Genomic DNA, 451,044 nt, shown 5'->3' with positions numbered 1-451,044 from the left:
AATTCCATTCCGGCCGAGGTGCGGCCGAGCAAGGACCAGCCGTTCTACCACCTGCTCGCCGAAAATGACGAAAGCGAATATGTCGCTTATGTCTCCGAGCAGAACCTGGTGAATGACGAAAGCGGCACGCCGCTTCGCAACCCTCAGATCTATCAGATTTTCGATCAGGCCCCGTCGGGGCAGTTCAAACCCAAGATGAGCTTCGCCCACTAGGAGCGGATGACCGACGACATCAACAAGGCCTCGCATCTCCCGGCGAGGCCTTTCTTTTGGCCTATGGTGGGGGATGCCCCTTATCCGCCTGCAGACACCGATCTGGGTCGAGCCACTCGTCTCGACCCGTCCAGCGGACCCCCGCTCGCGGTGAGGAGGGAATATGCCGCACCTCGCCCCCCTCGCAAACTCTCGCATGGCACGTTCCCTCTCCCCGTCTTGCGGGAGAGGGTTAGGGTGAGGCTTTCCGCGTAGAGCGCAGAGATTACCAACAAAAAAACCCGGCACGAAGCCGGGTTTTTGTTCAAGCCTGTCGGCTAGATTACTGAGCCTTGGCAGCCTTCTGGGCGTCTTCCAGCTTTTTGCGGGCTTCTTCAGCCTTCTTCTGCATGCCTTCCTGCAGGCTGCGCTGGCTTTCGGCGAGCTTCGATTCGGAAACCGGTTCGCCGTCATAAGCGCCGGTGAAGCCTTCCAGCGAAATCTTGATCGGGTTCGGCGCGCGGCGGAAGTTGATCGAGGTGAAGATCACATCGCTGCCCTTCTTGAGGCTGGCGATCATCGCGTCGGTCAGCGGAATTTCGGCAGTGCACTTGTCCGGCAGGCAGACGGCGTAGTCGAGCTTCTGGCCCTTGCCGCCATCGATTTGCATGCTGATGCCCGGAGGAATGAGGCGTGCCGTGGGAACCGAGACCTGCAGGAGCTTGCGGTTGATCTTGCCAGTGACCGAAATCAGGCCGACAGCCGTGACGAGCTGGCCGCCATTGGCGAGGATCAGGTTCTGGACAACACAGATGTCGTTGTCTTCCTGCTTGCTGCAGGTCTTGTACCAGCCAAGCTTCGGTGCGCCAGCGGCCTGTGCCGGAGCATCGGCCGGAGCCTGTGCCGCCGCATCCTGTGCGAAGGAGGAGACCGGAGCCGAAGCGGCGCCGAACATCACTGCCAGAACGGACAGTGCTGCCCGCATTTTCTTTTCAGACTTGAACATCATAACGAATTCCGTCTCCTGATATCCGTTCAGAGCAGCGACGTGCCGCCCCAACCATCGGGTCGTTCGGCACTCCACCTCATGGAAAAATAAGGCAAATGCATGACCCCAAAACTTCGGGTTCACCTGTTACATCGCAGCGTTCAAGATATCCAGCATTTCTTTGGCGATTTGCGACGCAATTTCATATGCCGCGGAAAGAAATGGCCCCTGCGTGTTGGAATTGGTCGACCCCATGCTAATCTCCGACATGAATCATGCCCGTTTTTCGCGGAATTCAAGGATCGCCGAATGCTCCGGATCGCCATCCCTCTCGTCCTCTCGTTGCTGTGCGGCACCGTCGCCGCTGAGCCGCTGCACGGCATAGCAATGCATGGCGGGCCGGCCTTGCCGGCTGACTATAAGCACTTTCCCTACGTCAATCCCGACGTGAAAAAAGGCGGCAAGATCACCTATGGCGTCGTCGGCACTTTCGACAACCTCAACCCGTTCATCCTGAAGAGCATGCGCACGACAGCGCGCGGGATGTGGGATCCGGAATATGGAAACCTCGTCTACGAATCGCTGATGCAGCGCTCCCGGGATGAACCATTCACGCTTTACGGCCTGCTTGCCGAAACGGTCGAATGGGACGACGACAGAAGCTTCATCCAGTTCAACCTCAATCCGAAGGCGAAATGGTCCGATGGTCAGCCGGTGACGCCGGAGGACGTCATGTTCTCCTTAGAGCTGATGCGTGACAAGGGACGCGTGCCCTATTCAGAACGCTTAAAAGTCGTCGCCAAGATGGAGAAGGTTGGCGAACACAGCGTGCGCTTCACTTTCAATGAGAAAGCTGACCGCGAGACGCCGCTGATTTTCGGCCTTTTCCCGGTATTGCCGAAACATGCGATCGATCCGGAAAGCTTCGACCGTACGTCGCTGACGCCGCCGGTCGGTTCCGGTCCATATAAGGTGAAGACGGTGAAACCCGGCGAGAGCATCACCTATGAGCGCGATCCCAACTACTGGGGCAAAGATATTCCGGCCAAGGTCGGCACTGACAATTACGATCAGATCACCGTTCAGTATTTCCTGCAGGACACGACGCTGTTCGAAGCCTTTAAGAAGGGGGACGTCGACCTCTATCCCGACGGCAATCCCGGCCATTGGGCTAATGCTTACAATTTCCCGGCGGCCATCTCTGGGGCCGTCATCAAGGACGTGTTCACGCCGAAACTGCCAAGCGGCATGCTCGGTTTCGTGTTCAACACGCGCCGGCCGATCTTTGCCGATCCAAAGGTGCGCGAAGGCCTGTCGCTGGTGTTCGATTTCGAATGGGCGAACAAGAACCTCTATTCCGGCGCCTACAAGCGCACCCAGAGTTTCTGGCAGAATTCCGAGCTTTCGAGCTTCGGCGTTCCCGCCAATTCAGCTGAGCTGGCTCTGCTGGGACCGATCAAGGACAAGATCGCGCCGGAGATTCTGAACGGGACCTATAAACTGCCGGTTACCGACGGCTCCGGCCGTGACCGCAACGTGCTGAAGCAGGCGGTCGGATTGTTGAAACAGGGCGGCTATACGATCCAGGGCGGCAAGATGGTCGACACCTCCGGCCACCAACTCGCGTTCGAGATCATGACGCAGAATGCCGACCAGGAGAAGCTTGCCGTCGCCTATCAGCGTTCGCTGCAGACGATCGGCATTGCGGCTTCGATTCGCACAGTCGATGATTCGCAGTATCAGAGCCGGACGAACAGCTTCGATTACGACATGATCATCAAGTCCTATACTTCGTCGCTGTCGCCTGGAACCGAGCAACTCGGCCGCTGGTCTTCGGCAGCGCGCACTCAAGAGGGCAAGGATAGCTTTGCCGGCGCCAATGATCCCGATCTCGACACGCTGATCGATCACGTATTGCGAGCACGCTCGAACGAGGATTTCACTGCCGCCGTGCGCTCTTACGACCGGCTGCTGCTATCCAGCCACTACGTGCTGCCGCTGTACCATATGGACCAGCAGTGGGTTGCCCGCAGCAAGCGCATCGGCCATCCCGACGCGGTACCGCTTTACGGCTATCAGCTGCCGGTCTGGTGGGATACAAGCGCCCAATAGAAGCGGCCGAAACACTTCGGCCCAATGTCTCTTCCGGAGACACACAGAAGGAACATCATCATGGAGCGCATCACCATCGACGTCGTCTCGGATGTCGTCTGCCCCTGGTGCTATCTCGGCAAGGCACGGCTGGAACTCGCCATCGCCGAAGTGCAGGACGAGATCGGCGTCGACATCAACTGGCGGCCATATCGGCTCAATCCGGACTACCCGAAGGAAGGCGTCGACCAGAAGAAGGCGCTGGCTGAGAAGCTCGGGGGCGAGGAGCGCGTGGCGCAGGCGCACAAGATGCTGACCGACTACGGTCGCGAAGTCGGCATCGCCTTCGATTTCGCGGCGATCAAGATCGGCCCGAACACGCTCGACGCCCACCGGCTGATCCACTGGGCGATGATCGAAGGCCGCGAGAAGCAGGACAAGGTCGTCACCGCCCTGTTCAAGGCGAATTTCGAGGAAGGCCGCAATGTCGGCGACCATGCGGTGCTGCTCGACATCGCCGAGAAGGCCGGCCTGGACCGGTCGGTCATCGCCTCGCTGCTTGCGTCCAATGCCGATGGCGATCTGATCGTCGCCGAAATCAAGGCGGCACAGGAGATGGGCGTCAACGGCGTGCCCTTCTTCATCTTCGACCAGCAGTATGCCGTGAGCGGCGCGCAGACGCCTGACGTGCTGGCGAACGCGTTGCGCGACATCGCAAAGGCAAAGGCCGAGGCGCGATCGGGGCTGAACTGAGCCCATCGATGCGAATAGAGATCGAACAGCCGCGGCAGAGCTGGGTCGAGGATTTTGCGATCCTCAAATCCGCCATCATGGGAGCAGCGCCCGCCGGGGCATACCTGCATCACATCGGCTCGACCGCAGTTCCCGGGCTTCCCGCCAAAAATATCGTCGATATTCAGCTGACGGTGAACGATCTCGCTGACGTCGACGCCGACGCATTTGAAGAGGCGGGCTTCGAGCGCAGGCCGATCGTCATCGATCACTACCCTCCGGAACTTGATCTGGCCGAAGACGACCTGCGCAAAGCCTTCTATCGCAGCAAGGGGCGTCCGGCGAATCTGCACATCCGCGAGAAGGGCCGTTTCAATCAGCGATATTCTCTTCTTTGCCGCGACTTCCTGCGCGCCCATCCGATAGCGGCAAGCGCCTACGCCCTGATCAAGCAGCGGCTTGCCCAAAGGTTCCCAGACGACGTCGATTCTACTACGACATCAAGGATCCGGTGTTCGACATCATCATGGACGGCGCCAATGAGTGGGCAAAGCTGATCGGCTGGTCAGAACCGCCAGGCGATTGAAGGCCCCAGGCCTGGTATCGCGTAATTTTTGCGACAGCTCAGCCCAAGACCGGAACGCAGCGCACCTCGGTTTTCACCGAATTGGCGATGAAACATTCGTGGTGGGCGCGATGATGCAGGGCGTCGAGCTCGCCGAGCGAAGGCTGCTTTTCGCCGCTGAAGACGACATGCGGCCTTAGCGTCACCACGGTCATGGCAAGACGGCCTTCGCTGTTCTTCTCCATGACGCCCTCGGCGGCATCGGTATAGCTGTCGACGCAAAAGCCTTGCTTGGCGGCAATCGACAGGAACCAGAGCATGTGGCAGCTGGAGAGCGAGGCGACGAAAGCCTCCTCCGGATCGACCGCATCCTCGGCGGAATAGGGCAACGGAACTACATGCGAGGATGAGGACGCCCTCACCTCGATGCCGCCGTCGAAGGTCCAGCGATGGACGCGGCTGTAGCGGTTGTCGGTGAAGATCTCGCCGTTGCGCTGCCAGGCAATCCTCGCGGCATGTGTCGCCATAGCCGTCTCCCTCTATTGCTTGGCCATCTCGGCCAGTTGCGTCATGATGACTGCCGCGCCCTGCAAGCGCTTCTCAGGCGTCGGCAGGTCGCGGGTCAGAAACAGGCTGTGATCGGGGCGAATCTTCGCCATCGTACCCTGCTTGCCGATATAGGCGACGAGATTTGCCGGGTTCGGAAATTCCTTGTTGCGGAACTGCACGACCACACCCTTCGGGCCGGCGTCGAGTTTTTCGACATTTGCGGTGCGGCAGAGCGACTTGATGTAGACGATCTTCAGGAGATGCTGGACTTCGATCGGCATCGGCCCGAAGCGGTCGATCATCTCGGCGCCGAATCCATCGATTTCCTTGAGTTCGGCAATCTCGCCCAATCGGCGGTAGAGCGCCATACGCAGATGCAGGTCCGGCACGTAACTCTCGGGGATCATCACGGTGGTGCCGACCGAAATTTGCGGCGACCAGCCGGTATCGTGGATTTCGTCGACACCCTTGACCTCGGCGACAGCCTCTTCCAGCATCTGCTGATAAAGTTCGAAACCGACCTCCTTGATGTGGCCTGACTGCTCCTCGCCGAGCAGGTTGCCTGCGCCGCGGATATCGAGGTCGTGGCTTGCGAGCTGAAAGCCGGCGCCGAGCGTATCCAGTGACTGCAGCACCTTCAGCCGGCGCTCGGCCGTCGCCGTCAGCACCTTGTTGACCGGCAGGGTAAAGAGCGCGAAAGCGCGCACCTTGGAGCGGCCGACGCGACCGCGCAGCTGATAGAGCTGGGCAAGGCCGAACATATCGGCGCGATGGACGATCAGCGTATTGGCTGTCGGCACGTCGAGGCCGGATTCGACGATGGTTGTGGACAGCAGCACGTCGTAACGGCCTTCATAGAAGGCGTTCATGATGTCTTCCAGTTCGCCGGCCGGCATCTGGCCATGGGCGACGGCGACCTTCAGCTCCGGCACGTCGGACTGCAGGAAGGCGTGCACATCCGCCAGATCGGCAAGCCTCGGGCAGACATAGAAGCTCTGGCCGCCGCGATAGTGCTCGCGCATCAGCGTCTCGCGAATAACTAGGCTGTCGAAGGGCGAGATGAAGGTGCGCACCGCCATGCGATCGACCGGTGGCGTGGTGATCAGCGACAGTTCGCGCACGCCAGTCATGGCGAGCTGCAGCGTGCGCGGGATCGGCGTCGCCGACAGCGTCAGGACATGCACGTCGCTCTTCAGCTCCTTCAGCCGCTCCTTGTGCTTGACTCCGAAATGCTGTTCCTCGTCGATGATCAGCAGGCCGAGATTGGCGAATTTGATGCCGGCGCCGAGCAGCGCATGCGTGCCGACGACGATGTCAGTCTTGCCGTCCGCCACTTCCTTCTTGGTCAGCGCCAGCTCCTTCGATCCGACAAGGCGAGAGGCCTGCTGGACGCGAACCGGCAGGCCGCGGAAACGCTCGGAGAAGGTCTTGAAATGCTGGCGGGCGAGCAAGGTCGTCGGCACGACGACCGCGACCTGGACGCCGTTCATCGCCGCAACGAAAGCGGCGCGCAAGGCCACTTCGGTCTTGCCGAAACCGACATCGCCGCAGACGAGCCGGTCCATCGGCCGGCCGGCGCCGAGGTCGGAACGCACCGCGTCGATGGCGTTGTCCTGGTCCTCGGTCTCGTCATAGGGGAAGCGGGCGGCGAATTCGTCGTAAAGGCCATCCGGCGCCGTCAGCATCGGCGCTTGACGCGTCAGGCGCTCGGCGGCGATGCGGATCAGCGCATCGGCCATGTCGAGCAGGCGCCGCTTGAGCTTGGCCTTGCGCATCTGCCAGGCGCCGCCGCCGAGTTTGTCGAGCTGGGCGTCGGTGCCCTCGCCGCCGTAGCGTGAGAGAAGATCGATGTTTTCTACCGGCAGGAAGAGCTTGGCCTCGTCGGCATATTGCAGTTCGAGGCAGGCATGCGGGGCGCCCGCCGCCTCGATGGTCTTCAGCCCGATGAAACGGCCGATGCCATGTTCGGCATGAACGACGATCGAGCCCTCGTCGAGGCCGGCGACCTCCGAAATGAAATCGGCGGCGCGCTTGCGGCGCTTGGAGCGGCGGACCATACGGTCGCCGAGAATATCCTGCTCGCCGATGACGACGAGCTCGCCCGCCTCGAAGCCGGATTCGAGATTGAGCACCGCGGCAGCGGCCTCGCCTTTCGCCAGCGAGCCGAGATCCTTCAGCGCCTCGACGGGCTTGATCTTTTCCAAGCCGTGTTCGTTCAGCACCTGCAGCAGGCGCTCCAGCGAACCTTCTGTCCAGGCGGTGATGAGCACCTTCGCGCCGGCGGCGCGGCGGTCGGCGACATGCTTGACGACGACGTCGAAGATGTTGATGCGTTCGGCATCCCCCCCGCCTTCGGCATTCGAGCGAGCCCAGCGCTGGCCCTGGCGGGCGTCGACATTGACGACCCGCCTTGCCTCACCCTCGACCTCGTTGAACGGGCTGATGCGGATCGCGCCGAGTGCGTCGAGGGTTTTGGAGAAGAGTTTGCTGTCGAGATAGAGCTGGCCTGGCGTCACCGGCTTGTAGGGTGTGCCCTGCGCCATCTGGCCCTTGGCCGGCTGACCGGAATTGAGGCGGGCGTCGTAATAGTCGAGGACAAGCTTGGAGCGTTCCTCGGCTGCTTCCCGCACCGTGTGGTCAGTGACGATGCGGAAGCCGCTGAGATAATCGAAGACGGTATCGAGCTTCTCGTAGAAGAGCGGCAGCCAGTGCTCCATGCCCGGGTAGCGTCGGCCTTCGGAAACGGCGAGATAAAGCGCATCGTCACGCGTTGTCGCGCCGAAAGCCGAGAGGTAGTTCTTGCGGAAGCGGCCGATCGTATCCGGGGTTAGCGTCACTTCGCTCATCGGGTTGAGATCGAGGGAACGCACCTGCCCCGTCGTGCGCTGGTTCGCCGGATCGAAGCTGCGGATACTCTCCAGCGTATCGCCGAAGAAATCGAGGCGGACCGGCTCATCCGAACCGGGCACGAAGACATCGAGAATGCCGCCGCGCACGGCATATTCGCCAACTTCGCGAACGGTCGCGACACGGTCGAAGCCGTTGCGCTCCAGGCGCCCGGCGAGATCATCCATGCGCAGCTGGTTGCCCGGGCGGGCCGAAAAACTCAGGCTTTCGATGACATCATGCGGCGCCACCTTCTGCAGCATGGCGTTGGCGGTGACGAGCACGATCGCGGAATGCGGCTTCTTGCGATGGGCGATGAGGCCGCCGAGTGCGGCAAGCCGGCGCGCCGAGGTATCGGCGCTCGGCGAGACGCGGTCATAGGGCAGACAGTCCCAGGCCGGCAGGGTGAGAACCGGAATGTCGGGGGCGACGAAGCCGAGCATCTGTTCCAGATCGGCCATACGATGGCCGTCCGACATGACATAGGCCACCGGTTCTCCCGCTCGGGCAAGCTCGGCGAGCAGCAGCGGTTCGAGGCCGGCCGGCACATTACCGATCGTCAGCGGCTCGGCAATGGCCGCAAGCTTCTTCGCATCAAAACCAGGGATCATTCCGGCGTCCTGAGGGGCTTGTCGAAATCGGGCTTGTAGGCGGCAAGCCTGGCAAACATCGGAGTCCGGAAACGCTCAGGCACTGGCCAGGTTCCCATAATCCAGCGGACCAGATCATTGTCCTCTTCGGCCATAATCGTTTCGAACTCGTCGAGCTCGGCTTCCGACAGCGTCGCGAGCTCGGCTTCGGCGAACTGGCCGAAAACCAGATCCATCTCGCGGATGCCGCGGTGCCAGCAGCGGAAAAGGATCCGGCGGCGGCGCGGGTCGAGGCCGGCACTCGTGAGCGTGACACCTGTCATGGCATTACCTTCCTGTTGATGCGCCTCTATAGACCCTCGAAAGCGGGTTGTCAGCCTTGCCAAGGCGGCATTGTTCATCGCATTTTGGCCGCATGCGCCCCGCCATTCTCGATCCCCTGTTTTCTCCCGTTTCGGGCCTTCCGGGCGTCGGCCCGAAAATCGCCGAACTGCTGGTCAAGCTGCTCGGACGCGAGACGCCGGAGGATTGCCGGGTCATCGACCTTTTGTTTCACGCACCCTTCTCGCTGATCGACCGGCGCAATCAGCCGGGGATCGCCCGGGCGCCGCAGGGCGCGATCGTCACCATCACCGCACGTGTCGATCGGCATCAGGTGCCGCCGCGCGGCAAAACCAATGTCCCCTATCGGGTCTTCCTGCACGACGAGACCGGCGAGCTGACGCTGGTCTTCTTCCGCGGCCAGGCGGCATGGCTGGAAAAGCAGCTGCCCATCGATGCGGAGGTGACGGTCAGCGGCAAGATCGACTGGTTCAACGGCCGCGCCTCGATGGTGCATCCCGACTATATCGTCAAAGCGGAGGAGGCCGAAAGCCTGCCGCTCGTCGAGCCGATCTATCCGCTGACGGCCGGGCTTTCGCCGAAAACGCTGCGCAAGATTATCGAGGCCGCCCTGCCGCGCTTTCCGGAGATGCCGGAATGGATCGACCTGACGCTGACGCAGAAGCAGGGTCTGCCGTCGATCCGGGACAGCTTTCATGTGCTGCACGAGCCGCGCGATCCCGCAGATGTCGATCCACAGGCCCCTGCCCGAAGGCGGCTTGCCTATGACGAATTTCTGGCCGGCCAACTGTCGCTCAGCTTGGTGCGCCAGAGGCTGCGCAAAGTGGCGGGCCAGCCGGTGCATGCCACCGGTGCGGTCGGCAGCAAGATCGTGAAGGCGCTGCCCTTCTCGCTCACGTCAAGCCAGAACGATGCGATCGCCGAGATCCTGAAGGACATGGCCGGTCAGGAGCGGATGCTGCGGCTGCTGCAGGGCGATGTCGGCTCCGGCAAGACGCTGGTGGCGCTTATGGCAATGGCGGCGGTGATCGAGGCCGGCGGCCAGGCCGTGCTGATGGCGCCGACCGAAATCCTGGCGCGGCAGCACCACGCGACCATCTCGAAATTCGCCGCCTCCGCCGGCCTCGGCATCGAAGTGCTGACCGGGCGCACCAAAGGGCGCGAACGCGAAGACATCCTGGAACGCATCGGCTCCGGCGCAGCGCAGATCATCATCGGCACGCATGCGCTATTTCAGGAGAGCGTCAGTTACGCAAACCTGATGCTCGCGGTCGTCGACGAGCAGCACCGTTTCGGCGTTCACCAGCGCCTGCGGCTGACGGCGAAGGGCATCTCGCCGCATATGCTTGTCATGACCGCGACGCCCATCCCTCGCACGCTCGTGCTGGCTGCCTTCGGCGACATGGACGTTTCCAAACTCACCGAGAAGCCGGCCGGCCGCAAGCCAATCCAGACAATCACCGTGCCGATGGAACGAACAGGCGAAATCGTCGGGCGGCTGCGGGGGGCGATCGCTGAAGGCAAGAAGGCCTACTGGATCTGCCCGCTGGTCGAGGAGTCCGAAGAACTAGACCTGATGTCGGCGGAGGAGCGGCATGCGACGCTCGTCTCCGCGCTCGGTCCCAATATCGGCCTCATCCACGGTCGTATGAGCGGCGCGGAGAAGGATGCGGCGATGATGGCCTTCAAGAACGGCGAGACCCGCCTTCTCGTCGCCACAACAGTCGTCGAGGTCGGCGTCGACGTGCCGGATGCGACGATCATGGTGATCGAACATGCCGAACGCTTCGGCCTGGCGCAACTGCATCAGCTGCGCGGCCGCGTCGGGCGCGGCGATGAGGCTTCGACCTGCATCCTGCTCTATAAGGGGCCGCTCGGCGAAACCGGCCATTCCCGGCTCTCGATCATGCGGGAGACTGAGGACGGTTTTCGCATCGCCGAAGAGGATCTGAAGCTGCGCGGCGAAGGCGAATTGCTCGGCACAAGGCAATCCGGCACGCCGGGTTTTCGCATTGCCAGCCTCGAGGCGCATGCCGATCTGCTTGAGATTGCTCGTAAGGATGCGGCCTACCTCATTGAGCGCGATCCGGAACTGACCAGCGAAAGAGGACAGTCGATCCGCACCCTGCTCTATCTCTTCCGCCGAGATGAGGCGATCCGGTTTCTGAGAGCAGGATGAAGCGCGCCACTACGAGCCATGCATGGCGTTATCGCAAAACCGCTAAACACTTTTGGGCGACATGCATCAATCAGCCTTGGAAACCGCCACCGGCTTCGGCCGCGGCAAATGCTTCGGCTTCGGCTCGGACTGAGGGATTTCAGGAGCCACGAGCCCGCCTGAGATCAGGAATTTAGCCGCGTCTTCCGGCGACATGTCGAGCAACACGATCTTCTCGCGCGGCACGAAGACGAGGAAACCGGCGGTCGGCACCGGAGTCGGCGGCAGGAAGACCGCGACCATATCCTGGCCCATGGCGTTGAACTTCGAAGCGATCTCGCCCTTGGCATCGGTGGCCACGAAAACCAGCGCCCAGAGGCCGGGACTGGGATATTCGATGAGGCCGACTTTCTTGAAGGAGTTAGACTGCTCCTTCAGCACCGTTTCGAAAATCTGCTTCACGCTTCTATAGATCGTGCGCACCAGCGGCATGCGCTGGACGACCGATTCGCCGAAACCGACGATGCTCTGGCCGATCAGGTTCTTGCCGAGAAAACCGACAACGGTGATCAGCACGACGGCCGTCAGCAGGCCGAAACCGGGAATGGCGAAATTGAGATAGCTTTCCGGATTCCAGCGCGCCGGAATATAGGGCCTGACCCAGCTGTCCGACCAGTGGATGAAGGTCCAGGTCAGCCAGATGGTAATCGCGATCGGCGCGCAGATGATCAGGCCTGCGAGAAAATTATTCCTCAGCCGGGTCGCGACCGGCATTCTGGGGGTGTTGTCGGTCATCTCTCCTGATGAGCTCCATCTCAGTCGTGGACAGGCCGGAACGCCGGCCTTCCCCCTTGTCCGCACACCAAAATTGCCAGAATTCGAGGGTGCGCACAATATGTTTCGCAGCGAAGACAGCGGCCTTGCAGGCTTATTCCACTGTTACTGATTTCGCCAGGTTGCGCGGCTGATCGACGTCGGTGCCCATGAAAACGGCAGTGTGATAGGCGAGCAGCTGGATCGGCAGCGAAAAGATCATAGGCGCGATGATTTCGTCGACGACAGGCAGGGTAATCGTTGCCATGGTCGGCAGTTTCGAGGCGGCCGCACCCGCGTCGTCGGTGATGAAAATGATGCGGCCGCCGCGGGCTGCGACCTCCTGCATGTTCGAAACGGTCTTTTCGAAGAAGCGGTCGTAAGGGGCAATGACGATGACCGGCATGTTCTCGTCGATCAGCGCTATCGGCCCGTGCTTCAACTCACCGGCGGCATAGCCTTCGGCGTGGATATAGGAAATTTCCTTGAGCTTCAGCGCGCCTTCCATGGCGAGCGGGAAGCTGGTGCCGCGGCCGAGATAGAGCACGTCCCTGCATTTCGACAGTTCGCGCGACAGGCTTTCCATCTGCGGCTGGATCAGGTTCAGCACCCGGCTCATGATCCGCGGCATCTCGGCGAGATGGCGCACCAGCGCCCTCTCCTCCTCAGCACTCACCGTGCCGCGCGCCTTGCCGGCGCCGATCGCCAGCGACGCCAGCACAGCGAGCTGGCAGGTGAAGGCCTTGGTCGAGGCGACGCCGATTTCGGGACCGGCCATGATCGGGAAGACGGCGTCGGATTCGCGGGCGATCGTCGATTCGCGCACATTGACGACAGCGCCGATCTTCAAGCCGTTGTCGCGGCAATAACGCAGCGATGCCAGCGTATCGGCGGTCTCGCCCGACTGGGAGATGAAGAGTGCGGCCTGCGATGGTGAGAGCGGCATTTCGCGGTAGCGGAATTCGGAGGCGACGTCGATCTCAACAGGCAGACGGGCATAACGCTCGAACCAGTATTTGCCGACAAGGCCTGCGAGATAGGCGGTGCCGCAGGCCGAAATCGCAAGGCTGCTTGCCGCCTTGAAATCGATAGCGGCGGCATTGGCGCCGATCGTGTTCTCGGCGAAATCCACATAGTGGCTGAGCGCGTGGGAGATCACCTCCGGCTGCTCGTAGATTTCCTTTTCCATGAAATGGCGGTGATTGCCCTTGTCGACGACATAGGCGGTCGCCTGCGAGATCTGGCGGGCTCGTTTGACCGGCTTTCCGGCAAAATCGAGCACGGCGACGCCGTCGCGCGTGATGAGGGCGCAATCGCCGTCGGCCAGATAGGTGATCTCGTTGGTGAAGGGCGAAAGCGCAATCGCATCCGACCCCAGGAACATCTCGCCACGGCCGTAGCCGACGGCAAGCGGCGGGCCTGAGCGGGCGGCCATGATCGTGCCGGGATCGGCCTTGAGCATGACGGCCAGCGCATAGGCGCCGGTCACCCGGTTCAGCATCTTCAACATGGCGGCGCGCGGCTCGAGCCCCTCGCGCAGATATTTCGCCATCAGTTGGGCAACGACTTCGGTATCGGTCTGAGTGTCGAAGACCGCGCCCGCTTCGGTCAGTTCATCGCGAAGATCGGAGAAATTTTCGATGATGCCGTTATGAACGACGGCCACGCCTTCAACGAAATGCGGATGGGCATTGGTCTCGTTGGGCACGCCGTGGGTTGCCCAGCGCGTATGGGCAATACCGACCGCACCTGGCAACGGTTCGGCGTCGAGGCGCTTTTCCAGATTGAAGAGCTTGCCCTCGGCGCGGCGGCGATCCATCACGCCCTCGTGGATCGTGGCGACACCGGCAGAATCATAACCGCGATATTCCAGGCGCTTCAGCGCATCGACCAGGCGCCCGGCGACAGGCTGAGTTCCGACGATCCCCACAATTCCGCACATGCAATATCCCCATAAGGCTTCAATATTGAGGCCAGTCCTAAAGATTTCCGCTTATTTCTCAATCGGCTCCGCGGTCACTTTGAATTTCCGCCGGTTACGCAAAGCGGGGTTAAACCTTGGCCTTCTTCACCGCCTTTATGGCGAGCGCACGCTCGCGCAACAGCGTCGCGCGGCCGGGCTTGATCTCCTGGCGGGCGCGTCCGAGCGCCAGCGCATCGGCCGGCACGTTGGCGGTGATGACGCTGCCGGAGGCGATATAGGCGCCGTCACCGATCGTCACCGGCGCGACCAGCGAGGAATTGGATCCGATGAAGGCGTTTTGCCCGATCACCGTTTCGCTCTTGTTGACCCCGTCATAATTGCAGGTGATCGTGCCCGCACCGATGTTGCTGCCGGCACCGACCACGGCATCGCCGATATAAGTCAGATGGTTGACCTTGGCGCCCTCGCCGATCCGGCCGTTCTTGACCTCGCAGAAATTGCCGACCTTCGAACCGTTGGCGAGATCGGCACCCGGCCGCAGCCGCGCAAAGGGGCCGACGGTCGCGCCTTCGCTGACATGGGCGCCCTCGATATGCGAGAAGGAGTGGATGATGGCGCCGCTGTCGATCACGGCACCGGGTCCGAAGACCACGTTCGGCTCAATCAGCGCGTCTTGGGCGATGACGGTGTCGTAGGAGAGGAACACCGTTTCCGGCGCGATCATCGTAACGCCTGCGAGCATCATCTCGCGGCGGCGACGCTCCTGCCAAAAGCGTTCGATGACGGCGAGTTCGGCGCGGTTGTTGCAGCCGGTCATCTCGATTTCGGGGGCGTCGACCGCGGTGACGCGGCCACCGAGCGAACGGGCGATCTCGACGAGATCGGTCAGATAGAATTCGCCCTTGGCATTGGCATTACCGATGCGCGAGAGAAGATCGAGCGCCTTGCGGCCGTTGATCGCCATCAATCCGCTGTTGCACCAGGTCACAGCCCGCTCGGCGTCGGTCGCGTCCTTCTCCTCGCGGATGGCGATGAGTTCGCCGTCCTTGACGAGCAGGCGGCCATAGCCGGTCGGCCGGTCGGTATGAAAACCGATGACGACGATGTCGCTGCCGTCGGCGAGTCCCTGGCGGGCGGCCTTGAGCGGCCCGTCGGTCTGGAGCGGCACGTCGCCATAGGTAACGAGGATGTCGTCATAGCCTCTGGCGATGGCCTCGCGCGCCGCCAGCACCGCATGGCCAGTGCCGAGGCGCTCCTTCTGCAGACAGGCTTCGATGCCGACACCGTCTATGCTTGCGGCCTTTGCCACCTCCTCGGCATTGCGGCCGACGACGAGGGCGACGGAGGAAATGCCGGCGGAGGCGACCGCCTCGACCACATGGGCGATCATCGGACGGCCGGCGACCGGATGCAGCACTTTCGATTTCGAAGATTTCATCCGCGTGCTGTCACCGGCGGCAAGGATGACGGCAAGACAAGTACGTTCCATGATCTGCTCCGCGAATCCGCGTGATGAGGCGGCTTTTCTGCCTCATACTGCATAATTCCTGAAATCGGAAATCCATTTCAGGGTTAGATTGCGGGTGAAATCGGCCCCAGGACAACAGGAGAGCCGTGGGCCGCGAAGGCCTCGTGCACGTGATCGCGGCCATCCACGATCACGACCTCCATCGCACGCCGAGCCGCGGCACTGTCGCCCGAAACGATGGCATCGACGATGCGCATGTGGGTATCGGCGATATTGGCGAACCCGTTTTCGGAGGGCGGCGTGCTGATGCGGAACATGCCGACCAGGGCCGCTTCGATGAGGCTGCCGAGGGTGCGCATGAAAGGATTGTGCGAGGCTTCGGCTATCGCCAGGTGAAAGCGCAGGTCGGCGAGCGCCAAGCTGTCGGCCGTATGCCCGCTGGCCGCCATTTCCTGCGCCAGTTCGCGAAGCGTCTCGATTTCCTCGGTGCTGGCGCGATCGGCGACGAGACCTGCGGCGAAGGGTTCGACGGCAAGACGGATATCGTAAAGATGCAGCAGGAATTCTTCCGTCACGCCATTATCGAAGTGCCAGGCGATGATTTCGCTGTCGAACATGTTCCAGAGGGTTTTCTCGGTCACGCGCGTGCCAACCCGCGCCTTGGCGACAACCATGCCCTTGGCTGCGAGCGTCTTCATCGTTTCACGCAAGACGGTGCGCGACACCTTAAAGCGTTGAGCCAGTTCGGTATCGCCGGGCAGGATCGAGCCGACCGGATAGGTGCCGGCGACGATTGCCTTACCGAGCTCGTCGACCACCTGTGCATGGCTCGTCCGGGTTCGGCGCCCTGTCTTGCGTGCCTCGATGAATTTGTTGCGCAAAGGACCCGCCCCCCTCAGGCATACCTCTTGTTCAGGCTGGAAAGGAACAGGATCGCCTTCTGCATCAGAATAAATGCAAATAGCAGCAGGCCAATCAGAATCTTCGTCCACCAGCTCGACAGCGTGCCGTCGAAGGTGATGTAGGTCTGAATGAGTCCCTGGATCAGAATCCCGATCAAGGTTCCCGCCACGAAGCCCGCTCCTCCGGTCAGCAGCGTCCCCCCAATGACCACCGCAGCGATGGCGTCAAGTTCGACGCCGACTGCCGCAAGAGAATATCCTGCAGAGGTGTACAGCGAAAAAACGATTCCGGATAGACCAGCGAGAAAACCCGACAGTGCGTAGATCTGGATCGTCGTGCGGCCGACCGGCACGCCCATCAACCGCGCCGTCTGCGGCCCGCCGCCGAGTGCATAGACGTTGGTACCGAAGCGGGTGCGGTGGGCGATGAAGATGCCGGCGGCAAAGACCAGAAGCATGACAGCGCCGATCAGCGTCAGCCGTCCACCGCCGGGCAGCCGCCAATAGAGGCTCGTCAGCGTGGAATAATAGTCGTGGTTGATCGGAATACTGTCGATCGAGAGCACGAAGGCGATACCGCGCGCCAGGAACATGCCGGCAAGCGTGACGATGAAGGCCGGCATTTCGAGATAGTGGATGATGGCGCCCATGATGGCGCCGAAGGCGGTGGTAATGACGAGGACCAGCGCAAAGGCAAGCAGCGGATGGATCGAGGTGTTCTGCAGGATCACCGCAAGGAACACGCCGGTGAAGGCGATGACCGAACCGATCGACAGATCGATGCCGCCGGAGATGATGACGAAGGTCATGCCGACGGCGGCAATGCCGAGGAAGGCATTGTCGGTCAGAAGATTGCCGATGACCCGCGTCGACAGCATGTTCGGGTATTGCAGCGTGCAGCCGGCATAAGCGAGCACGAAGATGACGATGGTCGCAAGCAGCGGCAGATATTTGGAGTTCATTTCGGCTACTCCCTTCCGCCCTGCCGGCGGCTGGCGAAGATGGCCAGCGATTGCACCGCCGGAGACTGAATGACGAGGATCACAATGATAATGACCGCCTTGATGATCAGGTTGAACTCCGGCGGAAATCCGGAGGACAGGATGCCGGTGTTGACCGCCTGGATGATCATTGCGCCGATCAGCGAGCCGACAATGCTGAATCTTCCGCCGAGCAGCGAGTTGCCGCCGACGACGACAGCAAGGATGGCATCAAGCTCCAGCCAGAGACCTGCATTGTTGGCGTCGGCGCCCTTGATGTCGGCCGCGACGATGATACCCGCGATCGAGGCGCAAAGCCCGCTCAGCATATAGACCGCCATCAGCAACACCGGTGTTTGAATGCCGGAAAGCGTGCTGGCGCGGCGGTTGATGCCGACGGCCTCGAGCAGCATGCCGAGCGCCGTGCGGCGAACGAGCAGGATGACGAGAAGACCGACGAGCAGCCAGATGACAACTGGCATCGGCAGAAGCGCCATGGAGCCGCTGCCGAAGAAGATCAGGCCATCATCGTTGAACGTCAGGATCGCGCCCTCGGTGATGAGCTGGGCAATGCCGCGGCCGGCAACCATCAGCACCAGCGTGGCAATGATCGGCTGGATGTTGAGGATCGCCACCAGAAAACCGTTCCAGACGCCGCAGGCAAGCCCGATCGCCAATGTCAGCAAAATCGTGTAGGTCACTGAATTTCCGGACACAATCGACGAAGCTGCAACGGCGCCGCAAATGGCGATGACCGCGCCGACCGACAGGTCGATGCCCTTGGTAGCAATCACCAGCGTCATGCCGATCGCCAACAAGGCCACCGGCGCGCCGCGATTGAGCACGTCGATCAGGCTGCCATAGAGGCGTCCATTTTGAACAACGACATTAAAAAACTGCGGCGACGTTATGAAATTCAACAGAAGAATGACTACGAGTGCGATCAGTTGTGGCGCCAGGCGATAGGCCAGCCCATTGCGAGAGGATTTCATGCATCCTCCTTCTTGTGCTCGGCGGCGGCGATGGCATCGACGATACCGGCTGCGGTGATGCGCTCGCCCGTCAATTCAGCGATATGCTGCCTGTCGCGAAGTACGATGACACGTGAACTATAGGCGACAAGCTCTTCGAGTTCCGAGGAAATTACGATCAATGACATGCCTTCAGCGCAAAGCTGTTCGATGAGCCGGATGATCTCCGCATGGGCGCCGACATCGATGCCGCGGGTTGGCTCGTCGAGGATGAGAAACTTGGGATTGGTTGCCAGCCAGCGGGCGAGGATCGCCTTCTGCTGATTGCCGCCGGAGAGCAGCCGGATCGGCTTTTCACGGTCGGTGGTGCGGATATCGAGCGCTTTGATATAGCGGTCGGCGAGCGCGTTCTGCTCGGCGCGCGACAGCGGCCGGGTCCAGCCGCGGCGAGCCTGCAGCGCCAGTGCGATATTTTCCCTGATCGAAAGGTCGCCGACGATGCCATCGGTCTTGCGGTCCTCCGGGCAGAAGCCGAAACCTTTTTCGATTGCGGCGCGCGGGCTGGAAAGGGTGACGGGCTGGCCGTCGATCGTCGCACTGCCGCTATCGGCATGTTCGACGCCGAAGAGCAGCTCGGCGGTTTCGGTGCGCCCGGAACCAAGCAGCCCTGCCACGCCGACCACCTCGCCGGCGCGCACATCGAGATCGAAGGGCTTGACCTTGCCGCGTTTGCCGTAGCCGGAAAAGCGGTACCGGACCTCGCCCGCCGCGATGCTGCGTTCCCCGACCGCCTCTTCGGCCTGGGCAAGCTCGCGGCCGAGCATCATGGCGATCAGACCCTGGCGCGGCAACTCGGCGGCGTCACGGGTGCCGACGAGCTTGCCGTTGCGCAGCACGGTGATGCGATCGCTGATCGCATAGACCTGCTCGAGGAAATGGGTGATGAAGACAATGCCGAGGCCACGCTTCTTCAGGTCCTCAATGATGCGAAAGAGCAGCGCCACTTCCTGGTTGTCGAGGCTTGCCGTCGGCTCATCCAATATCAGCACCTTGCCGGAAAGATCGACGGCACGGGCGATGGCGACGACCTGCTGGACGGCGACGGAGAAACGGGCGAGTTCGGCGGTGACGTCAATATCGATGCCGTAACCGGCGAGCAGTTCGCGCGCCTTGCGGTTCATCGCACGCACGTCGGTCATGCCGAAACGCCTCGGCTGGCGTCCGAGAAAGAGGTTTTCAGCGACGCTTAGATTGGCGAGGAGGTTGACCTCCTGATAAACGGTCCCGATACCGAGTTTCTGGGCAGCGAGCGTATTGGCCGGATTGATTTCCTGGCCGTCGAGCATCAGGCTGCCGCCGTCGCGATGATAGGCGCCGGTGATGCACTTGATCAGCGTCGATTTTCCGGCGCCGTTCTCGCCGAGAAGCGCATGAACCTCCCCGCGGCGCAGCGTGAAATCAACCTTATCAAGGGCGACGGCGCCGGGAAAAAACTTGGATATAGCCGAGGCTGCGAGAATATTCTCGTTATTGTGAACCATGAGGGCTGCTGTGTCCTGATATTGCGCCGTGCGCCCGCGCCAAGACCGGGCTGCCGCCCGATCCGGCACCGGCAGTTCCGCACCGGCCCATTGTGGGCCAGTGCGGTTGCAGGTTCAAATCAGTAGCCCTGACCCTTCTTCTCTTCGTAGACCTTCATCGGATTGTCGGCCGGCGTGTAGAGCTTGGACTCGGTCTGGATCCACTTCGGCGGAGCCTTCTTGTCCTTCAGATAGGCTTCGAGCGCGTCGAAGGCAGGACCAGCCATGTTCGGCGTCAGCTCGACGGTGGCGTTGGACTCGCCTTCCGACATCGCCTTGAAAATATCCGGCACGGCGTCGATAGAGACGACAAGGATATCCTTGCCGGGCTTCAGGCCGGCTTCCTTGATCGCCTGGATGGCGCCGACGGCCATGTCGTCGTTGTGGGCATAGAGCGCGCAGATGTCCTTGCCGCCATTTTCGGCCTTCAGGAAGCTTTCCATGACTTCCTTGCCCTTGGTGCGGGTGAAGTCACCGGTCTGGCTGCGAACGATCTTGAGGTTGTCGTGGCCGGCAAGAGCTTCTTCGAAGCCCTTCTTGCGGGCGATCGCCGGCGAGGAACCGGTGGTGCCCTGCAGTTCGACGACATTGCACTTCTTGTCGCCGACGGTCTTCACCAGGAAGTCGCCTGCGACCTTGCCTTCATGAACGAGGTCCGAGGTCACGGCCGTCAGGTACAGATCGTCCGGAGCCTTGATGGTGCGGTCGAGAAGGATGACCGGGATCTTGGCTTCCTTGGCTTCCTTCAGAACGTCGTCCCAGCCGGTTTCGACAACCGGGGCGATCAGAATGGCATCAACGCCCTGAGCAATGAAGGAGCGCAATGCCTTGATCTGATTTTCCTGCTTCTGCTGCGCGTCGGCAAACTTCAGATCGATGCCGCGCTTCTTGGCCTGTTCTTTGGTAACAGTGGTTTCAGCCGCACGCCAGCCCGATTCCGAGCCGATCTGCGAGAAGCCGACCGTCAAGCCGCCGGCCGAAGCCGAACCGAACATGCAAGCAGCCAGAACCGTGGCACTCAAAAGTGCAGTCTTCAATTTCATGATATCCTCCCAATGCCGCTCCTTCGCGGCGCAGGGTCAAAAAATCATATAGTATTACTTTTGGCAATCACTTTTTTTAGCGTTACAGCAGAAAAAAGGGCGCCCGCCAGGACGCCCTTGGAAGTTGCAGAAAGCCGGGGAAATTATTGCGCCGGCAGCTTGTCGTCGACACCTTCGACATAGAAGTTCATGCCGAGCAGGGTGGCGTCATCTGCCTTCTCGCCCGCCTTCAGCCACGGCGTGCCGTCCTGCTTGTTGATCGGGCCGGTGAAGGGATGCAACTCGCCCGATTTGATCTTGGCTTCGGTTTCCTCGGCCATCCTCTTCACATCGTCAGGCATGTTGGTGTAGGGCGCCATCTTCAAAATGCCGTCCTTCAGGCCGTCCCAGCTCTGTTCCGACTTCCAGGTGCCGTCGAGGAGCGCGTGAACGCGTTTGGAGTAGTAAGCGCCCCAGGTGTCGACGATCGCCGTCAGTTGCGCCTTCGGGCCGGCTGCGATCATGTCGGACGCCTGACCGAAGGCGTGGATGCCGCGTTCTTCGGCAACCTGCATCGGCGCTGTCGTATCGGTGTGCTGCGTCAAGACGTCGACTCCCTGGTCGACCATCGCCTTGGCCGCATCGGCTTCCTTGCCGGGGTCGAACCAGGTGTTGACCCAGATGACCTTCAGCTTGAAGCTCGGATCAATCGACCTAGCGCCCTGCTCGAAGGAGTTGATGCCCATCACCACTTCGGGAATCGGGAACGAAGCGATGTAGGCGGCGCCGTGATTCTTCGAAGTCTTGGCGGCGATCTGGCCGAGGATGTAGCGGCCTTCATAGAATCGCGAGTTGTAGGTCGCGAGATTCGGGCCAGTCTTGTAGCCGGTGCCATGCTCGAACTTGACCTTCGGGAATTTGGCGGCGACCTTAACCGTCGCATCCATGAAGCCGAAGGACGTGGTGAAGATCAGCTTGCAGCCGGAACGGGCCAGACGTTCGATGGCGCGCTCGGCGTCCGGACCTTCCGGCACGTTTTCGAGATAAGGCGTTTCGATCTTGTCGCCGAATTCGGCCTGGACCTGCTGGCGGCCGAGATCGTGGGCCTGCGAATAGCCGCCATCGGTGTGCGAACCGACATAGACGAAGCAGACCTTCGTCTTCTCCGCGGCCTGAGCGGCGGAGGAAATGCCGATCAGGGCGGCGGCCGAGGCGGCGAGTGCAAATGTGAACTTCTTCATGGTTACCCCTGTTGGTTTGAAGTTATTGCGGAAACCCGTCCTCTATCGCTCCGGCACGAAGGCCTTCCCAAGCGATGCGGGTGTGTTGATCAACGTCGTGCGCCGATTATGGGAAATGATGATGAGAACCACAATAGTCGCGGCATAGGGCAGCATCGAAAGGAACTGCGCGGGAATTCCGAGACCGAAGGCCTGCGCGTGCAACTGCAGGATGGTGACCGCGCCGAAGAGATATCCCCCGGCAAAAACCCGCCATGGGCGCCAGGAGGCGAAAACGACAAGCGCCAGGGTGATCCAGCCGCGGCCGGCCGACATGTTCTCCGCCCATTGCGGCGTGTAGACGAGCGAGAGCTGCGCGCCGGCAAGACCGGCGCAGGCGCCGCCGAACATCACCGCCAGGTAACGCGTGCGGATGACACCGATGCCCAGGGTATGGGCCGACGTATGACTGTCGCCGATCGCCCTCAGTTTCAGCCCGGCCCGGCTGCGGAACAGGAACCAGCTGACGCCGATCACAAGTGCAATCGACAGGTAGAAGATCAAATCCTGCCTGAACAGAACATGGCCGATGACGGGAATATCCGACAGGACGGGAATGACGATCTCTTCGAGGCGAATGCCGGGAACGCTGACATAGGGCTCGCCGAGCATGCCCGATGCGCCGAGGCCGAGAAGCGTAAGCGCCAGTCCCGTCGCCACCTGATTGGCCACCAGCGTCAGCGTCAGGAAGGCGAACAGCAGCGAGAACAGCGCCGCCGCCGCTATGCCGCAGATAATCCCGACATACGGCGAGCCCGACGTCTGCGCGCCGGCAAAAGCGGCGACTGCGCCCATAATCATCATGCCTTCGACGCCGAGGTTCAGAACGCCGGAGCGCTCCGTCACCAGTTCGCCGAGCGCGGCGATCACGAGCGGCGTCGAGGCAGTGATAACGGTCAGCAGAATGGCTTCGAAGATGCTCATGCTCCCACGCCCCTGACCCGCGACCAGACGATGCGGATTTTGTAGTAGATCAGCGTATCGCAGGAGAGCACGAAGAAGAGCAGCAGGCCCTGGAAGACGCGGGTGACCTTGTCGGAGACGCCAAGCGACAGCTGCGCCGCTTCGCCGCCGAGATAGGTCAGCGCCAGCACCAGGCCAGACGCGATGATGCCGAGCGGATTGAGCCGGCCCAGGAAGGCGACGATGATAGCGGTGAAGCCGTAGCCCGGCGAGATGGCGGGCTGCAGGTGGCCGATCGAACCGGAGACCTCAGAGATTCCGGCAAGGCCGGCAAGCGCGCCCGAGAAGAGGAAACTAAACCAGATCATCTTCTTCGACGAGAAGCCGGCAAAGCGCCCTGCCCGCTCCGATTGGCCGAGGACGACGACCTCGAAACCTTTCAACGTAAAGCGCAGCATGAACCAGACGCCGATCGCCGCGATGATGGCGAAGATGAAGGCCCAATGAGCGCGGCCCGATTCTTCCCAGATCGCCGGCAGCACCGCCTCCGGCGCGAAATCGCGCGAAACAGGAAAGTTGAATCCCTTCGGATCGCGCCAGGCGCCCCGGACCAGCCAGTCGAGGAAAAGCTGGGCGACATAGACCAGCATCAGCGACGTCAGGATCTCATTCGTGTTGAAATGCGCCTTCAACAGCGCCGGAATGGCGGCAAAAAGCGCGCCGCCGAGCGCGCCGAGCAGCAGCATCAACGGCAGGACGAGAGGCGAATGCCAGTCGTAGAAGACGATCGGCAGATAGGAGCCGGTGATGGCGCCGATGGTGAACTGCCCCTCGGCGCCGATGTTCCAATTGTTCGAGCGGTAACTGACGGCAAGGCCGACGGCGATTAGGATCAGCGGTGCTGCCTTGATCGCCAGCTCGTGCAGCGACCAGACCTCGAGCAGCGGCTCGACAAAGAATGCATCGAGCGCCTCGACCGGATCCTTGCCGAGTATGGCGAACATCATGGCGCCGAAGGCGAGCGTCAGGGCAAGGGCCAGGAGCGGCGAGACGAAAGCGAAGAGCTTCGAGACGTCGGGACGTTTTTCCAGTTCAATGCGCATGGGCAGTCTCCGCGGCCGAACTGCCTTCATGCAGGCCGCCCATCAGCAGGCCGATCTTTTCGCGGGTCAGTTCGCCGGCCGGATAGGGCCGGGAAAGGCGCCCTTCGGAGATGACGGCGATATCGGTTGCCACTTCGAAGATTTCGTCGAGGTCCTGGCTGATGACGACAACGGCGGAGCCGGCTTTTGCAAGATCGACGAGCGCCTGGCGGATGCGGCTTGCCGCCCCCGCATCGACGCCCCAGGTCGGCTGGTTGACGACGAGGACGGCCGGCTGGCGGTCGAGCTCGCGGCCGACGATGAATTTCTGCAGATTGCCGCCGGAGAGCGAGCCGGCGGCGGGATCGTCACCGCTCTTGCGGACGTCCATCGCTTCGGAAATGCGCCGCGCCGCAGACCTGACCGCGCCCTGCCGGATGATGCCAAGCGCGCCCAGAAAGGCTTTGCGATCCGACTGGCTGCGGGCCAGCACCAGATTGTCGGACAGCTTCATCGCGGAAACGGCAGCGTGCCCGTGCCGCTCCTCCGGCACGAAACCGGCGCCAAGCAGGCGACGCGCGGTAATGCCCTGAGTGCCCACCGGCTTCTTGCGGATGATGATCGCTTCGGCTGAGGCAACCGGATACTCGCCCGACAGCGCGTCGAACAACTCGCTCTGGCCGTTGCCAGCGACCCCGGCAATTGCGAGGATTTCGCCCGCACGCACCGTCATGGAGACGTCGCGCAGCGGCATGGCAAAGGGCGTGCGCGGGGAAACCGACAGGTTCGAAACGGCAAGCTGCACCTCGCCCCTGTCGCTGCGCTCGGGATGGGTGACCGTCGCCACTTCGCTGCCGACCATCATGCGGGCGAGCGAGGCCGGCGTTTCCTGCCTGGGATCGCAGGCGCCGGTCACCCGGCCATGGCGCAGCACGGTGGCGCGATCGCAGATGCGCTGCACCTCCTCCAGACGGTGGCTGATATAGAGAACCGAGCGCCCCTCGGCGCGCAACTTGAACAGCGTCTCGAACAGCCTGTCGGCCTCCTGCGGCGTCAGCACCGAGGTCGGCTCGTCGAGAATGATCAGCTTCGGGTTCTGCAGCAGCGCCCGGACGATCTCGATGCGCTGGCGCTCTCCGACCGAGAGATCGGCGACATGGGCATGCGGATCGAGCGGCAGGCCGTAGGTGACCGACAGCGCCCTCGCCTCCTCGGCGATACGGTCGATCGGGATGGCGTCATCGAGCGATAGCGCGATGTTTTCGGCCACCGTGAGGGCCTCGAACAGTGAGAAATGCTGGAAGACCATGCCGATGCCGTGCTTGCGGGCTTCTCCCGGCGAGGCGATGACGACGGGACTGCCTTCCCAAAGGATCTGCCCGTGCGTCGGCTCGAGAACACCGAACAGCATCTTGACCAAGGTGGACTTGCCTGCGCCATTTTCGCCGAGAAGCGCATGAATCTCGCCCGGCGCTATGTCGAGATCGATGTCATTGCAGGCGGCAAAGCCACCGAAGAACTTCGTCAGCTTCTGGACGGATAACAACGCACCGGGATCCGGCACATTCAATGCAGACACGTTCCCCTCATTTCTTCTGCCAACCGGTCCGTTCGGATCTCATGGAATCAGCAGCGTCGTTCCTGTCGTTTTTCTTGCTTCCAGATCCGCGTGAGCCTGCCCAACCTCACGCAGCGGATAGGTTTGGTTGACATTGATACGCACTTTGTTGCTTTGCACAACATCAAATAGCGCCTTTGCACTATCGTCCAATTCCTGACGCGTGGCGATATAGGTGAAGAGCGTCGGGCGCGTCGCAAAGAGCGACCCTTTCTGAGCCAGCATGGCGAGGGTGAAATTCTCGATCGGCCCGGAAGATTGGCCGAAGGAGGCAAAAAGGCCGCGCGTCTTCAGGCAATCGAGCGACTGTGGAAAAGTATCGCGACCGATCGAATCATAGACGACATCGACACCCTTGCCGCCCGTTATCTCGCGGACGCGGCCGACGAAGTCTTCGCTCTTGTAGTTGATCACATGGTCGTAGCCGTGGGCGAGTGCCAGCTCGACCTTCTCCTTGGATCCAGCCGTGCCGATGACCGTAGCGCCGAGCGCCTTCGCCCACTGGCCCGCGATCAGACCGACTCCGCCGGCTGCGGCATGGAACAGAAGGACGGTCTGAGGGCCGACCTTGAAGGTGCGGTTCAGGAGATATTCGGCGGTCATGCCTTTCAGCATCATCGCTGCCGCCGTTTCGAGCTCGATGCCGTCAGGCACATGCACCAGATGGCGTGCCTCAATATTGCGCTCGGCGCTATAGGCGCCGTCGGCGCTGGCATAGGCGACCCGGTCGCCCGGTCTGAAATCGGTAACATCGTGGCCCACTGCCGTGACGGTGCCGGCGCCCTCCTTGCCGGTGACAAAGGGAAGGTGCGGTACCTTGTAGGAGCCGTTGCGGAAGTAGACATCGATGAAGTTCAGGCCGATCGCCGCCTGCCGGATCTGCACCTCGCCTGCCGCCGGCTGGGGAAGATCGATCTCGACATAGTTGAAAACCTCAGGTCCGCCCGTTTGCGAAAATGAAACCGCCTGCGTTTTCGTCATATTGTGTGTCCTTTAAGCTTCGCGTCCAAGGGCGGGGAAGAATTGCAGCACCGCGCCGATGACGTAAAGATAGAGCCCGGTCACAATGAAGAGAACGAGCGCCCATTGCGGCGTTTCGAAATGCATCAGCAGCGAATAGACGCCGAGCGCCGACCATAGCAGGAAGACGCCGAGATTGAGCGGGCGCAGTCTTTTCACTCTGACCGGATGGAGGAAATTGATCGGCAGGAAGGTCAGCACCACCGAAATCGTGACGACGGCGAGCGCGGTCGTGGCGCTGGCATCGATGACGAACAGGGTGAAGACGATCATGTTCCAGACGACGGGAAAGCCGGAGAAGAAATACTCATCGGTCTTCATGCCCATGTCTGCGTAATAGATGGCGCTGGAGACGACGATCATGCCTGCGGCGGCGAAGGACCAGGGCTCGCCGATCATGCCGCTCTGGTAGAGCGCGAAGGCCGGCAGGAGCACATAGGTAACGTAATCGATAATATTGTCGAGCGTATCGCCCGACCAGTTCGGCAGCACCTCCTTGACACGCACCTTGCGGGCAATCGGACCATCGATGCCATCGACCAGTAGAGCCAGACCCAGCCACCAGAACATGTCGATGAAGCGGTGCTCGGCGGCGGCGACCACGCCGAGGAAGGCGAGGAAGGAGCCGGAAGCCGTCAGGATATGAACGGAAAAGGCGCGCATTTCCGCGTAAGGAACACGCTTGTAATTGAAAATCTTCATAACCCCCCGACCGCCTGTCGCGCTCGCCCAGGCAAGCGTGTTTTATCGCCATCATCACCTGACCCTGTTCCTGAATCGGGCTCGACGGCGTAGGTCTTTGTTGTCGCACCGCTTTTGCCGAAATCAGCATACAATTGCGGCGCGCCGCTCTAATATGCATCCTTTGGCGGGCTTCGCCAGCGGGAAATATGACATTCCCCGCCAACCATTGAATCCTGACACGGACACGCATATTTCCTTTCATGAGCGCTGCGTGGAATGGAATGCCTTTAATTCCGGCCGGATATGTAATATCTGCCTCGCATCCGATAAGTTCATCCGACGAAACGGGATCCTCTACCGCAATGAACGCGCCTGCAAAGACCGAAGACTTCGCATCGTCCATCCCCGCCGGCGTCTATGCCGAGACGGTGCTCAGCGTGACGCATTACACCGACCGGCTCTTCCGCTTCACGATGACTCGGCCGCAGGGCTTCCGTTTCCGTTCCGGCGAATTCGCGATGATCGGCCTGATGGTCGAGGGCAAGCCGGTCTTCCGCGCCTATTCGATCGCCAGCCCCGCCTGGGCCGAAGAACTTGAATTCTTCTCCATCAAGGTGCCGGACGGTCCGCTCACCTCGCATCTGCAGGCGATCAAACCCGGCGACCAGGTGCTGATGCGCAAGAAGCCGACGGGCACGCTGGTGCTCGATGCGCTGACGCCTGGCCGCCGCCTCTACATGTTTTCGACGGGAACCGGCGTTGCGCCTTTCGCCAGCCTGATCCGCGATCCCGAGACCTATGAAAAGTTCGAGGAAGTCATCCTCACCCATACGACGCGCGATGTCGCCGAGCTGAAATACGGTTTCGACCTCGTGCATGAGATCCAGAATGACGAACTGCTGAAAGAAGTCGTCGGCGACAAGCTCCGTCATTATGCGACTGTTACACGCGAGGATTTCGAATATCGCGGCCGCATCACCGACCTGATCTCTTCAGGCAAGCTGTTTACCGATCTCGGCGTGCCGCCGCTCGATCCGGCAATCGACCGCGGCATGATCTGCGGCTCCTCGGCCATGCTGAAGGATACCAAGGAACTGCTGGAGAAGGCCGGCCTCAATGAAGGCGCCAACAGCAAGCCCGCCGAATTCGTCATCGAACGGGCCTTCGTCGGCTGACCTTTTTGCGACAAGCAGATTTGAAGCGGCTCCGGAAACGGGGCCGTTTTTATTTGCGGGCGAGATAGTCGATCAATGCCGCCATAGCCGCATGCGCCTCATCCGGTCTGCCCCGCTGAATGGCCCGAATAACGCCGACATGCAGCGCGATGGCGCGGTCCATTCGCCCAGGGCTTGCGGTGGAATACCAGAGGCGACGCGAATGGGTCTGCACTGGGCCGAGCGCGGCCGTTATGAAGCCATTCGGACAGGCATCCTCGAGGATCTCGTCGAAAGCCTTGTCGGCGGCGAAGAAGCCGGCGAGATCACCCGTGGCGGCGCATTCCTCCATGGCGCGAGCGCAGTCGCCGAGGCGATCGCGCTGTTCGCCGCCCGCATGTTCGGCGACCAATGCCGCAGCAATCGGCTCCAGCTCGCGGCGCACTTGCATGACATTGCCATGATCCTCCGGCGCGATCTCGGCAACTTGCAATCCGACACGCGGCTTCACCAGGATCAGCCCCTGCCAGGCGAGTTTCTGAATCGCCTCGCGCACCGGCGTGCGTCCGTGGCCCGCCATATCGATCAGCTGCTTTTCGGTGACGAGCGCACCGGGTTTCAGCACCAGCGTGACGATCAGATGCTCGAGCGCGAGATAGGCAAGGTGGCTTTGTGACGTCAGCATGCCGATAATTCCGTAGCCCACCTGATATATCACATCCTGGCACGGTGAAGATTCGAAGACAAGGGGATGCCAGACAAGAAGTAAAAACCCAATTCGCAGGTCCGTATGACCGAACCGCGACCCTTCACTCGTGCCGCAGCGCCTCAATGGGATTGAGCTGCGCTGCCCGTCTCGCCGGAAAATAACCGAAGATCATGCCGATTGCGGCGGAGAAGAGGAAGGCGACGGCGACCATCATCGGGCTGAAGACGAAGGGGACTTTCAGGAGGGTGACCGCCACCAGACCGAGGCTCAGGCCGAGCACGATGCCGGTGATGCCGCCGAAGAGCGAGAGCGCCACCGCCTCGACCAGGAACTGAGTGAGCACCTGGTTTTCGAGGGCGCCGATCGCCAGGCGAATGCCGATTTCCCGAGTTCGTTCGGTGACGGAGACCAGCATGATGTTCATGATGCCGATGCCGCCGACGAGCAGGCTGATGGCGGCGACGGCGCCGAGCAGGCCGGTCAAGAGCGTCGTCGTGCCGGTCATCGCCTCGGCGATCTGTGTCATGTCGTTGACATTGAAATCGTCCTGGCGGCCGGGAATGATCTTGCGGCGCTCACGCAGCAGATTTTCGACATCGGCCTGCACCTTGGCCGTGGACACACCGTCGCGCGCCGAAATGATGATCTGCGGCACGTTGCTGTTGCCGCTGATGCGCCGCTGGAACACCTTGACCGGCATGATGACGACATCATCCTGGTCGGTGCCCATGCCGGACTGGCCGCGCCTGGCGAGCACGCCGATGACCGGGCAGGAAACCTTGCCGACACGGATCTGCTGGCCGAACGGATCGCCGGCGCCGAAGAGCTGCGAGCGGACCGTCTCGCCGATGATGCAACGGGACTGGCCGCGCTCCTCGGCGGGGGTGAAATTGCGGCCGAGCGCCAGGTTCCAGTCCTGCGCGACGAAATAATCGTTGGTGGTGCCGTAGACACTGGTCGAATGGTTCTGGCCGCCAAAAATCACCGTTGCCGTCGATTGGTTGAGCGGCGCCACCGCCCTCAAGCCGCCGATCTGGTTACGGATGGCGGCGACATCCTTGACGCTGAAGCGTTTGGCCTCGGAGCTCGCCCGCCCTGGGCCGAACTGGCCGGGACGGACGAACAGCATGTTGGTGCCGAGCCGCGACAATTCGGTCGAAACCTGGGCGGTCGTGCCGTTGCCGATCGTCACCAGTGCGATGACGGCGGCAACGCCGATGACGACGCCGAGCACGGTGAGGAACGAACGCAGCATGTTGCGGCTGATGGCGCGCAGCGCGAGCTTCAGCGTCTCAAAGAACATGATCCGCCCTCTTCCGATGCTCGGCCTCCGTCTCCAGCTTGCCGTCGACGAAACGCAGCAGCCGCTCGGCATAGGCGGCGATATCGGGCTCGTGCGTGACCATGACGATGGTGATGCCCTGCTCGCGGTTCAGCCGCGTCATCAGATCCATGATCTCGACGCTGGTCTTGGTGTCGAGATTGCCCGTCGGCTCGTCGGCGAGCAGCAGCGCCGGTTCGGTGACGATGGCGCGGGCGATGGCGACGCGCTGTTGCTGGCCTCCTGAGAGCTCCTGCGTCTTGTGATGCTCGCGGCCGGAGAGGCCGACCAGCGCAAGTGCCTCGTGCGCTCGTTCGCGCCGTTCACGCACCGGCATGCCGCGATAGATCAGCGGCAGTTCGACATTCTCGACCGCCGAGGTACGCGACAGAAGGTTGAAGCCCTGGAAGACGAAGCCCAGCATGTGGCGGCGCAACAGCGTCAGCTGGCTGCGGTCGAAGCCGCTGGTCGGGATGCCCTGGAAGATGTAATCGCCTGATGTCGGCACGTCGAGACAGCCGAGAATGTTCATCGCCGTCGACTTTCCGGAGCCTGACGGCCCCATGATCGCGACGAATTCATGGGCATCGATCGCAAGATCTACATGGTCGAGCGCGCGGATCGCCGCCTCACCCTCGCCGTAGATTTTCGAGACCTTCCTGAACTCGATGAGCGGCGGCATTGTCATCGTCTCTCCGCCTAGTTCGTCCGCACCGTGGCGTCGGTCACCAGGGCGTCATCTTCCTTGAGTTCGCCCGATACCACCTGGGTAAACTGGCCATCGGACGAGCCGGCCTGGATGACGACGGGCGCGGCGCGGCCATTGCGCAGCACCCAGACGCGGCGCTGCGCCCCCGTCAGCGCCTGGCCGGAATCGCCGCCGCGCCGGCGTGGTGGCCCGAAAATTGCGAGAATACCGCGCCCGCGCCGTTCCGCTTGCGACGGGGCATAACGCAGCGCCGCATTCGGCACCATCAGCGTGTCCTTGACGGCCTCGACGGTGATATCGGCGGTCGCCGTCATCCCGGGGCGGAGCAGCAGATCGGCATTATCGACCGAGAGGACCGCCTTATAGGTCACCACATTGTTGACCACTTCGGAGGCGAAGCGGATCTGCTCGATCTCGGCAGGGAACGACCGGTCGGGATAGGCATCAACGGTAAACTTCGCCTTCTGGCCGACGGCGATCTTGCCGACGTCGGCCTCGTCGACATCGACCTGCAGCTCCATCTTCTTCAGATCGCCGGCGATGGTGAAGAGAACGGGCGCCGAAAGCGAGGCGGCGACGGTGGCGCCCGGATTGACGGAACGGGTGAGGATCACGCCGTCGATCGGCGAGACGATTTTTGCCTTGGCGAGATTGACCTCGGCAAGCTGCAGATCGGCCTCCGCGGCCAGCACCTCGGCTTCGTTGATCTGTTTGGCAGCGACGGCGGAATCATATTTGTAGGTGGCGTCGTCGAGGCTCTGCTGTGTGGACACATTGCTCCTGACCAGGCTCTTCAGCCGCTCGAGCGAGGTGCTCGCCGATTCGAGATCGGCATTGGCCTTGGCGACATTCGCCTTGGCCGAATTGACTTTGGCGCGCGAGCTCTTCACATCCGCCTCGAGCTTGTTGGTGTCGAGCAGCGCCAGCACGTCGCCCGCCTTGATCGTGCTGTTATAGTCGACGTTGACGTCACGGACGGTGCCGGAAAGTTCGCTCGAGATGTCAACTTGCTCGGTCGGCTGCACCGAACCGGTGGCGGTGACAAGCACCGTCAGGTCGCCGCGTTTTGCCGGCTGCGTGGTGTAGCTCACCTCGCTTTGCCCCCGGCCGACATAGAAATAGGCGGCAGCTGCGGTGGCAACGAGGATGATCAGCAGAACCAGCAAACGCCCGCGCCAGCGGCCCCGCTTGTTCTGCCTTGCCGACGCGGCAAGTACCGCAGCGAGGTCGGGCGTTCCGCCGGCCTTTGCTCCGGTTTCTTCGCCGCTTACGATTTTGTTCATGTCATCCTCGATCAGTCAGTGGCCGCATCGGCCTGCAATGAAATAATCACACCGCAGATGAACCGGGAATTAGCGTTGCCGCCGAACTGGCACGGAATTGCGGACGGGTGAAATGAAATATTGGTAAGAAAACTCAAGTTTCAGTACCGCGGAGCCTATAGCGCCAAAATCCCCAGCGTTTCGCGCTCCTGACAGGCAGAAATTGCCCACCGTCAATCGGGATCCTCGGTAAATTGCCCGGCACCCGGCAGCGGATGCAGCCAGGCTTCGCGCCGCTTGATCCACACTTCATGGTTCGGCTCAAGATCCGTCGGCGGACCGTCGAGAGAGCCGAGGCGGATTTCCACCGTCGCCTCCTGAAGGCAGAAGAGCCTGCTGCCGCAGGCGGGGCAAAAGCTGCGGCCGGCGAATGTGGCAATCTCGCCGCTATGGGAAAATGCTGGTCGGGGCCAAAGCGCAAAGAACACGAAGGCGGAACCACTCGATTTGCGGCAATCAGCGCAGTGGCAGAGGCCTACGCGAAGCGGCTCGCCTTCCACTCGATAGGCGACCGCTCCGCAAAGGCAGCTTCCCGTTCTGATCCTCATTGACGGCCGTCAGGAGTCGAGCTTGGTGGGGAGGCCCGGCGGACGGCGCTTTGCCGCCATCAGCAGATCGAGCTCGGTGGCGGAGGGGCCAAACTTGTCATAGAGGCGCTTGGCCTCCTTGTCGTCCAACCGGTATTTTCTGGCAAATTCGCTCATGCTGTAGGGGCGGCCACGCAACACTCTTCGCGCCGGGGTCGCCGTTTTCGGTGCGTCGGTCATGGTTTTCTCCTTTCATCAGCTTCCCTGTAAGTTAGAGCGGCCCATCTATTTGAAAAGACTCGAGCGGCCTCGGCAGGGCCATCAACCGAAGCGGATGCGGCTGATTTTCCTGAAACCTTTTTGCCGAGAGACGGTTTTCGAAGCGAGGCTGCAGGCCGCTGGAGAACATCAGGATTTTTCCGCTCTCTCCCGATGGCCGATGAACTGGCAGGCGAGCTCCCTACCCGCCCGGTCCGCTACCTCATCCTCATTCCGGGCGAGATCACGAAATGTTAAAATGCGGAACGCATGCACCGGGGCGAGGTTGTCCAGACGAGGTCGACGTGGCCTCAGTTCAAAACCAAGGAGAAACCAAATGGCAAACCAAGGTGGAACCCATGAACAGCACGTCAAGGCTGGGCAGCAGAGTCACAAGAATGACTCCAACACCCGCAGCGCCTCTTCAGGCGGCCGCGACGCGCAGTCCAGCGGAACCCGCGGCGGCAGCCATGAGCAGCATGTAAAGGCTGGTCAACAAAGCCACAAGAACAGCCACTAAAGCTGTCATGACATGAAACTCGGCCCGCGCCCTCCATTCCGGCGCGGGCTTTTTGTTTCAGGTCAAACGCCGGCCGTCCTCGCCGAAAAGGTGCAGAACCTCGGGATCGAGATGGAGCGGCAGGCTGTCGCCGGATTGCATCTTCTGCTGGCCCGCAAAGACGGCGATCAGCTTCTTGCCGGCGGCTTCGGTGTGAACGACGGTTTCAGATCCCAGTTCCTCGACAAGGGTGATCCGCGTGTCCAGCCTGCCTGCGGCGGCTGCATCGGCGAGACTGATGTGTTGTGGCCGTATGCCGATGCTGACCCTTTCGCCTGCCGGACGCACCTCCCTGGCAATGACGGAAAGACGGTGGCCGCCGACGGTTTCGACTTGCACGAAACCACCCTCGTGACCGACGATCGAGGCTTCCAGGAAATTCATGTGCGGCGCGCCGATGAAGCCGGCGACGAAGCGGTTGGCGGGTTTGTTGTAGAGTTCCAGGGGGGTTCCCACCTGCTCGATCCTGCCGCCTCTCAGCACGACGATGCGGTTTGCGAGCGTCATCGCCTCGACCTGATCATGGGTGACGTAGATCATCGTCGCCTTCAGGCGAGCGTGGAGCGCGGCGAGTTCGGCGCGCATGCTCACCCGGAGCTCGGCGTCAAGATTGGAGAGTGGCTCATCGAGCAGGAAGGCATCCGGCCGGCGCACGATGGCGCGGCCGATCGCGACGCGCTGGCGCTGGCCGCCGGAGAGCTGGCCCGGACGCCGCTGCAGAAACGGCTCGATCTCCAGCATGCGGGCGGCATCAGCGATGCGGGCTTCGATCTCGGCCTTGGCCACCTTGGTGTTCTCCAAGCCGAAGGCAAGGTTTTCGCGCACGCTCATATGCGGATAAAGAGCATAGGACTGGAAGACCATGGCAAGGCCGCGGTCGGCCGCACCGATCGCGGTGACGTCCTTGCCGTCGATGGCGATACTGCCGCCTGTGGGCTTGTCGAGTCCGGCGATCAGGCGCAGCAACGTCGATTTTCCACACCCGGACGGACCGACGAAAGCGACGAACTCGCCGTCATTGACCTCAAGCGAGACATCGCGGATGACCTCGACGGCGCCGAAATTCTTGACGATGTTCCTGAGCTCGAGTCCGCTCATGCACTCTCCTGTTTCATATTATTTCAGCCCCGAGCCGGCGATACCAGTCGTGATGAAGCGCTGCAGGAAGACGAAGATCAGCACAACCGGGATCATCGAGACGACGGTCATGGCGAGGATATAGTGCCATTGCACATTGAGCTCGCCGGCATAGACGTTGAGGCCGACCTGCAGCGTGTAGAGTTCCTTGCGCGACAGCACGATCAGCGGCCAGAGGAAGTCGTTCCAGCGCCAGACCACCGAGAAGATCGCCAGCACCGCCAGCGCCGGGGCCGACAGCGGCAGGATGATGCGCCAGTAGATCTGCCATTCGCTGGCCTTGTCCATGCGCGCGGCGTCGATCAGTTCATCGGGGATCGTCAGCATGTATTGGCGCAGCAGAAAAACGCCCGTCGGGGTGGCGACGGTCGGCAGGATGACGCCCCAGAGGCTGTCGAAGAGGTTCAAGCTGCCGATGACCGAATAGAGCGGTACGACGATGACCGAGAGCGGCACCATCAGCGTCGCCAGGATCATCAGCATGACGGCAGTGCGGCCGGGGAACTGGTATTTCGACAGCGCGAAAGCGGCCATCGAATTGACCAGCAGCGTAATGGCCGTCGCCACCCCCGTCACGAAGACCGAGTTGCGCAGGAACAGGAAGAAGTCGAAGCGCTGGAAAGGCTCGGTGTAGTTGTTGGTCGCGAATTCGACCTCACGCACCGGCGTGCGGTCCTTGATATTGACCTTGACGATTTCGCCCGGTTGTTTCGGATCGACCATCTGGCCCATGATGCCGATGCGGCGGACTTCGGCGAGCACACGGGTGCTGCCATCCGGCATCGTCACATTATAGAGCGGCAAAGGCTTGTCGTAGCCCGGCACCACGGCCTGCTCGGTGACATAGGGCAGGACGGACGGCGGGAACTCGGCAAGGGCAGCCGGCGTCTTGAACGAGGAGAAGACCAGCCAGATGGCCGGGCCGAACATCAGGATGACGCCTGAGATCAGCCAGATCCAGGTGACGACGTCGGTCCAGTGCCAGCCGCGGCCGCGGCGGCGAAGCAGGAACGCGGTGACGGCGCTCATAGACGTTTCCCCTTCTTCTCGTTGCGGCTGCTCGCGGCAAGCTGGACCAGCGTCAGGATGACGAGCACGATGCCCATCAGGATCGAGGCGGCCGATGCGAGCCCCGGATTGCGCAGCGAACTGGCAAAGCCGGTCTCGTAAATGAACTGGGTGATGTACATGGTGCTGGTGCCGGGCCCGCCGCCGGTGAGCACGAAAACCTCGTCGAAGATCTGCACGGCGCGGATCAGCGCCAGAACCAGGACGACAATGAGGTTCGGCATCAAGAGCGGCAGGGTAATCCGCCGGAAGATGCGGGTGGGGTTTGCCCTGTCCATTGCCGCCGCCTCATAGAGATCCCTTGGGATCGCCTGCAGGCCGGCGAGCAGGATCAGCGCATAAAAGCCCATATGCGCCCAGACCGAAACAAAGACGGCGAAGAAGAAGGCCCAGAAACGATCGCTGAGCCAGGAGAAGGGTTCGAAGCCGAAAGGACTCAGCGCATAGTTCAACAGGCCCTCGCGCTGAAGGATCCACTTCCAGATCAGGCCGACGACCACGGGCGACAGCAGCACCGGAAAGAAGAAGACAGCGCGCCAGAAGCCGCGATTGGAAAGTTCACGGTTGAGGATCAACGCCGTTGCGAGTGCCGCGACCAGCATTGCCGAGACCTGGAAGACGACGAAGACGGCGGTGTTGCGCACGGCGGCCCAGAAGGTGTCGGCAGCACAAGTCGAGGGGTCGAGATAGGAGCGGCAATCGAAGAGGATGCGGTACTGCTCAGCGCCGACATAAGTCCTGTTCGGCAGGAAGATGGCGCCGCCGCTCGTCGTGGAATAGATGAAGTTGATGACCAGCGGCAGGAGCACGAAGACGGAAAAGATCAGCATGTTAGGCGCCAGGAAGACGCCCGCCATGCCGTTCAGCCCCGTCAGCTTCTGCCAGGCTCGCATAGGGATATCGATCATCCCCATGGTGAGCCTGACAGGCGCAAGGAGCGCCTGCCGCAGACCGGCTTTCGCCGGTGGTTCGGAAGAAACCGTCTTCTCCGCCATCCGCTCTTCCGTCAGTTGCCGCCGACCTTGGCCTTGATGTCCTCGTCGATGCGGGCATAGGCATCGTCGAGCTTCATTTCGCCGGCGATCACCTGGCTGATGCGGGCAACGATGGCGCTGTAATAGGCGTCCGACCACTTCCAGCCCGGCAGCTTCAGCGCAGCCGGGGCCGTCTGGCTGGCCGATTCAACGAAGGCCTTCAGCGCCGCCTTCACATGCGGATTGTCGGTCTTGAAGTCCACCTGGCCGGCGGCTACGCCCTTATGCGCCGGGATGAACAGGCTGCGCTCGGCGAATTCCTTCTGCACGTCGGCGCTTGCCAGATAGTCCATCACCTTGGCGACGTCCTTCGGGTTCTTGGTGTATTTGACGGCGACCAGACCGGCGCCGCCCTGCATGCCGCTGCAGGCCACCGTGCCGCACGGGCTTCCGGCCATGACCCAATCGAAACTGTCGCCGATCTTCTGCGCGAAGCCCGAAACCTGCCAGCTGCCGGAATAATAATAGGCGAGACCGCCATTGATGAAGTCGTCGGCGGCAGCGCGATAGGTGCTGCCGGCAGCACTGACCCAGACGTCCTTGTTGACGGTGCCGTCCTCGTTCCACTTGACGAAGCGGCTGAGGAATTCCTTGGCGCCCTGGTCGATGGGCGCCGGCTTGCCGTCGGCGGCGATATAGTTGGCGCCGTAGGAGATGTTCGGGCCGGTGACGCGGTGGCCGGAGCGGTCGATCGCCATGGCGAAGACCTTCTGACTATCAGCGACCTTTTTGGCCGCTGCAGCCCAGTCGTCCCAGGTTGCCTTCGGGCCGGGAATTTCGACGCCGGCCTGCTCGAACAGCGTCTTGTTGACAAAGCCGCCGGTGAGCGTCAGCTGGGTCATGAAGCCAGTGATGGCGTTCGAGCCGTCGGGACGCATCCAGTCAGCCTGGGCGCCGAAATTCTCGTCCCAATATTTCGCATCGGTGAGGAGCGGGCGGAGATCGAGCCAGTGCTGCGACTGCGCCTTCAGATTGGTGACGCGGGCGATATCAGGCCCCTTCCCGGCTTCCAGCTGTACCGGCAGCTGTTCCTTGACGACGTCATAGGAGACTTCGTCGAGGATGACGTTGACATCGGGATTGGCCTTGGAGAAGCGCGCCAGCAGATCCTTGATCACCTCGCCTTCGCCGCCGTCGGAATACCACATGATGCGCACATCGCCGGCATGGGCGGCAACGGAACTCAAGAGAACCGCAGCAAAGGCCGCGCCGATCGATCTCATTCTGGTCATAGTCTCCTCCTCTTGACCGATGAACTTCTGCATCCGGCCAGGTCCTCCACCTGTCCGGACATGTCATTTAAGAGGCAGCGCGCCGCTGCTGCCTGCCCGCTATCTCAAGATGTACCGCGTCTCCTCGCACTGACCAGTCTGACGGCTTGAGAATACGGCCTTCGGCGCGCACGGTACCGTCCTCTTCGAAGACAACCTGACCATAATCCGGGTCGTCGATGATCAGCGCACCCTCTTTGCCGCGGCGAGCAGCAAGCGGGGCGAAACGCGCCCGCATGCCTTCGAGGCCGTCTTCGCGCCCGAGATCGGAGAGGCGGACGATCCAGCGACCGTTGCGGCCGGCCAGGCGCAGCTCGACGTCCGTCGTCGGGCCGTGTTTCCCCGGTTCGAGCACGCCGTTGCCGATCAGCATCGCCAGACCGTTGCCGGAACGGGCAAGCGCCAGCCTGCCGCTGACCGCCGTCTCGTCGAAGGCTTCGAGCGGGAACCAGGCATGGGTGTAATCCGGCTGGCCGTCGTGGATGTCGAAATCGAGAATGGCGAGGTCACGATATTGATGGACGCGCGGCAGCGTTCCGCAGCCGCCCCAGAAACTGGGCCGGCCGTAGCCGAACTGGATGGTTTCGCCGGGATGGTTGATCCAGATCTGCGCTTCCGGCCGCTCGCCCAAACGCAAATGCAACACGGTCTCCTGATAGCCCCAGGCGCCGGGGCGATAATGGGCGATGGTGCCGAGTGCGGTGTCGCGCGTCTTGTAATGATAGAGGGCGGCGAAACGGTTCTCGCCCTGGGAAAAGGTCCATTCCTGCGCGTCGTCGGACTGGTGCGCCGCGATCGCCGCGAGCTCTTCGGGAAAACGCAGGCCGTGATCGCGGATGCAGACGGCCAGCTGCGGCAGCGCGTGGACGCGACGGCCGTACCAGCCGCGGCCCCAGAGCAGCCGAGCAATGGCCGACAGCTCGACCGAGCGGCCGGGGCGCAGCGTATGTTCATAGGAGCGGCCCTGGCTGCCGGTCAGCATGCCGTGATGGGCCGAGCGAGCCACGATTTCCATCAGGCGGACGATGCTGGCATTGGCTCGATTGCGAATCGTCTCGTCCGGGGCGCAGGCGGCAAGCGCCGTCAGCCCTTTGAGGTCGATCGGGAAATAGGGAACGGAATTCCACTCGGCCATTTCCCAGCGCTCGAAATGATCGAGCCAGGCGCGGACGCGCTCTTCGCCGACCCTCATCTGCTCGGCGCCGGTGCGGCCGGAACGGACGAAGACGGCATCGGGAAACAGCCTGCCGCCGAGATAGGCGGCGGTGTGGAAGAGAAGCGCGTGGTTCTCCGAAAAATACCATTGCACGTCGTTGCCGGGCTCGTCCATCCAGTAGCGGTAATTGAGAACGGCACGCTCAATCCTCTGCCGCAGATCCTGCGACAGTAGATCGCTCCAGCGCGTACAGGCAAAGAGCAGCGGCACCAGAACGAAATCGGCGCAGTCATGACAATCCTCGATAACAGGCAGCATCGCCGAGATCATCGCCTCGGTCTCCTCGCCGCCCTGCCCCAAAGCAAGGCGCGCGAAGGCGCAGACCGTATCCGGCTCGGAATGGGCGGCGACCTCGGCAAGCGCCTCGGCGACGCGATCCTCGAGCGCGGCGGGCGCCAGCCCCTGGCGCTGGGGATGGCAGATCTCGACGCCGAGCGTGCGGCCGAGCGAAAGTTTGCCTGTTTTGAACGTGATGCGGAAATGGCGGAAATCGGCGGGCATATCGGCCGAGGGGCCGAGTTCCAGCTTCATCGCCCCCGCTTTCAGCGCGAAATCATAATCGAAGTGCTCGACCGACATGAAGTCGCCTTCGATCTCGACATGACAGCTCAGCGCCACCGGCAGCGGCGCGGGAAACAGGATCGCCACGTCCTCGCCGAGATAGGCGGTGCGGTCGAAGCGCATGCCTTCGAGGATTGCCTCCAACCCATCCGCGTCACCGGCGGCGATCGGAACAGGCACTGATGTTTCGACCTCCGGCCCATCGAGACAATCCAGCTGGAAATAGAAGCGGGTGTCGCGTTCGGCGAGATCGTCGAAATAGATGCGGATCTCGTTGAGTCCCTTGGAAAGCTCGACCTCGAAAATCTGCTGAGTTTCCAGATTGCGCTGGTAAGGCGCCACGAAGCCCTGCTCGGCCCCATTGACGAAGAGAACGGCGCCGCCGCAGGTCGACAGGCGCAACGTGGCTGGTCCCGCCAACAGCGCGTCGAGGAAGGTGCGCGCCCAGCAGCAGATGCGCGTCGGACGAAACCAGAAGCCGGAGAGATCGACGCGCGGCGATGAAAAGGGAAGCCACCAGCGGACGGCCTCGAATTCGGCAGCCGGCTGCGGCCGCCGCCCGGCGAAACATGCCTTGAATTCGGTGCGGCAGGGATATTCATGTGGAATGAAATTCTTCGTCTTGGTGACGAAGAAAAACGGATCCATGTCGCCTTTCATCGGCTGGTCGGCAATATCGTAGCGCTCCTGCGAGAGCGAGCCGAGCTGCCAGTAGACGATCGGGCTTTGTTTCGCGGTCTTGCGGCGGAGATAGGATTCTTCGGCGGCCATGCTTCAGCCCGCTTGAACCTTGACGCACCGGGCAAAACGCCGACGCATGGACTTGCCGTCAAACCGCATCTTCAAAGCCTCCCTGCTCTGCCGCCTGTCGCTGACACGTTAATTGTGCATAGCCATTCCGTTTGCGCAATCTGAAAGATTTTTGCATACTTCAGGAGAGAGCGAGGAGATGTGATGGCCGCGGAGCAGAAAAAAGGCAGGCGCACACGCCTCGACGATATCGCCGCCCGCTGCGGCGTCTCGATCAGCACGGTGTCGCGCGCGCTCGCCGGAGAAAAGGGCGTCAGGCCCGAGATCCGCAAGCTGGTGCTGGAAACGGCGAGCGCTGTCAGCTACGCGCTGCCGGCGAGTGTCGCCGGCAAGAAGGTCATGCTCGTCGCCTCCGGCGCGGCGATGATCGACTATGTCCGCAACCAGTTCACGCTCCACGTGCTGGAGGGGTTGAACGCGCGCGCGTCCGCCCTCGGGATCGAAATGGCGATGCGTCCGGTCGCCGACAAGGCCGATGAAACCCGCGTCATCGCCGAGATGCGCAATGATGCAAGTTTCGGCGGCATGCTGATTCTGACGGTCGACGAGGAGGACATGCTGGCGGCCGCCGCCGATCTCGGGAAGCCCGTCGTACTCGTCAACAGCGACGATCCCTATATGCGGCTTTCGAGCGTGACGCCCTGCAACCGCTCGGCCGCCTTCATTGCCGCCGAGCGGTTGATCGGGGCCGGGCATCAACGCATCCTGTTCATGCTGCGGCCGGGACGGCGGACGATCGAGCGGCGCCTGGAGGGATGGCGCGACGCGCTGCAGCATCATGGACTGACGGCCGATTCCGACCTGGTGCTCGAGGTTGACGACTGGTTGCCGGAACTCGGCGCCGAGGCGATCACCCGTCTCGTCGGCGACAAGGGCCTTTGCTTCACCGCCGTTCTGACGGCGGGCGACAGTCTCGCCAACGGCGCCGTGCGCGGACTGCAGGCGATGGGTTATGCCGTGCCGCAGGATGTCTCTGTCATGGGCATAGACGACCTGCCGCAATCGGCTTTTCTCAATCCGCCACTGTCGACGGTGCACATCCCGATGCGCGAACTCGGCGCCACCGCGTTGGACCTCTTGCGCGACATGATGCTCGGCCTTGCCCTGCCGCGCCGCCGTGTCGAGCTTGCCTGCCATGTCGTCGAAAGGGGGAGCGTCGCAGCCGTCCGCCATCCGGTTGCCGCGGATCACATCAAACCAATTGCGTGAGGTATTCCGGTCATGAAATTCCTGGCGATATCCGGTAGCGCCCGCAGAGCCTCGACCAATACGGCCATGCTATATGCTCTCCGGTCGGCTGCCGGGCCGGCGCATACGCTCTCGGTCTATGATCGTGTTGGCGAGCTCCCGGTCTTCTCGCCCGATCGCGAACTTCCCGAGCCTCCTTCCGAAGTGGCGGCTCTTGCAAATGCCATCGCGGATGCGGATGGACTGATCCTGGCGAGCCCCGAATATATCAGGTCAATCCCCGGCGGACTGAAGAACGCCATCGACTGGCTCGTCTCCCGCAACGAAGTGATCGGCAAACCGATCGTGCTTGCGCACGCGTCGCATCGCGGCGATGAGATGCTGCAGCAGCTTCGCACCGTTCTCGCTACGCTGAGCGAGCGCTTCAGCGAGCAGCTCTTCCTTCGCTTCCATCTGATGAAGCTTTCCCCGCAAGAAATTGCCGAGCATCTTTCCGCGCCCCGGCATCAGGAGGAGATGTGCCGTTTCCTCGAGGCCTTCGCACGCTATTGCGGCCCAGCCTGAGGCTCGGCTGCGCAACGACCCCATCAAGTCTCCATGAAGCTCGCCTCGAAAAGCTCCTGCGCATAGGCATCATGCGTCGTGCCGGCCTGCAGATCCGCCTTTGTGATTTCGTCGACGAAGCCGCCGTTCTTCATGATCAGCACCCGGTCGCACATATGGGCGATCACTGCTAGGTCGTGACTGACGAGCAGATAGGTCAATCCCTTCTCCTCGCGCTGGTCGGCAAGCAGGTTGAGGATTTCGGCCTGGACGGAGACGTCGAGCGCCGATGTCGGCTCGTCGAGGAGCAGGATAGGCGGCGACAGGATCAGCGCCCGGGCGATCGCCACGCGCTGCCGCTGGCCGCCGGAAAGTTCGTGCGGGAAACGGTTGGCGAAGCTTGCCGGCAGGCCTACCTGGATCAACGCCCTCTCAACCTTCGTCCAGATGTCGGCATGGCGCATAGCGCGCAGCGGTTCGGCGAGCGCGGTGCCGATGCGGTGACGCGGATGCAGGGATCCGTAAGGATCCTGAAACACCATCTGGGCTGAGGTCAGTTCCTCGCGGGAGCGCTTCTTGCCGATCGGCTTGCCGCGCAGCTCGATCTGACCGGTCCAACCGGGCTCCATGCCGGCGAGGCAGCGCAGCACCGTCGATTTGCCGCAGCCGGATTCGCCGACAATGCCGAGCGTCTCGCCCTTGCCCACCTGAAAACTAATGCCCTTGACGACATGGTTGCTTGATTTGCCCGAGGTGAAGACAACATCGAGGTCGCGGACATTTATCATTGCGCCGTCTCCAGATCGAGTTTTGCCCTATCGAGAACCGCAAGCCGACGAACCGGATTTTTCGGATCAGGCAACGCCGCGATCAGCCCGCGCGTATAGGTATGGCGGGCCTCTTCAAGGCTGGTCAGCGTTTCGACGATCCTTCCGGCATACATGACGATGATGCGCTCGCAGAAGGCTGCGACCATGCGGATGTCATGGCTGATCAGGAGCAGGCCCGAATTGTTTTCGCGCACCAGCTCATCGAGCAGGAGCAGCACATCCTTTCGCACGCTGACATCGAGAGCCGAGGTCGGTTCGTCGGCGATCACGAGCTTCGGCCGCGCCAGCAGCATCATGGCGATCATCACGCGCTGGCCCATGCCGCCCGAGATCTGGTGAGGATAAAGCGCCATCACCCGTTCGGGATCGGTGATGCGCACCCGCTCGAGCATGGCGCGGGCGGCATCCTGCGCGGTGTTGCCGCTGAGGCCGAGGTGAAGGCGCGCGGCCTCGGCGACCTGCTTGCCGATCGACAGCACCGGATTCAAGGAATAGCGCGGATCCTGCATGATCAGCGCGATATCCTTGCCGCGCAGCGCGCCCATCTGGCGCTCGCTTTTTGCCAACAGCGGACTGCCGGCGAGATCCATTCGCTCGGCAGAAACGATCGCGGCCGGCGGCAAAAGACGCATGATTGCCCGCCCTGTCGTCGATTTGCCAGAACCGGATTCTCCGACGATCCCGACCCGTTCGCGGCCGACATCGAAACTGACATTGGAGACAGCCGGCACGGCACCTCGACCGAACCGGACATTCAGCGACTTGACGGAAAGAACCGGCTGGAGGTCACGATCTTGCATGGCGGGGATCCAGAATGTCGCGCAGAGCATCTCCGGCGATGTTGAAGGCAAGGCTCGTCAGCAGGATGGCGATGCCGGGCATGACGGCGACCCACCAATAATCGAGCATGAACTTGCGGCCGTTGGAAATCATCGCGCCCCATTCCGGCGCCGGCGGCTGGGCGCCAAGCCCGAGAAATCCGAGCGACGCCGCCGTCAGAATGATGCCCGCCATGTTGAGGGTCAGGCGAACGATCACCGATGGAATGCACATGGGCGCGATATAGAGAAGCAGGATGCGCATCGGCGAAGCGCCGTAAAGGCGGGCGGCCACCACGTAATCGGCATTTCTGACGACAAGCGCCTCGGCGCGAGCAAGCCTTGCGATCGGCGGCCAGGCGGTGAGCGAGATGGCGATGATTGCCGTCCCCAGGCCAGCGCCCAGCGCGGCGGCAAAGGCGAGCGCCAGAATCAGCGAGGGGAAGGACAGCACGATATCGGTGGCGCGCATCAGGAACGCATCGGTATTGCCGCCGAAGAATCCGGCGACAACGCCGATCAGCAGTCCGATCGGCCCAACGATCAGGGATACCGACAACACCGTCTGGATGGTGATGCGCGTGCCGAAGATCAGGCGGCTCAGAATGTCGCGACCGAACTCGTCCGTGCCGGCCGGATGCGCCAGGCTCGGCGGCTGCAGGGCGTCACCGAGCGATTGGATGACCGGGTCGTAAGGCGCCAATAGCGGCGCGAAGATCGCTATCAGGCAAAGCAGGCCGAGGATGACGAAACCGGCAAGGCCAAGCGGCTCGGCAGCCAGTTTGCGGCCGGCCCGCGCAAACGACGCCGCCATGCGGCTCGGAACGCTTGGAGGACGAATCCGGATCTCGCTGCCGATAACATTGCTCATCGGGCTGGGGCTCATCGCGCCGCCTCCCGCATGCGCGGATCAAATATGGCGTATGCGACGTCGGCGAGGAAGTTCAACAGCATGAAAATGAATCCCACGATGATGGTGCCGGCCACGATGGCGTTCATGTCGCCGATCATCAGCGCATTCGTCATGTATTGGCCGATGCCCGGCCAGGAAAAGACGATCTCCGTCACGACGGCGCCCTCGAGCAATCCGCCGTAGGAAATGGCCAGGATGGTGATCAGCTGCACGGCGATGTTCGGCAGGACATGGCGCCAGATCGTGCCGAGGGGGCTCACACCCTTGGCGCGGGCCGCAATGACGTAATCCTGGCTCAACTGCTCGAGCGTGAAGCTGCGGGTCATGCGCGTGATGTAGGCCATCGCGGCATAGGCGAGAATGATGGCCGGAAGGATGATATGGCCGAGGGCATTCCAGAAGATTTCCGTCTCGCCCTGCAGGAGGCTGTCGACCAACAGCAGCCCGGTCTGCGGCGTGACGAGACCTTCGTAAAACACATCGATCCTGCCTGGCCCGCCGACCCAGTTCAGGCCGGCATAGAAGATGATGAGGCCGACGATGCCGAACCAGAAGACCGGGATCGAATGACCGACGAGGGCGACCACGCGCGCTACCTTGTCGATCACACTGTCGCGAAACAGCGCCGCGACCAGGCCGAGCGGGACACCGACGAAGGTCGAGATGATCACGGCAAGTGTGGCCAGTTCGAATGTCGCCGGAAAGGCCTGGGCGAGGTCCGAAGAGACGGGATTGCCGGTCAGCACGGCCGTGCCGAAATTACCATGGGCGAGCCCGTTCAGATAGAGGAAGAACTGCTGATAGATCGGCAGATCGAGCCCCAGCCGCGTCCGCATCGCCGCATAGGCGGCGGGATCAGCGAGTTCGCCGACGATCGCGCCGACGGGATCCGCAGGCAGGACGCGGCCGATCACGAAGGTCACACAGAGGAGGATGAACAGGCTGACGAGCAAATGCGCCAGGCGTCGGCCAAATTCGGCTACAGAAAGTTCCTTCATGATCGGCTGCCTCAGGAGGATTACTGGGCTTCAGACTTCGTGACGTTCTCGAGACGCGTCAGCTGGGTCGGATGCCCCACATATCCTTGCACCTTGCTCGACAGGACAATCGGCTCGAAGCGTTCGAACATCGGCAGCACCGCCGGCTTTTGTTCGACGAACATCTTCTGCATCTCGACATAGAGCTCGCCGCGCTTCTTGGCGTCCGGCTCCATCGATGCCTTCGCCGTCAGAGCCGTGAGTTCGGGAATGTCCCAGGCCGAGCGCCAGACGAAGTTGCCGGCATTGTTGGCTTCCTTCGAGTTGTCGGGATTGGAGGAGAACTGCTCCATCGAGCCGAGCACGTTCGGCATATAGGCGCTGGTCTGCGGGATCAGCAGATCGAAATCCCTGGCGCGATGGGCGGCGATGATTTCCGAGCCGTTGCCCTGCTGGATGTCGATCTTGATGCCGACCTGGGCAAGCGACGCCTGGATGGCGGTGGCAAGGTCGATGCGCGGCGTCTGCGCGATCGTCTTCAGCGTTAGCGAGAAGCCGTCCTTGAACCCTGCTTCGGCCAACAGCTGCTTGGACTTTTCGACATCGAGATGCCAATCGGGGTTCGGGATCGCAGATTCGAAATTCTCCGGAACCGGAACGTTTCTCGCCCGCCCGTAGGGACCCATGATCGTCTTCTCGATGCCCTTATAGTCGATGCCATAAGCAATCGCCTCGCGCACCTTCGGATTGGACAGGTACTGATTGCCGGCATTCATCGACAGCACGTAGAAGCCGCCTGTCGGAATGCGCTGGATGGTAAAGCCCTGCTTGTCCTTGAAGGTCGCGAGGTCGGCGGCGGTCATGGCGCTGGCGATATCGATATCGCCGCGCTCGAGCATCAGCCGCTCGACCTGGCTTTCCGGGACATGGCGGACGATGACGCGCTTCATCTTCGGAGCGCCGGTGACATAATCCTTGTTGGCGTCGAGGATCACGAGTTCGTTCGGAGACCAGCGGTTCAGGGTGAATGGGCCGGAACCAGCCGAATGCGTGCGCATCCAGGCATTGCCATAATCATTGTCGGCGACGTGCTTCTCGACTTCGACGCTGTCGACGACGCTGGTGGTCGACGTCGTCAGCCGGTAGAGCAGCATTTCGGCGGTCACCTGGCCGGAAAAATCGATGCGCACCGTCTTGTCGTCGACTGCCGTGACGAGCTTGTCGACATTGGTCTTGTCGTAGCCGACGCGTTTGAGGTTGGCGGCGGCGGCCTGGTCGAGTTTCAGGAGCCGGCCCAGCGAATAGACGACGTCCTTCGCCGTCACCGGATTGCCGGACGCGAAATTGGCTTGACGCAGCGTGAAGGTGATGCTCCTGTCGTCGACCTTCCAGCTTTCGGCCAGCTGCGGCACGATCTTGCCATCCGGTGTGCTGTTGACCAGACGGTCGTAGAGGTTCGACATGATCTCGACCGCCTTGCCTTCGGTCGCCTGATGCGGATCGAGGGACAGGACCTGCGCCAGTGATGTCCCGATCACCAGCTGATCCCTAGGCGTGGCGGCGTGCGAGAGCGGCGCAGCGATCGTCAAGGCGCCGATGACGGCGCCGACGAACGGGCCTTTCGAAAAATGCTTCATTGTAACTCCTCCCTAGATTACTATAAGGGACATATTATGTCGTCCGTCTGTCGTATTATGATTTATCGAAGTCCAATTTGATTTGCAAGACCCGTGCGGAAGACGTGAGGCAAGGGAAATGGGGAAACGAGAATGACGACACTTGGCCGTGGTCGGCAAAGACTGGCGCAGCAGGTCATCGATCAGCTGCGAACGCAAATCGAGACAGGGAAATTGCGCGTCGGCGACCAGCTGCCGACCGAGCCGCAGCTCGAATCGACCTTCGGCGTCAGCCGCACCGTCGTGCGCGAGGCTATCGCGGATTTGAGGGCTGCGGGTTTCGTCCGGCCGATCCAGGGCAAGGGCGTGTTCGTCGCCGATCCGAAAGTTCATTCGGTCATGTCGCTGACGCCGGTGGAAATCAAAAGCATTCCGGAAACCCTGGAATTGCTGGAGTTCCGCATGGCTACCGAGGGTGAAGCGGCCGCGATTGCCGCCTATCGCCGCACCGCCGAGCAGGAAGCGGCGATCCGCGAAGCCAACCGCCGGATGGCGCAAATGATCGAAAGCGGACAGCAGACGGTCGAGGCCGATTATGCCTTTCACATGGCGATCGCGGCCGCCACCAACAATCGATTCTATGTCGACGTGTTGCGTCATTTCGGCCCGCGCGCCATCCCCCGCGGGCAGTTTCCGACGCTGCCGGAAGCCAATGACCGCGAGTATCTGCAGAAGGTCCATGCCGAACATGTGGAAATCCTGTCGGCCATCGCCGATCAGGATCCCGACCGCGCGCGCCAGACGATGCGCGCGCATTTAATGGCGAGCCAACGGCGTTATCGGATGCTCGCCGAACAGCAATAGGGCTCGACACTCTCCGAGATTCATATTATGTCATATGACATTGTTGGTTTTGGAGAGGTCTCTGATGTATCTTGGAACACAGGTGGCGGCGCGCGACGATGACGATTATCGGATCTTCGCGCAATTGGGGGTGAAGCATATCAGCGCCGATCCGCCGGGACAGCCGAGCAGCTGGACGCTTGCCGATATTGAACGCCATCGCGACAAGGTCGAGAGCTTCGGTCTGATCCTCGACATGATCCAGCTGCCCCTGCCCTCGCAGCCGATCGAGAAGGCTTCCTATCCCGACATCCTGCTTGCCGGGCCTGAGCGCGACCGGCAGATCGATGCGGTCTGCCAGATGATCGAGGATGTCGCGGCGGCCGGCATTCCGGCGGTCAAATACAATCTCAACCTGATCGGCATTCCGCGCACGCCGGATGAACCGGGACGCGGCGGGTCGATGAATGCGAGCTTTCGCTGGGAGAAGACCGACCAGCAGGCTGCGCCCGGCCTTGCCGGCGTACTCTCCGAAGACGAAAACTGGGAACGGATCGATTATTTCCTCGAACGCGTCGTGCCGGTCGCCGAGAGCAATCGCGTCCGGCTCGCCTGCCATCCGCACGATCCCTATACACCGCCCGGCTATCGCGGCGTCACACGCGTGCTCGGCACGGTGGAAGGGCTGAAGAAATTTGTGCAGATGCGCGAAAACCCCTATCACGGCCTCAATTTCTGCCAGGGCTCGGTTGGCGAGATGCTCGAAAATCCGCGCGAAGAGATCGACGACATCATTCGCTGGTTCGGAGAGCGCAACAAGATTTTCAACGTCCATTTCCGCAATATTCGCGGCGGCAAGCTGTCGTTCATGGAGACCTTCCCCGACGAGGGCGACATGGACATGGTCCGCTCGGCCAGGATCTACAAGGAAGTCGGCTACAAATACATGCTGATGCCAGACCACGTGCCGACCGTTAGCGGCAAGGACCCGTCCGCCACTGCATTTGCCTTTTGTTACGGCTACATCGCGGCACTTCTTCAAGTGCTCGAGAGCGCCTGACACCATCGATTTTCAACACCCAAGGAATAGGACGTCATGATGAACCCGATCGAATTGAAGAAGGCTGTCGGCAGCGGCCTGCTGTCGTTTCCGGTGACGCATTTCAACGATGAACTCAAATTCGACGAAGCAAAATACCGCCGTCATGTCGAATGGCTTGCCGGCTACGACGCCGCCGCCCTCTTTGCCGCCGGCGGCACGGGCGAATTCTTCTCCCTCAATCCGAGCGAGATTCCGCAGGTCGTCAAAGCCGCAAAGGCCTCGGCCGGCAAGACGCCGATCATCTCGGGGACCGGCTACGGCACGTCGCTCGCGATCGAGATCGCACAGGCGGCCGAGAAATCCGGCGCGGACGGATTGCTGCTTCTGCCGCCCTATCTGATGTTTGCCGAGCAGGCGGGTCTCATCGCCCACGTCAAGGCGGTCTGCCAATCGGTCGGCATCGGCGTCATCGTCTACAACCGCGACAACGCCATCCTGACTGCCGACAGCATTGCGCGGCTTGCCGAGGAATGCCCAACCCTGATTGGTTTCAAGGACGGTGTCGGCGATGTCGACAAGGTCATCGAGATCACCACGCGGCTCGGCGACCGACTCGTCTATGTCGGCGGCATGCCGACCCACGAGGTCTATGCCCAGGCCTATTTCGCCGCCGGCGTGACCACCTATTCCTCGGCAGTCTTCAATTTCGTCCCGGCGCTCGCCCAGCGCTTCTATGGCGCGTTGCGCAGCGGCGACCAGCCGACCGTCAACGAGATCCTGAAGAGCTTCTTCTTCCCCTTCGTCGCATTGCGCAATCGCAAGAAGGGCTATGCCGTCTCGATCATCAAGGCCGGGCTCCGCGTTCTCGGCCAAAACCCCGGCCCGGTTCGCCCGCCGCTGACGGATCTCACCCCGGAAGAACTAGCGATGCTGGCGAAGATCGTCGAGGCGAACGGCGTCGAACGGATCGCGGCGGAATAATAGGTTGGTGCTTGAGGGCGTATTCTGGACCCGAGGCTTGGGAAAGGGTATGCCGCAGCCTCTCGATTCCCTCTTCTCCCCGCTGGGGAGAAGAGATTGTGCCGCGCCCTCTCCGTTCATCGTCACGTTTGCGCACGTCCCCTCGCCCCGTTTACTGCAGAAAGCTAGGATAAGGGGCTGATCTCGGCAAATCTCCTGGGCTGAAAATATTGCCGCCCTAACCGCCCTCGCCTACAGCGCCACACCAGTGCCGCGGTCGAAAATATGCACCTGGTCGCTGGCGATGCTCGCCTCGAATACGGCGCCGTAGCGGGCGGGGTATTCGCCGTCGACGATCGCCGTCACCTGTTGTCCGGCAAGATCGAAGACTACATGGGTCTGGGCGCCTGTGGGTTCCACCAGCATCGTGCGGCCGGCGAGCGGTGTGCCGGCCGACAGGCCGGGAACGAGATGCTCGGGGCGCAGGCCGATAGTGACGGCCTGGCCGCGCCTGACCTTTCGGTCGGGCGCGATGCGGATCGCAGTGCCGTCGTCGAGACGAGCAGCCGGTTCACCGTTTTCGCCATCCACCGTGCCGTCGAGCATATTCATCGCTGGCGAACCGATGAAGGCGGCGACGAAAAGGTTGGCCGGCTTCTTGTAAAGTTCGAGCGGTGTTCCCTGCTGCTCCACCTTGCCCTGGTTGAGCACGACGATGCGGTCGGCCAGCGTCATTGCCTCGATCTGGTCGTGGGTGACATAGATCGAGGTCGTCCGGACCTTCTGGTGCAGCGTCTTGATCTCCGAGCGCATCTGCACGCGCAGTTTCGCATCGAGGTTGGACAAGGGCTCGTCGAACAGGAAGACGGCCGGATCGCGCACGATGGCACGGCCCATAGCGACGCGCTGGCGCTGGCCGCCGGAAAGCTGCGCCGGCTTGCGGTCGAGCAGTTTGGCGAGGTCGAGCATGCGGGCCGCTTCAGCGACGCGGGCCTCGATCTCCGGCTTGGCAACGCCGGCGAGCCTCAGATTGAAGCCCATGTTTTCGGCGACCGTCATGTGCGGATAAAGCGCATAGGACTGGAAGACCATGGCGATGTTGCGCTCGCGCGGCGTCATGGCGTTGACGACATTGCCGCCGATGGCAATCTCGCCGTCGGTGATTTCCTCGAGACCGGCGATCATTCGCAGCAGCGTCGACTTCCCACAGCCGGACGGGCCGACGAGCGCGACGAATTCGCCATCCTCGATATGAAGCGAAATGCCGTGGATGACGTCGACGGCGCCGTAGGCCTTGTTTACATCTTTCAGTTCAACGGATGCCATTGATGCAACTCCAACGGTTCGGCTCAGGACTTCACGGCGCCGGCAGTCAATCCGGCGATGATATGTCTCTGGGCGACAAAGAAAACGATGATCGTGGGAAGGATCGTGAGGGTGATGAAGGCCAGCACCAGCTGCCACTCCGTGCCGAATTCACCGCGATAGACCATGATGCCGAGCGGCCAGGGATATTTGGATTCCGAGTTCAGCATGATCAGCGGCAGGATGTAGCTGTTCCAGCTGCCGACGAAGGAGATAATGCTGACGGTGGCGACGATCGGACGGGAGAGCGGCAGCGAGATATGCCAGAAGAACCTCATATAACCGCAGCCGTCGACAAAGGCCGCCTGGAACAACTCCTCCGGAAGGTTGCGGAAATAGTTCCTGAACAGAAGGATGCTCATGCCGAGGCCGAAGGCGACCTGCGGCAGAACCACGCCCCAGTAGGTGTTCAGCAGGCCGAGGTCGCGGATGCGGATGAACAGCGGCAGGATCGCGGTCGCGGCCGGAAACATCAGCCCGAGCAGGAAATAGTTGAGCAGGAAGGACGATCCGAAGAAGCGCACATGGGCAAAGGCGAAGGCCGCCATCGAGGAGACGATCAGCGTCAAGAGCACGGTCAGTGCTGCGATGACAAGCGAATTGCCGATCTGCAGCCAGTAGCGCTCACCCAAGAGAATGTCAGTGTAATTCGCCCATTGCCATTCCGTCGGCAGGCCGAAGGGATTGGTGCGCAGGTCGCCCAGGGTCTTGAAGCCGCCGAGCGCCGTCGTCAGCAGCGGCACCAGCACGATCGCCGCGATCAGACTCAGCGACACGTAGAGATAGATGCGGGTGGATGTCCTCATGCGGATGGAAGAGCTCATATCAGTCATGGCGCATGAAGATCCTTTTGTAACCGAAGGCGAGTGTCACGCAGATGATGAAGAGCACCACGCCGACGGCGCTGCCCAGACCCACCTGCATGCGCATGACACCGTAGGTATAGAGGAAGGTGACCATCGTCTGCGTCGAGTTCGACGGCCCGCCGCCGGTCAGCGGCATGATCATGTCGAAGAGCTGCAGGGAGCCGACGACGGCGAAGAAGATCGACAGGCGCAGGGTGGAGCCGAGGAGCGGCAGCGTGACGTAGCGGAATTTCTGCCAGCCGGTAGCGCCGTCGATCTCGGCCGCCTCCAGCACGCTCTTGTCGACCGATTGCAGGCCGGCGATGAACAGCATCATGTGGAAGCCGAAATATTTCCAGACGATGACCCCGAGGATGGCATAGATCGCCACATCCTTGTCGGCGAGCACATAAGGATTGGCGAAACCGAAGAAGTTGGAAATGGCGGCAAACAGGCCGTAGTCGCCATCATAGACAAAGCGCCAGATAAGGCCTGCGGCAACGTCGGCCAGCACATAGGGCAGGAAGAAGATCAGGCGGTAAGCGACGACACCGGGAATGCGGTGGGCCAGCATGGTGGCCAGCCAGATGGCGAGCGGCACCTGGATGCAGATCGAGATGACGATGATCAGGCCGTTATTGACAAGCGCCTGGGTAAACGCCGCGTTGCGGAACAGTACCTGGAAATTGCGGAGGGCGATGAACTCTGTCGGCGTGCCGTAACCGTTCCACTTATAGAGGCTGTACCAGGCCGCCTCGCCCATCGGCATGATGACGAAGAGCGTGAAGAGCAGCAGCGCCGGTGGCAGAAACAGCAACAGCACGGTCAGGCGGTCGTGGGCGACCAAGCTCTTCCGGTTTGCGACTCGTCTTGCCGGCCTTGCGGCGCTCGGTGTCGATAGGACTGAGATATTGGCCATGGTTCCTGCTTTCGCATCTCGTCGGCAGCGGTACCGGCGCTCCCGATTGGCAGGAGCGCCGGAAGGTTCTGCGGGCGCTGGTTATTGTTCCAGTTCGAAAGCGTCCTGGATCATCTGGGCGCCGTCCTTGGAGTTCATCTGTCCGGAGACGATTTCCACCGAGACGTCGTTGACGACACGGCCGACGGCCGCACCGAGATCCTGGTCGAAGAAGTTCTGATGCCAGGTCGAACCCGCAAGCTGTTTGGCCGATTCGGCGAGCAGCGGGTTGACGACGCCGTCATCAGCGCCGACGGCAACAGGCAGGAGCATCCCGGCCTTGGCCATTGCCCGCTCGTTGTCCGCATTCGTCAGGAAAGCGAGGAAATCGATCGCTTCCTTGGAGGCCTTCTTGGTGAGCGCCCAGCCGTTCAGGCCACCAAGTGTATCAGTGGGCTTTCCGGCGCCGCCTTCAACCGTCGGGAAGACGAAACGGCCGATATTGTCGGGCGAAAGCCCCTTGCCGTCGCCGGCATTCTTGCGCTGGTTGGCCTCGGTCGCCTCGAAGCCGAGGATCATCGCCGCCTTGCCGTCGCCGAAAACGCCGAGCGTCTGCGGCCAGGTTGCGCCGAGATAGCCGGGCTGGAAAGGTTCGAGCTTGCCGAGCTCGGCGAGATCTTCGCCGGCCTTGATGATGGCCGGATCGAGGAAGCCTTCGCCCTCGCCCTTCTTGGCCGCGTCAAAGACCTTCTGGCCGCCTTCGCGCATGACGAGATAGCTCCAGTAGAAGTGGATCGGCCATTTCTCGCCGCCGCCGCCGGCGATCGGCACGATACCGGCCGCCTTGATCTTCTTCACCGCCTCAAGAAAATCCGTCCAGGTCTTGATGTCCTCGGCCTTGACGCCTGCCTTGGCAAACAGCGCCTTGTTATAGAAGAAGCTCACCAGGCCGACCTTGTAGGGGATCGCCCAGGTCTTGCCGTCGAAGGTCAGGCCGTCGACCGAGGCGGGCGTGTAGGCCTTGCGCAGCTTGCCGCCATCGGCATCGAGTGCTGCCGTCACATCCTGCAGCGCGCCGGTCTCGGACTGCTGCTTCAGGACGCCGCCGCCCCAGCTGAAAAAGAAATCCGGCACGTCGTCAGACTGCAGCAGCGTGGGAAGCTTGGCCTTGAAGGCCTCGTTTTCGAGAAACTGCATCTGGATGTCGACGTCGGGATGCCGGTCTTCGTATTTCTTGACGATGTCTTCCCAGGCGGCGACGTTCTTCGGATCGGTTTCGAGATGCAGCCACTTGACCACCGTCGTCGCCGAGGCAGCTCCTGCTCCGACCAGCAACATGCCGGCTGCCGCGGCCATGGATGCGATGCGCCTGCCGCCGAAAGCGGCGTTCTTCAGCATAAAATTCATGATTTTCCTCCCAGCGGACCTATCCTCACAATTTTTCCCCAATGCGGATTAATTCAGCGGACCTTGTGCCGGATGTCAACCCAATGCATTAATTTTTGCCAAATTCGCTTGACAGCTCCGTGGAATTGCCCGCTATTTAATTCGTAGCCCGTTATAAATATTGGCTTCAGCCAACCAAACGACTGCCGGCACATTTTCATGAAGACTGCAGATCCAGAATTGATGCGCGCGATCAACCGCTTGAACGTGCTCGATACCATCAGGCGCCATGGCCCGATCTCGCGCATCGAGATCAGCGAGCGGACGGAACTTTCCACCACCACCGTGTCCGCCATCACCGCCTCGCTGCTCGACGACGGGCTGATCCTGCCGCGCCACGAAGGCGATATCCGCAATGAGGCGGTGCGTGGACGGCCGCGCGTGGCGCTGGAACTCAATCCGGATGCCGCCCGCGTGGTCGGCGGCAAGATCGCCGCCAACCGGATGGTCTTCGTCGTCACCAATTTCCGCGGCGACGTGCTGTCGAAGCTCGCCCTGCCGATCCGCATCGACCGGCAGCCGATCGGGGTGATCGCCGATCTGGTCGAGGACGGCGTGAGGCGTTGCGTCGTCGATGCCGGGCTTTCGCTGGAGGATGTCGACAGCATCTGCCTCGGCTTTCCCGGCGTCATCGAACACCGCACCGGCTATGTCAGAAGCAGCCCGATCTTTCGCGACATCAATGTCGATTTCGCCGCGGAGATGTCGGCGCGGCTTGCAACGCCGACCATCGTCGAAAGCGACGCCCATGCCATTACGCTCGGTCATCACTGGTTCGGAAAGGCCCGCGACCTCGAGGATATGGTACTGATTTCGCTGGAACAAACGCTGGGGCTCGGCGTCCTGCACGGCAACCGCCTCTTCCGCGGCGCCGGCGGCCTCAGCCACAATCTCGGCGACCTCGTGCTCGGCATGGGACCGCAGGGCGTGGTGCGGCTCTTCAGCCAGGCAGGCGAAAGCGCCATCCTCGGCGAACAGCAGGCCGATGGGCGTTTTGCCGAAGCGATCCGTCTCGGGCGCGGCATGACGCATGCACAGGCGCTTATCAAGGCCGACGACGACCGGCTGATCGGCGCCGCCATCCGCGCCGGCGAGGCGGTGGGATTGACCATCGCCAATATCGTCACGCTGTTTGCGCCGCCCCGCGTCATCCTGGTCGGCTCCAGCCTGGCGCTCGGCGAACCCTTCTTGAACAGCCTGCGCGACGCCTATGCGCTTGCCATTCCGCCTTCGCTGCGCGGGGTGAGCGAACTCGTCTTCGACGATTCGAGCGATGATTTCTGGGCACAGGGCGCGGCAGCGGTGGCGCTCTACGAGCTCTACGAATCGCCCTGGAGCACCACCGGGCCGGCGCTCTGACGGGCGACACAATCAAGATAGATATGGAGGAATTCATGGAAAAGGTCGGTATCGGCATCATCGGATGCGGCAATATTTCGGGCGCCTATCTCACGGCGATGGCATCCTTTCCCATTCTCGACATCCGCGGCGTCGCCGATCTGAACCCGGATCTTGCCGAGGCCAAGGCGCGTGAGTTCAACGTTCCTGCCAAGACAGTCGAGGAGCTTTTCGCCGACGCGAAGGTCGAGATCATCGTCAATCTGACGATCCCGAAGGCCCATGTCGCCGTCGCCTTGCAGGCGCTCGAGGCCGGCAAGCATACCTATTCGGAAAAGCCGCTCGGGATTAATTTCGCGGAAGGGAATAAATTGGCGGAGGTCGCGCGCGCCCGCAATCTGCGGATCGGCGCCGCCCCCGACACCTTCCTCGGCGGCGGCCACCAGACGGCGCGCGCCCTGATCGACCAGGGTGTCATCGGCCAGCTGGTCGGCGGCTCGGCCACCTTCATGTGCCCGGGCCACGAGCGCTGGCATCCGAACCCGGCCTTCTATTACGAGGTGGGCGGCGGGCCGATGCTCGATATGGGGCCTTACTACATCACCGATCTGGTCAACCTTCTCGGCCCGGTTTCACAGGTCGCCGGTTTTGCGACGACGCCACAAACCGAGCGGCTTGTTACCAGCGAGCCGCGCAACGGCGAGCGTATTCCCGTGCACGTGCCGACCCATGTCGCCGGCATGATGGCTTTTGCCAACGGCGCGGTCGTACAGGTCGTCATGAGCTTCGATGTCGCCGGCCACAAGCATGTGCCGCTCGAAGTCTACGGAACCGAGGGCACGCTTATCGTCCCGGATCCCAACAAATTCGGCGGTCCTGTCGAATATCTGAAGAAGGGCGGCGCCTTCGAGGACCAGCCGGTCACCGCGCCCTATGCCGAAGGCAACTTCCGCTCGCTCGGCGTCGCCGATATGGCGCATGCGATCCGCTCGAACCGGCCGCACCGCGCCAATGGCGACCTGGCGCTGCACGTGCTCGAAGTCATGGAAGCCTTCCATACAGCGTCCGAGACTGGCCGGACGGTGACGATCACCACCGCAGTGGAGCGCCCTGCCCCCTTGTCGGAATCCATCGTCGACGGACGGCTGACGAAATAATTCAGGAGGAATGAGAATGCGTGAAGCACTGATCGTCTGGGGTGGCTGGAGCGGACACGAGCCGCAGGAATGCGCCGAAATCATCAAGACGATGCTGGAGGAAGACGGTTTCAAGGTCTACCTCGAACATGGAACCGAGGCGCTTGCCGACCCTTCGGTCCATGATCTCAGCCTCGTCGTGCCGATCATGACGATGTCGAAGATCGAGAAGGAGGAAGTCAAGAACCTCGCCGCCGCAATCGAAAGCGGTGTCGGCATCGCCGGCTATCACGGCGGCGCGGGCGATGCCTTCCGCGATTCCGTCGACTATCAGTTCATCATCGGCGGCCAGTGGGTGGCCCATCCCGGCAACATCATCGACTATACCGTCAACATCACCCGGCCGGACGATCCGCTGATGGAGGGGATTACCGATTTCCCTTACACCTCGGAACAATATTACATGCATGTCGACCCCTCGAACGAGGTTTTGGCCACGACCAGGTTTACGGGCGAACACGCCTACTGGATCGACGGCGTCGTCATGCCCGTCGTCTGGAAACGCAAATACGGCAAGGGCCGTGTGTTCTATTCCTCGCTCGGCCATCAGGCCAAAGAGTTCGACGTGCCGGAGATGAAGACGATCTTCCGGCGGGGTGCGAATTGGGCGGCGCGGTGAGATAGGGCTGTTCGGTTCGTGGGTTTGCCCTGCCCCTTGCATGTTCAATTCGCGCTGATTGATGATCGGTGCGCACTCCGGCGGATGGCCATCCGCCGGAGTGCGGACGGCCGGGACCGCAGGCCCCTTGGCTTGAACCGGGGATGAGATTGGTCCGGCCGTCCTCGCGTTTGTCCTGAACAGATGATGGGGAGCAAGTCCCGCATGCAAGGCAAGGTTTCGTTCCAAGAAGACGCGATGCCGGTAGTTTATGCCGGTGTGGACGTGAGTAAAGAGTGGCTTGATGTTCATCTGCATCCGCTGGGCGAAAGCCGGCGGTTTAGCAATGACAAGACCGGCATCGACCAGCTGAAACGGCTGCTGGCCAGGCATCGGCCCAAAAGCATCGTGATGGAGGCAACCGGTAAGTTCCATCGCCCCGCCCATCACTCGCTTTGGCTCGATGGCTTTGCCGTCGCCGTGGTCGATCCGTTGCGCGCGCGCATGTTTGCCCGCGCCTGCGGCTATCTCGCCAAGACCGATCGGCTAGATGCCCGTTTCCTGGCGCTCTTGGCCGAGAGCCTGCGCCCGCCGGCCGACACGCCGCCAAGTCCTCACATCGAGGCCTTGCAGGAGCTGGTCAATGCACGATCGGCAGCCAAATGCGACATCACCGCCCTGCAGAATCGCAGCAAGGCTGCCACCACTGCCTTTCTGCGCGGCGAACTCAACCGCCTTGTGCGACGGCTGGAACAGCATGTCGAACGTCTCGACAAAGAGATCGAACGATGTGTCGGCGAGGATCCGCAGCTCTGCCGCAAGGGCGAGATCCTCACCTCCATTCCCGGCATCGGCCGCGTCACGGCCCTGGCCTTGATGGCCGGCATGGACGAGTTGGGGACATGTTCGGGCAAACAGGCCGCCATGCTGGCAGGGCTTGCCCCAATCGCGAACGACAGCGGTGCACGAACCGGACGTCGTTCCATCCGCGCCGGCAGGCCCGCACCCCGGCGCGCGCTCTACATGGCCGCCTTGTCGGCATGTCGCTACAATCCCGCGCTTGCTCGTTTCGCAGACACGCTCAAAGCCACAGGAAAACCAGCCAAGGTCATCCTTGTCGCCATCATGCGAAAGCTGCTCGTGCTGGCAAACTGCCTTCTATCTCAGAACCGTCTCTGGACACCAAATCCGCCTTGACAGCCAACACAGATCCTCATCCGGCTGCCGCCACCTTCTTGGATGAAAAAAATGTAGGATATTGATGCTTGCCGGGCGGGTGGCCGCCCGCCCGGCAGCTGGTTGTCGGATCGTCACCTTCTTAGCCGTTTTGGGCTGTGGGGAGCAGGATCGCAACCGGCTCTTCATCTGGCCCGTGTGGTTGCAGGAACCTTGGGGTTCGTATCCAAGACAGGGACGACGAAGATGACCGATAATAGCATGATTTGTGCCGGAATCGATGTCGGCAAAAGCCATCTCGACATTGCCTCCATCCCGGTAAGGCAAGGCTGAGGGTCACGTACGACACCGCTGGCCTGAAGGCGCTTGACGCCTTTCTTCGAGAGCATGACGTCAGCCGCATCGGCTTCGAAGCCTCCGGCGGCTGTGAATGGCGGCTGCTGGCGCATCTGCGGGCCGGCAAGCGGCCGGCGGCGCGTCTGCAGCCGGCGCAGTTGCGCTTCTTTGCCAAGAGCCGGCTCAAGCGGGCCAAGAACGATCGGCTCGATGCCGTGCTGATTGCGTTGTTCACGGCAAGTCTCGAGCAGTTGCCGGCGCTGCCGGACGCACGCTTCGACAAGTTGGCCGCCGAACTGACCTATCTGGAACAGATCGAGCAGCAGATCGCGCTGGTCAAGACCTTTGCCGAGACCGCCTTGTCGGAGGCGATCAAACGCCGCCACCTGCGCGAGGTCGCCCGCCTCGAAACCTGCCGCAAGGCCCATCTGCTGCGGCTCGAAAAGACGGTTCGCGACGATTGCGACCTGGCGCAACGGCTCGATCTGCTGATCTCCATCAAGGGGATCGGGCTGCGCAGCGCCCTGTGCCTGATCATTCGGCTGCCCGAACTCGGCCATGCCAGCCGCGCCGAGATCGCCGCCCTTGCCGGCGTCGCACCCTATGACGACGATAGCGGAAAATATCACGGCAGACGCCGCATCCAGGGTGGTCGCGAACGCCTGCGAAAGAGCCTGTTCATGTGCGCATTCACGGCAACCCGGCACAATCCGGATCTCGCCGCTTTCTACACGCGCTTGCGTCAGAGCGGAAAGGAGCACCTGTGCGCCGTTATAGCCGTCGCCCGAAAACTCATCGTTCTCGCCAACACAATCCTCTTTCGCAAGACCGAATGGACGCCACAACACCGCAAGAATTAAACATGGTTGCTCCCCGCTTGCGGGGCGAAGGGACCATGCCGCAACCTCTCCGACCTCTCGCGAGGCAGGTCCCCTCGCCCCGTTTACGGGGAGAGGGCTAGGGTGAGGGGCAAGCGGCGATCTCAGCGCAAAATCAACGCCGTACCATAAAGTCCTAATGCAAAAACCGTATGCGCCAGCAGATTGAAACACCGCACCTTCATCGGCTTTGGATGTTTCGAAGCAGCCCAGCCTAGGCCGAGGCCCGGCTGCAGCAGGAACCACCCTGCCCCGACGGTGACGATGCCGAAGATCCAGGCGGGAAGAAATGTCGGTGCGGCGAACCATCCCTCACCGATGATGAGCGCAAAGATCACCCCATAGAGGATGCCGACGACGTAATGGCTGATCCAGCCGAGAGCGAGTTCATTCGCGTAAGGCGCAGCATCGGCAATGCTGTCATGAAAGACCTTGCCGCGGCCGAGATGCCAGAACCAGCGGCCGACCGGCGCCCAATTGGCGGGCGGCTGACCGAAGAACTTGGCAAGCACAATTGCCCAGAGGTCCATGAGGATGGTTGCGCCGGCGCCGATCGCCAGACCGCGCCATAAAATATCGAACATCGGGAATCACCGGAGAGCGTTTTGATAGAGGCGCCAGAGAACCATTGCAGAGGCGCTTGCGCAATGGTTTCGGCATGACATTCGCCGAGACATTGCGGCCAAGAGGCGCCGTCGATGGGGCAGCTGCTCCATCATCCGCAAAAAGGCATCGGTGCGGCCGCAAATTGATGCTTTTCGCAGGTAGCGTTATTCCCTACTCACTGTCTCGAGCGCTAATGAGAGGCGAACGGCAATGACAGTGCCATTTTACTGGAACGAACTGGTCAGCGACGACTTCGCGGGATTGTCTGCGGACACCACGATCGCCATCCTGCCGATCGCCTCGACCGAGCAGCACGGGCCGCATCTACCTGTTGCTACCGACGTCGCGATCGCAACCGGCATGCTTGCCGAGTTGCGGAAGCAGAAGCCCGCCGATCTCGATTGCCTGGTGCTGCCGACGCAGGAAATCGGCAAGGCCAATGAACATATTTACGGGCCGGGAACCTTGTCGCTTGGCGCCGAACTGCTCATTCCGGTCTGGACCGCGATCGGCGCAAAGGTTGCCGAAGCAGGCATCCGCAAAATGGTGATCGTCAATTCGCATGGCGGCAATGTCGATATCATGAGCATCGTGGCGCGCGAGCTGCGCGTGCGCTACGCCATGGCCGTCGTCTCCACGCAATGGGGCCGCTTCGGCCATCCGGACGGCATGATCGGCGAGCATGAGCTGAAATACGGCATCCATGGCGGCGAGGTGGAAACTTCGCTGATGCTGCATTTCCGGCCTGATCTGGTGCGGATGGAGAAGGCGCAGAATTTCAGCTCCAAGGCGGAATGGATGCGCGGGCAATCGAAATACCTTCAGCCGCTGCCGCCGCATTCGCTCGCCTGGATCGCGCACGATCTCAATCCCAACGGCGTCGTCGGCGACGCCTCGCTCGGGACGTCAGAAAAGGGCGAAGCCATCTGCCGCCATCAGGTCAGCGGCTTCATAGAGCTCCTCTATGACCTGAAGCGTTACCAGCTTTCCAATCTCTACTCGAAGTAAGGCGGTGGCTCACATCGCCGCGGAAGCATAGGCCGCGATGTGACCCTTGGCCTGCAGCTCCTGCACCAGGCCGGCCAGTTCGGCCAAGAGGTACTCAACAAACAGGCTGGTGGCGGAATCGAGCGGCGCGCGGGCGCGGGCAAAAAGCTTCATCGGCTGATGGCGCGCATGCGGCTCAGCGATCGGCCGGAAGACCAGTTCGCCCTGCCGGCATTCGGTGATGACGTCGAGCGGGTTCAGGATCGTCAGCCCCGCCCCCGATTTGACCAGTTTCTTCAGCATCTCCGAGGCATTGGTTTCGAGCACCGGTTCGACATGCACGTCGAGGCGCGCCAGGGCCAGATTGATCACGTCGCGCAGGCTGGTCCCCTGCTGCGCCAGCACCAGGCGCTCCTGGACGATATCGGCAAGGTTGATCGGACCGGGGCCGATCAGATGATGGCCGGGCGGCAGGACCACGCCGATCGGTATGTCGAAATTGCCGAGAGTGCGGATGCCGGGCGTTGCCGGGATATTGAAGCCGAGACCGATATCGACCTCGCCTGAAAGCACCGGGTTGACCGTCATCGTGCCGGCGTCGTTGCGCAATTGCATGAAGACGCGCGGATGTTCCGACTGGAACCGCGCGATGATCTCAGGCAGCGGCCCGGCCGCAAGGCCGACCGTCGTCACCAGCCGCACCTTGCCCGCCTGCTGCATCTTCAGGCTGCGAATGCGCCCCTCCAGCCGCTCGTAATTCTTCAGCACCTCGCGGATATGTTCGATGCAGAGCTCGCCGGCGGCGGTCAGGCGCAGCCCGCGCGGCAGGCGCTCGAACAGCGGCGCGCCCATTTCCTCCTCAAGTGCGAGAATTTGCCGGTTGATCGCCGAAGACGCCACATTCAGCCGTGCCGCTGCCTTGCGGATCGAGCCCGATCGCGCGATCTCGTTGATATAGAGAAGCTTTCTGGAGTGCAGCATCAGGACCTCGTTGCACAAAAATTAAGCACGCAGCGCAAAATAGGCACAGGCTTTGGGTGAGATGCCGAAAAGGCATCGTTGCGCACGAAATTTGATGCTTTTCAAAGAGCAAAGCAACCGCTCCTATGAAGAAAATCCGACGTCATCGCAGACGCCGAGAACTCCGAAGGGGAACGCTGATCATGCCCAATGTACTGAAGAATACGGTTTCCGCACTCATCGGCCTTGGCGGCATGTTCGCCGCCGCCGTCTCGGCCCATGGCGCCGACAAGGTAAGCTACGGCACCAACTGGCTGGCGCAGGCCGAGCATGGCGGCTTCTACCAGGCCGTGGCCGATGGCACCTATGCCAAATACGGCCTCGACGTCACCATCGTGCAGGGCGGTCCGAACGCCGCCAACAGCGCGCTTCTGATCTCCGGCAAGATCGATTTCTACATGGGTGGGCCGCAGGGCGAGATCTCGGCCGTCGAGCAGGGTATTCCGCTCGTCGATGTCGCGGCAATCTTCCAGAAGGATCCGCAGGTGCTGATTGCACATCCCGATGCCGGCATCGAGAAGTTTGAAGATCTCGCGAAGCTCAAGACTCTGTTCCTCGGCAAGGACGGCTATCTCACCTATTTCGAGTGGATGAAGGCGAACTTCAAAGGCTTCAGGGACGAGCAGTACAAGCCCTACAATTTCAGCCCGGCGCCCTTCCTTGCCGACAAGGATTCGGCGCAGCAGGGCTACCTTACCTCGGAACCCTACGAGATCCAGAAGCAGGCCGGATTCGAACCGAAAGTCTTCCTGCTCGCAGACAACGGCTACTCTCCCTATTCGACGATGATCACCACCACGCAAGCGATGATCGACAGTAAGCCGGATCTCGTCCAGCGCTTCGTCGATGCCTCGATCGAAGGCTGGTACCACTATCTCTATGGCGACAATGCAAAGGCCAATGAGCTGATCAAGAAGGACAATCCCGAAATGACGGATGGTCAGATCGCCTACTCCATCGCCAAGATGAAGGAATACGGCATCATTGAATCCGGCGACAGCCTCGACAAGGGCATCGGCTGCCTGACCGAGGCGCATTACAAGGCCTTCTTCGACGAAATGGTAGCGATCAAGGTGTTCAAGCCGGAGACGGATTACACCAAGGCCTTCACGACGAAATTCGTCTGCAAAGGCACGGGAATGGCGATGAAGAAGTAAGCCGCAGACGCCGCTTGCGATCCGCCGCCGACACGGCGGATCATTCCCCTGCATGAACGAGACAGGCAATGCCCCCAGCAGAAGCTCAGGCCCTATCACCGAAAGAGATGCGCAAGCGGCCGCTGGTCGTCATGCAATCGGTTTCGAAAGTCTTCTCCAGCGGAACCGTAGCCCTTTCGAACATGTCGCTGACCGTGGAAAGCGGTGAGTTCATCAGTCTGCTCGGTCCGTCCGGCTGCGGCAAATCCACCGCGCTGCGCATCATTGCCGGCCTCGGCAATGTGACCTCGGGCGCGATCGACTGGCCGAGTTCGCGCATCAACTCCAAGGGTCTCCCTGAGGGCGATATCAGCTTCGTCTTTCAGGAGCCGACGCTGATGCCCTGGAAGACCGTCTTCGATAACGTCCATCTGCCGCTGAAGCTGAAACATGTTTCGAAGGCTGCGGCGCACGATCGGATCCTGGAGACGTTGAGCACCGTCGGGCTTCAGGATTTCGCCAGCGCCTATCCGCGCGAACTCTCCGGCGGCATGAAGATGCGTGTGTCGATCGCTCGGGCGCTCGTGACCAGGCCGAAGCTCCTGTTGATGGATGAGCCCTTCGCAGCACTTGATGAGATCACCCGCCAGAGGCTGAACGACGACGTGCTGCGCCTCTGGAAGGTGACCGGCATCACCGTCATCTTCGTCACCCATTCGGTCTTCGAATCCGCCTATCTCTCGAACCGCATCGTCGTGATGAAGGCAAGGCCCGGGCGCGTTCATGCCGACCTGCCGCTGACGACGAGCCTGGAACGCGATGCCCATTACCGCACTTCGGAAGAATACCGCAGAGCTTGCGAGACGGTCTCGCATTCGCTGATCGGGGCGATCAACGCGGTGGAGGACCATCGATGAGTGACGAACCGGCCGCAGCGCCGCTGCTTGTCAAAACCACTGCAAACGCCCGGAGCCGCGATCTGGCGTTGCGCATCTTGATCCCCCTGCTGGTGATCGCGGCGCTGATCCTGATCTGGTCTGCCTATGTCAGACTGTCCGGCGTGCCGCCCTATATCCTGCCGGGCCCGGCCGCGGTCGCAAATGCCTTCGTGACCGATTGGGGCACGCTTGCCCCTGCCCTCTGGGTCACCACCAAGATCACGCTGGTATCGCTGATGCTGGCGCTCGTCGGCGGCGTCGGCTTTGCGATCTTCCTCGTGCAATCGCGCTGGATAGAACTCGCCTTCTATCCGCTCGCGGTCATTCTTCAAGTCACCCCGATCGTGGCGATCTCGCCGCTGATCCTGATCTATGCGCCGTCGACGCAGGTGGCGCTTCTCATCTGCGCCTTTCTCGTTGCCTTTTTCCCGATCCTTTCGAATATGGTGCAGGGGCTGAAAAGCGTCGACCATAATCTCATCAACCTGTTCGAGCTCTACGGCGCCTCACGCTGGCAGACGCTGCTCTTTCTCAAGCTGCCGGCCGCCCAACCCTATTTCATGACCGGTCTCAGGATCGGCGGCGGCCTGGCGTTGATTGCAGCCGTCGTCGCCGAGTTTGCCGCGGGCTCGGCGGGCGCCGGCTCTGGCCTCGCCTTCCGGCTCCTCGAAGCGCAATACCGGCTCAATATTCCGCGCCTCTTTGCGGCGCTGCTGATGCTCTCGCTGCTCGGCGTGGCGATCTTCGCCGTCACCTCCTTCATTTCGTGGCTTGCCCTGCACCGCTGGCACGAGAGCAGCCTGAAACGGGAAAACTGATGACCTATTCCTTCATCTCACCGCCCAATGCCGGCCGCTTCGTGCTGAGCAATGCGACTCTGCCTGCAGCTGCCGTCACCGGTTATGACGCACCTGCCGTCGAGGGGCTCGTGCGGGCCGATATCGTCATCGCCGACGGTGTGATTTCCGCCCTGTTGCCGCCCGGCGGAGCGCCCGCCGAAATTGCGAAATCCGACCTCAAGGAAGGCATGGTCTGGCCCTGCTTCGCCGACATGCATACGCATCTCGACAAGGGCCACATCTGGCCGCGCAACGCCAATCCGGACGGCACGTTCCCGGGGGCATTGGAGGCCGTGCGCGCAGACCGCGAGGCAAACTGGTCGGCCGCCGACGTCAAGAAGCGCATGGAGTTCTCGCTGCGCTGCGCCTACGCACACGGCACCAGCCTCATTCGAACCCATCTCGATTCGCTTGCGCCGCAGCACCGCATTTCATTCGAGGTCTTTGCCGAAATGCGCGATGTCTGGAAGGACAGGATCGCCTTACAGGCGGTGGCGCTGTTTCCGATGGAAAACATGGCGGACGCCGCCTATTTCGCCGATCTCGTCACTGTGGTCCGCGAAAAGGGCGGGCTGATCGGCGGCGTCACCCGGATGAGCGGCGATCTCGACAGCCAGCTCGACATGTTGTTCAGGGTTGCGGCTGATAATGGCCTCGATGTCGACCTTCATGTCGACGAGACCGACGATCCGGCTGCGGAAACCCTGAAGGCGATCGCGCAAGCCGTGCTGCGCAACCGCTTCGGCGGCAAGGTGACGGCCGGCCATTGCTGCTCGCTCGCCCGCCAGGACGAGGAGACGGCAAAACGCACGGTCGATCTCGTCGCAGAGGCCCGTCTCGCCATCGTCTCGCTGCCGATGTGCAACACGTATCTGCAGGACCGCTATTCCGGCCGCACTCCGCGCTGGCGCGGCGTCACACTTTTCCACGAACTGGCGGCAGCCGGCGTCGCAACGGCGGTCGCCTCCGACAATACCCGCGACCCGTTTTATGCCTATGGCGATCTCGACCCGGTGGAAGTGTTCCGCGAGGCGGTCCGCATCCTGCATCTCGACCATCCGCTGGATAAGGCCGCACGGGTTGTCACCACCTCGCCCGCCGATATTCTCGGCCGACCGGATATGGGGCGCATCGCCGTCGGCACTGCAGCTGATCTCGTGCTCTTCAGCGCCAGGCGCTGGAGCGAATTTCTTTCCCGTCCGCAGTCCGACCGCGTCGTCCTTCGACGCGGCAAGGTGATCGACCGCAGCCTGCCGGACTATCGTGAACTCGACAGCGTCGTTGGAGCCTGACATGCCGGATTATCAGACGATCAAAAAGGAACTCGAAGGCATCGCCATAGAAGACAATCCGGCGCTGGTGCGCCAGAAGAGCCGTGACTTCTACTGGTATTCGCCGATCCTGAAGGCGCAGCTTGACAATGTGACGGCCGATCTCGTCGTCACGCCGAAAAACGAAGAAGAGGTCATCCGGACGCTGAAGGTCGCCTTCGCGCATGGCGTGCCGGTCACGCCGCGCGGCGGCGGCACCGGCAATTACGGCCAGGCGATGCCGCTTTCCGGCGGGATCGTGCTGAACCTTGCCGCCATGGACAAGATCAAGGAAATTCATCCCGGCCGGGTGATCTGCGAGCCGGGCATCATCATCGCCCAGCTCGACAAGCAGACCAAAGCTCATTCCGGCCAGGAACTGCGGTTCCATCCCTCGACGGCGCAGATGGCGACGGTCGGCGGCTTCATCGCCGGCGGCTCCGGCGGCGTCGGCTCGATCACCTGGGGCGGCTTGCGCGATCTCGGCAATATTCTGCGCCTGCGCGTCGTCACCATGGAGGCCGAGCCGCGCGTGCTCGATCTCACCGGCTGGGACCTGCAGAAGGTCAGTCACGCTTATGGCACCAACGGCGTCATCACCGAGATCGAAATGCCGCTGGCGCCTGCCTATGATTGGGTGGACGTTCTCGTCGGCTATGACGACTTCATGGCTGCCGTGCGCTTCTCCGATGCGCTTGCCAAATGCAACGGCATCCTCGTCAAGGAGATCGCCCCGATCGCCGCGCCGATCCCGTACGACTATTTCACCCGCCACAAGCCCTATATCCGCAAGGGGCAGTCGGTGGTGGTGCTGATGATCGCGCCGCATGCGATGGACGCCTTCCTGGCCTTCACCTCGGCCCATAAGGGCGAAGTGATCTTCCGCTCCGACAAGGTCGAGAGCATGAAGGGCATCCCGCATGCCTATGAACTTGCCTGGAACCACACGACGCTGCGGGCGCTGAAGGTCGATCCTGGGTTCACCTATCTGCAGGTTCAGTACCCCGGGCCGGATCACGTGGCCAAGGTTGCCAAGATGGTGGAGATCTTCGGCGACGAGGTTCCCGGCCATCTCGAATTCATCAAATTCGACGGGCAGATCCAGTGCTCCGGCCTTCCGCTGGTGCGCTATACCACGGAAGAGCGCCTTGAAGAAATCATCCGGATCCACCAGGATCACGGCTGCCCGATCTTCAACCCGCACCGCTACACGCTCGAGGAAGGCGGCATGAAGCGCACCGACAAGGTACAGCTTGCCTTCAAGCACGAAACCGATCCGAAAGGGCTTCTGAATCCCGGCAAGATGATCGCCTGGGAGAACCCGGACTTCGATTTCAATGCCGGCAAGAACTATCTCTTCCCCGGCCTTGCGGGCCTTATGGAGGCCTCATGAGGGTGCTCGTGCTGCATTCGCATCCGGTGGAGGAAAGCTACGGCAAAGCGCTCTATAAGCAGACGCTGGAAAGCCTGCGCAAAGCCGGCCATGACGTGGACGGATGCGATCTCTACGCCGAGAATTTCGATCCCGTTCTCTCCCGGCATGACCGGCTCGCCTATCACGACTACCCCGACAATATCGCGCTGGTGAAATCCTATGTTGAGCGGCTGAAGCGGGCCGAAGGGCTGGTGCTGGTCACGCCGATCTGGAATTTTGGCTTCCCGGCAATATTGAAGGGCTATTTTGATCGCGTCTGGCTTCCCGGCGTCTCGTTCGAACTGGTCGACGGCAAGGTGGAATCGCGGCTGCGCCATATCAGGAAGCTTGCCGCCGTTCTGACTTATGGCGCAACGCCGTTCCGTGCCTTCGTGGCCGGCAACCCGCCGAAGAAGATCGTCAAGCGTGTGCTGCGAGCCCAGATCAACCCGCTACGGCCGGTCTCCTTTCTTGCCCACTACGACATGAACAACTGCACTGAGGAAACCCGGACGCGGTTTCTGGAGAAGGTGAAAAACGCCATGGAGCGCTACTGAACCTCCGGCCGCGACAATGACATCCTCGTCCAAGTAGGGAATGCCGATGAAGAAGGTTTTCAATCCCTCATCCGTCCGCCGGCCGTTCGGACACTACAATCACGGCCTATTGGTGCCACCGGGCGCCTCGCTGCTCGTCACCTCGGGTCAGCTCGGCATCGGCCCCGACGAGATCGTGCCGGAGGATATCGGTGCGCAGGCGGAACTCTGCTTCGAGGCAATCAAGGCAATTCTCGCCGAGGCCGAGATGAGCTTTGCCGACGTCATCCGCATTTCCGCCTTTGTGACGAAACGCGACGATTTCCCGGCCTATATGGCGGTGCGGGATCGCTATACCTTGGATCCGAAGCCGGCCTCAACGCTGATCATCGTCAGCGGCTTCACCCGGCCTGACTTTCTAGTGGAAGTCGAAGTGACGGCCGCCAAAGTATTCTGATGAAGCAGGCCCTGTGGGAGCGCCCGCGTCAGCCGCCCTCTCCACGAGGCTCCTCAGCGCTATCGCCGATATCGCTGGCAAATTTTCGCATAAGCCGCACCAGCTCATTGAAATCGTGCTCGTCCCAGCTTGCGAAGATCGCGCGGCCCATCCGCTCGCGCGCGGCGTCGATGCGGTCCGTCATCGCTTTGCCTTTCGGACTGATGACAGCCTCGCGCACGCGACGGTCGGCGGCACTTTCCCGACGCTCGACCAGCTCCAGGCTCTCCAGCTTGGCGACCTGTCTACTGACAGTGGTGTAGTCGCGCCCGGCGCGGTCGGCGAGTTCGACAACGCCGATCGGGCCGAGGCGTTCCACCGTCACCAGCAGCGGAAACAGGGCGCGATCGAGCGAAATACCTGCTTCGCGCACCATCTGCTCGTCTCGCTGGGGCCGGTTCATCACGCTGACGATTTCGATCAAAGCCCCATGCAGTTCGCGCAGCTTTTCCGATATATGTGTATTTTGCACATTTATTGTTGACGGCATTTCGAGTTCTCCTATTATGTGCATAATACACATATGGAGAAGACAATGACACAGAATTCGACAATCGACGTGCTGATATCAGGGGCCGGCGCAGCCGGGCTGACGCTGGCGATCGAGCTGGCGCGCCGTGGTATATCTTTTCGCCTGATCGAAAAGCTAAACGACCCTTTCCGCGGCTCGCGCGGCAAGGGCATTCAGCCGCGAACGCAGGAGGTCTTCGAGGATATGGGTATCCTCGACCGGATCGTCGCGCTCGGCGGCGCCTATCCCAAGCAGCGGGAATATCGCAACGACGGAAGCTTTATCGACTCCGACGCCATGGTGCGCGAGGAGGCGACGCCTGCCGAGCCCTATCATCTTCCGCTGATGGTGCCGCAGTTTCTGACCGAGAGGGTGATGCGCGAGCGCCTCATCGAGCTGGGACACCGGCCGGAATTCGGCTGCGAGCTTATCGGTTTCGAACAGGACGAGGCGGGCGTGACGGCGCAACTCAATAGCCAATCCGGTGACGAGACCATTCGCGTCCGATGGCTGGTTGGCGCCGATGGCGGCCGCAGCGTTGTACGCCACGCGCTGGATATCGGCTTTCCCGGCAAGACGCTCGGCGTGCGCGCCATCGTCGCCGATGTCGCGCTGACGGGGCTAGATCGCGACGCCTGGCATCGCTTTGGCGAAGGCGACATGCAGCGGCAGCTGGCCCTTTGCCCGCTGGCGGGAACCGATCTGTTCCAGATCCAGGGACCGATCCCTCTCGAAGGCGAGATCGACCTATCCGCAGCGGGTCTGACCGCCTTGGTGAGGGAACGCACCGGCCGCGAGAATGTTGACGTCCAGTCGGTCTCCTGGGCCTCGGCCTACACCATGAACGCCCGGCTTTCCGACCGCTACCGGCTCGGCCGCATCTTTCTCGTCGGCGATGCCGCGCATACGCATCCGCCGACCGGCGGCCAGGGCCTCAATACCAGCGTCCAGGATGCCTATAATCTCGGATGGAAACTGGCTGCGGTCGTCGCCGGAGCCCCCGATCAGTTGCTCGACAGCTACGAGGAAGAGCGCCGCCCGATTGCCGCGGCGATGCTTGGCCTTGCGACCAAACTTCTCGATGCGCTGAAGCGCGGTGACGTCAGACGTGGCCGCGAGGTTCATCAGCTCGATATCGGCTATCCCGAATCCTCCGTCGCGCTGGAAAAGCCGGAACGCCGCTGCGGTCTGCTTGCCGGCGATCGCGCGCCGGATGCCGCGCTCGCCGGTGCGGCCGGTCAGCCAAGGCGGCTGTTCGACATGTTCAGGGGCGCCCATTGGACTCTACTCTGCTACGAGGTCGACCAGACAGTCGTGCCGCCGCGCAAGGGTTTGCACATCCACAGGGTCGGCCGGAGCGGCGACCTCCTGGATGAAAGCGGGCATTTCCGCAGCGTCTATGCCCTGACGCCGGGCGACCATGTGCTCGTGCGTCCGGATGGCTATATAGGTGCCATAGTCGCATCCGGCGCCGCTTCAGCGCTGGAAGCCTATTTCGCCAAGGTCGGCCTCGCGGCATGACTGCGGAACGTCACGATGCTGAAACCTGCTGAGCGAGCCGCAGGGGGGCCATCCGAGCGGTCGGACCGGCGGCTAACGCTTCCGGTTTTCACCTCGTCAGCCTCGGTGCCGCCAGTTCACGGCCAGAGCCTATACGGGTCCGGCCAAAGCCGCCGCGCGGCAGAGGGCGGCTGAAGACTTCATCAGAGCGCGTCGCGCTCGTAACGCGGCGTCCAGCCGCGCGCCATGCCGCGGCTCATCACTCGTTCGGCCAGCGCCAGTTGCCGGCGCAGATGCTTGCAGTCGTCGAGCAGCGAACGGATCGCCGCCTTGGCATCATCGTCATGCCAGGCGAGCACGGCTTCCACTTCCCAAGCATCATCGGGTTCCAACTGATCAGGCTTGGCCTGACGGGATTTCAAAACCGGCCGCATCAGTTCAGCGCCAGCGGCAATTGGACCGGGCGCGGCAGAGGCGGCAGCGGACGGCTGAGTTCCACCTTTTTCTGCCAGGCGGCGCGGCGCTGCTGATCCCGCTCGCGGGCGGCGCGAGAGGCTTCGACGAGGGCAAGGGCGTTGGCGATCACCTGTTCCGTATGTGTCATGACCATCTCCAATGTTCCTGTTTTGTTCTAATTTAGACTTTTAGCTGAAAAAGTCAAGCGCGACCACGAGTGTGTCTTTGAAACAGGAACTAGGATGCGCCGCTGGTCAGAATGCGGCCGCTGGTCAGTCGGCGGCTTCTATGACGGCGATGCCCGCCTCCTGCGCGGCCCTGATGAAGACGGCGCGCACATGATCCGGCGAGAGATCGCCGGTAATCGCATCCAGGCAGGCCTTGACCGCTTCGAAATATTCTTCGCCGTCATCCACCGGCCAGTCACGGAGCAGCGTTCGCGCGGCATCCCACACTGAGTTGATAACGGCATAATGGCCGAGCCCCATGGAGGCCAGGCCTACCGGTCGAAAATTTGCCGTCTGTCTCACTTTGCTACAGCTTTTCCTCATTTCGGCGAGCTAACCGATACTTTGCAATTAGCATGCCGTTGGCAGCGGCCTTCGATCCTTGGCACCATGACCGTGAAAGACACGTCTCTCCCGGCGGGATCCGGCAGGCGACGCTTGAAACGGGAAACGTCTGAAGCTTCTCGAGGGGTTCCGGAACTCTCGCTATCAGCATTAAACGACCGATTATGGTAAATATCAGACTGAACTCATTACACCCACTCATTAAAATCACCAATATCCATGCATATTCTATCGGGCGTGCAGCAACGCGTTGCCTTCTCGGAAGCAACGCCTGGCAACGATCAGGCATTGATTGTCCCGAAGGTGGACGGGAATGAATCCAGATCGTACAATGCCATCTCTCGCACGCGGCGGATCTGGGAGGACGCGCGATGCCTATCTTCATGGACCGGCACTACCTCGAAGGAACGTCAGCCGCCGAGGTTGCCCAGGCGCATCGCATGGATATCGACATTCAGGATCGATACGGCGTCAAGTTTCTGACTTATTGGTTCGACGAGCGGCGCGGTACGGCCTTCTGTCTGGTGGATGCGCCCGATGTCGAAACCGTCCACTGCGTACATCGCGAAGCGCACGGTTTCGTCGCCAATGAGGTCGTCGAGGTGGCTCTGTCGGCTGTCGAGGCCTTTCTCGGTCGCATCAATGACCCCGATCCGGCGCCGGGCCAATCCGCGCCGCGGATGGATCCTGGCCACCGGGCGATCCTGTTTACCGATATTGTCGGCTCGACCGAGATGACGGCGCGCCTCGGCGACCGCATGGGGACGGAGCTGGTCAGGGCGCATGACGCGATCGTGCGCCGGTGCCTCGGCAAAAATTCCGGCCGCGAAGTGAAGCACACCGGCGACGGCATCATGGCCGCCTTCGCGGAGACGACCGCAGCCGTCGAATGCGCCATGGCGATCCAGCAGGAATTCCAGCATTACAACGGCAGCAAGGCCGAGCCGATCCATGTTCGCATCGGGCTCGATTGCGGCGAGCCGGTCGAGGACAGCAACGACCTCTTCGGCTCCACCGTGCAGCTCGCAGCCCGCCTCTGCGCGGCCGCAGCCAGTGACCAGATCCTCGTGTCGGAGAATATATTCCGGGAATTTGGCGCCGGCGACCTCTTTGCCCACGCGACGCGCCGGCGCATCAAGGGATTTTCGAAGCCCGTGCTGGTCTTCCGCTGCGATTGGGCGGGTGCCAGCCTTGGCTAAAGCGCGTCGCGACGGGGGCGACGCGCATAGAGCCGGTGAAATCCGCTGAGACTGTTGCGGCATTCCGCGGCGCCGCGGTCGGTTATGACCGGAGATTCGGGACGCGCCGCTTATGACGTGGCAGCACGCCAGCTCAGATCGTCGCGAACAGACGTGGCTCTTCAAGCATTGCCGACGTTTCGATCGCCCATCCCCTCGAATTTGGGGCCGCTGTCGAGCATGCCCGACATCTTCAGAAAACGGCGGAAATTCTCGCGCGCGGCGCTGAGAGGAAATGCCCCCTTGGCGGTATCCCTGCACGCCTTCAGCAGAGTGTCATATGCCAGACCTCGCTTGTCCTGCGGCCACTCATCCAGAAAATCGAAGATTTCGTCAAGACTTTTGATCTCGGCGACGAAATGCTGACGATGAAGAAAAACCGGCTCGAACCGAGCTTCCGACATAGTAACCTCCCATTTATATTACTTTTTTATGGAACAATATTACTGAAAATCACCGATTTGTTCAAGGCGAAATCGCGATTAGTTCGCTAGAGAACACTATGAACTTCCTTCCATAATCGCAGAATAGCTCGAGCAGATTATCGGGATTGCAGGATCACGAGGGACGATCGCTCGATGATCGAAGCCATTTCCTATCAGATCAGCGTGATCACTCTCGCCGGTCCTCGCATCTGGTTGTATCGGCATGATAGATTGCCGAGACAAACCTCAGGAGAAGCTTAGATGACCCGATTCCTCACAATGGTCGCAACCGGCGCGATGATCGGTTTGTCCACGCTCATGTCTTCCTGTAACACCTCGCCATCGAGGCAGGACCGGGAGGATTTTCAGTATCAGCGGGATACTTCGAGGAACCCGGCCTGCGCGGGCGGCTTCAGGCCCAGCAATGCTCGCTCGTGCAGCTATTGAAAGACCGGTTCGCCGTTCAGGGGTTTGGCGCATCAGGAGGGCGACATCTTGACGATCGGGCGTTGCGCCTCGACGTGATCCGGCTCGCGACCCTCAGCGCGCACGAATTTTCCCAGTCTTCGAATTGTGTCGTTTTCGCATCACTTTCCGTAGGGTTGTAAATTCCCTCTTGGCAAGGGCGAATTGCTTCGCTACAAAACGCTACCGCTTCAGATCGAACATAAGGGAGGCGTTGAATGACATCAGCAATCATCGAAGCCTTCCCGTGCGGTATGTCCCGACGCTAGGTCATATCCATTCGCGGCTCGCCCCTAGCGCGCGCGATAAGCGGTTTTTTCTCCCTTCACAGCCCGATTGATCTGACGGGATCACTTCGTCTTCCGCGTGGCTGCCTTTTAACTCTCGATTTTGAGGACCGGTTTCCGATACCGGCCGGGCTGGTTAAAATGACTCGCAAGAAGCTCGATTTCCGCGCCGACGCCTATCGTCACGTGCTCGGCTTTGTTTTTCATCATTGGCGCCACCGTGCTGTTCTGGTGGGCGTTATCATTGTGTTGGTTGCGGCCAGCACGCTTGCCGAGGTCATGGTGCCGGTGTTTTCGGGCCAGATCGTCGATACCATTGCCGGCGGTCACGCCGCCGACGGTGCGCTCAGCGCCTTCGTCGTCGTGGTGCTCGGCCTCACCAGTGTCGTGCTGCGCTGGTTCATTTTCAACGGCATCATCCGGCTGACGCTGCGCATCATGGCCGATGTGGCCAATGACGGTTTCCACAAGGTGCAGCGTTTCTCGACCGACTGGCACGCCAACAGCTTTGCGGGTTCGACGGTGCGTAAGATCACTCGCGGGATGTGGGCGCTCGACTTGCTCAACGACGTGCTGCTGGTCGCGCTGCTGCCGTCTATCGTAATGCTGGTCGGCGCCAGTATGGTGCTCGGCAGCTACTGGCCGGTCATGGGCCTGATCGTGGCTGCAGGGTCGCTTGTCTATATCGGCGTGACTGTAGCGCTTTCCATGGGCTTCGTGTCGCCGGCGGCGAGGCTTGCCAATGCCTGGGACACCAAGCTCGGCGGCGCGCTTGCGGATGCCATCAGCTGCAATTCGGTGGTCAAGGCCTTCGGGGCTGAAAACCGCGAAGAAGCCCGCTTGCGCCACGTGCTGGGCAAATGGGACAGCCGCACGCGACGGACATGGAAGCGCGGCACCTTGAGCGGCACGATCCAGGGCATCATGATGGTATCCATGCAGGCCGGCATTCTGGGGACGGGCCTGATCATGTGGCGGCAGGGGCTGGCGAGCGCCGGCGACATCACCTTCGTGCTGGCGATGTTCTTCGTCCTACAAGGTTATCTGCGCAATGTCGGCCAGGACATCCGCAACCTGCAGCGTGCCGTCAACGACATGGAGGAGCTGGTGCTGCTCGACAGGATGCCGCTCGGCATCGAGGACAGGCCGAACGCCAACTCGATTGCGATCGGCGCGGGCGAGATCGTCTTCGATCGGGTCACTTTCCAGTATGGGGCGCACCCCGACCCGCTTTACCGCGATTTTTCGGTCACCATCAAATCTGGTGAGCGCGTCGGCCTGGTCGGGCATTCGGGCTCGGGCAAGACGACTTTCGTCAAGCTCATCCAGCGCCTCTATGACGTGAACTCGGGCGCCATTCGCATCGACGGGCAGGATATCGCCGCGGTCACACAATCGAGCCTGCGCGGCCAGATCGCCATCGTGCAGCAGGAGCCGATCCTGTTCCACCGCACGCTGGCGGAGAATATCGCCTATTCCAGGCCGAACGCCTCGCGGCGCGAGATCGAGCAGGCGGCGAAACAGGCCAATGCCCACGGCTTCATCATGGACCTGCCCAAGGGCTATGAGACGATGGTCGGCGAACGCGGCGTCAAGCTGTCGGGCGGCGAACGGCAGCGTGTCGCCATCGCCCGCGCCTTCCTGGCCGATGCCCCGATCCTGATCCTCGACGAGGCGACGTCGAGCCTCGACAGCGAAAGCGAAGTGCAGATCCAGCAAGCCATGGAACGCCTGATGGACGGCCGCACGACGCTTGTCATCGCCCATCGGCTGTCCACCGTGCGGGCGCTGGACCGGCTGCTGGTGTTCGACAAGGGCAAGATCGTCGAAGAGGGCGACCACCAGGCGCTGATCCGGCTCAATGGCGGCATCTATCGCCGGCTATTCGAACGCCAGGCGCTGGAACTGACCAAGGGGCTGGTGGCTTGAATCGAAACGCCGGGGCGGCGGCTCTGGCGTTTCTTCTCCTGCATAGGCATCAGGATTGGCGGATCGCTTCTGCGATCACCTCGAATGTGGGCGAGTTCTACCGTCTGCTGGGTAGCAGAGATAATAGGCGGGATCAGCGGATGCGGCTCACGACAGGGCGAAGATCCTGACCTCCCTGCCGATGCCCTGAAGCTCGGCCATTCGTGAGGCCGATGTGACGCCGCTGTCGCGCAGGATCTCCGACACAGTGGCATCTTCGACGATCGCCTCGGTCGTCATGATCACGTTCGGGTCGGCAAGGCCCTGGACGCGGGAGGCGATATTGACCGTCTGGCCGAAGTAGTCCTGCCTGTCGTTCAGGTTGACGGCGAGGCATGGTCCCTCGTGGATGCCGATCTTCAGCAGCAGGTCTTCGCTGCCGTGTTCGGTATTCAGCCGGCGCATCGCCTCGCGCATCCTCAGCGCCGCCGCAACCGCCCGGTCCGGGCTCGGAAAGGTCGCCATCACGGCATCGCCGATCGTCTTGACGACCGCTCCGGCCTCGGTGGCGACGATCTCGTGAAGGACGCGAAAATGCGCCCGCACCAGATCGAAAGCGGCCAGATCGCCGACACGTTCGTAAAGCGCGGTCGAGCCCCTGAGATCGGTGAAGAGGAAGGTCAGGCTGGTAATCTTCAGGCGCTGGTCGACGTCGAGCGTATCGGTCCGGTAGATGTCGCGAAAGCTCTGGTTCGTCAGCAGCCGCTTGGCCGTCAGGAACGCCCGCCTGCGGCCGAGGAGTTCGTGCAGCTCATCGCCGGCAATACAGACATTCGGCACCACCCGGCGATCGGTGTGGTTCTCGAGGGTGAGCCGCAGCAAGCCGGGGCGCAGCGTCACCGTTTCATTCAGCGCATGCCCGCGGCTGATGACCATGGAAAGATTCTGGCGCTCGTCGGTCGGCTCGCCCTGCACATCGATGAACTGCGCCGAATGGGTCACCGCATCGAAGATGATGACAAATTGCGCCGGCAGCTGCAGCGAAACGAAGGCTTTCTCGCCCGGCGCCAGCTCGATCATCTCCAGCAGAATGCGGTCGAACTTCGCTTCCAGATCCTCCGGCAGGTCGACGCCGGAGCTGAAGAAAATCTGCCGGTAATATTCGAGCGGCGGCAGCCGGTCGGGCTCGTGGGCGGCAATCCTGCGCACGCGCGGGCTGACCGTGAAGGTGACCTCGACCATTTCGTCGAGGGTCGGTTCGTATCCGGCGGCGCAGAGTGCACAATGATAGGTTTCCTGGTTGACCCCCTTGAGGGTTGCGCCGCTGTCCAGCACGCCGCCGCATCCCGGGCAAAGCACGTTCCAGGTCATCTCGAATGCGCCGATCCGGGCTGCATGCAGAAAGGCGGCGATGGTTTTTTCTGCATCGAGATGATGCTTATCGGCAAAGGCGAGCGCATTGATGCGATTGAGATCGCGATCGGCGCCGTGCTTGACGACATTTTCGATGCACTCGACCGTCTCAGGGTCAGCCGCCTGTCGCAGGCTGGCAAAAAGCACGTCCATTTCGCTCATCGAACAAGTCTCTGTGCTGACAATACGGCTGATGACGTCAGTCCAGGGATGATAACACGGGCCATTCTCAATAGAAATCGACCGGCCGGATGAGCTCGTCCCCCATCGCCCGGATCCGGCGCCGCCGCCCGAAAACCGGACGGGATCGTCCGTTTTGCAGTTGCGCCACCACCCGCGAAAATCGGTGGATCTCGCGCACAAAAAGCGAGCTTCACCGCCCCCGCTTCCGCTACAGTCACTCGTTTCGGCCTCTCGGGCCTGGTCGCAAAGGAGAAACGATGGATCGTCTCATCGGCGCGGATGAAGGGGCTCGATCGGCAGGTCGGGTCGACGAGGCCGGTCTTGCGGAGGGTCTTACGCGGGATATAACCGCGATCACGATCGGCGACTGTCTATTGGGCTACAAGGCCGTGCAGCGGCGCATGCGAGGCGGCCGCTGGAACCATTTCCGTGGGCGGACGCGCGAGATCGAAAAATTGATCAGGCATCGACATGGCGAGATTGTGCCGGAGGCGGATGACGCCTTGATCTATGCCGAGGTAATCGCCGGCCTCGCCTTTGTCGAATTCAAGGAAGGGTTTGTCGAGGTGGTTCTCGGCTGGGCGGCGCGATGGCTGCCCTGGGCCGGGAAAGCCGCAATCGAGGAAATCATCTACGAGCGGACGAGAGTGCGCTTTGCTGCCCTGACCGCCGATGCGCTCGGTCACGCCTTGCATCTCAGCTACGCCGAACGCAGCGCGCTCGACATTCGCACCATCGGCGCCTTCGACGTGCCGAAGGCGAAAAGAGCAAAACTGCAGAAGGAAAAGCGGCGCCAACGCGAACGAAGCCGAAAGGAAGAGCAGCGGCGGGCCGCCGGCGCCGTTTCCAGGGCCGAATATCTCGGCAATTCCCTCAGTGCAGCCCGCCCTTGGGAGGCCTTCGGCATCAGCCGCCGCACCTGGGAGCGCCGCGGCAAACCGATGCCGGAGCCAATGCCAGACGGCGCGCCGATTTCGCTGGCCGCTTAGCGCTGCGGCTGTTCCCCTATTAGCGAGGCGGCCCGAACCAGGTGCTCATCGCTGCGTCGAGGCCATTCCCGGATCCCTCGCCTACCCATGCGACGTATCCGTCAGGCCGGATCAGCACCGCAGTCGGCGCCGCAACCGCCCCCAGCGCCGGCAGCTCCCACAGCCCATCATAGCTGGCCTCGACCAGAGGCACGCGGCCTGACCATGGCCCGGTGTCGAGGCTGCCGCGCGAGGCGAGGTTCAACAGCACCGGCCTCGCCTCTCTCAACAGGGTGAAGAGACGAAAGGGGCCGTCCGGCGTGACCAGATCGAGATCAGGCATTCGGCGGCCGAGCAGCGGATGCCCCTCGCCGAAGTCGTATCGGATGCCAAGTCCGGACATTTCGGCAGCGATCTTCTTGCGCGCCTCCTCCAGCCCAAGCAGTTCCAGCACGACCTCTCTGAGAGCCTCGGTGCGATCATCGGTCCGTTGCAGCGCGACCTGGGCCATCGTCGTGCGCAGCACGCGGGCGGCGACCGGATGGCGCTCCGCGTGATAGGTGTCGAGCAGGGCTTCGGGCGATATGCCCTTCACCACCTGGGCAAGCTTCCAGCCGAGATTGACGGCATCCTGCACACCGGTATTGAGGCCCTGCCCGCCGACCGGCGAATGCACATGCGCGGCGTCACCCGCCAGCAGCGCCCTGCCCTTGCGGTAGACCTCCGCCTGGCGCGACATATCGGTGAACCTTGATATCCACTTCAGGCCGTGGATCCCATAATCGGTTCCGCAGGCGGCGATCAGCGCTTGCTTGAGATCGTCAAGCGTCGGCTCGCCTGTGCCCCCGGCAGTCTTTTCCGTAACCATGACATTGATCGGACCTTCGCTGGCGAAGACCACCTTGCCGTCGCGGATTTCATATTCCTCGCGGCCGAAGGCATGCATGCCGAGCGCCGTGCGATGGACGCCGAGCGGCGGCTCCTCCTCCATCTCGGCCTCGGCGAGAATATTGCTGGTCGTCGCGTCCCATCCCGGAAAGGCAATGCCCGCCAGCTTGCGAACCAGGCTGCGGCCGCCATCGCAGCCGACGAGATAGCCCGCCCGCAGTGACGTACCATCGGAGAGTTCGAGGGTGACGCCGGTGTCGTCCTGCTCGAAATCAGTCAGTTCGCGGCCGCGATAGATCGTCACCGGCAACTCGCCGACCCAGCCGGCGAGGATGCGCTCGATATGCTTCTGCCGCAGCGCCAGCCCATAATTGTGCCGCGTCGGGAAATCGCTGATATCGAGCCGCGTGACCGCAAAGCCAGTGACCTGGGCGATCTGGCCTTCCGCCAGGAACCGATCGATGATGCCGCGCTGGTCGAGAACCTCGAGCGTGCGCGAACTCAGACCGCCGGCACGCGAACCGACGATCTCCTGGTTCTCGCGCCGCTCGACGACGGCGACATCGACACCCGCCAGGGCCAGTTCACCCGCCAGCATCAGCCCCGTCGGCCCTCCTCCCGATATCACGACCGCATGTTCTTTCATCCGTGAACTCCTCTGTTCACACTTCCGAGCGCAAAATCCGCCATAGCGGGCCGACCCGGCGCGTTGACCTTCCCCGATTTCGTGATCCCGGATCGGGTGCCGATTTCCCCTGTCGCAGGTTGTTCCCCCTATAAATATAAGCTCTCTAATGGTGGGAAGGACTTGCGACAGAATTTCTGCCTTGCTTCCAAAGCCCTGTTGGTTGCCGCTTGCGCGCTGTTTCGCGGTGGAGCGCGGGCGTTGAAACACGACCGGACCGGGTAGGCGCCGGATCCGACAGAGCGCCCTTCTTTCACCATTCGTTCCGGAGGACGACCGATCAAAAAGATGTCGTGACGCCTCTCACTGCGGAGCTGTCGCCTTTTGCGGAATGGTCTCGGTCGCCGGTCGCTCGGACGGATCGGCGGGATGGCCATAGAGCGTGTAAACGGCGCCCGCCAGGATGCCGAGGACGAGAAGAGCGAGCACATACGACATCATTCCGCGGATGGCCGTTTTCGGTGTTCTGTCCATCAGGGGGACCTCCAAGATAGATCAGGGTCAAAGTCGATGCGGGTGCTTTTGGTTCCGAGAATGAAAGTCTGGGGCGGCCCGTCTGCATTTGCACGGAAGGCGATGCAGATCACCAATCTCGATTTTGATTTGCAGCGCTTGGAAATCCTTCCGATCCGAGGGAAGATCATCCCGCGCTAACCTTGGGGGTTCTCATGGAAAATCACGAGCCGTTTCTGCGAGAAGCGATTGCGCTCTCGAAATCCGCGATGGCAAACGGCGATGAACCGTTTGGCTCCGTCCTTGTAAAGGACGGCGAAGTCATCCTGCGCACCGAAAACAGTGTCTTCACCGGCCACGATATGACAAACCACGCCGAGATGAATCTGGTTAAACTGGCGGCGCGGCACCACGACCCTGCTTTTCTCGCCGACTGCACGCTCTATACAAGCACTGAGCCCTGTGCGATGTGCTCCGGGGCGATCTACTGGTCGGGCATCGGCCGCATGGTGTTTGCGTGCTCGGAAACGCGGCTCGGCGAGATTGCCGGGATCGGGTTGAATGTACCCAGCCGGGCGGTGTTGCAGACCGGAGCGCGTTCCGTCACGGTGGTTGGCCCGACTAACCTCGAAGACGAAGCCGCTGAAGTCCACCAGGAATTCTGGCCGAAACATCTGGGCAAGGTTTAGGCCCAGGGCTCATTGATTTGCGCCGGAAGATGACGGCGGCTGCGATTCATTTGGCCGAAAAGAAGATGTGGGCGCATCTGTTCTGGCGGGTGGCAAGCCGACGCCCGTCCTTGACCGTTGCAAAGGCTCGCTCAGCAAAAACACATCACCGATCGCAGCCTCCTTTGGGAGGGAGCGTCGGGGTTCGTGGGCTCGATGAGCGAAGTCAGGAGAACGGGAGCGGCGAAAGATCACCGCCAAACGGAGATCCACCCCGCCACAGTGCCGCCATAGAATTCGGCCCAATCATCATTGTATAACAGGCGGATGCGAAGAATGAGATTGATGCTTCTCCTTGCTGCGGCGCTGTTCCTGACAGTGGTGCATGCCCAAGCCCAAGTTTACGCGCCGTATGACGGATACGATGAATACGACGGCTATGGCCTGGATGATCCTTACAGCCCCTATCCTCCTCCTCCCGAGTACGAGCCAGAACCTGGCTATCGGGAACCCTTTCAAGAACGTCGGGAGCCATCGACGCGCGTTGGAAGAGGAACCATCGTCATCGCCACGCGTGAGCACACCCTAATCTACACGACGTCAGCGGGTGAGCAGTTTGCCTACCCCATCGCCGTCGGCCGCGAAGGCAAACAATGGTATGGGACAACGCGGGTGGTGTCGAAACGACTGCATCCCGAATGGCGGCCAACCGCCAGCATGCGCCAGAAGAATCCAAGGCTGCCGGCAGTAGTGAAGCCCGGGCCCGCAAACCCGCTTGGAACGCGGGCGATCTACCTTGCCGACGGACTGCTGCGCATCCATGGCACCAACGATCCGTCCTCCATCGGCACCAACGCATCAAGCGGATGCTTTCGGATGTACCGCGAGGATGTGGAGGAGCTTTACGACATGATCCAGCCGGGGACCCGAGTGATCGTTCAGCGGTGATCGAATGCCCTTTATCCAACACCGTACTGGAACCTAGGCGATGCACTCAAGTTCATGCTCTCAAGCGATGCGCAGAAGCGTTTCGCCATCCGCCTCGATCTCCTCGGATAAACGGATCGCCTCTTCACCGCCGGCGGCACCACACCCTCACCCTAACGGCTTTGCGATCGGCTCCGCATCAACGCATTAAACCCGGCTTTGTTGGAGGAAGCGGCGGCTGGAATCGACCCATTTCTGTCAATCGGAGTTAGTTCGTGGATTCCAGAAAGCTGCCGCTTATCACAACAGAGCGATGCCAGCTTCGCTACCGGCGCTGTTCCGAGCCCGACAGCCCCTGCGGCGAGGCAGGTTTTCCGCTTATGGGGCTCATGCCGCACCTGGCCTTGGCAGCTTGCCACACGCGTTGGAAGAAACGGATTTCTGTGGCGATGGTTTCGCGGAACGGATCGGTTTGGTTGAAGTAGTCGCGGTCCAGACCGAGCTTTGCACCGTCTGCATCGCCCTTGTAATAGGTGCCGAACAAATGATCCCAGATCGGGAAATAATTGGCGAAATTCTTGTCGTGATGTTCCCGCACTCGGGAGTGATGGACGAAGTGGTCGCGTGGTGACTGGATCACGTATTTGCCAAACCAGCCATGCCAGGGAATGGCACTGTGCTTGACCAGACCAATGGCGTTAAAGGTGATGGTCACGACGGCGAACTCGGCCGTTGGCAGGCCAATAAGCAGCGCCGGAACGACCATAATGGCCATGTTTATGGCCTTCTCCAGCGGATGCTCCCGCGACGAAGTCAGCCCGTTGAACTCTTCCGCTGCGTGGTGAAATTCGTGCAGCCGCCATAGCACGGGCAGCCGGTGCATCAACCTATGCTGCCAATAGCTCAAGAAGTCTGTCAGCACTAGGAACAAGAGGACATGTGCCCAGCCTGGCAACCTCCGGCCAAGGTCCAGGTGGGGGGCATCCTGAGCCGCGCGGGTGATGGCATAGGACAGACCAAAAGATGCGAGCGCTGCGAATAGTGTAATCATTCCCGTCGCCTGAAGGACGAAATAGACGATGTCGGTGATTGTGGATTTGCTGCGTTCGAAGAAAACCCGACGGAACCCGGAATTGCCGAACCCCACATAGGTGAGTTCCACCGCGAAAACCGTCAGAACCAGGCCAATGGAAATGGCGAAGCTGAGCGCCATTGCCTTACCATTCAGATAATAAGTATTGTAAAAAAAGCTTCCAAGCTTGTGCAGGCAGTATTCGACCAGCACCATGGCACTGCTCCAAACACGAACCCGTACAGCTTAGTCCTGACGATGCGCTTTTGGCAGATTGCTCAAAGGACGATCGGGGCGTCCTTTTTATGTATTACCAGTGGTGGAGGTGCAGTCCCGGAGGCATGCAAGAGGGTAGAGGAGCACTGCGAAAAATTTCAACTGGCCGAAAGGCTCATAATAAAGAACTATCAAGACGGGAACAAAAGGCTATGTACGGTTCGATGCGCGTTAGCATAGGGATGTAGGGTAAGTTGATGTTGTGTCGGGTCACGCTGGATCCTCGCTGAACTCAGCGCCTGCGCCACGCTGACGGCCATCGACGGCGACACGCCAAGCGCGATGGGCAAAACATGCGATTGCTGGGGGAAGGCGTTCCATTCGTCAGCGGCATCGACACGCCGGAAATCGGGAGCCACGCAAAGTGTCTCAAGGAACGGAAGCTGGCGTTGATTGCCAAGGGAAGGCTGAAAGAACTTTTGGCTAAAAGGGATTGCGCGTCGTCTTCAGCGGCGCGGTGGACCGGACGCCATCGCACCGACCGCTCGTCAACATCTATCGACTGAGTGGGGAAGAGATCGGAGCCAAGATGCTCCGGAAGGGATTCGCTCGGACATGGAGCCCGCTCAACGAAACGATTGGTGTGATTAATCCACGAAATACTTCGTGTTTGCGATCCTGCTTGATCAGGCGCGATTCAGCCCTACCCTTCGCTTGCCAGGCAAATGAGGCTGTCATGATCCCATCGCCAATAGCACAGGCGCAGAACGTGCTGAATCACGCCGAAGTGGCCCGTTGCCAGCGGGTCTTCGATCACGTCGTATCGGTGAAGCAGATCACCTCGGATCCGCAGCGCCAGGACCTCGCCTGTCGGATTATCCAGTCGTATCAACATGGCGTGAAGGATGAGGACAGTTTGTTGAGCCTGCTTATCGATGTTCGATCGTAGATCCGGACCACGTACTCCACGCCCCCTTTAATCTTGCCGGCCTTGCATCGTCTGGCGATGGAAATCCGAGAAGCCGTTCATACTCGGCTTCCGGAGCGCCGTAACAACCATCTGCAACATCGAGCAGAATCTGGCGGTCCAAAATCTTGACGTTCCCTCGCGTCGACTTGATGGCGCGCATGCCCTCGAGGATATGCAGATGGTCGGTTACACCAGACCGCCTGACGCCAAGCATCAACGCCAAAAACTCGTGAGTAACAGGCATATCGTCCACGAGAAGACGGTCATGGCACATAAGCAGCCATCTCGCGAGACGCTGGTGCATGTTGTATCGGCCCGCCGCCAAAGCCGAGTAAGCCAGTTGCAGCTCCCGCGTGTGGACATAGCGGAGAAACATTAGACGAGTTGGTTCGTCGCGCAAGAGGGGCAGGAAGCGGCTGGTGGGCAGTTCCAGCCCTACCCCTGAAATCTGCATGAAAGCGCGGTTTGGCATCCGATCGACGCCGAGCACCACCGGATATCCGCTCATCCCCTCGTATCCAATCTGACCTACCTCGATGCCTATTCCGTTCGAAGCCGCGGCTACCATTGAAGCCAGGCCGCTCTCGATAAAACAAACTTGCTCAATTGGTCGATTGGGTTCAACAAGCGTGCGACGGACTGGAAGATCAACACGCTTCAGGTCTGATGCGATAAGATCAAAGGCCTCCTCTGGAAGCCTTCGCAGCAACTTGTTCCTGGTATCTTTTTGCGCAATTTTTGTCACAGCGTCGCCTCCGTGTGACTGCGTTGGCATACGTCCTTTGCCGATTCAGGCCATTCGCCCTCCTAAACGCACGAGCGAGGAAATCGATACGGTTGTAATTCAAATTGCTAATATGCTCCACCCAGCGGAACTTGCATGTGAAAACTTGGTTTGGCGACAACTGCAGGGGATGCCACCTGTGTAGCCAGGCCTGGAAAATGCCTCGTTCTCAGTCGCCAATTTGCAGGTGATTGCCAGACGCGGGAGCGGCTGGAGATGGGGAGTGCAGGCCGTTGCCGACCTACTATTTTTATATCCAACACGCTGATCACGTCGTGACTGATCCAGACGGTGAGACATTCCTGGACTTGGAAGCAGCAAGAGAAGAGGCCGGTGAAGCTCTCAGAGAGCTCGTTGGCAGGGCCATCCTATCCAATCAGAAAGAACTCCCGCAGGCGATCGAGATTCGGGACGCCCATGGTCAACTGGCTGCCGAAGTTCATATCGATGCGGCGATACCCCAGATCGCGCATCGAAACAGAGATCGATAGCGCCGCTATCCCAATTATCAGTTGATCTTCAAGGGAATACCGATTGCGTCTGGAACGGTTTTGCGCCGTCCGTCCGTTGCTATCTCGCCCGCTCCTGGGCCGCGTCAGTTTCATCCGCGAGGCGGCGCTTGGCGGCGGCCTCGATCTAAGTCGATCGGCGGCCGAGGGGCTCCCGTTTCATATTTGAGCGGCTGGTCAGGGCCAATAGGCAACGTCCTGATCGGCGCATTCCTCCGGGCTCAATTCATTCCCCAACTCGCGCCAGTAGATTGGAGCGATCTTGTCGCAGTAGGTCTTGGGATCCAGCCCGAACGGCCTGCGGCCCGAACGGCAGTGGAACCTTATGCGTTGAAAGAACCGTTCGCAGAATTCCTCTTTGGTCATGCAAATAAACTTCGCGGGGCCGAAGATCGTTTCAACTGAAGGTGCAGCAGCGCGGAACCTACCGGGCGACCCCACACGCGCGAAGTTCGGCACGGAGCATATTCCCGGCCTTGCCGATGAACGCGCTGACGGCCCCGTGGGCGGCAAGCCGGAGTATGCGGGCGTCATTGAAACCGATGTCGGCGGCGGTCGCAGCGTTCCAATTTGTAACGGTGCCTTCGACCTTTGGACCGACAGTTTTTCCGGCCGCCGTAGCCGCTTATTTTTCTTGGAGTTTTTTGGTGAGAGCGTCGGGGTTCGAACCCGAGACCTACTGATTAAAAGTCAGTTGCTCTACCGGCTGAGCTACGCTCTCCCTCTCCGCGGGTGAGGCACCCCGGCGGGAAGTGGGCGGAACATAGGCAGGTGACCCATTGCGGTCAACCGAAAAATTCGGCTTTTTGCAAAGGTAGGGCACATTTCTCTGGCGCGCAAAGGCAGATTTCTCGCCCACGCAAAAAGGTGATTGGCAATCCCGCGCCTGCGACGCTAGGAACGGGACGCGTATTGCAGCCGGAGAGAATGCGTGTCGATTGCCGATATTTCCCTGTGGAGCGCGTTGTTGGCAGGGGCGCTTTCCTTTCTTTCGCCCTGCGTGCTTCCCCTCGTCCCTCCCTATCTCTGTTACATGGCCGGCATATCGGTCGAACAGTTCCGCGGCGGCGGCGCGGTGGCAGTCTCGCCTGATATCAGGCGCGGCGTGCTGTTTTCGGCGCTGCTCTTCACGCTCGGCTTTGCCACCGTCTTCGTGGCGCTCGGCGCCGGTGCGTCGAGCATCGGCATGGCGCTTCGCCAGCATCTCGACCTGCTCTCCAAGGTCGGCGGGCTTGTTATCATCGTCATGGGGCTGAATTTCCTCGGTCTCTTCCGAATCGGCCTGCTTGCCCGGGAGGCGCGCTTCCAGGGCGGCGGCAAGCCGGCGACGCTGACGGGCGCCTATGTCATGGGCCTCGCCTTCGCCTTCGGCTGGACGCCCTGCATCGGTCCGGTGCTCGGCGCCATCCTCGGCGTCGCCGCCTCGCGCGAGACGGTCGTCTCCGGCGCCGGGCTGCTTGCCATCTATTCGCTGGGTCTTGCTATCCCCTTCTGGATCGCCGCCGGCTTTTCCGGCGCCTTCATGCGCTTCCTGTCACGCTTCCGCCGCCATCTCAGCACGGTGGAAAAGGTGATGGGCGGCTTCCTCATCCTCACCGGCCTCGCCTTCCTGTTCGGCTGGGTCAGCGATGTGGCGATCTGGTTCCAGCAGACCTTTCCGATCCTGATGCAAATCGGCTAGAAGAGATTCTTCCCCGCCAACCATCCCGCGCAACCGGACTTTTCCTTGGCCGACATCATCAGCCTGCTGCTGCCGTTCTTCGGCCTGATCCTGATCGGTTATGCCGCCGCCAAGGCGACGAAGCAGCCGGCCGAGGCGCTCGGCTGGCTGAACACCTTCATCATTTATGCCGCCCTGCCCGCTTTGTTCTTCAAGCTCGTCTCGCGCACGCCGATCGAAGAACTGACGCGGATCGATTTCATCGTCACCGATATCGCCGCGACCTATGCGGTCTTCATCCTGCTCTTTGTTATCGGCCGTTTCGTGCGTGGCAATCCGCTTGATGAATGCACCATCCAGTCCTTTGCCGGCGCCTATGGCAATATCGGTTATATGGGGCCGGGGCTGGCGCTGCTGGCGCTCGGCGAAGGCGCTGCAGTGCCGGTGGCGCTGATCATCTGCTTCGAGAACGCGCTGCATTTCATCGTGGCGCCGGCACTGATGGCAGCCGCAGGCGACGACAAGCGTTCGGCTGGCCGGCTTGCCGCCGACATTGCCCGCAAGGTGGCGCTGCATCCCTTCATCCTGTCGACGGCGGCAGGCTTTGCGGTCGCCGCCTTCCACATCGATCAACCGCTGGCGTTCCAGCGGCTTGTCGACTATCTCGCCCAGGCTGCCGCACCCTGCGCCCTCTTCGCCATGGGCGTGACGCTGGCTCTGAGGCCGCTGAAGCGGATTCCGGCAGAAATCTCCTATATCGTACCGGCGAAGCTGATCCTGCACCCGATCGCGGTTTTCCTGGCGCTGACTATTATCGGCGGTTTCGAGCCGGTCTGGATCCAAGCGGCCGTGCTGCTCGCCTGCCTGCCGACGGCGACCAATGTCTTCGTCATCGGCCAGCAATATGGCGTCTGGCAGGAACGCGCCTCGGCGACGATCCTGATCACGACAGTGCTTTCGGTGGCCAGCGTTTCGCTCTGGCTGATCGCGATCCGCTCAGGCCTTCTTCCGCTTCAGCTTTTCCTTTAAGCTATCGGGAATATCGCGGAAGCCCCGGCCGGGCTCGATGCCCTCGCGCATCAGGAGGTTGCGCAGCGGCGGAATGGCCGAGAGGATATGCAGGCCGGCAGCGCGCAGCATCTGAACGGGGAGGAAATCCGAGAGCAGCGAGCGGTTGAGCAGATCGACGCTCGCCGTGCGCGTCATGATGTCGGCGCGGCGACGGCGGTCGAAGCTTTCGCCGGCATCGGCCGGCAGCGGCAATTCCGCCCGGTCGCAGAGGATATCGGTGAGAGCCATGATATCGCGCAGGCTGAGGTTCAGCCCCTGCGCCCCGATCGGCGGGAAAACATGGGCGGCCTCGCCGATCAGCGCGATGCGCCCTTTGCCGAAACGATGAGCCATCATGCCAGAGAGCGGCCAGACCTGCACACCTTCCTCAACGCTCACCTTGCCCAGCATGGACTGCATCTGGGTCTCGACGAGAGAGCCCAGTTCGGCCAGCGGCAACTCCATGCGGGCGGCCGCATCGGCGGGATCCTGCACCCAGACAAGGCTGGAGCGGCTACCGGGCAGCGGCACCTGGGTGAAAGGGCCGTGTTTGGTGTGGAATTCACTGGAGATATTTTGGTGCGGCAGCGAATGGGCGAAGTTCAGCACCATCGCCGATTGCGGGTAGGACCAGTTGCGCACGCCGATACCTGCCGCCTCGCGCAGCTTCGAGCCCCGGCCGTCGGCGCCAACGGCAAAATCGGCCGTCAGCACCTCGCCGCCGGCAAGCGTGAGCGACACTCGCTCGGCGGAGATGTCGATCGACTCGGCCATATCGGTGAAGCGGGTGATATTGCCCTCGCCGGCCGTGGCCGCTTCGAGGATATCGGTCAGCACCTTGTTGGGGAAATTATAGCCGAAGGCATCAAGACCGACCTCGGCGGCGCGGAAGGTGGTCGTTGGCGCGCGCAGCAGCCGGTCGGTGCCGTCGATGATTCGCATGCTGGTCAGCGGGGCTGCCGCCGACCTCAGTTTTTCCCAGAGCGTCAGGCGATCGAGGAAGCGGATCGACTGATCCATCAACGCCGTGGTGCGCTGGTCCTCCTTTGCCGCAACAGGAGCCACCAGAGCCACGCTGCGGCCGCCGCGGCCAAGCGCAATGGCGGCGATCATGCCGGCGAGCCCGCCACCGATCACCGCGATTTCGAATGTCTTCATGCTATATTCCGCCATCGTAAAACGGCGGACCCGTCGCTTATGCGGCCGGCTTCGCCTGACGGCGCCAACTATAGCCCTTGCCGGCTTCGGCGTCACGCACCGCCGGCTGATAATGATGGGGAATGGCGGGCAGACGATTTTCGGCGAGCCGCTTCAGCGCCGTGGCGTTGGTGACGGCAAAGCTGTCGATGCCAACACGCAGCATCAGCGGCACCTGATCGATCAGCACGTCGCCGACGGCGCGCAGCTCGTTGCCGTAACCCAGACGCTGGCGCAGCAGCGAGGCATGGCTGAAGGCGCGGCCGTCGTTGAAGGCGGGAAAGGCGACCGCCACGATTGCAAGGCGGTCGAGGTAGGGCTCGAGCCGGCGCACGTCGTCTGCCGGCTTGATCAGCACGCCGAGGCCGACATCGTTGCTCTCGTCGGCCCTGGCGATAAGCTCGTCGAGGCCGAGCAGCGGCTTCTGCTCGCCTGTTGCCTTCACCTCATCGGTTTCGATCACCCAAGGATCGTTGTCGACAAAACCGGTTTCTCTCCAGATCTTCGTCATCATCCCCTCCTTATGCCGCTTCGGCGGCCGAGCCGTAGAGCGCATCCTTGAAAGGCTGCGGCCCGACGCGGCGATAGGCGGCGAGGAAGGTTTCGGACGGATCAAGCCGCAGGCCGAGATAGGTGTCGACGATCGTCTCGATCGCATCCGTCACCCGGTCCGGCTCGAAGCCGCGGCCGATGATTTCGCCGATCGAGGTATGTTCGTCGCCCGAACCGCCAAGCGTGATCTGGTAGAGTTCTGCGCCCTTCTTCTCGACACCGAGCAGGCCGATATGGCCGACATGGTGATGGCCGCAGGCATTGATGCAGCCGGAGATCTTGATTTTCAGCTCGCCGATCTCTGCCTGGCGCTCGGGACTGCCGAAACGGCGGGAGATTTCCTGCGCCACCGGAATGGAGCGCGCATTGGCGAGCGCGCAGTAATCCAGCCCCGGACAGGCAATGATATCAGTGATCAGGCCGGCATTGGCTTCGGCCAGTTTGATGGCGACGAGGCCGCGATAGACGGCTTCGAGATCGGCCAGCGCCACATGCGGCAGGATCAGGTTCTGCTCATGGCTGACGCGGATTTCGTCGAAGGCATATTCCTCGGCAAGATCGGCGACCGCATCCATCTGCGCGTCGGTGGCATCGCCCGGGATGCCGCCGATCGGCTTCAGCGAGATCGTCACCATGCCGTAATCGGGGTTCTTGTGCGGCTGCACATTCTGCTGCACCCAGCGGGCGAAAGCCGGATCGGCCTTCTTCCAGCGGGCGAGGTTTTCCCAGCCTTCGGCGCGCTCGGGCAGATCAGGCAGCGCGAAATAGGCGGCGATTGCCTCGACATCCTTTTCCGGCAGCTTGAGCTCCGTATCCTTCAGCGAGGCGAATTCGGCTTCAATCTGGCGCGTCAGCTCCTCGGTTCCGGTCTCATGCACGAGGATCTTGATGCGAGCCTTGTACTTGTTGTCGCGCCTTCCGTGCAGATTGTAAACGCGTACGATCGCCGTGGTGTAGGAGAGCAGGTCTTCCTCGGGCAGGAAGTCGCGGATCAGCTTGGCGATCATCGGCGTGCGGCCCTGGCCACCGCCAACATAGACGGCAAAGCCGATCTCGCCCTTGTCGTTCTTCTTCAGGTGCAGGCCGATATCATGGACCTGAATGGCGGCGCGGTCGCGCTCGGCGCCGGTCACGGCGATCTTGAACTTGCGCGGCAGGAAGGAGAATTCCGGATGAACGGACGACCACTGGCGCAGGATTTCCGCATAGGGCCTGGGATCTGCGATCTCGTCGGCGGCAGCCCCGGCGAAGTGGTCGGCGGTAACGTTTCTGATGCAGTTGCCCGAGGTCTGCAGAGCATGCATCTCGACGCTTGCCAGATCGGCCAGCGCATCGGGAATGTCCGACAGCTTCGGCCAGTTGAACTGCAGGTTCTGGCGCGTGGTGAAGTGGCCATAGCCACGGTCATAGGTGCGGGCGATATGGGCGAGCATGCGCAGCTGGCGCGCGCTCAGCGTGCCGTAGGGAATGGCGATGCGCAGCATATAGGCATGAAGCTGCAGATAGACGCCGTTCATCAGGCGCAGCGGCTTGAACGCATCCTCGGCCAGCTCGCCGGAAAGGCGGCGCTGAACCTGGTCGCGGAACTGCTCGACGCGCTCGCTGACAAAGGCATGATCAAATTCGTCGTAACGGTACATCGTCTTCCTCAGACTGCAATGAATTCGGGATCGGCAGGAGCGTAGCCCGGTGCGTATTCCATGGTCGGCCCTTGCGCGCGGATGCGCTCGCGAAGGCGAAGCGGCCACAGAATGCCATTGGTTTCCTGAACGTCGACGACGGCCACGTCAACGACCTCATTATCGGCATAGGACTTTTTGCCAATCGCTTCCAATGCTTCGACGGCTTCGTTGTGACGGGCGACAAGCGCCTCCTGCAGCGAGGTCGACCATTTGCCGTTGGCATCCAGCCAGACGGCAATGCCGTCCGTCAGCCGGTTGGCGGTCAGGACCTTGTCACCCATATTCAGCTCCTCGCAAGTTCCTCAAGCCGGGCGTTCTCGCGCATCAGCGGCTCGGACAGTTCGAAATTGGCGCCGGCGACCGCATCGCCGATAATGACCATCACAGGGCCAGTCAGCTCGTCGCGGTGCTGCAGATCGGGCAGATCGGCAAGGGTGCCGTGCAGCAGCCGGCGCTCGGTGCGGCTGGCATTCTCGATGACGGCAACCGTGGTCTCCGCGGGAATGCCGGCCTGCATCAGCCGCTCGGCGACCGAGGCGGCAACCGTGCGGCCCATGTAAACGGCGATCGTCGCGCCCGAGACGGCAAGGCTTGCCCAATCGGGCAGCACGTCGCCGGTGAGATCATGGCCTGTCGTGAAGACGAGCGAGGAGGCGACGCCGCGGAGCGTCAGCGGCAGCTCGAAATCGGCAGCGGCAGCGAAGGCCGAGGTGATGCCGGGCACGACCTCATAGGTGACGCCGGCGGCGCGCAACGCCGCCATTTCTTCCCCTGCCCGGCCATAGACCAGCGGATCGCCCGATTTCAAGCGGACGACGCGCTTGCCCTGACGGCCTAGTTCGACGAGAAGCTCGTTGATCTCTTCCTGGGACTTCGAATGGCAGCCCTTGCGTTTCCCGACGGAAAGCCGCTCGGCATCGCGGCGGCCCATATCGACGATTGTCTGCGGCACGAGCGCATCGTAGACGATGACATCGGCTTCCATCATCACGCGTTGGGCGCGCAGCGTCAGCAGATCTTCAGCCCCCGGACCGGCGCCGACAAGCCATACATGGCCGGCGACCTTGTCCACTGAACCCAGCAGCCGGTCGGCAGCGTGGCGGGCCTGCGGCAGGTTGCCGTTGGTGACTGCGTCGGCAACAGGGCCGGAGAAGAACCGGCGCCAGAACACCCGGCGGGAGACGCCACGCGGAACGATCTGTTCGACCGATTTGCGATAGCTCGTCGCCAGCGCGGCCAGGCGCCCGAGCGAAGGAGAGAGAAGCTGGTCGATCTGGGCGCGGATCATCTGCGCCAGCACCGGCCCTGCCCCTTCAGTTCCGATCGCAACGGCGACCGGAGCGCGATTGACGAGCGCCGGCGTGAAGAAATCGCAGTAATCGGGCTGATCGACGGCATTGGCCGGGATCTTCGCGGCACGCGCGGCGTCGACGATGCGGCGATCTTGGGCCTCATCGCCGGTGGCGGCAAAGACCAGGGCCGCACCCTCGACCTGGCCGGCGGAAAAGCCGGCGCGCACCGTCTCGATGCGATTGGCGATCAGGAAAGCATGATAATCGGCTTGCGGCCGGTCGGTATAGGCGACGATCCTTGCCCTCGTGTTCAAGAGCAGCCGCACCTTGGCGAAAGCCTCGTCGCCATTGCCGAAGACAGCCGTCTTCTGGCCTTCCACGCGAAAGAAGGCTGGAAATACCGAAAGCTGCTCAGTCTTGGGAGACATTACCAATCCACTTCGAAGTTGCCAGAATATGCCCGTGATCGACAAGCGATTGAAGGAACAGAAATCCGAAAGCCCCGGCAAGCGCGTATTCTTTTGCTCGCCTCATCGGGGATTTGAGAAAAGTCAACCGTGCTGACGACAACCACCTGTTCCCACTCTCTTTGTTGCATTGCAGTGTAAAGCCTGTGACAAACGACGTCCAGCGGCGTTTGCCGCATTTCGCTCGTGCCGCCAAGACGATAGACTGAAAGAAAAACCGGAGACACCAATGGCTGACAAGACCATCGCCGCCCGCCTGCTTTCGGTCATCGAGGAGGATATCCTGCCGCTGACCGAGCGCGGCGTCTCCTTGGGCAACAAGGTGTTCGGCGCGGCAATCCTGCGCAAATCCGATCTATCGCTCGTCGTCGCCGAGACCAACAACGAGCTCGACAATCCGCTCTGGCATGGTGAGGTGCATACGCTGAAGCGCTTCTACGAGCTTGGCGACAAGCCGGCGACCAAGGAGCTGATCTTCCTGTCGACGCACGAACCCTGCACCATGTGCATGTCGGCGATCACCTGGGCGGGGTTCGACAATTTCTACTATTTCTTCAGCCACGAGGACTCGCGCGACGCCTTCGCCATTCCGCATGATCTCAAGATCCTGAAGGAAGTCTTCGGGCTTGAACCCGGCGGCTATCGCAGGCAGAACGCCTTCTGGAACAGTTTTGCAATCGCCGATCTGGTCGAGACCGAGGAGGTTTCTCGGAAAACGGCGCTGAAGGCGCAGACCGCCCGCATCAAGGCGCGCTACGACACGCTGTCTTCCACCTATCAATCGTCGAAGAGCGACAACGACATTCCCCTGAACTGAGGCCGCCAACCGAGGCAACATGGAACCTTCGAAAGATATTTCGCGACTGATCGATATCATGGCGGCGCTGCGCCATCCCGAGACCGGTTGCCCCTGGGACATCGAGCAGACCTTCGAAACGATCAAGCCCTATACGATCGAGGAAGCCTATGAGGTCTCCGACGCGATCGAGCGCGGCGATATGGACGATCTTTGCGATGAACTCGGCGACCTGTTGCTGCAGGTGGTCTTCCACGCCCGCATGGCCGAGGAAGCCGGCGAATTTTCCTTCGGCGACGTGGTCAACGCCATCACCACCAAAATGATCCGCCGCCACCCGCACGTCTTTGCCCGCTCGGCCGCCGATACACCTGATGCAGTGAAGATCCAATGGGACGAAATCAAACAGGCCGAAAAACGCGAGCGCGCCGAGCGCCGGGCCAGGCGCGGCATCACCGAGGATTTCAAGGGTGGCTTCCTTGGCTCGGTGCAGCGCAGTTTTCCGGCTCTGACCGAGGCGCTGAAGCTGCAGGAACGCGCCGCCAAAGTCGGCTTCGACTGGTCGGCCCCCGAGCCGATCCTCGACAAGATCGAGGAAGAGATCGGAGAATTAAGGGCGGCACTTCGCGACGGCGACCGCGCCAAGGTTAGCGACGAACTCGGCGACCTTATCTTCGCGGTCGTCAATATCGGCCGGCATGTCAAGACTGACCCGGAACAGGCGTTGCGCGGTACGAACACCAAATTCCGTCGTCGCTTCAATCATATAGAACAGGTTCTTGAAGCGGAAGGCGAAACGCTTGAGGATGCGACGCTTGAGCGGATGGAGGAAATCTGGCAGGCGGCCAAGGCGATCGAGCGGGCTGTGACGGCTGGGGGTGGGTGAGGCATTGCCACGAGTCCCTTCTCCACAGCGCTGAGAAGATGCCGACAGGCAGATGAGGGCGAGCGACGATAGGAGCGAGGCACTGAGCGCAAGCGAAGGGCAACAATGGATGCTCTGCTGTGCGGCCCCCTCATCCGACCCTTCGGGCCACCGCCTGGGGTCGAGCCGCGGGTCTCGACCCGTCCTTCGGACCCCCGCTGGGGAAAAGGGAAAAAGCCCGCCTTACCGCTCCCAATCCTCTTTAGCAGGCTTCGGGCCGTTGCCGATGCGTCGCTCGAGCTCCGCGGCCTCGGTTTCGGACAGGCGCAGATCGAGCGTGATCGAGCCGTCCTCATTGTCCTCGCGGCCGTCGACGATCGCGTGGTCGTAGAGCCAGGGCAGCAGCGCCAGCTTGTCGACGGGAAGGCGGATCGTGGTTTCGGTCATCACGCCGGAGAGCCTACGGCTGATCTCTTCCATCAGCGTGTCGACGCCCTCGCCGCTGACGGCCGAAGCGGCGATGACGTTACTGGCGCCGGCCGCCCTCTGCACCATGGCGTCGTGAACCTCAGGCTCCAGCCGGTCGATCTTGTTCCACACCTCGATCAGCCGCTTCTCCGCTTCGGCCTCGTCAATGCCGAGGTCGCCGAGAATGCGCATCACATCGGAGCTCTGCGCCTGGTTGTCGGGATCGGACATGTCGCGGACGTGCAGGATGAGGTCGGCTTCCAGCACCTCTTCCAGGGTGGCACGGAAGGCGGCGACGAGATGGGTCGGCAGGTCCGAGATGAAACCGACTGTGTCGGACAGAATGACGGTGCGGCCATGCGGCAGCTTCATGCGGCGCAGCGTCGGGTCGAGCGTGGCAAAGAGCATGTCTTCGGCCAGCACGCCCGCGCCGGTAATGCGGTTGAAGAGAGTCGATTTGCCGGCATTGGTGTAACCGACGAGCGCCACGATCGGATGCGGCACCTTGCGTCGCTTCGCCCTGTGCAGCTGGCGGGTGCGCACGACCTGCTCCAGCTCGCGTTCGAGCTTGATGATGCGGTCCTGCAGCAGCCGCCGGTCGGCTTCGATCTGGGTTTCGCCGGGGCCACCCATGAAACCGCCACCGCCGCGCTGGCGTTCGAGGTGGGTCCAGCTGCGGACCAGCCGGCCCTTCTGGTAATTCAGATGGGCCAGATCGACCTGCAGCGTGCCTTCCTTGGTGGAGGCGCGGCGCCCGAAGATTTCGAGGATCAGGCCCGTGCGGTCGATAACCTTGGCGTTCCATTCCTTTTCAAGATTGCGCTGCTGTACCGGCGTCAGCGGATGATCGACGATGACGAGACCGGAATCGCGCTCATCCAGCAGCGCCTTGATCTCCTCGATCTTGCCGGTGCCGAGCAGCGTCGCCGGTCTCGGATCGTTGACCGGAACGATAGATCCGTTGACGACGTCGAGGTCGATCGCTTGGGCAAGGCCCGTCGCCTCTTCCAGCCGGCTTTCCGGGGTGCGGGTCGAGGCCGATTCGGTCTGGCCGCCGCGGTTGCGCGATTTCAGAACCGGCACGACGACGGTCGCGCGCATATCGTCCCTGTGCTTGGCGGCCTCAGGGATGATCGAATCGTTCTTGGTATCGCGTGTCGAAATGACGGCTGATCCTGTTAGGACGCGGCTTCTTCACTCTCGAACATCTGCATCGGCTGACCGGGCATGATCGTCGAGATCGCATGTTTATACACGAGCTGCGAGTGGCCGTCACGGCGAAGCAGAACACAGAAATTATCGAAGGAAGTAACAACGCCGGTGAGTTTCACGCCGTTGATCAGAAAGATTGTCAGGGAAATCTTTTGCTTGCGAACAGTATTGAGAAATAAGTCCTGCAGATTCTGAGAACGTTCCGCCATCGCGCCGCTTCTTTCTTTATTGCCGACCCGAGTTGGCCGGTAGAATATCAATCAACCTCTCCATGCAAGACCGGCAGCACCCTCGTTCCGCCAGTCCAGCAAATCTTGGTATCAAATCGCAATCTTTTCCGCAACGTCGAAAAAGGCTTCGCGGATTTTCTGCGAGACACTGCCCGGATGGCCGTTGGCAATAGGCAGGCCATCGACGGAAACGACCGGAAAACAGATGCTTGTGGCTGCAGTGAGGAAGACCTCGCGGGCCGCGAGCATTTCGGAAACAGAGAAATTCCGCTCTGCGATCGGCAATCCGAGCTTGGCCGCGACATCGATCAAAGTGGTGCGGGTGATGCCCCGCAGGATGCCGTGTTCGGCCGGCCGAGTTATCAGCGTTCCATCCGAATCGACCATCCAGACATTGGTCGCCGCCCCTTCTTTTACCATGCCGTCGCCGTCGACATAGATCGCCTCCTGAGCGCCGGCTTCCTTGGCCTGCTGGCGGGCCATGGCATTCGGCAGCAGGCCGACGGATTTGATGTCAACGCGGTCCCAGCGGTTGTCGGTGACAGTGATCGCCTTGATGCCGTTGGCATTCTTGGCGGCGATGATCTTCGGATCGGTGCTCTTTGCGGTGATGACGAGCGAGGGCGGCGTGCCCTCGGCCGGGAAGACATGGTCGCGGCGGGCGACACCGCGCGTCACCTGCAGGTAGAAGAGCCCGTTGCGGACATGGTTGCGGCGCAGCGTCTCGCGAATAACCTGCGTCAGCGCCGCCCGGCTCATCGGCCAGGCGATGCTGAGTTCCCCGAGCGAACGGTCGAGACGGTTCAGATGGCGGGTAAGGTCGACGATATAGCCGTGGCGGATCTCGCAGACCTCATAGACGCCGTCGGCGAATTGATAGCCGCGGTCCTCGATATGCACGCTCGCATCGGAATGCTTGACGTAACGGCCATTCACATAAGCGATTCTCGGCATGGGAAACTGATCTTCTGGGAAGCGATAGAGGGATACGGCGCGGCCTCTGCCGCGCCTGCTAGATCAAATAGTCGAGCATGATGTTACCCGAAAACCGCTGACACTTTTCGGCATCGTGCTCTAGACACCAAGCGATTTCAGCTTGCGGTGCAGCGCGGAGCGCTCCATGCCGACGAACTCGGCGGTGCGCGAGATATTGCCGCCGAAGCGGTTGATCTGGGCGATCAGATAATCCTTCTCGAACATCTCGCGGGCTTCGCGCAGCGGCAGCGTCATGATGTGATAATCGTTCTTGGCCGAAACCTTGGGCAGCATGTCGCCGAGGTCGGTCGGCAGCATGTCGGCGGTGATCGGCGTATCGGGGCCGTCGGTGCGGGCAAGGATCATCAGCCGCTCGATATTGTTGCGCAACTGGCGGATGTTGCCCGGCCAGTCATGCGCCTGCAGCACCGCCATGGCATCGTCGCCGATGCGGCGCGGACGAATGCCGGCCTGCTCGGAAATCTGGCGCATCAGCTGATCGACGAGGAAGGGAATGTCCTCGCGCCGCTCGGCAAGCTGCGGTACGCGCACCGGCACGACGGCCAGGCGATGATAGAGATCCTCGCGGAACCAGCCTTCAGCAATGCGGCTTTCGAGATTATAGGCGGTCGAGGAAATGATGCGGACGTCGACCTTGACGCGCTTGGATCCGCCGACCCGCTCGAACTGCTGATCGACAAGCACACGCAGGATCTTGTTCTGGGTCTCGCGCGGCATCTCGCCGACCTCGTCGAGATAGAGGATGCCGCGATGGGCTTCCTCGAGTGCGCCGATCTTGCGCGCCTGGCCGGGCGTGCCCTCGGTGCCGAAGAGCGCCACTTCCATGCGATCGGGCGTGATGTTGGCGGCGTTGAGCGCGACAAACGGGCCGTTGGCGCGGGCCGACTTTTTGTGGATCATTCGCGCTACCAGCTCCTTGCCGGAACCGGACGCGCCGAGGATCATGATGCGGCTGTTGGTCGGCGACACTTTCTCGATCGTCTGGCGCAGCTGCGAGACGGCGACCGAGGTGCCGATCAGCTCCAGGGCGTCGCCGGTGCGCCGCTTCAGCTCGGAAACCTCGCGCTTGAGCTTCGAATTTTCCAGAGCGCGTTCGGCGATCAGGATCAGCCGGTCGGCCTTGAAGGGCTTTTCGATGAAATCGAAAGCACCGCGCTTGATTGCCGAGACCGCGGTTTCGATGTTGCCGTGGCCTGAGATCATCACGACGGGGAGATCGGGATGACGGGTCTTTATCTCGTCGAGCAGCGATAGGCCGTCCAGCTTGCTGCCCTGCATCCAGATATCGAGGAAGATCAGCCGCGGCACGCGATCTGATATCGCCGCCAGTGCGCTGTCGCTGTCATGGGCCGTGCGTGTCTCATGGCCCTCGTCGGAGAGAATGCCGGAAACGATCTCGCGAATATCGTGCTCGTCATCGACGACGAGAATATCAGAGGCCATAAGCGCTTTCCTTGTCATTGGCTGCGGGAGCGGCGGGCGCTGGCTCCAGGCGTGGCAGATGCACGCGGATCATGGCCCCTCTTCCCCGGTCAAAATCGGCGGGCGCATCGTGCAGCTCGAGCTGCCCGCCATGTTCCTCGATGATCTTCTTGACGATGGCGAGGCCGAGCCCGGTGCCCTTCTCGCGCATCGTCATATAGGGTTCCAGGATGCTGTGACGGTTTTCCACCGGCAGGCCGCGGCCATTGTCGATGACGTCGACGGTGAAACGGTCGCGGGCCGCATCGAGCGCGGCGCGCACGAGGACCTTGCGCTCGTCGCGCTCCTCGCTCGGAACGGCTTCCAGCGATTCCACGGCATTCTTGATGAGGTTTCCGAAAGCCTGGCCGAGCATGCGACTGTCGAACAGGCCCTCCAGCGGCTTATCGCCGAACTCCGACAGGAAGGTGACGTGATGATTGCCCATCTCGCGCAGGAAGATCGCGTCGCGCAGGATTTCGCGCAGGTCGCTCGGCTCCTTGGTCGGCTTCGGCATGCGGGCGAAAGCGGAGAATTCGTCGACCATACGGCCGATATCGCCGACCTGGCGGATGATCGTATCGGTGCACTGATCGAAGACGGTGCGGTCGTCCTGGTTGATCTGCTTGCCGTAGCGGCGCTGGATGCGCTCGGCGGACAGCTGGATAGGCGTCAGCGGATTCTTGATCTCGTGGGCGATGCGCCTCGCCACGTCGCCCCAGGCCGTCGAGCGCTGGGCGATGACGAGATCGGTGATATCGTCGAGCGTGATCACGTAGGATTCGCTCATATCGCGCACTTCCTCGCGGGTGACCTGCACGCTCAGCGTTCTAACCGTGCCGCCGCGCACCAGGGCGATCTGCTTGCGGAAATCGCCGCGATGGCGCACCGCCGCCTCGGTCAGCACCTGATCGACCTCGGGCGCGATGTCCGCCAGCTGCTTGCCGAGCATCTCTTCGGCCGACAGCGCCATCAGCGTTTCGGCCGAGCTGTTGACGATGGCGATGCGGCGATCCTGTTCGACGCCGATGACGGCGGCGGTAACGCCGGACAAAACCGCTTCGATGAAGCGCCGGCGGTCGTCGACCTCGTCCTTGGCCTCGAGGATCTCGTCGCGCTGGGTACGGATTTCCGAGATCATCTTGTTGAAGGTGCGCGACAGATTGGCGACGTCGCCATCGACGGCATGCACCGGCACGACGATATCCATATTGCCCGATGCAACGCTGTCGGCCGCGGTGATCAGCAGGCGGATCGGCCGGACGATGCGGTCGGCGACGGCAATTGCCGTCCAGATCGCCGCAAGCAGCACGATCAGCGCGAAGCCGATATAGAGCACGGCGAAGGCGATCTGCAGCGAGAAGCGGTTGGCCTCCATCGAGCGATATTCGGTGGCATTTTCCTCCATCATGCGCATGGCGCCCATGACCTTGGGATCGACCGCGCGCACCGTATAGAGAAACGTGCCCTGGATGGCATCGAGCTTGATGATGGCGCCGACGAGGTTGGTGACGCCGGGCGGAATCAGCGTCGGCTGCCCGGCCGCCGCCTTTTGCAACGCGTCCTGCGGAATGGCTGGCAAAGGCTTTTCCGTGGCGATATCAGCCTGGACGACCACCGAACCGTCGCTTTCGACGAGGAAGGCGCCGAGCAGGCCGCGGCCCCTTGCCTGGCGCGTCATCAGTTCGGCGAATCCCGTCCTGTCGAGACTGTAGAGAGCGCGGTTGCGCTCCAGGTCGTTGGCCATGGAGACCGTCTGCCCCTGCAGGTAGCTGGCGTTCTCCATCATATAGGCCTGGCCGATATTGCGCGACGAGCTGACGATCGACTGGGTGCGCAGCGCAAACCAGCGATCGAGGCCGGCATTGAGCGTGATGCTGGCGAAGATGGCGACGAGAATCGCGGGCGTGATCGCGACGATCGAGAAGAGCACGACGATGCGGATGTGCAGGCGCGCGGCCGCCCGGCCCCGTGTGCGCGCCTTGAGCAGCCTTGCCACCTCGCGGGCGATCAGCGCCAGCAGCGTCAGGACGAAGAAGGAATTGACGATCACCGAAGTGACCACGACATGAGAGGTCGGCGCGATCGGCGTCAGGCCGAGCAGTATGAAGAGTGTGATCGTGGCGCAGAGCAGCGCGCCGCCGGCGAGCACGAGGCCAGGCACGGCGAAAAGGGCGCGGCGATCGGTCACCGTCGTCACCGTCTCGCCCGCCGCCGCCGGCGCTACCCCATCCTGCGTCATTCGGCCTCTCTTCAGACGGCACCCCGCCGTCCCGCTACCCGATCGAAACCAAAGAACGCCGGCTCGGCAGAGCCAGCGTCGGAAAGACTTGATCGGGAGCGAAATGTCCAAAACCCTTGCGTGACCTTTAAGCAACGCATTGTGGCGAAAATGCAACGCGGCTTGTCACGTTGTCAAGGCAAGGCACCCGCAGCGTCACAGTTTTGGCGACTCACCTAGAAGCGACGCGGCCCCTCGGGTTTGTTTCCGGCAATCGCATCGATGCGCTCCAACACATCGGCCGTGAGCTTGTGCCTGTGCGAAAGCGCCGCGAGATTGTCCTGCAGCTGGCTGGCCCGCGAGGCCCCGAGAATAACGGTCGAAACGTGGGGATTGGCGAGGCACCACAAAAGCGCGAGATGGGTGATCGACAAGCCGATTTCGTCGGCGAGTTTTGCGAGTTCGCCGACCTGTCGGAGCTGAGCGCGGCCGGCATCGCTCGACCATTTCTCCTTCAGCCATTCATAGCCGGGCAGATTCATGCGGCTGTCGGCCGGCACGCCGTTATTGTATTTGCCGGTGAGGACGCCGGAGGCGAGCGGCGACCAGATGGTGGTGCCGAGGCCGATCAGGTCGTAGAGCGGGAGATAATCGGCCTCGACCTTCTGGCGTTCGAAGATGTTGTATTGCGGCTGCTCCATGGTGGGGGGCGTGATGCGCAGGTCCCGGGCAACGGCGTAGGCTTCGGTCAACTGCTGGGCGGACCATTCCGACGTTCCCCAATAGAGCACCTTGCCCTGGGCGACGAGATCGTGCATGGCCCGGACCGTTTCCTCGATCGGCGTGTCGATATCAGGGCGGTGGCAGAAATAGAGGTCGAGGTAATCGACCTGAAGCCGCTTGAGTGCCGCATGGCAGGCATCGGTCACATGCTTGCGCGACAGGCCGCGCTGCGTCGGCTTCTCGCCTCCCCAGAAGACCTTGCTCGAGACGATAAAGCTGTCCCGGCTCCAGCCAAGCGACTTGAGCGCCTCGCCCATGACGATCTCCGACTTGCCGCTTTCATAGCCTTCGGCATTGTCGAAGAAGTTCACCCCATTGTCGTAGGCAAGCCGCATGAGGTCGACGGCGTCGCCGCCATTCACCTGCTTGCCGAAAGTGACCCATGAGCCGAAGGAGAACTCGCTCACCTTCAAGCCCGATTTTCCCAAACGACGATATTCCATCACGCAGCTCCCGCGGGTTAGAACATGGGCCGACCGTTAACCGAGGCCGGCATCACACGATCGATCGGCGACCGATCCGCATAATCTATGGCGTCCGCAAGCATATACGAGCCGCAGCCGCCAAATTGGTCGCCAACACGGATGCCGCAGCTTCGGCCGCAAAGAAAAGGGCGCTCCACGACATCAGCCGGAGCGCCCATGGCATGCTGGCGACGACAGTTGCGGCGGAAGTCGAACAGCAGCGGCGGCAGATGACGAGATTCGGAACGGATAGGCAACATGTGAGCGGATTATGGAATGCTGCCGCCCGCTGATCGAGCCGTGTCGTCCACCAGTTATCCACAGCTTATCCACAGGCGCGGCGCCGATGACCGTAGCAACTTCAATGACATTGCATGATGGCAAACAATAGCTCGCAAATACTATGTGACCGCCGGATGACACTGCGCTTTTGTTTGCCGGTGCAGATACAAATCGCGACCGAGCTTGGATAGATTAAGTTTTGTTCCCGACCGTGGCGGCGGATACTGGGGAGGAGTGGCGGTGGGCAGACGAGGAGCCCACCGCCTTTTCTTCAGGCGGTGCGGGAGCTTCTGTAGACAGAGACGCCGAGTTCTCTGATTTTCTTGCGCAGGGTGTTGCGGTTGAGCCCGAGAAGATCGGCCGCCTTGATCTGATTGCCGCGGGTTGCCGTGAGCGCGGCGAGAATCAGCGGATATTCCATTTCGGTCAGCACGCGGTCATAGAGGCCGGGCGGCGGCAGGTTGTCGCCGAAGCTGGCGAAATAGGTGCGCATGTTCTCCTCGACCGCCTGAGCGATCGTCATCGAACCATTGCGGATCGGCCCCTTGTCGATCGGGCTGTCGGGCACGTCAGAGCGCAGCTCGGCATCGATGATCTCGCGGGTGATGACATCCTGCGGATAGAGCGCCATCAGGCGGCGGATCAGATTTTCCAGCTCGCGGACGTTGCCCGGCCAGGCGTATGCCTTCATCAGTTCCAACGCTTCCTGATCGAAGCGTTTGGAGCCGAGGCCCTCCTTTTCCGCTTGCTGAATGAAATGGCGCACGAGATCGGGAATGTCCTCGGCGCGGTCGCGCAGCGGCGGCAGGCGCAGCGGCACGACGTTGAGGCGATAATAGAGATCCTCGCGGAACAGGCCCTGGTTGATCGCCTGCTTCAGGTCCTTGTTGGTGGCGGCAACGATGCGCACATCGGTGCGGATCGGCGTGCGGCCGCCAACGGTGGTATATTCACCCTGCTGCAGCACGCGCAGAAGCCGGGTCTGGGCGTCCATCGGCATGTCGCCGATTTCATCGAGGAAGAGCGTGCCGCCTTCGGCCTGCTCGAATCGGCCGGTCGAGCGGGTCTGGGCGCCGGTGAAGGCGCCCTTCTCGTGACCGAAGAGTTCCGATTCGATCAGGTCGCGCGGGATCGCCGCCATGTTGATCGCCACGAAGGGGCCGTTGCGGCGCTTGCCGTAATCGTGCAGGGCGCGGGCGACAAGCTCCTTGCCGGTGCCGGATTCGCCGGTGATCATCAGCGTCAGATCGGTCTGCATCAGCCGAGCGAGCACGCGATAGATTTCCTGCATCGCCGCCGAGCGGCCGACCAGCGGCATGCCGTCCTGCATGTCCTCCTCGAGCTTGGCGGGCTTGCGCTTCGGCTCGGCCAGAGCCCGGCCGATAATGCCGATGAGTTCTGTCAGGTCGAAGGGCTTCGGCAGATAATCATAGGCGCCCTTCTCGGACGCCTTGATGGCGGTCATGAAGGTGTTCTGGGCGCTCATGACGAGGACCGGCAGATCGGGACGGGCCTTCTTGATACGCGGCAAAAGGTCGAATGCGTTCTCGTCGGGCATCACCACGTCGGTGACGACAAGATCGCCCTCGCCCGCCGAAATCCAGCGCCACAGCGTTGCGGCGTTGGAGGTGATGCGAACGTCATAACCGGCGCGGCTCAAAGCCTGGTTGAGCACGGTGCGTATGGCGGCATCATCATCTGCAACGAGGATCGTGGCTGTCATCGAGAAGGTCCTGTCGAGCTTACTGAAGAGGCATCCTCGAGCGAGGCGTCCTTCGACGCCGGCATGAGAACGCGGAAAGTCGTGCGGCTGTTCTGGCTGTCGCATTCGATGATGCCGCCGTGATCGCCGATGATCTTGGCGACCAGCGCCAGGCCGAGGCCGCTGCCATTCGTCTTGGTGGTGATGAAGGGATCGAACAGATGCGGCAACAGATCGGCGGGCACACCGGGGCCGTTGTCGTGGACGCAGAACTCCAGCGGCAGCGAGATCTTTTCACGCGTGCCGGCGACCGAAAGACGGATGCCGGGGCGATAGGCCGTCGTCAGCATGATCTCGCCATCCGGCCGATCACCCACCGCTTCCGCGGCGTTTTTCACCAGGTTGAGGAAAACCTGGACGAGCTGGTCGCGATTGGCATAGACCGCCGGCAGCGACGGGTCGTAACTCTCGGTGATGCGGATGTTGCGCGCAAAGCCAGCCTTGGCGACCGCCTTCACGTGATCGAGCACGGAATGGATATTGACCGGCATGCGGTCGACCGGGCGTTCGTCGGAAAAGACCTCCATGCGGTCGACCAGCGAGACGATGCGGTCGGTCTCGTCGCAGATCAGCCGGGTCAGCGCCCGGTCGTCGTCGATCACCGATTGTTCGAGCAACTGGGCAGCACCCCGGATGCCGGAGAGCGGGTTCTTGATCTCATGCGCCAGCATGGAGGCAAGTCCGGTCACGGAACGGGCGGCAGCGCGATGCGTCAGCTGCCGATCGATCTTGTCGGCCATCGAGCGTTCCTGGAAGACGATGACGACGGCGCCGGGTTCGCTCAGCACCGGAGCGACATAGAGATCGACGAGCTTGTCCTGGCCGAGGCGCGGGGAACTCAGGTCGACACGGTATTCGTTGACAGGCGCCTTGCGCTCACGCACCTGGTCGATCAGGGCGAGCAGCGGACTGCCGAAGGGAATGAAGGTCGAAATCCGATAACGCGCCAGATGCGAGGCGCTCGCGCCAAAGAATGCTTCCGCCTCCCAATTGGCGAAGGCGACGAAACCGGATTCATCGACCATCACCACTGGGTTCTGGATGGCGTTCAGCACGGCCATGGCAACGGTTCCGCCGGCGTAGTCGAGCGGAGATGTCGTATCCTTCGTCATGCCGCCTCCCGACTGTCGAGCGCACCCGCGGCCAATGCGTCATAAAGGCGCGCGGCCACCTCACGCGGGTCACGCGAGGTCATGATGTCTGCCTTCTCGCAACCGGCAAGCGCGGGAGCAAACCGCTCAAGATACCAGCCGAGATGCTTGCGGGCATGACGGATCGCCACCGCTTCACCATAGAAATCGAGCATCATCCGGTAATGTTCGACGGCGATATCGGCAATCTCTTCGCCTCGCGGTTCTGCCGCTCCGGCGAGCACGCCGGCATGCCACGGCCTGCCCTGGCAGCCCCGGCCGATCATGACGGCATCGGCGCCGGAGCGGCGCAGGATTTCCTGCGCGTCATCAGCAGTCTCGACATCGCCATTGGCGACCAGCGGAACGGAGATCACCTCGCGGACGGCGCGGATCGCATTCCAATTGGCGCGACCTTCATAAAATTGCATGCGGGTGCGGCCGTGGATGGTCACGAGCTGGATGCCGGCCGCCTCGGCCCCGCGGGCAATGTCCGGCGCGTTGATGGAATTCTCATCCCAGCCGAGGCGCATCTTCAGCGTCACCGGAATGTCCACGGCCTGGACCGTCGCCTCGATCAGGCTGAGCGCGTGATCGGGATCGCGCATCAGCGCCGAGCCAGAATAACCGCCGATCACCTTCTTTGCCGGACAGCCCATGTTGATGTCGATGATGTCGGCGCCATGGTCGGCCGCGATCTTCGCCGCTTCCGCCATCCAGTGCGCTTCGCGCCCGGCGAGTTGCACCATATGCGGCCGGAAGCCGGCAGCCTTCAGGCGCGACCAGGATTCGGCGGTGTCATTGACCAGCTCGCGGCTCGCCACCATCTCGGTAACCACGAGGCCGGCGCCGAAGCGCCAGGCAAGCTCGCGGAAGGGCATGTCCGTGACGCCGGACATCGGCGCCAGCACAACGCGGTTCCGCACGGACACGGGTCCGATTCGGAAAGGCGCTGCGAGATCCTTGCAAATCAAATGATTATCTTTCAGGCACACCATAGAACTGCATTATTTTTAGCCACAGATCACTGCCTTTGCCAAGGGGGCTCGGATCGAAATCGATATTTTTCAGGGCAGATGCTGGAAAAGGTTCCAGCAAGAGGTTAGAGCACTCCGGTCAATTCCGCATAATTTAGGGGATTTATGCTGCAAATGCCGTCCAAGCAACCAATATCGGCTGGAATTGTCATCGTTGCCGCCGGCCGTGGCGAGCGCGCCGGATCCTCCACGGAAGGCCCCAAGCAATATCGCATGATCGGCGGCAAGCCGGTTATCGTCCATACGCTTGAAAACTTCATGACATGGGAAGCTGCCAAACAGATCGTCGTCGTAATTCATCCCGACGACGCGGCGCTGTTTGCCAAGGCGTCTCGCCATATCGTCTCGGCAACGCCGATCGAAACGGTACATGGCGGCGCGACCAGGCAACAGTCCGTGCTTGCTGGCCTGAGATACCTCAAGGGCAAGAATGTCGGCCATGTGCTGATCCACGATGCGGTGCGACCCTTCTTCGACCACGGGCTTCTCGACCGCATTGCCGAAAGCCTTGGCGACGGCGCACAGGCAGTGCTGCCGGCCATGCCGGTCACCGATACGCTGAAACGCACCGACGGCGCCGGCACCGTGCTGACGACGGTCTCGCGCGAGCACCTTTATGCAGCGCAGACGCCGCAATCCTTCGCCTTCGCAGCGGTCCTCGACGCGCATGAGAAGGCGGCGGCGAGCGGGCGAAGCGATTTCACCGACGACGCCTCGATCGCTGAATGGGCCGGCATTCCGGTGACCATCGTCGAGGGCACGCCCGACAACGTCAAGCTGACGGTCAAGCGCGATATCGCCATGGCCGACGACAAGCTGTCGGCCCCGCTGCTTCCCGACGTGCGCACCGGCAACGGCTATGACGTGCACCAGCTCGAAGCGGGCGACGGCGTGACCCTCTGCGGCGTGTTCATTCCGCATGATCAGAAGCTCAAGGGCCATTCCGATGCCGACGTCGCACTGCATGCGCTGACAGATGCGCTGCTTGCCACCTGCGGCGCCGGCGATATCGGCGATCATTTCCCGCCATCCGATCCGCAATGGAAAGGAGCGGCTTCGAAGATCTTCATCGAGCATGCCGCTCGGATCGTACGCGAACGCGGCGGCACAATCATGAATGCCGACGTCTCGCTGATCGCCGAGGCGCCGAAGGTGGGGCCGCATCGCGACGCCATGCGGGCAAGACTGTCCGAATATCTCGGCATCGATCTCGAACGATGCTCGGTGAAGGCGACGACCAACGAGAAGATCGGCTTCGTCGGCCGGCGCGAAGGTATTGCGGCGATCGCCACGGCGACCGTCGTCTATCGGGGAATGAAGCGATGAGCCTTTTTCCCAAGGATATCCATGCGGCGGCAGAGGCTGTCATCCGCGACTTCACCGCTGCCGGGCTGATGATCTCGACGGCCGAATCCTGCACCGGCGGGCTGATCGCCGGGGCGCTGACCGAAATATCGGGCTCATCCGCAGTCGTTGACCGCGGCTTCGTCACCTATACGAACACGGCGAAGATGGAGCTGCTCGGAGTGCAGGAGCAAACGCTGCTCGGCTTCGGGGCAGTTTCCGATGAGACAGCACGGCAGATGGCGCAGGGTGCCCTCTTCCGCTCGCGCGCCGCGATCGCCGTCGCCGTCACCGGGATTGCAGGCCCCGGTGGCGGGTCGGCGGAAAAACCGGTTGGGCTCGTGCATCTTGCCGCCAGGTCGCGCACCGGCGCATCCGTCCACCGAAAGATGCTGTTTGGCGATATCGGCCGCAGCGCTGTGCGGCTGGCAACGGTACGGACGGCTCTGGAGATGGTGCATTCGCTGCTGCCCGACTGACGCCGGCTGCGATCGCCGTCACACTTTGGTGTAGATTATGTTCGCCCTTGTTTCGAAGGCTTCGGTGAACATGCGAAAGGCGCGATCGAACATCGAACCCATCAGCGCGCCCAGAATGCGGCTCTTGAACTCGTAGTCGATGAAAAAATTGATCGTGCAGCCACCGGCGGGAGTTTCGGCGAAATGCCACCGGTTTTCCAGATATTTGAATGGGCCGTCGATATATTTGACCTCGATGACGCGCTCGGCCCGGTTCAACAGTACCTGGGTCGTGAAGGTCTCGCGGATTGCCTTGTATCCAACGGTCATGTCGGCCACGAGCAGGATCTTGCCGTCGCGCTCCTTGCGGCTCCTGACGGAAAGCGCTTCGCAGAGCGGCAGGAATTCGGGATAACGCTCGACATCGGCAACGAGATCGAACATCTGGTCGGGCGTGTGTTGGACGGAACGGTGCGTTTCGAATTGCGGCATAGGCGGCACTTAAGCGGGCGCGTCCAGAAGATCAAGGAGTTCGCCCATCCGGCTGCGGGATTTTAGCTGAAGAACCGGCACATCGGGGCCATATTCGGCGAGGCCGGCGGCAATACGCGGCGCAAATTTCTCCTCGAAGGTCCAGATGAACCGCAGGAATTCTAAATCGACCTTTTCGATGCAACCCGGTGCCATTTCCGGGCGTGTGCGGCCAATCCATTTCGCCCATCGGCTGACCGCACCCCAGATACAGAGAAGTCGCGGCATGCGGACCCAGATAACGAAATCGGTCCGCGGCAGCCTGATGTCCAGTGAGGACGGGTTGGTGCCGTCCATGATCCAGCGTTCTTCGAGGATCCGGCTGGCGATGATTCTTCGCTGCTCCGCCCTGTCGCGCGCCACCCAGCCGGGAAGCCAGAAAACGTCCCGGTCGAGCGAAATATACGGAAGTCCGAAGCGCTTGGCGATCTTCAGCGAAAGAGTTGATTTCCCGCCGCCCGAGCAGCCCACCACGAGAATGCGTCGGGCTCTTCGGATATGCTCCGCCGCCTGCTTGAGGTCGGCGATCTCCTGACGCTGCGGCAGCTCTGCTCTCTGGTCCATCAGATAACTCCGTGTCCGCCGCTGCCGTTGGCGGTCATGCGCCTAAGCGCGAAGAGCGGCGAACTGGCGAGCAGCGTGGCGCGATCTTATGATGACGGTGGATTTGGCCAGTCCATACTCCCGAAGCCCTGCTTCGATCAAGGGGGCGGCATCCCGTTCGAAATTCCAGACATAGGCAAGCATCTCCAGCGAAATGCGTTCGGGACAGCCGGCCGGCAATTCGGGGCGATTTCGTCCGAGATGGCGAAACGCTCTCGATATCACTCCCCACAGGCATGCATATCTCGGCAGACGAAGCCAAATAACGGCCTCGGCACGCGGCAGGCGAAGATGAAAGGAATTGAGGCCGGTTCCATCCATGATCCAGCGCTCTTCTGTCACGGCATCGGCGATAAGACGGTCAATCTCGTCGCGCGGCCTCTTTCTCCAGCCCGGCAGCCAGTAAAAATCGCGGTCCATTGAGACGTAGTGAAGATCGAGTGCTCGCGAGAGCCGCTTTGCCAGCGTGCTCTTGCCGCTGCCGGGGCAGCCGATCACCAGAATGCGGTCGGCCTCGACCAGCGTCGATTTCAATCCGGATATAAAATTCATTGGCTGCCCAAAGAGAAACCTTGGCAAAAACCGTTAAGGTCAGTTTATTGCCTAACCTCGCCCCCTACTCGACGTCATCCTCGGCCTTGTGCCGAGGATCTGCTGCCCTATCGATCGGTTGCAGATGCTCGGGCCCGAGCAAGACAAAAGAGAGCTTGGCAGCACCCAAACCTTACTCAGCTGCCAACAGCAGCTTCTTCTCGCGTGCCGCCTTCAGCCGGGCGAAATCATCCCCCGCATGGTGTGACGAACGGGTCAGCGGGCTGGAGGCGACCATCAGGAAGCCCTTGCTGTAGGCGACCGTCTCGTAGGACTTGAACTCGTCGGGTGTGACGAAGCTCTCGACCTTGTGGTGCTTGCGGGTCGGCTGCAGGTACTGGCCGATAGTCAGGAAGTCGACATCGGCGGTGCGCAGATCGTCCATCAGCTGCAGCACCTCGTTCCGCTCCTCGCCGAGGCCGACCATGATCCCCGATTTGGTGAACATGGTGGGATCGAGTTCCTTCACCCGCTGCAGCAGGCGGATGGAATGGAAATAACGGGCGCCGGGGCGAACCGTCAGATAGTTGCCGGCCACCGTTTCCATATTGTGGTTGAAGACGTCGGGTTTGGCGGCGACCACGCGCTCCAGGGCGCCCGGCTTCTTCAGGAAATCAGGCGTCAGGATCTCGATCGTCGTTCCCGGCGAGGCGGCACGGATCGCCCAAATCACCTTTTCGAAGTGCTCGGCACCGCCGTCCTCGAGATCGTCGCGGTCGACCGAGGTGATGACGACGTGGCTGAGGCCCATCTCCTTGACCGCCTTGGCGACGTTCTCAGGTTCGGCCATATCGAGCGCATTCGGCTTGCCGGTCGCGACGTTGCAAAAGGCGCAGGCGCGGGTACAGATCTCGCCCATGATCATGAAGGTCGCGTGCTTCTTGTCCCAGCACTCGCCGATATTCGGGCAGCCGGCCTCCTCGCAGACGGTGACGAGCTTGTGCTCCTTCACGATGGCGCGTGTCTCGGCATAGCCCTTGGAAGTCGGCGCCTTGACGCGGATCCAATCCGGCTTGCGCATGACATCCGTATCCGGCCGATGCGCCTTCTCAGGATGGCGCACGCGCTTGGCGTCGGGATTGATCGTGTCGAGAATGGTCACCATTGCAGTCTCAGCTTTCCGCCGCCCTAAGCGGCACAGTCCCTACGACGCGTCGCAATTTAGCGCCGCACCAGTCGCGCAACGAATATCAGCAGGCAGGCGCCTAGGAAACCCGTCACGAAATAGCCGAGCCGTCCACCGGCCAGTTGAACGTGAAACTGGGCGAGGATGGCGGTGGCGACAACCGAGCCGACAATGCCGAGCACGATGTTCAGGAAAATTCCATATCGTGCATCCATCAGCTTGCCGGCCAGCCAGCCCGCAAGTCCGCCGATGATGATTGCCGAAATCCAGCCCACGCTTTCCATGCCTGTCCTGCCCTCAATCTGCGCTAAGCGACCGCTCTGGCGACCAGCACCACGATGATGGCGCCGACGGTGGCGTGGATGATCTGCACGACCAGCGCATTTTCAATGCCCAGCGAAATGCCGAGCGCGCTGAACAGATAGCCGCCGACGAAGGCGCCGATGATGCCGCTCAGCAGGCATCTGATCAAACCGCCGCCACCGACGACGAGACTTGCCAGGAAGCCCGCAACCAGGCCGATCAGCAAAAACACCAGCAACGCCTGCGTCTCCATAGACATGATGATTTCCTTTCGCCTTTTCCACCCGACCGGAGTGGCTTTCCACTCCGGAAAAGGGGCAGCGCCCAAAAATTCTCAAGCGTTCAGTACACGACCGTAAGCATCGAGCACCGCTTCCTTCATCGTCTCGGATACGGTCGGATGAGGGAAGATGGTATGCATCAGTTCTTCCTCGGTCGTTTCGAGGTTCATCGCGACGACGAAGCCCTGGATGAGCTCGGTGACTTCGGCGCCAACCATGTGGGCGCCGAGCAGTTCGCCGGTCTTCTTGTCGAAGATCACCTTGACCATGCCCTGGTCTTCGCCGAGAGCGATCGCCTTGCCGTTCGCCGCGAAGGAGAAGCGACCGACCCGGACATCGCGGCCCAGCTCCTTGGCCTTGGCTTCCGTAAGGCCGACGGAGGCGACCTGCGGATTGCAATAGGTGCAGCCCGGCACCTTGCCCTTGTCGGTGGGATGAACATTCGGCAGGCCGGCGATTTTTTCGACGCAGACGACGCCCTCATGCTCGGCCTTGTGGGCCAGCATCGGCGGGCCGGCGACATCACCGATCGCATAGATGCCCGCGACATTGGTCTTGCCGTAACCGTCGGCGACGACGCAGCCGCGGTCGGTCTTGATGCCGAGCGCCTCCAGGCCGAGGTTTTCGATATTGCCCTGAACGCCGACAGCCGAAATCATCCGGTCGGCGGTGATCTGCTGGACCTTACCGTCTGCAGTCTCGACATGGGCGGTGATGCTGTTTGCCACCTTCTCGACCTTGGTCACCTTGGCGCTGGTGAAGATCTTGAGGCCGCGCTTTTCCAGCTGCTTGCGGGCGATGGCGGTGATTTCGGCATCCTCGACCGGCATGATGGTCGGCATCACTTCCACCACCGTGACGTCGACGCCCATGGAGCGATAGAAGCTTGCGAATTCGATGCCGATCGCACCCGAGCCCATGACGATCAGCGACTTCGGCAGCGCATCCGGCTTCAGCGCCTCGAAATAGGTCCAGATCAGCTTGCCGTCGGGCTCGATGCCGGGCAGCGCGCGCGGACGGGCGCCAGTCGCGATGATGATGTGCTTGGCGGTATAGGTGCCCTCGCCCTTGACATTCTTCGGCAGCGGGTGCTGCGGCTCGACTACCGGTTTCGACGACTTGCCGACGACGATCTCGCCGGGCTTTGTCAGCTTGCCTTCGCCCCAGATGATGTCGATCTTGTTCTTCTTCATCAGGAAACCGACGCCGGCGTTGAGACGGGCGGAAACAGCGCGCGAGCGGCCGACGACGGCCTTGGCATCCGGCTTCACCGTGCCTTCAAGAACGAGGCCGAAATCCTTGAAGTGATTGGCGTGATCGAGCACCTCGGCCGAACGCAACAGCGCCTTCGTCGGTATGCAGCCCCAGTTCAGGCAGATGCCGCCCATATGCTCGCGCTCGACGATCGCCGTCTTAAGCCCGAGCTGGGCCGCGCGAATGGCGGCGACATAGCCGCCGGGACCGGAGCCGATGATGATGACGTCGTAGGATTCAGCCATGTGTTTCCTGCCTTTGCTATGCTGCGCTGCGGGTCATGAGCACCCACGCGTGCCTATTGCTGTTTTCGAAGAGCGGCACGGCATCAGCGCGGGCAGCCCTCCGAGAATCCGTTTCTTACATAAGCGACAAAGCCGCCTCATTATCGCTTGCTGCGACCAGCCTGACTGGCGGCGACCAGCCTTTCGGATGTCCAGCAGCCTGCGTCCGAGGCCGATGCCGCGCATATGGCGATAAGCGCGCCGAGACTGCCGGTGAACCAGTTTTTCAGATCCCCAGCATCATCCGCACGATCGATTCCAGCCCGCGCCCGAGCGCCCGCGTGTTTTCCGCATCGAGGTGAATGCCGTCGATCGGCGTGGTCTTGGCGACAGAATTGCCATCGAAAAAGCCACAACCAAGCTCGTCCGCAAGGTCGCGATAGAGCGTTGCAAGCTTTGCCGATTCCTCGATGCCGCCGGGAAAGGATGCGGCGAAGGGCACATTGCCGGTCGCGCAGATCGCCGGCGGCGCTACGATCAGGATCTCCGGCCCGTCGAATTCAAAGGGCCAGGCGTGATTGCGGATCAGTCGCACAAGCCGGCTGATGCCCTGGCAGGCGGCAAAGGCGGAGCCAGCCACAACAGGCTTCATGTCGTTGGTGCCGAGCAGCAGGATGACGAGGTCGAGCGGCGCATGCGTCTGCAGGATCGTCGGCAGGACGCGCGCACCGTTGCGGTCGCAATCGGCGAGGTGGTCGTCGAAAGCGGTGGTGCGACCGTTCAGCCCTTCGGCGATAACACGCGCCTCGCTGCCGAGCGCTGCCTGAAGCACGCTCGGCCAACGGTTCTTGTACTCATGACGGCCGATTGTCTCAGGGTCATGACCCCAGGTCAGCGAGTCACCATAGCAAAGAACGGTCTTGGTCATTTCCGCCTCCGCTTCGCTATCAGACAAGCAAGCCCATCGGGTTTTCGATATAGCCCTTGAAGGCCTGGAGCAGCTCGGCGCCGAGCGCGCCGTCGACGCAGCGATGGTCGGTCGAGAGCGTCACCGACATCACGGTGGCGATCGCCATTTCGCCGTTCTTGACTATCACCCGCTGCTCGCCGGCGCCGACCGCGAGGATCGTCGCATGCGGCGGGTTGACGACGGCGGCGAAGTTCTTCACGCCCATCATGCCCATGTTCGACACCGAACTGGTGCCGCCCTGATATTCCTCGGGCTTCAGCTTGCGGTCCTTGGCCCGCTTGCCGAGATCGCGCATCTCGTTGGAGATGATAGACAGGGTCTTCTGCTCGGCCTTGCGGATGATCGGCGTGATCAGGCCGCCGGGGATCGACACGGCGACGCCGACATCGGCGTGCTTGTGCTTGACCATGTTGTTGTCGGTCCAGGAGACGTTGGCGTCCGGAACGTCGCGCAGCGCCAGCGCCATGGCCTTGATGACCATATCGTTGACCGAGAGCTTGTAGGCCGGAGCGTTGTCCTTGCGCGGCGCCGCATCGTTCAGCTGGGCGCGCAGCGCCATCAGAGCGTCGAGCTCGCAATCGACGCTGACGTAGAAATGCGGGATCGTCTGCTTGGATTCGACCAGCCGCCGGGCGATCGTCTTGCGCATGCCGTCATGCGGCACAAGCTCGTAGGAGCCCGGCTCGAAGAGCTTGAGCACGGCTTCCTCCGAGGCACCCTTCGGCGCGGCGGCCGGAGCCGGCGCGGCTGCAGCCTGAGGAGCAGCAGCAGCGGCGGGAGCGGCAGCAGCCTTGGCGCCACCACCGGCAACGGCAGCTTCGATATCGCTCTTGATCACGCGGCCATGCGGACCGGAACCGGCGACGGCCGACAAGTCGATACCAGCTTCCTTGGCCAGCCGGCGGGCGAGCGGCGAAGAGAAGGTGCGGTTGCCACCTGATGAACCGGCTGCGGGTGCAGCGGCAGGCGCCGGTGCCGTGGCCGGAGCTGCCTCAGCCTTCGCCGGCGCAGCGTCGGCCTTCGGCGCAGGTGCGGCGTCAGCCTTGGCCGGGACGGCGGAACCTGCACCACTTGCGGCAGCGGCAACATCTTCGCCATCGGCGGCGAGAACGGCGATCAGCGCATTGACCTTGACGCCTTCGGTGCCGGCCGGGACGACCAGCTTGGCAACCTTGCCTTCATCCACGGCTTCGACTTCCATCGTCGCCTTGTCGGTCTCGATCTCGGCGATCACATCGCCAGACTTGACCGTGTCGCCTTCCTTGACCAGCCACTTGGAAAGATTGCCTTCTTCCATGGTCGGAGAGAGGGCGGGCATCGTGATATTGATCGGCATCGAAATACCCTCCCCTTATTTATAGCAGACAGCCTTCACCGCATCGACGACTTCGCCGACGTTCGGAAGCGCCAGCTTTTCGAGATTGGCGGCGTAAGGCATCGGAACGTCCTTGCCTGCGATCGTCAGGATCGGCGCATCGAGATAGTCGAAGGCCTGCTGCATGACGCGGGTGGCGATTTCGGTGCCGACGGAGGATTGCGGATAACCTTCCTCGACGGTGACGAGGCGGCCGGTTTTCTTCACAGATTCGATAACCGTCGGCAGATCCATCGGGCGGATGGTGCGAAGGTCGATCAGCTCAACGTCGATGCCGAGCTGTTCGAGTTCGGCGGCCGCCTTCGTCGCATAGGTCATGCCGATGCCGAAGGAGACGACGGTGACGTCCTTGCCCTGGCGATGGATCCGCGCCTTGCCGATCGGCAGGACGAAATTATCGAGCTTCGGCACGTCGAAGTGCTGGCCGTAGAGAATTTCGTTTTCGAGGAAAATGATCGGGTTGGGATCGCGAATCGCCGCTTTCAGCAGACCCTTTGCGTCGGATGCCGTGTACGGCATGACGACCTTCAGGCCGGGGATGGCGCTGTACCAGGCGGCATAGTCCTGGCTGTGCTGGGCGCCGACGCGGGCGGCGGCACCGTTCGGGCCGCGGAAGACGATCGGAGCGCCCATCTGGCCGCCGGACATATACAGCGTCTTAGCGGCCGAGTTGATGATATGGTCGATCGCCTGCATGGCGAAATTGAAGGTCATGAATTCAACGATCGGGCGGAGACCGGCCATGGCGGCACCGACGCCGACGCCGGCAAAGCCGTGCTCGGTGATCGGCGTATCGATGACGCGGCGGGGGCCGAATTCCTGCAGCAGGCCCTGCGTGACCTTGTAGGCGCCCTGATATTCGGCGACTTCCTCACCCATGACGAAGACGTCGTCGCTGGCGCGCATTTCTTCGGCCATGGCGTCGCGCAGTGCTTCGCGCACGGTCATCGAAACCATTTCGGTGCCGGCCGGGATTTCCGGGTCGTTCGGAACGACGGCCTTCGGCTCGGCCGGAAGCGGCGCGGAAGCAGAACCGGTGTTGGTCGGCTTCTCTTCCTGGGGCACCTGCGGAGCGGCGGCCGGCTTGGCGGCTGAAATGTCCGAAGCGGATTCGCCATCTTGCAGCAGCACGGCGATCTTGGTGTTGACCTTGACGCCTTCGGTGCCGGCGTCGACCAGCAGCTTGCCGATGACGCCTTCGTCGACCGCTTCGACTTCCATCGTCGCCTTGTCGGTTTCGATTTCGGCGATGACGTCGCCAGAAGTGACCTTGTCACCTTCCTGCTTCAGCCATTTGGACAGCGTGCCTTCTTCCATCGTCGGAGAGAGGGCGGGCATGAGGATATCGATAGGCATGGGTTCCCTCCCCGATTAGAGCAGAATGTCGGTGTAGAGCTCGGATGCATCCGGCTCCGGATCGGCCTGTGCGAAGTCGGCGCTGTCGGCGACGATGTCGCGAACATCCTTGTCGATCGCCTTCAGATCGTCTTCGGAAGCCCAGCCCTTTTCGATGAGGCGTGCCTTTACCTGCTCGATCGGATCCTGTTCGGAGCGCATCTTCTGCACTTCTTCCTTTGTGCGATATTTCGCCGGATCGGACATGGAGTGGCCGCGATAACGATAGGTCAGCATTTCGAGAATGATCGGGCCCTTGCCGGAGCGGCAATGTTCGAGCGCCTCGTCGGCCGCCGCCTTGACGGCGCGAACGTCCATGCCGTCGACCTGAATGCCGGGAATGCCGAAGCCGGAGCCGCGTAGCGAGTAATTCGACTGAGCGGTGGCACGGGCGGTCGAGGTGCCCATGGCGTAGCGGTTATTTTCGACGATATAGACGATCGGCAGCTTCCAGAGAGCCGCCATGTTGAAGCTCTCGTAGACCTGGCCCTGGTTGGCAGCGCCGTCGCCGAAATAGGCGATGGCGACATTGCCGTTGCCGCGGTAGTGGTTTGCAAAGGCAAGGCCGGTTCCGAGCGAAACCTGGGCGCCGACGATGCCGTGACCGCCGTAGAAATGCTTCTCTTTCGAGAACATGTGCATTGAGCCGCCCTTCCCGTGGGAATAGCCGCTACGGCGCCCGGTCAGTTCCGCCATGACCCCGCGCGCCTCCATGCCGGTTGCCAGCATGTGGCCGTGGTCGCGATAGGCGGTGATGACCTGATCGCCTTCCTTCTGCGCCATCTGCATGCCGACGACGACAGCTTCCTGACCGATATAGAGATGGCAAAAGCCGCCAATGAAGCCCATGCCGTAAAGCTGACCGGCCTTCTCCTCGAAGCGGCGGATCAGTAGCATCTCGCGATAGGCCTTGAGTTCCTCATCCCGATCGAAGTCGGCTACTGGGCCTCCATTCGATGCTTTGGCTGCTGGTTTTGCTGCAGTTTTGCGGCTGGAAACGGTCGCGGTCTTTCGCGGCGCCATTCAACCCTCCCTATGGGTTTGTCGTTTCTCGGTGGCGCGTACCATAGGGAAGAAATATGACCACAGCAATGCCATAATTGCATGGCTCGTATTCGACGCTAAGTTATTGGAAATAAATCAGAAATTCCAATTAACCCGATTCCGGTTAATTGGAATAATGTTTGAATATGACGATCTCGTCCGCACGCGACATATTCAGCTGATATCGCGCCTTTTCGTCCAGCATGTCCTTGTCGAGCGAGCCGTCACTCAGCAGCGCCACCTGGCTTTCCAGATGTTCGCGCTTCGCCTTCAGGACGGCAAGCTCTCTTTCGCGCGCGACCCGCTGACGCTCGAACGTCTCCGTCGCCCGCAGGCCATAATCGCCATGGATGCAATGATAACCGAAATAGGAAAGGAAGGCGACCGTCATAGCCGGGATGACGAAGCGGCCGAGCTTTCTCTTCTTATGATGCTTTGTCCACATACACGCATGCTCTTGAACGCATTACCAATTCGTTCAGCATAACGCGCAGAGATTAACCGTTCATTGACCGTAACCGCCGGCAAGAAAAAACCCGCGCCGGTGAGGCGCGGGTCGAGCATTGCAAATCAGATCGGATTAGCCTTTGATGATCGAGCGGCCGGCATATTGGGCCTGGGGGCCTAGGCCCTCCTCGATGCGGATCAGCTGATTGTACTTGGCGAGACGGTCAGAACGCGACAGTGAGCCGGTCTTGATCTGGCCGCAGTTGGTGGCAACGGCGAGATCGGCAATGGTCGAATCTTCCGTTTCTCCGGAGCGGTGCGACATGACGGCGGTATAGGCTGCCTTATGCGCCGTGTTAACGGCATCAAGCGTTTCCGTCAGCGAGCCGATCTGGTTGACCTTGACGAGGATCGAGTTGGCGACGCCCATGCGGATGCCGTCGCGAAGGCGGGCCGAGTTGGTGACGAAGAGATCGTCGCCGACGAGCTGAGTCTTCTTGCCGATCAGATCGGTCAGCGCCTTCCAGCCCTCCCAGTCGTCTTCGGCCATGCCGTCTTCGATCGAGATGATCGGGTATTTGCCGGCGAGCTCGGCCAGATATTCGGCCATGGCGCCCGACTCGAGCGTGCGGCCTTCGCCCTCCAGAACATACTTGCCGTCCTTGAAGAATTCCGTCGAGGCGCAGTCGAGGCCGAGGCACATGTCGTCGCCCGGCTTGTAGCCGGCTTTCTCGATCGACTTCATGATGAAGTCGAGGGCTTCGGGCGCACTCTTCAGGCCGGGAGCGAAGCCGCCTTCGTCACCGACATTGGTGTTGTGGCCCTGCGCGGCAAGCTCCTTGCGGAGCGTATGGAAAACTTCCGAACCCATGCGCACGGCGTCGGCGATCGAATCGGCGCCGACCGGCAGGATCATGAATTCCTGGAAGTCGATCGGGTTGTCGGCATGAGCGCCGCCGTTGATGATGTTCATCATCGGCACCGGCAGGAGGCTGGCGGAAGCGCCGCCGACGTAACGGTAAAGCGGCAGGCCGGATGCCTGGGCCGCAGCTTTGGCGACGGCGAGCGAGACGCCAAGGATGGCGTTGGCGCCGAGGCGCGACTTGTTCGGCGTGCCATCGAGCTCGATCATGATGTTGTCGATCTGGATCTGATTTTCGGCGTCGATGCCGCCGATCGCGTCGAAGATCTCGCTGTTGGCGGCCTCGACCGCCTTTTCGACGCCCTTGCCGAGGTAGCGCTTGCCGCCGTCGCGCAGCTCGACCGCCTCATGTGCGCCCGTCGAGGCGCCCGAGGGAACGGCCGCGCGGCCCATGCTGCCGTCTTCGAGATAGACGTCGACTTCGACGGTGGGGTTGCCACGGCTATCGAGGATCTCGCGGGCGATGATATCGGTGATTGCAGTCATGGGTTCTTCCTGCTCAGTGGGTGATAAGTCGTTCGAAGCCTGTCATAATCGAAGGCGTGCAAATTACAATGGCGCAATTTCCCGCCTTCGAAGGGGTATTGCATCGTGGCCTAAACCACGATCATGTCAGCCTGTTGAACGTTAGGCCTTGGCGATCGCATCGAAGGCAAGCAACTTCTCAAGCAGTCGCGGCATGTCCTTGAGATAGACCATGTTCGGCCCGTCGGACGGTGCGTTGTCGGGATCCTGATGGGTTTCGACGAAGACGCCGGCAATTCCCGTCGCCACTGCCGCGCGCGCCAGCGTTTCCACGAACTCGCGCTGGCCGCCGGAGGAATCGCCCTGCCCGCCCGGCTGCGCCACGGAATGGGTGGCGTCAAAAATGACGGGAGCCCCCATCGCCGCCATGATCGGCAGCGAACGCATGTCGGAAACCAGCGTATTGTAGCCGAAGGAGGCACCGCGCTCGCACAAGAGCACATTCGGATTGCCGCTGGCGTTGAGCTTCTTCAGAACGTTCTTCATATCCCAAGGGGCGAGGAACTGGCCCTTCTTGACATTGACGGCGCGGCCGGTTCTGGCGGCGGCGATCAGAAGGTCGGTCTGACGGCAGAGGAAGGCCGGGATCTGCAGAACATCGACCACCCTGGCCACCTCGGCGCATTGCTCGGCCGTATGGACGTCGGTTATGACGGGAAAGCCGAATTCCTTCTTGAGGTCGGCAAAGACCTCCATGCCCTTTTCCAGGCCGATGCCGCGTTCAGCCGAGAGCGAGGTACGGTTCGCCTTGTCGAAGGAGCTCTTGTAGACGAGGCCAATGCCGAGCTTGCCGCAAAGCTCCTTCAGCGTGCCGGCGACCATGAAGGCGTGATCCCGGCTCTCCATCTGGCATGGACCGGCGATCAGCGACAAGCGGCCAGTATTGGAAAAAGTCACCTGGCCTTCGCCTTCGCCGATCCTGACTTCGGAATTCGTGTCGGTGCTCATCGTGTTTCCTCGAAGGCGAAGAGCGCACCCTGCCCGGGCGTGGGCTTCACCAGAATGCGATTGTTCTTGCGTGTGAATGTGATCCCGTTAGCACCCAAATGCGCTTCTGTCACGGCAAGATCGATGACGGTGAAGAGGATTGCCCGCCCCCGCAGGCCGCGATCGGCTGATGAGACAGCGGTTTCGAAATAGGCCTCCAGCCCTTCCGGCGTCATCAAGCTGATCTTTGCATTCGATGCCGCGATATTCACGCCGAAACCGGTTTTCTCCACCGCCGCCTGCCCAATCGCGAGCCCGACGAAGGCGGCGAATGCCGCCGGGTCCGGTGCACAAAGTGCGATCTCGGCAATGCCGATCACGCCATTGGCGTGCGTCTCCAGCGCGGCGCGATCTGTAGGGAACGAATTGATGCGCTGGCAAGTAAAGAGAAAGAAATCGGGGGCGCGCAAATCAGCTGCAAAGGCCAGCTTAAAGCTGCCGACGCTCTCCGAACCGTCCGGCATCCGCATCGGCCGGCTGAACTGCAACATCTCACCGGCGCTCGCGCCGTTGCTGACGAAGCGCTTATGATCGAGGTCGGCATCCTCGCTGAGGAAGGCCAGCGCAGAAAGTCCCTCCTCGCCGCAGCGGAAACGGAAGGCGCGATTGCGGGCGATGAAGACGTTGCCCTGGCGGGCCGCTGCCTCGCTCTCGTCGACACTCGCCACGCCAAGCGGCTCCAGATAGGTCTTGTCGGCGAAAAAGACGCAGGCATTCTCCGTTCCGAAGGGATGGCGTGCATCGGCGGCGACGGTGAAACCGAGCTTGCCAAGCCTCTCACGCGCCAGATCGATATTGACCACGGGCAGCACGACATGATCCAGCGGGTGCGACCTGGCGGAATGCGCGTTCATGAATATCCCTCCTGAAACCGGCAAGAGATGTGCGACAGCACCTCCCTCAATGCAAGACATGTGCGCCAATCCGGCAAATGAAAATAAAAATCTCCACGAGTTGACGTGAACTTTTACGGAAATTTAGCTACTTGCGGAACACATATGGAACATATAGTGTCCGTTCTGGATTTGTTTCAATCACGGGGTCTGACGTCGATGCTCACGCGCAAACAACAGGAGCTTCTCCTTTTCATCCATGAGCGCATGAAGGAATCCGGCGTTCCTCCCTCTTTCGACGAAATGAAGGATGCCCTGGATCTCGCCTCGAAATCCGGCATTCACCGCCTGATCACGGCGCTTGAGGAACGCGGCTTCATTCGCCGCCTACCGAACCGCGCCCGGGCGCTCGAGGTGATCAAGCTTCCGGAGGCCTATAACCCCAGTCTTCAGCGTCGCGGTTTTTCGCCGAGCGTCATCGAGGGCAGCCTCGGCAAGCCCCAGCCGGTCGCCGCCCCCGCTGCGCCAAAGCCGGTCGCCGACAATGGCAACTCCGTCTCCGTGCCGGTCATGGGACGTATCGCCGCCGGCGTTCCGATCTCGGCGATCCAGAACAACACCCACGATATCGTCGTTCCTTCAGATATGCTCGGCTCCGGTGAGCACTATGCGCTGGAGGTCAAAGGCGATTCGATGATCGACGCCGGCATCTTCGACGGCGACACCGTGATCATTCGCAACGGCAGTACCGCCAGTCCCGGCGACATCGTCGTTGCCCTCGTCGATGACGAGGAAGCAACGCTGAAGCGTTTCCGCCGCAAGGGCGCCTCGATCGCGCTCGAGGCCGCCAACCCGGCTTATGAGACCCGCATCTTCGGGCCCGACCGGGTCAAGGTGCAGGGCAAGCTCGTCGGCCTCATCCGTCGCTATCACTGACGCCGGATGGGCTGGAATCGGTAAAACGATCATTGCGCCAATCATAGGCGCGATGGCGCATCCATGGTCGCGACAAAGCATCGAATGCGGTGGCGACCTCCAGGCCGGCATCGGCGAAACGCAATTCGAGCGAGCCGGTCCTACGCAGCGTCTCGCCGGTGAAAAGCGTGCCACCTGAACGGCAGCTGTTGAAACGCAGACGGACCGAGGTCACGACGATATCGGCCGTATCGCAGGCCGGGCCGAGATAGGCGGCATTGTCGATGACGGTGACGATATGGCCATTGCCAAGTCTTGATGTGCACCAAGCCTTCTTGACGCAGGAAAAACGGTTTGCTTCACCGCCTGCTGCGGCTGCCCGCATCGCCGCACTCGCTTCGTTCTGCTGATCGCGGGAAAGCCTGACACGGCGGCCTTCTCCTTCCGGCGGGATGGCCGGACCATCCAGCATCTTCGGCGGATCATGTGTCGGCAGCACCAGCGCTCTCTGCCACTGGTCGAATATGAAATCCGGCGGGTTTTCACGGTTGGAAGCTATTGCCTCAGCCGCGACGACCGCAACCAGACTGCCATCCTCCGAAATCAGCAGATCCGGCGGCCGGGGAACCGGCAGAAGCAGCACGATGAGCGTAGAGATGGCGATGATCGAGGTGCCGACGTGGCGCAGCCGAGTGCGCAGCAGCGTCAGCAGCAGAAAGCCTGCCACCGCCACTGCGAAATACCAGGCGGGCAAGCGGCCGATGCCGATATCACCGCCCCAGCCGGACACCGTCTTGGCAACCGCAATCACCAGATCGAGGCCGAATCCGACGACCTTCCAGAGCGGAGCGTCCAAACCGAAAAGCATGAGCAACATCGCCAACAATCCGGCCGGCATGACGATGAAGGAGATAATCGGCATCGTCGCAAGGTTTGCCGGCAGGCCGTAAGCCGTCAGGCGATGAAAATGCTCAATCGAAAACAATGCGGTGGAAAAGCCGCCGATCAGCGAGGTCAGGAAGACGCCGCCGAAGAAACCGGCGACGGCAACCACCGGCCTCATGATCGGCAGTTTCAGAAAAGCGTTTTCGCGGACACGCCTGTCCTTCCACAACTGATAGCCCGATACCAAGGCCAATGTGGCGGCAAAGGACATCTGAAAGCTCGGTCCCAATACTTCCGAAGGTGAAATGGCGATGATGATGAGCGCGGAGAGAACGACATTGCGCAGGCTGATCGACGGCCGGTCGAAGAAGACGGCAATCAGCATGATGGCCATCATGATAAAGGCGCGCTCGGCCGAAACCCCGAAACCGGAGATCAGGTAATAGGCGGTGACGGCGATGAGCGCGCCGGCAGCGGCGATCTTCTTTGTCGGATAGGCTTGGGCGACGCCGGGAAAGAGGCTGAGCAGCATCCGAAAGCCGACGAAGAAGATGCCAGCCGACAGCGCCATGTTGAGGCCAGAGATCGCGACGATATGGGCAAGGCCGGACTGGCGCAGCGCCTCCGTCGTCGCGTGCGATATGGCGCACCGTTCGTCCGTCACCAGGGCAGCGGCAAAAGCGCCGGTATCGCCGGGCAGGATCGATCTTATGCGGTCGCCGATGCTGCTGCGCAGCCGGTAGAGCCATTCGAGCAGAGCCTCCGACGTGCAGCTGGCCGCCTGCAGGCCTGCCTCCAAGTCGAGTTTCTCCGGCGCACCATAGAAGAAACCGTTGGCGCCGATGCCGTCGAAATAGGCACCGAAGGAGAAGTCGTTGAGCGCGGGAAGTGCGGGGCCCGCCGGCGGCGTCAGCCGTGCCTTGCCGGTGATGATGTCGCCGATCTCGAAAGGCGCATCGGCGCCCCGGACGATCGCGGTGATGCGTCTCGGCGGCCGTTTCAGCTCCGGAGCCTCGGTGCCGGTGACGGCAAGAATGTAGCGCCAGCGCCCGCGGCCGTCGCCTTCCCGGCGTTCGACCCGGCCGGTCACCGCGGTCGTCACGGATGAATCGAGGATCACCGTCGAAGCCCGCCAGCTCTCAAACTGAGCCGAGAGCATGCCGCCCGCGAAAAGTGCCAGCGCCATGAAACTTGCGCGCAAGGCCGGCCGGCTGGGACCGGTGAGGAAAACCGCGGCCGCCGACACCAGCAAGCAGAGCAGCGATGGAACGAGGGGCAAATCCGATGCCGCAAGAAACCAGAAGGCCGATCCGGCTCCGAGGAAGACCGGCGAGAACAGCAGCATTCGGCCATGATCGGCCTCTTCGCCCAGCATGCAGGCTCCGGCAGGCAGCGATTGCCAGGCGGCGGCCAGTAGCCGATGACGCAAGGGGGTCTGCGACTGCGTCCTTACCGATTGAGTCACCACCGCAGGCGCAGGAAAATCCGGCGGATCGGCAAGGCCGACGCCCGCTTCCGGCCGCAATTCGGCTGTCGTCAATTCCTGCATGCGCCGCCCAAGATCACCCCCCGAAGTCGCCAGAATGCAACCTTCAAGTAAATACGGCAAGGATAATCGATTGAAATATGAGGGGAAATCTTAAGCGGCAAAAGGGCTGTCGAATCATCAGCTTCCGTTATGCGTGCGGCTCATCGCTGCAGTGCCTAAAAGGTGATACCGCAATGCACAAAATGCCGTCACAGTAACTTGGCATTAGCGTTGCGATCATATAGCTATCGGAAAGGACGCTTAACCCCTATGGCGCTTTTGTGGCGCCACCGACATTTCGGAGGATCAGCATGACGGATCAAAGCGCTACAATAAAAATCGGTGACAAATCAGTCGACCTCGCCGTTAAAAGCGGCACGATCGGCCCGAGCGTCATCGACATCGGTGCCCTCTACAAGAACACCGCTTCCTTCACATACGATCCGGGCTTCACCTCGACCGCATCCTGTGAATCGAAAATCACCTATATCGACGGTGACGAAGGCGTGCTGCTGCACCGCGGCTATCCGATCGAGCAGCTGGCCGAACACGGCGATTTCCTGGAAGTCTGCTACCTCCTGCTCTACGGCGAACTGCCGACGGCCGCGCAGAAGAAGGACTTCGACTATCGCGTCACGCACCACACGATGGTGCATGAGCAGATGAGCCGCTTCTTCACCGGCTTCCGCCGCGATGCACATCCGATGGCCGTCATGTGCGGCTGCGTCGGCGCACTGTCGGCCTTCTATCACGACTCCACAGACATCACCGATCCGCACCAGCGCATGGTCGCCAGCCTGCGCATGATCGCCAAGATGCCGACGCTTGCCGCCATGGCATATAAATACCATATCGGTCAGCCCTTCGTTTACCCGAAGAACGATCTCGACTATGCGTCGAACTTCCTGCGCATGTGCTTTGCCGTCCCCTGCGAGGAATATGTGGTCAATCCGGTGCTTGCCCGCGCGATGGACCGCATCTTCATCCTGCATGCCGATCACGAACAGAACGCCTCGACCTCGACCGTCCGTCTCGCGGGTTCATCGGGCGCCAACCCGTTCGCCTGCATCGCCGCCGGCATCGCCTGCCTATGGGGCCCCGCGCACGGCGGCGCCAACGAAGCAGCGCTCAACATGCTGACGGAAATCGGCACGGTCGACCACATTCCGGAATATATCGCCCGCGCCAAGGACAAGAACGATCCGTTCCGCCTGATGGGCTTCGGCCACCGCGTCTACAAGAACTACGATCCGCGCGCCAAGATCATGCAGAAGACGACGCATGAAGTGCTCGGCGAACTCGGTATCAAGGACGATCCGTTGCTGGAAGTGGCGATGGAGCTGGAGCGCATCGCGCTCACCGACGAATATTTCATCGAGAAGAAGCTCTATCCAAACATCGACTTCTACTCCGGCATCACGCTGAAGGCGCTGGGCTTCCCCACCACCATGTTCACAGTGCTCTTCGCCCTTGCCCGCACCGTCGGTTGGATCGCGCAGTGGAACGAGATGATCGAGGATCCAGAACAGCGCATCGGCCGTCCGCGCCAGCTCTATGTCGGCGAACCCAAGCGCGACTACATCCCGGTTTCGAAGCGCTGATCGCTTCAGAGCTCAAAAAAACCCGGTCAGGAATGGCCGGGTTTTTTCTTTTCCAAAACGTCGAGAAGGATTTCGGCGGCCTGTTCGCCGGGCGGCTTTTCCGTCTGCATGCGCTGCCAGATGAGCTCGTAGCCTTCCTTCATGGCCTTCAACTGATAGGTATCGGCCGACAGCCTTTCCATCCAGCGTGCAAGGCTTGCGCCGCGGACGACATCGTTCAGATATTCCGGCACGACCGGGTAATCGGCGATCAGATTCGGCAGCGCGCCGGTCCAGGTCTTGATGCCCGATGTCAGCATGCGCATGATCCAGTCGACCTTATAGGCGGAGACGACGGGAACGTCGGCAAGTGCGAGTTCGAGAATAACGGTTCCAGACGCCGCCATGGCTGCATCGGCCTCGGCAAAGGCTTTCCATTTTGCTTGCGCGCCGACGACGATCTCCGGCTTTACCGCCCAGCCCGCCGTCATTTCGCGGACGAGCGCTTGCCTGTGCATTATGGTCGGCAGAATGAAGCGTGTCGGCCCATTACGGGCGACGATTTCATTCGTGGCGACCTCGAAATAAGGCAGAAGCTTCTGGATCTCGGAGGAGCGCGAGCCGGGAAGGAGCAGGATCGGGCCGTTGCCTGGCTGCCTTCCCACGCGCAGGCGACGTGTCTCCAGCAGCGCTGGGTCGGCGACCAGACGATGCCCGACATATGTCGTCGCCGGCCCATTGAGGCGCTGCATGGCTGCCGGTTCAAAGGGCAGGACGGCAAGCACGTGATCGACATAGCCGAGCATGCGCGTGGCGCGATATTCCTTCCAGGCCCAGACGCTCGGACAGACATAATTGACAACAGGCAGATCGGGCAACGCGGTGCGCACGCGCTTGGCGACGCGATGGGTGAAATCGGGACTGTCGATAATGACAAGGATATCCGGCTTTGCAGCGACGATCTCAGCCGTGGTGCGACGGATCAGGGCAAACAGCCTTGGCAGCCGGCTCAGCACCTGGGTGATGCCCATGATCGACAGCTCGGAAAAATCGAACAGGGATTTCAAACCTTCCGCCTGCAGCCCCTCGCCGCCAACGCCGACAAGCTCCACCGGTCCGCTGTAAATCCGCTTGAGCGCCGCGATGAGATCGGCCCCGAGCAGATCGCCCGACACTTCACCGGCAATGACGGCGATCTTCAGCGGCGTCCCGTTCATTCGACCCCCCATGCCGGCAGACCGCGATCGATGCCGCAGACGAACAACCCAGCCTCGTCGGCGGCGCTGATGACCGCGGCCCGATCAAGCACCAGTGAGCGACCGGCTTCGATTGCGATGCCGGCAAGGCCGGCTTTCGCAGCGTTCAGGATTGTCGCAACGCCGATCGCCGGCAGGTCGGCGCGAATATCCTGTTGCGGCTTGCAGAGCTTGACGAGCACGCCGCGGCGGCGCGGCGAGATCCGTCCGGCGGCCCTGAGGCCGGCGACACGGTCCAGCATCTCATCTGTGCCCTCAAGTCCTTCCAGCGCGACGACGCGCCCGCCGACGCTGACTGCACCCTGCCCGACATCCAGCCGGCCAAGCGTCTCGGCGGCATCGGCGGCCTGGCTGATATCGTGCCGGTCTTCCTTGCCGGGCGCGGCGGCGCCAAGCGGGCCAACGGAAACGAGCAGGTCGGGGGCGATCTCGTGGGCGCCGACGACGCGCCGGCCGTTCCCCTCAATCAACCGGATCACCATCTGCAGAACCGTGTCGTCGCCGCCGGAGAGCAGTGTGCGAATGGCGGCCGGGACCTTCATCAGAATGCGCAATGTCGGGCGCACCTCGCGCCATTCCGGCCGGCGGCGCACGCTCCCCGACATCACAACACGTCCGATGCCATATCGGGTGAAGAGACCCTCAAGGGCGGCGAAATCGCCGATGCCGACAACGGCGTGATCATAGCCTTCCCAGCGTGGCTCGCTCTCGTCCTTCAGCGCGATGATTACAGGATCTTCGCCTGCCGCGCGCGCGGCTTCGGCGACATAGGAAGGCAGAAGGCCACCGCCGGCAATGATCGCCAGCCGGCCCGCAGCGGTGTCGCCTGTTAAAGCCACGGACTAGCCCTTCTGCCCCCGCGTCGGGGAGGACAGGGCGCGGTCGCTCTCGGCTGCAATGAAGTCGAGGATCTGCACAACCTGCTCGCAATCGGCATATTCCTCGCGGATCGCGGCGGCGTTTTCGCGCACGGAGCCCGTTCCTTCGAAAATCGCCTTGTAGGCCCGGCGCACCCGGTGGATGACGGCGCGGTCGATGCCGGCCCGTGTCATGCCGACGACGTTGAGGCCGCCCAGCAGACCGGGATTACCGTTCAGCATGCCATAGGGAATGACATCGTAACTCACCGCCGACAGGCCGCCGACGAAGGCGTGGCGGCCGACGCGGGTGAACTGGTGAACCGCCGAGCCGCCGCCCAGGATAACGCGATCCTCGATAACGACATGTCCGGCGAGCATGACGTTGTTCGACATGATCACATGGTTGCCGACCCGGCAGTCATGCGCGACGTGGGAATTGGCAAGGAAAAGGTTGTTGTCACCAACGATCGTCTCACCGCCGAAATCGGCCGTGCCGGTGTTCATCGTGACACCTTCGCGGATTGTGCAATTTGCACCGACCGTCAGCGTCGTTTCCTCGCCGCCGTGGTGCACGCTCTGCGGATCACCGCCGACGACGGCCATTGGGAAGATGCGTGTGCCCTTGCCGATAACGGTGCGGCCGGTGACGATCGCATGCGCCAAGAGCTCGACATTCGCATGCAGGACGACATGCGGCCCGACATGGCAGAAAGGACCGATTTTGACGCCCTCACCGATCGTAGCCCCGTCTTCGACGACAGCCATCGGATGAATACGGGCGCTTTCGGCGATATTGCTCATGCCTGATCCTTACGAACGATCATCGCGCCGATGTCAGCTTCGGCGACAAGTGCGCCGTCAACCTTGGCGTCGCAATGGAATTTCCAGATATTGCCGCGTTGCTTGTTCTTCTTGACATGGAATTCGACGCGGTCGCCGGGCACGACCGGCTTGCGGAAGCGCGCATTCTCGATGGTCATGAAGTAGACGAGGTTGCCGGTCTGACCTTCTTTCTTGGCGCAGATGGCACCCGCCGTCTGCGCCATGCCCTCGATCAGCAAAACCCCGGGCATAATCGGCGCTTCAGGAAAATGGCCGGTGAAATGTGGTTCGTTCACCGTGACGTTCTTGATACCGATCGCCGTGTTGTCGCCGTCGATCTCGATGATCTTGTCGACCATGAGAAAGGGATAGCGGTGCGGCAGCAGCTTCATGATCTCGGTAATGTCAGCCGAAGAAAGCGTCGTCGTGGCTTCCTCAGTCATTTTGCTTGCCTCCAGGGTTCCTCCCGCGCAACTTGGATTTCGATACCTGTTGCGCTGCCTCTCTCAGATAGTCTTTTAGCGGACGTGCAGGTACACCGCCATATTGTCCGCCCGCGGCAAGGTCGGTCATGATACCGCTTTTGGCAGCGATCTGCACGCCATCGCCGATCGTCACATGTCCTTTGATTCCCGCTTGGCCGCCGATCTGCACGCCATTGCCGATTTTCGTGCTGCCGGCGATGCCGACCTGTGAAACGATGGCGCAATGGCGGCCGATCTGGACGTTGTGGCCGATCTGGACCTGATTGTCGATCTTGGTTCCCTCGCCGATCACCGTGTCGTCCATGGCACCGCGGTCGATGGTCGTGTTGGCGCCGATCTCGACATTGTCCTGGATGATCACCCGGCCGATCTGAACGATCTTGATCATGCCGCGCGGACCCGGTGCATAACCAAAACCGTCCTGGCCGATCCGAACACCGTTGTGGATGATGACGCCATTGCCGATCAGCGCACAGAGAATGCTCGCTCCAGCCGCAATCGAACAATCCCGCCCGATCTTGACATTCGGACCGATGACGCTGTTCGCGCCGATGCGCGTTCCCGCCCCGATCTCGGCATGCGCACCGATAACGGCCAGCGGTTCGACGATCGCGCCCTTTTCAAGTTTGGCGCTCGGATGGATCACCGCGCTCGGCGCAATCTCGCTTTCACCCGAAAGAGCGACAGGACGCAATGCTGCGGGATAGAACAAGCCTCCCGCCATTGCGAAGGCAGCATGCGGATTGGACGAGAAGATAACCGGGAGATGCGGAGGAACGAGATCGGCAAGCGCCTTGTCGCAGATTACCGCCGAGGCCTCGCATGTCGCAAACTCCTCGCGGTTGCGGCGCGACAGGATATAGCAGACATCGCCCGCCCGCGCCCGGCTGATGGGGGCGACGGACCTGACGATAACATTGGCATGATCGGAATTGGCAAGTTCCGCCCCAAGAAACTCTGCCAGCTCAGCGAGCCTCAGACCTTCATGGGGCAGAAAAAAAACGTTTTGCTCCATCGGCAATGCTCCAGAACGGAATTGAGTCTTACAGTTCCGGACTGCCGATATCAGAATTGGTTGTTAATGCCAAACTTGAAGTTTTGCGTCTTGTCGAAGTCTTCCTTGAGGACCGGGATTGCGTAATCCAGACGCAATGCACCGAAAGGAGACTGCCAAACGACACCGACACCGACGGAAGCGCGCAGCGAGGCGTCTTCGCCCTCAATGCCGTCGCCCCTCAGGTCGACGTCGTTGCCAAACAAGGTTCCGGCGTCGGCGAAGACCGCGCCGCGCAGGTTGAAGTCGCGCGGGAAGCCCGGCATCGGGAAAGTCGCTTCAGCCGATGCGGTGAAGTATGTTGTACCGCCCAGCGGATCGTCGTTGTTGCCGGCAACGCGAGGGCCGATACCCTTGTTCTCGAAACCGCGAATGTCGCCATTTGTCAGCGTGAACTGGTCAAAGACGTTCAGGTGCTCACCGAAGCCGACGACATAACCCGCCGAAGCCGAAACCGAACCGATGATATCGGCATCGTCGGCGAGCAGGTGGTAGTAACGGGCCTTGCCATAGATCTTGTAGAACTGCGAGTCGCCCCCGAGGCCGGCAATTTCCTGCGTCGCCGTAGCGTAGATGCCTTCGCGCGGCAGAACCGTGTCATCGAGGGTGTTGTAGGTCAGCGTCTGCGAGACGGAAGAACGTGTCCACGGGCTGTCCTCAACCAGGTGCTGATACGGAGCGGACAGATCGGAAAGATCGCTGTTGTCAGCGTCGTACTTCATTTGCTTGTAGTTATAGCGGAAGGTCGTCGCCAGATCTTCGGTGATCGGCGCCGTGACGCGCAGAACGACGCTGGTTTCCTCATAGTCGTAATTGTCGTTGCTCGACGTTTCGCTGTGGTTGACGTCGAAGCCCGCCGCCAGGCGGTAGCCGAGGAAATAGGGTTCGGTGAAGCTGACGCCGTAGGCGCGCGAGCCTTCCTGGCCACCACCGGCCGAGATGCGGATGTACTGACCGCGGCCAAGGAAGTTCTTTTCTTCGATCGATGCTTCGAGCAGCAGACCGTCACCGCCGGCGGCATAACCCGCGCCGACACCGAACGAACCGGTCGACTGATCCTGCACGTCGACCACCACCACGACACGGTCCGGGGAGCTGCCCGGCTGCGTGGAGATATTGACGGAAGAGAAGTAACCGAGCGCCTCCAGACGACGCTTGGCCTTGGTGATCATCTGCTGATTGAAGGCGTCGCCTTCGCTCATGTCGAATTCGCGGCGGATGACATAGTCGCGCGTACGGCTGTTGCCGCGGATCTCGATGCGCTCGACGTAGGCGCGCTCGCCCTGGTCGACGAGATACTCGACGCCGATCGTATTGTTGTTGAGGTCGCGGTTACCGCGCGGCGTGACGCGCGCAAAGGGATAACCGGCGGAGGCCACCTGATCGGAAATCGCTTCGATCGACTTCTGAACTTCCTTGGCGCTGTAGAGGTGGCCTTCTTTCGTGCGCACCAACGGCAGCAGCTGATCCGAGCCGACGCCTTCAACGGTCGACTGCACGGTCACCGGACCAAAATTGTAGCGCTGGCCTTCCTCGATGTTGAAGGTGAGCGTGTATTTGTTGGTTGCCTCGTCAAAGCTGGCATCAGAAGAGACGATGCGCATGTCGGCATAGCCGCGATTGTAATAGAACTGGCGCAGCGCTTCTTCGTCGGCGTGGAGCTTGTCTTCGTTGTAGACGTCCTTGCGGGTCAGGAACGAAAGGAAGTTCGAACGCTTGGTCTGGATGACGGCAGCAAGGCGGCCGGCGCTATAGGCGTTGTTGCCGACGAAATTGATCGCATCGATCTTGGTGCGGTCACCTTCGTTGATGACGAAAGCAAGGTTGACGCGGCCTTCGCCCAGCGGCACCACCTGCGTCGTAACCTCGACTTCGCTGCGGCCGGTGGCGGCATAGGCATCCTTGATCGCCTGGATGTCGGACTGAATCTGCGTGTCGCTGTAAGGACCGGCAGCATGCGTCTGGACGATCGTCGCGAGCTTGTCGTCCTTGATCTTGCGGTTGCCGTTGAAGACGACCTGATTGACGAGCTGAGCTTCCTGGACGTTGACGACGAGCGTGCTGCCGGAAACCGAAATCTTCACATCGGAGAAGTAGCCCGTGCCGTAAAGCTGTTTGACTGAGTTATCGATATCAGTGTTCGAGAAACTCTTGCCGGGCGTGATGGTGAGGTTCGACCGGACGGCTTCCGCGCCGACGCGGCTTGCGCCACGCACATCGATGCGCTGGATGACCGCGGCCTCGGCGGCCGTAGCGGAAACGAACGTCAAAGCACCTGCGCCCGAAGCAACAACACTAGCAGACAGCGCAACCGCCGATACTGCGTTCAAAAACTTTGAACCAGCCTTCATTTCACCTATTACCTTTTTTCCCTCGTCCCCGTCCCCGGGAGAACCCGATTCCGGTCACGTGTGTCGTTTTACCCGCTTTTGACATACAAGCAAGGGAGGGCGTTAATTTCTGTTTACTTCATTTCCAAGCGTGACCCATTCGCCACTACAGCCTTGAAACATCGTAAATAAATAGTAATTCCCTTGCCTTACGCGTTTACCCTCAGCTCAGGGTGATGTCGTTCCAGGTCGTGAAAACCATCAATGTCAATATCATTGCCAGGCCTATACGAAATGCAATTTCCTGGGCCTTGGCACCCAGCGGTTTTCCTCTGACCGCCTCCACCGCATAGAACATCAGGTGGCCCCCATCAAGTACCGGAACCGGCATCAGGTTAAGCAATCCTATCGAAACCGACAGCACCGCAGCAAGCTGCAACACTGCCCCTACGCCAAGCTTCGCCATCTGGCCGGTAGCCTGCGCCACACGGATCGGCCCGCCCAGCTGATCGGCCCGCATCGATCCGCTGAAGATGTTGCCGATATATTTGAAGGTGTCCGTGACAATTTGCCCGCTGGCGATCACGCCCTCACGCAGCGCCTGGAGCGGCGTGTAGGTCTGCAGCCGGAAATTGCCGGAGTTCTTGTCGGTGGCGATGCCGATCTGACCGACTTCCATCTTGTTGCCGAACTGATCGGTCTGGTCGACGCGCTGCGGCACCATCGGCACATCGAGCTTCTGGCCGCCGCGCTCGACTGTGACGACAATCCTTTGGCCGGGGCGCATGCCGACATAGCGGCGCACATCTTCAAACGTCTCGACCTTGCCGCCATCGATGGCAACCAGGAGGTCGCCGGGAAGGATACCGGCGGCGGCCGCCGAGCTCTCCGGCTTGACCTCGGCAACGACCGGGTCGGCGATCATGCGGCCATAGACGGTGAAGAGAACAGTAAAGATGGCGATCGCCAGCAGAAAATTGGCGATCGGACCGGCTGCGACGGTCGCGGCACGTTTCCACAGCTTGGCTCCGGCGAAGGAGCGCGCCCTCTCCTCTTCGGACATGGCGGCAAGCTTGTCGCTGTCCGGTTTGCTCGACGCATCCTCGTCGCCGAAGAAGCGGACGTAACCACCAAGCGGGATTACGGAGATCTTCCAGCGTGTTCCATGGCGGTCGGTGAAGCCGAATAGTTCGGGACCAAAGCCGACCGAAAAGGCAAGAATACGAATGCCGCTCCAGCGCCCGACAAGGTAATGGCCCATCTCATGCACGAAGACGAGCAGCGAGAGCACCAGGATGAAGGTGACGATGTTCCCCATCACAAATGCGTATATGCCGGTCATCACGTCCATGGTTCCTTCCGTCGGGGTGCCGCGTCATCAGAGGCCGAACAATGCCGCTCCGAGCGACGTCATGCCAGCTCCCTTTATCTGTGAAAATGATACAGCAAGCAAGAACGCCGCAAAACAGGCGAAAATCAGTCCGTCGACGCGGTCCATGACGCCGCCATGGCCCGGGATGAGACGGCTTGAATCCTTGACGCCGAATTTGCGCTTAATGAAGGATTCGAAAAGATCGCCCGACTGGCTGCAGATCGACAGGACGAGCGCCACGCCGGCGGCGGCGACTTCGGCGCCCGGAACGAGGAAATGGGAGAGAAGAACGCCGGCTGCGACCGCAGAAACGGCGCCGCCGATTGCACCAGACCATGTCTTTCCCGGCGAGATCGACGGGGCAAGCTTCGGTCCGCGGAGCGCCCTGCCGACGAAATAGGCGAGGATATCGGTCGCCCAGACGACGGCAAAGACGAAAAGCATGGCGTAAAGACCGGGCTGGTCGTTGCTTCTGATTGCGGCGAGCGCCAGGCCGGTGGCGCCGGCATAGAAGAGGCCGACCGGGAGCCACCGGCTCGTGCCGTGCAGGATGATCAGGGCGATGCCGACGGCCGTGACGCCGGCCAGCATGCCGGCGGCGAATTCGAAATTTCCGACAAGCACGAGGAAGGCGACCGCCGCTTCGCCGATCCAGCCGATCACATTGGCGACCCAATCACGCGCAATGCCGGTTATCTTAGACCATTCATAGTAGATCAGCAGGCCGATCACCACAGCCAGGGTGCGAAAGGCAGCGCCGCCATACCAGGTGGCGACAAGAACGCTGACCGCGAGAATCAATCCTGAAACGATGCGGAGCTTCAATTCCCTCTGCATCAGGTGCCGACCGCGGCTGCCTGCGATGACAGGCCGCCGAAGCGCCGGTCACGGGAGGCGAATTTTTCCAGCGCCGAGCGGAAAATCTCCGGGCTGAAATCGGGCCAATATTCCGGGACGAAGATGAATTCGGAATAGGCGGCCTGCCAAAGCAGAAAGTTGGAAAGCCGTTCCTCGCCGCTGGTGCGGATGATGAGATCCGGATCCGGGATGCCGGCCGTGTCGAGGCGTCCGTTGATCAGTGCGGGAGTGATGTCCTGTGCCCGCAGGTGGCCGGACTCGACGTCCCTCGCCAGACTCACGACGGCGCGAGAAATTTCATCGCGGGAGCCGTAATTGAAGGCGATGACCAGCGTCAGCGCCGTGTTGTCCCTGGTGGTCTCCTCCGCCTCAAGCAGCAGGCTGAGAATGTCGCTGCGCAGGCTGTGGCGGTCGCCGATAACCTTGATGCGCACATTCTGGCGATGAAGCTCGGCCAGGTCGCGACGAATGAAAGCCTTGAGCAGACCGAGCAGATCGGAAACCTCGGCTTCGGGCCGGCGCCAGTTCTCCGAGGAGAAGGCGAAGAGGGTGAGATATTTTATGCCGGCCGCGCCGGCGGCGCGGACTGTCTCGCGTACCGCCTCTACGCCCTTGCGATGGCCCATCGAGCGCGGCAAGCCGCGCTGCTTGGCCCAACGGCCATTGCCGTCCATGATGATGGCAACATGCTCTGGCACAGTCACGAATACAGATTCCGACATTTCCCGTCCGGTCTTTCCAGGCAAAGGCACAGGTCCACTAGACCTGCATGATTTCCTTTTCCTTCTCGCCAAGCAAGCGGTCGATTTCGGAAATCGTCTCGTCCGTCATCTTCTGTACGCGTTCGGATTGCGCACGGCTCTCGTCCTGGCCGATTACACCGTCCTTTTCGGCTTTCTTGAGGCCGTCCATGCCGTCACGGCGGACATGGCGAATCGCGACCTTGCTCTTTTCGGCATAGTCGTGCGCCACCTTGACGAGCGACTTGCGGCGCTCCTCGTTCAATTCCGGCAGCGGAATACGCAGGCTCTGACCGTCGACGATCGGGTTAAGGCCGAGATTGGATTCGCGGATGCCGCGTTCGACCGCGCTGACCATTGACTTGTCCCAGACGGAAACCGTCAGCATGCGCGGCTCGGGCACGGTGATGTTGGCCACCTGGTTCAAGGGCACGCGCGAACCATAGGCCTCGATCGTTACCGGATCGAGGATGTTGGCCGAAGCACGGCCGGTGCGCAGCGATGCAATGTCGCTCTTGAATGCGGAGACCGCGCCATCCATCCGGCGCTTCAGTTCCTTGATATCGATACCTTCACTCATGTCGATGCTCCCGTTTAGAGCGATGCCGAAAAGTCAGCGGCTTTCGGACATCTGATGCTCTAATTCTTTAATGTAGAACATGTTTCAGATTTCAGGCCAACCGGACCTAAAGCTCGATCATGTTCTAGCGAGGGCTGCGCCGAAACCGCGGCGCGGCTTGTATCAGTTGTCGGAGACGATGGTCTTGAGGCCACCGCCCGTCAAGATTTCAGCAAAACCACCCTTCTCGTGGATCGAGAAGACGATGATCGGAATGGAATTTTCCCTGGCGAGCGCCACCGCAGCAACGTCCATCACCGCAAGCCCCCTGTCCAGCACTTCCTGGTGCGTCAGGCGGTCGAAGCGGGTCGCATCGGGGTATTTTTTTGGGTCGGCGGTGTAGATGCCGTCCACCTGCGTGCCCTTGAAGATCGCTTGAGCGCCCATTTCGGCAGCACGCAGTGCGGCGGCGGAATCGGTGGTGAAGAAGGGATTGCCGGTGCCGCCGGCAAAGATCACCACGCGTCCCATCGACAGATGATAAAGGGTCGCTCGCTGCGAGAAGCTCTCGCAGATCTCCGGCATGGAGATGGCCGAAAGCACCACCGTATCGATGTTCAGCTTGCGCAGCGAGGTTGCCAGCGCCAGCGCGTTGATGATGGTGCCGAGCATGCCCATATGGTCGCCGGTCACGCGGTCGCCGCCTTTGGATGCGACTGCGACACCCCGGAAGATATTGCCGCCACCGACGACGACGCCGACTTCCACGCCCATGTGCCTTGCCTCGGCAATATCGGATGCAATCCGGTCCGCCACCGTGACATCGATCCCGAAACCCTGGGCACCCATGAGCGCTTCGCCGGAAGCCTTGAGTAGAACGCGTTTATAGACAGGCTCTAAAGACATCTTGGCTCCTCGTAAATTGCCGTGAATGCCCGATACACGAAGGGCACCGCGTTGTCACGCGATGCCCTGGCGTTTTCCCAATTATGGCTGAAAGATCAACCCTTGACGGCAGCCGCAACTTCGGCTGCGAAATCGGTCTCTTCCTTCTCGACGCCTTCGCCGAGCAGAAGACGGGCCATGCCGGCAACTTCGATCGGCGCGCCGACGGCCTTTTCAGCTTCCTTGATGGCGGCTGCGACGGTGAGATCCGGATTGATGACGAAAGACTGCGAGAGAAGAGCGACTTCTTCGAAGAACTTGCGCATGCGGCCTTCGACCATCTTTTCGATGATGTTGTCGGGCTTGCCCGACGCGCGCGACTGCTCGATGAAAACGTTGCGCTCGCGCTCGGCGACGGCGGCATCGACTTCTTCCGGGCGGATCGCCAGCGGCGCGGTCGCGGCAATGTGCATGGCGACCTGGCGGCCGATTGCGTTCAGGGCTTCCTTGTCACCGGTCGACTTCAGCGCGACGAGAACGCCGAGCTTGCCGAGGCCGTCGGAAACCGCGTTGTGAATATAGGTGGCGACGATGCCGTCCTCAACGGACAGAGCGATCGAACGCCGCAGGTTCATGTTCTCGCCGATCGTTGCGATCGCATCCTTGATCGTGTCGGAAACGGACTTGCCGGATGCCGGATAGGTTGCGGCAGCCACCGCGTCGACAGTGCCATCCGTCGAAACGGCGACCTTGGCGATGCCGCGGACGAGATCCTGGAAGGCATCGTTACGGGCGACGAAGTCGGTTTCGGAGTTGACTTCGACGACGACGGCCTTCGTGCCTTGGCTCGAAACGCCAACGAGGCCTTCAGCAGCGGTGCGGCCGGACTTTTTGTCGGCCTTGGCGATGCCCTTGGCGCGCAGCCAGTCGATCGCCGCTTCCATGTCGCCATTGGTTTCTGCAAGAGCCTTCTTGCAATCCATCATGCCTGCGCCGGTCTTTTCGCGCAGTTCCTTCACCATTGCAGCCGTAATCTCGCTCATTATCTTCCTCTTGTCGGTTCAAACGGTGGACCGCAAAGCGGCGCGGCACCGGATTGAGGCACGAAATGTACCTGTATGTATGACAGCGTGATGAAGACGCGCCATAACGAAACTTTATTGGCGGAACGCCTGACGCCTCCGCCTTGAAACAGGTAAGGCCGCCGAACTTCGATGAGTCGCGAGCGGCCTTCCCAGTCTATGCAAGCTTCGACGGAGTTTTGTCTCCGCCCGCCTTCATCAGCCTTCGGCTGCTTCCTCGAGAGCCGGCTCGACCGGAACTTCGGAGGATGCGCCAAGATCACGGCCGGAAGAGCTCTGCTGGCGCGCAATGCCGTCGATGGCAGCGCGAGAGATCAGCTCGCAGTACAGGGCGATGGCGCGCGATGCGTCGTCGTTGCCCGGGATCGGATAGTCGATCAGGTCCGGATCGCAGTTCGAATCAATGATGGCAACGACCGGGATGCCGAGGCGCTTGGCTTCGTCGATCGCGATCTTTTCTTTGTTGGTGTCGATGATGAACATCAGGTCGGGCGTGCCGCCCATATCGCGGATACCGCCGAGAGCCTTGTCGAGCTTTTCGCGTTCGCGCTCGAGGTTCAGGCGTTCCTTCTTGGTGAAGCCCTGGGCTTCGCCGTTGAGGATCTCATCGAGCTTGCGCAGGCGCTGGATCGAGTTGGAGATCGTCTTCCAGTTCGTCATCATGCCGCCGAGCCAGCGCGAGTTGACGTAGTACTGGGCCGAGCGCTTGGCGCTGTCGGCGATGATCTCGGAAGCCTGACGCTTGGTGCCGACGAAGAGAACGCGGCCGCCACGGGCAACGGTGTCGCTGACAACCTGAAGGGCGCGCGACAGCATCGGAACGGTCTGAGCCAGATCGATGATGTGAATGTTGTTGCGGTCGCCGAAGATATACGGCTTCATCTTCGGGTTCCACCGATGGGTCTGGTGGCCGAAGTGGACGCCTGCTTCAAGAAGCTGACGCATAGAAAAATCAGGCAATGCCATGCCTTGTTACTCCTTTTCCGGTTGAACCTCCGCAAGACGAACAGCACCCTCGTCGAGGATGCCACCGGCGGAACAGCCCGGATTTCTCCCGGACGATCCCATGCCTTACGTGTGGAATGCCGGTGCCCATACATTCCGCCGGGCATAAAAGCAAGGGAAACATTCCATTCGGCATAAAAACAAGAATTATGCCGGATTTCCGGCCGACTGCCCTTCCGTGAAAATGCCGCCGCTCAGCTTGCGAGTGTCGGCAGCAGCGCCAGCACGACGCCGGCATCGGGCATCGGCAGGACGGCGTCGATCTCCGCGGGCAGCAGGCTGGTGATTGCGCTGTCGGCGTTTCCGGTCGCCGTCCCCATCGGACCGCGGAAGCCGTGCCGCGTCCAGGCGAACTCCTGCAGCCGCGGGCTGATCAGCGCCTCGATCAGGCGGTTGGCGTTCTCATCGACGACGATCTGCGCGATGTCGCGCCTCAGCGTGTCCTTGTGACGGTCGAGCTCCAGGCCAATCCGGTCGATCTGGCCAGCCACGTCCTCGAACTTCTCCTTAAAACGTTCGAGCCGGGCTTTTGCGGAGAGGAACATGCGGCTGAGAAAGCCCTTGTCTTTCAGCGATGCCGGATCGAGGCTCTTCGACTTGAGGATGATGTCGGTCAGCAGGCGACCGACCTCGCCGAGATCCTTGTTGCGGACCTCGCGCAGAATCCTGTCGGCATAATCGCTGACAGCCTGCTGGGCGCGGTCGCCATAGACCGAAATGCCGGCTCGATCGGTGATATCGATGCTATCGGAAATGCGGGCAACTTCCGCCGGATCGGCGGCGACAACCGGCAGGGCGGCATTCTGTACAGTCGCGAGATCGGTATCGGCCATAGTGAGGCTTTCCAGGCTTGCGGCGCATAATGGTCTGGAGGCCTATTGCGCAACTGCAGGCCCCGTCGCAATGGACTGGCCGCTGCAATCGCTCCGATCACAAGAGCAGGACGACAGAAGGCGATTCAGTCATCGCTGGTCGCCGACACAATAATGAACTTCGTGATACAGTTTTATGGCAGTGGAGAAACGGCGGCCTACTTGCAGACCTCAGCCTTGTGATCGAGCAGCTCGAGCTTGGCTAGCTTCCCGGTCAGAACGAAATCGCCATAATCCATCGTCAGGTCCCGGGTGATGCCGTTCTCGTAGAGCTTGAACGACATGCGATAGACCGGCAGCGAATCCGATTTTGCATTCTCGTTGAAATAGGCGATGGTCACCGGCCAGAAGGCCGACTTCGAGAAGGCACCGGCATTGCCGGCATCGGCCTCCTCGGCAGCAGGCGTTTCCTGCTTGCCGACGATCGTTGTCGTCACCAGCGACTTGTCGCCGTCATCGGAACCATCGAAAACGCGGGCTTCGAAGAAGCGTTTTCCCTCTTTGGCGTTCTGGATCACATCGAGCATGTGTTCTGTCGGAAAGCGGCTTTCGCCAAGCTGCAGCTCGCGGCTCGCCGGCTGCTTGAGATCGACTTTGACGCCATTGGCCTGATTCTCGGCCGCGCCGTTAACCTCCTTGTCGAGCTGGTCGTCGGTGAAGGATTTGGTGTCGAAGGTAAACTTGCGGTCCTTCAGGTTCTCGAAGGTCTTTGTCTGCTGATCGCTGACGCGCACGCTGTCGCCAGTGTCGATCTGCGTCACGAAGCGGAAATTTGTGGTGAAGCCCTGGCAATAGTTGCCGTCGAATTCATAGACCATGCGCCCGTACATGGAGGCGATGCCGGAGCGGTCGGACGCATCCTTCAATTCCAAATCGTAGACCGCGCGATGGGCGACGAGGCCGGTCGCGATCGCAGCACTTGCCGCAGGCGCAGCCGCCCATGCGTGGGCGGAAAGGCCGGCGAGAAGCAGAGCGGCTAGACTCGATCGGAACATTCATTCACTCCTATTGGACTCGGCCGCGATGTTATATGAACTCTTTCGGCCAAATCGAGGCTCGAAGCTGTCATATTAAAGATTCTAGTCTTGATGCATAATTTTGGAAACATTGACAACAAAAGCGGAGACGAAAATGTCCAATGAAATTGCTGGACGCTTGAGCGAGATGGGGATAACCCTGCCCGAAGCCGCAGCACCCGCCGCAAATTACGTTCCCTATGTCATCAGCGGCAATCTTCTCTACATCTCCGGCCAGCTGCCGCTCGAGGGCGGCAAAGTCGCCGCATCGGGCCATCTCGGCAAGACCATCGACGTTGCGAGCGGCCAGCGCGCCGCCGAACTCTGCGCCATCAACATCCTCGCCCAGGCCAAAGCTGCGCTGGGCGGCGACCTCGGCCGCATCCGGCGCGTCATCAAGCTGAACGGTTTCGTCGCCTCGGCGCCCGACTTCATCGAGCAGCATCTCGTCATCAACGGTGCTTCGAACCTGATCGCCGGTGTGCTCGGCGAGGCCGGAAAACATGCGCGCGCCGCCGTCGGCATGGCCGCTCTCCCGCTCAACGCCGCCGTCGAGATCGACGCTATCATGGAAATCGCGGAATGACCAATGCGGACTGGATCAAGGACGTGCCGGTCGCCCATCGCGGCTATCACGACCTGAATAAGCTTGTCTGGGAAAATACGCTCTCGGCCTTCTCGCGCGCCGTCGAAGCCGGCTTCGCGATCGAATGCGACCTGCATTACGCCTCCGACGGCGTACCGATCATCTTTCATGACGAGGATCTTCAGCGTCTGTGCAATCTGAACGGCGACGTCCGCGAGCGCACCTCCAGGGAACTCGGGCTGATCGCCGTCGGCGGCACGGGAGACAAGGTGCCGACGCTCAGCCAACTCCTCGATCTTGTCCAGGGCAAGGTGCCCCTGGTGCTGGAGCTGAAGGGCCGTGAGGCCGACGACGAAGGCTTTGCTGAATCCGTGCTCGAAGTGCTTGAGGGCTATGAGGGCAAGGTCGCGCTGATGAGCTTCGACCATTGGCTGCTGCGCGATCTAAAGGCGCTTAGCTCGCCCTACCCGCTCGGGCTGACCGCCAACGGCAACACGCCGGAGGAGTTTGAGATCCATGCCAAGGCGATGCAGATCGGTCTCGATTTCATCTCCTATTATTATGACGACCTGCCGAATGCCTTCATCACGGGCGAACGCGAAAAGGGCATTCCGGTGATTACCTGGACGGTGCGAGACGAAGAGGCGCGCCGGCGCACTTTCGCCAATGCAGACCAGATGACCTTCGAAGGTTTCGACCCGCGTGCGGTTTGACGCTCGCTTTTTGGCCAAGATCATGCGCAGACTGAAACAGAGCCGAAACCCTCCTCCCACAGGCTTCGCATCCGCCGCATGACCGATGAACTGTCCATTCGCGTAGAACGCTCCTTCACCGCGATTTCCCCGGAGAGCTGGTCCAGGCTTTCCGGGGCGTCGAAGCGTGGCAACACGCTTGCCTACAATCCTTTCGTTTCGCACGCCTTTTTGTCGTCGCTGGAAGAGTCCGGCTCGGCCACAGCCGAAACCGGTTGGCTCGGCCACCACCTGTTACTCGAAACCGATCGCGGCGAGTTGATCGGCGCCCTGCCCGGCTATCTCAAAAACCACAGCCAGGGCGAATATGTCTTCGACCACGGCTGGGCCGACGCTTTCGAGCGGGCCGGCGGGCGTTATTACCCCAAGCTGCAGTGCTCGATTCCATTTACACCCGCGACCGGGCCGCGTCTTCTCGTCGCCGAAGGGTTGCAGCGTCTGCCGATCCAGAGCGCGATTGCCGAAAGCCTGAAGGAGGTCGTGCGCCGGCTCGACATCTCCTCGGCGCATATTACCTTCGTGCCCGACGAGGAGATCGGCGTCTTCGAGATGGACGGCTATCTGCACCGCACCGACCAGCAGTTTCATTTCATCAATGACGGCTATGCCAATCACGACGACTTCCTCGAAACGCTCGCTTCGCGCAAACGCAAGGCATTGCGCAAGGAGCGCCGCGCCGCGCTCGAAACCGGCATCAGCATTGACTGGCTGACCGGCCGCGATCTGACGGAGCGGATCTGGGACCAGTTCTTCAAATTTTACATGGATACCGGCGGCCGCAAATGGGGCCGGCCCTATCTCACCCGCAAATTCTACTCGCTGATCGGCGAGCGCATGGCCGACGATATCCTGCTCGTCATGGCCAAGCGCGACGGACGCTATATTGCCGGCGCAATCAATTTCATCGGCGGCGATACGCTCTACGGCCGTCACTGGGGCTGCATCGAGGACCACCCCTTCCTGCATTTCGAGGTCTGCTATCACCAGGCGATCGACTTCGCCTTGGCGAAGGGGTTGAAACGGGTCGAGGCCGGAGCGCAGGGCGAACATAAGCTCGCTCGCGGCTACCTGCCGGTGACGACGCACTCCGCTCATTATGTCGCCCATGCCGGACTGCGCCGCGCGATCGGTGATTATCTCGCGCGCGAGCGCGCCGATGTCGAGCAGATGAGTGAGCTGCTGAGCGAGCACAGCCCCTTCCGCAAGGGTGAGCGTCAGCTGGAGGATTGACGCCGCCCCGGCGAGCGCGCTACCCGATCAAATGGAACGTGAGGAGATTTCGCGATGACCAGCGCCTATGACGACAACAATATTTTCGCCAAGATCCTGCGCGGCGAAATTCCCTCGCACCGAATCTACGAGGACCAGCATACGGTCGCCTTCATGGATGTGATGCCGCAGGCGCCGGGCCACGTGCTCGTCGTTCCGAAGGCGCCTTCGCGCAATATCCTCGATGCCGATCCCGCCACCCTCGTCCATGCCATTACCGTCGTTCAAAAGGTCGCCCAGGCGGTCCAGCAAGTTTTCGACGCCGATGGCGTGTTCATCGCCCAGTTCAACGAACCGGCGGCCGGACAAACGGTGTTCCATCTGCATTTCCACATCATCCCCCGCCATGAGGGTGTGGCGCTCAAGCCGCATTCGGGCAAGATGGAAGATGGCGCCGTGCTTGCCGCCCATGCCGAAAAGATCCGGGCGGCCCTGGCATAACGCGAATTCCTGGCAACGACGGAAACAGAAAAAGGCCGCGGATACCGCGGCCTTTTCCGATTCGGTGACGAACTCTCACTTCTTGCGCGGAACCTTGGGAACCGTGCTTCCCTTCTTGGGGGCGTCGCGGACCTCAGGCTCGGCCTGCGGGACCGTCTTGGCGCGGGTCTTGCGGGCCGTCTTCGTCTTCAGCTCGCCATCATCCTCGTCGTCGGTTTCGGGATGGACGACCTCGGCCTCCGGCTTCGGCTTGATCGGCGCCGTATCCGGAATGGCTTCCAGCAGGATACCGGGCTTGCCGTCTTCCTTCGGGCCGACGGTGACGTTGACGACGCCGCCCTTCTTCAGCTTGCCGAAGAGGATTTCGTTGGCGAGCGGCTTCTTGATCGTGTCCTGGATTACCCGGGCCAGCGGGCGGGCGCCCATCTTCTCGTCGTAACCCTTCTCTGCAAGCCAGGCGATCGCATCCTCATGCAGGTCGAAGGTGACGTTCCTTTCGGAAAGCTGGGCCTCCAGCTGCATGATGAACTTCTGAACGACCTTGTGAATGACCGCCGTCGGCAGCGCCGCGAACGGGATGATTGCGTCGAGACGGTTGCGGAACTCCGGCGTGAAGAGACGGGTCAGCGCCTCCTCGTCCTCGCCGGTGCGCTTGGACGAGCCGAAGCCGATTGCCGCCTTGGCCATTTCGGAGGCGCCCGCATTCGTCGTCATGATCAGGATGACGTTGCGGAAGTCGATCTTCTTGCCGTTGTGGTCGGTCAGGGTGCCATGGTCCATGACCTGCAGCAGGATATTGTAGATATCCGGATGCGCCTTCTCGATTTCGTCGAGCAGGACCACGCAATGCGGATGCTGGTCGACGCCATCGGTCAAGAGGCCACCCTGGTCGAAGCCGACATAGCCGGGAGGTGCGCCGAGCAGACGCGAGACCGTATGCCGCTCCATATATTCCGACATGTCGAAGCGCAGGAGCTCGACGCCGAGCGACGCTGCCAGTTGCTTTGCCACCTCGGTCTTGCCGACGCCGGTCGGACCGGAGAAGACATAGGCGCCGATCGGCTTGTTCGGCTCGCGAAGGCCGGCACGCGCCAGCTTGATCGATGTCGAAAGCGCTTCGATCGCGATGTCCTGTCCGTAGACCACCGAACGCAGTTCCTGCTCGAGATTGGCAAGCACGGCCTCGTCGTCCTTGGAGACGGTCTTCGGCGGAATGCGGGCCATCGTGGCGATCGTCGCCTCGATCTCCTTCTCGGTGATCAGCTTGCGGCGCTTCGACGGCGGCAGCAGCATCTGGGCCGCACCCGTTTCGTCGATCACATCGATCGCCTTGTCCGGCAGCTTGCGGTCGGAGATGTAGCGGGCCGACAGCTCGACGGCCGACTTGATGGCGTCGTTGGAATAACGCAGATGATGATATTCTTCGAAATAGGGCTTCAGCCCCTTCATGATCTCGATCGCATCATTGATCGACGGTTCGCTGACGTCGATCTTCTGGAAACGACGGACCAGCGCCCGGTCCTTCTCGAAGAACTGGCGGTATTCCTTATAGGTGGTCGAACCGATGCAGCGGATCGCGCCCGATGACAGGGCCGGCTTCAGCAGGTTCGATGCATCCATCGCCCCGCCCGAGGTGGCGCCGGCACCGATCACCGTATGGATTTCGTCGATGAAGAGGACGGCGCCCGGATATTCTTCCAGCTCCTTGACGACCTGCTTCAGCCGTTCCTCGAAGTCGCCGCGGTAGCGCGTGCCGGCAAGCAGCGTGCCCATGTCGAGCGAGAAGATCGTCGCATCGGCGAGCGCCTCGGGCACCTTGCCTTCGACGATGCGCTTGGCCAGCCCTTCGGCGATCGCCGTCTTGCCGACGCCGGGATCACCGACATAGAGCGGATTATTCTTCGAACGGCGGCAGAGGATCTGGATGGTGCGGCTGACCTCGGCATGACGGCCGATCAGCGGGTCGATCTTACCGCCCTTGGCCTTCTCGTTGAGATTGACACAATAGGCTTTGAGCGCATCCTGCTGCTTCTTGGGGCCGCCCTCTTCCTCGCCGCCGCGCGCCGTCGGCTTGCTCTCGGCCTCCTCTTCGGCGCCGCGCGGAGTACGGGTCTCCGACGCGCCCGGCCGCTTGCCGATACCGTGGGAGATGTAGTTGACGGCATCGTAACGGGTCATCTCCTGCTCCTGCAGGAAATAGGCGGCATGGCTTTCACGCTCGGCGAAGATCGCGACGAGCACGTTTGCGCCGGTCACTTCTTCGCGGCCGGATGACTGCACGTGGATGACGGCACGCTGGATGACGCGCTGGAAACCGGAGGTCGGCTTGGAATCCTCGTCGTAACCGGTGATCAGATTGGAAAGTTCGTTATCGACATATTCGACGAGCGTCTTGCGCAGCGCGTCGAGATCGACATTGCAGGCGCCCATAACCGCGGCCGCATCGGCATCGTCGATCAGGGCGAGCAGCAGATGCTCGAGCGTCGCATATTCATGATGCCGCTCGTTGGCAAAGGTCAGTGCCTGATGGAGCGCCTTCTCTAAACTAGGCGAAAATGTTGGCACGTTCAGATCCTCACTTCTTTTCCATGACGCATTGCAGCGGATGCTGGTGCTGCCGGGCGAAGTCCATCACCTGGCTGACCTTCGTTTCCGCTACCTCGTATGTGAATATTCCGCACTCGCCGACGCCGTGATTGTGGACATGGAGCATGATGCGGGTGGCACTTTCACGGTCCTTCTGAAAAAAACGCTCCAGAATATGAATGACGAATTCCATGGGCGTATAATCGTCATTCAAAAGCAGCACGCGATAGAGGTTAGGCTTCTTGGTCTTCGGCTTGGTGCGCGTGATGACCGAGGTTCCGCGATTTCCGTTGTCCCCGTTCCTTTCGCTGTCGTTCTGCATCCGGATCGGCTTTGCGATCATTGTCATTCATTCCTCGATCAATCCGGCGGAGCATGGGAGGGTGCTTTTCCCGCCGAATATCTGAAACACTAACTTAGTTCATAATGGGCCGATTTTAAGCCCCCTGTCAGACACTGCAATCAAGAAATGCCGGCATGCACGGGAAAGACCCAAAATGTCCCCGGACGGTCCGACGCAGCAATGAAAGTGGAAACAAAAAAGACCGGCTACAGGTGCGTAGCCAGTCTTTATTTTTCAATATATAGCGCAGGTTGCGCTTTTGACCTTGCTTTAGGCGGCAGCGGGGGTCGCCGGCTGCGGCGATTTCGGCGACTTGACTACGCCAGCGGCAGCAGCAGCGATCGGCGCCTCATAGGGCTTGTAGGCGGATTTGGCGAGATCGGCATACATTTCGCCGAGCTTGGTCGTCTCGGAGACGAAGCTCTCATAGGCCGATTTGACGTAGCCGGTCTGCAGTTCGAAAGCGGCCTCGAAGCTCCTGACGCCTGCCAAGGTTTCGAAATGCGTTACGGCATCCTGAAAGGACTTTTTCGAATATTCAGCGGCCTCCGCGGCGATCGCCTGAAAGCCCCTGGTCGTCTCGGAATAGGTTCTCAGCGCCGTATCGACGGCTTCCTTGCTCTTTTTGTTGGCTTCGTCAAAGTTGAACATGGCCGTCCTCCGTTGGGCTGTTGGATGGCGGCAGGGTAGCCGCAACGCACAAATAGTCAAGTAGTCTTGTGCGACGCAAAACATCTCAAGGTTGCGTTACAGCAATAAGACAAAGCGAGCGCGCCGGTGAACGTACCTCTTTAACGGTTTTTGCTAATATATGTCATATTGTCACAACCAGACGTTTTAAAAAAAATCTGATTCGGCAGCAAAAAAACGAAAAAAACCGGGCGGATGTCGCCGCCCGGTCCGCTTCAAGCTCTCATGCGCGATCAAAGATCGACGTCGAGGATCGCCATCGAAAAGTTGTAGGAGCGGTCGCCGTCCTCGTCATCGACATAGACGACGCCCAGAAATTCTTCGCCGAGATAGACTTCCGCAGAATCATTCTTGCGCGGACGCGCCTTGACGACGATCTGCGGGTTGAGCGTACGTTTGAAGTAGGCGTCGAGCTTCTTGATTTCTTCTGGCTTCACTCTGTCATCTCCGTAAGCGGCCTTTGATTGGCCGCTTCTTGCACAGGAAAAGCAGCGGTGTAAAGGCGGTGTCGCCGCTTGGCGATGACTGTCCCCGCTCAGGTTCCGTCGCTTATTCTGTCTTTCCAGCGCCGACACTCAGATATCGGCGCCGATTACCTGATCCATATTGCGCGACGGCTCGGAACAACCGGCCTCGCCCACAACCTTGGCCGGCACGCCTGCGACCGTCTTCTTGGGGGGCACCGCCTTCAGCACCACAGAGCCGGCGGCGACGCGCGAGCAATAGCCGATCTCGATATTGCCGAGGATCTTCGCACCGGCGCCGATCATGACGCCGCTGCCAATCTTCGGGTGGCGATCAGCGCCCTCCTTGCCGGTGCCGCCGAGCGTCACGCCGTGCAGGATCGAGACATTGTCGCCGATGACGGCCGTCTCGCCGACGACGAGGCCGGTGGCGTGATCGAGGAAGATGCCCTTGCCAATACGCGCAGCCGGATTGATGTCGGTCTGGAAGACGCTGGAGGATCGGCTCTGCAGATAGAGCGCGAAATCACGCCGGCCACGATTCAACAGCCAATGGGCGAGACGATGCGTCTGCAGCGCATGGAAACCTTTGAAATAAAGCACCGCCTCCATGAAGCGCAGGCAGGCGGGATCGCGGTCGTAGATGGCCTGGATGTCGACGCGAAGAATGGAGCTCCACTCCGGCCAGTCGAGCAGCATTTCCTCAAAGGTCTGACGCAGCAGGTTCGCCTGCATATCCGGATGGTCGAGACGTTCGCAGATGCGGTGGATGACGCATTCCTCAAGCGAATGATAATTGATCACCGTCGAATAGAGGAAGGCCGCGAGAACCGGATCCTTTTCGGCCGCGATCCGTGCTTCCTCGCGCAGGCTGTCCCAGATGGGATCCATCACCTTCAGCGGATGGCCAGTCTCAAAAGCACGGATATCTGTTTTGGCGACCATCGCCGCTCTCCTCGTTGCCAGCCGGAATGCCGTTTCGGAATGCCCATATATAGTGGAAAACGCCAATAACATAAACGGGTGCCGTCACCATGGTTTTTTAGCATGGTTTTTCGGCATCACGATGATGTCACCCCTCGGCAACCCTTGCGTAGAAGGCCAGCACCGCCTGCTTGAAAACCTTATCGCCGACGGCGAGCATGTGATCGCGGCCGGGAATATCGAGCGCTTCGGCCTCGGGCATCAGGGCAGCCAACTCCTGCGGCGAGCCGGCGATATCGTCCTTGGTGCCGACGCCGATCAGGGTCGGCATGTCGAGCTTGCCCATATCGGAGCGAGCGACAAGGTCGCGCGAGCCGCGGATGCAGGCGGCTAGCGCAGTGCGGTCGCTTTTCGTCTGTTCGGCGAAGGCGCGGAACATGCGGCCGCGGTCATGCGTCACGACCTCCAGCGACGGAGCCAGCAGCGCATCGGCGATCGGATCCCAGTCGCCGACCCCGTCGGTCATGCCGATGCCGAGGCCGCCGAGCACCAGCGAGCGGACGCGATGCGGATTGGCAAGTGCTGCAAATACAGAAATGCGCGCCCCCATCGAATAGCCCATGAGATTCGCCTCAGGGATGCCGAGATGATCGAGCAAGGCGATCGCATCCCCGGCCATGACCCAGGGGCGATAGGCTTCGGCATCGTGCGGCTTGTCGCTTGCGCCATGGCCGCGATTGTCGATGGCGATCACCCGGTAGCCCGCATCGCCCAGCGTCTTCAGCCAGCCCGGATGCACCCAGTTGACGCTTGCCGTCGAAGCAAAGCCATGGATCAACAGGACAGGCACGCCGGAGGGGTCGCCCTCGTCGAAAAAGGCGATCTTCAATCCATCATGAGTGAAGCTTGAAAATGCGGGTGTATTCAGGTTCATCGGGCCTTCCTTTTGGCGCGACCATAGTCGAGCCGCCTCTCGGCGGGAAGCCAAAATTGTGGGTAAAAACTGTGCCCGGCACGGCGCTTTGGCTCTACACATTTGAGACGAAGGCTTATAAGGTTCGCGCACTTTCAAAGCATTCGGAGAGCGACATGGCCGGCCACAACATTCCCCATTTCCAGAACGACGGCGGTCATCGCGTCATCGAAGTCGGCGTCAAGGAATTCATGTGCACCGGCGCTTCGGTTCCTTTCGACCATCCGCATATCTTCATCGACATGGGCGACGACAACGAGAAGGTCTGCTCCTATTGCTCGACGCTTTACCGTTATAATGCATCTCTCAAGCCGAGCCAGACCAATCCGGCCGGCTGCGTTTTCCACGTGAAGGCGGCGTAAACCGTCCAGAATCCGGATCGGACTGACAATGCCGGTCGAACATGCCGCCATCATCGGCGCCGGCATTGCCGGGCTGACAGCTGCGCTTGCGCTTTCGCGTTGGGGCATCAGCTCGGAGATTTTCGAGCAGGCGGATGAACTCGTCGCAGTTGGCGCCGGCTTGCAGGTTTCGCCGAACGCCTCCCGCATCCTCGCAGAACTCGGCGTCATCGAGGGACTTTCAAAAGTCTGGCTCGAACCGGAGGCGATCCGGCTGATGTCAGGCGGTTCGCTGCGCCAGCTCGCGGCCGTGCCGGCCGGCAAATTCGCGCGACAGCGCTGGGGCGCATCCTACGGGGTCCTGCACCGCGCCACATTGCAGAATGCGCTTCTCACGGCGGTCGAAGCCGATCCGCTCTGCCGGCTTCATCTTGGTGTGCGAGTGGAATCGAATTCGCCGCCTGTCGAGCGCGCTGCCGATGTCGTCATCGGCGCGGACGGCGTTTGGTCGAAGCTCCGGCAATCCATTCCCGGCAGCTCCTCGCCGCGTTTTTCCGGCAATATCGCCTACCGCTTCACCATTCCCGAAGACCAGGCGCCAGGCTTCCTCGACCGGACAAGCGTTTCGGCTTTCCTCGGCGGATCGGCGCATCTCGTCTGCTACCCGCTGAGGGAGACCGCCAGCATCAACATGGTGGCGATCACCGCCGGCAATGCCGCGCCGCAGGCCTGGCGAAACGAGCCGACCGCAGAGCAGCGCGCGCGGCTCCGGGCGCAGCTTTCCGGCTGGAACAGCGCGATTACGTCGCTGCTGGAAAAACAGCCGAAGCTGACGTTCTGGCCGCTCTTCGAAACCACGCCGGGCGCGTGGCAGGACGGCCGCAAGACGGTTCTGATCGGCGACGCCGCGCATGCGATGATGCCCTTTGCCGCCCAGGGAGCGGCCATGGCGGTCGAAGACGCCTACGAACTTGCCGCGTTTCTCGCCAATCGTCCCGTGGCGGAAGCGCTGACGCTCTTTGAAAGGCATCGCGCGCCGCGCATTGCAAAGCTTCGCCAGCGCGGCGCCTTCAACAAATTTGCCTATCATGCGAAGGGCCCGATCCGGGTAGGCCGCGATCTGGTGCTCGGCCTGAAGCCGCCGCAAAGCCTGGCTGCCGATCTCGACTGGATCTACGGCTATCGGTCTCAGCACACACTGTAAGGCGCCACAAACGGCCGCAGCATCCTGCCGGCACCTCGTCAGACGGCGCTTGCGGCCGCAAAACCCCGTTCAATGTCGGCCTTGAGATCGGCCACGTCCTCAAGGCCGATCTGCAGGCGGATAACCGGCCCTTCCTTCGGGGCCCTGGCGACCTTGCGGTCATTGAGATACGCGTGCAGCGCGAGGCTTTCAAAGCCGCCCCAGGAATAGCCGAGACCGAAAATCCTCAGCGCGTCGAGGAAGGCATGCGCCTTCGGTTTGAATTTCTCGGGGCTCTCAGCGGCAAGCACGAAGGAAAAGATGCCGCTGGCGCCCTTAAAATCGCGCTTCCAGATGTGGTGGGAGGGGAAACTCGGCAGCGCTGGATGCAGCACGCGGGCGACGCCCTCTCTGCCCTCCAGCCATTTCGCAATATCAAGCGCGCTTTCATAATGCCGCTCGAGGCGCAGGCCCATGCTGCGCAATCCGCGCAGGATCTGATAGGCATCGTCGGGTGCGCCACAGATGCCAAGGGCACCGTTCGCCTCCTTCAGCCGCTCCCAGTGCTCGGCATTGGCCGATACCGTTCCGAGCAGGATATCGGAATGGCCGGACGGATATTTCGTCGCCGCATGGATGGAGATATCGACGCCGTGATCGAGCGGCCGGAAATAGAGCGGCGTCGCCCAGGTGTTGTCCATCATGACGACGGCGCCTCGGCGATGGGCGACCGCCGCGATCGCCGGAATATCTTGCATTTCGAAGGTATTGGAACCGGGAGCCTCGGTATGGACGAGCCTGGTGTTCGGCCGGAACAGCGTCTCGATGCCGGCGCCGATCGCCGGATCGTAATATTCCACCTCGACACCGAGGCGCTTCAGCATCGTATCGCAGAAATGGCGCGTCGGGCCATAGACCGAGTCGACGACAAGTGCGTGATCGCAGGCGGCGACAAACCCGAGGAACGGAATGGTGACGGCTGCCAGCCCCGAGGGGACGAGGATCGTGCCGGCCGAACCTTCGAGCGCATCGATCGCCTCGCAGAGCGCATCCGTCGTCGGTGTGCCGCGCGTACCATAGGTATATTTCTGCGAGCGCGTGTCCATCGTCGCCGCGTTCGGAAACAGGACCGTCGAGGCATGCACGACCGGCGGATTGACGAAGCCGTGATAATCGAAGGGGTCGTTGCCGATATGGGTCAGGCGGGTATTGATGCCGGCGGTCTGCAGCAAGCTGTCTTTGTCTTTCATGTCGGAAATAGCCTTTGGCGAGGGGCGCAAAGCCAGACTTTTGGACGCCTCGCCCGATCCGGTCAACCCCTTGACCAGGGGGACAACTGTCGCCTCGGTTTTTCAAATTAGCGTTATTTTTCCGCAAGCGGGCGCTCATTTCCTAGCCAACCGCCTTCGAATGCGGCGCAATGCGGCAAAATTCTGAATTTTGCCGCAATTATGCATGGCGACACTTGACCATAGTGACATTTGCGACTGTGATAGGGTACTCGCGCCGGGAGGGTGTCGAGACGATGGGGGTGGCAGAGTTTTCCGCCGGAACGCCCACAAGAAAAGATAATACAACGGAAAAGGTTGGGAAAAAAATGAAGAATAAGCTTCTGTCCGCCGCGATTGGCGCAGCAGTTTTCGCTCTTGGCGCCTCGGCTGCTTCGGCCACGACTCTCGGTGATGTAAAGGCAAAGGGTTTCATTCAGTGCGGCGTCAACACCGGGCTCGCTGGCTTTGCCGCGCCTGACGCTTCCGGCAATTGGGCAGGCTTCGACGTCGACTTCTGCAAAGCCGTCGCTTCGGCCGTCTTCGGCGATCCCACCAAGGTGAAATTCACCCCCCTCAGCGCCGCCAATCGCTTCCCCGCGCTTCAGTCCGGGGAAATCGATGTCCTCGCCCGCAATACGACCTGGTCGATCAACCGCGATACGGCGCTTGGCCTGAACTTCCGTTTCGTCAACTATTATGACGGCCAGGGCTTCATGGTCCGCAAGAGCCTCAACGTGAAGTCGGCGCTGGAACTTTCCGGCGCGTCTGTCTGCGTTCAGTCGGGCACGACCACCGAGCTCAATCTCGCCGATTATTTCAAGGCCAACAATCTCCAGTACAATCCGGTAGTCTTTGAAAAGCTGGACGAGGTCAATGCGGCCTATGATGCCGGCCGTTGCGACGTCTACACAACCGACCAGTCTGGCCTCTATTCGCTGCGCCTGACGCTGAAGAATCCGGACGAACATACGATTCTGCCGGAAATCATCTCCAAGGAACCGCTCGCCCCGGCCGTACGTCAGGGTGACGACCAGTGGTTCGATATCGTCAGCTGGGTCGGCTATGCGATGATCAATGCCGAAGAATTCGGCATCACTCAGGCCAATGTCGACGAGATGAAGAACTCGCCGAATCCCGATATCAAGCGCTTCCTCGGCGTCGAGGCGGATACCAAGATCGGCACCGATCTCGGCCTGACCAACGACTGGGCTTACAACATCGTCAAGAACGTCGGCAATTACGGCGAAGTCTTCGAGCGCAACATCGGCCAGGGCAGCCCGCTCAAGATCGCGCGCGGCCTTAACGCGCTGTGGAGCAAGGGCGGCATTCAGTACGCTCCGCCGGTTCGCTGAGCGGCATCACGCATGAAGCCGGAAAGGCGGGCGACCGCCTTTCCCCCTCCAATAAAAAAGCTCCGAAAAGGAGCATAATGGGGAATTGGCCAAGCATGACGCATCAGGCTTTGGAATCAACACGTCTATCCAGAAGCGGCTGGAGTTTTCAGTCCGCCCTCTACGACCCGACAGCTCGGGGTATCTTCTTCCAGGTTCTCACCATCGTCCTGCTGGTCGTCTTCGTCTGGTGGGTTGCGCACAACACTGCCGTCAATTTGGCGCGCGCCAACATCGCGTCCGGCTTCGGCTTTCTGAACGGCCGCGCCGGCTTCGAGGTCGGTCAGTCATTGATCGCCTATTCAAGCGATTCGACCTATGGCCGCGCGCTGGTCGTCGGCCTTCTGAATACGATCCTGATCGCCGTTACGGGCATCATCACCGCCACGATCATCGGCTTCATCATCGGCATCGGCCGCCTGTCGAGGAACTGGCTGATAGCCAAGCTGTGCACGGTTTATGTCGAGGTCTTCCGCAACATCCCGCCGCTGCTTGTCATCTTCTTCTGGTATTCGGGCGTTCTGGCAGTTCTGCCGAATGCGCGCGAGTCACTGCATCTGCCGCTCGGCGCCTATCTGAACAACCGTGGCCTTTCCTTTCCCAAGCCGATTTTCGGCGAGACTTTCTGGCTCGTCGGCGTCGCCTTCGTCGTCGCGATCATCGCCGTCATCGCCACGGCCCGATGGGCGCATCGCCGGCAGGCGGCGACGGGTCAGCAGTTCCATACGATCTGGGCTTCGATCGGCCTGCTGATCGGCCTGCCGCTTATCGCCTTCCTAGTCGCAGGCGCGCCACTTTCCTTCGATTATCCGATCGCAGGCAAGTTCAACCTCACCGGGGGTTCCGTTGTCGGGCCTGAGTTCATGTCGCTCTTCCTGGCACTTTCCTTCTACACCGCTGCCTTCATAGCCGAGATCGTGCGCGCAGGCATTCGCGGCGTGCCGAAGGGACAGACGGAAGCTGCAGGCGCACTCGGGCTTCACCCCTCATCGATCACCCGGCTGGTCGTCATTCCGCAGGCCTTCCGCATCATCATTCCGCCGCTGAGCAGTCAGTACCTCAATCTGACCAAGAACTCGTCTCTGGCCATCGCTATCGGTTTTGCCGATCTCGTCGCCGTCGGCAGCACAACGCTGAACCAGACTGGTCAGGCTGTCGAGGTGATCCTCATCTGGATGGTCATTTACCTCAGCCTCAGTGTCGTGACCTCGCTGTTGATGAACTGGTTCAATGCCAAAATGGCGCTGGTGGAGAGGTAAGATGAGCAACGCTTTTGTCAGAACCGCCATACTGGCGCCGGAGCCGCCGCCCTCAGCAGAGAAAGGCCCTGTCGCTTGGATTCGCCGCAACCTCCTTGCGACGCCGAAGGACATCGTCCTTACCATCCTAGCGCTGGTCTTTGTCGTTTGGGCCCTCCTGCACGCGCTCGACTGGCTCTTCGTGCAGGCGGTTTGGAGCGGCCCTGACCGCACCTTCTGCGCCACTGCCGTACAGGGCGGCATTCAGCCGGATGGCTGGAGCGGTGCATGCTGGGCCTTCGTCAACGCCAAATTCGACCAGTTCATCTTTGGGCGTTATCCGCTCGACGAGCGCTGGCGCCCGACCCTCGTCGGCATTCTTTTCGTACTCCTGTTGGTGCCGATGCTCATTCCTTCGGCGCCGCGCAAGGGGATCAACGCCCTGCTGCTGTTCGGCGTGCTGCCGATCATTTCCTTCTTTCTGCTTTACGGCGGATTTGGCCTGGAAATCGTCGAGACGCCACTCTGGGGCGGGCTGCTGGTGACGCTGGTGCTCTCTTTTGTCGGCATCGCGGTCTCCTTCCCGCTCGGCATCATCCTGGCGCTCGGAAGGCGCTCGCGGATGCCGGTCATCCGTACGTTCAGCGTCGTTTTCATCGAAGTGGTCCGCGGCGTGCCGCTGATTACGGTCCTGTTCATGGCGAGCGTCATGCTGCCGCTTTTCCTGCCGGCCGGCTGGACGGTGGACAAGCTCTTGCGCGCGATCATCGGCGTATCGATCTTTGCTTCCGCCTATATGGCGGAAGTCATTCGTGGCGGCCTTCAGGCTATTCCCAAAGGCCAGTTCGAGGGGGCGGATTCTCTAGGGTTGGGCTACTGGCAGAAGATGCGATTGGTCATCATGCCGCAGGCAATCAAGCTGGTGATCCCTGGCATCGTCAACACCTTCATCGGCATGTTCAAGGACACCTCGCTGGTGTCGATCATCAGCATGTTCGACCTGCTCGGCATCGTTCGCCTCAACTTCGTCGATCCGAACTGGGCGACCGCAGTAACGCCGCTAACGGGGTTGATATTCGCCGGCTTCGCCTTTTGGCTTTTCTGCTTTGGCATGTCGCGCTATTCAGCATTCATCGAACGTCACCTCGACACCGGCCACAAACGATAAAAATGAGGGAAAACAATATGGCTGAAGCTCCAGCTAAGAAGCTCACCGTTTCCGCAACGGAAGTGGCGATCGAAATCGTCAACATGAACAAGTGGTACGGCGATTTCCACGTGCTGCGCGACATCAATCTGAAGGTCATGCGCGGCGAACGCATCGTCATCGCCGGCCCGTCCGGTTCGGGCAAATCGACGATGATCCGCTGCATCAACCGTCTCGAAGAGCACCAGAAGGGCCAGATCATCGTCGACGGCACCGAGCTCACCAACGATCTGAAGAAGATCGACGAGGTGCGCCGCGAGGTCGGCATGGTGTTCCAGCACTTCAACCTCTTCCCCCACCTGACGATCCTCGAAAACTGCACGCTGGCGCCGATCTGGGTGCGCAAGATGCCGAAGAAGCAAGCTGAAGAAATCGCCATGCACTTCCTGAAGCGGGTCAAGATCCCGGAACAGGCCAACAAATATCCGGGTCAGCTTTCCGGCGGCCAGCAGCAGCGCGTGGCGATCGCCCGGTCGCTCTGCATGAACCCGAAGATCATGCTGTTCGACGAGCCGACTTCGGCACTCGATCCCGAAATGATCAAGGAAGTGCTCGACACGATGGTGGGTCTCGCGGAGGAAGGCATGACCATGCTCTGCGTCACCCACGAAATGGGCTTTGCCCGCCAGGTCGCCAACCGCGTCATCTTCATGGATCAGGGCCAGATCGTCGAGCAGAACGCACCGGCCGAGTTCTTCGACAACCCGCAACACGAGCGCACCAAACTGTTCCTCAGCCAGATCCTGCACTAAGTCCGAGAAGCTTAGTTCGCGAAAAGACCCGCCGTGCCTTCCGCACCGGCGGGTCTTTCACGTTCAGTGGGAGACCGACGCCTGCAACAGACTGCACAGACCGGCAAGACCGGCATCGCCGCTGCCGGCGGCGGAGATATCGGCGCAACGGACAAGCATCTTGCGTTGCTCGTCCACGGGTCTCTCTCGAAACGCCGCAATCGTGCGAGCCTGCGATGCGCTGAGGGTGCCGTTACGAGCAGCTGTCATCCCGCCCCTGTCGTTCGCGTCGCCAAGGGCAAGCTTCGTGCCTGCTCCGCTACTACCGCCAATGGAAGCCGTGGCCTTGTCATCGACCTCCCGGGAGCCGGCAGTCCGGGCGTTGATATCGGCATTGACGCCGCGATCGCCGCCGAGCCTGGCATTAGCGCCAGGCGCGAGATCACTGCCCCCGACAATGGCATTGACATTGGCATCGATACCGCTGCCGCGAGCACTGGCGGACGCATTTGCGTCAACGCCGTTCGAGCCGCCTGTGGATGCGTCGGCCGTCGCATCAACCCCGTTTTCGCGGCCAAGCGAAGCTCCGACGTCGGCGCTGGTGGGATTGCCTGCATTTACCGACACGCCAATGTCAGTCGCGTGTGCATGGTCTGCCGGCATGGCAACAACGGCGCAGGCGGATGCGAACAGGGCAATTGGCAGTCTACTGTGCATTTGAGTCATCATCTTCCTCCGTTTTCATATGCCGGACGGTTCGTCCGACCTGCGAAAATCGAGGAACGCGCGTGCCTTCGATCGATTGGACGCCGAGTACCCCCGACATCCATGCCAACCAACGAGAAGGACTTGCCAAGGTTTCATTCCAGCCCGTCGTGAACCTGCGCGGCGGCCGAGAATGACGGCGCGTAGTTATCACTGAGTAAGCGTTACGAAAGCTACTGTGCCAAAAACAGGCATGAGCGAGAATTTCTCCCCAATTTAGCCGCTGTATCTAAATTCCGAAGGAGTACGCAGTAATCATAAGTGGCTGCTTAGTTGCAGCTGTCGACACGGCGGCCGGCCAACTCGATCGCCCTCGCAGCGCCTGCTCCGGTTTCTCGCTGCTCTAGTGCAGGAGCAAAAAAGATCTTCGTTCGTCTGGATATGCCCGGCCGGCCTCCATGTTCAGCATGTTCCTATTTTACGAAGCCGGAGGTTCAAGAATGGGCATTTTCGACAAGATCAAACATGCAATCTTTGGAGAAGCAAAAGCAGCCGAACCTGTCGCCAGCGGCGCAGCGAAGACAGTGCCAGCCCAGGCTCCCGTCTCACCCCCGTCAGCCCCCAGTCCGACGCCTGCGTCCTCTCCTGCGCAAACTAAGCCGGCCTCGGCCCCGGCGACAGCGACAGTCGATATTGTTCCGATCCTCGACGCGGCTGTGAAGAAGAGCGGCCAGAAACTCGATTGGCGCCATTCGATCGTCGACCTGATGAAGGCAGTCGGGATGGATGCCAGTTTGACTGAGCGCAAGGAACTCGCCGCCGAACTCGGTTATACCGGCGATACCAACGATTCCGCGAAAATGAACATGTGGCTGCACAAGGCGCTGATGAAGCGGCTTTCAGAAAATGGCGGCAAGGTGCCGGCCGATCTCCTCGATTGATCTCGGTTGCTGACAAAAGCTGCCGCCATTCTGTGGCGGCAGCCATCCCGGCACCTTCCAACCCCCTTGCCCACAGGCGCTGAAATCAATAACGTTCCGGCAGATGACTTCGAAAATCGATCTGGGGAGCGCTTAATCCAATGCGATTGATGGCAGTTGTTGGTCTTGTGCTTAGCTTCGGCTGTATATCAGCCGCAGAATCTCCGTCTAACTATCAATCCTACAGCGGTATTCGGGTCGATACCGACCCGGTCCTCCTCGCCCGGTATGACAAGGCGCTCCAGCGGTGCGTGCCGGAAGCAGGTTCGCGGCAACGCGGCTCGCCGGACCAGAGAAGCCTCGATTATAACGCGGCGCTCAGAAATTGCCTCTATCGACGCGGCTTCGTCGACCGAGGCGTCTACGCCTACCCCATTCCAGAAGTGTACTTCGAGCACTTCCTGGACCGCTGAGAAGAACCGAACGGTTCTAGTCTCCCATAGGACTTCAAAAGTCAGGAACACAGGCCCGGCTGTATCGGCGTGGCTTGTCGACGGCGACCGCATATCAGCTTTGGCCGCTGTCGGATGGCCGGCCCTTGCCGTCCGGCAATTACCACAGGGATGATGAAAGCTGCAGCGCGGCTTTCAGGGCAACGGGAGCAGCGGGATCGATCGAGCTCCATAAGTGCGGAGGTCGGGAGCTGCGGGATAGACTGCGAACCTCAATCGACCGTCGAAACTGCGTGCACGTTCAAGTCATCTCGAACTTCGTAGAATTTGTCGCCGTCGATATAGATAAAGTGGCAGCTTGGCTTTTCGCCTTTGCCGGCAGAACAGGCCTTATCGCCCTTGAAAGTGAGTTTCGTTTTCACGTCGATCGTTTTGCCGCCGACATCGGCTTTACCGGTAATGGTGTCCTTTTTCCAACTCCCAACGAGTTCGGCGGACACAGGCTTTTCCAGATCGAGAATTTCTACTTTCACAGGCTTGCCGTCTGCAAAAGCTTTGAACTCGTCCATTGTAGCCTTTTTGGCCCCCGCAGGAAGATCAACGGCGTAGGCATTCATTGCAAATGCAGCGGCGCCGATGCTCAAACAAATCGTTCTCATACTCGCCCCCCAAGAATTGACAGGGAGGGTACACGCCGTTTTCGGCGGCAGCATCCCGCCTATTGTGGCTAGGAAGAGTTTGGCGCAGGTTGAAACATATATAATTCTGCTACATTTCAACTTTTCGGCGACATCCCCAGAATTTATGTCTTCGTCTTGGCTGCGTCACACTACATGAAATAGACCTGTTGCGACGATTACTGGACAGTCTTGAATAATATTATTCGCGTCCGCGATGTATCAAAGATGATCTCCATGGAATTGCTTGCCGCCTGCGTGACCACATGTCAGCCAACCGAAATCGTCATGGCTCCGGTATCGGAAAGACCAGCCCACGAAGAAGAGCAATATTTCTCTCCCTATAGAACAACCGCGAGGCCGAGAGCGTCTGAACATTCGCCATGGCGCTCGATGTGCCGCCGAAGGAACCGCGCCCAAATTGGATCAGCCGCCTCCATGCCAGATGAGGGGTCCGAACAAATTTCCCTTATAATCTGGCGATTAGACCCCAAAGTATGGATGAATCGCCCTGCCCACGCTCTCTAAATCGGCAGGGTTCGAGTTCAGGATTGTTCAGGATATGCCACTAGCTGAGGAGTGTCTTTCGGCGCGATCGCACGCATTCGATGCCGTGGCGCTGAGTATAGGCTTCCGCCAGAGCCTGCGCTTCGAAGGCGAATTTCACCTGCCAGCATGTGTCGGCGGAGGAGCGGTGTGCCCATTATCTAATCAGTCTTGAAAGCGACTCATGATCGAATCGAGCACCACGGAGAGGGTGTTGGCCTTGACACGGCCATCTCAATTAGCCCCAATCGTGAAGGCGAAGCTGCCAAAAATTGAAAAATTCACAAAAAATGTTGATCCCGCCTTGGCGGCAGGATTCCAGTCACGTCCATCAGGTTTTCCTAATCTTTTCAATGGGTGGGTGTCGCCATGGTTGTAGAAAGAATAATTCGCGGTGTGCGAGATATATAGTTTGTCCCAATTTGGGCGAATCGGATTTCCGCAAATATTTCAAAATGTAACTTGGGAGTGATCTGGATATTGTGGCAGCAATATGGCTATGTTTCTCAAGTACTTACTGTTTCTAAGCTGTTGCGCCCTTCAAAACGTCGTCCTATAACCCCCGCCGCAACAGATGATTAACCACAAAATATTAGACAACGCTGAAGTTGAGGAACAAAACCATGACAACATACTACGTAGCTTCGAGCAGCAGCGGCGGTAACGGCAGTGCCACCTCCCCTTTTCGCACGATCAGTGAGGCGATGGCTTCGGACCTTAAGCCTGGCGACGAGGTCGTGGTGAAACCGGGGACATACAACGAGAGCATCAACATCGATAAGGACGGCTCGGCGGCAGGCGACATCACGCTCCGCTCGGAAGTGCCCGGCGGGGCGCTGATCCGGCCGCCCGCGGGCTCGTGGAACGCGATCAGTGTCAACGCCAACCACGTGGTAATCGACGGCTTTGACATCGGCGGCGCCAAAGGCGACGGCATCGAAGCGAACAACGTCCACCACGTCCAGATCCTCAACAACAAGGTCCACGGCAGCGGGGAGTCGGGCATCCAGTTCAACCAGTCGGACTTCGTCCACATCGAAGGCAACGAGACTTACAATAACGCTTCGACAGGCTGGTTCTCGGGCATCTCCATCTACCAGAACCGGAACATCACCGGTGATACCTCGACGGACGGATACCGGAACATCGTGCGCAACAACATCTCGCACGACAACGTCACAAAGTCTGGTGAGCACACCGACGGCAACGGCATCATCATCGACGATTTCCAGAGCACCCAGGCGAGCGGTAATCCGAACTACACTTTCAAGACCCTGGTCGACAACAACCTCGTCTACGGGAACGGCGGCAAAGGCATTCAGGTTACCTGGAGCGACTCCGTCACTGTGTCGAACAACACCGCATACCACAACAATCAGGACCCGCTGAACTCCGGCACTTGGCGGGGCGAGCTCAGCAACTCGGCATCGAGCAACAACACCTGGGTCAATAACATTGGCGTAGCCGACCCGTCGGTGAACCAGAACAACACTGCGATCGATAATACGTCAAGCGGCGGCACCAACAACAATGTCGTCTGGGCCAACAACATCACCTATAACGGCACGGCCGGCCAGGCCTCGGTCAAGACGGACGGCGGCAACGCGATGCCGAGCACGGCGAACGGCAACCAGCTCGGCGTTGACCCTAAATTCTTAGGGGCATCGAGCGACAACTTCCACCTCAGCTCCAGCTCGACGGCGATCGACCACGGGACCAGCAAGTACGGCGTCAGCTCCGTCGATCTGGACGGCGACCATCGCGTCGTTGGAACTGTCGACATGGGTGCCTATGAATCCGGCTCCAGCCCGACATCGGGAACGCCAACCACGCCGACTTCGCCAACAGCACCAACTTCGCCAACAGCGCCGACCGCGCCGACAGCGCCGACCGCGCCGACGTCGCCGACCGCGCCGACCGCGCCGACCGCGCCGACCGCGCCGACGTCGCCAACCTCACCGACTTCGCCGACGCAACCGACTTCGCCGACCACCACGAAGGAATATACCGGCACCAATGGCAACGACATCATGCCACACACCGGTCAGTCCAACGGCGGCAACGAAACCTTCAAGGGTCTCGCCGGCAATGACGTGTTGAAGGGCGGCGCCGGCGCGGACGTGCTCGATGGCGGCAATGGCAACGACACGGCCAGCTATGCGGGTTCCGACGCGGGGGTCCATGTCAGCTTGGCAACTTGGACCGCATCGGGCGGGCACGCCACCGGTGACAAGCTCGTCAGCATCGAAAACGTGACCGGCTCCAGCTACGACGACGTGCTGACCGGCGGCAATAACGGCGGCAACGTTCTCAATGGCGGGGCCGGCGCGGACAAGCTTGACGGCGGCGCCGGCGCGGACGTCATCATTGGCGGTGCCGGAAAGGACATCATGACCGGTGGCACCAGCTCGGATACATTTGTCTTCAAAACTGCGACGGAAACTGGGTCCGGCTCGGATCGCGACGTCATCAGCGACTTCCAGCACGGCGTGGATAAGATCGACCTCTCGGCGATAGATGCGAACGGCTCTGCGCAGGGCGATGCAGCCTTCCATTTCCAGGCGCAGGAGAATGCCTTGTTCGACAAGAAGGCTGGCGCGCTGGCGTGGCACTACGAGGACGACCATACCGTTATCCAGGCCGATTTGAACGGCGACGGTGTTCATGACTTCGAGATTCAGCTGCAGGGCCACGTCCAGCTGGGTGCAGGCGATTTTCTCCTGTAATCATACCGTTGCGGCGGTCATCCGATCGCCGCAACAATGGTGCTAACAATCGCGAAATGTCGACGGCGGAGTAAAACCCGCCACGCGGCGCGCAAGCTTCGGCTCCTTCAGCGCGTGGATGAGTAAGCTGGGAGGGCGTAGCTCGAGCGGCGATCCCATCCGCGCGCTGCGGTTTTCAACCCGCCTAATCTTGATCCACAGCGGCATTGAAGTCTCGGCTTTAGGTCAAATCGACATTCATCGAAGCCATATCATCGCGGCGACGAGCTAGACCGAAGCCTTCGAAGTGAATGGCTCTGCGGTTGTATCGCGTGGCGAAGCGACGGAAGTGTTTCATTCGATTGAAGCAGCGCTCGATGCGGTTCCGTGATGTAGGCTATTTCATCATGCGGGTTGATGATCTTGCGCGAGCGGTTAGATGGGATGACCGCCTCGGCTCCCATGTCGGCCTCGTTTCTCGCAAGTCATTGCTGTCATAGGCCTTGTCCGCCAGAACGGCATCGCCGCTCTGGCCCTTGAGAAGATCCCGCGCTTGCGTGATGTCGCCGACCTGACCGGCAGTTACAATGAAACGTAACGTTCTGCCAAGCGCATCGGTCGGCATATGGATCTTGGTGGTCAGTCCACCTCGGGAACGCACCAGCGCCTGATCCTTGGCCCCCCTTTTCCGGAGGCCGCCTGCTGATGGGCACGAACGATCGTGCTGTCGATCATCAGATACCGGTTGTCGCGATCCCGTCAGCGTCTCGAACACCTGCTCCTATGCACCGTCTTCCACTTGCCGTAACGCTCCGGCAGATCGCGCCATTGGCCGCCGGAACGCAGCAACCACAGGCAGCCATTGACAAAGGAAACGGTTGTCCAAGCCAGTCCGGCCCGGATTACCAGCCTTGCCGGGTAACAAGGAGGCAATCTTCGCCCACTGCCTATCGCTCCACTTCATACCGCTTAAAAGCGCCATGCAGACCTCCGTGTTCAACATGGTGTCCTATGAATCAGCGATCAACTGATTTGGGCATCCTGAATGTCTATCCGACCTAGGGCGGAACAGCGTAAGAACTACTGCGACCAGCGGGACACCTCTGTCCAACACCGTACTGGAACCTGGCAGATCCCTTTTCAGTTTTAGCAGCAGGAAAGCACGGGTGTTCCTCCTGTGCGATCCGTGTTTGTCAAGACTTGCCCCGCTTCGGCGGGGCTTTTTTCCGATGGAACACCTGAGCCGGTGCAATCAATCAGTTGATCTTGAGCTAATGCGCAGCCGGGAGCGCGCGTATACTGAGTAAAACGCTCGCCCGGCAAGCGACTCGGCTGCAACCACTGTCCGCGGAAGGCCGGCAACAGACCGCTCGCAATATCTTTTGAGAAACTGAACGAGAACACCTAACTCCTTAACCAAAGCAGGTGGCGACCCCTGCAGGAATCGAACCTGCGACAACCTGCTTAGAAGGCAGGTGCTCTATCCAGCTGAGCTAAGGGGCCGTCCGGCGGTCACGTTAAAGGGCGCGACCGAATGCGCCATATGTGGACGAGAAATCTCAATGCGTCCAGGGCTGCGTGCGGGTATAGCGGAAATTATCCGGATAGGCCACAACCTGGCGGGCCGGATCCTTCGGCGCGATGACGCGGTATTCGATGCCGTTGCGCTGGGCATAGGATTCGGCAAGCGCCTGCGTTTCGAAGGTGAGTTTTACCTGCTGGCGCATGTCACCCGAGGAGGTGTAGCCCATGATCGGATCGATCTTGCGCGGCGACTCCTGATCGAATTCAAGCACCCAGAGATGGGTCTTGGCCTTGCCGGACTGCATGGCGGTCTTAGCAGGACGATAGATCTTGGCAGACATGACTGCGGCATCTCCGAATATGCAGGGACAGAGCGCCCCGCCTTTCATGGTCTCAATCCCGTTGCCGGGCCCTTGCTTCGTCGTTTGCGATAACGCGAAGAGTTGAATTTTGCTTATCCGCGAATCCCCGTTTTTTCAAGAAAAAAGCGGATCGCGACGCCGCTGCCACAGCCACCCCGACTATGCGCCAATGTGTTGGGAAGCAAGGCTTATCGTTAACTCGGGCGCCTCAGCACATTCATCCCTCATGTCGCTGCCATTCCACCTAAATCCGCAGGAATTCCAAGCGATTGCGCAATATTACCAATTGTCTCATGTTGTGATCACAAGGTGATTGCCGCAGCCGACCGCGGGCACTAGTTTGCGGCTCAATCGGCTTCAGTGGATGCACGCATGATGAGACGTTCGACAGAGTTCAATGCCATTATGATAGGAGCTGGCATCACCGCTTTCTTCTATGTCGCTATCAGCTATGCCCAATATATCGGCCTGATCGCCCGCGGCTAAGGCTGATCGCCCTGACGCCCAATTGCGCCTCACAGGAAGGCCGACCGGGATTTTCCTCTTGCGTCCACAGGCCTGGTGAGAAATCTCCGGCCACAGCTGGATTTATGGGTTGCGACGACGAAGTGAACCGTGTATTCCCGCTGCCAATCACGGCACGGAGTGTAGCGCAGTCTGGTAGCGCATCTGGTTTGGGACCAGAGGGTCGGGAGTTCGAATCTCTCCACTCCGACCATTCAATATTCTGATTTCTTGGATTTCTTGTCGGCCACATCGCACCTCGCGAGCTGGTGCGCCGTCACTTCGCCTTCGTCGTCGTGGCGCTCACGATTCTGTCGCCCGGCTTGATTCCGAATTTGCCGACGATGCCGGCATTGAGTTCGACGACGTATTTCACCGGGCTCATCGAATCGATGATCTCGCGTGAATAGGGTTTTGCGTTTTCCTTGATGTGGCGGATCGTGCCGGTGTCGTCGGCAAAGAGCATGTCGAGCGGCAGGATGGTGTTCTCCATCCACATGGCAACGCGCCGTGTTTGCCCGAAATCGAAAATCATGCCGGCGTCATCAGCCATCGACTTGCGAAACATCAGGCCGCGGGCGCGCTGATCACCGGTGGCGGCGACCTCGACGGTAAAATGCAGCATCTTGCCGGCGGCTGTCTGGATGAGCAGCGGCTCCCTTTCGAACCGCATCTCCTCCTCAGCCAAAGCCGGCAGGGCGACCAAGAAAAAAAGCGCCATGACGGCGCTTCTGATCGCATGAAACAGGACGATGCCGCGCATGTCAGTGCGACCGGCTTGCCGGGCTCGGAACGTCGGGATGGATCTCTGCGGCCATCAGGCCCTTTTCGCCATCGCCGAAGCGGACGAGGACCACCTGGCCGGGGCGCAGCTCCGTCAGCCCGAAGCGGCGCAGCGTCTCCATGTGCACAAAAATGTCTTCGGTGCCCTCACCGCGCGTCAGGAAGCCGAAGCCCTTGGTACGGTTGAACCACTTGACAAGCGCCCGCTCGAGCCCGCTCGTGGCGGTAACCTGCACGTGGGTGCGCACCGGCGGCAGCTGCGAAGGATGAATGGCGGTCGACTGATCCATCGAGAGGATCTTGAAAGCCTGGTAGCCGCGCTCGCGGCGCTGGACGAGAGCGACGATGCGCGTCCCCTCGAGGATCGTCTGGTAGCCGTCGCGACGCAGGCAAGTCACGTGCAGGAGAACATCCTGCATGCCGTTATCAGGCACGATGAAGCCGAAGCCCTTGGCGACGTCGAACCACTTGACGACACCGGTGATTTCAACAAGATCGACCGCTTCCGACGACAGCTCGTCGACATCGGTGTATGCGTTCGATGAAATCCTATCAGCCATTATCGCCAGCCCCTCGAATACGCGTCACACTGTTACGGTTAACTGATTCTTGAAATCAAGATTAACATCTTGGTAACGGATAAGCGCAAGTCCTAGTTTTCGGTTATTCCCAGCTGCACATTTTATAAAGATGACTTGCCCGAAGCTGACCTCGGCTCGCCAAAAAGGCCAGCCCCTATAAAGGAGTAGATAGAATGCGTTATCTTCATACGATGGTTCGCGTCAAAGATCTGGACGCTTCGCTTGCCTTCTATACCACGCTGTTCGGACTGGAGGAGATTCGCCGCCACGAAAACGAGAAGGGCCGCTTTACCCTGGTTTTCCTGGCCGCTCGCGACGATCTCGACCGTGCGCGCAGCGAAAAGGCCCCCTGCCTCGAGCTCACTTACAACTGGGATACGGAGGATTATAGCGGAGGACGCAATTTCGGCCACCTCGCCTATGAGGTGGATGATATTTACGCGATCTGCCAAAAGCTGATGGATAACGGGATTACCATCAACCGGCCGCCGCGCGACGGCAACATGGCCTTCGTGCGCTCGCCCGACGGCATTTCGATAGAAATCCTGCAGAAGGGAAGCCCGCTTCCGGCCGCCGAACCCTGGGCTTCCATGGGCAATACCGGCGCCTGGTAATGGTTTTGGCCGCAAGGCTTTTGCGAAGCTTGCGGCTTTTGCGATTTCGGGTCCGGCCGGCGCCTTGACGCTTGCCGCGATCCGGCCCCGCAGGCAATCTCCCGGTGACTCGAAGCGGAAGATGGCGATATCTCGCCGTTTTCGCATCAACCGGAGACCGATTGCTTGCGTGACCTTGAGATGCGGATGCCCATTACGGGCGCATTGCTGATCGCCACCTCGATGCTGGCGCTTTCCGGCTGCGTATCGAACAAGAAGACGCTCGATTCGGCCGCAGCTGTTCCGGCGACGGCGGCCGCAGCGCCACAGCTTGGCGCAACGGCGCCCGTGAAATCTGCCCCGCGCTCAGTCTATACCGACCCCCGCCTCGTCAATGTCTCCGGCGTCGAGGCCGCGCCACAGGTCGTGGCAGGCGATGCGAATGCCGCCGTCCCGCCGGCCGATCCGGCAATGGTGGCGCCTGCCAATATAGGCGGGCTCGTCATGCAGTCGACACGGATCAATGCGCAGGCGATGAGCATCTTTTCGGATCACCAGCCGCCGCCACAGAACAACAGCACGTCCACCGTCATTCAGCCGCAGGCCTATGCGCCCACGGAAGGAGTGGCCCCTACAAAAAGCAGCGTCTACAGCCAGCCGATCATGCCCTCACAACCGGCCGCCCCGGTGCTGCCGCAGCAATCGTCCGAAAATTCCGGCACGCAGCCTGCGCCGGTACAAACAGCCTCGCTGGCGATGGGCGGTATGCCCGCCTCGACGACAAACGCGCTTTACAGCGCACCGAAGCAGAACCTGCTCGGCAGTCTTTCCGGCCTTCTGCACAAAGCCGCCCTGCCCGGCATGACGCGTGTTGCGCCGAACGGGCTGCACGTCCAGAACGACAATGTCGAGGTCGGCTGCTTCAAACCGGACCTGCTGAAAGTGATCAAGACGGTCGAAAACCATTTCGGCCGGCCTGTCATCATCACGTCAGGCTATCGCGACGAAGAACATAACCGCCTGGTCGGTGGGGCTGACGAATCGATGCACAAGAGCTGTGAGGCCGCGGACATTCAGATCGACGGCGTCTCCAAGTGGGATATCGCCGCGTATATAAGATCCTTGCCGGATCGCGGCGGGGTCGGCACCTATTGCCACACCGACTCGGTCCACCTCGACACCGGCAAGACCCGGGACTGGAACTGGGGCTGCAGCGGCAAACGGGCGCCCTTTACCACCGCAAGAGCGATCTGACATCGTCGACGCGAAGTTCCCTCACCCCACGTCAGCTGAATTTCACCTGCTTCTGGAAGGCTGTACAAGCCTTTGATTCGCCAGCGGTAATTTTAAATAGTACTGCCACTGGAATATCTGTCATTTTTTTGAAAAAAATCGAATTTGCCGCTTGCGGCTTTCGAAGGTGCTGACTATAAGGGCGCCACCACGAAGGAAGCGCCCTTCGTCTATCGGTTAGGACACCAGATTTTCATTCTGGGAAGAGGGGTTCGACTCCCCTAGGGCGTGCCACTTTCTCTCCATACAGAAGCCATCACATCCGCTTGCAGAAGCTCGCGCGCACGCCTATTTTATCGAGGCTGGCCTGCGCCCTTCGTCTATCGGTTAGGACGACAGATTCTCATTCTGTAAAGAGGGGTTCGACTCCCCTAGGGCGTACCATCGAAATTATGATTGCCGCCAACCACCGATCGGTTTGATATTCCAGCCATCCACCGCCCGTAGCGCCGTGGTTTTCCACAGCTCAAAAAAATCGGCGAAAACTGTGATTTTTTCGCGCCTTGGCGCTTGCGGCTTTCAAAGGTGCTGACTATAAGGGCGCCACCACGAAGGAAGCGCCCTTCGTCTATCGGTTAGGACACCAGATTTTCATTCTGGGAAGAGGGGTTCGACTCCCCTAGGGCGTGCCACTTTCTTCCTTTAATTTTCTCATCCGAGACTCTTTTTCGTGACCGTTCTATTTCGCTGGCGCTGCGTCGCAGACGCGCAGTTGGACGCGGCGTGCGCCTTGATAATGTTCGGCGCCGAGCGAGCCTGCGACATGGAGGCTCGCGCCGCGTGAATTGATGAGAAGATTGCCGAGGCCGGTATCGGCGGCGCGAAAGGCGATTCCATCGAGTCGCGACCCGTCCATCGCCTCCAGCGTCACCTTCACATGTTTCTCGCCGACGAGGCGCGCGTCTCGCACCCGATGCGCCGGTACGGCAAAGAGCGGCTGAGCGTGGCCGGAGCCATAGGGACCGGCGGCTTCCAGGCGGTCAATGAGTTCAAGCGTGGCGCCGCTTGCGCCGATTGCGCCATCGATCTTCAATGTCTCGTTGGCGACGAGGCTCGCCACCGTCCTTGCGGCCTTCTCAGTAAAGAAGGTCCTCAACCTGCCGAGATCGGCGCGCTCGACCGTCAGCCCCGCCGCCATGGCATGGCCGCCACCCTTGATGAGGATGCCCTCCTCGACCGCAGCCCGCACCATCCTGCCCATGTCGAAACCATTGATGGAGCGGCCTGAGCCGGTGCCGCGGCCGGAGGGATCGAAAGCGATCGCGAAGGCGGGCCGCTTGAATTTCTCCTTCAGCCGCGCGGCGATCAACCCAACAATGCCCGGATGCCACTTCTCATGGGCGGTGACGATGACGGAGGCGCCCTCGCCGTCGCCATATTCGGCCAGCGCCTCGGCTTCCGCCTCCTGCAGCATCATCGCCTCCATCGCCTGACGTTCACGGTTGAGCTCGTCGAGGCGCTGTGCGATCATTTCCGCCTCACCGGCATCATCGAGCGTCAGCAGGCGGCTTCCGAGCGCGGCATCGCCGATCCGTCCACCGGCATTGATGCGCGGGCCGATCAGAAAGCCGAAATGATAGGGGGTCACGGGGCCCGCGAGCCCCGCCTTGCGGAAGAGCGCGGCAAGCCCGGCATTGCTCTGGTGCCGGGCAGCAACCAGCCCCTTCACTACATAGGCGCGGTTGAGCCCCTTCAGCGGCACGACATCGCAGACCGTCGCAAGCGCCACGATGTCAAGCCATTGCAGCAGGTCGAGCGCCAGGATGCGTTTGTTGCCGGCCGCGCGCAACAGCCGCAATGTCGCGACCAGCACCATGAAGACGACGCCGGCTGCGCAAAGATGCCCCTGCCCCGACAGATCGTCTTCACGGTTCGGATTGACGAGCGCATGGCAGGGCGGCAGCTCATGTGTCACTTGGTGGTGATCGATGACGACGACATCGATGTTGCGCGCGGCAGCGGCCGCAAGCGCGTCGTGACTGGTGGAGCCGCAATCGACGGTGACGACCAGCCTGGCGCCATTGTCGATCAGCTGGTTGATCGCCGCCGGATTGGGGCCATAACCTTCAAAGATGCGGTCGGGAATGTAGATGTTCGCCTTGACGCCGAAATGGCTTAGAAAGCGGAACATCAGCGCCGAGGAAGCCGCGCCATCGACGTCGTAGTCGCCGAAAATCGCCACGCTCTCGCCGCGCTCGATTGCAAGCAAGAGACGGGTTGCCGCCTTCTCGCAATCGGTCAGCGTGTGGGGATCGGGCATCAGGCTGCGGATCGTCGGGTCGAGGAATTCGACCGCTTCGTCAACGGGGACGCCGCGTCCTGCGAGAACGCGGGCGATCAGATCCGGCAGCCCGTGAACCTGCGCCATGGCGAGCGCCCGGTTCTGGCCGGCCTGGTCGAGTCTTGCAACCCAGCGATTGTCGAGTGCGGATTTCTCCACGCCGAGAAACGCGCGCTGTACCGGATCGACGAGATCTGCCATGCCAAACTCCGCTGACTTCATCTGTTCTTTCTACAGGAGCAGCGGAGATAACATAGTGACGGATTTCCAGACACGGATTTTTACCAGAAGATCAGCCAGACGATCACGGCGATGCCGCCGATCTGCACCAACAAGACCGAAAACAGCGTCAGCAGAATGGCCCAGTTGCGGCCTTCCGTATGTTCGTCGTCAAAAGCCTCGTCATGGCTCACTTCACGAATGTCACTGTGCAGCGGCTTGAGGATGTCCGCAAACATCGCAGGGCGGGCTGGCGACACCTTGCTCGGACTGCCATGCTCTTTTCCGGCGTGGCTGTCCTTGCTCATGAAATGCTCCACGCCGACGACTCACCATCTGTGGTTTTATTTATATCAGTATTTCGGCATTTGGTAATATAGACTTCGGCAAGGGAGACTGAAGGATTAACAAAAAATCCGCCCTGCCAGAGACAGGGCGGCTCATACTTCGGAAAACGCTTTAAAACTCTGAAGCTGCGCATCGTGCATTCCGAAAATCGAATCCGATTTTCGGGCCGACGCGCTAGGCTTCTTCTTTCGGCCGTTCGATACGGATTACCTGCGGCTCGCCGAAGAGATAGCCTTCCGACTTTATCGAAGCGACCGCCCTGCGCACGGACTCCTCCATCGTCGCATGGGTGACGAGAATGATCGTCTGGTGATGCGATGGCGCTAGGTGCTGCGTGGAGCGCTGAACGATCGATTCGAGCGAGATGTGGTTTTCCGCCATGCGGGTGGCGACGCTTGCAAAGACGCCGGTGCGGTCGAGCACAGTCAGGCGAATAAAATATCCGCCCTCGTGGCTCTGCATCTGCGCCTTGCGGTAAGGCTCCAGCGCTTTTGCGGGATGGCCGAGCACAGGCACGCGCTGAGCGCCCGGCTGGCTCTTGGCGATATCGGCGATATCGCCGAGCACGGACGACGCTGTCGCGTTGCCGCCGGCGCCGGGGCCGACCATCAGCAGTTCGCCGAGGACGTCGGACTCAATTGCCACCGCATTGGTAACGCCGTCGACTTGGGCGATGACAGAATCGATCGGGACCATGGTCGGGTGTACACGCTGTTCGATGCCGGTCTCGGTGCGCTGGGCAACGCCGAGCAGCTTGATGCGGTAACCGAGTTCGGCCGCGGCGTGGATGTCCTCGATCGAGATATTGGTGATGCCTTCGAGATAGATATCGTCGGCTGCGATGCGATTGCCGAAGGCAAGCGTCGTCAGGATGGCGAGCTTGTGGGCGGTATCGTTGCCCTCGATATCGAAGGCAGGATCGGCTTCGGCATAACCTAGCCGCTGCGCTTCCTTGAGGCATTCGGCGAAGGAAAGCCCCTCCTTCTCCATCTTGGTCAGGATGTAGTTGCAGGTGCCGTTCATGATGCCGTAGATGCGCGACACGGCGTTACCCGTCAGCGATTCGCGTAGCGCCTTGATGACGGGGATGCCGCCGGCGACCGCCGCCTCGAAATTCAACAGCGAGCCCTTCTCTTCCGCGATCGTCGCAAACTCGACGCCGTGATAGGCGAGCAGCGCCTTGTTGGCTGTCACCACATGGAGACCGCGCTGCAGCGCGGCTCGCACCGAGACGTTGGCAGCCCCCTCGGCACCGCCCATCAGTTCGACGAAGACGTCGATATCACCCTTTTCGGCCAGATCCTCAGGCCGATCGAACCAGGTGACGGCAGAAAGATCGACGCCCCGGTCCCGCGTTTTGCCGCGGGCGGAAACCGCGGTGATCGTAATCGGACGTCCGCAGGTGACGGCAAGCTCGTTGCTTTTTTGCTGAATGATGCGGACAAGCGAGGCGCCAACGGTGCCTAAGCCCGCAATGCCGATTTTGAGGGCATCTGCCATGGATCGATCCCGAAATGTCTGTGTGGCGGCAGCCGCCGAATGCGGCTGCCCAAGAGTTGGAATTAACGGTGGGCGTTCAGCGAGATGACGTTATGCATCGTCTCGTCTGCCGTCGACATGAACTTTTTGATATTGCGCGCAGCCTGACGGATGCGGTGTTCATTCTCGACAAGCGCCAGACGGACATAGTCGTCGCCCATCTCGCCGAATCCGATGCCGGGAGCAACGGCGACGTCGGCCTTCTCGACCAGCAGCTTGGAAAACTCCAGCGAACCGAGATGACGGAACTTTTCCGGAATTTTCGCCCAGGCGAACATGGTGGCTGCCGGCGGCGGCACTTCAAAGCCCGCCTTGCCGAAGCTTTCGACCATGACGTCGCGGCGGCGTTTGTAGACATTGCGCACTTCGGCAATATCGGAGCCGTCGCCATTCAGCGCATGCGTCGCCGCCACCTGGATCGGCGTGAAGGCGCCGTAGTCGAGGTAGGACTTGACGCGGGTGAGCGCAGCGATCAGCCGCTCATTGCCGACGGCAAAGCCCATGCGCCAGCCGGGCATGGAGAAGGTCTTCGACATCGAGGTGAACTCGACCGTCACATCCATTGCGCCCGGCACTTCGAGGACCGAAGGCGGCGGAGCGCCGTCGAAATAGATCTCCGAATAGGCAAGGTCGGAGAGCACGATGATGTCATGCTTCTTGGCGAAGGCTACGACGTCCTTGTAGAAATCGAGCGTCGCGACGAACGCCGTCGGGTTCGAGGGATAGTTGAGGATCAGCGCCAGCGGCTTCGGGATTGAGTGCCGAAGCGCGCGCTCAAGCGGCGGGAAGAAGGTCTCGTCCGGCTCCACCGACATCGAGCGGATCACGCCGCCGGCCATCAGGAAGCCGAAGGCGTGAATCGGATAGGTTGGATTCGGGCAGAGGATCACGTCGCCGGGCGCGGTGATCGCCTGCGCCATATTGGCGAAGCCTTCCTTGGAGCCGAGGGTGGCGACCACCTGCGTATCCGGGTTGAGCTTGACGCCGAAACGGCGGGCATAATAGGCGGCCTGGGCGCGGCGCAGGCCCGGTATGCCCTTGGAGGAGGAATAACGGTGGGTGCGCGGATCCTGCACGACCTCGCAGAGCTTGTCGACGATCGCCTGGGGAGTGGGAAGGTCAGGGTTTCCCATGCCGAGATCGATGATATCGGCGCCGCCCGCTCGCGCGCTTGCTTTCAAACGGTTGACCTGTTCGAAAACATAAGGCGGCAAACGCCGGACTTTGTGAAACTCTTCCATTTCATTCCCCGTGGAAAGGCGGCATTTCGGGCCGCGGTCGAAGTTCGTTCCGTCTCCCGGCGGCTGCGACACGAACTTCACAATCGCAGCGCCGTATTCATCAGACCCAAGCCAAGCGGCAAATCTTTGACGGAAAGGCCGCACAACCACGCATTATCGGGAAAATCGCATCTTCCGATCCATCCGGAAGGCTTTGCGTCCAAATTGCCTGAAAGGCAAGGCTTATTTGGATATTTCGGAGAGCGTCTGCGGACCATGCTCGGCGGCGAGGCGGCGCATTTCGGCGACCTTGGCCTGATATTCGGCTTCCGAGATCGTGCCGGCCTTGCGCCGGCCGGCAAGCGCGGTCAACTGATGCTGCAGTTCGGCCGCCTGCTCATCGCTCATCTGGACGTTGGCCGCCGTTAGCGGCGCACCGAAATTCGGATAGCCGTCCGGTGATTTTGTCAGACCGCCTTCGACAGCCTCGCCCTTGGTTGCCGGCATGACGACGGCGGTCGGCGCCGCTCGCTTGGCGGCAGCTGCGGCTTTTTCCTCCGCCGTCAGATTGCATCCGGCAAGGGTCATCGCCGCCGCGGCGCAGATCAATGCGGTGCGGTTGAAGGTTGCGATGCGCCGGATGCGGTTCTCGATCATGCCTCAAAATCCAGTTCTGATTGCCTCGACTGTTAAATTTGTCGCAGCCACAAAGCAATAGCACGAGCCGATGCGGGTGGAACTTGTTTTCTCGTTCGGTCACGATGTACAACAAACGGATAAAAAGAGTGCTGCCGCCGGAGGAAATGGTGACCGACAGCAAGCAGGAGAGTGGCGGCCAGAAGAATGGCGACAAGACCGGTTTCGACGCAACCGATCTCGAACCCTATCTGCTGAAGGATCCCGAGACCATGGCGATGAATTTCGCCCGGGCGCTCGAAAATCTCGGCCAGGCCGCCTCGGCTTGGCTTGCGCCGCGCGAACGCGGCGAGATCACCGAAAGCTCCATCGATCCGATAACCGACATGGTCAAGACGCTTTCGAAGGTCAGCGAATATTGGATTTCCGATCCCCGCCGCACCTTCGAGGCGCAGACCCAGCTGATGTCCTCGTTCTTCGGCATCTGGATGCGCTCGATGCAGCGCTTGCAGGGCACGCGTGGGATGCAGGGCGAGCCCCTGCCGCCCGAGCCCGACACCCGCAAGGACAAGCGCTTTTCCGACGAGGATTGGCAGAAAAATCCGTTCTTCGATTTCCTCCGCCAGGTCTATCTCGTCACGAGCGATTGGGTGGACAAGCTGGTGTCGGAGACCGACGGCCTCGACGAACACACCAAGCACAAGGCCGAATTTTACGTGAAGCAGATCACGGCGGCACTTTCGCCGAGCAACTTCATCGCTACCAACCCGCAGCTTTACCGCGAGACCATCGCAACCAACGGCGAAAACCTGGTGCGCGGCATGAAGATGCTCGCCGAGGACATCGCTGCCGGAAATGGCGAGCTTCGCCTTCGACAGACCGACATGACGAAATTCGCTGTCGGCCGTGACATGGCGCTGACACCGGGCAAAGTCATCGCCCAGAACGATATCTGCCAGATCATCCAGTACGAAGCCTCGACCGAAACCGTGCTGAAGCGGCCACTGCTGATCTGCCCGCCCTGGATCAACAAGTTCTATATTCTCGACCTCAACCCTCAGAAATCCTTCATCAAATGGTGCGTAGACCAGGGCCAGACCGTCTTCGTCATATCCTGGGTCAACCCGGATGCGCGTCACGCCGAGAAGGACTGGGGCGCCTATGCCCGGGAAGGCATCGATTTCGCGCTCGAGACGATCGAGAAGGCGACCGGCGAGAAGGACGTCAATGCCGTCGGCTACTGCGTCGGCGGCACGCTGCTGGCCGCGACACTGGCGCTGCACGCTAAGGAGAAGAACCGGCGCATAAAGACCGCGACTCTCTTCACCACTCAGGTCGACTTCACCCATGCCGGCGACCTCAAAGTCTTCGTCGACGAGGAGCAGCTTGCCGCGCTCGAAGAGCATATGAAGGCGGCCGGCTATCTCGACGGCACGAAGATGTCGATGGCCTTCAACATGCTGCGCGCCTCCGAGCTGATCTGGCCTTATTTCGTCAACAGCTATCTCAAGGGTCAGGAGCCCCTGCCCTTCGATCTCTTGTTCTGGAACGCCGATTCGACGCGCATGGCGGCGGCAAACCACGCTTTCTACCTGCGAAACTGCTATCTCCGCAATGCGTTGACGCAGAACGAGATGATCCTCGACGGCAAGCGCGTATCGCTGAAAGATGTGAAGATCCCGATCTATAATCTCGCCACGCGCGAGGACCACATCGCGCCTGCAAAATCGGTCTTCCTCGGCAGCCAGTTCTTCGGCGGCAAGGTGGAATTCGTCGTCACCGGCTCGGGACATATCGCCGGCGTCGTCAACCCGCCCGACAAGAAGAAATACCAGTTCTGGACGGGCGGCCCGGCCAAGGGCGAGTATGAGACCTGGCTCGAGCGGGCCACCGAGACGCCGGGGTCGTGGTGGCCGCATTGGCAGGCCTGGATCGAGTCGCAGGACGGCAGACGCGTTGCGGCGCGCAAACCCGGCGGCGATGCGCTGAACGCGATCGAAGAAGCACCGGGAAGTTACGTGATGGAACGCACCTGAGACGGCCGCAGGCATCTCTTTTTGAGACATCCCAAGAAACAGCGATATCGCGTAAACAAATTAGAAACCATAATTCGTCATCCTCTCAAAACAGTCGGAAGTCGCAAGCGGCCTAAATTCGGCCCCTTTGCACCCTTACCGGCCCCGGCGAAGTTTTAGTCAGTCAGTGCCGCCGGCCTGCGTAGCGAGTTTGAAAGACGAGTGTAGTATGGCGTTTGCGGTAGGGACGTTGGATAACGTCGCCCCTCTTGGCGGATCTGCTTTGCGTTCGCACAGATCTCGCGGTTTTCTTTACGGTGTCGTCGGCGCCGGGCTTTTAACCTCAACATGGCTGATCGCGACCTTGGCAACGATGCATTCGGTCGCCGCGCCCTTCTCTCCAGCAGGTAGCCTGGCACAGATCGGCGCCACCCCGAAGGTGGCATCGTCAACTCGCCTTGAAAGGTTGATCCATGTCGGCAAGGGTGACCGGCTGACTGCCTTCAACGCGAAGCCGAAGATGCCGCTGACGGCAAGCCTCATCCAGTCTCACGCCGAAAAGACCGCCGCCGCCGCAACGGCATTGGCGGCTCTGGCGAAGAACAATCCGCTGACCGTGACTGCCGAGCAACCGGTCGTCGCCGCGATTTCCGACAGCGCCAAGTTCCGCAAGGATGATGCGATCGCGCCGCCGCCGGTCGAACTCGCCTCGGCAGAGATTGAAGAAGACGACGGCAACCGCATCATCGTTCCGTCGAAGGAGGCCGTCGCAGCGGCCCAACTCCAGGCGATGCTCGCGCTTGCCGATGCTGACCCCCGGCAGATCGCACCCGCCCCGATCGAGCCAGTCGCCTCTCCCGTCAGGACCGCCTCGGTTCCTGCAACAGATTCCGCTCCGGTGCAGGTCGCAGCGGCAGAGGATCAACCCTTCGATCTCGTCCTGTCACCCGATACAGGTTCCGTGCCGTTACCGATGGCGCGTCCGGACGGACTCATCGGCAAACCGGCACCGACGGCCAAGGGTGCGCAGCGTTCTGCCGGGCCTGCCCTTGCCTATGCCCAGCCAAACTCGCCGATAGAGGACGATGAGGACGATGCCGTGCCGCGCTACGACAAGCCGGTCTTTTCACCGAAACTGCGGGCAGGTGTCGCGATCTATGATATCGAAAACAGCACCGTCTACTTGCCGAATGGCGAACGGCTGGAGGCTCATTCAGGTCTCGGCAAGATGCGCGACAACCCGCGCTACGTCGACAAGAAGATGCGCGGACCGACGCCGCCGCATACCTATGTCCTCACGATGCGCGAGGCTCTGTTTCACGGAGTCGAAGCGCTGCGCTTGACACCGGTGGAAGGCTCGGATGCCATCTATGACCGCGTCGGCCTGCTTGCCCACACCTATATGCTCGGCAAGAACGGCGATTCCAATGGCTGCGTTTCCTTCAAGGACTACAAGCGCTTCCTGGCCGCCTACAAACGGGGCGAGATCAAGCAGCTCGTGGTGGTTCCGCGGCTGAACAACAAGCCGGCTTCGACGCTCGCTTCGCTGTTTTCGTCGCGCAGCTGATTTAGAGCACGTGGGCAAGCAGCCGCTTGCCCCCCCGCAGCCCTACTTCAGCCAGACTGCTATCCGCTCCACCGCCTGAGCGATCTCTCCTTGCGAACCCGCATAGGAGAGACGCAAGGTTCGATGTCCCTCCAGCGGATCGAAATCCAGCCCCGGCGTCCCCGCGACGTTGATTTCTGCAAGCATGCGTTTGGCAAAACCCATGCTGTCATTGGTGAAGCGCGAGACATCGATATAGGCGTAGAAGGCACCGTCCATCGGCGAAGCGGGCGCAAGGCCGATCCTGGGCAGGCGGTCGAGCAGCAGCGCTCGGTTTGCGGCATAGCTCGCCTTGACATGATCAAGCTCTTCGCTTGCGCCAAGTGCGGCCACCGCTGCGATCTGGGAGAGCTCGGGCGGCGAGATATAGAGGCTCTGCGCCACGCGCTCGATCGGCCGCACCAGGCGCTCCGGCAGCACCATCCAACCGATTCGCCAGCCGGTCATGCAGTAATATTTGGAGAAGGAGTTGATGACGATCGCCTCGTCGGTCAGCTCGAGCGCGCTCGCCTCCTCGCCGGCGAAAATCAGCCCATGATAGATCTCATCGGAGATGAAGGCGATGGATTGGGCCGCGCAGTAGTCCGCAAGCGCCTTCAACCCGTCACGGCCGGTCACGGTGCCGGTCGGATTTGCGGGGCTTGCAAGCAGTACGCCTTTGAGCCTGACGCCGCTTTGCTGCTGTGCCGCCTCGAGGCTCTCGGGTGTCAGGGTAAAGTGGGTCTCGGCCGTCACCGGCACTTCGAGAACCTTCAGCCCCAGCGCGCCGAGAATGTTGCGATAAGCGGGATAACCCGGTCTCGCGATCGCCACGGCATCGCCGGCATCGAAAAGCGACAGAAAGGCGAGATTGAACCCTGCCGAGGAGCCTGTGGTTATGGCGATGCGCTTGGGATCGATCTGCAGGCCGTGACGGTCCCTGTAGTGCCAAGCAAGTGCGGATTTCAGCCGCGCCGTCCCCAGCGCATCCGTATAACCGATCCGGCCTTCGACGAGAGCGGCGCTTGCCGCTTCGAGGGCAGCTCGAGGCGCGGGATGCGAAGGTTGGCCGACCGCCATCGAGATAACGGGATGGCCGGCTGCCCGCCGCTTCGTCGCCTCCGCCAACACGTCCATGGCATGAAAAGGCTCGACTTCGCTGCGTTTCGATATGTTAAACAAGATCGCTTCTCGCTCGGCTTCTTGGCTGTTGGCCTGACAATTGCCGCATTAATCGGCTCATCACAATCCCGCGAGGGCAGCGCAGGGATGAAAATTCCTGTTTGAGCAGAACTCGACGGACCGTAACTTGACGCGACGCGTTCAAGTCCATAACCCGGCGACGGTTTCTCGACCAAGACCACATCGCCGATGACGAGGATATCATGGCCTTCTTCCCGAAAAGCTTCACCGCACTGGCGCTTGCCGCATCGATCGCTCTTCCCTTTCCGGCGGCAGCGCTCGACGATCAGCAGAAGAAGGAGTTCGGCGAATTCATCAAGCAATATCTGATCGAGAACCCGGAGATCATGCTTGATGTCCAGGAGGCGCTGCAGAAGAAGCAGGAAGCCGCGCGGCTGGTGAAAGCCAATATGGCGATTGAGGAGAACACCGCGAATATCTTCAATTCGAAGGATGACGTCGCGCTCGGCAATCCCAAGGGCGATGTGACGGTCGTCGAATTCTTCGATTATAATTGCACCTACTGCCGTCACGCGCTTCCCGACATGCAGGCGATGTTGAAGAAGGACGCGAACGTTCGCTTCGTGCTCAAGGAATTCCCGATCCTCGGGCCGGATTCGGTTGCCGCCCACAAAGTGGCCGACGCCTTCCGCAGGCTGGCGCCTGCGAAATATGGCGACTTTCATGTCGCCCTTCTCAGCAGCGAAGGCCGCGCCTCGGAAGACAGTGCGATTGCCGTCGCAGGCTCTCTCGGCGTCAGCGAGGACAAGATTCGCGCCGAGATGGCTAAGAGCCCGAATGACGGGATCGTTCAGGCGACCTATCAGCTTGCCTCCAGCCTCGGCATCAGCGGCACGCCCTCTTACGTAATCGGCAACGAGCTGGTCCCGGGCGCAGTCGGGCTTGACGATCTCGAAGCCAAGGTCAAGAACATGCGCAGCTGCGGCAAGACCGCCTGCTGAGGAAGCGGACAGCCGACCGGCCGCTCATCAAATCGCCAAAATCGAAGCGTTTCAGCCATGTGGACAAATGTGGCGCGATTCCTGCCGGCCAACCCGTAAGGGCTTTCATTCAGCCCTCGCGGAGTCTATAGGTTGCCGTCGTGCATTTACGGAACATTCGATGACGCAAACGATTTTTGTCCTGAACGGCCCAAACCTGAACATGCTGGGCAAACGAGAGCCCGGCATTTATGGCGGCAAGACGCTCAAGGACATCGAGGCAGACTGCAAGGCAGCCGGGCGCGAACTCGGCTTTGATATCGATTTCCGTCAGAGCAACCACGAAGGCACGCTTGTGGACTGGATCCACGAGGCCGACGAAAAAGCCGCCGGCGTCGCCATCAATGCAGGCGCCTACACGCATACGTCAGTTGCGCTGCACGACGCGATCCGCGCTATTTCGATTCCCGTCATCGAGCTCCACATATCCAACGTCCATACGCGGGAAGAATTCCGCCGCGAGTCGATGATCGCACCGGCATGCAAGGGCGTGATCTGCGGCTTCGGGCCTCATAGTTACATCCTGGCGCTGCAAGCGCTGAAGAACATCACGGCATAAGAAGAAGACAGGGCAACACCATGGCTGAAAAGAAATCGGGTATCGATCAGGCACTGATCCGCGATCTCGCCAACATCCTCAACGAGACGGATCTGACGGAGATCGAGGTCGAGCAGGACGACTTGCGCATCCGCGTTTCGCGCGGCGGCACGCCGCAATACGTCCAGGCACCGATCGCTGCACCGGCCTTTGCCGCCGCTCCGGCAGCAGCCGCCGCTCCGGCAGCCGCCGCTGCCGCGCCTGCCGCAGCCCCCGGCCGCAACCCGGCGAATGTCGTCAATGCGCCGATGGTCGGCACCGTCTATATGGCGCCGGCTCCGGGCGCACGTCCCTTCATCGAAATCGGCGCCACCGTCAAGGAAGGCCAGACGCTCATCATCATCGAAGCGATGAAGACGATGAACCAGATTCCTTCGCCGAAGTCGGGCAAGGTGACCGAGATCCTCGTCGACGACGGACATCCCGTCGAATACGGCCAAGCTCTCGTCGTCATCGAATAGGCCCAAGCCCATGATTTCGAAAATTCTCATCGCCAATCGCGGGGAAATCGCCCTTCGCGTGCTTCGGGCCTGCAAGGAGCTCGGCATTGCCTGCGTCGTGGTGCATTCTACCGCCGACGCCGATGCCATGCACGTGCGCCTTGCCGACGAAAGCGTGTGCATCGGTCCGCCCTCCTCGCGCGAGAGCTACCTCAACATCCATCAGATTGTCGCCGCCTGCGAGATCACCGGCGCCGATGCCGTGCACCCGGGTTACGGCTTTCTGTCGGAGAACGCCAAGTTTGCCGATATCCTGGAAGCGCACGGCATCACCTTCATCGGGCCGACGGCGGATCACATCCGTATCATGGGCGACAAGATCACCGCCAAGACGACGGCGCTGGAACTCGGCATTCCCGTCGTTCCCGGCTCGGACGGCGAAGTAAAGACAGAAGAGGATGCGCTGCGGACGGCCGCCGAAATCGGCTATCCCGTGCTGATCAAGGCAACGGCCGGCGGCGGTGGGCGCGGCATGAAGGTTGCCAAGAGCGAGGCCGATCTCATCGAGGCCTGGTCGACGGCGCGCACGGAGGCGGCAGCGGCCTTCGGCAACGATGCCGTTTACATGGAAAAATACCTCGGCAAGCCACGCCACATCGAAATCCAGGTCTTCGGTGACGGTGAAGGCAATGCCATTCATCTCGGCGAACGCGACTGCTCGCTGCAGCGCCGCCACCAGAAGGTCTGGGAAGAAGCGAATTCGCCTGCGCTCAATGTCGAGCAGCGCATGAAGATCGGCCAGATCTGCGCCGATGCCATGAAGAAGCTGAAATATCGCGGCGCCGGCACGATCGAATTCCTCTACGAGAACGGCGAATTCTATTTCATCGAAATGAATACCCGTTTGCAGGTGGAGCATCCGATCACGGAAGCGATCACCGGCATCGACCTGGTGCATGAGCAGATCCGCGTCGCCTCCGGCGGCGGCCTGTCTGTGACGCAGGACGAGGTGCATTTCTCCGGCCATGCCATCGAATGCCGGATCAATGCCGAGGATGCGCGCACCTTCGTGCCCTCCCCTGGCACGATCACGCATTTCCATGCGCCGGGCGGCCTTGGCGTGCGCATCGACTCCGGCGCCTACCAAGGTTACAAGATCCCGCCCTATTACGACAGCCTCATCGGCAAGCTGATCGTGCACGGCCGCACGCGCGTCGAATGCATGATGCGCCTGCGCCGCGCGCTCGACGAATTCGTCGTCGACGGCATCAAGACGACGCTGCCGTTGTTCCAGGATCTCGTCTCCAACCAGGATATCGCCAACGGCGACTACGATATCCACTGGCTGGAACATTACCTCGCCAACACGCCAGCGGCATAGGACAGGAATGGCAGGATCGCGCAGGAAGTCACCAGGCATAACCCCTGACATCCTCCTGCGCGCCTATTCCATCGGCCTCTTTCCGATGGCCGAGTCTGCCGACGACCCGGAGATCTTCTGGGTCGAACCGGAATTGCGCGGCGTTCTGCCGCTTGGTGATTTCCACATATCCAAAAGCCTCGCCAAACGTGTGCGCAGGAAACCCTTCGAAATCCGCTTCGATCACGATTTCGACCAGGTGATCGCGGCTTGCGCGGAGGAAACATCGGGGCGCCCGAGCACCTGGATCAACCAGACGATCCGGTCGCTTTATTCCACGCTGTTCGAAATTGGTCATGCCCATACGGTTGAAGCCTGGGAAGGCGATCAACTGGTCGGCGGCCTCTACGGTGTCTCGTTGGGTTCGGCCTTTTTCGGCGAAAGCATGTTTTCACGCCGGACGGACGCCTCGAAAATCTGCCTTGTACACCTGGTCGACCGGCTGAGGGAAAAGGGTTTCACGCTGCTCGACACGCAATTCACCACCGAACATCTGAAAACGTTCGGAGCGATCGACGTGCCGAAGGCCGAGTATGCCGTGCTGCTCGCCGCAGCGATGGAATCGCCACACCTTAGTTTCTAAAGTCGATCGACGTCCTCGTGCTCAGGACCATCCGGGCGGTTTTCACGTATCCGACCGCATGCCGTTCGGCCCTAGCGTTCGGATTTAACCATCGATTAGCGCGCCTGCGCCTTGGCGCTGTCGGGAGCCGGAACGTCCGAGCTTGTCTTGCAGTCCTTCAGCCAGACGTCATAGATCGGGTGCTCTACGGCGTTGAGGCCGGGACTGTCGGCGAACATCCAGCCGGTGAAGATGCGGCGAATCTTGCGGTCAAGGGTAATTTCGTCGACCTCGACGAAACCGTCGATCTTCTGCGCTTCAGCCTGGTCGCGCGAATAGCAGGCTTTCGGCGTCACCTGTAGCGCGCCGAACTGTACCGTCTCATTGACATAGACATCGAACGTCGTGATGCGGCCGGTGATCTTGTCGAGGCCGGAGAACACGGCAACCGGATTGTCGATGCGCGCGGCATGTGCCGCACTCGGTGGAAGCAGAGCCGAGAGCGCCAGCAGCGATCCGGCGCCACGCAGGACCATGTTCCGCGTGAAGAGCTTCATATGCACCCGTCTCCAGACATTTTCGGTTCACGGCCGCGATCCAGCGCGGCCAACCTGCGGGTAAAGGTCAATTGTGGCCAAAAGCCGGGCTTGCGATCGCCCGGTCGAGCCGTCTCAGTTGCCGGGCGTCCAGGCGTCGTAATCGCCGGTGACGCGCGGCCGCTCGCCGGGAACCGCGAGCGAGCCCGGCGGACGGTAAGCCTGCGGCGAACCGGTGAGGTTCGGACGATGCGCCTTCTGCCATTCCTTGGCGACATAGTTTTCCTTGGACGGCGGAACATCGGTGCGATGATGCATCCAACCATGCCAGCCCGGCGGAATGGCGGAGGCTTCGGCATAACCCTTGTAGATCACCCAGCGCTTCGGCAGGCCATAGGAAGAGATGCCGCCTTCATAATAGACGTTGCCGAATTCATCCTCGCCGACGCGCTTGCCAAAACGCCACGTCGCAAAACGCGTGCCTATCGTCTGACTGTTCCACCAGGTGAAGATTTGAACCAGAAGATTCCGCATGTCTTTTCCTTGTGCCCGCCAGTGCGGGCCAAACCAGAATTTAGCTCCCCGCTTATGCCGTCGCCAAGCCGAATTGTCCAGCGATTCCACGAGAGGCAGGGGTCATTTCAAGGCCATCTTGAAGCCGATATGCGGTGGCTTGAAGCCAAGCCTTTCATAGAAACGATGGGCATCCTTGCGTATGGCGTTCGAGGTCAGCTGCACCAGCCGCACGCCGCGGCTTTTTGCCTCGGCAACGGCGAATTCGATCATTCCGGCACCGATGCCCTGCCCGCGCATGTCAGCCCGCGTCTGCACCGCCTCGATGATCATCGTCGAAGAACCGCGGCCCGTCAGCGAGGTCGTGAGCATCGTCTGGAACGTACCGACGATTTCGCGGCCGCGCTCTGCGACATAAAGCGTCTGGTCGGGCGAAGCGTCGATGACCGCGAAGGCCCTGGCATAATCAGCAAAAGCCTCGGCATCCGTCGTATCGCCGTGACCGCCGAGAGCATCGGCAGCAAACAGCGCCACAAGCGCCGACAGATCGTCCCTGCGCGCTTCGCGAATGAGAGTATCGGACAATTCGACCGCCACGGTCTCAATGCCCTTCGAGCGGTTTTTCGAAAATCAGCGAGGGAATGCCGGATTGTCCGGGCGCGCTGTTCTCGTTGCGGCCGGCTTCGGTGAAACCATGCGCCTGGTAGAAGGCGATCGCCGCCGCATTCTGCGGCTCGACTTCCAGACGCATGATCTCGGCATCCGGAAAGCAGGATTCGAGCTCGGCGAAGATATCGCGGCCGATGCCCTGGCGCTTCAGCGACGGGCTGACGTAGAGGAGATGCAGCATGACCGTCTTCGTCAGCGCCTGCGACATGGCTGCATAACCCACGCCGCCGATGTTGCGGCCATTATCGGCGACGAGGAACTCGGCATCCCTGCGCACCAGCCGCGCCTTGAGCGCTGCCGGCGTAAAGAGATGGGCGATCAGATCGTCCACCTTTGTTGTGCCGTGGAGCTCGTCATAGGTGGCGTGAAAGCTCTCCACCAGAAGAGCGCGCACCTTCTCGAGGTCGCGCTCGCCGGCGGTGCGGACGAAATACACCGCTTATTCCTCGATTCCGAGCTTCGCCTTGACGAGCGCCTGGACCGCCTGCGGATTGGCCTTGCCGCCGGTCGCCTTCATCACCTGGCCGACGAACCATGCCGCCATGGTCGGCTTCGCCTTGACCTTTTCGACCTGTTCGGGATTGGCGGCGATGATCTCGTCCACGGCCTTTTCGATGGCGCCGGTATCCGTCACCTGCTTCATGCCGCGCGATTCAACGATCTCGGCGGGATCGCCGCCTTCGGTCAGCACGATCTCGAAAAGGTCCTTGGCGATCTTGCCCGAGATGGTCCCTGATTTGATGAGGTCGATGATGGCGCCGAGCTGGGCCGGCGAGACCGGCGTCTGTTCGATGTCCTTGCCGGTACGGTTGAGCGCGCCAAGCAGGTCGTTGATCACCCAGTTTGCCGCCGTCTTGCCGTCGCGGCCGGCGGCCACGGCCTCGAAATAATCGGCGATCGCCTTTTCGGAAACCAGCACCGAAGCGTCGTAGACCGACAGGCCGAGTTCACGCACGAAGCGCTCCTTCTTGTCGTCGGGCAGCTCCGGCAGATCGGCTTCGAGCGCCTTGATGAAGGCATCGTCGAATTCGAGCGGCAGCAGATCCGGATCGGGGAAGTAGCGATAATCATGCGCGTCTTCCTTGGAGCGCATCGAGCGCGTCTCGCCCTTGTTCGGGTCGAAGAGGCGCGTCTCCTGATCGATTGTGCCACCGTCTTCCAGAATACCGATCTGGCGGCGCGCTTCATATTCGATGGCCTGGCCGATGAAACGGATGGAATTGACGTTCTTGATTTCGCAGCGCGTGCCGAAAGCCTCGCCCGGACGGCGCACGGAGACGTTGACGTCGGCGCGCATCGAGCCCTCGTCCATGTTGCCGTCGCAAGTGCCGAGATAACGGACGATCGAACGCAACTTGGTCATATAGGCCTTGGCTTCGTCGGACGAGCGCATGTCGGGCTTGGAGACGATCTCCATCAGCGCCACGCCGGAACGGTTCAGATCGACATAGGACATGGTCGCGTGCTGGTCGTGCATCGACTTGCCGGCATCCTGCTCCAGGTGCAGGCGTTCGATGCCGATCTCGATATCCTCGAACTGGCCCTGGCGATCCGGCCCGAGCGAAATGACGATCTTGCCCTCGCCGACGATCGGATCCTTGTACTGCGATATCTGATAGCCCTGCGGCAGGTCAGGATAGAAATAGTTCTTGCGGTCGAAGAGCGAACGCTTGTTGATCTCAGCCTTGAGGCCGAGACCGGTGCGCACCGCCTGTTTGACGCATTCCTCGTTGATGACGGGCAGCATGCCGGGCATGGCGGCATCGACCAGCGATACGTTCGAATTCTGCGGCTTGCCGAATTCCGTCGAGGCGCCGGAGAAGAGCTTCGATTTGGACAGCACCTGGGCATGGACTTCCATGCCGACGATGACTTCCCAGTCGCCGGTGGCGCCGGGGATGAAACGTTTCGGATCGGGCGTGCGGACGTCGACAAGGGTCATCTGATGCTCTTTGCAGGCTGTTCTTTTCCATTGGTGAGGTAAAGGAAATGGCATTCCGGTGCAAGGCTTTCCCCATCGCGCACTGCGGTTTGACGGAGGTCGGCGACATTTGCCGCGGGTTAACCGAGGGATGGCAATGTAGCCGCATGACGATGACCGACATCACCAAAACGGCCGCACTGTTTCTGGCGCTGAACCTCATCGCATTTTCGATCTATTTCCTCGACAAGCAGCCGGCGCGCAATGGCGGGTGGCGCATCAGCGAGCGCTCGCTTCTGACTCTTGCGCTGATCGGCGGCAGCCTCGGCGCGGTGGCGGCACAGCAGATCCTGCGCCACAAGACGAGGAAGGAGCCGTTCCGGTCGATCCTGGCGGCGATCCTGATCCTCCACGGCGCCTTGGCCATGATCCTGGCCTTCGCGCCGCTATGGGCCCCTCGCCTTCATCTGGATTTTTAAACTTCAGAATTCCTGCCCATATCCGCCTTGGCTTTCCGAAACCAGCGGCTTCGTCAGCCCGACAGAGGGCAAGTCGCGGTCAAGCTTCGGATTATAGGCGACCGACAGCCAGTGGATACCGTAACCGTGCTTCCGAAAAAAGCCGATTGCCTCGCTATTGCTGGAATGGGTCTGCACCGCCGCCGTCTCGAAGCCTCGGCCGGCGATATCCTTCTCGATGCGTTCGAGAAGGGCTGAGCCGAGTCCCTGCCGGGTGAAGACGGGATCGATCCAGAAATCCGAGATGGTTTCGTCCAATCCCTCGCGTGCAGCCCAGCCTGCGACCTGGCCGTTCTGCTCGATGACGGTGATTGTCAGCCAGTCGTTCTCCACGAAGTTGCGAAAGGCGTTGCGCGCCGCGTCGATCATCGCATCCGATTCGCCAATCGACGCCATCGCCTTTTGCCAGGCCCTGAGCCCGATCTCGCTCAATAGCTCCGCTTCCCCGTCGCGGGCATTGCGAATGTGGATCAACGACACCTCCGCGTTACCCCTCTAACTAGAGCACTGAGTCGCGGAATTTACCAGTAGCTGCAAAGGGATGATCAACCGAAACCAGCGTTTTCGACCGGTTTTCACCGACAAGATGCTCTTGACCGCTTTTTCCGGGCTGAATAATAGATATTTTATGTTGAGCCAGTCTGAGACCCGGTAAAGGCCCTGCCCGCAAGTTTTCTTGCGCGCATGGGCCCGAAAAAACGAAGCCCTGACGTTCGAATGAGCGCCAGATCGTTTTTGTGCGCCCCTACGGCGCGATACCGGATCTCACAACATGGACATTTCCCGCACGGAGCAGCGCATCCTGCATCTCATGGCCCAAGGCGGCCGCATCGAAATTACCCGCGACGACTACAGAAAGATCGAAAACGTCAGTTGTTTCACCCGCGACGGCTGGCTCTATCCCGGCGTCGACCTCGGTCTCTTCCGCAGGCTGAAGCGGCTGAAGGCGATCAAGTCTTCACGCGGGCAGCCTTACCGGATTACCGAGCGAGGGCTGAGACTGGTCAGGTCGCAGCTGGACAATAGATAGGTCGGGCAACCAACCCTGGTCGCGCATCAAACCGGGGCGCTCAGGGCTCAGCTTTGAATTGGAATTCGAACGGGGCAAAGTCACCCCGAATATCTATCTTGTTCCATCAGCTCCGCTTGCGGGGTGCCAGTATATTCAAGACTAGACTTCGCGACACCATTTATCACGTTGATATCGCGCCAAGTCCCGGAATACGTTATCCAAATACTCGCGAACTTCAACAGAGCGATCTAGGCCGGATCTTATGTTTACATTCTCGTACGGCCTAAGAGCAGCACGTATTACGCCTGCGCTTGTGCCGCCGATGCTTGAAGCGAGGTAGGCATATTCCGCAGCCCTTGCCGCGCCATTACACCAGTCCCACGGCATCCATTTGTAGTCACTTATCAGAAGATCGCAAAGCTTGTCCTTCGAGATCAAAAACCCTCCCAGCTCTCGGTCAAGCGGTGAATGTCGGCTTGAGCCTTCTCAAGCACTAACTTCAAATTCCCGCCATGGTCACTCAACCGCAGCGATGACCGTTCTCCCCCATGAGTAGTATTGCCCCAATTGGCACCGCTCATTAAATCGGCCTTCCATCCGACTGTTTCTCCCGCCGTAGAGTTTCAAGCACTTTTCTGCAAAACTAAACGCGGCAATGTTCCGCAGTCCAAAGTCACATGCGAAATTGTTGACGGTTCTCCCAAATAAATTCCACTCGACAAAACTCTCTTCCTCGCCATCATTGCTATGGCAATACAAGAATTTTGATACTTTGATGAAGCCTATCTGCGCCATTTTTTCGTCTAGCGCAGATGTGATTTCTTTTAGAAACATTCAGGCGCTGCTCCCATCACTTCACAATCTCGTCGAACGGTATCTTGCTCTCAGATAAGAGTGAACGAAGAACGGCGCTTCGCGCATCGACTGGAGCACAGCCATCACACATGGTTTTGTAAGCAACTCTGCCCGGCGTCAACGGTCGACCTCGACATTGGCGTCGGGATAGAGCGTCGTGCCGAAGCCCTCTATCAGGCCGGTGATGGTCTTGTTCCTGCCTAGTTTGTCACGGCTGTGGTTCAGGACCTGACGCCGTCATTACTTCTACGCCAGGAGTTGATTTCCTTAGCGAGTTGCGGGTCATGTCGTAGCTCGTCAACCGCATCTTTGCTGATAGCAGCCTTCGAGCGTCTTAAAGGTCCGATCAGCAAGAGGCGGCTTTCTCCATGGGCGGGATCTTTTGCCAGTTCAATAAGCTGGGGGAGCGTGTCTTCCGTTACTGATCCGGAAAGCGCACAAGCTAAGGCCTCCTTAAAACCCAGCACGAATTCCGTCTCCTCACCGGGGAAAACGGGGCCTTTGCCCTCTTTTGCGTTGATGTATTGCTGAACAAGGAAATCCCAATATTCACTGGCCGCGGGAACCGCTAGAGCTCTGGCAATCCCACTTCGTGTTCGATCGGAATAAGGCAATTGCAAATGCTTCATCAAGATCGGCACCAGGGTTGGATATCCACTCCTGCTGTTAACTAGGTCCCAAACAGACGTGACGTTCGCGCCTGCCTCCCGCAGGTCATTGACAATAGTTTGCTCCTCTTCAAGCCGGCGAGCGTCGCGAATGGCCCAAATATCGCCCATTTCATTCTCCTAAATCTTACTAGACTCCCTTTGGGAGAGGCCTGGTCTCAGTGTCGCTGGTCGGTTGAATAGGTCAAAGCGCAAACCCCGAAATATGTCGATGTAATCTCTCAACTGCTGGGTGAGACTCAGCTTTCCAACTTTTTTCACGTCCGACAGAGTTGATCGCGTGATCCCATCAGGAAATTGAATCCTTCCATTTACAGTAATTTTCTCCTTCAACCCAATGTCAACTTTAGCGCGGACGGCGGCTTCACCATCTCGCCCAATCAATCCGGACGATCTCGTTGGTCGCTTCGCATCCAGCCTTTTGTAAACACCGTAGGCTTCCACAATTTAAAGTCGATATTTAGAGCCTGCTGCTTTCATACGGAAGCATATCCTGAGTTTGTGAGGTAGTTTGCGCATTCTGCTGGCGAGAAGCAGTCGAGCATTTCACCAGCCTTGCGCCATGTCGCTTCGACTGTGCGAGGCTGTTCTCTCCTAATTAGGTGCTTAAGCTTGGCAAAGACTTGCTCGATGGGATTGAGGTCCGGGCTGTAAGGCGGCAGGAAGAAGAGGTGCGCGCCTGCGGCCCGGATGGCACGACGGACAGCTTGGCCCTTATGGCTGCCGAGATTGTCGAGGATGACGATGTCGCCCTTGGCGAGCGTGGGCACGAGGATCCTCTGGATATAGAGGGTAAAGAGTTCGCCGTTGATCGGCCCATCGATGACCCAAGGGGCGTCGATGCGGTCGCAGCGCAAGGCGGCAATGAATGTCAGGGTTTTCCAGTGCCCATGCGGAACCGCGGCACATAGGCGTTGACCACGCGGTGCCCACCCCCTGAGGGGCGCCATGTTGGTCTTGATCCAGGTCTCATCGAGAAAGACCAGCCGCTGCGCTTCGATCCGCCGTTGATGGGTCTTCCAACGCAACCGTTTCCTGGCGATATCCATCCGCGTCTGCTCGGCCGGCAGTAACCGTTTTTTTTGAAACTCAGGCCCTCGGCCCGGACGAACACCCAAACGGCGCGTCGCTCGGTCTTGATACCGCGTTCGGCCAGTTCCGCCACAAGGCCTCGCGTCGTGAACGGGCCGGATCGACAGCGCTGGCGCAGCCAGTCGGCCCGTTCGCCGGACAAAGTCCGCTGCTTGCGACCGCCGACGCGGCCGGGCGTCAGAGCGCCGGTCTCCGCAAGGCGCTTCTTCCACTTCGAAACACAGGAGGGAGCAATCGCAAGTGCTGCTGCGATCGATCGTATCGTTTCTCCGGTGTTCAGGCGCGCCATCGCCCGTTCGCGAAGATCCTCAGAATATGGGTGCGTCATCCTTAGGCCGTCCTTTTCCGGTAGGACAGAGAATCATATTTCAGCTGATTTGCGAATCTGCGATTCTGAAAAATCGAAGCGTGCTCTAGCAGATTGAAGGCTGCCGCCTGCCGCGCATTCTTTGACGCAAGAGCCTACCGCGGCTTGGTTGCGCCTTAAACCGGTGCCATCAGAGTAAGAGCTCAAGCCTTTGCAGATAGTTCCGCCCGCATCGCCGACCATTCGTCGGGCAGTGCGCCCGAGCCGCGCATCTTGCCGGCGCGGCGATACCAGTAGTCGGCATTCCAGTTGTCGCCCTCGATGCGATGGCAGAGGGCGTGGCCCCAGTCGAACGGCTGTTCGCCTTCGTGGCGCTGACAGATATCGTGAACCGCCTGCCAATCGGCGCCCATGGCGAAGCCGCCGGCGGCAAGGCGATCGATTGCCTCGATCAGGCGCATAAGATCATTGCCTGCCATGAAGCCCTCTCAGTTTCGGTCATTGCTCAGCCTAGCTGCTTCTCCAGGTGCACCTTTTCGAGCGGGACGCCCATGCTCCTGGAGAATTCGATGCCGTGCCAGATGATGGTGAAACCGCAGCGTTTGTAAAGCCGGATCGCGCCTATGTTCCTGGCATGCGTGTCGATCCGGGCGGTCGTCAGTCCTTCGGCCGTCATCAGCTCGCACAGATGCAACAACAGAGCCCCGCCCAACCCCTTGCCCTGATGATCGGGATGCACCCAGAGATCGGACACATAGTTGGGCTCGCCTTCACGTGCGCCCCAGCCGACGATCTCCGCGTCGAGCGCGGCCACGAAGATCTCACCTTTTGTCTCTCGCGGAAAAACAGTGAACTCTTGCCTGATTTTAGCAATCACAGCGGGGTCGCGATAACTCTCGTCGAAGGCATCGGCTGCGGCCCATGCGGCGAAGCCGACGGCGCCGACCGTTTCGCGGTCGGCGGACGTCATCTTTCGGATCGTGAGACCCGTTACCACCACTTGGCCGGCGTAAATTTACCGGCGGCCTGTTCGATGACGTAGGCGGTCTTGAAAAGGGTTTCCTCGTCGAAGGCCTTGCCGATCAGCTGCAGGCCGAGCGGCAGGCCCTTATGGTCGAGGCCGGCAGGCACGGCAATGCCGGGCAGGCCCGCCATGTTGACCGTCACCGTGAAGATGTCGTTCAGGTACATCTTCACCGGATCGGCCGCGAGGTTTTCGTCGGCGACGCCGAAGGCGGAGGACGGCGTTGCCGGGGTGAGGATGGCGTCGACGCCGGCATCGAACGCCAGTTCGAAATCGCGCTTGATCAGCGTGCGGACCTTCTGGGCGCGGATGTAATAGGCGTCGTAGTAGCCGGCCGACAGCACGTAGGTGCCGATCATGATGCGGCGCTTGACTTCCTGGCCGAAGCCGGCGGCGCGCGTCTTCTCGTACATATCGACAATATCCTTGCCGTCGACGCGCAGGCCGTAGCGCACGCCATCGTATCGCGCGAGGTTCGAGGACGCCTCGGCAGGCGCGACGATGTAATAGGCCGGAAGTGCGTATTTGGTGTGCGGCAGGGAGATATCGACGATTTCGGCGCCGGCATCTTTCAGCCAGGCAATGCCCTGGCGCCAGAGGGTCTCAATCTCCTCAGGCATGCCGTCGACGCGGTATTCATTCGGAATGCCGATCTTCATGCCCTTCAGCGACTGGCCGAGGACGGCCTCATAATCGGGCACCGGCAGATCAACAGACGTGGTGTCCTTGGCGTCGACGCTTGCCATCGACTTCAGCAGGATAGCGGCATCGCGCACATCACGGGCGATCGGACCTGCCTGGTCGAGCGAGGAGGCAAAGGCGACGGTGCCCCAGCGCGAGCAGCGGCCATAGGTCGGCTTGATGCCGACGGTGCCGGTGAAGGCGGCCGGCTGGCGGATTGAGCCGCCGGTATCGGTCGCGGTGGCGCCGGCGCAAAGATGGGCGGCAACTGCAGCGGCCGAGCCGCCGGAGGAGCCGCCGGGAACGAGTTGCTGGTTGGAGCCCGACGCACGCCAGGGATTGATCACCGGACCGTAATAGGACGTCTCGTTGGACGAGCCCATGGCGAACTCGTCCATGTTCAGCTTGCCGAGCATGACGGCGCCATCGTCCCAGAGGTTCTGAGTGACGGTCGATTCATAACGCGGCTCGAAACGATCAAGGATATGGCTACAGGCCTGGGTGTGGACGCCGACGGTTGCAAACAGATCCTTGATGCCGAGCGGAATGCCTTCGAGCTCGCCCGCCGTGCCGGCTGCAATCCGCTCGTCGGACTTCCTGGCCATGAGGCGGGCGAGATCCGGCGTCACCTTGACATAGGCGTTCAGCCGGTCGTTGGCCGCGTCGATTGCCGCGATATAGGCTTCGGTCAGTTCGAGCGCGGTGATTTCCTTGGCGCGCAGCTTCTCGCGGGCTTCGGCAATGGTCAGGCTGGTGAGTTCGCTCATCGTGTTTTCGCTTCAGGTCTTGAAAATGGCAACAGGGTCGGAAAGAGGCTTTCGACGCCTTATTCGACGACTTTCGGCACCAGGAAAAAATTATGGTCGGTGACCGGCGCATTGGCGACGATATCGGAGGCCTTGTTGCCGTCGGTCACCTCGTCGGCCCGCTTTTTCATCGCCATCGGCGTCACCGACGTCATCGCCTCGACGCCATCGACATTGACTTCGGAGAGCTGCTCGACGAAGCCGAGGATGCCGTTCAACTCGCCGACCATGCGATTTGCCTCATCTTCGGAGACGGCAATACGGGCAAGTTTGGCGACGCGCTTCACGGTGGCAAGATCGACGGACATGGCATTCTCCGGATGGGATTTTTCCCACCCGCTATAAAGGCCATGTCCGCCCGGTGCAACGGGGTTTCGTCAGATCGACAGGCTCTCGGCAGGCTTCAGCGCCCTCGCCTCAGTCTTCGATCCCTCCATGCCGGCAACGAATTTATCGGCCGTCTGGTCGATGATCGGGAATGTACCGTAATGGCAGGGGATTGCGGTCTTGAAGCTGAAATAGCGCTGGCAGGCGAGTGCCGCCACCGCGCCGCCCATGGTGAAGCGGTCGCCGATCGGCACGAAGCCGATATCGGGCTGGTGTAACTCGTTGATCAGCGCCATGTCGGAGAAGATGTCGGTGTCGCCCATGGCGAAGATCGAGGCTTCGTCGTCGAAGTGCAGCATCAGACCATTGGCGTTGCCGAGCGCATGCGAGACGCCGTCCTCGGTGATCTGGGCCGAGGAATGCAGCGCATTGGTGAAGGTCGCGGAGAAGCCGCCGAACGTGACCGTGCCGCCGGTATTGCCCAGCTCGATCCTGTCGACGCCCTTGGAGCCCAGCCAGGCGGCAAGATCGGCATTGGCGAGCACGACCGCACCCGTTTCCTTGGCAAGCGCCACGGTGTCGCCGACATGGTCGCCATGGCCATGGGTCAGCAGGATATGGGTGATGCCTGCAGACACATCCTTGATGTCCTGGCCGGAAAAGGAGGCGTTATGGCTGAGGAAGGGATCGAGCAGGATCTTCGCCTTTGATGTCTCGATGCGGAAGGCGGAATGGCCAAGCCAGGTGATCTTCATGAAATCTCTCCTTACGTGATGCAAAATCTGATTTCGATGGTAAGGACATATCTCATGCCCCGGCAAAGGAAAGCGGCGGCGGCTTCAATTTCTCTTGACGGGATGAAACGGCAATGACGGTGCTGACGATCGAGGAAATGGCTGAAATCCTTGCTCCCGGGCAGGCGATCGCCGGTCTCGACCTCGGCACCAAAACGATCGGCCTTTCGATGTCCGATCTCGGCCGGCGTTTCGCCACGCCACGTCCGGTGATCCGCCGCGTCAAGTTCACGGTCGATGCGCAGGTGCTGCTGGACTTCGCGGCGGCGGAAAAGGTTGCCGGCTTTATCATCGGCCTGCCGATGAATATGGACGGATCGGCGGGGCCGCGCGTGCAGGCGACGCGCGCCTTCGTGCGCAACATGGAGCAGAAAACGGTGCTGCCCTTCGTCTATTGGGACGAACGGCTTTCGACGGTCGCGGCCGAACGGACGCTCATCGAAATGGACGTCTCACGCGCCAAGCGGGCCGAACGGATCGATTCGGCCGCGGCAAGCTTCATCCTTCAGGGGGCCCTCGACAGGCTGTCCTCGCTCGCAAGGTCTGCGGGAGACGAATCCAGCGCCTGACGCGCCTTCCACCAGGCAGCGATCAACTTCCGCTTTCTGAAGCCGAGGATGGCGAAGACGATGAGACTGTCCACCGCAATGGCGCGAGCAACGAGCGGCGGAATGGTTTCCGGCGGAATGCCGAGGGCTTCGCCATAAATCGCGAAAGTCAGGTCATGGACCTGCCGTGTCAGCATGAAGATGCCGAAATTCATGTCGTAATAGGAGAGCCAGTACCATGCGCCCAGAAAGACGATAGGACCGGCCCAGAAGACTAGAAACCACTTCATGCGGCTTCTCCTCCCTGCTTGCGGGCGATGGGCAGATCGAGGGAAACCAACCACGTCGACAACGCCATGATGCAAAGCACCAGCGCGGGAATTGCGATATCGAGCGCCAGGATTGCGAAGAACATCATTGCCGTCACCAGAATTGCGGCTTTGGCGATCTTGCTTCCCATGGGCGTCAACTCGCAGGTTCTCACTCGTATCATCTCTGCTCCCCGCCACACTGTCCGGTTAACTAGCCCCACGCAACGTAAACCATTCGTTAAGGTTAACGCCGCGCCGCCTCCCTGTGGATGAATGGGTGTCAACCGTAGACGCCGCGCACGAGACGCTTCAATGCCGTCGCGGCCTTCTCCCAGTCCTTCGACGTCTTCAGCGACAGGCCTGCACACTGGCCGCCGGCTGCGCCGGAAAGCACGAGGTGCTGGATCGCCGCGATCACGACGGCATTGACGGCTGCCGCATCCACGCCCTTCGGCGGCGCCAGCGAACCGCGCATGCGATCCAGCCAAAGGGCGAGAGCCTTCGAATGGGCCTCGGACAGCCGCCTCACCTGCTCGGTATTTTCCGATACTTCCCAGGCGAGGATGCGGCGCATTAGCGGATCATTTCTCAAGGCGTCGAGCAGGAGAAGCGCCAGCCGCTCCATCAGATCGCCATAGGTGAGCATGAACATGCCGCCGGCATCTTCCGGAATGCGATCCCTCACCCACGTGCCGAGATCCGCGCCGATCGCCTCGACCAGACCGTCAAGTCCGCCATAGTAGCGGTAGATCAGCTGCTTGTCGCAGCCGGCGCGGCGGGCGACCGCATTGATGCCGAAATTCTGGAAGCCCTCCTCCGCCAGCAGGCCCTTGGCGGCGGCAAGGATGGCGCGCTCGGTGGCGCCGCGATCGCGCACGCGCCGTTCCGGCTCCGCGCGGACCCCGGGCGAATTAGCAAGATTTTCAGCTTCATTCAGCACGACCGACCCTTCCCCACTGTCACCAATCGGTGAGTAGCGGGGAGACCCTATTCGATCAATCCTATCCCCTTGGGAAGATTGTGGATATTTCCTGCGGCACTCAGAATTCGGCGCCGAATGGCTGCTGAAGGCGGATCGAAACCTTCCAGAAATCTCGTCCCGACGGTTGATCGCGATGGACGAACCCGGCATAGCTGCATTATGAACAAATCTAACAATCTCCGCTAAGGCCCCGCAATGGTGAATTATATCGAAGCCTCCTCCGCGCCACCGAAGAATACGGGCGCCATCCGGCTTTACGATGCGCAGGCATTCGAAGGGATGCGCAGGGCGTGCCAGCTGACCGCGCGCTGCCTCGATGCACTCGCCGATATCGTCAGGCCCGGCCTGCTTACCGACGAGATCGACCGATTTGTATTCGATTTCGGCATGGATCACGGCGCCTTTCCTGCGACGCTGAATTATCGCGGCTACACCAAATCCACCTGCACCTCGATCAACCACGTCGTCTGCCACGGCATTCCTAACGACAAGCCGCTGCGCGAAGGCGATATCGTCAATATCGACGTTACCTTCGTGCTCGACGGCTGGCATGGCGATTCGAGCCGCATGTATCCGGTCGGCACGATCAAGCGGGCAGCCGAGCGGCTGCTTGAAGTCACCTATGAATCCCTGATGCGCGGCATATCGGCCGTCAGGCCCGGCGCCCGCACCGGCGCGATCGGCGAGGCGATCCAGACCTATGCGGAAGCCGAGCGCTGTTCGGTGGTGCGCGACTTCTGCGGCCACGGCGTCGGCCGGCTGTTCCATGACTCGCCGAACATCCTGCATTATGGCCGCGCCAATGAAGGGCCGGAGCTGCGCGAAGGCATGATCTTCACCATCGAGCCGATGATCAATCTCGGCCGGCCGCATGTAAAGGTGCTCGCCGACGGCTGGACGGCCGTGACCCGCGACCGCTCGCTTTCGGCGCAGTATGAACACACGGTCGGCGTCACCGCCGAGGGCTGCGAAATCTTCACGCTGTCACCGGGTGGCCTCGACCGGCCCGGACTGCCGCCGCTTGCCAGGTGACGATCTGATGGCGAAGCGGCCTGTTGCGACATCTTCCGACGACAAGCTGCCTTTCGAGACTGAAGAGCCTGTTGCCGACGAACGCTCGTTCTTCGGCGGCCGGTCGCAAAAACCAGCCGCGCCGAACGCCCGGACCGCCCTACCCGCCTCGCTCTCCGGGCCGGAACATTATCACGGCCATCGCGAGCGGCTGCGTGACCGCTTCCGCGAGCTGGGCGATACGGCGCTTGCCGATTACGAGATTCTCGAACTCTTGCTCTTCCGGCTGATCCCGCGACGCGACACCAAGCCGATCGCCAAGGGGCTCATCGAACGATTCGGCTCTCTCGCCGGCGTCTTTGGCGCGCCGGCGGCGCTACTGACGGAGGTGAAGGGCGTCGGCGAGAATGTCGCCCTCGACCTGAAACTGATCGCCACCGTCGCTCACCGGACCCTGAAGAGCGAGATCAGAAGCAAGCAGGTTCTCTCCTCCTGGTCCTCGGTCATTCAGTACTGCCATGCCGCCATGGCGCATGAAACACGAGAACAATTCCGCATTCTCTTCCTCGACAAGCGCAACGTGCTGATCGCTGATGAGGTGCAGGGCCGCGGTACGGTCGACCATACGCCGGTCTATCCGCGCGAGGTGGTCAAACGCGCGCTTGAGCTTTCGGCGACGGCGATCATCCTCGTGCACAACCACCCCTCCGGCGATCCGACGCCCTCGCGCGCCGATATCGACATGACGAAGGTGATCGTCGAGGCAGCCAAAGCGCTCGACATCACCGTCCACGACCACATCATCATCGGCAAGGACGGCCATGTCAGCCTGAAGGGGCTGAAGTTGATGTGATCCCGCCGCCTTGAGACGTGACCACGTAACCATCGCCCACCCCGAAGCCCTCCACGGAGACGACATGTCGAATGGTCCCAATGCGGTTCTCACTTCCGATGAGATCGACGCGATAGCGCGTGACGTCGTTGCAGAAGGACAGGCGGGCCGCACGTCGGCGGCATGGCAGAAGATCCAACCATTTCGAAAAGCCCAGCGTCACCAGACTGAGGCCGCGATGGCATTGTTATGGATAGTTGACCAACAAAGCCTCACAAGAGAAGACGCAACAGACGTTCTTTCCGAGATCGCAGATGCCCATGAAGACAATATCGATATCCTTTCGGCGATCGGACTATGCCTGGAATCCGTCCGCGACATCGATGATCTGAACGCGCCACCGCCGGAACACCCGATATTTAAGTCGATGGTCGCGACGCTGGACCGCTTAGCCAAGCTTCATGACGGGCGGCCTGAACAGGAGCAGATACTGCGCGGGCTCGCCACGTCGGCGCGAATGATGGCACGCCAGACGGATGCAATCGCCGAGAACAGTCTCCGGAAACTGACGGAAATCGATCCACGGAACAGCGCGCATCAATACAATTTGGGCCTTTTCTACAAGACGCGGGGCAGATTCGCAGAAGGCGTAGCGGCGGGCCTGGCTGCTGCAAGCTTGCAGCGGGAGGTTATCGACAGCACCGAGTGGAACCTTGGAATCTGCGCCACGGGCGCAGGGGACGCCGAGACCGCTTTGGACGTGTGGAAGCGGATGGGTCAGAAGATCGAGCTTGGGCGGTTCGGGTTACCGGAAGGCGGGTATGCGGCCTGCAAGGTGAGACTTGCCCAGCGGCCTCTTGCTGAGCGGACGGCGGACTCAGATGATCCAGGGGAGGAGGAGACCGTATGGATCGAGCGTTTAAGTCCATGTCATGGCATTATTCGCAGCGTACTGTTCGGCAGTCTCGGCGTCGACTATGGCGATGTCGTCCTCATGGACGGCGCTCCGATTACGTATCATACCTACGGTGAACAAGAGGTCCCGGTCTTCCCGCATCTGGCAACGCTTGTGCGCCGGAACTACCAGTTTTTTGCTTTCGCGGGCACGCAAGAGACAGCAGGGCAACTGATCGATCTAAGCGGGGAATTGGACGAGGACGCCATTATCTATTCACACACCGAAAACTTTAGGATCATGTGCGCAAATTGCTGGCGCAACCCCGACATCGATCACGCCGATCATGAGAAAATGGAAAAACACGTCGTCACCGGTCGCATTGCCGCGCCGCCCGACATCGCACCTGCACGACTTCTGGATCTGATTGATAGGGGAATCGAAAAGCGAAAAACTTGCCAGCTCTATGCGCCCGATCTCTGCGCAGCGGCGGGGCAGTTGGCGCGCGAGCGGAGCGACAGACGTCGGTTTACTCTATTGACGGATAATTAGCGACATTCCTGCACGGAAAGGTCGCGGCCGAGCGCGCGCTGGACCGGCGGTCCGATCAGCGGCGCTCTGCTGCTTCTTCCCGGCGGCAGCTGCTGACGCTCAATCTGCCGTTCGACGCGGAGGTCGCAGGCAAGCATCTGAGGCAAGCGAAGACTGCGGAAAGGTTCAGTTGACAGCGGTCGCCGGCGCGGATTCTATGCAATCCTGCGCCGCCACTCTGAATAATACCCGCCCGCAAATGCCGAGATGATAAAGCTTCATGACGATCTCCAGCGGTAACACTGATCGATCGACCCGGCTCTGCCGCGATGCGCTCTGCCTCGATGACTTTGAAATGAGGGCACGGCGGCATCTGCCGAAGCCCCTGTTCGGTTATATCGCCGGCGCGACCGAGACCAATGCGTCGCTGCGGCATAACGCAGAGGCCTTCAAGGCCTATGCCTTTCGGCCTCGTGTACTTCGGGACGTCTCGGGGCGCGGCACTGAGACGAGCCTCTTCGGCAAAACCTATGCCGCACCGTTCGGCATTGCGCCGATGGGGATCAGCGCGCTGATGGCCTACCGGGGGGACATTGTGCTCGCGCAAGGAGCGGACCAATCGGGAATCCCGATGATTATAAGCGGTTCGTCACTCATCCCCCTTGAAGAGATCGCGGCGGTTTCGCCACAAGCATGGTTTCAGGCCTATCTCCCCGGCGAACCCGACCGCATCGACGCTCTCATCGATCGGGTCGCCGCGGCCGGCCTCACCACCCTTCTGCTGACCGTGGATACCGCCACGCTGCCCAATCGGGAAAATAATGTAAGGGCGGGCTTTTCGACACCTTTGCGTCCCGGGCTCCGCTTGGCATGGCAGGGCGTCTCGCATCCCCGCTGGACAACCGGCACATTCCTGCGCACGATCGTCCGGCACGGCATTCCGCATTTTGAGAATTCCTATGCCACAAGAGGCGCGCCGATCATCTCCTCGAACGTCACGCGCGATTTCGGCAAGCGTGACCATCTCAATTGGAGCCACTTGGAGCGGATACGCAAGCGGTGGTCCGGCAAGCTCGTGGTCAAGGGGATCATGCATCCTGAAGACGCGGCACGGGCTGCAGATACCGGAGCGGATGGCGTGATCATCTCCAATCACGGCGGCCGCCAGCTCGACGGCACCGCATCTCCCCTTCAGGTCCTCCCGGAGGTTGCTGCACGTGTCGGAGACAGCATTGCCGTCATGATCGACGGCGGCATCCGGCGTGGAACGGATATCATAAAGGCCCTCGCGCTTGGCGCCTGTTTCGTGTTCGTGGGCAGGCCGTTCCTTTATGCTGCAGCCGTCGCGGGGCTACCGGGCGTGCTCAGGGCGGCGGATATCCTGAAGACGGAACTGCATAGCAACATGGCGCTGCTCGGGGTCACCGGGGTGAGCGCTATTTCCACGGACTACATCACTCGCGTATGAACAACCGTCGCGCGCTGACATCGATATGACGAAGGTGATCATCGACGCGGCGAAGACACTTGATATCACTGTCCACGACCACATCATCATCGGCAAGGACGGCCATGTGAGCTTGAAAGGGCTGAAGCTGATCTGAAAAGCACAGGTCCGCCTGAAACGGCAGCCGTAAAACAATCTGTAACATTGACCGGCTACCGATAGAAGAGCGACATTTTTGTCGCAAATGATTCCATTTCCAATCCGAGGCTAGAGGATGTTTCAGTACGATCTCGTTGTGGTGGGTAGCGGTCCCGCAGGGCGCCGCGGCGCGATCCAGGCTGCGAAACTCGGCAAGAAAGTGCTTGTCATCGAACAGGGCAAGCGCGTCGGCGGCGTGTCCGTCCATACCGGCACCATCCCTTCGAAGACGCTGCGCGAGACCGCGCTCAATCTCTCCGGCTGGCGCGAGCGCGGCTTCTATGGGCGATCCTACCGCGTCAAACAGGAGATCAGTGCGGAAGACCTGCGTCGCCGCCTGCTGATTACCCTCAACCATGAAGTGGAAGTGCTCGAGCATCAGTTCGCCCGCAACCGTGTCCACCATATGCGCGGCAAGGCAAGTTTTATCGATTCCACCACCTTGCAGGTCATCAAGGATGACGGCGAAGCGCTGACGGTGAGCGGCGCCAGCATTCTGCTTGCCGTTGGCACGAAGCCTTTCCGCCCGGACTACATGCCATTCGATGGCAAGACAGTGCTCGACAGCGACGAACTGCTTGATATCGAAGAGCTGCCGCGGACCATGGTCGTCATCGGCGCCGGCGTTATTGGCATCGAATATGCGACGATCTTCTCGGCGCTTGATACTGCCGTGACGGTGATCGATCCGAAGTCGACAATGCTCGACTTCATCGACAAGGAAATCGTCGAGGATTTCACCTATCAGCTGCGTGACCGCAATATGAAGCTGCTGCTGGGCACGAAGGCCGAGAAGGTCGAACGGCTGGATAGCGGCAAGGTCCAGCTGATGCTCGACAACGGCCGTCATCTTGTGACCGACATGGTGCTCTTTGCCGCCGGACGCATGGGAGCGACCGACGCGCTGAACCTTCCGGCCATCGGACTGGAGGCTGACAGCCGTGGCCGCCTGAAGGTCAATCCCGAGACCTTCCAGACATCGGTTGCCAACGTCTACGCCGCCGGCGACGTGGTCGGCTTTCCGAGCCTTGCCTCGACCTCGATGGAACAAGGCCGCATCGCCGCGCGTGTGGCAATCGGCGCGGTCGCCAAGGAGCCGCAGAAATATTTCCCATACGGCATCTATGCGGTGCCGGAGATCTCGACCTGCGGTTTGACCGAAGAGGAAATGAAGGAGCGCGGCATCGCCTATGAATGCGGCATTGCCCGCTTCCGCGAAACCTCGCGCGGCCATATCATGGGCCTCGATACCGGGCTTCTGAAGCTGATCTTCTCGCTGAAGACCCGCCGACTGCTCGGCGTGCATATCGTCGGCGAGGGCGCCACCGAGCTGGTGCACATCGGTCAGGCGGTGCTCAATCTGAAAGGCACGGTCGAATATTTCGTCGAAAACACCTTCAACTATCCGACGCTCGCCGAAGCCTACAAGATCGCCGGCCTCGACGCCTGGAACCGGATGGGTGACATCAAGTCGGAACTCTGAAGGCCCGACGGCAGCGCCCATCTGATTCCGCCAGCTAAGATGGAGCCGAGAGCTTGCGCATCATTTCGCTGAATGCATGGGGCGGCCGACTGCACGAGGCCCTGATCGCCTATGTCAAGCAGGCTGACCCTGATGTGCTGTCCCTGCAGGAGGTGCTGCGGGCGCCGAATGCGGATGGCGGATGGTCGATATACCGGGATGCGGGGCTGGAACTGCCGCAACGTGTCAATCTGTTTCAGGAAATCAGCGCCGCCCTGCCCGGCCACGACGCCTTCTTCTGCCCGACATCGCGAGGTGAGCTTTTCAATGGCGACGCCGCCATTGTCGCGGAATTCGGGTTGGCGACCTTCGTCCGCAAATCACATTCCATCATCGCCCAGTCGCAGGACTTCGTGCATGGCAGTTTTTCCGCCGATGGCTGGGGTGAACATCCCAGACCGCGCAACGCCCATTGCATTCGCCTCTTCAGCCATGCGCACGGCCGCGCGGTGACCATCGCCCATATGCATGGCCTGCGCGATCCCGCCGGCAAGGGCGATACGGCGCAGCGCGAACAGCAGGCGCTGGCATTGGCCGACCTCATCGGGCGGATCTGGCCCGGCGACGAAGGGCTCGTGGTCTGCGGTGACTTCAATGTGCTGCCCGACAGCGCGACCTTTCGCATCCTTGCCCGGTCGGGCCTTTCCGATCTCGTCACCGGAAACGGCCTTGTCGACACGCGAACCTCCTACTATCTGAAGCAGGGCCGCTTCGCGGACTACATGCTGGTTACGCCTGACGTGGAGGTTGCCAGGTTCGAGGTGGTCGAGGCACCCGAGGTCTCCGACCACCGCGCATTGCTGCTCGATATCGCGTAGTATATTGAGAGATGCGCTGCGCGAAACTTCTGCGCGCAGTTTCCTGTTTTTACGCCCTAGTTTGAACCCTGATCAATCACATCGACACGCCGTGCCTGATTTGTGCCTTCAACTCCCTTTTGCCTCCGGGTAGACGTTTCTAGAGAAGGATAGATACTCTTGTCCCATGCTTCGGAAACCGCGCGCAGACGTTTTCAGCTCATCTTGATCAAGCCGTCGCATTATGACGATGACGGCTACGTCATCCGCTGGTGGCGGGCGATGATCCCTTCCAATTCGCTCGCGGCGCTCTACGGCATCGCTGCCGAATGCGCCGAGCGCAAGGTGCTCGGGTCGGATACCGCGATCGACATTACCGTGATCGATGAAACCAATACACGGATCGATTTTGCCGGGCTGCTCGCCCAGTTCAAGCGCCACGGCAATTTCGGCATGGTCGCGCTGGTCGGCGTCCAGTCCAACCAATATCCGCGCGCCCTCGACATTGCCCGGCCCTTCCGCAATGCCGGCCTGCCGGTCTCAATGGGCGGCTTTCATGTGTCCGGCTGCCTGTCGATGCTTGACGGCACAGCGGTTGGGCTCGATGCCTGCCGCGATATGGGCATCTCGATGTTCGCCGGCGAGGGCGAGGGGCGGCTCGACATGGTGCTGCGCGATGCCGCCGCCGGCGAGCTGAAGCCCCTCTATAATTTCATGAACGACCTTCCAGGCATCGGCGGCACGCCGGTTCCTTTCCTGCCGAAGGACAATATCCAGCGCACGCTCGGCCTCAGCACCAGCTTCGATGCCGGACGCGGCTGTCCCTACCAGTGCTCCTTCTGCACCATCATCAACGTGCAGGGCCGAAAATCGCGTTTCCGCTCGGCCGACGACGTCGAAAAGCTCGTGCGGATGAACTGGGCGCAGGGCATCCACAAGTTCTTCATCACCGACGATAATTTCGCCCGAAACAAGGATTGGGAAGCGATCTTCGACCGGCTGATCGAGCTCAAGGAGCGGGATGGCATTCCGCTCGGCCTGATGATCCAGGTCGATACGCTCTGCCACAAGATCCCCAATTTCATTGAAAAATCCAAGCGCGCCGGCGTCACCCGTGTCTTCATCGGCCTCGAAAACGTCAATCCGGATAATCTGACTGCCGCAAAGAAAAACCAGAACAAGATCACCGAATATCGCAAGATGCTGCTCGCCTGGAAGGCGCAGGGCATCATGACGCTCGCCGGCTATATCCTGGGCTTCCCCGCCGACACGCCGGAATCGATCCGCCGCGACATCGCCATCATCCAGGAAGAGCTGCCGCTCGATGTCATCGAGTTCTTCATCCTGACCCCGCTTCCCGGCTCCGAGGACCATCAAGTTCTGTGGAAGAAGGGCGTCGAGATGAATGATGATCTCAACATCTACGATGTCGAGCATGTCTGCACTTCCCATCCCAAGATGAGCAAGCAGGAATGGGAAGACATCTACCATGAGGCCTGGTCGCTCTATTATTCGCCCCATCATATGAAGACGCTGCTGCGCCGCGCCGTGGCGACCGGTGTGCCGCTCGCAAGGCTCGTCAAGGTTCTCGTCTCCTTTGCAACCACGGTGCCGCTGGAAAATGTGCATCCGCTGCAGAGCGGCCTCTTGCGCCTGAAGACGCCGTCGGAGCGGCGTCCGGAACTCCCGCGCGAACATCCGCTCGTCTTTTGGCCGCGTTTTGCCTGGGACACCTTCCGCAAACATGCCTCGCTCGCCGGCACGATTATCGGACTGACGATTTCGGCCTTCCTGATTTCACGGGATGCCAAGTCGAAGACCTATATGGATCGGGCTCTGACGCCCGTCGCCGATGACGAAGAAGAAACGCTCCACCTCTTCACCCAGACATCAGGCGGCGCCGCAGCCGTCAGCCATGTCAGGAAAGTCGCGCAACTGACGGGGCATTGAGCGGAAATTCTTGCAATAGCGGCCGACTCCCCGCCGGCCGGAGATCACAGGCGACATCAAGGCGAAGCTTGGAGGCTCCGACTTTGATTCGGCTAAAGCGCGTCGCGACCTCCCAGAGACGCGCCACGCTCTATGCAATTTGGATCATCCGGCTCGTCTCGGCCACTTGTAGCGTGTCGACGAATTCGACGATCTTGACCGGTTTGCCATCCTGGAAATGGATATTGTCGACGAATTCCGTAGAGAAGGTTATGCCCGACGGGATGTGTCTGACCTCGCCTTCACGATGGGCAAAGACCATCTGCTCGTCCTCATCCACATAGATGCCGGTCGTCCTGACCTTGGATAGATCCCATGCCGTGATAAGCTGCGTTATCGTTTGGCGAAAGTCATGCCCGCTCGATTCGATCGTCAAAGGCGCCAGCCGTGCATTGCCGACCATGCGAAAGGTACAACCCTCGCCGAGCAGCGCAAGCGTACCCTCGATGTCGCCACGACCACGCACAGAATAGATTTCCTCTACCAGCGTCTTCATGTCATTCTTTGCGGTCATTATGCCGGAGAGGGCGTCGAGTACCCCGTCCGGATGACCCGAAAAGAAAAAGCCCCGCACGATGGCGGGGCCTTTCCAAGTTTCAGAACCGAAAAGCGATTATTCGGCGCTTTCGTCAGCCGCCTTCTTCTTCGGTGCAGCCTTCTTCTTCGGCGCGGCTTCTTCGCCTTCACCGGCGTCGGCAGCTTCGGCCTTGGCGGCAGCCTTCTTCTTCGGCGCGGCCTTCTTGGTGTCGGCCTTCGTCTCGCCTTCTTCCTCGGCGAGCAGTTCTTCCTTCGTCACCTTCTTGTCGGTGACGTCGATTTCGGTCAGCAGGTGATCGATGACCTTCTCTTCGAAGATCGGGGCGCGGATCGAAGCGGCGGCGCCCGGCTGGCTGCGGAAGAATTCGAGGATCTGCTTTTCCTGACCGGGATATTGGCGCAGCTGATCGTAGATCGCGCGCTGCATCTCGTCTTCGGTGACTTCGACGCCGGCCTTTTCGCCGATCTCGGAGAGAACGAGGCCGAGGCGGACGCGACGCTCGGCAAGCGTCTTGTATTCCTCACGCGCCTTCTCTTCGGTCGTGTCTTCGTCCTCGAAGGTCTTGCCCGACTGGGCAAGGTCGTTGTTCACCTGGCTCCAGATGCCGTTGTACTCGGCATCGACCAGCGAAGCCGGAGTCTCGAACTTGTACATCTCGTCGAGCTGATCGAGGATCTGGCGCTTCAGCTTCTGGCGGGTCAGCGAGCCGTACTGCGATTCGATCTGGCCACGGACGATCTCCTTCAGGCGATCGGCAGATTCGATGCCGAGCTTGGAGGCGAGCTCGTCGTTGATTTCGACAGCGCCCGGAGCTGCGACATCCTTGACCGTGATGTCGAAGGTCGCTTCCTTGCCGGCGAGGTTCTTGGCCGGATAGTCGGCCGGGAAGGTGACGGTGATGGTCTTTTCTTCACCGGCCTTGACGCCGACGAGCTGGTCTTCGAAGCCCGGAATGAAACGGCCGGAGCCGATCACCAGTTCGGCGCCCTGGTCAGTGCCGCCCTCGAAGGCTTCGCCGTCGACCTTGCCGACATAATCCATGGTGACGCGGTCGCCGTTTGCGGCCTTGCCGGTCTTGCTCTCGTAGGAGCGGGCGCTTTCGGCGACCTTCAGGACCTGCTCGTTGACTTCCTCATCCGAGATATCGATGACTTCGCGCGTAACCTTGATGCCCTTGACGGACTTAAGCTCAATCGGCGGCAGCACTTCGTAGGACAGCGTGAATTCGAAATCCTGCTGGGCGGTGAGGATCTTGTCGGCCTCGTCCTTGTCCTCAGTCATGGCGATTTCCGGCTGCGTGGCCGACTTCTCGCCGCGGCTGGACAGGATAGCGGCGGGCTGCTCGCGGACGATCTCGTTGACGAGATCGGCCATGATCGACTTGCCGTAAACCTTCTTCAGGTGAGCAGCGGGGACCTTGCCCGGACGGAAGCCGTTGATGCGGACCTTGTCCTTCACATCGGCAAGACGCTCATTCATCTTGTCTTCCATGTCCTTGGCCGGGATAACGACCTTGATTTCGCGCTTCAGCCCTTCAGCGAGCGTTTCGATAACCTGCATGTCTTCCTACCTTCATGTCGTGGCGGCCGTGCCCAGACGCCGTTCGTTTCTATGAGCACGACGCCGGCAGCGTGCCGCGCGTGGCTTTTCCCAATTCCTGCATCATTCCGCCCAAGGGGGAACGGCACTCGCTTCCGGGTATCAGGGGACTAAATTCTTAGTCTCCCCCTGCAAACAGCCTGGTGCGGGTAGAGAGACTTGAACTCCCACGCCTTGCGGCACCAGAACCTAAATCTGATTCACCCGTTTTACTTACTCCGGAAGCTCAAGCTTTTCAGGGACTTGAGAGTACGTGCATTTCCTTTACTTACTGCTGTGTCACGGGAAAATGGCACATTGTGTCATGTGTCACGCCCCGATTTCGGCCCCCTGATACTCTGCCAGCTTCTGGATTGCAAGGCGCTTGCGCTCCGCTGACGTGTGAGCATATCGCTGGGTGGTTTCGATGCGCTTGTGACCGAGCAGCTCCTGTGCTGTGCGGATGTCCGTGTGCAGCAGCAGGTTGGTTGCGAACGTGTGACGCAGCACGTGCGGCACGTAGTTGTGGTCGTCAGTCATCCCGAGGTCAGACTGCATCTTCTTCCAGCGATCCCGGTACCATGCCGGTTTCTCCTTGAAGAGCTTCGCATCGGGGTCGTTGAGTGGCTTGGCCCTGCGGTGGAGGATTTCCTTCACTCTGGCTGTGAGCGGCACATCCCGGTTCGTTCCGGCCTTCGTATCGTAGGTCCAGAGGTCTTCCAGTTCGGCGTCCCGCTTGGTGATTTTCAATACCTCACCCTGCCGGAAGCCAGTGTCCAGAGAGACGACAATGTAGTCCCTCAGCTCATCCTCGGCCATCTCTTCGCACCATGCCAACTGGGCGTCGATTTCGTCCTCATCATACCACCTGACGCGGGTCTTGCGTTCCTTGATCAGGCAGATTTCGAAGAGCTTGTCGAGCTTGCCCAGCTTGTGCGCTTCCTTCGCCATGGTGGAGAAGGCAGCCAGCTTGCGGTTGATCGTGGCGTCTGACCGATGCCAGCCGGCGACCGTCCGCTTGATGGTCAGTCCGTCCTCGTAGCAGAGGGTTTTCACGTCCCTCTGAGGACCGAGGATGTTGACCACGTGCTGACCATTGATCAGCGCCGTCTTCTCGCCCTTGGTGCCCTTCCATCGGGTCTCAGCGACCAGATCGAAGAGGTCTTGAAGGGTCATGATGGGCTCAGCCTTGGGGGCTGTTTCCACCTTCTTCCCGGCCAGCAGATCGGCCTTCGTCTGGGCTTCCCAGATTTCGGCCTCTAACTTGGTCGGAAAGTCTTTGCGATACCGCACACCTTTGTGCGAAACTGCGGCTTGCCATGAAGTGCCGCGTGGTTTAACTGGCAATTCAATTCTCCTTTCGTTGCCCAGTTGGCGGAATTGGTAGACGCACTTGGTTTAGGTCCAAGCGCCGAGAGGTGTGGGGGTTCGAGTCCCTCACTGGGCACCACTTACAAACGACCCGTCTACCTTGGTGTCGTCGATGCCCATTAGCTGCGCTATTCGGGCAGCCAATAGTTTCCCTTTCGGGGTCAGGAAGCAGACTACATTGCGCAGATCGCTGGGATCGCGCTCGGTCTTGATCAGCTTGAGGCCCTCCGCATCGCGGCGGACGGCCTTCTCTCCGAGATCACCCAAAGCACGGCTTACAGACGGCTGCGGGATGCCCGTTATCTTTCTGATTTCGGAGGACGCTATGCCCTCCTTCGATGCGATCACGAGGAAAACCTCGAAGGTCTGCACCGACATGAGCGCCTTCTCGTCTTGGAGCTGGCGCACCTCATTCATGACCGCGCTCATGCGCGAAAACAGTGCCTTGGGCATGTGGAGTGTCCCTCTTATTGGCCCCAGCCCGGGGCGGTACGATGGAACCCATACACCCGTGGTTAGGTTTGTGCAATAAACAGCGTGATATAGCATCGACCGAGCCAAAGCTCGTGGTTCCCGTCGTCGCAGCGGTAGCTAAAAAAGCGATCCAGAATACGAGAGCGTTCGATCTCGATATACACTTCAAATCGCTTAGTTTTTTTGAATAGGCGCACTAATTAACCCCTCACTTGCCGTTCGCGTCCTGTTCTCGTTTCAGGACGGAAGCGGATATACCTCTGCCCTGATACGCACCACAAGCAGCAAAAATGCCACTGGTGAATAGGTACAGGCAGATAGTTGTCGTTTCATCTACCCCCTGAGTCGCGCATGTGCCTGATTTCACATTAACTTTCGTTAATGATATAGGAAAAATATCCTATCCAGCACTGCATCAGGAGCATATCAGCCATGCAAAATCTAAAACTCTGCTTCACCGATACATGGTGATGATACGCGGGCGTTCATGGCCCAAAGCGAAGTCAAATTAGGCACTTACCAGGAGAGCAGTCCGCCTTGTTGAACCTAAGGAGCCTTAGGTTCAAAAGCGGTGGATTGCTGTGGATAACCACGACCGTCGAGAACCGTACTGGACAGTTCTCTAGGTTTCGGCCTTAGGGCCTCATCAGGTGGTAAACCGGCGCGGGAGAAATACAACTAGTTGCGCATCAGTGGACGACGACAGCCGACCGCCAGCCGGCCAGGAGACGGGCTGTGGTGATTGCGGCCGAACGCTTGCTGAAGGTGCCGATTGGTGTGATCCAGCCAGGAATGACTGAGGTCACCGCCCAGCGACCCTTGGCAACCTTGCGAACGTGGTAGGTAGCGGCCATCAGCGCGCCCTCACAGTGCGCCCATAGTCGCGTATGGTGGCCATGTAGGACCGATAGCGACCGCGAGCGTTCGGCAGGAAGGCAACAACGGTGGATGCGCCTTGCCCGTAGAAGCGCCCTTTCGGGCCATCAGGACCGGCCTTCACCCATTGCCCGATCTGGAGCGATGCGCGGCCATCCTCGGGGACCTCCCAAATGTCGATGGTGGGCAGGTAGCGGGCCATGATCAGCCCTCCCCGTTCAGCTTGGCGACTGCCGCGTTAATTTCTTCGACCTTGTCGCCCGTGGTGATGATCTTCAGCTCTTTGGCCTTGGCTTCACCATTCTCAATATAGGCAGCGCGTTCTGCCACCACGTCGCCGCGCTCATATGCTCCGAACTGAACGCCCCAGCGGCCATCCACAAGGGCGACAAGCGTGTAATACTTCCTCGGCTTTCGGGCCATCTGCATTCCCTTCAATCGGCAGCCATCGTCAGGCGGGGGCATGCCAAGCCCCGCGACCGGCCGCGCATGGCAGCCAGTTTCGGCATTTAATTCACTGGTGGATTATTCAGCCGACGACGAAGCCCGAGCGGTCGCCCTTGGCAGCCCCCTTAGCGTAGAGCCCGACAATCACCCCTTTAGGGTCTGTGAAGCGGAGATCGGTCTGGTCACCATCAATCACCGGGCGAGACGAGATGTAGTAATCGGGGCCTGACTGAACGACAGCGTCACGGATTTCCTTGCTGCGATAGACTACAACGAGGTTCGCGCCGGTTTCCCTGGCAGCCTTGGTGACAGCCTCAGCGTAGGCCGCATTGGCAGCGCTGTAGCTCAAGACCAGTGTGTAATTTACCGGCAGATCGCGGTAGGCCCGCTTGTAAACCTTCGTGTAGTCGTAAAATTTGATCTCTGGGAAAGCCTCAAAGATCGATCCGAACCGATAAACGCGACCACGGAAGTCAACGATCTGCGCAGGATGGGCCACCTCCCATTGAATGTCAGATGTGCCGTTCAAGCGGACTGCAGGCTTCACGCCCTTGCGGTCGCAGTAGGCAACGAAGCGCTGCAGATCGTTGACCAATTCGGCCATGAAAGCCTTGCGGTCACTGAGGTAACGCTTCGTCTTCGCTATGCGCGCCTTCTGGACGTTGTTGAAAGCGCCCCTACCTGCCGTGTTCAAGCAGCCTTTGACACAGCCCGCTTGTTCCGCCATCGGGCAGACGTTCGAGCCTGCCAGAGTGAAGGGCGCAAGGTACATAATGGCGGTTTCATATTCGCCATCTCCCTTGACCGTCTTCGCATTGTTGCCAGACCGAATTAGTGTTCCTTTGAACATGCCGCATCTCCTTTAATTCACAGGTGGATATATCGAGACGCACCAAGCCCTTGATGTGCCCTGTATAGCCGCCTTGCGGTCGCTTGAGGGTTTGAGTAGGATGCAGGAGCCCTATGGCCTTTCGACCATAGAGCCCCTTCGCTAGAGGGTTAGATAAAGGGCCACGGTGATCCAGACCGTGGTCTTTTTCTTTTTCCAACGAAGAGTGATTGACCATGTGAGCATGGCTAATCCCCCTGCGGTGCCGCTGTGTCGTCGCGGCTTCCGAGTGCGGGCTTTCGTGGGCCATTCATCATGGCCAGCAAGCGCACCATTCAAGGCAGCTAGGCGTTGCCCTCAATGATAAGCTTGAGCAATTCACTGGTGGATGGTTTCGGCCATGGCTTGGCCTCATCAGCAGGGCAGCATCAGCCCCGTACCTATTCGATTGTCAAAGAACCGAGCGGCCTGTCTGCCCCTCACCTCCGCCTCAGGCCGACCAGTGCCGCCCCGATTTGGTGAGCTAGATATATTCACTGGTGAGTTGATTGTAAAGTGGCAGATTGTGAAAAACTCATCGACCCCAGCTAAGTTGTTGATTTTGAGTCAGAGTTTGTTTTTGCCCGATCACTAGGATCATTGGTTGTGTCATGCTCATGTAATTGACGCGACTCAATCGGACCGGGACATGAGCAACAACTACCGAAGTTCAATTACCTTTGAGCAAGCAATGGGAATCGATCCTCTGCCTTCTCAACTCAAATTGGATGAAGTGAGCCCAGTACTCAAAGCCCGTCTATGGGATTTAATCCACACCCAAATCCAAAAAAGCAAGATGTACGGCAACAGTACTTATCTTGATGATCCAATCCGCCGCGTGGCTAAGCGGTACATGATCGAAAGGGAAAATATCCTTATCGATGAATGGGACAACCAAACGGACAAAATCATCAAACTGTGGAAGAGGAAATTCGCGCCAGAGGCATCTTTCTCGGATGTTTTCGGCTTCGTTGAGTGGTTCGTAAGGGCGCTTAGAAACCCCGAAGTGGCTCAATGGATCGGCAATATAATGAAGTCCGAGCGCGCTGCATATCGGCTAGAGGATTGGAACATCGTTCCTGTTGCTTCCCCGGAAGAAGGCGAGGCGATAGTTAGGGCGGTGAAGTTGGCAAACTCCTCAGGCATGGAAGGCGTACGCTCGCATATATCTAAAGCTTCCACGGCATTAACGGCAGGTGATTACGCGGGTTCAGTCAGGGAAAGTATTCATGCCGTGGAAGCTGTGGCTTTCAAGAAGACCGGTCAAACAGGAAGTTTTGCGGGTGCTTTAAAGGCGCTCAATAAGGCCGAGCCTATGCATGAAGCTTTTCGAATAGCCCTTGAGAAGCTCTATGCCTACACTAGTAACGAGCAAGGCGTGCGGCACTCGCTGTTTGATCAGGGCGATGCGAATGTGACCGAGCGGGATGCACTATTCATGCTGGGCGTCTGCGCTTCGTTCGTAACATACCTGTTGAAGGGGAATGATGCGCACCCCGCGTGAGATCATTCGCGATGCCCCGAAAACACATTATCACCCCAGAAGAAACGAACGTGAGAACATTCGTCGATCAGCCGTCCAAGGGATCGCAAGCGCTGGGCATGTGACGGAATGCAGATCGTTCATCTGCTCTACACATCAATGATTTCAATGGTTTAACCTGCATGTGTCATGACGATGTGTCAGAAGGGCAGCCGGAAGGGTCGATGAGGGCGCAGATCGAGGGGCCACGGGGGGAACTGCCCGAGCCTCTTATCTGATTTGACCTCTCAGATTTTTGCAGCAAACATTTTGAGTACCCCTAAAGGTAACTCTCAGTGAGCCCATAGGACTTGACACCTGATGACCGAGCGGTAGCGAGGGAATCAGGTGGGCGCGCGGCGTCAACCCGTGGCGAGCTTCAGAGCAGCACACAGCACCCCGATGACGAGCACCAGGGCGATCATCCAGCGATCACTCTTTCCCCACCACTCCAGCATGTCAGCTCTTCTTCTGCAGCCGCATGGCGAATGCCTCGCAGCCGCCGATGTCGCCATCCCATTCGAAGTTTTCGATCTCGTCGGTCTGGCTGGCTATGACCTTCAGCTTGCACTGGTAGTCGTAGCTGGTCGTCCGCGAGCCTTGGATGTTCGAGTAGATCGGCTGGCCGTTCACATAGGTCGTGGCGGTATTGTATGTGGGCACGGTGTAGGAGCCGCTGTCGTGGTTATTCCACGTATAGACCTTCTTGCCGGCGATGCTCATCTCGCTATCAGGGTAGCCGAGCTTGGCGATAGCCGCGCTGATGGGTTGCCCCTTCATGGCCTCCATAGCAGGCTTGGCGCTGTCCATTGTCACGCAGCCGGAAACAGCCCCGAGTGAGATCAGGGCAATGGTCTTGAGCAGTCTCGTCATGTGGTCCCCCAGTAGTGAACCTCGGAGATACACAACCGATGAGTCGCGGGCAATCCCTTATAGGTTCCCCTTAAGGTTTCCTCTGGGGATAGGGAGTTGGTGGATGGGGGTTCTTCCACCTCCATCCATCATAAAGATCATTCGGAGAGAGGACTCTTTTTCATCAGTCCCCTCTCCTCACCCTTTATTCCGGTCTTCCCCTCTCGGGGTTCTCCTTAAGTGGGTGGTAATTAAGGGTTGTCTCTCAACCGATACTGATCCACCTAAGGCTGTCTTCACCCTGCATGCCGAAGACGTGCTCAGCGAAGCTCCTCAGCTCCTGTTCGAGCAGCGCCGTCTTGTGTTCGTCGGCAGCCTTGTTCGTGTCTCTGGACATGTGCTCGACCCAGTAGCCCACGGCGATAGCCAGGGCATCGAGGCGGTCGTCTTTCACGAGAGCGCCACGGTCGCGGGTGATGCGGGTGAGCTGGTAGAAGAGCTGCCTGTGAGGCTCGGCCTCGTGGTCACGCTTGATGACCTGGGCATCCACCACAAGGCGGTGCTGGTTCATGACGGGTTCCAGAACATCGCAAATGCGGCGCTCCTTCTGTGTCGAGTGCTTCACCTCCTCAATGGTCACTGGATGGACGCGAGCGAACACCGGCTTGAGGAGCTGGGTGAACATGCCGTCACCGAAGTTGCCTTCGACGATCACGCGGTTGACGTTGTGGGTCGCGCCGAGCATGGCGAGCGCCTGGAGGGTCGCCTCCGAATAGCCTTCCTTGAAGCCCCCTGAAGCCACCAAGAAGAGGTTGCCGTGGAGTATCTTCACGATGGCATAGGCCGTCTCGTCGCCGCCGTTGCCCGAGGGGTCGATGGCCATGACAGAGCCTGTGTATTCAGCCATCTCATTGGCCACCCACATCGGGCGATGCAGACGGTCACCCTGAAGGCCGACTGCCGGGAGATCAGAGATCACCTTGTCAGGGTCGTTGCACCAGACCAGCTTGGCGGGGGCCATGCGAGGATCGAGCGAGGAGACGATCAAGTCGGAGAGCTTCAGCGGGTATTTGTCTTGGTCGCTGAGCGAGGTGTCGAGCATGAACTGCAGGGCGAAGCCAGAGCGGGCGTAGGAAGCCTCACGCTCGATCAAGTCCTGCTCTTGGAAGCGCTGGGGATCGACTGGCTCACGCGGCTGAGCGCCAGCCTCGATCATGTCCATCACGAACTTCGAGAGGCGACCGAGGTAGCGCTCGGGATCATTCGGGACGCGGGCCGGCCAGATGCGGATTTCGTAGCCGCGTTCGGGCAGCCGATTGTAGAGACTCATCTCCGTCTGCGGGGTGCCGAGGTAAATGATGCGGCTGGTCGGCAGGGGTTTCAGAATAGCGTCGAACTCCTTCACGCGCTCCGAGAGCTGGTCGCGCTGGAGCTGAGTCATGGAGTTGTTGGGAACCTCAACGTCGTCCGCGATGATGATGTCAGCACGGGAGCCGGCGAGCTGGCCGGTGATGCCAACGGACTTGACGGAGGGGGAGTGAGAGTTGCGGGCTGGGCCGACATCGAAGGCCACCATCGAGTCGCGCTGCCCTGCCTGGGCGCGGAGGTGGGCCAAGATTGGCATCTCAGCTATCAGCCTCTTGGTGAAGCTGGAGAATTGGTCGGAGCGGTCCTTCGAGGCTGAGACCACGAGGATGTTGAGCTGGGGGTTGCAGTACAGGAGCCAGACCACGAAGGCCGAGGTGACGTAGGACTTGCCCACGCCTCGGAAGGCTTCGATCACGCAACGCTTGGGGCCGTGCTGAAGGTAGCCGGCGATGTCGTATTGAACTGCGGTCGGGACCGGAAGGTTAAGGTGCTTCCACACCACGAAGAGGAAGTTTCGAAAGTCCTTCTTCAGCGGGTCGATGGCGGGGCTGAGATGGGTGCCTGACTTCAGGCCGTTGGCTGTCATATATCCACCAGTGGATTAAACAGACCACAGCAGCTCACAGACGCGCACCAGCGCTCCCGGCTAGGGTAGTAGCCTAGAGGCCGCTGTTGCGCGCCCTGAGTCGAGCCGCAGGGGGCTGTGAGGGTTTAATTGTAGGAGGGGCGGTCGTCGTCGCCTGTGAAGGGCAGATCATCCGCGAGGTTCTTCAGCGGGCTGCCTTCCTTCGGCACTGAGTCGATGTTGTTGTCCTTGAGGAACTGGCGGGCCACGTTCAGCTCGGCTGCCGTGACCTCTCCGCTCCTGACCTTGTCGAGGAGCTTCTGGGCCATTTCCGCATGGAGCAGCGAAAGGATTTCCTTGAGGTCCATTACTTGTAGCTCAGATAGGCCGAGATCGCGGCGACGATCAGGGCGAGGATTGCAGTGATGTTGGTGATGAAGGACTGGTTGGTAGATGCCTTGGCCTTGAGGGAGGCGATGTCCACCTCCCCCGCCGACATCCGCCCCTCTAGCTGGTCGATGCGCTGCGACTGCGCCGACGACAGGCTGATGAGCGTGTCCACCTTGCCCTCGACCCTGCCGATCAACAGCAGGGCCTCGGTGTTCATGTGTTCCATTACAGGGTTCCTGCCCAGAGCCAGAGGGCGTCGAACTGATCGACCGGAATGCCCATCATCTCGCGCAGCCGCTCGACCGCAAAGCTATTCCGGACGTAGCCCTGGAGGGGCGGTTCGGTCAGCTCGATCTCAAGCGTGGCGCGGAGCTTGGCGTCCGTGATCGTGCCGATCTGGGCCATGACTTGGGCCTTGGTCGTGTTGATCTCCAGCGCGGCCAGCCAAAGCTGACGGGGCGAGAGGTTCGGCATCGGCTCGATTACCGGAGGGGCTGGGAGGAAAGCGCCGGCCTGGAAGAGCATCCCCGAAGCGATCTCAGAAGGTGCAGCATCGACGCCGACTACGATCTTGTTGTGGGGGACCAAGCGCGAGGGATCGTATTCCACATTGGTCACGACACCGTCAGTCGAGCTTCCATCCTCGGGCTGGACGAGAACCCAGGCTCCATAGACCGCGTCGACAAAGTCGCCCTTCTCGTTCCAGTTCGTGAGACCCTTGCGGAGATCGTACCAGTCCTGCTGATGTTCGTTCTGGTAGAAGATGATGCCCGTGTCGTTCAGGGGCTTGAAGAGGCCGAAGTTTACAATTTCCATGATTATGATCCGCTGAACGTGACCCAGCCACGGACGGGGTCATAGGATTGCAGGTAGTGGTAGTGCATGGCGGGGTTGTTCGAAGTGCCCTGCATGTTCATCCCGGTAAACACGGCACCCGCTGGGCACATCATCAGGCCGTTGTCCGGTATCGTGAAGGAACTGGAACTGACCTTACGGAACGCTAGCTTAGATACGCGGTCGTTCGCCCAGGCGGTCGCGCGGGCTTCAATCCGGGAATCGAGATCGCCGAATTGCCCAGTCGTGATCGAGCCGTCAGCTCCTACGACCAGGGCGTTGACAATAGTGCCGGTCTGCTTCTGGAAATATAGTTTGCCGTCAGAATAGCTGAGGACGGCCCACTTGTTGGCACCAGCATCGGTATTCTGAAGCGAAAGGACCGGACTACTCTTCATGATGTTGATGTCGCCGGTTGCCGTACCGCCGACCTTGTCAAACTTCCCCGCGAGGGAGGTATTGATCTCCGTCTTGGTGTAGAAGGTCGACGGGTCGAAGGTGGCAGCGGCAGCCGCACTAGCCGCAGCTTCAGCGGCCTTGGTGGAAGCGGTGTTGCGGTAACCTAGAGCTTCTGCGGCGCTAGCAGCAGCCTCGGTGGCCCTGGTGGCAGCGGTGGTTGCAGAGCCTGCAGCATTGGTGGCGCTGGTGGCAGCTTCGCTGGCCTTAGTCGTGGCCACCGTCTTTGACGCGCTGGCCGAGGACGCAGAGGCCGCAGCGTCTGTCTCAGAGGTAGCCGCAGCGACGGCGTAGGCCGATGCCTCAGCAGCCTTCTGGGTGGCGATGTTCACGCCCGAGGTCACGCCGTCTTCGACGAACTGCTTGGTGGCGACATCGTTAGCCTGAGTCGGCGTTAGGACATTCGAGATGCGCCGGCCGAGCGCCGAGAAGGAACCATCTTCGGTCACGCCGAGGGAAGCCTCACCCAGGTCGAAGGATTCCTGCGCAAGGTAGAACACCTGCAGCGCCGACAGATCGAGGTCGCTTTCGACCAGAGTGGAGCCGTCGACAAAGTCCACCAGAAGGGTGTCGCGAGGGGTCACACGGCGGCGATCAACGATCTTGTCGACGCCCGGTGCCGGCGTGATTTGGACTGAGGTAGGCGACAGCCAGGTGTAGGCAACCGCAACCCCGTCGACCTTCACCTGAACGTGGGTCTTGGAGATGTAGGGAAAGGGGACCGTGAAGATGGTCGTAACCCCGTCCCCGAGGGATTGAGCATAAGCAAGAGCCATGAGTGTCTCACTGTTGAAATGGAAAAGGCCCCCGAGTTTCCCCGAGGGCCGTTGTGAGGTGGTTCAGTCCCGAAGCTCGCGTCGAGGCAAGCCAGAGCCGGCCCAGTTGAGGAACTGGATCGCGCCCATCATGCGGGAGAACGGCAGGACGCGGGTCAGGTTCTGCCAGTCGGTCTGTGAGTAGTCGTCGCCGGCCAGGGCCGACGTGACCCCAGCAATGCCGGCAATGCCTGTCGAGACGAGGTCGCCTGTCGGGTTACCAAGAGCGCCCTGCACGGTCGTCTTCAAGCCCGACGAGCGGGTGTCGAAGATCGGCTCATCGTCGAAGAACTGCCAGCCGATATCAGCGAACATCGGGACCAGAGCGCTTTCGGAAGATCGAGCGAACCCCGCAAGGCCAAGCTTATCCCACGAGAGGCGCTCCTTCAGTTGCTTCTCGCGGTCCTGCCTGCCGAGCAGGTTGAGGTGCGTTTGGCCTGCGTAAACTGCAGCGCCGAGGAAGCTGGACGCCAAAGCGCCGTTGATGGCCGGCATATCGCGCATGTTCAGGCCCTGCAGGAGAGCCTTCGTGTGGGCAGCCATAGCAAATGTGCGGAACTGCATCATCATCTGGCCCATCGGGTGAGCCATCCATCGGTGCATCTGGCCGGGATCGTTCTCAAGGATCATCGTCCGGTTCAGCCGAAACATCGCATCCTCGAACGCCGCGAGCGTGTTGCCATCCCAGTTCTTGATGCCCAGGCTGCGGAGCTTCGAGGGGGACTTCACACCGCCCTTAAAGGTGGCGTTCGTCCTGATCGCTTCGAAGATCTTCTCGGCAGCATCCTTATCCAGCCCGAGGGCGCGGAGACGCTCGGCATCGATCTTGTCCCCGAACATCGCCATCTTGGTGAACTTGACGGCAGCCGCACGGGCCGACCACTTCTGGAACACGCGGTTGATCGGGGCCATGCCAGAGCCCATCGAGACGAAGCGGTTCATGGCGTGGAGCTTGGGGTTCACCGCGCCGGCCACGCGTTGCATCGCCGAGTCTGTCCCGCTGGTCACTGGAACGCCCAGCTCATCGGTATCGAGGTAGTGAGCGGTACGCTCGTAGTCGCTGCCGAAGGCACCCAGAGCGTCCAGCTCTTCGGCCACCTCGTCAGTCATCTTGCCCGAGCGAGCCATGTCGAGAAGGTGACGGAATGACGGGACAGCCTGGAACGTGGTCTTGATGCCCGCCTGGGCGACCACACGACCGAACTCAGGAACCTGCGAGAAGCCGACCTGACCCATGAGACGGAGGAAGTTGAAATCCCTCAGCATGCGCAGGAAGGTGGCCCCGTCAGAGCCCCTGTCGATCCCCTGTAACGGGGTGCCGGTGATGGCCGAGTAGAGGAAGTCGAGGTTCTTCTCGTCGAGCTTGTTGTCTGCGCCTGTCGCCTCGCCCACGGACTTGATCTGGTTCTTCAGCTTCGTCCAGTCATTCCCATTCTTGATCCCGTCTATCAGCAGCGCGCCAGTCTCAGGGTCTCGCACCTGCATGCGGGCCATAGCGAGCTGGCCGCTCATGTTGCGAGCGTAGAGCTGGAAGGCTGTGTGGGGGTCCTTGACGTAGAAGTCAGAGATGCTGACTTGCCGGCGAGCGCCGTGCTTGTCCCAGACCTCGCCCAGATGGTTCTCATCGAGCATGATGCGGGCCTTCATACGGGCCGGTCCAGAGGCCTCATCGGCCTTCTTCTCATTACGTGATGCCCACGCCTTAACGTTGGCGATCTCATCGTCCGAGAGGTAGTTCTTCAGCTCCACTTCGAGGTCGTCGAGGTCGAAGCCTAGGTGGCCGCTACCGAACATCTCCTCCCCAGAGCTGAGCTTCTGGAAGCGGTCGAGGACGGCGTAGCCCATGCGCTTGGCGATCTGCGGCTCCAGCCCCGGCTGCTTCTTCAGGATGGCCCCTGCGAAGAGGTCCGTGAGGCCACCCTTGCGGTCCATGCTGTAGCCGACCTCTTTGATCAGCTTGGTGGCCTTGGCGAGGTGCGCATAGCGGGGGAAGTAGTTCTCCACCCCGTGCTCCGACCTCGTGATGCCCAGCTTCTGAGCTTCCTGCCAGAAGGACTTCATCTCCGACTGGAATGCGCCCGCTGCCTGCTTCACCTCAGCGGGGAACTGAGCGCGCACGGCGGGGCTCTCCTCGCGGATGTAGTCAGCGATCTGCTCCTTGAACCTTAGCTCGGCATCCTTGCTGTTGAAGGCACTGATGCCATTGGCCTTGCGGAACTTCTTCCACGCATCGCCATAGCCCCGGTACCAGTTGATCTGGGCCACTCGAAGCCGGCGCTGCATGCGCTCGGTGGCGGCGATCTCGGTCACCACTCCGCTTCCCTTTGCGGCCCTAACGCCATCTTCACCGAGGTATCGAGCCACGGCTTGGGCCATCGGGTTCTTTGAGGCCATGAGCTGACCCACGCTGTCGACCCGCCAGTTCAGGAACTTGCCCTTGGGATCGAGGCGCTTGAAGTCGTCGATCAGGTTGCTGGTGTCGGAGCGGGTGAAGTTGTCACCCATGGCTGCAGCAGCACCGACCGAACCGGGATTGGCGGGGGTCAGGGCATCGTTGCGCATCTGCTCCCCGATACGGGCGACCTGCTTGGCCTCCTCGTTGAGCATCGGGTTTCGACGAAAGGCTCCCATCGTACCGCCCATCACGAGGCCCGTACCGATGCTATATTTGAGATCGTCGAAGGACACATCACGGGTCGGGTCGACAGCCGCGAGGGGGATGTCAGTGGCGAGGTTGCCGGCCACGCCCTCAGCGGCAGCGAGCCCTACCAAGCCAACTCGGCCGAGGCGAGCAGCGACCGCAGCCGGTACGCCGAAGCCGCCCGTCACCGCCCCGATAGCTGCCGTTGCAGCGATAGCGCCGGGGTCAGTCAAGGCAGCTCCCATGGAGATGATCGTGCCGGCAGTGCCCAGAGAGGCGATCTTCTGGTTGTCTTCGAGCTGCGTCAGGAGCCTGTTGCGGATGGCCTCAGCATGCTCATCAGAAACCGCGTCCTCGAACTCGTCGAGGTAATCGTCGGGAATGCTTCGGCCGAAGGCTTCGAGTTTCTCCTTGGTGAGCTTGTAGTCCGGTTCAGGATCGTAGTGGCCCAGCGCGCGAAAGGGTGTCAGTACCGACCACTCGTTCTTCACAGCGGTCTTGATTGCCTCGCCGTAGGACGGCTGAGCAGCAACGCGATCCTTCTCCTGCTGGACCTCTTCGGCGCGCGTCAGGTTCATCGTGGGCACGACATCGGAAGCGCTGATGCGGCCCTGATCGTGGACCGAGTAGTCACCAGGGTTCTGAGAGTTTCCCATTGATCCCGGCAAAACGATGCCTGAGGGGCCATTGCCGACCGTGGTACCGTCCATCTTCTTGGTCCAGAGGCTGGCGAACTCAGAGGCTGTCATACCCGTCTGGCCGGCGTTCCCGATCACTGCAGCACGGCCGATAAGGTCGACTGCCATGGCGTTCGGGTTGGCCAGGAGGTTCAACGCACCGCCCGCCCCCTGCTGATGAGCGAGGTAAAGTTCGCCGTTCGACAGGTCACGGCCGAGCTTCTTCTTGAGGTAGTTCTGATTGTCCACCGTGAAGCGCATGAAGGCGTCTGCAGAGGCGTAGGCATCGTACTTCGACGCGCCCTTTCCGTACTTCCCCCAGGTGCTGTCGATGAACTGAAAAAGGCCCCCTGCGGAGGAGCCTTTGTTCTGAGCGTGAGGGTTGAGACCGCTTTCGATCTGGGCCGTCTTGAGGGCGTATTCGGGGTCGACGCCATAGCGGGCTGCAGCATCGGTGATGATAGACCTGATGTCGGCCATGAGGGTTCCTTAGCGTTCGTTCTGCTTCTTCGTCACCTCGTCGATCTTCTGATCGCGGTTGCGCTTCCGCAGTTCGTCCAGTTGCTTGAATGAGAAGTTCCAATCGTCCGCGTCGACGGACGCCGGCATGCGGTCGGACTTGCGCACGATGAAGTACGCGCCAGTGCCGTTGCCCTGGGAGATGGTCAGATCGTCGATGTCGTAGTTCAGCTCTTTGTGCTTCTCGACGAACTCGGTGAGGTACTGGTTGACGAGTGGCTCGAAGTCAGCGGGCAAGCGCTTATCGTTCTTGATGTAGGAGCCGGCCACATTGATGTGGTTCTTCTCGAAGGTCTGACGGGCCTGTTCGATGGCCTCGTCGTTGTCCTTCCCGAGCAGTGCGTACTGCTTCGCGAGGCGGACGATCTCGGTCCTGACGAAGTTCTGGTTTCCAGCGGCCTGCTTACCAAACGCCCAGTCCACCCAGCCAGTCGAGTTCGACACCGCGGAGTTGACCGCATTGTCGATGCTCTCGTACTTCAGCTTCAGGGCTTCATCCATTTGGTTCGGGTCTTGCGTGACCATGTGGGCCAGCCTCAGGGCACCATCGGGCGTCCCTGCGTTCCCAACTTCCTCGGCTATGCGGGCAGCCTCGAAGAACTCCAAGGCGTCCTTATTCAGGTTCTTGGCGAGGTACTGAGGGCTGTCCTTATAGAGATCGAGGTAGGTGTCGAAGGCGTCCTTTGCTGACGGCGGTATTTCACCCGTGGCCGCGTTCAGGTTGATCTGGCCGGGGGCAGCGTTCATTGCTTTGAACCAGACTGGATGCTCCAGACCGGAGCCGACGAACTTCTCCTTCTCCAGCCGACGAGCGAGGGCCGGCCGCTTCTCGGGGTCTTTCTCCCGGTAAGCTGCCTCCTCAGCCGCCTTCGTAATCAGTCGATTGGCGACCTCCTTCTTCTGGGAGTCGGCCGTGATAGTCTTCAGATCACCGCTCTTATCGCGGACCTGGGCATCACCGATGGACTGGATCGAGCCTGCCTCAGCGGCTGCCACGCCCTGGCTATAAAGGTTCTCCTCGTCAGCCGCCATCCGCTCCTTCGTCTGGTCAGCGTCAATGCGAGCGAACAGCTTCGAGGCCGTATCGCCCACCTTGGCGTCCGTCATGAGACTGCCCTTATAGGGACCATCGGTGCGCTCGTGCTGAAGAATCGACTTGGCAAGGTCGTAATCGCCCCGCGTAGCTGCCTGATCGGCAAGCTGGAGCATCATCTCCTGCTGCTTCTGGAACGGGACGCGCAGCAGTTCTTGGTTCTTCGTGAACTCCCCGAACATGCCGGCCGCAACCTCAGCCGGAGCCATACCCTCAGCGCGATTGAAGGTGGACTTGGAGGACCACTTCTCGAACAGATCGCCCTGCCGACGCTCCATCTCGAAGGTAGAGTGGTCGTCGACCGACTGGGTTCGGAGCTTCTCGGTGAGGTTCCCGATCTGCTTCGTGTAGGCGCTCATGAGGACCTTGTCCCCGCCGAACTCTGTCAAGTCATCCTTGATCTGGTCGCGGATGAAGCCGTCAATATCGCCGGTCTCCCGGTCGAAATCAGTTTGGTAGGCCGACATGATCTGCAGCGACCTGTCATAGGCCAGTCGTTCCCCTGCCAGCTCCCTGCCGGCGAGGCTCGTGAGGCCGGGAACGGAGCCCTCTCTGATGGCCTTGCGGACATCCTCGGGGGACTTCTGCAGGAACGCTTGGCGGACTGCGGTCACATCATCGTCTTGGCGCTCAGCGGCCTGGGTGTTCAGGAAGTTGCTGATGCTCGGCTGGATGGAGGCAAGCGACTTCGCCAAGCTCTCCCAGCCGTTCGATCCGATCGGTGCCTGCTCGGGACGAGCGAAGGTGTCGACTGGGGAAGCCGATGGGGACAGTCCCGGCACCCTGATGTTATCAGCAGAGGGGGTATGGACGCGACCTCGGTTCTGGCCACCACCGGAGCGGCGGCTCTCTTCGTTGATGGGCCTCAGCCCCGGCAGACGTGCCATTAGGTTCTCCCTGCCGTCCTCTGACGGGCTTTATAGTCGTTGTAGGAATCGAGACCGGCACCTGCGATCCTGAGACCAGCATCGAAGAAGGACGGCTTGGCGGCTCGCTGGACCGAGTTGATGCGGTCCTCGGCGTTCGAGCGAATGCCCTTCATTTCATTGTTGAGCTGGGCCAGGGTCCAATCGGTGTTCTGGTCGATGCGGTCGTTCGCGGTCGCCGCGCGGCCATCAAACTCGGCCAGCAGGGCATCGACCGAGAGGCCTGCCACACCGCCCTCGCCGGCTGCCACTGTTGCGGTTGCCTTAGCCTCACGTGCATCGCGGAGATTGTCAGCCTTCTCAGCGCCGGCCTTCTCTTGCTCCTGCAGCATGCGCTGCTGGGTCTGGAACATCTGGTCGCGGGCAGTCTGATTGGCCCGCTTGGCGTTCTCAGCATAGAGCCGGTTCTGCTCGTTCGCGGCCTGAGATTGCGCCTGAAAGCTGACGACTTGCTGAGCTGCGCCGATGGCTAACCCGATCATCGAGACGGGGTCACACATTGCTTATCCTCACAAATTCGTAGAAGGGCAGGTTTCCCGGCCCCATTGCGTTGACAGTCCTCAGGAACTTGAAGCCTAGCCAGCGGAGCCACAGAAGGTGGACCGTATTGCGCTGATCGACGAAGTTGGTGAGGACCGGAAAATCTTGGTGAAGGGTCTCCAACCACCGCTTGGAGTGGCGAAGAAACCGTGTCTTGTTCTGTTTGATCTCGTCGCTACCGAGGAGCCAGACATATCCCACATCGATCTCGGAGGACGGGCAGACGCCAAACATGGCAACCGGCTTGTCGTCCTCATTGATGATCGTGATGCAGTCCTTCGAGAGCCTGAGGCCGTCCTGAAGGGACTGTTCAGCGCCAGCAGAGCCAGCAGCTTGCAGTTCCCTCAGGTCAGCTTCACGAAGTCTCGGGGCTAGATAGGTCACGTCCTCAGGAAGCGAGCGACGTGTTTCCAGCATCACAGCCTCTTTGAACGGATGACATAAAGGGCCTCCCACTCGGCGCTCAGGAAAGCGCATGGGAGGAAGGTATCGTTGATAAGGTCGATTGTGACCGCGTCATTCTTCGACATGATCGGGAACGCAAAGCGCCCCCTGTCGACCGCCACCTCACCCACCACATTCTTGGCCGAGCCGATAACGCGGCCCGAGAAGATGTAGGAGTAGGTGTCCCTCCTGAGAGGCGTCACCTCGACGCGGAAGTAGCCACTGAGGTCATAGGTCAGGTTGGCCTTGCGGAGCTGGATACGCCCCTCGCCTACCGTCATCTGGCCACCGCCGACCGCCTCCTCCTTGATGACGAATGTCGAGAAGCGATAGCGCATAACGTAGTTCCGGCCCACGAAGAAGTTGGTGAGCTGGCCTGCCACCACTAGCGCATTACCGCTGAGGGTGTATGGGATCACCTGCCCTGTCTTCTTGATCGGGTCACCGTCACGGGCGATGATCGTGTACTGCCCATTTGCGGGCAGCAATGCAGCTTCCAAGGCATACGGTGGCGTGATCGTGGTCTTGTTCGTGGCCGCGTTGTAGCTGACCGTGCAACTCGCCTCGGTCACCTTTCGGTCGAGGTGGAGGCCGAACTCAAAGCCCGTGTCCGTGGTCCCAGGATTTACCGACATACTCTCGATGAACACGCCGTCTGCTCGGCGGATGACGAGGTAGAGATTGCTCTCGACGAACTCGACCGAGAGGATCGTGTCGGTCTCGGGGAACGTCCACTTATACCACGCCGACTGGAGTTTCTCCTGATCGTTCCAGTAGTATTTATAGACGTAGATCGTATTGCGCTCAGTCTCCGACAGCATGGCGATGGTGTCCTCGGAGGAGGACGCTGCCATCTTCGAAATGTCCTTCGGCACATAGGCCGGGACGTGCGAGGTCACATCGTTCGCGTCATTCGTCTTGGTATCGCCGTCGACGTAATACTCCCGAAGTCCTGAGAACTCCCCTCGGTTGAAGGTGAAGTAGATGTTCCGGCCCGAGCCGACCGGCCGCGCCTTTAGGGAGCATTCGAACTCGGTCGTCTGGTTGATCGTGATGGTCTCAGGTGTGAGCAGATCGACAGCACCGAGCTGAAACTGGGTCTGCTCCGAGAAGAGCAGCAGCGTTTCATTGAACGGGATTGCATGCTGCAGGATGGAGACCTTGATGTGCGACACGGCAGCGTCGATGGGGTCGGTGTCGAGAACCTGAGTGGCCGACGAGCGGAAGAAGTTGAAGAAATCGCTGGCCCGCGAGAAGCAGACATTCTCGTCCGCGACAAAGCCAAGACGGTTGCGGTGGAAGAAGATGTCGTTCAGCTTCTTGCCCACAAAGGAGGGCATTGGGCTGCTTTCAAGGTCTCCGACCTTCCGGTCTTCCCAGGTCACCTGCTTGAAGGTGAACGTTCCGTTGGCCTCGCGTACCAGCGCATGGGCCATGGTCGAAGCCTTCAGGCGGATCGCTTGTCCGCCTTTCACGCTCTCAACCCAGACGCCCGACTCGGTGCCGCTGCTGGTCTGGAACTTGACGTAATAGTTATCGAATGAGGACGACTGGTCCCCCGCGATCTCGACACCGAAACCGTCGAAGCCCTTGGCCGGCAGATCGGAAAAACGCTGGACGGAGCGCTTGACGAGCTTCGTCGCTTGGTCGCCCTGGCTGTCCGTGACGTTGATCGTAAAGTCCCCGCCGTCGTTCTTCCTGATCCAGATGCTGGAGCCATTACGGGAGAACGTGAAGCCTGGGGCCTGGGAGTTAATGGCCGTGATCAGATTGGCGGCAATGGTGTCCGTCTGGACCTGGGTGATGTGCGAGGACACCGAACCGTCAGGCGTGTTCACCTCGGCCGTGTTGCCATTCAGGTTGATCGCATATCGGGTGCCATAGGACCCCTGCTTGATCCACACGATTGCCTCAGGCTGCCGAGAAGTCGATAACGTGGTGTCCTGCTCGACCGTTATGGTGCGGTTGATGAGGAACGTGTAGTCAGCAATCGTCACCGCCTTGAAGGCAGACCGAGGGTCAGTCGCGGTGAGATACGCGGTCCCGTTGGGGAAGGCCACGGTCTTCTCCGTGCCCGTCTTCAGGTCGTAGACCTTCAGTGCCTGATTGCCGACGATCACCTCATACTGCTCCGTTCGGTCGCGGTTGATGGTGTGCGTGAACAGCTCGCCTGCAGGAGCGTTGGTGATCTTGGCCTTATGCGTGGTGCCAGGGCGCTTTCGCAGCCCCTCGACGACCGAGCTATGGGCATTCTCCTGCAACTCGCACTGACTCGCCAGACGGAGCGCATAGGGCTGCTGGGAGACGCCGTTGATCAGGTTCGGGATGGTTGTTGAGATAAGCGCCCCAGCCATTAGACGAGGTCTCCTGGGGGCAGTCGATTGGTCACGCGCTGTACGGACGGGTTGTCCCTGAACACGTTCAGATCGAGGGTCTCAGCTTCGGCTGACAGGAGGTTCGACCACGACTTCAGCTCGTCCCTGGAGTTGAACTGCCAGATGGTCTCCGAGCCGACCATGCGCTCCTGAAACTGACGAGCAGCGCGCATCACGATATAGGAGCGGGCAGCCTCAGGGAGCTGGTCAAATGGGAGGAAAAGGACGATCTCGACGTAGACCGTCCGGCCGACCGTGAAGGTGTGGTTCTTGCGGTCGTAGAGGCGATTGCCTCGCTGGACTAGATCGACGCCCTCGTCGGCTCCCGTGGTGTCAACCTTGAGGGTGTTCGGGGGAAGCTGAAGCTCACCTTCGGGGAAGCTGGCGGCAATCGGGTAGTCGATTTCGGTGTTCCAGTGCCAGCCCACAAGCTGAACATCTCGGCTGGACTGGAAGAGGATTTGACGGGCGATCACCGCGTCGACGACACCGGTATCCTCAGCCGTGTTGACTGGGCTTTCACCGATGACGGACAGCATGAGGTTGATCGCCTCAAGCTCCGTGGTGGGAGTTGGGACGAGGACGGGCATGATGATCCTGAAAAAGAAAAAGCCCGCGCGATGGCGGGCCTGATGAAGTGTGTGGTGGCTGGTTTAGGCAGCCGGATAGAACTTGGACTTCTCCGACTGCGGGATGCGACTGACCGTCCTCAGGACACCGTGGAGGGCCGGATGGATGAAGTCAGGGGCCATGCCATGACCGAGGAGTGTTGCGTTGTCCTGGACGTTCGTCGGTAAGACCTCCACGACCTTGTAGTCAGCCGTGCCGTCACCCCTATCCGTCCGCCCAGAAAGCGTTCGGCTGGTCCATAGCCCTGGCTGGTATTCGAACATGACGCGGGAGCCCAACGGTACCGACGAAGGTAGCCGTATAGTGTCCCAGTTTGTCGTGCCGTCTTGATTGCCTGGGTGGCCAATCACGTTGCCAAGTGGAAACAGTTCAGCGGCTGGACCCTTCCTGGGATCACCGTCCGACATGAAGGCGGGCAGCAGGTCGATTACCTTGTTGTACCAAGTGGACGACTTGATCGAGCTGTTCACACTCGCGAGGGTTCCAGACACGGGGTCCCACTGGGTGGTCACTGAGTAGCCTGCTACGCTGCGCCCAGCGTCACTCGACGAGAAGGTCGGCATGAGGGTCATACCGACGATGTGGGTGCCTGCGCCGTATCGGGTCTTGACGCGGCTAGGCAAGCCGAACTTACGGCTCTGCCATAAGCTCAAGGTCGTAGTGGTATCGTTACGGCCAGACTGGTCGAGGACGAAGGTCCAGATCGGTTTACCACCGTTGAAGTTGTCGCGGATGTAGTCGATCATAACCCAGCGCTTCGTAGCGTTGGTTGCCAACTCGTACTCAGAGTGAGCACCTGGGACACCCATGACGACCGGGATTAGGCTTCCCCATACAGGGTCTCTCTGGTCGAGCCACCGTCTCCAAATGCCCATATTTCGCTGTCAATCGGCGTCCAAAATTCACCCCTTATCGGCATCCAATTTTGACCCCCTTGGTGGTGTAGATCAGCACTTGGCCTGCCCGGCGCTGGCCGGGGTTGCAGAGGGTAGGCCAAGTGCGGGTGATGATCGTCTTCGGCTTTAGCTTTGAGAGCGGTTCTTGAAGCGCCAGGACTCGTTTCCGGTTTCGACAATCTCGCAATGATGGGTCAGACGATCCAGAAGTGCTGTCGTCATTTTGGCGTCGCCGAACACCGTCGGCCATTCGCCGAACGCCAGGTTCGTGGTGACGATGATCGACGTGTGTTCGTAGAGCCTGCTGATCAGATGGAACAGGAGCTGACCGCCTGCCTGGGCAAATGGCAGATAGCCGAGTTCGTCGAGGATGATGAAGTCGAGACGGTTGAGGTAGTCGGCCGTCCGACCTTGCTTGCCGCTGCGCGTTTCCGTTTCCAACCGATTGACCAGATCGACGACGTTGAAGAAGCGCCCGCGTGTTCCGTTGCGGATCAGTGCACGGGCAATCGCGATGGCGAGATGGCTCTTCCCGGTTCCGGTGCCGCCGACGAGGACGACGTTGCGTTGATCGGCGACGAAGGTGCCGGTGGCCAATTCCCGCACCAGGGATTCATTGACGGGCGTATCAGCGAAGTCGAAGTCGTCGATGTCTTTGGCAAGCGGCAGCTTGGCGATGCTGAGCTGGTAGCGAATGGAGCGTGCCTGCTTTTCGGCGATCTCCGACTGCAATAGATCGCCGACGATGCGGGGCGGTTCGTGCTGCCGCTTGATGCCGTTACCCATGACCTCGTCGTAAGCGCTACGCATTCCATAGAGCTTCAGCGTGCTCATGAGTTCGAGAACCTGCGTGCGTTCCATCAACTTGCCCTCCTGAGGCTGTCATAGCGTGCGCAGTCGGCGACCGGTTCATGGGTCAGACGCAGCGCATCCGGGGTTTGCAGAGCTGCGGCCGGAGCCGGATCACGGCTGCGGGCCAGAATATTGATGATCACCGAGGCCGAGCAGACGCCCTGATCCAAAGCCTCCTGGCAGGCAGCATCGACAGCCGCCAGACCGTCCGCCGGAACGCAGCCGAGGATGGTGACCATTTGCCGATCACCGTCATAGACGCTCTTCAGCCGCCTGCGCACTTTCTCCATCGCTGCGGGCAAAACCCATTCGCGGAAAGGCGCCCCGTTGCGCAAAGCGCCAGGTTTGCGAGCTAGAACAGGTACATAATGCCAAGGATCGTAGATCGTCTCGCCACGACCAAAGCAGCGCTGATGCTCACCGACGTTCACCCCGTCCTGCCTGATGACGATCTTCTCGGCATAGGCGTGAACCTCGACAGGGCGGCCGACCGCCGTTGAGAGGACGGAGTATTTGTTGTTGTCGAAGCGGACGGTGCAGGTCTTCGACACGGAGGCCGGGACGCAGTGGAAACCGTCGAACGGTCCAACGTAATGCACCAGGCTGCCGCGCTCCTCCTCGAACACCTGCCAGATCATCCGCTCCGTCTGCTCGGGATGGCGATGTGCCTTGGCGTAGGCGATGCATTTATCGAGCAGCCAGACGTTCAGCTCTTCCAGGCTTTTGACGCGAAGGCGTGGGGTGAAGAAGCGTTCGCGCACGAGACCAACCTGGTTCTCGACCTGTCCCTTCTCCCATCCGGATGCAGGCGTGCAGGCAACGGGATGGACCAGATAGTGGCTGCACATCTGCAGGAAGCGGCGATTGTATTGTCGCTCCTTTCCAACGAACACCGCTTCGACCGCCGTCTTCATGTTGTCGTAGATGCCGCGCGTGCAGGTGCCACGGAAGAAGGCGAAGGCCTTGTCATGCGCGTCGAACACCATCTCCTGGCTCTCGCGCATGTAGGCCCGGACAAACATCATCCGGCTGTGGCAGAGCCGGACATGGGCGACCTTGACGGTCGTCGTCACGCCGTTGACCAGAATGATCTCGTGGCTCCAGTCGAACTGGTAAGCCTCACCTGGAGCGTAATAGAGAGGCACATAGGCTTCCGCCGTCACTGCTCCCCGGTTCTTCGCCCAGGTCTTGGCGTATCGCCGGATCGCGTCATAACTGCCATCGTAGCCGAGTGCCCGAACCTCCTCGTAAATCCGGATCAACGTCAGCCGCTCGCGCGACGGCTTGCCCTCATTGGCTGTCAGAAACCGCTCAATCTCCGCCTTCCAGGCTCCGATCCTTGGCAACGGTTGCCGTTCTCGTTCATAGGTAAAATCCGTCTCGTCGGAACGCAGTATCTTGCGAACCGTGTTGCGCGACACATGAAGTTCCCGGACGATCTTCTTCACGGACCAGCCCTGCACATGGAAGGCCCGTCGAACACGCGCAATCGTATCCACTCGCTTCAACTCCCGCTCCATCCGCCGCTAAAAGCCGGATGGTCAGATGAAATCTGAGGGGGGTCAAAATTGGACGCCGATTACCCCGCCAAGGGGGTCAAATTTGCACGCCGGAACACATATTTCGCCGCTCGTCTGCCGACGCAGCGATCTCCTGCCGCTCCGCAAGTGAGTCCGCGAGCATGAGAGGAACCGGCCTGCCATCCCATCCCTTAGCCAGCACCAAGGCTGGACCATAGGCTTGCGTCTGGGAGTTGGTGGCATTGCCAACGGTGTTGTACCAAGTGTCTGGGTCAAGGGCTGGCGTCGAGGGGCCATTAGCTGCCGCAAGGGCACGAATGGAAGCGAGGTCACCCGCGCCCCAATATTTCTCACCACGGTGTCGCTGGATTCGGTAGGCGCCCAACCGGTTCTCACCTACGTTGCCATGGTAGACCGTGCGGATACCGAAGATGGACCAAGCTGGGAGGGCTGTCGGGAGGGTTACCTGCCCGTAGACGATACCTGTGTTTGCCGTGATGGTGGCTGCCGCCAGTCCCCCAAAGAGGATCGGGTATTCGGTGCCATTGGGGTGGATGAAGAACGCCTCGTCGAGGAGCGTGTCTGTGGTTGGACCTTGGGTTTCCTGCGGTGCGTTACCACCTTCGGTGAGCGCAAAGCCAACGAATGGGATCAGGAAGTCATTGGTCGGATAGTCGGGGGACCCGAAGAACAGCTTGGAGCACTGGTAGTTCAGGCCGGCCGGATATGTCCAAGGGTTTGCCGTGTTGCCTGTAGGCCAGCGTGTTCCGGTGGCTGCGGGCATATAACGGTTGGCGTCCGGTACCCACGCAGGGTGCCCGAGCGCCCGACGAGGAGCCCTCCCAAATCGAGGAGAGACCGTCACGCCGATGATTGGCATGGGGCCTCCTATTCCGTCTCGATGTGGATTTCGACGCTGGCGTTCGAGACTGCCGTAATGCGCCGAATGCGGGCTGCGATATAGTGGTTACCTGCGGTGAAAGTGCGGGTGACCGCAGCTCCATCATCGTCATTCAGATAGACCATAGAAATGGTCGCAGTCGCGCCATCAGGGACGTAGATTGCGAGTGCCTTGGAATAGATCGGCAGCTCCTTTGCGCCGATGTCCCCGGTCCCGACTTTGTAGCACTTGGTCGGTGAGCTGATCAGCGTTCGTCCGCTGAAGCTCGGGTAAGGGTCACGCTTGCTTTCGTAAGCCATGTGAATGTCCTTCACGAAAAAAAGGGGAGACCCCCGAAGGAGCCTCCCCTGAATTCACTGGTGGATTGATTAGGCCGCAGCGTTGCGGATTTCGACAGCGGCCTGCGGGCGCAGGATGCCGTGACCGACCGCGTACTTGGCGACCATCAGGTGACCCTGACGGCGGATGTCGTAGGCCGACTCCATGCCCATATCGAGCAGCTTGACGGTACCGACCGCCGACTTGTGCATGACAAGTGCGGAGGTGTTCGCGAAGTTGCCGCGATACTTCAGGCCCGAACCAGCTTCAACGCCGGTAGCGGCCGAGAGGTCCGCGTTCGGCAGGTGGTTCGTCTTGACGATCTGGATGCCGGCGACCTTGAGGATCGAGCCCTCAGCGTAGGAACCCATGCCGCCCCAATCCTTGTTCAGGTTGTTGGTGGCCTTGACGAGGTTGTAATACTGGGCGGGGCGGACGAAGGCGACACGCTCTTCTTCCGGCACGTCCTTCTCGTCGAGCTTCTGGGCTGCGATGAACAGCGCGGCTGCGAGGTGGTCGCCGTTGGTGTTGAAGTTCGGCGTGGCCGGCAGACCGGCTTCACCCGTCAGGATGACCGAACCACCCGGTTCACCGTCGACCACGTTCGTGGCACGGGCAGCGAGGACGCCGACCTGAAGCAGGTGCTTGTCCATCGTCTTGGCCAGGAAGCGGCCCATCTCGGTCGAGTAGATCGAGCGCAGATCGTAGTGGGTCTTGGCCTCGTCGATGTTGGCGATGAAGCCGTGCGAGATCAGGAGGTCGTCGATGGTGATGACCGTCTCGGCAGCCTTCAGGTTCAGACCGGTGATCTCAGTGCCGGGAACATGGTATTCGCCACCGACCTTACCAGTCGCCGGGAACTGAGCCGACTTGCCGGAATTGATCGTGCGCGTCATCGTGTGTTCGAGGGCGACGTTGGTTTCCTCGAAAGCAGTGAGGACTTCGCCTGCGAACTGCATGAGGAACAGTGCATCCACATCACCAGAGCCGTTGATCTGACCGATGCGGGTAACGTTGGCGTTTGCCATTTAAGTATTTCCTGTGAAGAGTTGGAAGTTGATCAGGCTTCCGAGAACGTCTTCACTCGACACGACAAAGTTGTCCCGACGCATCGGGGCTAAGTTTGCAGAGTGGTGTTCTTGGGATTACCTTGGACAGCCGCGTATGAGGCACGCAGCACTGTCGAACTTCTTTCACAGGGTAGGATGATTGGAGATCGGGGTCGGGATCGAACCGACATGCTTCGGATTTGCAGTCCGAGCCGTAACCATTCCGGCACCCGATCTTAGTCCTGGTAGACATTCTCGTCTCATTTTCACCGCCCCAGGACTGACCAGCGGCATGCCTGCCCCCGAAGGGGCAAGCAGATATTAGTAGAGGCCCGGGCCGGTCGGAGCTGCCGGGAAGTCCTTCCGCTTGACGGAGAGGACGGAGGCGATGCTTTCGAGGACCGACAGGATTTTCGCAGCGATGGCGTCATCCTTCGGGGTCGGCGTCAGCTTGGAGATCAAAACGAGGACGGCCTGCAGCGCGAAGAGCACTGCGAAAATGTCGTCGAGGTGAGCCCAAACCAGCGCCACGATAGAGGCGAGTGCGGTCATTGGCGTTCCTTAGAACAGAGAGGACTTGGAGAGGATGCGCTGGACATCAGCTCGGTAGGCTGGGTCCTTCTTGTAGCGCGGGTCACGCATTGCTGCGGTGAGTTCTGCGGTCGACCGGTACACCTCCGAGGAGCTGCCGTTGGTATCGCCATTGAGCAGTTCAGGGTCGTCGCCATTGGCAGCCACGAAGCGAGCCTTCAGCCCCTGAACAGCCATCTTAGCTGCGGTGGTGTTGCCGCTGTCGACCTGATCGTTGTAGGCAGCGATCTCGGCCGGCGTGAGGTTCAAGGCTGCCCATTCGGTCATCTGCGCATAAGCGTCTTCGCCACCGACTGCGAGGAGGACCTCGGCACGGTGGAGCTGGGTCTTCGCTTCCTGGCCGGCGATGAAGTCGTCGACAAGTTCCTTGGAGAGGCCCTTCTCGGCCAGCTTGGCGTAGCTCTCATCGGACAGCGCGCCCTTCTCAGCGAACTCAGCGCCGAAGGCGTCGAAGTCGAGGCCGACTGCGGTGACCGCTTCACGGGCCTGATCGAGGGGAGCTTCGTCACCCTTCGGTGCCGGCGTGGACTGCTTGCGTTCCAGTTCAGCATAGGCTTCAGCCAGGGCTTCCGGCGTCTGGAACTTCTCGGGGAGCCAGGAGGGACGTTCAGCGGGCGTTTCGGCAGGCTTCTCGTTGGAACCGGACTGGTTCTGGAATTTCTCGACCATCAGAGCGTTATGCTCGTCAGAGCCGGGGACCACGATCTGGTCCTGTTCGTTCACTTCGTTTTCCATGGTTCCTGCTTATTTCGAGACTGGAGCGTTGCGGCGGCGGGCAATGCCGAGCGAGATCGCGGACCCCTTGCGGGCGAACCACTGCTGCTCTTCGGGCTTCGGTCCCTGCTTCTCGGCCGGCGTCGAAGTACCCCGAGCGGGAGCCTGGGGCTTCTGCACGGTGTTCGCGTTGGCATTTGCACGGGACGGGATTTTGAGAGCCGGGGCGTTCTCACGGGCAGCCGCAGCTTGGCCGATCACCGAATTGGCGCTGGCGATCCCCACGGCCTTCGCGGGACGCGGGTAATCCTGCTTCGGGGCAGGCTTATCGGCTACCTTCGGGGCAGCCTTCGGAGCGCTGTCGACGGCAGCCTGAGCATCAGTCTTCATCGCCTCGGGGCGAGGTGTTGGTGTCGGGACGGCCTTCTTGGTCTTGGCCATCTCGTCTTTCGTCTTGGTGTGGTAAGACTTGCCCCCAAACTTGAAGGTGGTCTTGCCAGCTTTGCGGGCAGCCTTGAAGGCGTCACCGAATGAGGTCATGAGGTAGTCCTTAGAAGTCGAGGGAGACGATGCCGCCATCGTGGACAGTCCGCTTGGGACCGGCACGACCGGAAGGCACCTCAGAGGTCAGAGGGGCAACTTTGGTTACCGCGCTCTCGTCACCCTGAGGAGGCTGATTGGGCTTGGGCTTGCGCGCCATTCTGCACCTCTGGTTTGAGTTGATCTCGGAGGATGTCCATCCCCTTCGGGCCGAGCTTCTCGATGAGCTGCTGCATCATCGCTGTCTGCTGAGCCTGGGCGAGCTGCTCTTGGGTCTGGACGAGGCCGGCCATGTCGATGCCAAGGGAGGTCCCGATGCGGGTTAGGAAGTCGGTCTTATTGATCTCAGGCGGTAGCTGAGCGGCCTGCACTGCTGCGCTGGCGAAGACCTGAAGCTTGTTCATGTCATGGCCGCGACCGAGCGCTTCGAGGCCGGTCGTGATGGTCGGCCTGACTACACCCTTGGGCAGCGGAGGTATCTTCTTGGTCCGCTCCATGCGGAACATCAGAACGCGGACGAGCGGGAGTTGGAACTCCTGCGACAGGATCGAGTAGACGCCACCAAGGGCATCTTCCAGCTCGCCGGCCATGTACCGAATCTCTTCGGCCGTTACGCGCTCCCCTGCCCGCTGGATTGCGGTATTCAGGAGGAAGGCGAACGACAGGCGCTGCTGGATGGTCTCAATCGTCTTGAAGGCGATCTGAAAGTCGGCGTACTTTTCCAACTGCAGGACGCTTACGTCTTCGGCATTGCCCGAGCGGACAGCGCCAGACGGGGCCTTGGCAATGTCGGTCATGCGGGTCGTGCCATTCGGGTTCACGAGGAACAGCACCTTGGCAGCCGCAGCCGAGCCCTCCACGATGGCCTGCTGGAGAGTTTCGAGGGACAGGAGGTCGCCGTAATATTCTTCGACGTAGCCGCGACCGTAGTCCTCGCAGTCAATCTTGGTGAACCGCAGGGCAATCCACGGGCACTTATCGAGCGGATAAGAGCCACGCGAACGGGGCACGGTCATGCCCTTGATCTCCTGCCTGATGACCCATCGGTCGGCCGTTCGGACGATGTGGGTGTACAGCTCGACGGTCTTCTCGTTCGACTTCGACTTGGATTTGACGTGTGCCTTCATGGCCTCAGGGACCATGTCAGGGGAAATGTCTTCGCGGGTTATGATCTCGATCACATTGCCCATCGGGTCACGCTTGACCACATAGCGGTCGAGACGGAAGACCCGCATGCCTCCCTCGTTCGGGAGGTAGATTAGGACGTTACCAGCAACGAGGAGCTGCTTCAGCGCTTCGAAGGCGGACACACGGATTGCCGTGGTCTCGATCTCCGTCATCAACGACCGCTCGATCTTGTTCAGGCCCTTCTCGACCTCGGCTCTCATCCCCTGCCGCTGCGTCAACTGTTCGAGCGTGAAGTCGTCGATCATCAGACGGAAGAAGGGGGAGTTCGGAGGGAGAAGGGCCAGCAGGAGCTTGGAGGCCAAATTGTTCACGCCCCGTGCGCCGATGCCCTGGAAAGGGGTCGGAAGAGCCGAGGACTCAGAGTGACCTGAGGGAGGGAGAAGCGATGGGATGGTCAGCTTGGCAGACGCCCGTGCCCTTTCGAGGACGACAGACCTGGCTGCGCTGAGCTGCTGATAACGACCGGAAGCTGTTTGTCCGGTCATCGGGGAACCTTATGCCTGTGGAACGTTGATCCCGGTTGCGCCCCCACCAGTGCCCGCGTCGAGCGGGATGCGGAGACCAGATCTGCCCTTGCGCTTGGCCTTAATGGCTGCCTGCTCGGGGGAGAGTTCGTCGGGCGTCTTCGGGCCAGCCTGATTGACGGTGGCCGCAGGCTGAGCGGGCGGCGGGGTCTGGGCTACAGCCTCGACCTTCTGCTGCTTGACTTTCGGTGGGCACATTTATCGGAGAACCTGTTCGTTGATCACCGTCTCATTCTGACGGCGATATTGTTCGAGGAGGAACCTCACGACAGCTCTCTCACCCCCACTCCATCTGATCTCATCTAAGGAGGTTTTTAATGAGGGGGTCCTCTCAGGGAACCTCTTATCGAGAGCCTCGACGAGGTCTTTGGGGATATGAGGGAAGCGATCTTCGTCAGCGGCCATCGAGTTATCCTTAAGTGGGGGGTAATTGAAAAAGCCCTCGGGGTGGTCTTTCACCCCAAGGATTTGATCGCCTCGACCAGCTCAGCGCGCCGGCTGAAATCGAGGTAGATCGTCGCGGTTCTGGTCTGCAGGACGAGCTGGCCCCCCTTGCGGGAGACCTTCAGGTCGCTTGGTAAGTTTTCGTTCGTGTGGTCCTGCAAGCTGCTCACTGTGCCTTCGGAGCTTCCTGCACAGTAGTCGTCGGAACGGGTGCGGCCGGTGCTGCAGGTGCGGCCTGGGCGGGTGCCTGGGTGGGAGCTTGCTCAGCCGGCTTCTCGTCATCGCCGAACAGCCAGGAGGCGATGCCGTAGCCAGCAATCGAGCCGAGCATACTGGAGAAGAAGCCGCCACCGCTCGACTGGTTGATCGTGGTCGAGGAGTAGGAATTTGAGGACGGACGGCTGTAGCTGTAGGCCGGTCGCGAGTAGCTCGTTGAGGGCAGGCTGTAGCTGGTGCTGGGGCGGCTGAAGGAAGTCGACGGGCGCGAGAACGACCGCGAGGAGCTGAACGAGGACGAGCGGAAGGAGCTGCCACCACGGAAACCGCCGAAGGAAGCGGCCTCGGCCAGGGAGACAGAGACGAGCATCACCGAGAGGAGAGCGACTGCGAGAAGCTGGAGACCAGCGAAGAACTTCTTGATCATGAATTCACCAGTGAATTAAAGAGGTTAAATGGACTGCGCGACGACGAGTGTCTTCGTGTAGAGGTCGCGAAGTGTTCCAGTGTTGTGGATGACGTGGTGGAAGAGGTGGTCCTTAAGACGGCCCTCATATGCACCACCGGCCTCCCTCGAAGGGTCAGGCCGAACGACTTTTACCAGCGTCCCGCCGAGGGAAGTGATCAGGTCGTATTCATTGGGGAAGCGGAGATCGTCGACGACAACATCGATTCCCTTGTCTCTCAGGCCCTCGATCTTGGCGGCTGCCACCTTGGTCCAGAGGTCTTGATCGATGGCCTCGCGGCCCCAATCAGTGCCCAGGGTCTGCATGATCTGACGTGGGGTCACCGTCTTGAAGCCGGGGATGACTGCCTCCTTCAGGTCACCTTCGATCATCCGCTCGACCGTCGTGTCCTCGAAGCCCATGGAGCCGAGGAGACCACGGGCCATGTTCTTCAGCGGGCCGGCGAACTTCTCGTTTGCGAAGCCGTGCTGGATGAGGACTTTGGCGACCTCAGACTTCCCACTACCGGCTGCATCGCTGTAGAGGGCGATCAGCTTTCCTTTGGGCTGCCATTTCATGCTGCGTTCGGGACAACATGCGATGAGCTTCGGGTTTGTCTTACGCTTTTCCCGCAACTCGTCCTCATTCATTGTCGAGCCGCAGCCCGTACAGCGGAGGATTTTGCCGTCTACCGTGGTTGCCACAGGATAGGCTCCTTCTTCTTGAAGTCGTAGTCGGACGCACGGAGGATGCGAGCCACGCGGGCCTGCGTCAGTGCATCGGTTTCGGTGAGCTTGGCTTTCTCGAAGGCGGCAACCACGCTCGCCCAGCCCTCTGCCAGATCGAAGTCTTCAATCGGGCCGAGGATCGCCTCAGCCTTCTTCGGGCCAATGCCAGGGCAGCCTGAATAGCCGTCCGTGGTGTCACCCATGAGGGTCTGGTAGAGGTGCCAGTAGTCGGCCTCCTGCTCGGAGTATTCGACGATCTTGGTCTTGCCGTCGATGTTGCGGCAGGACTTGCCGGGGATCGTCTTCATGTCCTTATCGATGGACACGATGATGCGCTCGTCGGTGCCCTTCATGGTGGCGAGAATGCCCATGCAGTCGTCACCTTCGAGGCCTGGGCGGAAGTAAGCGCCAAGCTCTTCGATCATCCACTCCTTGGTCTTCATCAGAACCAAGGGCTTCTTGATGTTCGAGCGGTTGCCCTTGTAGGTGGCCAGGACGGACTTGCGGAAGTTTCCGAGGCTGTCGGTCAGGCAGAGCTTGCAGGCATCGCCCTTCAGGTCTTCCATCGTGTCGTCGATGATCTGCTTGACCTTCTTCTGCACCTCGAACTCGTCGACGTGCCAAGTCCAGTAGCCGTCGCCCCAGTCAGTCGCCACCTCAAGGGACGAGGCAGCCACGTAGGCGACCACGTCCGCGTCGATGAGGAGGGTTCTAGTCATGGAGGATGACACCCTCCTCTGCTTCGGCTGCCGTCCAGTTGACGTGACCGACGAAGCGGTATTCGTCCGGGTAGAGTTCCGCATATGCGTCATTGACGACATGGTGCGGCGGGCGTTCGTCCCAGATGATCGGGACCAGATCGTCACCGCTTTCGGTGCGACCGAAGGTGACCCAGCGTTTGGTTGACATCAGCGTCTCCTCGCAAAGGTTTGATAGATTTGAAGGATCGACCGATCCATCAGGGTGTTGGTGATGCCCTCGGCAACTGCGCGATAAGCCACACGCTCGCGAGGTTCGTCGCGGTTGAACTCATCGATCTCGACCCTCGTCTCGAAGGTCTTGCCGTTGATCTTGAAGACCATTCGGACGTGGTCCTTGAAGTGCAGGACATCGCGGCAGGTATCGAGCGTTACGAACTCGACCTTGGTGTCCGCGACTTGGTGCCCAATGATCTCCTTGATGGAATCCCCGGCTTTGTCTTGCAGCTCGCCATAGAGGCGGGCCGCATCGGCAGCATCGTTCGGCTGTTGGTTGATGGTCATGTGATGGTGGTGGGTCGTGCGCCCACCGACGAACGTGCGGTCGAACATCAGGAGACCAGCCTCGCGATGTCGACGACGATTGCCACGAGGATGATCACCGATAGGATTTTAGCGGTGCGCTCAGTCATGGCTCATCCCCGACAGTGCGTAATAGTGGGAGAGGCCGACCGGCGTGATCATCCACTTGCGGGAGTACAGGCCGGCAGCCATGCGGGTCGTGATGAAACCGTCGCTGGCTGCCATGGCAATCAGATCGGCGTTCTCACGGGCGAAGTTCGATTTGGTCTTGAAGGGGTTCTCCAAGGCCTGCTTGAGGATTTCGAGCATGGCTCAGTGTGTTTCCTTCCAGTTGTTTCCGATCTTGAATTCCCCGTCGATGGGGCACGAGAAGGCGAAGAACGCCCCCGCGTCACGCATCGCTTGGACGACGATCTGGCCCACTTCGTCCGCGATCTCAGGCCGGCATTCGGTCTGGATTTCGTCGTGGATGTGGGCGACGAAGCCGTAGTCCTTACCGAATATGTACCCACGCGTGGATAGTTCACGGTAAGCGAAGATCATCGCGACCTTCGAGATCAGCGCGCCCGCAGATTGCAGGAGCGTGTTGAGGGCCGCATGGGACGATCTGATGTGGAGCTTACGTCCGTCGAGGCCGACGAGGACGCCACCAGGGCCATCCTTGAACCACCACTGCTTGGCGCTGTCCTGCCGCCAATTGCCGGCATAGACCGGGTTGACGATGAGGGGCCGCTCCTTGCGGACGAAGCCGAGCACCTTCAGTTCCACCACCTCGCGGAGGCGGCGCAGCGCCGGGGTGCGCTGGAGGAACGACTTCTTCAGCTTCTTGCCAGCCGCCTTGAGCTGCTCCTTATCGGGCTCCTCGCTTCCCTTGAAGTATTTGTCTGCAAGGTGCCGGTAAGGCAGGCCCTTCTTCCGCGCCTCGACCATGATGTCATAGACGACCGACCCGATCTTCTCGTCGCCTGCCCCGTAGAGGAAGGCGTAGATGAAGGTCTTCGAGCCATTGCGGTAAAGGATGTGGAGCGGCTTATGGTCGTCCCTCGCCTCCTGCGTCAGGTCGAGCGCTTGGACGTTAGTCCAGTGGGCGTCAGCCTCAATGAGGATGCGGCCGAACTCGCCATCATCGAAGAGGGCCATGAAGTGGGCGAGGCATCGCAGCTCAAGGCCAGATAGGTCGGCACCCACAAGAACCCAGCGGGACGTAGTGCTGAACAACGCTCGGCACTCAGCACCATAAGGGCTGCCCACTTTGGGCACTTGAGCCACGTTCGGGCCGCTGTGAGTGCAGCGACCAGTGACCGCACCGTTGGTGTTGACGGAGCCATGAATGCGCCCTTTCCTGACGAGCTTAAGCCACGCCTGATCGCCTTCGGCCAACTGACCGATGCGCTTTTCGACGAGGAAGTGTTCAGCCAATACCTTGGCCTGCGGATAAGGCAGGGCCTGGAGGATCGTTTCGTCGATCTTCGGCTGGCCGGAAGGAGTGAACTCCTGGGGCACCCAGCCCATGGCCTGCAGGCGATCTGCGATCATCTGCCGGGAGGACGGGTTGAACTCGACCATCCACTTCTTCGTGAATGGCTCGCCCCTCACATAGCCACGCTGCTTATTGTTCACCTTGGGGATGAACACCTCGGTCTTCTCGACCGGAGGGAACGCAACCTGAAGGTCCCTTGCAATCTCCATTCGTCGCTGAACGAGCTGGTGATAGAGCTTGATCGCTTCGGCCTCGTTGAAGGCGAAGCCATGGCGCTCCTGCATGGCGATGATCTTGCAGAACTCGTGCTCGATCCACAGGGACTTCTTGGCGGGGTCTTTCTTCTGGATGCGGGCGTATAGCTTCGCAGTGACTTCAACGTCCTGCTCGCAGTAAGTCTGCATTTCAGGGGACCAGAACTGCCAGTCGGAGGTTTCCCCGAACTCCCCCTTCAGCACACCGAGGCGGTAGCCCCAGGCTTTCAGGGAGTGGGAGCCGACCAGCTTGCCTGGGTAGCCCTTTCGAACCTGCTTGAGATCGTGGTCAGCAATGTCGGACCAGAGCAAGCGGGAGCAGACCAAGGTGTCGATGATCAAGCCTTTCGGCTCGAACCACGGGAACACCTTCTGCAATGCCGGGATGTCGAACTTGATGATGTTGTGGCCGATGATGACATCGGCGTTCATCAGGGCATGTAACGCTTCCTCGACGGTCCAGTCCGTGATGATTGTGGGATCATCGGAACCGTATTCGTTCGGGGTCGCGGAGATCGTGAAGCCACTATGCGGGTCACGCATGACCAACGAGTGGACCCTTGTCAGGGTGTCCAGAAGCCCGTCAGTCTCGCAGTCGAAGATGTATGTGGAAGGCGCAGGCGCGTCGATTACCGACCCGTCTGGCCAATGCCAATTGAAGTCCATGATGTTCTCTCGCTGGAGTAACTATCCACTCGTGGATGCTTTCGATTAAAAGGGGGTGTCGTCACTCGCCGGTGACGTTTCATCCCCGAACTCGATACTGGTTTCGTAGAGCCTGCCGCTCTCGCGCTCATAGCCGAGATAGATGATCTCGCCCGTGGCTTGGCCGGTGTAGCGATCCTTCAGCACACGGAAGGTTGTCACCGAACGGAGACGCTCATCGTCATGCTGCTGATCACGTTCGAGGCCGAACATGTAGTGGCACCAGAAGCCAATGGCTCGGCTGCCTTTGAAGTGCCTGATCATGACGCGACCACCTTCTTCGTGGGGCTTCCCTTCCGGCGTGGAAAGGTGCGAAACGAGGTGGATGATGATGCCCAGCTCCTTAGCTAGGGCAGCCATCTCGGCCATGATCTGTTCGAGGGCTTTGCGCTCGTCGTCCTCGGCAGCCGCAAGGGCCGTGAGGTGGTCGATGTAGAAGACCTTCACGTCCTCACTGTGAACGAGGTAGCGGATGGTCTCGCGGATGACGGACCACTCGGTCGCCCCGAAGCTGTCGTAAAAGAACAGCATGTCCTGATCGAGCTTATCGAGCGCTTCGTCCAGCTCGGCCTCGGTCCACCCATCGTCTGGGATATGGAACCGTCGACCGGAGAACTTCCCAGCCAATCTCTTCGCCGTCTCGGTAGGCATCTGTTCGAGGAAGAACACGCCGACCTTCTGTCCCAGCTCGGTGACATCGAAGGTGATCTGCTGGGTGAGGAAGTCGGTCTTCCCGATTCCGGTGCCAGCGCCGAAGGCATAAACCTCACCCCAGCGTCGGCCGTAGGTGAGCTTCGTCAGGCGATCAGAGAACCACCGGAGGCCCATCTCGATAGGCCGACGAGCGGCCTCCTTGATGTCCTTGAAAACCACGACCCCGTCGGGGCGGTAGGTCTGGGCTTGCCAGACGGCAGTGATGATCTCGTCCCCCTTCCCTGCCATGAGCAAGGCGTTGGGGTCTTTGTCCGGTAGTCGGGCGATCTTGCACTTGCCTGGAGGAAAGAGAGCAGCACACGCGGCTGCGGCTTCTCGCCCCGGCTCGTCCATGTCGAACATGAGGACCACTTCCTCGAAGGTGGTGAGCCATTCGAGGGCATTGGACAGGGCCTTCTTCGCGGACTGAGCGCCATTCTGAATGGACACGACAGGCCACTTATTGCCCTGCACCTGGCTGACCGACATCGCGTCGATCTCGCCTTCGGTGATGACGACCTTACGACCACCGCCACTCCAGAGGTTCTGCCCGAAGAGCAGCGCCGGCTTCATGTTGCCGGTGACCGTGAAGGTCTTGTCCGCAAAGCGCACCTTCTGGGCCGTGAGGTTTCCCTCATCGTCATAGTAAGGGGCGATGTGGACAAGTTGGTCTTTGAAGTGACCGATCTGGTAGCCGAACTTGCGGCAGGTTTCTTCGGTGATGCCGCGCTTTGAAAGGGCACGGTATTCCCCGCCCGAGATGAGTTCTCGCGACATCTTTGCTTTCCTTGATGTTTGGGGTGCGGAGCCATCTCCCGGCTCGTAGTAGTCACAGCCGAAGCAGTGGCCGTGGCCGTCCGAGTAGCGGCCAAGGTTGTCCCTTGAGCCGCACTGCGGGCATGGCTCCTTACGAACGAAGGAGCTTTCTGACATGGGTTACTTCAGGGCGTCCCTCAGGCCGCTGATGACAGAGGCCCAGAAGATCACGACCACGGCCCCGACCAGCGGGCCGAGCGCCTTGAAGGCGAGGATGGCCGTGACGATCATGAACAGAAATAGGCTGAGGACGACGGCCATCGCGAAGAAGCCGCTGAGGAACTCGTGCATCGCCCTGCTCATGGTGCCACCTTCACGAGGCAATGCGGAGCGACCAGCGAGTAGTCTTCCTTACGCCACGCTCTCTTGTAGTCGATCTTCACCATCTGCTCGGTGAAGCCGACGACCTTGTAGGGGCCGGAGAGACCGCCACCGCGACCGCCCACGCCATGCACAACACGATCACCTACTGCGAGTTCTTGGTCGATGAAGTCCTTCATTCCTCAACCTCCACATAGATTGGCTTCACACCGTAGCGGTTCGAGCCATCAGGGATGGAGCGGGAGGCTTCCTTCGCAGTGGTCCAGACCTTGAAGCGGCGGGTGCCGCTCTTCGGCGTGTTCGTTGCGTAGTCCCAAGCGAGATAGCCGAGGAGCTTCTGGGTCATGCGTAGACCCTCCCAGCCTTGCGAAGGGCGTACTCGGCGTAGACCTTGCCGTTGACATCGGTCTTGATCGTCGAGGTGACCTTGTGGCCGGCCTTCTTGATTTCGAGGATGCGAGCTGCGAGGCGCTCGACGCCGAACAACTGACGGGCCACGAGTGGGGTGATGGAGTTGCCTGCAATCAGGTACTTGACCAGACGGTCGCACTGGCTGCCCGACTGGAAGACGATGGTCCTGACCTTCGGGGTTGCCTTCTTGACTGCCTCGACGGGGTCGACCTTGACCAGCGTGAGGTCAGCGGCGGGTACATACTGGTTGTAGTTGAAGCCCGACACCGTAACAGTGACCGTCGCGTCTTTGTGGGCGTAATCAACAACACCCTGCCGCCCCGCGAAGCCATGTTCGTAGAAGAAATCAGGCTGGCTGCGGTCTTCGAACGCGCAAACGAGTACCGTGTCGCCGGCCTTGAAGGGGTTGATCAGTTCAAGGCTATTGGCCTTGGACCAGCGGCAGTGGTTCGGCTTACCATGGCCGGCGCAATCATGGCCGAGCATCGTGGGGTTCTCGAACTCGACAGCCATTGAGGTGCCGTTTGTGTGGCAGAAGCGGACGCGGCCAATGCCGTATTGCGGGAATTTCGTGTGGCGAACATGTGTGCCAACAGCGTATTGCGTCATGGTGATCTCTCGGGAGTTGAGGTCGTAAAAACGAAAAGACCCCCACGGAGGGAACCGTGAGGGCCAGTTGGAGGTCAGCTTAAGTGGGTGGTAATCAGCCCGGGAGGCGGATGACCTGACCGACCTTCAGCTTTGCTGGGTCGACGTGCGGGTTGACCTTGAGGATTGCCTCGACGGTCGTTCCGTACTTCTTCGCCAGACTGAAAATCGTGGGGGTGGCGCTGGTGATCTCTACTGCTCGGGCGTCCGGTTCAGCCGGCACATGCGAGGTCTCGAAAACGCCGGTCTCGTTGATCCATTTGCGGACATCGAACGACGGGCAGTCCTTCTTCACACCTGGGAAATCCCGGTGTCCCTGAACGGTGACCCCAGGGTACTTGCCGCGCAGCTCACGGAGCTTGATCGCGAGCGTGGCGAACTGGGCCGGCGTGAAGTTGTTCTGCGCCTTCATGTTTGCATCGACACCGCCAACGAGGCAGATGCCGATTGAATTGGAGTTGTGGTTTTCGACGTGAGCGCCGACCACATTCTCGGGCCGGCCGAGTTCCACCGTGCCATCGCGGCGGATGACGAAGTGGTAGCCGATATCGATCCAGCCCTTCTCGCGATGCCACTGGCGGATTTCCTTCGCGCCGATGTCCATCTTGGGCTGCGTGGCCGAGCAATGCACGACGAGGTAGGAGGTCACCTTGCGAGGTGTGAACATGCTACTCATCGATCCATTCCTGGGGGATGACCTTCGCCGCGAACTTGAAGCCGTGCTTCAGGCACCAATCGGCGTAGGTTGTTTGTGATGTCTTGGAGATGCGGGCTTTGGGGTTCGAGAAGACGAACCGGATGTCCAGCTCGGGGTGCTGCGTCTTGACCAGCAGATGCTTCTGCCGGTCCTCGGTTACGAAGCGCCCCTTGGTTTCGATGAAGATACCGTTCGGGAGCTGAAAGTCTGGGGTGTACTTGGCCTTCCGCTCGGGCTTGACGTAAGGGATGACGACCTCCTCGTAGCGCGGGTTGATGCCCTGCGCCCGAAGCTGATCGCCCACCTTGTCCTCAAGACCGGAGCGGAAGCCCTCTCGAATGCCCACCGCGCGCAGTCCTGCTGCGGATGTGCGGTAGGTCATGTGATCCTTAGAACGGGATGTCGTCGTCGATGGTCTTCGACGAGGTGTCCTCGCCGCTCTCATCACCGAAGCCGCTCTCGTTCTCCTCGGTCGCCGGCTCTTCGTATTCGTAGCCGTCCTCGGCACCGAAGCCGTAGCTCGATGCGGAGCGCTGACCACCGGAGACGAGGTCGATGATCTGAACAGCCTTCAGCTTCAGCTTGAGGCCGGCCGCGCCAGTGCCTGGGATGAAGTACGGCTGGCATTCGAACGAGACCTTGGCCTCGGTGCCTGACCAGATTTCCGGGACCTTGACCATCGGCTTGCCCTTAGCGTCGAAGATCGCAGGCTTTGCGGCCCACTTCGTCTTATCCTTGCGCTCGCCGCTCGCAGCCATCGCGAACTTGAATTCGATGTAGCCGGTCGGCTGCTCGGTTTCCTGATCGTAGAGGGTCGTGAACAGGTCGTTCTCGGTGACCTTGCCGAGCTTCTTGCGGGTCTCGACCTTGAGTTCCTTGAACTTCGCTGCGGCCTCTTCCATTGCGGCCTGATAGTGCGGCATCAGGGCGGCGATGAAGGCCTTGGTTGCCGGTGCGTCAGCTTCGAGCACCAGCTTTGTGGAGTACTCGCCGTTCGGCTTCGGGTATTCCTTCGTGCCGTAGTCGACCTTGTCGATCTTCGGGAACTTCAGGGGACCGCGAGGGGAGTTGAGCGACGGGTTCTTCTTCTTGTCTGCCATATGGAAAGTCCTGCTGGAGAAAAAGGAAAAGCCCCCTCACCGGCTGGCGAAGGGGCTGAAAAAATCCACGGGTGGATTGGTGTAGTTAAAGCTTCGCCGTCTTGACCGGGGGGATCACCGGCTTCTCGCGGCTGGCTTCGAAGGTGGCCTTGAGGACGTGGTAGGTCCCGCCGATTTCCTTGGCCAAGCGCTGTGCCTCGGCCTCGGCAGCCGTGTTCGTGAGGTGGACCTTCGGCTTGCTGCCGGGGGCGTAGGTGGTGCCTTCGAGGGCGGCGACGATGAATCGACCGGTGACGGGGACTGCAGGTGCCTGGACGGCTTCAGTGACGGGTTCGAAGTACTTCGGCATCCGCCAGCCTGTCATGCCGTCGACCTTCAGCTCCGTGAGGCTGCTGTTGAATTCAGTTACGGTGAAGACCTCGCCCTTCCGGCTGCCCTGGAGACGACGAACACGGTCACCGATCCTGAAGCCTCCGACATGCTGGGTCGAAGTTGCCGGCTGCAGTTCGAGGAAGTTCTCGTGGACCTTGATCAGACTGTCGAACGGGCCACCGACGAACTTGACCATGAACCAGCCGCCAGCCTGGGCTGACTCGACCACGCCTTTCCGGCCGTCCATGCCGCGCGCACCGTAGCCGACGATGGCCTTGTAGGTGACCTTGTCGCCGGCCTTGAACTTGGTCGTTGCGGGGGCTTCGAGAGGGTAGGCTTCGATCAACAGATCGCGGAGCTGCTGCGCTTCAGCAGGAGAAAGGGTCAGATCAGGCTTGCTGACGATCAGGTTGAGGTGGGTCTTCGTGTTGACCGTGGCGAGCGTGACAGCGCCGGAGCGTGTCAGGCAATTGAGGCTAGACGGTACGACGGTAACGGACTTGTGGAACATGTTGTTTTCTCTCAGATGTCGAGGGCTGATGATCAGCGGGTGGAGCGCACGTATTCGAGGAGGGTGATGGGCACCCATTCGAGTTCCGATATGCGCTTGAAGTATTGGTGGACATAGCCTCGGCCCGAACGAGCCGGGACGATGGTTCTTCCGAACGCCCCCGAACGCGGGGACTTGAAAGTGACCTTGCCGATGCGGGAGTGGGTCATCACATCTTCCCTTGCGGGCAATTGCGCTCGGCCTGCCGCTCCAGTGAAGGCAGCGGGTGTTCAGGCAGATCGTGGTTGATGGAGTTGCCGAGCTGGACGTAAGGCTTGTCGGAGACCGAGACCTTGATGAACGCCCGCTTCCCGCTCTCGACGTTCAGCGACACCCGATGGATGTTCGTCTGATCGAGGCGATAGAGGTGGTTCACCTTGGCGTGTTCAAGCCGGTCGCCCTTGTTCGAGATGTTGTTTGCCCAGAACTCAAAGGCAGTCATGGACTCCTTGTGATCCTCAGGGACGCTGATACGTGTCCCCTCCGTGATCAGGAACTCGGTCGGATTACGGTCGGCCCAGATGTAGTTCAGGTCGTTCGTCAGGAAGCCGTCAGAGTGCCAGCCAGGACGATTGCCGGGGGCATCTGGGGTTACGTGGAGGATTTTGACGGAGAGATAGACGAAGCTCTCGCGCCAGCGCTGCATGCCGAAGCTCTCTCGAACATCGTCGAAGACAATGTCGATCAGCTCATCATATTTCTGCAACTGCTTGGGCAGCTTGTCCGAGCGTGTGCCTGCCACCTTGATGGGGAGGTAAAGCCAGAACATCATTTCGCTGGTGTCCAGCTCGATGCAGCCCAATTCCTTGGGGGCTGCGCCGTAGATCGCGGGGGTCAACTTGATCATCAGGCTGGCTGCTCCTCAGATGGCGAGCTTGAAGTGGAAGCGACGGAGGGCAGCCACGTCGTAGCCGTCTTCGCGCAGCTCCTGGCCGTGCTGGAAAGAGATTTCGCGTCCGGTATTCCAGAGAGCGATAGCGCGACCGAGCGCGCTCTGAGCCTTGTGGGCGTCGGAGTTGTTCATGTGATGAGACCTGCTGTTTGAGCTATTTGCTTAAGGGGGGTAATCGGCTGAAGCCCCGTGTTCTGAGGCCGCGCCGTGGGTTTGCTTAAGTGGGTGGTAATCCCCCTCAGAGGGATCACCTTGGTCGATATTAAATTCACCCGTGCATGCATTCAGGCAAAGAAAAACGGGCTCTCAAGAACCTGATTGAGATCGAGGTTGCCCTTGGCCGGCAGGTCGGGGAGCTTCTCCCCAGTCTGGGCCTCCAGTTCCTCCTTAAAGCGAGCCAATACATCCACCTGTGAGTACATCTGGACAAACTCCTCCCTAAGGTACCGTGCGAGAGCCCAGGCATTGCCCGCGTGGGTGCCGTAACTGTCGTGGATCATCGAGAAGGAGTTGATCCCTTCGCGCTTGCTTCGCCCAATGGTCTTCATCAGGTGCGAGGCGTCGAGCGAGTGGACCCAGTTCGGGCTGATACCAGACGCCTGCCGGCGACTGTCGATCTTCCCTACCCCGTGCTGATACGTGAGGCGAATGCGCTGCGAGTTGAACGTCGTGTCCACTCGCTTCGTGTTCGGCACACGGTAGGCCTGCTGCACGAGGAAGCCTACGGGCGTTGACCAGTTGATTGGAAGTCCCTCCTTCGAGGCAACCTGAGAGGCAGCCTGAAGCCAGTCCATGGCCTCGCGAGCTTTGACCACGACCTCACCGACCGAGTCCCAGATCAGACCGCCCATATACTGGGCTGCCTTGTAGCCATAGTCGGTGGGCTTTCCGTCATCGCCCCGGCTGACGAAGGGGTAGCTCTCGGGAGAGCCAGCCCGCCAGTCCTTGATGGTGTCCTCGTCGACCTGAGACACGAAGCCGAAGCGACGTGCCCCATAGGCCAGCGTCATGACCGGCCGCTTGGTGACCTTTCGGCCCATCTTCGGGAGCCATCCGGCAGCCATCTCAGCGACCGTGCAGACCACCTTCTCGTACTCCTCTCCGCTGTCAGTCTTGCCCTTGAGGACGACCAGATCGGTGCTGTTGAGATCGCGAGCGAGCTGTTCGCAGACGATATCGCAGACCCGCTGATAGATGTCCTGCGGCTCATCGGCAGGGATGAGGTTGACCGCAGCGCCACCGACCTCGTCGAGGAGCATTGCGGAGAAGTTCTGAAGGCCGTTGCAGGTGCCGTCCATCTGGATCGGAAGGCAGGACATATAGCCATAGCCTTCGCGCTTGAGGCCAGCCCACTCGAAGCAGAACGCAAGGAACTGCCACTTCTTCTCGCCCTTGTCCGCGTCCATCCAGAAGCGGTTGTCATAGGGGTTCTCAGCCGAGGCGATGATCTGCTCCTCGTTCCGCAACACCCACTGCACACGCTCCTCCATGTCGACCTTATCGTAGCCCCAGCAGCCGGCACCGTGGATCGCCAGCCACTCGGCCGCTTCCTGATCGTGGATCGGAACAGCGTTCGAGAAGGTGAGCAAGCCACGCTGCAGATCGTTGCCCTGAGGGGTCAGATACAGCGGGAGCGGATAGGCTCGGCCACGCCAGTCGAGGGTGTGGGGGTAGTAGAAGGCCTCCTCCCCCTTGAACTTCTCAGCGACACCCAGGGTGCGCAGGAAGCTGGCCCGACGACCAGAGACCGCAGCGTTCTCGACGTGCGTCCGGTGCGTCTCAGCCTTCCACGCCTTGAACTCTTCGAGCTGCTCCTCGGTCATGTCCTCGGTCTTCAGCTTCTCGCCGCCCTCGGGCAGCCAATGAGGACGCGCGGGCATCGGCAACTTGTCAGCCTGAGGCAGGCCAGCAACGCCGGCACCAGCCTCATAGAGGGTGCGGACCACGTCCAGAACCTGGGTGTTGATCGCCCAGGCGGTGTCCTGCAAGGCGTTGATCGCCTCATAGACCTCTGACAGGTCGCGGTTGGCCAGCTCTTCGAGGTACTGCTGGTTATGGGTCTTGACCAGCTTCAGGCGACGGAAGGCCGTGTAATAGCCGCCGTCGAAGGGCGAGGTCCAAGGCTTCGGCGGGACGATGGTGGGCATGTAGATCGGAAACAGGTGTTCGAGCCTGCTGTTCTCGGTCTCCATCCACTTCAGCGTTGCGTCGTTCGCGACGAGGAGTTCGAGGGTGCCGAAGCGGGCCGACTGAACCACCTGCTTCTCGATCAGGCCGGTTGCCTGGATGAACAAGTCGACCAGCTTCAGACCGACGAGGATGCGATCCTTCTCGCTCCACTCCTCCAGCTCAACGCCGAGCAGCCGTGCGGGGTACAGGAGATGCGACCACTTGCGCCGGTCGAGGCTCTCCTTCTGCGCCTTCTTCAGGAACTTCTTGTGCGCCTTCGGCATCTCCTCTTCGAACCTGCGGGAGTTGAACTCGTTCTCCAGCATCGAGCCGATGGCGAGCGAGGTCTTGGTGAGGTTCGACTTGCGGGTCACCTCATCGAGGATGACGCGAGCCGTGATGTTGGCGACCGTGTCGACATCGAGCTTATCGATGAACGCTAACGCCGTGTGGCGACGACCGGCCGCGCCGCTCTTGGCCTCGACCAGAAATGCGTCGATGGCTGCGACCACCTTCTCGTGAGCTTCGACGACGAGACGATTGACAGCGATCGTGTCGCTCATAGCCCCCTTCATGGAGGCCTTCTCGACGTTCGTTCTGAACCTCTGGATACCGGAGGTTCTCATCTCCTGTTCCAGTTCAAGCTGACGTTCAAAGAGTGGAGTTTCAAGGATGGAGTTATCGAAGGTCATTCTGTGGTCCTCGTCTTTGCGTGGGCCAAAGGCTCCCTTCCGGTCTCCTCTAAGGGGCCGGTTCTAGGGGCTTTGCTTAAGTGGGGGGTAATCGCTGTGGCATGGCTGCCGAGGGGCCGGTGCGGCTCCTTAAGTGGGTGGTATTTTCCCACGCCATGACACAAAGATGTGACATGCTTCCACTGGTGAATTAATAAGTAACCACCAGTGAATATATTTTAGATGAAAGAAAGCCCCAGTTTCCCGGGGCTTACTTACTATTTAAGGGGAGAAGTATTCGCGGGTGACTTGATGATAGGGACAGAACCTAAATCTGGCGTGTCTACCAATTTCACCATACCCGCGTTCACAGAACCGCATGCCTATGCCTGCGCATGAGGCCTTCCGAAGCGCGGCGTCTCTATATCACCCGATTTGGTCGAGGCAAAGGAAAAATGAACGTCCAATGACAGGCCATTCAAGGCCCAAAGCCGCCCTGCCCCGAAGGCTTCGGAGATCAGTAAAGCGGTTCGTCGTAGACCGGCTTGCCGTCGACGAGCAGGCTGCGAATCTGCGCGCTTCCATCCGGCGAGACCCTCACCGCTATGGCGACATTGCCATCGTTGCGGGCCTCCTCGATCGGCTTGCCCTGACCTTCCGGAACATAATAGCGCTCGATGCCGTATTCGACCCGGATGCTGTCGCCCGCAGCCATCCCGCCGCTATAGAAAGGCTTACTGCGCAGGATCACCGTCTCCGGCTGCGGCGGCAGCGCCTGGAAAGACGATTCGCTCACCGTCCAGAAACCGTCCGCCTGCTTCTTCAACCGGACCCACAGCATGCGTTCGCCGGGATTGGCGGGAATACCGCCGGAGACCGTCTGCACTGGCACCCTGGATATGTCGTAATTCAACACGACATAATCGCCGCGCAGGAAATCCCGTGGGTCGACCGGGGCGGTTTTCAGCAGGACCTCAGCGCCGCTGCCGAGGATCGATGCACGGCTCTGGATGATCGTGCCGAGGATCACGGTCTGCAAGCCGGCGACGATGATCGCCGAAAAGAGATATCCCTTGCCGGATCGCAGCCTAGCCATCAACGAGCTCATACGCGTGCCTCCCGTGAAAAGCGCCGCTCGAGACGGATGACGATCCAGGCGACGAGCGCCACCACGAGACCTGAGAACAGGAAGAGGCTCGACGTGCCGAGGATCGAGCCGACGGTGACGGAGGCGAGATAGAGCATCTCCGCGGCAAAGGTCGTATAGGCGAGATAACGCACCGCGCCGTTATCCCTGCCCTGCAGAGCGATCGCCAGCACGGCAGCGGCGAGCGTCGCCACCCCGAGCACCACCAGCCGCCAGCCTTGCTCGATCTCGATATGCAGCAGCAGCAAGCCAATGACGGCGATGAGTAAGCTGTAGAAAGCCGGCGCAGCGCCGGCACTCCTGACGAGGGAAGCGATACGGGGGTGCGGCAAGGCTGTCAGCGCGAACACCGCCATGCCGCCGATCGCGAAGGCGAGCGCCACCGCGATCTCCTCATAAAGAGTATAGAGCCAGGCGAGCCAGCCGATCAACAGCAGATAGGCGAGGTGACGGGCGCGCTCGGCACCGGTGTAACGCACCAGCGCGACTGTGATCACCGCCATGACCGGCGCCATCCAGGGATCAAATCCGATCCAATGCGTGTCGTTGTTCTCGAGATAGACGGCGAAGGACGCCCAGGAGAGAAAGCCCGCGACGACGACGACCGCGCCCGAACGAAACAAGATCGCCGAGACCGTCGCAATCGCGAACCAGAGATACATCACGGTCTGCTCGTCGCCGGAGAGATGATACATCTGCCCGACCAGCGAAATCGCGCCACCGAAGCTCATCGCGCCGATGACCAACAGCCCGCTTGCTGCCGTTGTCGCACCCCGGGCAAACATGGAGGCAGCGGCAATGTGCACAGCCCAGATCAGCGCGAGAATGGCGCCGACCCGCACCAGCCGCGGAATGGCGTCCCAGTTGGACGCGACGACCAGCAGGACGGCAGCAGCAAGCAGCACCGCCGCCAGCGCCATCAGCACTCGACCCAGCCTGAAACTTGCCGGACGGCTGTCATATTCGGTGAGAAGCTTGGCCGCCGTTTCCTGTCCAATCAGACCCTTGCCCACCCAGAGCGAGAGATCCCGCTCCAATCTGCCGCGATACATACCTCCACCCCTCATTTCCGTGTCGCTCGCTCCGGCGCTACGGCTTCCATCGTTATAGCCGCAGCAAGCGGCTTCGCAAACGCCCGTCGCGGCGACAAATATGCAAATTCCTCAGTGGTCTAATTTGGGTCAGATGTTAACCGGGCGCTAACGTCGCAACTGCTAATATGAGCATATGAAGGACAGACATGCGGTTTACGCATACCCATTATGTATTTATTGCACTGCAAAATATCAATTAGTCATACTATTTACCGCTCTATCGAAGCACGGGGATGGCGCCCCGGCCCGGTTTTCCGGATGCCCACGGACGTTTTGTTCGTGATGAGATTCGCAGCCGCGCACTCCTCCTCCCAAGCGCGCTGTGATAGACTGGCAACACTCCTCCTCCCAGTTGCCAGTCAATATAATGCGCTCGCCGGATCCTCCCCCGGCGGGCGTTTTTTTCGATTGCATCGTATACAATTCAAGCACTTAACGGCATCCGAGCTGCGGCGCTGCCACCAAAGCGAGATGTCGAAGTCCCCGTTGCGTGAAGCTGCGGGACCCCATCGCGATCCATCGTTTTGCCATTGGCATTGAGACGAATGAACAGCCTGTCGATTCAGCGCGAAACGCCAACGGACTGATCGTCAGCGGGGGCGGCTTTGTTTCATCGAAAGGCGAGTGAGCGGGAGAAAAGGCGGAATTCTCCAGCAATTATTTTGCCTATTCGTTGACCAGAATGCGGTAAGATTATGTAAAGCATTGCACGGTTCGCATGGGTGACTTGAAAACTTGGCTGTTTTCGTTCTTCGCGACGCAACATATATTCCGGCCATCAAATAGAGGTCAGCGCCGATCGGTGGCCGCTGGCAGATCAAACCCTAGGAAAGGGGCTTAACATGAACATCACTCGCTCTTTCAACAACTGGCGCAAGTATCGTCAGACCGTCACGGAACTCGGTCGCATGACCAACCGCGAATTGCATGACCTCGGCATTGACCGTTCCGACATCCATCGCGTCGCTCGCGAAGCTTCTTCTCGCTAATTCAAGGCGATCACTGCTTCCTCCAAGCAGATCGCAAATGATTGAAACGCCCGCTGCACCGCAGCGGGCGTTTTCTTTTGCAAACAATGCACTTCCGCTCCGGTTGCGAACTTCCCCGTTCTTTCGTCCGCTTAAAAAATATTCACCGCTCAAATTGCGAGCATCATCGTGCACAATTGCATGGCAGACGCCTCTTATTTGCACTGCACAATGCGACCGATATCGCCTATATAAACATCAACCGCAGAGAGACAGGCGATCCCGCCGTCCCGCGGATATTTGTTCGAGGAAGAAGACAATGAACCCGATCCGTATCGCAAAAAGCTGGCTCAGCTATCGTCGTACAATCAACGAACTCGGCAGCCTGTCGAACCAGACCCTGTCTGATATCGGTGTCAGCCGCTACGACATCCGCAACATCGCATCCCGCTCTTTCCGTTAATCGCGGGTCTCGCAACGGTCACGATGTTTCAAGACGGCGCCATTATGGGCGCCGTTTTTGATTCCGGGTGTTGGATCGCACCTGCCGACATGATATCAGCCCGGAATGAACACGATCTCCTCCTACTCCCCTATCCACGTCGTCGGCGGCGGGCTTGCCGGTTCGGAAGCCGCGTGGCAGATCGCCAGTGTGGGCGTACCCGTCATTCTGCATGAGATGCGCGGCGTGCGCGGCACGGATGCGCACAAGACCGACGGTCTTGCCGAACTCGTCTGCTCCAATTCCTTCCGTTCCGACGATGCGACCAGCAATGCCGTCGGCGTCATCCATGCGGAAATGCGCATGGCGGGGTCGCTGATCATGGCCGCGGCCGACCGCCACCAGGTACCGGCCGGCGGCGCGCTCGCCGTCGATCGCTACGGCTTCTCCGAGGCAGTCACCAAGGCAATCCACGACCATCCGCTCATCACCGTCGTGCGCGAAGAGATCACCGGCCTGCCGCCGCGTGAGTGGGATCTAGCCATCGTCGCCACCGGACCGCTGACGGCGCCGTCGCTCGCAGCCGCGATACAGGCGGAGACCGGTGAGGATTCGCTTGCTTTCTTCGACGCCATTGCGCCGATCGTCTACCGCGACAGCATCGACATGGATATCTGCTGGTATCAGTCGCGCTACGACAAGATCGGCCCCGGCGGCACCGGCAAGGATTACATCAACTGCCCGATGGACGAAGCGCAATACAATGCCTTCGTCGACGCGTTGATCACAGGCGACACGGTCGGTTTCAAGGAATGGGAAGGCACCCCCTATTTCGACGGCTGCCTGCCGATCGAGGTCATGGCCGAACGCGGCCGCGAGACACTGCGCCACGGGCCGATGAAGCCGATGGGTTTGACGAACGCGCATAATCCGACCGTCAAGGCCTATGCCGTCGTGCAGCTGCGGCAGGACAATGCGCTCGGCACTCTCTACAACATGGTCGGCTTTCAGACGAAGCTGAAATACGGCGCGCAGGCGGAAATCTTCCGGATGATTCCGGGTCTTCAAAATGCGGAATTTGCCCGGCTCGGCGGCTTGCACCGCAATACCTACATCAATTCCCCCACCCTGCTCGATCCGTCGCTGACGCTGAAATCACGACCGGGCCTGCGTTTTGCCGGCCAGATCACCGGCTGCGAGGGGTATGTGGAAAGCGCCAGCGTCGGGCTGATGGCCGGGCGTTTCGCCGCCGCCGAACGCAAGGGTGAGGCAATCTCGCTACCGCCAGCGACGACGGCACTTGGTTCGCTGCTCGGTCATATCACCGGCGGGCATATCGTCACCGACGAGGAGCCGGGCAAGCGATCGTTCCAGCCGATGAATATCAATTTCGGGCTGTTTCCCGAACTCGAGCCGGGCTCGATCGTCAAGCCCGAGGGCGTCAAGCGCTTTCGCGGCAAGGACAAAACGATCATGAAACGGCAGTTGATCGCACGTCGCGCGCTTGCCGACTGCGCCGCCTGGCTCGGCCAGACGCCGACCTTTGCCGAAAGTGCCTAAGCAGCTGTTCTACTGCTTGTTGGCCGCGGAAATACTGTCGGATGGCAGATCCTTATCTGGCTCGGCGATGTAATTGCCGAGCAGCCAGAGCGCCACTTCGGAAGCCTCCCTCGGCGAGGCGAACTCGAATTTGCCGTTGTGGCTGGGGGCATCGAAAAATTCGATCGCCAACCCCCTGCCCGTCTCCGTGCTCACGGCACGCACACGGCCGGGCTCAATCAGATGGCAGGAGAAATGGCGTGCCATGTTGCGCATGAGGCCGGCCTTGTTGTCGTGCAGGCGCACGAAAATCGCCTGCCCGTTTTCCGTCGCCTGCAGCTGGCGGATCGCCTCGTTGGGAAAGGCGCGGCCGAACTCGATGATGGCCAGACCCGTGTCGTGCAAACTGTCTTCCTTGTTTTGCGCAGCCATGCGTGTGGCTGCGAAAGCAAAGAAGATGACGATGGCGAAAAGGACGCACCAGACGATAATGCCCACGCCGAGTCTCCGTTCAAAGCATAGTGGTGAAGGCGTTATAGCGCGCGAGACTTGCGCGAATTTGAACGATATCAGATTTTCCGACGGCCCGCTGACAGCGCCATTCTGAGCTGGCGGCGCCATTGCGGCGGCTGCAGCGGCCGGTCGAACAGGAGAGAACCCTGCCTCTGCGCCTTGAGGAGCACCGGTTCGGCCAAAGTCGCGGGAAGGAAAGCAGGGAACACGGCTGACGCAATCGATCCTGCCCCTCTCGCCTTTGCCAGATGCTCAAGGCCCAGCCCGGCGAAGGCCTCGATGGCGGCGGAGATGCGCAATCGGTCTTCGCCGGCGAGGAAGGCGTCGCGGTCGAGCCCGGTGGCGGAAAGGATCTGCAGCGGAATATAGAGCTGGCCGCGGCGGCGATGCAGCGGCATCAGCAGCAACAGCCCGGCAATCGCCTGTGCGACGCCGGCATGGCCGGCGGCATCTGCCGATCGCGGTGCCTCCTCCGGCGAAAGCACGAGGCTTGCGAGCTGGATTAGCGCGGAGGCCGTTTCGCCGGCATAACCTTCGAGCGAGACCCGCGTCTCCATCGGATCGTCATAAAGGTCGAAAGTGCGGGCGTCGATCATGTCGACCAGCGTCTTGCGCGGCAGGCGATGGGTTTCGATCGCCGTCAGAAGTGCCGCGGCGACGGGATTGGCTGCCGTCGAGCCATGCGCGCTGCCTTCCAGCAGGTCGCGCCAGTATTGCATGCGCACTTCGCCAGGCAGCGGCTCGTGCACCAGATCCCGGATGCGGGCAAGCTCCGCATTGAACGCGTAAAGGGCCGCCAGCGCGCCGCGCTTCTCCTGCGGCGACAGGAGACAGGCGAGATAACGGTCGCGATCGTTGTCGCGCAGCATCGCCAGGCAGATGTCCTGGTTCGTCGCTAGTTTCGCATCAGCCATCGTCAGACCGCAATCAATGCCGCTGCGACGGCGCGCTGCTCCGACAGCATGATGTTGAAGGTGCGGACCGCGGCACCCGTGCTCATCGGATCGGAAGAAATGCCGCGCGCCTTCAGCACCTGTTTCAATTCGTCGGGCAGACGGTGAAGCTCGGCTCCAGTGCCGACGAGCAGAACCTCGATATCGGCGGCCTCATCAAGCACACGGCGGAAGTTTTCAGGCGTCAGCGGCTTCGATACGTCCATGTCCCAGCCGTAAATGCCGGAGGGCAGGCAAAGGATCGAGCCGCGATGCGACATATCGGCAAAACGGAAACCGCCATTGCCGTAGGTGTCGATCGGAGCCCGGCCAGGAAAATGCGCCGCGCGGATTTCTATGCCTTTTGCCATGTTTTCAAACCACCGTGCCGGATTTTACACCAGCATCCGTCTTGTTGCTCTCTTCGCCGTCGGGAACCTCCGGCCGCAGCCGGAAGACGATCAACACGGGAGCCGCGATATAGATCGAAGAGAAAGTGCCGAGCGCGACTCCGAAGAGCATCGCAAAGGAAAAGGAACGAATGACGTCGCCGCCGAACAGATAGAGCGCGAGCAGCGCAAGCAGTGTCGTCGCCGCCGTCAGGACAGTGCGCGACAATGTCTGGTTGATCGAGGCATCGATCAGGATCGGCAGCGGCATCTTCCTGTATCGTACGAGATTCTCGCGCATCCGGTCATAGACGACGACCGTGTCGTTCAGGGAGTAACCGACGATGGTCAGCACGGCGGCGATGCTCGTCAGGTTGAACTCGATGCCGGTCAGCACGAAGAGACCGAGCATAATGATGACGTCGTGCAGCGTGGCAATAATGGCGCCGACGGCGAACTGCCATTCGAAGCGGATCCAGATGTAGATCAGGATCGCCGCGAGTGCGGCTGCGACACCGAGCGTCGCCATCGTCGTCAGTTCGCCCGAAATGGCGGGGCCGACGACCTCGACGCGGCGGAAATCATAGTCTGCCTCGAGTTCGCCGCGCACCAGCGTCGCCGCTGATTGCTCGGCGTTCTCGCCGCCCCCTTGGGAGGCGATGCGGATGCGCGCATTCGACGGCCCACCCGTACGCTCGACGCTGACCTCGCCAATATTGAGATCGTCAAGGCGTGATTTAAGATCAGCGATGTCGGCATTGCCCTGTTTGGCCGTCACCTCGATGAGAGAGCCGCCCGTGAAATCGATGCCGAGCTGCAGGCCAACGGTGGCAAAGGCCGCCATGGCGATCAGCGAGATCACTGCCGAGGCCGTGAAGACGTAACGGCGGATCCCCATGAAACGCACATTGGCGTGCTCGAAAAGCTGCGCGAGAACGCTCTTCGGCAGATGCCTGGGATGGCGCGCTTTCAGCCAGGCGGCAACGATCGAGCGTGTCACCGTGAAAGCCGTGATGACTGTCGTCAGAATGCCGACCGCGAGCGTCACCGCGAAACCGCGAATGGACTCGCTGCCGAGAAACAGAAGGATGATTGCGGCGATAAAGATCGTGACATTCGCGTCGACGATCGTTGCGAAGGCGCGCGAGAAGCCGCGGCCGACGGCCTGTGCAAAGGAGGAGCTGGTTCTTTCCTCTTCGCGGATGCGCTCATAGATCAGCACGTTGGAATCGACCGCCATGCCGACGATAAGCACGATGCCGGCAATACCAGGCAAAGTCAGCGTGGCGCCGGCAAGGCTGAGTGCCGCGACGATGAAGATCAGATTGAAGAAGAGCGAGACGACGGCGATGGCACCGAGAATACGGTAGAGCGCGATCATCAGCGCTGCGACCAGTACGACGGCGACAAGACCGGCAACTAGGCCGGAGAAGATGGAATCGGCGCCGAAGCTTGGGCTGACGCTGCGCTCCTCGACGCTGGTCAACGTCGCCGGCATGGCGCCGGCGCGCAGCATCACCGCAAGGTCGCGAACGCCATTCTCGGAGAAATTCGCTGAAATCCGGCCCTCGCCGCCAGTGATCGCCGCATCGATGACCGGCGCTGCCATCACCTGATCGTCAAAGACGATGGCAAGGTGCTTGCCGTTATTTTGCGCTGTCGCCTGCGCCAGCCGCTGCGTGCCCTCCGCATCGAGTCGATAGTCAATCGAGGTATCCTGCGTCTGCGGATCGACGACAGGCTCGATATCGACCATGTTGCTGCCGGTGACGAATGCCGTGCGGTCGACGAGATAGGGAACAGGTGGATCGTCGAGCGAATAGAGCACCTGCGAGCTGGCCGGCCAGCGGCCGTTCAGCGCCTCCTGTCCCGACATGCTTTCGTCGAGCAGATGAAAGGAAAGCTTTGCCGGCTGGTTCAGAATGTTCTTCAGCCGCTCCGCATCGACGGATCCCAGCACCTGCACGACGATACGGTCGTCACCATCGGGGCGAACCTGAAAGTCTTTATAGCCGAAGCCAGCGATGCGGCGGCCGACGATATCGAGCGATCGGCTGCGGGCCGAGGCAATGTCGGCGGTGATGCCGGCATCGGATATCTGCAGTGAGAGCTGCCCTTCCTCGCCCTGCCGCAGCGCAAGGCCATGTTCGTCACCTGATGTCAGAGGCTTCAGAAGATCGACCGCCTTTTTCGTCTCTGCCGGATCGGTAATCCGGACAGTGACAGTCTGGCCGTTGCCGGTGAGCCCGGTATAGCGGATGCCGGCAACTCTCAGCGCCTTGCGCACATTCGCGACCGTCTCTTCCAACCGATCTTTGACGATATCGGAACGCTCGACCTTCAGAACGATGTGCGAACCGCCCTGCAGGTCAAGACCGAGTGTCACGTGGTCGTTTTGCCACCATCCCGGCAGAGAAGAGCGCTGCGCCTCGCTCAGGAGATTGGGCGCAGCAACGACGACGGCCGCAAATGCAACCAGCCAAATCAGAAGTGTTTTCAAGCGGGAAAAATGCAACATTCTCTCGACGATCTTCCGATCCGGCGGTTCCGCCGTTATCGCTTGTTACGCCGCGTCGGCCTTGACAGGCTCACCCTTGACGCGAACGTCAGAAATGCCGCTGCGGACGATGCGCACGCGAACACCTTCGGCAATCTCGACCTCGACTTCCTTATCGTCGACGACCTTCGTCACCTTGCCGACGAGACCACCGCCGGTCACGATCTGGTCGCCACGGCGGATCGCCTTCAGAGTTTCCTCACGCTTCTTGGCCTGCGCGCGCTGCGGCCGGATCAGCAGAAAATACCAAACGACCATCAGCGGCACGAACAGGATGATCATTTCGAAACCGGAACCGCCGAATCCTGTTGCGGTATCGGTCGCAGTCTGGGCGAATGCCGGGGTGATGAACATGCTAAACTCCTCAGGCTTCTATGGCGGAACTCCGCCTGCTTTTCAGGTTGCCGGACTATAGTTGCAGCTTGGATGAATGCAACAGAAACAGCCGGGAACAGTACCAATTCCGCTGCCTCATAACCTTTCCGCTGGCAAAACGCCATGGTAGGCGGCATCGAAAGATCAAAGCGGCTTGCCGCAGCGAGAAATCAGGAGGCCCATGATGACCGAGGAAATCAACACCGCCCTGCTTGCCGAACTGAAAAGGCTCGCTGACGCCGTGCAGCGGCTGGCCGGACCAGCACCTGCCGTCAACGATTGGAATGCGGCCGACTGTTTCGTCTGGGCACCGTCGCGTCAGTATCTGCAGCCGGTGAAGAAGCCGAACCGGGTGGCGCTGAAACTCATCCGCGGTGTCGACCACGTGCGCGACATCCTGCATGAGAATACGGTGCGGTTCGCCGAGGGTTATGCGGCCAACAACGTGCTTCTCTGGGGCGCGCGCGGCATGGGCAAATCCTCGCTTGTCAAGGCCGTGCATGAGGATGTCAGGCGCGAGAGCGGCGTGCCGCTGAAGCTGGTCGAGGTTCATCGCGAGGATATTGCGAGCCTGCCCAACCTGCTCGACCTGCTGAAGGACACGCCGTACCGTGTGATCGTCTTCTGCGATGACCTCTCCTTCGATCACGACGACACCGCCTACAAGTCACTGAAGGCGGCACTCGATGGCGGGGTCGAAGGGCGGCCCGACAATGTGCTCTTTTACGCAACGTCAAATCGGCGCCATCTTCTGCCGCGTCACATGATGGAAAACGAACAGTCGACGGCGATCAATCCATCGGAGGCCGTCGAGGAAAAGGTTTCGCTGTCCGACCGCTTCGGTCTTTGGCTCGGCTTTCACAAATGCAGCCAGGAAGACTATCTCGGCATGATTGACGGCTATGCCGATCACTTCAAGCTCGGTCTCGACCGTGACAAGATGCATGCCGAGGCGCTGGAATGGGCAACGACACGCGGTGCGCGCTCCGGCCGCGTGGCCTGGCAATATATCCAGGATCTGGCCGGACGTATGCGCGTTCATATCGGCCGGGCGTAGGCGCCTCTCCCGAAACGGAATTGACGAGATCTAAAAATGACAAAAGCCCGGCTGGCGGCCGGGCTTTTGTGCTCCCTGGTACGCTATACCTATTCCAGGAAAGTCATCGGATTGACCGGCGAGGCGTCCTTGCGGACCTCGAAATGGACCTGCGGCTGCTTGACATCGCCGCTCATGCCGGAGACGGCGACGGTCTGCCCGCGTTGAATCTTCTGACCACGGGTGACGCTCAGCGTGTCGGCGTTGCCGTAGACGGTGACGGTGCCGTCGTCATGACGGACGAGTACTGTATTGCCGAGCTCTTTCAGGCCGTTACCGGCATAAATAACGACGCCGTTTTCCGCGGCTTTGATCGGCGTGCCCTGCGGTACCGAGATATCGATGCCGTCATTGCGGTTGCCGTTGACGTTGGCGCCGTAGGCGGCAATCACCTGACCGCGGACCGGCCAGCGATATTTGCCGATGCCGGTCGATTCCGGTGCGTCGGAGCTAACGTCGGACTTCTTCTCGACATCGTCAACGGACTGGGTGGCGACCGGCGCCTTGTAAGGCGCGGGCTGAACGGAGGCGGTTTGTTGGGCGGGCGCCGGATCAGCCGGCTTCGACTCGACCTTCTCAGCCGGGATCGATGCGGTCTTGACAGTATCTGCACTGCCATTCGGAAGCTTCAGGGCCTGTCCGACACGCAGCGAATTCGCCGAAAGATTGTTGGCGGCCTTGAGATCGTCGATGTTGGTGCCTGTCGCCTTTGCGATCTTCGCCAGCGAATCGCCCTGCTTGACGACATAGCTGCCGCCCGGTGTCTTCGGGTCCTTGCCGGCGCCAACCGGAACCTTGCCGGTGGGATCGGCGCTCGCCATGGTCTTGTCCCGGGCGGAATTGGCGCCGGGGACAACAGCGACCTTCTGTTCCGGCGCCTTGGCCGGGTCCGGCATATTGCCGGGCTTGGAAAGATCGGCCGCCTGCGAAGCCGCCTTGACGGCATTGCCGCCATTCAAAGTCGGGATCAGGATTGCCTGGCCAGGCTTAGCGGCAGAAGCCATCTTCAGATTATTGACGCGCAGGATTTCCTTTTCCGGAACGCCAAAGCGCCGCGACAACGTCGCAATGCTCTCACCCGGGCGCAGCGTGACGGAAGGCGCGTTGGTCGCTGACCAGCCGGAAACCTTCGGCGTCGTGCCCGTCGTCAAAGAATCGGGCGTCGGCTTCGGGGCAGCGGGCGCTACGAGCCGCTGCTTATCAAGCTGCGCCGAAGCGGGGAACGGCTGGGCAAGCGCGACTTCCTTTTCCCGCTGGCGGGACGGCGCCGCGGCCGTCGGAGCGGCGAGATCGGAACGCTGTATCGAGACCGGCGAGGAAGCCATGCGCGCGCTCGACGTGCGCACCGGCTCGTAACTCTGACGCGCTGGATAGGGCTGATTCAGCGTATTATTGCCGCCGCCGTAACCGGACTGACTGGCAACGGCGGAACCGCCGAGATCGGCGCGCGGCACCGGATCGCCTTGCTGACCGCTGGGCGGAATGGAACTGGTGGTAATCTGATCCCGCCCCGAGGAGGAAAACAAGCCGCCGAACCGTGTCACATCGGAACTGCAGCCTGTTGCGGTACTCGCCAGCAGGCCAACAATCAGGAGATTACCGGCCGACTTACTGAACTTCGGCGAAAGACTGAAACGCATTGACTCGACCCACTGAGAACGCAACCATTTGTGAGTCTATTAAAACGCGTTAGTGTTACCACGCGGTTAAGAGGCTGGAATCAGCGCGATATTTTTGAGAAGTTGATAACCATAGCTTACGGGTGAAAAATCGCAGTGCCTGGAAGGTGATCCCGAAAAGTGCGCGGGACTTCGGACGCTGCCTCTACAGCAGCGATGCAAGACGCGGAACAATCGGCAGATAAGGGGCTTCGAACAGTTCCTCGCGTTCGAAACGGCTGCCGGTTTTCGTCAGCCGCACCATGCGACACTCATTCTCGGAAATCATCAGCGGCGCAATCATCGAACCACCGGAAACGAGTTGGTCGGTATAAAAGCGCGGCATGGCATTGAATGCGGCGGTAACCAGAATGCGGTCGAAAGTGCCCTCTCCCTGCATGCCGGCGCTGCCGTCGGCGTGGCGGATGACAACATTGCGCAGACCGAGCGATTCCATGCGCCGCTGTGCAGCCGTCGTCAGCGTCTTATAGCGGTCGATCGACAGAACACGCTCGGCCAGACGGCCCATGACAGCGGCGGTGAAGCCGCTGCCGGTGCCGACTTCCAGGACGCGCTGCCCCGGTTTGAGCTTCAGGTGATGCAGGATGCGGACGACAAAATCGACGCCTTCAAGGAAAGAGCCGCATTCGATCGGTATCGTCCGGCTCGAATAGGCGTCGTCTGAAAATTGCGGCGGCACGAACAGCGTGCGCTGCGTCTGCTCGACCGCCGTCAGCAGATCGAGATCAGAGATGCCTTCGGCACGCAGTCTGAGGACGAGCGCCGCAAAGCCCTCCTTCTCCGCCAGTCTTGCCGTCAAACTTGTGCTCCGTATCCCAAGGCCCGCGCCACGCGGTCCGTCACGGAATAATCGGTCAGATCCAGTTTCAAAGGCGTTACCGAAATCTTGTTATGCTTCAGGGCGTGAATATCGGTGCCTTCGATGAAGGCGCCGGCGCGTTCGCCGAACTTCAGCCAGTAATAGGGGAAGCCCCGGCCGTCGGAGCGGGCGTCGACCTGCAGGTTGAAGGCGAGCTTGCCCTGCATGGTGACCTCGGCGCCGTCGACCTCGTCGGGGCGGCAGTTTGGGAAGTTGAGATTGAGGAACGTACCGTCCGGCAGGTCCAGCACCATCAGTTTTTCCAGAAGAGCCGGTGCATGTGCTTCGCAGACCTCCCAGGGCACGATGCGCGCGCCGTCCTCGTAAAGATAAGCTTGGCTCAGCGCAAAGGAGCGCACGCCCTGCATCGTGCCTTCGATGGCGCCGGCGATCGTGCCGGAATAGGTCACGTCGTCTGCGACGTTCGAACCCGAATTGACGCCGGAGAGGACAAGATCAGGTTTGATGTCCATTACCTGGCGGATGCCCATGATGACGCAATCCGTCGGCGTGCCGCGCAAGGCGAAATGCTTGTCGGAAATCTTGCGCAGCCGCAAAGGCTCAGACAGGCTCAGCGAATGGGCCAGGCCGCTCTGGTCGGTCTCGGGCGCCACGATCCAGACGTCGTCGGACAAAGTGCGGGCGATCCGCTCCAGCGCGGCAAGGCCTTCGGCATGGATGCCATCGTCATTCGTGAGCAGGATGCGCATCGCCTCAGGCCGCCCGTTCGATCTTCGTCATTCCGCCCATATAGGGCAGCAAAACGTCCGGAATCGTGACGGAACCATCTTCGTTCAGATAATTTTCGAGGATGGCGATGAGGCAGCGGCCGACAGCGGTGCCGGAACCGTTCAGTGTGTGCACGAACTTGTTGCTCTTATCGTCCTTGCCGCGGTAGCGCGCATTCATGCGCCGGGCCTGGAAATCGCCGCAGACCGAGCAGGAGGAAATTTCGCGGAAAGTGTTCTGCCCCGGCAGCCAGACTTCGAGATCGTAGGTCTTGCGCGAGCCGAAGCCCATGTCGCCGGTGCACAACGTCATCGTGCGGAAATGCAGGCCAAGACGCTTCAGCACTTCCTCGGCGCAGGCGGTCATCCGCTCGTGCTCGGCGATCGAACTTTCGGCGTCGGTGATCGAGACGAGCTCGCACTTCCAGAACTGGTGCTGGCGCAGCATGCCGCGGGTGTCGCGGCCGGCCGAGCCCGCCTCGGAACGGAAAGACGGCGTCAAGGCGGTGAAGCGGAGCGGCAGCTTCTCCTGGTCGAGGATTTCCTCGCGCACCAGGTTGGTCAGGGTCACCTCGGCCGTCGGAATGAGATAACGGCTGTCGGTCGTCTTGAAGAGATCCTCTTCGAACTTCGGCAGGTTGCCGGTGCCGAACAGCGCTTCAGCGCGCACCATCAGCGGCGAACTGACCTCGGTGTAGCCGTGCTCGCTGGTGTGGAGGTCGATCATGAACTGTCCGAGCGCCCGCTCGAGCCTGGCGAGCGGCCCGGTCAGGACCGTGAAGCGCGAACCGGAGAGCTTGGCGGCGCGCTCGAAATCCATATAGCCGAGCGCCTCGCCGATTTCGAAATGCTCCTTCGGCGTGTGGTTCCAACGCGGCTTTTCGCCGACGATGCGGCTGACGGCATTGTCGTGCTCGTCCTTGCCGACAGGAACGTCGTCCAAGGGCACGTTCGGAATGCGCGAGAGAGCGTCGTTGAGCTCGGCGGAAAGCAGACGCTCCTCCTCCTCGGCTGCTGGCAGCGTCACCTTGATTTCTGCAACCTCGGCCTTCAGCTTCTCGGCAAGCTCGGTATTCTTCTGCGCCATGGCTGCGCCGATCTCCTTCGAGGCGGCGTTGCGGCGGGACAGCAAATCCTGCGCCTTCTGCACGGCGGAGCGGCGCTTTTCATCGAGGGCGACCAGAGTTTGGGCCAGAGGCTCCGCGCCGCGCTTGGCAAGGGCGGCATCGAGCGCTTCGGGATTCTCACGGATCCATTTGATATCGAGCATCGTCGTTCCAACTCGTTGCAACAGAAGTGACCGGTCGGAGAAACCGACCGGACAGGAAACGGCAGACCTCGGGAAAATGTCGGAAACCGGTCAGACGTTGTCCGTCTTGGCGACGTCGGAGGAACCAGAAGCCTCTTCAAGTGCCTGTCGGGAACGCTGACGCTCCACGAGTCGTGCCGCGTAGATGGAAATCTCGTAGAGAAGGATCGTCGGCAGCGCAAGGCCGATCTGGGACATCGGATCCGGCGGCGTCAGCACGGCGGCGACCACGAAGGCGAGAACGATGGCAAACTTACGCTTTTCGGCGAGCCATTGCGACGTCAGCAGACCGACGCGGGCAAGCAGCGTCGTGATGACAGGCAGCTGAAAGACAAGGCCGAAGGAGAAGACCAGCGTCATGATAAGGCTCAGATATTCCGAGACCTTCGGCATCAGCGAGATCGCCACCTCGTCATGACCCGGCGCCTGCTGCATCGACAGGAAGAACCACATGACCATCGGCGTGAAGAAGAAATAGACGAGCGCGGCACCCATCAGGAACAGGACCGGCGACGCGATCAGGAACGGCAGGAAGGCCTGGCGCTCGTTCTTGTAGAGGCCGGGGGCTACGAACTTATAGACCTGGGCGGCAATGATGGGGAAAGCGACCACCAGGCCTCCGAACATCGCCACCTTGACCTGGGTAAAGAAGAACTCCTGGGGCGCGGTATAAATCAGCTGGGCCTTCTCGACGTCGAGATGCGCCCATTCCACGGCCGTCTTGTAGGGGATGACCAGATAGTTGAAGAGATGCTTGGCAAAAAAGAAGCATACAATGAAGGCGATGAAGAACGCCCCGATCGACCAGATCAGCCGCGTGCGCAGCTCCATCAGGTGCTCGATCAGCGGCTGCGGCTTGTCTTCGATATCACCGCTCATGCCTCGTCCTTCTTCTTCGTATGGGTCGGCTTCTTCGGTGTTGCAGGCTTCCTGACTGCCGCGGCGCGCTTCGGCTTTTCCACGGGCACGGCAACGGCTGCGGCGGCATCGACCTTGTCGGCAGCCTTGACGCGTGGCCTGCGCACGGCCTTCGGCTTCTCGGCGACCGTATCGGCCTGGGCAATCGCTACTGCGACCGGCTCAGGCTGCGCAGGCGCCGGCACCAGAGGCGGCGTTTCCGGCAGGCTCATGGACGGCGTCGGGGCCGAGACGGCAGCCGGCGGCACTTCGGTCTTGTTTTCGGCAGTAGCGGTCGCCTTCTGCAAGTCGGCCTTGATCTCGTTGCCCATCTGGCGAAGCGGGTTCATCGCCTCGCGCAGGCTATTGACCGGGTTGAGCTTATGGGCGTCGCTGATCGTCTGGCGGACATCGTCAAGCTCGGCTTCGCGCAACGCTTCGTCGAACTGCGCCCGAAATTCACCCGCAACCTTGCGGGCGCGCTGCGTCATCTTGCCGAAAGCGCGCAGCATCGGCGGCAAATCCTTGGGACCGACAACGACGATCAGCACGACCGCGATGACCAAAAGCTCGGTCCAGCCAATATCGAACATGCAAGGCTCCTGGACGGGAAGCGCGGGGGCTGCGCTTTTTCCCGGACTTGTTTACTTCGTTTCGTCGGCCTTGTGATCGACGGTCTTCGCCGTTTCCGGCGCGTCTTCGTCCGTCATGCCCTTCTTGAAGCTTTTGATGCCCTTGGCGACATCGCCCATCAGTTCCGGAATCTTGCCGCGACCGAACAACAACAGCACGACGACCAGAACGATCAGCCAGTGGTAGATGCCAAAAGAACCCATTTACGCTTACTCCCTGTTGTGATGTTCCCTGATGTAAGAATTTCCCACACCGTTTCCAACATCAAGCCCTTTGAACTGCGCTTAATGTCACGGTATCGCCCTTTGTGACAAGCCACAGACCCGCCGAAAAATGGTGGGCACTATTGTTTTCATCATGCGTGGCAAAAGCAAGAGGAAGTCCTTCAATCTTCGGAGGTAGAACGTGGAGCGAGCAACCCAAGTTCTTCGAGATCCATCTGCGTGATCGGATCTTCGTCCTCGGTCAATTCGTCGTTCATCGATGGCGAGGGAATATTGAAATTCGCCGGGATACGGCCCGATAGCAGACCCGCTCCCTTCAACTCTTCGAGACCCGGCAGATCGCGCAATTCCTCGAGGCCAAAATGGTCGAGAAAATCGCGGGTCGTGCCCAATGTCACCGGCCGGCCAGGTGTGCGCCGGCGGCCGCGAAACCGCACCCAACCGGCTTCCATCAGCACGTCGAGCGTGCCGCGCGAGGTCTGAACGCCACGAATATCCTCGATCTCGGCGCGCGTCACCGGCTGGTGATAGGCGATGATCGCCAGCACTTCCAAGGCGGCGCGCGAAAGCTTTTTCACTTCATTGTCGTCGCGGCGGATGACGAAGGACAGATCGGCGGCAGTGCGGAAGGCCCAGGCACCTTCGACCTGCACGAGATTAACCCCGCGCGGCGCATATTGCTCCTTCAGGCGCAGCATGATCGCATGCACATTAGCGTTTCTGGGAAGCCGCTCGGCGATAAAACCTTCGGAAACGGGCTGTGAGGACGCGAAGACCAGCGCCTCGGCGATGCGCTCGGCCTCGATCTCGGCCTGCAGGTCGCGGCCCTCCTCCCCAAAATCCTCGTCGTCCGTCAGATCGATCAAACCGGCCGCTCCTGTTCCACCACCTGCAGCGTCGCATGTTTCGGACCGCGGCGCATGTAGATCGGCTGAAAGGCGCCGTCCTGACGGATTTCGAGCTTGCCCTCGCGCACCAGTTCCAGCGAAGCGGCGAAGGCGCTGGCGATCGCCGTCACGCGTTCCTCGGGCGCTGCGAGATATCGCAGCAGATAATGCTCCATCGCCGTCCAGTCGCCGACCTCGCCGATCATCTGGGTCAGCAGTTCGCGGGCATCGGTCAGCGACCAGACATTACGCCTCTCGATCGTCACCTGGGTGATGGCATGGCGCTGGCGTAGCGCCGCATAGGCGGTCAGGAGATCGTAGAGGCTTGCCGCATAAGCAGATTGCTGCCGGTCGGGAATGTGCTCGGGCGCACCGCGGGCGAAGATATCGCGGCCGAGGCGGTTGCGGTTGACGAGGCCCTCCGCCGCTTGCCGCATGGCCTCGAGGCGCTTTAGGCGGAAGGCGAGCGTTGCCGCCATCTCCTCGCCCGAAGGGCCGTCATCCTTGACTTGCTGGGGTATGAGCAGCCGCGACTTGAGATAGGCAAGCCAGGCCGCCATGACGAGATAATCGGCGGCAAGCTCGATGCGGATGCGCCGGGCGCTTTCGACGAACTGCAAATATTGTTCGGCGAGCGCCAAGACCGATATGCGCGACAGGTCAACCTTCTGGTTGCGGGCGAGATAGAGCAGCAGGTCGAGCGGGCCTTCGAATCCGGCCACGTCGATCACCAGCGCCGGTTCGTGGCTGGCGCGCTCAGCGCCGTTCTCCTGCCACAGCTTGTCCATCGGCGTTGCCGCCTGCGGACGTTCCGCGCCCTTGACCGTGCTCACCACCCTGCTCTCCTACGATCACACCGACACAAACATTGCCTCGAATTCCGCCCTCAATTCCGCCTCATCGGCAATATCCGGAGCGGCAAAGCCTGCTTCTACCGCTTTTGCTCGGGCAAGCGAAAGACCAGCGAGCGGCGGAACATTTGCCACGACATCGACCATCTCATCCATATGGCCGTTGCAATGCAGCACGATATCGCATCCTCCTGCAATGATATTCGCCGCCCGTTCACCGATCGTGCCGGAAAGCGCGTTCATCGAACTGTCGTCGGAAAGCAGCAGACCGCCAAAACCGATGTGCTCGCGGATAATGCCGTCGATTACCTTGCGCGAGGTCGTCGCCGGATTGTCAGGGTCGATCGATGTGAAGACGAGATGGCAGGTCATCGCCATCAGTTCGTCCTTCATCGAAACGAAGGGTGGGAAATCATGGGCCTCCAACTCCTCGCGCGAGACGGTGACGACAGGCAACTCCAGATGTGAATCGGCAAAGCCGCGACCGTGGCCGGGCATATGCTTCATCACGGGCAGCAGACCGCCGGCCTTCAGCCCCTCGCCAGCCGCCCGTCCCATTGCGATAACCGTCTGTGGATCGCCGCCATAGGCGCGGTCGCCGATGACGTTGCTGCTGCCTTCGACCGGCACGTCGAGAACCGGCAGGCAATCCACATTGATGCCAAGGTTCGACAGGTCGAAGGCATGCAGGCGCGACATCACCCAAGCGGCGCGCAGCCCGAGCTCCGGGTCGCGGCGATAGAGATCGCCCAGCGCCTGGCCTGAGGGATAACGCGGCAAAACCGGCGGACGGATACGCTGAACGCGACCACCCTCCTGGTCGATCAGAACCGGTGCGTGCCAGCCGACGCTGTCGCGCAGCTCGGCAACGAGATCAGTGATCTGCGCTGCTTCGGAGATATTGCGCCCGAAGAGAATGAAGCCCCAGGGCCGTTCGTCCCGGTAAAAGGCCTTTTCTTCGGATGTGAGGGCAAGGCCGCTGCAGCCAAGGATCATCGCTTTTGATTCGGTCATGGAGGAATCATAGACGGCGGCGGGCCAAATGCGAGCAAACGCGGGCGCGATGCACAAAAAAGAGCGGCGGGCCGATCCGGCTCGCCGCTCTCATAATTCAAATGGCTCAATGTTACTTGGAAATCAGGCAGCTTCCCCCGGCGGCGCGATACTTTTCGCAAAGCGCTGCGGCTTCATCTTTGGAGCCGACCGGGATGCGGACACGGTAGAAAGTGCCCTTACCGGCGATATCTGCCCTGCGGATTTCATGGGCGCGGCCACCAAGCACGCCGGCGAATTTCTTCGACAGGTTTGCATAAGATTTATTGGCCTCATCCTCCGACGGCAGCGAAGCTATCTGGAGGCCGTAGCCGCCTGCAGATGCGGCTTGCTGCGGCTGGGCGGCGGCCGGCGTTGCGGCGGCGACCTGCGTCGGCTTCGGCTGCTGCGCGGGCGTGCGGACGTTACCTTTATCGGTAACCGTGCCGACGACGTTGACGGGCTGCTCGGCCGGGCGGGCGATCGGAACCGGGGCCGTATCGGCGATCGTTGCCGTCTTGACCGGCCGTACCGGCGCATCGACCGGTGCGGGATTTGCCGCCTGCTCATCGGCACTTGCGGCAGGCGACGGCTGCGCCGGCGCAGCTTGAACTGGTGCTGCAGAACGCGCATCGGCGGAAGCAATCTCGGCGCTTGCCGGGAAGCTTGCAGCCGTTCCGGCGACCGGCGGCGCGATCGGGGCCGACGGCGCAGACGGGGCGGACTGCGCCGTCACTGGCGTCTGGGCAGACGGCATCGGTTGAGCAGGCGGCGTCGGCTGGTCGACCGGCGCGGACTCCTCACGGGCGACCAGGGTGCCGTCAGGCTTGACGATCATCGTGCGGACCTTGCGCGGCGAAACAGATGGCGCCTTGTCAGCGTCGCTTGCGGAATTGTCGTCCGCGATCGCGTGGTTCGGCAGCAGACGCGGATCCTCCGTTTCGCCAACCGCGGTCGGCGTGACACGATCGTCAGCGCCGGCGTTCTCGTCATCCTCCGGCAATGCCTCCGGCGTCAAGGTGCGCTGGACGACATCGACCGGCGCCTCGTCCGAGGAGACGAGCGCCTTCTGCTTGGGCTCCTCGGCAGAACCCGCAACGCGGTCGTAGACGGCCTTATCCTGGTTCGGAACCGTCTTACCACCGGGATTTTCCGGAACGACCTTGACCGGCTCCTTGTCCGCGGTGATCACACGCGGCTCGCCGGATGCGACAATACCAAGCCCTACGCCGTTCGAGACGGAAGAATAAACGCCATAACCGACCCCAGCGAAGACCACCAATACCACGGCCCCGGCCAGCAGCCGGCGCATCGACCGGGCGCGGCTGAAATCAGCAGCCTGGCTTGCCGACTCGATGTGGACCTCGGAGGTTTCCCGGCGCTCGACCGGCTCGCGCACGCTGCGGCGGAAATCCTCCTCCAGCGCTCGTTCGAAATCATCGAGACCGTCGGCTATCGTCGGCTTGACCGGCGTTGCCGCAGCAGCAGCCATATTACGGGCGGACGCCGCCGTATCCCGCGGCTTGGCCGGCTCGAAGAAGCTCGCGATCTCCGCATCGAGATCGAAATCGAAATCCGCAGTTTTCGCGACCGGAGCGGGCTGCTCGACCGGCGGCAGCGCCGGCACATGCATGTCCTCCACCGTCTCGGGACGATCCTCCGGATCGGAGATCATCGCCGGATCGAAGGGCAGATCTTCGGTCGATTCAGCGGCGGACGCCTCTGCAGCGGGTGCCCAGTTGAAAGCCGGAGCCGGATCTGGGGCCGGCTGCTCGGAAACCAGGGCCGGCGCCGGCTGCGCCGGGACAGCGGCCTGCGGGTACTCACGCGTTGCCTGCTGGGGCGCGGCGGGCGCCGGCTGCGCCTTTGGCTGCGGCGCAGGCTCGGCTGCTTCGGAAAAATCAAGATCGGCAAGTTCCAGCTCGATACCGGCGAGGTCCAGTTCGAAATCGTGGCCCGCGAAGGGATCATCGGCTTCCGGCGCTGGCTGCGGCGCCCGTGAATAGGCCGTTGCGACAGGCTGGGGCGGCATGACGGCGGCAGGCTGCGGCGCGACCGGCCTTGCGGCTTCGGCAGCATGGGCAGGCGCCATTTCGATCGGAGCGGACAGGACCAGTGCCGGAGCGATCTCCTCTGACTGAACCGGTGCGGCAGTGATCGGGGCGACTTCGACGGGAGCGGGCTCCGGCGCAGCCGGCGCCAGATTGGCGCGCTGCAATACCGGGCGGGGGACGGGATAGCGCGAGACGTCGGCCAGCAGGTCGTCAACATCGAAGGTGCCGGCGGTATGCGGAACTTCAGGTCCGACCTCGGTCAGCGCGGCATCGGCCTGGATCTCGCCCTCGACGGCGGCCGCGAGATCGAAACCGGCGTCGGAGCCGATCCCTTCCAGATCATCCTCGACTTCAATGAATTCCCGGGCTTCAGCAGTTTCTTGCGGTGCAATTGCCTCGTCGTGGCGATCGAGCTCGGCGGGAAAGCCGAACGACGGCGCTGCGGACTCGAACTCCTCGGGAGGTTCGACCGCCGCAACGGGCGCCGGCTGCTCGATAACGGGCTCCGGCTCGGCGGAGGCGAGATCAGCAACCGCTGCTTCAGCCGCCGGTTCAGCGACTGCTTCAGCTGCGGGCGCAGCGACTACTTCGGCGACCGGTTCGACCACTGCCACCGGCTCCTCACGTTTCGGGGCGTGGAAATTGGCGAGCGGCAGCCTGATGCTGGCGGCCGACCATTGCGGGGCTTTGGCGGGCTGCGACAGTGAAGAGACCGGCGCCGCACCGATCGACAGCTCAAGTTCCTCGATCAGATCGCGGGCGCCGCCGAAAGCGGCTTGGGTCGGCACCTCGGAAACAGGTTCGATGGACAGCTGGTGGGGACCGGCCGCTCGGTCGGTGGCGGCTACGTCCCAGTTCCTAGCCGGAGGTTGCGCAGCTTCTTCCGCGGCGACGGGACCAACGGAGACGGGCTCCGGAACATCCGCGTTTACGGGAGAAGCATCGAGAACGGGCTCGACATAGTCTTCGGAAGCGAAGCCGTCGGAGATCGGCTCGGCCGGCCGATCGAGCTCGGCCAGCGGACGCGGTGAATCGTAGCGATCGAACTCCCGCCCGAGCTCGTCTTCCAGATCGAAGGCGGGTTCGCGCCGGGCGGCGTCGCTTATGGTATTCGCTGCGACACGCGGCTCGAAACCGACGATCCGGGCAAGTTCGGCCAACGGATCGTCGTCGGCAAACAGATCTTCTTTTCCGCGCGTATCATACGCAAGTTGTTTCTCAGCCATGCCTATCCCACTCGCAAACGCCAACGCTCAAATGCCAGCGCATTGTGGGTAAATGGTGACGTTATCGCATTTCGTCAGGTGCGGCAGTGCCTGTAATGGCAAGTCCCGACTTCAAAACCGACGCGACGGCGTACACCAGCCCAAGTCTGGCAATACTTGATTCTCGGTTTTTATCATTAACAAATCGTAATTCCGGCTGATCTTTACCTTTGTTCCAGTGTGCGTGGAAGGAACTGGCGAGGTCATAGAGGTAAAAAGCGATGCGATGCGGCTCCTGCGCCTGGGCCGCCGCCTCGACCACACGCGGGAATTCGGCAAGCTTGGCGACGAGCTGTAATTCGGCCGGATCTTCAATGCCAGCAACGGCTTTCGCAAGATCCTCTGGCGAAACATCGAGGCCGGGAAAAGCCTCCCTCGCCTGCCGGAAGACCGACATGCAGCGGGCATGCGCATATTGAACGTAGAAGACGGGATTATCCTTCGACTGTTCCGTCACTTTGGCGAAATCGAAGTCGAGCGGTTCGGAATTCTTGCGATAGAGCATCATGAACCGGACCGAATCACGGCCGACTTCCTCGACGACATCCCGCAGCGTGACGAAATCGCCGGAGCGTTTCGACATCTTCACCGGCTCACCGTTGCGATAGAGTTTGACGAGTTGGCAGAGCAGCACCGTCAGCTTCGCCTTACCCTCCGAAACGGCTCGTGCAACCGCTTCCAGGCGCTTGACATAGCCGCCATGGTCGGCGCCAAGCACATAGATCATCTCGTCGAAACCACGATCGAACTTGTTCTTGAAGTAGGCGACATCGGCGGCGAAATAGGTGTAGGAGCCGTCCGACTTGATCAGCGGCCGGTCCATGTCGTCGCCTACCTCGGTCGAGCGGAACAGTGTCTGCTCGCGATCTTCCCAGTCTTCAGGAAGCTGGCCCTTCGGCGGCGGCAGCGTGCCCTTGTAGACATACCCCTTGAAGGTCAGGTCGTTGATCGCCGTGCGGATCGCCGCTGCGCCATTGGCATGCAAGGCGCGCTCGCAGAAGAAGATATCGTGATGGACGTTCAGCGCCGCCAGATCTTCGCGGATCATGACCATCATCGCGTCGATGGTGCGATCCTTGACGATCGGCATCCATTCCTCTTCCGGCATATTGTGCAGCCGGACACCGTAATCGGCGGCAAGCGACTGGCCGACGGGCACGAGATAGTCGCCCGGATAGAGACCCGACGGGATTTCGCCGATCCGTTCACCCAGCGCTTCGCGATAACGCAGGAAGACCGACCGGGCGAGCACGTCGATCTGCGAACCGGCGTCGTTGATGTAAAATTCCTTCTCGACGCCGTAACCGGCAAAGGCGAGCAGGTTGGCGAGCGCATCGCCGACGACGGCGCCGCGGCAATGGCCGACATGCATCGGGCCGGTCGGATTGGCCGAGACATATTCGACGTTGACCTTGCGACCTTGGCCTAGGGTCGAGCGGCCGTAGTCGGTGCCGGCGCCGATGACGGAAGCCAGCAGCCGCTGCCAATAGCCCACGGCGAGACGGATGTTGATGAAACCGGGACCGGCCACCGAAACATCGGCGACGTCGGCGTCCTCCTTAAGCTTGGCGATGAGGACACCCGCAAGGGCGCGAGGACTGGTGCCGAGCGGCTTTGCCAGCACCATCGCGGCATTGGTCGCAACGTCGCCATGACTCACATCGCGCGGCGGTTCGACCGTGATGCGGCCGAAATCGAGCTCAGATCGCTTTTCCCTGACCAGATCGATCTGTTCAAGGGCGGTTTTGATCCTGGCTTCGAAGTCGGTAAAAAGGTTCATCGCACTCTTCCATGCATAGGCTGTGCCAAAGGGGCAAATCGGCCTTCGGCGGGCGACCGCTGCCTATCGCAAATCCGGAGTGTGGTCAAACAATCGCCTGTGGGCACTGATCGCATAGGTGTCGGTCATGCCGGCGAGGTAATCGCCGACATGGCGAGCCTTGGGCGCGTCGGCGAGCCCGGCGATATGATCGACCCAGTAATGGCTCTGCATCTCCTTGGGACTGGCCATGTAGGCGGCAAAGAGCTCCGTGACGATCTGGGCAGCACCGGCGCGGATGCGCATAATATCGGGATTGCGGTAGATGCGCTTGAAGAGCATTGCCTTGATCTGCCTGTCGGTTTCGGCCATCCCTTCGGAAAAGGTGGCGATAACCCGGTCGGCGCCGCGAATGTCGGCTGCGCTCTCGGGACGAAGGAGTGAAAGGCGCTCCTGCGCAACGCCGATGACGTCCTCGACCATGCGGGTGATCTGGCGGCGCATGATCTCGTGGGTGAAACGGCTCGGTTCCAGATGCGGATAGCGCCCCCTCACCTCGGCCATCAATCCCGCAAGAAAGGGGATTTCCTCCAGCATGTCGAAACTCAGATAGCCGGATCGCAGGCCGTCGTCGATATCGTGTGTGTTGTAGGCGATGTCGTCGGCAATTGCCGCGACCTGGGCTTCCAGGCTGGCATAGGTTGCGAGTTCGAGATCGTGCAGTTCGCAATAATCGAGGATCGGCTGCGGAACCGGACCGCGCGTGCCGGCCCCTTCCGGTGTCAGCAGCGGACCATTGTGTTTGACCAGGCCTTCGAGGCTTTCCCATGTCAGATTGATGCCGTCGAATTCGGCATATCGCCTCTCGAGCTTGGTCACGATGCGCAGCGATTGGGCATTGTGGTCGAAGCCGCCATAGGGCAGCAGCACCTCGTGCAGCGCGTCCTCGCCGGTATGGCCGAACGGAGTGTGGCCGAAATCGTGCACCAGCGCCACGCCCTCGGCCAAATCCTCGTCAAGTTTCAGGGCGCGGGCAAGCGCGCGGGCAATCTGCGCCACCTCGATCGTATGCGTCAGCCGGGTGCGGTAGTGATCGCCGTCCTGGGCGATGAAGACCTGGGTCTTGTGCTTCAGCCGGCGGAAGGCAGTTGTATGAACAATGCGGTCGCGGTCGCGTTGGAAATCGGAGCGAGTCGGACTGCTGTCTTCCGGATAGAGACGCCCACGCGTCGTCCACGGGTCGGCCGCATAGACCGCCCTCTCGCTGCCGCCGAAACCTAAAGCCCGCCTGTCAATCGTCATTCTTCACCGTCATTCTGCCTGTTGCCGCATCTGCCCATTGACGCCGCTTTGCCCTCTTCATACCTATAGCCCGACGAAACGGCAAAGCGGCATTCGCCGACCGCTTCGGCGCATCATGGCCTTTTTGCGAAGATCATGGTAAGTTCCTTTGATATCAGGCATTTGAACATTCGAGTGCCAAAACCCATTCTCTCCGGATCTTGACCCCGGCAGGAGGAAATATGACGGATACGAGTGTAACTCTTTCGGATGCCGCGGCAAAGCGTATCGCCGCGATCGTCAGTGCTGAGGCCGGCAAGAGCGCGCTACGCGTTTCCGTCGAAGGCGGCGGCTGTTCGGGCTTTTCCTACAAGTTCGATCTTGCCGACAGCGCTGGGGATGACGACATCGTCATCGAAAAGAACGACGCGAAGGTGCTGATCGACAGCCTGTCGCTCGTCTATATGGCAGGGTCCGAGATCGACTTCGTCGACAATCTGCTTGGCCAATCCTTCCAGATCAAGAACCCGAATGCGGTGGCAAGCTGCGGCTGCGGCACCAGCTTCTCGATCTGAATATCCGAACGCAGAACGTTGTCCCCAACGACCGGCGGAAGAATTCCTTCCAGCCGGTTTATCGGCTTGTCCAGCGGCGAAAGACCGCGATAAAAGGAGCGCACTGAAGCGCGTCGCGATCTTTCAGATTCGCTCGGCCCACGCTTTAGCTCTTTGGTTTTCCGCATGTCGTCAATCGCAAAACCGCCGCACGTTTTTGCGTGATATGCCCTAGCGAACGGGACAGAGCATGAAGATCGCGACCTGGAACATCAACGGCGTCAAGGCGCGCATCGACAATCTCACACAATGGCTCAAGGATTCCGATCCCGATATCGTCTGCCTGCAGGAGATCAAGACGGTCGACGAAGGCTTTCCCCGGCTGGAGATCGAAGCGCTCGGCTACCATGTCGAGACGCACGGCCAGAAGGGATTCAACGGTGTCGCGATCCTCTCCAAGACTTCACCTTTTGAAGTCAACCGCGGCCTGCCCGGCGACCCGCTAGACGAACAGGCGCGTTTCCTGGAAGCGGTGTTCACGCTGCCCGACAGCCGCATCCTGCGCGTCTGCTGCATCTATCTCCCGAACGGCAATCCCGTCGACACAGAGAAGTACCCCTACAAGCTCGCCTGGATGGAGCGTCTGAGGAGCTTTGCGGCCGAACGGCTGGCCTATGAAGAGATGCTGGTGCTTGCCGGCGATTACAACGTCATCCCCGAACCGCACGACTGCTTCGACCCCAAGGTCTGGGAAAGCGATGCGCTGTTTCTGCCGCAGACGCGGCAGGCCTTCCGCAGGCTCGAAAATCTCGGCTTAATCGATGCAGTGCGCGCGACGACGGACGCGACGCGTCTCTATTCCTTCTGGGATTATCAGGCGGGTGCATGGCCGAAGAACAACGGCATCCGCATCGACCACCTGCTGCTGTCACCGGAAGCAGCCGACCGGATGACGTCGGCAGCTATCGAAAAACATGTGCGTGCCTGGGAAAAGCCGTCCGACCATGTACCGGTGATCGCCTATTTCGATTTCGCGGCCTGACATTCCGAGCCCATGGCAGCGCGTCAACTCAGGGCGCGATGGAGACGCGCGGGTTGAATGCCGCGTGGCGCTGATCGGAAAGCGTCAGTCGGAACCGCTCGCGATGGCGTGCGACAGCGAAACTGCCGTGCGACGGTCGGCCTCATTGGCAACCGAGAAGGCCTGCTCCTGCAGCGCTTCCATCCAGCTGCAATCCTTCGGCTTGCAGCGATCGAGAGCGGCGGTCATCAGCGCGAGACCGCGAGCCGTCTGGCCTTCGTCGAAAAGGATGTTTCCGAAAACGGCCATGGCGCCGGGATGGCCACTCTTGCGGGCCTGGTTCAACCACTTTTTCGCCTGCTGCGGGCTGGAACTACCGCCCTCGCCGGCCAGCATCATCTGCGCCAGCTGGAACTGTGCTTCGGGAACGCCAAAGGTGGAGGCCACCTGGAAATAAAGCTGGCGCGCCTGAGTGAGATCGATCTTGACAGGGCTGCCGGCAATACCGTGCTTGTAGTAATTGGCGAGCGAGAGAAGAGCGTTGACGAAGAAGCCTGTGTCTTCCGAGCCGGGTTCGACACCCTGCTGGGCGATCTCACTATAGATCTTGAAGGCTTCGAAATCGTCCTGGGTGACGCCGTCACCATCGGCATACATGTTGGCGAGCGCCCAGCGCGAACCGGTATGACCCTTTTCGGCGGCGTATTTGTAGGCTTCTACCGCCTCCTCCTTCTGTCCGTTTTTATAGGCCTTGAAGCCGAACTTGAACAGATCGAAAGGACCGGACTCCTTGCTGACGTCGCTCTTGATGTCGAAAGCATGAACCGGACCGGACAGCGATATTGCCACCCACATGCTCACCAGCATGAATTTGAACAGTTTGAACTCGGACGTTACCATTTCAACCGATTTCTTTCGTTCATCGCGCGCAGTCGGCGCTGACGCCGGGCATACCGCGGATTGTATTCTTTCGAGGCGAGCGATCCCGCGGCGGGCTCCATGGCCCCTTTGCCCGCGTCGCATCCAGCCCATAGGCCTTTTCTCAAAGGCCGAATTTTCAGCACATCATTCACGACCACCCGGCTCCCGGCATGGCCCGACTGCAATCTTCCTGGCGCTCTTTCGGCGGGCGCGGCATCCGCCTTCCCGCCTTTATCGCATTCGTAAATAGCAAATGTGACCAAACCGGTATCGACATCTGCCGCGAAGCCCGCCTGCCTGTGCGAACGGGCAGACAACGACGATGATGGATGGATCGACGGCGTGATCTTGAGGTCGAACTTGTGGCCGGAACAGCCTTGGCCGGAAAGAAAAACGGCCGCAATCATGCGGCTGTCGCCACTTGCGCTGTACGATCTGCTGTTACCGGAAAAAAATCGACTCATGCTACTGATTACACGCACCGTAAGTCTGCCATCACCTCGCCCGCAAATACCGCTGCGCTCTCTTTGTGGCGGGAAATGGACAAATTCACCCCTTCGCCACCATACGCCATTCGTCGTAAAAAACTGTTGCTGAATCGTCACAAAACGAGACCAGAAAATAAAATGATTAATGGGCGCACACAAAGAAGAGCCCGGCAGTGCCGGGCTCCTCAATTCTTCAGAACGTCGAATTAGAACTTGATCTTTATGCTTGTCGACAGTGCAGCGACCAGATCATCGTCAAAGGAATAGGAGACATCATCTCCATATGTGACGCCATTCCGGGTCACAGCACCAGACGAACCGCTCGTCAACACGCCCACGGCCCCTGCAAAGCGCCATTCGATATGCTCTGTGGGCGTATAGGCCGCGCCGAGACCGAGCGTCCAGCTGTCTGTCTGCGCGCCATAGCCTTGGCTTGTGCCGCGGTCCCATGTCAGGCTGACTGCACCGGCCCATTGTTCATTGAACTTGTGGCCAACACCGCCGGAGATCGTCCAACCATCACGATAAAGAAGGTCGAGCGAGGTTAGACCACCCGCGGGGCAAGGCAGGCCGTTGGTCGGGCAGAATGCTACCGACTGCAGGACGCTCCAATTCGTCCATTTAACCGATCCGAATGCAAGCCAATCCGGAGCGATACCGCTTTGCAGCTTCAACTCCAGCGAATCCGGCGCTTCGGCGGAACCGGAAACAGGCGTGACTAAGCCGCCGTATAACGGCACCACCGGAACCTGACGGAGATCGACGGTCCCGGACAGGTCATCGTACTTGACGCGACTGTTATAGACCAGGCTCGCACGCATCGCATATTCCGGGATCTCATAAGCGATGCCGGCGCGCCAGCCCCAACCGCTGTCGTCGATATCCAGACGACCGACGCCGGTTCCAGTCCCAAGCAGAAGCGGAAGCGTTGAAACCAGACGTTCCTTGAAGCCTTCGACTTCCTGATAGAAAGCGCCGCCAATGAAGCGAAGCTGCCCAGGGCCGACGTCAAAACGATAGGAGCAGGTGCCGCCATAGTTGCGGGTCTTGATCTCCGTCTCAATGTTATTGTTGGCGCCGGCCCAGTTCAGACCGGGGTTGGTATGCCCACCAAAGGGCTCCGAATAGTCGACGAGGCAGTCGATCGTATCGGCGAAACCGGCCTTAAAACCAATATAGGGGATGGTGTAATTTGAGGTATCGTCAGCCGTGTCTGGACGGCTGTTCAGATTGCCGCCCCCTGTAAGTATCGACGTATTCGTGTCTCGGACGTCCTTCAGCTTACGCTGCGGCGTGACGTAAGTCACGCCCGACTGAAATGAGAAAGGCGACGTATCGAACAGCTGGTCGATGTTATAGCCGCCGCGCTCCAGGCCACCGGCGAAAGACGGCGAGGCGAGCGACGAAAGAAGAACGAGCGACGTTACGCCCTTGGAAAACATACGCGATGCCATTGTGTCTCCCCCACTCCAGCAATTGATGTACGCCACTTTAGTAAGCGTTCGCTCGACATGGCAACGCGCCCCACGGCGTCGCTCCCAGGCATTGCAGCGGCTAACTTACGTAAAGAAATTGACGGACACGTCAAAAAATCCGGTTAATAGAATATTATTCTAGAGTTACCAATTTTGAGTTTGGCGTTTGGGTTTTCATTCCAAACATTGCAAATGCTGTATCAATCCAACAACAGTGACAGTTTTCACCAAATGGATAACCGCAGAGCCAAAATCCACGGGCTCAGCCCCTGAAATCAGCAGCGTTCAAGACCGAATCAGAAGCGCCCCCAAAAACCAAAAGACGCGCCCGATTGGGGCGCGTCCTTGATATAAATTACCAAAATCGGCGATAAAACTTATCCGGCTTCGCTCACCCTCAAAAGGGCGGTTTTCAAGCTGGCGATCTGCCCCTTCAACTCATCGAGACGCTCGCGCTCGGCCTCGACCACCTCGGGGTTGGCATTGGCGACGAACTTCTCGTTGGAAAGCTTGCCATTGATGCGGGCGATTTCGCCATCCATCTTGGCAATCGACTTTTCCAGACGGGCCTTTTCGGCGGAAAGATCGATCAGATTGCCGAGCGGCAGGCAGACGGTGGCTTCGGCGACGACGATCTGGGCCGCGCCCTTCGGCGCATCGTCGGAGAGCGATATCGCTTCCACGCGGGCAAGCCGTTTGATGGCGGCGTCGTGGCGGAACAGCCTTTCGCGCGTGAGATTGTTGGCCTTGACGACGACCAGCGGGGCGGTCGCCGACGGCGGCACGTTCATTTCGGCGCGCACGGAGCGGATGCCGGAAACGAGGTCGATCAGCCAATTGATCTCGTCGGCGGCTGCGTCATCGGCGTAGGACGGCGCCGGCCATTCGGCATGGCAGACCAGCGTGTCGCGTTCCTTGCCTTCGCCTGCGGTATGCGCCCAAAGCTCTTCGGTCATGAAGGGCATGAAGGGATGCAAGAGCTTATAGATCTCTTCGAGAATATAGGCGCTGCAGGCCTGGGCTTCGGCCTTGGCGCCTTCGTCATCGCCATTGAAGACCGGCTTCAGAAGCTCGAGATACCAGTCGCAGACTTCGTTCCAGACGAAACGGTAGAGCGCGCCGGCGGCATCGTTGAAGCGGAAGGCTTCAAGCGCTTCCGTTACGTCACGTTCCGTACGGGCAAGTTCCGTCAGGATCCAGCGGTTGATGGTGAGCTCGGCGGCCTCCGGCACGAAGTGCGGATCGCTCTTTGCACCGTTCATCTCGGCAAAACGCGTGGCGTTCCAGAGCTTGGTGCCGAAATTGCGATAGCCGGCGATGCGGGCCGGATCGAGCTTCACGTCACGGCCCTGTGCGGCCATGATCGCCAGGGTGAAGCGCAGCGCGTCGGCGCCGTATTCGTCGATCAGTTCCAGCGGGTCGATGACGTTGCCCTTCGACTTCGACATCTTCTGCCCGTTCTTATCGCGCACCAGTGCGTGGATATAGATCGTATGGAAGGGTTCGACTGGATCGCCATTCTCGTCCTTCATGAAATGCAGGCCCATCTGCATCATGCGAACGACCCAGAACGGGATGATATCGAAACCGGTGACGAGGACATTCGTCGGGTAGTAACGCGCAAGTTCCGGCGTCTCGTCGGGCCAGCCGAGCGTCGAGAAAGGCCAGAGCGCGGAAGAGAACCATGTGTCGAGCACGTCCTCGTCCCGCGTCAGGATTTCGCCAGGCTTGAAGTTTTCGAGCAGGTCCTCGACATAGGCCTTCATCGGCCCCTCATGCGAGAGGTAATGCTGGATCGCCGCCTGCAGCGCCTCCTCCTCGGTTTTTTCGACGAAGACTTGGCCGTCGGGACCGTACCAAGCGGGAATCTGATGGCCCCACCAGAGCTGGCGGGAGATACACCACGGTTCGATGTTCTCCAGCCAATTGAAGTAGGTGTTTTCCCAGTTCCTGGGAATAAATCTGGTCCTTCCCTCGCGTACGGACTCCAGGGCAGGCTGCCCCAATGTCTTGTTGTCGACAAACCATTGTTCCGTCAGCCGCGGCTCGATCGGCACGCCGCCACGGTCGCCATGCGGGACCATATGCTTGTGCGGTTCGATCTTGTCGAGAAGGCCGGCCTCTTCGAAGATCTCGACGATGACCTTGCGTGCATAGAAGCGGTCCTGCCCTTCCAGACGGTCCCAGGCGCCATGCAGCGCCGCCGGATTGTCGAGACCTTCAAGGAAATCTTCATTGTCCTTGATGGCAATGGTGCCATCGACGTTCATGACGTTGATCGCCCGTAGCTTCGCGCGCTTGCCGACTTCAAAGTCGTTGAAATCATGGGCAGGCGTGATCTTCACCGCACCTGTGCCGGCCGTCGGATCAGCATAGGAATCGGCGACGATCGGTATCCTGCGGCCGACGATCGGCAGGATCACATGCTTGCCGATGATCGGCTTGTAACGCTCGTCTTCGGGGTTCACGGCAACGCCGGTATCGCCGAGCATCGTCTCCGGCCGCGTCGTGGCGACAACGATATAGTCACGCGTCTCGAACTCAATCGGCTTGCCTTCCTCGTCGAAGGCGATCGGATATTGATAGGTGACGCCGGGCTCGAGCGGATAGCGCAGATGCCAGAGATGACCCTTCACCTCGTGTTGTTCGACCTCCATGTCGGAAATCGCCGTCAGGAGTTTTGGGTCCCAATTGACGAGGCGCTTGTCCTTGTAAATCAGGCCTTCCTTATAGAGCGTGACGAAAACCTCGAGAACGGCTTGCGACAGGCCTTCGTCCATGGTGAAGCGCTCGCGTGACCAGTCGCAGGACGCGCCGAGGCGCTTCAGCTGGTTGAAGATTAGGCCGCCCGATTCCGACTTCCACTCCCAGATCTTGTCGATGAAGGCTTCGCGGCCCATCTCGCGGCGGCCCGGCAGCTGCTGCTCCATCAGCTTGCGCTCGACGACCATCTGGGTGGCGATGCCGGCGTGATCCATGCCCGGCTGCCAGAGCACGTCCTTGCCGCGCATGCGCTCGAAGCGCACCATGATGTCCTGCAGCGTATTGTTCAGCGCGTGCCCCATATGGAGCGAACCGGTGACGTTTGGCGGCGGGATCACGATGGTGAAGGTCTCGGCCCCCGGTTTGGCGTTCGCGCCGGCGCGGAAGGCGTCCGCCTCATCCCATTTCGCGGCGATTTTCGGTTCGACTGCGGCGGAATCATAGGTCTTGTCGAGCATTTTCTGACCAATTTCGAGGTTCGAGGATGGGGGGTTGTAAATAGGATGGCCACGGCCAAGTCAATAAAAAAGCCGCCCCGGAGACCGGAGCGGCTTTTCCAGGAAAAATCAATCCGATCAGCGGCGCGGGCCGCGCGCCACGCGCTCGATTTCCTCGCGCACCAGCCGTTCGACCAGAGTCGGCAGATTATCATCAAGCCATTCACGCAGCATCGGGCGCAGCATGTCCTCGGCAATCTCGTCCAGCGACCGACGCTCGGCACCGTCGATCGCCGCGGCAAGCTCCTCGAAGGAGCGGCTGATCTGCAGACCGGCATCTTCCGAAAGCAGGGCCGGCTGGACCTCCTCGACAACGCTCGGCAGGAAACGCTCGGTCGATGAAGGAGCGGGCTCCAAAGCCGGTGGCGCAGTTTCGGCGGCAGCAGCGGCTTGGTCGGCGACGGCGACCCGCGGTGTTTCGGCAAGCGCCGGCTCAAGCGGCTGCCGGACGGGACCAGAGGAAACGGGTGCTGCGGCAGTGGTAAAAACAGGCTCTGCCGGCTGCGGCTGCGGACTTGCAGCGCGCGGCGGCTCCGGCATGACGGTCGGCTGCGGCTCCGGCTGGCGGAAGCCGCTCGGAATTTCGCGCAAGGCTTGACCGGCCTGCACGGCGCTGCGCTCGGAGGCGGCGCGCACGCGGGCCGCGACATCGGCAAGCGACAGCGCGCGGGCCGGAGCTTCGGTCTCAGGGGCGGTGCCGGCCGAATTGGCGGCGACGAAACGCGGATCGGACGAGCGCATGGCCGGTTCGGGAAACTCGACGCCGGCATAGGTGTCATCCACCGTCAGATGGATTTCGGAGCCGTTGTCGTCGTCGTCAGCACCGTAAACCGGCGGCACGGAAGCTGAAATCGCCTTGCCGGCGCCGGGTTCATTGCTTTCGATGATCTGGCGGATGGAGGCCAGAATTTCTTCCATGGACGGTTCACGCGCTACACTTGGCTGAGCCATATCTATCCCCGTTATCCCAACACAACGATCGGACGGTGTGGAGCGTTCATCCGAATCACCACGACCTTAGAATACCCCAGACGCGAAAAAAATCATCGAGAATCAAATGAATGCGGCCATGCACAGTTTTGTTACCCAATGTTTGCCGCCCGCCATCCGGGACGACAACGCCAGGATAAAAATATGTTTGTGAAGGCTTTCCGGCAGAACTGACAGAAACGGGCGCCAATGGCGCCCGTCGCTCGAATTCACCAGGGAGAACGACGTCAGAAAACGAATTCGCGCGCCTTGGCAAAACCCGGCAGTGGCTTGACTGAAGCGTTGAAGAAGACGTTTTCCGAGATGGCGCCGCGCTCGGCGACGAAGACCTTGGCGCGAGCGGCATTGCCATAGCCTTCGACCGTGACCAGACGGCCGCCATCGCGCAACTGCCCGAGAAGAGCGGCCGGAACCTCCTCGACCGCGCCGTTGACGAAGATCAGATCATAGGGAGCGCCGGCGGCATAGCCTTCTTCGAGGGGACCGGTCACGACCTCGATCTTGCCATAGCCGGCAAGGTTTGCCTTCGCTTCGGCAGCCAGCGCCTCGTCGCATTCAAGGGCAATGACCGAGCCGGCGATGATCGACAGCAGCGCCGTTGTATATCCCGTGCCGCACCCGACCTCGAGCACGAAATCGTCTTTGCCGATGGCGGCCAGCTGCAGCAGCTTGGCAAGCGGCGAGGCCTCCATCAGGAAGCGGGCCGGCTTGCCCGGCGCGGCGGGTGATATTTCGACGTCGTTGTCGATATAGGCCAGCAGCTTTGATTTCTCCGGCACGAAAGCCTCGCGCGGCACGGTGAGAAAGGCCGTCAGCACGGAATGCGAGGTAACATCCGTCGTGCGGATTTGGGTGTCGACCATCTTTGCGCGCGCTGCTTCGAAATCCATCATGTCCTCTCGCTCTTGAAAGCGGTTCCTGTCCCTCGTCTCTTAATCTCCGCCACGGATGCTTTCAAGACTTGGCAACGGTCGGCGAAAAGAATCCGCCAGGCGGCTCTTTCTCGCCACAGGAGGCAGGGCGCTGCAACGCAAGCGTGATATGCCCTCCCCCTCATGTTATAATGTGCAGCGGAGTGAATAGGAGGAGCAGGCCAATGTCTGCGATTTTCGAATATTTCACGCTGTTCGATTTTCTTATCGTCGCAGCTCTCGTCGGCATCTTTTGCTGCGGGCTGCTGGACGGTGAGACGACCTGAGGAGATCGAGCGCCGAGGCACACTCCGGCGCAGCTTGCCTGGAGCCCGCGACCATCCGAGGCGGGGACGCGGCTTGGGTGCGCTTGACCGTAAATCAGCGTGCGGCCGAGCGATCACCTCGAAATCAGCGAGGTTCCACAACCCTTTACAGCGCTGAGGAGAAATTGGAGGCCTCGCCCGGAATTGAACCGGGGTACAAGGATTTGCAGTCCTCTGCGTCACCACTCCGCCACGAGGCCTCACCTGTGACCGACATCGAAAAATATCGTGTGGTGGCCGCGATTTAGACCAGCTCTAGAATGAGCGCAAGACCTTTCATTCTGAATGGGATCCTTTTTTCATTCCAGATAGCGTTGGCGGAAAATCCTGCGTGACCCGCTCCACGCTTGGATGATGATAGTGGGTTAACTACATACCAACAAAAGTCCAGCCCTTCGGCATCACCCCAAATAGTTACGATTGCAATGCGAACCGATTTGGTTGATCCCCATTTTCTGGGGAGAAATCATGCACGACGCGACATTCGGCGGGACTGCCAAAGACATCTTTTTTTCACTGCTTGCCACGCTCAAGCGCCTCTCGAGGATCTATGTGAACGGAGGCAAGGAAGACGAGTGGGGCTATGCCCTCGTTACCGATACTGTCACCGACATCAACACGAAGATGCCGATCACCGGCCACGTGATGCGCAAGGTCGTCGACGGCAAGTTTGTTCACCGCCAGATGACAGAGGAAGAGTGCGAAGATTTCGACGCCGGCCGATCCTGGTGAATTGCCTGCCACTCGGGACATGAAAAACCACCGGCGGCATTTTGGACAAATTCCCAACTTGACTTAGAGCGCCTGCCCGCCATCTTATCGCCGTGGGAGGGATAGGAGCTGCGATGGAATGGGCTGCCCTCAAAGAAAGGCAGGGACGTGCGGCATATGATGCCGAGACCCGGGATCTCCACGTAAAGTTCGCCGGTTCCGCGCCGGTGAAACATGCGAATATTCCGCCACATGTCTACCAGAACCTTCTGGAAACGAACGATCCGCACTTCTATTACCGGTATTATATCGCGCCATCGCGCGTCTCACCGGCCCGTCGACAACCGGTCTCGATGGTCGTCCACGGACTGAAGCTCGTTCTGCTTCTTGCCGCCTGCAGTGTGTTGATGGCAACCGAGCTGGATCCGGGCCATGGCGGGATTTTCGAGGAAAGCGAACTGAGATCGAATTAGAATCGCAATCATCCGGATCCATGCAGCTCGAACTCGACGGCGGGCCCCTGTGATCAGCAGACGATGATGCCGACGCTCTCAAGCGAGGTCCTGTTCTGGGAGCGGTAGCGGCGATCGTCCCGACCGCGGTCGTTCCTGCCGTCGCGCTCATTACGGCCGTTAAAATTGCGATAGTTGCGAGGCCCGTTATACCAGCCTTCGCCTTGATCGACGACGCACCCTTCGGGGCGGCGGCAGATACCGCTCGCGTCAAAACCTCGGCTGTCGACGGCCTGGGCCTCGGCTGATGTGGCTGAGACCATCGCCGCTACGGAGAAAACTGCAATAAAAAATGGCTTCATATCCTCACCCGGATTGTCGTGGTGCGTTTCAGCTCCATAAACCACCAAGGCCGAAAACGATCCACGTTCCGCAGGGCGTCTCCCGCGACCGCCGTTAGCCGGCCGGCGTTCGCCGCCTGTGCCACCAGACTGCCAGCCGGCGCCGAAGCCGGCGGGCGATGGAAAGATCATGCGAAAGCACCAGGAGGCCGAGGGGCAGCATCCAGAAGCCGAGGACCGGCAGGAAGCCCAGCAATCCACAGAAAACGAGGGCCGCACCGATTGCCATCCGTCCGATGCGTGAGTGCGGCATGCCAATGCTGAAGGAGCCGAGCATAAGCCTGTGGTTTACGTGGTCGATACCGAAGCGCCCTGCCCGCCTTCTGCGCTTTTCGCTGCCCGTTGTCTCTTGGCGATCATTCCTATTTGTCATTTCTCAGAGATGGGCGCAGACTGTCCAAATACAAGTTCATTTCATTTTTTTGAAAAAACTGCTTGGCAAATCGGGCAAGCATTTGTATTAGCCCACTCACACCGCGCCAAGCAGTGATCCCTGGTAGCTCAGCGGTAGAGCATTCGACTGTTAATCGACAGGTCGCCGGTTCGAATCCGGCCCGGGGAGCCAATTCTAGAAATAAGTGCCTGTTTTGTTGAGCAATCCGAAGGCAGGCACTTACTTCCCCGCTTTCCCCCAATTTTGAAGTCATATGTTGCCGTCGCCTAGGCTATAATTTTTCTGTCACTGATTTATCCCAACGTTAATTCCGCCGTTGGCGGCACACCGACCGTAGGCGGCAAGGCACTCCTCTAGCCTAGTCCTAAATCCGCACCCGCCTGAACCTTGCGAAAGTTCCCAAGGCGCGTGGATTCGGATGTACTGGCGCCGTGCTAATGCAAAAGAAGGGTCGGCGCTGGCATTCGCCCGATCCTTCTCTTTTGCGACAGTTCAGTGGCTACTGCTGATAGCTGCCTTCCCTGTCCGAGACCTTCACTCCCTCGCACCGCAGCTGGGCAGATCCAGACAGGTATCGGCGCAGGTCACCCTACTGCATGTTTTCATGCCGAGGGCAGTTGCCGTTAGTGCTGCCGACTAAAAGTCAAAATACACGGTCACACCTGACCGACGGCGATAGGGGTAATCGTCGCGATAGCCGTAATAGTCGCGATAGCCGTGATAGTCGCGGTAGCCGTAATAACGCGGACGATAGCACGAGCCGTAATACCGGCAGTCGCGGTAAGCGTACCGGTGTTTCTTCCAGTGGCCATACGCATGTCCATTACCGTGGTGACGGTGTTTGACCTGCTCGACGTCGGCGGTGTGTATAGCTACCGCTTTCGACACGACAATCGGCGCGGCGTTAAGCGGCAGCGCGAAAGATGCAGACAAGACAATGGCTGCAAGCGAGGAAAAAAGCATCTTCATCGGCGCATCCTTTCAAGCTGCGATTCTGGTTTAACAAGCATTAACCTCCGATGAACGACGGCCCGCTCACAAAAACACCAGACGACGCACCGCTGGTTTGGCCGCGGGTGGTGCTCGAGCCGGCCATTGGTGTTCAGAGCAAGCGCACACGGGCAGTCAGCCGGCGGCGACCGGTTATCGAGGGAGCGCGCCCGGCGCTGCTGCCTGACCGCCGGCATAAGGTCGATAAGATATGAAAATGGCACGCCCATTAAGTTGGGCGTGCCGAGTTACCGATCCGTGCTCCGATAATGCGACTTACCAGGTCTGGCGATTATACCAGTCGTCAATGTCTCGCCGGGTACGGTCTTTCTCGTAGCCGTAGCGCTCCTGGATCTTGCCTTCGAGCTGATCGCGCTTACCGTTGATGACGTCAAGATCGTCGTCGGTCAGCTTGCCCCACTGCTCCTTGACCTTGCCTTTCATCTGCTTCCAATTGCCTTCGACGCGGTTCCAATCCATGGCTTATTCCTCCTGTCGTTAGGAAAGAGGAACGGAGATGAGCGATAAGGGTTCCGCTTCGGCAGGCCGCCAGCCAGTACAGAATCAACATTCTTCGTATGGGCAGCGAGTGGCAAGACTCCACCTCGCGCGGCTGGAGGCTCCGATTGGGTGTTCAGCATGTCGGATCGAGCGCTTTGTTCTCGCAATTTTGGTCGTCCGACCCCAGACATCGGATTTGAAGCGGCTCCCTCTCTAATAGCTGCACGAACGGCCGTCGCCGGGCCGGAAGCCGTCGGCGCAGGCCGGGTTCATGGAATCGCCAGGCTGGTATCCCGATGCCGAGCCATATGAATTTGGCGGCGTCGAGCAAGCTGAGGCAATGACCGACAGGCCAATTGCTCCGGCCGCTAAGAATGCTCGAAATCTGTTCATGAATACTTCTCCCATTTCCGCTGCGCTCGGTAAGCGAGAGTCCCTTCTTCCAGAACCACGGGAGCATTTCCCGAACTCCTCCGAAATCACTCTGCGGCTGAAGATATAGGCGCGACTCTCAACGGACGTCAGCTTCAGCCGCGAAAATTGGTGCGGGTCGTTAAAAATTATGCGTGCAATACGTTCATATCGTCGGCCATCCTCGCGGTATTAAAAGATAGCACAAAGCATATGGCGCCCCGGAAGCGATACTGACTTCCGGGGCAAGTTGACGAAGCGGCTCGAGCTTTCAGCGGCATGCATTTGCCGCGTCGGGTTGTGTCGAGCTATTGCCGGAGGTGGGAGCCGGGTTGCCGGTGCCGCCGGCCTGCTGGCGCTGACAGTCGTTCGGATCGCCGCCGGATCCGTTCGCACCGGTCGCACCGGCGCCGACAGTCGTATTTGCGCCGGCACCGCTGGAGTTCGTGTTGCCGGAACCGCTGGCGTCCGAACCAGACATGGTGCCGCTGCCGGAACTTGAGGCTCCGCCGCCGCCGCTGCCCGATCCCGACCCTCCACCTGATTGCGCCATTGCCGACGTTGCCAGGCCAATCGTGATTGCTGCTACTGCCATTATTCTCAGAAGCATTGGATATCCTCCTCGCTGCTTCATTGCCGATAGGCAGCAAACAAAAGCCTCTGGAGATTGTTTCAGTTCGAAAACGTACAGGAACGCCCCTGCGTCGCTCACCGCCTCGGCCGATGACCGAACGAACGGCGGAAACGCCTTCATTCTTGACTCGAAGGCGTATGAGAACATAATAGGAACATCGGTGGGCGCAAATGAAAATCGGATTGGAAGCTCTGAAGGAGATCGAGGTCGTGCGTCCGCAGGCAGCCGAAAAATTAGCAGAAGAAACGTTGAGAGGAGAAGTCGACGCAGTTGTCGCTTTTCACCAAGGGGACGTCCGTGCCGCCATTACAACGCTGCTGCTGGATTGCCGTCATCTCAGACTTCAGCTCGCCCTGAGAGATAAAGGCGTGAGCCGCGGCATGGCCTGTGAACGGACAACGACCGTTGAAAGGCCATGAGACATCGTCGCGGTATCGGCCTCGCGCCTCCTGATCGCCACTCCGTCGAAATCGAAAGGGCAACATTGGCGACGTTGCCGGAGTGGTTCGTCATGTATGCCCGTTGCCACGCATGTCGCCGCCAGATGTTTATCGAGCGGCGGAATATTGCCCGGCGCTGCGGCCAGAACCTGTCTCTCGCCAGTCTGGCCAAACGCCTTCAATGCCAAGGATGCGGCAAGACCGCTCCGGCAATCTGCTGTTCCTTCAAATGCTGCCGCGCGACAGACAGGCAACCGCGCGCTTCAAACCCACCGCTTCCACCGGCGGGAACAAACGCCATCGTTAAAAGTTGTGTGGCATCAAGCACGTAACGTCGCCTTTGACAGGAGGTCTCTCATGGGTCGCGGTATTCTACTTTGGCTGCTTGGCGTTCCACTGCCGATCATCATTCTTCTGGCTCTGTTTATGCGATAGGAACGGATCATGTCGGTTTCAATGACAGGTTCCGGAGAGGTTGCTGCTCCGGTCGAATCCTCCAAATCCGCCATGACATGGGGACCCATCTTCGGTGGCGCGGCCGCCGCCATCGGAGTAACCCTCATCCTTCTTCTTCTGGGATCCGGGCTTGGGTTGACGATGGTGTCGCCCTGGTCAGGACAAAGCAGTTCGCTCGGCACGCTCGGCATCACAGCGGCGATCTGGCTCGTTCTCGTGCAATGGCTCTCCTCCGCGCTCGGAGGCTATGTAACCGGCCGCTTGCGCACAAAATGGGCCGCCGTCCACACCGACGAGGTTTTCTTCCGCGACACCGCGCATGGTTTCCTAAGCTGGGCTCTGGCAACCATCTTCGTCGCCGGATTCCTTGCGTCGTCGCTGACGTCGCTCGCCGGCGCCGGTGCACAGGCGGTAGGATCGGCCGCGCAAGCCGTAGGCTCGACCGCCGCGGCCGCCGGTACGGCAGCAGCAACGTCGTCAACCTCGCCGCTGGATCTTTCCACCGCCTATTTTACCGACGCATTGCTACGCCCTGACCAGGCGCGTGCGGCAGCGACATCCAACGATGCTGCGGCAACGTCGGAAGTCTCCCGCATCCTCCTCAATGGCGCTGCCGAAGGGCAAGTTCCAGATGAGGACAAGGCCTATCTTGCCACCATCGTCTCTGCGCGGACCGGTCTCTCCGAAGCCGATGCACGCGCCCGCGTGGATGCTGTGCTGAAGCGTATCGACGACGCTAAGGCTGCCACGCAGAAGGCTGCCGACGAGGCACGAAAAGCCGCCTCGACCACGGCATTGCTGGGATCCTTGTCGCTTCTGGTGGGCGCCTTCATAGCCGCTGCGGCTGCGGCTCTGGGAGGATCGCAACGCGACGCAGAGGAAGATCTCGTCGTCACATCCCGCCTCTAACTGAGGGGGGCGCGGTCTCAACGGCGCGCCCCAGTCCTCGGCTCGGCAGTCAGCCTGACCAAAAGCACGCACGTCACGCTAAAGCCAGTAGAGGAGCGTATGAAGACGTGAAACGCCAAAGCGCATCTGAATAATCGCGACACGCCTGGTGATGGAAACGGCTACGATCTGCTCCATCTTCCTTTATGGGACTGTGGAGAGCCATATGCGCTGGCGCTTTCGACTGATTTCCGACCTCGCCGTTTCATGGGCAGGGCACCGTGTGGTTCCTGTCGCGCTGATTGGGTTCATAACTCTATGGACGGCAGTCGGTTTAAGATTTTCCTTTCCCCGGCAGTGGTTTCTGCTGACCAACATGGTGGGCACGCTCGTCACATTCCTTATTTTGCTGCTGCTGCAGCACTCCCAAAATCGGGACATGAAGGCACTCCATGCCAAGCTCGACGAACTAATCCGATCAAGCGAGGCAGGAAACCATTGGATTGCAGCTGAGAAGAAAGATGCCGACGCTATTGAAGAGATGCGGCAGCAACATCAAGACCAGATTTCGGCGAAGCGAGTGTGAGGAGATGGGCGCCTCTAACCGGACGTTGCCTCTGCGCCGGATTTCTCGTCCGATTTCTCATCCGCCTTCTCCTCGACGCTTTCGGCCTTTTCTGCAAGCGTCTTGCTCATTTCCCTGAGCTCGCCCTCGTCGAGCTTTTCGATGCCAACAAATTTATTGGCGGCCTGACTCGTCAGAATGAGCTCGTCAAGCTTGGCCTGCAAAGCCTTTCCGTCACGGTTCTGGCTGTTCTGCAACACAAACACCATCAGAAAGGTGATGATGGTGGTCGTCGTGTTGATCACGAGCTGCCACGTTTCGGAATAATCGAAATATGGCCCGGACACTGCCCAGACGAGGACGAGCATCAGAGCTGCGATAAAGGTGAACGGCCTTCCCGACAGCTCGGCGACGGCGGTTGCGAAGGAAGAGAAGAAGTTGGATTTGTTCGACATTCGAGAAGGCTCCCGCAGCATCAATGCTGTCAATCGACAACATCAACTCCACATCCGGGCGGAAGTTCCTCATGCCGTCGAGGTCGATCCGGACGGCATGCCCAAGGCATGAGATTGCTGGTCAGACGCGTCGGATCAAACCCGATGAATCAGCGTTTCTGTGATTTGGCAACGGCCTGCTTCTGGTGGCTGAGGACCAGTTCGATCTGGACATCTTGTTGAAACTCCATCACCCGCTGACCGACAAGGCTCTCCGGCATTCCCGCGGCGAGAAGCTGATCGGCAAGCCTGCGGCACTCGGCCTTCCAGAATTCGACTGCGTCCGCGCCATGCCGGCGGCCGAGCTCCCGGGCGCAGCGCTCGATATTGGCAGTTCCGGTTGCGGAGGGAAAGGCAATAACCTTGCCTTCGTGAGAGCTGGCGGCGGGGCGGCAGGTCGTTTCAGTGGCCATCGAATACAGGTTTCCTTTGATCCTATATGTTGTCTACGGGAGGATGGTTAATGCTTTCTATTCGTTCGCCTCTTTCAATGCCGAGACTCTGCGTCACTGCCGTCAGATCACCGCATCTTCGGCCTTGACGCCGCCACGCCGATACGCCGACAGTCTCGGTCACAATCGACACCTTGAGGCAGCAGAGACCAACGATGACGATAACCGCCCCCCGCGATTTCCTGAAAAGCCTGTTCGACGCGGCAGTTCGCGCGGCCGATCCGCTGACCGGCATCAAATCGCACCTGCCGGAGAAACCGAAAGGAAGAACCGTCGTGATTGGCGCCGGCAAGGGCGCGGCGCAGATGGCGCGGGCGCTCGAAAGCGCATGGGCCGGACCGATCGAGGGGTTGGTGGTCACGCGATACGGCTATGGCTGCGAAACGCGCTTCATCGAGATCATCGAGGCAGCCCATCCGGTGCCCGACGCTGCTGGGTTCGCTGCCGCCAGACGGTTGATGGAAACGGTGAACCGGCTGACGGAAGACGATCTCGTGATCGCGTTGATCTGCGGCGGCGGCTCGGCACTGCTGCCCGCCCCGCCGGAAGGATTGACGCTCGAAGATGAAATTGCGCTCAACGAAATGCTGCTTGCGTCGGGCGCGCCGATCTCGGCGATGAATGTGGTGCGCAAGCATCTCTCCACCATCAAGGGCGGAAGACTGGCGGCAGCGACGAAAGCGAGAGTCATCAGCCTGATCGTTTCGGATATTCCCGGCGATAACCCGGCCCACGTCGCCTCCGGGCCGACGGTGCCCGACGGTTCAACACGGCACGAAGCGCTGGAGATCATCAGGCAGTATGGATTGCAGCTGCCGCAGGCCGCGCTCGACCATCTGAACTCGCCAAAGGCAGATGCACCGCGGCCGGACGATCCGATATTCCTGCGGCACGAGCATCACATCATCGCCTCTGCGGGCGTTTCGCTGGCGGCCGCCGCCGCCGAGGCGGAATCACAAGGGATCACGCCGGCAATCCTTTCGGATGCCATCGAAGGCGAATCGCGTGACGTGGCGCTGGTGCATGCGGCCATCGCCCGCGAGGTCCTCGGGCGGAACAGGCCATTCTCGAAGCCGGCCGTCCTCCTGTCCGGCGGCGAGACGACGGTGACGCTGAAAGCCAAAGGCGGCAAGGGCGGGCGCAATGGCGAATTCACCCTTGCCATGGCGCTTGCAATCGATGGGCAAGACGGCATTGCTGTGCTGGCTGCCGACACCGACGGGATCGACGGCTCGGAAGACAATGCCGGCGCCTTTGCCGATGACGGCACGGTGAAGCGTCTGCGCGCCGCCGGGCTCGATCCGCGCCGGCTGCTCGACGGCAATGACAGCTACTCGGCGTTCAAGGCTATCGGCGATCTCTTCGAGACCGGTCCGACCGGAACCAATGTCAACGATTTCAGGGCGATCCTCATCCGTTAGAGACGACTAACCGGCGATCAGGTCTTGATCCGTCCCTGCCCGACCAGCCAGCCGACCGATTCCTGCACCGCCTGCAGAGACGTATACCTCGGGGTGTAGCCCAACAGGCGCCGGGCTCTGGCAATCGAGCAGTTCGGACTGCGGGCGATGTGCTCCCATGTCGCCTCCGCGTCCTCGGCCGTCTGGCCTTCCGCCCAGGCGTCGAATGGTGCGAAGGTGAGCTTCGGGTCCTGCCCAAACCACCGCGACATGAATTCGGCGTAGCCGCGAAGCGTCACGGCCTGCTCCGATACTGCATGGAAACTTTCGCCGATCGATGCATTCCGATTGGCGATCGCGTCCATGAACATCGCCGCCACGTCGTCGGCATGGACATGATGAACGGTCTCCAGACCGAAATTGGGCAGCGCCAGAGCCTCTCCGCGGGCAAGGGTCGAAAAGACCTGCAGATTGAAATTGCCGGCCGGATTGAGCGGCGCCCATCCGGGGCCGACAATGTGGCCGGGATGAATGATGGTCGCCGGAAAACCCCGAAGTCTTGCCTGCTGCAGCAGATAGTTTTCGATCGCCGCCTTTTGGATGCCATAGTCACCGAACGGAGACTTCGGCGCTTCCTCCCGTGTCGGCACGGCCACCGAATATCCATGTGTCCAAATCGTGCCGGTATGTAGGAAATGGCCGACATGCCCTGACAGCGCCGTCACCAGCTGCTCGGCGCTTTCCAGCGTGAAGCAGATCATATCGATGACGATATCGGCGTTCAAGGCCCGGACGGCCGGACCGAATTCGCCGGTCCGCTCCATCTCTACCCGGTCCATCTGTCGCTGATCGACGGAGGCCCAAGCGCGGTTTGCCGTATAAGGCCTTGCCGCGCCGCGGCTGATGGTGACGACGTCGTGACCCGCCTCCACCAGACGAGGAATGAGATAGGTTCCGACATGGCCCGTTGCCCCAATGACCAAAACGCGCATTGTCTTCCCTCCCGATGGCATGATCCGCTGCGACTATGCTGCGCCGTCCAGCGATCGTGCAAGCAGACTTTTCGTCACGAATGGAGCAGGCCTTCTATTGGTTCCTGAAAACGAGGCAGGTGCCGCCGTGCTTGCGGATCTGATTGCAGACGTCGTTGGCCTCCATACGTGTCTGCCGGGCGATGCGGGCGGCATAACGCGGTCGAAAACCGAAGCTGCGATCGCGCTGACGCAGGATCAGGGGCTGCTCCGCGTTCAATGGCGCAGGCAGATCCAGCACGGCGTCGCGAAACATGCGCCGCGCCACGGCGGCATCGGCATTCGCCGCCAGCTGGACGCCCCAGGGAGCCCAAATGCCCTCCTGACGCCAAGGCGTGTCCTTCAATATCCGGCTTTCGGCCAGCGCCACGCAGCCGTCAAGGAAGGACTTGTCCTTGTCGAGCGGGGCGGCCGCATTCTCAGGCGGATTGTCCTTCCACTCCTCGACCGTGTGCGCGGTGATCGCCATCACGTAGCCGCGCGTCTCGTAGGGTAACCTGCCTGATGTAAGGTAAGTCGCAAGACCTTTTTCGCCGGCGTTGTAGGCGGCCGCGGCAAGGCCGAGATTGCCAAAACGATTTCGCAATTCATCGAGATATTGCGCCGATTTCCTCAAGGCTTCCAGCGCCTGATAGCTGTCGTCGAGGCCGCGAAGTTTCGCCGTTCCAGGCATGAACTGCGCAATGCCCTGCGCGCCCTTGATGCTGACTGCGTCGGGGCGAAAGGTGCTTTCCCGCCAGATGAGTCGGGCGAAATAAGCCGGCGGCAACCGATTGGCCTCGGCGAAATGCTCGATCGCGATGCAAAGGTCACGATTGAAACTGTCCTTGCGGATGCAGAGCCTCTCGCCTGAACCCAAGGCCGAGGGTCCCGAATAGAGACAGGCCGGCTCGGCAGCACTCCCTTCCGGTTGAGCTTTCGGCGTATCGACGCCGGAAAACAGAAAACAAAGCGAAAGCAGGGCCTTCGCCGAATTCCTCAAAATGCCGGACTGACGCTTTCGCCCTATCATCGGATCTCAGCAGGTTAACTTCCATCGCGACGTTCATGCTAGATAACATCGATTAAGGCGCGAAGCTTCCCCATTTCGCAATGCCAGCATGAAAAAAGCCGCCGGGCAATGGCCGCGGCGGCTTCGGGAACGAACTTGAAAGCCGTTTTCAGACCGACGGCTGCTTCGTCTTCCTGAGATAGGGCAGGACGGTATCGAAGGAGCCGAACCGCGCGATCGCATCGTCATTGGAAACGGCAGCGGTGATGATGACATCTTCGCCCTGATTCCAGTTTGCCGGCGTCGCCACCTGGTGCTTGGCGGTCAGCTGGATGGAGTCGATGGCACGCAGGATCTCATTGAAATTGCGGCCCGTCGTCATCGGATAGGTCAGGATCAGCTTGATCTTCTTGTCCGGGCCGATGATGAAGACCGAGCGCACAGTCGCATTGTCGGCAGGCGTGCGGCCTTCGGAGCTGTCGCCGGCACCGGCCGGCAGCATGTCGTAGAGCTTGGCAACCTTCAGATCCTTGTCGCCGATCAAGGGGTAATCGACATCAAAGCCGGTTGCGGTCTTGATGTCGCCCTTCCACTTGGCATGGCTTTCGACCGGGTCGACGGAAATGCCGATGATCTTGACGCCGCGTTTGGCAAATTCGTCGGCGAGGCCGGCCATGGCGCCGAGCTCCGTCGTGCAGACAGGCGTGAAATTCTTCGGGTGCGAGAACAGCACGGCCCAGCCGTTGCCGATCCAATCATGGAAGCTGATCGGTCCCTGTGTGGTGTCGGCGGTAAAATCGGGGGCAATATCGTTGATACGTAAGCTCATGGTCGGCCCTCCAAAGCCAGTGTTGGGGTATTATTATCTCGGATCGCGGTCATGAACGCCTGCTGGAGATGTCGTGGATTGCAAATGTTCAGATCCCAGCAACTGCGGGCAGAAAACCTTCCATCCCAAGGTCTTCCTCGCATCTCCTTAAGCTATATACCACGAGAACCGAAGGCACGCTCTTTCGATTTGCAGCTTGCGCCGGCATTATTTTTCCCGCAGGTCGCACCATGAAAAATCCGATTGCTTTTCCATCGGTGGAGAACCGACCGCCATACCTGCGCCGGATGCGGTGCTCTCTGCAGTTCGGCACGACTATGCCCGTCAGACCGGCCGCTGGCGGCCGTAAAGCAGAAGCATGCTGATGATGACCGCGCCGTAAATGAGTTGGCGGCCCGCTTCCTCGATTTGCATCACCGAAAGAATCGATTGCAGCAGCGTGATCAAGATAACGCCGGCAACCGTCCCGAGGTACGACCCTTTGCCGCCGAGCACGTGAGTGCCCCCGAGGACGACGGCTGCAATCGAGGGCAACAGATAAGCGTCGCCCATGGATTGCGACGCCTTCGATGCATAACCCGCCAACAGAACCCCGCCGAGCGCACTGAGGCCGCCTGACATGACGAAGGCGAGAAGTGTGATACGGCGTGTGTCGATCCCGGACATATAAGCAGCGCGCTCGCGGTTTCCGATTGCGTAAAGCGATCGACCGAAGGTTGTGCGCGTCAGCATGAAGACCGCAAGCAGACCGATCAAGAACCAGACCAGAACACCGTTCGGCAACCCAGGAACCGTGTATCCGGCCGCAAGGAATCGCATGGCCGGCGAGGCGGAATCCTGCGGGGAAAAGCCGCCGGTGTAAACGACCATCAGCCCTTGCGCGACAGCATTGCTGGCCAACGTGATGATCATCGAGGGAATGCGAAGATAGCCGACGGCCAAGCCATTGACGAGACCGATCGCGCAACCGCAGAAAATGCCGAAGGGGATCGCCAGAACCGAACCGGTCGCTCCATATGAAGTCGCGGCGCAGGCCATCATTGCGCCTGTCGTTATCACCCATGGCACAGAAAGGTCGATCTGGCCGAGCAAGATTACCGCCATCATGCCGGTGGCGATGACCCCGAGGAAGGAGGCGACCTTCAGTTGCTGCAGGAGATACTCGGGCGACAGGAAATTTCGCGAGTAGATCGATCCGGCGAGCAGAAGCAGGATGATGCATCCGAAAGCGGTTGCCACCGCCGGATCGACGCCACGCAGCCGTGCCGGCACTCGAAGCTGCCGCAAGGTTGTTTCCTCGCTCATTGAAACCACTCCAGCCGATTGCGAACCCTGGAAAGGCCGATGCAGCCGATGCTGATCGCCAGCATCAACACGACGCCCTGGAATAGCGGCTGCCAAAGCGGATCGAAATCGAAGACGAACAGCAGGTCGCCGATCGTTCGAAATGCCAAAGCTCCGAAAACGGCGCCGACAGCACTTCCCTTGCCGCCCGCGAGGGAAACGCCGCCGAGCACCACCGCCGCAATCGAATAGAGTGTGTAGGCATTGCCACTCGCCAGAGCCGCTTCGCCGGTATAGGAGAAGAAGGTGAGATAGAGCCCGCCGATCGCCGAAAGAAGTCCGGCCAAGGCATAGGCGGCAAGTTTTGCCCGCTTGACCGGCATCGCCGACATGAAGGCGGCATTCTCGGCCGAACCGACGGCATAGGCTGCCCTGCCTATGGTCGAGCGGCTGAACGGTATCCAGATAACGATGATAACTGCGAGAAGGACGGTGAGGCTTGCCGGAACGACCCCGAAAAGCTTTGAGGTAAACGCATCGGCCAGATCCTCGTTGACTGAGCCTCCCGGAGTCGGCCGCAGCAATAGCGCTAAGCCGTAGAAAATCGCGCTAGTCGCAATCGTCGTGACGATCGGCTGCAGCCGGCCGAAGATAATGATGAGCCCGTTCAGCATACCGCAGCCGAGGCCGGCAAGCAGCACCACGACGACGCCCGCCGCTGTCTCCAGCGGCGTTCCGACGACCAGCCAGGAGGCAAGGCAATTGCAGAGGACCAATACCATGCCGGCCGAAAGGTCAATGCCGGCGGTGATGACAACCAGGCACTGGGCCATCGCAACAAAGGCAAGCAGCGTCGCCTTGTTCGATGCCGTCTGCACAACGTTGGGGGTAAAACCCGCCGGGTGGTTCGAAACGTAGAGGGCGAACATGGCGACGAAGAGCAGTGCGGCAAACAACGTTCCCTTCTGTTGCGCATACCAAAACCGTCGTTCGCCAAAAGCCAGTCTGGTCATGGCGCTGCCCTCTGTTGTGCGTGGTCGCCGTCTATATTGAGCGCGGCGCCGATCAGCTCATGTTCGTTGATATCGGCGCCTTCAAGCTCGCGGACAATGCTTCCATCATACATGACGAGTACCCGGTCGCAGCAGCCGATCAGTTCGTCATAGTCGGTGGAGTAGAAGATGATCGCCGCTCCGGCATCCGCAAGCTTGCGCAGCAGCAGATAGATTTCCTGCTTGGTGCCGACGTCTATGCCGCGCGTCGGATCGTTGAGAAGGATGATGCGCGGCCGGTTCATCAGCCATTTGGCAATGACCACCTTCTGCTGGTTGCCGCCGGAGAGGCCTGCAACGGGCATGTCGATCGTCGCAGCCTTGATTGCCAAAAGCTTGAACAGGTCGTCGATTTCGCGACGCTCGGCTAGTCGATCGATGACGCCATTCCGCGAAACCCGGTCGAGAGCTGCAATCGAGAGGTTCTCGCGCACGGTCATCGGCAGCATCAACCCTTCGGTCTTCCTGTCCTCGGGGATCAACGCCATGGATATGCCGTCAGACTTGGCATGACGGGGACTCTTCAGTCTGATCGGCATGCCGTCGATCGCGATCTCCCCTTTCAAGTCACGCAGCACGCCGAAGAAGGCCAGCAGCAAATCACGCTGCCCCTGCCCGTCCAGTCCGCCGAGGCCTATGATCTCGCCCGGCCGGATGTCGAAAGTGATGCCGGAGAGCCGATCGCCCCAGGAAAGATCGCGGCAGGAAAGGATCGGTTTTTTCTCCGGTCGATGCGCGGGCTTCGGCGGAAAGACGTTGGTGTATTCACGACCGATCATCAGTTCGACTACCTGCTGGTCCCTCTTGGTGCCCGCCGGGTAGGTTTCGATGCTACGGCCGTTGCGGAAGACCGTGCAGTCATCGGCCAGTTGGGCGATTTCGTGCATGCGGTGAGAGATGTAGATTAGCGCCATTCCTTCGGCGCGGAGGCGCTTGAGCACGGCAAACACTTTCTCGACATCCGCTTGCGTCAGCGCCGATGTTGCCTCATCCAGGATCATCAGTCGCGGCTTGCGGGCAAGGGCCTTGGCGATCTCTACCATCTGTCGTCGAGACAACGGCAGGTCTTTGACCAAAACCGAGGGATGGATGTCGGACGCGCCGGCGCGGGCGAGCGCTTCCTCAGCGATCCGCCGCTGGGCGCGCCGGTCTATCATGCCGAACCTCTGCGGCGGGTGGCTGATGGCGATGTTGTCGGCGACCGAGAGATCGGGAATGAGCGACAGTTCCTGGAAGACGCAGACGATGCCGGCTGCATTGGCCGCTGCAGGTGAGGCAAAGGTAATCTCCTTTCCATCAAGCAGCATGCGCCCTTCGTCCGGCGCCACGACGCCCGCCATGATCTTGATCAGTGTGGACTTGCCGGCGCCGTTCTCGCCAAGGACGGCATGAATCGCCCCTGGCCGAATGGCGATGTCGGCATCCTTAAGCGCGACGGCTCCGCCATAACGCTTCGATATGCCTTCCATGCGGAAAATCGGTTCGGACAAAGTCATGCGTCCAGCCTCCGTTTGCTCTGTCACGGCCAAGATTGCGGGTGCGAACACCCGCAATCAAATCCGCGGAGGCTGCTATTGGTTCTCTTTCGACTGTCCCATGATTTCCTGGGCCGTGAAATTAATGCCGCAGGTCGGGAAAGAGTTGCCGACGAAGAAGTTGTCGGATTGGGTTGGATAATAGTCCTGACCCTCTTTGAAATCCGGGTCAGAAACCAGCGCAGTCGGGAGCTTGATGGCCTGCGGCACGACCTGCCCCTCAAGCGCTGCGATCGCGGTCTTGATGGCAACCGCAACCTGGGCCGGTCCCGTTCCGGCGGACGAACATTTCAAACCATCGGCGGCATGGGCGGCGCAGAATTTGCGAAAGCCGTTTTCCGTCTCACCGCCGAATGGCACAAAGGGATGTTTTGCATCGATCATCGCCTGCACGACGCCGGTATCGCCGCCCTGGGCGGTGATACCGTCGAACGGACCGTTGGTGGCGATCGCATCGGCAGTCGCTTTCTGAGCAACGCCGTCGTCCCACTTTCCGACCACTTCAGTGACTGTGAATTTCTTGCCGGAGGCGTCCAGGGTTTCATGAATACCATTGTGACGATCCGTATCGACCGAGGTGCCGGCGACGCCGCGGACCTCAAGCACCTTGCCGCCGTTCGGAAGATGTTTGATCAGCCAGTCGGCCCAGAGGACGCCTAGCCCCTTCTGATCGACGTTGACGTTGATCGCGTCCTTGGTGTCGAGGATATTGTCGAAGGCGACGAGTATAACACCGGCCTGCTTGGCGCGCTTAATCACCGGGCCGAAGGCGGTGGGATTCTGCGCGTTGACCACAATGGCGTCGTAACCGGCATCAATGAAGTTGTTGATGGCTGAAATCTGGGCCGGCACGTCCTCGCCCGTCGAAACAACCTTAAATTCTTTGAGCTTGGCGGCGACATCGGGTTGAGCGGCATAGGCCTTAGCCGTCTGGACCATCTGAATACGCCAAGTATTGGCGATGTAGCCGTTGGCCAGTGCGATACGATAGGGACCTTCCTTCTTCGGATATTGCAAGAACTGTGTGTCCGCTGCCCACGGCACCATGCAGCCGGGGTCGGCGGCCGGGCCGGACACGACCTTCGGTTCCGCGCTGGCCGCGCCACACAGCAAGGCAAATGCCGACACCGAAAACGCCGCGATACGTGCGAATTTAGCTTTCTCCACCTTATGCATGAATGTTCTCCTCCTCAGGCGGACTTAGCCGCCTCTTCTAATGCTTTTGATGTGCGTATTTGGCCCGGAAAGATTCCATCCCTATTTTCCGGTACAATTTCAAATTAACATAGTTGACAGCGCTGTCAAATCGCATTTGCTAGCGCTGTCAACTATAGTTTTGGCAGATTCTTACTGTTGAAAAATATGCAACCGATCTCTCAAAACGAGCGGCAGAACATGATGCGGCGAATAACTCTTGATGACGTTGCCAATCTCGCCGGGGTCAGCCCGATCACGGTTTCAAGAGCACTGCGCAAGCCCAATGCGGTCTCGCCTGCCCTGCGGCTGCGCGTCGATGCCGCCGTCAAGGAACTCGGCTACATTCCGAATATAGCGGCAAGCCGCCTTGCCTCCTCGCGCACGCATGCGATCGGCGTGATTGTTCCGACCCTATACAACGTGATCTTCGCAGAATATCTGTTCGCGCTTCACGACGTTCTCGTCGCCGCAGGTTTCCAGCTCATCGTCGTCAACAGCCGCTATTCCGAGCTCGAGGAGGAAAACGCCATCAAGGCTCTTCTCGGACAGAGGGTGGAGGCGATTATCATCACCGGCACGCATCACACGCTTCTATCGCGGCAGCTTCTTGCTCAAGCACATCTCCCCGTGGTCGAGACCTTCGAGCTTTCAGCGGATCCCATTGATCTCAATATCGGCATGTCCCAAGAGCAGGCCGGACAAACCGCCGCCCGGCATCTGATCGAACGTGGCTTCCGCCGGATTGCCTTCCTGACCGGCAATCTCGACCACCGCGCCCAGTCCCGTTTCGACGGCTACCGACTGGCGATGCAACAGGCAGATCTGCCGAGCCTCCGGATCATCGCCGAGAAGCCGCGCCACAGCTCGGTCGCGCTCGGCTCCGATCTCTTCGCCATCACGTGTGACCATGGCGAAATTCCGGAGGCGATCTTCTGCACGGATGACAATCTGGCCCTCGGCGCCATGCAGGAGTGCCGCAAACGCGGCATACGCGTACCGGATGACATAGCGATCATGGGATTTCACGATCTGGAATTCGCCGCCTGCGCCGCGCCCTCCCTCTCTTCAGTCGTGACCCGGCGTTTCGAAACCGGAAAACTGGCCGCTGAAAAGGTGCTCGCCGCCCTAACGTCCTCCGCCGTCTTTAAAGGGGAGCAGATCGACTTGGGCTATGCCTTGATTCCGCGCGAAAGCACGGCAATCTGATTAATTTTTATGCACATACGCTATCGCACATTTTTCAGGCGAACACTTGCAATATTGTTGCAGCGCGTCATAACTATACGAATGACGCATCGCGATCTGACAATTCTGGTGATCGACGAAAATGCCATACGCGCCTCCATCATCGAGGAAGGACTGCGCGAGGCAGGGCATGCGCGCGTCACCGTCGTGCATGAAGTCAACGGCATCGCGCGAACGATCGAAACGCTAATGCCCGACGTGATTATCATCGATATCGAGAATCCCAACCGCGACATGATGGAACATCTGTTCCAGCTGACGCGCACGGTCAGCCGCCCGATCGCCATGTTCGTCGATCGCTCCGATACGGCCTCGATCGAGGCTGCCGTCGATGCCGGCGTCTCGGCCTATATCGTCGACGGACTGAAGAAGGAACGCGTCAAACCGATCCTCGACATGGCCGTCAGCCGCTTCAACGCCTTCAGCCGGCTTCAGCGGGAACTTGCAGATGCCCGCTCGGCGCTTGAGGAACGCAAGCTCATCGAACGCGCCAAAGGAATACTCATGAAGATGCGAGGCCTGTCCGAAGAGGAGGCCTTCGCCCTGCTGCGCCAGACGGCGATGAACGAAAAAAAGAAGATGTCGGAAATCGCCCAGAGCGTCGTGACCGCCGCGGGACTTCTGATGTGATGGCGGAACTGGCGAATATCCGGAGGAAACCGGAGTGGACATGATGACAAATACCGCCAAATTCAGCGGCGGCGGGCTGCCCTTGCCCCTGCGTGGGAAAAACGAAGGACCGAAGGTGTTGCGAGCGGGATTCATTCCGCTTGTCGATGCATCGGTGTTGATTGCCGCAGCCGAATTCGGTTTTGCCCAGAGGGAGGGCCTGACGCTCGACCTCGTCAAGGACGTCTCCTGGGCAAACATGCGCGATCGCCTCGCATTTCGTCAGTTCGATATCGCCCATATGCTGTCGCCGATGCCCGTAGCCTCCATGCTCGGCCTCGGCTCCAACCCCTCGCCGACGATCACGCCGTTCTCGCTGGGCCGCGGGGGCAACGCAATCACGTTGTCGGCGCGGCTCTTCGCCCGCATGCGGGATGACGCCGGATTGGCGGAAACAGCAAGCGCGCTCGACAATGCTCGTGCGCTGGCAAAGGTATTGGCGGCAATGACGGCGCGCGGAGAGCCGATGCCGACCTTCGGAGTTACTTATCCCTTCTCCTCCCACAATTATGAATTCCGATACTGGCTGGCAGCCGGCGGCATCGATCCCGATAAGGACGTCAAGCTTGTCGTCGTGCCGCCACCCATGACGTCGGATGCGCTGGCAGCCGGCGCGATCGACGGGTTCTGCGTCGGCGCCCCGTGGAACATGGTTGCCTCGGAGCGGGGCCTCGGGCGTATCGTCGCCGCCAAACAGGATATCTGGCCTTCAGCTCCGGAAAAGGTGATCGGCATGCGGCCGGACTGGGCGGAAAGCAATCCGGAAACCGTTTCCAGGCTGATCGTGGCGCTCGATGCGGCCGCCCGCTGGTGCGACCGGTCGGAGAATCACGACGCGCTGGCGGCGGCGCTTGCCGACCCCCGTTACATCGCCGCCCCGGTCGATATCATCCGCCGTGTGCTCGCCGGTGAATTCAGCCTCGATGCCAACGGCAACCGGCGCGTCATTCCGGATTATTTCCAGTTCCATTCCGGCTTCGCCAACTATCCGAGGCCGAGCCACGCACTTTGGATCTACAGCCAGATGATCCGTTGGGGGCAGTCAGAGACCAGCCTCAACAAGGCGCGGGCCGCGACCTCCGCCTACCGACCGGATCTCTACCGTGCTGCTCTCGGCGACGATAACGCCCCCGTTGACGCCGACATCCGCGTCGAGGGCAGCGAAGAAGGCGACCGCTTCATGGATGGCCAGGTCTTCGATCCCTCGGAACTGCCGGCTTATGTCGCGAGCTTCGCCGTCAAGAGCGCCCTTCCCTTCAGCCGCGGCAACGATGAAATCTGATGTCGCCGGTTTGCACAAAACGCCAGCAGGATCGGCACCTGCACTACCCGCGAAGCCCAAAAGATTTGCACACTGGGCCCGCAGCATGAAAAACAGGCAGAACGCATATCGCTCGAAGATGCTTTTATTTCAACCGGTTGGCAAACGCGAGAGAATTGGCACGGTGATTGCATCGCTTATGTTGCGCGGATCAAGGGCGATCGGCGCGGAATGGGCACATGCAGGTGCTGCTCATAAAGAGACAGGAATTACGTTGCGGCCATAGTCGCAGTGGATCAAATGTTCAGCAACCCGCGATGGGATTGCATCGAGATAGATAGGCCGGAAGGCCAATGATTGGGCGTCCAACGGCGGGCGCCACCAGCAAAGCCGCTGATCAGGATATTCGCGCGCCTCGTGCTAGCGCGTCCTGACCAGCGGCTTTTTGTTTTAACCCCCAGCAATGGATCGGCACGACCTTGTCGGGCCACGGAGAAGCTATGTCTGCCATTGAGAAAGTGCAGCCCATGTCAGCCGGCGAACCAGCCAAAGCACTGTGGATCTCCACTGTGGCCTTCACCCTCTGTTTTGCCGTCTGGACGATCTTCGCCATCATCGGCATTCGCATCAAGCAAGAGCTCAACCTGAACGAGGCTGAGTTCGGGTTGCTGATTGGCACCCCCGTTCTGACCGGTTCGATCGTGCGCATCGTTCTCGGCATCTGGACGGGACGGTACGGCGGCCGTCTCGTCTACACGCTGACGATGCTCGCCGCCGCATTGGCGACCTTCCTTCTCTCCTACGCCCACACTTATACGCAGATGTTGATCGCCGGCCTCGGTGTCGGCCTTGCCGGCGGCTCCTTCGCAGTCGGCGTGGCCTATGTCTCGCCTTTCTTCCCAGCGGAGAAACAGGGAACGGCGCTCGGTATCTTCGGCGCCGGTAACGTCGGCGCGGCCGTCACCAAATTTGCAGCCCCCTTCGTGCTCATCGCATGGGGCTGGGAGGCGGTTGCCGAGATCTGGGCCGTCGGGCTGGCGCTGATGGCTATCCTCTTCTGGTTCACCACGACAGATGATCCGGCCTTCCGCTTTCGGCGCGAGCGCGGCGTCGCCTCCAAGAGCCTGGCCCAGGAATTCGCGCCGCTGCAGAACGTTCAGGTCTGGCGCTTCTCGCTCTATTATTTCTTCGCCTTCGGCGGCTTCGTCGCCCTGTCCTTGTGGCTGCCGCGCTATCTCGTCGGCGTCTACGGCTTCAACCTGGAAACGGCCGGCATGATCGCTGCCGCCTACTCCATCCCGGGCAGCATCTTCCGCGCCTTCGGCGGCGTCCTGTCGGACAAGAAAGGCGCGCGCAGCGTCATGTACGCGATGTTTGCCGTGTCGGCTGTCGCCACCCTCATCCTTTCGCTGCCGGCCACAGCGATCACGCCGGTTATCTTCATCGTCGTCATCTTCGTGCTCGGCTTCTTCATGAGCCTCGGCAAGGCCGCCGTCTACAAGCACATTCCGGCCTATTATCCCGACAGCATCGGCGCCGTCGGCGGCATCGTCGGCATGATGGGCGGGCTCGGCGGCTTCATTCTGCCGATCGCCTTTGGCCTCCTCAAGGACATGACCGGCCTTTGGTCCAGCTGCTTCCTGCTGCTCTTCGCGATCGTGGCGATCTCGCTCATCTGGATGCACCTGTCCGTCAAGCAATTGTCGCGCCAAGGGCACTCTGCGCCCGTGCCTGCAACCTGATCCAAGGACCTGAAATATGACTGAAAAACTTGTTATCATCGGCAATGGCATGGCGCCCGGGCGCATGCTGGAGCACCTCTTCGAACGGGCGCCCGGACGCTATGAAGTGACGATCTTCAATGCCGAGCCACGCGTCAATTACGACCGCATCATGCTGTCGCCGGTTCTCTCCGGAGAAAAGGACTACGAGCAGATCATCATTCACGGCGATGGCTGGTATATCAAGCATGGAATCACGCTCTATAAGGGCCACAGGATCGTCAACATCGATCGCGCCGCCAAGACTGTCACGTCAGACCACGGCGTTACCGAAAGCTACGACAAGCTCGTGATCGCAACCGGTTCGGTGCCGTTCATCATCCCGGTTCCCGGCAAGGATCTGCCCGGCGTCATCACCTATCGCGACCTCGACGACGTGCAGGCCATGCTGCTTGCCGCCCAGTCGCGCGAAAAGGCCGTCGTCATCGGCGGCGGCCTGCTCGGCCTCGAAGCGGCCGCTGGCCTTGCCCAGCGCGGCATGGACGTCACCGTCCTGCACGTCATGCCGACGCTGATGGAGCGCCAGCTCGATCCCGCCGCCGGTTATCTCCTGCAGAAGGCGGTCGAGGAACGCGGCATCAAGGTCATCTGCAAGGCCAACACCAAGGCAATCATCGGCAACGGCAGGGTCGAAGGCATCGAGCTGGACGACGGCCGCATCATCCCGGCAACGCTCGTCGTCATGGCCGTCGGCATCCGGCCGAATGTCGGCCTGGCGAAAGACGCCGGCCTTGCAGTCAACCGCGGCATCGTCGTCGATGCCGGCATGCAGACCTCAGACGGGGATATCCTTGCGCTCGGCGAATGCGCCGAGGTGGGCGGCATGGTCTATGGCCTCGTCGCCCCGCTTTATGAAATGGCCCGTGTCGCCGCGGCGCATCTTTCCGGAGATCGCTCGCCCGCCTTCGTTCACGCCGACACGCCGACCAAGCTCAAGGTCACCGGCATCGAGCTTTATTCGCTCGGCGACTTTGCCGATGGCGACGATCGCGAAGAGATCGTGCTGCGCGATGCCAGCGCCGGCATCTACAAGCGCCTGGTCCTGAAGGACAACAAGATCATCGGCACCGTGCTTTACGGCGAAACCGCCGACGGCGCCTGGTTCAACGACCTGAAGAAGAAGGCGACCGATATTTCGGAGATGCGCGAGACGCTGATCTTCGGACAGGCCTATCAGGGAGGGTCACCGCTGGACCCTATGGCGGCCGTTGCAGCCTTGCCGGATGACGCGGAAATCTGTGGCTGCAACGGCGTATGCAAGGGCAAGATCACTTCGACGATCACGAGCAAGGGACTGACGTCGCTTGGCGACGTGCGCGCCCATACGAAGGCATCGGCCTCGTGCGGCTCGTGCACCGGTCTCGTCGAACAACTGATGGCGCTGACGCTCGGCGACAGTTACAACCCGGCTGCGGTTCAGCCGATGTGCACCTGCACGGAACTCGGCCATGACGATGTTCGCCGGCTGATCAAGGCGAAAGGGCTGAAGAGCATCCCGGCCGTCATGCAGGAGCTCGAATGGAAGACCTCCTGCGGCTGCGCCAAATGTCGCCCCGCACTCAACTATTACCTCGTCTGCGATTGGCCGGACGAATATGCCGACGACTACCAGTCACGCTTCATCAACGAGCGCGTCCACGCCAACATTCAAAAGGACGGTACCTACTCCGTTGTTCCGCGCATGTGGGGCGGCGTCACCTCGTCGAACGAGCTTCGCGCCATAGCCGATGTCGTCGACAAGTTTGCCATCCCGATGGTGAAGGTCACAGGCGGCCAGCGCATCGACCTGCTTGGAGTGGAGAAGGAAGACCTTCCAGCCGTCTGGGCCGATCTCGGGAAGGCCGGCTTCGTCTCCGGCCAGGCCTATGCCAAGGGTCTGCGTACCGTGAAGACCTGCGTCGGTTCGGACTGGTGCCGTTTCGGTACCCAGGATTCCACCGGTCTCGGCATTCGCATCGAGAAATTCATGTGGGGTTCCTGGACGCCGGCCAAGCTGAAGATGGCTGTCTCCGGCTGCCCGCGCAACTGCGCGGAAGCAACCTGCAAGGATATCGGCGTAATCTGCGTAGACTCTGGTTTCGAGATCCATTTCGCCGGTGCGGCCGGTCTCGACATCAAGGGCACCGAGGTGCTCGGGCTTGTAAAGACCGAAGACGAGGCGCTGGAGCATATCGTGGCCCTGACGCAGATGTATCGCGAGCAGGCCCGCTACCTCGAACGCATCTACAAATGGGCCAAGCGGATCGGCCTGGAGGAAATCCGCCGGCAAATCATGGGTGATGCCGAAAAGCGTAGAGCCTATTACGACCGCTTTGTCTTCTCCCAGAAATTCGCCCAGGTCGATCCCTGGTCGGAGCGTGTCTCGGGCAAGGACAAGCATGAATTCAAGCCGATGGCGACGATCGGTTATCCGCAGGCAGCCGAGTAAGGAGATTGATATGACCTGGTCCAATGAAAACTGGCACCCGATCGGTGACATCTCCGATATCCCCCTGCGTGGCGCGCGTTGCGTGAAGACACCGCAGGGCAAGATCGCCGTCTTCCGCACGGCGGAAAACGAGGTTTTCGCCATCGAGGATCACTGCCCGCACAAAGGCGGGCCGCTGTCGCAGGGGATCGTGCACGCCAAGGCCGTCACCTGCCCGCTGCACAATTGGGTGATCTCTCTCGAAACCGGCAAGGCGCTCGGCGCCGATGAGGGCGCGGTGCGGACCATACCGGTCCGTAACGAGGGCGGCACCCTTTTCATAGCGCTTGAAAGCCTGATGATGGCGGCGGAATAAATGACGACAGAGGTCAAGACCACCTGTCCTTATTGCGGCGTCGGCTGCGGCGTCATTGCCACGGTCGACGAGGCCGGCGCCGCCAGCATCAAGGGCGATCCCGAGCATCCGTCGAATTTCGGCCGTCTCTGCTCGAAAGGCTCGGCGCTTGCCGAAACGATCGATCTCGACGGCCGTCTTCTCCATCCTGAAATATCCGGCGAAAAGAGCGATTGGGACGAGGCGCTTGATCTCGTCGCACGGCGTTTTTCCGAAACCATCGCCGAACACGGGCCGGATTCGGTTGCCTTCTACGTCTCGGGTCAGTTGCTGACCGAAGATTATTACATGGCCAACAAGCTGATGAAGGGCTTCATCGGCTCAGCCAATATCGACACCAATTCCAGGCTCTGCATGTCCTCGTCCGTCGCCGGCCATCGCCGTGCTTTCGGCGCCGATACGGTGCCCGGGACCTATGAGGATCTCGAACTTGCCGATCTGGTGGTCCTGACCGGCTCCAACCTCGCCTGGTGCCACCCTGTCATCTACCAGCGGCTTGCCGCCGCAAAGACGGCACGGCCCAACATGCGCATCGTCGTCATCGATCCGCGCCGGACGATGACATGCGATATCGCCGATCTGCATCTGGCAATCCGTCCGGACGGCGACGTCGCGCTGTTCATGGGACTGCTTGCGCATCTTGCGACAAGCCCGGCGATCGACCAGAACTATATCGCGGCCCATACCGAGGGTTTCGGCGATGCTTTTGCGGCCGCAGCCGCGCTTGACACCAACGATCTCCTGGAACGGACCGGTCTGCCGGCCATGCAGATCAGGGAGTTCTTCCGCCTGTTCGAGACGACCGAGAAGGTCGTCACCTGCTACAGCCAGGGCGTCAACCAATCCTCCTCCGGCACCGACAAGGTCAACGCCATCCTCAACTGTCACCTCGCTACCGGCCGCATCGGCCGGCCGGGCATGGGACCGTTCTCGTTGACCGGCCAGCCGAACGCCATGGGCGGGCGTGAGGTCGGCGGCCTCGCCAATATGCTTGCCGCCCATATGGCGATCGAGAATGCGGATGACCGCGACCGCGTGCAGCGCTTCTGGAATTCGCCCGTCATCGCCGCAAAGCCCGGCTTGAAGGCGGTCGACATGTTCCGTGCGGTGGCCGATGGACGCATCAAGGCGCTCTGGGTCATGGCCACCAATCCTGTTGTGTCGATGCCGGATGCCGACAGCGTCGAAAGCGCGATCGCCGCCTGTCCCTTCGTCGTCGTGTCGGACATTCTGAGAGACACGGATACGACCCGGCATGCCCATGTGCTTTTGCCCTCGCTCGGCTGGGGCGAGAAGAACGGTACCGTTACCAATTCCGAACGTCGCATTTCCAGGCAGCGGCCGTTTCTCAATGCCCCCGGCGATGCCAGGGCCGATTGGTGGCAGCTTGCGGAGGTCGGACGGCGCATGGGATTTGGCGTCGCTTTCGATTTCGAGGCGCCGGATGCAATCTTTGCCGAACATGCAGCGCTTTCCGCCTTCGAAAATGACGGCAGCCGCGATTTCGACATCGGCGCCCACGCCGGCACGAGCGGCGGCGCCTACGACGAACTGTCGCCCTTTCAGTGGCCGCAGCCGGCAGGAACGGCGCCCGGCGTCACCCGCTTCTTCGCCGAGGGTGGCTTTTTTCATCCCGATGGCAAGGCGCGCTTCGTCGCGGTGAAACCGCCTGCGACAGATCGCACCTATGCCGATTTCCCCTTCACCCTGAACACCGGTCGCATCCGCGATCAGTGGCACACGATGACACGAACCGGGAAGAGCGCGCGGCTTTCCGCCCATATCGCCGAACCCTTTGCCGAGATCCATCCGCGCGATGCGATCGAGACCGGCATATCAAGCGCCGGCCTCGTCGAGATCGAGAGCCCCCAGGGCAAAGCGATCGTGCGGGCGCTGGTGACCGACCGCCAGGCGCGCGGCGGCATTTTCGCACCCATGCACTGGAACGATCAGTTCGCGGCAAAAGCTCGGATCGACGCCGTGGTGGCGCCGATCACCGACCCCATTTCCGGCCAGCCGGCGTCGAAGAACGTTGCCGTCGCCGTTCGGCCCTTCCGCGCCACCCACTACGGATTCGCGGTCTCTGCCATCAAACCGGACACACCAGACGCGGCCTATTGGGCGGTGGCGAAAGCTGCAGGCGGTTGGCGGCTTGAGCTTGCCTTCACCGAGGCTGTCGAAGACTGGACGGCCTGGTGCCGGAAGGTCTTCGCCATTCCGGCCGCAATCGAACCGCTGGGGTACGCGGATCGGCAATCCGGCGACCTGAGGCTCGCCTTCTTCGATGGTGAGATCCTGCTTGCCGCTCTGTTCCTTGCACGCGAGCCGGTTGCCGTTGCTCGCAACTGGGCAATCTCGCAACTCTCCGTCGTGCATGGCGACCTCAGGAAACGCTTTGCGCTGGTCGCAGGCCGTCCCGGCGGCGGCAGACCGGATCCCGGTGCGACCGTCTGCTCCTGCTTCAGTGTCGGGGTCAACCAGATCGCTGCCGCGGTGCGAGGCGGATGCCATAGCGTTGAAGAGGTAGGCAAGGAAACGAGCGCCGGAACCAATTGCGGTTCCTGCCGCAGCGAAATCGGCAGGATCATCGATCGCTGTCTCGCCGCAGCCGCGGAGTGAATGCGCAAGCGCGAATGCTGGAGGTCGGATGTCAGGCTGCGCTCGGGACGATAAGCATATTATGGTCGGCTGAGATGTTGACGGCGATCTCGTCATAGGAAGAGATGGTCGGATGCGGCGTCTCCATCTTCTGGTGATGGGTTGCCGTAACGACCATGACATCGGCGCCCGCCGCCTCGCCGGCCTTGATGCCGGCTGCGACATCCTCAAACACCAGACAATCCCGCGTGCTGACGCCGAGGCGTTCGGCGCCGAGAATATAACATTGCGGATCGGGCTTTCCGACCGTCACGTCCTCCGCCGTCACCATGAATTTCGGCAGAGGCAGGTCAGCCGCTTCCAGCCGGCGGCGGGCAAGACGCAAGGGCGAAGAGGTGACGATCGCCCAGCGATCCGGCGGCAGCGAAGCCAAGAAGGCGGCTGCGCCGGAAATGGCAACGACATCGCCGACATCGGCAATTTCGGCCTCGGTCACCAGCCTTGCCTCGTATTCCGGATCGACGCCCGGCAGGTTCAGCCGGGTGATTGTGTCAATGCCACGCGATCCGTGCATCTTCGGCAAGAAGGCGGCGACATCGAGCCCATGGCGTCTTGCCCAGTCGCTCCAAACACGCTCGGCGGCGAGGATCGAATTGAGGATGGTGCCGTCCATGTCGAAGAGGAATGCGGCATAAGGCTTCTCGAAGCCGTGGGGCATCGGCGGGTACAAGGGCGTATCTCATTAAGGAGGAGTTTCGGATGGTCGTTGCTGGCGGCGATGAAACGGCAAATCGCAGCGTTTTGCAAGTCTGGGCAGGACAGCGACGTTGCATGTCTTAGGAAGCCTAGGTGAGGATCAAGTCACCGGAGAGGCGCAAGCCGATCCGGTCATCGCAGCGTTCCTCGGCGCCGCAACCATACAAGGCCCGCGTGCAGGTTTTTCAAAAAAATCGGAACAATGAATCCTGCAAGTGGTTTTGTCGCGGCGGATAAAGACTGCCTTCGCAATTTTTAATCCGCGCGTTCCGGCCACCCGCCTTCCCGCACCGTTGATCATTCCGCAGGGTGTGGCATCACCGGATGGTGACCATCTAGCGGCGGCCGCTGCCGCCAGCCAGTCAGATAGTTCATCAGTGGGAAATAAGCGCCATAGGGGAGCAGACGCGCCAGCTTCAGCATCGTGGTGAAGCGTCTGGGGAAAGCGATCTCGAAAGCCTGCGATTTCAGCCCGGCGGCAATCTGGCGGGCAGCCTCCTCGGACGACACCCGCGCCGCCGGGATAGGAAAGGCGCTCTTGCCCACCGTCGGCGTGTCGACGAAGCCCGGGCTGATGAGCTGAATGCGGATGCCCACCTTGTCGAGATCGAATTTCAGGCTTTCGGCCATGTTGATCAACGCCGCCTTGGTGGCCCCATAGGCAGCCCCCGTCGGCAGGCCGCCATAGGCGGTGACGGAAGAGACGATGGCGATCTGCCCCTGCCCTTTCGCCTTCATATGGCGGATCGCCGGCAACAGACAGTTGACGACGCCGGAAAGATTAACGGCAAAGCTCTTTTCGAAATCGGCGCGGTTCAGATCCTCGGCGTGGACCGGCAGGTAGATACCGGCATTGAGGATCGCCATTGCGAGCGTGCCGTGCTCATATTCGATAGAGGCCAGGACATGTTCCATGTCCTCGGCATCGGTGACATCACCGTCGAGGACGATAATATTCCCGGAAAGGCCGCTGGCTTCGGCCTGCAGCTCGACCAGCTTTTCGTGGCTTCTGGCGGTGACGGCGACCTTGTATCCTTCGCCGGCAAGCTTCAGCGCAAGCGCCCGGCCGATACCTGAGCTCGCGCCCGAGATCCAGACGATTCCATGTTCGGGACGGGCGATGAAATCACGCATGACATGCTCCTCCGGCTCTGACTGACCAGCACGAAACAGGCCCGGAAGTTCTTTGCGCCTCCCGGATTTACGGCTCTATCACACCATTGTGGCTGCTTTCAGCCGATCAGGTCGCCGATCATCTGACGAAAGGACCGGGTCAGCCGGATCGGTCCGTCGGACAGCGCGAAGGCAATGCAAGGCGTGTCCTTTTCGGCACCCGGCCGGTGATCGACAGTTTCGTCGGCAATCGAGATGTCGCCGGGGCCGAAATGGCTGCGCTCGTCGTTGAAAGACCCGTCTAGAGCTTTTCCGGGTTAAATTGAATCGTTCGGGTTGGCTTAAACGGAGTCGAATGGTCGACCGGCCGGCGCGCGTCGTAGCCCTCGGGCAAGGAACCGGCGACATAATGCGCCCTCAGTGCGTCGATCGTGTCGATCTGATCGTGAATCATGTCGGTTTCGGCCAGGCCCGCCGCCCGTGTTCCGTTGTCGCTTTGTCGTCATCCATACGGGGAAAGCCAATTTTCGGATCACCATGGCACGGTGGGATCGCCGTCGCGGGCCATTTCGGATAAGGAAAGCGAAATTTTATCGTGACCACCAGGGGTATGGAATAGCATTTCTTGCCAACACAGCCTTGTGAAGGGAAAAGACCGTTCCTAAAGTAAGAGTTCGAAAGAGGCAGATTCCATGACCTTCCATCCCTCCGTCCTCGAAGCCATCGGCAATACGCCCCTGATCAAACTCAAGGGCGCCTCCGCTGCAACCAGCTGCACCATTCTCGGCAAGGCGGAGTTTCTCAACCCCGGCCAGTCGGTCAAGGACCGTGCCGCGCTCTACATCATCCGCGATGCGGAGCGGAAGGGGTTGCTTCGACCCGGCGGCGTCATCGTCGAAGGCACGGCCGGCAATACCGGCATCGGGCTGACGCTAGTCGCCAAGGCGCTCGGCTACCGCACCGTCATCGTCATCCCGGAAACCCAGAGCCAGGAAAAGAAGGACGCGCTGAAATTGCTCGGCGCCGAACTCGTCGAAGTGCCGGCCGTTCCCTACAAGAACCCCAACAACTATGTGAAGGTGTCCGGGCGTCTTGCCGAACAAATGGCGAAGAGCGAACCGAACGGGGCAATCTGGGCGAACCAGTTCGACAACGTCGCCAACCGCCAGGCGCATATCGAAACGACGGCGCCGGAAATCTGGAACGATACCGACGGCAAGGTCGACGGCTTCATCTGCTCCGTCGGCTCCGGCGGCACGCTTGCCGGTGTCGCCGCCGGCCTCAAGGCTTTTAATCGCGACGTCAAGATCGGCATCGCCGATCCCGACGGCGCTGCTCTTTATGAATTCTACCAGAACGGCACGCTGAAATCCGAGGGATCCTCGATCACCGAGGGCATCGGCCAGGGCCGCATCACGGCCAATCTTGAGGGCTTCACACCCGATTTCTCCTATCGCGTCTCCGATGCCGAAGCACTTCCCTATCTTTTCGACCTCGTGGAAAACGAGGGGCTGTGCCTCGGCGGCTCGACAGCGATCAACATTGCCGGCGCGGTCAATCTCGCCCGCGATCTCGGGCCCGGTCACACGGTGGTGACAATCCTCTGCGACTACGGCAACCGCTACCAATCGAAGCTCTTCAATCCGGATTTTCTGCGATCGAAGGGACTACCCGTTCCCGGCTGGATGACTGGTTCGTCCGACATACACGTTCCCTACGAGCCCGTGTGAGACCTCATGCCCGTCAATGCCCTCTATCGCGACGACTTCTATCTCTCGACATGCGAGGCGGTCGTCACTGCCGTTCACGACGACGGGGGCATCGAGCTCAACCAGACCTGCTTTTATGCCACATCGGGTGGCCAGCCCGGTGACACTGGCCAGCTTGAACGCGCCGACGGAACCAAGATCGCACTGGGCCAGACAAAACACGGCGCCGGCAAGGATGTCATCATCCACGTGCCGCTCGAAAACGAGCCGCGGCCGGAGGTCGGCGAGACGCTGGTGCTGCATGTCGATTGGCCGCGCCGCTACCGGCTGATGCGCATGCACACGGCCTGCCACCTGCTGTCGGTCATCTGCTCCTATCCGATCACCGGAGCCGCCGTCGGCGAGGAAGAAAGCCGCGTCGACTTCGACATGAGCGAGACGATCGACAAGGACGAGGTCACGGCCAAGCTGATGGAACTGGTCGGCCAGAACCACCCGGTCTATCTGCAATGGATCACCGACGACGAGCTGGCGGCCAATCCGGACATCGTCAAGTCGAAGAATGTGCGCCCGCCGGTGGGGCTTGGTCGGGTCAGCCTCGTCTGTATCGGCGAGAACTCCTCGATTGACAGCCAGCCCTGCGGCGGCACACATGTCTCGGAGACGCAGGAAATCGGTCAGATCCACATCGCCAAGATCGAAAAGAAGGGCAAGGAGAACCGGCGCTTCCGCATCCGCTTCGGCACGCCCGGCGTAGAAGCCTGATAAGGGGAGACCATAATGACTGAGAGCAAGAGCCGTTTCGTCGTCTCGGCCGAATGGCTGCAGGCCGAGCTCGGCAAGCCGGATCTGCGCGTGCTGGACGCCTCCTTCTACCTGCCGTCGCAAAAGCGCGACGCCGATGCCGAATATGCCGCCGGCCATATTCCCGGGGCCATCCGCTTTGATCAGGACAAGATCGCCGACCACTCGACGGCGTTGCCGCATACGATACCCTCGCCCGATTATTTCGCCGCCGAAGTCGGCAAGCTCGGCATCAGCGAGAATGATCGCATCGTCGTCTATGACGGTATCGGCGTGTTTGCCTCGCCCCGCGTCTGGTGGCTGTTCCGGGTGATGGGAGCAAAGAACGTCTTCGTCCTCGACGGAGGTCTCGACGGCTGGAAGGCTGAGGGCCGTCCGCTCGAAACAGCGGCCCCCAACTATGCCCCGGCGACGTTTACGCCTGACTTCGATGAGAGCCGGGTCATCACGCTGGACACCATGCGCGACATCGTCTCGAGCGGCGCGATGCAGATTGCCGACGCTCGTAGCGCCGGCCGCTTCGCCGCTACCGAACCCGAGCCGCGTGCCGGCATGCGCTCCGGCCATATGCCCGGCGCCCGAAGCCTGCCCTCCGGCGTATTCGCCAACCAGGGCCGGTTCAAATCGCTGCCCGAACTCAGGCAGACCATCGAAGAGGCCGGAATCGATCTCTCCAAGCCGGTCGTCACCTCCTGCGGCTCAGGGATCACGGCCGCGATCATCACGCTGGCGCTGGAATCGCTCGGCCATCACGACAACAAGCTTTATGACGGTTCATGGAGCGAATGGGGCAGCCGTGACGATACGCCTGTCGTCACCGGTCCGCCGACGCCGGTTAAAGCCTGACCGCCATGGGAAAGACGCCCACTTCGCTCAAAGCTCATATCACCCGTCTTGAAATGACGGCGGCGCCCAAGGCCAGCATGCCGGTGCCCGTCAATATCCAGACGGCGATCATGCGTGCGCCAGGCATACCGCTGCCCTTTTACCGCTATCTCTATCGACAGGTGGGCGCGCGCTGGCAGTGGGTGGACCGGCTGCGCATGAGCGACGAGCAACTGGCAGAAACGCTGAACGACAAGCGCAACAATATCAGCGTCCTCTACGTGAACGGCGCACCGGCCGGCTTCTACGAGTATTTCTGCGCGGACGAGGAGACGATTGAACTCAGCCATTTCGGGCTGATCGAACATGCGCTCGGGCTCGGCATCGGCAAATGGTTTCTGCTGCAGGCGCTCTATGCGATATGGGCGCTCGATCCGAAGCGCGTCACCACGACCACCAACAATCTCGACCATCCGCGCGCGCTGCAGCTCTATCAGATGTACGGTTTCTCCCCTGTCTCGACCGGCACCGGCATTGTGCGGCCGCTGAGTGACAAGGAGCTCCTGGAACTTGCGCGGAAAAGCTGACGGTTTGATTGCTTTCCGGTCGCTCGCCGCCCTCACTCCTGTCCTCGGACTTGATGCGAGGACAGGAGTGAGGGCGGAGAAGTAGAAACTTCCTCCAAACGTCGAGGAATGCCCCGACTTCGGAAACTGAGTTTGCCGCGACGATCTCCGCAAACGACAACACAGGCAAGAAACGGGTGGCTCGGGCGGAGGTCCAGGCGCAATTTCATGGCGATCACAAAGGGGATTTCCATGACCGCCATTCGTTTTGCCGCAATGCCGACCGCCGATGCCGAAGTCCTCTGGAACGGTGGCCGTGATGCCTATGACAACCTGCCCGAGACGATGATATCAGACGGCGACGGCAATCCATGCCGCCATTGTCTGCAGAATATCGAAGAGGGCGAGGAACTGCTGGTCTTCGCCTACCGGCCCTTCCCGGCGCTGCAGCCCTATGCCGAAACCGGGCCGATCTTCCTGCACAAGCAGCCTTGCTGGCGCTATGCCGCCGAGGAGATTCTGCCGCCGGTGCTGACGACGAGCCGCGACTTCATCGTCCGCGGCTACAATGAGAACAACCGCATCGTGTACGGTACCGGCGCGGTGACCCTGGTCAGCGAAATTGCGGCCTATGGCGAAAAGCTGCTGGCGCGGCCTGACATCGCCTACGTGCATGTGCGCTCGGCACGCAACAACTGCTTTCAATGCCGGATCGACAAGATAAAGGCGCCGGCCATTGCGGAGACCGGCGCCTTTAGTTGACCTTGAGCCAGGCAGCTTACGCTACGTTGAGCACGCTCTCCGGCGCGAAGGCCTCATAACCGAGCGCCTCGGCGACCGGCTTGTTGGTGATACGGCCCTTATGCACGTTGAGGCCGTTCCTCAAGTGCTTGTCCTCGGCGATGGCGCGCAGGCCGCGGTCGGCAAGCGCAAGCCCATGAACCAGCGTGGCATTGTTCAGCGCATGCGCCGACGTGACCGGTACTGCACCGGGCATGTTGGCAACGCAATAATGCACCACGCCGTCGACCTCATAAGTCGGGTCGGAATGCGTCGTCGCATGCGAGGTTTCGAAGCAGCCGCCCTGGTCGATGGCGACGTCGACGATGACGGCGCCCTTCTTCATGCCGGACAGCATCTCGCGGGTAACGAGCTTCGGAGCGGCAGCACCCGGGATCAACACGGCACCGATGATGAGATCGGCCGAGAAGACCTCCTCCTCCAGCGCCTGGATGCTGGAATAACGGGTGTGGACACGGCCAGCGAAGATGTCGTCGAGCTGCCGCAGGCGCGGCAGGGATTTGTCGAGAATGCTGACATCGGCGCCGAGTCCGGCGGCCATTCTGGCGGCATGCAGGCCGACGACGCCGCCGCCGATGACGGCGACCTTGGCCGGCAGCACGCCGGGCACGCCGCCGAGCAGGACACCGAGACCGCCATTGGCCTTCTGCAGGGCAGTCGCCCCGGCCTGAATGGACAGGCGCCCGGCGACCTCGGACATCGGCGCCAGCAGCGGCAGGCCGCCGCGCTCGTCGGTCACCGTCTCATAGGCGATAGCGGTGACGCCGGAGGCGAGAAGACCCTTGGTCTGATCGGGATCGGGCGCTAGATGCAGATAGGTGTAGAGCAGCTGACCATCGCGAAGCTGGGCCCATTCGGAAGGCTGCGGCTCCTTGACTTTGACGATCATGTCGCACTTTTCGAAAATATCCTTGGCGGAGGCGGCGATCTTCGCGCCAGCCGCGGCATAGGCGGCATCATGGGCGCCGATGCCGGCGCCCGCCTTGGTCTCTACCCAGACCTCGTGGCCGTGCGCCACATATTCGCGCACCGAAGCAGGCGTCAGGCCGACGCGATATTCATGATTCTTGATTTCCTTCGGGCAACCGACACGCATTTCGCGTTCCTCTCCTTTTGTCTCCGCGGTCGCGGATCTCCTCTGCGACCGATCCAACCACCAAGGCGGCGAAATGTCCTTGCAAAGACGGTTTGCGCAAACGCGATTTTTCGGTGATTATTGCGTCGCAACCCTCTCTCTTCGAAAGTTCTTCGAATGGCCGAACTCGATACAATCGATCTTGCGATTCTGAAGGTTTTGCAGGCCAATGCCCGCATCACCAATGCCGAGCTCGCCGAAAGAATCGGGCTTTCCCCTTCGGCCTGTTCGCGCCGGCTCGACATTCTTGAAAGGAGCGGCGTCATCGACGGCTACCATGCGCGGCTTTCGCACAAGGCGCTAGACTACAAGATGATCGCCATCGTGCATATTTCCCTCTCCGGCCAGTTCGCCAAGACGCTGGCGGAGTTCGAGTCGGCAGTGAAGCTCTGCCCGAACGTGCTCGTCTGCTACCTGATGTCGGGCGAATATGACTACATCCTCAGGGTCGCCGCCCGCGATCTCGAAGACTATGAGCGTATCCATCGCGACTGGCTGTCGGCCCTTCCCCATGTGGTCAAGATCAATTCGAGTTTCGCGCTTAGAGAAATCATCGACAGGCCGAATGTGGGGCTTTGAGGCCTTGCTTATTTTCAGAATGCCTGACCAGACTTTCGGCGCGCGCGGGCTTCTCCCGCCTATTGGCATGTCATGAAATCGAAGACCCACGGTTACATTTTCGCCCTGCTGGCGCTGACCATCTTTTCGCTGCAGGACGCCATCTCCAAACACCTGGCATCCGCCTATCCGCCGATCTTCGTGACGATGATCCGCTACTGGGCCTTCGGGCTTTTCACAATCATACTCGCTTCGAAGATGCACGGCGGTCTCAAGGCAACGGCTCGCACCAAACGCCCCGCCCTGCAGGCGGCCCGCGGCCTGCTGCTTGCGGTCCAGGTGGTTCTGGCGATCACCTGTTTTGCCGTGATCGGCCTTGCCCGTTCGCAGGCGATCTTTTCCGCGACGCCTATCCTGATCGCACTGCTGGCAATGCCGATCCTCGGCGAGCGGGTCGGGTGGCGGCGATGGGCGGCGATCGGCGCCGGGCTTTTCGGAGTGCTGCTGATCCTGAAGCCGGAAGGCGATTTCTTCGACGTAAAGCTGCTTCTCGCCGTCGCCTCCTGCTTCAATTTCGCCTTTTACGTCATCGCCACACGGCTCGTCAGCCGCGACGATTCTTCGACGACCAGTTTCTTCTATACGGGTGTCGTCGGCGCCGTTGCAATGACGCTGATCGGGCCGTTCTACTGGAGCTGGATGTCATCCGGCGACTGGGGCTGGATGGCGCTCGTCTGCATGACCAGCATTTCCAGCCATTATTTCCTCATCCGCGCCTACGATAGTCTCGATGCCGCCGCCGTCCAGCCGCTGACCTATCTGTCGCTTGTCTACGCTTCGATCATCGGCGTGACGATCTATGGCGAAACGCTGAGCCTCAACACGATCGTCGGCTCGGCGATCGTGGTCGCAGCCGGCATCTTCACGGTCTGGCGCGAACATGTTGTGGGACGCAGGGCTGCCAAAGCCAGCGGCGTCGCATTTGATTGAGTGTCGACCTGCGATAGCCCGTTTTACACAGATTGGCTTCCAGAATCGCTGCACGCATCTCCGTGACATGCAGTAACCCTAACTGTTTCACTGCAATTTTAGCCAAGCCACTAAAACCATTTCAATGTTCGGGCGCTATGCTCTCCGACTGTATCCAAGGGAGACAGTATGACCCGCAACTTGAAAATCACGGCAAGAAAGGCCGACCGGCAAAACTGCCGTGTCTTCGGCAGCGTCAAATATCTGAACAGCCAAGTGGATGTCCGCATTCTCAACCTGTCGGTGACCGGCGCCGCCCTGGAGACGAAGACGCCGCTCCATGCCGCTTCCGGCAGCAAAGTGCGCATCGAAGCCGAAAATCTCGGACTGCTCGAAGGGATCATCCGCTGGAAGCACAATGGCCGCATCGGCGTGCAGTTCGATGTGAATTCGAATGCGCGGGCACAGGTCGCCTCTTATTTCCGCTTTTTCCATAAGGAAATACGGCCGGTGCTGGCGGTTCGTCAGCTGAGAGCCGCGACCGGCGGCGACCGCCCACCTCATCCGTCGACGCTGAAAGCGTAAGGCCGCACCGCTATTACGTCGAGGAGCGGCTGAGATCGGTCAGGAGCTGCGGTTGGTGCTGGTGCCGCCCGAGGCGATGGAGATCGAGGATCTGCCGCCGCCAGCGACTTTCCGTATCGCCGCCGTAAACGTCTCCGCGTTGTCGTCCGCACTGGACGCGTTGCCTCCGAAATCTTTGTCCTTGCAATCACGACCCTGCTCGTGCCCCCTTCCCAAGGGATACCGCCTCAGACTACAAGTTGCGTTTCAAAACCATTGCGCCTTTGCCACTGATTGTTTGCCGTCCTGTCATTTTCGCAGTGCACTCCTCGCCAAATCGTCCTAATTCTGAGGAGCCGGACGATGCACGATCTTTGAAGGAGAGCTTCTATGTCTTCCATTTTCGACGTTGGCTTGATGAGCCGCCGTTCCTTGCTTGGCGGCATTGCCGCCACCTCCGCCCTCGTGCTGCTGCACCCTTTCAGCGCGCGCGCCGGCGCCAACCGGGCGCATCTCCGGCTGATGGAAACGACGGACATTCACGTCAACGTCTTCCCCTATGACTATTATGCCGACAAGCCGAACGACACGATGGGTCTGGCGCGCACCGGAACGATCATCGACGCGATCCGCGCCGAGGCCGTCAACTCGCTGCTTGTCGACAATGGCGACGTACTCCAGGGCAATCCGATGGGCGACTATATGGCCTATCAGCACGGCATGAAGCACGGCGACGTCCATCCCGTGATCAAGGCGATGAACACTCTCGGCTATACCGTCGGCACGCTCGGAAATCACGAGTTCAACTACGGCCTCGACTTCATGTTCAAGGTGCTGTCGGGCGCCAACTTCCCCTTCGTCTGCGCCAACCTGACCAAAGGTCAGCTCGCCTCGGACCCGAAGCAGGACGACCTTTTCTTCAAACCCTACGTCATCGTGGAAAAGCAGATCAAGGACGGCGCCGGCAAGGAGAGCCCGGTCAAGATCGGATTCATCGGCTTCGTGCCGCCGCAAATCATGCTCTGGGATATCAAGAATCTCGAGGGCAAGGCGCAGACGCGTGACATCGTCGAAGCCGCCAAGGCCTGGGTCCCCGCGATGAAAGAGGCCGGCGCCGATATCGTCATCGCCCTCTCCCATTCCGGCATCGACGGCAGCGCGCCGTCCGAAAAAATGGAAAACGCCTCGCTGCATCTCGCCGCAGTCGAGGGGATCGACGCGATCTTCACCGGTCACCAGCATCTCGTCTTCCCCGGCCCGAAGAGCTGGAACGGCGTCGCCAATGCCGACTCGGTCAAGGGCACACTGCATGGCAAGCCCGCCGTGATGGCAGGCTTCTGGGGCTCGCATCTCGGCCTTATCGACCTGCTCTTGGAAAAGGACGGCAACAGCTGGAAGATCGTCGATTTCACCTCGGAAGCCCGGCCGATCTATCATCGCGACGACAAGAAGAAAGTAGTCGCCGATTACGCCGACAAGAAAGAGGTGGTCGAGGCCGCCAAATCAGAGCATGAGGCGACGCTCGCCTATGTCCGCACGCCTGTCGGCAAGACCGCCGCGCCGCTCTATTCCTATTTCGCGCTCGTCGCCGACGATCCTTCCGTTCAGGTCGTCAGCCAGGCCCAGACCTGGTACATCAAACAGATGCTCGCCGACACGCAATTCAAGGATCTGCCGGTGCTTTCGGCTGCGGCTCCCTTCAAGGCCGGCGGTCGCGGCGGCGCGGATTATTATACCGACGTTCCGGCCGGCGATATCGCCATCAAGAACGTCGCCGACCTCTACCTCTATCCGAACACGGTGCAGGCTGTCGCCATCACCGGCGCGCAAGTGAAGAACTGGCTCGAAATGTCGGCCGGCATGTTCAATCACATCGAAGCCGGATCGAAGGATGCGCCGCTGCTCAACAACGACTTCCCATCCTATAATTTCGATGTCATCGACGGGGTGACCTATCAGATCGACCTGTCGCAGCCGCCGAGATATGATTCCTCCGGCAAGGCCATCAATCCGGATGCCAACCGCATCCAGAATCTCGCCTTCGACGGCAAGCCGATCGATCCAGCTCAGAAGTTCGTCGTCGTCACCAACAATTACCGCGCCGGCGGCGGCGGCAATTTCCCGGAGATTGCAGCGGATAAGGTGATCTTCCAGGCGCCTGATACCAATCGCGACGTCATCGTCCGTTATGTCCACGACCAAGGGACGATCAATCCGTCGGCCGATGCGAACTGGACCTTCAAGCCGCTGCCGGGCACGACCGTTACCTTCGACAGCGGCCCGAAGGCAAAGCAGTTCCTCGCTTCAGTCAAGAGCGTCAAGATCGAGGAGGCTGGCGACGGTGCCGACGGCTTCTCGAAGTTCCGGCTGGTCCTTTAAGCGGAGACAGACAGCGAAGGCGCGGCCCCCGCGCCTTCGTCATTCGGCCGCAAGCGGCGAGACGGTGTCGCGCAATTCCGCCATCTGGGCGTGGAAATCGGCTTGGTTGGGGCAGAAGGAAAGCCGGGTGCGGAACGCCTCGATCATCCAGGCGGCGGCAGGTCCGGGCGGGTTCGCGAGCTGGCGCATCGAATAGATGGCATACTCGCCCTGCTCATAGGCATCCAGATCGAGATGGACGAGCGCGCCGCTCCGCAAGTCGTCATGCAAGATCGAAGCCGGAAGACCGCCCCAGCCCAGCCCGGCCTTGATAAGCTGATGTTTCGTCGCGATATCACTGACACGCCAGGTCTTGTAGGACAGGACGTTGAAATCCCGCCCCTTCGTGCGGCCTGAGGCGTCGCTAACGACGAGTTGCACTTCCTCGCGCACGTCGCCGAGTGTCAAGGGCCGGCTGATTTGGGCAAGCGGATGGTTGGGCGCGGCAACGGGCAACATGAAGGAGTGGCCGATTCGCTCGGTGATGAGCGAATCATCTTGCTTGAGGACAGCGCCGCCGATGCCGATCGTCACCTTGCCCGTTAATATGAGATCCATGACCATTCCGAGCTCGCCGACGTTGAGGTTCAATGAAACGGTCGGAAACCTCTCGCGGAATTCGTGCAGCACGTCCACCACGGCCCGCGAGGGCACCATGACGCTGATGGCTACGGAAACTTCCGCTTCGAGACCTTCCCTCAGGCTTTTGACACGAGCCCGCATGACCTGCAGGTCACCCAGAATGCGGCGGGCATCCTCGAGCATCGCCTTGCCCGCCTCGGTCAGCTTCGGCTGGCGCGCGCCGGAACGCTCAAAAAGCGGCATTTCGAGCTGTGCCTCCAGGTTGGCGATCGTATAGCTGATAACCGATTGCGCCCGGTTCAATGCCCGCGAAGCGGCCGAAAAGCTGCCGGTTTCGGCAACGGTCAAAAACACCTGCAATTGATCCAGGGTGGGGTTCGGAAGCACTTCCATCCATTCCATCGATAGTTTCGATCGACATTATCTCCGTTTTTTCGATAGCAGGCCAGACTTATTTTCCTGTTCGACACCGCGGCTCATCTCCCAGCAACGAGCCGTTCTGTTCAATTCGAAAGGAAATGATCCATGTCGTCCATTCTTCTTCTGACGTCCAGCCCGCGTGCCGAATCGCTCTCGACCCCAATCGCCGCCGATCTCGCCGAGAAGCTGAAAAACCAGAAGCCGGGCAGCGTCGTCGTCCGCCGCGACCTTGCCGCCACGCCGCTGCCGCATATCGACGACCTCTTCACCGGCGCGATCCGCAAGCCGGCGGAAGCCCGCACCGCCGAAGAGATCGCAGCCATCAAGACCTCCGACGAACTGGTCGCCGAACTGTTTGCCGCCGACACGATCGTCATCAGCACCGGCCTGATCAACTTCAACATCTATTCGTCGCTGAAGACGTGGATCGACAATGTCGCCCGCGCCGGCGTGACCTTCAAGTACACGGAAAGCGGCCCGGTGGGCCTCGTAACGGGCAAGAAGGTTTATGTGGTGCTTGCTTCCGGCGGCGTCTACTCGCAGGGACCGGCTGCTCCTCTGAACCATGCCGTGCCTTACCTGAAATCGGTTCTCGGCTTCCTCGGCATCACCGATATCGAGACCATCTATGTCGAAGGCCTTGCTTTCGGCCCGGAAGCAGCCGAAAAGGCCATCGGCGCCGCCAAGTCGCGCGTCGACGAAATCGCACTCGCAGCCTGATCGGCTTCAGAACCCTCCATTGAACGGCCGGCACCTGCCGGCCGTTCGTCATTTGCCGATATCGGCGACGAAATCCCGGATCGTCTCCAGGATTTCGCCCGAAAGAGCCTCATCCGAGGAAACCCTGGCAAGGCCGACGCCGCCTGCCATCATGGCGAAAGCCATGATTGCCTTTCGCCGTCTTTCCCCTTTATTTGCTCCCGTGGCCTTGCCGGCCAATGCCTGGAAATTGCGTTCGAGCCGCTCCGTGGCAATGCGCCGCGCCTTCTCGCTGCTGCGCGCGATATCGGAGGTCAGCGCGGCGAAAGGGCAGCCTTCGCCAGGATTGTCGCGATGATAGGCGCTGAGATAGCGATCGGCGACATCGGCAGCCGTCATCTTCGCGGGGTCCACACCCTCTGCTTCCAGCCTGCGCCCCCATGAATCGAAGGCGGACTCGATCGCTTCGGCGACGAGATCGTCACGGGAGGCGAAGTGCTTGTAGAAGCCGCCGACGGTCAGCCCGGCCTCCTTCATCAGGTCGGCGACGCCGATGCCTTCTAACCCCTCTTCGCGCAACCGCTTTGACGCAGTCTCGACGATTTTCTCGTGCGTCTTCTGTTTTTCCAGCTGCGAACGGCCCATCGGACTCTCCCGTATTGCCTCTTGACTCATGTGGATTGCAATCATAATCCTTATAGATAGCGATCGTAATCCAGATCGTTGTCATTTCCAAGGAGCATGAATCATGCGTCTAAGAAACAAGGTCGCCCTGATCACCGGCGGAAACAGCGGTATCGGTCTTGCGACTGCCAAAGTCTTCATCGACGAGGTGCCAAGGTGGTGATCACCGGCCGCAACCCGGAAACGCTTGCCGCCGCCGAAAAGGCGCTTGGGGCCGGTGTGCTGGCGCTGAAGGTCGATGTCACCGATGCCGTCGCCACCGAGAAGGCTTTTGCGGAAGCGGCCGCGAAGGTCGGTAAGTTCGACATCGTCTTCGCCAACGCCGGCATCGGCGGCGCAACACCGCTCGGTGACACGTCGCCGGAGCAGTTCAATCGGATCATCAGCACCAACCTGACGGCAGTGTTCTTCACCGTGCAAGCGGCCCTGCCGCATCTCAGCGACGGCAGCTCGGTGATCCTCAACGGCTCGGTGCATGCCGTGCTCGGCGCTCCCGGCTGGTCGGCCTATGCGGCGACGAAGGCTGCGGTGCGCGCCATGACGCGCAATATGGCGTCGGAACTTGCGCCGCGCGGCATCCGCGTCAACCAGGTGACGCCAGGCGGCACCAAGACGCCGATCTGGTCGCCGATGGCACCAACGGAAGATGCGATGTCGGCGCTCGAGGCTCGCATGGGCGGCCTGAGCCCGCTCGGCCGCATGAGCGAAGCCGAGGAAATCGCCAAGGCAGCGCTCTATCTCGCCTCGAACGATTCTGCCAACGTCACCGGCATAGAAATCACCGTCGATGGCGGCATGACGAGCGCGCCGTCGGGCGCCAAGATCTTCCGCGCCGCCTGACTGCAGCAGGGGTTGACAAAACCTGCCCAGCCCCCGCTCCCTCCGCAGCCAGCCTTGCTACGGCTACTTTATCTCAACTCTTACGCATTGCGCGGGTGAGCAATATGAAACAGGACGAGCGCCACATTGAGGATGGCAAAAACCATAGGCTTGAAGGAATCTGTTTCGATTTTCTCAACATCCCGAACACCGCAGCGCGCTGCGGTTGGTGACGCGACCCGCCGCCTAACTTGATTGCACCATGGCGGAGCGGCCGACGACGCAATTGCGGCCGCTTTTCTTTGCCGCGTAGAGCCTGCCGTCGGCGGCGGTGAGCACCGTCGTAAAGCTGATGCCGTCCTCGTCAGCGGTCGCAACGCCGATGCTGACCGTGACCGGCTTATCGTCCGGTGTTTTGACGCTGGTCTCGATCGTCCAGCGCAGGCGTTCGGCAAGGAGCAACCCTTCCTCATGGCTTGTGCCGGGGCAGACGGCGACGAATTCCTCGCCGCCGAAGCGGAAGATGCGGTCGCTGGACCGCAGCGTCGTGCCGAGCCGGGCGGCTATCGCCCTCAGCACCTCATCGCCCTGAAGATGGCCATGACCATCGTTGACATCCTTGAAGTGATCGGCGTCAATAATGAGGACGGTGGCAAGCAGCCCCTGCCTCAAGGCCTCGCGCAGCATCACCGGCGCTTCGAGTTCCATGCGTGTGCGGTCATAGACGCCGGTAAGCATATCGCGGCCGGTGCGCTCCAGAAGGTCATTATAGCGCTCGCGAAAGGTGAGATCACTGAAAACGTCGCTGATGGAGCGCGCGGCGGCGTCAGCGCCAAGGCGGCGGATCCGATATTCATAGACGGCAAACATCGCCCCATAGAGGCCGACGGAGAGCATCTTCGCCTTCCAGCCACCCCAGAATACGGCGACTGGAACATCGAGGAAATAGTGCAGTGCGGCAAAGAAGCCGATCTGGTCGAAAGTCAGCAGCACAAAGCCGGAGATCATGAAACGCAGGACGACACGCCTGCGGAAGAAATCGCCGAGCTTTTCGTAGAGCAGGATGATGCCGAGCGAATCGACATAGAGCAGCGCCGTGCCCCAAATCATCAGCCAGCCCATCTCTTTCAGGAAATCGACGTCGGGCGTGTGGTTCGACGACAGCTGCAGCGGCTGGTGCAGTTGCAGCACCCAGGCGATGCCGACGGTCAGCAGATTGCCGAGAAACAGGCCGTAGATCGGCTGGCGCACCGTCGCGGCATCCTCCCACAGATACAGCATCAGGATCATCATCAGCTTGCCGGAGAAGAAGACGGATGAGCCCGGCGACACATCGCCGAACGGCAGCGAGACGTAAAAGACTGCCGCCAGATAAGTCTCCATGAAATGCATGACGCCGAGCGCCGTCAGAAAGACGCCGAGGCCAAGCCGATGGCGGAAATGCAGAAGCGTCACCATCAGCACGAAATAGGCGATGGCTTCGACGACGAAAAGCGCGAGGTTCAGCACTTCCATGACAACACCTCGGCTTCAGGCCGGTGCCCCCGGCACCCTGCCGGCACGGCGGCGGATCCAATGATCGAGCGTCTGAAAAAGTGGAACACGAGGGCAGCCCTGCAAATCCTGCAGGCAATAGCTTTCACCGCAATCCTTTAAGATTACGTATGCAAACCTGCTTCCTTCGAGAGCGCAAGTCACGGTGTTGAAAAGCAACGGCATTTCCGGGCTGCGGCCGATTCCGATTGATCGGGATCGATTTCAGACCTGACGAACCTTCTCGCCGTCACCGAAGAGCGACGAACCATGCTGATCGACAATCTGCTGCGCCTTGCGCACCGTGCATTCGATCGCATCGTCGAAGGAGGAAAACATATCGGCGCGGATGAAATTGCGCACCAGCACCTCGTCGCCGACCTTCTTTTCGATACGGCCGGCAAGGCGATACTGACTGCCCTCCTTGCGCGGCTCCGCATAGATCGTGCAATCGCCATAAAGCTGCGGCTCGCCGGACGGGGCTGCCGCCTCACCGGCCGGTTTGCCGCCGCCGGAGAACATCGAAAAGAGATTTGAAATGAACGAAGCCATGTCGTGTCTCTAGCACGACGCCCTTCCGATCGCCAAGTCAAATGATCAGGTTAGCGAGGATCTCGTTTTCGGTGATATCCTCGTAACCCATGCCGGAAGCTTCGAAATTTGCAACCAGTCGGGCAAAATTCTCAGGCGCCTTGGTTTCGATGCCGATCAGGATGGAGCCGAAGTTGCGCGCCGATTTTTTCAGATATTCGAAGCGGGCGATATCGTCGTCGGGGCCGAGCAGATTGAGGAAATCCCGGAGCGCTCCCGGACGTTGGGCCAGCCTGAGGATAAAGTATTTCTTCAGCCCTGCGTAACGCATGGCTCTTTCCTTTACGTCAGGCAGGCGCTCGAAATCGAAATTGCCGCCGGAGACGACGGCGACGATGGTCTTGCCGCGGATTGCCTGGCGATCCATCGCGGCGATTGCCGTCAGCGACAGGGCGCCCGCCGGCTCCAGCACGACGCCCTCGACGTTCAGCATCTCCTGGATGGTGACGCAGATGGCGTTTTCCGGCATCAGCTGCACTTGGCTTGCCGGAAAATCGCGAAGGGCGGCGAAATTCAGGTCGCCGATGCGGGCGACGGCTGCGCCGTCAACGAAATTGTCGACCTTGGCAAGCGTCGTCACCTTGCCTGCCTCGATGCTGCGCCTGAGGCTTGGCGCACCGGCCGGTTCGGCGAAGACAAAGGCCGATTTCGGCACGATGCCCTCGAGATAGCCGGTGATTCCGGCGGCCAGTCCACCGCCGCCGACGGGCAGAACCACCATATCGGGCACGGTTCCCTCGGGCAGCTGCTGCATGATCTCGGCAGCGACCGTCGCCTGCCCCTCGATGATATCGGCATGGTCGAAGGGCGGCACCATGACGCCGCCGACCGCCTCGACATGCTCGCGCGCCGCCTGATAGCACTGATCGAAAAAGTCGCCGAACAGCCGGATAGTGATGAATTCAGCGCCGAACATGCGGGTCTTGTCGATTTTCTGCTGCGGCGTCGTCACCGGCATGAAGACGACGCCCGGCACGCCGAAATGACGGCAGACATAGGCAAAGCCTTGGGCGTGGTTGCCGGCCGAGGCACAGACGAAGGTCTTGCCGGCCGCCCCCTGCCCGATCGCCTTGCGGAAAAAATTGAAGGCGCCGCGGATCTTATAGGAGCGCACCGGCGACAGATCCTCGCGCTTCAGCCAAATATCGGCACCGTAGCGGGCCGAGAGATGGTCATTGAGCTGCAGCGGCGTTGCCGGAAAGAGGCTGCGCATTGCCTCTTCGGCGCTTTCGACGTCAAGTCTCGTCACGGGCGTGGTCCATTCTCATGATTGGTCACCGCCGCTATGGCACAGGCCGGCTGCTAAAGGAAAGGTTCACTGACCAGCCGGCTCAGCCCATAGAGCCTTTCTTAAGCCAATTGCAAAATCGGCGGCAGATGAACTGATTTTAACTGTCAATGGAAAGGCCTGCCACTTATATGGAGCGATGATGATCTTCAAATTCGCAAGACCGCTCGCCTGGCTGCTGCTCGCCCTCATCCTGTTTGTCACGGTTTCGCCGATCGGGCTGAGACCGGATACGGTGACGACGGTCGATGCGGACCGCGGCACCGCCTATGTTCTGCTCGGCCTTGCCTTTGCGCTCGCCTATCCGAAGCAGTGGAAACTGGTGGCCGTGCTGCTGATCATTGGGGCGGTCGCCATCGAATATCTGCAGTATTTCGCGCCGACCCGCCATCCGCGCCTGCATGACGCAGGCATCAAGGCCATGGGCGCTGCCCTCGGCCTCGCTGCCGGCTGGGTGATCAACAGATGGCGCGAGAGCAGAGCTCCAAACAGCCTGCCTTTCACAGAACGCTGACTATTGCGGATCAGAAACCCGGCAAATCCGTTGCCCAGAAAAACAGCGGTATCGCAGCCACAACAGTTGCAAGAACAAATGCGACGCTCGTCCTGAAGATCCGGACGCGCCGAACCCTGGTCCCGCTCCAATCGTAAACCATCGTCTTACTCCCACAAGACAACACTTACTCTACCGCCGCGGCGCAATCCTTGCACCGAAAATGTCATTGTCAAGCAATAACGCGCTCTTCCGCGCAAGATACAGGCATATTCCAACAGGATCATAACGATTGTTGCAGCTAACGGGGGCATTATCGAACCGGTCCGCCTTCGTTCCTGACGGAACTACGGCGCGACAGCCTTCGCTTGGCTGCTCTCTTCGGCTCGCCGAGCCGAAGCTCACAGAGCGTAGGCTGGTGCGGGCGACGGGGATCGAACCCGTATAGCCTAAGGCCGAGGGATTTTAAGTCCCTTGCGTCTACCAGTTTCGCCACGCCCGCTTGCGGCGTTTTCAATATCTTGCGTCATGGGCGATGGGAAGAGCCGTGGGGCGTAAAAATAATATTGGCTCTGCCGGCAGCGCCACGGAATGAATGGGCAGGTATTTTAACTCGAAAGTGACTGTCGGCGCCGCTCGTTTCGTCTGGCCCGAGAAACTGAAAAGGCGCGGCGGGCTCACGCCCATCGCGCCTTCATCATTTACGCATCGAGATCAAGCGAGCTTGGCAGCGAGCCGGGCGACATGGGCGCCCTGGTATTTGGCACCTTCGAGTTCGATCTCGGAAGGCTGGCGCGAACCGTCGCCGTTGGTGATGGTGGAGGCGCCGTAAGGCGAGCCGCCCTTGACTTCCTCAGTGCCCATCTGGCCCTGGAAGGCGTAAGGCAGACCGGCGACGACCATGCCCTGGTGCAGGAAGGTGGGGATGAAGCCGAGGATGGTCGATTCCTGGCCGCCATGCTGGGTCGCCGAAGAGGTGAAGACCGAACCGATTTTGCCGACGAGCTTGCCGGTGAACCAAAGGCCGCCCGTCTGGTCCCAGAAATTGCGCATCTGCGAGGCGACCGTGCCGAAGCGGGTGCCGGCGCCGACGATGATTGCGTCATAATCCGTCAGTTCATCGACGGTGGCGATCGGCGCGGCCTGGTCGATCTTGTAGTGAGAGGCCTTGGCGACCTCTTCCGGTACCAATTCCGGGACGCGCTTGACGGTGACGTCGGCACCAGCCGACCTAGCGCCTTCAGCAACGGCATAGGCCATGGTTTCGATATGGCCATAGGCCGAGTAATAAAGAACGAGAACTTTCGCCATCTTCCATTTTCCTTAAAACAGCGGGGAATTTCGTAACCGGCGGGTTTCTACCAGCGCCCAGGGCCGAAGGCAGCCCTGCGCGGGAGAACTCAGTGTTCAACGTGCGTAGACGAAAATTCGCTTGCGGTTCTGATTTGGCGCGAAAGTGACGCATCGGCTCGTTCTAAAGAGCATCGTATCGTCCGAAATCGCTCATCCTTTTCGGCATTACGCGCGCGTGTTTGCAAAGCAGCCTGAGGGCGCTACCTATTGACCAGCCTCACATCACGGAACATCCTATGAGCCATGACACCGTCGTCACCGCCGCCATGCTCGCCATCGGCGACGAACTCCTTTCCGGCCGCACAAAGGACAAGAATATCGGCCACCTCGCCGATCTGCTCACCCTGTCCGGCATAGATCTCAAGGAAGTGCGAATCGTCGCCGACGACGAGCAGGCGATCGTCGAGGCGCTGAATGCGCTTCGCGCTCGCTATGACTACGTCTTCACCTCGGGCGGCATCGGGCCGACGCATGACGACATCACCGCCGATGCGATCGCCAAGGCTTTCGGCCTGCCCTGCGAATATGACGAAGCGGCGATGACGCTGCTGGCCGATATGTACCGTCGCCGCGAGATGGAATTCACCGAGGCGCGCCAGCGCATGGCGCGCATGCCGCGGGGTGCCGCTCATATCCCCAATCCGGTGTCGACGGCACCCGGCTTCATCATCGGCAATGTCTATGTCATGGCCGGCGTGCCGCAGGTCTTTCAGGCGATGGTCGACAATGTGCTGCCGACGCTTCGGACCGGCACGCCGGTTCTCTCGCTCGCCATCGCCTGCCCTTATGGCGAAGGAGATATCGGCACGCCCCTTGCCGCGATCCAGAAAGCGCATCCGGATACCAGCATCGGTTCCTACCCGCGTTATATCGGCCAGAAATTCTCGACCGAGATCGTCGTGCGCGGCCGCGCGCAGGCGGCAATCGATGCGGCCGGCGCCGAGGTCCACGCGATGATCGACGCCATCCGCCGGAACAAGGAGATCGCAGAAAACCATTCCGCCGAGGCATGAGAAGCCGGACTTGATCCCCGTCAAGGAAGAACGGGAGAACGGTCTGGTGCATTCCGTCCCTCGCGCACGTCATTTCAGCGCAAGGAGAATTGATATGTCTTACAAAACCATTCTCGCCATTCTCGATACGGTAGACAACAGCGCCGCCGTTGCCGATTTTGCCTTTGCCGTTGCCGCCGAAGGCGGTGCTCACGTGATCGGCCTGCATGCCGAAACCATACCGGCCGTGCCGCTGGTGGCGCCGATGGAAATTCCCGATCCCGTCGCCGTCCAGGCGCTGCAGGATATGGCGCATGGTGAAACGGTCGCCGTCGAGCGCATCTTTCGCGCCAAAGCGCAGGCCGCCGACGCCTCCTCGGAATGGCGCAGCTTTGCCACCTCCGCCGGGTACGGTTCCGCACCGCTGATCGAAAGCGCCCGCAGCGCCGATCTTCTGATCGCATCGCAGGCCGACCCGGCCAACCCCTCCGACAGCCATGTCGACGTCGACGGCTTCCTCTTCGAAGCCGGCCGGCCGGTGCTGATGATCCCTTACGTCATCCGCCAGCCGAAGCCGATCAAGCGCGTGCTGATCGCCTGGAACGGCTCGAAGGAGGCGGCGCGCGCGACCTTCGATGGGCTGCCCTTCCTGAAAGCGGCCGAGGAAGTGGAGATTTTTTCGGTCGACCCGGCCGATACCGCTCTGCAGTCGCCGCTCACACCAGGCGCCGAGATCGCCGCCGCACTTGCACGCCATGGCGTGAAGACGACGCTTGCGACGGGCCACAGCGTCGACAGGAATACCTCGCATGTCATCGAAAACCGGCTGTCGGACAGCAGCATCGATCTTCTCGTCATGGGCGCCTATACCCATTCCCGGCTTTGGCAGGCGATCTTCGGCGGCACGACGAAGAGCCTGCTGCAATCAATGACGGCGCTGACTCTGTTGTCGCGATGAGCGGCTCCTCTTGCGTTTTACCGGCAAATCCCGCTAATTGCTGCGACCGATTAAGGCTTCGAGCCCCGGCCACGTCTTGCGCAGTAGCACGTGCGATCTCGCGCAGCAGCTCGCGATCTCGCGCAGTTCCGGCTGCGCGATTTGCGTTTTGCCGCTGAAGCCGTCCGGTCGCCGGTCAACGGCGTTTCGTCTCTATTCATGCCGCGGAGCAGCCCGATGTCCCTTCCCGATAAAGCCTTTCCCGTTTCCTGGGATCAATTCCACCGCGATGCGCGCGCCCTTGCCTGGCGGCTTGCCGGCCTCGATCAAGCCTTCAAGGCGATCGTCTGCATCACCCGCGGCGGCCTGGTGCCGGCCGCGATCATCTCCCGGGAACTGAACATCCGGCTGATCGAGACAGTCTGCATCGCCTCCTATCATGACTATGTGAATCAGGGCGACATGGTGCTGCTCAAGGGAATTGCGCCCGAGCTTACTGAAAACGGTGGCGAAGGCGTGCTCGTCGTCGACGATCTGACGGATACCGGCAAAACCGCGGCGCAGGTTCGCACCATGCTGCCGAACGCGCATTTCGCCTGCGTCTACGCCAAGCCAAAGGGTGTGCCGACTGTCGACACCTTCATCACCGAGGTCAGCCAGGACACCTGGATCTATTTCCCCTGGGACATGGGCTTCACCTACCAGGAACCCATAGCCAAGGGCGCTGGCGCGCGCTGATCGCCGCAAACCCGCATTGCGCCGCCATCCTCGGCGCACTTTGGACAGCGCTGATTTCCTCAGCGAATCGGCAAGCGCATTTGCACCGGAAATGCCATCACAAGATTTGCCGCAGGACACTTTTTTGCCGCTGCGGCACTTTCCTTAGCCGGCATCGTCCGCAAGTCATTGTATTTTCAGCGCTCCCCGGCTTTCCCCAATCTCCACAGGCGCGTCCACAAGATGTTGTGGTTACCATTCAATTAAAAACCAGCCCTTGACGGAATCAGCGGTTTCAAACTTTACTGTTCCTGATGTTGCGGCGGCGACAGGACCGGAGGTACGAGCCCGGTTCCCTTTGAAAAACAAGACGCAGAATCAGGCTGTTGTGCCGGAACCGGCCTAGGCCAGAGAGGATTTCTGCGCGGTTTTCTGCCTCCAAAAAAAGTGACATCGGGGCTGGCGATAATAAGCTGTTAATACTATATTTAGTGTTTGCAGCCACCATCACCACAAGATACAGGAAGGACATCTCCGGATGACACCCCTGTCAGGATACGGAAACGAGACTGGCTGCACGACGACAATGTGCCGCCGGATAGGAAATTTGCGCCCTGGGGACGGGCGCCAACGCGAGGTCAAGACTATGCGCATCGAACGTCGTTTCACGAAGGCCGGCCAAGGCGCCTATGCGGATATCGAATTCCGTAAGGCGACGAGCGAGATCAAGAACCCGGATGGGTCAATCGTCTTCCGCCTCGAGAATATCGACGTGCCTGCGCAGTTCTCCCAAGTCGCGACCGACGTTCTGGCGCAGAAGTATTTCCGCAAGGCCGGCGTCCCCACTCGGCTGAAGAAGGTCGAGGAGAATGACGTTCCTTCCTTCCTTTGGCGCTCCGTTCCCGACGATGCGGCGCTGAAGACCCTGCCCAAGGGGGAGCAGACCGGCTCCGAAATCGATGCGCGCCAGGTCTTCGATCGCCTCGCCGGCACCTGGACCTATTGGGGCTGGAAGGGCGGCTATTTCTCTTCGGAAGAAGATGCTGCCGCCTTCAAGGACGAGCTTGCCTATATGCTCGCCACCCAGCGGGTCGCTCCGAACTCGCCGCAGTGGTTCAACACCGGCCTGCACTGGGCCTATGGCATCGACGGCCCCGGCCAGGGCCATTTCTATGTCGACCCCTTCACCGGCAAGCTGACCAAGTCCAAGTCCGCCTACGAACACCCGCAGCCGCATGCCTGCTTCATCCAGTCGGTCGAGGACGATCTCGTCAACGAAGGCGGCATCATGGATCTCTGGGTGCGTGAAGCGCGTCTCTTCAAGTACGGCTCCGGCACCGGCTCCAACTTCTCCATGCTGCGCGGCGAAGGCGAGAAGCTTTCCGGCGGCGGCCGCTCCTCTGGCCTGATGAGCTTCCTGAAGATCGGCGACCGCGCCGCCGGCGCCATCAAATCGGGCGGCACGACCCGCCGCGCCGCCAAGATGGTGGTCGTCGACATCGACCATCCCGATATCGAGGAATACATCAACTGGAAGGTCAAGGAAGAGCAGAAGGTTGCGGCTCTCGTCACCGGCTCCAAGATCGTCGCCAGGCACCTGAAGGCGATCATGAAGGCCTGCTTCAATTGCGAAGGCGACAACGGCGATTGCTTCGACCCGGCCAAGAACCCTGCCCTGAAGCGCGAGATCCGCGCCGCCAAGAAGGATCAGGTTCCGGAGAACTACGTCCAGCGTGTCATCCAGTTCGCCCGCCAGGGCTACAAGGATCTCGAATTCAAGACCTACGACACGGACTGGGATTCGGAAGCCTATCTGACGGTATCGGGCCAGAACTCCAACAACTCCGTCTCGATCAAGGACGACTTCCTGCGCGCCGTCGAGAACGACGGCGAATGGAAGCTGACCGCCCGCAAGGACGGCAAGGTCATGAAGACGCTGAAGGCGCGCGACCTCTGGGAAACGATTTCCTATGCCGCCTGGGCTTCGGCCGATCCGGGCATCCATTTCAACACGACGATGAACGACTGGCACACCTCGCCGGCCGGCGGCCCGATCCGCGGCTCGAACCCGTGCTCGGAATACATGTTCCTCGACGACACGGCCTGCAACCTCGCTTCGCTGAACCTCTTGCAGTTCAAGGACAAGGCCACCAAGCGCATCAATATCGGCGACTACGAACATGCCGTTCGCCTGTGGACCGTCGTGCTCGAAATCTCGGTGATGATGGCGCAGTTCCCGTCGAAGCGCATTGCCGAACTCTCCTACGAATACCGCACGCTCGGCCTCGGCTACGCCAATATCGGCGGCCTGCTGATGTCGTCGGGCATCCCCTACGACTCCGCTGAGGCCCGTGCCATCGCCGGTTCGCTGACGGCGATCATGACCGGCGTCTGCTATGCGACCTCGGCTGAAATGGCCGGCGAGCTCGGCCCGTTCCCGAATTTCGCGCCGAACCGCGAGAGCATGCTCAGGGTCATCCGCAACCATCGCCGCGCCGCTTACGGCGAAACCTCCGGCTATGAGGCGCTGTCGATCGATCCGGTCGCGCTGATCCATTCGGAAAACCCCGACCAGGATCTCGCCGCCCATGCCAAATCGGCCTGGGACCAGGCGCTCGAGCTAGGCGAAAAGCACGGCTACCGCAATGCCCAGGTTTCGGTCATCGCCCCCACGGGCACGATCGGCCTCGTCATGGATTGCGACACGACGGGCATCGAGCCTGACTTCGCCCTCGTCAAGTTCAAGAAGCTCGCCGGCGGCGGCTACTTCAAGATCATCAACCGCGCCGTGCCGGAAGCGCTGCGCACGCTCGGCTATTCGGAAAGCCAGATCGCCGAGATCGAGGCCTATGCAGTCGGCCACGGCAACTTGAACCAGGCGCCGGCGATCAACCCGTCGACGCTGAAGGCCAAGGGCTTCACCGACGAGAAGGTGGAAGCCGTCAACGCCGCGCTGAAGAGCGCCTTCGACATCAAGTTCGTCTTCAATCAGTGGACGCTCGGCGCCGACTTCCTGAAGGACACGCTGAAGGTTTCCGACGAGCAGCTCGCTGACATGAGCTTCAACCTGCTCGACCATATGGGCTTCTCGAAGAAGGACATCGAAGCCGCCAACATCCATGTCTGCGGTGCGATGACGCTGGAAGGCGCGCCCTTTCTCAAGGCCGAGCATCTGCCGGTCTTCGATTGCGCCAATCCCTGCGGCAAGATCGGCAAGCGTTACCTATCCGTGGAAAGCCATATCCGCATGATGGCGGCTGCCCAGCCCTTCATCTCAGGCGCGATATCCAAGACGATCAACATGCCGAACGAGGCAACCGTCGAGGATTGCAAGAACGCCTATATGCTCTCCTGGAAGCTCGGCCTCAAAGCGAACGCCCTCTACCGTGACGGCTCGAAGCTGTCGCAGCCGCTCAACGCCTCGCTGATCGAAGACGAGAACGACGAGGAAGCGCTGGAAGAACTGCTGCAGGCGCCGGTCGCCGCCCAGGCCGTTACCGTCACCGAGAAGATCATCGAACGGGTGATCGAGCGTGTTTCGCGCGAACGCGAGAAGCTGCCGAACCGCCGCCAGGGCTATACCCAGAAGGCCACCGTGGGCGGACACAAGGTCTATCTCAGAACCGGCGAATTCGGCGACGGCCGCCTCGGCGAGATCTTCATCGACATGCACAAGGAAGGTGCAGCCTTCCGTGCGATGATGAACAATTTCGCCATCGCCATCTCGCTCGGCCTGCAATATGGCGTGCCGCTCGAGGAATATGTCGAGGCCTTCACCTTCACCAAGTTCGAGCCTGCCGGCATGGTCATCGGTAACGATGCCATCAAGAATGCCACCTCGATCCTCGACTACGTCTTCCGTGAACTGGCCGTCTCCTATCTCGGCCGCCATGACCTCGCGCATGTCGATACGTCGGATTTCTCGAACACGGCGCTCGGCAAGGGCATTCAGGAAGGCAAGACCAACCTGCTCTCCACCGGCTGGACCCGCGGCTACAAGCCGACGCTGGTGCCCGGCACCGGCGGCGAACGGCAGGTCGGCGAACCCAAGGGTGCGGCCACCGCAGCCCCTGCTCGCGCCGCCTCCACCGGCACGGTAACAGCATTTGCAGGTGCCGCTGCCCGCAAGCTGGAACCGACGGTTGCCGTCTCCACCTCCGAGATCGTCGCCTTCAAGCGCGATTACGAGGAGCGCGCCAAGGAATTGGCCGAGGAGATTGCCGAAGAGGTGCTCGAGGAAATCGCCAGCGACGCCACCGCCCTCTTCTCCGACAAGGCGGCAGCGGACGCGGCAACGGCGAAGACTGAAGCCAAGAAGATGGAAGCCGAACGCCGCCAACGCTCGATCATGCAGGGGTACACGGGTAATATGTGCTCGGAGTGCCAGAACTTCACGATGGTGAGGAACGGCACCTGCGAGAAGTGCGACACGTGTGGTGCGACGAGCGGATGCAGCTGAGCAGGATTGCGGTTCTTCAGTGTTTTGAGGAATAGACTTCAAGTCTGGTCAAAAGCGTTGGCCATTTCCGACAGAAGAAATGGCCAACCCGATACAGGAGGCCGTCCGGGCACTAACAAGTGCCCGGAGAATGCTCTGGGGAACAAATAGTGAAACAATCGCAAGAGTAGCGAAACGCCCAGTCCGCGGGATGCTCAAGTTCGTAAACGTAAGACGAGACAACTGGACCTGCCAAAGACATTCGTCTAGTTTGCGAGCTGTATCGCAAGCGCCCCTCATGCTCCAGGAGTCAATACGAACCGAAGCGACGCCGAAAGCCCATGCTGCCGAAACACCGCCTCATCCTTCTGCGCCACGCCAAATCCGCCTGGCCCGACGGTGTGTCCGACTATGAACGGCCATTGGCGGATCGCGGGCGCAAGGCAGCACCCGTTATCGGCACCTATATGAGGCGCGAAAAGCTGATCCCCGATTTAGCCCTCGTCTCGCCGGCCCGCCGGGCGCAGGAAACCTGGAAGCTTGTCCGCGGGGCCCTTTCGAAAAAGATCCCCGAACGCGAAGCGGCGGATATCTACGAGGTGTCGGGGGAGCGCATCCTCGATGTGATCCGAGCCGTCGAACCTGGCATTCGCACGCTGCTCATCGTCGGCCACAATCCCGGCATGGAGAATGCGGCCTCGCTTATCGTGGCGGACGGCAATGCCGATGCCGTGGGACGCATGCGGAAGAAGTTCCCGACAGCGGGGCTTGCCGTCATTGACCTCGATCTCGACGGATGGGACGAGATCGCGGCAGGTATCGGTTATCTCGAGCGCTTCGTAACCCCCAGATCCTTGGAATAATAAGGCCACTTTCCGGTTGAATTGGCAGACATGGCGCACGGTCGCGTAGCCCGGCACCTCCGGCTCGCGTCAAAACGGCAGAATGTCGAACAGGCGCTTGCTCGCCCTCGCCGCCCAAGACGGCTTCACCGTACCGGCCGCCAATGGCGGCCCCGACGATGGCGCCAGCAGCGGTTGATAGAACCGGTTGAGCATCGCATCGCAGACATAGTGCCCCCAATTCGTCAGGTGCTCCGTCTCATCAGCGCCGAGGAAATGGAGGTAGGTGCCGATCTCGGAGGGAACGACCGATGACGGCGGCAGCGTGTAAGAGGCGTAGGGTTTGAGTTCGGCGTCCTTGCTGTCGATCGACCAATAAACGCCATGGGTTCTTGCGCGCAGCGCCGATTTCGCGAGGTCGTCGAGGCCAAGCGTATCGGCCCGTTTTGCAGCCTTGAAGCCGGCGATCAGGTCTCGCCGCCTTAACGACCGCACCTGATTGTCCGTCGTATCGAGAACGCGCTTCAGCTGGGAGAGATAGTTCCAGTATCCGCGGGTCGAGGAGCGCCAAGGCGCGCCGGCATCGCTGACGAGCAGGCAGTCGCAGCGTTTCAGCGCCGGCTCGATGCCGTGATTGTCGTAAACACCGCCATCGCTTAATATCGCCCGGTCCGGAGCGACTGGTTCGCCAACGGTATCATCGAGTTTTTCCCTCTTCCAGGAAAACTGCGACAGGTCCAATCGCAGCGGTGACAGCACCGGCGGAAATGCTGCCGAAGCGGCAACCGCGGTTGCCAGCGACAATGCCGGACGAAACGACACACCGATCCGGTAATCCGCGATATAGCGGTTGGACATCCGGAAGAGCGAACCGGTGCTGAGATTGCTGGCGCAAAATACGAACCAGGGCGAGCGCGGAAGATCTCTGAGGGTTGGCGACCTTCCGTCGAACAGATGTCGCTCGTATAGTTTGGCGGCTTCCTCGGCCGCGCTTGAGAAGGGATTGAACACGCCCTTCAGGAAGCTCGGCCCATCCGCGAATATCTGACTGAAGGCGAGAATGCGATCCAGGTATTCCGTCTTGAAATTGACGGCGATCTCGCTCGAGAACACCAGCCGTGGCCAGATATAGGCGAGCAGGCCCGAGGCGATGGATCCGCCGGAGACCGACGAGATCATATCGAGCTTCGCCAGAAGACCGGCCTCGTTGAGCCTCGCAAGCGATCCCGCATGGAAAAGCATGGCCCGATAGCCACCGCCCGAAAGGCAGAGGCCGAGTTTATAACGCTCCGCCGGCTTCTCGGGATCGTCGGATCCCGAAGAGACGGCATTCGATGGGGCATGCTCGTCTTCCGACATGCTCGGCCTCACTCAGGAAGATGAGTGTTCACCGATCTCTTCCTTCAGGCAAGCTGCCGAACTTTGCGGTCATTGCCTGCGGACCGGCAATATCTACTCTGCGTACTTCCGGGAGTTGGCATCGCATTTGTGCCACTCCCAGTTTATTTCGGCTTCGTCCTTTTCGCCATAACACCAGTCGGCGCGATTGAGCAGCGGACCGAGTTCGTCGCGCCGTCTGCATGCCCGCAGCGTTTCGGGTCCAGTGCGATCGACACTCGTGCGGCAGATGTCGTCCAGTCCTGTCCACTGATGGATCAACCGATCCGGCACCTTGGCCCCCTTGTCCGTGGCGAGCACCTTTCCGGTCTCGGACTCGATCTGCAGGGAGGCCGTGTTCCACACGTAAGAGAATTCGGCCATCCCGGAGGACGTCTTACCCGTGTCCCTATTTCCGGCAAACCATTCGACAATTCCCGACATTTGGCATTTTCCGGCACAGCTGGCAGTCACGGAGCCCGGCTTGACGCTGTAGATGCGCTCCGGCCAGCGTTGGGCGAAGGCTGCCTTTTCCTTCAGGACGGCGTCTTTGTCGACCGAGTTTCCGAAGAAGGAGACCTCGTCGGCATAGACGCCCTTCATGAAGGCCAACGCCGATGCGCTGTCTTTCGACCATTCGTCATTGTATCGGTTTGCGAAATTAACCGCCTCCGTGGTCAGGTCGCCGGGTTCCGGTGCGCCCGCCTCCTCGGAATCACTCGGCTCTGACGGCATGTCGGCGGGTGTTGCGCTCTCCTGCGGTGCGGCGCCTGGCGAGGGCGGCGCGCTTTCCTGTGCCGAAGGCATATCCTCGGGCGTGTTGATATTCCAGTCCCGCATTTCCGCAGCGGTGAGATACCGTATATCGGTGCTGTCGATCGACAGGCTGAGCTGCAGCAGGTTGGGGCTTACCCCCATGTCGGTGAGATAGCCGATGATCTCGCCGGTCAGTGCTTGAACAGTCGAGACGGCCAATTTGTTGTCGATGGCAACATCGTCGGACAGGGAAACCCGATGCACGCCGATAGAGCCCGGCTCGGCAAATCTTTCAACGCCGCCGACGAAGGCGAAGGCGCAAGCCGACGCGCACTCGGCGGCTCTGATCTGTATCGTTTTTGCATTCAGCAGGCGGAGGGCCCGGCCGAACCTGATCGCGGCGACCACGTTTCCGCCTGGCGAGTCAAAGGTGACATAGCTCGGCTGGTACTGCGTATATTCGTCGACAAGCGTCATCGCATCGTCGGAACTCTCGAACACGCCTTTTATCGTCAGGACGCGCTCTCCCGGCGCGGTCTCCAGACGTTCGTAGGAAATGGCCGCATGCCCCTCCCCGGCTAGGGCGACGAACGCCAGCAGAATCAATATCAACGAGACGGATTTCCGCATTCTACCCCGGTCCCCAAGCACCTGTATTTCTCCTGTCGTCATTCGCAGCATAGCTTTCGCAGGTCTGAATAGCCGGATGATGAAAACCTGCTCTACCCCCGCCTCATTCGCGACCAGCCGGCGCCAATTACGGTCCGAAGAACAACAGCTTCGCAGAGAATGTTGACAGCTACCCCAGCAGGTCAGATCAATGCACAAGGGCAATCTTCTGGCAAGCGTCACAATCAGAAGTGATGAGACAAGGTAAATACAGGCCCTTCGCTGTTCTGGAGGCATCATAGACGCGTGCAATTGATATCGGCTATGTCGGCTGCACCGACACACTTGACCAGCGAGGCCGTTCGTGACTTCCCCCTATGACAATCACGCCCTCGACCTGAGGAATGATCCCAATTTCTTCGCCCTTCTGACCGGCAGCTACAAGCGCATCGTCGGCTGCGCTCTTATCGAGGATGGGCAAGGGCCGGACTGGCTTTACCGCCATGCACCTTTCGTGGTCCTCGCGCACAATACACTGCCCGACCCGCGCTTCATCTACGCAAACCGGACTGCGCAGAACTGCTTGGAATATAGCTGGGACGAATTCATCATGCTGCCGTCGCGACTATCGGCCGAGCAGCCTGATCAAGCCGAACGCCAGCGGCTGCTGGATGCAGTCACGCGCAATGGTTTCGTCGATAATGGCCGCGGCCTCAGGGTCGCGAAATCGGGGCGCCGTTTCTGGGTCGAAAATTTCACTGTCTGGCAGCTCATCGATGAGACGGGCAAGCGGTTGGGCCAGGCGGCGATATTCTCTTTTTGGCGGGACGCGTAGTTCCTACGGTTTTACGCGGTCCGGATGCGCTGCCTGGAAGGCGGGGAGTTCGGCGCATCTGGCGTCGATGTCGCTGATGCGTCTGAAATCCGTCATATCAACGCCCCAGCGGCGGGCATTGTAGACCTGGGGAACAAGGCAGAGATCGGCCATCGACGGCCTGCCGCCAAAGCTGAACGCGCTATCGGATTCGCCGAGCATGGTCTCAAGCTTGCGAAGTCCATCGCCGATGAAATGCTTCATCCATTCCTCGCGAGCCTCGGCCTTGTCGGTCAGCGTCAGAAGATGCGAGACGACATGCAGGTTGCAGATCGGATGGATGTCCATGGCAACCGCATATGCGAGAGCGCGCACTCTGTGGCGATCGAAGCTATCCGATGGCAGCAATCCGCATTCCGGCCGGAGCTCGGCCAGATACTCGATGATGGCCAGCGACTGCGTCAGCGATTTGCCATCGATCATCAATGTCGGCACCAGCCCCTGCGGGTTGAGCGCGAGATAGTCTGGCATCCTGTGCGCACCGTCGAGCAAGCTGATCGGCACGGTCTGGTAGTCGAGGCCCAGAAGATTGAGCGCGATCCGCACGCGATAACTCGCCGATGACCGCCAGTAGTCGTAGAGAATGATCTCGTTCATCCCCCGGCAGCTCCCTCGTATTTTCCGACCGTCTGCTCGATCGCCCCGAAGATCGAATGGCCGGCATGATCCTTCATCTCGATGCGGACCTGGTCGCCGAACCTCATGAAGGGGGTCTTCGGCGATCCGCTCTCGATCGCCTCGATCATTCTCAATTCGGCAATGCAGGAGTATCCATCTCCCCCCGCGTCCACCGGCTTGCCGGGGCCGCCGTCGAGCTTGTTCGAGACCGTGCCGGAGCCGATGATCGTTCCGGCCACGAGGTGGCGGGTTTTGGCGGCATGGGCAATCAGCTGGCCGAAGTCGAAGGTCATGTCGATGCCGGCATTCGCCCTGCCGAATGGTCTGCCGTTCAAGCTTACGAGCAGTGGCAGATGCAGCTTGCCGCCGTCCCACGCCTCTCCAAGTTCGTCGGGCGTCACCGCGACCGGCGAGAATGCCGAGGCGGGCTTGGATTGGAAGAAACCGAAGCCCTTGGCCAGCTCGTCGGGGATCAGGCCGCGCAGCGACACGTCGTTGACGAGCATCAGCAGGCGGATGGCGCCGCGCGCAGCCTCGGGGCTGGCTCCCATGGCTACGTCGCCGGTGATAACGGCAACCTCTCCCTCCATGTCGATCCCATAGGCCTCATCTGCCATCAGGATCGGATCGCGGGGCGCACGAAAACCATCCGACCCGCCTTGATACATCAACGGATCGGTCCAGAAGCTTGCCGGCATCTCGGCGCCGCGCGCCTTGCGCACCAGTTCCACATGGTTGACATAGGCCGAGCCGTCGGCCCATTGATAGGCGCGCGGCAAAGGCGATGCGGCGTCATGTTCGTGAAACCGCATCGTCGGCTGAGCGCCCGTCTCGATGCCTTCGGCAACCCGCCGAAGTCGCGGAGCGACATGCTCCCAGTCGTCGAGCGCCGCCTGCAGGGTGCGGGCGATGTGGCCGACCTCCGAACAGCGGGTCAGATCGCGGGACACGACGACGAGGCGGCCGTCCCTGGTGGAGTCCTTCAAGGTCGCAAGTTTCATGTCTCAATTCCAGTGCCGGAGGAAGCTTCGCCGATCTTGACCGATCCTGTCACTTGATGCCCGGAGTTCCGTCGAACTTGCGTTCGAGGCCATCCCAGCATTCGAGGTAATCGTCCTGCAGCGTTTCGAGCTCGGCTGCATATTTCGTCAACTGCTGCGGATAACGGGTCTCGAACATGAAGGCCATGGTGTGATCGAGCTTCATCGGTTTGAGCTCGATATTCGATGCCTTTTCGAAGGCGAGCGCGTCCGGGCCGTGAGGAAGCATCATATTGTGCAGGCTGATGCCGCCCGGCACGAAGCCTTCCTCCTTGGCGTCATACTGGCCATGGATTAGGCCCATGAACTCGCTCATGATGTTGCGGTGGTACCATGGCGGGCGGAAGGTGTGCTCGGCAACCAGCCAGCGCGGCGGAAAGATCACGAAATCGACATTCGCGGTGCCGGCATCTTCGGTGGGCGCGGTCAGCACCGAGAAGATCGACGGATCGGGATGATCGAAGCTGATGGCGCCTACCGGCGAAAATGTTCGCAGGTCGTATTTGTAAGGCGCGTAGTTGCCGTGCCAGGCAACCACATCCAGCGGAGAGTGGCCGATTTCGGTGACATAGAATTTGCCGCACCATTTCACATGCACGCGGCAGGGCTCTTCCTTGTCCTCGAAAGCAGCGACAGGCGTCTTGAAGTCGCGCGGGTTGGCCAGGCAATTGGCGCCGATCGGCCCGCGGTCCGGCAAAGTGAATTTCGCGCCATAGTTCTCGCAGATATAGCCGCGCCAGACCGCCTGCTCGCCGCTCTTTAGAATTTTGAACATCATGCCGCGAGGGATGAGGCAAATTTCCAGCGGCTCGACATCCATGATGCCCATTTCGGTGAACACTCTGATGGCGCCGAGCTGCGGCACGATCAGCAGTTCGCCGTCGGCGTTGAAGAAGTAATCATCGACCATGTCTTCGTTGAAGACATAGGCATGCGCCGACATGCCGACCTGGGTCGTGGCATCGCCCGCCGTCGTCATCGTCCGCACCCCTTGCAGAAAATTCAGCTTCTCGGTGGGAGCAGGCAGCGGATCCCAGCGGAGCTGACCGAGCGGGAGCGAATGCTCGTCCAGGCAGGGTGCGGTTTTCCAGAGCGGATAGGACGCGTTCGAGAAGCGGCGGGTGTGGCGGACGCTCGGGCGAATGCGGTACAGCCAGGACCGTTCATTCGTACCGCGCGGCGCAGTGAAGGGCGAGCCGGAAAGCTGCTCGGCATAAAGGCCGTAGTTGCATTTCTGCGGGCTGTTCTGGCCCTGCGGCAAGGCGCCGGGCAGCGACTCCGTCTCGAAGTCGTTGCCGAAGCCCGGCATATATTTCAGTCTGTTTGCCTTCGCCGCTTCCGCGTCGGAAGCCTGGATCGATGTCTGGTCCATGCTCAACTCCTCCCCGAAAACTCTACTACGTCGTAGAGTTTACTCCGCTGCCGTGCCGATGACACCACGCTTGATCTGATCTGCCTCGATCGACTCGAACAGCGCACGGAAGTTGCCCTCGCCGAAGCCCTCATCGCCCTTGCGCTGAATGAATTCGAAGAAGATCGGACCGATTACCGTCTTGGAGAAGATCTGCAGCAGGATTTTCGTCATGCCGCCGTTCACCACCCCCTCGCCGTCGATCAGGATGCCGTGCTTCTTCATGCGGTCGATCGGTTCGTCGTGGCCATGCACGCGATCATAGGACATGTCGTAATAGGTCTCGGGAGGGCCTGGCATGAAGCGCAGGCCGTTATTGGCAAGCCGGTCGGTCGCTTCGTAAATATCCTCCGTCCCAACAGCGATGTGCTGGATGCCCTCGCCCCGGTACTTCTTCAGGTATTCCTCGATCTGGCTGGTATCGTCCTTCGATTCATTCAGCGGAATGCGGATCTTGCCGCAGGGCGAGGTGATGGCGCGGCTGACCAGACCGGTGATGCGGCCGTCAATATCGAAGAAGTGGATCTGCTTGAAATTGAACAGATCGCGGTAGAAATCCCACCACTTGTCCATGTTGCCGCGGAAGACGTTGTGGGTGAGATGGTCGAGATAATAAAAGCCGATCCCTGTGGGATTTGGATTGGGCTCGCCAAGCCAATCGAACTCGGCCTCGTAAGCCGATCCCTTTGTCCCATAGGTCTCGACGAAATAGAGCAGCGAGCCGCCGATGCCGACAATCGCCGGAACGTCGAGCACCTTGTCATTTCCTTCATAGGGAACGGCGCCCTTCGACACGGCGTGATCGAAGGCGTGCTTGGCATCGACCACGCGCCAGGCCATCGACGGGGCGCAGGGACCATGCTTTGCGACAAAACCAGCGGCATGGCTACCGGGCTCGGCATTCAATACATAATTTATGTCGCCCTGGCGCCAGACGGTAATGTTTTTCGTCTTGTGCTTGGCGACCGCGATATAGCCCATGCGTGTGAAGAGCTCGCTGAGCTTCTCAGGCTCGGGGTGGGCGAATTCGACGAATTCGAAGCCGTCGGTGCCGGCCGGATTGTCGCCGGTGATTTCCGACGGAGGCGCATCATGCGGGAACGGACCCATTTTCTTTTCCTCCAGAGGAGATTGCAATCTATGCAAACTATGGCTCAAAACTGGCGCAAAGTTCTTGCGTTCTTGGTGCCGAAGGAACAGATTATGCACGATCTGTGAGCATTCTGGAGATTTGGCGCAATGGATGAGCCCCTAGACAAATTGGATCTACGCCTCCTTCTGGAACTTCAAAAGGATGGAAGGCTCACGAACAACGAGCTTGGTGAGCGGATCGCGCTTTCACCGTCGCAATGCTCGCGCCGGCGTACCAGATTGGAAGCCGAGGGCTATATTCGCAGCTACCGTGCCCACCTCGATCGGGAGAAGCTGGGGCTCGATATGCTGGTGGTCATTTCCGTCACGCTTGCCACCCACAACCGAGATAATGCCCGCCGATTTTCGCAATTGATCAACGGCCTGCCCGAGGTTCTCGAAGCTTATGCGCTGACCGGCGAGATGGACTATCACCTCAAGGTGGCGACCCGGGGGCTCGCCGATCTGTCGAAGTTCGTCAACGACGTTCTGCTGCCGCACGAATCCGTGCAGCACGTGAAAACCTCGATCGTGCTCGACACGCTGAAGACGTTCGAAGGCTATCCCGTGATGATGCCGGGCAGCCGGCATGGCGACAGTGCGCGATAAACGTTAGAGCGGCAGTTCGGTGGAGAATTTCAGCTCGCGCAGCACGAAGCTTGATACGACGGTGCGCACATGCGGGTTGCGCATGAGATAGCGGGTCATGAAGGCTTCGTAGCTTTCGACGTCCCTCGCCCTTATCTTCAGCATGTAGTCGAAGGCGCCCGACAAGGCGTAGCACTCCATGATCTCCGACCGCTCCAGCACCACTGAAGCGAAAGAAGCCACCGCCTCCTCATGGTGATCCTCCAGCGTGACGTGCGCAATCACGCAGAGCTTGAGATCGAGTTTGCCGGGATCGAGCAACGTCACGCGCTTGCGGATAACACCGTCAGCTTCCAGTTCCTGGATCTTCCGCCAGGCCGAACTCTGCGACATGCCGGCTCTTTCCGCCAGGTCCGCCAAGGACAGAGTGCCGTCGGCCTGGATCAGTTGCAGAAGCTTGCGGCGGAAATTCCTGGGTTCTTTCATTTTAGCCATCACATTCGAAAATATCTCCCACCACTATGGCGATAGCCGGCATGAAAGAAAAGAAAATCCGTCAAACCCGGAGCATAATCGCAGAAATATCGCCATTCCCGGGAGATCAGCCGATGACCAAGGAAAGCAGCTACACCGCCAAACTGCCTGGCCCGGAGGGCCTTTATGACTATACCCCCGAAGAAGATCAGATCTGGGGCGAACTCTACCGGCGTCAGATGAAGCTCTTGGCCGACAAGGCTTGCCAGGAATATCTGGACGGCGTCAAACTGCTGGGGCTCAGGCCGGAAAAAGTGCCTCAGCTCCTCGATGTGAACAGACGCCTGAACGAGACCACAGGTTTCGGCGTCGAAGGCGTGCCGGCACTTATTCCGCCTTCGCGCTTCTATGAGCTTCTCTCGCAGGGCAAGTTCCCGCTGGCGACCTTCCTGCGCCGCCGCGAGCATATCGATTATATCGAGGAACCGGACCTGTTCCACGAGGTGTTCGGCCATTGCCCATTGCTGACCAATCAGAGCTATGCCAATTTCGTCCGGCATTTCGGCGAAACCGCCATGCGGCTGGGCAAGGGCTATTCATGGCATCTGTTCCGGATTTTCTGGTTCACCGTCGAATTTGGTCTGATCAACACACCGCAAGGCCGCCGCTGCTTCGGCGCCGGCATCGTTTCCTCTCCAAGCGAAGCGAAGGCGGCAACGGAAGGCACGGCGTGCGAATTCCGGCCGTTCGATTTGATGAGCGTGCTCCGGACACCCTACCGCATCGATATCCTCCAGCCGATCTACTATGTCATCGACAGCTTCGCCGATCTCGAGGCAATCGTGGAGCAGGATATCGGCGGCGCGATCCTCAAGGCCAAATCGCTTGGGGATTTCGCCCCGGCTTTCGAGGCGAAGGCTTCGTAATCCTGACGCGGCGGTAACGTGTGACTATCCGTCAGATCCTGCGTTTCACTTCGGAGCGGCGGGACTGCGATTGACGAATTCGACCAAGACGCCTGGCTTGACCATGCCGGCCAGCTCTTCTGCGTCCCAATTCGTCAGCCGCACGCAGCCATGCGAGCCGACCTTGTCGATGAGCTTCGGCTCCGGTGTCCCGTGTATGCCATAGGTCGGCTCGGTCAGGTCGATCCAGACACTGCCGACCGGACCGTTCGGCCCCTTCGGGATCGTCAGAACCTTGTTGTTCTTTCCCTGCTTGAAATTTCGCTTCGGGTCGTATCGGTAAACCGGCATTCTCGAGACGCCCTTGACCTTGTGTTTTCCTGAAGGCGCTGGATTGTCCTCGCTGCCGATCGTCGCGGGATAGACGGCAAGTAGGGACCCATCCTCGCCATAGGCCAGCACCTGCCCTGTTTTCTTGTCAGCCTCGATGCTCTTGACCTTGCCTTGCCTGGGAGGGCCGGGATTAACGACCCACACCTTGTCGCCGGGCGCAAAATGCGAGCCAGGGTTAAGTGCATTCAAGAGATCGAGACCCATGTGGAAGCGCTCGGACAGCTTCTCCGCAACGCTGGTATAGCCGAGGCTCTGCATCTTTGCCTTCTCGCCGTAATCCTCAGGAATCCTGTCGACCAGCCCCGTGGCGTCCTCCGGCGAGACGACATAGCTCTCAACGACGGGGGAATTGTCTTCCAACCGGGAGGCGACATCCGGATCCGGCCTGCCGTCCACGGGAAGCTTGTTCATCGCCTCGAAGCCGGCCACCGCCTTGTCGACGTTCTCGCCGGAGAGACCGTCGACCACGCCGGGAGACGAGCCCGCGCGGTCGAGCAGGACCTGTAGGCGGATGATCGCCGGGTCCGGATCTGCGGGCTGTAGCTTTCCTTTCCCGATGTCGGCAATGGAAGCGGCGTTGATCGTTTCGGGGAGAAGCTCCCGCGCGGAGGCGCCGCCAACGGAAAGGGCCAGAGCGAGCAGCGAAATCGGCAGGGCTGTTTTCATGGACAACAAATGGCCGACGTGGGAATTTGTTCCCACACCAGCCGGACATCCTCCGACACAGCATCTGCTACAAGTCCGCAGGACCGGTGGCAGGCTCCGGTCACGGCGCCTTCGCTTGCTTCCTGGCTTCGCGTGCTCTTGCGGCGCGCCGGGCGGGCCTCAGTTCTTCGATTATCGGCTGCCACCATTCGGCATCCCGGCGGGGAGGCGTTTTCGCAGGCCAGGTACGGACAAGTTCGTCGAATGTCGGGACCCGCCAGTACCCCCAGAGATGATCCTCGGTGGCCCCGGGGTAGAAATCCGCGACGAGAGCCGGATCGACCAGTTCGCCGGTGATTTCTGTGAAGACGACGATCCCATACGAGGTGGCCACCGGGCGTCCTGTCGGCGGCAGGTCGTCGGTCGGAAGCGGGTAACGGCGGCGCTTGCGTTCCTCTGCGCGAAGCCTGCTGCGCATCTCCTGTTCGGTTCCCTTCCGCTCGTCGGCGCGCCGTCGCCTCTCCTCCGGTTCGTTTCTGCGAGCCGCCGCTTCGATCTCAGGCCATCTGCGTCTCAGCTCCTCATAGGATCGAAAGGGCACGTGCCATATTCGAAGATCGCCGTCCCATCGCGAGAACGGCACCTCGCGAAGTTCGTCGACGACTGTTTTTGAATAGGGCGTTCGGATTCGAAAGCCGGCCTTACCAAGTTCCAGATATGGACTGTCGATGGGATCGAAGGCGAAGGCATCGCGTCCCTTCGCATCCGCATGCGCGTCGGCTTCGGCCTCCAGCTCGGCAAGCCATCGGCCGATGCGACGGGACGCCGTTCGGCCGGGAACGAACCAGGCCTTTCGCACGTCGTTCCAGCGGGCACGAGGGAAGCGGTTTCGAAACTGCTCGACAGTCATCCTGTCGTAAGGGAAGGAAACCTCTGCACCTGGCTTCGGCTCATCGTCGCGGGGCGATCTCTCGTCCTGGTCAGCGGGCGATTTTGTTTCGATCATAGAAGGAGAACGCTCCCGCGTCGGGATCGGTTTCCGGCGCAGCCGTACGTCGCCTTAACGACGCTAGTGAACCGTCTTGGACGGCTTCTGCGGGTGCGAAATGTTATGCAGCGTTGCCATGAGCTTTTCGAACTCGTTCAAGACACGGTTGAACTCGGCGTCCGGCATCGTAACGATTTCCGATACTGTCGAAGAAACCGATGCAATCAGTTTATCGATCCAAACGCAGCGATCGGCCGGCACATTTCCGAGAACTTCGCGACGGAGTATCTTCAACTCGCGAAGAATACGAACGATAAGGGCTCCGCGTTCCGCCCTGCTCAAGAACGGAAGCCTTGTCTGCGCCAGGTGGATTTCTGCTATCAGCGTCGTTGCCATCCCCGCTCTCCGCCCCTCAAATACAACCGGATATCACAACCGCTGCGATTACAACACGGACTTTAGTCTGGCTTGCCAGTTCGGTTCAGTTTCGTACGGCTCGCCCGTCAACGGTCAATTGCTCGTCGCGACCAGATCCGACATGTCGCAACTGCGGCGCGGTCCTTCCCATGGCTGATATGTATTGTCCTCCGGTCGGTACGATCTATAGCGGGCGGCGCATCGGGCTGCTGCCTGGGCATTGACTTTCGGGCCGCCGCCTTCATGGCTCTCGGCGATATCCTGCTGGAACGGCGAAGAGCATTCGCGGGTCCTGCCGCTATAGGATCGATAGCTGTTGGTCGCAGGATCGAAGGAACGGTAGCGCTGCGCGCACCAGGCAAGGTGCTCGGCAGCGAATTCTGGCCGCAGTTTCTGAGGTTCTGTCCACGGACGAGCGCGTTGCGAAGCCACCCTTGGCACCGTGGTGGTCGGAGCCTCGGTGACATAGCTGGAATAGACAGGTGGAATTCGTTCATAATGCTGCCGATGGGGATCGACCTTCACCGGACTCGTCGTCCACAGATCGGGGGCCGCAAGGTCCGTGAACGCGCGCGGTTCGGAATCCGCCACAACATGCGAGGCAACGGATGCCGCTGCCATGCAGGCGCCAACCGAGCTGACGATGCCGAAGGCGACCGTCGCAATGCCATTCATCAGCCCGCCTCCTGCTCTTGCGCCTGGGGAACCCAGACGCGCGCCGCGGCGCTGCTGTGACCGCCGGTGGCGACCAGCACGGCGAGAATGCCGACGATCGCCAAGAGGATGGCGATCAGCGGCACGGCGAAATCAGCAGATTTTTTTTCGGGATAAATCATGTTCCCTCTCCTCGACCCTGGCGGCCGCACGATGACGCTGCCGTCCATCGTGCGGCTGATCTGAAGATGATTTGGAAGACGCGGCAGAGCCACGTGAACGATCAGGTCACTTGATCACCTGAATCACCTTGCGGGACGAGGGTTCGACAATGACACGCTCGTCATTGACCACCGCGTAGGCATATTTCGGATCGTCCGGAACTGGGGTCACGACGACCGTTTCCGGCAGGGGCTGGCCGACGACCACCTTTTCCTTCACGACCACCCGTGCCGACGGTGCCGGAGCCTCGCGGACATAGGTGACGACCTTTTGCGGCGGCGGATCGATCGCCGTGCCGACGACTGCACCGGCAACGCCGCCGATAGCAGCACCGGCCGGACCACCAACGATAGCTCCGGTGATTGCGCCACCAGCTGCACCATTCACGGTCGAGGACTGGGCGAATGCGACACCTGACATCAGGGTCATGGCAGTTGCCGCGCCTGCAATAAGCTTGAAGAGCATCTTTTCCTCCTTCCTTTCAATGCGGCCTGCTTGCCGCTGCCAAACCAACTTGCTCGCGACGAGGTCGTTCCACGCCCCGGACCTCGGTCTGAGGCATCCCGGCCCTTGGTCTGGATTTTATTATTCGTCAGCCGCGCTATTCTCGAGCCGCACGCCATCGCATCGCGGGCTTGGGCAGGAGACCGAGGAGATGACACGATCCAACCGCCGGGAAGCAGGACGCAGGCGCCTGGCCATGCGTCTGCCGCAAATGCGGACGCTGATCATGCAGGCGTGCGACCCGTGGCAGCTCGAGCTTTTCGAGGCCTATCAGATGGCGGTCGAAGCGCGTGATCGGCTTCGAAGGCGACGGTTCAATTTGAAGCTGGTGCGGGAATATGACGAAACCTGTGTCGAGATCGAACAGCACGTCATGGGCGCGATGCCTCTCCCTACCTCAACTACCGCCTCATCCCCTAATCCGCGACCGTAGGTTCAATCCAGGCGCCAGGACAATGATTGTCTGCACGAGCCCCGGCACGGACAATCACGCGCGAGAGGATACCGAAGAGGTTAAGGAGCGCGGCCGGAGACGACCAGGGCACTCATGCTGCCGCAAGGACGGGCGCCATAGCGGGACGCCAACCGCTCGGCCACCTCATCAACGATCTCCGACATGCGCTCCGGCGCCCGCGATTCGATTTCTCCGCTGAGCGGCGTGCCCCGGCAGAAAGCGGTCGCGACATCCTGTGCTGTGGCCGCGATGGAGGTCAGTTCGAGCCGTTCGCAGGAAACCGCCTCGAATCCCGCCGACGATACTTCAGCCTTGATCGGGGTGGGGTCGAAGTAAGAATATGGCAAGCGCCTGAGGAAATCGGGAGGATCCGACGGGAAGAGGCTTGTCAGGCATTCGTCCACACATCTTGCGAAATCGTTCTCAGCAAGCGAATCCCACGTCGAGAACAGGAAATGGCCTCCGCTCCGCAACACTCTTTTCGCCTCGCCGTGGGCCTTCGGCTTATCCGGAAAGAACATGACGCCGAATTGGCAAACGACGAGATCGAACATCAAAGGGGCGAACGGCAGATCTTGCGCATCCGCGTGCATCCAATGCGTTCGCGACATCGTCACAGATGGTGCGCCGACGTCGATCATCGCCTGGCTGAGATCGGTGGCAACGATCTCTGCGGCCGGATCAAGCTTCGCCCGCAGAGCGCGTGTCAAGGCGCCGGTCCCCGCCGCGACTTCGAGCACGCTGACCGGCTTCGACCGTTCGGCTGCAATTGCCATTTCCAACGCATAGGGCTCAAAGAGAATCGGCACGAGAAGGGCTTGGTAAAGGTCGGCGACGCCTGCCCCGAACGGAGGGGGAGACGCGGCAAATGCGGCGCCTTCGATGTTCGCAGAAACTGTCACCACAAGTCTCCAAGCCCAACTCTATCGAAATTGAGATATGGCTGAATCCGCTGTTGTCCACGGGGACGGACCTTGGTCCCAAGCCCCTTCGACCGAAGTCCCCGACGCGGAACGGTCGCCTGACCGCGTCGTTTGAGCGATACGGAAGGAGATCCGCATATGACCCAAAGGAACAGATCTCATACGAATGATGCCTGGAACGTGTCCGTCATCGCCCTCGTCATCGTTCTGGCCGGCCTTCTCTATGTCTTCGGCGCAGCCATGTCAGGCGATAGCCTCCAACTGACCGAGAGCATCAGAGGCGCTGAGGTCTTCGATACCAGGAATCTGCCCTGATACAGTCTGGAAAAACTCTAAAGACGCTGTAGGTTTAGTCGGGAAAGTCTCTTACCGGTATCAAAATGAATTGGCTGCGCCGCTGGAATGCCCGCTCACTCGCCTCGCAATTCTTCATCGCGGGTGGCTTGGTCTCGATCGCCGCCATGTTTCTGGTGGGCATCCTTGTCACTCATCTGATCGAGGAAGCCGTCATTCATAATTCCGGCGCGGCGACGGCTCTTTACGTCGACAGTGTGGTGGCGCCGCTGCTTCCCGACATGCAAACGGAATCGCTGCTGGACGAAGGCAGCGCCCAGGCTCTCGACGAAACGCTCGGCCAGGGGGCGCTTGGCAGGCGCCTTGTCTCATTCAGGTTATGGCGAAACGACGGCACCATCCTCTATTCGAACGACAAGGAACTGGTAGGCCAGAAGTTTCCCCTGAACGCCAAGCTGGAGAAGGCATTCGCCGGCTCGCTCGTTGCGCGCTACGAGATTTCCGATGACCCTGAAAGCGGCGCCGAGCGCGCGCTCGGCAAGCCGCTGATGGAAATCTACAATCCGGTTCTCCAGCCGTGGTCCGGCCAGGCGGTCGCTGTGCTCGAGTTCTACGAGACGGCGGAAGGCCTTGGCGACAGTCTGGCTCACGCGAGGCTGCAGAGCTGGGGGGCGGTCGCCGCTCTCACTGGCGTCTTTTTCCTCGTTCTCTCCGCCCTGGTTTTTCGCGGAAGCCGCACGATAGAAGCGCAGCGCAGGGATCTCAAGGAACGGGTCCAGGAATTGTCTTCGCTGCTGGCTGAAAATCGCGGGCTCCAGCGGCGGCTGCAGCGCGCTTCGCAGCGTGTAGCGGCGCTGAACGAAACATATCTGCGCAGCATCGGCGCCGATCTTCACGACGGTCCGGCACAGCACATTGCCTATGCTTCACTGCGACTGGACAGCGATTTATTGATCAATGCGTCCACCGAGCCCGAAGCGCGCGAAAAAGAACTTGCGTGGATACGCTCGAGCCTCGCCGAGGCCATGACGGAAATCCGCAATATCTGCAGCGGACTGGTGCTGCCGCAGATCGAAAAGTCCTCCATCACCGATATCGTGCTGCGGGTCGTCGAAGCGCATCGGCACAAGACCGAAACCGTTGTCGAAACGAACATCGACGAGGATGGACCCGAGCTCGCTGCTGCCGTAAAGATCTGTATCTATCGCTTCGTTCAGGAAGCCTTGAACAACGCCTATCGCCACGGCGGCGGCGTTCAGCAGAGCGTGAAAGCCGTGTCGCACAATGGTCATGTTTGTGTGGAGGTCAGTGATCGTGGCGATGGGTTCGACCCGACGGAGGTGAGGCCGACAAGCCTCGGCCTGGTTGGGCTGCGCGAACGCATCGACAGCCTGGGGGGATCTTTCGATATTAAGACGGGTGAAGGCGGAACGACCGTGACCATGACCTTCGAGCCTATGGAAGCTGGAGAGTAGAGATGACACCAATCACCGTCGGCGTCGTGGACGACCACCCGCTTTTTCGCGAGGGCGTAACGCGCAGCTTGTCGGAGATGAGCGACTTCGTGGTCATTGGCGAAGGGGCCAACAGCGAAGACGCTGCCATGATCGCTTCAAACAACCGTCCCGACATCATGCTCCTCGATGTCTCGATGCCCGGCGGCGGATTGGCTGCGATCGGCGACGTCCTCGCGCTCAGCCCGACGACGAAAGTGCTGATGTTGACGGTATCCGAGGAGGTGGACACGCTGCTCGGAGCCCTGCAGCAGGGCGCGATGGGCTACGTTCTCAAAGGTGTCGGTTCCCGCGGTCTCGCCGAAGCGATTAAAACCGTCCTCAGCGGATCGCGATATGTCTCCCCGACGATGTCGGCGAAGGCGATGGAAAATTCGCTACATAACGGAAACTCCGACAAGAACAGTCTGACGCCAAGGGAGCGCGAGGTGATGGATCTCGTCGCCCAAGGTCTGTCAAACAAGCATATCGGCCTGCGCCTGAACCTCCAGGAAAAAACCGTGAAGCACCATATGACCCAGATCCTGAGCAAGCTCGGCGCCTCGAACAGGACCGAGGCGGCCCTGCAATGGCGCGAACGGCGATAGCACCGGGTCGACCTGGCATCTCACGGTGGCGTTTTCCGCATTCTGCCTTAGCGAAGGAATCGGCTCAGCCGGCTTGCGTCGCTAGCCGTCGCCTGCCGGCTTATGATCGTCCTGCCCTTCGAGTCCTTCATGATATAGCGGCCACTGCGCAGGCTTTCGGTGATGCCGTTCGCATGGCGAACGTTGATCGACCCATCGGTACCTTCGGTCGCTCTGGCCTTCGATCCTGTCGACGTCGAAGCCGAGGAGGAAGAGGATCCGGCGCTGCTGCTGGAGCTTCCACCTGAGCTGTTGCCGGAGCCACTATTGCCGTTTCCGCCCCCGTTGCCATTGCCTCCCCCGTTGCCGCCTCCTCCACCGTTGCCGTTTCCGCCGCCGTTGCCGCCCCCATTGCCGTTCCCATTATTGCCGTCTTTTGCCTCTGCGTGTTTCGCCCTCAGAACGCGAAGGGAGCCGTCGAGATTAATCGTCACGGGTGATGCGGCAACCACGAGGGCGACGGCAGCGCAGCCGCCCAATCTCAAAAAACCTCGTTTCGAGACAGTCAATGCCATTGCCTTGTTCATCCGTTCTTCGCCGTTCCTACGCCCGTTGGACGCCTGGGAATTTTCGCCTTTCTGAGGGCTAAATGCAACCGGACCTAGGTACTAAGAAAAGGCAGGACTTTGGTCCGGCAAACAGTGGATGCGCCCCTAAAAATACGAGCGCTGCCATCAAAAATACTGCCTCTGCGCGTGTATTGTCGACTCTGTCGCCTTTGTGATGTTGGTTGAGGCGCGGACGCATTTTTCTGGAACTTCTTTCGTCGTGGTCGCTTTTGATTATCAAAATGCAACGGAGGAAACCGCGATGCCGAACCCGAATGAATCACCCGCCGTCCAGTCCTTGCGGAATGAGCAGGCAGAGCAGCGCAAACAATCCCGAAAGGGCGAACTCGACAAAGCGATCGAAGACACGTTTCCTGCTTCTGATCCTGTTTCCGCCACTCATACCTCCATTCCCGCCGGCCGCAGCGATGTAGAGGCGGCTGAGCGCGTGAAGCGGGAGCCTGATCCGACCGCGATTGACCAAGAGTACCCGCTGGTCGATCAAGCCTTGCGCTCTACCGGCCAAACAGCCCGCGCCTCGGACAGATCCGATGCAAATCGCGAAGAGTTGCGCGCGCTTCAGAAAGAAGCCGGCCGGATGGCCGAATCCGCCTCCGAGCTGGCTTCCGGAACAGCCCGCCTGGCAAAGGCCGAAGCGAAGAGCTTTGTCCAGGACATTGAGGATCGGATCCGCCGGCAGCCGCTGACGGCTGCGGCGATCGTCGCCGGCATCGCCTTCGTCTTCGGCGCAACGCGCTGAGAGGACCACAATGGCGAGCCAATGGACCGGCGGCTGCCTGTGCGGATCCTGCCGATATGAATTCAGCGGCGATCAGCCGCATTCGGGATACTGCCATTGCGATATGTGCAAGAAGGCGACCGGAGGTCCTTTCGCGGTTCTTGTCCAGGCCAAGGTTCAAGATCTCGCCTGGACAAAGGCTTCCCCTGCCGTATACCGATCCTCACCCATCGCGAAACGTGGCTTTTGCGGCGCATGCGGAACGCCGCTCTTTCTTCAGTATGACGGCGACGAACTGATCCGCGTGACAGTCGGTTCGCTCGATCACCCCGACAGGATACGCCCGGCAGGTCATTACGGCGTTGAGAGCCGGCTTGCCTGGGCCGACTGCGGGCGCGGACTACCGGAGGAGGAAACTCAGGAGCGTTTCTGAAGGACGCCGCGAAAAATTATGCCCGTGACGCCCGACCAGTGAACCAGTAGATTGCGGCCAGCTTCTGGATCTGGCCACCGTCGCGGCGTGAGCCCATGAAAATTGCAACCTACAATGTCAACGGCATCAACGGGCGACTGAACAACCTGCTCCGCTGGCTGAAGGAGGATGCCCCCGATATCGCCTGCCTTCAGGAACTGAAAACCGACGACGCCACGTTTCCGCGAAAGGAGGTCGAACGGGCCGGCTACGGCGCCGTCTGGCACGGGCAGCGATCCTGGAACGGCGTCGCCATCCTGGCAAAGGACAAGATACCGATACTGACCCGGCGCGGTCTTCCGGGCGATCCTGACGATACCCACAGCCGATATATCGAAGCCGTCATCGAGGGCATGCTGATCGGATGCCTGTATCTGCCGAACGGCAATCCTTTTCCCAGCGCCAAGTTCGAATACAAGCTTCGCTGGTTCCGTCGCCTGCACGCCTATGCCGCCGAACTGCTCGAAATCGAGGTGCCTTCCATCCTTGCCGGCGATTTCAACGTCATGCGACGGAGATCGACGTATACAAGCCGGAGCGCTGGCGAGACGATGCGCTTTTCAGGCCCGAAGTCCGCAAAGCCTATGCCCGGCTCGTCTCTCAAGGCTGGACGGACGCCATCAGGCATCTGCATCCCGACGAGCGCATCTACACCTTCTGGAAATATTGGCGGAACAGTTTCGAGCGCGACGCCGGGCTTCGGATCGACCACTTTCTCCTCAGCCCGACGGTGGCGCCGTGGCTTCGATCGGCGACCGTCCGGCGCAAGCCGCGGGGCTGGGAGCATACGAGCGACCACGCACCCGTCATGATAGAGCTCAATATTCCCGCAGCTGAAGCCGTGTAAGCGATCGCAGAATATCAGGGAACCTGCGATGGCTGCCGGAGTTTGCCTGCAAAGGAGATTGTCCGATGCGCACAAAATCCATACCCGATTCCGCCAAGCTTCCGCCGAAGTCGTTGAATGACGATACTCAGGACGATGAGCTGCCCGAGGCAGATGTCGACGACCAGCGCAAGCCTCCCGTCAGCATGGGCAACAGCCGCGAGGCGGGCGACGGCGTCCGCGGCTCCGACCGTGAGACAGGCCGCGCCGATCAGAAGGGTCGCATTCCAGCCCCGCAATTCTCCAATCGGAAATGATCGTCATGGGCGAAAGCAAGAACTATCTCAATACCGACGAAATCCAGGCCGACGACCAGTTGTCGCCGAAACCGGTCGAAGGAAAAGATCCGCCGAGGCATGTGCGCAAAAGCGAAGAAGCCGTCACGGAAGGCTCCGACGATACGGAGCGCATCCGGGTTCCTCCGCCGGTCGCAAATCCCGATTGATATGGTTAAAGCATCGCCTCATACGCCAGCGCCAAGGTCGTAGATGCGACCTGTCAGCCAGGCGGGCCAGTCCCGCTCGAAAAAGGATCTGGCGCTTTCATCCAGTTCGCGGTTGGGACGGGTTGAAAGCCTGATCTCATCGCCTTCGAGCCGGACGACGATCTGCTCCTTGCGATGCGCTTCGCTTTCCTTGCGAAAGCGATAGTGCTCCAGTGGACCGACGCTCGCCAGCGGAAGGAATTCGCCCTGTGCATCGCAGATCGCGCGTGCTCCCCGACTGCCGCCGCCCTTGCGGATGAAGAAGTCCAGCGCGCTCAGCACCGCTTCCGAGGCGAGCGCCATGTGCCGCCATTGCACGCCTCGGACCGCTTCGGCCGCGCGGCCGTAGGCGACGCCGTTGGCGCGGATTTCGGCGTTCAGCTTCCGCGCTTCGACCAAGGCCTGGCGGACGCTCCTTTGATCGCAGATGATGCCCGCCTTCTCGCTCATGCGTGCCTGCACCGCCGAGCGGACCGCTTTGACGGTGAGCGGGCTTTCGGTCCGCAGCGCGGAAAGAAGATTGGCGATGCCCGCCTCCGCCGCCTCCGGTACACGTCCCGCGGCAGCCCTTTTCGCCCCGCCGCCGGCGCCGATGTGTTCGGCCACCCGGGTGCCGAAGACCTGCCCGGCATTCAGCGCCGCTCCACCGGGCCTTGTTACCCCATGTGTGCCCGCCGCCTCCCCGACCGCGTAGCAGCCACCCAGATTGGTGCGGCCCCAGCTATCGACCATGATGCCACCGTTCATGTGCTGGTTGTTGACCGCGAACTCCAGCGGCTCTTCGGCAATATCGATCTTGTAGCGGCGATAGAGTTCGATCGCGAGCGGGTTCATATGCTTCAATCGATCGATCGGCATTTCCTGATCGGCGCCAGCCTTGCCGAGATAGAGCCGAACATCCTCGTCCAGCCTTTCCAGGCTGAATGGCAGGTCGCCGGGAACGGGCAGAGGATTGCGATTGAAGTCCATAAAGACGCGCCGACCCGCTGCGGTCTCACGGTAAATGGCGAGATCGACCAGGCTCGAGCCGAAATCCAGCATGCGGGTGGCGTGGAACGGCCATTGATAGCCCTTTCGGAAGATGTTCGACGCCAACTCCCGGGTGCTTCGATAATATTCCGCCAGAAAATGGTGTTCGGCGCCTTCGCCATCGACCGAATAGATATGTGGGATTGCCTGGACGTACGTGCCGGACAGATTCCACGGGAAGCCCTCCCTGCGCGTCCCGATGCCGAACTGGCTTTCGGTCAAATTGACGAGCTCGACGCCTGCCTCCAGCGCCAATCCAAGGGAGCCGAAGCAGCCGTTCGGGTAAACGCTGTCGCGATAGAGTTCGCCCGGGCCGCCGGCGGCGAGCACAATCACGTCACTCACGAACAAGGCGATGCCGAGCGGGTTCTCTTGTCTACGGTCGCCGGCGCGCATGACGAGCATGCCGGCGACATGACGATCAGCCCCCGCGCCCTCAGTGAGGATTTTGACGGCGGTGGTCTGGTTGTAGAACGGCACGCCGAGCCGGATCGCCTCCTCCGCCAGCACCTTGACCATCAGCCGCGAGGTGCGCGGGCCGCAGCTGGTGGCGCGGCCGACCTCGTCATGGTCGGTCTGATATCTCAGCGTTCCGCCAAGCGGATCCTGGGGCAGCGGCAAGCCCAAGAACTGCAGCGACGCCATCATCCGCGACGAGCCCACCGCCTCGACATAGGCCGTGTCCTCGTCCATAGCGCCGCCGCCGCCGATGGCGCGGGCCATCGCCCGGTAATTGTCGCCCTGATCGGCCGTGTTTGCGGTGTGCAGGGTTTGCTTGTCAGAGCCAGAGCAGGCCGAGGTTCCGCCCCATGCGCTTTGGCTGATGATGACGACTTCGACGCCGCGCCGTTTCATTTCCACCGCCGCACGCAGACCGGCAGCGCCGGATCCGACGACAACGCAAGCGGCGCGGTAGATCGGCACGTCGAAACCAGCGAGGCGGGCTACCCCGGAAGCGGGAGCCTCCGGCGGAAGCCGCGGCATATCGACGTCGGTCAGTGCATCAAGAATTTCCTGCGGAACGTCTATTGTCATCGGCTCGCCACAATCAATTGAGCGGGATATCCACCCAGCGTCGCTGCCGGGAGGACTCCATGCATGCGTCGACGATCTGGCAGATATGGTAGCCGGTATCGAATGTCGGCCACATCGGTTTGTTTGCGACAATCGATCGGATCACCTCCGCCACCTCGATGATCTTGCTTTCATTGTAGCCAATGCCGAAATTCGGCAGCGGAAGGAAGGCCCTGAAGGTGGGGTTCTCAGGACCGACGTCGATCTCGCGAAAGCCCCGGCGTCCCGTGCTGTCGTCGTTGGAGTAAAAACGCAGCCGGTTAATCTCGTCATAGGTATAGGCGATGCTGCCCTTCGTTCCGTAGATTTCATAGGTCTGCATGAATTTGCGGCCGGTGGCGACGCGGCTGAAGTCGACGATGCCGGCGGCGCCGTTTTCGAACCGGCACAGCAGGTTCGTCGCGTCGGGATTGGTGATATCGGCCCAGGCCTCGTTGCCTGAAAGTTTCACCTGCTCCCCATAGGCAAGCCCCTCGACGATCGGCCGGCGCGGGGTGACGATGAGATTGTCGGCGATCAGGGAGCTGACGCGGCCAACGAGGAAATCCATGAAGCTGAAGATGTGCGAACCGGTGTCGCCGACGATCCCGGTCGGCGCGAGCTTGCCATCGGCACGCCACATGTAGGGCGCTGTGGGATCCCCATACATGTCGACATGCTGGCAGCCGCGAAACAGCTTTATCTCGCCGATTTCACCGGATTCGATGATCTCTTTCGCCAAATCATGAACGGGGTTTCGGGGAAACGCGTGTCCGACACGTGTAATGCCCCCCTTCTCTTTAGCGATCTCGGCCAGCTCCCGCGCTTCATCGGCGGTGTTTGCCAGCGGCTTCTCGCAATAGACATGTTTGCCGGCCAGCAGCGCGGCCTTGGCCACCGGATAGTGAAGATGGTCGGGCAGACAGATATCGATCAGATCGACTTCGGGATCGGTGACCGCCAGCTTCCAATCCTGGTAGATCCTGGCCCCCGGCGCCCTGTTGCCGATATCCTGCGCTACGTCAGGGTTGCTGTCGACAAGCGCCACGATCCGCGCCGTTCCGCCCGACACGCCGAAGAAGTGCTGAAAGGTTTGATAGGCCATCGTGTGGACCTTTCCCATCCAGCCCGAGGCGCCAAGCACTGCAACTTTCACTTCAGACATCGTCGTTACTCCTTAGCGGATCTCGGCGCGGGCCCGCGGCCTCGTATCATTGCGCTCATGGGCGAAGATCGCCGACGGCAGCGCAGGCAGGCCCCGGATGAGGTCCGATCCTTTTTCGCCGACCATGATCGTCGGCGCGTTGGTGTTGCATGACGGCACGCGCGGCATGACGGAGGAATCGCAGACCCTCAGGCCTTCCAGGCCGTGCACCTTGAGATCGAGCCCGACAACCGCGTCGGACCCGGTTCCCATCTTGCAGGTGCCCACCGGATGATGGTCGGTCTTGGCATTGGCGCAGCCATAGTCGAAAAGCTGCTCGTCGGTCACGACCTTCGGCCCGGGAAGCCTTTCGGCCATGACATAGGGTTTCAGCGCCGCCTGCTGCATGATTTCGCGGGCGATCTTGAGCCCCTCCAGCGACATCTTCCTATCGTGAGGATCGGACCAGTAGTTGGGATCGATCAAGGGAGCCGCACCCGGATCGGCGGATGAGAGACGCACCGTCCCTCGCGAGCGCGGATGCAGATAGGCCGAGTTGAGCGTGACCCCGGCGTTCTTGAGCCGCTCGACGCCTGCTTCGATGCCAGAACCGAGGCCGAGGTGGAACTGAATATCGGGAGACCGTGCGTCGGGATCGGCATACCAGAAGCCGCCGGTCTCGAACAGTGACGAGGCGACCGGACCGGTGCGGAAGAGAACATATTGAATTCCGGCCCACAGTGTCCGGTGGAGCTTCGCGACGCCGTCATAGGTGTGATTGCCGGTGCATTCGGCGATAACGAAGAGATCGAGATGGTCCTGAAGATTGCCGCCGACGCCGGGCAGATCGTGGAGGGGCCTGACGCCAACCGAGGTCAAATGGTCGGCCGGCCCTATCCCGGACTGCAACAGGAGCTTCGGCGATCCGATCGCGCCTGACGAGACGAGGACTTCGCGTTCAGCCCGCACGACCTCCAGACCGTGTCCGGTCGCGATCTCGACGCCGACCGCGCGGCCCGCCTCCAGCATGATGCGGACGACGCGCGCGCCCGTCCGGATCATCAGATTCTTTCGGTTTTTGATTGGCGAGAGATAGGCAAACGATGCCGATGACCGGCGGCGGTTGCGCTGGGTGAGCTGATAAAATCCGACGCCGGCCTGCTGGCGGCCGTTGAAGTCGTGATTATAGGGTATGCCGAGCTCCTGCCCCGCGCGAATATAGGCGTCGCAGATCGGTAACGGTGCAGCCGGCATGGAGACACCCAGCGGACCGCCATAGGCGTGGTAGTCGTCGGCGAAACGTTGATTGTCCTCGGCACGTTTGAAATAGGGCAGGATCGAACGGTAGTCCCAACCCTCGCAACCGTCTTCACTGGCCCAGAGATCATAATCAGCTGCGTTTCCGCGGGTGTAGAGCTGCGCATTGATCGACGAGCCGCCGCCGATGATCTTTGCCTGGGTATAGCGAAGTACTCTGTCCTTCATGTGCTTTTGGGGAACGGTTTCCCATCCCCAGCTGGCGACGCCCTTGGTCATCTTGGCGAAGCCGGCGGGCATGTGGAAAAGAGGATTCCAGTCGCCTCCGCCCGCCTCCAGCAGCAGTACCTTTACATCGGGATCTTCGCTGAGGCGGCTTGCAAGAACGCAGCCCGCAGGACCGGCACCGGTGATGATATAATCGAATCCCATTTTACTGTCCTATTTGAAGCCGGCGCGCATTAATGGATCTGCCTGTGTCTGCAAATCCGTCGATGCGATGTGATGGGCAACTCTGAGCGCTTGACTGGCGACGGTGAGCGCGGGATTGACCGCAGCCGATGTGGGGAGAAAACCGGCGTCGACGACGAAAAGATTGCCGTGATCGTAGGACCGGCAGTATGGATCCAGTGGCGCTGTTGCCGGGTCGTTTCCGATGCGGATCGTTCCGCACTGATGGGACGGCGTGCGTTTGTCGAAGGGTCTGGATAGCACGATCGGAAAACCGATCGACCGCAGGATCGCCTTCAGCTTGGCGACGAGCGCAAGATGCGCGTCCCAGTTGGTCCTCTGCCATTTAAGGATGATCCGATCACCGTCGACCATCACGCGGCTTTCGGGATTCGGAACGTCCTCGCTCATCGCATAGAAGTCGATGGCATGGTCCGTCATGAAACGCAGAAGCCATTCCGGCGCCTGCGGCAGAGAGCCTTTGAGGACCTTTTCGGAAATACGCCCCAGCAACTGCACATTGCCGAGCGGCGGTCCGCCCTCCCCGTCCGAGAGATAGAAGTCGTTGAAGGCGAAGGTCTTCTGGTAGACGGCGGTGTTCCTGAAGCGCGGCGAGAGCGCTATCACGGCCGAGGCGTTGTGGTTCATGAAGTTGCGGCCCACCTGATCGGAAGAGTTGGCGAGCCCCTTCGGGAAGCGGTCGTTCTTCGAACGGAGCAAAAGCACGGATGACTGGACCGCACCGGCGGAAAGAATGACGATCCTGGGCGAGACGGTCAGCGTCTGTCCGTCCTTGACATAGGTGATCCGGTCGATCCGGCTCCCCGCCCCCGTGTCGAGCCGTATCACCCGTGCATTGGTCTCAAGCCGCACGTTCTCGTGTTTCAGCGCCACCGCGAGCGCTGCGGTCTCGGCATCCATCTTGCCGTCCCGCGAATTCGGATGCGCATCCCAGGGCGTGCGTGCCTTGGAGAGCCAGGCATCGAGATCCAGGCCGAGCGGCAGCGAAAACGGATGCAGGCCTTTCGCCTTGAGGCGTGCCCTGACGTCGGCGACCGGCGCCTCATCGGGCACGGGCGGGAATTCGTAGGCAACCGAGTGATGCGGTTCGGTCGGATCTTCGCCAAGACTGCCGCGAACCTGATACATCAGCTCCGCCTTCGAATACCAGGGCTCCAGCTCTTCATAGGGAAAGGGCCACGCCGGCGACACGCCTTCCCGATGTTCAATGACGTCGAAATCCTCTTTGCGGTAGCGTGACAGGACGGCGCCGTAGAATTTCGAGTTGCCGCCGACATTGTAATAGTTGCCGGGGTTGAAGCCCCTGCCGTTCGCCTCGTACCACGTCTCATTCGGCCGGAAGTGGCCACGCTGGAAGATGGCGCGCTGGTCGCGATTGACGGGAAGATCAGCAATATGATCGCCGGCTTCGAGGACCAATATCTGCGCACCTGATACAGCCAGGCCGGCAGCGACGGTGGCGCCGCCGACGCCCGAGCCGATGATGACGATGTCTGGTGAACCGCTCATGTCAACACCTGGTGATCACGCGATCCGCGCCTGCGTTTCCGGATCGAAGAACACAACCTTGTCGAGATTGAAGGCGAGGCGCGTGTGTTGGCCGGGCGCGATGCCGGCATCGGCGCGCAGGCGCGCGACGACTTCCTTGCCGCCGAGCTTGGTGACGGCGAAGGTGTCGGAGCCGGCCGGTTCGACAACCTCGATCAGGCAGTCGCCTTCGGTGAGCGAGCGGGCATTGCGGTCGGCGCCGTCGGGGTCGGTCAACGCCTCCGGGCGGATGCCGAAGATCACCTGCCGGCCGGCATAGGAGGAAAGGCCGTTGCCGGTCATCGTGACGGGAAGCCTCAGCGGGGCGGCGTTCGGCCGTTCGAGCGAGACCGCAAGGCCGCCGGCGCCGTTCTCGACCGAGGCCTTCACCAGGTTCATCGCCGGCGAGCCCATGAAGTCGGCGACGAACATGTTGGCGGGATTGTTGTAGATCTCCGCCGGCGTGCCGAACTGCTGGACGATGCCGTCCTTCATCACGGCGATGCGGGTGGCGAGCGTCATCGCCTCGATCTGGTCGTGGGTGACATAGACGATGGTCTTGGCGGTCGCCTGATGCAGCCGCTTGATCTCGATGCGCATGTCGACGCGGAGTTTCGCGTCGAGGTTGGAGAGCGGCTCGTCGAACAGGAAGAGCTTGGGATCGCGCACCAGCGCCCGGCCCATGGCGACGCGCTGGCGCTGGCCGCCCGACAGCTGGCTCGGCTTGCGGTCGAGCAGATGGCCGATCTGCAGCACCTTGGCGACCTTGTCGATCGCCTGCTTGCGCTCCTCCTGCGGCACGCCGCGCATCTCCATGCCGAAGGCGATGTTGCCCGCCACCGTCATGTTCGGATAGAGCGCATAGGACTGGAACACCATGGCGATGTCGCGCTTGGAGGGATGCAGGCCGTTGACGGCGCGTCCGTCGATGCGGATATCGCCTGACGTGATCGTCTCCAGCCCGGCAATGGTGTTGAGCAGGGTCGACTTGCCGCAGCCGGACGGGCCGACCAGCACGAGAAAGCCGCCCTTTTCGAGTTCGAGATCGATACCCTTGAGGATGTCGACGGCGCCGAAGCGCTTTCTGAGACCGGAGATTTCCAGGAAAGCCATGGGTTACCCTTTGACTGCGCCCGCCATCAGGCCACGCACGAAGTAGCGGCCGGCGAGGATATAGACGATGAGCGTCGGAACGGCCGCGATCATCGCCGCCGCCATGTTGACATTGTATTCGACCACCCCGGTCGAGGTGTTGACGACATTGTTGAGCGCCACCGTCATCGGCATGGAATCGCCGGTGCCGGCATAGGCCGAGGCAAACAGGAAGTCGTTCCAGATGTTGGTGAACTGGTAGATGACCGTGACAACGATGATCGGCAGCGAGTTCGGCAGCATGATGCGGCGGAAGATCTGGAAGAAGCTGGCGCCATCGACCTGGGCGGCCCTGACCAGTTCGGTCGGAAACGCCTCGTAGAAATTGCGGAAGAACAACGTCGTGAAGCCGAGGCCGTAGACGACATGGACGAAGACCAGATTGACCGTCGAATTGCCGAAGCCGAAGTTCCAGCCGGTGGCGTTCTGCAGCGTCACCCCGAAGCGGCCGAGCGAGCCGAGAATGGTCGCCATCGGCAGCAGCACCGATTGGAACGGGATGAAGCAGGCAAACAGCATCAGCCCGAACACCAGCGTGTGGCCGGGAAAACGCCATTTGGTCAGGACATAGCCGTTCAGCGCCCCGAAGAAGGTGGAGATCACGACCGCCGGCACCACCATCTTGATCGAGTTCCAGAAGTAGCCCTTGATGCCGGCGCAGGTCAGCCCGACGCAGGCCTCGCCCCAGGCCTTGACCCAGGGATCGAAGGTCGGCGCCTCAGGCAGCGCCAGCATGTTGCCGTTCTGGATCTCGTCCATCGTCTTGAACGAGGTCACCAGCATGACGAAGAGCGGCATCAGATAGAGGATGGCGAAGATCACCAGCAGGCCGTAGATGACGATGCGGCCGATAAAGCGGGCGCTGTTGCCGCGCTCCGCTGCTTCGGCTGCCGTTGCCGATGATGACGTGCCGAGGGCAGAGGTGACGCCGCTCATCGGGCCTTCTCCTTCAGTTCGGAATAGAGATAGGGAACGATGATCGCCGAGATCGTCATCAGCATGATGATGGCGCTCGCCGAGCCGACGGCCATCTCGTTGCGCTTGAAGGTGTATTCATACATGAAGTTCGACGGCAGCCAGGCCGAGCCGCCAGGCCCCCCTGAGGTCAGCGCCACCACCAGGTCGTAGGATTTGATCGCCATATGCGCGAGCACGATGAAGGCCGACAGGAAGATCGGCCGCAAGAGCGGGATGATGATGCGCCGATAGAGCTGGAAAGGCGAGGCGCCATCGATCTCAGCCGCCTTCATGATCTCGCCGTCGATGCCGCGAAGCCCGGCCAAAAACATCGCCATGACGAAGCCCGACGCCTGCCAGACACCGGCGATGACGACGGTATAGATGACGAAGTCCTTGTTCTTGATCCAGTCGAAGTGGAAGCTCGTCCAGCCGAAGTGATGCAGGGTCTGCTCCAGCCCGAGGCCGGGATCGAGGAACCACTTCCAGGCCACCCCGGTGACGATGAAGGAAAGCGCCATCGGATAGAGGAAGATCGGCCTGAGCAACCCCTCGCCGCGGATCTTCTGGTCGAGCAGGATGGCGAGCAGCAGGCCGAGCGCCAGACAGATGCCGACATAGAGGAAGCCGAAGATCGCCATGTTGGTGATCGATGTGTACCAGGAGGACGGCGGGTCGCTCTCGAAGGTCCAGCGCCACAGCCGCTGATAGGCGCGCGCGCCGGTCAGCTGATAGGAGGGGAAGGTCTTGGAATTGGTGAAGGAGAGATAGGCCGTCCAGACGATGAAGCCGTAGACGAAGATCAGCGTGATGACGAAGCTCGGCGCCAGCACGATCTTCGGCAGCGCATCCTGCAGCCGGCTTCGAAGCGAGATCCCGCTCGCCTGCCCCGGCGTCAGAACCGGATCGGTGGTGGCAACTGTGCTCATGGAATGCATCTCCTCGCTGCATGTCGTCATGCATGTCGTCATGGGGCTGGCCAGCATGCCTGTCCCCGCATGATCGCCCCCGCATATCCGTCAGGGGACTGAAGCTTCCCCGCGAAGACGCGGGGAAGCCTTGTCATCGGCCTCGTCTCAGCGGGCGTCGTCGATCGCCTGGACGAGCTGGGTGACGGCTTCGTCCGAGCTCTTGATCTGGCCATGGACGAACTTCGAGACGACGTCCTTATAGGCATTGGCGATCGCCGGAGGCGCGCCATAACCTTGGGCCAGCGAACCGAACAGCGTGCCGCCCTCGTTGGCCGCCTTCAGGTCGGCGATGCCCTTCTTGCCGCAGGCGTCGAAGTCGGTGTCGGGTACGTCGGTGCGGGCCGGGACCGAACCCTTGACGACATTGAAGGCCGACTGGAAGCTCTTCGACAGCGTTGCGGTCGCCAGCGCCACCTGGGCCGCCTTGCGGTCCTCGGGAACGTTGAACATGCCGAACATGTCGGAGTTGTAGATGACGCTGCCTTCGGTGCCGGGGAAGCGGTAGCAGAGGAAGTCTTTATCCGGCGTCTTCTTGGCGGCGACGAATTCGCCCTTGGCCCAGTCGCCCATCACCTGCACCAGCGCGTCGCCCTTGATGACCATGGCGGTCGCCAGGTTCCAGTCGCGGCCGGAGAAGTTCGGATCGACGTATTTGACGATCTTGGCGAGGTTGTCGAAGGACTTCTTCATCGTGTCCGACTTCAGCGATTCCTCGTCGAGGTCGTTGAAGGCCTTCTTGTAGAACTCCGGTCCGCCGGTCGACAGCACGATGGAATCGAACATCGTCGCTTCCTGCCAGTTCTGGCCGCCGAGCGCCAACGGGATGACGCCTGCGGCCTTGGCCTTGTCGAGCAGGGCGATCAGATCGTCGAAGGTCTTCGGCTGGGTGCCGCCGATCTTGTCCATCACGGCCTTGTTGATCCACAGCCAGTTGACCGAGTGCACATTGACCGGGGCTGCGACCCACTTGCCGTCATAGACGGAGAACTTCTGAAGTGCGGCCGGCACCGACTTGTCCCAGCCTTCCTTCTTGGCCGTCTCCGTCAGGTCGCCCATGACGCCGGCCTGCGCGTAATCGAGCACGGTATAGCCCAGCATCTGCGAGGCCGTCGGATAAGTGCCGGCCGCCACCATCGCCTTCAGCGCCGTCATCGCCGCATCACCACCGCCGCCGGCAACCGGAACGTCCTTCCAGGCAAAACCTTCCTTCGACAGATCCTCCTTCAGGACGTTCAACGCGGCCGCCTCGCCGCCAGACGTCCACCAGTGCAGCATCTGCACTTCCTTCACGTCGGCAGCGCGGGCGGGCACGCCGGCGCCGGCCAGAGCCAATGCGATCACCGCAGTCGTTGTCAGAAACTTACGCATCAAAGAACCTCCCAGTTCAGTTTGGAGGATGCGGAACCATTCCCGCATCCGATCACCCGCCCTCCTCAGGCGTAGCTTCGCTGCCGGCCAAGCCGGCCTTAGCTTCGCGGCATCCACCAATTGGTGCGCTTGCCGATATGCATGTTCAGCGTCTTGGTCTCCGTGTAATCCTCGACCGCATGGCGGCCGAGCTCGCGGCCGAGGCCGCTCTGCTTGTAACCGCCGAAGGGAAGCTCTGAGGCGCCGTCCATGAAAGTGTTCATCCAGACCGTGCCCGCCCGCACCGACCGGCCGATCGTCAGGCAGGTGTCGAAATCGCGGCTCCAGACGCCAGCCGACAGGCCGTAGTCGATCGAATTTGCAATCCGGATCGCTTCGGCAGTCGTCTCGAACGTCAGAACCGACAGGACCGGGCCGAAGACTTCCTCGCGCGCCACCGCCATATCGGGTGTCACCGCTTCGAGGATCGTCGGCGACATGAACTGCCCCATGCCGAGATCGAGTGTCTCGCCGCCATGGGCGACGCGAGCGCCGCTGCCCCTCGCACCGGCGACATATCCCGAGATCTTTTCCAGATGCTGCGGCGTGATGATCGCGCCGACCTGCGTCGAGGGATCTAGGGGATCACCGACCCTCACTCCCTTCGACAGCTCGGCAATCCGCCTGACGATGTCGGAGGCGGTTGATTTATGGAGGATCAGCCGCGAGCCGGCGTTGCAGCACTCGCCGGCATTGAAATAGGCTCCGAAGACAGCGGCATCGACGAAGGCATCGAGATCGGCGTCCGGGAATACGATCTGCGGGTTCTTGCCGCCGAGTTCCAACGAGACCTTCTTCAGCGTCTGCGCCGCATTCGACATCGTCAACTTGCCGACTCCGGTCGAGCCGGTGAAGGACACCATATCCACGTTGGGATGCGACGTCATGACCGAGCCGACCTCAGGTCCCGTACCGGTGACAATGTTGACGACGGCATCCGGAACACCTGCTTCCTGCAGGATTTCTCCGAGCACGAGCGTCGATCCCGATGTCAGTTCCGAGGGCTTGACGACGGTCGTGCAGCCCGCTGCCAGGGCGAAAGGCAGCTTCTGACCGACGATGAGGAACGGAAAATTCCAGGGCGTGATGATCGACACCACGCCGATCGCTTCGCGCAGCACGACGCCGAGCGTACCGTCGCCGAGCGTGTTATAGCTTTCCCCGTGAAGGTCGCGCGCAAGCGCCGCCGCGTAACGCCAGATGTCGATCGAACCGGCAATTTCACCCCGCACCTGGGTGATCGGTTTCCCCGCCTCGATCGCATCGAGAAACGCCAGTTCCTCTGCCCGCGCCGCGATCAGATCGGCAGCCTTGAGCAGGATGGCGGACCGTTCGGAAGCGGTCATCCGCGGCCACGGCCCGAGATCGAATGCTTTGCGTGCCGCAGCAATGGCGCGCTCGGCATCCGTCTTGCTGCCTGTGGGGAAGCGGCTGACCACGACCCCGTGGCTCGGCGCGATACGCTCGATGGGATCGGCGCTGCCGGCCTCCCATCTGCCGTCGATCAGCATCTGGAAATCGCGCGCTTTGTGATCGCTCAGCGCGGTGGGGTTGACCAGGACCGTCATTACCATTCTCCCTTGAACGTTGCCGGGCGCTTCTCGCTGAATGATGCGACGCCCTCCTTCAGATCGCCGGTCTTGGCGGCGAGGATCGAGCCCAGGGCTTCGACCGCGGTTCCATTGTCTTCGCCGTTCGCCGATGCGATCATCAACTTGGCGATCTCGATGGCCGCCGGTCCCCTTGCGGCGATCCGTTCAGCATAGTCCCTGGCGGCGGCCAGCGCCTTTCCGGTTGGAACTACCGCATCGACGATTCCGAGCAGGCGCGCCTCCTCGGCGGTAAAAATCTCGCCGCCGAGCGCCATGCGCCGGACGGCCTGGGCGCCGAAGCGGCGCACGAGACGCTGGGTCCCGGACCAGCCCGGCACCATTCCAAGGCCGGTCTCCGGCAGGCCGATCTTGATGTGTTGCTCGGCGAGGCGAATGTCGGCGACACCTGCAAGCTCAAGCCCGCCTCCGAGGGCATGGCCGTTCAGGGCCGCGACCAGCGGCACCCTGAGCGTCGCCAGTCTTTCGAAGATACGGTGGCCGTGGCGAACCCAGGAATGACCGAATTCCTGCGGTAGCATTCCGCCCCAGGCCTTGATATCGCCGCCGGCGGAAAAGCCTTTTCCTTCGCCGGTGAGAATGGCCGCGCGCACATTGGCGTTTGCCTCAACCGCATCGGCGGCCTCCGCCAAAGCTTTCAGCATGTCGAGATCGAGCGCGTTCAGCTTCTCCGGACGAGAAATCGTCAAGGTCGCAACATGTCCGTCGATGTCTATTCTGACGGTTCCGCTAGCCATGGAAGCTGCCCTCCAGCGTCCGTGCCCTTTTGGCGGGAAGCGACAGGCCGATCGCTGCCTCCGCGAAGAGCGCGGCGTCCATCGCCCTCAGATCAGGCGCGACGATCAGCGGGAACTCGGACTGGTCGAGGATATGAGCCTGCAGATCGACCCCAGGAGCGATCTCGGTCAACACGATGCCGTCGGGCGTCAGCTTCATCACACACCGCTCGGTGACATAGGTGATGTCCTGCCGCTGCTCGATCGCCCGCCTGCCGCTGAAGGTGACGTGTTCGACCTCGTTCACCAGCTTCTTCAGCTTGCCTTCCCTCTCGATGAGCAGAGTTCCATCGGCGATCGAAAGCTTCGCACCGGCGTTGAACATGCCGGAGAAGACGATCTTCTTCGCCCGCGCCGTGATGTCGACGAAGCCTCCGGCACCCGCCGTCACATGCGGCCGGAAGGAGAGCTTGGAGACATTGACCGAACCGTCCCTGCCGATCTCGAGGAAGGAGAGCAGCGATGCATCGAAGCCTGCCCCTTGGAAATAGGTGAACTGATAGGGAGACGGCATATAGGCATCGGCGTTGGAGGCGCAGCCGAAGGCAAAGTCGAGCAGCGGCACGCCGCCGACCGCGCCCTGTTCGATGACCCAGGTGACCGCGCCGTGGAGCCCCTCCTCCAGCAGAATGCGCGGCACATTGGCCGAGATGCCGAAGCCAAGATTGACGCAGCTTCCCGCTTGAAGTTCCTGCGCGACGCGACGCGCAATGACTTTCTGAACATTGAACTCCGGAACGCTGAAGCTATCGAGCGGGCGGAAGATCTCTCCCGAAATAGCGGGATCATAACCGGTCTGCGTCGTCTGCTTCTGATCGGGGTCGACGATGACATAATCGACCAGCATTCCCGGCACACGGACCTCATGCGGTTTCAGCGAGCCTTCCTTGGTGATCCGCTTAACCTGCGCGATGACGATCCCGCCATTATTGCGGGCGGCAAGGGCCTGATCGAGACCGCCGAGATAGGCGCCTTCATGTTCATATGTGAGGTTGCCGCGTTCGTCGGCCGTCGTAGCGCGAATGATGGCGACCTGAGGAACGATCGAGGGAAAGAACAGCCAATCGTCGCCCTCGAAGCTGACGCGCTTGACCACCGGATCGTTCGAAGCCAGTTCGTTCATCGCGCATCCCTGCCGCAGCGGATCGACGAAGGTGTCGATGCCGACCTTGGTCAAGACGCCCGGCCGCTTGGCGGCGGCCTCGCGGTGAATGTCGAAGAGAATGCCGGAGGGAATGTTATAGGCCGGAATCTCATTGTTGGTGATCATCTGCCAGATCAGCGGCGGTTCGGCCGTCGACGGGCCGGAGGGGTAAGAGCCGCCGATGACGCATTTGAGCAGTCCCTTCTTGGCGATATGGTCGACGCCCTTGATGCCACTCATGTCGCCTGCGGCAATCGGGTGAAGGGTTGTAATGTGACGGGGATGGCCGGTCGCATCGAAACGCTCGCCGATCGCCTTCAGCATCAGGTCGGGGCAGCCGAGACCGCTCGACGACGACACTGTGACAACGGCGCCGTCCGGGATCAGTGCCGCCGCTTCGGCTGGTCTCAGATGCTTCTTCATGTGTGTCACTTCGAACCCCGTTTCAATTTGCCGCTCCGCCGACCCTCGCCTGCGAGGCTGTGCCGGCGCCGCAACTTTCGCGAACGACGAGCCGAACGGCTGTCGTCACCGTCTCCGCTTCGGCCTTGCCGGCATTGATCTGCTTGAGGAGCATCTGCGCGCCGCGGCGGCCGATGCCTTGTGGATCGACCGAGACCGTCGTCAGCGCCGGAACCGCCGCCTGAGCCTCGATGACGTCGTCGAAACCGACGACGGCAAAGTCGGCGCCCGGCTCCAGACGGCGCGCACGTAATCCGTCGCAGACTCCGAAGGCGACTGCATCGTTGAAGCAGACGGCTGCAGTGGGCCTATCGCCATAAGCAATCGCTTTTCCGATCGCCTCGACGCCGCCCGCTCGCGACGGGGCGGACGAGATCACGAGTGCCTCGTCGTAGCCGAGTCCGGCCGCTTCCATTCCGCTGCGGTAACCGGCAAGGCGATCGTCGAAGACAGCGGTATCGGGAAAACCGCCGAGAAAAGCGATACGCTTATGACCGAGACCCACCAGATGCTGAACGGCTGACATCATGCCGGACCGGTTGTCGGAGACTATGGACGACACCTTAGCGCCCGGCAGGTTTCGAACGACCACCACGACGGGAATCCCTGCCGCGACCAGTGGCTTGAAGTCGGCGGCATCGGTGGCGCGCGCCGGCGAGACGATCAGGCCCGAAATGCCATGTTCGCGCATAGATGCGACAACTTCGCGCTGCCTGTCGATGCTCTCACCGGTATTCGACAGGAACTGCACGAAACCGGCCGACTGAACGACCATATCGACACCCACCGCCAGCTCCGCGAAGAAGCTGTTCGTCAGGTCGTTCACGACCACGCCGATGATCCTCGATTTTGCACCCGCCTGCCGTAGATTGGCCGCGCCGCGATTGTAGACATAGCCAAGCTCCCGCATCACGGCATTGACCTTTGCGCGCGTTCCCTCGTTGACGAGGGGGGAGCCCTGCAACACCAGCGACACCGTCGACTTGGAGACGCCAGCGGCCTTCGCAATGTCGATCACGGTCACCCGGTTTTTTGTCACTTCGCCCTCCCGACGCCACCGTCGTCTAATGCATATTTATTTGGAACGTTCCAAACATGTCAAGAGGTATTTCCGTTAAAGCGGCGTCGTGTGGACATTACTCCGTCGTCCTGACACCGCAGGGCGAAATTCTTTTTTGGAACGATTTAATTCGAGGCATGGACTGCCCTCAAGGAACTCCTGTCCAGAGGCATTAGCGAAACTTTATCGTTTGTGGCCAATGCTGGGGATCGGGAACGTGCCAGATCCAAAGCGGGGCCGGAGATGCCGCATTCATTTGAAGCCATGCTGGAGAACCTGCCGCAGGGCATTGTTCTCCTTGACTCTGCCAATATGCTGACGGCTTTCAATGCCCGCGCGCTTGATATTCTGGGCCTTCCCAATGGCGCTCTGCGCAGAGGAATGAACATCGACAGCTTGCCCGGCACCGCTGACTGCCAGGCAGCCGCTTGTTCAGGGTTGACGATCGGCGGACCGCACACCTCGCAGTTTGCACTGTCTGACGGACGGATGATCTCACTGACCTGCGCTCCCTCGAGAGAGGGAAGCTGGATCCTAAGCTATGAAGACATCTCGACGCATATCCGCGTAAAAGACAATCTGACGGAACAGCATCACCGGTTCGATGCAGCCCTCAGCAATATGCCGCATGGGCTTTGCATGTTCGATTCGACGAAGAAGCTGATATTGTGCAATGCGTCCTATGCGCGGATGTACGATCTTCCGGACTTTCTGACGCAGCCCGGAACGCCGCTGGTGGACATTCTCGCCTATCGATGTCGGCAGGGAAATGGTCCGGCCGATACCGCCACCTATTTTGACGTCGTCTTCGAAGCGACGGCACTCGGTGCGCCGGCGAGCCAGAACATCGCGCTTACCGACGGGCGCATCATCAAAATCACCCACAATCCGATGCAGAACGGCGGATATGTGGCGACCCACGAGGACGTCACCAAGACCGTGCGGCTGGCGGAAGAACTGCGCCGCCATCATGATCAACTCGAAATTACGGTGCAAAGCCGAACGGCAGAGGTCGAACGGCAGGCGCGCGAACTTGAGCGGATGCTCGCCCAGGAGCGGAGCATCAACGAATTGCAGCGGCAGTTCGTGGCGATGGCATCACATGAATTCCGCACCCCGCTTGCAATCATCGATGCTGCCGCGCAGCGGCTGCTCCGGAAAGGCGGCACGGTCGAGGCCGAATTTCTCAACGACAAGGTCGAACAGATCCGTGCATCAGTGAACCGGATCGTCGATCTCATCGAGAGCATCCTGGCGGCCGGACGCCTCGATACCGGCAAGATCGATATCAGTTATGACGCCTGCGCCGTGGGAACGTTGATCAGAACATGCTGCGAGCGGCAGTCGGCGATCTCGAAGACGCATGGTTTCGTGCTTTGCATAGACGGGTTGCCGGAATTCATCGATGCCGATCCCCGCAGCTTAAGCCAGGTCTTTACCAATCTGCTCTCGAATGCGGTGAAATACGCGCCAGGAACCTCGGAAATTCGTGTCACGGCATGGGAGGAGACGGGCAATATCAAGGTTTCGGTCAGCGACGATGGCGTGGGGATCGATGCTGAAGACGTGCCCCGGTTGTTTCAGCGCTATTTCCGCGCGCGGACGTCGACCGGGATTGCCGGAACCGGTATCGGCCTCAATCTTGTGAAGCAGATCATCGAACTGCATCAAGGCTCGATAGAGGTGCGGAGTGCAAGAGGGTGCGGGTCCACCTTCACCGTCACTCTTCCAATCAAGAGAGCCGCTGACGTACTGGCGAGCAACGATGTTGCCTGATCATTCAGCCTATGGCCGATGGCTCGTTCCCGAACTGCCGGAGCGGGATTGCTGTCCGGCATATCTACCCTATCCTTCTCGCAATAGAGGAGGATCATGCCATGGCTTTCATTCACACCCCGGATGCATCCGCCAGCGAGAAGACGACGTCGATGTACGCGTCGGCCGAGGCGAATTATGGTTATCTGCCGAACATGTATCGTGCCTTCGGCCACCGGCCGGAGGTAATGGAGAGCTGGGCCGGGCTGCTTTCGAGCATTCGCGGCCATATGAGCCTCAGGCGCTACGAACTGGTAACGCTGGCGGCGGCCAAAGAACTCAAATCCTCCTATTGCATGCTGGCGCACGGCTCGGTCCTGCTGCGCGAGGGATTTACCAGCGACGGGCTGACGGCGGTTGTCAACGAGACCGAAAAGGCGCCGATCGATGCCGGCGAACGCGCGATTATGACCTTTGCAGCCAAGGTGGCGCGTGATGCGACATCGGTCACGCAGCAGGATATAGACGGATTGAAGAAACACGGGCTGAGTGACGCCGAAATCTTCGACGTCACGGCCGCCACAGCGGCCCGCTGTTTCTTTTCGAAAATGCTGGATGCGCTCGGCGCTGCGCCCGATCACGCCTATATCGAGCGGCTGGAGCCGAATGTGCGAAAGGCGCTCAGTGTCGGCCGGGAAGTCGAGCGGCCTCTGGCGCCCACACCCTCGGGCGGCACATCGCATTGATGCAGTGTCGGCTGACGCCGGCGGCTGTGGCCCCTATTCTTCCGGTTTGTCGGCAAAATGCCGGATCGCAAACTCGGCAATAGTCTGGCTCGAGCGATCGGCATCGTCGAGCATGGCGGGAAATAGCTGCCACTGATGCGGCATGCCCGGCCAGACCTCGGTGGTCACATCCACGCCCTCCTCGCGCGCTTTGTCGGCGAGGCGCAGCGTGTCGTCAAGCAGGGCTTCGCCGGAACCGACCTGCAGCAATAGCGGCGGGAATCCCGTCATGTCGGCATAAAGCGGTGAGGCCTGGGGATCGGTGGCAGGCCGGCTGCCAAGATAGGTCTTACGCAAAGTCTCGAGCCACGCCTTATCGACCAGCGGGTCGCTGCCGGCATTTGCCGTTATCGTTCCGCCCGTCGCGGCGAGATCGGTGATCGGGCTCAGCGCAATCACAGCCGCCGGCAGGGGTTTTGCTGCCTGCTTCTGCCGCAGCACCGCCTCGAGCGCGATATTGCCACCGGCGCCGTCTCCCGCCACGACGACATTCTCGTTGCGATAGCCGTTATCGAGAAGCCAACGGTAGGCCGTCAGCGCGTCGTTGATCTGGGCGGGATAGGTATATTCCGGCATCAGCCGATAATTGATCAGAAGCACGTCGCTGGATGCGGCCTTGGCGAGCGAACCGGCGAAGAGGCTATGCGTGCGGATTGAGCCGCCGGAAAAGCCGCCGCCGTGAATGTAGAGAATGGCCCTCTTGCCGATCGGGTGATGAAGCCGGGCGGGCCACATCAGCTCGCCATCCACGCCGTCGGCATCGACCTGCCTAACCTGGATGCGCGTCGGCCCGGGCATTGTTTCCATCAGCCTGGCGAAAGCAGCCCTGCGCTCTTGCAGACTGTCGGCGCCGGCAAAATGCTCCTTCCAGAGGCCGAGCAGTTTTTCGACCTGCGCATGCGAGGACTGGCTTTGCGGCCCGATTTCCTGTCCCAGCGCCAGTGGAGACGATAGAATCAGCACGACCAGGGCGGGAAACAGATATCTGGGCCGCTTCGGCCCTCCTCGATCAGCATTCGACAAAATCCGCCCCTTCATCAATCTCTCCCGATGATGCTGCCGATGGCCATATCTTTGGCCGCTTTGCCCAGCGGAGTCAAAAGGGTGACGATCGCAACCTTCCGCTTTTTCAAGTCTCCAACGGAGACCGGAAAAAATCGACAATCCCCGCCAGCGCGGCTTGCCATCTGGCAGGCTTCCATCGGAAATAGGCTCCCGCCCTGCCCTTAACTTCCGTGCTTCGGCTCGCTTAGGAATGAAGGATACCGATGACCACCATTTACCTTGCCGGCCCGGAAGTCTTTCTCCCCGATGCACTGCCCATCATGGCCGAGAAACGCCGATTGGCGCGTCAGTTCGGCTTCGAACCGACGGGGCCTGGCAGTGACGAAAACCAGACGCCGATAAAGCGGACGGCTGCGGAGATCTACGCCCGCAATGACGTCGCCATGCGCCGGGCCGAAATCTGCCTCGCCAACATCACTCCGTTTCGGGGCGTCAGCGCCGACCCGGGCACGGTCTACGAGATCGGCTTCATGATTGCTCTCGGGAAATCGGTCTTCGCCTATACCAACCACCCCGACGACTATGGGCTGCGCGTCCGCTCGATCTGGTATGCGGGAATGGAGATCGACGAGACGAGCGGACGCCCGCGCGGGCCTGACGGCATCGCGATTGAAAATCACGGCATGGCCGACAACCTGATGATCGACGGAGGCGTCGAGGCGACGGGAGCCAAGGTATTCCGTGCGGCCGCTCTGCCGGCGGATCCTGCACGCGACCTGACGATTTATCTTCAGGCGCTTCAGACGATCGCTGATCTGCGTGGGTAGGAATTGAAGCTCTTACTCTGCCCTGATCGCGTCGATCACCGCCCTGAAGCCCGCAGACATGTGTCGGCGGCTGGGATAATAGAGATAGAGCGGTTCCTCCGGCTGACACCAATCATCGAGCACCTGGACGAGCTCTCCGTCGGCAATGGCCTTTGCGACTCGAGGCTCCCAAATATAGGCAAGGCCGACGCCGCCGAGCGCTGCCTGCATCATCAGTTCGTGATCGTCGAGCGAAAGCGGTCCGGTCGGCTGAAAACTCACCGTCTGGCCGTCCTTCTCGAATTCCCAGGCATAACGTGCACCGGAGGGAAACATGTTCTGGATGCAGAGGTGGCGCTTGAGCTCGTAAGGCGTTTGCGGCTTCGGACGCCTTGCGAAGTAGGCCGGTGAACCGACAACGACCAGGCGGATGCGCGGCTTGATGCGCAGGGCGATCATGCCTTCCGTGACGCGCTCGCCGAAACGGATGCCGGCATCAAAACCTTCCTCGACGATGTCGACCAGCCGATCGGTCGCGTTGATTTCCAGCTGCAAATTGGGATTACGTTCAATCAAAGGGGCGATGGCACGGCCGATGACGAAGGAACCGATCGAATTCGGCACGTTGATCCTCACCCTGCCGAATGGCGTGTCGCGGTAGCGGTTCAGCGCATCGAGTGCGGTCGCCATCTCCCCGAACGCCGGGGCGAGATGTGAGACCAGGAGTTCGCCGGCTTCCGTCAGCGAAACGCTGCGGGTTGTGCGGTTGAGCAGGCGGATTCCCACTCTGTCTTCCAGATTAAGCACGGCATGGCTAACGGCAGAGGCTGTGACGCCCCGCTCCTCCCCTGCCTTGCGGAAGCTCTTGTGCCGCGCCACGGCCGCGAAGGCGGCCAGTTCGGAAAGTTCCGTCGCACGCATTGCTGAATTCCACTCATCATAGCATCAATAATAACAAATCTTATACAGCATCGGAATTTCGGTCAAATTCAGCCCGTCAGCATAAAGATGCGACACCAACAAAGGAATTCGTCATGAAAGTCTGGTTTATTACTGGTGCATCCCGCGGTTTCGGCGCGTTGATGACCAAGGAAGCACTTGCAGCGGGCGATGCCGTCATCGCCACCGCCCGCAACGCCAAGACCATTATCGAGCAGTTCGGGGATCATCCGAACCTGCTGGCCGTCGCCCTCGACGTCACCAACGAGACGCAAGCGAAGGAGGCTGCAGCCGCCGGCATCGCCCGCTTCAGCCGCATCGACGTGCTTGCCAACAATGCCGGCTACGGCCTACTCGGCGCCGTCGAGGAAGCCACAGCCGAAGAGATCGAAAAGATCTATGCCACCAATGTCTTCGGTCTCCTGAAGGTGACACGCGCCGTGCTGCCCTATATGCGCCGCCAGCGTGCCGGCCATATCCTGAACTTCTCCTCGATCGGCGGCTATTTCGGCTATCCCGGCTGGGGCGTCTACGGCTCGACCAAATTCGCCGTCGAGGGACTGTCGGAATCCATGGCCGCCGAACTCGAACCTCTCGGCATCAAGGTGACGATCGTCGAGCCCGGCTTCTTCCGCACGGACTTCCTCGCCGACAGCTCGCTGGCAATAAGCCCGGCCTCGATCGCCGATTACGAAGGCACGCCGGCCGGAAACATGCGTAGTTTCGCCGCCGACGCCAATCACGCCCAGCCTGGCAACCCCGCCAAGCTCGCTGCCGGCATCATGACGATGGTCAACTCCGCCAACCCGCCGCTGCGCATGCCATTCGGCAGCGATACGGTCGCTATGATCGAGGCGCAGCATGCGAGTGTCGAAAAGGAACTGGCCGCCTGGCGCGAGCTTGCCGTCTCCACGGATTTTGCAAGCCACGCAACCCCTGGGGACTGAGCAGCCAAGACCAATCCCGCCGCATTTGGATTTGGGCATGCGGCGGCAGCGCCTTGGAATTGATGCAAAGAAGGTCTTGCGGCAAATTGGCATTCGCCTCTCGCTGAGGATGGCCTAGATGTAAGTCAGACCGTGACCCGTGAAGAGGCAACGCATGTCCATCAAGACCATCTGTATTTATGGCGCCGGCGCCCTTGGCGGCGCTATCGCCGCCAAGCTCGCAGGCAAGGAAGATAACGACATCGACGTCTCCGTCGTCGCGCGTGGGGCGCATCTCGATACGATCCGCAGCCACGGTCTCAGCCTGCGCGGGGCCGATGCGGAAACCCCGCTCAAGGTGCGCGTGACGGCAACCGACGATCCGAAGACATTGCCGCGACAGGATCTCGTCATCACCGGCCTGAAGGGACATCAGCTGCCGCCTGCCGCCGAGGGGATCGCCGGTCTGCTCAAGCAAGGCACCCGCGTCGTTATGATCCTCAACGGCATTCCGTGGTGGTATTTTCATCGCGATACCAGGAGCGGATATGCGGAGCTGCAATTCCACGAGCTCGATCCCGGCGGCAGGCTCTGGCGGCTGATCGGCCCCGACCGCGTGATTGGCTGCGTCGCTTATCAAGGTGCGGAAGTTGCCAGCCCGGGCGAGATCCGGCTTTCTCACAACGGCCGCTTCGTGCTTGGCGAGCCCTCCGGCGAAATGTCTGCCGATCTTTCGGCCATAGCAGCGGTGCTGACCGGCGCCGGCCTCAGCATTACGACCACGGCGGATATCCGCAGCGAAATCTGGAGCAAGTTGATGGGCAATGCCGCCTTCAACCCGATCAGCGCTCTGACGCGGGCGCTGATGACCGACATTATGGCGGATCCGTCGCTCATGGATCTGATCAGCAAGATCATGAAGGAAGTGCGCGCCGTCGGCGACGCGGTCGGCGCGCATTTCGCCATGTCAGTCGAGCAGCGGCTGGAGCAATCGCGCCACATCGGCGGGGTTCGAACCTCGATGTTGCAAGACCTGATCGGCGGCAAGGCGCTCGAAATTACCCCGCTTGTGGGCATGCTGGTGGCGCTTGGACGCCTGATCGCCGTGCCGACCCCGGTATCGGAGACGATCCTGGCGCTGGTAACGCAGCTGGATCGGGAAAACCGGCGCGGCAACTGACAACGAGGAGAGCGGCGGCCATCGGGGTCGATCATCCCTTTCCCGACACCGCGCCGATTTCCAACTTTTCGTTAACCGGCATGCTGGTAAAATCTCGCCAAGTTATCAGACGCCGCGAGACCGATGCAGAAACCGAATTTCCGCTTCACCCATTACGATCTCAAGGAACAGCGAGCCGGAACGATCGTCGAGGTGTCTCTGAATGCGGTGAACAATGTTCGTCTGATGACGGCGCCGAACTTCCAGCGTTTCACCGAGGTTCTCGATTTCAAATATATCGGCGGCGTGGCGCGCAAGTCGCCGGTCAAGCTCGCCGTTCCGGAAAGCGGCCACTGGCACGTTGTCGTCGATATGGAAGGCCACCACGGGCTCGCGGAATCCGCCGTCAAGGTGATCGCCGCGCCTGTCAATCAGAAGACGCCACGCCCCTCCTGAGCTTTGCAGCACCGGCATCTTTTCTGACGCGCCAGGACAGGCACGGACGTGTTTTGTCGACAGACCTGATCACGAGACGGCCAATCGTACTGATCTTGATCACGATCAATGAATCATCCCGAGTCGTCGTTCACAATTCTCAGTCGCGGGGCTTCCACCACGCCGCCAGCTGCAGTCGGCTCCCATTCATGCTCGGATCGCGGAGAGAGGAACGGCAGACGAAGATCTCATCACCTGGGGCAGCCCATGACTTCGAACCCGATTGAGCGTGTTACCGATATCATCGATCCCGGCGATGCACTCGGTGAAGTCCTTTTCGGACTGATCATGGCGCTGACTTTGACGGTCGGCTCGAGACTTGTTTTTGAAGAAGAGGGGTTGGATGCTCAGGAGTTGATCGTCGCAACAGTCGGATGCAACGTCGCCTGGGGGATCATTGACGCCGTTTTGTTCGTTCTGGGGACGACGTTTTACAAGAGCAGGCGGCTACGCCTTTTTCGGCAAATCAAAGCCGCCGGAAGCGAGACCGCGGCGCTCAACATGCTCGCGAAAGAATTCCCGATCGAAGAAGCACCGTTTTCTGCAAAGGCTGCCGATGCGGACCCGCTTTATAGATCACTGCTGACGCTCGCGCGCAGGGCCGATCCTGTGAGGGCGTCCCTCTCGAAAAATGATCTCCTTGCCGCCCTCGCGGTCGTTTTTCTCGTCTCGGTCACGTCCATACCGGCCGTGACCCCTTTGTTTCTCATCGACAGCGCCCACCTCGCTCTGAGAGTCAGCAACCTGTTTCTCATCATGCTGCTGTTCGTGACGGGTTATGCGTGGGCGAAATTTTCGGGAGGCAGGCCCTTTTATGCGGGGATGACGATGACTTGCCTCGGATTGCTTCTGGTCGCCATAGCGGTCGCTCTTGGCGGTTAACCCCGCCCACGCGTCAGCGCGGATCGCGCTCTTTGCGCAGCTTCGCCCACCATTCCAGCCGCTTACGGATATCCCGCTCGAAGCCGCGCTCCGGCGGATCGTAGAAGGTCTGGCGGCCCATTTTCTCCGGGAAATAATCCTGGCCGGAAAAGGCGTCCGGCTCGTCATGGTCGTAGCGATAACCTTCACCATAGCCCTCGCCTTTCATCAATTTGGTCGGCGCATTGAGGATATGTTTGGGCGGCAACAGCGAGCCGTTCTGCTTCGCGGCCTGGCTTGCCGCCTTGAAGGCGGTATAGACGGCATTCGATTTCGGAGCGGTGGCGAGATAAACGCAGGCTTGGGCAAGCGCCAGCTCCCCCTCCGGCGACCCCAGGTAGTCATAAGCATCCTTGGCGGCGTTGCAGATCACCAGCGCCTGCGGATCGGCAAGCCCGATATCCTCCACCGCCATGCGCACCAGACGCCGGCCAAGATAGAGCGGATCCTCGCCGGCATCGAACATGCGGGCGAGATAATAGAGCGCAGCATCCGGATCCGAGCCGCGCACCGATTTATGCAATGCCGAAATCAGATTGTAGTGGCCGTCCTGCGCCTTGTCGTAGACAGGGGCGCGGCGCTGGACGATATGCGTCAATGCTTCGGTGTCGAAACTCTCCCCCTCGCGCGCCGCCCGCCAGACCTCTTCGGCAAGCGTCAGAACCGCGCGGCCGTCGCCATCGGCCATGCGGATCAGGCTGGCGCGCGCCTCCTCGGTCAGGGGCAGCGGCCTCTGCTCGATCGCCTCGGCGCGCGTCAGCAATTCCTCCAGGCTCTCCTCGTCATGTGACTTGAAGGTGAGGACGCGGGCGCGCGACAACAGAGCGGCGTTGAGCTCGAAGGAGGGATTTTCGGTGGTGGCGCCGACGAGGACGACGGTGCCGTCCTCCATGACCGGCAGGAAACTGTCCTGCTGGGCTCGGTTGAAACGATGAATCTCATCGACGAACAGCAGCGTCTGGCGGCCGTCCATGCGGCGCATGCGAGCCGCCTCAAACACTTTCTTCAGATCGGCGACGCCGGAAAAGATCGCCGAAATCTGCTCGAAGGCCAGCCCCGCCTCACCGGAAAGCAGCCGCGCCACCGTCGTTTTGCCGGTGCCTGGCGGACCCCAGAAGATCATCGATCCGAGCGAACCGCTTTCGATCATCCTCTTCAGCACGCCGTCCTCACCGGTCAGATGTTCCTGACCGGTGACATCGGCAAGCGTCTTCGGCCGCAACCGGTCGGCAAGCGGCCGCCTGGCGGCAACCTCCTCCGGAATACGCGGCGCGAAGAGATCATTGCTCATCGAAAGAACTGCCTGATACGCTGGCCATCGCGCTCGATCTCGACCCGCCAGAGACCCGGATCGCTGCTGGCTATCTCGGCCAGTTCTTTGGTCGATTTTACCTCCGTTCCGTTGATCGAAACGATGATATCCTTGGGCTCAAAACCCAGGCGGGCTGCCGGGGAATCTTCCTTGACATCGGCAACGACGACACCCGCCGATTCCGAGGGCATGCGCAATTCATCTGCGACGCGCGGCGACAGGTTTTCGACGACGGCGCCGGTAAAGGGAGTGCGCCCGCCGATGACGCGCTGGTCGCGCGGCGAGGTCTCCGGCGCGCGGTCGAGCGCCAGCGACAACTGCTCCTCGTGACCGTTGTCAATGACGGTCAGATTGACCGTTTTGCCGAGGCCGGCTGTCGTCAGGCGATAGAGCAACGCATCCGGATGCTCGACGGAAATGCCGTTGACTGATGTGACGATCTGGCCGGCCTTCAGCCCGGCCTTCGCCGCCGGGCTGCCTTCCGAAACCTTGACGACGAGTGCGCCGCGTACTTTGTTGAGCCCAAGCGCTTCGGCGACTTCCGACGTCACGGCATCGAAGCTTGCGCCGACATAGGGCCGCTCGAAGGATTTGACGCCGGCATCGGCGGAAGCGAGGAAGACTTTGACGAGATTGGCAGGAATGGCGAAGCCGATGCCGTTCGAGCCGCCGCCGCGCGAGAAGATCGCGGTGTTGATGCCGATCAGTTCGCCCTTCATGTTCATCAATGCGCCGCCCGAGTTGCCCGGATTGATCGAGGCGTCGGTCTGGATGAAGAAGCCGAACTCGTTCTCGACCACCTGGTTACGGGCAAGTGCGGAGACGATACCGCTCGTCACCGTCTGGCCGACGCCGAAGGGATTGCCGATCGCCAGCACCAGATCGCCGACTTCGACAGTATCGGAATTGCCGATCGGCAGCGTCGGGAAGCTCTCCTTGGTGTCGATCTTCAGCACGGCGAGGTCGACGCGGTCATCGCGCAGCACCACCTTGCAGGGGAATTCGCGGCCATCCGGCAGCGCCACCTTGATGTCATCGGCGCCTTCGACGACGTGATTGTTGGTGACGACAGTGCCGTTCGCCTCGACGATGACGCCGGACCCGAGCGAGGACTGCTTCTCGGATCGATTCGGCATCTGCTGACCGAAGAACTGCTCGAAGAAGGGATCGCCGGCAAAGGGCGACTGGCGCTGGATGATCTTTTCCGCATAGACGTTGACGACGGCGCCCGAGGTCTGTTTGACCAGCGGCGCAAATGAGAGCTGCATCTGCATCTGGCTCTCGGGCACCGTCTTTGCCGTCTGCGCCTGGGCCGCAGCCGGCAGAACGAGCATGAGAGCGAAGAGCGAAACGGAGGCGCGCTTGAACAGGCCTTGCATGGGTATCCCTTTTGAATCCTCTTAAGCAACGTTGTAGCGTCCGACGCTAGAAAGGAAAGAGGGCGGAAGCATGGAAGAATAAGGCAAGGAAGTGCCTTGAAGGCGCTGCGAATTTGATCCGGGAAGATCCACCATGCAACTGATATCAAAAGCCAAAATCTGGGCAAAGTCACTGAAGCGTGACATCGTGGCACTGTGGCTTGCCGCCCGCGATCCTCGCGTGCCCTGGTATGCGAAAGCGGTCGCTGGCGCTGTCGCAGCTTATGCGCTTTCGCCGATCGATCTGATCCCCGATTTCGTTCCTGTGCTCGGCTATGTCGACGATCTCGTCATCGTGCCGCTCGGCATCCTGCTGGCGACGCGGCTTGTGCCGGCAGAGGTGATGGCTGCGCTTCGCCAGGAGGCCTCAAGGCGGACTGGGCGCCCCTCCGGCGGGGCCGGACTGATCTTCATCCTTGTCGTCTGGCTCGCCTGCATCATCTTTCTGGCTCTGGCAATGCGCAAGCTGATTTGATCGGCAGTAAAGGAAGATGATGATGATGACATGGCGAATGTCGGCCGCGCTCTGTTTGGCGATCCTGATTTTCCCATCGAATCCTGCATGGTCGGCGAGCTTCGATTGTGATGCGAAGGAATTGAAGCCGGACGAAAAGGCGATCTGCGACAACCGCGCCCTTAACGACGCGGACGTCAAGATGGTGACGACTTTCGAGCTGCTCTCCGGGCTGCTGGCCATGGGCTCTCGCGGCACGTTGCAGGACGAGCAGACCGCATGGCTGAAGAAGCGGCAGGAATGCGGCGCCGATACCGCCTGCATCAAGGCTGCCTACGACGAGCGGATGAAGCAGCTCGGCGAGACCTACAAAAACATCAACCGGCCGCTTTGACAGCGACCGGTCGACAAAGCAGCTGACTCTTGATCAGCGGGTCGTAGGTTCGAGGCTACTCAGCGAGCGTTCAGATCCCGCACGGCGCCGCGATCGGCGCTCGTCGCGAAGGCAGCATAGGCTTTGAGTGCGGTGGTGACGTTGCGCTTGCGAACCTCGGTCGGCCGCCAGCCCTTGCCGTCTTGCTCTGCGCGGCGGGCGGCGAGCTCGGGCTCGCTGACACGCAGGCTGATCGTGCGGTTCGGGATATCGATATCGATCATGTCGCCTTCGCGCACCAGGCCGATCGTGCCGCCGTTTGCCGCTTCCGGCGAGACATGGCCGATCGAGAGACCCGAGGTGCCGCCGGAAAAGCGGCCGTCGGTGATCAGTGCGCATGCCTTGCCGAGGCCTTTCGACTTCAGGTAGCTCGTCGGATAGAGCATTTCCTGCATGCCGGGGCCGCCCTTCGGGCCTTCGTAGCGGATGACGACGACGTCGCCAGCCTTGATCTCGTTGGCGAGGATCGCCTTGACCGACGCATCCTGACTTTCGAAGACGCGGGCCGGGCCTGAGAATTTCAGGATCGATTCATCGACGCCGGCCGTCTTTACGATGCAGCCGTCGACCGCGAGATTACCCTTTAGCACGGCAAGACCGCCATCCCTCGAGAAGGGATGTTCGACGGAACGGATGACGCCGTTTTGGCGATCGGTGTCGAGCTCGTCCCAGCGGGCCTCCTGGCTGAAGGCGACCTGGGTCGGGATGCCGCCGGGAGCGGCGCGATAAAAGTTGCGGACGGTGTCGCTGCTGGTGCGGGTGATGTCCCAGCGATCGATTGCATCGCCGAGCGTCTCGGCATGGACGGTCGGGCAATCGCGGTTCAGCAGGCCACCCTTATCGAGCTCTCCGAGGATCGACATGATGCCGCCAGCGCGATGGACATCTTCCATGTGTACATCGCTCTTGGCAGGCGCGACCTTCGACAGGCATGGCACCCGGCGCGACAGGGCGTCGATATCGGCCATAGTGAAATCGACTTCGCCTTCATGGGCTGCTGCCAGGATGTGCAGGACCGTATTGGTCGAACCGCCCATGGCGATATCGAGCGCCATCGCATTCTCGAAAGCCTGCTTGGAGGCAATGGTGCGCGGCAGCGCCTTGACGTCGTCCTGCTCGTAGTAGCGGCGGGCGAGATCAACGATCAGGTGGCCGGCCTCGACGAAGAGGCGCTTACGATCGGCATGGGTGGCAAGCGTCGAACCATTGCCGGGCAGCGACAAGCCGAGCGCCTCCGTCAGGCAATTCATGGAGTTTGCGGTGAACATGCCGGAGCACGAGCCGCAGGTCGGACAGGCTGAACGCTCGATCACCTTGACGTCGTCATCAGAGATCTTGTCGTCGGCAGCCGCGACCATGGCGTCGACGAGGTCGAGCGCATGTTGCTTGCCATGCAGCACGACCTTGCCCGCTTCCATCGGACCGCCGGACACGAAGACGGTGGGGATGTTGAGGCGCAGCGACGCCATCAGCATGCCGGGAGTGATCTTGTCGCAGTTGGAAATGCAGACCATTGCATCAGCGCAATGGGCATTGACCATGTATTCGACGCTGTCGGCGATCAACTCGCGCGAGGGCAGCGAATAGAGCATGCCATCATGGCCCATGGCGATGCCGTCGTCGACGGCGATCGTATTGAACTCCTTGGCGACGCCGCCGGCCGCCTCGATTTCGCGGGCGACGAGCTGGCCGAGATCCTTAAGATGCACGTGGCCCGGCACGAACTGGGTGAAGGAATTCACCACCGCGATGATCGGCTTGCCGAAATCCGAATCCTTCATGCCCGTGGCGCGCCAAAGGCCGCGCGCGCCCGCCATGTTGCGGCCGTGGGTCGTGGTTCTGGAACGGTAAGCTGGCATCGGTGTCTTCCTCGACATGTCGGAAACATCAGGCGAAGCCGGGGCGGCAATGAAGCCTGCGGGCCGGGCGAACGCCGCTTTTTGGAATTGTCCTAATCCAATCGATGGGGGCTGTCACTACCGGCAAGGCCAAATCCGGTACGCCGCCGGGAGAAGCGCGTTGAGCGCCATTCGAATATATACGGTTCGGCGGGCCTTTGGTTACACCCTATCCCATCACAGCAGAACACAAAAAATTGGCTTCCTGTCAGCAATCTTCAAGGCATAGAAATTGATCCGAACATGCGGGCGGTTCGTTTAAGGACTATATTCGGAATATCCGCCCTGGAGGTTTTCGACATGCCAAACTATCGCCCCCCAAAGATCGCGTCGTCGGAGATCACGCCGCGCCAGATCTATCTGCGCCGCCGTGAATTCCTGGGCGCAGCGATGCTTGGCGCCATGGCGCTCTATGGCGCTGGAAAGGCCAGCGCGGCCGCCCTTTCCGCCGTCGAGAGCAAGTACAAGGTCGATGAGAAGACGACGCCGATCAAGGACGTCACGACCTACAATAATTTCTATGAGTTTGGTCTCGACAAGGGCGACCCCGCCGCTCTCTCCGGCGATTTCAAGCCGCTGCCCTGGACGGTCAAGGTCGACGGCATGGTCAACAAGCCAGGTACCTTCGACGTCGAGGCGCTGATGAAGGAATTCCCGATCGAGGAGCGCACCTATCGGATGCGCTGCGTCGAGGCATGGTCGATGGTCATTCCATGGAACGGGTTTCCGCTGGCGGCGCTGCTCGACAAGGTGGAGCCGCTCGGCAGCGCCAAATATATCGCCTTCGAAACCGTCGTGCGACCGGAGGAGATGCCGGGGCAGAAGGGCTTCTTCCAGTCGCTCGACTGGCCCTATGTCGAGGGCCTGCGCCTCGACGAGGCGCGCCACCCGCTGACGCTGCTTGCCGTCGGGCTTTATGGCGAAACGCTGCCGAACCAGAACGGTGCGCCGATCCGCCTCGTCGTGCCGTGGAAATACGGCTTCAAGGGCATCAAGTCGATCGTCAGGATCACGCTCACCGACCAGCAGCCGAAGAACACCTGGCAGGTGACCAATCCGCAGGAATACGGTTTCTACGCCAACGTCAATCCAGCCGTCGACCATCCGCGCTGGAGCCAGGCGAGCGAGCGGCGCATCGGCGAAAGCGGCTTCTTCGGCGCCAGCCGTCACCCCACCCTGCCCTTCAACGGCTATGCCGACGAGGTGGCGAGCCTTTATGCCGGCATGGATCTGAAGGCAAATTTCTGATGGCGGAACTGTCGCTCGCCATCCCGAAGCGCTGGCAGCCCGCTTCCGTCTGGCTGCTTTATGTCGTCGGGTTCGTGCCCGCCGCCTGGACCTTCTATCTCGGCGCGACCGATCAGCTCGGCGCCGATCCGGTCAAGACCTTTGAGCTCTTCCTCGGCATCTGGACAATCCGCTTCCTGATCGCAACACTTGCAGTCTCCCCTGCCCGCGAGTTGTTCGGCTGGAATTATCTGCGCTACCGCCGCGCTCTCGGCCTTTTGACCTTCTACTATGCGCTGATGCATTTCACCGTTTACATGGTGCTCGACCAGGCGATGGATATTCAGGCCGTCGTCAACGACGTGCTGAAGCGCCCGTTCATCATGTTCGGCATGGCTGGCCTTGCCATGCTTATTCCCCTGGCGGTGACATCCAATAATTTCTCGATCCGTCGCCTCGGTACGACCTGGATCTGGCTACACCGCCTCGTCACCATCATTGCCGCCTGCGGGGCTCTGCATTTTGCCCTTTCGACCAAGATCCTCGATCTCGAGCAGTTTATTTATGTGGGGTTGATCATCGCGCTCATCCTTTACCGCTCCTGGCGGCCGATCGCGCGCAGTCGGAAGAAAAGCCAGGGGCGGCAGCGCAATCGTGCGGTGGCGTCGGTTTCCTGAAGCCAGCTGTCAACGGCGCGCGGGATCAAAGGCACAGACCACAGCGATGCCGATCGCATAGGCCAGTATGTTCCAGAGGGAAAATATCCGGCCAAGCAACAAGGCGCCTGCAGTCGTCAACCGAAAGGCGTCCAACCAGGGTGTATGATAAAGTCGGAAGAATTCGACTGCGATTGCCATGAACAGCGCCATGACCGCAATGACTGCCCGCGGTGACTTTCCGAGAACGAGCGCCACCAGCAGATAGACCATCGCCCCCCACAGCGCCGACCCGCCATATTTGACGACGACGAAAGGCAGATCGACCGCGTAGCCGAAGCGCCTGAGCGCCAGGCCGGCCGCAATCACCACAAGCACAGCCCCGAGACGGAGGAGCTGCGCTCGAGAATGCGCTTCGCGCATAGAACCTTCCATCTTAATCTCCACAGTTTGGAGCTCTGGACAGACATCGCTCCGTCGCCGAAGAAGCTGCGCCGCTTCCGTTTTCGGCCGATGCACAAATGAAAACAGCCGGGCTTCGCAGCCCGGCTGTTTTCTATCCGCCAAAACGGAAGACTTAGGCGGCGACGGCCTGCTCTTCAGCAGCGACGCGGGCCTTGTCGGCTGCGCCCTTGGCGTAAGTGTCGCGGTCGACGAACTCGATCACGGCCATGGCGGCGTTGTCGCCCTGGCGGAAGCCGGCCTTCATGATGCGCAGATAGCCGCCGTTGCGGGTGGCGTAACGCGTTGCGATCGTGTCGAACAGCTTCGAAACGACGGCAGCATCGCGGATCTGCGAGATCGCCTGACGGCGAGCGTGCAGGTCGCCGCGCTTGCCGAGCGTGACGAGCTTTTCGACGATCGGACGGATTTCCTTGGCCTTCGGCAGGGTCGTGACGATCTGCTCGTGGGTTATCAGCGAAGCCGCCATATTGGCGAACATCGCCTTGCGGTGGCTTGCAGTTCTATTCAGCTTGCGGCCGGCTTTACCATGGCGCATTGCTCTTCTCCTTTAATGCAGTACCCTTACTTCGTTACCGGGTCTGCCGTTTCCTGGCACATGCAGGCGATATGCCTGCTGTTTGACGGGGAAAGGCAGCCGAAAGAGCCTGCCTTTTGTTTTCTTAATATTGGTCTTCGTAGCGCTTGGCGAGATCTTCGATGTTCTCGGGCGGCCATGCCGGCACTTCCATGCCGAGGTGCAGGCCCATGGAAGCGAGAACTTCCTTGATTTCGTTCAGCGACTTGCGACCAAAATTCGGCGTGCGGAGCATTTCTGCTTCTGTCTTCTGAATCAGGTCACCGATGTAGACGATGTTGTCGTTCTTCAGGCAGTTTGCCGAACGGACCGACAGTTCGAGTTCGTCCACCTTCTTGAGGAGAGCCGGGTTGAAAGCAAGTTCGGTGACTGCTTCCTCTTCGGTTTCCTTCTGCGGCTCGTCGAAGTTGACGAAGACGCCAAGCTGATCCTGGAGGATGCGCGCCGCAAAAGCGACGGCGTCTTCGCCGGTGATCGAGCCATCGGTTTCGATGGTCATGTTCAGCTTGTCGTAGTCGAGAACCTGTCCTTCGCGGGTATTTTCAACCTTGTAGGACACCTTCTTGACCGGCGAATAGAGGCTGTCGACCGGGATAAGGCCGATCGGAGCATCTTCCGCACGATTACGCTCGGCCGGAACATAGCCCTTGCCGTTGTTGACGGTGAACTCCATGCGGATCTCGGCGCCCTCGTCCAGCGTGCAGATCACATGCTCGGGGTTGAGGATTTCGATATCGCCGACCGTCTGAATGTCGCCAGCCGTGACAACGCCCGGGCCCTGCTTGCGCACGACCATGCGTTTTGCGTCGTCGCCATCCATCTTGATGGCGATTTCCTTGATATTGAGCACGATATCCGTGACGTCTTCGCGGACGCCGGGAATCGAGGAGAATTCATGCAGCACGCCGTCGATCTGCACCGCCGTAACGGCAGCACCGCGCAGCGAGGAGAGCAGAACGCGGCGAAGCGCGTTGCCGAGGGTGAGGCCGAAGCCGCGCTCCAGCGGTTCGGCGACGAGCGTCGCCCTGGTGCGCGAGCTCGAGGAGAACTCCACCTTGTTCGGCTTGATCAATTCCTGCCAGTTCTTCTGAATCATGAGTTTGCCTTCCGTTCGTTGCCACCATCCAATCGTGACAACCGAGCTTTAAAACCACCGGGAGCGCCAAGGAGCTCACCGGTGACGAGAGCGATGATCAGACGCGGCGCTTCTTGCGCGGACGGCAGCCATTGTGCGGGATCGGCGTCACGTCGCGGATGGACGTGATCATGAAACCTGCAGCCTGGAGCGCACGCAGAGCCGATTCACGACCCGAACCCGGACCGCAGACTTCGACTTCCAGCGACTTCATGCCGTGTTCCTGGGCCTTCTTGGCGCAGTCTTCGGCAGCGATCTGGGCAGCAAAGGGGGTCGACTTGCGCGAACCCTTGAAGCCCTTGGCGCCAGCCGACGACCAAGCGATCGCATTGCCCTGCGCATCGGTGATGGTGATCATCGTGTTGTTGAAGGTCGAGTTAACGTGCGCGACACCCGACGAGATATTCTTGCGCTCGCGACGGCGAACACGGACGGCTTCCTTAGCCATGCTATTCCTTTCTTTGATCTCTTCACCGCCGTAATACCAGCGGCTACACCGGAACGGCGCCTACATGGTCCCGCTCCAAACTCAAAAGAGGCCGGCGCGGACCGCCAGCCTCCCCACCCCGGTTTCCCGGAAATTACTTCTTCTTGCCAGCGATTGCCTTTGCCGGACCCTTACGGGTGCGGGCATTGGTGTGCGTGCGCTGACCGCGGACCGGAAGGCCGCGACGATGACGCAGGCCGCGGTAGCAGCCGAGATCCATCAGACGCTTGATGTTCATCGCGGTTTCGCGACGAAGATCACCCTCGACCTGATAGTCACGGTCGATGGTTTCGCGGATCTGAAGGACTTCAGCGTCCGTCAGCTGATGCACACGACGCTCAGCCGGAATACCGACCTTCTCGACGATTTCCTGTGCGAATTTCGGACCGATCCCGTGAATGTAGGTCAGCGCGATGACTACGCGCTTTGCAGTCGGGATGTTGACGCCAGCGATACGTGCCACGCCTGTTCTCCTTGCATTCCAGTTGCCATCCGGCAAGTGGGCTTCGTTATGCGACCCTCTGGGCCGCCCGTTCAGATTTAATGTCCGTAACATGTCAAAACGACCGCACCCGGACTTCCCAGGGAAATCCGCGCCGATCGCAGGGAATGTCGCGAGTTGGCGCGGTGTTTAGCGGAATCACTGCTGAAAAGCAACCGTTTCCGCCAAGTTTATTTTCAAGCCTTAAAGCTTGGAAAGAATGGCTTCGACCTCAGCAGTCACCTGGTCGATTTCAGCCATGCCGTCGACAGACCTGAGCTTGCCCTTGGCATGGTAGTAACCGATCAGCGGTGAGGTCTCCTTGTAGTAGACCTGCAACCGGGCCGTCATGGTCTCCGGAGTGTCGTCGGGACGGCGCTTGAAGTGGGTAGAGCCGCACTTGTCGCACACACCCTCATTGGCCGGGACCTTGTCCGTGTCGTGATAGACGCTACCGCACTGGGCGCAAGAGTAGCGGCCGGCAACACGACGGACCAATTCGGCATCATCGACACGGAATTCGATGACGACGGAGAGACCAAGACCCTTTGCTCTCAGCATCGCTTCGGTGGCGTCCGCCTGAACGAGCGTCCTGGGGAAGCCATCGAGAATGAAACCGTTGGCGCAATCGGGCTGATCGATTCGCTCCGAGACGATGGCGATGACGATCTCATCCGAGACCAGCTTACCGGCGTCCATGACCGCCTTGGCGCGCTTGCCGATCTCCGTGCCGGCGTTGACCGCCGCACGCAGCATATCTCCCGTGGAAAGCTGCGGAATGCCGTGCTTTTCCACGATCCGCTGGGCCTGGGTTCCCTTGCCCGCGCCCGGCGGCCCCAAAAGGATAAGTCTCATCGCCCCCTCTTTCCTCCTCGCAACTTCGATTTCTTGATCAGGCCTTCGTATTGCTGCGCGATCAGGTGACCCTGGATCTGTGCAACCGTATCAAGAGTTACGCTAACCACGATCAAAAGCGAAGTCCCACCAAGGGATAATGGAATGCCGGTTTGCGACACCAGAATCTCCGGGAGGATGCAGACGAAGACGAGATAGATGGCGCCGATCACCGTGATACGGGTCAGCACGTAGTCGATGTATTCAGCGGTGCGCTCACCTGGACGGATTCCGGGAATAAAGCCGCCATGCTTCTTCAGATTGTCGGCCGTGTCCTTCGGATTGAAGACGATGGCCGTATAGAAGAAGGCGAAGAAGGCGATCAGCGCCGCATAGAGCACCATGTAGAGCGGCTGGCCATGGCCGAGGGCGGCAACGATCGACGTCGCCCAGGCAGGCATGGCCGTGGTGTTGGCAAAGCCCGCGACTGTCGCCGGCAGAAGCAGCAGCGAAGAGGCAAAAATCGCCGGGATTACGCCCGAGGTGTTCAGTTTCAGCGGCAGGTGCGACGTATCGCCCTGGAACATGCGGTTGCCGACCTGGCGCTTCGGATACTGGATCAGCAGCCGGCGCTGGGCGCGCTCCACGAAAACGATGACACCGATGACGGCGATTGCGACAATGATGACGAGCAGGATGAGGCCGGTCGACAGCGCCCCGGTGCGGCCGAGTTCAAGCGTGCCGGCAAGAGCGCTCGGCAGGCCGGCTGCGATACCGGCGAAGATGATCAGCGAAATGCCGTTGCCGATACCGCGCGAGGTGATCTGCTCGCCCAGCCACATCAGGAACATCGTGCCGCCGAGCAGCGTCAGAACGGTGGAAATACGAAAGAACCAGCCCGGATCGACGACAAGGCCCTGGCCGCTCTCCAGTCCGGCCGCAATGCCGTAAGCCTGAAGCGCACCCAGAATGACGGTGCCGTAGCGGGTGTACTGGTTGATGATCTTGCGACCCTGCTCGCCTTCCTTCTTCAGGTTTTCAAGCGTCGGCACGACCGACGTCATCAGCTGCACGATGATCGAAGCGGAGATATAGGGCATGATGCCGAGCGCAAAGATCGCCATGCGCTGAACGGCGCCGCCCGAGAACATGTTGAAAAGGCCGAGAATGCCGCCTGCCTGGCCGCGGAACGCCTGGGCATAGGCTTCGGGATTGAGACCCGGAAGCGGGATATGGGTGCCGAGCCTGTAGACGAGGAGAGCTGCCAGTGTGAACCACAGGCGCTTCTTCAGATCCTCGGCTTTGGCAAAGGTCGAAAAATTGAGGTTGGATGCCAATTGTTCCGCTGCAGAAGCCATGCGATTCTCCGCCCTACCAATTCCGGCGTCTCTGGGGAAATGCCGGCCCCGGAATCAGTATGAAAATAATTCAAAACCGGGTTTTGGACGGATTGCAGCGCAACCCCATGCCTCACCCTTGTTTTCCAGTTTTACCGGCGTGACGCGGGCGCGCCAGCCAAGTTTTTGTGAGGCCCACATATGGGAGCAAAATCGCCCGGTGTGAAGCACCCCGGGCGATATATCATCAGATATTATTCTGCTGCAGCCGGAGCAGAAAGCAGCGTCACCGTGCCGCCGGCCTTTTCGATCTTCTCGACGGCGGGCTTGGAAGCGCCCGCGACGACGATGGTGATCTTGGCCTTGAGCTCGCCGTCGGCGAGAACGCGAACGCCGTCCTTGGCGCGGCGGATAACCCCGGCAGCCTTCAGGGCAGCGGCGTCAACAGTCGCCTTGGCGTCGAGCTTGCCGGCGTCGACTGCCGCCTGAATGCGGCCGAGCGACACCACAACAAAGTCGGAAGCGAAAATGTTGTTGAAGCCGCGCTTCGGCAGGCGACGATAGATAGGCATCTGGCCGCCTTCGAAGCCGTTGATGGCGACGCCGGAACGGGACTTCTGACCCTTGACACCGCGACCAGCCGTCTTGCCGGAGCCCGAACCGATACCGCGGCCGAGGCGCTTGCGGCTGTGGGTCGAGCCTTCGTTGTCCTTGATTTCATTGAGTTTCATGAGCGTTTCCTCCGTCTCACTTCTCGTCGACGATGCGAACGAGATGCTGGACAGCACGGATCATGCCGCGAACGGAAGGAGTATCCTCCAGCGTGCGGCGACGGTGCATCTTGTTCAGTCCGAGACCGATCAGCGTGCGCTGCTGGACGTCCGGACGGCGAATCGGGCTGCCGATCTGTTCGATCGTGACAGTCTTCGCTTCAGCCTTCTTGGTAGCCTTGGCCATTGGTCAGCTCCTCTTATTCTTCAGAGGCGTTGCCGGAGGCGCTACGACGAGCCTGCAGCGTTGCATACTTGATGCCGCGCTGAGCTGCGATGTCCTTCGGGTGAACCTGGTGCTTCAGAGCGTCGAAGGTGGCGCGAACCATGTTGTAGGGGTTCGACGAACCGGTCGACTTGGCGACGACGTCGTGCATGCCGAGCGTTTCGAATACGGCGCGCATCGGACCGCCGGCGATGATGCCGGTACCGACCTTGGCCGAGCGCAGCAGAACCTTGCCGGCGCCGTGGCGGCCATGGACGTCGTGATGCAGCGTGCGGCCATCACGCAGCGGTACGAAGATCAGCTCGCGCTTGGCGGCTTCGGTTGCCTTGCGGATGGCTTCCGGCACTTCGCGTGCCTTGCCGTGGCCGAAGCCGACGCGGCCCTTCTGGTCGCCGACGACGACGAGTGCTGCGAAACCAAAACGACGGCCGCCCTTGACGACCTTGGCGACGCGGTTGATCGCGACCAGCTTGTCGACGAATTCGCTATCGCGCTCTTCACGGCTCTGGCGGTCTTCCCGCTGCGGCCTTCTTTCCTGTGCCATTGTCCTCTTCCTTTTTCTTTTCCGGGTGCAATCGGCAAATGAATGTGGACCGCATTAGCCTCCCCTTCTTGCCAGGGAGTGCCTGCGGTCCGGCGAAAATCCGGCCGGAGCGACAGCGCCCGGCCGGAAACTGATCAGAAGGTCAGACCGCCTTCGCGGGCCGCTTCGGCGAGAGCCTTGATGCGGCCGTGATAGATGAAGGCGCCACGGTCGAATACGACGTCCGTAACGCCGGCCTTGGAGGCGCGCTCGGCGACGAGCTTGCCTACGGCGGCGGCGGCGGCGGTATCGGCACCGGTCTTCAGAGAACCGCGCAGATCCTTGTCGAGGGTGGAGGCGGACGCAAGCGTCTTGCCGGCCACGTCATCGATGATCTGGGCATAGATGTTCTTCGAGGAGCGATGAACCGACAGGCGCGGACGGCCATTGGCCACCGACTTGATGTGACGGCGCACGCGGTTGGCACGACGTGCAAGTGCTTCTTTCCTGCTAGCCATTTCGCGTGATCCTTACTTCTTCTTGCCTTCTTTGCGGACGATCCGCTCGTCGGCATACTTGACGCCCTTGCCCTTGTACGGCTCGGGACCGCGATATTCGCGGATTTCGGCGGCAACCTGACCGACCTGCTGCTTGTTGATGCCGCTGACGATGATTTCAGTCGGCTTCGGAACAGCGATCGAGATGCCGACCGGCGGTTCATACACCACGTCGTGGCTGAAACCGAGGGCCAGCTGCAGGTTCTTGCCCTGCATGGCGGCGCGGTAGCCGACGCCGTTGATTTCAAGCTTGCGCTCGTAACCGTCCTTGACGCCCTTGAAGATGCCTTCGATCATCGTGCGGGACATGCCCCACTTCGAACGCGCATCCTTGGACTGGTTTACGGGCGTCACGACGACCGCGTTGTTTTCGAGCTTGAGGCTGATTTCGTCGTTAGCGACGAAGAACAGCTCGCCCTTCGGGCCCTTTGCGGTAACCTTCTGGCCTTCGACCGTAGCCGTGATCCCAGCAGGCACCTGAACGGGCTTCTTACCGATACGAGACATGTTTCAATCCTGTCTGTTCGCTATGGAGATCCCTGCCCGATCTTAGAAGACCGAGCAAAGAACCTCACCACCAACGTTCTGTTCGCGAGCCTGGTGATCGGCCATCACGCCCTTCGGAGTCGAAAGGATTGTGATGCCGAGGCCGTTCGCGACCTGCGGAATGGACTTGACCGAGACATAAACCCGGCGGCCCGGCTTCGACACACGGCCGATCTCACGGATCACCGATGCGCCTTCATAGTACTTCAGCTCGATGTTGAGCTCCGACTTGCCATTGCCGAAATCGACAACGGAATAACCACGGATGTAGCCTTCGGACTGCAGGACATCGAGAACACGCGCACGGAGCTTGGATGCAGGCGTCGAAACCGACGACTTGCGGCGGGAAGCGCCGTTGCGGATGCGGGTGAGCATATCGCCCAACGGATCAGTCATTGTCATCTAACCTGCTCCTTACCAGCTCGACTTGACGATGCCCGGCACCTTGCCGAGATTGCCGAGTTCACGCAGCGCGATACGCGACATGCGCAGTTTGCGGTAGTATGCGCGCGGACGGCCCGATACTTCGCAACGGTTGCGAATGCGGGTCTTCGATCCATCGCGCGGCAGGGATGCCAGCTTGATCGAGGCCTTGAACCGCTCTTCGATCGGAAGAGCCTGGTTCATGATGATCGCCTTCAACGCAGCCCGCTTTGCGGCCTGGTTGGCGACCGTATTACGGCGGCGCTTGTTCTTTTCAACTGCGCTTGTCTTCGCCATGTCAGGTTCCTTTTCTACGCTCGTCGTTACGGTTATTGACGGAACGGGAAGCTGAACTCCTTCAGGAGAGTCCGTGCTTCGTCGTCGGTCGTCGCCGTCGTGCAAACGATGATGTCCATGCCCCACATCTGATCAACCTTGTCGTAGTTGATTTCAGGGAACACAATGTGCTCCTTGATGCCCATGGCGAAGTTGCCACGGCCGTCAAAGCTCTTCGGGTTCAGGCCGCGGAAGTCGCGAACGCGCGGAAGCGCGATGTTGACCAGGCGATCCAGGAACTCGTACATGCGGGCGCCGCGCAGGGTGACCTTTGCGCCGATCGGCATGTTTTCGCGGACCTTGAAGCCTGCGATAGAGTTGCGTGCGCGGGTGATGACCGGCTTCTGGCCGGCGATCGCTGCGAGGTCGGCGGCAGCAACCGTCGGCTTCTTCGAATCAGCGGTCGCTTCACCGACACCCATGTTGATCACGATCTTGTCGAGCTTCGGGATCATCATCTCGTTGGCGTAGGAGAACTTCTCCTGCATCGCCTTGCGGATGCGCTCGACATATTCCTTCTTGAGCCGCGGCTCGTATTTTGCCTCAGCCATCGATCACTTCTCCAGAACGCTTGGCCACGCGGACCTTCTTGCCGTCAACGACCTTGAAACCGACGCGGGTCGGCTTGCCGTCCTTGTCGACGATTGCAATGTTGGACAGGTGGACCGGGGCTTCCTTGTTGATGATGCCAGCTTCCTGGGTCTGCGTCTGGCGCTGGTGGCGCTTCACGACGTTGACGCCACGGACGACGGCACGATCTTCCTTCGGCATGACCTGAACGACTTCGCCGGTGCGGCCCTTGTCCTTGCCAGCGAGCATGACGACCTTGTCGCCTTTACGTATCTTCTGCATCGCTTCGCTCCTTACAGTACTTCGGGAGCCAGCGAGATGATCTTCATGTGGTTCTTGGCGCGAAGTTCGCGCGGAACCGGTCCGAAGATACGCGTACCGATCGGCTCTTTCTTGTTGTCGATGAGGACTGCTGCGTTGGTGTCGAAGCGGATGACGGAGCCATCCGGACGACGGATGTCCTTGGCGGTGCGAACGACAACCGCCTTCATCACGTCACCCTTCTTCACGCGGCCGCGCGGGATCGCTTCCTTGATCGAAACGACGATGACGTCGCCGATCGAGGCATACTTGCGCTTCGAGCCGCCCAGCACCTTGATGCACATGACACGACGTGCGCCGGAATTATCCGCGACGTCGAGGTTTGTTTGCATCTGAATCATATCAGGTCGCCTTCTTGGTTTACCGGAATGGTTGGGCCTAAGCCCCCTACCCCGGCTTATGAAAATGTTCGCCGGCCAACCCACCGTAACGGCAGGCAAAAACTCGGCATAGCTGAATAGCGCGGGGTCGATCGTGCCAGGGTGGTTTCCCGAACGGGACCTTCCGTGCGCTCAAAGCAAAAGAACGCCCGGCATTCGAGCGTTCTGACGCTGCTTCATACAGATATTTCGGCGAGACGCAAGGCCTCGCGCAAAATTCTGTTACTTGCCCTGGGCGGCAATGACCGTCCAGCGCTTGTCCTTGGAGATCGGCGCGCATTCCTCGATGGATACGGTATCGCCGATCTTGTACTGGTTGTTTTCGTCGTGGGCCTTGTACTTCTTGGAACGACGAACGGTCTTCTGGAGCAGCGGGTGAGCGAAACGACGCTCAACGCGAACCACTACCGTCTTCTCGTTCTTGTCGCCAACGACGACGCCCTGCAGGATGCGCTTCGGCATGTTTTTCTTCCTTTAGGCCTTAACTTCTGCCGCCTTCTGGCGGGCAATGGTTTTGACGCGGGCGATGTCCTTGCGGACTTCGTTGATGCGCGAGGACTTTTCGAGCTGGCCGGTCGCCTTCTGGAAGCGCAGGTTGAACTGCTCCTTCTTCAGCTTGGCAAGCTCGTCCTTGAGTTGGTCGGCGCTGAGCGCGCGAACGTCTGAGGCTTTCATGAGCTCAATCCCTTACTCTGCAATGCGCTGAACGAAGCGCGTCTTGACCGAGAGCTTGGCAGAGCCGAGGCGAAGCGCCTCGCGGGCGATCTCTTCGCTGACGCCGTCGATCTCGAACATCATACGACCGGGCTTGACCTTGCATGCCCAGTACTCAACGGAGCCCTTACCTTTACCCATGCGGACTTCGGTCGGCTTTGCGGTTACCGGAACGTCCGGGAACACGCGGATCCATACACGGCCGGCGCGCTTCATATAACGCGTGATCGCGCGGCGGGCCGCTTCGATCTCGCGTGCGTTGACGCGGTTGGGCTCCTGAGCCTTCAGGCCGAATTCGCCGAATGCCAGGTCAGAACCGCCCTTGGCAACGCCCTTGATGCGGCCCTTGAACTGCTTGCGGTACTTAGTACGCTTTGGCTGCAACATTTTCTTACTTCTCCGAGCTTATCTTTCGCCAGCGCTAATTACGCGTTGTCGCGTTCGCGGCGACGATCGCCACGGTCGCGTTCGCGGCTTGCCGGACCCTGTGCGTCGCCTTCCAGCGCGCGACGTTCGGAAGCCATCGGATCGTGCTCAAGGATTTCGCCCTTGAAGATCCAGACCTTGATGCCGCAGATACCGAATGCGGTTTCGGCTTCTGCCGTGCCGTAATCGATGTCGGCGCGCAGCGTGTGCAGCGGCACCCGACCTTCACGGTACCATTCAGTACGGGCGATTTCAGCACCGCCGAGACGACCGGCGCACGTGATCTTGATGCCTTCGGCTCCAAGACGCATTGCCGACTGAACGGCGCGCTTCATGGCGCGGCGGAAAGCCACGCGGCGCTCGAGCTGCTGGGCGATCGACTGAGCGACCAGCGTCGCGTCGACTTCGGGCTTGCGCACTTCGACGATGTTGAGGTGCGTTTCCGAATTGGTCATGTCCGACAGCTTCTTGCGGAGCTTGTCGATGTCGGCGCCCTTACGGCCGATGATCAGGCCCGGACGAGCCGAGTGGATCGTGACGCGGCACTTCTTGTGCGGACGCTCGATGACCACTTTGGAGATGCCTGCCTGCTTCAGTTCGCTCATGACGAACTTGCGCATCTTCAGGTCTTCGTGCAGCAGCTGGCCATACTCGGCATTGTCCGCGAACCAGCGGCTATCCCAAGTACGGTTGATGCCGAGACGGAAACCGATCGGATTGATTTTCTGACCCATTATGCGGCCTCCTCTGCTGCCTGCACTTCACGAACGACGATCGTCAGGTGCGCGAAGGGCTTTTCGATGCGCGACGCGCGACCGCGGCCACGAGCGTGGAAACGCTTCATGACGATCGACTTGCCGACGTAGGCTTCGGCGACGACGAGCGCGTCGACGTCAAGATCGTGGTTGTTCTCGGCGTTGGCGATCGCGGATTCGAGCGTCTTCTTGACGGCGCCCGCGATGCGCTTGCGGGAGAACTCCAGCTCAGCGAGTGCACGCTCTACCTTCTTGCCGCGGATGGCCGCAGCAACCAGGTTGAGCTTCTGGGGGCTGACACGGAGCGTGCGGGCGACTGCTTGCGCCTCGTTGTCCTTCAGCCGGCGTTCGGCTTTTGCCTTGCCCATTGTTACTTCCTCTTCGCCTTCTTGTCCGCGCCGTGACCGTAGTAGGTGCGGGTCGGAGAGAATTCACCGAATTTGTGACCGACCATGTCTTCATTGACACTGACCGGGACATGTTTGCTGCCGTTGTAGACGCCGAAGGTAAGTCCGACGAACTGCGGCAGGATCGTGGAGCGACGGCTCCAGATCTTGATCACTTCTGCACGTCCGCCTTCACGAACCTTCTCAGCCTTCTTGAGAAGATAGCCGTCAACGAACGGACCTTTCCATACTGAACGAGCCATTGGAGACTTCCTCTCTTACTTCTTACGCTGATGACGCGAGCGCATGATCATCTTGTCGGTCGACTTATTCGACCGGGTGCGCTTGCCCTTGGTCGGCTTGCCCCACGGTGTCACCGGATGGCGACCACCGGAGGTGCGGCCTTCACCACCGCCGTGCGGATGGTCGACCGGGTTCATGACAACACCGCGGTTATGGGGACGCTTGCCGCGCCAGACGGTACGACCGGCCTTGCCGTCGTTGATGTTGGCGTGGTCGGGGTTCGAGACGGCGCCGATCGAAGCAAGGCAGATGCCGCTTACGAGGCGCTGCTCCCCGGAGTTCAGGCGAAGGATCGCCATACCCTGGTCACGACCGACGAGCTGCGCGTAGGAACCGGCGGAACGGGCGATCTGACCGCCCTTGCCCGGCTTCATTTCCACATTGTGGATGATGGAGCCGACCGGGATGTACTGCAGCGGCATGGTGTTGCCGGGCTTGACGTCGACAGCCTTCTCCGAAGCGATGACCTTGTCGCCGGCAGCGAGACGCTGCGGAGCGATGATGTAGGCCTGCTCGCCATCAGAATAGGTCACCAGCGCGATGAAAGCCGTGCGGTTCGGATCGTATTCGATACGCTCGACCGTGCCTTCGACATCGAACTTGCGACGCTTGAAGTCGACCAGTCGGTAGCTGCGCTTATGACCGCCACCGATGAAGCGAGCCGTGATGCGGCCGAGGTTGTTACGACCACCGCTCTTGGTCAGACCTTCCGTCAGCGCCTTGACCGGCTTGCCCTTGTAGAGCGAGGAGCGGTCCACGATGACCAGCTGACGCTGGCTCGGGGTCGTCGGATTGAATGTTTTCAATGCCATTTTCTTATTCCTCAGAGACCGGTGGAGACGTCGATCGTCTGGCCTTCAGCCAGCGTCACGACAGCCTTCTTCACGTCCTTCTGCTTGCCGACGAAACCGCGGAACCGCTTGGTCTTGCCTTTACGCAGCAGAGTGTTGACGGCCGTAACCTTGACGCCGAACAGCGCCTCGACAGCAGCCTTGATTTCCGGCTTTGTCGCCTGCTTGGCGACATTGAAAACAACCTGGTTGTTTTCAGATACCAGCGTGGACTTTTCGGTGATCGCCGGAGAGACGATCACATCGTAGTGGCGAAGATCGGTCACTTGAATCGCTCCTCTAGCGCTTCAACCGCAGCCTTGGAAAGCACGAGCTTGCCGCGGCGCACGATGTCGTAAACATTGATGCCCTGGATCGGCAGAACATCGATGTTCGGGATGTTCTGCGCTGCAAGCTTGAAGTTGCCGTCAAGCTCTGCACCGCCGATGAAGAGGGCGTTGGTCAGGCCGAGCGTCTCGAAAGCAGACGCGAGAGCCTTGGTCTTGGCTTCAGCTGCGACCAGGTTGTCGATGACGATGACGTCATCGGCCTTGATCTTGGCCGAAAGGGCATGGCGAAGGCCGAGTGCGCGAACCTTCTTCGGAAGGTCGTGCTCGTGGCTGCGAACGACCGGGCCATGGGCCTTGCCGCCGCCGCGGAACTGCGGAGCGCGAGCCGAATGGTGACGGGCGCGGCCCGTACCCTTCTGCTTGTACATCTTGGCGCCGGTGCGCGAAACTTCAGCGCGGCCCTTTGCCTTGTGCGTGCCCTGCTGCTTCTTGGCAAGCTGCCAGCGGATAACGCGGGCGAGAATGTCTTCGCGGGGCTCGAGGCCGAAAATCTCGTCCGAAAGGGAGACCTTCCCGGCGTCTTTTCCCTCGAGGGTCTTGACGTTCAATTCCATTGATCTGGCTCCCTTACTTCGCGGCCGACTTGACGGCGTCGCGCACGATGATCCAGGCACCCTTGGAACCGGGAACAGCACCCTTGATCAGGATCAGACCGCGATCTTCGTCGGTCGAAACCACTTCCAGGTTCTGCGTCGTGACGCGCGTCTGGCCCATGTGACCAGCCATCTTCTTGTTCTTGAAAACCTTGCCCGGATCCTGGCGCGAGCCGGTCGAACCGTGCGAACGGTGCGAAACCGACACACCGTGCGTGGCGCGCAGACCGCCGAAACCGTGGCGCTTCATGGCGCCGGCAAAACCCTTACCGATGGTCGTACCCGTCACATCGACGAGCTGACCGGCGGCAAAGTGACCCGCCTTGAGCTCCGTGCCGATCTCCAGCAGATTGTCTTCCGACACGCGGAATTCTGCGAGCTTGGCCTTCGGCTCGACGTTGGCAACGGCAAAGTTGCCGCGCATCGCCTTCGACGTGTTCTTTACCTTCGCCTGGCCCGCACCGAGCTGAACTGCGGTATAGCCATTCTTTTCGACAGTGCGCGTGGCAACGACCTGGCAGCCGTCCATACGCAGTACCGTTACCGGGACATGCTCGCCGGCGTCGTTGTAGACGCGGGTCATTCCCACCTTCTGTGCAATCACACCTGAACGCATCGGTTCAATCCTTCCAACTCAGCTCGAGCAAGCTCAGAGCTTGATCTCAACATCGACACCGGCGGCGAGATCGAGCTTCATCAGCGCGTCTACCGTCTGCGGGGTCGGGTCTACGATGTCGAGCAGGCGCTTATGCGTGCGCATCTCGAACTGTTCGCGGCTCTTCTTGTCGATGTGCGGGGACCGGTTGACCGTAAACTTCTCGATGCGGGTCGGAAGCGGAACGGGGCCCCGGACGCTTGCACCGGTGCGCTTCGCCGTCGACACGATCTCGCGCGTGGAAGCATCGAGAATCCGGTGATCGAACGCCTTCAGGCGAATGCGGATATTTTGGCCGTTCATTCGACGTTATCCTTGTGTTTGTTTTCCACATGTCTCTCAACAAGACACGGGTTGTTCTTTCTTCCTAAGGCGGACCACCGGTTTCAAAGATCGAGAGGGCGCCGATGCCGGCGTCCCTATCCAGTCTTCAGGGCCTTCTAGCCCACCTTATTTGCTTGTTCAGTCACCGCTTCGTCGTCCAAAGCGGCACGCAAATCGCGCTCGCGCGCCATTTGCTACATTTCTGTGTAATAAGCAAGCGGCTTACGCCGCCTGCATCATAATATTGTCATCGAATCGGCCACCCCACCGGAGTGGCCGAATGAACTACTCGACGATCGAAGCGACGATACCGGCGCCGACGGTGCGGCCGCCTTCGCGGATAGCGAAGCGCAGCTTTTCTTCCATCGCGATCGGAACGATCAGCTCGACGTCAACCGTGACGTTGTCGCCCGGCATGACCATTTCCGTGCCTTCCGGCAGCGTGACGATGCCGGTCACGTCCGTCGTGCGGAAGTAGAACTGCGGACGGTAGTTGGTGAAGAACGGCGTATGACGGCCGCCCTCTTCCTTCGTCAGGATGTAGGCTTCTGCCTTGAACTTCTTGTGCGGCTTGACCGAGCCCGGCTTGCACAGGATCTGACCACGCTCGACGCCGTCACGGTTCACACCGCGGATCAGCGCGCCGATGTTGTCGCCGGCCTGGCCCTGGTCGAGCAGCTTGCGGAACATTTCAACGCCGGTCACCGTCGTCTTCGAGGTCGGACGGATGCCGACGATCTCGACTTCTTCACCAACCTTGATGATGCCACGCTCGACGCGGCCGGTCACGACCGTACCACGGCCCGAGATCGAGAACACGTCTTCGATCGGCATCAGGAACGGCTGGTCAACCGGACGCTCCGGCGTCGGGATGTAGGAGTCAACCGCTGCCATCAGTTCGCGGATCGCGTCTTCGCCGATCTTCTTGTCGGAATCTTCAAGAGCAGCAAGCGCCGAACCCTTGACAACCGGAATGTCGTCGCCAGGGAAGTCGTAGGACGACAGAAGTTCGCGAACTTCAAGCTCGACCAGCTCGAGAAGCTCGGCGTCGTCAACCTGGTCGACCTTGTTCAGGAACACAACGATCGCCGGAACGCCGACCTGGCGGGCGAGCAGGATGTGTTCGCGCGTCTGCGGCATCGGGCCGTCAGCAGCCGAGCAAACCAGGATCGCGCCGTCCATCTGCGCCGCACCGGTGATCATGTTCTTCACGTAGTCGGCATGGCCGGGGCAGTCGACGTGCGCGTAGTGGCGGGCCGGCGTCTCATACTCGACGTGCGCCGTCGAGATCGTGATGCCGCGCGCCTTCTCTTCCGGAGCCGCGTCGATCTGGTCGTACGCCTTGAACTCACCGAAGTACTTCGTGATCGCTGCCGTCAGAGACGTCTTGCCGTGGTCAACGTGGCCGATCGTGCCGATGTTGACGTGCGGCTTGTTGCGCTCAAACTTACTCTTTGCCATTTTCGGCTCTCCGTTTTGCTAGTCCCCGAGGGGGTCTAATTCTTGTTATCGGTCAATTGGTATTCCGGTCACTTCTGACCGGAATACTTTGCCTGGATTTCGGTTGCGACGTTCGACGGGACCGGCGCGTAGTGATCGAAGGTCATCGTGTACTGAGCACGGCCCTGCGACATGGAGCGCAGGTTGTCGACGTACTTGAACATGTTGGCCAGCGGAACGTTGGCGCTGATGACAACCGCAATACCACGGCTTTCCTGACCCTGGATCTGGCCACGGCGGGAGTTGAGGTCGCCGATAACATCACCGACATAATCTTCCGGGGTGACGACCTCGACCTTCATCATCGGCTCGAGGAGCTGAGCGCCGGCCTTCTTGGCTGCTTCACGGAAGCAAGCGCGAGCAGCGATTTCGAACGCCAGGACCGAGGAGTCGACGTCGTGGAAGGCGCCGTCGATAAGCGTCGCCTTGACGCCCAGCATCGGGAAGCCAGCCAGCGGACCGGAAGACAGAACGCTTTCGATGCCCTTCTGAACGCCCGGTATGTATTCCTTCGGAACCGCACCGCCGACGATCTTGGATTCGAACTTGAAGTCTTCGCCTTCCGGGTTCGGTTCGAAGATGATCTTGACGCGTGCGAACTGGCCGGTACCACCGGTCTGTTTCTTGTGCGTGTAGTCTTCTTCGGTCTGGCGCGTGATGGTTTCGCGGTAAGCAACCTGCGGCGCACCGACGTTTGCTTCGACCTTGAACTCGCGGCGCATGCGGTCGACGATGATGTCGAGATGCAATTCGCCCATGCCGGCGATGATCGTCTGGCCGGATTCCTGGTCCGTCTTTACGCGGAAGGACGGGTCTTCAGCTGCCAGGCGGTTGAGCGCGAGGCCCATCTTTTCCTGGTCGCCCTTGGACTTCGGCTCGATGGCGATCTGGATGACCGGCTCGGGGAATTCCATGCGCTCGAGGATAACCGGCTTCAGCGGATCGCAGAGCGTATCGCCAGTGGTGGTTTCCTTGAGGCCGGCGAGAGCAACGATGTCGCCTGCGAAGGCTTCTTCGATGTCTTCACGCGAGTTAGAGTGCATCTGCAGCATGCGGCCGACGCGCTCGCGCTTGTCCTTGACCGTGTTCAGAACCGAAGAGCCCTTTTCGAGCTTGCCGGAATAGATGCGTGCGAAGGTGAGCGAACCGACGAAGGGGTCGTTCATGATCTTGAACGCCAGCATCGAAAGCGGCTCGGCGTCGTCTGCATGACGCTCGATATCAGCTTCGGTCTTGAAGTCGATGCCCTTGATCGCCGGGATGTCGAGCGGCGACGGCAGGTAGTCGACGACGGCGTCGAGCAGCGGCTGCACACCCTTGTTCTTGAAGGCGGTGCCGCAGAACATCGGATGGAACTTGACGTCGATGGTGCCGCGGCGGACGAGTTCGCGGATCTTGTCGTTGTCGGGCATGTTGCCTTCGAGGTAGGCTTCCATCGCAGCTTCGTCGATCTCGACAACGGTCTCGATCAGCTTTTCGCGATATTCTTCAGCCTTGGCCTTCAGGTCATCCGGGATTTCGACGACGTCCCACTGGGCGCCGAGCGATTCGTCGCGCCAGATCAGCGCGTTCATCTCGACCAGGTCGACAACGCCCTTGAAGTCGCTTTCAGCGCCGATCGGCAACTGCATGACGACGGCGGTGGCGCCGAGGCGGGTCTTGATCATCTCGACGGAGCGGTAGAAGTCAGCGCCGGTCTTGTCCATCTTGTTGCAGAAGATCATCCGCGGAACATGATACTTCTCAGCCTGGCGCCAGACGGTTTCCGTCTGCGGCTCAACGCCGGCGTTGGCGTCGAGCAGCGCGATGGCACCGTCGAGAACGCGCAGCGAACGCTCGACTTCGATGGTGAAGTCGACGTGGCCGGGAGTGTCGATGATGTTGAAGCGGCGCATCTTGCCGTCACGGCCCTTCCAGAAGGTCGTGGTGGCGGCAGAGGTGATCGTGATGCCACGCTCCTGCTCCTGCTCCATCCAGTCCATGGTGGCTGCGCCGTCGTGGACTTCGCCGATCTTGTGCGACTTGCCGGTGTAGTAAAGGATACGCTCGGTAGTCGTGGTCTTGCCGGCGTCGATATGCGCCATGATACCGAAATTGCGGTAGTCTTCGATCTTATATTCGCGAGCCATTGTGGACTGCCTTTCGATACCGTTCGGAATTACCAGCGATAGTGCGAGAACGCGCGGTTGGCGTCAGCCATCTTGTGCGTGTCTTCGCGCTTCTTGACGGCGGAGCCGCGGTTGTTGGACGCATCGAGCAGTTCGCCGGACAGACGGTCGATCATGGTGGTTTCGTTGCGCTTGCGGGCAGCGGCAATCAGCCAGCGAATGGCGAGAGCCTGGCGGCGCTCCGGACGGACGTCGACCGGAACCTGATAGGTCGCACCACCGACGCGGCGCGAGCGGACTTCAACGTGCGGGGCAATGTTGTCGAGCGCAGAATGGAAAACCGAAAGCGGCTCCTGCTTGGACTTGCCCTGGACGGCGTCGAACGCACCGTAGACGATGTTTTCAGCAACGGACTTCTTACCATCGAGCATGATGGCATTCATGAACTTGGTCACGACGAGGTCACCGAACTTCGGATCCGGATTGATCTCGCGCTTTTCTGCTTTATGACGTCTGGACATACTTTTCGTCTCTTCAACCGTTAAGGCGCTTTATCACGCGGAGGACCTCGCGCAGCGCCGGATTATTCAAAATCCGAATTACTTCGGACGCTTCGCACCGTACTTGGAGCGACGCTGCTTGCGGTTCTTGACACCCTGGGTATCGAGAACGCCGCGGATGATGTGATAACGGACACCCGGAAGGTCTTTTACGCGGCCGCCACGGATCATGACGACGGAGTGTTCCTGAAGGTTGTGACCTTCGCCGGGGATGTAACCAATGACTTCGAAGCCGTTGGTCAGGCGGATCTTTGCGACCTTACGCAGAGCCGAGTTCGGCTTCTTCGGCGTGGTCGTGTAGACGCGCGTGCAAACGCCGCGCTTCTGCGGGTTCTCCTGGAGAGCGGGAACCTTATTACGCTTTACGTTCGCCTGGCGAGGCTTGCGGATCAGCTGGTTTACGGTAGGCATTCAACCATCCCTTACGTTTATCTCAGTACCCTTGCGGGCTTGAACTCACGCCGTCTCCGGCAATGACGCATGCTTTCCGTCAATGCGCAAAATATGGCCCGATCCGCTTCCGCAGATGGACCACAAGGAGCAGAGGACGCATAAAAACCTGCGTCATGCGTGCAGCATCATGACTTCAACGTGCGTTTAGAACCTTGTTTGAGGTGAATTTCAGGGCGCGTCGCCCCGAACAGCCAAGCCTCACATGGGATCTGATGGGCGGGGTACTACTGGTTTCCACCCGTTCCGTCAAGGCCAGTTAAGAAATAAACTTGGCCGCATCACCTTGATATGCGGGCCGAACGCCCTGTTTTCATCCTTCTAGACGCATTCAGGGACGTGCGCCAAGATAAAAACTTGGGCCTTGCAGCAAAAGCGGTTAAGGAATCAGCGATTGCGGCGTTAGGTCCTCTCAGCGGATTCGACAAAGCGAATCTCCAGGAACCGAGGACAGGCGATGATCACGACACCTGATAACGACAATAATTTCGACGGGCCGATGATCTTCATCATCATCGGCAAAGGCTATGAGTCCGAGGCCAGCGAAGGCATCGACCTGCACATCCTGCTGAAGGCACCCGACGACGACACCGCGGTGCGCGAAGCCTTGAACGCTCTTGCCGAGGAGGGTTTCATCGAGGCCGATCTCGACCAGATCGGCATGCTGACCGAAATTCCGGCGGAAGAGCCGCACGCCTCGGCGTATCAGGGTGCGGTTGATGGCGAGGTCGCGATCATCCGGTTCAACTGACGGGAACGCCCTCCCTCCCCCGATCAATTAGAGGCTAGCACAAACGAAAACCGCCCAGATCGCTCCGGGCGGTTTTCAATTCCTGGACCTCAGCTGCGGATTATTCCGCAGCCGGGGCGTTTTCGGCCATGTCCTGCAGCATCGGGGTGGCGACCGCTGCCCCAGTGCCCTTGCGGCGCTCTTCGAGGATGAGCTCGTCGCGCGACGTGGCGATGCGGCGGATCTGGGTCATGGTGCCGCCGGTGCCGGCCGGGATGAGGCGGCCGACGATGACGTTTTCCTTCAGTCCCTGCAGGCCGTCAGTCTTGCCGGCGATTGCAGCTTCCGTCAGCACCTTGGTCGTTTCCTGGAAGGACGCGGCCGAGATGAAGGACGGGGTCTGCAGCGACGCCTTGGTGATGCCGAGAAGGACCGGCTCGCCGCTGGCGGGCTTCTTGCCCTGCTCGATCAGGTGGTCGTTGACGTCCTCCAGCTCGATCCGGTCGACGTTGTCGCCGACGATGTAGGTCGAGTCGCCTGCATCGGTGATCTCCACCTTCTGCAGCATCTGACGGACGATTACTTCGATGTGCTTGTCGTTGATGACGACGCCCTGCAGACGATAGACTTCCTGGATTTCGTTGACCAGGTAGGAAGCGAGAGCCTCCACGCCCTTGATCGCCAGGATGTCGTGCGGAGCCGGGTTACCGTCGAGGATGTAGTCACCCTTTTCGATATAGTCGCCGTCCTGAAGGTGGAAGGGCTTGCCCTTCGGGATCAGGTATTCGACAGGCTCGACACCGTCTTCCGCCGGTTCGATGATGACGCGACGCTTGTTCTTGTAGTCGCGGCCGAGGCGGATCGTACCATCGATCTCTGCGATGATGGCGTGGTCCTTCGGACGGCGCGCTTCGAACAGTTCGGCAACACGCGGCAGACCACCGGTGATGTCCTTGGTCTTGGCGCTTTCGAGCGGCGAACGGGCGAGAACGTCACCCTGCGAGACTTTCGTGCCCGGCTCGACCGACAGAATTGCGTCGACCGAGAGCAGGAAGCGTGCGTCACCACCGCGGGACAGCTTCGCGACATTGCCGCTGGCGTCCTTGATGACGATCGCCGGCTTGAGGTCCGAACCGCGCGGGGTCGAACGCCAGTCAATGACCTGACGCTTGGTGATGCCGGTGGATTCGTCGGTCGCTTCCAGAACCGAGAGACCATCGACGAGGTCTTCGAACTGAACGGTACCGGCAACTTCCGTCATCATCGGACGGGTGTAAGGATCCCACTCCGCCAGGCGCTGCCCGCGCTTGACCTTGTCACCTTCGTCAACGTGCAGCTTCGAACCGTAGGCGACACGTTGCGAAGAGCGCTCGACGCCACGCTCGTCCAGGATCTGGACGGTCATGTTGCGACCCATGGCAACGAGGCTGCCTTCTGAGTTGCGCAGCACGTTGCGGTTCTTGATCTGCACCGTACCTTCGTACGAGGCTTCCAGGAACGACTGGTCGACCACGGTTGCCGTACCGCCAAGGTGGAAGGTACGCATGGTGAGCTGGGTTCCCGGCTCGCCGATCGACTGAGCGGCGATGACGCCGACGGCTTCGCCCATATTGACCGGCGTACCGCGCGCGAGGTCGCGGCCATAGCAGACCGAGCAGACGCCCGTCTGGATTTCGCAAGTCAGCGCCGAGCGGATGCGGATCGACTGGATGCCAGCCTTCTCGATCTCGATGACATCGGGCTCGAGGATCATCTTGCCGGCATCGACGATGCGCTCGCCCGTCACCGGATGATCGATGTCGTCAAGCGCCGTGCGGCCGAGGATACGGGCGCCGAGCGAGGCGACGACCTGGCCGGCATCGACGATGGCGGTCATGGTCAGGCCGGTTTCGGTGCCGCAATCGACGTGCGTGACGATGCAATCCTGCGCGACGTCGACGAGACGGCGGGTCAGGTAACCGGAGTTCGCGGTCTTCAAGGCGGTGTCTGCCAGACCCTTACGGGCGCCGTGCGTCGAGTTGAAGTACTCGTTGACGGTCAGGCCTTCCTTGAAGTTGGAGATGATCGGCGTCTCGATGATTTCGCCCGACGGCTTGGCCATCAGGCCGCGCATGCCGCCCAGCTGGCGCATCTGGTTCGGAGAACCGCGGGCGCCGGAGTGGCTCATCATGTAGATCGAGTTCATCGGCTTCTGACGGCCGGTGTTCTCGTCGAATTCGACCGCCTTGATGCGCGCCATCATTTCTTCGGCGACCTTTTCGGTCGCCTTGCCCCAGGCGTCGACAACCTTGTTGTACTTTTCGCCCTGGGTGATGAGGCCGTCATTGTACTGCTGCTCGTATTCCTTCACCAGGTTTTCGGTGTCGGCAACGATCTTCGCCTTGGTGGCCGGGATGACCATGTCGTCCTTGCCGAACGAAATGCCGGCGCGGCAGGCATGGGCGAAGCCGAGCTGCATGATGCGGTCGCAGAAGATGACCGTGTCCTTCTGGCCGCAATGGCGATAGACCGTGTCGATCATCTTGGAGATGTTCTTCTTGGTCATTTCCTGGTTGCAGATGTCGAAGGGCACCTTGCCGTTCTTCGGCAGCAGTTCGCCGATAAGCAGACGGCCGGGCGTCGTCTCATAGATCTTGGAGTAGGGCTTGCCATCCTCGCCGATCGACTTGAAGCGGCCGCGGATCTTGGTGTGCAGCGTCACGACCTTGTTTTCCAGCGCGTGATGCAGCTCGCCGAGATCGGAGAAAGCCATGCCTTCGCCCGGTTCGTTCTGGTTCAGGATCGACAGATAGTAGAGGCCGAGAACCATGTCCTGCGAGGGAACGATGATCGGCGCGCCGTTTGCCGGGTGCAGGATGTTGTTGGTCGACATCATCAGCACGCGGGCTTCGAGCTGGGCTTCGAGCGACAGCGGCACGTGAACAGCCATCTGGTCACCGTCGAAGTCGGCGTTGAAGGCCGTGCAGACGAGCGGGTGCAGCTGGATTGCCTTGCCTTCGACCAGGGTGGGTTCGAAGGCCTGGATGCCCAGGCGGTGCAGCGTCGGTGCGCGGTTCAGGAGAACCGGATGTTCGCGGATGACCTCGTCGAGGATATCCCAAACTTCCGGCTTTTCCTTTTCAACCAGCTTCTTGGCCTGCTTGACGGTCGAGGAGTAACCCTTGGCGTCCAGGCGGGCATAGATGAACGGCTTGAAGAGCTCGAGCGCCATCTTCTTCGGAAGACCGCACTGATGCAGCTTCAGTTCCGGGCCGGTGACGATGACCGAACGGCCGGAATAGTCGACGCGCTTACCGAGCAGGTTCTGACGGAAGCGGCCCTGCTTACCCTTCAGCATGTCGGACAGCGACTTCAGCGGGCGCTTGTTGGCGCCGGTGATGACGCGGCCGCGGCGGCCGTTATCGAAGAGCGCGTCGACAGATTCCTGCAGCATGCGCTTTTCGTTGCGGATGATGATGCCCGGAGCGCGCAGTTCGATCAGGCGCTTCAGACGGTTGTTACGGTTGATGACGCGGCGATAGAGATCGTTCAGATCCGACGTCGCGAAACGGCCGCCGTCGAGCGGAACGAGCGGGCGCAGATCCGGCGGGATGACCGGAACGACCTTCATGATCATCCATTCCGGACGATTGCCCGACTCCATGAAGTTCTCGACGATCTTCAGGCGCTTCATCAGCTTCTTCTGCTTGAGATCCGACGTCGTGTCGGCAAGCTCGGAGCGCAGATCGCCGGCGATCTTTTCGAGGTTCATCGAGGCCAGCATCTCGTAGATCGCCTCAGCGCCGATCATCGCGGTGAACTGGTCTTCGCCGTATTCGTCGACGGCGAGCATGTACTCTTCTTCCGTCAGGAGCTGGTGCTCCTTGAGCGCGGTCAGGCCGGGCTCGGTGACGATGTAGTTTTCGAAATAGAGGACGCGCTCGACATCCTTCAGCGTCATGTCGAGCAGGGTCGAGATGCGCGACGGCAGCGACTTCAGGAACCAGATGTGGGCAACGGGAGCGGCGAGCTCAATATGCCCCATGCGCTCACGGCGAACACGCGACAGCGTGACTTCGACGCCGCACTTTTCGCAGATGATGCCCTTGTACTTCATGCGCTTGTACTTGCCGCACAAGCATTCGTAATCCTTGATCGGGCCAAAGATGCGTGCGCAGAACAGACCGTCGCGTTCCGGCTTGAACGTACGGTAGTTAATGGTTTCCGGCTTCTTGATCTCACCGTAGGACCAGGAGAGGATCTTCTCCGGAGACGCGATCGAAATCCGAATGGAATCGAAATTCTGTGCAGGCACCTGCGGATTGAAAAGATTCATGACCTCTTGGTTCATGCCTGTCTCCTTCATGGGCTAAAGCGCCCTCAAAATGCGATGGCCGGCGGCAATTCCCGGGAGCCGCCTCCCTCGCTTAAACGAGAATAACCGCAAGATGCGGCGAAACTTCCCTTCCGGGCCGACAGATGCGGCTCCCGGCGGGACCGGCGTGCGCCGCATTGGCAGCGCACGCCCTATCAATGTTTACTCGGCCGCGTCCGGCAGCTGGGTTGCCTGCGCTTCGTCGAGCTTGGTGTTCTCGAGCTCGACGCTGAGGCCCAGCGAGCGCATTTCCTTGACGAGAACGTTGAAGCTTTCCGGAATACCGGCTTCGAACGTGTCGTCTCCGCGGACAATGGCTTCGTAGACCTTGGTGCGGCCGGCGACGTCGTCCGACTTCACCGTCAGCATTTCCTGCAGCGTATAGGCGGCGCCATAGGCTTCGAGCGCCCAGACTTCCATTTCGCCGAAGCGCTGACCGCCGAACTGCGCCTTGCCGCCCAGCGGCTGCTGGGTCACGAGCGAGTAAGGGCCGATCGAACGGGCATGGATCTTGTCGTCGACCAGGTGGTTGAGCTTCAGCATGTAGATGTAGCCCACGGTCACCTGCCGGTCGAACTGCTCGCCGGTACGGCCGTCATAGAGCGTCGACTGGCCGGTGTCCTTGAGACCCGCCAGACGCAGCATGTCGTTGACGTCACCTTCGTTAGCGCCGTCGAAGACCGGCGTTGCGATCGAAACACCGCGCTTCCACTGGTCGGCGAGACGCAGAACGGACTCATCGTCGAAGTCCTGGACCTGTTCGGCCTTGGGACCGTCGCCCACGACATCGCCAATGGTCTTGCGCAGTGGCTCGATGTTGCCATTGGCTTTATACGCTTCGATCAGTTCGCCGATCTGGCGACCCATGCCTGCGCAAGCCCAGCCCAGGTGCGTTTCCAGGATCTGGCCGACGTTCATGCGCGAAGGCACGCCGAGCGGGTTCAGAACGACGTCGACATGCGTGCCGTCTTCGAGGAACGGCATGTCCTCGACAGGCACAATGCGCGAGACCACGCCCTTGTTCCCGTGACGACCGGCCATCTTATCGCCCGGCTGGATCTTGCGCTTCACGGCAACGAAGACCTTGACCATCTTCATGACGCCCGGAGGCATTTCATCGCCGCGCTGGACCTTCTCGACCTTATCCATGAAGCGCTGTTCGAGGCGCGACTTGGACTCGTCGTACTGGCCGCGGAGAGCTTCGAGTTCGCTCTGCACCTTCTCGTCCTCGACGGCGAACATCCACCACTGCGAGCGGGGATATTCGGAGACGACGGCGTTCGAAAGCTCGGTGCCCTTCTTGAAGCCCTTCGGACCGGCAATCGAGACCTGGCCGCGCAGCATGTCGATCAGACGACCATAGACGTTACGGTCGAGGATCGCCTGCTCGTCGTCACGGTCCTTGGCGAGACGCTCGATCTCTTCGCGTTCGATCGCCATCGCGCGCTCGTCCTTCTCGACGCCATGGCGGTTGAAGACGCGAACTTCGACGATCGTGCCATAGGTGCCGGGCGGCATGCGCATGGAGGTGTCGCGCACGTCGGAGGCTTTCTCGCCGAAGATGGCGCGCAGAAGCTTTTCTTCCGGCGTCATCGGGCTTTCGCCCTTCGGCGTGATCTTGCCGACGAGGATATCGCCCGGCTGAACCTCGGCGCCGATATAGACGATGCCGGCTTCGTCGAGGTTCTTCAGCGCTTCTTCCGAGACGTTCGGAATATCGCGGGTGATTTCCTCGGGGCCGAGCTTGGTGTCGCGCGCCATCACTTCGAATTCCTCGATGTGGATGGAGGTGAACACGTCGTCGGCAACGATGCGCTCGGAGAGCAGGATCGAGTCTTCGTAGTTGTAGCCGTTCCAGGGCATGAACGCGACGAGCGCGTTGCGGCCGAGCGCCAGGTCGCCGAGATCTGTCGACGGACCGTCGGCGAGAATATCGCCGCGGTTGACGACGTCACCGACGGTGACCAGCGGACGCTGGTTGACGCAGGTGTTCTGGTTCGAACGCTGGAACTTCTGCAGGCGGTAGATATCGACGCCGGACTTGCCGGCTTCGAGGTCCTCCGTGGCGCGGATAACGATACGCGTCGCGTCGACCTGGTCGACGACGCCGCCACGGCGGGCGCCGATGGCGGCACCGGAGTCACGCGCGACGACCGGCTCCATGCCGGTGCCGACGAACGGCGCTTCGGCACGCAACAGCGGCACAGCCTGACGCTGCATGTTCGAGCCCATAAGGGCGCGGTTGGCGTCGTCGTTTTCCAGGAACGGGATGAGTGCCGCAGCAACCGAAACGACCTGCTTCGGCGAAACGTCCATCAGGTTCATGCTGTCGCGGGGCGCGAGCATAACTTCACCCGCGTGACGGCAGACGACGAATTCGTCGACGAAGGAACCGTCAGCGTTCAGTTCGGCGTTGGCCTGCGCGACGTAGTACTTCGCCTCTTCCATGGCGGAGAGGTAGAGCACGTCGTTCGTCACCTTGCCGTCGACGATGCGCCGGTACGGGCTCTCGATGAAGCCGTATTTGTTGACGCGGGCAAAGGTCGCAAGCGAGTTGATCAGACCGATGTTCGGGCCTTCCGGCGTTTCGATCGGGCAGATGCGGCCATAGTGGGTCGGATGCACGTCGCGGACTTCGAAGCCGGCGCGCTCGCGGGTCAGACCGCCCGGACCAAGGGCCGAAAGACGGCGCTTGTGGGTGATTTCCGACAGCGGGTTGACCTGGTCCATGAACTGCGAGAGCTGCGAGGAGCCGAAGAATTCGCGGACGGCTGCGGCAGCCGGCTTGGCGTTGATCAGGTCCTGCGGCATGACCGTGTCGATTTCGATCGAGGACATGCGTTCCTTGATCGCACGCTCCATGCGGAGCAGGCCGAGACGGTACTGGTTCTCCATCAGCTCGCCGACCGAGCGGACGCGACGGTTGCCGAGGTTGTCGATGTCGTCGATCTCGCCCTTGCCGTCGCGCAGTTCGACCAGCATCTTGACCACCGCCAGGATGTCGTCCTTGCGCAGTATGCGAACGGTGTCCTCGACGGAGAGGTCGAGGCGCATGTTCATCTTGACGCGGCCGACGGCGGAGAGGTCGTAACGCTCCGCATCGAAGAACAGCGAGTTGAACATGGCTTCGGCCGATTCCATGGTCGGCGGTTCACCCGGGCGCATGACGCGATAGATGTCGAACAGAGCGTCCTGACGGTTCTCGTTCTTGTCAGCCGAAAGCGTGTTGCGGATATAGGCGCCGACATTAATGTGGTCGATGCCGAGAACCGGGATCTCGTCAAAACCGTTTGCGAGGATGACGGCAAGCGTCTTCTCGTCGATCTCGTCGCCGGCCTCGAGATAGATCTCACCCGTCGAGTAGTTGACGATATCCTCGGCAAGGTAGTTGCCGTAGAGATCGTCGTCGCCGGCCTTCAGCGCCTTCAGGCCCTTATCGGAAAGCTGGCGCAGCAGGCGCGGCGTCAGCTTCTTGCCGGCTTCCACGACGACTTCGCCGGTATCGGCGTCGACCATCTCGGTGATTGCCTTGGCGCCCTTCAGCGTTTCCGGCTTGAAGGGAATGCGCCAGCCTTCACCGTCGCGCTTGTAGAGCGACTTGGTGTAGAAGGTGTCGAGGATTTCCTCGCCGTCCATGCCGAGCGCCATCAGCAGCGACGTGACGGGGATCTTGCGGCGGCGGTCGATGCGGGCGTAGACGATGTCCTTGGCATCGAATTCGATATCGAGCCAGGAGCCGCGATAAGGAATGACGCGGGCGGCAAAGAGCAGCTTGCCGGAAGAATGGCTCTTGCCCTTGTCGTGGTCGAAGAAGACGCCCGGCGAACGGTGCATCTGCGAGACGATGACGCGCTCGGTGCCGTTGACGATGAACGTGCCGTTGTTCGTCATGAGCGGCATGTCGCCCATGTAAACGGACTGTTCCTTGATGTCCTTGATCGACTTTGCGCCGGTATCCTCGTCGATATCGAACACGATGAGACGGAGAGTGACCTTCAGCGGCGCGGCATAGGTCAGGTCGCGCTGGCGGCACTCGTCAACGTCGAACTTCGGTGGTTCGAATTCGTAAGATACGAACTCCAGCATCGAGGCGCCGGAGAAGTCGGTGATCGGGAAAACGGACTTGAAGACGGCCTGAAGGCCTTCGTCAGGGCGACCGCCCTTCGGCTCTTCAACCATCAGAAACTGGTCGTAGGACGCCTTCTGAACCTCGATGAGGTTCGGCATTTCTGCGACTTCGGGGATCTTACCAAAAAACTTGCGTACGCGCCTGCGACCATTGAACGAAAGGGTCTGAGCCATCGTCGCTCCTTCAAAAATTGCATCCGGGCCTGCAACGGACGGGAACCGATGGCCAGTCGACCCCGCCGATCAATGAGTAGTTCAACCTCGTCCCACCTCCCGAAATAGCCAGGCCGGATTGCCTTGGCGCTTCGGTTCGAGACCATGCTCTTGAAGAACCCATTACCCAAAAGCCGTTTTCACGCGGCTTTTGGGTAATTCGTTCAGGAAAACGGCAAATGGGAGGCAGTAAATGCCGCCTCCCACGTGCAGTTCAAGATTACTTGACGTCGGCCTTTGCGCCTGCGTCTTCAAGCTTCTTCTTGATGTCGGCGGCTTCAGCCTTGGAAACGCCTTCCTTGACAGCCTTCGGAGCGCCTTCGACGAGGTCCTTGGCTTCCTTGAGGCCGAGGCCGGTGATGGCGCGGACTTCCTTGATGACGTTGATCTTGTTGGCGCCGGCATCCGTGAGGATGACGTCGAACTCGGTCTTTTCTTCTTCAGCCGGAGCAGCTGCGCCGCCTGCAGCGCCGCCAACGGCAGCAACAGCTACCGGAGCAGCGGCCGAAACGCCCCACTTTTCTTCAAGAAGCTTCGACAGTTCTGCAGCTTCCAGAACGGTCAGCGAGGAGAGGTCTTCAACGATCTTTGCGAGATCAGCCATTTTCTAGTTCCTTTTGTTCGGTTCGAACTGTTGAGTATGTACAGCGAAAAACCGCCTTAAGCGGCTTCGTCCTTCTTGGCGTAGGCCGAGAACACGCGAGCAAGCTGGCTTGCCGGTGCTGCAACAACGCCTGCAATGCGGGTAGCCGGGGTCTGGATCATGCCCAGCAGCTTCGCACGCAGTTCGTCCAGCGAAGGCAGGGTCGCAAGCGACTTGACACCTTCGGCGTTCAGCGTTGTCGTACCCATGGCGCCGCCGAGAACCACGATCTTGTCGTTGGTCTTGGCGAAATCCATGACGACCTTCGGAGCGATGATCGGATCATTGCTGTAAGCAATGAGGGTCTGACCCTTGAAGAGATTGGAAATCCCTTCCGCTTCCGTACCCTGAAGGGCAATTTTGGCCAGGCGGTTCTTCGCGACTTTGACGGTGCCGCCAGCAGCGCGCATCTTCGAACGAAAATCGTTCATCTGTGCGACTGTAGCACCAGCATAGTGGGCCACGACAAACGAGCCCGAAGCCTTGAAGACTTCGTTCAGTTCCGTGACGAATTCGCGTTTTTCCGCTCTTTCCACTGCCTATCTCCAGTTGGCGGGACCGTTTGAAACGGACCCACCGGGTTGCCTTTTGCCCCCTGGGATCAAAAGAGATCCCAAGCGACGCTTGAGGATCCTGTCCCCTCGCGCTCCGCGCCAATCAAGGCTGAAGAGGCACAAGGCATCCAAGGCTCGAACCGAGTTCCAAGAAGCGAACTTCATGCAATTCGGGTCTTACCCGTCTCATGCAGGCCAAGTGATTAAGGGAAAACCACCTGCAATCTCGGACAGGATTCCGGATTTCTCCGGAATATTCCGGCCCCTTGCGAGGCCGGAAATTCAGCGACCGGGCCGAAGCCCGGCCATAAACTTATGCAGTCGGAGCCGCGGTGACCGAGCCGACTTCGATCTTGACGCCCGGGCCCATGGTCGAGGAAATCGCCACGCGCTTGACGTAGTTGCCCTTGGCGCCAGCCGGCTTCGCCTTGATGACGGCGTCGGCAAAGGCGCGGATGTTTTCTTCCAGAGCCTTGGCGTCGAAAGAGGCCTTGCCAATGCCGGCATGGACGATACCAGCCTTCTCGACGCGGAACTCGACGGCGCCGCCCTTGGAAGCCTTGACGGCTCCGGCGACGTCCATGGTGACGGTTCCGACCTTCGGGTTCGGCATCATGCCGCGCGGGCCAAGAACCTTACCGAGACGGCCGACGAGCGGCATCATGTCGGGGGTGGCGATGCAGCGATCGAATTCGATCTTGCCGCCCTGGACGATTTCGACGAGGTCTTCGGCGCCAACGACATCGGCACCGGCAGCCTTGGCTTCGTCAGCCTTGGCGCCACGAGCGAAGACGGCGACGCGAACCGTACGGCCGGTGCCGTTCGGCAGGTTGACGACGCCGCGAACCATCTGGTCCGCATGACGCGGATCAACGCCGAGGTTCATCGATACTTCGATGGTTTCGTCGAACTTTGCGACAGCCCGTTCCTTGACCATGCCGATGGCGGTCGTGAGAGCGTAGAGCTTGGTGGGATCAACACCTTCGTTGATCTTGCGTGTGCGCTTGCCTGCCATGGTCTTAACCCACCACTTCCAGGCCCATGGCGCGGGCAGAGCCCTCGATCATCGCCATTGCGCCTTCGATATCCGCTGCGTTCAGGTCCTTCATCTTAGCTTCCGCGATCGTCTTGATCTGAGCCTTGGTGAGGGTACCGGCCTTTGCGCCCTTGCCCGGGGTCTTGGAACCGGATGTGATCTTCGCTTCCTTCTTCAGCCAGTAGCTGACCGGAGGCTGCTTCATCGCGAAGGTGAAGGACTTGTCCTGGTAATAGGTGATGACGACCGGAATCGGCATACCCTTTTCCATTTCCTGCGTGGCGGCGTTGAACGCCTTGCAGAATTCCATGATGTTAATGCCACGCTGACCAAGCGCCGGGCCGATCGGCGGGGACGGGTTCGCCGATCCTGCCTTGACCTGAAGCTTGAGCTGGCCTGCAACTTTCTTAGCCATATCTCTCTGCCTTTCATGAACGGCCGGTTGCCCGGCCCGTGATGCCGGATCGCTCCGGCGGCTGCGGTTGCGTGGTGCGGATCAATAGGGCCCGGCTAAGACCCCTCACCTTCCACGCGGATGCGGACTAGGTCCGCCGGAAACAGACCTCAAAGGCCAGCCTCCAAATCTGCAATCAGACCTTCTCGACCTGAGCGTATTCCAGCTCGACCGGTGTTGCGCGGCCGAAAATCGACACTTCCACCTTCAGGCGCGAACGCTCTTCGTCCACATCCTGAACCGTGCCGTTGAACGAGGCGAAGGGACCATCGGAAACGCGGACCTGCTCGCCGATCTCGAAGGTAACGGATGCCTTCGGCCGCTCGACACCTTCCTGAACCTGGCCGAGAATACGCTCGGCTTCATAATCCGGAATCGGAACGGGCTTATTGTCGGAGCCGAGGAAACCCGTGACCTTCGGCGTATTCTTGATCAGGTGGTAGGCCTCGTCCGTCAGATTGGCGCGAACCAGGACATAACCCGGGAAGAACTTGCGCTCGCTATCGACCTTGCGGCCGCGACGCACTTCCACAACCTTTTCGGTCGGCACGAGGATCTTCTCGAACAGGTGCTCAAGCCCCTTCTGGCGAGCCTTGTTCTCGATGTCTTCAGCTACCTTCTTTTCAAAATTCGAGTACGCGTGGACGATGTACCAACGTGCCGCCATTTTCATCTCCACCCGTATCAGTTGCCGGTATTGAGCACGAAGCTCAGGACCCAGCCGATCAGCTGGTCAGCGGCAAAGAAAAACAGCGCGGCAAATACCACCATCACCAGCACCATGACCGTCGAGATCATCGTCTCGCGGCGCGACGGCCATGTGACCTTGGACGTCTCGGAGCGAACCTGCTGCAGAAACGCTAACGGATTGGATTTGGATGCCATCGACTGCCCACGCAATTACGGCGCGTAAAGCTGAAACTATCAGCCCCACGCACCGCGTGTCTGTTGAACCCTAAATAAACACCGATTCCCGAATGCACAAGAGGGAAACCGAAGTTTAACGAAATTAGTTGCCACCAATTGATCCCCAGCCCGGTATGCCGCGAGCAGCGCCGCGCTGTCCGTATCAGGGAAAATGGCAGGGGCAGAGGGGCTCGAACCCCCGACCTGCGGTTTTGGAGACCGCCGCTCTACCAACTGAGCTATACCCCTTCATGCCTGTCCTCCAGCGCCCGGGCCAAGACCCGCAAATCGCTGCCGAAATGCATGGCGCTCCCTTTAAGACGGCGGCAGCGGATTGGCAAGCACGATTTTCGATTTTCAAAGCGTTCTGCTCATTTGCGAGCGTCCGCCTTTCGATCGGGCAACAGGAAGCGTTCAGACCTTCACATATTTCCGCCAGTCGTGTTCTTCCTTGAAGCCAAGCACCTCGCGAATCTTGCGGTTGGAAAGCAGCCCCTCATATTCACCGATCTCGCGGGTGAACGGTACGTTGGGGAAGAATCGCTTCGCCAACTCCTTCGACGGCGTATTGGCCGAAACCGTGTCGTTAGCAGCATTGAAGACCTGGTAGCCAAGCCCGTCCTTGTCGATGCAGAGATGGCAGATCTGTCCCAGGTCGCGAGCGTCGATATAGCTCCAGGTGATGCGCTTGCGCATCTCGGGATGGGCAAAATAGGTCGGGAATCTCTCATATTCGTGCGGCTCGATAACGTTGCCGATGCGCAGCGCATAGATGTCGAAGCCCGATCGTTCGGCAAAGGCGCGTGCCGTCTTTTCGTTGACGACCTTGGAGAGGCCGTAGGAATCCATCGGATTGACGTCGTAGTCTTCCTCTAGCGGAAACTGGTGGAAGTCGCGATGACCTTCGGCGAAACAGACGCCGTAGGTCGTCTCGCTCGATGCGACGATGATCTTCCGGATCCCGAGCTTCACCGCCGCTTCGATGACATTGTAAGTGCCCATCACGTTGATGCGGAAGGTCTCGTTATCCGGCTTGATCAAAATGCGCGGAATGGCAGCGAAATGCACGACGGCATCAAAGGGCTGAACACCCCTGCCCGCGTCGAGATCGGGAAAATCGCGATGCATCGACAGCGCGTTGAAGACCTGGCCGCTATCGGTGATGTCGGCGATGAGATTGGTGACGCCGGGGCTGTCCAGAGGCACGAGATCGAGGTTGTGAACCTCGTAGCCTGCATTGACGAGCCATGGCACGGCATGGCGACCTGCCTTGCCGGAACCGCCCGTGAACAGAATCCGCTTTTTCATGGAAATGTCCTCCGCATCATGAAACCGGAGGCATAGTTAGACGCTTCCGCGCGAAGAGCAAGCGAGCGTTCTGCGAGGTATTTCACCCCGCCGCGCCAGGAGCACCCTATCCGGGAGCACCTGGCCAATTATTGCCTATCACCGCAGCCCCGTGCGATGAACTGGAAAGGTCGTCACTTGACGACGCTTACCTCATTGATCTGCACTCCGGCCGATTGAACAACCTCTTGCGGAATCGCAGCGATGAAAAACATCGTGAAAACATACATTGCGAATATCGTCGCAACGAATGTGGCCTTTGGAATCATCCCGACTCTCCTCTTTACAGGGAGGAGTCTGGACTAAAATGAGCCAATCACAACTGCTTTCTGAACGTGAGATGAACAAAATACTGTGACGAGCATCTTTAACGATATTTTTACAACACCTGTTAAACAGCTCGGATGCATCAAAAACGAAAAACCCCGCTGTTTCCAGCGGGGCCTTCCTGATTGTGGATAACCTGAAAGGTTACTCGACGATCGAAGCGACGATACCGGCGCCGACGGTGCGGCCGCCTTCGCGGATAGCGAAGCGCAGCTTTTCTTCCATCGCGATCGGAACGATCAGCTCGACGTCAACCGTGACGTTGTCGCCCGGCATGACCATTTCCGTGCCTTCCGGCAGCGTGACGATGCCGGTCACGTCCGTCGTGCGGAAGTAGAACTGCGGACGGTAGTTGGTGAAGAACGGCGTATGACGGCCGCCCTCTTCCTTCGTCAGGATGTAGGCTTCTGCCTTGAACTTCTTGTGCGGCTTGACCGAACCCGGCTTGCACAGGATCTGACCACGCTCGACGCCGTCACGGTTCACACCGCGGATCAGCGCGCCGATGTTGTCGCCGGCCTGGCCCTGGTCGAGCAGCTTGCGGAACATTTCAACGCCGGTCACCGTCGTCTTCGAGGTCGGACGGATGCCGACGATCTCGACTTCTTCACCAACCTTGATGATGCCACGCTCGACGCGGCCGGTCACGACCGTACCACGGCCCGAGATCGAGAACACGTCTTCGATCGGCATCAGGAACGGCTGGTCAACCGGACGCTCCGGCGTCGGGATGTAGGAGTCGACCGCTGCCATCAGCTCGCGGATCGCGTCTTCGCCGATCTTCTTGTCGGAATCTTCAAGAGCAGCAAGCGCCGAACCCTTGACGACCGGAATGTCGTCGCCAGGGAAGTCGTAGGACGACAGAAGTTCGCGAACTTCAAGCTCGACCAGCTCGAGAAGCTCGGCGTCGTCAACCTGGTCGACCTTGTTCAGGAACACAACGATCGCCGGAACGCCGACCTGGCGGGCGAGCAGGATGTGTTCGCGCGTCTGCGGCATCGGGCCGTCAGCAGCCGAGCAAACCAGGATCGCGCCGTCCATCTGCGCCGCACCGGTGATCATGTTCTTCACGTAGTCGGCATGGCCGGGGCAGTCGACGTGCGCGTAGTGGCGGGCCGGCGTCTCATACTCGACGTGCGCCGTCGAGATCGTGATGCCGCGCGCCTTCTCTTCCGGAGCCGCGTCGATCTGGTCGTACGCCTTGAACTCACCGAAGTACTTCGTGATCGCTGCCGTCAGAGACGTCTTGCCGTGGTCAACGTGGCCGATCGTGCCGATGTTGACGTGCGGCTTGTTGCGCTCAAACTTACTCTTTGCCATTTGAATGCTTCCTGTGAACGAAATGGTGGCCCCGGCGAACCGGTTTAGTGCCGCCGTTTAAGGCTTTCGGCGAAATTGCGCAAGACTTAATTGCAGACGCCAATCTTGGCGTGACAGCGCATATGGGAGACAATTCGCCGCCTGCAAGGCGATTCGCCGCGCCCCCTCCAAAAATCGCTGGAATCTCAGAGAAAATCGCACGGATCACCAAGGATGAGCCGCGGCCGCCGGCATTGACATCCCTCGCCTGCGGCAATGGCGGCCGGCGTCTCAGCCACGGCTGGAAACAGCGCGCGTGACGATCGCGACTGCGATCGCGTCAACTGGCTTTAAGGGAGACTGGAGCGGGTAGCGGGAATCGAACCCGCGTATTCAGCTTGGAAGGCTGCTGCTCTACCATTGAGCTATACCCGCGGGATGGTCAGATCCGATGACGAATGGTGGAGAGAGTTGGATTTGAACCAACGTAGGCTGAGCCAACGGATTTACAGTCCGTCCCCTTTAACCACTCGGGCATCTCTCCAGTTTTTCGTCCGGATCTTGAAGACCAAGTTCGTCAGACTTCGAAGCGTTGCCGCCCGTCGTCTGCGCCGCGTATATGACCGGAGCATTTCCGTCTGTCAACACGATGACAATGGAAAAAACACGAAAAATTTCATTCGCCGCCGAAAGCCGGCATTTGAAAGAAAGCCTATGCGGCAGCGAACGCCATGGCTATAAAGCCGCATGAGCAAAGACAACAAATCCGGCGGCAAGGCCGCGACAGAGCCATCCGCCAAGGATACGCACTACGCCAATCTGAGGCGCGCCCACCGTGACGCCAAGCGCGAACGCGGCGAGATCCCGACACCCCAGCCACAGAAGCGCCGGCGTGGAGCTGATGACTGGAAGCCGCCGGCGCTCGCGCCCGACCAGGTATATCTCTATGGCCTCCATACAGTGCGCGCCGCTCTCGACAATCCGGAGCGCAAGAAGATCAAGCTGTTTACGACACAGAATGCGCTCGCGCGCCTGGAAATCGACGTCGAGACGCTCGGCATTCCCTTCGAAATCGTCTCGCCGCACGAGATCGACAAGGTGCTGGGTCCCGAGGCGATCCATCAGGGCGTCATGCTGGAAACGCGGCCGCTACCGATGCGCCGGCTCGAAGCGCTAAAGGACAGCCCTCTCCTGCTCGTGCTTGATCAGGTCACCGATCCGCACAATGTCGGCGCGATCATGCGCTCGGCCGTCGCCTTCAATGCCGGGGCCGTTATCACCACCCAGAGACATAGCCCGACCGAGTCAGGCGTGCTCGCCAAATCCGCCTCCGGCGCCCTGGAACTGATACCTTATATACAGATCACCAATCTCGCCGATGCACTCGGCGAATTGCACAGGCTCGGCTTCTCCACCATCGGCCTCGATTCGGAAGGACCGGCGCCGCTCGAAGGCACCTTCTCAGGCGATAAGGTGGCGCTGGTGCTCGGCTCGGAGGGCAAGGGGCTCAGGCAGAAGACACGCGAAACCGTCAACGCGCTTGCCCGCCTCGACATGCCGGGCGCAATCAAATCGCTGAACGTCTCGAATGCAGCGGCGATCGCGCTTTATGCGGCGCGGCTCTATCTGAAGCCATAGGTGGGCCAACAAGCGACCAGCTCAATTCAAGCGACCGCAGTCATCGCGCCAGGGGGAAGTGTCATGATCCGTTTCGTCGTCCGGCTTTCGGCTGCGGCAGCAGCCCTCCTTGCTTGTGGCCTGGCCCAGGGCCAGGAGATCGATGCCGATATTGTCAAAGCGCAGGCCGGGGCCTATCTCTTTGCCCCGCAAGACGGCCGCGCGGGATGCCGGATGACGCTTGAAACCAGTACGGCGATCGGCGGCTATTCGCTCTCTGGCCAGGAGTCTTGCACTACGCCACTGCCGGCGCTTGCCGAGTCCTATGCCTGGAATTTCGACGGCAATGGCGGCCTCATTCTGATCGATGCGATGCGCAAGGTCATCGCCCGTTTCGTCGAGAACGAGGGTTCAGCGATGAAAACGGAAGACGAAACACCGCTCCTGCTGATCTCGGCACCCGATGGTGTCGATCACTTGCCGACCTTCAGGAGCCTTGCCGGGACATGGGCAATGCAAAGACCGGGCGGCGAAAAGCTCTGCAGCGTGACACTCGACGGCACCGTCGATACGGACGGCCATGCACCCCTATCGCTTTCCGGAGACTGCGCCGCCAATGTCGCCGGGCTCAAGCTCACCATATGGGATATCGATGGTTTCGGGCTGACGCTGATGAGCCATGACGGTTCGTCGCTCAGCTTCGACATGCGCGCCGACGGCAATTTCGACAAGTCCAGAGAAGAAGGCGGCAAGCCGCTATCGCTCGTGCGCCACTGATCCCGGCGCATGGCTCGAGCCGGAGAAATCCACTTTTTGCCTTGGAATGACCTTCTGGAGCATTATGATCGGGCGGCGATCGATCCGTAGCGACCGGTCATAAGCAAGAAGGAGCGATTCCCATCATGGCCATTCGACCGCTGATTTTCGGTATCCTCTTCATCGCGGCCTTTGTGGGAATCATTCTCAGCATCATTTGGGTGGACACGTCGCATCCCGTTCACCAGGCCGATCCCTTGTCGCCGACGGCGCCTGGCCCCGCGACGCCGGGGCCGGTGCAATAGGCCGAGAGGAACGCGGACGGCAATCGCGCGTTAATCCCCGATCGAACGAGGATTGAACGCTTATGCGCATAATGATCGCCATCGTCGCCGTCATGGTCGCCTCGGTGCTCAGCATCGCGATGATGTCACCTTCCGGTGCCGGACAGACCGGTAATGGCGACAGGATCGAGGCCAAAATCAACGAACCCCTCGCGCATTGAACCGGAACGACGGGTAGCTGAGACCGACTGTCTTCAGCTGCAATAGAACCAGGGCATGTCGCGATCATATTGGCACCACTCGAGGGAAATGGCTGCGGTCAGCAAATATCCGCGAACTTCATGGCTGGTTCCTCATTGAGGATGGGGAGACACTGCGCCGTCGCGGCTGAATTGCCGCTGAAACAGACCTTCGGACGGGGTTCATTAAGGAAAAACGCGCCGGAGCATTATCGAAACCAGTCCGCCTTCGTTCTCAACGAAACTACGACGCGACAGCCTTCGCTTGGCCGCTCTCTTCGGTTCGCCGAGCCGAAGCTCACGAGCGTAGGCTGGTGCCCCCGGCAGGGTTCGAACCCGCGACCCCCTGATTACAAATCAGGTGCTCTACCAACTGAGCTACAAGGGCAATAGCTGCCCAACTAACAGATTCTGCGATCCTGTAAAGGAAAATCCGTGCGAGCGCCGACAAGTCTGCGTGTATTCAAAACGCCTTGTCTTGCAAAACGGCCTTGTCGCAACTGCCATTTATCCTTTAGCTAGAGCAGCTTCACAAAGGGCATTGTATGGGCCGTTCATTCCAGACGCTTTCCTTTATCGCCTCGCCGACGATGGAGGCGCTCGCAGCGCGCGAAGAGCTGATTCGCATCTATGGCGACGTGCCTCAGGACAAGGCTGATGTCATCGTCGCACTGGGCGGCGATGGCTTCATGCTGCAGACGCTGCACAGCACCATGAATTCGGGCAAGCTGGTCTACGGCATGAATCGCGGCTCGGTCGGCTTTCTGATGAATGATTACAGCACGGAACGGCTTCAGGAACGTATCTGCGTCGCCGTCGAAAACGCCTTCCGCCCTTTGAAGATGACGACGGCCAATGCCGACGGCACGAATTCCACAGCGCTCGCCATCAACGAGGTTTATCTTTTCCGTCAGTCTTATCAGGCCGCGAATCTGAGGGTGGTGGTCGACGGGCGCGTACGGCTGGAGGAGCTGATCTGCGACGGGCTGATGGTGGCCACCCCAGCGGGATCGACGGCCTATAATCTTTCCGCCCATGGCCCCATCCTGCCGCTCGAGGCGCCACTGCTCGCCATGACGCCGGTCAGCGCTTTCAGGCCGCGGCGCTGGAGGGGCGCCCTGCTTCCGAACAAGGTGACTGTCGATATCGACGTGCTCGAACCGGTGAAGCGGCCGGTGAATGCGGTGGCAGACAATACGGAGGTCAAATCGGTGCTGCATGTCCGCATCGCCCAGTCGGAGCATATGACGGCGCGTATCCTCTCCGATCCGGACCGCTCCTGGTCCGACCGCATTCTCGCCGAGCAGTTCAAGGATTGAAATGATGGCAATGCGCCTGACATTGATGGCCACGGTTTTCCTCGCTGGATGCTCGGCCGCGATCGCCGCTCCCGCGCAGGACGTCATCCTGCCGGCTTCTGTGATTTTCGCGACCAGCACCGGCTACTGGGAGGATGACGGCAACGCACCTGATGTCGAGCGGGCGCCCACCGCTGCCGAAAGCGTGTCCGCCCCTCAGCAAAAGCGCCACGGCTATTACAAGCTCTTTGCCGTGCGTCAGCCGGACAGGACATCGAAAGTCTATCTTCAGCAGATTGTCCAGACCGAGACCGGTCCGGCGATTGCCTCGACCATCGAGCTGCAGGAGATCAGCGACCTGAAGCCATACGTGACCGATATCCGCCCCGAAAACTCGAGCGGCATCATCAAGCAACCCGGCCTCTTCGCTACGATCTATCTGAAGACCGATCCCGCAGCCGAGCCGGACGGCTGGACCGTGCTGATTGACGAACTCGGCGACATCACCATCGAGAAAGCGACCAATTGAGCAGCGAGACGCTGTTCGCACAGGCGAGGAAGATGAAACTCGGCTTTCGCGAGGGCATCCTCTATGACGACCGGAGACTGGACTGGGACGCAGCCGGTCCAAGGCCCGTCCGCTGGTCGCTATGGTATCCGGCTGCCGATAACGCGCAGGAATGCGAGATCCAGGAGAGAAGCTGGTTTCGGAAGGCGGCGGTCGCTCGCGACGCACCGATTCGGCCCTCAGACAGGCCTTATCCCCTCGTCCTGCTGTCACATGGCACTGGTGGATCTGCGGCCGGACTGGAATGGCTGGCGCGACGCCTGGTCGATCGCGGATTTGCAGCGCTCGGCGTCGATCATCACGGCAATACGGGCAGTGAGCCCTATCGCGCCGAAGGTTTTGCCTGTCTCTGGGAACGGGCGCCAGATCTGAGCTTGATGCTCGACCGCTGTCGCGACTGGCTTGGCCATTTTGCCGGTCGGATCGATGCGGACCGTGTATTCGCGGTCGGATTTTCGGCCGGAGCCTATAGCGTCATGCTGCTTCTCGGCGCCGTCACCCAGTTCTCGCAGTTCGAACGGTCACGGCTGAAGCCGGGTGGTCCACGAGGCCCGAGGGAATTTCCCGACCTCGCCGATCATATTCCCTCACTGCTTCGCACCAGCGATGTTTTTCGCGAATCATGGTTCCGCATGTCGCGATCCTATCGGGACGACAGGATCACAGCGGCGGTCCTCTGCGCGCCGGGTCGCTCCGTTCTCAGCTTCGGCGCGGATAGCCTGAAAGCTGTCGTGGCGCCCTCTCTTATCCTTGTCGGCGATGCCGACAAGGCGGCACCGGCTGAGGAATGTTCTTGCTGGCTGCATGAGCGCCTGACACGCAGCGCGCTAAAAATCTTCGGCGGCGGCCTCGGGCATTATGTCTTTGTGCCGGAGGGCACGGGGCTCGGCATGGCCTTTGCCGCCGAGCTCTTCACCGACCCGCCGGGCATCGAGCGGGGGGCCGTTCATGACGAGATTGCCGCTCTTTCCGCAGCGCTGTTTCATGACGGCGATGGCGGCGCGATAGGCAGAACAAAGAAAGCCCCGTTTCCGGGGCTTTGATTTCCATGATGCTGATTGTCAGTCGACATCCTCGACGACCGCATCGGCGGCGCCGCTGATACGGTGGGCAAGGGCCGCTTCCATGAATTCGTTCAGATCGCCGTCGAGCACGTCATCCGGAGCAGTGCTGGCGACGCCTGTGCGCAGGTCCTTGACCAGCTGGTAAGGCTGCAGCACGTAGGAGCGGATCTGATGACCCCAGCCGATATCCGTCTTGGAAGCGGCTTCGGCGTTGGCAGCCTCTTCGCGCTTCTTCAACTCTGCTTCGTACATCCGGGCACGCAGCATTTCCCAGGCCTTGGCACGGTTCTTGTGCTGCGAACGTTCCTGCTGGCAGGCCACCACGATCCCGGTCGGGATATGGGTGATGCGCACGGCCGAGTCCGTCGTGTTGACGTGCTGGCCGCCGGCGCCTGACGAACGATAGGTATCGATGCGGCAATCGCTTTCGTTGATGTCGATGTTGATCGAGTCGTCGACGACCGGATAGACCCAGATCGACGAGAAGGACGTATGGCGCCGCGCATTGCTGTCGTAGGGGGAAATGCGCACCAGACGATGTACGCCCGATTCTGTCTTCAGCCAGCCATAGGCATTGTGGCCCTTGACGAGCAGGGTCGCGGACTTGATCCCCGCCTCTTCGCCGTCATGGACTTCGAGAAGCTCGACCTTGAAGCGCTGCCGTTCCGCCCAGCGGGTGTACATGCGCAACAGCATGTTGGCCCAGTCCTGGCTTTCGGTGCCGCCGGCGCCGGAATGGACTTCGAGATAGGTGTCGTTGCTGTCGGCCTCCCCGGAGAGCATCGCCTCCACCTGACGGCGCGCGGCCTCGGCCTTCAGTGCTTTCAAGGCATCCTCGGCCTCTTTGACGATGCCCTCGTCGCCCTCTTCCTCGCCGAGTTCGACCAGCTCGACATTGTCTTTCAGCTGCTGTTCCAGCTGCCGAACGCCGTTAATGCCGTCCTCGAGCTGCTGACGCTCGCGCATCAGCTTCTGGGCTTCCTGCGCATCGTTCCAGAGGTTCGGATCCTCTGCCTTGTTGTTCAACCAGTCCAGTCGTCTTATTGCCTGGTCCCAGTCAAAGATGCCTCCTCAGCAGGGTGATAGCCTGCTTGGTTTCATCGACCACGTTTTCGATTTCCGCTCGCATTTTCCTGCTTCTCTGTAACGGTCTTCTTCAAGTGCTGGTGACATAGAGACGCCCGCCGCGGATGTAAAGAGCCGGGGCGGGTTTCCAAAATTGGGTGAAGACTCAGAAGAGTCCTGGCGTGCCGGTCTGAACGGCCTGGTTGGCTTGCGGCGAGGTCTTCAGGATCTCCTCCGGCGCCATGGTGCTGTCCATGCCGATGACGGAGAAGCTGTCGGCAGGTCCGGTGCCGGGTTTGAAGGCCTCGACGATCGTGTTCGGATCGCCGTCGGCGGCGGCCATGCCGGTCTTGCGGTCGATCGGGATCAGGTTCATGCCCTGTGGAATGACGAACTTCGATTCCGGCATGTCCTTGACGGCGGCCTGCATGAATTCGTTGAAAATCGGGGCGGATAGACCGCCGCCGGTGCCGCCGCGGCCGAGCGGGGCCGGCGTATCGAAGCCCATATAGAGGCCGGCGACGAGATCCGGCGTGAAACCGACGAACCAGGCATCCTTTTCGTCATTGGTGGTGCCGGTCTTTCCGGCGACGTCGCGACCGCCGAGATCAATCTTGCCGGCGGCGGTGCCGCGCTGGATGACGCCCTGCATCATCGAGGTGATCTGGTAGGCGGTCATCGGGTCAAGGACGGTTTCGCGGTTGTCGACGACATTCGGCTCTTCCTGGTTCTGCCAGTCGCTGGCATTGCAGCCCTCGCAAAGGCGCTCCTCATGCTTGAAGATCGTCTTGCCATAACGGTCCTGGATACGGTCGATCAGGGTCGGCTTGATCTGCTTGCCGCCATTGGCAATGACCGAATAGGCCGAGACCATGCGCAGCACTGTCGTGTCGCCCGCGCCGAGCGACATCGAGAGAACCGGCAGCATGTGATCGTAGATACCGAAGCGTTCGGCATATTCGGCAACGATATTCATGCCGAGATCGTTGGCGAGTCGCACCGTCATCAGGTTGCGCGAATGCTCGATGCCTGAGCGCAGTGTCGACGGGCCGCCGACTTCGCCGCCGTAGTTTTCGGGCTTCCAAACCTGGCCGCCCGAGACGATCTCAATCGGCGCGTCCATGATGACGGAGGCCGGCGTATAACCGTTGTCCATCGCCGCGGCGTAGACGAAAGGCTTGAACGAGGAGCCCGGCTGGCGCATCGCCTGAGTGGCGCGGTTGAATTCGGACTGGCCATAGGAGAAGCCGCCGACCATGGCGAGCACGCGGCCGGTCTTCGGATCCATGGCGACAAGCCCGCCCTGTACCTTCGGCGGCTGGCGCAGACGGTAGGAGGTCGACGCGTCGTCACCGAGCTTTTCGACATAGACGACATCGCCCGGGCTCAAGACACCGGCCGGCGATTTCGCCGTCTTGCGGGAGCCATCCGCCGAACGGTAGGCCCATTGCATGTTCTTGGCGTCGATGGTGCCGCGCTGACGGTCCGCCGCAACCTTGCCGCTCCCGTCCTTGGCCGGCTGCAGGCCAATATCGACATTGTTATCGGACACGGCGAGGACGACGGCGAGCCGCCATTCCGGAACGTCGGTTAGCGCGGGAATATCGGCAAGCGCCTTGCCCCAATCGCCGCTGGAGTCGATCTGCTTAATGGCCCCATGGAATCCACGGCGCTCGTCATAGGTCACGAGGCCATCCTGCAGCGCCTTACGGGCGGCGAGCTGCATTTGCGGATCGAGCGAAGTGCGCACGGAAAGGCCGCCCTCGTAAAGAACCTTCTCGCCATATTGATCGATCAGCTGGCGGCGCACGGCTTCGGCGAAGTAATCGGACGCGAAGAGCGAGGGACCGTTGCTGCGGGCGGTGACGCCGAGCGGCTGCTTCTTGGCTTCCGCGCCGTCGTTCTGGCTGACATAGCCGTTCTCGACCATGCGATCGATAACCCAGTTGCGACGCTCGAGCGCCGCCTCAGGATGGCGGAACGGATGATAATTGGCCGGGCCTTTCGGAAGCGATGCCAAATAGGCGGCCTCGGCGACAGTCAGCTCCGTAACCGACTTATTGAAATAGGTCAGCGCCGCGCCGGCGATGCCATAGGAATTCATCCCGAAGAAAATCTCGTTCAGGTAGAGTTCGAGAATCTTGTCCTTGCTGTAGGCCTGCTCGATACGAAAGGAGAGGATTGCTTCCTTGATCTTGCGGTCGATCGTCTGGTCCGAGCTCAAAAGGAAGTTCTTAGCCACCTGCTGGGTGATTGTGGAAGCACCGACGGGACGGCGGCCCGAACCGAAATTCTGCAGGTTGACGAGGATTGCGCGGCCGAGACCGGTGAGGTCGACGCCCGGGTGGTTGTAGAAATTCTTGTCCTCGGCCGACAGGAAAGCGGCCTTCACGCGGTCGGGAATGGCCTGGATCGGCAGGAAAAGACGCTTTTCTTTAGCATATTCGGCCATGAGAGCGCCGTTGCCGGCATGGACGCGGGTCGTCACCGGCGGCGCGTAGCTGTTCAGAACGGCATAGTCCGGAAGATCCCTGGCGACATTAGCGAGATAGATAGCAATACCCGCCGCAGCGACCAGAAACAGGACGCAGGCCATTCCGAAGAAATATCCAAGAAGTCTAAGCATATTTTCAGCTACCGGTCTCTTCGATCCGCAATCTGCGCAGGCGCAACGATTGCACAGATCGAGACAATTTGCACGTTGCGCGCGGCTTACTCCATGAGCGCTACCGCCACAAGCCGATTCCGCGCCTCAAGCTAGGAAACATAAGCCGGAGTAACGGCGCGAATGTGAGCAAAATAGGGCTCGGCCCGCCGCATTCGTCGCTTCGGCAGCGTTTCATCGGGACTGTCACATCCAAGCAACGCCCTTGCCCGCCGACAAGCCGAAGCACGCCGTTCAGAACGTGATTCATCTGATGCGTCCAAGTCTCTGTTTTCATGGATTTCGCCAGAGCAAACTATCAGAATCTTCGGGCGGCGCTCTTATCCGCCATTCGCCACAACGCCGGTACGGTATCGCTTCACCGCCTCGGTCAGGAGATCGGCAATCCTGGTGCGCCAGGTTTCGTCGAGCAGCAGTTTTTCGTCTTCGGCATTCGACAGGAATCCGAGCTCGAGCAGGATCGACGGCACGTCGGGGGCCTGCAGCACGCGGAAGCCGGCGTGGCGGTGCGGATTGTTGATGGTGCCGACTTGGTCCTTGAAGGAATTCAGCACGATCTCGGCCAGCGAGATCGAAAAGGCCTGCGTCTCGCGCCGCGTCAGATCGAGCAGGATGTCGGCGACCTCGGGCGGCTCGGCGACTACCTCCTTGCCGGCGATCTGGTCGGAAAGGTTTTCGCGTTCGGCAAGATCGGCTGCGAGCTTGTCGGAGGCCTTGTCCGAAATCGTATAGACCGTTGCGCCGCGGATATCCTTCTGTTTCAGCGTATCGGCATGCAGTGAAATGAACAGGCCGGCATGGTTCTGGCGGGCGATCAGCACCCGCTGGGAAAGCGACAGGAACTCGTCGTCGCTGCGCGTCAGGAACGCCTTGATGCCCGGCTCCTTGTTCAGCCGGTCGGCCAGTGCCCTGGCGAAGGCAAGCGTCAACTGCTTTTCCTCGGTCTTCGTATCGACGCCGATTGCGCCGGTGTCGATGCCGCCATGGCCGGCGTCGACGGCAATGACGAAATCGCCGGGGGCGGCTTTCTCCGGCGCCGGAATGGCGCTCGTCGTCTGAGCCGCCTCGGTCCGATCATCCCACGATTGTGTCTTCACCAGTTCGGCAAAGGCCTCCTTATCGATCATTTCGGCGTCGAGCACCAGGCGATGACCCCTGCCCGCCTCGTCGGCCTGCACCTTGGCGAGCGAGAGCTTCACCGGCCTTGCCGCTGTCAGCACGATGCGGGCGCTCTCCTCATCCATCTTGCCGTAGCGGATATCCTTGAAGAGGCCGCGAGCGGCCAAATCCTTCCCAGGGAAACCGAAGGCGGTGGCCGGCAGATCGACGACGATCCGCTCCGGATTGGCGATATAATGGACGGAGAAACGCGGTTCGCGGTCGAAATCGATGACGATGCGCGTCCTGGCGTCATCGCCGATGATGCGCGCCCCATAAGCGAGCAGCGGATCCTTCGTCTCGGCCGAACCCGCGAGGCCAGGCAGGAGGCAACCTGCAATGAGCACCGCCGTCTGAACCCGCCTTGCGAATGTCGATCGCCGCGTTGCGGACTGCGCCGCGATCCGAGCCCTCTTAAACAATAAACCGTCACACCCTATTTGTAACCGCGATGGACCTGATATGGCCGGATCGACGCTCGATAGCGAGACGCCTTGCGACCTGCCGAATCGCGGTCACCTGCCCCCAGTTTCTATGCGATTCGAAATCCATCAATATTATGGCACATTTGGCTTTTCCCTTGCTATTGTGACACAGAAAACATACAACGCATTTTAGGGTAGAAGTGTTGACGGGATAGAGTCGCCGCAAGGGCTGCCAGCCAGATCTGGACCTGGCGCCACATCGGTCATCGTCCGCCGTCTCATGCGCTTCAACCCGGGAACTGGATCCTGATTTTCCGGCTTCTGTCGGAACTTCATTGGTGGATCAGCCACCACGCTCTCAGGGAGCAACCCTCATCGGACCCGAACCGGGTCTTCGTATTTGTCGATCACGCTTGGTTGTTGATGGTTTCGCAGCAGGTTTTATCTGAAGTGTACAGGCCCCGGACCGAAACGGTTCCGGCTGCGGTCTGGCTGCTGCTCTTCCCTTCGCGTCAAGCGCGACTTTCAATATCCGGCGCGGCCACGGTGGACCGCATTCTTTCTGTTTCAACAGCAGTCGGGAATGCGCTCTCGCGGCCACGCCGAGGAGCACAGCTTACATGGCAGACAAAATGCTTATCGATGCGTCTCACGAGGAAGAGACGCGCGTCGTTGTCGTTCGCGGGAACCGCATAGAAGAATTTGACTTCGAGTCGCAGCACAAGAAGCAGATCCGCGGCAATATCTATCTTGCAAAGGTAACGAGGGTCGAGCCCTCGCTGCAGGCCGCCTTCGTCGATTACGGCGGCAACCGGCACGGCTTCCTGGCCTTCGCCGAAATCCATCCCGATTATTATCAGATACCGCTCGCCGACCGTCAGGCACTGCTTCGAGCCGAAGCCGAGGAGCATCGCCGCGACGAAGACGTCGAACACGTCGAAACCGCACCGGTCGTCGATCTTTCGACCCAGGACCAGCCGGATGTCGGCATCGTGCCGGCAGAGGCACCGGCTGCCGTAACGGAAGAGGCCGCGGCGGAAAAGGTTGCCGTAACGGCAGAGGTGGCAGCATCGCCTGAAGCCGCCGAGGAAGCGCCAGCCAAGAAGGCAAGGCCGCGCCGGAGCCGCAAGAAGGTTGCCGAAACGACCGCGACCGAGGATGCCGTTCCGACTGACGTCGAAGCCGAAGGCGCTGCAAGCGTCGACAACGACGATGACGCCCCTGCCGGCGGCACGATGGCCGCGATGGTGGAAACCGACACGATCTCCGAGGACATCGACACCAGCAAGCGTCGCCACGATGACGACGATGACGACGATGATCACGGTGAAGAGGAAGTCATCGAATCCGTCGGCGCCGAAGACGCGATGGAAGAAGTTCCGGACCGCGTGCAGCGCAAGCCGCGCAAGCAGTACCGCATCCAGGAAGTCATCAAGCGCCGCCAGATCCTGCTGGTGCAGGTCGCCAAGGAAGAGCGCGGCAACAAGGGTGCCGCTCTCACCACCTATCTCTCGCTTGCAGGCCGCTATTCGGTTCTGATGCCGAACACGGCGCGCGGTGGCGGCATTTCCCGCAAGATCACCAATCCGCAGGACCGCAAGCGCCTGAAGGAAATCGCCCGCATGCTCGAAGTGCCGCAAGGCATGGGCGTCATCCTTCGCACCGCCGGTGCGAACCGCACTAAGGTCGAGGTCAAGCGCGATTTCGAATATCTGATGCGCCTGTGGGAAAATGTCCGCACTCTGACGCTGGCGTCGACCGCTCCCTGCCTCGTCTATGAAGAGGGCTCGCTGATCAAGCGCTCGATCCGCGACCTCTACAACAAGGATATCGGCGAAATCATCGTTGCCGGCGAGGAAGGCTATCGTGAAGCGAAAGACTTCATGAAGATGCTGATGCCGAGCCATGCCAAGGTGGTTCAGCCCTACCGCGATAT

At 60.7% G+C, this 451,044-nt stretch carries 448 protein-coding genes, 16 tRNA genes and 10 pseudogenes (2 of these 474 cut by a window edge); 151 read left to right on the top strand and 323 right to left on the bottom strand.

Annotated features, from left to right (window positions below; genetic code table 11):
* Positions 1-213: the 3' portion of a heat shock protein HspQ gene (hspQ, locus tag NXC14_RS10940; RefSeq protein ID WP_085778159.1), read on the top strand. Its footprint begins 117 nt before the window's first position; only the last 213 of its 330 coding nucleotides appear in the window; its start codon lies off the left edge, out of view; it ends in the stop codon at positions 211-213.
* A 322-nt stretch (positions 214-535) separates the two neighbouring features.
* Here hspQ and NXC14_RS10935 read toward each other — a convergent pair whose 3' ends face one another.
* Positions 536-1,201 (bottom strand): invasion associated locus B family protein, encoded by a 666-nt coding sequence (locus NXC14_RS10935; protein WP_064691599.1) that lies wholly within the window; start codon positions 1,199-1,201, stop codon positions 536-538.
* 288 nt (positions 1,202-1,489) lie between these two features.
* Between NXC14_RS10935 and NXC14_RS10930 the strand changes: the two genes are divergently transcribed.
* Genes NXC14_RS10930 through NXC14_RS10920 form a run of 3 tightly spaced genes read left to right on the top strand, consistent with a single transcriptional unit; the run spans position 1,490 to position 4,560 of the window.
* Entirely contained in the window at positions 1,490-3,292 is a 1,803-nt protein-coding gene (locus NXC14_RS10930) for an extracellular solute-binding protein (protein ID WP_085778158.1), read from the top strand.
* 60 nt (positions 3,293-3,352) lie between these two features.
* A complete protein-coding gene (locus NXC14_RS10925) occupies positions 3,353-4,024 on the top strand; it encodes a DsbA family oxidoreductase (protein ID WP_085778157.1) in 672 nt (223 codons plus the stop codon).
* A gap of 8 nt (positions 4,025-4,032) precedes the next feature.
* Positions 4,033-4,560, top strand: coding sequence for a GrpB family protein (locus NXC14_RS10920; RefSeq protein WP_245362145.1), 528 nt, complete (start codon positions 4,033-4,035; stop codon positions 4,558-4,560).
* A gap of 67 nt (positions 4,561-4,627) precedes the next feature.
* Here the strand turns inward: NXC14_RS10920 and NXC14_RS10915 are convergent, their stop codons facing one another.
* The 3 genes from NXC14_RS10915 to NXC14_RS10905 are packed head-to-tail and all read right to left on the bottom strand — an operon-like array spanning position 4,628 to position 8,916.
* The gene (locus tag NXC14_RS10915; protein WP_085778156.1) at positions 4,628-5,095 is read right to left on the bottom strand and encodes an OsmC family protein; all 468 of its coding nucleotides are present in this window, start codon (positions 5,093-5,095) and stop codon (positions 4,628-4,630) included.
* Positions 5,096-5,107: 12 nt separating this feature from the next.
* Positions 5,108-8,614 (bottom strand): transcription-repair coupling factor, encoded by a 3,507-nt coding sequence (gene mfd / locus NXC14_RS10910; protein ID WP_085778155.1) that lies wholly within the window; start codon positions 8,612-8,614, stop codon positions 5,108-5,110.
* Positions 8,611-8,916: a succinate dehydrogenase assembly factor 2 gene (locus NXC14_RS10905; RefSeq protein ID WP_085778154.1), complete on the bottom strand. Its 306-nt coding sequence runs from the start codon at positions 8,914-8,916 to the stop codon at positions 8,611-8,613. Before NXC14_RS10905 ends, mfd begins: the two co-directional genes overlap by 4 nt.
* Positions 8,917-9,008: 92 nt before the next feature.
* Here NXC14_RS10905 and recG point away from each other — a divergent pair, with 92 nt between their 5' ends.
* Entirely contained in the window at positions 9,009-11,114 is a 2,106-nt protein-coding gene (gene recG / locus NXC14_RS10900; RefSeq protein WP_085778153.1) for an ATP-dependent DNA helicase RecG, read from the top strand.
* Positions 11,115-11,180: 66 nt separating this feature from the next.
* Here the strand turns inward: recG and NXC14_RS10895 are convergent, their stop codons facing one another.
* From NXC14_RS10895 to pcsA, 14 genes are all read right to left on the bottom strand, one after another.
* Positions 11,181-11,888, bottom strand: coding sequence for a DUF502 domain-containing protein (locus tag NXC14_RS10895; protein WP_085778152.1), 708 nt, complete (start codon positions 11,886-11,888; stop codon positions 11,181-11,183).
* Between the two features lie 133 nt (positions 11,889-12,021).
* Positions 12,022-13,848 carry a glutamine--fructose-6-phosphate transaminase (isomerizing) gene (gene glmS, locus NXC14_RS10890; protein ID WP_085778151.1) on the bottom strand — a complete coding sequence of 609 codons (1,827 nt, stop codon included), beginning with the start codon at positions 13,846-13,848 and terminating at the stop codon, positions 12,022-12,024.
* 109 nt (positions 13,849-13,957) lie between these two features.
* On the bottom strand, positions 13,958-15,319 hold the full coding sequence (gene glmU, locus NXC14_RS10885; protein ID WP_085778150.1) for a bifunctional UDP-N-acetylglucosamine diphosphorylase/glucosamine-1-phosphate N-acetyltransferase GlmU: 1,362 nt from the start codon (positions 15,317-15,319) through the stop codon (positions 13,958-13,960).
* 83 nt (positions 15,320-15,402) lie between these two features.
* On the bottom strand, positions 15,403-16,179 hold the full coding sequence (locus tag NXC14_RS10880; RefSeq protein WP_085778149.1) for a FadR/GntR family transcriptional regulator: 777 nt from the start codon (positions 16,177-16,179) through the stop codon (positions 15,403-15,405).
* 14 nt (positions 16,180-16,193) lie between these two features.
* Positions 16,194-17,162: a galactofuranose ABC transporter, permease protein YjfF gene (yjfF, locus tag NXC14_RS10875; protein WP_085778148.1), complete on the bottom strand. Its 969-nt coding sequence runs from the start codon at positions 17,160-17,162 to the stop codon at positions 16,194-16,196.
* A 5-nt stretch (positions 17,163-17,167) separates the two neighbouring features.
* Complete coding sequence (locus tag NXC14_RS10870) at positions 17,168-18,172, bottom strand: ABC transporter permease (protein WP_085778147.1); 1,005 nt, start codon at positions 18,170-18,172, stop codon at positions 17,168-17,170.
* On the bottom strand, positions 18,169-19,692 hold the full coding sequence (ytfR, locus tag NXC14_RS10865; RefSeq protein ID WP_085778146.1) for a galactofuranose ABC transporter, ATP-binding protein YtfR: 1,524 nt from the start codon (positions 19,690-19,692) through the stop codon (positions 18,169-18,171). Before ytfR ends, NXC14_RS10870 begins: the two co-directional genes overlap by 4 nt.
* Before the next feature lie 119 nt (positions 19,693-19,811).
* On the bottom strand, positions 19,812-20,774 hold the full coding sequence (gene ytfQ, locus NXC14_RS10860; RefSeq protein WP_085778145.1) for a galactofuranose ABC transporter, galactofuranose-binding protein YtfQ: 963 nt from the start codon (positions 20,772-20,774) through the stop codon (positions 19,812-19,814).
* A gap of 143 nt (positions 20,775-20,917) precedes the next feature.
* A complete protein-coding gene (locus NXC14_RS10855; RefSeq protein ID WP_085778144.1) occupies positions 20,918-21,994 on the bottom strand; it encodes a BMP family ABC transporter substrate-binding protein in 1,077 nt (358 codons plus the stop codon).
* Positions 21,995-22,036: 42 nt separating this feature from the next.
* Positions 22,037-22,957, bottom strand: a complete 921-nt coding sequence (locus NXC14_RS10850) for an ABC transporter permease (protein ID WP_085778143.1) — start codon at positions 22,955-22,957, stop codon at positions 22,037-22,039.
* Positions 22,954-24,039 (bottom strand): ABC transporter permease, encoded by a 1,086-nt coding sequence (locus NXC14_RS10845; protein WP_085778142.1) that lies wholly within the window; start codon positions 24,037-24,039, stop codon positions 22,954-22,956. Before NXC14_RS10845 ends, NXC14_RS10850 begins: the two co-directional genes overlap by 4 nt.
* Positions 24,029-25,597: an ABC transporter ATP-binding protein gene (locus tag NXC14_RS10840; protein ID WP_085778141.1), complete on the bottom strand. Its 1,569-nt coding sequence runs from the start codon at positions 25,595-25,597 to the stop codon at positions 24,029-24,031. Before NXC14_RS10840 ends, NXC14_RS10845 begins: the two co-directional genes overlap by 11 nt.
* 39 nt (positions 25,598-25,636) lie before the next feature.
* Positions 25,637-26,617 carry a quinone oxidoreductase gene (locus tag NXC14_RS10835; RefSeq protein ID WP_085778140.1) on the bottom strand — a complete coding sequence of 327 codons (981 nt, stop codon included), beginning with the start codon at positions 26,615-26,617 and terminating at the stop codon, positions 25,637-25,639.
* 12 nt (positions 26,618-26,629) lie between these two features.
* Complete coding sequence (gene pcsA / locus NXC14_RS10830) at positions 26,630-27,358, bottom strand: phosphatidylcholine synthase (protein ID WP_085778139.1); 729 nt, start codon at positions 27,356-27,358, stop codon at positions 26,630-26,632.
* Between the two features lie 344 nt (positions 27,359-27,702).
* On the opposite strand from pcsA, the gene NXC14_RS10825 reads away from it, so the two are divergent.
* Positions 27,703-28,515, top strand: coding sequence for a ferredoxin--NADP reductase (locus tag NXC14_RS10825; RefSeq protein ID WP_064806129.1), 813 nt, complete (start codon positions 27,703-27,705; stop codon positions 28,513-28,515).
* 49 nt (positions 28,516-28,564) lie between these two features.
* Here NXC14_RS10825 and NXC14_RS10820 read toward each other — a convergent pair whose 3' ends face one another.
* The 6 genes from NXC14_RS10820 to NXC14_RS10795 form a co-directional block, all read right to left on the bottom strand.
* Positions 28,565-29,179 (bottom strand): GntR family transcriptional regulator, encoded by a 615-nt coding sequence (locus NXC14_RS10820; RefSeq protein WP_085778138.1) that lies wholly within the window; start codon positions 29,177-29,179, stop codon positions 28,565-28,567.
* A 124-nt stretch (positions 29,180-29,303) separates the two neighbouring features.
* On the bottom strand, positions 29,304-30,506 hold the full coding sequence (locus tag NXC14_RS10815) for an ABC transporter permease (protein ID WP_085778137.1): 1,203 nt from the start codon (positions 30,504-30,506) through the stop codon (positions 29,304-29,306).
* On the bottom strand, positions 30,496-31,212 hold the full coding sequence (locus tag NXC14_RS10810; RefSeq protein WP_085778136.1) for an ABC transporter ATP-binding protein: 717 nt from the start codon (positions 31,210-31,212) through the stop codon (positions 30,496-30,498). The genes NXC14_RS10815 and NXC14_RS10810 overlap by 11 nt, the downstream gene beginning before the upstream one ends.
* A gap of 11 nt (positions 31,213-31,223) precedes the next feature.
* Positions 31,224-32,516, bottom strand: a complete 1,293-nt coding sequence (locus tag NXC14_RS10805; RefSeq protein WP_085778135.1) for an efflux RND transporter periplasmic adaptor subunit — start codon at positions 32,514-32,516, stop codon at positions 31,224-31,226.
* Positions 32,517-32,728: 212 nt separating this feature from the next.
* Positions 32,729-33,103: a GFA family protein gene (locus NXC14_RS10800; protein ID WP_085778134.1), complete on the bottom strand. Its 375-nt coding sequence runs from the start codon at positions 33,101-33,103 to the stop codon at positions 32,729-32,731.
* 9 nt (positions 33,104-33,112) lie between these two features.
* Positions 33,113-33,322, bottom strand: a complete 210-nt coding sequence (locus NXC14_RS10795) for a hypothetical protein (RefSeq protein ID WP_085778133.1) — start codon at positions 33,320-33,322, stop codon at positions 33,113-33,115.
* A 355-nt stretch (positions 33,323-33,677) separates the two neighbouring features.
* On the opposite strand from NXC14_RS10795, the gene NXC14_RS10790 reads away from it, so the two are divergent.
* Positions 33,678-33,860 carry a hypothetical protein gene (locus NXC14_RS10790; protein WP_004673791.1) on the top strand — a complete coding sequence of 61 codons (183 nt, stop codon included), beginning with the start codon at positions 33,678-33,680 and terminating at the stop codon, positions 33,858-33,860.
* Between the two features lie 57 nt (positions 33,861-33,917).
* Here the strand turns inward: NXC14_RS10790 and ugpC (NXC14_RS10785) are convergent, their stop codons facing one another.
* The 5 genes from ugpC (NXC14_RS10785) to NXC14_RS10765 form a co-directional block, all read right to left on the bottom strand.
* Complete coding sequence (ugpC, locus tag NXC14_RS10785) at positions 33,918-34,997, bottom strand: sn-glycerol-3-phosphate ABC transporter ATP-binding protein UgpC (protein WP_085778132.1); 1,080 nt, start codon at positions 34,995-34,997, stop codon at positions 33,918-33,920.
* A gap of 18 nt (positions 34,998-35,015) precedes the next feature.
* The gene (locus tag NXC14_RS10780) at positions 35,016-36,065 is read right to left on the bottom strand and encodes a carbohydrate ABC transporter permease (protein ID WP_085778131.1); all 1,050 of its coding nucleotides are present in this window, start codon (positions 36,063-36,065) and stop codon (positions 35,016-35,018) included.
* Positions 36,062-37,099, bottom strand: coding sequence for a sugar ABC transporter permease (locus NXC14_RS10775; RefSeq protein ID WP_085778130.1), 1,038 nt, complete (start codon positions 37,097-37,099; stop codon positions 36,062-36,064). Before NXC14_RS10775 ends, NXC14_RS10780 begins: the two co-directional genes overlap by 4 nt.
* An 11-nt stretch (positions 37,100-37,110) precedes the next feature.
* Positions 37,111-38,370, bottom strand: coding sequence for an ABC transporter substrate-binding protein (locus NXC14_RS10770; protein WP_085780065.1), 1,260 nt, complete (start codon positions 38,368-38,370; stop codon positions 37,111-37,113).
* A 67-nt stretch (positions 38,371-38,437) separates the two neighbouring features.
* Positions 38,438-40,957 carry a hypothetical protein gene (locus tag NXC14_RS10765; RefSeq protein ID WP_085778129.1) on the bottom strand — a complete coding sequence of 840 codons (2,520 nt, stop codon included), beginning with the start codon at positions 40,955-40,957 and terminating at the stop codon, positions 38,438-38,440.
* Between the two features lie 183 nt (positions 40,958-41,140).
* Between NXC14_RS10765 and NXC14_RS10760 the strand changes: the two genes are divergently transcribed.
* Together NXC14_RS10760 and NXC14_RS10755 are read left to right on the top strand one after the other, a co-directional pair.
* Entirely contained in the window at positions 41,141-42,205 is a 1,065-nt protein-coding gene (locus NXC14_RS10760; RefSeq protein WP_085778128.1) for a LacI family DNA-binding transcriptional regulator, read from the top strand.
* A gap of 12 nt (positions 42,206-42,217) precedes the next feature.
* Positions 42,218-42,748, top strand: a complete 531-nt coding sequence (locus tag NXC14_RS10755) for an NADPH-dependent FMN reductase (protein WP_085778127.1) — start codon at positions 42,218-42,220, stop codon at positions 42,746-42,748.
* Between the two features lie 23 nt (positions 42,749-42,771).
* Here the strand turns inward: NXC14_RS10755 and NXC14_RS10750 are convergent, their stop codons facing one another.
* The 5 genes from NXC14_RS10750 to NXC14_RS10730 are packed head-to-tail and all read right to left on the bottom strand — an operon-like array spanning position 42,772 to position 47,902.
* Entirely contained in the window at positions 42,772-43,515 is a 744-nt protein-coding gene (locus tag NXC14_RS10750) for an ABC transporter ATP-binding protein (RefSeq protein WP_085778126.1), read from the bottom strand.
* Complete coding sequence (locus tag NXC14_RS10745; protein ID WP_085778125.1) at positions 43,512-44,357, bottom strand: ABC transporter ATP-binding protein; 846 nt, start codon at positions 44,355-44,357, stop codon at positions 43,512-43,514. Before NXC14_RS10745 ends, NXC14_RS10750 begins: the two co-directional genes overlap by 4 nt.
* Positions 44,344-45,246 (bottom strand): ABC transporter permease, encoded by a 903-nt coding sequence (locus tag NXC14_RS10740; protein WP_085780064.1) that lies wholly within the window; start codon positions 45,244-45,246, stop codon positions 44,344-44,346. The genes NXC14_RS10745 and NXC14_RS10740 overlap by 14 nt, the downstream gene beginning before the upstream one ends.
* An 11-nt stretch (positions 45,247-45,257) precedes the next feature.
* The gene (locus NXC14_RS10735) at positions 45,258-46,286 is read right to left on the bottom strand and encodes an ABC transporter permease (protein ID WP_085778124.1); all 1,029 of its coding nucleotides are present in this window, start codon (positions 46,284-46,286) and stop codon (positions 45,258-45,260) included.
* Between the two features lie 20 nt (positions 46,287-46,306).
* Complete coding sequence (locus NXC14_RS10730) at positions 46,307-47,902, bottom strand: ABC transporter substrate-binding protein (RefSeq protein WP_085778123.1); 1,596 nt, start codon at positions 47,900-47,902, stop codon at positions 46,307-46,309.
* A 132-nt stretch (positions 47,903-48,034) separates the two neighbouring features.
* On the opposite strand from NXC14_RS10730, the gene NXC14_RS10725 reads away from it, so the two are divergent.
* From NXC14_RS10725 to kdgD, 3 genes are all read left to right on the top strand, one after another.
* Positions 48,035-48,745, top strand: coding sequence for a FadR/GntR family transcriptional regulator (locus tag NXC14_RS10725; RefSeq protein ID WP_085778122.1), 711 nt, complete (start codon positions 48,035-48,037; stop codon positions 48,743-48,745).
* Between the two features lie 64 nt (positions 48,746-48,809).
* Positions 48,810-49,784, top strand: a complete 975-nt coding sequence (locus NXC14_RS10720) for a mannonate dehydratase (protein WP_085778121.1) — start codon at positions 48,810-48,812, stop codon at positions 49,782-49,784.
* Between the two features lie 36 nt (positions 49,785-49,820).
* On the top strand, positions 49,821-50,747 hold the full coding sequence (gene kdgD / locus NXC14_RS10715; protein ID WP_085778120.1) for a 5-dehydro-4-deoxyglucarate dehydratase: 927 nt from the start codon (positions 49,821-49,823) through the stop codon (positions 50,745-50,747).
* 231 nt (positions 50,748-50,978) lie between these two features.
* Here kdgD and ugpC (NXC14_RS10710) read toward each other — a convergent pair whose 3' ends face one another.
* From ugpC (NXC14_RS10710) to NXC14_RS10695, 4 genes are all read right to left on the bottom strand, one after another.
* Positions 50,979-52,052 (bottom strand): sn-glycerol-3-phosphate ABC transporter ATP-binding protein UgpC, encoded by a 1,074-nt coding sequence (gene ugpC / locus NXC14_RS10710; RefSeq protein WP_085778119.1) that lies wholly within the window; start codon positions 52,050-52,052, stop codon positions 50,979-50,981.
* Between the two features lie 23 nt (positions 52,053-52,075).
* Positions 52,076-52,924 carry a carbohydrate ABC transporter permease gene (locus NXC14_RS10705; RefSeq protein ID WP_085778118.1) on the bottom strand — a complete coding sequence of 283 codons (849 nt, stop codon included), beginning with the start codon at positions 52,922-52,924 and terminating at the stop codon, positions 52,076-52,078.
* Positions 52,917-53,855: a sugar ABC transporter permease gene (locus NXC14_RS10700; protein WP_085778117.1), complete on the bottom strand. Its 939-nt coding sequence runs from the start codon at positions 53,853-53,855 to the stop codon at positions 52,917-52,919. Before NXC14_RS10700 ends, NXC14_RS10705 begins: the two co-directional genes overlap by 8 nt.
* An 81-nt stretch (positions 53,856-53,936) precedes the next feature.
* Positions 53,937-55,241, bottom strand: coding sequence for an extracellular solute-binding protein (locus NXC14_RS10695; RefSeq protein ID WP_085778116.1), 1,305 nt, complete (start codon positions 55,239-55,241; stop codon positions 53,937-53,939).
* A gap of 198 nt (positions 55,242-55,439) precedes the next feature.
* Here NXC14_RS10695 and NXC14_RS10690 point away from each other — a divergent pair, with 198 nt between their 5' ends.
* From NXC14_RS10690 to NXC14_RS10670, 5 genes are all read left to right on the top strand, one after another.
* Complete coding sequence (locus NXC14_RS10690; RefSeq protein ID WP_085778115.1) at positions 55,440-56,639, top strand: ROK family transcriptional regulator; 1,200 nt, start codon at positions 55,440-55,442, stop codon at positions 56,637-56,639.
* A 35-nt stretch (positions 56,640-56,674) separates the two neighbouring features.
* Positions 56,675-57,775, top strand: coding sequence for a Gfo/Idh/MocA family oxidoreductase (locus NXC14_RS10685; protein WP_085780063.1), 1,101 nt, complete (start codon positions 56,675-56,677; stop codon positions 57,773-57,775).
* 16 nt (positions 57,776-57,791) lie between these two features.
* A complete protein-coding gene (locus tag NXC14_RS10680; RefSeq protein WP_085778114.1) occupies positions 57,792-58,433 on the top strand; it encodes a ThuA domain-containing protein in 642 nt (213 codons plus the stop codon).
* A gap of 204 nt (positions 58,434-58,637) precedes the next feature.
* A complete protein-coding gene (locus NXC14_RS10675) occupies positions 58,638-59,609 on the top strand; it encodes an IS110 family transposase (protein ID WP_085778113.1) in 972 nt (323 codons plus the stop codon).
* 245 nt (positions 59,610-59,854) lie between these two features.
* Positions 59,855-60,784 carry a transposase gene (locus tag NXC14_RS10670; protein WP_157131399.1) on the top strand — a complete coding sequence of 310 codons (930 nt, stop codon included), beginning with the start codon at positions 59,855-59,857 and terminating at the stop codon, positions 60,782-60,784.
* A 122-nt stretch (positions 60,785-60,906) separates the two neighbouring features.
* On the opposite strand, the gene NXC14_RS10665 is transcribed toward NXC14_RS10670, so the two are convergent.
* The gene (locus tag NXC14_RS10665; RefSeq protein WP_085778112.1) at positions 60,907-61,386 is read right to left on the bottom strand and encodes a DUF2938 domain-containing protein; all 480 of its coding nucleotides are present in this window, start codon (positions 61,384-61,386) and stop codon (positions 60,907-60,909) included.
* Positions 61,387-61,618: 232 nt separating this feature from the next.
* Here NXC14_RS10665 and NXC14_RS10660 point away from each other — a divergent pair, with 232 nt between their 5' ends.
* A complete protein-coding gene (locus tag NXC14_RS10660) occupies positions 61,619-62,416 on the top strand; it encodes a creatininase family protein (RefSeq protein WP_085778111.1) in 798 nt (265 codons plus the stop codon).
* Positions 62,417-62,425: 9 nt separating this feature from the next.
* Here the strand turns inward: NXC14_RS10660 and NXC14_RS10655 are convergent, their stop codons facing one another.
* Positions 62,426-63,376: a LysR family transcriptional regulator gene (locus tag NXC14_RS10655; RefSeq protein WP_085778110.1), complete on the bottom strand. Its 951-nt coding sequence runs from the start codon at positions 63,374-63,376 to the stop codon at positions 62,426-62,428.
* A 182-nt stretch (positions 63,377-63,558) separates the two neighbouring features.
* Between NXC14_RS10655 and NXC14_RS10650 the strand changes: the two genes are divergently transcribed.
* The 7 genes from NXC14_RS10650 (at position 63,559) to NXC14_RS10620 (ending at position 70,045) form a co-directional block, all read left to right on the top strand.
* The gene (locus tag NXC14_RS10650; RefSeq protein ID WP_085778109.1) at positions 63,559-64,572 is read left to right on the top strand and encodes an ABC transporter substrate-binding protein; all 1,014 of its coding nucleotides are present in this window, start codon (positions 63,559-63,561) and stop codon (positions 64,570-64,572) included.
* Positions 64,573-64,640: 68 nt separating this feature from the next.
* Complete coding sequence (locus NXC14_RS10645; protein WP_085778108.1) at positions 64,641-65,468, top strand: ABC transporter ATP-binding protein; 828 nt, start codon at positions 64,641-64,643, stop codon at positions 65,466-65,468.
* On the top strand, positions 65,465-66,307 hold the full coding sequence (locus NXC14_RS10640) for an ABC transporter permease (protein WP_085778107.1): 843 nt from the start codon (positions 65,465-65,467) through the stop codon (positions 66,305-66,307). The genes NXC14_RS10645 and NXC14_RS10640 overlap by 4 nt, the downstream gene beginning before the upstream one ends.
* Positions 66,307-67,620 carry a cytosine deaminase gene (locus NXC14_RS10635; RefSeq protein ID WP_085778106.1) on the top strand — a complete coding sequence of 438 codons (1,314 nt, stop codon included), beginning with the start codon at positions 66,307-66,309 and terminating at the stop codon, positions 67,618-67,620. The genes NXC14_RS10640 and NXC14_RS10635 overlap by 1 nt, the downstream gene beginning before the upstream one ends.
* Position 67,621: 1 nt before the next feature.
* Entirely contained in the window at positions 67,622-69,031 is a 1,410-nt protein-coding gene (locus NXC14_RS10630) for an FAD-binding oxidoreductase (protein ID WP_085778105.1), read from the top strand.
* Positions 69,028-69,609 carry an NAD(P)H-dependent oxidoreductase gene (locus NXC14_RS10625; RefSeq protein WP_085778104.1) on the top strand — a complete coding sequence of 194 codons (582 nt, stop codon included), beginning with the start codon at positions 69,028-69,030 and terminating at the stop codon, positions 69,607-69,609. The genes NXC14_RS10630 and NXC14_RS10625 overlap by 4 nt, the downstream gene beginning before the upstream one ends.
* Before the next feature lie 46 nt (positions 69,610-69,655).
* The gene (locus tag NXC14_RS10620; protein ID WP_085778103.1) at positions 69,656-70,045 is read left to right on the top strand and encodes a RidA family protein; all 390 of its coding nucleotides are present in this window, start codon (positions 69,656-69,658) and stop codon (positions 70,043-70,045) included.
* 28 nt (positions 70,046-70,073) lie between these two features.
* Here the strand turns inward: NXC14_RS10620 and NXC14_RS10615 are convergent, their stop codons facing one another.
* Positions 70,074-70,574 (bottom strand): MarR family winged helix-turn-helix transcriptional regulator, encoded by a 501-nt coding sequence (locus tag NXC14_RS10615; RefSeq protein ID WP_085778102.1) that lies wholly within the window; start codon positions 70,572-70,574, stop codon positions 70,074-70,076.
* 45 nt (positions 70,575-70,619) lie between these two features.
* Here NXC14_RS10615 and NXC14_RS10610 point away from each other — a divergent pair, with 45 nt between their 5' ends.
* Entirely contained in the window at positions 70,620-72,116 is a 1,497-nt protein-coding gene (locus NXC14_RS10610; protein ID WP_085778101.1) for an FAD-dependent oxidoreductase, read from the top strand.
* Between the two features lie 182 nt (positions 72,117-72,298).
* On the opposite strand, the gene NXC14_RS10605 is transcribed toward NXC14_RS10610, so the two are convergent.
* The 3 genes from NXC14_RS10605 to NXC14_RS10600 all read right to left on the bottom strand — a co-directional run bounded on the left by NXC14_RS10605 (position 72,299) and on the right by NXC14_RS10600 (position 73,081).
* Entirely contained in the window at positions 72,299-72,529 is a 231-nt protein-coding gene (locus tag NXC14_RS10605; protein WP_085778100.1) for a hypothetical protein, read from the bottom strand.
* The gene (locus tag NXC14_RS32390) at positions 72,529-72,699 is read right to left on the bottom strand and encodes a hypothetical protein (RefSeq protein ID WP_164517744.1); all 171 of its coding nucleotides are present in this window, start codon (positions 72,697-72,699) and stop codon (positions 72,529-72,531) included. The genes NXC14_RS10605 and NXC14_RS32390 overlap by 1 nt, the downstream gene beginning before the upstream one ends.
* Before the next feature lie 124 nt (positions 72,700-72,823).
* Positions 72,824-73,081 carry a DUF982 domain-containing protein gene (locus NXC14_RS10600; protein ID WP_085778099.1) on the bottom strand — a complete coding sequence of 86 codons (258 nt, stop codon included), beginning with the start codon at positions 73,079-73,081 and terminating at the stop codon, positions 72,824-72,826.
* A 413-nt stretch (positions 73,082-73,494) separates the two neighbouring features.
* On the opposite strand from NXC14_RS10600, the gene NXC14_RS10595 reads away from it, so the two are divergent.
* Positions 73,495-74,322: a nickel-binding protein gene (locus NXC14_RS10595; protein ID WP_085778098.1), complete on the top strand. Its 828-nt coding sequence runs from the start codon at positions 73,495-73,497 to the stop codon at positions 74,320-74,322.
* A 161-nt stretch (positions 74,323-74,483) separates the two neighbouring features.
* On the opposite strand, the gene NXC14_RS10590 is transcribed toward NXC14_RS10595, so the two are convergent.
* Positions 74,484-74,765, bottom strand: a complete 282-nt coding sequence (locus tag NXC14_RS10590) for a DUF982 domain-containing protein (RefSeq protein ID WP_085778097.1) — start codon at positions 74,763-74,765, stop codon at positions 74,484-74,486.
* 914 nt (positions 74,766-75,679) lie between these two features.
* Between NXC14_RS10590 and NXC14_RS10580 the strand changes: the two genes are divergently transcribed.
* A complete protein-coding gene (locus NXC14_RS10580) occupies positions 75,680-77,467 on the top strand; it encodes an ABC transporter ATP-binding protein (protein ID WP_085778095.1) in 1,788 nt (595 codons plus the stop codon).
* Between the two features lie 147 nt (positions 77,468-77,614).
* On the opposite strand, the gene NXC14_RS10575 is transcribed toward NXC14_RS10580, so the two are convergent.
* Complete coding sequence (locus NXC14_RS10575) at positions 77,615-79,021, bottom strand: adenylate/guanylate cyclase domain-containing protein (RefSeq protein WP_085778094.1); 1,407 nt, start codon at positions 79,019-79,021, stop codon at positions 77,615-77,617.
* A gap of 278 nt (positions 79,022-79,299) precedes the next feature.
* Here NXC14_RS10575 and NXC14_RS10570 point away from each other — a divergent pair, with 278 nt between their 5' ends.
* Positions 79,300-80,031, top strand: a complete 732-nt coding sequence (locus tag NXC14_RS10570) for a hypothetical protein (protein ID WP_085778093.1) — start codon at positions 79,300-79,302, stop codon at positions 80,029-80,031.
* Between the two features lie 19 nt (positions 80,032-80,050).
* On the opposite strand, the gene NXC14_RS10565 is transcribed toward NXC14_RS10570, so the two are convergent.
* Together NXC14_RS10565 and NXC14_RS32960 are read right to left on the bottom strand one after the other, a co-directional pair.
* The gene (locus NXC14_RS10565) at positions 80,051-81,544 is read right to left on the bottom strand and encodes an FAD-dependent monooxygenase (protein ID WP_085778092.1); all 1,494 of its coding nucleotides are present in this window, start codon (positions 81,542-81,544) and stop codon (positions 80,051-80,053) included.
* 342 nt (positions 81,545-81,886) lie between these two features.
* Complete coding sequence (locus NXC14_RS32960) at positions 81,887-82,057, bottom strand: hypothetical protein (protein WP_183703149.1); 171 nt, start codon at positions 82,055-82,057, stop codon at positions 81,887-81,889.
* A gap of 194 nt (positions 82,058-82,251) precedes the next feature.
* Between NXC14_RS32960 and NXC14_RS10560 the strand changes: the two genes are divergently transcribed.
* Complete coding sequence (locus NXC14_RS10560) at positions 82,252-82,725, top strand: nucleoside deaminase (protein ID WP_085778091.1); 474 nt, start codon at positions 82,252-82,254, stop codon at positions 82,723-82,725.
* A 46-nt stretch (positions 82,726-82,771) separates the two neighbouring features.
* Here the strand turns inward: NXC14_RS10560 and NXC14_RS33340 are convergent.
* Positions 82,772-82,858, bottom strand: a pseudogene (locus tag NXC14_RS33340) (IS5/IS1182 family transposase); the annotation flags it as partial.
* Positions 82,859-83,040: 182 nt separating this feature from the next.
* Between NXC14_RS33340 and NXC14_RS10555 the strand changes: the two are divergent.
* A complete protein-coding gene (locus tag NXC14_RS10555) occupies positions 83,041-83,652 on the top strand; it encodes a L,D-transpeptidase (RefSeq protein WP_085778090.1) in 612 nt (203 codons plus the stop codon).
* 304 nt (positions 83,653-83,956) lie between these two features.
* On the opposite strand, the gene NXC14_RS10550 is transcribed toward NXC14_RS10555, so the two are convergent.
* Complete coding sequence (locus NXC14_RS10550) at positions 83,957-84,919, bottom strand: sterol desaturase family protein (RefSeq protein WP_085778089.1); 963 nt, start codon at positions 84,917-84,919, stop codon at positions 83,957-83,959.
* 279 nt (positions 84,920-85,198) lie between these two features.
* Between NXC14_RS10550 and NXC14_RS33335 the strand changes: the two are divergent.
* Positions 85,199-85,570: pseudogene (locus NXC14_RS33335) on the top strand (thermonuclease family protein).
* A gap of 85 nt (positions 85,571-85,655) precedes the next feature.
* Positions 85,656-85,868, top strand: coding sequence for a hypothetical protein (locus NXC14_RS10540; RefSeq protein ID WP_085778088.1), 213 nt, complete (start codon positions 85,656-85,658; stop codon positions 85,866-85,868).
* Here the strand turns inward: NXC14_RS10540 and NXC14_RS10535 are convergent.
* Positions 85,849-86,634 (bottom strand): Crp/Fnr family transcriptional regulator, encoded by a 786-nt coding sequence (locus tag NXC14_RS10535; RefSeq protein ID WP_245362144.1) that lies wholly within the window; start codon positions 86,632-86,634, stop codon positions 85,849-85,851. The two genes, NXC14_RS10540 and NXC14_RS10535, sit on opposite strands and share 20 nt — an antisense overlap.
* Positions 86,635-86,906: 272 nt before the next feature.
* Here NXC14_RS10535 and NXC14_RS10530 point away from each other — a divergent pair, with 272 nt between their 5' ends.
* Entirely contained in the window at positions 86,907-87,164 is a 258-nt protein-coding gene (locus NXC14_RS10530; protein ID WP_157131398.1) for a hypothetical protein, read from the top strand.
* Positions 87,165-87,827: 663 nt separating this feature from the next.
* Here the strand turns inward: NXC14_RS10530 and NXC14_RS10520 are convergent.
* Positions 87,828-87,903 (bottom strand) — tRNA-Lys (locus NXC14_RS10520).
* Between the two features lie 210 nt (positions 87,904-88,113).
* Here NXC14_RS10520 and NXC14_RS10515 point away from each other — a divergent pair.
* Positions 88,114-88,863 (top strand): cytochrome c biogenesis CcdA family protein, encoded by a 750-nt coding sequence (locus NXC14_RS10515; protein ID WP_085778084.1) that lies wholly within the window; start codon positions 88,114-88,116, stop codon positions 88,861-88,863.
* Between the two features lie 45 nt (positions 88,864-88,908).
* Positions 88,909-89,871, top strand: a complete 963-nt coding sequence (locus NXC14_RS10510) for an AEC family transporter (protein ID WP_085778083.1) — start codon at positions 88,909-88,911, stop codon at positions 89,869-89,871.
* On the opposite strand, the gene NXC14_RS10505 is transcribed toward NXC14_RS10510, so the two are convergent.
* The 5 genes from NXC14_RS10505 to cysG are packed head-to-tail and all read right to left on the bottom strand — an operon-like array spanning position 89,839 to position 95,043.
* The gene (locus tag NXC14_RS10505; RefSeq protein WP_085778082.1) at positions 89,839-91,050 is read right to left on the bottom strand and encodes a UbiH/UbiF family hydroxylase; all 1,212 of its coding nucleotides are present in this window, start codon (positions 91,048-91,050) and stop codon (positions 89,839-89,841) included. The genes NXC14_RS10510 and NXC14_RS10505 overlap by 33 nt on opposite strands.
* 37 nt (positions 91,051-91,087) lie before the next feature.
* A complete protein-coding gene (locus NXC14_RS10500; protein ID WP_085778081.1) occupies positions 91,088-91,600 on the bottom strand; it encodes a DUF934 domain-containing protein in 513 nt (170 codons plus the stop codon).
* A 10-nt stretch (positions 91,601-91,610) separates the two neighbouring features.
* Complete coding sequence (locus tag NXC14_RS10495) at positions 91,611-93,281, bottom strand: nitrite/sulfite reductase (RefSeq protein ID WP_085778080.1); 1,671 nt, start codon at positions 93,279-93,281, stop codon at positions 91,611-91,613.
* An 8-nt stretch (positions 93,282-93,289) separates the two neighbouring features.
* On the bottom strand, positions 93,290-93,604 hold the full coding sequence (locus NXC14_RS10490) for a DUF2849 domain-containing protein (protein ID WP_010014500.1): 315 nt from the start codon (positions 93,602-93,604) through the stop codon (positions 93,290-93,292).
* 2 nt (positions 93,605-93,606) lie between these two features.
* Positions 93,607-95,043 carry a siroheme synthase CysG gene (gene cysG, locus NXC14_RS10485; protein ID WP_085778079.1) on the bottom strand — a complete coding sequence of 479 codons (1,437 nt, stop codon included), beginning with the start codon at positions 95,041-95,043 and terminating at the stop codon, positions 93,607-93,609.
* Between the two features lie 268 nt (positions 95,044-95,311).
* Between cysG and NXC14_RS10480 the strand changes: the two genes are divergently transcribed.
* On the top strand, positions 95,312-95,899 hold the full coding sequence (locus NXC14_RS10480; protein WP_085778078.1) for a nucleoside deaminase: 588 nt from the start codon (positions 95,312-95,314) through the stop codon (positions 95,897-95,899).
* A gap of 19 nt (positions 95,900-95,918) precedes the next feature.
* Positions 95,919-96,764 (top strand): nucleoside triphosphate pyrophosphohydrolase, encoded by an 846-nt coding sequence (mazG, locus tag NXC14_RS10475; RefSeq protein WP_085778077.1) that lies wholly within the window; start codon positions 95,919-95,921, stop codon positions 96,762-96,764.
* A gap of 222 nt (positions 96,765-96,986) precedes the next feature.
* On the opposite strand, the gene hflX is transcribed toward mazG, so the two are convergent.
* From hflX to dusB, 9 genes are all read right to left on the bottom strand, one after another.
* Positions 96,987-98,312, bottom strand: a complete 1,326-nt coding sequence (gene hflX, locus NXC14_RS10470; RefSeq protein WP_085778076.1) for a GTPase HflX — start codon at positions 98,310-98,312, stop codon at positions 96,987-96,989.
* 77 nt (positions 98,313-98,389) lie between these two features.
* Entirely contained in the window at positions 98,390-98,632 is a 243-nt protein-coding gene (hfq, locus tag NXC14_RS10465) for an RNA chaperone Hfq (RefSeq protein ID WP_003539403.1), read from the bottom strand.
* A 111-nt stretch (positions 98,633-98,743) separates the two neighbouring features.
* The gene (locus NXC14_RS10460) at positions 98,744-99,607 is read right to left on the bottom strand and encodes a D-amino-acid transaminase (RefSeq protein WP_085778075.1); all 864 of its coding nucleotides are present in this window, start codon (positions 99,605-99,607) and stop codon (positions 98,744-98,746) included.
* 120 nt (positions 99,608-99,727) lie between these two features.
* Entirely contained in the window at positions 99,728-101,092 is a 1,365-nt protein-coding gene (locus NXC14_RS10455) for a sigma-54 dependent transcriptional regulator (RefSeq protein ID WP_011425228.1), read from the bottom strand.
* Positions 101,082-103,352 carry a PAS domain-containing sensor histidine kinase gene (locus NXC14_RS10450; RefSeq protein WP_085778074.1) on the bottom strand — a complete coding sequence of 757 codons (2,271 nt, stop codon included), beginning with the start codon at positions 103,350-103,352 and terminating at the stop codon, positions 101,082-101,084. The genes NXC14_RS10455 and NXC14_RS10450 overlap by 11 nt, the downstream gene beginning before the upstream one ends.
* Before the next feature lie 215 nt (positions 103,353-103,567).
* Positions 103,568-104,557 carry an aldo/keto reductase gene (locus NXC14_RS10445; RefSeq protein WP_085778073.1) on the bottom strand — a complete coding sequence of 330 codons (990 nt, stop codon included), beginning with the start codon at positions 104,555-104,557 and terminating at the stop codon, positions 103,568-103,570.
* A 574-nt stretch (positions 104,558-105,131) separates the two neighbouring features.
* Entirely contained in the window at positions 105,132-106,583 is a 1,452-nt protein-coding gene (ntrC, locus tag NXC14_RS10435; protein WP_085778072.1) for a nitrogen regulation protein NR(I), read from the bottom strand.
* Entirely contained in the window at positions 106,580-107,734 is a 1,155-nt protein-coding gene (locus NXC14_RS10430) for a nitrogen regulation protein NR(II) (protein ID WP_085778071.1), read from the bottom strand. Before NXC14_RS10430 ends, ntrC begins: the two co-directional genes overlap by 4 nt.
* Positions 107,731-108,750 (bottom strand): tRNA dihydrouridine synthase DusB, encoded by a 1,020-nt coding sequence (gene dusB, locus NXC14_RS10425; protein ID WP_085778070.1) that lies wholly within the window; start codon positions 108,748-108,750, stop codon positions 107,731-107,733. The genes NXC14_RS10430 and dusB overlap by 4 nt, the downstream gene beginning before the upstream one ends.
* Positions 108,751-108,894: 144 nt before the next feature.
* On the opposite strand from dusB, the gene NXC14_RS10420 reads away from it, so the two are divergent.
* Both NXC14_RS10420 and NXC14_RS10415 read left to right on the top strand, forming a co-directional pair.
* A complete protein-coding gene (locus NXC14_RS10420; protein ID WP_085778069.1) occupies positions 108,895-110,115 on the top strand; it encodes a bifunctional 2-C-methyl-D-erythritol 4-phosphate cytidylyltransferase/2-C-methyl-D-erythritol 2,4-cyclodiphosphate synthase in 1,221 nt (406 codons plus the stop codon).
* Positions 110,112-110,612 carry a CinA family protein gene (locus NXC14_RS10415; RefSeq protein WP_085778068.1) on the top strand — a complete coding sequence of 167 codons (501 nt, stop codon included), beginning with the start codon at positions 110,112-110,114 and terminating at the stop codon, positions 110,610-110,612. The genes NXC14_RS10420 and NXC14_RS10415 overlap by 4 nt, the downstream gene beginning before the upstream one ends.
* Before the next feature lie 18 nt (positions 110,613-110,630).
* On the opposite strand, the gene NXC14_RS10410 is transcribed toward NXC14_RS10415, so the two are convergent.
* The 16 genes and pseudogenes from NXC14_RS10410 to NXC14_RS10335 all read right to left on the bottom strand — a co-directional run bounded on the left by NXC14_RS10410 (position 110,631) and on the right by NXC14_RS10335 (position 124,023).
* A complete protein-coding gene (locus NXC14_RS10410; protein ID WP_085780061.1) occupies positions 110,631-111,083 on the bottom strand; it encodes a type II toxin-antitoxin system RatA family toxin in 453 nt (150 codons plus the stop codon).
* Between the two features lie 9 nt (positions 111,084-111,092).
* Complete coding sequence (locus tag NXC14_RS10405) at positions 111,093-111,689, bottom strand: AAA family ATPase (protein WP_198175527.1); 597 nt, start codon at positions 111,687-111,689, stop codon at positions 111,093-111,095.
* 39 nt (positions 111,690-111,728) lie between these two features.
* The gene (locus NXC14_RS10400; RefSeq protein ID WP_085778066.1) at positions 111,729-112,277 is read right to left on the bottom strand and encodes an AAA family ATPase; all 549 of its coding nucleotides are present in this window, start codon (positions 112,275-112,277) and stop codon (positions 111,729-111,731) included.
* 172 nt (positions 112,278-112,449) lie between these two features.
* Positions 112,450-113,421: a lipoyl synthase gene (gene lipA, locus NXC14_RS10395; protein WP_085778065.1), complete on the bottom strand. Its 972-nt coding sequence runs from the start codon at positions 113,419-113,421 to the stop codon at positions 112,450-112,452.
* A gap of 56 nt (positions 113,422-113,477) precedes the next feature.
* Entirely contained in the window at positions 113,478-113,726 is a 249-nt protein-coding gene (locus tag NXC14_RS10390; protein WP_085778064.1) for a GlsB/YeaQ/YmgE family stress response membrane protein, read from the bottom strand.
* Between the two features lie 23 nt (positions 113,727-113,749).
* Complete coding sequence (locus tag NXC14_RS10385; protein ID WP_011425215.1) at positions 113,750-114,004, bottom strand: GlsB/YeaQ/YmgE family stress response membrane protein; 255 nt, start codon at positions 114,002-114,004, stop codon at positions 113,750-113,752.
* Positions 114,005-114,079: 75 nt separating this feature from the next.
* Positions 114,080-115,525 carry a dihydrolipoyl dehydrogenase gene (lpdA, locus tag NXC14_RS10380; protein ID WP_085778063.1) on the bottom strand — a complete coding sequence of 482 codons (1,446 nt, stop codon included), beginning with the start codon at positions 115,523-115,525 and terminating at the stop codon, positions 114,080-114,082.
* 16 nt (positions 115,526-115,541) lie between these two features.
* Positions 115,542-115,788, bottom strand: a pseudogene (locus tag NXC14_RS33945) (GNAT family N-acetyltransferase); the annotation flags it as partial.
* Positions 115,789-115,790: 2 nt separating this feature from the next.
* Positions 115,791-116,432, bottom strand: a complete 642-nt coding sequence (locus tag NXC14_RS10370; RefSeq protein WP_064802314.1) for an SGNH/GDSL hydrolase family protein — start codon at positions 116,430-116,432, stop codon at positions 115,791-115,793.
* Between the two features lie 19 nt (positions 116,433-116,451).
* Positions 116,452-117,810, bottom strand: a complete 1,359-nt coding sequence (locus NXC14_RS10365; RefSeq protein WP_085778062.1) for a pyruvate dehydrogenase complex dihydrolipoamide acetyltransferase — start codon at positions 117,808-117,810, stop codon at positions 116,452-116,454.
* A gap of 15 nt (positions 117,811-117,825) precedes the next feature.
* Positions 117,826-119,205: a pyruvate dehydrogenase complex E1 component subunit beta gene (locus NXC14_RS10360; RefSeq protein WP_085778061.1), complete on the bottom strand. Its 1,380-nt coding sequence runs from the start codon at positions 119,203-119,205 to the stop codon at positions 117,826-117,828.
* Positions 119,206-119,220: 15 nt separating this feature from the next.
* The gene (gene pdhA, locus NXC14_RS10355; RefSeq protein ID WP_011425209.1) at positions 119,221-120,267 is read right to left on the bottom strand and encodes a pyruvate dehydrogenase (acetyl-transferring) E1 component subunit alpha; all 1,047 of its coding nucleotides are present in this window, start codon (positions 120,265-120,267) and stop codon (positions 119,221-119,223) included.
* A gap of 145 nt (positions 120,268-120,412) precedes the next feature.
* The gene (locus NXC14_RS10350; protein ID WP_085778060.1) at positions 120,413-120,733 is read right to left on the bottom strand and encodes a septum formation initiator family protein; all 321 of its coding nucleotides are present in this window, start codon (positions 120,731-120,733) and stop codon (positions 120,413-120,415) included.
* 135 nt (positions 120,734-120,868) lie between these two features.
* Positions 120,869-122,143, bottom strand: coding sequence for a phosphopyruvate hydratase (eno, locus tag NXC14_RS10345; RefSeq protein ID WP_085778059.1), 1,275 nt, complete (start codon positions 122,141-122,143; stop codon positions 120,869-120,871).
* 141 nt (positions 122,144-122,284) lie between these two features.
* Complete coding sequence (kdsA, locus tag NXC14_RS10340; RefSeq protein WP_085778058.1) at positions 122,285-123,130, bottom strand: 3-deoxy-8-phosphooctulonate synthase; 846 nt, start codon at positions 123,128-123,130, stop codon at positions 122,285-122,287.
* Positions 123,127-124,023, bottom strand: coding sequence for a VOC family protein (locus NXC14_RS10335; RefSeq protein WP_085778057.1), 897 nt, complete (start codon positions 124,021-124,023; stop codon positions 123,127-123,129). Before NXC14_RS10335 ends, kdsA begins: the two co-directional genes overlap by 4 nt.
* A 198-nt stretch (positions 124,024-124,221) precedes the next feature.
* Between NXC14_RS10335 and lexA the strand changes: the two genes are divergently transcribed.
* Positions 124,222-124,938, top strand: a complete 717-nt coding sequence (lexA, locus tag NXC14_RS10330; RefSeq protein ID WP_085780060.1) for a transcriptional repressor LexA — start codon at positions 124,222-124,224, stop codon at positions 124,936-124,938.
* On the opposite strand, the gene NXC14_RS10325 is transcribed toward lexA, so the two are convergent.
* Positions 124,919-127,351, bottom strand: coding sequence for a ComEC/Rec2 family competence protein (locus tag NXC14_RS10325; protein ID WP_085778056.1), 2,433 nt, complete (start codon positions 127,349-127,351; stop codon positions 124,919-124,921). The genes lexA and NXC14_RS10325 overlap by 20 nt on opposite strands.
* A gap of 290 nt (positions 127,352-127,641) precedes the next feature.
* Between NXC14_RS10325 and gltA the strand changes: the two genes are divergently transcribed.
* Positions 127,642-128,931: a citrate synthase gene (gene gltA, locus NXC14_RS10320; protein WP_004678636.1), complete on the top strand. Its 1,290-nt coding sequence runs from the start codon at positions 127,642-127,644 to the stop codon at positions 128,929-128,931.
* Positions 128,932-128,957: 26 nt separating this feature from the next.
* Here the strand turns inward: gltA and lpxB are convergent, their stop codons facing one another.
* The 16 genes and pseudogenes from lpxB to NXC14_RS10245 form a co-directional block, all read right to left on the bottom strand.
* A complete protein-coding gene (gene lpxB, locus NXC14_RS10315; RefSeq protein ID WP_085778055.1) occupies positions 128,958-130,127 on the bottom strand; it encodes a lipid-A-disaccharide synthase in 1,170 nt (389 codons plus the stop codon).
* On the bottom strand, positions 130,124-131,005 hold the full coding sequence (locus NXC14_RS10310; protein WP_085778054.1) for an LpxI family protein: 882 nt from the start codon (positions 131,003-131,005) through the stop codon (positions 130,124-130,126). Before NXC14_RS10310 ends, lpxB begins: the two co-directional genes overlap by 4 nt.
* Positions 131,006-131,008: 3 nt before the next feature.
* On the bottom strand, positions 131,009-131,827 hold the full coding sequence (gene lpxA / locus NXC14_RS10305; RefSeq protein ID WP_085778053.1) for an acyl-ACP--UDP-N-acetylglucosamine O-acyltransferase: 819 nt from the start codon (positions 131,825-131,827) through the stop codon (positions 131,009-131,011).
* Positions 131,824-132,291 carry a 3-hydroxyacyl-ACP dehydratase FabZ gene (gene fabZ, locus NXC14_RS10300; RefSeq protein ID WP_011425200.1) on the bottom strand — a complete coding sequence of 156 codons (468 nt, stop codon included), beginning with the start codon at positions 132,289-132,291 and terminating at the stop codon, positions 131,824-131,826. The genes lpxA and fabZ overlap by 4 nt, the downstream gene beginning before the upstream one ends.
* A complete protein-coding gene (lpxD, locus tag NXC14_RS10295; RefSeq protein WP_085778052.1) occupies positions 132,284-133,348 on the bottom strand; it encodes a UDP-3-O-(3-hydroxymyristoyl)glucosamine N-acyltransferase in 1,065 nt (354 codons plus the stop codon). Before lpxD ends, fabZ begins: the two co-directional genes overlap by 8 nt.
* Before the next feature lie 50 nt (positions 133,349-133,398).
* Positions 133,399-135,738, bottom strand: a complete 2,340-nt coding sequence (gene bamA / locus NXC14_RS10290; protein WP_085778051.1) for an outer membrane protein assembly factor BamA — start codon at positions 135,736-135,738, stop codon at positions 133,399-133,401.
* 202 nt (positions 135,739-135,940) lie between these two features.
* Positions 135,941-137,068 carry an RIP metalloprotease RseP gene (rseP, locus tag NXC14_RS10285; RefSeq protein ID WP_085778050.1) on the bottom strand — a complete coding sequence of 376 codons (1,128 nt, stop codon included), beginning with the start codon at positions 137,066-137,068 and terminating at the stop codon, positions 135,941-135,943.
* 27 nt (positions 137,069-137,095) lie between these two features.
* Positions 137,096-137,926, bottom strand: a complete 831-nt coding sequence (locus tag NXC14_RS10280; RefSeq protein WP_085778049.1) for a phosphatidate cytidylyltransferase — start codon at positions 137,924-137,926, stop codon at positions 137,096-137,098.
* Entirely contained in the window at positions 137,926-138,669 is a 744-nt protein-coding gene (locus tag NXC14_RS10275; protein WP_085778048.1) for an isoprenyl transferase, read from the bottom strand. The genes NXC14_RS10280 and NXC14_RS10275 overlap by 1 nt, the downstream gene beginning before the upstream one ends.
* A 37-nt stretch (positions 138,670-138,706) precedes the next feature.
* The gene (gene frr, locus NXC14_RS10270) at positions 138,707-139,267 is read right to left on the bottom strand and encodes a ribosome recycling factor (protein WP_004678618.1); all 561 of its coding nucleotides are present in this window, start codon (positions 139,265-139,267) and stop codon (positions 138,707-138,709) included.
* A 162-nt stretch (positions 139,268-139,429) separates the two neighbouring features.
* Positions 139,430-140,152 (bottom strand): UMP kinase, encoded by a 723-nt coding sequence (gene pyrH, locus NXC14_RS10265; RefSeq protein WP_011425194.1) that lies wholly within the window; start codon positions 140,150-140,152, stop codon positions 139,430-139,432.
* A gap of 95 nt (positions 140,153-140,247) precedes the next feature.
* Positions 140,248-141,174 carry a translation elongation factor Ts gene (gene tsf / locus NXC14_RS10260; protein ID WP_085778047.1) on the bottom strand — a complete coding sequence of 309 codons (927 nt, stop codon included), beginning with the start codon at positions 141,172-141,174 and terminating at the stop codon, positions 140,248-140,250.
* Between the two features lie 237 nt (positions 141,175-141,411).
* Positions 141,412-142,179 (bottom strand): 30S ribosomal protein S2, encoded by a 768-nt coding sequence (gene rpsB, locus NXC14_RS10255; RefSeq protein ID WP_003573382.1) that lies wholly within the window; start codon positions 142,177-142,179, stop codon positions 141,412-141,414.
* Positions 142,180-142,412: 233 nt separating this feature from the next.
* Positions 142,413-142,634: pseudogene (locus NXC14_RS33330) on the bottom strand (hypothetical protein); the annotation flags it as partial.
* A gap of 3 nt (positions 142,635-142,637) precedes the next feature.
* Positions 142,638-143,051 (bottom strand): annotated as a pseudogene (locus tag NXC14_RS33325) (toxic anion resistance protein); the annotation flags it as partial.
* A gap of 197 nt (positions 143,052-143,248) precedes the next feature.
* The gene (locus NXC14_RS10245; protein WP_085778045.1) at positions 143,249-144,085 is read right to left on the bottom strand and encodes a cell envelope integrity EipB family protein; all 837 of its coding nucleotides are present in this window, start codon (positions 144,083-144,085) and stop codon (positions 143,249-143,251) included.
* Positions 144,086-144,221: 136 nt separating this feature from the next.
* Between NXC14_RS10245 and NXC14_RS10240 the strand changes: the two genes are divergently transcribed.
* From NXC14_RS10240 to NXC14_RS10225, 4 genes are all read left to right on the top strand, one after another.
* Positions 144,222-144,692: a RidA family protein gene (locus tag NXC14_RS10240; RefSeq protein ID WP_085778044.1), complete on the top strand. Its 471-nt coding sequence runs from the start codon at positions 144,222-144,224 to the stop codon at positions 144,690-144,692.
* Positions 144,689-145,405, top strand: coding sequence for a glycerophosphodiester phosphodiesterase (locus NXC14_RS10235; protein ID WP_085778043.1), 717 nt, complete (start codon positions 144,689-144,691; stop codon positions 145,403-145,405). Before NXC14_RS10240 ends, NXC14_RS10235 begins: the two co-directional genes overlap by 4 nt.
* A gap of 78 nt (positions 145,406-145,483) precedes the next feature.
* Positions 145,484-146,674: a GNAT family N-acetyltransferase gene (locus NXC14_RS10230; RefSeq protein ID WP_085778042.1), complete on the top strand. Its 1,191-nt coding sequence runs from the start codon at positions 145,484-145,486 to the stop codon at positions 146,672-146,674.
* Between the two features lie 54 nt (positions 146,675-146,728).
* Positions 146,729-147,154 (top strand): HIT family protein, encoded by a 426-nt coding sequence (locus NXC14_RS10225; RefSeq protein ID WP_085778041.1) that lies wholly within the window; start codon positions 146,729-146,731, stop codon positions 147,152-147,154.
* Between the two features lie 75 nt (positions 147,155-147,229).
* Here the strand turns inward: NXC14_RS10225 and clpA are convergent, their stop codons facing one another.
* The 6 genes from clpA to NXC14_RS10195 form a co-directional block, all read right to left on the bottom strand.
* Entirely contained in the window at positions 147,230-149,719 is a 2,490-nt protein-coding gene (clpA, locus tag NXC14_RS10220; protein ID WP_085778040.1) for an ATP-dependent Clp protease ATP-binding subunit ClpA, read from the bottom strand.
* Between the two features lie 10 nt (positions 149,720-149,729).
* Entirely contained in the window at positions 149,730-150,083 is a 354-nt protein-coding gene (gene clpS / locus NXC14_RS10215) for an ATP-dependent Clp protease adapter ClpS (protein WP_008526939.1), read from the bottom strand.
* Between the two features lie 270 nt (positions 150,084-150,353).
* Entirely contained in the window at positions 150,354-150,734 is a 381-nt protein-coding gene (locus NXC14_RS10210) for a phasin family protein (protein WP_085778039.1), read from the bottom strand.
* Positions 150,735-151,006: 272 nt separating this feature from the next.
* Complete coding sequence (locus tag NXC14_RS10205; protein ID WP_008526943.1) at positions 151,007-151,210, bottom strand: DUF3126 family protein; 204 nt, start codon at positions 151,208-151,210, stop codon at positions 151,007-151,009.
* 138 nt (positions 151,211-151,348) lie between these two features.
* Positions 151,349-152,182 (bottom strand): serine O-acetyltransferase, encoded by an 834-nt coding sequence (gene cysE, locus NXC14_RS10200; protein ID WP_064709189.1) that lies wholly within the window; start codon positions 152,180-152,182, stop codon positions 151,349-151,351.
* A gap of 127 nt (positions 152,183-152,309) precedes the next feature.
* Complete coding sequence (locus NXC14_RS10195) at positions 152,310-153,095, bottom strand: alpha/beta hydrolase (protein WP_085778038.1); 786 nt, start codon at positions 153,093-153,095, stop codon at positions 152,310-152,312.
* A 155-nt stretch (positions 153,096-153,250) separates the two neighbouring features.
* Here NXC14_RS10195 and NXC14_RS10190 point away from each other — a divergent pair, with 155 nt between their 5' ends.
* Complete coding sequence (locus NXC14_RS10190; protein WP_011425183.1) at positions 153,251-153,496, top strand: zinc-finger domain-containing protein; 246 nt, start codon at positions 153,251-153,253, stop codon at positions 153,494-153,496.
* A 28-nt stretch (positions 153,497-153,524) separates the two neighbouring features.
* A complete protein-coding gene (locus tag NXC14_RS10185; protein ID WP_085778037.1) occupies positions 153,525-154,679 on the top strand; it encodes an FAD-dependent monooxygenase in 1,155 nt (384 codons plus the stop codon).
* Positions 154,680-154,717: 38 nt separating this feature from the next.
* Here the strand turns inward: NXC14_RS10185 and NXC14_RS10180 are convergent, their stop codons facing one another.
* Positions 154,718-155,908: a cystathionine beta-lyase gene (locus NXC14_RS10180; protein WP_085780059.1), complete on the bottom strand. Its 1,191-nt coding sequence runs from the start codon at positions 155,906-155,908 to the stop codon at positions 154,718-154,720.
* 347 nt (positions 155,909-156,255) lie between these two features.
* On the opposite strand from NXC14_RS10180, the gene NXC14_RS10175 reads away from it, so the two are divergent.
* From NXC14_RS10175 to NXC14_RS10160, 4 genes are all read left to right on the top strand, one after another.
* Complete coding sequence (locus tag NXC14_RS10175; protein WP_085778036.1) at positions 156,256-157,281, top strand: amino acid ABC transporter substrate-binding protein; 1,026 nt, start codon at positions 156,256-156,258, stop codon at positions 157,279-157,281.
* Between the two features lie 95 nt (positions 157,282-157,376).
* Positions 157,377-158,579 (top strand): amino acid ABC transporter permease, encoded by a 1,203-nt coding sequence (locus tag NXC14_RS10170; RefSeq protein WP_085778035.1) that lies wholly within the window; start codon positions 157,377-157,379, stop codon positions 158,577-158,579.
* A 1-nt stretch (position 158,580) separates the two neighbouring features.
* Positions 158,581-159,726: an amino acid ABC transporter permease gene (locus tag NXC14_RS10165; protein WP_085778034.1), complete on the top strand. Its 1,146-nt coding sequence runs from the start codon at positions 158,581-158,583 to the stop codon at positions 159,724-159,726.
* A gap of 17 nt (positions 159,727-159,743) precedes the next feature.
* A complete protein-coding gene (locus NXC14_RS10160; protein ID WP_085778033.1) occupies positions 159,744-160,517 on the top strand; it encodes an amino acid ABC transporter ATP-binding protein in 774 nt (257 codons plus the stop codon).
* 63 nt (positions 160,518-160,580) lie between these two features.
* On the opposite strand, the gene NXC14_RS10155 is transcribed toward NXC14_RS10160, so the two are convergent.
* Positions 160,581-161,222, bottom strand: coding sequence for a hypothetical protein (locus NXC14_RS10155; RefSeq protein WP_085780058.1), 642 nt, complete (start codon positions 161,220-161,222; stop codon positions 160,581-160,583).
* 479 nt (positions 161,223-161,701) lie between these two features.
* Here NXC14_RS10155 and NXC14_RS10150 point away from each other — a divergent pair, with 479 nt between their 5' ends.
* Together NXC14_RS10150 and NXC14_RS10145 are read left to right on the top strand one after the other, a co-directional pair.
* A complete protein-coding gene (locus NXC14_RS10150) occupies positions 161,702-162,142 on the top strand; it encodes a DUF3597 domain-containing protein (RefSeq protein ID WP_085778032.1) in 441 nt (146 codons plus the stop codon).
* 140 nt (positions 162,143-162,282) lie between these two features.
* Complete coding sequence (locus NXC14_RS10145) at positions 162,283-162,594, top strand: hypothetical protein (protein WP_085778031.1); 312 nt, start codon at positions 162,283-162,285, stop codon at positions 162,592-162,594.
* A gap of 251 nt (positions 162,595-162,845) precedes the next feature.
* Here NXC14_RS10145 and NXC14_RS10140 read toward each other — a convergent pair whose 3' ends face one another.
* The gene (locus NXC14_RS10140; protein ID WP_245362143.1) at positions 162,846-163,217 is read right to left on the bottom strand and encodes a hypothetical protein; all 372 of its coding nucleotides are present in this window, start codon (positions 163,215-163,217) and stop codon (positions 162,846-162,848) included.
* Positions 163,218-164,419: 1,202 nt separating this feature from the next.
* On the opposite strand from NXC14_RS10140, the gene NXC14_RS10135 reads away from it, so the two are divergent.
* Positions 164,420-166,522 (top strand): choice-of-anchor Q domain-containing protein, encoded by a 2,103-nt coding sequence (locus NXC14_RS10135; RefSeq protein ID WP_085778029.1) that lies wholly within the window; start codon positions 164,420-164,422, stop codon positions 166,520-166,522.
* 267 nt (positions 166,523-166,789) lie between these two features.
* On the opposite strand, the pseudogene NXC14_RS10130 reads toward NXC14_RS10135, so the two are convergent.
* The 3 genes and pseudogenes from NXC14_RS10130 to NXC14_RS10120 form a co-directional block, all read right to left on the bottom strand.
* Positions 166,790-167,487 (bottom strand): annotated as a pseudogene (locus NXC14_RS10130) (IS5 family transposase).
* A gap of 440 nt (positions 167,488-167,927) precedes the next feature.
* Positions 167,928-168,004 (bottom strand) — tRNA-Arg (locus NXC14_RS10125).
* Between the two features lie 56 nt (positions 168,005-168,060).
* Entirely contained in the window at positions 168,061-168,366 is a 306-nt protein-coding gene (locus tag NXC14_RS10120; protein WP_085778028.1) for an ETC complex I subunit, read from the bottom strand.
* A gap of 662 nt (positions 168,367-169,028) precedes the next feature.
* Here NXC14_RS10120 and NXC14_RS10115 point away from each other — a divergent pair.
* Positions 169,029-169,105: transfer RNA gene (locus NXC14_RS10115), tRNA-Pro, on the top strand.
* A gap of 63 nt (positions 169,106-169,168) precedes the next feature.
* On the opposite strand, the gene NXC14_RS10110 is transcribed toward NXC14_RS10115, so the two are convergent.
* Both NXC14_RS10110 and NXC14_RS10105 read right to left on the bottom strand, forming a co-directional pair.
* On the bottom strand, positions 169,169-169,654 hold the full coding sequence (locus NXC14_RS10110; RefSeq protein WP_085778027.1) for a DUF192 domain-containing protein: 486 nt from the start codon (positions 169,652-169,654) through the stop codon (positions 169,169-169,171).
* Between the two features lies 1 nt (position 169,655).
* Entirely contained in the window at positions 169,656-170,234 is a 579-nt protein-coding gene (locus NXC14_RS10105) for a cold-shock protein (RefSeq protein ID WP_064802232.1), read from the bottom strand.
* Positions 170,235-170,428: 194 nt separating this feature from the next.
* On the opposite strand from NXC14_RS10105, the gene gloA reads away from it, so the two are divergent.
* From gloA to NXC14_RS10080, 5 genes are all read left to right on the top strand, one after another.
* Complete coding sequence (gene gloA / locus NXC14_RS10100; protein WP_085778026.1) at positions 170,429-170,869, top strand: lactoylglutathione lyase; 441 nt, start codon at positions 170,429-170,431, stop codon at positions 170,867-170,869.
* Between the two features lie 165 nt (positions 170,870-171,034).
* On the top strand, positions 171,035-172,102 hold the full coding sequence (locus NXC14_RS10095; protein ID WP_085778025.1) for a D-Ala-D-Ala carboxypeptidase family metallohydrolase: 1,068 nt from the start codon (positions 171,035-171,037) through the stop codon (positions 172,100-172,102).
* A gap of 198 nt (positions 172,103-172,300) precedes the next feature.
* Positions 172,301-172,375: transfer RNA gene (locus tag NXC14_RS10090), tRNA-Glu, on the top strand.
* 75 nt (positions 172,376-172,450) lie between these two features.
* Positions 172,451-172,525: transfer RNA gene (locus tag NXC14_RS10085), tRNA-Glu, on the top strand.
* Positions 172,526-172,698: 173 nt separating this feature from the next.
* Positions 172,699-172,773 (top strand) — tRNA-Glu (locus NXC14_RS10080).
* A gap of 47 nt (positions 172,774-172,820) precedes the next feature.
* On the opposite strand, the gene recJ is transcribed toward NXC14_RS10080, so the two are convergent.
* The 5 genes from recJ to NXC14_RS10055 all read right to left on the bottom strand — a co-directional run bounded on the left by recJ (position 172,821) and on the right by NXC14_RS10055 (position 178,405).
* Entirely contained in the window at positions 172,821-174,623 is a 1,803-nt protein-coding gene (gene recJ, locus NXC14_RS10075; RefSeq protein WP_085780057.1) for a single-stranded-DNA-specific exonuclease RecJ, read from the bottom strand.
* Positions 174,624-174,703: 80 nt separating this feature from the next.
* The gene (locus NXC14_RS10070) at positions 174,704-174,949 is read right to left on the bottom strand and encodes a hypothetical protein (protein ID WP_085778024.1); all 246 of its coding nucleotides are present in this window, start codon (positions 174,947-174,949) and stop codon (positions 174,704-174,706) included.
* Positions 174,950-175,163: 214 nt separating this feature from the next.
* Positions 175,164-176,489 carry a homoserine dehydrogenase gene (locus NXC14_RS10065; protein WP_085778023.1) on the bottom strand — a complete coding sequence of 442 codons (1,326 nt, stop codon included), beginning with the start codon at positions 176,487-176,489 and terminating at the stop codon, positions 175,164-175,166.
* 62 nt (positions 176,490-176,551) lie between these two features.
* On the bottom strand, positions 176,552-177,769 hold the full coding sequence (locus NXC14_RS10060) for an LL-diaminopimelate aminotransferase (RefSeq protein ID WP_085780056.1): 1,218 nt from the start codon (positions 177,767-177,769) through the stop codon (positions 176,552-176,554).
* A 222-nt stretch (positions 177,770-177,991) separates the two neighbouring features.
* Entirely contained in the window at positions 177,992-178,405 is a 414-nt protein-coding gene (locus tag NXC14_RS10055; RefSeq protein WP_085778022.1) for a hypothetical protein, read from the bottom strand.
* A 146-nt stretch (positions 178,406-178,551) separates the two neighbouring features.
* Between NXC14_RS10055 and phaC the strand changes: the two genes are divergently transcribed.
* The gene (phaC, locus tag NXC14_RS10050; RefSeq protein WP_245362152.1) at positions 178,552-180,420 is read left to right on the top strand and encodes a class I poly(R)-hydroxyalkanoic acid synthase; all 1,869 of its coding nucleotides are present in this window, start codon (positions 178,552-178,554) and stop codon (positions 180,418-180,420) included.
* 208 nt (positions 180,421-180,628) lie between these two features.
* The gene (locus NXC14_RS10045) at positions 180,629-181,966 is read left to right on the top strand and encodes a DUF2778 domain-containing protein (protein WP_085778020.1); all 1,338 of its coding nucleotides are present in this window, start codon (positions 180,629-180,631) and stop codon (positions 181,964-181,966) included.
* 42 nt (positions 181,967-182,008) lie between these two features.
* On the opposite strand, the gene NXC14_RS10040 is transcribed toward NXC14_RS10045, so the two are convergent.
* On the bottom strand, positions 182,009-183,166 hold the full coding sequence (locus NXC14_RS10040; protein ID WP_085778019.1) for an aminotransferase class I/II-fold pyridoxal phosphate-dependent enzyme: 1,158 nt from the start codon (positions 183,164-183,166) through the stop codon (positions 182,009-182,011).
* Positions 183,167-183,369: 203 nt separating this feature from the next.
* Here NXC14_RS10040 and NXC14_RS10035 point away from each other — a divergent pair, with 203 nt between their 5' ends.
* The 5 genes from NXC14_RS10035 to aat all read left to right on the top strand — a co-directional run bounded on the left by NXC14_RS10035 (position 183,370) and on the right by aat (position 187,208).
* Positions 183,370-184,128, top strand: coding sequence for a DsbA family protein (locus NXC14_RS10035; RefSeq protein ID WP_085778018.1), 759 nt, complete (start codon positions 183,370-183,372; stop codon positions 184,126-184,128).
* Between the two features lie 160 nt (positions 184,129-184,288).
* The gene (gene aroQ / locus NXC14_RS10030; RefSeq protein WP_085778017.1) at positions 184,289-184,726 is read left to right on the top strand and encodes a type II 3-dehydroquinate dehydratase; all 438 of its coding nucleotides are present in this window, start codon (positions 184,289-184,291) and stop codon (positions 184,724-184,726) included.
* A 20-nt stretch (positions 184,727-184,746) separates the two neighbouring features.
* The gene (gene accB / locus NXC14_RS10025) at positions 184,747-185,226 is read left to right on the top strand and encodes an acetyl-CoA carboxylase biotin carboxyl carrier protein (RefSeq protein WP_085778016.1); all 480 of its coding nucleotides are present in this window, start codon (positions 184,747-184,749) and stop codon (positions 185,224-185,226) included.
* Positions 185,227-185,236: 10 nt separating this feature from the next.
* A complete protein-coding gene (gene accC / locus NXC14_RS10020) occupies positions 185,237-186,586 on the top strand; it encodes an acetyl-CoA carboxylase biotin carboxylase subunit (RefSeq protein WP_085778015.1) in 1,350 nt (449 codons plus the stop codon).
* A gap of 7 nt (positions 186,587-186,593) precedes the next feature.
* Positions 186,594-187,208: a leucyl/phenylalanyl-tRNA--protein transferase gene (gene aat, locus NXC14_RS10015; RefSeq protein WP_085778014.1), complete on the top strand. Its 615-nt coding sequence runs from the start codon at positions 186,594-186,596 to the stop codon at positions 187,206-187,208.
* Positions 187,209-187,303: 95 nt separating this feature from the next.
* On the opposite strand, the gene NXC14_RS10010 is transcribed toward aat, so the two are convergent.
* The 5 genes from NXC14_RS10010 to gatB all read right to left on the bottom strand — a co-directional run bounded on the left by NXC14_RS10010 (position 187,304) and on the right by gatB (position 190,847).
* On the bottom strand, positions 187,304-187,744 hold the full coding sequence (locus NXC14_RS10010; RefSeq protein WP_085778013.1) for a DUF2155 domain-containing protein: 441 nt from the start codon (positions 187,742-187,744) through the stop codon (positions 187,304-187,306).
* A 114-nt stretch (positions 187,745-187,858) separates the two neighbouring features.
* Positions 187,859-188,257, bottom strand: a complete 399-nt coding sequence (locus NXC14_RS10005) for an NADH:ubiquinone oxidoreductase subunit NDUFA12 (protein ID WP_085778012.1) — start codon at positions 188,255-188,257, stop codon at positions 187,859-187,861.
* A 102-nt stretch (positions 188,258-188,359) separates the two neighbouring features.
* On the bottom strand, positions 188,360-188,833 hold the full coding sequence (locus NXC14_RS10000; RefSeq protein ID WP_085778011.1) for a GNAT family N-acetyltransferase: 474 nt from the start codon (positions 188,831-188,833) through the stop codon (positions 188,360-188,362).
* A 4-nt stretch (positions 188,834-188,837) separates the two neighbouring features.
* Entirely contained in the window at positions 188,838-189,341 is a 504-nt protein-coding gene (locus NXC14_RS09995; RefSeq protein ID WP_085778010.1) for a GNAT family N-acetyltransferase, read from the bottom strand.
* Between the two features lie 3 nt (positions 189,342-189,344).
* A complete protein-coding gene (gatB, locus tag NXC14_RS09990; RefSeq protein WP_085778009.1) occupies positions 189,345-190,847 on the bottom strand; it encodes an Asp-tRNA(Asn)/Glu-tRNA(Gln) amidotransferase subunit GatB in 1,503 nt (500 codons plus the stop codon).
* A gap of 146 nt (positions 190,848-190,993) precedes the next feature.
* Here gatB and NXC14_RS09985 point away from each other — a divergent pair, with 146 nt between their 5' ends.
* Positions 190,994-191,305, top strand: coding sequence for a DUF1294 domain-containing protein (locus NXC14_RS09985; RefSeq protein ID WP_085778008.1), 312 nt, complete (start codon positions 190,994-190,996; stop codon positions 191,303-191,305).
* Positions 191,306-191,308: 3 nt separating this feature from the next.
* Here NXC14_RS09985 and NXC14_RS09980 read toward each other — a convergent pair whose 3' ends face one another.
* Positions 191,309-191,818, bottom strand: a complete 510-nt coding sequence (locus tag NXC14_RS09980; RefSeq protein WP_085778007.1) for a GNAT family N-acetyltransferase — start codon at positions 191,816-191,818, stop codon at positions 191,309-191,311.
* Positions 191,819-192,116: 298 nt separating this feature from the next.
* On the opposite strand from NXC14_RS09980, the gene NXC14_RS09975 reads away from it, so the two are divergent.
* The gene (locus NXC14_RS09975) at positions 192,117-192,374 is read left to right on the top strand and encodes a YjhX family toxin (RefSeq protein ID WP_085778006.1); all 258 of its coding nucleotides are present in this window, start codon (positions 192,117-192,119) and stop codon (positions 192,372-192,374) included.
* Positions 192,375-192,872: 498 nt separating this feature from the next.
* Here the strand turns inward: NXC14_RS09975 and NXC14_RS09970 are convergent, their stop codons facing one another.
* From NXC14_RS09970 to NXC14_RS09935, 8 genes are all read right to left on the bottom strand, one after another.
* On the bottom strand, positions 192,873-193,190 hold the full coding sequence (locus NXC14_RS09970) for a hypothetical protein (RefSeq protein ID WP_085778005.1): 318 nt from the start codon (positions 193,188-193,190) through the stop codon (positions 192,873-192,875).
* A 242-nt stretch (positions 193,191-193,432) separates the two neighbouring features.
* Entirely contained in the window at positions 193,433-193,990 is a 558-nt protein-coding gene (locus NXC14_RS09965; protein ID WP_085778004.1) for a hypothetical protein, read from the bottom strand.
* Positions 193,991-194,355: 365 nt separating this feature from the next.
* Positions 194,356-195,299, bottom strand: a protein-coding gene (locus NXC14_RS09960; RefSeq protein ID WP_198175519.1) for an IS630 family transposase whose coding sequence is annotated in 2 segments (ribosomal slippage) — positions 194,356-194,952 and positions 194,955-195,299 — 942 coding nt in all. Because the reading frame shifts where the segments join, the coding sequence is not laid out codon by codon here.
* A gap of 182 nt (positions 195,300-195,481) precedes the next feature.
* The gene (locus NXC14_RS09955) at positions 195,482-195,757 is read right to left on the bottom strand and encodes a hypothetical protein (protein WP_085778003.1); all 276 of its coding nucleotides are present in this window, start codon (positions 195,755-195,757) and stop codon (positions 195,482-195,484) included.
* A gap of 26 nt (positions 195,758-195,783) precedes the next feature.
* Entirely contained in the window at positions 195,784-196,248 is a 465-nt protein-coding gene (locus NXC14_RS09950) for a GNAT family N-acetyltransferase (protein WP_085778002.1), read from the bottom strand.
* A gap of 20 nt (positions 196,249-196,268) precedes the next feature.
* Positions 196,269-197,750: an Asp-tRNA(Asn)/Glu-tRNA(Gln) amidotransferase subunit GatA gene (gene gatA, locus NXC14_RS09945; RefSeq protein WP_085778001.1), complete on the bottom strand. Its 1,482-nt coding sequence runs from the start codon at positions 197,748-197,750 to the stop codon at positions 196,269-196,271.
* Between the two features lie 59 nt (positions 197,751-197,809).
* Positions 197,810-198,097, bottom strand: coding sequence for an Asp-tRNA(Asn)/Glu-tRNA(Gln) amidotransferase subunit GatC (gene gatC / locus NXC14_RS09940; RefSeq protein ID WP_085778000.1), 288 nt, complete (start codon positions 198,095-198,097; stop codon positions 197,810-197,812).
* 69 nt (positions 198,098-198,166) lie between these two features.
* Entirely contained in the window at positions 198,167-198,871 is a 705-nt protein-coding gene (locus NXC14_RS09935; RefSeq protein ID WP_085777999.1) for a metal-dependent hydrolase, read from the bottom strand.
* Positions 198,872-198,984: 113 nt separating this feature from the next.
* Here NXC14_RS09935 and ruvX point away from each other — a divergent pair, with 113 nt between their 5' ends.
* Positions 198,985-199,479, top strand: coding sequence for a Holliday junction resolvase RuvX (gene ruvX, locus NXC14_RS09930; protein ID WP_085777998.1), 495 nt, complete (start codon positions 198,985-198,987; stop codon positions 199,477-199,479).
* Here the strand turns inward: ruvX and NXC14_RS09925 are convergent.
* From NXC14_RS09925 to NXC14_RS09920, 3 genes are all read right to left on the bottom strand, one after another.
* The gene (locus NXC14_RS09925) at positions 199,416-199,748 is read right to left on the bottom strand and encodes a DUF6105 family protein (RefSeq protein ID WP_085777997.1); all 333 of its coding nucleotides are present in this window, start codon (positions 199,746-199,748) and stop codon (positions 199,416-199,418) included. The genes ruvX and NXC14_RS09925 overlap by 64 nt on opposite strands.
* Positions 199,745-199,951, bottom strand: coding sequence for a hypothetical protein (locus tag NXC14_RS32375; protein WP_157131395.1), 207 nt, complete (start codon positions 199,949-199,951; stop codon positions 199,745-199,747). Before NXC14_RS32375 ends, NXC14_RS09925 begins: the two co-directional genes overlap by 4 nt.
* 98 nt (positions 199,952-200,049) lie before the next feature.
* Positions 200,050-200,709, bottom strand: coding sequence for a TetR/AcrR family transcriptional regulator (locus tag NXC14_RS09920; protein WP_085777996.1), 660 nt, complete (start codon positions 200,707-200,709; stop codon positions 200,050-200,052).
* A 237-nt stretch (positions 200,710-200,946) separates the two neighbouring features.
* Between NXC14_RS09920 and map the strand changes: the two genes are divergently transcribed.
* From map to NXC14_RS09880, 8 genes and pseudogenes are all read left to right on the top strand, one after another.
* Positions 200,947-201,783 (top strand): type I methionyl aminopeptidase, encoded by an 837-nt coding sequence (map, locus tag NXC14_RS09915; protein ID WP_085777995.1) that lies wholly within the window; start codon positions 200,947-200,949, stop codon positions 201,781-201,783.
* Positions 201,784-201,790: 7 nt separating this feature from the next.
* Positions 201,791-202,615: a DNA repair protein RadC gene (radC, locus tag NXC14_RS09910; protein ID WP_085780055.1), complete on the top strand. Its 825-nt coding sequence runs from the start codon at positions 201,791-201,793 to the stop codon at positions 202,613-202,615.
* A gap of 64 nt (positions 202,616-202,679) precedes the next feature.
* The gene (locus NXC14_RS09905; protein ID WP_085777994.1) at positions 202,680-204,041 is read left to right on the top strand and encodes a prenyltransferase; all 1,362 of its coding nucleotides are present in this window, start codon (positions 202,680-202,682) and stop codon (positions 204,039-204,041) included.
* Between the two features lie 259 nt (positions 204,042-204,300).
* Positions 204,301-205,488, top strand: a complete 1,188-nt coding sequence (locus NXC14_RS09900; protein WP_085777993.1) for an alpha-hydroxy acid oxidase — start codon at positions 204,301-204,303, stop codon at positions 205,486-205,488.
* A 4-nt stretch (positions 205,489-205,492) separates the two neighbouring features.
* Positions 205,493-205,624 (top strand): annotated as a pseudogene (locus tag NXC14_RS09895) (JAB domain-containing protein); the annotation flags it as partial.
* Between the two features lie 117 nt (positions 205,625-205,741).
* The gene (gene sthA / locus NXC14_RS09890) at positions 205,742-207,148 is read left to right on the top strand and encodes a Si-specific NAD(P)(+) transhydrogenase (RefSeq protein WP_085777991.1); all 1,407 of its coding nucleotides are present in this window, start codon (positions 205,742-205,744) and stop codon (positions 207,146-207,148) included.
* 53 nt (positions 207,149-207,201) lie between these two features.
* Positions 207,202-208,005: an endonuclease/exonuclease/phosphatase family protein gene (locus tag NXC14_RS09885; protein WP_085777990.1), complete on the top strand. Its 804-nt coding sequence runs from the start codon at positions 207,202-207,204 to the stop codon at positions 208,003-208,005.
* Between the two features lie 159 nt (positions 208,006-208,164).
* Entirely contained in the window at positions 208,165-209,934 is a 1,770-nt protein-coding gene (locus NXC14_RS09880; RefSeq protein ID WP_085777989.1) for a radical SAM protein, read from the top strand.
* 130 nt (positions 209,935-210,064) lie between these two features.
* Here the strand turns inward: NXC14_RS09880 and NXC14_RS09875 are convergent, their stop codons facing one another.
* From NXC14_RS09875 to NXC14_RS33855, 3 genes are all read right to left on the bottom strand, one after another.
* The gene (locus NXC14_RS09875; RefSeq protein ID WP_085780054.1) at positions 210,065-210,487 is read right to left on the bottom strand and encodes a ketosteroid isomerase; all 423 of its coding nucleotides are present in this window, start codon (positions 210,485-210,487) and stop codon (positions 210,065-210,067) included.
* Between the two features lie 99 nt (positions 210,488-210,586).
* Positions 210,587-212,071 (bottom strand): trigger factor, encoded by a 1,485-nt coding sequence (gene tig / locus NXC14_RS09870; RefSeq protein ID WP_085777988.1) that lies wholly within the window; start codon positions 212,069-212,071, stop codon positions 210,587-210,589.
* 348 nt (positions 212,072-212,419) lie between these two features.
* A complete protein-coding gene (locus tag NXC14_RS33855) occupies positions 212,420-213,436 on the bottom strand; it encodes a site-specific integrase (protein WP_157131394.1) in 1,017 nt (338 codons plus the stop codon).
* A gap of 18 nt (positions 213,437-213,454) precedes the next feature.
* Here NXC14_RS33855 and NXC14_RS09860 point away from each other — a divergent pair.
* Positions 213,455-213,539 (top strand) — tRNA-Leu (locus NXC14_RS09860).
* On the opposite strand, the gene NXC14_RS09855 is transcribed toward NXC14_RS09860, so the two are convergent.
* The 5 genes from NXC14_RS09855 to NXC14_RS09840 all read right to left on the bottom strand — a co-directional run bounded on the left by NXC14_RS09855 (position 213,527) and on the right by NXC14_RS09840 (position 216,107).
* The gene (locus NXC14_RS09855; RefSeq protein WP_085777986.1) at positions 213,527-213,913 is read right to left on the bottom strand and encodes a MarR family winged helix-turn-helix transcriptional regulator; all 387 of its coding nucleotides are present in this window, start codon (positions 213,911-213,913) and stop codon (positions 213,527-213,529) included. The genes NXC14_RS09860 and NXC14_RS09855 overlap by 13 nt on opposite strands.
* Positions 213,914-214,623: 710 nt before the next feature.
* Positions 214,624-214,788, bottom strand: a complete 165-nt coding sequence (locus tag NXC14_RS32370) for a hypothetical protein (RefSeq protein WP_157131393.1) — start codon at positions 214,786-214,788, stop codon at positions 214,624-214,626.
* Entirely contained in the window at positions 214,788-215,012 is a 225-nt protein-coding gene (locus NXC14_RS09850; RefSeq protein WP_085777985.1) for a hypothetical protein, read from the bottom strand. The genes NXC14_RS32370 and NXC14_RS09850 overlap by 1 nt, the downstream gene beginning before the upstream one ends.
* Positions 215,013-215,014: 2 nt before the next feature.
* On the bottom strand, positions 215,015-215,233 hold the full coding sequence (locus NXC14_RS09845) for a hypothetical protein (RefSeq protein ID WP_157131392.1): 219 nt from the start codon (positions 215,231-215,233) through the stop codon (positions 215,015-215,017).
* Positions 215,234-215,339: 106 nt separating this feature from the next.
* The gene (locus tag NXC14_RS09840; protein WP_085777983.1) at positions 215,340-216,107 is read right to left on the bottom strand and encodes a hypothetical protein; all 768 of its coding nucleotides are present in this window, start codon (positions 216,105-216,107) and stop codon (positions 215,340-215,342) included.
* 667 nt (positions 216,108-216,774) lie between these two features.
* On the opposite strand from NXC14_RS09840, the gene NXC14_RS09835 reads away from it, so the two are divergent.
* A complete protein-coding gene (locus NXC14_RS09835; protein ID WP_157131391.1) occupies positions 216,775-217,629 on the top strand; it encodes a hypothetical protein in 855 nt (284 codons plus the stop codon).
* 477 nt (positions 217,630-218,106) lie between these two features.
* Here the strand turns inward: NXC14_RS09835 and NXC14_RS09830 are convergent, their stop codons facing one another.
* The 46 genes and pseudogenes from NXC14_RS09830 to NXC14_RS09615 all read right to left on the bottom strand — a co-directional run bounded on the left by NXC14_RS09830 (position 218,107) and on the right by NXC14_RS09615 (position 258,957).
* Complete coding sequence (locus tag NXC14_RS09830; RefSeq protein ID WP_085777981.1) at positions 218,107-218,520, bottom strand: hypothetical protein; 414 nt, start codon at positions 218,518-218,520, stop codon at positions 218,107-218,109.
* A 244-nt stretch (positions 218,521-218,764) separates the two neighbouring features.
* On the bottom strand, positions 218,765-220,453 hold the full coding sequence (terL, locus tag NXC14_RS09825; RefSeq protein WP_085777980.1) for a phage terminase large subunit: 1,689 nt from the start codon (positions 220,451-220,453) through the stop codon (positions 218,765-218,767).
* A 125-nt stretch (positions 220,454-220,578) separates the two neighbouring features.
* The gene (locus tag NXC14_RS09820) at positions 220,579-220,800 is read right to left on the bottom strand and encodes a hypothetical protein (RefSeq protein WP_085777979.1); all 222 of its coding nucleotides are present in this window, start codon (positions 220,798-220,800) and stop codon (positions 220,579-220,581) included.
* Positions 220,800-221,048 carry a hypothetical protein gene (locus NXC14_RS09815; protein WP_085777978.1) on the bottom strand — a complete coding sequence of 83 codons (249 nt, stop codon included), beginning with the start codon at positions 221,046-221,048 and terminating at the stop codon, positions 220,800-220,802. The genes NXC14_RS09820 and NXC14_RS09815 overlap by 1 nt, the downstream gene beginning before the upstream one ends.
* A complete protein-coding gene (locus NXC14_RS09810) occupies positions 221,048-221,638 on the bottom strand; it encodes a hypothetical protein (RefSeq protein ID WP_085777977.1) in 591 nt (196 codons plus the stop codon). Before NXC14_RS09810 ends, NXC14_RS09815 begins: the two co-directional genes overlap by 1 nt.
* Before the next feature lie 2 nt (positions 221,639-221,640).
* Complete coding sequence (locus tag NXC14_RS09805) at positions 221,641-222,888, bottom strand: phage tail fiber protein (RefSeq protein ID WP_085777976.1); 1,248 nt, start codon at positions 222,886-222,888, stop codon at positions 221,641-221,643.
* A 63-nt stretch (positions 222,889-222,951) separates the two neighbouring features.
* Positions 222,952-226,725: a transglycosylase SLT domain-containing protein gene (locus NXC14_RS09800; protein WP_085777975.1), complete on the bottom strand. Its 3,774-nt coding sequence runs from the start codon at positions 226,723-226,725 to the stop codon at positions 222,952-222,954.
* A 9-nt stretch (positions 226,726-226,734) separates the two neighbouring features.
* A complete protein-coding gene (locus NXC14_RS09795; RefSeq protein ID WP_085777974.1) occupies positions 226,735-228,744 on the bottom strand; it encodes a hypothetical protein in 2,010 nt (669 codons plus the stop codon).
* A complete protein-coding gene (locus NXC14_RS09790; protein WP_085777973.1) occupies positions 228,744-229,283 on the bottom strand; it encodes a hypothetical protein in 540 nt (179 codons plus the stop codon). The genes NXC14_RS09795 and NXC14_RS09790 overlap by 1 nt, the downstream gene beginning before the upstream one ends.
* Positions 229,276-229,740 carry a hypothetical protein gene (locus tag NXC14_RS09785; RefSeq protein ID WP_085777972.1) on the bottom strand — a complete coding sequence of 155 codons (465 nt, stop codon included), beginning with the start codon at positions 229,738-229,740 and terminating at the stop codon, positions 229,276-229,278. The genes NXC14_RS09790 and NXC14_RS09785 overlap by 8 nt, the downstream gene beginning before the upstream one ends.
* A complete protein-coding gene (locus tag NXC14_RS09780; RefSeq protein ID WP_085777971.1) occupies positions 229,740-232,121 on the bottom strand; it encodes a hypothetical protein in 2,382 nt (793 codons plus the stop codon). The genes NXC14_RS09785 and NXC14_RS09780 overlap by 1 nt, the downstream gene beginning before the upstream one ends.
* Positions 232,121-232,732, bottom strand: coding sequence for a phage tail protein (locus NXC14_RS09775; RefSeq protein WP_085777970.1), 612 nt, complete (start codon positions 232,730-232,732; stop codon positions 232,121-232,123). Before NXC14_RS09775 ends, NXC14_RS09780 begins: the two co-directional genes overlap by 1 nt.
* Before the next feature lie 63 nt (positions 232,733-232,795).
* Complete coding sequence (locus tag NXC14_RS09770) at positions 232,796-233,518, bottom strand: hypothetical protein (RefSeq protein WP_245362142.1); 723 nt, start codon at positions 233,516-233,518, stop codon at positions 232,796-232,798.
* 276 nt (positions 233,519-233,794) lie between these two features.
* The gene (istB, locus tag NXC14_RS09765; protein ID WP_085777969.1) at positions 233,795-234,529 is read right to left on the bottom strand and encodes an IS21-like element helper ATPase IstB; all 735 of its coding nucleotides are present in this window, start codon (positions 234,527-234,529) and stop codon (positions 233,795-233,797) included.
* Positions 234,471-236,028 (bottom strand): annotated as a pseudogene (istA, locus tag NXC14_RS09760) (IS21 family transposase). Before istA ends, istB begins: the two are co-directional and overlap by 59 nt.
* 88 nt (positions 236,029-236,116) lie before the next feature.
* Positions 236,117-236,920, bottom strand: a complete 804-nt coding sequence (locus NXC14_RS09755; protein WP_245362141.1) for a hypothetical protein — start codon at positions 236,918-236,920, stop codon at positions 236,117-236,119.
* An 8-nt stretch (positions 236,921-236,928) separates the two neighbouring features.
* A complete protein-coding gene (locus NXC14_RS09750) occupies positions 236,929-237,240 on the bottom strand; it encodes a hypothetical protein (protein WP_085777968.1) in 312 nt (103 codons plus the stop codon).
* A gap of 69 nt (positions 237,241-237,309) precedes the next feature.
* A complete protein-coding gene (locus tag NXC14_RS09745) occupies positions 237,310-238,287 on the bottom strand; it encodes a phage capsid protein (RefSeq protein ID WP_085777967.1) in 978 nt (325 codons plus the stop codon).
* Positions 238,288-238,469: 182 nt separating this feature from the next.
* Positions 238,470-238,544 (bottom strand) — tRNA-Cys (locus NXC14_RS09740).
* Between the two features lie 85 nt (positions 238,545-238,629).
* Positions 238,630-238,860, bottom strand: a complete 231-nt coding sequence (locus tag NXC14_RS09735) for a hypothetical protein (protein WP_085777966.1) — start codon at positions 238,858-238,860, stop codon at positions 238,630-238,632.
* A gap of 9 nt (positions 238,861-238,869) precedes the next feature.
* A complete protein-coding gene (locus tag NXC14_RS09730; RefSeq protein ID WP_085777965.1) occupies positions 238,870-239,634 on the bottom strand; it encodes a hypothetical protein in 765 nt (254 codons plus the stop codon).
* Positions 239,635-239,643: 9 nt separating this feature from the next.
* Positions 239,644-240,153 carry a hypothetical protein gene (locus NXC14_RS09725; protein WP_085777964.1) on the bottom strand — a complete coding sequence of 170 codons (510 nt, stop codon included), beginning with the start codon at positions 240,151-240,153 and terminating at the stop codon, positions 239,644-239,646.
* 119 nt (positions 240,154-240,272) lie between these two features.
* A complete protein-coding gene (locus NXC14_RS09720; RefSeq protein ID WP_085777963.1) occupies positions 240,273-241,826 on the bottom strand; it encodes a portal protein in 1,554 nt (517 codons plus the stop codon).
* A 494-nt stretch (positions 241,827-242,320) separates the two neighbouring features.
* The gene (locus NXC14_RS32365; protein WP_157131390.1) at positions 242,321-242,479 is read right to left on the bottom strand and encodes a hypothetical protein; all 159 of its coding nucleotides are present in this window, start codon (positions 242,477-242,479) and stop codon (positions 242,321-242,323) included.
* Positions 242,476-242,952 carry a hypothetical protein gene (locus NXC14_RS09705; protein WP_085777960.1) on the bottom strand — a complete coding sequence of 159 codons (477 nt, stop codon included), beginning with the start codon at positions 242,950-242,952 and terminating at the stop codon, positions 242,476-242,478. Before NXC14_RS09705 ends, NXC14_RS32365 begins: the two co-directional genes overlap by 4 nt.
* 24 nt (positions 242,953-242,976) lie before the next feature.
* Positions 242,977-243,675, bottom strand: coding sequence for a hypothetical protein (locus NXC14_RS09700; protein ID WP_157131389.1), 699 nt, complete (start codon positions 243,673-243,675; stop codon positions 242,977-242,979).
* Complete coding sequence (locus tag NXC14_RS09695) at positions 243,660-244,418, bottom strand: hypothetical protein (protein ID WP_085777958.1); 759 nt, start codon at positions 244,416-244,418, stop codon at positions 243,660-243,662. Before NXC14_RS09695 ends, NXC14_RS09700 begins: the two co-directional genes overlap by 16 nt.
* Positions 244,411-244,608: a hypothetical protein gene (locus NXC14_RS09690; protein ID WP_085777957.1), complete on the bottom strand. Its 198-nt coding sequence runs from the start codon at positions 244,606-244,608 to the stop codon at positions 244,411-244,413. The genes NXC14_RS09695 and NXC14_RS09690 overlap by 8 nt, the downstream gene beginning before the upstream one ends.
* Positions 244,608-245,009, bottom strand: coding sequence for a hypothetical protein (locus NXC14_RS09685; RefSeq protein ID WP_085777956.1), 402 nt, complete (start codon positions 245,007-245,009; stop codon positions 244,608-244,610). Before NXC14_RS09685 ends, NXC14_RS09690 begins: the two co-directional genes overlap by 1 nt.
* Positions 245,010-245,081: 72 nt before the next feature.
* Complete coding sequence (locus NXC14_RS09680) at positions 245,082-245,288, bottom strand: hypothetical protein (protein ID WP_085777955.1); 207 nt, start codon at positions 245,286-245,288, stop codon at positions 245,082-245,084.
* 3 nt (positions 245,289-245,291) lie between these two features.
* A complete protein-coding gene (locus tag NXC14_RS09675; RefSeq protein WP_085777954.1) occupies positions 245,292-247,379 on the bottom strand; it encodes a DNA polymerase in 2,088 nt (695 codons plus the stop codon).
* A gap of 45 nt (positions 247,380-247,424) precedes the next feature.
* Complete coding sequence (locus NXC14_RS09670; RefSeq protein WP_198175518.1) at positions 247,425-248,888, bottom strand: DnaB-like helicase C-terminal domain-containing protein; 1,464 nt, start codon at positions 248,886-248,888, stop codon at positions 247,425-247,427.
* 159 nt (positions 248,889-249,047) lie between these two features.
* Positions 249,048-249,230 carry a hypothetical protein gene (locus tag NXC14_RS09665; protein ID WP_085777952.1) on the bottom strand — a complete coding sequence of 61 codons (183 nt, stop codon included), beginning with the start codon at positions 249,228-249,230 and terminating at the stop codon, positions 249,048-249,050.
* Positions 249,227-249,427, bottom strand: coding sequence for a hypothetical protein (locus NXC14_RS09660; RefSeq protein ID WP_085777951.1), 201 nt, complete (start codon positions 249,425-249,427; stop codon positions 249,227-249,229). The genes NXC14_RS09665 and NXC14_RS09660 overlap by 4 nt, the downstream gene beginning before the upstream one ends.
* Complete coding sequence (locus NXC14_RS32360) at positions 249,424-249,594, bottom strand: hypothetical protein (RefSeq protein WP_157131388.1); 171 nt, start codon at positions 249,592-249,594, stop codon at positions 249,424-249,426. The genes NXC14_RS09660 and NXC14_RS32360 overlap by 4 nt, the downstream gene beginning before the upstream one ends.
* Complete coding sequence (locus NXC14_RS09655) at positions 249,591-250,268, bottom strand: helix-turn-helix domain-containing protein (RefSeq protein ID WP_085777950.1); 678 nt, start codon at positions 250,266-250,268, stop codon at positions 249,591-249,593. Before NXC14_RS09655 ends, NXC14_RS32360 begins: the two co-directional genes overlap by 4 nt.
* Before the next feature lie 94 nt (positions 250,269-250,362).
* The gene (locus NXC14_RS09650; RefSeq protein WP_157131387.1) at positions 250,363-250,983 is read right to left on the bottom strand and encodes an N-acetylmuramoyl-L-alanine amidase; all 621 of its coding nucleotides are present in this window, start codon (positions 250,981-250,983) and stop codon (positions 250,363-250,365) included.
* Positions 250,976-251,386 carry an endodeoxyribonuclease gene (locus NXC14_RS09645; RefSeq protein WP_085777949.1) on the bottom strand — a complete coding sequence of 137 codons (411 nt, stop codon included), beginning with the start codon at positions 251,384-251,386 and terminating at the stop codon, positions 250,976-250,978. Before NXC14_RS09645 ends, NXC14_RS09650 begins: the two co-directional genes overlap by 8 nt.
* A 7-nt stretch (positions 251,387-251,393) precedes the next feature.
* Complete coding sequence (locus NXC14_RS09640; protein WP_085777948.1) at positions 251,394-252,104, bottom strand: ssDNA-binding protein; 711 nt, start codon at positions 252,102-252,104, stop codon at positions 251,394-251,396.
* Between the two features lie 85 nt (positions 252,105-252,189).
* The gene (locus NXC14_RS09635) at positions 252,190-252,987 is read right to left on the bottom strand and encodes a hypothetical protein (RefSeq protein ID WP_085777947.1); all 798 of its coding nucleotides are present in this window, start codon (positions 252,985-252,987) and stop codon (positions 252,190-252,192) included.
* A 32-nt stretch (positions 252,988-253,019) separates the two neighbouring features.
* Positions 253,020-253,196, bottom strand: a complete 177-nt coding sequence (locus NXC14_RS32355; protein WP_157131386.1) for a hypothetical protein — start codon at positions 253,194-253,196, stop codon at positions 253,020-253,022.
* The gene (locus tag NXC14_RS09630; protein ID WP_085777946.1) at positions 253,196-253,873 is read right to left on the bottom strand and encodes a hypothetical protein; all 678 of its coding nucleotides are present in this window, start codon (positions 253,871-253,873) and stop codon (positions 253,196-253,198) included. The genes NXC14_RS32355 and NXC14_RS09630 overlap by 1 nt, the downstream gene beginning before the upstream one ends.
* Positions 253,874-253,888: 15 nt before the next feature.
* A complete protein-coding gene (locus NXC14_RS32350) occupies positions 253,889-254,050 on the bottom strand; it encodes a hypothetical protein (RefSeq protein WP_157131385.1) in 162 nt (53 codons plus the stop codon).
* 152 nt (positions 254,051-254,202) lie between these two features.
* On the bottom strand, positions 254,203-256,779 hold the full coding sequence (locus NXC14_RS09625) for a DNA-directed RNA polymerase (RefSeq protein ID WP_085777945.1): 2,577 nt from the start codon (positions 256,777-256,779) through the stop codon (positions 254,203-254,205).
* A gap of 496 nt (positions 256,780-257,275) precedes the next feature.
* Positions 257,276-257,866, bottom strand: coding sequence for a GDYXXLXY domain-containing protein (locus tag NXC14_RS09620; protein WP_085777944.1), 591 nt, complete (start codon positions 257,864-257,866; stop codon positions 257,276-257,278).
* A complete protein-coding gene (locus tag NXC14_RS09615) occupies positions 257,863-258,957 on the bottom strand; it encodes a DUF2157 domain-containing protein (protein WP_085777943.1) in 1,095 nt (364 codons plus the stop codon). Before NXC14_RS09615 ends, NXC14_RS09620 begins: the two co-directional genes overlap by 4 nt.
* 884 nt (positions 258,958-259,841) lie before the next feature.
* Between NXC14_RS09615 and NXC14_RS09610 the strand changes: the two genes are divergently transcribed.
* The 3 genes from NXC14_RS09610 (at position 259,842) to trmFO (ending at position 261,969) form a co-directional block, all read left to right on the top strand.
* A complete protein-coding gene (locus NXC14_RS09610) occupies positions 259,842-259,988 on the top strand; it encodes a DUF1127 domain-containing protein (protein ID WP_004678838.1) in 147 nt (48 codons plus the stop codon).
* A 298-nt stretch (positions 259,989-260,286) separates the two neighbouring features.
* On the top strand, positions 260,287-260,430 hold the full coding sequence (locus NXC14_RS09605; protein WP_085777942.1) for a DUF1127 domain-containing protein: 144 nt from the start codon (positions 260,287-260,289) through the stop codon (positions 260,428-260,430).
* A 105-nt stretch (positions 260,431-260,535) separates the two neighbouring features.
* Positions 260,536-261,969 (top strand): methylenetetrahydrofolate--tRNA-(uracil(54)-C(5))-methyltransferase (FADH(2)-oxidizing) TrmFO, encoded by a 1,434-nt coding sequence (gene trmFO / locus NXC14_RS09600; RefSeq protein ID WP_085777941.1) that lies wholly within the window; start codon positions 260,536-260,538, stop codon positions 261,967-261,969.
* A 9-nt stretch (positions 261,970-261,978) separates the two neighbouring features.
* Here trmFO and NXC14_RS09595 read toward each other — a convergent pair whose 3' ends face one another.
* The 5 genes from NXC14_RS09595 to yajC all read right to left on the bottom strand — a co-directional run bounded on the left by NXC14_RS09595 (position 261,979) and on the right by yajC (position 266,693).
* Positions 261,979-262,446: a hypothetical protein gene (locus NXC14_RS09595; protein WP_085777940.1), complete on the bottom strand. Its 468-nt coding sequence runs from the start codon at positions 262,444-262,446 to the stop codon at positions 261,979-261,981.
* Positions 262,447-262,517: 71 nt separating this feature from the next.
* A complete protein-coding gene (locus NXC14_RS09590; RefSeq protein WP_085777939.1) occupies positions 262,518-263,375 on the bottom strand; it encodes a phytoene/squalene synthase family protein in 858 nt (285 codons plus the stop codon).
* 2 nt (positions 263,376-263,377) lie between these two features.
* A complete protein-coding gene (locus NXC14_RS09585; RefSeq protein WP_085777938.1) occupies positions 263,378-263,764 on the bottom strand; it encodes an Mth938-like domain-containing protein in 387 nt (128 codons plus the stop codon).
* Between the two features lie 4 nt (positions 263,765-263,768).
* A complete protein-coding gene (gene secDF / locus NXC14_RS09580; RefSeq protein ID WP_085777937.1) occupies positions 263,769-266,300 on the bottom strand; it encodes a protein translocase subunit SecDF in 2,532 nt (843 codons plus the stop codon).
* A 45-nt stretch (positions 266,301-266,345) separates the two neighbouring features.
* Positions 266,346-266,693, bottom strand: a complete 348-nt coding sequence (gene yajC / locus NXC14_RS09575; RefSeq protein ID WP_064696006.1) for a preprotein translocase subunit YajC — start codon at positions 266,691-266,693, stop codon at positions 266,346-266,348.
* Between the two features lie 205 nt (positions 266,694-266,898).
* On the opposite strand from yajC, the gene NXC14_RS09570 reads away from it, so the two are divergent.
* The gene (locus NXC14_RS09570; RefSeq protein WP_085780052.1) at positions 266,899-267,771 is read left to right on the top strand and encodes an ATP-binding protein; all 873 of its coding nucleotides are present in this window, start codon (positions 266,899-266,901) and stop codon (positions 267,769-267,771) included.
* 89 nt (positions 267,772-267,860) lie between these two features.
* On the opposite strand, the gene NXC14_RS09565 is transcribed toward NXC14_RS09570, so the two are convergent.
* The 13 genes from NXC14_RS09565 to NXC14_RS09505 all read right to left on the bottom strand — a co-directional run bounded on the left by NXC14_RS09565 (position 267,861) and on the right by NXC14_RS09505 (position 283,289).
* Positions 267,861-269,450: a peptidoglycan DD-metalloendopeptidase family protein gene (locus tag NXC14_RS09565; RefSeq protein WP_085777936.1), complete on the bottom strand. Its 1,590-nt coding sequence runs from the start codon at positions 269,448-269,450 to the stop codon at positions 267,861-267,863.
* 184 nt (positions 269,451-269,634) lie between these two features.
* Positions 269,635-270,288, bottom strand: a complete 654-nt coding sequence (locus NXC14_RS09560) for a protein-L-isoaspartate(D-aspartate) O-methyltransferase (protein WP_085777935.1) — start codon at positions 270,286-270,288, stop codon at positions 269,635-269,637.
* The gene (gene surE / locus NXC14_RS09555) at positions 270,285-271,058 is read right to left on the bottom strand and encodes a 5'/3'-nucleotidase SurE (RefSeq protein WP_085777934.1); all 774 of its coding nucleotides are present in this window, start codon (positions 271,056-271,058) and stop codon (positions 270,285-270,287) included. Before surE ends, NXC14_RS09560 begins: the two co-directional genes overlap by 4 nt.
* 4 nt (positions 271,059-271,062) lie before the next feature.
* The gene (gene serS, locus NXC14_RS09550) at positions 271,063-272,346 is read right to left on the bottom strand and encodes a serine--tRNA ligase (protein ID WP_085777933.1); all 1,284 of its coding nucleotides are present in this window, start codon (positions 272,344-272,346) and stop codon (positions 271,063-271,065) included.
* Between the two features lie 90 nt (positions 272,347-272,436).
* The gene (tatC, locus tag NXC14_RS09545) at positions 272,437-273,264 is read right to left on the bottom strand and encodes a twin-arginine translocase subunit TatC (RefSeq protein WP_085777932.1); all 828 of its coding nucleotides are present in this window, start codon (positions 273,262-273,264) and stop codon (positions 272,437-272,439) included.
* A complete protein-coding gene (gene tatB, locus NXC14_RS09540; protein WP_085777931.1) occupies positions 273,261-273,875 on the bottom strand; it encodes a Sec-independent protein translocase protein TatB in 615 nt (204 codons plus the stop codon). The genes tatC and tatB overlap by 4 nt, the downstream gene beginning before the upstream one ends.
* 51 nt (positions 273,876-273,926) lie before the next feature.
* Positions 273,927-274,118, bottom strand: a complete 192-nt coding sequence (locus NXC14_RS09535; RefSeq protein ID WP_085777930.1) for a twin-arginine translocase TatA/TatE family subunit — start codon at positions 274,116-274,118, stop codon at positions 273,927-273,929.
* Positions 274,119-274,300: 182 nt separating this feature from the next.
* Positions 274,301-275,005 (bottom strand): SMC-Scp complex subunit ScpB, encoded by a 705-nt coding sequence (gene scpB, locus NXC14_RS09530; RefSeq protein WP_085777929.1) that lies wholly within the window; start codon positions 275,003-275,005, stop codon positions 274,301-274,303.
* Complete coding sequence (locus NXC14_RS09525) at positions 275,002-275,859, bottom strand: ScpA family protein (RefSeq protein WP_085780051.1); 858 nt, start codon at positions 275,857-275,859, stop codon at positions 275,002-275,004. Before NXC14_RS09525 ends, scpB begins: the two co-directional genes overlap by 4 nt.
* 18 nt (positions 275,860-275,877) lie before the next feature.
* Complete coding sequence (gene nagZ, locus NXC14_RS09520) at positions 275,878-276,891, bottom strand: beta-N-acetylhexosaminidase (protein WP_085780050.1); 1,014 nt, start codon at positions 276,889-276,891, stop codon at positions 275,878-275,880.
* A 112-nt stretch (positions 276,892-277,003) separates the two neighbouring features.
* Entirely contained in the window at positions 277,004-280,189 is a 3,186-nt protein-coding gene (locus NXC14_RS09515) for an SPOR domain-containing protein (RefSeq protein WP_085777928.1), read from the bottom strand.
* Positions 280,190-280,250: 61 nt separating this feature from the next.
* A complete protein-coding gene (gene argS, locus NXC14_RS09510) occupies positions 280,251-282,008 on the bottom strand; it encodes an arginine--tRNA ligase (RefSeq protein WP_085777927.1) in 1,758 nt (585 codons plus the stop codon).
* Positions 282,009-282,071: 63 nt separating this feature from the next.
* Positions 282,072-283,289, bottom strand: coding sequence for a deoxyguanosinetriphosphate triphosphohydrolase (locus NXC14_RS09505; protein WP_085777926.1), 1,218 nt, complete (start codon positions 283,287-283,289; stop codon positions 282,072-282,074).
* A 221-nt stretch (positions 283,290-283,510) separates the two neighbouring features.
* On the opposite strand from NXC14_RS09505, the gene erpA reads away from it, so the two are divergent.
* Entirely contained in the window at positions 283,511-283,843 is a 333-nt protein-coding gene (gene erpA / locus NXC14_RS09500; RefSeq protein ID WP_085777925.1) for an iron-sulfur cluster insertion protein ErpA, read from the top strand.
* A gap of 229 nt (positions 283,844-284,072) precedes the next feature.
* Positions 284,073-284,864, top strand: coding sequence for an exodeoxyribonuclease III (gene xth / locus NXC14_RS09495; RefSeq protein ID WP_085777924.1), 792 nt, complete (start codon positions 284,073-284,075; stop codon positions 284,862-284,864).
* An 84-nt stretch (positions 284,865-284,948) separates the two neighbouring features.
* Here the strand turns inward: xth and exoR are convergent, their stop codons facing one another.
* The 7 genes from exoR to NXC14_RS09460 all read right to left on the bottom strand — a co-directional run bounded on the left by exoR (position 284,949) and on the right by NXC14_RS09460 (position 293,414).
* Entirely contained in the window at positions 284,949-285,743 is a 795-nt protein-coding gene (exoR, locus tag NXC14_RS09490; RefSeq protein ID WP_085777015.1) for an exopolysaccharide production regulator ExoR, read from the bottom strand.
* Positions 285,737-286,171 carry a hypothetical protein gene (locus NXC14_RS09485; RefSeq protein ID WP_245362140.1) on the bottom strand — a complete coding sequence of 145 codons (435 nt, stop codon included), beginning with the start codon at positions 286,169-286,171 and terminating at the stop codon, positions 285,737-285,739. Before NXC14_RS09485 ends, exoR begins: the two co-directional genes overlap by 7 nt.
* 287 nt (positions 286,172-286,458) lie before the next feature.
* Positions 286,459-287,706, bottom strand: a complete 1,248-nt coding sequence (locus tag NXC14_RS09480) for an OmpP1/FadL family transporter (RefSeq protein WP_085777923.1) — start codon at positions 287,704-287,706, stop codon at positions 286,459-286,461.
* Between the two features lie 398 nt (positions 287,707-288,104).
* Positions 288,105-290,948, bottom strand: a complete 2,844-nt coding sequence (locus NXC14_RS09475; RefSeq protein WP_085777922.1) for a valine--tRNA ligase — start codon at positions 290,946-290,948, stop codon at positions 288,105-288,107.
* A 117-nt stretch (positions 290,949-291,065) separates the two neighbouring features.
* A complete protein-coding gene (locus tag NXC14_RS09470; RefSeq protein ID WP_085777921.1) occupies positions 291,066-291,938 on the bottom strand; it encodes a DUF2497 domain-containing protein in 873 nt (290 codons plus the stop codon).
* 266 nt (positions 291,939-292,204) lie between these two features.
* Positions 292,205-292,870, bottom strand: coding sequence for a protein-L-isoaspartate O-methyltransferase (locus NXC14_RS09465; RefSeq protein ID WP_198175517.1), 666 nt, complete (start codon positions 292,868-292,870; stop codon positions 292,205-292,207).
* Positions 292,871-293,340: 470 nt separating this feature from the next.
* A tRNA-Cys gene (locus NXC14_RS09460) sits at positions 293,341-293,414 on the bottom strand.
* Positions 293,415-293,682: 268 nt separating this feature from the next.
* Here NXC14_RS09460 and NXC14_RS09455 point away from each other — a divergent pair.
* Both NXC14_RS09455 and NXC14_RS09450 read left to right on the top strand, forming a co-directional pair.
* A complete protein-coding gene (locus NXC14_RS09455) occupies positions 293,683-293,946 on the top strand; it encodes a hypothetical protein (protein WP_085777920.1) in 264 nt (87 codons plus the stop codon).
* Between the two features lie 113 nt (positions 293,947-294,059).
* On the top strand, positions 294,060-294,398 hold the full coding sequence (locus tag NXC14_RS09450) for a KTSC domain-containing protein (RefSeq protein ID WP_085777919.1): 339 nt from the start codon (positions 294,060-294,062) through the stop codon (positions 294,396-294,398).
* A 53-nt stretch (positions 294,399-294,451) separates the two neighbouring features.
* On the opposite strand, the gene NXC14_RS09445 is transcribed toward NXC14_RS09450, so the two are convergent.
* Both NXC14_RS09445 and NXC14_RS09440 read right to left on the bottom strand, forming a co-directional pair.
* Entirely contained in the window at positions 294,452-294,739 is a 288-nt protein-coding gene (locus tag NXC14_RS09445; RefSeq protein WP_085777918.1) for a hypothetical protein, read from the bottom strand.
* A gap of 94 nt (positions 294,740-294,833) precedes the next feature.
* Positions 294,834-295,151, bottom strand: a complete 318-nt coding sequence (locus tag NXC14_RS09440) for a hypothetical protein (protein ID WP_085777917.1) — start codon at positions 295,149-295,151, stop codon at positions 294,834-294,836.
* A 117-nt stretch (positions 295,152-295,268) separates the two neighbouring features.
* Between NXC14_RS09440 and NXC14_RS09435 the strand changes: the two genes are divergently transcribed.
* Positions 295,269-295,343: transfer RNA gene (locus NXC14_RS09435), tRNA-Asn, on the top strand.
* 465 nt (positions 295,344-295,808) lie between these two features.
* Here NXC14_RS09435 and NXC14_RS09430 read toward each other — a convergent pair.
* The 4 genes from NXC14_RS09430 to NXC14_RS09415 form a co-directional block, all read right to left on the bottom strand.
* Complete coding sequence (locus NXC14_RS09430; protein WP_085777916.1) at positions 295,809-296,141, bottom strand: hypothetical protein; 333 nt, start codon at positions 296,139-296,141, stop codon at positions 295,809-295,811.
* Positions 296,142-296,438: 297 nt separating this feature from the next.
* Positions 296,439-296,642 carry a CsbD family protein gene (locus tag NXC14_RS09425; protein WP_009986102.1) on the bottom strand — a complete coding sequence of 68 codons (204 nt, stop codon included), beginning with the start codon at positions 296,640-296,642 and terminating at the stop codon, positions 296,439-296,441.
* 234 nt (positions 296,643-296,876) lie between these two features.
* Positions 296,877-297,056, bottom strand: coding sequence for a hypothetical protein (locus NXC14_RS33315; protein ID WP_085777915.1), 180 nt, complete (start codon positions 297,054-297,056; stop codon positions 296,877-296,879).
* Positions 297,057-297,345: 289 nt separating this feature from the next.
* The gene (locus NXC14_RS09415) at positions 297,346-297,684 is read right to left on the bottom strand and encodes an oxidoreductase (RefSeq protein WP_085777914.1); all 339 of its coding nucleotides are present in this window, start codon (positions 297,682-297,684) and stop codon (positions 297,346-297,348) included.
* 206 nt (positions 297,685-297,890) lie between these two features.
* Here NXC14_RS09415 and NXC14_RS09410 point away from each other — a divergent pair, with 206 nt between their 5' ends.
* The 3 genes from NXC14_RS09410 (at position 297,891) to NXC14_RS09395 (ending at position 300,078) form a co-directional block, all read left to right on the top strand.
* Positions 297,891-298,127, top strand: a complete 237-nt coding sequence (locus NXC14_RS09410) for a hypothetical protein (protein ID WP_085780048.1) — start codon at positions 297,891-297,893, stop codon at positions 298,125-298,127.
* A gap of 465 nt (positions 298,128-298,592) precedes the next feature.
* Positions 298,593-299,513, top strand: coding sequence for a hypothetical protein (locus NXC14_RS09400; RefSeq protein ID WP_085777913.1), 921 nt, complete (start codon positions 298,593-298,595; stop codon positions 299,511-299,513).
* 205 nt (positions 299,514-299,718) lie between these two features.
* Positions 299,719-300,078 carry a low affinity iron permease family protein gene (locus NXC14_RS09395; RefSeq protein WP_085777912.1) on the top strand — a complete coding sequence of 120 codons (360 nt, stop codon included), beginning with the start codon at positions 299,719-299,721 and terminating at the stop codon, positions 300,076-300,078.
* Between the two features lie 14 nt (positions 300,079-300,092).
* Here NXC14_RS09395 and NXC14_RS09390 read toward each other — a convergent pair whose 3' ends face one another.
* Both NXC14_RS09390 and NXC14_RS09385 read right to left on the bottom strand, forming a co-directional pair.
* Positions 300,093-300,512: a low affinity iron permease family protein gene (locus NXC14_RS09390; RefSeq protein WP_085777911.1), complete on the bottom strand. Its 420-nt coding sequence runs from the start codon at positions 300,510-300,512 to the stop codon at positions 300,093-300,095.
* A 149-nt stretch (positions 300,513-300,661) separates the two neighbouring features.
* Positions 300,662-300,964 (bottom strand): DUF6074 family protein, encoded by a 303-nt coding sequence (locus tag NXC14_RS09385; protein ID WP_085777910.1) that lies wholly within the window; start codon positions 300,962-300,964, stop codon positions 300,662-300,664.
* A 194-nt stretch (positions 300,965-301,158) separates the two neighbouring features.
* Between NXC14_RS09385 and NXC14_RS09380 the strand changes: the two genes are divergently transcribed.
* A complete protein-coding gene (locus tag NXC14_RS09380) occupies positions 301,159-302,424 on the top strand; it encodes a glycerate kinase (RefSeq protein ID WP_085777909.1) in 1,266 nt (421 codons plus the stop codon).
* A gap of 17 nt (positions 302,425-302,441) precedes the next feature.
* Here the strand turns inward: NXC14_RS09380 and NXC14_RS09375 are convergent, their stop codons facing one another.
* From NXC14_RS09375 to NXC14_RS09345, 7 genes are all read right to left on the bottom strand, one after another.
* The gene (locus tag NXC14_RS09375; RefSeq protein WP_085777908.1) at positions 302,442-303,395 is read right to left on the bottom strand and encodes an NAD-dependent epimerase/dehydratase family protein; all 954 of its coding nucleotides are present in this window, start codon (positions 303,393-303,395) and stop codon (positions 302,442-302,444) included.
* Positions 303,396-303,489: 94 nt separating this feature from the next.
* Positions 303,490-304,446: a lytic transglycosylase domain-containing protein gene (locus NXC14_RS09370; protein ID WP_085777907.1), complete on the bottom strand. Its 957-nt coding sequence runs from the start codon at positions 304,444-304,446 to the stop codon at positions 303,490-303,492.
* Between the two features lie 148 nt (positions 304,447-304,594).
* A complete protein-coding gene (locus NXC14_RS09365) occupies positions 304,595-305,254 on the bottom strand; it encodes a peroxiredoxin (RefSeq protein ID WP_085777906.1) in 660 nt (219 codons plus the stop codon).
* A 324-nt stretch (positions 305,255-305,578) separates the two neighbouring features.
* Entirely contained in the window at positions 305,579-306,559 is a 981-nt protein-coding gene (locus NXC14_RS09360) for an ABC transporter permease (protein WP_085777905.1), read from the bottom strand.
* Positions 306,556-307,551 (bottom strand): ABC transporter permease, encoded by a 996-nt coding sequence (locus NXC14_RS09355; RefSeq protein WP_085777904.1) that lies wholly within the window; start codon positions 307,549-307,551, stop codon positions 306,556-306,558. Before NXC14_RS09355 ends, NXC14_RS09360 begins: the two co-directional genes overlap by 4 nt.
* Positions 307,548-309,086, bottom strand: coding sequence for a sugar ABC transporter ATP-binding protein (locus NXC14_RS09350; RefSeq protein ID WP_085777903.1), 1,539 nt, complete (start codon positions 309,084-309,086; stop codon positions 307,548-307,550). Before NXC14_RS09350 ends, NXC14_RS09355 begins: the two co-directional genes overlap by 4 nt.
* Before the next feature lie 75 nt (positions 309,087-309,161).
* A complete protein-coding gene (locus tag NXC14_RS09345) occupies positions 309,162-310,301 on the bottom strand; it encodes a sugar ABC transporter substrate-binding protein (protein WP_085777902.1) in 1,140 nt (379 codons plus the stop codon).
* Between the two features lie 222 nt (positions 310,302-310,523).
* On the opposite strand from NXC14_RS09345, the gene NXC14_RS09340 reads away from it, so the two are divergent.
* The 7 genes from NXC14_RS09340 (at position 310,524) to NXC14_RS09310 (ending at position 320,719) form a co-directional block, all read left to right on the top strand.
* Complete coding sequence (locus tag NXC14_RS09340) at positions 310,524-311,528, top strand: LacI family DNA-binding transcriptional regulator (protein WP_085780047.1); 1,005 nt, start codon at positions 310,524-310,526, stop codon at positions 311,526-311,528.
* Between the two features lie 81 nt (positions 311,529-311,609).
* Positions 311,610-312,197, top strand: coding sequence for an ANTAR domain-containing response regulator (locus tag NXC14_RS09335; RefSeq protein WP_085777901.1), 588 nt, complete (start codon positions 311,610-311,612; stop codon positions 312,195-312,197).
* Positions 312,198-312,231: 34 nt separating this feature from the next.
* Positions 312,232-313,518, top strand: a complete 1,287-nt coding sequence (locus NXC14_RS09330) for a CmpA/NrtA family ABC transporter substrate-binding protein (RefSeq protein WP_198175516.1) — start codon at positions 312,232-312,234, stop codon at positions 313,516-313,518.
* Positions 313,519-313,997: 479 nt separating this feature from the next.
* Positions 313,998-315,239, top strand: a complete 1,242-nt coding sequence (locus tag NXC14_RS09325) for a nitrate/nitrite transporter (RefSeq protein WP_085777899.1) — start codon at positions 313,998-314,000, stop codon at positions 315,237-315,239.
* Between the two features lie 16 nt (positions 315,240-315,255).
* On the top strand, positions 315,256-317,706 hold the full coding sequence (gene nirB / locus NXC14_RS09320) for a nitrite reductase large subunit NirB (protein ID WP_085777898.1): 2,451 nt from the start codon (positions 315,256-315,258) through the stop codon (positions 317,704-317,706).
* A 10-nt stretch (positions 317,707-317,716) separates the two neighbouring features.
* The gene (gene nirD, locus NXC14_RS09315) at positions 317,717-318,061 is read left to right on the top strand and encodes a nitrite reductase small subunit NirD (protein ID WP_085777897.1); all 345 of its coding nucleotides are present in this window, start codon (positions 317,717-317,719) and stop codon (positions 318,059-318,061) included.
* Positions 318,062-320,719: a nitrate reductase gene (locus tag NXC14_RS09310; protein ID WP_085777896.1), complete on the top strand. Its 2,658-nt coding sequence runs from the start codon at positions 318,062-318,064 to the stop codon at positions 320,717-320,719.
* 31 nt (positions 320,720-320,750) lie between these two features.
* Here NXC14_RS09310 and NXC14_RS09305 read toward each other — a convergent pair whose 3' ends face one another.
* From NXC14_RS09305 to NXC14_RS09295, 3 genes and pseudogenes are all read right to left on the bottom strand, one after another.
* On the bottom strand, positions 320,751-321,428 hold the full coding sequence (locus NXC14_RS09305) for an HAD family hydrolase (protein ID WP_157131383.1): 678 nt from the start codon (positions 321,426-321,428) through the stop codon (positions 320,751-320,753).
* A gap of 323 nt (positions 321,429-321,751) precedes the next feature.
* Positions 321,752-322,588, bottom strand: coding sequence for an SDR family NAD(P)-dependent oxidoreductase (locus NXC14_RS09300; RefSeq protein WP_085777894.1), 837 nt, complete (start codon positions 322,586-322,588; stop codon positions 321,752-321,754).
* A 98-nt stretch (positions 322,589-322,686) separates the two neighbouring features.
* Positions 322,687-323,036 (bottom strand): annotated as a pseudogene (locus NXC14_RS09295) (hypothetical protein).
* Positions 323,037-323,259: 223 nt separating this feature from the next.
* On the opposite strand from NXC14_RS09295, the gene NXC14_RS09290 reads away from it, so the two are divergent.
* From NXC14_RS09290 to NXC14_RS09270, 5 genes are all read left to right on the top strand, one after another.
* Positions 323,260-324,297 carry a cysteine synthase A gene (locus NXC14_RS09290; protein ID WP_085777893.1) on the top strand — a complete coding sequence of 346 codons (1,038 nt, stop codon included), beginning with the start codon at positions 323,260-323,262 and terminating at the stop codon, positions 324,295-324,297.
* A gap of 6 nt (positions 324,298-324,303) precedes the next feature.
* Positions 324,304-325,041 (top strand): alanyl-tRNA editing protein, encoded by a 738-nt coding sequence (locus NXC14_RS09285; protein ID WP_085777892.1) that lies wholly within the window; start codon positions 324,304-324,306, stop codon positions 325,039-325,041.
* A gap of 15 nt (positions 325,042-325,056) precedes the next feature.
* Positions 325,057-325,926 (top strand): 3-mercaptopyruvate sulfurtransferase, encoded by an 870-nt coding sequence (sseA, locus tag NXC14_RS09280; RefSeq protein ID WP_085777891.1) that lies wholly within the window; start codon positions 325,057-325,059, stop codon positions 325,924-325,926.
* A 5-nt stretch (positions 325,927-325,931) separates the two neighbouring features.
* Positions 325,932-326,492 (top strand): GNAT family N-acetyltransferase, encoded by a 561-nt coding sequence (locus tag NXC14_RS09275; RefSeq protein ID WP_085777890.1) that lies wholly within the window; start codon positions 325,932-325,934, stop codon positions 326,490-326,492.
* 231 nt (positions 326,493-326,723) lie between these two features.
* Complete coding sequence (locus NXC14_RS09270; protein ID WP_085780046.1) at positions 326,724-327,233, top strand: DUF1203 domain-containing protein; 510 nt, start codon at positions 326,724-326,726, stop codon at positions 327,231-327,233.
* 16 nt (positions 327,234-327,249) lie between these two features.
* On the opposite strand, the gene ald is transcribed toward NXC14_RS09270, so the two are convergent.
* Positions 327,250-328,368 carry an alanine dehydrogenase gene (ald, locus tag NXC14_RS09265; protein ID WP_085777889.1) on the bottom strand — a complete coding sequence of 373 codons (1,119 nt, stop codon included), beginning with the start codon at positions 328,366-328,368 and terminating at the stop codon, positions 327,250-327,252.
* Positions 328,369-328,524: 156 nt separating this feature from the next.
* Between ald and NXC14_RS09260 the strand changes: the two genes are divergently transcribed.
* From NXC14_RS09260 to NXC14_RS09245, 4 genes are all read left to right on the top strand, one after another.
* On the top strand, positions 328,525-328,986 hold the full coding sequence (locus NXC14_RS09260) for an Lrp/AsnC family transcriptional regulator (RefSeq protein ID WP_085777888.1): 462 nt from the start codon (positions 328,525-328,527) through the stop codon (positions 328,984-328,986).
* A 72-nt stretch (positions 328,987-329,058) separates the two neighbouring features.
* The gene (locus NXC14_RS09255) at positions 329,059-329,955 is read left to right on the top strand and encodes a DMT family transporter (RefSeq protein ID WP_085777887.1); all 897 of its coding nucleotides are present in this window, start codon (positions 329,059-329,061) and stop codon (positions 329,953-329,955) included.
* Between the two features lie 168 nt (positions 329,956-330,123).
* The gene (locus NXC14_RS09250; RefSeq protein WP_085777886.1) at positions 330,124-330,519 is read left to right on the top strand and encodes a PilZ domain-containing protein; all 396 of its coding nucleotides are present in this window, start codon (positions 330,124-330,126) and stop codon (positions 330,517-330,519) included.
* 369 nt (positions 330,520-330,888) lie between these two features.
* Positions 330,889-332,877 (top strand): bifunctional 2',3'-cyclic-nucleotide 2'-phosphodiesterase/3'-nucleotidase, encoded by a 1,989-nt coding sequence (locus NXC14_RS09245; protein WP_085777885.1) that lies wholly within the window; start codon positions 330,889-330,891, stop codon positions 332,875-332,877.
* 39 nt (positions 332,878-332,916) lie between these two features.
* Here the strand turns inward: NXC14_RS09245 and NXC14_RS09240 are convergent, their stop codons facing one another.
* Positions 332,917-333,885: a LysR family transcriptional regulator gene (locus tag NXC14_RS09240; RefSeq protein ID WP_085780045.1), complete on the bottom strand. Its 969-nt coding sequence runs from the start codon at positions 333,883-333,885 to the stop codon at positions 332,917-332,919.
* 138 nt (positions 333,886-334,023) lie between these two features.
* Here NXC14_RS09240 and NXC14_RS09235 point away from each other — a divergent pair, with 138 nt between their 5' ends.
* A complete protein-coding gene (locus tag NXC14_RS09235) occupies positions 334,024-334,638 on the top strand; it encodes an FMN-dependent NADH-azoreductase (protein WP_085777884.1) in 615 nt (204 codons plus the stop codon).
* Between the two features lie 48 nt (positions 334,639-334,686).
* Here NXC14_RS09235 and NXC14_RS09230 read toward each other — a convergent pair whose 3' ends face one another.
* Positions 334,687-335,262, bottom strand: a complete 576-nt coding sequence (locus tag NXC14_RS09230) for a TetR/AcrR family transcriptional regulator (protein WP_085777883.1) — start codon at positions 335,260-335,262, stop codon at positions 334,687-334,689.
* 103 nt (positions 335,263-335,365) lie between these two features.
* Here NXC14_RS09230 and NXC14_RS09225 point away from each other — a divergent pair.
* Positions 335,366-336,141 (top strand): annotated as a pseudogene (locus tag NXC14_RS09225) (SDR family oxidoreductase).
* Positions 336,142-336,366: 225 nt separating this feature from the next.
* Here NXC14_RS09225 and NXC14_RS09220 read toward each other — a convergent pair.
* The 3 genes from NXC14_RS09220 to ilvA all read right to left on the bottom strand — a co-directional run bounded on the left by NXC14_RS09220 (position 336,367) and on the right by ilvA (position 339,493).
* Positions 336,367-337,635, bottom strand: a complete 1,269-nt coding sequence (locus tag NXC14_RS09220; RefSeq protein WP_085777882.1) for a GGDEF domain-containing protein — start codon at positions 337,633-337,635, stop codon at positions 336,367-336,369.
* A gap of 243 nt (positions 337,636-337,878) precedes the next feature.
* Complete coding sequence (locus tag NXC14_RS09215; protein WP_085777881.1) at positions 337,879-338,205, bottom strand: HlyU family transcriptional regulator; 327 nt, start codon at positions 338,203-338,205, stop codon at positions 337,879-337,881.
* Positions 338,206-338,242: 37 nt separating this feature from the next.
* A complete protein-coding gene (gene ilvA, locus NXC14_RS09210; RefSeq protein WP_085777880.1) occupies positions 338,243-339,493 on the bottom strand; it encodes a threonine ammonia-lyase in 1,251 nt (416 codons plus the stop codon).
* Positions 339,494-339,671: 178 nt separating this feature from the next.
* On the opposite strand from ilvA, the gene NXC14_RS09205 reads away from it, so the two are divergent.
* A complete protein-coding gene (locus NXC14_RS09205; RefSeq protein WP_085777879.1) occupies positions 339,672-340,046 on the top strand; it encodes a VanZ family protein in 375 nt (124 codons plus the stop codon).
* A gap of 395 nt (positions 340,047-340,441) precedes the next feature.
* On the opposite strand, the gene NXC14_RS09200 is transcribed toward NXC14_RS09205, so the two are convergent.
* Positions 340,442-340,527, bottom strand: a tRNA-Leu gene (locus tag NXC14_RS09200).
* Between the two features lie 212 nt (positions 340,528-340,739).
* The gene (gene wrbA / locus NXC14_RS09195) at positions 340,740-341,336 is read right to left on the bottom strand and encodes an NAD(P)H:quinone oxidoreductase type IV (RefSeq protein WP_085777878.1); all 597 of its coding nucleotides are present in this window, start codon (positions 341,334-341,336) and stop codon (positions 340,740-340,742) included.
* A 278-nt stretch (positions 341,337-341,614) separates the two neighbouring features.
* On the opposite strand from wrbA, the gene NXC14_RS09190 reads away from it, so the two are divergent.
* The 5 genes from NXC14_RS09190 (at position 341,615) to NXC14_RS09170 (ending at position 349,325) form a co-directional block, all read left to right on the top strand.
* Complete coding sequence (locus NXC14_RS09190) at positions 341,615-342,391, top strand: competence/damage-inducible protein A (RefSeq protein ID WP_085777877.1); 777 nt, start codon at positions 341,615-341,617, stop codon at positions 342,389-342,391.
* A 94-nt stretch (positions 342,392-342,485) separates the two neighbouring features.
* Positions 342,486-343,328 carry a universal stress protein gene (locus tag NXC14_RS09185; protein WP_085777876.1) on the top strand — a complete coding sequence of 281 codons (843 nt, stop codon included), beginning with the start codon at positions 342,486-342,488 and terminating at the stop codon, positions 343,326-343,328.
* Positions 343,329-343,544: 216 nt separating this feature from the next.
* Positions 343,545-344,045, top strand: coding sequence for a xanthine phosphoribosyltransferase (gene gpt, locus NXC14_RS09180; RefSeq protein ID WP_085777875.1), 501 nt, complete (start codon positions 343,545-343,547; stop codon positions 344,043-344,045).
* Positions 344,046-344,670: 625 nt separating this feature from the next.
* Entirely contained in the window at positions 344,671-348,483 is a 3,813-nt protein-coding gene (locus tag NXC14_RS09175) for a vitamin B12-dependent ribonucleotide reductase (protein WP_085777874.1), read from the top strand.
* 320 nt (positions 348,484-348,803) lie between these two features.
* Positions 348,804-349,325 carry a histidine phosphatase family protein gene (locus NXC14_RS09170; protein ID WP_085777873.1) on the top strand — a complete coding sequence of 174 codons (522 nt, stop codon included), beginning with the start codon at positions 348,804-348,806 and terminating at the stop codon, positions 349,323-349,325.
* A gap of 69 nt (positions 349,326-349,394) precedes the next feature.
* Here NXC14_RS09170 and NXC14_RS09165 read toward each other — a convergent pair whose 3' ends face one another.
* Both NXC14_RS09165 and NXC14_RS09160 read right to left on the bottom strand, forming a co-directional pair.
* The gene (locus NXC14_RS09165; RefSeq protein WP_085777872.1) at positions 349,395-350,663 is read right to left on the bottom strand and encodes a patatin-like phospholipase family protein; all 1,269 of its coding nucleotides are present in this window, start codon (positions 350,661-350,663) and stop codon (positions 349,395-349,397) included.
* A gap of 93 nt (positions 350,664-350,756) precedes the next feature.
* The gene (locus NXC14_RS09160) at positions 350,757-352,118 is read right to left on the bottom strand and encodes a hypothetical protein (protein ID WP_085777871.1); all 1,362 of its coding nucleotides are present in this window, start codon (positions 352,116-352,118) and stop codon (positions 350,757-350,759) included.
* 292 nt (positions 352,119-352,410) lie between these two features.
* Between NXC14_RS09160 and NXC14_RS09155 the strand changes: the two genes are divergently transcribed.
* Positions 352,411-352,881, top strand: a complete 471-nt coding sequence (locus NXC14_RS09155; RefSeq protein ID WP_085777870.1) for an MEKHLA domain-containing protein — start codon at positions 352,411-352,413, stop codon at positions 352,879-352,881.
* A 3-nt stretch (positions 352,882-352,884) separates the two neighbouring features.
* On the opposite strand, the gene maiA is transcribed toward NXC14_RS09155, so the two are convergent.
* The 4 genes from maiA to hppD are packed head-to-tail and all read right to left on the bottom strand — an operon-like array spanning position 352,885 to position 357,099.
* On the bottom strand, positions 352,885-353,517 hold the full coding sequence (gene maiA / locus NXC14_RS09150) for a maleylacetoacetate isomerase (protein ID WP_085777869.1): 633 nt from the start codon (positions 353,515-353,517) through the stop codon (positions 352,885-352,887).
* The gene (locus NXC14_RS09145; RefSeq protein WP_085777868.1) at positions 353,514-354,539 is read right to left on the bottom strand and encodes a fumarylacetoacetate hydrolase family protein; all 1,026 of its coding nucleotides are present in this window, start codon (positions 354,537-354,539) and stop codon (positions 353,514-353,516) included. Before NXC14_RS09145 ends, maiA begins: the two co-directional genes overlap by 4 nt.
* 49 nt (positions 354,540-354,588) lie before the next feature.
* The gene (gene hmgA / locus NXC14_RS09140) at positions 354,589-355,950 is read right to left on the bottom strand and encodes a homogentisate 1,2-dioxygenase (protein WP_085777867.1); all 1,362 of its coding nucleotides are present in this window, start codon (positions 355,948-355,950) and stop codon (positions 354,589-354,591) included.
* A gap of 39 nt (positions 355,951-355,989) precedes the next feature.
* Positions 355,990-357,099, bottom strand: a complete 1,110-nt coding sequence (gene hppD / locus NXC14_RS09135) for a 4-hydroxyphenylpyruvate dioxygenase (RefSeq protein ID WP_085777866.1) — start codon at positions 357,097-357,099, stop codon at positions 355,990-355,992.
* 129 nt (positions 357,100-357,228) lie between these two features.
* Here hppD and NXC14_RS09130 point away from each other — a divergent pair, with 129 nt between their 5' ends.
* Positions 357,229-357,729, top strand: a complete 501-nt coding sequence (locus NXC14_RS09130) for an Lrp/AsnC family transcriptional regulator (RefSeq protein WP_064801992.1) — start codon at positions 357,229-357,231, stop codon at positions 357,727-357,729.
* 3 nt (positions 357,730-357,732) lie between these two features.
* On the opposite strand, the gene NXC14_RS09125 is transcribed toward NXC14_RS09130, so the two are convergent.
* Positions 357,733-358,194 (bottom strand): Lrp/AsnC family transcriptional regulator, encoded by a 462-nt coding sequence (locus tag NXC14_RS09125; RefSeq protein ID WP_085777865.1) that lies wholly within the window; start codon positions 358,192-358,194, stop codon positions 357,733-357,735.
* Between the two features lie 122 nt (positions 358,195-358,316).
* Between NXC14_RS09125 and NXC14_RS09120 the strand changes: the two genes are divergently transcribed.
* Positions 358,317-359,108 carry a phenylalanine 4-monooxygenase gene (locus tag NXC14_RS09120; protein WP_085777864.1) on the top strand — a complete coding sequence of 264 codons (792 nt, stop codon included), beginning with the start codon at positions 358,317-358,319 and terminating at the stop codon, positions 359,106-359,108.
* Between the two features lie 45 nt (positions 359,109-359,153).
* Here the strand turns inward: NXC14_RS09120 and NXC14_RS09115 are convergent, their stop codons facing one another.
* The 6 genes from NXC14_RS09115 to NXC14_RS09095 form a co-directional block, all read right to left on the bottom strand.
* Positions 359,154-360,146 carry a L,D-transpeptidase gene (locus NXC14_RS09115; protein ID WP_085777863.1) on the bottom strand — a complete coding sequence of 331 codons (993 nt, stop codon included), beginning with the start codon at positions 360,144-360,146 and terminating at the stop codon, positions 359,154-359,156.
* 100 nt (positions 360,147-360,246) lie between these two features.
* Positions 360,247-361,131 (bottom strand): hypothetical protein, encoded by an 885-nt coding sequence (locus tag NXC14_RS09110; protein WP_085777862.1) that lies wholly within the window; start codon positions 361,129-361,131, stop codon positions 360,247-360,249.
* 63 nt (positions 361,132-361,194) lie between these two features.
* Positions 361,195-361,509, bottom strand: a complete 315-nt coding sequence (locus tag NXC14_RS09105) for a hypothetical protein (RefSeq protein WP_085777861.1) — start codon at positions 361,507-361,509, stop codon at positions 361,195-361,197.
* Positions 361,510-361,623: 114 nt separating this feature from the next.
* A complete protein-coding gene (locus tag NXC14_RS09100) occupies positions 361,624-362,205 on the bottom strand; it encodes a BA14K family protein (RefSeq protein WP_085777860.1) in 582 nt (193 codons plus the stop codon).
* Positions 362,205-362,366 (bottom strand): hypothetical protein, encoded by a 162-nt coding sequence (locus NXC14_RS32955; protein WP_198175515.1) that lies wholly within the window; start codon positions 362,364-362,366, stop codon positions 362,205-362,207. Before NXC14_RS32955 ends, NXC14_RS09100 begins: the two co-directional genes overlap by 1 nt.
* A 106-nt stretch (positions 362,367-362,472) precedes the next feature.
* Positions 362,473-362,871 carry a DUF1236 domain-containing protein gene (locus NXC14_RS09095; protein WP_085777859.1) on the bottom strand — a complete coding sequence of 133 codons (399 nt, stop codon included), beginning with the start codon at positions 362,869-362,871 and terminating at the stop codon, positions 362,473-362,475.
* Between the two features lie 190 nt (positions 362,872-363,061).
* Here NXC14_RS09095 and NXC14_RS09090 point away from each other — a divergent pair, with 190 nt between their 5' ends.
* Positions 363,062-363,343 carry a hypothetical protein gene (locus NXC14_RS09090; protein WP_085777858.1) on the top strand — a complete coding sequence of 94 codons (282 nt, stop codon included), beginning with the start codon at positions 363,062-363,064 and terminating at the stop codon, positions 363,341-363,343.
* Between the two features lie 80 nt (positions 363,344-363,423).
* On the opposite strand, the gene NXC14_RS09085 is transcribed toward NXC14_RS09090, so the two are convergent.
* The gene (locus NXC14_RS09085; RefSeq protein WP_085777857.1) at positions 363,424-364,266 is read right to left on the bottom strand and encodes a methyltransferase domain-containing protein; all 843 of its coding nucleotides are present in this window, start codon (positions 364,264-364,266) and stop codon (positions 363,424-363,426) included.
* Positions 364,267-364,425: 159 nt separating this feature from the next.
* Here NXC14_RS09085 and NXC14_RS32950 point away from each other — a divergent pair, with 159 nt between their 5' ends.
* The 3 genes from NXC14_RS32950 to NXC14_RS09075 all read left to right on the top strand — a co-directional run bounded on the left by NXC14_RS32950 (position 364,426) and on the right by NXC14_RS09075 (position 366,682).
* The gene (locus tag NXC14_RS32950; RefSeq protein ID WP_176536270.1) at positions 364,426-364,602 is read left to right on the top strand and encodes a hypothetical protein; all 177 of its coding nucleotides are present in this window, start codon (positions 364,426-364,428) and stop codon (positions 364,600-364,602) included.
* Positions 364,603-364,667: 65 nt separating this feature from the next.
* Positions 364,668-366,056 (top strand): sensor histidine kinase, encoded by a 1,389-nt coding sequence (locus tag NXC14_RS09080; RefSeq protein ID WP_085777856.1) that lies wholly within the window; start codon positions 364,668-364,670, stop codon positions 366,054-366,056.
* A gap of 2 nt (positions 366,057-366,058) precedes the next feature.
* Positions 366,059-366,682, top strand: a complete 624-nt coding sequence (locus NXC14_RS09075) for a response regulator transcription factor (RefSeq protein WP_085777855.1) — start codon at positions 366,059-366,061, stop codon at positions 366,680-366,682.
* A gap of 47 nt (positions 366,683-366,729) precedes the next feature.
* Here the strand turns inward: NXC14_RS09075 and NXC14_RS32945 are convergent, their stop codons facing one another.
* On the bottom strand, positions 366,730-367,230 hold the full coding sequence (locus tag NXC14_RS32945; protein ID WP_085780044.1) for a hypothetical protein: 501 nt from the start codon (positions 367,228-367,230) through the stop codon (positions 366,730-366,732).
* A 301-nt stretch (positions 367,231-367,531) separates the two neighbouring features.
* Between NXC14_RS32945 and NXC14_RS09065 the strand changes: the two genes are divergently transcribed.
* From NXC14_RS09065 to NXC14_RS09045, 5 genes are all read left to right on the top strand, one after another.
* A complete protein-coding gene (locus tag NXC14_RS09065; RefSeq protein ID WP_085780043.1) occupies positions 367,532-368,029 on the top strand; it encodes a hypothetical protein in 498 nt (165 codons plus the stop codon).
* Between the two features lie 10 nt (positions 368,030-368,039).
* Positions 368,040-368,441 (top strand): GFA family protein, encoded by a 402-nt coding sequence (locus NXC14_RS09060; RefSeq protein WP_085777854.1) that lies wholly within the window; start codon positions 368,040-368,042, stop codon positions 368,439-368,441.
* A 95-nt stretch (positions 368,442-368,536) separates the two neighbouring features.
* Entirely contained in the window at positions 368,537-369,292 is a 756-nt protein-coding gene (locus tag NXC14_RS09055) for an exodeoxyribonuclease III (RefSeq protein ID WP_348630257.1), read from the top strand.
* Positions 369,293-369,392: 100 nt separating this feature from the next.
* The gene (locus NXC14_RS09050) at positions 369,393-369,623 is read left to right on the top strand and encodes a hypothetical protein (RefSeq protein WP_085777853.1); all 231 of its coding nucleotides are present in this window, start codon (positions 369,393-369,395) and stop codon (positions 369,621-369,623) included.
* Between the two features lie 5 nt (positions 369,624-369,628).
* Positions 369,629-369,811 carry a hypothetical protein gene (locus NXC14_RS09045; RefSeq protein ID WP_085777852.1) on the top strand — a complete coding sequence of 61 codons (183 nt, stop codon included), beginning with the start codon at positions 369,629-369,631 and terminating at the stop codon, positions 369,809-369,811.
* Positions 369,812-369,829: 18 nt separating this feature from the next.
* Here the strand turns inward: NXC14_RS09045 and NXC14_RS09040 are convergent, their stop codons facing one another.
* From NXC14_RS09040 to NXC14_RS08985, 12 genes are all read right to left on the bottom strand, one after another.
* Positions 369,830-371,914: an FAD-binding protein gene (locus NXC14_RS09040; protein WP_085777851.1), complete on the bottom strand. Its 2,085-nt coding sequence runs from the start codon at positions 371,912-371,914 to the stop codon at positions 369,830-369,832.
* A 13-nt stretch (positions 371,915-371,927) separates the two neighbouring features.
* Entirely contained in the window at positions 371,928-373,097 is a 1,170-nt protein-coding gene (locus NXC14_RS09035; protein WP_085777850.1) for a Gfo/Idh/MocA family oxidoreductase, read from the bottom strand.
* A gap of 12 nt (positions 373,098-373,109) precedes the next feature.
* Positions 373,110-374,765, bottom strand: coding sequence for a GMC family oxidoreductase N-terminal domain-containing protein (locus NXC14_RS09030; protein WP_085777849.1), 1,656 nt, complete (start codon positions 374,763-374,765; stop codon positions 373,110-373,112).
* 9 nt (positions 374,766-374,774) lie between these two features.
* A complete protein-coding gene (locus tag NXC14_RS09025) occupies positions 374,775-376,313 on the bottom strand; it encodes a GMC family oxidoreductase (RefSeq protein WP_085777848.1) in 1,539 nt (512 codons plus the stop codon).
* A 15-nt stretch (positions 376,314-376,328) separates the two neighbouring features.
* The gene (locus NXC14_RS09020; RefSeq protein ID WP_085777847.1) at positions 376,329-377,444 is read right to left on the bottom strand and encodes an ABC transporter ATP-binding protein; all 1,116 of its coding nucleotides are present in this window, start codon (positions 377,442-377,444) and stop codon (positions 376,329-376,331) included.
* Positions 377,445-377,447: 3 nt separating this feature from the next.
* Positions 377,448-378,419, bottom strand: a complete 972-nt coding sequence (locus NXC14_RS09015; RefSeq protein ID WP_085777846.1) for a carbohydrate ABC transporter permease — start codon at positions 378,417-378,419, stop codon at positions 377,448-377,450.
* Positions 378,416-379,369, bottom strand: coding sequence for a sugar ABC transporter permease (locus tag NXC14_RS09010; RefSeq protein WP_085777845.1), 954 nt, complete (start codon positions 379,367-379,369; stop codon positions 378,416-378,418). The genes NXC14_RS09015 and NXC14_RS09010 overlap by 4 nt, the downstream gene beginning before the upstream one ends.
* A gap of 147 nt (positions 379,370-379,516) precedes the next feature.
* Positions 379,517-380,779 (bottom strand): ABC transporter substrate-binding protein, encoded by a 1,263-nt coding sequence (locus tag NXC14_RS09005; RefSeq protein WP_085777844.1) that lies wholly within the window; start codon positions 380,777-380,779, stop codon positions 379,517-379,519.
* 98 nt (positions 380,780-380,877) lie between these two features.
* Positions 380,878-382,386, bottom strand: coding sequence for an aldehyde dehydrogenase family protein (locus NXC14_RS09000; RefSeq protein WP_085777843.1), 1,509 nt, complete (start codon positions 382,384-382,386; stop codon positions 380,878-380,880).
* Positions 382,386-383,165, bottom strand: coding sequence for an enoyl-CoA hydratase/isomerase family protein (locus tag NXC14_RS08995; protein WP_085777842.1), 780 nt, complete (start codon positions 383,163-383,165; stop codon positions 382,386-382,388). Before NXC14_RS08995 ends, NXC14_RS09000 begins: the two co-directional genes overlap by 1 nt.
* Positions 383,158-384,771: an acyl CoA:acetate/3-ketoacid CoA transferase gene (locus tag NXC14_RS08990; protein ID WP_085777841.1), complete on the bottom strand. Its 1,614-nt coding sequence runs from the start codon at positions 384,769-384,771 to the stop codon at positions 383,158-383,160. Before NXC14_RS08990 ends, NXC14_RS08995 begins: the two co-directional genes overlap by 8 nt.
* A gap of 22 nt (positions 384,772-384,793) precedes the next feature.
* Positions 384,794-385,849, bottom strand: a complete 1,056-nt coding sequence (locus NXC14_RS08985; protein ID WP_085777840.1) for a LacI family DNA-binding transcriptional regulator — start codon at positions 385,847-385,849, stop codon at positions 384,794-384,796.
* Between the two features lie 264 nt (positions 385,850-386,113).
* On the opposite strand from NXC14_RS08985, the gene NXC14_RS08980 reads away from it, so the two are divergent.
* Both NXC14_RS08980 and NXC14_RS08975 read left to right on the top strand, forming a co-directional pair.
* A complete protein-coding gene (locus tag NXC14_RS08980; RefSeq protein ID WP_085777839.1) occupies positions 386,114-387,646 on the top strand; it encodes a PAS-domain containing protein in 1,533 nt (510 codons plus the stop codon).
* 101 nt (positions 387,647-387,747) lie between these two features.
* Positions 387,748-388,371: a peroxidase gene (locus tag NXC14_RS08975; RefSeq protein ID WP_085777838.1), complete on the top strand. Its 624-nt coding sequence runs from the start codon at positions 387,748-387,750 to the stop codon at positions 388,369-388,371.
* Positions 388,372-388,404: 33 nt separating this feature from the next.
* Here the strand turns inward: NXC14_RS08975 and NXC14_RS08970 are convergent, their stop codons facing one another.
* Together NXC14_RS08970 and NXC14_RS32335 are read right to left on the bottom strand one after the other, a co-directional pair.
* Positions 388,405-389,379 (bottom strand): alpha/beta hydrolase, encoded by a 975-nt coding sequence (locus tag NXC14_RS08970; RefSeq protein WP_157131447.1) that lies wholly within the window; start codon positions 389,377-389,379, stop codon positions 388,405-388,407.
* A gap of 68 nt (positions 389,380-389,447) precedes the next feature.
* Positions 389,448-389,612, bottom strand: coding sequence for a hypothetical protein (locus tag NXC14_RS32335; RefSeq protein ID WP_157131382.1), 165 nt, complete (start codon positions 389,610-389,612; stop codon positions 389,448-389,450).
* 66 nt (positions 389,613-389,678) lie between these two features.
* Between NXC14_RS32335 and NXC14_RS08965 the strand changes: the two genes are divergently transcribed.
* Positions 389,679-390,242 carry a nucleoside 2-deoxyribosyltransferase gene (locus NXC14_RS08965; RefSeq protein WP_085777836.1) on the top strand — a complete coding sequence of 188 codons (564 nt, stop codon included), beginning with the start codon at positions 389,679-389,681 and terminating at the stop codon, positions 390,240-390,242.
* Positions 390,243-390,254: 12 nt separating this feature from the next.
* Here the strand turns inward: NXC14_RS08965 and NXC14_RS08960 are convergent, their stop codons facing one another.
* A complete protein-coding gene (locus NXC14_RS08960; RefSeq protein WP_085777835.1) occupies positions 390,255-391,142 on the bottom strand; it encodes a LysR family transcriptional regulator in 888 nt (295 codons plus the stop codon).
* A 113-nt stretch (positions 391,143-391,255) separates the two neighbouring features.
* Between NXC14_RS08960 and NXC14_RS08955 the strand changes: the two genes are divergently transcribed.
* From NXC14_RS08955 to NXC14_RS08940, 4 genes are all read left to right on the top strand, one after another.
* The gene (locus NXC14_RS08955; RefSeq protein ID WP_085777834.1) at positions 391,256-392,107 is read left to right on the top strand and encodes an oxidoreductase; all 852 of its coding nucleotides are present in this window, start codon (positions 391,256-391,258) and stop codon (positions 392,105-392,107) included.
* A 154-nt stretch (positions 392,108-392,261) separates the two neighbouring features.
* Entirely contained in the window at positions 392,262-393,266 is a 1,005-nt protein-coding gene (locus NXC14_RS08950) for a 2-dehydropantoate 2-reductase (protein WP_085777833.1), read from the top strand.
* Between the two features lie 123 nt (positions 393,267-393,389).
* Complete coding sequence (locus NXC14_RS08945) at positions 393,390-393,701, top strand: DUF1883 domain-containing protein (protein ID WP_085777832.1); 312 nt, start codon at positions 393,390-393,392, stop codon at positions 393,699-393,701.
* 246 nt (positions 393,702-393,947) lie between these two features.
* Positions 393,948-394,622, top strand: coding sequence for a VIT1/CCC1 transporter family protein (locus NXC14_RS08940; protein ID WP_085777831.1), 675 nt, complete (start codon positions 393,948-393,950; stop codon positions 394,620-394,622).
* 13 nt (positions 394,623-394,635) lie between these two features.
* Here NXC14_RS08940 and NXC14_RS08935 read toward each other — a convergent pair whose 3' ends face one another.
* Positions 394,636-395,952, bottom strand: coding sequence for a replication-associated recombination protein A (locus NXC14_RS08935; protein ID WP_085777830.1), 1,317 nt, complete (start codon positions 395,950-395,952; stop codon positions 394,636-394,638).
* Positions 395,949-397,352 (bottom strand): DegQ family serine endoprotease, encoded by a 1,404-nt coding sequence (locus NXC14_RS08930; RefSeq protein ID WP_085777829.1) that lies wholly within the window; start codon positions 397,350-397,352, stop codon positions 395,949-395,951. Before NXC14_RS08930 ends, NXC14_RS08935 begins: the two co-directional genes overlap by 4 nt.
* A 133-nt stretch (positions 397,353-397,485) precedes the next feature.
* On the opposite strand from NXC14_RS08930, the gene NXC14_RS08925 reads away from it, so the two are divergent.
* From NXC14_RS08925 to NXC14_RS32330, 3 genes are all read left to right on the top strand, one after another.
* Positions 397,486-397,866: a YkvA family protein gene (locus tag NXC14_RS08925; RefSeq protein WP_085777828.1), complete on the top strand. Its 381-nt coding sequence runs from the start codon at positions 397,486-397,488 to the stop codon at positions 397,864-397,866.
* A gap of 19 nt (positions 397,867-397,885) precedes the next feature.
* Entirely contained in the window at positions 397,886-398,239 is a 354-nt protein-coding gene (locus tag NXC14_RS08920) for a hypothetical protein (RefSeq protein ID WP_085777827.1), read from the top strand.
* Positions 398,230-398,308: transfer RNA gene (locus NXC14_RS32330), tRNA-Lys, on the top strand. Before NXC14_RS08920 ends, NXC14_RS32330 begins: the two co-directional genes overlap by 10 nt.
* Here NXC14_RS32330 and ilvD read toward each other — a convergent pair.
* Positions 398,299-400,137: a dihydroxy-acid dehydratase gene (gene ilvD, locus NXC14_RS08915; RefSeq protein ID WP_085777826.1), complete on the bottom strand. Its 1,839-nt coding sequence runs from the start codon at positions 400,135-400,137 to the stop codon at positions 398,299-398,301. The genes NXC14_RS32330 and ilvD overlap by 10 nt on opposite strands.
* A gap of 339 nt (positions 400,138-400,476) precedes the next feature.
* Here ilvD and msrP point away from each other — a divergent pair, with 339 nt between their 5' ends.
* Positions 400,477-401,424 (top strand): protein-methionine-sulfoxide reductase catalytic subunit MsrP, encoded by a 948-nt coding sequence (msrP, locus tag NXC14_RS08910; RefSeq protein ID WP_085777825.1) that lies wholly within the window; start codon positions 400,477-400,479, stop codon positions 401,422-401,424.
* On the top strand, positions 401,424-402,080 hold the full coding sequence (gene msrQ / locus NXC14_RS08905) for a protein-methionine-sulfoxide reductase heme-binding subunit MsrQ (protein WP_085777824.1): 657 nt from the start codon (positions 401,424-401,426) through the stop codon (positions 402,078-402,080). Before msrP ends, msrQ begins: the two co-directional genes overlap by 1 nt.
* 9 nt (positions 402,081-402,089) lie before the next feature.
* Here the strand turns inward: msrQ and NXC14_RS08900 are convergent, their stop codons facing one another.
* From NXC14_RS08900 to rpsL, 32 genes are all read right to left on the bottom strand, one after another.
* A complete protein-coding gene (locus NXC14_RS08900) occupies positions 402,090-402,482 on the bottom strand; it encodes a DUF2809 domain-containing protein (RefSeq protein WP_085780042.1) in 393 nt (130 codons plus the stop codon).
* A gap of 154 nt (positions 402,483-402,636) precedes the next feature.
* Complete coding sequence (rplQ, locus tag NXC14_RS08895; protein ID WP_011424993.1) at positions 402,637-403,059, bottom strand: 50S ribosomal protein L17; 423 nt, start codon at positions 403,057-403,059, stop codon at positions 402,637-402,639.
* Positions 403,060-403,183: 124 nt separating this feature from the next.
* Positions 403,184-404,194, bottom strand: coding sequence for a DNA-directed RNA polymerase subunit alpha (locus NXC14_RS08890; protein ID WP_003547579.1), 1,011 nt, complete (start codon positions 404,192-404,194; stop codon positions 403,184-403,186).
* Positions 404,195-404,291: 97 nt separating this feature from the next.
* Positions 404,292-404,681 (bottom strand): 30S ribosomal protein S11, encoded by a 390-nt coding sequence (gene rpsK, locus NXC14_RS08885; RefSeq protein ID WP_003547577.1) that lies wholly within the window; start codon positions 404,679-404,681, stop codon positions 404,292-404,294.
* Positions 404,682-404,814: 133 nt separating this feature from the next.
* Positions 404,815-405,183, bottom strand: coding sequence for a 30S ribosomal protein S13 (rpsM, locus tag NXC14_RS08880; protein ID WP_011424992.1), 369 nt, complete (start codon positions 405,181-405,183; stop codon positions 404,815-404,817).
* 222 nt (positions 405,184-405,405) lie between these two features.
* Positions 405,406-406,056, bottom strand: a complete 651-nt coding sequence (locus tag NXC14_RS08875) for an adenylate kinase (protein ID WP_085777823.1) — start codon at positions 406,054-406,056, stop codon at positions 405,406-405,408.
* Positions 406,053-407,393 (bottom strand): preprotein translocase subunit SecY, encoded by a 1,341-nt coding sequence (secY, locus tag NXC14_RS08870; protein WP_085777822.1) that lies wholly within the window; start codon positions 407,391-407,393, stop codon positions 406,053-406,055. Before secY ends, NXC14_RS08875 begins: the two co-directional genes overlap by 4 nt.
* Before the next feature lie 233 nt (positions 407,394-407,626).
* Positions 407,627-408,103, bottom strand: a complete 477-nt coding sequence (gene rplO, locus NXC14_RS08865; protein WP_085777821.1) for a 50S ribosomal protein L15 — start codon at positions 408,101-408,103, stop codon at positions 407,627-407,629.
* 16 nt (positions 408,104-408,119) lie between these two features.
* Complete coding sequence (gene rpmD / locus NXC14_RS08860; protein ID WP_011424988.1) at positions 408,120-408,329, bottom strand: 50S ribosomal protein L30; 210 nt, start codon at positions 408,327-408,329, stop codon at positions 408,120-408,122.
* A 13-nt stretch (positions 408,330-408,342) separates the two neighbouring features.
* Positions 408,343-408,912: a 30S ribosomal protein S5 gene (gene rpsE, locus NXC14_RS08855; RefSeq protein ID WP_003573784.1), complete on the bottom strand. Its 570-nt coding sequence runs from the start codon at positions 408,910-408,912 to the stop codon at positions 408,343-408,345.
* A gap of 134 nt (positions 408,913-409,046) precedes the next feature.
* Positions 409,047-409,409: a 50S ribosomal protein L18 gene (rplR, locus tag NXC14_RS08850; protein ID WP_011424987.1), complete on the bottom strand. Its 363-nt coding sequence runs from the start codon at positions 409,407-409,409 to the stop codon at positions 409,047-409,049.
* A 12-nt stretch (positions 409,410-409,421) separates the two neighbouring features.
* Positions 409,422-409,955: a 50S ribosomal protein L6 gene (rplF, locus tag NXC14_RS08845; RefSeq protein WP_011424986.1), complete on the bottom strand. Its 534-nt coding sequence runs from the start codon at positions 409,953-409,955 to the stop codon at positions 409,422-409,424.
* 42 nt (positions 409,956-409,997) lie between these two features.
* Entirely contained in the window at positions 409,998-410,396 is a 399-nt protein-coding gene (gene rpsH, locus NXC14_RS08840; protein WP_004674934.1) for a 30S ribosomal protein S8, read from the bottom strand.
* A 12-nt stretch (positions 410,397-410,408) separates the two neighbouring features.
* On the bottom strand, positions 410,409-410,714 hold the full coding sequence (gene rpsN / locus NXC14_RS08835; protein ID WP_018115514.1) for a 30S ribosomal protein S14: 306 nt from the start codon (positions 410,712-410,714) through the stop codon (positions 410,409-410,411).
* A gap of 32 nt (positions 410,715-410,746) precedes the next feature.
* The gene (gene rplE, locus NXC14_RS08830) at positions 410,747-411,304 is read right to left on the bottom strand and encodes a 50S ribosomal protein L5 (RefSeq protein ID WP_011424985.1); all 558 of its coding nucleotides are present in this window, start codon (positions 411,302-411,304) and stop codon (positions 410,747-410,749) included.
* A complete protein-coding gene (rplX, locus tag NXC14_RS08825) occupies positions 411,297-411,605 on the bottom strand; it encodes a 50S ribosomal protein L24 (RefSeq protein ID WP_004674929.1) in 309 nt (102 codons plus the stop codon). Before rplX ends, rplE begins: the two co-directional genes overlap by 8 nt.
* A gap of 11 nt (positions 411,606-411,616) precedes the next feature.
* Positions 411,617-411,985, bottom strand: coding sequence for a 50S ribosomal protein L14 (gene rplN / locus NXC14_RS08820; protein WP_003573790.1), 369 nt, complete (start codon positions 411,983-411,985; stop codon positions 411,617-411,619).
* A 261-nt stretch (positions 411,986-412,246) separates the two neighbouring features.
* Positions 412,247-412,486, bottom strand: coding sequence for a 30S ribosomal protein S17 (gene rpsQ / locus NXC14_RS08815; protein ID WP_004674926.1), 240 nt, complete (start codon positions 412,484-412,486; stop codon positions 412,247-412,249).
* A 12-nt stretch (positions 412,487-412,498) separates the two neighbouring features.
* Positions 412,499-412,699 (bottom strand): 50S ribosomal protein L29, encoded by a 201-nt coding sequence (gene rpmC / locus NXC14_RS08810; protein ID WP_008521335.1) that lies wholly within the window; start codon positions 412,697-412,699, stop codon positions 412,499-412,501.
* Between the two features lie 12 nt (positions 412,700-412,711).
* Positions 412,712-413,125, bottom strand: a complete 414-nt coding sequence (gene rplP / locus NXC14_RS08805; protein WP_003573792.1) for a 50S ribosomal protein L16 — start codon at positions 413,123-413,125, stop codon at positions 412,712-412,714.
* 38 nt (positions 413,126-413,163) lie between these two features.
* On the bottom strand, positions 413,164-413,898 hold the full coding sequence (gene rpsC, locus NXC14_RS08800) for a 30S ribosomal protein S3 (protein WP_003573793.1): 735 nt from the start codon (positions 413,896-413,898) through the stop codon (positions 413,164-413,166).
* On the bottom strand, positions 413,898-414,287 hold the full coding sequence (gene rplV, locus NXC14_RS08795) for a 50S ribosomal protein L22 (protein ID WP_004674922.1): 390 nt from the start codon (positions 414,285-414,287) through the stop codon (positions 413,898-413,900). The genes rpsC and rplV overlap by 1 nt, the downstream gene beginning before the upstream one ends.
* 2 nt (positions 414,288-414,289) lie before the next feature.
* Positions 414,290-414,568, bottom strand: a complete 279-nt coding sequence (gene rpsS, locus NXC14_RS08790) for a 30S ribosomal protein S19 (protein ID WP_007531666.1) — start codon at positions 414,566-414,568, stop codon at positions 414,290-414,292.
* Between the two features lie 15 nt (positions 414,569-414,583).
* The gene (gene rplB, locus NXC14_RS08785; RefSeq protein ID WP_064801905.1) at positions 414,584-415,420 is read right to left on the bottom strand and encodes a 50S ribosomal protein L2; all 837 of its coding nucleotides are present in this window, start codon (positions 415,418-415,420) and stop codon (positions 414,584-414,586) included.
* A gap of 11 nt (positions 415,421-415,431) precedes the next feature.
* On the bottom strand, positions 415,432-415,725 hold the full coding sequence (locus NXC14_RS08780; RefSeq protein WP_003547550.1) for a 50S ribosomal protein L23: 294 nt from the start codon (positions 415,723-415,725) through the stop codon (positions 415,432-415,434).
* Complete coding sequence (gene rplD, locus NXC14_RS08775; protein ID WP_004674918.1) at positions 415,722-416,342, bottom strand: 50S ribosomal protein L4; 621 nt, start codon at positions 416,340-416,342, stop codon at positions 415,722-415,724. The genes NXC14_RS08780 and rplD overlap by 4 nt, the downstream gene beginning before the upstream one ends.
* Positions 416,343-416,355: 13 nt before the next feature.
* The gene (gene rplC, locus NXC14_RS08770) at positions 416,356-416,997 is read right to left on the bottom strand and encodes a 50S ribosomal protein L3 (protein WP_004674916.1); all 642 of its coding nucleotides are present in this window, start codon (positions 416,995-416,997) and stop codon (positions 416,356-416,358) included.
* 33 nt (positions 416,998-417,030) lie between these two features.
* Positions 417,031-417,339 (bottom strand): 30S ribosomal protein S10, encoded by a 309-nt coding sequence (gene rpsJ / locus NXC14_RS08765; protein WP_003547547.1) that lies wholly within the window; start codon positions 417,337-417,339, stop codon positions 417,031-417,033.
* Positions 417,340-417,645: 306 nt separating this feature from the next.
* Positions 417,646-418,821 carry an elongation factor Tu gene (tuf, locus tag NXC14_RS08760; RefSeq protein WP_011424970.1) on the bottom strand — a complete coding sequence of 392 codons (1,176 nt, stop codon included), beginning with the start codon at positions 418,819-418,821 and terminating at the stop codon, positions 417,646-417,648.
* 68 nt (positions 418,822-418,889) lie between these two features.
* Entirely contained in the window at positions 418,890-420,989 is a 2,100-nt protein-coding gene (gene fusA, locus NXC14_RS08755; protein ID WP_085777820.1) for an elongation factor G, read from the bottom strand.
* Positions 420,990-421,018: 29 nt separating this feature from the next.
* On the bottom strand, positions 421,019-421,489 hold the full coding sequence (rpsG, locus tag NXC14_RS08750; protein WP_004669085.1) for a 30S ribosomal protein S7: 471 nt from the start codon (positions 421,487-421,489) through the stop codon (positions 421,019-421,021).
* A 78-nt stretch (positions 421,490-421,567) separates the two neighbouring features.
* Positions 421,568-421,939, bottom strand: a complete 372-nt coding sequence (rpsL, locus tag NXC14_RS08745) for a 30S ribosomal protein S12 (protein WP_003547537.1) — start codon at positions 421,937-421,939, stop codon at positions 421,568-421,570.
* 496 nt (positions 421,940-422,435) lie between these two features.
* On the opposite strand from rpsL, the gene NXC14_RS08740 reads away from it, so the two are divergent.
* Entirely contained in the window at positions 422,436-422,729 is a 294-nt protein-coding gene (locus NXC14_RS08740) for a transcriptional regulator (RefSeq protein WP_085777819.1), read from the top strand.
* A 100-nt stretch (positions 422,730-422,829) separates the two neighbouring features.
* Here NXC14_RS08740 and rpoC read toward each other — a convergent pair whose 3' ends face one another.
* The 13 genes from rpoC to NXC14_RS08675 form a co-directional block, all read right to left on the bottom strand.
* A complete protein-coding gene (rpoC, locus tag NXC14_RS08735; RefSeq protein WP_085777818.1) occupies positions 422,830-427,038 on the bottom strand; it encodes a DNA-directed RNA polymerase subunit beta' in 4,209 nt (1,402 codons plus the stop codon).
* Between the two features lie 186 nt (positions 427,039-427,224).
* Positions 427,225-431,364 carry a DNA-directed RNA polymerase subunit beta gene (rpoB, locus tag NXC14_RS08730; RefSeq protein ID WP_085777817.1) on the bottom strand — a complete coding sequence of 1,380 codons (4,140 nt, stop codon included), beginning with the start codon at positions 431,362-431,364 and terminating at the stop codon, positions 427,225-427,227.
* Positions 431,365-431,623: 259 nt separating this feature from the next.
* Positions 431,624-432,007, bottom strand: a complete 384-nt coding sequence (gene rplL, locus NXC14_RS08725; RefSeq protein WP_011424974.1) for a 50S ribosomal protein L7/L12 — start codon at positions 432,005-432,007, stop codon at positions 431,624-431,626.
* Between the two features lie 56 nt (positions 432,008-432,063).
* Positions 432,064-432,582: a 50S ribosomal protein L10 gene (rplJ, locus tag NXC14_RS08720; RefSeq protein ID WP_085777816.1), complete on the bottom strand. Its 519-nt coding sequence runs from the start codon at positions 432,580-432,582 to the stop codon at positions 432,064-432,066.
* Between the two features lie 331 nt (positions 432,583-432,913).
* The gene (gene rplA / locus NXC14_RS08715) at positions 432,914-433,615 is read right to left on the bottom strand and encodes a 50S ribosomal protein L1 (RefSeq protein WP_011424973.1); all 702 of its coding nucleotides are present in this window, start codon (positions 433,613-433,615) and stop codon (positions 432,914-432,916) included.
* 4 nt (positions 433,616-433,619) lie between these two features.
* A complete protein-coding gene (gene rplK / locus NXC14_RS08710; RefSeq protein ID WP_009985507.1) occupies positions 433,620-434,051 on the bottom strand; it encodes a 50S ribosomal protein L11 in 432 nt (143 codons plus the stop codon).
* Between the two features lie 175 nt (positions 434,052-434,226).
* Positions 434,227-434,757: a transcription termination/antitermination protein NusG gene (nusG, locus tag NXC14_RS08705; protein WP_007791989.1), complete on the bottom strand. Its 531-nt coding sequence runs from the start codon at positions 434,755-434,757 to the stop codon at positions 434,227-434,229.
* 17 nt (positions 434,758-434,774) lie between these two features.
* Positions 434,775-434,975 (bottom strand): preprotein translocase subunit SecE, encoded by a 201-nt coding sequence (gene secE / locus NXC14_RS08700; protein WP_085777815.1) that lies wholly within the window; start codon positions 434,973-434,975, stop codon positions 434,775-434,777.
* 194 nt (positions 434,976-435,169) lie between these two features.
* Positions 435,170-435,245 (bottom strand) — tRNA-Trp (locus NXC14_RS08695).
* Positions 435,246-435,410: 165 nt separating this feature from the next.
* Entirely contained in the window at positions 435,411-436,304 is an 894-nt protein-coding gene (locus NXC14_RS08690; RefSeq protein WP_085777814.1) for an NAD(P)-dependent oxidoreductase, read from the bottom strand.
* Between the two features lie 510 nt (positions 436,305-436,814).
* Entirely contained in the window at positions 436,815-437,990 is a 1,176-nt protein-coding gene (gene tuf / locus NXC14_RS08685; protein ID WP_011424970.1) for an elongation factor Tu, read from the bottom strand.
* Between the two features lie 340 nt (positions 437,991-438,330).
* Positions 438,331-438,404: transfer RNA gene (locus NXC14_RS08680), tRNA-Gly, on the bottom strand.
* A 24-nt stretch (positions 438,405-438,428) separates the two neighbouring features.
* Positions 438,429-438,513 (bottom strand) — tRNA-Tyr (locus tag NXC14_RS08675).
* 203 nt (positions 438,514-438,716) lie between these two features.
* On the opposite strand from NXC14_RS08675, the gene rlmB reads away from it, so the two are divergent.
* The 4 genes from rlmB (at position 438,717) to NXC14_RS32935 (ending at position 440,847) form a co-directional block, all read left to right on the top strand.
* Entirely contained in the window at positions 438,717-439,607 is an 891-nt protein-coding gene (gene rlmB / locus NXC14_RS08670; RefSeq protein ID WP_085777813.1) for a 23S rRNA (guanosine(2251)-2'-O)-methyltransferase RlmB, read from the top strand.
* 63 nt (positions 439,608-439,670) lie between these two features.
* Positions 439,671-440,363 (top strand): AprI/Inh family metalloprotease inhibitor, encoded by a 693-nt coding sequence (locus NXC14_RS08665; protein ID WP_085777812.1) that lies wholly within the window; start codon positions 439,671-439,673, stop codon positions 440,361-440,363.
* A 125-nt stretch (positions 440,364-440,488) separates the two neighbouring features.
* Positions 440,489-440,647, top strand: coding sequence for a hypothetical protein (locus tag NXC14_RS32940; RefSeq protein WP_176536253.1), 159 nt, complete (start codon positions 440,489-440,491; stop codon positions 440,645-440,647).
* 62 nt (positions 440,648-440,709) lie between these two features.
* Positions 440,710-440,847 carry a hypothetical protein gene (locus tag NXC14_RS32935; protein ID WP_198175514.1) on the top strand — a complete coding sequence of 46 codons (138 nt, stop codon included), beginning with the start codon at positions 440,710-440,712 and terminating at the stop codon, positions 440,845-440,847.
* Positions 440,848-441,177: 330 nt separating this feature from the next.
* Here the strand turns inward: NXC14_RS32935 and NXC14_RS08660 are convergent.
* A tRNA-Thr gene (locus NXC14_RS08660) sits at positions 441,178-441,253 on the bottom strand.
* 157 nt (positions 441,254-441,410) lie between these two features.
* Between NXC14_RS08660 and NXC14_RS08655 the strand changes: the two genes are divergently transcribed.
* Genes NXC14_RS08655 through NXC14_RS08645 form a run of 3 tightly spaced genes read left to right on the top strand, consistent with a single transcriptional unit; the run spans position 441,411 to position 443,774 of the window.
* A complete protein-coding gene (locus NXC14_RS08655) occupies positions 441,411-442,184 on the top strand; it encodes an NAD kinase (RefSeq protein ID WP_011424966.1) in 774 nt (257 codons plus the stop codon).
* A 4-nt stretch (positions 442,185-442,188) separates the two neighbouring features.
* Positions 442,189-442,692 (top strand): hypothetical protein, encoded by a 504-nt coding sequence (locus tag NXC14_RS08650; protein WP_085780041.1) that lies wholly within the window; start codon positions 442,189-442,191, stop codon positions 442,690-442,692.
* Positions 442,693-442,724: 32 nt separating this feature from the next.
* Positions 442,725-443,774, top strand: coding sequence for a dienelactone hydrolase (locus tag NXC14_RS08645; protein ID WP_085780040.1), 1,050 nt, complete (start codon positions 442,725-442,727; stop codon positions 443,772-443,774).
* Positions 443,775-443,792: 18 nt separating this feature from the next.
* Here NXC14_RS08645 and prfB read toward each other — a convergent pair.
* The 3 genes from prfB to NXC14_RS08630 all read right to left on the bottom strand — a co-directional run bounded on the left by prfB (position 443,793) and on the right by NXC14_RS08630 (position 449,105).
* A protein-coding gene (gene prfB, locus NXC14_RS08640; RefSeq protein WP_198175513.1) for a peptide chain release factor 2 occupies positions 443,793-444,924 on the bottom strand; the annotation gives its coding sequence in 2 pieces (ribosomal slippage) (positions 443,793-444,854 and positions 444,856-444,924; 1,131 coding nt in all).
* A 102-nt stretch (positions 444,925-445,026) separates the two neighbouring features.
* Positions 445,027-447,486 carry a penicillin-binding protein 1A gene (locus NXC14_RS08635; protein WP_085777810.1) on the bottom strand — a complete coding sequence of 820 codons (2,460 nt, stop codon included), beginning with the start codon at positions 447,484-447,486 and terminating at the stop codon, positions 445,027-445,029.
* Between the two features lie 359 nt (positions 447,487-447,845).
* Complete coding sequence (locus NXC14_RS08630; protein ID WP_085777809.1) at positions 447,846-449,105, bottom strand: N-acetylmuramoyl-L-alanine amidase; 1,260 nt, start codon at positions 449,103-449,105, stop codon at positions 447,846-447,848.
* A gap of 623 nt (positions 449,106-449,728) precedes the next feature.
* Between NXC14_RS08630 and NXC14_RS08625 the strand changes: the two genes are divergently transcribed.
* On the top strand, positions 449,729-451,044 hold the beginning of the coding sequence (locus tag NXC14_RS08625) for a ribonuclease E/G (protein ID WP_085777808.1). The gene runs 1,552 nt beyond the window's last position; the window shows 1,316 of its 2,868 coding nt (coding positions 1-1,316); it begins with the start codon at positions 449,729-449,731; the stop codon falls past the right edge of the window.

The sequence above is a fragment of the Rhizobium sp. NXC14 genome, assembly GCF_002117485.1.
In the GTDB taxonomy this organism is placed as follows: Bacteria; Pseudomonadota; Alphaproteobacteria; order Rhizobiales; family Rhizobiaceae; genus Rhizobium.
This window is presented reverse-complemented; position numbering and strand designations above follow the sequence as displayed.

Coding starts and splice junctions, on each gene's coding strand:
- lipA (WP_085778065.1), bottom strand. CDS start 113,421: ATGGTGACCATTCTCGACACGATCAATCCCGACGCCAAGCGCGTGCGC.
- NXC14_RS09970 (WP_085778005.1), bottom strand. CDS start 193,190: ATGTTTCTAAAAGAAATCACATCTGCGCTAGACGAAAAAATGGCGCAG.
- NXC14_RS10155 (WP_085780058.1), bottom strand. CDS start 161,222: ATGACTCAAATGCACAGTAGACTGCCAATTGCCCTGTTCGCATCCGCC.
- rplC (WP_004674916.1), bottom strand. CDS start 416,997: ATGCGTTCAGGTGTGATTGCACAGAAGGTGGGAATGACCCGCGTCTAC.
- NXC14_RS08950 (WP_085777833.1), top strand. CDS start 392,262: ATGTCCATCAAGACCATCTGTATTTATGGCGCCGGCGCCCTTGGCGGC.
- rpoC (WP_085777818.1), bottom strand. CDS start 427,038: ATGAACCAAGAGGTCATGAATCTTTTCAATCCGCAGGTGCCTGCACAG.
- NXC14_RS10755 (WP_085778127.1), top strand. CDS start 42,218: ATGAAATTCCTGGCGATATCCGGTAGCGCCCGCAGAGCCTCGACCAAT.
- NXC14_RS09425 (WP_009986102.1), bottom strand. CDS start 296,642: ATGGATTGGAACCGCGTCGAAGGCAATTGGAAGCAGATGAAAGGCAAG.
- NXC14_RS08990 (WP_085777841.1), bottom strand. CDS start 384,771: ATGAAGAAGCATCTGAGACCAGCCGAAGCGGCGGCACTGATCCCGGAC.
- ald (WP_085777889.1), bottom strand. CDS start 328,368: ATGCGTGTCGGTTGCCCGAAGGAAATCAAGAATCATGAATATCGCGTC.
- mazG (WP_085778077.1), top strand. CDS start 95,919: ATGGAACCTTCGAAAGATATTTCGCGACTGATCGATATCATGGCGGCG.
- NXC14_RS09445 (WP_085777918.1), bottom strand. CDS start 294,739: ATGAAGCCATTTTTTATTGCAGTTTTCTCCGTAGCGGCGATGGTCTCA.
- NXC14_RS10780 (WP_085778131.1), bottom strand. CDS start 36,065: ATGAGCGCCGTCACCGCGTTCCTGCTTCGCCGCCGCGGCCGCGGCTGG.
- NXC14_RS09030 (WP_085777849.1), bottom strand. CDS start 374,765: ATGGGATTCGATTATATCATCACCGGTGCCGGTCCTGCGGGCTGCGTT.
- NXC14_RS10500 (WP_085778081.1), bottom strand. CDS start 91,600: ATGACGAAGATCTGGAGAGAAACCGGTTTTGTCGACAACGATCCTTGG.
- NXC14_RS32360 (WP_157131388.1), bottom strand. CDS start 249,594: ATGACCCAGAAGCTCCTCGGCTATCTCGCTTGGGACTACGCAACGAAC.
- NXC14_RS09110 (WP_085777862.1), bottom strand. CDS start 361,131: ATGATCGAAACAAAATCGCCCGCTGACCAGGACGAGAGATCGCCCCGC.
- NXC14_RS10495 (WP_085778080.1), bottom strand. CDS start 93,281: ATGTACCGTTACGACGAATTTGATCATGCCTTTGTCAGCGAGCGCGTC.
- yjfF (WP_085778148.1), bottom strand. CDS start 17,162: ATGAACTCCAAATATCTGCCGCTGCTTGCGACCATCGTCATCTTCGTG.
- lpdA (WP_085778063.1), bottom strand. CDS start 115,525: ATGGCTGAATCCTACGACGTCATCATCATCGGCTCCGGTCCCGGCGGC.
- NXC14_RS10145 (WP_085778031.1), top strand. CDS start 162,283: ATGCGATTGATGGCAGTTGTTGGTCTTGTGCTTAGCTTCGGCTGTATA.
- NXC14_RS10120 (WP_085778028.1), bottom strand. CDS start 168,366: ATGTCTGCCAAGATCTATCGTCCTGCTAAGACCGCCATGCAGTCCGGC.
- NXC14_RS09450 (WP_085777919.1), top strand. CDS start 294,060: ATGGAATGGGCTGCCCTCAAAGAAAGGCAGGGACGTGCGGCATATGAT.
- NXC14_RS09795 (WP_085777974.1), bottom strand. CDS start 228,744: ATGGCACGTCTGCCGGGGCTGAGGCCCATCAACGAAGAGAGCCGCCGC.
- NXC14_RS10590 (WP_085778097.1), bottom strand. CDS start 74,765: ATGTCGGAAGCTCGGTTCGAGCCGGTTTTTCTTCATCGTCAGCATTTC.
- NXC14_RS09075 (WP_085777855.1), top strand. CDS start 366,059: ATGACACCAATCACCGTCGGCGTCGTGGACGACCACCCGCTTTTTCGC.
- NXC14_RS32370 (WP_157131393.1), bottom strand. CDS start 214,788: ATGGCCGCTACCTACCACGTTCGCAAGGTTGCCAAGGGTCGCTGGGCG.
- NXC14_RS09255 (WP_085777887.1), top strand. CDS start 329,059: ATGAAATCGAAGACCCACGGTTACATTTTCGCCCTGCTGGCGCTGACC.
- NXC14_RS09395 (WP_085777912.1), top strand. CDS start 299,719: ATGCGCTGGCGCTTTCGACTGATTTCCGACCTCGCCGTTTCATGGGCA.
- xth (WP_085777924.1), top strand. CDS start 284,073: ATGAAGATCGCGACCTGGAACATCAACGGCGTCAAGGCGCGCATCGAC.
- NXC14_RS10060 (WP_085780056.1), bottom strand. CDS start 177,769: ATGGAAGAGTTTCACAAAGTCCGGCGTTTGCCGCCTTATGTTTTCGAA.
- NXC14_RS10065 (WP_085778023.1), bottom strand. CDS start 176,489: ATGGCAGATGCCCTCAAAATCGGCATTGCGGGCTTAGGCACCGTTGGC.
- NXC14_RS09235 (WP_085777884.1), top strand. CDS start 334,024: ATGTCGTCCATTCTTCTTCTGACGTCCAGCCCGCGTGCCGAATCGCTC.
- NXC14_RS09850 (WP_085777985.1), bottom strand. CDS start 215,012: ATGGCCCGCTACCTGCCCACCATCGACATTTGGGAGGTCCCCGAGGAT.
- rplE (WP_011424985.1), bottom strand. CDS start 411,304: ATGGCTGAGGCAAAATACGAGCCGCGGCTCAAGAAGGAATATGTCGAG.
- NXC14_RS09570 (WP_085780052.1), top strand. CDS start 266,899: ATGACCGAGGAAATCAACACCGCCCTGCTTGCCGAACTGAAAAGGCTC.
- NXC14_RS09170 (WP_085777873.1), top strand. CDS start 348,804: ATGCTGCCGAAACACCGCCTCATCCTTCTGCGCCACGCCAAATCCGCC.
- NXC14_RS09355 (WP_085777904.1), bottom strand. CDS start 307,551: ATGACCAGACTGGCTTTTGGCGAACGACGGTTTTGGTATGCGCAACAG.
- rpmC (WP_008521335.1), bottom strand. CDS start 412,699: ATGAAAGCCTCAGACGTTCGCGCGCTCAGCGCCGACCAACTCAAGGAC.
- NXC14_RS32390 (WP_164517744.1), bottom strand. CDS start 72,699: ATGACACATACGGAACAGGTGATCGCCAACGCCCTTGCCCTCGTCGAA.
- lexA (WP_085780060.1), top strand. CDS start 124,222: ATGCTCACGCGCAAACAACAGGAGCTTCTCCTTTTCATCCATGAGCGC.
- ytfR (WP_085778146.1), bottom strand. CDS start 19,692: ATGGTTCACAATAACGAGAATATTCTCGCAGCCTCGGCTATATCCAAG.
- NXC14_RS08945 (WP_085777832.1), top strand. CDS start 393,390: ATGCAGAAACCGAATTTCCGCTTCACCCATTACGATCTCAAGGAACAG.
- NXC14_RS10675 (WP_085778113.1), top strand. CDS start 58,638: ATGCAAGGCAAGGTTTCGTTCCAAGAAGACGCGATGCCGGTAGTTTAT.
- nagZ (WP_085780050.1), bottom strand. CDS start 276,891: ATGACCGAATCAAAAGCGATGATCCTTGGCTGCAGCGGCCTTGCCCTC.
- NXC14_RS09685 (WP_085777956.1), bottom strand. CDS start 245,009: ATGTTCGACCGCACGTTCGTCGGTGGGCGCACGACCCACCACCATCAC.
- NXC14_RS10035 (WP_085778018.1), top strand. CDS start 183,370: ATGGCCTTCTTCCCGAAAAGCTTCACCGCACTGGCGCTTGCCGCATCG.
- NXC14_RS10930 (WP_085778158.1), top strand. CDS start 1,490: ATGCTCCGGATCGCCATCCCTCTCGTCCTCTCGTTGCTGTGCGGCACC.
- NXC14_RS10415 (WP_085778068.1), top strand. CDS start 110,112: ATGAGCCTTTTTCCCAAGGATATCCATGCGGCGGCAGAGGCTGTCATC.
- NXC14_RS10705 (WP_085778118.1), bottom strand. CDS start 52,924: ATGACTGATATGAGCTCTTCCATCCGCATGAGGACATCCACCCGCATC.
- ugpC (WP_085778132.1), bottom strand. CDS start 34,997: ATGAGCGGACTCGAGCTCAGGAACATCGTCAAGAATTTCGGCGCCGTC.
- gatB (WP_085778009.1), bottom strand. CDS start 190,847: ATGACCCTTGTCGACGTCCGCACGCCCGATCCGAAACGTTTCATCCCC.
- NXC14_RS09900 (WP_085777993.1), top strand. CDS start 204,301: ATGACGATCTCCAGCGGTAACACTGATCGATCGACCCGGCTCTGCCGC.
- NXC14_RS09125 (WP_085777865.1), bottom strand. CDS start 358,194: ATGAAAGAACCCAGGAATTTCCGCCGCAAGCTTCTGCAACTGATCCAG.
- NXC14_RS10845 (WP_085778142.1), bottom strand. CDS start 24,039: ATGCGCATTGAACTGGAAAAACGTCCCGACGTCTCGAAGCTCTTCGCT.
- NXC14_RS09820 (WP_085777979.1), bottom strand. CDS start 220,800: ATGGACCTCAAGGAAATCCTTTCGCTGCTCCATGCGGAAATGGCCCAG.
- NXC14_RS09565 (WP_085777936.1), bottom strand. CDS start 269,450: ATGCGTTTCAGTCTTTCGCCGAAGTTCAGTAAGTCGGCCGGTAATCTC.
- secE (WP_085777815.1), bottom strand. CDS start 434,975: ATGGCATCCAAATCCAATCCGTTAGCGTTTCTGCAGCAGGTTCGCTCC.
- rseP (WP_085778050.1), bottom strand. CDS start 137,068: ATGGACGTGATGACCGGCATATACGCATTTGTGATGGGGAACATCGTC.
- NXC14_RS10175 (WP_085778036.1), top strand. CDS start 156,256: ATGAAGAATAAGCTTCTGTCCGCCGCGATTGGCGCAGCAGTTTTCGCT.
- hppD (WP_085777866.1), bottom strand. CDS start 357,099: ATGGGTCCGTTCCCGCATGATGCGCCTCCGTCGGAAATCACCGGCGAC.
- trmFO (WP_085777941.1), top strand. CDS start 260,536: ATGAACACGATCTCCTCCTACTCCCCTATCCACGTCGTCGGCGGCGGG.
- NXC14_RS09810 (WP_085777977.1), bottom strand. CDS start 221,638: ATGGAAATTGTAAACTTCGGCCTCTTCAAGCCCCTGAACGACACGGGC.
- hfq (WP_003539403.1), bottom strand. CDS start 98,632: ATGGCGGAACGTTCTCAGAATCTGCAGGACTTATTTCTCAATACTGTT.
- NXC14_RS10680 (WP_085778114.1), top strand. CDS start 57,792: ATGCGTGAAGCACTGATCGTCTGGGGTGGCTGGAGCGGACACGAGCCG.
- argS (WP_085777927.1), bottom strand. CDS start 282,008: ATGAACCTTTTTACCGACTTCGAAGCCAGGATCAAAACCGCCCTTGAA.
- NXC14_RS09040 (WP_085777851.1), bottom strand. CDS start 371,914: ATGACAATAGACGTTCCGCAGGAAATTCTTGATGCACTGACCGACGTC.
- NXC14_RS33315 (WP_085777915.1), bottom strand. CDS start 297,056: ATGAACAGATTTCGAGCATTCTTAGCGGCCGGAGCAATTGGCCTGTCG.
- sseA (WP_085777891.1), top strand. CDS start 325,057: ATGACTGAGAGCAAGAGCCGTTTCGTCGTCTCGGCCGAATGGCTGCAG.
- NXC14_RS09625 (WP_085777945.1), bottom strand. CDS start 256,779: ATGACCTTCGATAACTCCATCCTTGAAACTCCACTCTTTGAACGTCAG.
- NXC14_RS10805 (WP_085778135.1), bottom strand. CDS start 32,516: ATGAACAAAATCGTAAGCGGCGAAGAAACCGGAGCAAAGGCCGGCGGA.
- NXC14_RS09950 (WP_085778002.1), bottom strand. CDS start 196,248: ATGACGTCCGCCGACCGCGAAACGGTCGGCGCCGTCGGCTTCGCCGCA.
- NXC14_RS10740 (WP_085780064.1), bottom strand. CDS start 45,246: ATGAGCAATGTTATCGGCAGCGAGATCCGGATTCGTCCTCCAAGCGTT.
- lpxD (WP_085778052.1), bottom strand. CDS start 133,348: ATGGAGCAAAACGTTTTTTTTCTGCCCCATGAAGGTCTGAGGCTCGCT.
- rpsC (WP_003573793.1), bottom strand. CDS start 413,898: ATGGGTCAGAAAATCAATCCGATCGGTTTCCGTCTCGGCATCAACCGT.
- NXC14_RS08740 (WP_085777819.1), top strand. CDS start 422,436: ATGATCACGACACCTGATAACGACAATAATTTCGACGGGCCGATGATC.
- NXC14_RS09505 (WP_085777926.1), bottom strand. CDS start 283,289: ATGACGATTGACAGGCGGGCTTTAGGTTTCGGCGGCAGCGAGAGGGCG.
- NXC14_RS32355 (WP_157131386.1), bottom strand. CDS start 253,196: ATGACCCACTCCCGCATCGGCAAGGTCACTTTCAAGTCCCCGCGTTCG.
- NXC14_RS08980 (WP_085777839.1), top strand. CDS start 386,114: ATGCCGCATTCATTTGAAGCCATGCTGGAGAACCTGCCGCAGGGCATT.
- rpsQ (WP_004674926.1), bottom strand. CDS start 412,486: ATGCCGAAGCGCATCCTGCAGGGCGTCGTCGTTGGCGACAAGAACGAG.
- hmgA (WP_085777867.1), bottom strand. CDS start 355,950: ATGGACCAGACATCGATCCAGGCTTCCGACGCGGAAGCGGCGAAGGCA.
- gloA (WP_085778026.1), top strand. CDS start 170,429: ATGCGTTATCTTCATACGATGGTTCGCGTCAAAGATCTGGACGCTTCG.
- NXC14_RS10605 (WP_085778100.1), bottom strand. CDS start 72,529: ATGCGGCCGGTTTTGAAATCCCGTCAGGCCAAGCCTGATCAGTTGGAA.
- NXC14_RS09095 (WP_085777859.1), bottom strand. CDS start 362,871: ATGCTCTTCAAGCTTATTGCAGGCGCGGCAACTGCCATGACCCTGATG.
- pdhA (WP_011425209.1), bottom strand. CDS start 120,267: ATGGCGCCGCGAAAGACCGCGACCGTTTCCAGCCGCAAAACTGCAGCA.
- NXC14_RS10165 (WP_085778034.1), top strand. CDS start 158,581: ATGAGCAACGCTTTTGTCAGAACCGCCATACTGGCGCCGGAGCCGCCG.
- NXC14_RS09485 (WP_245362140.1), bottom strand. CDS start 286,171: ATGATTGCGGCCGTTTTTCTTTCCGGCCAAGGCTGTTCCGGCCACAAG.
- NXC14_RS09835 (WP_157131391.1), top strand. CDS start 216,775: ATGAGCAACAACTACCGAAGTTCAATTACCTTTGAGCAAGCAATGGGA.
- NXC14_RS10815 (WP_085778137.1), bottom strand. CDS start 30,506: ATGTTCTTTGAGACGCTGAAGCTCGCGCTGCGCGCCATCAGCCGCAAC.
- NXC14_RS10915 (WP_085778156.1), bottom strand. CDS start 5,095: ATGGCGACACATGCCGCGAGGATTGCCTGGCAGCGCAACGGCGAGATC.
- NXC14_RS08975 (WP_085777838.1), top strand. CDS start 387,748: ATGGCTTTCATTCACACCCCGGATGCATCCGCCAGCGAGAAGACGACG.
- NXC14_RS10735 (WP_085778124.1), bottom strand. CDS start 46,286: ATGAAGGAACTTTCTGTAGCCGAATTTGGCCGACGCCTGGCGCATTTG.
- hflX (WP_085778076.1), bottom strand. CDS start 98,312: ATGCGCGCGACCGTCGTCGTGCCGGTTCTGAAATCGCGCAACCGCGGC.
- rplQ (WP_011424993.1), bottom strand. CDS start 403,059: ATGCGCCATGGTAAAGCCGGCCGCAAGCTGAATAGAACTGCAAGCCAC.
- NXC14_RS09745 (WP_085777967.1), bottom strand. CDS start 238,287: ATGGCAAACGCCAACGTTACCCGCATCGGTCAGATCAACGGCTCTGGT.
- NXC14_RS10870 (WP_085778147.1), bottom strand. CDS start 18,172: ATGAAATCCTCTCGCAATGGGCTGGCCTATCGCCTGGCGCCACAACTG.
- NXC14_RS10920 (WP_245362145.1), top strand. CDS start 4,033: ATGCGAATAGAGATCGAACAGCCGCGGCAGAGCTGGGTCGAGGATTTT.
- NXC14_RS09270 (WP_085780046.1), top strand. CDS start 326,724: ATGACCGCCATTCGTTTTGCCGCAATGCCGACCGCCGATGCCGAAGTC.
- NXC14_RS09805 (WP_085777976.1), bottom strand. CDS start 222,888: ATGGCTCTTGCTTATGCTCAATCCCTCGGGGACGGGGTTACGACCATC.
- NXC14_RS10660 (WP_085778111.1), top strand. CDS start 61,619: ATGACAGTGCCATTTTACTGGAACGAACTGGTCAGCGACGACTTCGCG.
- NXC14_RS10925 (WP_085778157.1), top strand. CDS start 3,353: ATGGAGCGCATCACCATCGACGTCGTCTCGGATGTCGTCTGCCCCTGG.
- NXC14_RS09345 (WP_085777902.1), bottom strand. CDS start 310,301: ATGCATAAGGTGGAGAAAGCTAAATTCGCACGTATCGCGGCGTTTTCG.
- lpxA (WP_085778053.1), bottom strand. CDS start 131,827: ATGAGCAATATCGCCGAAAGCGCCCGTATTCATCCGATGGCTGTCGTC.
- NXC14_RS09390 (WP_085777911.1), bottom strand. CDS start 300,512: ATGTCGAACAAATCCAACTTCTTCTCTTCCTTCGCAACCGCCGTCGCC.
- rpsS (WP_007531666.1), bottom strand. CDS start 414,568: ATGGCTCGTTCAGTATGGAAAGGTCCGTTCGTTGACGGCTATCTTCTC.
- NXC14_RS10935 (WP_064691599.1), bottom strand. CDS start 1,201: ATGATGTTCAAGTCTGAAAAGAAAATGCGGGCAGCACTGTCCGTTCTG.
- nirB (WP_085777898.1), top strand. CDS start 315,256: ATGACTGAAAAACTTGTTATCATCGGCAATGGCATGGCGCCCGGGCGC.
- NXC14_RS09325 (WP_085777899.1), top strand. CDS start 313,998: ATGTCTGCCATTGAGAAAGTGCAGCCCATGTCAGCCGGCGAACCAGCC.
- NXC14_RS09035 (WP_085777850.1), bottom strand. CDS start 373,097: ATGTCTGAAGTGAAAGTTGCAGTGCTTGGCGCCTCGGGCTGGATGGGA.
- NXC14_RS10430 (WP_085778071.1), bottom strand. CDS start 107,734: ATGACGAAGGATACGACATCTCCGCTCGACTACGCCGGCGGAACCGTT.
- NXC14_RS09090 (WP_085777858.1), top strand. CDS start 363,062: ATGACACGATCCAACCGCCGGGAAGCAGGACGCAGGCGCCTGGCCATG.
- NXC14_RS09615 (WP_085777943.1), bottom strand. CDS start 258,957: ATGTATCGCGGCAGATTGGAGCGGGATCTCTCGCTCTGGGTGGGCAAG.
- NXC14_RS10240 (WP_085778044.1), top strand. CDS start 144,222: ATGTCCAATGAAATTGCTGGACGCTTGAGCGAGATGGGGATAACCCTG.
- NXC14_RS10580 (WP_085778095.1), top strand. CDS start 75,680: ATGACTCGCAAGAAGCTCGATTTCCGCGCCGACGCCTATCGTCACGTG.
- rplR (WP_011424987.1), bottom strand. CDS start 409,409: ATGGCTAGCAGGAAAGAAGCACTTGCACGTCGTGCCAACCGCGTGCGC.
- NXC14_RS09055 (WP_348630257.1), top strand. CDS start 368,537: ATGAAAATTGCAACCTACAATGTCAACGGCATCAACGGGCGACTGAAC.
- NXC14_RS10725 (WP_085778122.1), top strand. CDS start 48,035: ATGACGACACTTGGCCGTGGTCGGCAAAGACTGGCGCAGCAGGTCATC.
- NXC14_RS10540 (WP_085778088.1), top strand. CDS start 85,656: ATGATCCCATCGCCAATAGCACAGGCGCAGAACGTGCTGAATCACGCC.
- NXC14_RS10335 (WP_085778057.1), bottom strand. CDS start 124,023: ATGAACGCGCATTCCGCCAGGTCGCACCCGCTGGATCATGTCGTGCTG.
- ntrC (WP_085778072.1), bottom strand. CDS start 106,583: ATGACAGCCACGATCCTCGTTGCAGATGATGATGCCGCCATACGCACC.
- NXC14_RS08920 (WP_085777827.1), top strand. CDS start 397,886: ATGATGATGACATGGCGAATGTCGGCCGCGCTCTGTTTGGCGATCCTG.
- NXC14_RS10210 (WP_085778039.1), bottom strand. CDS start 150,734: ATGTTCAACTTTGACGAAGCCAACAAAAAGAGCAAGGAAGCCGTCGAT.
- NXC14_RS10790 (WP_004673791.1), top strand. CDS start 33,678: ATGGCAAACCAAGGTGGAACCCATGAACAGCACGTCAAGGCTGGGCAG.
- NXC14_RS09655 (WP_085777950.1), bottom strand. CDS start 250,268: ATGACGCAATACGCTGTTGGCACACATGTTCGCCACACGAAATTCCCG.
- tuf (WP_011424970.1), bottom strand. CDS start 437,990: ATGGCAAAGAGTAAGTTTGAGCGCAACAAGCCGCACGTCAACATCGGC.
- NXC14_RS09050 (WP_085777853.1), top strand. CDS start 369,393: ATGCGCACAAAATCCATACCCGATTCCGCCAAGCTTCCGCCGAAGTCG.
- NXC14_RS09515 (WP_085777928.1), bottom strand. CDS start 280,189: ATGGCTGAGAAACAACTTGCGTATGATACGCGCGGAAAAGAAGATCTG.
- NXC14_RS10635 (WP_085778106.1), top strand. CDS start 66,307: ATGACCTATTCCTTCATCTCACCGCCCAATGCCGGCCGCTTCGTGCTG.
- kdsA (WP_085778058.1), bottom strand. CDS start 123,130: ATGAGCACCGACACGAATTCCGAAGTCAGGATCGGCGAAGGCGAAGGC.
- NXC14_RS08925 (WP_085777828.1), top strand. CDS start 397,486: ATGCAACTGATATCAAAAGCCAAAATCTGGGCAAAGTCACTGAAGCGT.
- NXC14_RS10235 (WP_085778043.1), top strand. CDS start 144,689: ATGACCAATGCGGACTGGATCAAGGACGTGCCGGTCGCCCATCGCGGC.
- rpsJ (WP_003547547.1), bottom strand. CDS start 417,339: ATGAACGGCCAAAATATCCGCATTCGCCTGAAGGCGTTCGATCACCGG.
- NXC14_RS10045 (WP_085778020.1), top strand. CDS start 180,629: ATGGCGTTTGCGGTAGGGACGTTGGATAACGTCGCCCCTCTTGGCGGA.
- cysG (WP_085778079.1), bottom strand. CDS start 95,043: ATGTCTCCCAAGACTGAGCAGCTTTCGGTATTTCCAGCCTTCTTTCGC.
- NXC14_RS09185 (WP_085777876.1), top strand. CDS start 342,486: ATGTCTTACAAAACCATTCTCGCCATTCTCGATACGGTAGACAACAGC.
- NXC14_RS32950 (WP_176536270.1), top strand. CDS start 364,426: ATGACCCAAAGGAACAGATCTCATACGAATGATGCCTGGAACGTGTCC.
- NXC14_RS09455 (WP_085777920.1), top strand. CDS start 293,683: ATGCACGACGCGACATTCGGCGGGACTGCCAAAGACATCTTTTTTTCA.
- NXC14_RS09065 (WP_085780043.1), top strand. CDS start 367,532: ATGCCGAACCCGAATGAATCACCCGCCGTCCAGTCCTTGCGGAATGAG.
- NXC14_RS09985 (WP_085778008.1), top strand. CDS start 190,994: ATGACGATGACCGACATCACCAAAACGGCCGCACTGTTTCTGGCGCTG.
- NXC14_RS09975 (WP_085778006.1), top strand. CDS start 192,117: ATGGACATTTCCCGCACGGAGCAGCGCATCCTGCATCTCATGGCCCAA.
- NXC14_RS10455 (WP_011425228.1), bottom strand. CDS start 101,092: ATGGCCTCTGATATTCTCGTCGTCGATGACGAGCACGATATTCGCGAG.
- NXC14_RS10720 (WP_085778121.1), top strand. CDS start 48,810: ATGTATCTTGGAACACAGGTGGCGGCGCGCGACGATGACGATTATCGG.
- NXC14_RS09275 (WP_085777890.1), top strand. CDS start 325,932: ATGGGAAAGACGCCCACTTCGCTCAAAGCTCATATCACCCGTCTTGAA.
- NXC14_RS10505 (WP_085778082.1), bottom strand. CDS start 91,050: ATGAAGACATTCGAAATCGCGGTGATCGGTGGCGGGCTCGCCGGCATG.
- NXC14_RS08995 (WP_085777842.1), bottom strand. CDS start 383,165: ATGGCTAGCGGAACCGTCAGAATAGACATCGACGGACATGTTGCGACC.
- NXC14_RS10665 (WP_085778112.1), bottom strand. CDS start 61,386: ATGTTCGATATTTTATGGCGCGGTCTGGCGATCGGCGCCGGCGCAACC.
- NXC14_RS10170 (WP_085778035.1), top strand. CDS start 157,377: ATGACGCATCAGGCTTTGGAATCAACACGTCTATCCAGAAGCGGCTGG.
- NXC14_RS09010 (WP_085777845.1), bottom strand. CDS start 379,369: ATGAGCACAGTTGCCACCACCGATCCGGTTCTGACGCCGGGGCAGGCG.
- NXC14_RS10610 (WP_085778101.1), top strand. CDS start 70,620: ATGACACAGAATTCGACAATCGACGTGCTGATATCAGGGGCCGGCGCA.
- NXC14_RS09770 (WP_245362142.1), bottom strand. CDS start 233,518: ATGATCGACTACATCCGCGACAACTTCAACGGTGGTAAACCGATCTGG.
- NXC14_RS09165 (WP_085777872.1), bottom strand. CDS start 350,663: ATGTCGGAAGACGAGCATGCCCCATCGAATGCCGTCTCTTCGGGATCC.
- NXC14_RS09005 (WP_085777844.1), bottom strand. CDS start 380,779: ATGCGTAAGTTTCTGACAACGACTGCGGTGATCGCATTGGCTCTGGCC.
- NXC14_RS10190 (WP_011425183.1), top strand. CDS start 153,251: ATGGCCGGCCACAACATTCCCCATTTCCAGAACGACGGCGGTCATCGC.
- clpS (WP_008526939.1), bottom strand. CDS start 150,083: ATGATCGCAAAGCCGATCCGGATGCAGAACGACAGCGAAAGGAACGGG.
- NXC14_RS10245 (WP_085778045.1), bottom strand. CDS start 144,085: ATGTTCCGATCGAGTCTAGCCGCTCTGCTTCTCGCCGGCCTTTCCGCC.
- NXC14_RS09045 (WP_085777852.1), top strand. CDS start 369,629: ATGGGCGAAAGCAAGAACTATCTCAATACCGACGAAATCCAGGCCGAC.
- NXC14_RS09080 (WP_085777856.1), top strand. CDS start 364,668: ATGAATTGGCTGCGCCGCTGGAATGCCCGCTCACTCGCCTCGCAATTC.
- NXC14_RS09965 (WP_085778004.1), bottom strand. CDS start 193,990: ATGGGCGATATTTGGGCCATTCGCGACGCTCGCCGGCTTGAAGAGGAG.
- NXC14_RS09590 (WP_085777939.1), bottom strand. CDS start 263,375: ATGGCTGATGCGAAACTAGCGACGAACCAGGACATCTGCCTGGCGATG.
- NXC14_RS09335 (WP_085777901.1), top strand. CDS start 311,610: ATGACGCATCGCGATCTGACAATTCTGGTGATCGACGAAAATGCCATA.
- NXC14_RS08635 (WP_085777810.1), bottom strand. CDS start 447,486: ATGCTTAGACTTCTTGGATATTTCTTCGGAATGGCCTGCGTCCTGTTT.
- NXC14_RS09775 (WP_085777970.1), bottom strand. CDS start 232,732: ATGCCCGTCCTCGTCCCAACTCCCACCACGGAGCTTGAGGCGATCAAC.
- maiA (WP_085777869.1), bottom strand. CDS start 353,517: ATGAACGAGATCATTCTCTACGACTACTGGCGGTCATCGGCGAGTTAT.
- rplD (WP_004674918.1), bottom strand. CDS start 416,342: ATGGAATTGAACGTCAAGACCCTCGAGGGAAAAGACGCCGGGAAGGTC.
- NXC14_RS09955 (WP_085778003.1), bottom strand. CDS start 195,757: ATGGCAGGCAATGATCTTATGCGCCTGATCGAGGCAATCGATCGCCTT.
- NXC14_RS09750 (WP_085777968.1), bottom strand. CDS start 237,240: ATGGCTTACGAAAGCAAGCGTGACCCTTACCCGAGCTTCAGCGGACGA.
- NXC14_RS09845 (WP_157131392.1), bottom strand. CDS start 215,233: ATGGCCCGAAAGCCGAGGAAGTATTACACGCTTGTCGCCCTTGTGGAT.
- terL (WP_085777980.1), bottom strand. CDS start 220,453: ATGACAGCCAACGGCCTGAAGTCAGGCACCCATCTCAGCCCCGCCATC.
- rplL (WP_011424974.1), bottom strand. CDS start 432,007: ATGGCTGATCTCGCAAAGATCGTTGAAGACCTCTCCTCGCTGACCGTT.
- NXC14_RS09360 (WP_085777905.1), bottom strand. CDS start 306,559: ATGAGCGAGGAAACAACCTTGCGGCAGCTTCGAGTGCCGGCACGGCTG.
- rpsN (WP_018115514.1), bottom strand. CDS start 410,714: ATGGCGAAGACAAGCGCAGTTGAAAAGAACAAGCGCCGCCGTAATACG.
- recJ (WP_085780057.1), bottom strand. CDS start 174,623: ATGGCAGATCTCGTCGATCCGGTACAGCGCGCGTTTCTCGGCGTGGAG.
- NXC14_RS09475 (WP_085777922.1), bottom strand. CDS start 290,948: ATGCTCGACAAGACCTATGATTCCGCCGCAGTCGAACCGAAAATCGCC.
- NXC14_RS09735 (WP_085777966.1), bottom strand. CDS start 238,860: ATGACCGCACTCGCCTCTATCGTGGCGCTGGTTTGGGCTCACCTCGAC.
- tig (WP_085777988.1), bottom strand. CDS start 212,071: ATGCAGGTTATCGAAACGCTCGCTGAAGGGCTGAAGCGCGAAATCAAG.
- NXC14_RS09145 (WP_085777868.1), bottom strand. CDS start 354,539: ATGAAACTTGCGACCTTGAAGGACTCCACCAGGGACGGCCGCCTCGTC.
- fusA (WP_085777820.1), bottom strand. CDS start 420,989: ATGGCTCGCGAATATAAGATCGAAGACTACCGCAATTTCGGTATCATG.
- NXC14_RS10810 (WP_085778136.1), bottom strand. CDS start 31,212: ATGACAATGCCGCCGCTCATCGAGTTCAGGAAGGTCTCGAAAATCTAC.
- NXC14_RS09535 (WP_085777930.1), bottom strand. CDS start 274,118: ATGGGTTCTTTTGGCATCTACCACTGGCTGATCGTTCTGGTCGTCGTG.
- NXC14_RS09000 (WP_085777843.1), bottom strand. CDS start 382,386: ATGACGGTCCTGGTCAACCCCACCGCGCTGAGCGATCACAAAGCGCGC.
- accB (WP_085778016.1), top strand. CDS start 184,747: ATGGCTGAAAAGAAATCGGGTATCGATCAGGCACTGATCCGCGATCTC.
- NXC14_RS10570 (WP_085778093.1), top strand. CDS start 79,300: ATGGATCGTCTCATCGGCGCGGATGAAGGGGCTCGATCGGCAGGTCGG.
- rpsL (WP_003547537.1), bottom strand. CDS start 421,939: ATGCCTACCGTAAACCAGCTGATCCGCAAGCCTCGCCAGGCGAACGTA.
- NXC14_RS09815 (WP_085777978.1), bottom strand. CDS start 221,048: ATGGAACACATGAACACCGAGGCCCTGCTGTTGATCGGCAGGGTCGAG.
- NXC14_RS09290 (WP_085777893.1), top strand. CDS start 323,260: ATGACCTTCCATCCCTCCGTCCTCGAAGCCATCGGCAATACGCCCCTG.
- NXC14_RS10105 (WP_064802232.1), bottom strand. CDS start 170,234: ATGGCTGATAGGATTTCATCGAACGCATACACCGATGTCGACGAGCTG.
- NXC14_RS09830 (WP_085777981.1), bottom strand. CDS start 218,520: ATGACGAGACTGCTCAAGACCATTGCCCTGATCTCACTCGGGGCTGTT.
- kdgD (WP_085778120.1), top strand. CDS start 49,821: ATGATGAACCCGATCGAATTGAAGAAGGCTGTCGGCAGCGGCCTGCTG.
- NXC14_RS09670 (WP_198175518.1), bottom strand. CDS start 248,888: ATGTCGCGAGAACTCATCTCGGGCGGGGAATACCGTGCCCTTTCAAAG.
- NXC14_RS09465 (WP_198175517.1), bottom strand. CDS start 292,870: ATGATGGATTTCGAAGCAGCGCGCGCAAAGATGGTCGACACCCAAATC.
- NXC14_RS09370 (WP_085777907.1), bottom strand. CDS start 304,446: ATGATAGGGCGAAAGCGTCAGTCCGGCATTTTGAGGAATTCGGCGAAG.
- NXC14_RS10560 (WP_085778091.1), top strand. CDS start 82,252: ATGGAAAATCACGAGCCGTTTCTGCGAGAAGCGATTGCGCTCTCGAAA.
- NXC14_RS09855 (WP_085777986.1), bottom strand. CDS start 213,913: ATGCCCAAGGCACTGTTTTCGCGCATGAGCGCGGTCATGAATGAGGTG.
- NXC14_RS08930 (WP_085777829.1), bottom strand. CDS start 397,352: ATGCAAGGCCTGTTCAAGCGCGCCTCCGTTTCGCTCTTCGCTCTCATG.
- NXC14_RS32350 (WP_157131385.1), bottom strand. CDS start 254,050: ATGAACAACTCCGACGCCCACAAGGCTCAGAGCGCGCTCGGTCGCGCT.
- NXC14_RS10905 (WP_085778154.1), bottom strand. CDS start 8,916: ATGACAGGTGTCACGCTCACGAGTGCCGGCCTCGACCCGCGCCGCCGC.
- NXC14_RS10230 (WP_085778042.1), top strand. CDS start 145,484: ATGACCGATGAACTGTCCATTCGCGTAGAACGCTCCTTCACCGCGATT.
- NXC14_RS08965 (WP_085777836.1), top strand. CDS start 389,679: ATGACCACCATTTACCTTGCCGGCCCGGAAGTCTTTCTCCCCGATGCA.
- NXC14_RS32960 (WP_183703149.1), bottom strand. CDS start 82,057: ATGGACAGAACACCGAAAACGGCCATCCGCGGAATGATGTCGTATGTG.
- NXC14_RS09605 (WP_085777942.1), top strand. CDS start 260,287: ATGAACCCGATCCGTATCGCAAAAAGCTGGCTCAGCTATCGTCGTACA.
- NXC14_RS09430 (WP_085777916.1), bottom strand. CDS start 296,141: ATGAAGATGCTTTTTTCCTCGCTTGCAGCCATTGTCTTGTCTGCATCT.
- NXC14_RS10445 (WP_085778073.1), bottom strand. CDS start 104,557: ATGGAATATCGTCGTTTGGGAAAATCGGGCTTGAAGGTGAGCGAGTTC.
- NXC14_RS09415 (WP_085777914.1), bottom strand. CDS start 297,684: ATGCTTCTGAGAATAATGGCAGTAGCAGCAATCACGATTGGCCTGGCA.
- NXC14_RS10180 (WP_085780059.1), bottom strand. CDS start 155,908: ATGAAAGACAAAGACAGCTTGCTGCAGACCGCCGGCATCAATACCCGC.
- NXC14_RS09730 (WP_085777965.1), bottom strand. CDS start 239,634: ATGGAAAACGAAGTGAACGAACAGGACCAGATCGTGGTCCCCGGCTCT.
- msrQ (WP_085777824.1), top strand. CDS start 401,424: ATGGCGGAACTGTCGCTCGCCATCCCGAAGCGCTGGCAGCCCGCTTCC.
- NXC14_RS10765 (WP_085778129.1), bottom strand. CDS start 40,957: ATGGCCGCCGAAGAATCCTATCTCCGCCGCAAGACCGCGAAACAAAGC.
- NXC14_RS10055 (WP_085778022.1), bottom strand. CDS start 178,405: ATGATCGAGAACCGCATCCGGCGCATCGCAACCTTCAACCGCACCGCA.
- gpt (WP_085777875.1), top strand. CDS start 343,545: ATGTCCCTTCCCGATAAAGCCTTTCCCGTTTCCTGGGATCAATTCCAC.
- NXC14_RS10555 (WP_085778090.1), top strand. CDS start 83,041: ATGAGATTGATGCTTCTCCTTGCTGCGGCGCTGTTCCTGACAGTGGTG.
- NXC14_RS09015 (WP_085777846.1), bottom strand. CDS start 378,419: ATGAGCGGCGTCACCTCTGCCCTCGGCACGTCATCATCGGCAACGGCA.
- rplV (WP_004674922.1), bottom strand. CDS start 414,287: ATGGGCAAGGCAAAAGCCGAACGCCGGCTGAAGGACAACGAGGCGCAA.
- NXC14_RS10195 (WP_085778038.1), bottom strand. CDS start 153,095: ATGAACCTGAATACACCCGCATTTTCAAGCTTCACTCATGATGGATTG.
- NXC14_RS10650 (WP_085778109.1), top strand. CDS start 63,559: ATGCCCAATGTACTGAAGAATACGGTTTCCGCACTCATCGGCCTTGGC.
- lpxB (WP_085778055.1), bottom strand. CDS start 130,127: ATGAACGGGACGCCGCTGAAGATCGCCGTCATTGCCGGTGAAGTGTCG.
- NXC14_RS09310 (WP_085777896.1), top strand. CDS start 318,062: ATGACGACAGAGGTCAAGACCACCTGTCCTTATTGCGGCGTCGGCTGC.
- NXC14_RS09480 (WP_085777923.1), bottom strand. CDS start 287,706: ATGGCATCGCGTATGTTTTCCAAGGGCGTAACGTCGCTCGTTCTTCTT.
- NXC14_RS10370 (WP_064802314.1), bottom strand. CDS start 116,432: ATGACCAAGACCGTTCTTTGCTATGGTGACTCGCTGACCTGGGGTCAT.
- NXC14_RS10695 (WP_085778116.1), bottom strand. CDS start 55,241: ATGAATTTTATGCTGAAGAACGCCGCTTTCGGCGGCAGGCGCATCGCA.
- NXC14_RS09190 (WP_085777877.1), top strand. CDS start 341,615: ATGAGCCATGACACCGTCGTCACCGCCGCCATGCTCGCCATCGGCGAC.
- NXC14_RS08645 (WP_085780040.1), top strand. CDS start 442,725: ATGAAACTCGGCTTTCGCGAGGGCATCCTCTATGACGACCGGAGACTG.
- NXC14_RS10850 (WP_085778143.1), bottom strand. CDS start 22,957: ATGAGCATCTTCGAAGCCATTCTGCTGACCGTTATCACTGCCTCGACG.
- bamA (WP_085778051.1), bottom strand. CDS start 135,738: ATGAAGGCTGGTTCAAAGTTTTTGAACGCAGTATCGGCGGTTGCGCTG.
- NXC14_RS10820 (WP_085778138.1), bottom strand. CDS start 29,179: ATGCTGACGTCACAAAGCCACCTTGCCTATCTCGCGCTCGAGCATCTG.
- NXC14_RS09665 (WP_085777952.1), bottom strand. CDS start 249,230: ATGAGCAGGGCGATGCACGAGTTCCTCAGCGGCTTCTTCGCGATGGCC.
- fabZ (WP_011425200.1), bottom strand. CDS start 132,291: ATGACTGAGGAAGCCACGACGACGCTTTCTTCGGCTGACATTACCGAG.
- NXC14_RS09120 (WP_085777864.1), top strand. CDS start 358,317: ATGACCAAGGAAAGCAGCTACACCGCCAAACTGCCTGGCCCGGAGGGC.
- NXC14_RS10400 (WP_085778066.1), bottom strand. CDS start 112,277: ATGAATTTTATATCCGGATTGAAATCGACGCTGGTCGAGGCCGACCGC.
- NXC14_RS09690 (WP_085777957.1), bottom strand. CDS start 244,608: ATGTCAACCAAACGCTGGGTCACCTTCGGTCGCACCGAAAGCGGTGAC.
- NXC14_RS09105 (WP_085777861.1), bottom strand. CDS start 361,509: ATGGCAACGACGCTGATAGCAGAAATCCACCTGGCGCAGACAAGGCTT.
- NXC14_RS10275 (WP_085778048.1), bottom strand. CDS start 138,669: ATGTCGGAATCTGTATTCGTGACTGTGCCAGAGCATGTTGCCATCATC.
- rpsB (WP_003573382.1), bottom strand. CDS start 142,179: ATGGCATTGCCTGATTTTTCTATGCGTCAGCTTCTTGAAGCAGGCGTC.
- gatA (WP_085778001.1), bottom strand. CDS start 197,750: ATGAGCGAACTCACCAGCCTGACCATTGCCGAAGCCCGCGAGAAGCTG.
- NXC14_RS09585 (WP_085777938.1), bottom strand. CDS start 263,764: ATGGCAAAAGGCATAGAAATCCGCGCGGCGCATTTTCCTGGCCGGGCT.
- serS (WP_085777933.1), bottom strand. CDS start 272,346: ATGCTCGATATCAAATGGATCCGTGAGAATCCCGAAGCGCTCGATGCC.
- NXC14_RS10150 (WP_085778032.1), top strand. CDS start 161,702: ATGGGCATTTTCGACAAGATCAAACATGCAATCTTTGGAGAAGCAAAA.
- NXC14_RS09025 (WP_085777848.1), bottom strand. CDS start 376,313: ATGAGCGGTTCACCAGACATCGTCATCATCGGCTCGGGCGTCGGCGGC.
- NXC14_RS09175 (WP_085777874.1), top strand. CDS start 344,671: ATGCGCATCGAACGTCGTTTCACGAAGGCCGGCCAAGGCGCCTATGCG.
- NXC14_RS32375 (WP_157131395.1), bottom strand. CDS start 199,951: ATGATACGAGTGAGAACCTGCGAGTTGACGCCCATGGGAAGCAAGATC.
- rplK (WP_009985507.1), bottom strand. CDS start 434,051: ATGGCTAAGAAAGTTGCAGGCCAGCTCAAGCTTCAGGTCAAGGCAGGA.
- nirD (WP_085777897.1), top strand. CDS start 317,717: ATGACCTGGTCCAATGAAAACTGGCACCCGATCGGTGACATCTCCGAT.
- NXC14_RS10835 (WP_085778140.1), bottom strand. CDS start 26,617: ATGACGAAAACGCAGGCGGTTTCATTTTCGCAAACGGGCGGACCTGAG.
- tuf (WP_011424970.1), bottom strand. CDS start 418,821: ATGGCAAAGAGTAAGTTTGAGCGCAACAAGCCGCACGTCAACATCGGC.
- ilvD (WP_085777826.1), bottom strand. CDS start 400,137: ATGCCAGCTTACCGTTCCAGAACCACGACCCACGGCCGCAACATGGCG.
- recG (WP_085778153.1), top strand. CDS start 9,009: ATGCGCCCCGCCATTCTCGATCCCCTGTTTTCTCCCGTTTCGGGCCTT.
- NXC14_RS09790 (WP_085777973.1), bottom strand. CDS start 229,283: ATGTGTGACCCCGTCTCGATGATCGGGTTAGCCATCGGCGCAGCTCAG.
- NXC14_RS09660 (WP_085777951.1), bottom strand. CDS start 249,427: ATGAAGGACTTCATCGACCAAGAACTCGCAGTAGGTGATCGTGTTGTG.
- NXC14_RS10110 (WP_085778027.1), bottom strand. CDS start 169,654: ATGCGCGGCATCGTCCTGTTTCATGCGATCAGAAGCGCCGTCATGGCG.
- rplO (WP_085777821.1), bottom strand. CDS start 408,103: ATGAAACTCAATGAAATCAAGGACAACGAAGGCTCGACCCACAGCCGC.
- NXC14_RS10700 (WP_085778117.1), bottom strand. CDS start 53,855: ATGGCCAATATCTCAGTCCTATCGACACCGAGCGCCGCAAGGCCGGCA.
- NXC14_RS09925 (WP_085777997.1), bottom strand. CDS start 199,748: ATGAAGTGGTTTCTAGTCTTCTGGGCCGGTCCTATCGTCTTTCTGGGC.
- NXC14_RS10640 (WP_085778107.1), top strand. CDS start 65,465: ATGAGTGACGAACCGGCCGCAGCGCCGCTGCTTGTCAAAACCACTGCA.
- NXC14_RS09935 (WP_085777999.1), bottom strand. CDS start 198,871: ATGAAGATCACCTGGCTTGGCCATTCCGCCTTCCGCATCGAGACATCA.
- aroQ (WP_085778017.1), top strand. CDS start 184,289: ATGACGCAAACGATTTTTGTCCTGAACGGCCCAAACCTGAACATGCTG.
- NXC14_RS08940 (WP_085777831.1), top strand. CDS start 393,948: ATGACTTCGAACCCGATTGAGCGTGTTACCGATATCATCGATCCCGGC.
- NXC14_RS09115 (WP_085777863.1), bottom strand. CDS start 360,146: ATGAAAACAGCCCTGCCGATTTCGCTGCTCGCTCTGGCCCTTTCCGTT.
- NXC14_RS09620 (WP_085777944.1), bottom strand. CDS start 257,866: ATGAGCTCGTTGATGGCTAGGCTGCGATCCGGCAAGGGATATCTCTTT.
- NXC14_RS32935 (WP_198175514.1), top strand. CDS start 440,710: ATGCGCATAATGATCGCCATCGTCGCCGTCATGGTCGCCTCGGTGCTC.
- rpsE (WP_003573784.1), bottom strand. CDS start 408,912: ATGGCACAGGAAAGAAGGCCGCAGCGGGAAGACCGCCAGAGCCGTGAA.
- NXC14_RS09840 (WP_085777983.1), bottom strand. CDS start 216,107: ATGTTCAAAGGAACACTAATTCGGTCTGGCAACAATGCGAAGACGGTC.
- exoR (WP_085777015.1), bottom strand. CDS start 285,743: ATGGTAACGTCCGAGTTCAAACTGTTCAAATTCATGCTGGTGAGCATG.
- NXC14_RS10490 (WP_010014500.1), bottom strand. CDS start 93,604: ATGGGTGACAAGGTCCTGACCGCCAACCGGCTGACGGACGGCATTGCC.
- rpmD (WP_011424988.1), bottom strand. CDS start 408,329: ATGGCCAAGGCTACCAAGAAGGCTGAAGCGAAGACTGTCACGATCGAA.
- NXC14_RS09440 (WP_085777917.1), bottom strand. CDS start 295,151: ATGACAAATAGGAATGATCGCCAAGAGACAACGGGCAGCGAAAAGCGC.
- NXC14_RS10390 (WP_085778064.1), bottom strand. CDS start 113,726: ATGGAAAGCGTGGGCTGGATTTCGGCAATCATCATCGGCGGACTTGCG.
- pyrH (WP_011425194.1), bottom strand. CDS start 140,152: ATGTCTTTAGAGCCTGTCTATAAACGCGTTCTACTCAAGGCTTCCGGC.
- NXC14_RS10565 (WP_085778092.1), bottom strand. CDS start 81,544: ATGAAAGAACATGCGGTCGTGATATCGGGAGGAGGGCCGACGGGGCTG.
- NXC14_RS09375 (WP_085777908.1), bottom strand. CDS start 303,395: ATGCGCGTTTTGGTCATTGGGGCAACGGGCCATGTCGGAACCTATCTC.
- map (WP_085777995.1), top strand. CDS start 200,947: ATGGTGAATTATATCGAAGCCTCCTCCGCGCCACCGAAGAATACGGGC.
- pcsA (WP_085778139.1), bottom strand. CDS start 27,358: ATGAAGATTTTCAATTACAAGCGTGTTCCTTACGCGGAAATGCGCGCC.
- NXC14_RS09720 (WP_085777963.1), bottom strand. CDS start 241,826: ATGACCGGACAAACAGCTTCCGGTCGTTATCAGCAGCTCAGCGCAGCC.
- NXC14_RS10615 (WP_085778102.1), bottom strand. CDS start 70,574: ATGCCGTCAACAATAAATGTGCAAAATACACATATATCGGAAAAGCTG.
- NXC14_RS10365 (WP_085778062.1), bottom strand. CDS start 117,810: ATGCCGATCAATATCACGATGCCCGCCCTCTCTCCGACCATGGAAGAA.
- NXC14_RS09300 (WP_085777894.1), bottom strand. CDS start 322,588: ATGCGTGATTTCATCGCCCGTCCCGAACATGGAATCGTCTGGATCTCG.
- NXC14_RS10625 (WP_085778104.1), top strand. CDS start 69,028: ATGAGGGTGCTCGTGCTGCATTCGCATCCGGTGGAGGAAAGCTACGGC.
- rplB (WP_064801905.1), bottom strand. CDS start 415,420: ATGGCATTGAAAACATTCAATCCGACGACCCCGAGCCAGCGTCAGCTG.
- NXC14_RS10855 (WP_085778144.1), bottom strand. CDS start 21,994: ATGAAGAAGTTCACATTTGCACTCGCCGCCTCGGCCGCCGCCCTGATC.
- NXC14_RS08955 (WP_085777834.1), top strand. CDS start 391,256: ATGAAAGTCTGGTTTATTACTGGTGCATCCCGCGGTTTCGGCGCGTTG.
- NXC14_RS09385 (WP_085777910.1), bottom strand. CDS start 300,964: ATGGCCACTGAAACGACCTGCCGCCCCGCCGCCAGCTCTCACGAAGGC.
- NXC14_RS10645 (WP_085778108.1), top strand. CDS start 64,641: ATGCCCCCAGCAGAAGCTCAGGCCCTATCACCGAAAGAGATGCGCAAG.
- glmS (WP_085778151.1), bottom strand. CDS start 13,848: ATGTGCGGAATTGTGGGGATCGTCGGAACTCAGCCTGTCGCCGGGCGC.
- NXC14_RS10690 (WP_085778115.1), top strand. CDS start 55,440: ATGAAGACTGCAGATCCAGAATTGATGCGCGCGATCAACCGCTTGAAC.
- NXC14_RS09380 (WP_085777909.1), top strand. CDS start 301,159: ATGACGATAACCGCCCCCCGCGATTTCCTGAAAAGCCTGTTCGACGCG.
- NXC14_RS10620 (WP_085778103.1), top strand. CDS start 69,656: ATGAAGAAGGTTTTCAATCCCTCATCCGTCCGCCGGCCGTTCGGACAC.
- NXC14_RS09630 (WP_085777946.1), bottom strand. CDS start 253,873: ATGATCAAGTTGACCCCCGCGATCTACGGCGCAGCCCCCAAGGAATTG.
- ytfQ (WP_085778145.1), bottom strand. CDS start 20,774: ATGAAATTGAAGACTGCACTTTTGAGTGCCACGGTTCTGGCTGCTTGC.
- tatC (WP_085777932.1), bottom strand. CDS start 273,264: ATGAGCGGTGATATCGAAGACAAGCCGCAGCCGCTGATCGAGCACCTG.
- rpsH (WP_004674934.1), bottom strand. CDS start 410,396: ATGACAATGACTGATCCGTTGGGCGATATGCTCACCCGCATCCGCAAC.
- NXC14_RS09350 (WP_085777903.1), bottom strand. CDS start 309,086: ATGACTTTGTCCGAACCGATTTTCCGCATGGAAGGCATATCGAAGCGT.
- tatB (WP_085777931.1), bottom strand. CDS start 273,875: ATGTTCGATATTGGCTGGACCGAGCTTTTGGTCATCGCGGTCGTGCTG.
- NXC14_RS09640 (WP_085777948.1), bottom strand. CDS start 252,104: ATGGCAGACAAGAAGAAGAACCCGTCGCTCAACTCCCCTCGCGGTCCC.
- NXC14_RS09020 (WP_085777847.1), bottom strand. CDS start 377,444: ATGGCTTTCCTGGAAATCTCCGGTCTCAGAAAGCGCTTCGGCGCCGTC.
- dusB (WP_085778070.1), bottom strand. CDS start 108,750: ATGGTGTGCCTGAAAGATAATCATTTGATTTGCAAGGATCTCGCAGCG.
- NXC14_RS08960 (WP_085777835.1), bottom strand. CDS start 391,142: ATGCGTGCGACGGAACTTTCCGAACTGGCCGCCTTCGCGGCCGTGGCG.
- NXC14_RS09705 (WP_085777960.1), bottom strand. CDS start 242,952: ATGATCAAGAAGTTCTTCGCTGGTCTCCAGCTTCTCGCAGTCGCTCTC.
- eno (WP_085778059.1), bottom strand. CDS start 122,143: ATGACTGCAATCACCGATATCATCGCCCGCGAGATCCTCGATAGCCGT.
- NXC14_RS09635 (WP_085777947.1), bottom strand. CDS start 252,987: ATGTTCCACAAGTCCGTTACCGTCGTACCGTCTAGCCTCAATTGCCTG.
- NXC14_RS09610 (WP_004678838.1), top strand. CDS start 259,842: ATGAACATCACTCGCTCTTTCAACAACTGGCGCAAGTATCGTCAGACC.
- NXC14_RS08665 (WP_085777812.1), top strand. CDS start 439,671: ATGATCCGTTTCGTCGTCCGGCTTTCGGCTGCGGCAGCAGCCCTCCTT.
- NXC14_RS09675 (WP_085777954.1), bottom strand. CDS start 247,379: ATGGACTTCAATTGGCATTGGCCAGACGGGTCGGTAATCGACGCGCCT.
- nusG (WP_007791989.1), bottom strand. CDS start 434,757: ATGGCGGCACGTTGGTACATCGTCCACGCGTACTCGAATTTTGAAAAG.
- NXC14_RS09130 (WP_064801992.1), top strand. CDS start 357,229: ATGGATGAGCCCCTAGACAAATTGGATCTACGCCTCCTTCTGGAACTT.
- NXC14_RS09645 (WP_085777949.1), bottom strand. CDS start 251,386: ATGACCTACCGCACATCCGCAGCAGGACTGCGCGCGGTGGGCATTCGA.
- NXC14_RS09400 (WP_085777913.1), top strand. CDS start 298,593: ATGTCGGTTTCAATGACAGGTTCCGGAGAGGTTGCTGCTCCGGTCGAA.
- NXC14_RS09215 (WP_085777881.1), bottom strand. CDS start 338,205: ATGGCTTCGTTCATTTCAAATCTCTTTTCGATGTTCTCCGGCGGCGGC.
- NXC14_RS10895 (WP_085778152.1), bottom strand. CDS start 11,888: ATGACCGACAACACCCCCAGAATGCCGGTCGCGACCCGGCTGAGGAAT.
- NXC14_RS09695 (WP_085777958.1), bottom strand. CDS start 244,418: ATGACTAGAACCCTCCTCATCGACGCGGACGTGGTCGCCTACGTGGCT.
- surE (WP_085777934.1), bottom strand. CDS start 271,058: ATGCGCATCCTGCTCACGAATGACGATGGCATCCATGCCGAAGGCCTT.
- NXC14_RS10280 (WP_085778049.1), bottom strand. CDS start 137,926: ATGCAGAGGGAATTGAAGCTCCGCATCGTTTCAGGATTGATTCTCGCG.
- NXC14_RS10360 (WP_085778061.1), bottom strand. CDS start 119,205: ATGCCTATCGATATCCTCATGCCCGCCCTCTCTCCGACGATGGAAGAA.
- NXC14_RS10575 (WP_085778094.1), bottom strand. CDS start 79,021: ATGAGCGAAATGGACGTGCTTTTTGCCAGCCTGCGACAGGCGGCTGAC.
- NXC14_RS10800 (WP_085778134.1), bottom strand. CDS start 33,103: ATGAGGATCAGAACGGGAAGCTGCCTTTGCGGAGCGGTCGCCTATCGA.
- NXC14_RS09250 (WP_085777886.1), top strand. CDS start 330,124: ATGACCCGCAACTTGAAAATCACGGCAAGAAAGGCCGACCGGCAAAAC.
- rpsK (WP_003547577.1), bottom strand. CDS start 404,681: ATGGCTAAGGAAGCCGTCCGTGTTCGCCGTCGCGAGCGCAAGAATATC.
- NXC14_RS09905 (WP_085777994.1), top strand. CDS start 202,680: ATGTCGAATGGTCCCAATGCGGTTCTCACTTCCGATGAGATCGACGCG.
- NXC14_RS10595 (WP_085778098.1), top strand. CDS start 73,495: ATGCCTATCTTCATGGACCGGCACTACCTCGAAGGAACGTCAGCCGCC.
- NXC14_RS32955 (WP_198175515.1), bottom strand. CDS start 362,366: ATGATTTATCCCGAAAAAAAATCTGCTGATTTCGCCGTGCCGCTGATC.
- NXC14_RS10070 (WP_085778024.1), bottom strand. CDS start 174,949: ATGAGCAAGGACAGCCACGCCGGAAAAGAGCATGGCAGTCCGAGCAAG.
- gltA (WP_004678636.1), top strand. CDS start 127,642: ATGACGGATCAAAGCGCTACAATAAAAATCGGTGACAAATCAGTCGAC.
- NXC14_RS09285 (WP_085777892.1), top strand. CDS start 324,304: ATGCCCGTCAATGCCCTCTATCGCGACGACTTCTATCTCTCGACATGC.
- accC (WP_085778015.1), top strand. CDS start 185,237: ATGATTTCGAAAATTCTCATCGCCAATCGCGGGGAAATCGCCCTTCGC.
- rplN (WP_003573790.1), bottom strand. CDS start 411,985: ATGATTCAGATGCAAACAAACCTCGACGTCGCGGATAATTCCGGCGCA.
- NXC14_RS09780 (WP_085777971.1), bottom strand. CDS start 232,121: ATGGCTGGGGCGCTTATCTCAACAACCATCCCGAACCTGATCAACGGC.
- NXC14_RS10325 (WP_085778056.1), bottom strand. CDS start 127,351: ATGCAGGAATTGACGACAGCCGAATTGCGGCCGGAAGCGGGCGTCGGC.
- rpsG (WP_004669085.1), bottom strand. CDS start 421,489: ATGTCCAGACGTCATAAAGCAGAAAAGCGCGAGATCAATCCGGATCCG.
- glmU (WP_085778150.1), bottom strand. CDS start 15,319: ATGGAACGTACTTGTCTTGCCGTCATCCTTGCCGCCGGTGACAGCACG.
- NXC14_RS08935 (WP_085777830.1), bottom strand. CDS start 395,952: ATGAGCAATGATCTCTTCGCGCCGCGTATTCCGGAGGAGGTTGCCGCC.
- NXC14_RS10750 (WP_085778126.1), bottom strand. CDS start 43,515: ATGATAAATGTCCGCGACCTCGATGTTGTCTTCACCTCGGGCAAATCA.
- NXC14_RS09340 (WP_085780047.1), top strand. CDS start 310,524: ATGCGGCGAATAACTCTTGATGACGTTGCCAATCTCGCCGGGGTCAGC.
- NXC14_RS08875 (WP_085777823.1), bottom strand. CDS start 406,056: ATGAGACTTATCCTTTTGGGGCCGCCGGGCGCGGGCAAGGGAACCCAG.
- NXC14_RS09755 (WP_245362141.1), bottom strand. CDS start 236,920: ATGCCAATCATCGGCGTGACGGTCTCTCCTCGATTTGGGAGGGCTCCT.
- NXC14_RS09470 (WP_085777921.1), bottom strand. CDS start 291,938: ATGGCTCAGCCAAGTGTAGCGCGTGAACCGTCCATGGAAGAAATTCTG.
- NXC14_RS09260 (WP_085777888.1), top strand. CDS start 328,525: ATGGCCGAACTCGATACAATCGATCTTGCGATTCTGAAGGTTTTGCAG.
- NXC14_RS10825 (WP_064806129.1), top strand. CDS start 27,703: ATGAACGCGCCTGCAAAGACCGAAGACTTCGCATCGTCCATCCCCGCC.
- NXC14_RS10385 (WP_011425215.1), bottom strand. CDS start 114,004: ATGTCTATGGAGACGCAGGCGTTGCTGGTGTTTTTGCTGATCGGCCTG.
- NXC14_RS08900 (WP_085780042.1), bottom strand. CDS start 402,482: ATGCGCGAAGCGCATTCTCGAGCGCAGCTCCTCCGTCTCGGGGCTGTG.
- radC (WP_085780055.1), top strand. CDS start 201,791: ATGGCGAAGCGGCCTGTTGCGACATCTTCCGACGACAAGCTGCCTTTC.
- NXC14_RS10770 (WP_085780065.1), bottom strand. CDS start 38,370: ATGACCAGAATGAGATCGATCGGCGCGGCCTTTGCTGCGGTTCTCTTG.
- NXC14_RS10745 (WP_085778125.1), bottom strand. CDS start 44,357: ATGCAAGATCGTGACCTCCAGCCGGTTCTTTCCGTCAAGTCGCTGAAT.
- NXC14_RS10655 (WP_085778110.1), bottom strand. CDS start 63,376: ATGCTGCACTCCAGAAAGCTTCTCTATATCAACGAGATCGCGCGATCG.
- NXC14_RS32940 (WP_176536253.1), top strand. CDS start 440,489: ATGGCCATTCGACCGCTGATTTTCGGTATCCTCTTCATCGCGGCCTTT.
- istB (WP_085777969.1), bottom strand. CDS start 234,529: ATGGAACGCACGCAGGTTCTCGAACTCATGAGCACGCTGAAGCTCTAT.
- NXC14_RS08690 (WP_085777814.1), bottom strand. CDS start 436,304: ATGAAAAAGCGGATTCTGTTCACGGGCGGTTCCGGCAAGGCAGGTCGC.
- NXC14_RS10480 (WP_085778078.1), top strand. CDS start 95,312: ATGGCTGACAAGACCATCGCCGCCCGCCTGCTTTCGGTCATCGAGGAG.
- NXC14_RS09785 (WP_085777972.1), bottom strand. CDS start 229,740: ATGCTGGAAACACGTCGCTCGCTTCCTGAGGACGTGACCTATCTAGCC.
- NXC14_RS10160 (WP_085778033.1), top strand. CDS start 159,744: ATGGCTGAAGCTCCAGCTAAGAAGCTCACCGTTTCCGCAACGGAAGTG.
- NXC14_RS08650 (WP_085780041.1), top strand. CDS start 442,189: ATGGCAATGCGCCTGACATTGATGGCCACGGTTTTCCTCGCTGGATGC.
- NXC14_RS10225 (WP_085778041.1), top strand. CDS start 146,729: ATGACCAGCGCCTATGACGACAACAATATTTTCGCCAAGATCCTGCGC.
- NXC14_RS10450 (WP_085778074.1), bottom strand. CDS start 103,352: ATGACGCAGGATGGGGTAGCGCCGGCGGCGGCGGGCGAGACGGTGACG.
- NXC14_RS10550 (WP_085778089.1), bottom strand. CDS start 84,919: ATGGTGCTGGTCGAATACTGCCTGCACAAGCTTGGAAGCTTTTTTTAC.
- NXC14_RS10460 (WP_085778075.1), bottom strand. CDS start 99,607: ATGCCGAGAATCGCTTATGTGAATGGCCGTTACGTCAAGCATTCCGAT.
- NXC14_RS10135 (WP_085778029.1), top strand. CDS start 164,420: ATGACAACATACTACGTAGCTTCGAGCAGCAGCGGCGGTAACGGCAGT.
- rplA (WP_011424973.1), bottom strand. CDS start 433,615: ATGGCAGGCAAGCGCACACGCAAGATCAACGAAGGTGTTGATCCCACC.
- NXC14_RS10410 (WP_085780061.1), bottom strand. CDS start 111,083: ATGCCGCAATTCGAAACGCACCGTTCCGTCCAACACACGCCCGACCAG.
- NXC14_RS09220 (WP_085777882.1), bottom strand. CDS start 337,635: ATGGAAGTGCTGAACCTCGCGCTTTTCGTCGTCGAAGCCATCGCCTAT.
- wrbA (WP_085777878.1), bottom strand. CDS start 341,336: ATGGCGAAAGTTCTCGTTCTTTATTACTCGGCCTATGGCCATATCGAA.
- NXC14_RS09365 (WP_085777906.1), bottom strand. CDS start 305,254: ATGAGCTTACGTATCAACGATATTGCCCCCGATTTTACCGCCGACACC.
- rpoB (WP_085777817.1), bottom strand. CDS start 431,364: ATGGCTCAGACCCTTTCGTTCAATGGTCGCAGGCGCGTACGCAAGTTT.
- NXC14_RS09680 (WP_085777955.1), bottom strand. CDS start 245,288: ATGCTCGAAATCCTCAAGCAGGCCTTGGAGAACCCCTTCAAGACCAAA.
- ruvX (WP_085777998.1), top strand. CDS start 198,985: ATGACGGTGCTGACGATCGAGGAAATGGCTGAAATCCTTGCTCCCGGG.
- yajC (WP_064696006.1), bottom strand. CDS start 266,693: ATGTTCATCACCCCGGCATTCGCCCAGACTGCGACCGATACCGCAACA.
- NXC14_RS09245 (WP_085777885.1), top strand. CDS start 330,889: ATGTCTTCCATTTTCGACGTTGGCTTGATGAGCCGCCGTTCCTTGCTT.
- secY (WP_085777822.1), bottom strand. CDS start 407,393: ATGGCTTCTGCAGCGGAACAATTGGCATCCAACCTCAATTTTTCGACC.
- aat (WP_085778014.1), top strand. CDS start 186,594: ATGGCAGGATCGCGCAGGAAGTCACCAGGCATAACCCCTGACATCCTC.
- mfd (WP_085778155.1), bottom strand. CDS start 8,614: ATGATCCCTGGTTTTGATGCGAAGAAGCTTGCGGCCATTGCCGAGCCG.
- gatC (WP_085778000.1), bottom strand. CDS start 198,097: ATGTCCGTCGATCTTGCCACCGTGAAGCGCGTCGCCAAACTTGCCCGT.
- rplF (WP_011424986.1), bottom strand. CDS start 409,955: ATGTCTCGTATCGGTAAGAAGCCCGTTCAGGTGCCTGCTGGGATCACG.
- NXC14_RS09230 (WP_085777883.1), bottom strand. CDS start 335,262: ATGGGCCGTTCGCAGCTGGAAAAACAGAAGACGCACGAGAAAATCGTC.
- erpA (WP_085777925.1), top strand. CDS start 283,511: ATGACGGATACGAGTGTAACTCTTTCGGATGCCGCGGCAAAGCGTATC.
- NXC14_RS10420 (WP_085778069.1), top strand. CDS start 108,895: ATGCTGCAAATGCCGTCCAAGCAACCAATATCGGCTGGAATTGTCATC.
- NXC14_RS10630 (WP_085778105.1), top strand. CDS start 67,622: ATGCCGGATTATCAGACGATCAAAAAGGAACTCGAAGGCATCGCCATA.
- rlmB (WP_085777813.1), top strand. CDS start 438,717: ATGAGCAAAGACAACAAATCCGGCGGCAAGGCCGCGACAGAGCCATCC.
- NXC14_RS09060 (WP_085777854.1), top strand. CDS start 368,040: ATGGCGAGCCAATGGACCGGCGGCTGCCTGTGCGGATCCTGCCGATAT.
- NXC14_RS09875 (WP_085780054.1), bottom strand. CDS start 210,487: ATGACCGCAAAGAATGACATGAAGACGCTGGTAGAGGAAATCTATTCT.
- NXC14_RS09800 (WP_085777975.1), bottom strand. CDS start 226,725: ATGGCCGACATCAGGTCTATCATCACCGATGCTGCAGCCCGCTATGGC.
- NXC14_RS10730 (WP_085778123.1), bottom strand. CDS start 47,902: ATGAAGCATTTTTCGAAAGGCCCGTTCGTCGGCGCCGTCATCGGCGCC.
- NXC14_RS09725 (WP_085777964.1), bottom strand. CDS start 240,153: ATGACCTCATTCGGTGACGCCTTCAAGGCTGCCCGCAAAGCTGGCAAG.
- NXC14_RS10350 (WP_085778060.1), bottom strand. CDS start 120,733: ATGTGGACAAAGCATCATAAGAAGAGAAAGCTCGGCCGCTTCGTCATC.
- NXC14_RS10775 (WP_085778130.1), bottom strand. CDS start 37,099: ATGGCGGAGAAGACGGTTTCTTCCGAACCACCGGCGAAAGCCGGTCTG.
- ugpC (WP_085778119.1), bottom strand. CDS start 52,052: ATGGCATCCGTTGAACTGAAAGATGTAAACAAGGCCTACGGCGCCGTC.
- phaC (WP_245362152.1), top strand. CDS start 178,552: ATGGTGACCGACAGCAAGCAGGAGAGTGGCGGCCAGAAGAATGGCGAC.
- tsf (WP_085778047.1), bottom strand. CDS start 141,174: ATGAGCGAGATTACGGCTGCAATGGTGAAGGAACTGCGCGAAAAGACC.
- NXC14_RS08655 (WP_011424966.1), top strand. CDS start 441,411: ATGGGCCGTTCATTCCAGACGCTTTCCTTTATCGCCTCGCCGACGATG.
- NXC14_RS10010 (WP_085778013.1), bottom strand. CDS start 187,744: ATGAAGCTCTTCACGCGGAACATGGTCCTGCGTGGCGCCGGATCGCTG.
- NXC14_RS10685 (WP_085780063.1), top strand. CDS start 56,675: ATGGAAAAGGTCGGTATCGGCATCATCGGATGCGGCAATATTTCGGGC.
- NXC14_RS10760 (WP_085778128.1), top strand. CDS start 41,141: ATGGCCGCGGAGCAGAAAAAAGGCAGGCGCACACGCCTCGACGATATC.
- NXC14_RS09205 (WP_085777879.1), top strand. CDS start 339,672: ATGATGATCTTCAAATTCGCAAGACCGCTCGCCTGGCTGCTGCTCGCC.
- NXC14_RS08890 (WP_003547579.1), bottom strand. CDS start 404,194: ATGATTCAGAAGAACTGGCAGGAATTGATCAAGCCGAACAAGGTGGAG.
- secDF (WP_085777937.1), bottom strand. CDS start 266,300: ATGTTGCATTTTTCCCGCTTGAAAACACTTCTGATTTGGCTGGTTGCA.
- cysE (WP_064709189.1), bottom strand. CDS start 152,182: ATGGTCGCCAAAACAGATATCCGTGCTTTTGAGACTGGCCATCCGCTG.
- rplP (WP_003573792.1), bottom strand. CDS start 413,125: ATGTTGCAGCCAAAGCGTACTAAGTACCGCAAGCAGTTCAAGGGCCGC.
- frr (WP_004678618.1), bottom strand. CDS start 139,267: ATGAGTGAAGGTATCGATATCAAGGAACTGAAGCGCCGGATGGATGGC.
- NXC14_RS09160 (WP_085777871.1), bottom strand. CDS start 352,118: ATGCTGCGAATGACGACAGGAGAAATACAGGTGCTTGGGGACCGGGGT.
- msrP (WP_085777825.1), top strand. CDS start 400,477: ATGCCAAACTATCGCCCCCCAAAGATCGCGTCGTCGGAGATCACGCCG.
- NXC14_RS09650 (WP_157131387.1), bottom strand. CDS start 250,983: ATGAGTAGCATGTTCACACCTCGCAAGGTGACCTCCTACCTCGTCGTG.
- NXC14_RS10185 (WP_085778037.1), top strand. CDS start 153,525: ATGCCGGTCGAACATGCCGCCATCATCGGCGCCGGCATTGCCGGGCTG.
- rplX (WP_004674929.1), bottom strand. CDS start 411,605: ATGCAGAAGATACGTAAAGGCGACAAGGTCGTCATGCTCGCTGGCAAG.
- NXC14_RS10005 (WP_085778012.1), bottom strand. CDS start 188,257: ATGCGGAATCTTCTGGTTCAAATCTTCACCTGGTGGAACAGTCAGACG.
- NXC14_RS10795 (WP_085778133.1), bottom strand. CDS start 33,322: ATGACCGACGCACCGAAAACGGCGACCCCGGCGCGAAGAGTGTTGCGT.
- NXC14_RS09100 (WP_085777860.1), bottom strand. CDS start 362,205: ATGAATGGCATTGCGACGGTCGCCTTCGGCATCGTCAGCTCGGTTGGC.
- sthA (WP_085777991.1), top strand. CDS start 205,742: ATGTTTCAGTACGATCTCGTTGTGGTGGGTAGCGGTCCCGCAGGGCGC.
- NXC14_RS32335 (WP_157131382.1), bottom strand. CDS start 389,612: ATGGAAGCCTGCCAGATGGCAAGCCGCGCTGGCGGGGATTGTCGATTT.